This is a genomic window from Pseudoduganella sp. UC29_71 (genome assembly GCF_042693265.1).
Lineage (GTDB): Bacteria > Pseudomonadota > Gammaproteobacteria > Burkholderiales > Burkholderiaceae_D > Rugamonas.
In genome coordinates this window covers 5,608,227-6,062,635 of record NZ_CP170549.1, presented here as the reverse complement: position 1 = coordinate 6,062,635, position 454,409 = coordinate 5,608,227, and the positions used below count along the sequence as shown (strand labels likewise).

The following is a 454,409-nucleotide window of genomic DNA, read 5'->3' as shown; positions in this document are numbered from 1 at the left end:
CCGAGTTCCCGTCGTAACTGGTGCTGGTCACCGTGCCCAGGTAGGACGGCAGCACGTTCAGTTCTTCCGGCCCGTTGCTGCTGTCGCCGCAGGAGGCCAGCGTCGCCACGGCAGCGGCCAGCGCGGTCAGCCTGAGTAGTTTGGCGGTGCGGATATTGTTTTTGGTCATGTCTCCTCCGTCTTGCAAGTTAGAAGTGAAAAAAAACGCCGGACGAGTCCGGCGCTTCTGCTTGTTCAGGCTGGCTTCTTGCGATCGAAGCGCGCCACGATTTCCCCGACAATTCCGCGCCGGAACAACAGCACGCAGGCCACGAAGATCAGCCCGGTCACCATGCTGACCGCTTCGCCCAAGGTGTTGAACCATTCCACGCCGGTATTGCGCGCCAGGAAGGTGCCGATGTCGCCCAGCTTGTTTTCCAGCATGATGATGATGAGCGCGCCCAGTATCGGGCCGGCCAGCGTGCCCATGCCGCCCACCAGGGTCATCAGGATGACCAGGCCGGACATGGTCCAGTGCACGTCGGTCAGCGTTTCAAAGCCCAGCACCACGGTCTTGGTGGCGCCGGCCAGGCCGGCCAGCGCGGCCGACAGCACGAAGGCCATCAGCTTGTACTTGTCCACGTCGTAGCCCAGCGAGATGGCGCGCGGCTCGTTTTCCTTGATGGCCTTGAGCACCTGGCCGAAGGGCGAATGCACGGTGCGCACGATGAGCGCAAAGCCGGCTACGCAGATGGCCAGCACCACAAAGTACAGCACGGTGTCGTTGGCCAGGTCGATGGCGCCGAACAGTTTTCCACGTGGAACGCCCTGCAGGCCGTCCTCGCCGCCCGTGAAGGGCGCGCGCAGCGCACCGAAGTACACCATCTGCGCCAGCGCCAGCGTGATCATCGAGAAATAGATGCCCTGGCGGCGGATCGCCAGGCTGCCCATCACGAGGCCGATCAGCGCGGCGCCCACGACGCCGGCCAGCAGGCCCAGCTCGAACGGCCAGCCCAGGTCGCGCAGCGCGTAGCCGGCCAGGTAGCCGGCGCCGCCGAAGAAGGCGGCGTGGCCGAACGACAGCAGGCCGGTGAAACCGATCAGCAGGTTGAAGGCGCAGGCGAACAGCGAGAAGCACAGCAGCTTCATCAGGAACACCGGATAGCCGACGAAGGGCGCGGCCAGCGCAATGGCCAAGGCGATGGCATAGCCTATGTTTTTATTCATGGATGCTTCCTCTTATTTCTCTTTGCCGAACAGGCCGGCCGGGCGCAGCAGCAGCACGATGACCATCACCACGAACACCACGACGGCCGAGCCTTCGGGGTAGAACACGCGGGTCATGCCCTCGATCACGCCCAGCGCCAGGCCGGTCAGGATGGAGCCCATGATGGAACCCATGCCGCCGATCACCACCACGGCGAACACGACGATAATCAGGTTCGAGCCCATCAGCGGCGAGACCTGGATGATGGGCGCGGCCAGCACGCCGGCAAAGCCGGCCAGCGCCACGCCGAAGCCGTAGGTCAGGGTCACCATCAGCGGCACGTTGACGCCGAACGCCTCCACCAGCTTGGGGTTCTCGGTGCCGGCGCGCAGGTAGGAGCCGAGCTTGGTTTTCTCGATCACGTACCAGGTGGCCAGGCACACGGTGAGCGAGGCGACCACCACGAAGCCGCGGTAGTTCGGCAGGAACATGAAGCCCAGGTCGGTGGCGCCCTGCAGCAGCGCCGGCGTCTCGAACGGCTGGCCGGACACGCCGTAGAACGAGCGGAACACGCCCTCCACCACCAGCGTGATGCCGAAGGTCAGCAGCAGGCCGTACAGGTGGTCCAGCTTGTAGAGCCAGCGCAGCATGGTTTTTTCAATGATGATGCCGAACAGGCCGACCACGATGGGCGCCAGCGCCAGCATGGCCCAGTAATTCAGGCCGAAATAGGTCATGCCCATCCAAGCCAGGAAGGCGCCCATCATGTACAGGGCGCCGTGCGAAAAATTGATGACGTTGAGCAGGCCGAAGATCACGGCCAGGCCCAGCGACAGCATGGCATAGAAGGAACCGTTGACGAGGCCCAGCAGCAGCTGGCTCATCATTGCAGGCAGGGGGACGCCGAATATATCCATATCTACTAATTTTCCAGGAGAGAGGTAGGGCGGGTTGCGTCCTCCGGACCAACCCGCCATGCACGCGGCGCAGGCGCGCTACAGGATTACTTCCAGAGCGCGCACTTGGTTTCGGCCTTGGTCACATAAGCCTGGTCGCCGGGAATGGTGGCCACCACCTTGTAGTAATCCCAAGGGTATTTCCATTCCGACGGCTTCTTCACTTCCATCAAGTACATATCGTGCACCATGCGGCCGTCCTGGCGGATCACGCCGCCCTTGGCGAACATGTCATTGATCGGCGTTTTCTTCAGCTGCGCCATCACCTTGTCCGAATCGTCGGTGCCGACCGCCTTCACCGCCTTCAGGTAGTTGGCGGTGGCCGAGTAGTCGGCCGCCTGCAGCATGGACGGCTCCTTCTTCATCTTCTCGAAGTAGCGCTTGGACCAGGCGCGGGTGTCCGGGTTCAGGTCCCAGTACCAGCCGTCGGTCAGGTACATGCCCTGGGTGGTGTTCAGGCCCAGCGAGTGGATGTCGTTGATGAAGATCAGCAGGCCGGCCAGCTTCATCTTCTTGGTGATGCCGAACTCGTTGGCCGCCTTGATGGAGTTGATGGCGTCGCCGCCCGCGTTGGCCAGGCCCAGAATCTGCGCGCCGGACGACTGCGCCTGCAGCAGGAAGGACGAGAAGTCGGACGCCGACAGCGGATGCTTCACACTGCCCAGCACCTTGCCGCCGGCCGCCTTTACCACGTCGGCGGTATCCTTTTCCAGCGACGCGCCGAAGGCGTAGTCGGCGGTCATGAAGTACCAGTTCTTGCCGCCCTGCTTGGCGATGGCGCCGCCGGTGCCGCGCGCCAGCGCCACGGTGTCGTAGGCGTAGTGCACGGTGTACGGCGTGCATTCCTCGTTGGTCAGGCGGGCCGAACCGGCGCCGATCGAGATGAAGATCTTCTTCTTCTCGCCCGCCACCTTGGCCATGGCCAGGTTGGCGCCCGAGTTGGTGCCGCCGATCAGCAGGTCCACGCCCTGCTGGTCGAACCATTCGCGCGCCTTGGAGGCGGCGATGTCGGCCTTGTTCTGGTGGTCGGCGGAGATGAATTCAACTTTCTTGCCGGCGATGACCACGCCGGCATCGGCGATCGCCATCTTGATCGCTTCCGCGCCGCCCAGGCCGTCGATATCGGAATACAGGCCGGACATGTCGGTGATGAAGCCGATCTTGATGGTGTCGCCGGACACCTGGGCTTGCGCGCCGCAGGCCAGGCCCAGGGCGCAAACTGCTGCGGTTGCGGTGGCGATAGTTTTGAGTTTCATTTTTTTGTCTCCGTCCTAAAGGTTTTGTAGTGGTACGGTAAAAATTCAGACACCAAGCAGTTCGGTCAACACCGGCATCTTTGCGCTCAACTCGGATGCAGCAAAGGTCTCGACGATCTGACCATGCTCCATCACGTAAAACCGGTCCGCCAACGGAGCGGCGAAGCGGAAATTCTGTTCCACCATGACGATGGTGTAGCCCTTCGCTTTCAGGGTGGTGATCATGCGCGCCAGGCCCTGCACGATGACCGGCGCCAGGCCTTCGGAAATCTCGTCCAGCAGCAGCAGGCGCGCGCCGGTGCGCAGGATGCGCGCCACCGCCAGCATCTGCTGCTCGCCGCCCGACAGCCGCGTGCCCTGGCTGTGCTTGCGTTCCTCCAGGTTGGGGAACATGGCGTAGATTTCCTCGATCGGCATGCCCTTCTCGCCGGTGGCCAGCTGCGGCGGCAGCAGCAGGTTTTCCTCGGTCGACAGCGACGCGAAAATGCCGCGCTCCTCGGGGCAGTAGCCGATGCCCAGGTGCGCCACCTTGTGGGTCGGCAGCTCGATGGCTTCCACGCCGTTTACCTTGATCGAGCCCTTGCGCGCGCCGGTCAGGCCCATGATGGCGCGCAGGGTGGTGGTGCGGCCGGCGCCGTTACGGCCCAGCAAGGTCACCACCTCGCCCGGCTGCACCGAGATGTTCACGTTGTGCAGGATATGCGATTCGCCGTACCACGCCTGCAGATTGCTGATTTCCAGAGCGGCCGCCATCAGTGCGCTCCCACCAGTTCGGTCGCTTCGGTGCCCATATAGGCTTCCATTACCTGCGGGTTCTTCGACACCTCGGCATAGCTGCCTTCGGCCAGCATGGCGCCGCGCTGCAGCACCGAAATCTTGTCGCAAATACCCGATACCACGTTCATATTGTGTTCCACCATCAAAATGGTGCGGCCGGCCGATACCTTCTTGATCAGCTCGGTTACGCGGTGCACGTCCTCGTGGCCCATGCCCTGGGTCGGTTCGTCCAGCAGCATCAGCTCCGGCTCCATGGCCAGGGTGGTGGCGATCTCCAGCGCGCGCTTGCGGCCGTACGGCATGTCCACCGTCACGGTGTCGGCGAACTCGGTCAGATCCACCTCGGCCAGCAATGCCATGGCGCGCGCGTTGAGCTGGTCCAGCGAGCGTTCGCTCTGCCAGAAATGGAAGGTGGTGCCCAGCTGGCGCTGCAGGCCGATGCGCACGTTCTGCAGCACCGTCAGGTGCGGAAAGACAGCGGAAATCTGGAAGGAGCGGATCACACCCATGCGCGCGATGTGCGCGGGCTTGGCGGCCGTGATGTCCTTGCCGTTAAACAGGATCTGGCCCGAGGTCGGCACCAGGAACTTGGTCAGCAGGTTGAAGCAGGTGGTTTTGCCGGCCCCGTTGGGACCGATCAAGGCGTGGATGTGGCCGCGCTGGACCTTTAAATTCACGTCGTTAACAGCAGTGAAACCCTTGAATTCTTTGGTCAAATTTCTTGTTTCCAAGATGAAGTTTGACATCGTATCTCCTGATTATTCTTTATAAACTGCCAAATTTCCAACCGATCATACACACAAAAAAAATCGTGAACAATACAGTATAAATACCATCAAGATAGCAAGTTTGGCTACAAGCTCTGCGGTTTGATTTAGCACAAAGATCAGGCGGATTTCCAGCTGGAACGTATCATCTGTGCGGCTTTCTCCGCGATCATGATGGTCGGCGAGTTGGTATTACCGGAAGTGATAAAGGGCATCACGGAGGCGTCCGCCACCCGTAGTCCAGCTACACCGCGCACACGCAATTCGCTGTCGACCACGGCCGAAGTGTCGTTTTTTCGTCCCATGCGGCAAGTTCCCACCGGGTGGAAGATGGTGGTGCCGATGGCGCCGGCCGCCGCCGCCAATTCCTCGTCGGTCTGGAACGCCGGGCCGGGCTTGAATTCCTGCGGCTGGTATGGCGCCAAAGCAGGCGCGGCGGCAATGCGGCGCGTCAGCTTGAGCGCGTCGGCCGCCACCTGGCGGTCTTCCGGCGTGCTCAGATACATCGGCGTAATCTTGGGCGGCGCATAAGAATCCGCGCTGGCAATGCGCACATGGCCGCGCGACGTGGGACGCAGATTGCACACGCTGGCCGTAAAACGCGGGAAACGCGTGCAGCGGGTCGCCGAACTTTTCCAGCGACAGCGGCTGCACGTGGTATTGCAGGTTGGGCGTGGCCTGGGCAGCGTCCGAGCGCGCGAAGGCGCCCAGCTGGGACGGCGCCATCGACATCGGTCCGCTCTGGAACAGCGCGTATTCCATACCGATGCGCATCCTGCCGAACCAATTGCTGGCCAGCACGTTCAACGTCTTCACGCCGTTCACTTTGAACACCATGCGCAGCTGCAAATGGTCTTGCAGATTGGCGCCTACGCCCGGCAAATCGGCCACCGGCTGAATGCCCAGCTCATGCAGCATGCCCGCCGGCCCGATGCCTGACAGCTGCAGCAGCTGCGGCGAACCGACCGAGCCGGCCGCCAGGATGGTTTCGCGCGTGGCGTGCGCCTGCCACTGCGTGCCGCCGCCCGTGAACTGCACGCCCTTGCACACCGGCCCCTGCTCGCCCTGCTCCACCAGCAGCTTCTCCACATGGCAGCCGGTCATCAAGGTCAGGTTGGGGCGGTTGGTGGCCGCCTTCAGGAACGCCTTAGCCGTGTTCCAGCGGATGCCGCGCTTCTGGTTCACCTCGAAATAGCCGCAGCCCAGGTTGTCGCCGCGGTTGAAATCGTCCACCTTGGGAATGCCGGTCTGCTCGGCCGCGTCGCGGAACGCATCCAGGATCTGCCAGGACAGGCGCTGCTTTTCCACACGCCATTCGCCGCCCGCGCCGTGGAAATCGTTGGCGCCGCCGTGGTGGTCCTCGCTCTTGCGGAACAGCGGCAGCACCGCATCCCAGCGCCAGCTGTCGTCGCCGCAGACTTCGGCCCAGCGGTCGTAGTCGCCGGACTGGCCGCGCATATAAATCATGCCGTTGATGGACGAACTGCCGCCCAGCACTTTGCCGCGCGGATAAATCAGGCTGCGCCCGTCCAGGCCGGGGTCGGCCTCGGTGCGGTACAGCCAGTCCGTGCGGGGATTGTTGATGCAGTGCAGATAACCCACAGGGATATGTATCCACAGGTAATCGTCCCTGCCGCCGGCCTCGATCAGCAGCACTTGCACGTCTTTATCGCGCGTGAGGCGGTTGGCGAGAACACAGCCGGCAGTGCCGGCGCCGATGATGATGTAGTCGAACTGTCCTGCAGATTCCAAAGGCCACTCCTGAAAGGGTAGATCAGACTGCTTGCATTTCCTTGACCAGGGTTTCCACCAGCCGTCCCGCCGGCATGCCGCGCGCCCGGTTGACGCTGCTGCCGCACCACAGCGACATCCACTCGGTGTCGCCGCGCCGCGCCGCCTCGCTGCGGATGCTGCCGGTCAGCGCGTTCTGCACCGGGTAGGCCGGCACCTGCAACTCCACGTCCGCCATCATCTGCATGAAGCGGTTTTCCAGCCCGCGCGCATAACGGCCGGAAAAAGCCCGCGTCTGCCGGGTCGGGCGATCGCCCGCCGTCAGCAAGGCCTGCTTGTAGGCCGGATGAATGCCGGATTCGTTAGTCACCAGGAAAGCCGTGCCCATTTGTACCGCCTTGGCGCCGGCTGCCAGCGCGCGCCGGATATCCTTGCCGTCCATGATGCCGCCGGCCGCGATCACCGGTAGGCGCACCGCCGCCACCACCGCCGGCAGCAGCTCGAAAGTGCTCAGCGTGGCATCCGTCTGCGCACCGATGAAAGTGCCGCGATGCCCGCCCGCCTCCACGCCGGACGCCACCACCGCATCCGCGCCCGCCGCCTGCCAGGCCAGCGCCTCCGCAATCGTCGTCACCGTGCCGATCACGGCAATGCCGGCCGCGTGCAAACGAGCCACCTGGTCCGGGCTGAGGATATCGAACGTGAAACTCGCCACGGCCGGCCGCAATTCCAGCAAGGTTTCAAACTGCGCGGCAAAACTCTCGCACCACTTGGCGGGCGTGGGCAGCTCGTCCCAGCCCAGCGCCTGGTACACCGGTTTCAACAGCTCTTTGGCGCGCTCCACGTCGTCCGCCGCCGGCGCAGGCATGCCCTGGACGAAGAAATTGATCAAAAACGGCTGGTCGGTCAGCGCGCGGATGGCCGCCACCTGGCTGCGCAAGGTATCGGGCGACAGCAGCGACCCGGCCAGCGAACCCAGCGCGCCGGCATTCGACACGGCCGCAACCAGCTCCGGCGTATTGCTGCCGCCGGCCATTGGGCCTTGGATGATGGGATGGGAAAACAGGGACAGCAACTCCATGACAGCCTCCTGGCGCCTGTTGATAACTATCTGGATATCCACAGGCATGGTTTGTGAGTAAGCAAAAGCGAAACCCGGACGCCAAAAATTGTCCAGATACAGTCCTTCCGCCGTACACCGTTTACGCGCCGCGTTGTACAAGACGCAAACGACTGATTCTAATCCAGTTAACCCGGTTATCCACAGAAAAGTGGCGACGTTAACAACTACTATTATTTTGTATACACAGCTTTAAAGTAAACCAAAGGCGAAAACTGCGACACATCCGCAACGAATGTTGGCGACTCGAAAATTTGATTCTCACCAACTTGCTGCTTGCAACTATACTGAAAAGGCAGCGCATACCCAGCCGAGAGCCGGAGTTACCGTGGCCAAACAGAGCAAAAAAACGGAAATCGTCCGCTCCCAAGCATACTTGCGCTTCCGCCAGCGCTTGCTGTCCGGCTTGCTGACCATGGCGCTGATCGCCATTGCCGTAGTCGCCTGGCAACTGCACGCATCCTATGTCGACCGCGAAGCCGGCTTGCGCCGCCAGACCCAGCACTTCGCCCGCGCCATGGAAGCGCACGTGCTGTACGCCATCCAGTTTGCCGACTTGTCGCTGATCGGATTCTCCAACGCCATCAAAGTACTCCCCCCAGATAGCCCGGCCGACACCATCTCCACCCTGCTTTCCTCGCGCAGCAGCTCGTTTACCCACGATTTCTGGATCAGCTTTATCGACGCCAACGGCAAAGGCGTGGCCACGTCCAACCAGCTGCCCATCAAAGGCGTCGACTACAGCGACCGCGACTACTTCCAGTTCCACAAAAACAGTACCTCGCCGCACCAGCTCTTCATAGGCGGCCCCACTGTCGGCAAAGTGTCGAAACTGAAATTGTTTTACCTGAGCCGCAGGGTGGAAAGCAAGGACGGCCAGTTCCTGGGCGTCATCGTCGCCCCGCTGGACGCCGTCCGTTTTGCCGAAGTGTTTGAAAATTCCCGCATTACCGACGACGTCTCTATCACCCTGGTCCACCACAACGGCCGCATCATCGCCCGCGCTCCCAAGTTTGAAGAAGCCTACAACCTGGACCTGTCGCGCGGCGTACTGTTTTCCGCCCTGAAAAATGGCCCCGTCGGCACGTTCCGCACGCCCAGCCAGGTGGACAAAGTCTCCCGGCTATTCAGCTACCGGTCCCTGGACAAGCTGCCGCTCATCATTGTGGTCGGCGGCACCGACAAAGACGCGGTCTGGTTCGCCAGCCCCACTTTCATCGTCGGCAGCGCGGGGTTGATTTCGCTGCTGGCGCTGATACTGCTTAGCGGCATGTTCGCGCTCAAATCCTATGCCAGGCTCGAAGAGCGCGAACTGCGCTACCGCCAGCTGTACGGATCGAGCCGCGAGATGGAAGCCAAGCTGTCGGCCAGCGAAGAAAGGCTGCGCCTGATCGCCGACAACCTGCCCATCCTGATCACCTACATCGACCGCGACGAACGCTACACCTTCACCAACCGTCGCTTCGACGAAGTGTTCGGCCTGTCGCGCGGCGGCGCGCTGGGCCGCAAAGTGGAAGAAGTGGTGGGTCCGGCCGCGTACGCGCTCTCCAAACCCCACCTGGACAAGGCCCTGGCCGGCCGGATCGTCTATTTCGAGCGCCCGCTGCAGACCAGGGACGGCCTGCGCTGGGACGGCATCACCTACGTCCCCGATTACGGCGCCGACGGACCAGTGCGCGGCCTGTTCGTCATGGCCGAAGACGTCACCGCCCGGCGCGCGAGCGAAGAAAACCTGAAATTGGCCGGCCTGATGTACCAAAACAGTAGCGAAGGCATGATGGTGACGGACGTGGACGGCAAAATCCTGTCCGTCAACCCCGCTTTCTCTCGCATGAGCGGCTACACGGAAGACGAAGTGAAAGGCCACTTCGCTTACGAACTGACCTCCGGCCTGCAGGACCAGGAATTTTTCCGCAAGATGCATCAGGCGCTGCGCGAGAGCGGCCAATGGGAAGGCGAAGTCTGGCACCAGAACAAGCAGGGCGAACACTACCTGGTATCGCTGCGCTTCAACGCCGTGTTCGACGAAAACGGCAAGGCCTACCGGCGCGTCGCGCTGTTTTGCGACATCACGAAGAAAAAAGCCACCGAAGAGTTGATCTGGCGCCAGGCCAATTTCGACGCCCTGACCAGCCTGCCCAACCGCCGCATGTTCCAGGAAAGAATGCGGCAGGAAATGAAGAAAGCCGACCGCACCGGCCTGCCGATGGCGCTGGTGTTCATCGACCTGGACGGCTTCAAGGCCGTCAACGACACCTTGGGCCACGCCATGGGCGACATCCTGCTGAAAGAAGTGGCAGAACGGTTCAGCCACTGCGTGCGCGGCACCGACACTGTGTCCCGGCTGGGCGGGGACGAGTTCACCGTCATCCTGGGCGAGCTGAAAGACTGTAGCGATGTGCAGCGAATCGCCCAGCAAATCCTCACCAGCCTGGCGGCGCCATTCAAACTGGGCCAGGAAATCGTCCACATTTCAGCCAGCATCGGCATTGCGCTCTACCCGGAGGACGCCACCGACCCCGAAATCCTGTTGAAAAACGCCGACCAAGCCATGTACTGGGCCAAACAGCAAGGGCGCAACCGCTACCACTACTACTCGACCTGCGTGCCTGTTGATAAGTCCATGGATATCCACAGGACGAGATGTGAGTAAGGAAGCGGATAGTCCACTGCTCTACATTTATCCAAGTTTTACCCCTCAACTGGTACAACGTTTGTCCAGCACCTTATCTTTTCTCTAAATCCATGATTTTGAAGGCGTTAAGCTAGTTATCCACAGCGAACTGGACGTTTACTATTACTATCATTTTATATAAAAGCTTTAGTTAACAAACTAAAGAAGCCGCGGATTGGGCAGCAAAGGACTGCAGACCAAAAAAACATGAAAAAAGCCAGATTGTGGATAAGGTCCTGCATATCCACAGGACGACTTGTGCGTAAACACCCCAGTTCTGCACAGCGAAAATCTTGTCCAGAAGTCGTCCTGCCTAGATACAATGCTTGTTCAGCGGCTTGTAAACGCCGTAAACCCCTGATTCTTAGCCTGTTAACAGACTTATCCACAGAAAAAGGCCGGTTTACTATCTACTACTATTTTTTATATATATTTTTGTTGTAAACCTATAAAAACACGCGAAGCGGAAAAAACGGAGGAAAAATGCGTCTTGGCATCATCAGCGCACTCGCTGAAGAACAAAACGGACTGATCGAAGCCATGGAAAGCCCAGTGAAGGCCAGCTACGGCATGCGCGGCTACACTGCAGGCAAGCTGTGGAACGTCGATACTGTCTGCGTGCTGTCCCGCATAGGCAAAGTAGCCGCTGCAATGACTGCCAGCATCCTTGTGGAAAAGTTTGGAGTTACCCACATCGTCTTCACCGGCGTTGCCGGGAGCGGCGATGTCGGCGTCAGGGTCGGCGATATCGTGGTGGCTGACAGCCTGGTCCAGCACGACATGGACGCCAGCCCGCTGTTTTCGCGTTTCGAAATCCCCTTGACCGGCCTCTCCCACATCGCCAGCGACCGCGAACTGACGCGCCGGCTATCGTCGGCCGCCCGCGATTTCCTGCAAAGCGAGCCCGGCAGCTCCCAATTCCACCGCGGCCTGATCGCCAGCGGCGACCAATTCATCAACAAACGCAGCCAGATTGCCGCCCTGAAGGACGCGTTGCCCGAATTACTGGCAGTAGAAATGGAAGGCGCAGCGGTTGCGCAAGTGTGCTTCGAGCTTGGCATCCCCTTCAGCGTGATCCGCACCATCTCCGACAACGCCAACGAAGACGCCGCCGTCGACTTCATGCACTTCGTCCAAACCGTCGCCTCCCGCTACGCCTACGGCATCCTCAAAAATTTCTGCATCCCCACCTGAAAATGGGGTCAGGGTTAGTTTTCGCCTGTGCACAACTGCGGACTTACCCACAACCCTTGCTTCAAAAACGGGGTCAGGGTTAGTTATTTTCGGGAGCGCGGTCTGCCTGGAGGGTTGATACCGCAAGAGAGATTGGTCATTTCCTCGACCTTGTGGAGAAAGTCGGAATTACCCACAGGCTTGTTGTGGTTCAGGGCGTTGCGTATGGTGTGCAGGAGGTCGTCGCTAAGATGGTGGCCGAAGAGCTCGCGGTACGCTGCGCGGCGCTCGTCTAGACCTTTGCCGAGCCCTCTGAACAGCGGATGGGGTGTAATGAGCGGATGACGCTCGCCCTGCGCGTTGGCGCGAAAGCTGCTCCACCGGTATTCGCCGGGAGCCTGGACCATGTGTGCGCGCACCGGATTGAGTTCTATGTAGCGATAGCAGTGCATCAGATACGCATCTGCCTGCACCAGCGAGGAACGGTACCGGCTGTCCCACAGCGTGCCCGACCTGCCATACTTCTTGTTGATGAAGCGCACGTAGCGCCGCCCGATGGACATGAAAATGTTCGCTACGCACTCGTGGCGAGCCGGCGTCAGCAGCAGATGCACGTGGTTGGTCATGAGCACATACGCGTGCAGCGCGCATTCGTGCTCATCGATGGCTGCGCCCAGCCAATGGAGATAAAACTCGAAATCCTCGTCGTCAAAAAAGCACGCGGCGCGATTGTGGCCGCGCTGCACCAGGTGAAGCGGCACATCATCGAGCTGGATTCGGGGTGGGCGGGCCATTCGGGAAGCTTAGACCAACACAGCAACTGCACCATGACGCTGCGCAAGCACTGCGCAGTTTCAGCAATGGCCCTGGGAAAATATTTCCGAATTAATTAACCCTGACCCCATTTTGGACCCCATTTTGGGGGCCGGGCGGGGAGGTAAAAAAAAGCCAGGCGGGGTGCCTGGCTTCGGGGGAGCGTGGAGACTTAGGCGCTGAGGGTCATCAGACTGGCGTTGCCGCCGGCTGCCGTGGTGTTGACGCACAGGGCGCGCTCGGCCACCAGGCGCCACAGGGGGATGGCTTCGTCGGCCGAGGTGTCGATAACGGCCACCAGAGCCCCGTCACGGGCCGCCAGCTGCTCGCGTACACCCGGGGCCAGGGCGGACTCAACCAGGGCCACCTGGAAGCTGCAATCGATGCTGCTGAGGTTGTTGACTTGCTTGATCTGGTCCAGTGCGGCCGCCGGCAGGTCGGCGGGCAGGGATTTGCTCACCACCACGGCCCGGTTGCCGGTCGCGAGGACGGCGGCGATCTGGTTCAGCAGCACGTCGGCCGAGTCGGCCAGGCAGACCACGTTGCCGCGCGGGGCGAAGCTCAGGGTGTTGCGCTCGCCGGTCGGACCCGGCAGCTCGATGGTGCTGCCCAGGGCGGTGCTGTGGGCGTACTGGTCGGCCAGGGACACCAGGCGCTCGCGGCCCTTGCCCTTGGCCCATACTTCCAGCGCGTCCAGCGCCGGGGTGGCCAGGCGGGCGTGCTGGGCGGGCGTGACGGCGCCGCGCTGCAGGCGTTTCAGGTACAGCGGGCCGCCCGCCTTGGGGCCGGTGCCGGACTTGCCTTCGCCGCCGAACGGTTGCACGCCCACCACCGCGCCGACGATGTTGCGGTTGATGTAGATATTGCCGACGTGGGCGCGGGCGGTGATGAAGTCGATGGTTTCGTCAATCCGCGAGTGCACGCCCAGCGTCAGGCCGTAGCCGCTGGCGTTGATCTGCTCGACGATCTTGCCCAGGTCGGCGCGCTTGTAGCGGATGACGTGCATCACGGGGCCGAATACTTCCTTGCTCAGTTCGTCCAGCGAGCGGATTTCGAGCACCGTGGGCGGCACGAAGGTGCCGGCTGCGGCCAGCGGGACGTTCAGCGAGAAATGGTCCACTGCCGACTTCTTCATCGTTTCGATGTGGTTCAGCAGATTTTGCTGCGCTTCGCTGTCGATCACGGGGCCGATGTCGGTCACCAGGCGGTCAGGATTGCCGATGTTGAGTTCGCCCATCGCGCCTTTCAGCATTTTGATGGTCTTGTCGGCGATGTCTTCCTGCAGGAACAGCACGCGCAGCGCGGAGCAGCGCTGGCCGGCGCTGTCGAAGGCGGACGAGATCGCGTCCTGCACCACTTGCTCGGGCAGTGCGGAGGAGTCGACGATCATGGCGTTCTGGCCGCCGGTCTCGGCGATCAGCGGGATGTCCGCGCCTTCGGCCGCCGCGCGCTTGGCCAGGGTGCGGTTGATCAGCTGCGCCACTTCGGTGGAGCCGGTGAAGATCACGCCTTTCACGCGCGCGTCGTTGCACAGGCCGGCGCCGACCACTTCGCCGCGCCCGGGCAGGAATTGCAGCGCGGCGCGCGGGATGCCGGCTTCGTGCATCAGTTCCACCGCGCGGTGCGCGATCAGCGGGGTCTGCTCGGCCGGTTTGGCCAGCACCACGTTGCCGGCCGCCAGCGCGGCGGCGGCCTGCCCGGTGAAGATGGCGAGTGGGAAGTTCCACGGGCTGATGCAGGTGACGGGACCGAGCGCCAGCGTGTTGGCCGAGGTGCCTACCTGCTGCGCGTAATAGCGCAGGAAGTCCACCGCTTCGCGGATTTCGGCGATGGCGTTGGGCAGCGATTTGCCGGCTTCGCGGATGGCCAGCGCCATCAGTTCCAGCATGTTGTGCTCGAACAGGTCGGCCGCGCGCATCAAGGCGGCGGCGCGCTGCGACGGTTCGGTGCTTTGCCAGTCCATGGCATATGCGCTGGCGCTGGCCAGCGCGCTGTCGACGTCGGCGGCGCTCGCTTCGGTGACGGTGCCCACCACGTCGCTGCGCTGGGCGGGATTGACCACGGCTTCCGACGGCTGGCCGATGGTCAGCGCGCCGGCCAGCAGCGGGCCGGCGCTCCAGCTGCGCGGCTCGGCCAGCGTGGCGGCCACCTGGCGCAGCACGTCTTCATTGGACAGGTCCAGGCCGGCCGAATTGCGGCGCTCGGCGCCGAATAGCTCCAGCGGCAGGCGGATGGCCGGATGCGGCTGGCCGCCCTGCTCGCGCGCGGCGTCGATCGGGTTCTTGATCAGCGCTTCCACCGGTATCGATTCGTCCACGATCTGGTTGACGAACGAGGAGTTGGCGCCGTTTTCCAGCAGGCGGCGCACCAGGTAGGCCAGCAGCGTTTCGTGCGAACCGACCGGGGCGTAGATGCGGCAGGCCTTGTCCAGGTTGTCCTTGCCCACCACCTGGTCGTACAGCGATTCGCCCATGCCGTGCAGGCACTGGAATTCGTAGTTGCTCACGCCCGCTTCCTTGGCCCAGGTGTAAATGGTGGCCAGGGTTTGCGCGTTGTGCGTGGCGAACTGGGCGAAGATGCGGTCGGTGGCGCCCAGCAGCTTTTGCGCGCACACCAGGTAGGACACGTCGGTGTACACCTTGCGCGTGTAGACCGGGTAGCCGGGCATGCCGTCCACCTGGGCGCGCTTGATCTCGGCGTCCCAGTAGGCGCCCTTCACCAGGCGCACCATGAACTTGCGGCCGCTGCGCTTGGCCAGGTCGATCAGGTAGTCGATCACGAAGGGGCAGCGCTTCTGGTAGGCCTGCACCACGAAGCCGATGCCGTCGAAGCCTTCCAGCGCCGGCTCGAAGGCCATCGCTTCCATCAGGTCCAGCGACAGCTCCAAACGGTCGGCTTCTTCGGCGTCGATGTTCAGGCCGATGTTGTATTGCTTGGCCAGCAGCACCAGCGAAGTCAGGCGCGGCAGCAGTTCGTCCATCACGCGGGCGTGCTGGGCGCGCGAGTAGCGCGGGTGCAGCGCGGACAGCTTGACCGAGATGCCGGGACCGTCCTTGATGCCGCGCCCGTCCGAGGCGCGGCCGATGGCGTGGATGGCGGTTTCATAGGCGGCGTAGTAGTTGGCCGCGTCCGCTTCGGTCAGCGCGGCTTCGCCCAGCATGTCGTAGGAATAGCGGTAGCCGCGTTCTTCGTTCGGCTGGCCGTTCTTGATGGCTTCGGCGATGGTCTGGCCGGTCACGAACTGGTTGCCCAGCATGCGCATGGCCAGGTCCACGCCCTTGCGGATCAGCGGTTCGCCGCCCTTGGCAATCAGGCGCGTGATGGCCGAGCCCAGGCCCTGCTCGCTGCTGGAGCTGACCAGCTTGCCGGTCACCAGCAAGCCCCAGGTGGCGGCGTTGACGAACATGGACGGCGATTCGCCCAGGTGCTTGCGCCAGTCGCCCTTGCTGATCTTGTCGGCGATCAGGCGGTCGGCGGTGGCACTGTCGGGGATGCGCAACAGTGCCTCGGCCAGGCACATCAGCGCCACGCCTTCTTCCGACGACAGCGAAAACTCGTGCATCAGCGCGTCCACGCCGGAGGCGCGGGTGCGCTCCTTGCGTACCGACGACACCAGGCGGTGCGCCAGCGCTTGCGCTTCGGCGGTGCCGCTTTCGCGCACCTGGCCCAGCAGCCACTGCACGGCGCCGGCTTCGTCGCGGCGGTAGGCGGCTGTGATGGCGGCGCGTTGCGGGCTGGGCTCGCGCAGGATTTCGGCTTGCAGGGTGGAGAACGGAGTGGCCGGAGCCGGGTTGGCTGCTTGCATGAAGAGACGCTTTCTACAATGGGAATTTTTGACGCGCACACAGTAAAAACGCTCGTCCGGCACCAGGCTGGGCGAGCGTATTCGGCGGTGCTGCTAATGATTCGATTGTAGAAGGATTTCTTCTGGATTAATTCTGGTATTACTAAAGACTAGCCATACATAGTTTTTGATGAGAGAATTTAACCAAATATAATTTGAGGGGGATAACTCATGCTGGACAAGATCAGTAAGAAGATACTGATGGAGCTGCAGAGCGACGGACGGATCAGCAACGTGGAGCTTGCTGCGCGCGTCAACCTGTCGCCTGCGGCATGCCTGGAGCGGGTGCGCAAGCTGCACGAGTCCGGCTACATCATGGGCTACACGGCCCAGCTCAATCCGCAATTGCTGGATGTGTCGCTGCTGGTGTTCATCGAAGTCGTACTAGATCGTACCACGCCCGAAGTCTTCGATGCATTCAAACATAGCGTCCAGGTGATCCCCGAAGTCCTCGAATGCCACATGGTGGCCGGCGGCTTCGACTACCTGGTGAAAGCGCGCGTGAAGGACATGGCGGCTTACCGCGAATTCCTCGGCAAGACGCTGCTGCAAAAAGGCGTACGCGAGACCCACACTTATGCTGTGATGGAAGAAGTAAAAAACACGAGCAAGCTACCGATCAAGTAATCAACGGTCAGCTATCGCCGCTACGGAGACGGAGGTCAGATGAAGTTGCAGCACAAGCAGGTGCGACAAATTTTACGGATACTCGGCGCCACGGCGGCGGGCGCTTGTACAGCGTGGCTGGCGCAGCTGGCTGGCGCTGGTTCGCTCTGGCAAGCCACGCTGGCCGCGCTGGTCGCCGCATTGACGGCCCAGCTGGCCCAGGCGGCCGGCGGCGACGGCGAAGACGGCACGCGCCGCTTCGCGCACACGGTGGGCGAGGAAATCGACGCGATCATGATAGGCGCGGCGGAGACCTCCTACTTCGTCGATTCCGTCAAAAAGAAGATCGAAAGCGACGTGCGCACGGCCAGCGAGATCGTGGCCAGTTCCAGCCAGAACGCGCGCGCCACCGAGCAGATTGCCGCCAACGCCGAGCGCGCCGCCAGGATTGCCGCGCGGGTGCGTGCCGAGACCGAGACCGGACGCGCCGAAGTGGACCAGGGCCTGGCGCGCATCAGCCGCGCGCGCGGCGACGCGCAGCAGGCCGCCGCCACCATGGCCAGCTTGCAGGAAAAGGCCAGGCGCATCTACGGCTTTACGGAAGCCATTACCGAAATTTCCGCGCGCACCAATCTGCTGGCGCTGAACGCCGCCATCGAGGCCGCGCGCGCCGGCGAACAGGGGCGCGGTTTTGCGGTGGTGGCGGGCGAAGTGCGCCAGCTGGCGCAGCGCACCAAGGAAGCCACGGACGAGATCAGCGCCATGGTGCGCGCGATTAACGAGCAGGCCGTGTCGGCCACGGCCGGCATGGATTCGCTGGCAGGCATGGTGAGCGAGGCGGCCGGCAATGTGGAAACGGTGCATGGGCTGCTGAGCAGCATTGAGCAGTCGTCCGGCGTGTCGGAAAAGGAGATCGGGCAGATTGCGCAGGCCTCGCGCGAGCACGTGGAAACCACGCGCGTGATCGCCGAGGCCATTACGCAGATCCGCGACAGCATGCTGTCCACCGACGCCGAGCTGCCGCGCGCCACCGGTTCGGCCATGGCGCTGGCCGAGCGCGCCGAAGTCATTACGGCGGCGCTGGGCATGTCCGAGATTGAAACCGCGCACGATGAAATCCGCGAAGCGGCGCAGACGGCCGCCAGGGAAGTGGGCAAGATCTTCGAAGCGGCCATCGCCAGCGGCAAGATCACGCACGCGGCGCTGTTCGACCGCCAGTACACGCCGATTCCGAATACCGACCCGCCCAAGCACAACACCAAGTTCGACGCCTTCACCGACCGCGTGCTGCCGGACCTGCAGGAAGGCTTGCTGGCGCGCCTGCCGCACCTGGCCTATGCGGGCGCGGTGGACAACAACGGCTACTTCCCCACTCACAACAAGAAGTTCTCGCAGCCGCTGACGGGCAATTACGACGTGGACATCGTCAACAATCGCACCAAGCGCATCTTCAGCGACCGCACCGGCAAGCGCTGCGGCTCGAACACCAAGCCTTTCCTGCTGCAGACCTACAAGCGCGATACGGGCGAGGTGATGCACGACCTGTCGGCCCCGATCTACGTCAACGGCCAGCACTGGGGCGGCTTCCGCATCGGCTACCGCTCCGCCGCGCATTGATTGGCATTACCACGTAGGGCGGGTTAGCGCCGAAGGCGCGTAACCCGCCACTGCGCCGCCGGTCTAGTAGGTATCGCTGCGCGGCGACGTGCCCGGCGCGGTGCGCTGGGCCACGCTGTTCATGCCTTCCAGGTTGGAGCGCAGCCATTTGTGCGCCGGGCTGCGCGCGTCGCGCTCGTGCCACAGCATGTCCAGGTGCACGGCCGGCAAGGTGAACGGCAGTTCCTTGTGGATCAGCGCATCGGTCATGCCGGTGGACGCAATCAGGTGCTTGGGCAGCACGGTAATCAAATCCGAGTTGGCCACCACGCGCCCCGCCGTGAAGAACTGGTTCACCGTCAGCAAGATGCGCCGTTCGCGCTGGATCTGCGCCAGCGCCTCGTCCACCAGGCCGTGCGCGCGGCCGGAGAAGCTCACCAGCAGGTGGTTCGCCGCGCAGTAGTTCTCCAGCGTCAAATCGCCCTTGGCCAGCGGATGGTCGCGCCGCATCACGCACACGTAGTGGCCGGAATACAGCCGCTCGTGCCGGATCGGCGAACTGGTGTCGCTCGACAGCTGCGCCGCCACCCCCGGGAAGAAGCCCACCGCCAGGTCCACGTCGCCGCGCAGCAGCATCGGGCGCGGTTCGCGCGTGGTCAGCGGCACCATGCGCACGTTCACGCCCGGCGCTTCGCGCTCGATCGAGCGCATCAGCGACGGCAGCCAGAAGGCGGCGGTGGCGTCGGCCATGGCCAGGCGGAAGGTCGCGTGTGCCTTGGACACGTCGAAAGTTTCCGGCGTCACGGCCGCTTCCAGGCTGGCCAGCGCGCTGCGCACGGACGGCCACAGCGCTTCGGCGCGCGGCGTCGGCTTCACGCCGTAGGCGGTGCGGATCAGCAGTTCGTCGCCCAGGCTTTCGCGCAGGCGCTTGATGGCGTTGGAGACCGCCGGCTGGGTCATTGCCAGGTGGCCGGCGGCGCGGGTGAGGTTTTGCTCGGTCATCACCGCGTCGAAAACACGCAGCAAGTTCAAGTCCAGCGTCAGGAAGCTCATAAATACTCGGCTCGGTGGTAAGGACTCTTATTCACGTTCCGTATAGTTGATATCGGGAAACGGAATTGGATTTATATGTTGCAGCGCACTATAGTTACGCTTGATTGTAATTGCACCTGAACTTCAATGTCTACCTTCATTTCTGCTGTACAAGCCTTAACTTTCGGAATTTCTGTCATGGACGCGATTCAAATCCTGCTGGGCGCTGTGCTGGCGCTGGCCATGCTCCTGCTGTTCAAGCCGCTGCTGCGCGGTATCGGCCGCGCGCTGGTGCTGGTGGTAAAACCCAAGCTGAGCAAGGAAGAACGCCTGCAGCGCCGCCTGATGCAGGACGCGATGATGCTGAACCGCATGCTGAACTCGATGGAAAGCGCGCCCAGCCACGCCGCCGAACTGCGCGCCATGGCGGCCCGCGCCTAAAAAACAGGCAGGACCGTGCGGCAGGGACTCTGCCGCGCCGCAACAACTTTATTTTTCACCCAGCAGCTGAGGCTTCAGCGAGCTGTCCACCGGCTTGTCGCCCAGCCAGATGCGCAGGATGGCGTTGAAGAAGGCCACGTCCGGCAGCGCGCCGCCGACGGCCTTGCCGTTCAGCATCACTTGCGAGCCCGTTCCGGGTATCCAGTCCACCGTCAGCACGTCGCCCTTCTTCAGGGCGGGGAACATGGCGAACATTTCACCGAATTGCTTGGTTTGCGGCACCAGCCTGGCGCGCTCGGCCTGGTCGGTGTTGTCGTTCAGGCCGGCCATGAAGGCTTTGCCGAACTCTTCCGACGTCAGCTCGCGCAGCACCACGATTTTCACGCGGCGCGGTCCCTCCGCGGCCAGGATGTCGGCCACGGTGGATTTCTTTTCGGTGAGATACAGGCCCAGCGCGTAGACCTTGAAGATGACCTTGGTGCGCAGCCCGGCGCCGTTCAGCTTGAGCGTGGCGCCGTTGACGGTGATGGTGTCATCGAACTTCACACCCGCGACTTCGGCGGCGAAGGATGGCAAGCTTGCCAGCGCCAGCAGCGTGGCTGCGGCGGCGCTTTTCAGGATGGACCGGCGGGCTATCGTCATGTTGTCTCCATAAAGGTGTTATGGAGGCAAATATACCATTGCTTTACTGCGCGTCGCCCTTGCCGGCAGTCAACCGTTCATATTTCGCCATCAGCTGCTCCTTGGTCTCGATCCAGGCCGGATTGAGGGGTATGCATTCCACCGGGCAGATCGCCACGCACTGCGGCTCGTCAAAGTGGCCGACGCATTCGGTGCACTTGTTCGGGTCGATCTCGTAGATCTCGGCACCCATGTAGATGGCGTCGTTCGGGCACTCGGGCTCGCACACGTCGCAGTTGATGCACTCGTCGGTAATCAGTAAGGCCATGGTGAATCCTTAGCCCGCCGCCTGCGCGCCCTTGATCGCTGCAATTTTCTTTTGCAGCCAGCGGTCGACGGAAGGAAATACAAATTTGGACACATCGCCGCCCAGCATGGCGATTTCGCGCACGATGGTGCCGGAAATGAACTGGTACTGGTCGGACGGGGTCAGGAACAGCGTTTCGACGTCCGGCAGCAGGTAGCGGTTCATGCCCGCCATCTGGAACTCGTACTCGAAGTCGGACACGGCGCGCAGGCCGCGCACGATCACGCGCGCATCATGCTGGCGCACGAAGTCTTTCAGCAGGCCGGAGAAGCTCTCCACTTTCACGTTCGGATAGTGGCCCAGCACCTCGTTGGCGATTTCCAGGCGTTCTTCCAGCGAGAAGAAGGGGTTTTTGTTCTGGCTGTCGGCCACGCCCACCACCAGAGTGTCGAACAGGCCGGAGGCGCGGCGCACCAAATCTTCATGTCCGCGGGTGAGCGGATCGAACGTTCCCGGATATACGGCTACTACCATTGCGGCTCCCTTGCGATGCACCATAGAACGCGCATTATGCCTGAAAATCAGGCGCTCCCGCAGCCCCGGGCTTAGCCCTTGTACTGAAGTAAATGATAGAACACCATCCCGGCTTTGTCAGCCCGGACCACCTCCCAGCCCTGCATCCACTCTGGCGGCTCACCTTCCTCGAAGGTCAGCGGCAGGCCGGATTCGGCGTAGACCAGTCCGTTTTCCTTCAGCAATTTGCTGCAGAGCGGCAAAACGCGCGCCAAAAAGTCCTGCTGGTAGGGCGGGTCCAGGAAGATCAGGTCGAATTTCTGGCCGCGCACGGCCAGCGACTGGGCGGTGGCCAGCGCATCGCTGCGCAGCAGCTGCACGTTGGCCGCGTTCAGCTTGCTCTTGATCGCGTCCAGCTGGCGCACCACGGCGGTGTTGGTGTCGGCCATGACGACGCTGGCGGCGCCGCGGCTGGCGGCCTCGAAACCGAGCGCGCCGCTGCCGGCGAACAGGTCCAGCACCTGGGCGCTGGCCCATTCGCCGTCGCGCAGGTGGCTGATCCAGTTGAAGGCGGTTTCGCGCACGCGGTCCGGTGTCGGGCGCAGGCCCAGCGCTTCCAGCACGGGCAGCGGGGTGCGCTTCCAGGCGCCGCCGATAATGCGGACCTGGTTGCTGTGTTTAGGCCCGTGGACGGGCACTTTGGCGGGTTTTTTAACGGGCTTCTTTTGCATGGCGGCACTATAACATGCGGGCGCGCCCCCTACTTGGCCTGCGCCGCCAGCGCATTCAGATCCTCGATCCAGCCCTGCATGCGCTTATGCGCGTGCGCCTTTTGCTCCGGCGTGGCGATGCGGATCACCGTCAGCACCAGTTCCATGGTGCCGTTGGCGTAGGCGTCAAAGAAGGGTTTGCGGTCGGACGGCTTTTCGGTGCGGTCGAAATTCTCCTGGATCAGCTCGCGGATCATGGCTTCGGCCGCCGCCGGCGCCGGTTTTTCCTGCTGGATGCGGCGCGCCAGCGCCAGGATGCCCTTCTGGCGGCGGATGCGCTCGTCCAGCCACAGTTCGTTATCCAGCGGGCGCGCGTCGGAGGCCTTGCGGATGATGGCTTCCTGCTCGCGGCTGAAATTGCCGAACCACAGCTCGAATTGCTCCATGGATTTCTTGTAGCGGAACTTGAGTTGCTCGTCGCGTCCGCCCTTCATGTTCTTCTTGCGGAATTCGCTGTTGTTCTTCTCGAACTTCTTTTCCATCTGCTCCAGCTGTTCCGGCTTGAGCGACAGCGCCAGCTCGGCGATGTCCGGGGCCGCCTTGAGCAGCATGGCCTGGGTGCGCGCGCGCACTTCCTTGTAGTCCGCCTGCAGGTCGGCCAGGGAGGGATTGGCCTGCAATTGCTGCTGGGCATGGCGCAGCACCTGAGCGTAATCCTGCAGCTGGGTTTTGCGGTGCCAGCGGAAGAAATCGCCGATATCGGACTTGACCGGGGGCTTCTGCGCCGAATCCAGGTCCACATAGGCGTCCAGCCACCAGAACAGCAGCGTATCGCCGTTGTTATAGGCCAGGCGCAGCGAACTGCAGGCGGCCAGCAGGGCCAGCACGGCAACGATGAAAATATAGCGTGCGCCCCGGTGGCGGCTGTCCTGCATGTTAAACTTTTCCATATTCTTAACTTTTTGAGTAGGCCTATGAACGTAGTTATTCTCGCCGCCGGCATGGGCAAACGTATGCAGTCCGCATTGCCCAAGGTTTTGCATCCGCTGGCTGGCAAGCCGCTGTTGTCGCACGTTATCGATACGGCGCGCGGATTGTCTCCAGCCAAATTATGCGTGATTTACGGACATGGGGGCGCAGCCGTGCTGGATCAGCTTGAAAAGGAGAAGCAAGTGCCCGGCACCGACATCTCCGCCGCGCTGCAGGAGCCGCAGCTGGGCACGGGCCACGCGGTCATGCAAGCGCTGCCGGTGCTCGATGAAGCCTACCCTACCCTGATCCTGTACGGCGACGTGCCGCTGACTACTTCGGCCTCGCTGCAGCGCCTGGTGGACGCGGCCGGTTCGGACAAGCTGGGCATCCTGACCGTGGAGCAGGACGATCCTTTCGGCCTGGGCCGCATCGTGCGCGAAGGCGGGGAGATCGTCCGCATCGTCGAGGAGAAGGACGCCAGCGCCGAGGAACGCGCGATCAGGGAAATCAACAGCGGCATCATCGTGGCGCCCACCGCGCGCCTGAAGCAATGGCTGGCCGCGCTGCAGAACAATAACGCCCAGGGCGAGTATTACCTGACCGACATCGTGGCCCAGGCCGTGGCGGACGGCGTGCCGGTGGTGTCGGCCAACCCGGGCGGCGTGTGGGAAGTGGCGGGCGTCAATTCCAAGGTGCAGCTGGCCCAGCTGGAACGCATCCACCAGCTCAACATCGCGCAAGCCCTGCTGGAGCGCGGCGTGACCGTGATGGACCCGGCCCGCATCGACGTGCGCGGCGAACTCATCTGCGGCCGCGACGTCACCATCGACGTCGGCTGCGTATTCGAAGGCAAGGTCGAGCTGGCGGACGGCGTCACCGTGGGCGCGCACAGCGTGCTGGTGAACGCCCGCATTGCCGAGGGCGTGCAGATCAAGCCCTTTTGCCACATCGAAGACGCCGTGGTGGGCGCCAAGTCCATCATCGGCCCGTACGCGCGCCTGCGCCCCGGTACCGAGCTGGCGGAAGATGTCCACATCGGCAACTTCGTCGAAATCAAGAACAGCCAGATCGCCGCGCACAGCAAGGCCAACCACCTGGCCTACGTGGGCGACTCCACCGTGGGTTCGCGCGTGAACGTGGGCGCCGGCGTCATCACCTGCAATTACGACGGCGCCAACAAGTTCCGCACAGTGATCGAAGACGACGCCTTCATCGGCAGCGACAGCCAGCTGGTCGCTCCCGTGACGGTGGGCCGCGGCGCCACCATTGGCGCCGGCACCACCCTGACCAAGGATGCGCCGGCCGACCAGCTGACCATCTCGCGTCCCAAGCAGCTCACCATTCCCGGCTGGAAGCGCCCGGTGAAGGTCAAGAAGTAAACTGCCACTGCTTTCTACGACGGCGCCGTGAGGCGCCGTTTTTTTATGTCCGCAGCCTGTGGATAAAGATGTGAGCAAGCTTGAGGAAAACCGTCTGACAAGCTTGGGGCAACTGTGGGATAACTTGGCAACAATCCAGTCGTATCAAGGAGATACGGTTTACCGGCATTTCTACTGTGTAAACAAACAGGTTTACCAAAAAATGTGGACAACTTTGTGGGCAAGTGCCGGAATAAGCGTTGGAAAAGTGGTGCAAAACCGGGGATAAATGAGGTGGGCCTGTGCATAAACTTGTGGGCAAGCCTGTTGAAACGCCGGGATAACTTCCATCCCGGCCACCGCACCGGCTTTCCCGCCGCCGGAGCCGGCAGGCGGTGTTGATAAGCCTGTGAAAAACCGTGGGAAAAGCACCGGATAAGCCTGGTATAACTGTGTGGGCAAGCACAGGAAAACCGGTGGATGACCCTGTATAAGCTACACCGCAATGCGCGTTTCAAACTTGCTGCGCAGAGTGGAAAAATAGGTTTTCACGTTGCGTACATTGGTATGCGCGGCAAACAGCCGGTGCGCCAGCGCGTTGTAGGCCGGCATGTCCGCCACCTGTATCACCAGCACGAAGTCCGGTCCCGGCGACACGCGGTAGCACTGCAGCACCGCATCGTCGCCTGCGACGTGCTGCTCGAACTCCGCCATGCGCTCGGCCGCCTGCACGTCCAGGGTGATCTCCACGATGGCAGTCAGGCGCGCACCCACGCTCTCCGGTGATACGATGGCGACCTGCCGCTGTATCACCCCGCTCTCCGTCAGCTGCTTCACGCGCCGCAAGCAGGTGGGCGGCGACACATGCACCGCCTGCGCCAGCTCCGCGTTGGTCAAGGCCGCGTTTTGCTGCAGCACATTCAGGATGCGACGGTCTACCTCGTCCAGCTCTGGAATATTCATAAAAAATTCAATACAAAATGAAATTTAATTTCACCATCATACACGTATGAAATTAAATTTCATGTACGAGTGAATTTAGAAAGCTTATTTCATGAGCGCTGCTCTAGTATGGATTCATTAACTATTCATACAGAGGTTTTTATGTGCGGCATCGTCGGCGCGGTAGCGCAACGTAATATCACTCCCATCCTGCTCGAGGGCCTGAAGCGCCTGGAATACCGCGGCTACGACTCCTGCGGCGTCGCCCTGCATGTGAACGGCGCCCTGCAGCGCTCGCGCAGCACCTCGCGCGTGGCGGACCTGGAGAAACAGGTCAACGAAACCGGCCTGAGCGGCTTCACGGGCATCGCCCACACCCGCTGGGCCACGCACGGCGCCCCGGCTTCGCACAACGCCCACCCGCACTTCTCGCCGAGTTCGGACAACGCCCGCATCGCCCTGGTCCACAACGGCATCATCGAAAACCACGACGAACTGCGCGCCGAACTGACCGCGCTGGGCTATGTGTTCCAGAGCCAGACCGACACCGAAGTGATCGCCCACCTGGTCGACCACATGTACAACGGCGACTTGTTCGACACCGTGCAGCAAGCCGTCAAGCGCCTGCACGGCGCCTACGCCATCGCCGTGTTCTCGCGCGAAGAACCGCACCGCGTGGTGGCGGCGCGCCAGGGCTCGCCGCTCATCGTCGGCATCGGCCAGGGCGAAAACTTCGTCGCCTCCGATGCCATGGCGCTGGCCGGCACCAGCGACCAGATCATCTACCTGGAAGAAGGCGACGTGGTTGACCTGCAACTGGGCAAAGTGTGGATCGTGGACGTGAACGGCAAGTCCGTCGAACGCGAAGTGAAAACCGTGCACGCCCACACCGGCGCGGCCGAACTGGGGCCGTACCGCCACTACATGCAGAAAGAAATCTTCGAGCAGCCGCGCGTCATCGGCGACACGCTGGAAGGCATCACCGGCATCATGCCCGAATTGTTCGGCGACGGCGCCTACAAGGTGTTCAAGGAAATCGACCGCGTGCTGATCCTCGCCTGCGGCACCAGCTACTACGCCGGCTCCACCGCCAAGTACTGGATCGAATCCATCGCCAAGGTCCCGGTCAACGTCGAAATCGCCAGCGAATACCGCTACCGCGATTCGGTGCCCGACCCGCGCACGCTGGTCGTCACCATTTCCCAGTCCGGCGAAACCGCCGACACCCTGGCCGCGCTCAAGCACGCGCGCGCGCTGGGCATGGAGCACACGCTCACCATCTGCAACGTGGCCACCAGCGCCATGGTGCGCGAATGCAAACTGGCCTACATCACCCGCGCCGGCGTGGAAGTGGGCGTGGCCTCGACCAAGGCCTTCACCACCCAGCTGGCCGCGCTGTTCCTGCTCACGCTGACGCTGGCGCAAGTGAACGGCCGCCTCACCGACGAAGAAGAAAGCGCGCACCTGAAAGCCATGCGCCACCTGCCGTCTGCCATCACGTCCGTGCTGGCGCTGGAACCCCAGATCATCGCCTGGGCCGAAGAGTTCGCGCGCAAGGAAAACGCGCTGTTCCTGGGCCGCGGCCTGCACTACCCGATCGCGCTGGAAGGCGCGCTCAAGCTCAAGGAGATTTCCTACATCCACGCCGAGGCTTATCCTGCGGGCGAACTGAAGCACGGCCCGCTGGCGCTGGTGACCGAGGAAATGCCGGTGGTGACCATCGCCCCGAACGACACGCTGATCGAAAAGCTGAAGTCCAACATGCAGGAAGTGCGCGCGCGCGGCGGCCAGCTGTTTGTGTTCGCCGACGTCGATTCGCGCATCACCTCCGGCGACGGCGTGCACGTGATCCGCATGCCCGAGCACTACGGCCAGCTGTCGCCGATCCTGCACGTGGTCTCGCTGCAGCTGCTGGCCTACCACTCCGCCCTGGCGCGCGGCACCGACGTCGACAAGCCGCGCAACCTGGCGAAATCGGTGACTGTCGAGTAAGGGCTGCGGGGCTATTCTAAAAAAAAACCGTCTTGCGGATCGAGGCCCGCAAGACGGTTTTTCATTGCCGGCCCGCGAGGGCTGGAGTCCGGTGTTACGCCTGCTTCTTGGCGCGGCGGCGGACGGCGGCCATCAGGCCCAGACCGGCGGCCAGGGTCGCCAGGGTTGCCGGCTCAGGGACGTCGCTGGCAGGCGTGTAGGTGTAGGTGACCAGCACGTTGCCGGATGCCGCGGTATTGAACTGGGTCAGCAGGTTGCCGGCGCCGGTGCCGCTCGAATTGCCGACGGCGTTCAGGCCGAGGTTGATGGTGCCGCCGCCCAGGGCCGAGAACAGCGAGAAATCGCTGGCGTTGCTGCTGATGAAGAAGTTCGCGCCGTTTGCCGACACGGTGCCGGTGCTGCCGCCGGAGGTGCCGCCGAAGTTGATGGCGCCGTCGAACGCGCTGAAATTGAAGACCTGGCTAAACAGCGGGTTGGTCACGACCAAGGTGCTGCCGTCCGGACGGGTCAGGCCCAGCAGCGCGCCGAGGCTCAGGGTAACGTCGGATGCTGCCGCATCCAGGCTTTCGGCATTGCCCGAGCCTTGGACCATACCGCTCAGGTCGAATCGGATCGAGGTCAGGGTACCAAGGCTGGTGTCGAATTTGCCGAAGCTCAGTGCGTCAGTCCAGTTGGTGGTGGACAGGGCCTTGGTGTCGGAAAAGCTGATGGTCGAGGCTTGGGCGCAAGTGAAGGGAGTCAGGGTGGCGGCAATGGCCAATGCTGCAAGTACTTTTTTCAAGGTGAGTCTCAGTTCAATGTGGGTTGTCGATAGGTGCTACATCCGTATCGTTATCTGTGGATAACGAACACGAGTATTGCGAATAGCACAATCTATGCCATATGGAAATGTTTCAACGTAAACAATAGCTTAGCCGAACGGCAAGTCATATGATTTCTGGAAATGTAAAATTTACCGACAGTCGCGCCCGCTGCGCTTCAACTGGTGCGCGGCATGCGGAGCGCGTCCACGACCAGTGAAAACGCGGGGGAAGGCTGCCGGCGGCTGGGGTAATACAGATGGTAGCCGTCGAACGGCGCGCACCAGTCCTCCAGCACCCTCACCAGCTGTCCCGCTTCGATATGCGGCGTCACCTCGTCCTCGGGCAGCAGCGCGATGCCCAGGCCGGCCAATGCCGCGTCCACCTGCGGCTGCGAGGTGTTGAAGATCAGCTGGCCATCCACGCGCACGTTCACTTGCCGGCCGCGCCGTTCGAAGTCCCACACATACAGCCCGCCCGAGCTTTGCATGCGCTGGTTGATGCACTGGTGCGACGTCAGCTCCGGCGGCGTCTTCGGCGCAGGGTGCTGTTCGAAATAGCCGGGTGACGCCACCACTGCCAGCCGCATGCGCGGACCGATCGGAATGGCGATCATATCCTTGTCGATGGTGCTGCCCAGCCGGACGCCGGCATCGAAACGGTCGGCGACAATATCGCGGAAGCCGTAATTGACGTCGAACTCCATGCGGATGTCGGGGTAGGCGCGCAGCACCGGCGCCAGCTTCGGCAGCAATACGCTGTGCAGGACGTAATCGCCGCAGGTGATGCGCACGGTGCCTGCGGGCTTGTCGCGCAGCTCGGTCAGCTCATCCAGTTCGCTTTCGATCTCGTCAAATCGGTGGCCGATGGCATTCAGCAACCGCTCGCCTGCAGTGGTGGGGGAGACACTGCGCGTGGTGCGGGTGAGGAGGCGGATTTGCAGCCTGGTCTCCAGGCCGCTGATGGCCTGGCTGAGCGCCGACTGCGACACGCCCAGCAATGCCGCCGCACGCGTGAAGCTGCCTTCACGCGCCACGGTGACGAAATAGAGCAGTTCATTCAGGTTGCGCCGTGCCATGCGCGCCAGTGTCGCACAAATACTCATTAGCCGCGCTAATAGGCTCATTAAGCATTCATTAGCTAGTAGTAGTGCTGCCTTCTCGCCACAATACCGGCTATGAAAAAGCCCATCCGCCCGCCAATGCTGGCGCTGCTCGTCAGCTCGCTGCTGGCCGCGCCATCCACGTTTTCCGGAGAACCCGCCATGAAGATCCGCCTGACCGTTGGCAGCCAGAGCGCCACCGCCACGCTGTACGACAACGCCACCGCGCGCGACTTCGCGTCCCTGCTGCCGCTGTCGCTCACGATGGAAGACTACGCCACCATCGAGCGGGTTGCGGCCCTGCCGCGCAAGCTGTCCACGCAAGGCGCGCCGCAGGGGATGGCGCCGGCTGCGGGAGAGCTGAGCCATTACGCGCCCTGGGGCAACCTGGCGATCTTCGTCCAGGGCAGGCCGTATTCGCGTGCCCTGCTGCCCTTGGGTAAGGTCAACCAGGGATTGCCGCTGCTGGCGCAGCCGGGGCCGTACCAGGTTCGAATCGACAGGATGGAGGAGTAGGCCGTGTCAGATTAAGCATCCGCACTAGCCGTGGCCCACGCCGACAGCACTGCCCGGGCGCCTGCATGGAGCGGCGTGGTCGCCATGTCGGTGTGCGCGTTCGCGCTGGTCGCGTCGGAATTCATGCCGGTCAGCCTGCTCACGCCCATCGCCCACAACTTGGGCGTCACCGAAGGCATGGCCGGCCAGGGCATCGCCATCTCCGGCGCGTTCGCGGTGGTCACGAGTTTGTTCATTGCTGCGCTGGCTGGCAGCCTGAACCGCAAGACGCTGCTGCTTGGGCTGACGGCGGCCATGGGTGTGTCCGGCGCGATCGTGGCGCTAGCGCCGAACTACGCAGTGTACTTGCTGGGCCGGGCGCTGATCGGCGTGGTCATCGGCGGATTCTGGTCGATGTCGGCGGCCACTGCGATCCGCCTGGTGCCGGCGGCCGAGGTGCCGCGCGCGCTGGCCATACTCAATGGCGGCAATGCACTGGCCACGGTGGTGGCTGCGCCGCTGGGCGCCTACCTGGGTGCTGTCATCGGCTGGCGCGGCGCCTTTCTCGGCCTGGTTCCCGTGGCGGCGGTCACGCTGGCCTGGCAGTGGTTCACGCTGCCTTCGATGCCCGCCGCTGTCCGCCCGGCAGGCGCAGGCAATGCCCTCCACGTTTTCAGGTTGTTCAAGCGCAGCGAGGTCGCGCTGGGCATGGCAGCCAGCAGCATCTTCTTCATGGGACAGTTTGCGCTGTTCACTTACGTGCGGCCGTTCCTTGAAACGGTGACGCGGGTGAGCGTTCCAACCTTGTCCATCATCCTGCTCGCCACTGGCGCGGCGGGCTTCCTCGGCACCGTGCTCATCGGCCGTGCGCTACGGTGGGGCTTCTACCGCACGCTGACAGGCATTCCCTTGCTGATGGCCGTGATTGCGCTGGCGCTGACGGCGTTCGGCAGTTCGGTGGCAGCGGTGGCGGTGTTGCTGGCGCTGTGGGGCTTGAGCGGCACGGCCGCGCCGGTGGGCTGGTGGGCATGGGTGGCCCGCACCTTCCCGCATGACGCCGAGGCCGGCGGCGGCCTGTTCGTGGCGGTGGTGCAGTTGGCCATCGCCCTCGGCTCCACCGTCGGCGGCCTGCTGTTCGACCAGTACGGCTACGAGAGCGCCTTCGTCGCCAGTGCCGTCCTGCTGCTGCTGTCCGCAGTGCTGACTGCCGGCGTTCGTCCGGCGCCGGGCAAGCTGGCGGCTGCGGCGTGAGCGCCTATCCCCGCCGCCGTAAGGCCTGATACGCCCTGTGTAGCGTTTGTTGTGCCGGTAATAACGTGTTGACTTGCGGGCGCCTCTTCGACCTTGACGCCGCTTTGCGGCTTGCCGATACTGGTTCCTCGTGCCATCCATTTTGGGGTGTTCGATGCTAGTGATACGCAAGGAACAAATGCAGCGTTTAGGCGCGGTGTCGCTGCAGCGCCTGGAGGACCGGCTGTCGCTCCGGCTACGGCGCCATTATCCGATTCCGTTCAGCATCGTCGGTCCTGATGGCTGGTCTGCCGCCATCCGCGCCGGCGCTGCCGCAGGCCGCCGGCACGGCTTCCGCACCGAGGGCGATCTGTTGCTGTTCCTGAGTCTGGCCTGCACCTTCGGCGCCCATTTCGACAGCGACCCGCAGTGCGGCTGGGCCGTGCCGTATTTGTCCGGCGCCAGCGGCGATCCAGGCCGTCCGCGCATCCGCGCCTGCTATGCCGCCGCCATGGCGCACCTGGACCGCACGATAGGCAAGGACAACGGCGAACAGGTCAAGGTCCTGCTACGCGCCCACCGCTACGATTGGGAACATGCGTGGAGCCGCCCGCCGGAAGCGATCCTGCACCATCTCCACCCGCGCAAGGCCGCCGAGCTGGGCGAGCCCGTGCTGGGCCGCCTGGCCGGCCTGGCGGCGCACCGTGCCCTTGGCTACGGCCTGCGTTCACCGGGCGCCGGCGCCCTGTTCGCCGTGCTGATGTTCATGCTGGGTTCGGGTTTCGACGACGACCTGCTGTATCCCTGGGCCGGCGCCTTGCTGCGGGAGCGCGGCTGGCCGGACGAGCGCGCCGCGCTGGCAGCACTGCAGCAGGCCGCCCTGCAGCATTTGGCGCGCTCGCTGGCGGCGCCGCCTGCGGCCATGGTGCACTGATGGGATCGTGCCTGGGCCGTGATGAGCTGGTCGTCGAGGCCGACGACGCCGGCGAGGACGACGGCTGCGGCTGCATGCCCTGCTTCCGCAGCCGCGAGCAGGCGCCGTTGTTGCCGCCCGTGGTCACGGCGCGGCTGTGCGTGCAAGTGCTGTTGTGGCAGGACCAGGCGGTCGCCATCGCCGGCGCCAGCGTTACCCTCGACAATGCGGTCACCGTGCTCACCGCCGACCACGGCGACGGCATTTATGCGGACTTCGGCCAGCGGCCGCGCGGCCCGCACCAGCTCCAGGTGCGGCGCGCCGCGCCCGATCCGCTGGTGATCATGGCGCGCCTGCCGCTGCCGCCGGTGGCCTACATCGCGCGCACTGCCAACTGGAACATCAACCTGGCGGCCGACCTGCAAACCGACGTCTATGTCGATCAATGCTTGCGCCTCAGGCTGGGCCATGCCACTGCCGTGACGGGCGCCAACACGGGTGAGCATAGCTGGCTGCGCTGCTGGCTGCCCGCCGTGACCGCCGCCGGCGCCACGCCGGCGTACCGCACCTGGTTCGACATCGCGGCCTCGGCCGGGGTCTTGCACAGCCATGGCGACGCGCCCGGCAACCCTGCCGCACCGGCGCCCGCCTCGGCCACGGTGGCGCCGGCGGCGGCCGGCTGGCGCTATTTCCGTTTCAGTGGCGCCGCTGCCGCCAATGTCACCACGGCACTGGCCGAACAGGGCTTCGCGCGCGAAGCGGCGGCGTTCAACGCCGCGCCCATCATTCCGTGGAATTTCTATTTCTGGTCCGTGTCGCGCGCCATGACGTGGGATGATGTCCACCAGGATTTCAGGGTGAGCGCCACCAAGCCGGTGGCGTTTCTGCGCGCGCAGGATGCGGACAACGCCGGCATCGACTATGTCTTCCCGGATGGCCAAGCCTTTGCCATCAGCAATCCCCATGGCATCAGTCCCTTCGAGGCTTTCGACGCCCATTTCGGCCTGCCTGCGCTGACCTCGGCGATGGCCTGGGAGCAGGACCCGCTCAACATCTCGCACAACGACCTCGGCAATGTGCTACCCAATCCCAACACCTGGGAAGGCCATTGCAATATGATGTGCGCCGCCTCGATCGTCTTTGCCGAACCGGTCACCACGCTCGCGTTCGACGCGGAACACTTGAAGCTGTTTGCGGCCGAATTCGCCGCCAACACGGTGGCCACGCAGAATGTCTGGACGCTGCCCGATCCCGTGTGCCGGGTAGCGCCCGTGACGGCCGTGCCCACTGTGGGCGATCTTGGATGGCGCACCGCGCAGAAGCTGGGCCTGGCGCGCGATCTGGGTGCCGCCGGGCTGACACTGCTGGGCGCGCTCAGGACCTATCTCGGCCAGCGCGGGCTGCCGTTGCTCACGGATATGCGCGCCAGTTACAACGCGCAGAATGTGCGCGGCAGCGCCGACGAGGTGTGGAACCAGGTGGTGTTCAAATACCATGTGAGGTTTCAGGAACACGCCCTCGCGGATGCGACGCACGCCGCCGATGACCGTAAGGGCCAGGACCTGGAACTGGCCTTGTCGCTGTACGCCAATGCGGATGGGGAGTTGCCGACGATGACCATGCCGGGCCAACTGGTGGGCAATGACGTGGTGCACACGCCGGCCTCGTGCTGGCAGCGCACGGTGGTTCTGCGGCTGCAGTTCATCAACGCGGGCCAGCCGGGGGCAGACAATCTGAACACCTGCACCAGTTGCGTGAACGTCGGCGCCGAATGCTACCTGCCCCGCTATCTGGCGCCGGTGAGCTCGGTGACGGCGGCAGTCGGCGCCGGCGAGGGCAATCCGCACATCACCTTGGCACGGCTGCAGGACCCCGGCTTGAACCTGCAATTCCGGGCGCGCTACGCGCCGCCGTTCAACGAGGTCCTGCCGTGACCGCTTACATGCGCGGCACGCCGTCCCGGTTTACAGGGATGTAGTCGCCGGGCGCGGAAGCGAGCTGGGTGCGGTGCTCGACGCCGCGATACTCGTAGGTCACGTCCCAGTACTGCGGCGTGGTGTTGGCCACGTTTTCGCAGCGGCGCACGTCCTGGCCGTAGGTGTTGTTGCCGCCACGGCCGGCATTCGCGCCGATGGCGCCGCCGGCCAGTGCGCCGCCCACGGTGGCGATGTCGCGGCCCGAGCCGCCGCCCACCTGGTGGCCCAGCACGCCGCCCAGGATGGCGCCGGCCAGCATGCCGCCCGCGTTGGCCCGGTTGTCCGGCGCCTGCACCTGCTGGCGCTCAACCCAGCAGCGCTGCTCCGGCGGACCCACCACGGCGCGCACCGACGTCACGCGCGCCTCGTACAGGCGCTCGTTGGGGCGCTGGCGGTATTCGTAGCTCGCTTGCGGCATCGGTTCGGGCGCTTCATTGTCGAAGCGGCGGTTGCCGCGCACTTGGCGCACCGACGAGATGCGGTCGTTCAAGCCCATGCCCGCCAGCGACTCGTAGCTGCCGCGCCGCAGGATGCGGCACTGGCCGCGGAAGCCGGCGTCCTCGCACACTTCCCAGCGGCCCTTGTCCACCACCACCGACGAGGCGCGGTCGTTGAAACCGGCCCGGCGCAAGTCGTCCGCCGTGCTGGAAATGGAAATGGCACGTCCGCGCCAGCCCTCGTTCTGGTACAGCGTAATTTGGGCCATGGCCTGCCCGCCCAGCAGCAGGGTGCAGGCCGCGAGCGTCGTTTTTAATGGGAATTTCATGATGGTCTCCAAGTCAGCAGGCTCAACAGCCCGATATGATGAGACTAGCGGATAACAAACAGTTGGTCTGTGCGCAAGCTATCTTAGTTGTCGGAATTGCCGGCATTGTGTAAAACAACGGGCATGGGCACTCCAAAATGCAAAACGATCGAAGACTACCTGGCCTCGCTGGAGCCGCAAAAAGCGGCAACCATCAGGGCCATCATTGAGTTTGTCTTGACGGAATTTCCTGAGCTGGAGGCCAAACTAGCGTGGAATGTGCCCGTCATACACAGCAAGGGCAAATACGTCGTCGGCCTGGCTGCCTACAAGCGCCACCTGACGTTTTCGCCCTGGAGTACATGGGTAATGGAAGACTTCAAGGAGCGGCTGGCAGATTTCGTCGTCTTCAAGAATTGCTTCCAGCTCCCTGTAGACTGGGAAATCGACCAGGGGCTGCTGCGGGACCTGGTGCGGGCCAGGCTGGCGGAATTGCTTTAATTCAGCACGATGAGAACGATATGAGGAGCCATGACCATGACCACAACGCCTGGCCAATACACCCCCGTCAGCTGCGAGTTCCACGACCGGCTGGAGGATCTCGCCACCCTGCGCAAGGAGGCAGATGTCAGCTATGTCGACGAAGACGGCGTTGAGCAGCAGCGCAGCGCCGTCATCCGGGACGTGTATGCGCGCGAAGGCGCCGATTACCTGCTCTTGAGCACCGGCGAAACGGTGCGGCTGGACCGGGTGATCGAAGCCGGCGGCTACAAGCTGGCGGACTTCCCGCCGCACTGCGAGTTCTAAGCCCCCGGGGCCAGCTTGAGCCCGATCACGCCCGCCAGTATCAACGCGATGCAGAGCAGGCGCAGCGGCGCGGCGGGGTCGCCCAGCAGCGCCATGCCCACGATGGCGCTGCCGGCCGCGCCGATGCCGGTCCACACAGCGTAGCCGGTGCCCATGGGCAGCGTGCGCAGCGCGAGCGACAGCAGCACCACGCTGGCCAGTCCGCTGGCGACCGTGCACAGCGCGGGCGTCAGGCGCGTGAAGCCGTCGGAGGCCTTCATGCTGAAGGAAAACACGATCTCAAGCAGGCCGGCGATGCCGAGTAGCATCCAGGCCATGTCAGGCCCTGACTGCGGCCGACGGCGTTGAGCGGAACGCCACGCCGAAGCGGTTGAAGGCGTTCATCAGGCCAATGGCGTAGGTGAGGTCGGCCAGTTCCTTGTCGCTGAACTCGGCCGCTGCGGCGGCGTAGTCGGCGTCGGGTATTCCGCCGCCGGCCACGCGGGTCACGCTTTCGGCCCAGGCCAGCGCCGCGCGCTCGCGCCCGCTGAACACAGCGCCGGCGTCGCGCCACACGGCCACCAGCACCAGCTTGTCCACCGCCAGCCCGGACTTGAGCAGATCGGCCGAGTGCATGTCGATGCAGAACGCGCAGCCGTTGATTTGCGACACGCGTAGATAGGCCAGGTCGACCAGTTCCTTCGGCAGGCCGCTTTTCTGCAGGGTGGCGTAGACGTTGCCGAATGCCTTGTAGCCTTCGGGCGATGCCTTGGCGTAGTCGATGCGTTCGAGTCATGATGAAATCCTTGTGGGTTGAAAAGGACTCCATCGTGCTGCATCCTGGCCTAGTGCAGAAGGGCCATAAATTGTCTTCCAGACTGGGTCATGATCGCAGCAGCGCGAGCATGCGCCGCGCCAGCTCTTCGGCTGTGCGGCGGGAATCGATATTGGTAAAGTTGAGCAGCAGCGCCGGTCCTTCCGCGCCGGCGATATTCCAGTCCGCCAGCGCTTCAGTGTACAGCCCCTGCTTCCGCATGCGCGCCACCAGTTCGCGGTCGGAGCGCTGCCCTTGCAGCCGCAGGATCAAGTGCATGCCGCCCGGCGGCGTATCGATGCGCACATGCGGCCCCAGCACTTTTTCCAGGCCCGCCTTGGCGGCGGCGCGGCGCTCGGCGTATAGCTTGCGCATGCGCTGGATATGGCGCGCGAAATGCCCTTCCGCCATGAACGCGGCGACGATGGCTTGCGTCAGCTGCGGACTGCCGCCCGCGAAGGCGTGGTGGATCTGCTCGAAGCGTTCCACCTGCGGTTCCGGCACCACCAGGTAAGCCAGCCGGATGCCGGGCAGCAGCACCTTGCTGAAGGTGCCCGAATACAATACGCGGCCGTCGCGGTCCAGGCTTTTCAATGCCGGCAAAGGGCGGCTGATGTAGCGGTACTCGCCGTCGTAATCGTCCTCGATGATCCAGGCGCCGCCTTTCGCCGCCCAGTCCAGCAGCGCCAGCCGCCGCGCCAGGGACAGGGTGACGCACAGCGGACTTTGGTGGGCCGGCGTCACTACCGCCGCGCGCGCGTCCGGCGCGGTGCGGATACCCTCCTCCACCATCACGCCCTCGCCGTCCACCGGCACCGGCACGGCCGCGATATGCATGTGCCCCAGCAGCTCGCGCGTGGGCGGGTAGCCCGGATCTTCCAACCACACGCGGTCGCCCTCCTTCAGCAAGGCATGGGCGATCAGCTGCACGGTGTGGCGGTAGCCGGAGGTGACGAAGATCTGCGACGGCGCGCAGTCGATGCCGCGCGACATGTGCAGGTAGGCGGCGATTGCCGCGCGCAGTTCCGGCAAGCCGGAGACGGGCGGATGGAGCATGTCCTGCGGCTGCATGGCGCGGATGCAGCGCGCGCCCAGGCGCGCCCATATCTTGCGGGGAAACGCATCCAGCGCGGGCAAGCCCATCTGGAACGGCAGGATCGAGTCGGGACGGAAGCTGGGCGGCGCGCCGGCGTCCGGGCGGGGCCGGGGGCTGGCCAGCGGCGCGCGCTGCTTGAGGTCCGGCGCCACGATGGTGCCGGCCTGGCCGCGTGCCACGATATAGCCTTCCGCCGCCAGCAGGGAGTAAGCGGCGTCGATGGTACCCCTGGCCAGGCCCAGTTCCTTGGTCAGCGCCCGCGCCGATGGCACGCGGTCGCCCGGCTTGAGCACGCCGCTGGCGATGGCGCCGCGAAAGCGCTCATAGATTTGCCGGTAGAACGGCTCCGCCGAGGCGGGGTCCAGCGGGGCGATATCGCCATTCATGGCTCAGTTCCAATGTGATTTTATGGATCTTCTGAATATACCATGCGCTTCCTAGAATGATGGCTATCAGAAACCCATTGGAAAGATAGACCATGAACATCCTGCATGTGAGCTGCAGCCCCGGCGGGCAAGCCGCCGAGAGCTACCGTCTTGCGCAACACATCCTCGGCGCCTTGCTGGCGCAACGGCCGGCGGCGCGGGTGCTCCAGCGCGCCATCGGCGGCGGCGCCGTTCCCCGCGTGGACGCGGTGCTGTATTCCGAGGAGCTGATAGCGGAGCTGGAGGCGGCGGATGCGCTGCTTATCAGCACGCCGATGCATAACCTGACCGTGCCGGCTGCCCTGAAGGCATGGATAGACCTCGTGGTGCGCGCGCAGCGCACCTTCCGTTTGACCCCCGAGGGCAAGGTTGGGGTGCTGCGCGACCGCCCGGTATTCATCGCCATTGCATCCGGCGGAAGGTATTCCGGCCAGCGCGCGCGCCAGCCGGATTTTTTAACGCCCTATCTGAAAACCATCCTGGCCACCATCGGGCTGCACGACCTAGCCTTTTTCTCGGTACAGGGCACTGGCCTGGGGCCGGACGCCGTGGAGCAAGCCCGCAGTGAAGCGGGCCGGGAAGTGCGGGACTACTTCGCCGCGCTTACTTTCGCAGCGGGCGGAACCCTGCCCGGACTTCCTGCGTGAACAGTTCCGGCTGTTCCCAGGCGGCGAAGTGGCCGCCTTTATCCAGCTTGTTGTAATACACCAGGTTCGGGTAGGCCTTCTGTGCCCAGCTCTTGGGCGCCTGGTACAGCTCGTCCGGGAATACGCTCACCGCCGCCGGGATCTTCACGCCTTTGGCGGCGAAGAAGGGATGCTTGTTTTCCCAGTAGAAGCGGGACGCGGACACCGCCGTGTTGGTCAGCCAGTACAAGGTGATGTTGTCCAGCACGTCGTCCCGCGTCAGGCCCTCGGTCTTGCCGGCAAACACGCGGGCGATCAGCTCCTGGCTGGGCACGTCGTGGTCCAGCAGGAAAGCCGCCAGGCCGACCGGGGAGTCCGTCAGGCCGGTCAGCGTCTGCGGGCGGGACGCCATCAGGCGGGCGTAGCCGACGTGGTCGTACACAAAGGTCAGCTGGTCCGTCGCGCGCTTTTCCTCGGCCGTCAGCCCGGCCGGCAGCGCATTGCCGGCCCACAGCGCCTTGTCGATATCGGGCGGCACGGCACCGGCCATATTGGTGTGGATGCCGATCAGCCCCGGCTGCGCCTGCACCGCCATCAGGTCGGTCACGATGGCGCCCCAGTCGCCGCCCTGCGCCGCGTACTGCTTGTAGCCCAGGCGCGTCATCAGCTCGCCCCAGGCGCGCGCGGTGCGGTCCGGACCCCAGCCGGTTTCGGTCGGCTTGCCCGAGTAGCCGTGGCCCGGCAGCGAGGGGATCACCACGTCGAACGCATCTTCCGCCTTGCCGCCGTGCGCGGTGGGGTTGACCAGGGGATCGATGATCTTCAGCTGCTCGATCACCGAACCCGGCCAGCCGTGCGTGACGATCAGCGGCAGCGCATTCTTGTGCTTGGAGCGCACATGGATGAAGTGGATGTCCACGCCGTCGATGTTGGTTACGTATTGCGGCAAGGCGTTCAGGCGGGCTTCGACCTTGCGCCAGTCGTAGCCGTTGGCCCAGTAGCTGGCCAGCGACTGGACCGTGGCCAGCTGCACGCCTTGCGTCGAGTCCTGCACGGTTTCGCGGTCCGGCCAGCGCGTGGCCTTGATGCGGGCGCGCAGGTCGTCCAGCTGCGCGTCCGATACTTCCACGCGGAAGGGACGGATGTCCTTGCCGTCGCTGGCGGACGCGGTGCCGGCGAAGCCGGGCGCGAGGGTGATGGCGGCTGCGGCGGCCAGGCCGGCGGCGGCAGTCTTGAAGAAGATGCGGCGAGTGGTCATGCTTGCTCCTGATGGTCGGGGAAGTCCGCGTTTATGCCGTAACGACATTCAGCACCACGTCGATATTGCCTTTGGTGGCCTTGGAGTATGGGCAGATGGCGTCCGCGCCGTGGGCGATGGCGGTGGCCACTTCGGGATCGATGCCGGGCACGATCAGGTTCAGGCGCGCCTGGATGAAGTAGGCGCTGCCGCCCTGGCCCAGGTCCACTTCGATTTCCACCGCGGTGCTGGCCGGCAGCGCCACGTTCATCTGCTTGGCGACGATGCCGACAGCGGAGCTATAGCAGGCCGACCAGGCGCCGGCGAACAGCTGCTCGGCGGTCGGATGGGCTTCGATGGCCTCGAAGCGGTGTTCGCGGACGGCCGGGTTGCCCGGCGCGGTCAGATGGATGTCCAGCTTGCCCTCGTGGTTGCCGGCGAAAACGTCGGTACCGGTGGTGCGGGTTTTGCCGGTGGTCAGGACTTTGGTGATTTTGCTCATGATGATACCTTTAAAGAGTGGGTTAAAAGAGTGGGATATAATTCGCATGCGTTTTCATCGCATGCGATGTCTTGATGAAATTTTTATGCGGTCACGACGTTCAGGGCCACGTCGATATTGCCCTTGGTGGCTTTCGAGTACGGGCACAGCGCGTCGGCGGCGTGGGCGATTTTGATGGCCAGTTCCGGGTCTATGCCGGGGACGATCAGGTTGATGCGTGCCTGGATGAAGTACTCATTGCCGCCCAGGCCCAGGTCCACTTCGATTTCCACTGCGGTATCGGCTGGCAGCGTCACTTTCAGCTGTTTGGCCGAGATGCCCACGGCGGCGCTGTAGCAGGCCGACCAGGCGCCGGCGAACAGCTGCTCGGCGGTTGGATGGGCTTCGATGGCGTCGAAACGGTGTTCGCGGGCGCCGGCGATGTTGGGCGAGGTCAGATGGATGTCCAGCTGGCCTTCGTGGTTGCCGGAGAATACTGCGGCGTCGGTGCCGGTGGTGCGGGTTTTGCCGGTGGCCAGGACTTTGGTGATCTTGCTCATGATATTTCCTCTTTAAAAATGAATGGATTTTCTGTCGCACTCGTTTAGATCGGATGCGATGAATATCATCTTAGGCGTCGATTCCAGCGCTGTCAAGAATTATTTTCGGACCCGATTAAAGCGGTTGCGATTTAAATGTGACGCCGCACGGTCAAACGCCCGTCACAATCGGGCGCTACCATGCAAGCGGCTCAGGACACCGAGCCACTATCCAGCACCACTCGATGGATGCTCTACCGGCGCCGGCGGTCGGGAAACATACCGGCACCAGACATTCAGGCCGCGTGGACGAAGCCCACCACGTTGTCGGTCTTGACGGGGGCTTCCAGCACCTTGGCCACCGTCACGCCGCGCAGGGAGACGTTCCTGACCGGCATTTCCGCCTCGCCCTGGATGCGGCACACGAACGCCGCCTCGCCCACCTTCACGTTGCTCACGTGCAGGCCCTCGATGGGCGTCAGGCGCCGCTCGTAGGTCGGCACCAGGTCGCGCCACTGGTACAGCACGTCCGTTTCCACGCTCAGCACGCCGCCGGCAATCCTGGTCGCGCTCACGTTCGACACGTGGATGTTCTTCACATAGCCGCCGCGCCGCTCGTTGGTTTTCACGAACAGGATGTTGTTGATGGTGCTGCGCGCGCCGGAGCCGGCGTTGTCGAAGTGGCAGTTCTCCACCAGCACGTTCTCCACGCCGCCTGACAGCTCGCTGCCGATCGCCATCAGCTGGTGGCCGTTCTTCACGCGGCAGTTGCGCATGATGATGTTGCGCGACGGGACATTGATGCGCCAGGCATCCTGGTCGCGCCCGGACTTGACCGAAATGGCGTCGTCGCCCTGGTCGAACACGCAGTCTTCCACCAGCACGTTCTGGCTCATTTCCGGATCCACGCCGTCGTTGTTGTGGCCGTGCGCGCGCACCTTCACGCGGCGTATCACCACGTCGCGGCTCAGATAGGGATGCAGCACCCAGAACGGGCTGTCGATGATGTTCACGTCCTCCACCAGCACGTTGCGGCAGCGGTTGAACTGCACGAAATGCGGGCGCAGGTTGGCTTCGCCGCTGGCCATCTGGCGCTCCGCCACCGGCACCCGCCTGGCGGCCATGTGGTACAGCGCCACCAGCGCATCCATGTGCGGCTTGGGACGCGCGTACCAGACCTTCCACACGTCCAGCTTGGCCTTCAGCGTGCCCTCGCCCGTGATGGCCACGTTCTCGCATTCGTAGGCGTACACCAGCGGCGAATAGTTGTAGCACTCCAGGCCTTCCCAGCTCGTCATCACGGCCGGCAGGTAATCCTGCGGGCGCTCCGAGAACAGCAGCGTGGCGCCCTTGGCCACGTGCAGGTTCACATTGCTTTTGAGGTGGATCCTGGCGGTAGGCCACACGCCTTCCGGCACCACCACCACGCCCGAGCCGGCCGCATGCGCGGCGGCGATGGCTTGCGCGATGGCGGCGCTGGTTTTCTGCTGGTGGTCCTGCACGGCGCCGAAATCGGTGATGGGAAAGCGCCGGCTGGCGGAGAAATCCGGTACGCTGATGTCCGGCATCGGGAACGGCGCCGTGGCGCGCACGCGTTCCTGCGGCAACTGCGAGGCATGCCGTGCCAGCGGCGCGCAGCCGGTGGCGGCGAGCGCCAGGCCGGCCAGCAGGGTCTGGCGGCGGGAGGGGGAATGAGGGGTCAAGGCGGTCTCCGGAAATTTTTTCCATGGTAAACCGCTGCCCGCCGCGCAGCACCCGGGCCGGCCAAACACTCACGCAGTTGATCCGCGAAAAAATATTTTGGCGTATTTGTCGATTTCCGCCGGCGCCGGCCGTCGTGGGATTGGAAGCTAACGAAACACCTCACCTGGAGACATCATGAACAAGCAAATTTTCGTCAACCTGCCCGTCAAAGACCTGCCCCGCTCGAAAACCTTTTTCAGCGCCCTGGGCTACACCTTCAATCCGCAGTTCACCAACGACCAGGGCGCGTGCATGGTGATCTCGGAGAACATCTTCACCATGCTGCTGACGGAGGAATTCTTCAAGACCTTCATCAACCGCCCCATCTCGTCGGCGCACGAATCGGCGCAGGTGATCAACTGCCTGTCGTGCGAGAGCCGCGAGGAAGTGGACGCCATCGTGGCCAAGGCAGTGGCGGCCGGCGCCACCTTGCCGCGCGAGCCGCAAGACCTGGGCTTCATGTACGGCCACGGCTTCGCCGACCTGGACGGCCACTTGTGGGAATTCGTCTACATGGACATGAGCGCCGCGCCGCCGCAGGCTTGACGCTGCCCCGGTCCCAAGGCTGCACGCACTGACGCAGCCCGGACCCGGCGCTGCTCAGGCCCGCAGCGCGTCCGCCGGCTTCATGCGCATGGCCAGCCACGCGTGGCGGGCCACGCCGGCGCCGGCAATGGCCAATGTGGCGGCCAGCGCCAGCAGCATGGTCCAGCCGCCTATCGGCGCATGCTCCACGTAGCCGGCCAGATAGCGCTGGATGGCCAGCGCCGCCGGCGGCAGGCCGACCAGCGCCGCCAGCGCAGTCAGCACGCCGATTTCCTGGACCACCAGGGCGCCGATGGCGCTGCGGCCGGCGCCGTACAGCTTGCGCAGCACGATCTCGCGCGCGCGCCGCTGCACCGTGTACGCCGACAGCACATAGGTGCCGAAGGCCGCGATGGTGAGCGCGATGCCGGTGGCCAGCGCCAGCAGGCGCGCCATGCGGGCATCGTCGGCGTAGTTGACGGCGAGGATGTCGGCGGCGGAACGCGTTTTCAGCATGGCGTCCGGGAAGTACTTGGGCCACAGCGCGCGCACGGTCGGCTCCACGCTTGCCGCGCCGTCGGTGCCTGCGGTGCCCGCTGTGCTTGCTGTGCCGCTCGCGCGCACGCTGAGCGTAATGCCGGCGGTCCACAATTCATAGGCCACCGCGCGCGGCGCGTCCCGCAGCGAATGGAAGCGCAGCTCGGGCGCGATGCCGACCACGCGCTTGTGGATCACTTTGCCGTCGAAGCCGCCGAACAGCAGGGTTTGGCCGATGGCGGCGGCCGGATCGGCAAAGCCCAGTTCGCGCGCGGCGATGGCATTCAGCACCAGCGGCACCGGATCGTCCTCCTTGTCCAGGCGCGGATCGAACAGCCGCCCCGCCAGCGGCGCGATGCAGTACTGCTCGAAAAAGTTGGCGCTTACCGACTTGATCTCCGTGGCCGTGCTGCGGCCGTCCAGCCGCTTCAGGTCGCGGAACCAGGACACATTGCTGCGCCCTACCGCGTCCTCCGAAATCGCCACGCCGGCCACGCCGGGCTGCGCCTTCAGCGCCGCCACGAAGCTTCGCGCCTCCGCGCTCATGCGCACCGGTTTCGGCAGGTCCACGATCAGCAGCGGCGCCGGGTCGAAGCCGGGCGAGGCGCGCATGGCGAACGCGGTTTGCCAGGCGATGGCGACGGCCACGCTGGCCAGCCCCATGGCGGCGGCCACTTGCAGCACCGTCAGCACGCGGCGCATGCGCAGCCCGCCTGCGGACTCGATATCGCCGCGCCCCGCCAGCACCTGGCTGGGCCGCACGCGCAGCGCGAGCCAGGCCGGATAGAGGGCCGTCAGCACGCCCAGCAGGACGCCCAGCAGCAGCGCGGCGGCCACGTAGCCCGGCGACAGTACGCTGTCGAGCCTGCGGTTCACCAGCTCGGCGAACAAGGGCTGCGCCAGCCACGCCAGCAGCAGGCCGATCACGGTGGCCAGCAAGGCCACCAGCATGGATTCAGCCAGCAACTGCAGCGCGATGCGGCGCGCGCCGGCGCCCAGCACCTTGCGCATCGCCACCTCGCGCTGGCGGCGCAGCACGCGCACCGCCGCCAGGTTCACGTAGTTCACGGCCGCCAGCGCCAGGATCAGCAGCGCCACCGCGCCCAGGCCGGCTATCGCGGCCGGGTGCGCGCGCGGGCCGGGCGCGGCCACGGAAGTTCTGCGCCACGTCCTGGTCGAAATAGGCGTCCTTCAGCGGCGCCAGCGCCACGTCCATCACCTTGCGCCGGCCCAGGCGCTGGCGCACCTCCGGCGGCTGGTCCTGCAGGGCGGGATTGCTGTCCACTGCGCGCTGCAGCGCATCCATGACGGCGGGCAGCGACGCGCCCGGCTGCACGCGCACCAGCATCTTGCCCCACCAGCCGCGCGCGCCGGTGGCCAGTTCCTCACGCACTTCCTTTTCCACCAGTACCGATGCCGTGCCGAGCAGGGTTTCGAAGGGGATCGTGGTGCTGGCCGGCGGCGTGCGCAGCACCGCGCCTACGCGCAGCAGCTTGCCTTCTGCCAGCATGGTCTTGCCCAGCGCATTGGCGGTGCCGAACAGGCGCTGCGCGGCTTCTTCGGTGATGGCGAAGCTGTCCGGCTTGTCCAGCGCGGAGGCAAGGTCGCCCTGCACTGCTTGCAGGCCCAGCATAGCCGCGAAATCGGGCAGCACGGTCAGGCTGTCGAGTTTGCGCAGCTGGCCGTCGATGCGCACGGTCAGGCCCATGGTTTCGGCGCGCGACGGCAGGTAGCCGGTGGCAGCGGCCACGCCCGGCGTGCCGGCCGCCACGGCGCGCAGCAGCAGCGGCGCCTGGTCGAACCAGGGCGTCTTGGGATCGACGTTGAAGCGCTGCTTCACCACGTAGACCTGGTCCACGTCGGGCACGTGGCGGTTGTACTGCCAGGAGTGGCGTACCAGGCCGAGCAGCAGCAGCGCGGCCGCTAGGCCGATGCCCAGGCCGGCGATAACGACGAAGGAGTAGGCCGGGTCTTGCAGCAAGGTGCGCCAGCCGATACGGAAGTCCCGCAAGGTCATGATGGGAGAGGTGTAGTTGATCCGGGCTTCAAACTGCAACAACCGTGCCATGCGGTCGCCGCGCCCGGGCCGCAAGGACCCAGGCCCGGCACCGCACGGCGAGGTGCGGCCCCTGCGCTGCGGCGGGTGGCGCCGCGTCGCGCTGCACGCTGCACCGGCGTCCGGAAGCGGACGGTGCCAGTGTGCGCTTTCGGACAGTGTGCGCTAAGGCAGCAGCGGTGTCAGCAGCGGCTGGCCGGCGAAATGGGCCAGCAGGTTGTCCACCGCCAGCTGGCCCATGGCGTGGCGTGTCTCCACGGTGAAACTGCCGATGTGGGGCGTGAGCACCACGTTGTCCAGCGCGCGCAGGGCGGGCGGCACCTCCGGCTCGTTGTCAAACACGTCCAGCGCGGCCGCGCCCAGGGTGCGCGCCTGTAGCGCGGCGATCATGGCCGCTTCGTCCACCAGTGCGCCGCGCGCGATGTTCACCAGCGTGCCTTCCGGCCCCAGCGCGTCCAGCACGGCGGCGTTGACCGCGTGGCGGGTGGCGGCGTTGGCCGGGGCGCTCAGCACCAGGTAGTCGCTTTCCTGCGCCAGCGCCAGTAGCGATTCCGCGCGCGGCGCATGCACACCGGGCACCGGGCGCGGCTGGAAGTAGCGGATCTCCATGCCCAGCGCGGCCAGCCGGCCGGCAATGGCCTGGCCGATGCGGCCGAAGCCGAAGATGCCCGCCACCTTGCCGCGCACGCTGCGCGACGGCGCCAGCGGCTTGCGCGCGCTCCAGTCGCCCTCGCGCACGTAGCGGTCCATGGCCGGCAGGCGGCGCGCGGCGGACAGCAGCAGCAGCACCGCCAGGTCGGCCACGTCGTCGGTCAGCACGCCCGGCGTGTTGGTCACCGGGATGCCGCGCGCGCGCAGCGCATCGAGGTCGATCTTGTCGTAGCCCACGCTGTTCAGGCTGACGATCTCCAGCTTCGGCAGGCGCGCCGCCAGCGCCGCGCTCACGCCCAGCGGCCCGGTGGTAACGATGCCGCGTACGCGCGCCGCCACGCTGTCCACATAGGCGTCCTGCTCGGCGGCCGGGACGGACCACACGTGGTGGCACTGGAAATGCGCGTCGAGCTGCTGCATGACGGAGGCCGAGGGGCTAGCGGCGAACACGAGGATGTCTGGTTTCATGGGGCTTTCCAAAGGTCAGGCCAGGTCGTACCTGGACAGGATGCGGCGGCTGCTGCCGTCGGCCGCCATGGCGGCCATGGTTTGCTGGAACTGCTGCACCTCGTCCGGCTTGAAGTCGAGCGAGCCGGCCAGCCACGCGGTGGTGCTGCGCACCGGCGCACTGAGCTCGAACCTGGCCTCCTCGCCCCGGCTGCGCAGCGACGTGCGGATGATGTTGCGCTCGCCAAAAGCGGCATCGGCGATGCCGGTCAGCAGGAAGCGGTGCACCTCGTCGATCGAGGCCGACTCCACCAGGTTGGCATAGCCCAGCTCGCGCAGCACGGCGGCCTGTCCCGCGCCGCGCAGCAGCGCGACGCGGCGCGCCTTCATGTCCTGCGGCTGGCGCACGTCGAAGCGGCCCTGGCGCGGCGCCAGGAACACATAGTGCTCGTCGTACAGCGGTGCCAGCCAGCAATACTGGGCTTCCCGTTCGGGCAGCCGGGTCAGCGGGAAGATGGCAGTGGCCGGCATCGTCGCGGCCAGGAAGGTTGCGCGCCGCCATGGTACGAACTGGGTCTGCGGCGACAGCTTCATGCGCTTGCACAATTCGTTCACCAGTTCCATCAGCGCGCCGGGGCGGGCGCCGCCGTGTTCCAGCACCAGCGGCGGCAGATGCGAAGTGACGATGCGCAGGCCCGCAGCGCCGTCCTGGGGGGCGGCAAAAACGCGGGGCGCCCAGCCGAGTGCTGCGGCGGCAATAATGGCAATTCGTCTATCCATGGCGGCTAGTTTTACATATTTTGCCTTTCATAGTATATTTCGATAATCGTTGAAATATCGAATTGGGGAGCAGATGGACACCAAACAAGTACTGGCCGCGCTGGCGGCGCTGGCGCAGGAATCCCGGCTGGCGGCGTTCCGGCTGTTGGTGCAAGCCGGTCCGGACGGGCTGGCCGCCAGCAAGATCGCCGAGCACCTGGACATGGCGCCATCGTCGCTGTCCTTCCATTTGAAAGAGCTGGCGCACGCCGGGCTGATCGCGGCGCGCCAGGACGGCCGCTACGTCATCTACAGCGCCAGCTTCGACACCATGAACGGCCTGCTGGCCTTCCTCACCGAAAACTGCTGCGGCGGCGTGCCCTGCTGTCCGCCCTCCACCACCTGCAAGGACGCGTAAATGAACGTTTTAATACTGTGCACCGGCAATTCCTGCCGCTCCATCCTCGGCGAAGCCACCTTCAACCACCTGGCGCCGGCCGGCTGGCACGCCGTCAGTGCGGGTAGCAAGCCGGCCGGCTATGTGCACCCGCGTTCGCTGGCGCTGCTGGCCCGCGAGGGCATTTCCACCGAGGGCTATTACAGCAAGTCCTGGGACAGCCTGCCGGTCACGCCGGACATCGTCATCACCGTCTGCGGCAGCGCCGCCGGCGAGGAATGCCCGGCTTACCTGGGCCAGGTCATGCGCGCGCACTGGGGCGTGGAAGACCCGGCGCACGCCACCGGCACCGAGGAAGAAATCGACGCCGCCTTCCTGCACGCCTACCGCGTGCTGCGCGCCCGCATCGAAGCCTTCTTCGCGCTGCCGCTGGGGCAGCTGAAAAACAATCCGGTGCGCCTGAAGGCCGAGCTGGACCGCATCGGCACGCTGCTGCCATGACGCTGGCGCGCCGCATCGTGGCCGAAGGCCTGGGCACGGCGCTGCTGCTGGCGGTGGTGGTCGGGTCCGGCATCATGGCCGAGCGCCTGGCGGGCGGCAATACCGCCATCGCCCTGCTGGCCAACGCACTGGCCACCGGCGCCGGGCTGGTGGCGCTGATCCTGATGTTCGGCCCCGTGTCCGGCGCGCACTTCAATCCCGTGGTGACGTTGTCGGCCGCCTGGCAGGGCCTGCACCCGCCGCGCGACGTGCTGCCCTACCTGGCCGTGCAGACCTTCGGCGCCTTGGCCGGCGTGGCCACCGCGCACGCCATGTTCGGGCTGGAGGCGTTCACCGCGTCGCTCCACGTGCGCAGCGGCGCGGGCCAGTGGTGGAGCGAATGCGTGGCCACCTTCGGCCTGCTGGGGGTCATCATCGGCTGCACGCGCAGCCGGCCCGGCGTCACGCCGTTCGCGGTGGCGGCCTACATCACCGCCGCCTACTGGTTCACGGCGTCCACCTCGTTCGCCAATCCCGCCGTCACGCTGGCGCGCAGCGTGACCGACACCTTCGCCGGCATCCGTCCCGTTGACGCGCCCGGCTTCATCGCGGCGCAGCTGCTGGGCGCAGCCGCCGCCACCGTCTTGTTCCGCTGGCTGTACGCGGAGAAAAAGGAGCAACCATGAGCATCCCCGACCTGCCCAACATCAAACCCGAGCTGCTGGACATGCCCACCCTTGCCAAGCTGGCGCCGGTGGGCGAGCTGGACCATCCGCCGCGCATCCTCATGCTGTACGGCTCGCTGCGCGAGCGCTCCTTCAGCCGCTTCCTGGTGTACGAGGCGGCGCGCATCCTGGAGCATTTCGGCGCCGAGGTGAAGATATTCGACCCAATGGACCTGCCGATGGCGGGCAGCGTGCCCGAGACGCATCCCAAGGTGGTGGAGTTGCGCGAGCTGAGCCTGTGGTCCGAGGGCCAGGTGTGGTGCAGCCCGGAGCGCCACGGCGCCATCACGGCCGTGATGAAGAACCAGATCGACTGGATCCCGCTGGAACAGGGCGCGCTGCGGCCCAGCCAGGGCCGCACGCTGGCGGTAATGCAGGTGTGCGGCGGTTCGCAGTCCTTCAACGTGGTCAACACGCTGCGCCTGCTGGGGCGCTGGATGCGCATGTTCACCATCCCCAACCAGTCCTCGGTGCCGATGGCGTACAAGGAATTCGACGAGGAAGGCCGCATGCGTCCGTCCGCCTACTACGAGCGGGTGGTGGACGTGATGGAGGAGCTGTTCAAGATGACCCTGCTGCTGCGCGGCCGCAGCGCTTACCTGACGGACCGCTACAGCGAGCGCAATGAACGGGCGGCCAAGGCCATCGACCGTCAACTGCAAAAGATCTGAGACTCGGCTACGATAGGACTTTTTGATAACGCCTATGTCCACCATCCGTCCCGCCGCTGCAGCCGACGCGGCCGCCATTGCCGCCATCTACAACCACTACGTCGCCACCACCACTATTTCCTTCGAGGAACAGCCGGTCTCGGTCGAGGAGATGGCGGGCCGCATCGGGACGGTCAGCGCGAAGTTGCCGTGGCTGGTGTGCGAGCAGGACGGCATCGTCATGGGGTATGCCTACGCCACGCCGTGGCGGGTGCGCAGCGCCTACCGCTTTTCGGTGGAAAGCAGCGTCTACGTGTCGCCCGAGCATCCGCGCAAAGGCGTCGGCTCGCGTCTGTACCGCGCGCTGATCGATGAGTTGCGTGCGCGCGGCCTGCACATGGTGATCGGCGGCATCGCCCAGCCCAACGAGGCCAGCGTGGCGCTGCACGAAGCCATGGGCTTCCGCAAGGTGGCGCACTTCGCCGAGGTGGGCATGAAGTTCGGGCGCTGGATCGACGTCGGCTACTGGGAACTGAAGCTGGCGTAGGCGCTCAGCACAGCGCCGCCAGGGTGGCGAAGGACAGCACGTTGTCCGGCCGCAGCATCGCCAGCCAGGCCCACGCGCACACCGCCGCCAGCACGGCCCACAGCAGCAGGTTGTGCAGCGGCTTCATGCCGGCTGCAGCCCGGCCACGGCGCGGTCGTCGATCGGCCAGTGCAGCAGCGCCGCCACCAGGCCGATGCCGACCGATGCGGCCCACACCAGGTCGTACGAATGCGTGGCGTCGAACACCGCGCCGCCCAGCCACACGCCGAGGAAGCCGCCCAGCTGGTGGCCGACAAACACCAGGCCGAACAGCGTGGAAATGTACTTCACGCCGAACACCTGCGACACCAGGCCGTTGGTCAGCGGCACCGTGCCCAGCCACGTCAGTCCCATCGCGAACGAGAACAGGTAGACGCTGGCCGTGCTGATGGGCGCGGCCACGAACAGCAGCATGGCCGCCGAGCGCGCGCAGTACAGCCAGGCCAGCAGGTGCTTGCGCCGGTAGACGTTGCCGAGCTTGCCGCAGAAATACGTTCCCGCCACGTTCGCCAGCGCCACGATGGCCAGTGCCATGACGCCGGTGTTGGCGGAAAATCCCTTGTCCAGCAGGTAGGCGGGAAAGTGGCCGGCGATGAAGGCGAGCTGGAAGCCGCATGCGAAAAAGCCCAGGTTCAGCAGCCAGAAGCCGCGGTGCGTCAGGGCTTCGGCGATGGCGTGCCGCATCGATTGTCCGGGCCGCTGCGGCGCGCTGGCGGCGGCGCTGTCGTCCATGGGGAAGGCCAGCGGCGCGGCCAGCGCGAGCACGAAGGCGAGCGCGGCCAGCGCGGCCATCCAGCCGGCGCCCGCGATCAGCCCCTGCGCGGCGGGCACCATGGCGAACTGCCCCACGCCGCCGACCGCGCCGGCCAGGCCCAGCGCCCAGCTGCGCCGCTGCGGCGGCACGATGCGGCTCAGCGCGCCGTACACGGTGCCGAAGGCGGTGCCGGACAAGGCCATGCCGATCAGCAGGCCGCCGGTGAGCACCAGCTGCATGCTGCTGGCGGCGTGCGCCATCAGGTACAGGCCGAGCGCGTACAGCAGGCAGGCGCCGGCCAGCACGCGGCGCGAGCCGTAGCGGTCGGCAATCATGCCGGTGAAGGGCTGGGCGATGCCCCAGACCAGGTTCTGCAAGGCGATGGCCAGCGCGAATTCTTCCCTGCCCCAGCCGCGCGCCGAGGTCATGGGCAGCATGAACAGGCCCTGCACGTGGCGCACACCCAGCGCCAGGCCCATGATGATGCCGCCGCACAGCACGGCCGCCAAAGGTGTCTTCAGAAATTTCATCGCGCCTCCCGGTTGATGTTGCAAGGATAGCCAGCGAGGCGCCGGGCGCGCCAGCGGTGAATTGGCATGGAACCCATGCGCTGCACGCATGGATGGCATGCCGCGATAACGTTTGTCGCCGGCGCGGCGCGCGGCAACAATGCAGGCAAGATCAAATCAGGGAGAATGCCATGCAGATCACTTTGCATCCAAGGGAAGGCGCCACCATGGCGCCCGGCCAGCCAGTCCAGGTCCGCTGCCTGGCTGGCGTGCTGTGGATCACCAGCCACCGCGACAGCAAGGACCGTGTGCTGAAGGCGGGCGACTGCGCGGAACTGTCGGCCACGCAGCGCCAGTACCTGTCCAGCGTCGGACGGCACGAGGCGGTCTCGTTCGAGGTCATCGGCGGCGCGGCCAAAGTCAGCGTGAGCAGAAGCGGCCCCACGGCCGCCAGCGCCGCACCGCAGGGCGCCGGCTCCTGGCTGGCGGCGCAGCTGGAGCGCTGGCTGGAGCGCGGCCTGGCCCGGCTGGCGCAGGCGCGCCTGGCGCGGGTATGACGGGCACGGCCGGCGCAGCTTGCGCGGTCGCCCGGGCGTGTGTGGCGGCAGCGCGGCGCGGCCGTCGGCGGGCGGCGATCAGGCTGCGCCGGTGGCGCGCGCCAGCTCCTGCGAGGTGAGCGCGGCCTGCTGCACCAGCCAGTCGCGGAACACGGCCACTTCTTCGCGCGGTGTGCCCGGCGCCTCCATCAGCCAGTAGCGGTAATCGTCCACGTGCAGGCACTGGTCCAGGCGCCCTGCCAGGCGGCCGTCCGCCAGCATGGGCAGCAGCAGCGGCAGCCGTCCCACTGCCACGCCATGCCCGCCGGTGGCTGCGTGGATCAGCTGGTCGTAGTGGTTGAAATGCAGCCGGCCCTTAGGCTTGCGCTGCCCCAGCCCTTGCGCACCGAGCCAGTATTCCCAATGCAGCCATGGGCCTACCTTGTCGTCCAGATCCAGCAGCACGTGCTGCAGCAGCGTTTCCGGCCGGCGGAAGGCGCTGGCCGCCACCGCCGGGCTGGCCACCGGCGCCACCACTTCATCGAACAGCAGCAGGCCGCCTTGCGTCGCGGGCGAGGCGGGGCTGTAGCGGATGGCCAGGTCGATGCCGTCACGGTCCAGGTCCAGCACGCGGTTGCTGGTGGCCACGCGCACGTCGATATGCGGATGCGCGGTCTGGAACTCGCCCAGCCGTGGCAGCAGCCACAGCGACGCGACGCCCATGCTGGCCGATATCGTCACCGGCCGGATACGCTGCTCGTCCCGCAGCGACTCTGCCAGCTCCAGCAGCCGGTCCATCCAGGGCGAAGCCAGCTGGAACAGCTGCTCGCCCGCTGCCGTGAGCGCGATGCTGCGATTGCTGCGCGTGAACAGCGGCGTGCCGAGGCGCTCCTCCAGCGCCTGGATCTGGCGGCTGACGGCCGACTGGGTCAGGCACAAATCGTCGGCCGCAGCGGTGATGCTCATGCGCCGCGCCGCCGCGACAAAGCCGCGCAGCGCGTCCAGCGGCGGAAGGGAAACAAGGCGGTTTGACATGACTGCTCCGGCAAGGCGATACATGATTCTAGCGCATGGATCGCCGGCCTGGTTTTACAGCCTTCTTTCGTATTGCAGGCGCACGCCGGTGCTGCCGGGAGCGCTGTTGCTGCGGGCCGTGCTGCCGAACGCGTCGGCGTAGTACTGGGAGCCGCCGCCCGCGCGGCGCAGCGCATTGGCCACGGACAGGCGCAACTGGCTGGCGGTGCCGGTTTGCCACAGCGCGTAGGCGTCCAGCGTGCGCCCCGGCTTGCTGTCGCTGAGGAGATGCGCGGTGATGCGGCTGGCGCGGCTGCCGAGGTAGTTGAAATTGAAGCCAGTGGTCCACTCGGGCGAGTAGCGATAGTCGAGACCGAGGTTGAGCGTGAGCGGAGTCTGGTCGGCCAGCGTGTTGTGCGGCCCGGGCACGCTATCCAGGCGCGACCAGTTGCGCGTGGCGTTGGCGCGTACGTCGATGCCGGCGGCGCCGGGGTACAGCGCTGCCAGCGGGAACCTGGCGTCAAATTCCAGGCCGTGCGATTCGGCGCGGCCGCCGTTGGCGAAGGTGCTGACCCAGGTGGCGCCATCCAGGAACAGGCGCTGCACCGTCACGGCGCTGATGCGGCGCGCATAGGCGGACAGGCTCACCACGCCGGCCTTGCCGAAATAGGTTTCATAGCCGGCATCGATGCCCCACGCCAGTTCCGGTTGCAGCTTGGGGTTGCCTTCCACGTCCGGGTTGGTGGGACCGTTGCCGTTGTTGACGGTGTAGCGGCGCGGCACCAGGTTGCGCGTGAGCGGCGCCTTGTAGGTGCGCGACAGCGCCAAGCGCAGCTGGTCGCGCCCGGGCTCGGGCAGCTTCCACAGCATTTGCAGCACCGGGCTCCAGACGCTGGAGCGGCTCTGCACCTTGTCCATGGCGCGGCCGACGGTGCCCGTGTCCAGGCCTTCCCAGCGCAGGCCGAGATAGGCTTGCATGCGCGGCGTCACGTCCCACTCGTCCTGGGCGTACCAGGCGAGGCGCTTCACGGCCGCCGAGTAGTCCTGGTCCAGCGCATACAGCGGCGCGCCCTGCGGCGTGCTGTCGCGCTGCACACGCGTTTCGCGGCGGCGCGTGTAGCTGCCGTCCCAGCCGGCGCCGAAGCTGTGGCCGGGCCATAAAGGCGTATGGTACTTGCCGCTGCTGGCGGCGCTGTTGTCGCTGGCGCTGGACGTCACCTTGCGGACCAGCCAAGGGATAGCGGCCGCATCCGCGCCTTGGAACATATAGTCGATACCGCGCTGGTTGACGTTGACGCCCGCCTTGACGGTGAGCTTGCCGCCATCGGCCATTTGGTGCGACCAGCTGGCGTCGCTGCGCAGCGCATCGTTGCGGATGCGGGAACTGTAACCGCTCACCGGCGAGCGCGTGGCGTCGCCTTGCAGGGTCGTTTCGTGGGAGCCGCCGTGACTGTCGATGCGGGCGATATCCAGCAGGCTTTGCCAGGACAGCGTATCGCCGCCGTCCAGCGCCCAGTTCAGGCGCGGCGCCAGGCTGGCCTTGGCGATGCTGCCCAGGTAGCGCTCGTCGAACCGCCGGCGCGCCGTCACTGCGCCGTCGGCGCCGGCCAGCGTTTCGCCGATCCGGGCGCCGTTGTCGTAGCCGGTGCGCGACAAGGTGCCGGCCACCGAGTAAGAATACGCGCCATCGCGGTCGGATAGCTGCATGGTGGCGCTGGGGTTCCAGCGTTGATTGTGCTCGGCCTGCAGCTTCAAGTCGCGCCGGGCGCGGCTGGCGCCCTTCCTGAGCACCACGTTGATGCTGCCCGCCACCGCCTGTGCGCTGAATTCCGCCGACGTGGTGCGCATGATTTCAATGCGCTCGATCAGCTCCGGCGCCAGCGTATCGATGGCGAAGCCCGGCGGCGCCGGATCGCCGTTGATGAGGATTTGCGTGTAGCCTGCGCCCAGTCCGCGCATGCGTACCTCGCTGCCTGCCACGGACAGGCCGGGCAGCCGTTTCAGCACGCCGGAAAGGGCGCTGTCGCCGTATTGCAGCAGCTCGTCCCGGCCCACCACGATTTTGCCAGCCATGTCGTTGCGGCGCAGGTCTGCGGAAGCTGGGCCGGTGACTTCCACGCGTGCCATCTCTGCCTGAGTATCGGCCGCGCTGCAGGCACAGGCATGGAGCGCGCCGGCCAGGGCGCAAAGTTGAAGGCTGCGGGATCGGTGCATGTGGCGTCTGTCGGGTTGATGGAGGCTGCAAGTGTAGTGACGCCGTTGCCGGCGCGCTGCCGCCGTGTGATGAACCGGCCGGGGCGCGGGACGAATTCTGCCGCAAGGCCGCGGTTTTGGCCATGGCTGCCGCTATACTTGCCGCCTATGAATTCCTACTTTTACGCCGCCCGCGTGCTGGCGATCAACGCCGTCTTGTGGACGGCACTGTGCGCGCTCGGTGCGCTGGGCAGCTACGGCGACGGCCAACGCGAAGGCATGGTGCGTTCCTACACCGTCCCGCTCTGGAACTGGTGCAGCACGCATTTGATGATGATGGTGTTCAGCAGCGCCATGTACCTGCTGTTTTCGCGCCGCAGTGCGCTGCTGGGGAACGCGCGCCGCATCGGGGCCGTGTATGCGCTGGTGGTGGTGGCGTTCCTGCCGCTGGAGCTGGCCTATGTCGGCTCGGTCTACGCGCTGCGTGCCGGCGACGCACTGTCGCCGGACAGCGTGCTGGCTGCCGTGCAGCGCTTGCACAACTTCGATATCTTCATGGAGCTGGCGTGGATCAGCTTTACCTATATCGCCGTGGTGGCGGTGTGCGCCTGGCAGCAAGGCCGGGCGCGGGAGCAGGCGTGGCGGCAGGCGCAGACCGACAACCTGTCGCTGCGGCTGGAGCTTGAGCAGCAGCGCCTGCTGGCGCTGCGCAGCCAGCTCGAACCGCATTTCCTCTTCAACGCGCTGAACGCCATCAGCGCGCTGGTACGTTCCGACGACAAGCGCGTGGCGCTGACCGGCATCAGCCGCCTGAGCGACCTGCTGCGCTATGCGCTCACCGCCAGCTCGCGCGACTGGGTCAGCATGGCCGAGGAATTACAGTTCGTGCGCGACTACCTGGACCTGCAGCGCCTGCGCTACGGCGAGCGCCTGCGCGTGCGCATCGAGGGCGGCCAAGGCGCTGTGCTGGACGCGGACTGCCCGCCGCTGCTGCTGCAGCCGCTGGTGGAGAACGCGCTGCGCCACGATCTGGATTGCCACGACGGCGCCAGCGACATCCGCCTGGAGCTGGCGCGCGAGGGCGATCAGCTGGTGATCCGGATCAGCAACCCGCTGGCGCATGCGGCGCCGCCGAACCCGGGACTGGGGCTGGGCTTGCGCAGCACGCAGGCGCGCTTGCAGATGGCGGCGGGCAGCGCCGCCTCGCTGCAGACGCGGCGCGATGCCGGCCGCTTCGTGGCCGAGGTGCGCATGCCCATGGAGCGATCGGCATGACGCCGATACGCGCGCTGATCGTCGACGACGAGGAACCGGGCCGCATCAATCTGCGCTATGCGCTGGCCGATTATGCGCTGGCCAACGATGCGCTGGCCGGGCAGGTACCGTGGCAGGTGGCGGGAGAATGCGCCAGCGCCGCCGCCGCGCGCGAAGCGCTGGCAGGCAATGAGATCGACGTGGTGTTTCTCGACATCCAGATGCCTAACGAATCCGGGCTGGTGCTGGCGCGCGAGCTGTCGCAACGGCCGGAGCCGCCGCTGATCGTGTTCGTCACGGCGTACAACAGCTATGCGGTGGAAGCCTTTGAAGTGCACGCACTGGACTACCTGCTCAAACCGTTCGACGACCAGCGTTTTGCGCAAGCGGTGGAACGCGCGCAGGCGATGCTGGCGCAGCGGCAGCGCGCCAACTATGGCGCGGCCTTGCGCGGCTATGTGCAGGCGTCGGTGCAGGCATCCGTGCAGACGCCGTCGCCCGCATACTGGCGGCAGCTCAGCGTGCGCTCTGTGGGCCGCATCGAATGCGTGCAGCTGGAAGACGTGCTGTGGATGGAGGCGGCAGGCAATTACGTGGAACTGCGCATGGCCGCGCGCCGCGTGCTGCACCGGGTGACGCTGAGCCGCCTGGAGCAGCACCTGGACCCGGCCGTGTACCTGCGCGTGCACCGCAGCGCCATCGTGCGCCTGGAGCAGGTCGCCAGACTGGAGGCCAATGGCGACGGCAGCTACCAGGCGGTGCTGCGCTGCGGCGACAGTGTCCCCGTCAGCGAGCGCTACCTGCCGGGCGTGAAGGCGCGGCTCACCGCGCCGGACCGGCCTCAGGCCGTGTAACGCGCGGCGGGTTTGCTGCGCGAGAGGTTCGGCCCCATCGCCAGGCGCGCTGCTTCGAACTTGTCCCAGTCGGCATGGTCGGGTAGCGACGGGATGGTTACTACTTCGCCCAGGTCCAGGCCGGCCAGCGCCGCGTCCACCAGGTCGTTCACATTCATCACGATCTCGCCGGGCAGGTGCGCCACCGGCACGCCCGCGTGGTCCCAGAATTCGGTGCTGATGGCGCCCGGCAGCACGGCCTGCACGCGCACGCCCTTGGCGCCCAGTTCATGCTGCAGCGACTGCGTGAACGCCAGCACATAAGCCTTGCTGCCGCCATAGGTGCCGTTCAGCACCTCCGGCGCCACTGCCACGATGGAGGCAATGTTGATGATGCTGCCATGGCCGCGCGCGGCGAAGCCCGGCGCCACGGCGCGCGTAAGGCGGGTCAGCGCATTCACGTTCAGGAAGATCATGCGGTCCAGGTCTTCCTGCTTCGACTCGACCAGCGGCGCGGTGGCGCCCAGGCCGGCGTTGTTCACCAGCATGGTGATGCCGGCGTCGTTCGCCAGGCGGTGCTGCACCAGCGCCAGGCCGGCTTCCTGCGTCAGGTCGGCGGGCAGGATCTCCACGTTGCGGCCGGTGGCGGCGCCGACGCTGGCGGCAACGGTCTGCAGGCGCTCGCGGTTGCGGGCCACCAGGATCAGGTCGTAGCCGCGTTCAGCCAGTCGCTGCGCGTAGCGCGCGCCGATGCCGGTGGAGGCGCCGGTGATGAGGGCAATGCCGGGTTTTGCGGTGGTGTTCATATTGCTGTCCTTGAGAAGTTGGTTGACAAGGGCAGTGTAGGCGCCTAAATTGAGTCCCGTATGCCATATATACCTCGTTTTGGGACATCATGATGACACGCAAGATAGGGCTGGTCCTTTTCCCCCGCTTCCAGGTGCTGGACCTGGCGGTGACTACCGTGTTCGAGGTGGCCAATGAACTGACGAAGGAGAACTGCTACGAAGTGGTGCTGCTGTCCGAGCACGGCGGCGCCGTGCCCAGTTCCTCCGGCGTGCCGGTGCTGACGGAGCCGTTCGGCAGCCATAGCTACGACACGGTGCTGGTCGCCGGTTCGATGGAACTGATCGTCTCCACACCCGGCTTTGTCGATTTCCTGCGCTCGGCCAGCGCACTGTCGCGCCGCACGGCGGGCATTTGTACCGGCGCCTTCTTCCTGGCCGAAGCGGGGCTGCTGGATGGCCGCCGCGCCACCACGCACTGGGGCCAGGCGCGCGCGCTGCAGCGCATGTATCCCAAGGTGAAGGTGGAAGAGGACCGCATCTTCATCCACGACGGCCGCGTGTGGACCTCGGCCGGCATGACGGCCTGCATCGACCTGTCGCTGGCCATGGTCGAGGCGGACCACGGCGTGGCGCTGGCCAAGGCCGTGGCGCGCAAGATGGTGGTGTATCACCGCCGTAGCGGGGGACAGTCGCAGTTCTCCGCGCTGCTGGAACTGGAGCCGAAGTCGGACCGCATCCAGGTGGCGCTCACTTACGCCAAGAGCAACCTGCGCAAGCCGCTGTCGGTGGACGAACTGGCCGAAGCGGCGCACTTGAGCCGGCGCCAGTTCAGCCGCACCTTCCGCATCGAGACCGGGCAGTCGCCGGCGCGCGCGGTGGAGGTGCTGCGGGTGGAAGCGGCGCGCGCGCTGATCGAGGCGGGCAAGCTGTCCATCGACGTGGTGGCGCGCGAGACCGGCTTTGCGGACCCCGAGCGCATGCGCCGCGCCTTCCTGCGCGCCTATGGCCAGCCGCCGCAAGCGATCAAGCGCGCCGCGCGCGAACAGGCCTGACTGTCCGCGCCGGCGCTAGCGGTCCGTCCGTTCCAGCCAGTCGGCCGCTTCGCGCAGCGTCGCTTCCAGTACCCCGCGTACCTGCTCGAATATGGCCGGCAGCTCGCCGTTGCGCTGCTGCGAGATGGCGCTTTCCGCCTCCAGCGTGGCGCGGATCAGGCGCTTGGCGCCCAGCACGCCGACGGCGCCGCGCAGGCTGTGCAGCACCTGTGCCGCTTCGCTGGCACGGCCTTCCCGCAGCGCGCGGTTGGCGTCGTCCATCGGCTGCATGCCGCCCTCCAGCGCGCTGCGCACCATCTTGAACATGACCTGGCGCCCTTTCGGGTCCTTGCCCATCACGCGCATCAGGCTGTCCATGCTGAACAGCGGTTCGGCATCGGCCGGCGGCGCCGCATCCGCCTGCCCGGTGGGGCTGGCCGCAACGGCCCGCGCCGGCGGCGCTGCGCCGTTGGCGCGCTCACCCGGCAGGTGGCGCTGTATCACCGCCATCATTTCCTCCACCACCACCGGCTTGGGAATGAAGTCGGTAATGCCGGCCTCCAGGCAGCGGTCGCGTTCCGAGGCCAGCACGCCCGCCGTCATCGCGATCACGGGCAAGGTCAGCTTGAATTCACGGCGCAGCATGGCGGTGGCGCTGAAGCCGTCCAGCACCGGCATCTGCATGTCCATCAGCACGATGTCATAGCGGCCGGCATTTTCGCGCATCACGTCCACCGCCTGCTGGCCGTCGCCCACCACGTCCAGCGTGGCGCCGGCCAGTTCCAGGATGCCGCGCGCCACGGCCTGGTTCAGCAGATTGTCTTCCACCAGCAGGAAGTGCCTGCCCGCCAGGCTGCCAGCGATGCCTTCCGCCTGCGCAGCGCTTTCTTCGCCGCCCTTGGCCACCAGGGCCTGGTGCAGCGCGTCGAACAGGCTGGAACTGGTGATGGGCTTGACCAGCACCACGTCCGCTTCCGGCGCGCTGGAGATTTCCTCCAGCTGGTCGCGCGCGAACGCGTTCACCATCACCACGATGGGCTGCGCGTGCGCACCCGCCGCTTCGCGTATGGCCTTGGCCACGACCACGCCGCCCATGCCCGGCATATGCCAGTCGGCCAGCACCGCGTCGTAGGGCTGGCCGCTCTGCTGCTGCGCGCGGAAGCGGGCAATGGCGTCGGCGCCGGACGCAACCTCGTCGGCTTCCCAGCCCCAGGCGCGTATCAGCTTGCCCACCAGGTCGCGCGTGGTGCCATTGTCGTCCGCCACCAGCAGGCGCAGGTCGCCGAGCGCGGGGCGGCGCTTCTTGGCCGGCGGCAGCACGGTGAATGGAAGGCTGAACCAGAACTGGCTGCCCTTGCCCTCCACGCTGTGCACCGAGATCTTGCCGCCCATGAGCTCGATCAGGCGCTTGGTGATGGCCAAGCCCAGGCCGGTACCGCCGAAGCGCCGCGTGATGCTTTCGTCGCCCTGCGAGAAGGCGCTGAACAGTTGCGCCAGCTGCGCTTCGCTGATGCCGATGCCGGTGTCGCTGACGTCGAAGCGCAGCACCGCGCGCTCCACCCCCTGCTGCTCCACGCCAACCCGCACCACCACTTCGCCTTCCTGCGTGAACTTGACGGCGTTGCCTGCCAGGTTGACCAGGATCTGCTGCAGCCGCAGCGCGTCGCCGTGCAGCAGGCGCGGCACGTCCGGTTCCACGGCGATGGCCAGCTCCAGTTCCTTTTCCCCGGCGTTCATGGTCATGGTGGTGGCCAGGGTGCTCATCACCTCGTCCAGGTCGAAGTCGGTCGGCGAGAGCTCCATGCGGCGCGCCTCGATCTTGGAGAAGTCCAGCACGTCGTTCAGGATGGCCAGCAGGGTCTGGCCGGAGGTTTGCACCATGGTCAGGAACTTGCGCTGCTGCGCCGTCAGCGAGGTATTGCCAAGCAGGTAGGCCATGCCCAGCACGGCGTTCATCGGCGTGCGGATCTCATGGCTCATATTGGCCACGAAATCGCTCTTGGCGCGGTTGGCCGATTCGGCGCGGTCGCGCGCCTGCTCCAGTTCCGCCGCGCGCGCCTCCACTTCCAGCTGCAGGCGGTGGCGCTCGGTGATGTCGGCGATCATGGCCAGCACCTTGGGACCTTCCCCGGTCTGGATCGCACTGAGGTTGATTTCAACCGGGAAGCGGCTGCCGTCCTTGCGCTGCCCGAACAGCTGGCGACCGGCGCCCATGCGCACCGGCTCCGGCGTCAGCTGCGTGGCCGAGAAGCCTTCCCGCAGCCTGATGTGCGCGGCGCGCTCCGTCGCCGGCAGCAGCGTCTCCACCGCTTGCCCCAGCACTTCCCCGCGCTGGTAGCCGAAATAGCGCTCCGCCTGGCGGTTGAAGGTCTCGATGCGGCCCTCGGCGTCCACCACCACGAAGGCGTTCGGCGCCAGTTCGATCAGGTCCTGCAGGCGGCTGTCCGCAGCCAGGCGTTCCTGCATCAGGGTGTTGAAGGCGGTTGCCAGCGAGCCGATTTCATCTTCCTGCTTCACCGCGATCGGCGTGTAGTCGGCGGCGTTGCCGCGCATGCGTTCGATGGCGCCGCGCAGCTGTGCCAGCGGCGACATCAGCCGCATGGTGAGCCAGCCGATCAGCGCGGCGGCGGCCAGCGAGGCCAGGCAGCTCCACACGGCCAGCCGGAACAGCATGCCCTCGAAGGGTTCGAACGCTTCCTCCACCGGCAGCGAGGCGCCCAGCACCCAATCCACCGACTTGAGCGTCTTGAAGCTGTTCAGCGCGCGCAGGCCCGCGCTGTTGGTGCTGATCACCGTGCCCTCGAAGCCTTCGTTGAGCGCGCGCGTGGTGGCCGGATTGGCGTTGGCCGGGCGCGGCTTGAGCAGGCGGCTCAGGTCCGGGTACAGCACGTACAGCGGCACTTCGGCGCGCGTGACGGCGAAATAGTAGCCGGTGCGGCCCACCTTGGCGGTGCGCAGGTGGCCCAGCACATTGTCCTTGTACAGGCGCAGCACGCCGATCAGCACGGCCTGCACTTCACCTTTGCGGTCCAGGATGGGCGCAGCCATCTGCACAATGGGCTGCTTGCCGGCGCGCCCGATCACCGGCTCGGCGATCAGCGGCTGGCGCGTGGCCATCACGCGCTTGAAGTAGGCGCGGTCCCTGGCGTCCACGCCCACCCGGCCGGGAACCACGGGCAGGTCGGAGATCACCTTGCCCTGCGGGTCCAGTATCAGCACGTCGTCGAACAGCGAGAGCACGGCGCGGTCGGCGTAATAGGCGCGCAAGGCGGCGGCGTCGCCGGAGATCTCCTGCGGCTGGTTCTTGGCCGACAGGGCGATAATCCCCAGCAGCATACTGAGCTTGTCGTCCAGCTCCTCGGCGGTGCGGTTGATCAGGGCGGTCTGCTGGGCGAACAGCACGCGCGTGAAGTCCTGCTCCATGCGCCGCATCTGCACCACAGTGACGAGCGCCATCATCACGACGGACGTGACGCTGGTGGCCAGTGCAACCTTGACTTTGATGCCGAGCGGTTTCATGTCTTCCTTGAGCGGGGACGCTGGGGAATTCTCCTATCAAAGTAGCTTTTTAGCAAGGCTGACGCGGTGCTGGCTGGCCTGTGGCCGTTCAGGAAAGGTTGCGATTCAGCTTATCCAGTCCGCCAGCCAGCTGCTCCACGTCCTGGTGCGTGATGGCGCAGGCGTGCGCGAATTGCTCGCTCACGCGCAGGCCGGCGGCGCGCAGCTGGCGGCCCTTGTCGGTCAGGGTCAGCACGCGGTTGCGCTCGTCCTGCGGGTCGCGCCCGCGCAGCAGATAGCCTTCCGCCTCGAGCCGCTTGACCAGCGGCGTGATGGAGCCCGAATCCTGCTGCAGGCGCTGCGCAATGTCCTTGATGCCCAGGCCTTCCTGCTCCCACAGCACCACCATTACCAGGTACTGCGGATACGTCAGGTTCAGCTCGGCCAGCAGGGGCTTGTAATGCTGCGTCATCTTCAGCGACGTGGAATACAGCTTGAAGCACAGGTGCTGGTCCAGCGTCGGGGGTTTGGGTGGGGTGGTCGGCGCGCTCATGTTGTGTAGCCTACCAAAATATTTTTGAATCCGCGAATCCAAACCCGGTTTACCCGCCTCTTAGCGGTCGAGGGACGTCCTCATGATGCAACCGACTCCAAAGGAGAGCAAAATGTTCTATGTTAAAAATGTACCAAATGGTGAGCGCGTGCTGCGCGTGGTGGCAGGCTTGCTGGCGGTGGCTATCAGCCTGCTAGCGGTGGGCGGCGTGGCAGGTGCGCTGCTGGCGGTATCGGCGGGCGGCATCGTGGCGTCCGGCCTGTTCGGCTTCTGCCCCATGTGCGCCATGGTGGGCCGCCGTCTCGATAAAGCGAAAAAGAATGGCACTCTCTGATACACATTGGCCGGTGCTGGAGGCCGCCCACCGCGGCGATCCGGCGGCGCTGGCCCATCTGCTGCGCCTGTGCCAGCCCGACATCCGCCGCTACGCGCAGCGCTCCTGCCTGATCAGCGACGTGGACGACGCGGTGCAGGAAGCGCTGCTGGTGCTGTCGCGCCGCCTGGAGGCGGTGCGCATGCTGGCGGCCTTCTCCGGCTGGCTGTTCAAGGTGGTGCAGCGCGAATGCCGCCGCCTGGGGCGCGCCGCGCTCAATTACGATCCCTACGACGAGGAACGCGCCGAACAGTGGCTGGCCGCGCAGGATACGGCCGGCTTGCGCCGCGACCTGGTCAACACGCTGGAGTCGCTGCCGGTGGATTACCGCGAGGTGATACTGCTGCGCGACTTCGCCGAAATGAGCATTGCCGAAATCGCGCAGGAATTGAAACTGTCCGTGCCGGCGGCGAAAAGCCGGCTGCACCGCGCACGCCAGATGGCGCGCGAATACTTGATCGCGTGAGTGCGGATTAGGCGTCCGGCGCCGGCGTATGGTTTACACTGGCCGCATGACTATTGAGCTTCCATCACTCACGATACCCGGCATGACCGTGGACGTGCTACGGGCAAGCTGCGCTACCTGCAGCGTGCACCAGCTTTGCCTGCCGATGGGGCTGGGCGCGGCCGATATGGACCGCCTCGACGAGATTATCGGCCGCCGCCGCAAGGTGCCGCGCGGCGGCACGCTGTTCCGCATCGGCGATCCTTTCACCAGCCTGTACGCGATCCGCCTCGGCCATTTCAAGACCTACCAGGTGAACGCGGACGGCGTCGAGCAGATCACGGGCTTCCAGATGGCCGGCGAGCTGCTGGGCATGGATGCCATCAGCACGGACCGCCACCATTGCAACGCCCTGGCGCTGGAGGACAGCGAGGTGTGCGAGATACCGTTCTCCAGCCTGCAGCAGCTGCTGGCGGACATGCCGACCCTGCTGCGCCACTTCCACCGCATGATGAGCCAGGAGATTACGCGCGAGCAGAGCGTGATGCTGTTGCTGGGGAATATGCAGGCCACGCAGCGCTTTGCCGCCTTTATCGTCAACCTGTCGTCGCGCTACGAGGCGCGCGGGTACTCGGCGACGCAGTTCCAGTTGCGCATGTCGCGCGAGGAAATCGGCAATTACTTGGGGCTGACCATAGAAAGCATCAGCCGCCTGCTGTCCAAGTTCAAGAAGGAAGGGCTGCTCAGGGTGAGCAACCGGGAAATTGAGCTGCTCAATTTGCAGCGGCTCAAGGCCATCACGGCAGGTATGGACCGCTGCGGCTAAGCTGGCGGGTTACGGCGTGCCGCCTGACCCGCCAGGCTCAGTCGGCGCGCACGGTGACTTCGCGCTGGGCCGGCCATTGCCAGCTGCCTTCCAGCCGCCAGTCGCGCTGCTCGTTCTCCAGCAATACCTGCCAGCGGCTGCGCTCCAGCATCGGCAGCGCCACCTCGAACGCGCCGTCTTCGGCGGGCACCACCACCAGCTTGATATCCCGCTCCGGCTGCGTGGCGTGCGCCAGGTGCAGCAGCACGCGCTGCGGCGTCGGCCGCCCCGCATTGAGCGCGCCGCCAACGGAGCCCACCAGCACGCCGCGCGCCACGTCGTAGCGCAGCGCGGCCGACATGCCCAGTGCGCTGGCCGCGCGGTCGCGCCGCAAGTCCTGGTTGATGGCTTTGCCGCGCTTGTAATAGTCGCCCACCACCAGCGAATCGGGCTGCGAGTAAGCCAGCCAGCCCGTGTACAGGCCGCCCAGCAGCACAATGAATGGCCCCAGCATCAGCAGCCATGGCCAGCGCTGCGACCACCATGGCGTCGCAGCAGGATACGTCCTTGCTTGCATCATTTCCTCCTTCACCCTAGCGCGGCACAATGAAGACCGCGTTTTCCCTGACCCGCAGCGCCGGGTCGTCCAGCGCCGTCAGCTCGATGGCGATCCTGTTCGACCCCTTGGCGCCGTCACCGTGGGCTGCGCGCAGCCGCACCGGCACCGCGCGCGTTTCCGTGCCCGCCAGCGCCACTTCGCTGTCGGTCACCACCTCCACCGACGGCAAGCCGGACACGCTGATGCGGTAGCGATGCGCCTGCTCGGACGTGTTCATGATCTGCAGCCGGTAGACGTTCTCTATCATGCCGTTTTCCACTTCCCGCCCCATCGCTCCCCGGTCGCGGATCACGTCCATCTTCAGGGGCGTGCGCAGCCACAGCGCCGTGCCGACCGTGCCGATGATGCACAGCAGGATGGTGCCGTAAACCAGCACGCGCGGACGCAGCGCATGCTGCCTGATCTGCTGCGGCGTGTAGCGCTCGGCCAGCGCGTGATCGGTGCTGTACAGCACCAGGCCGCGCGGCTGGCCGACCTTGTCCATCACGCTGTTGCAGGCGTCCACGCAGGCAGCGCAGCCTATGCATTCGTACTGCAAGCCCTTGCGGATATCGATCCCCACCGGGCACACCTGCACGCACATGGAGCAGTCGATGCAGGCGCCGCCGGCGTTCTTGCTGAGCGGGCCGCGCGGCTCGCCGCGTTTCGCGTCGTAGGTGATGATCAGCGTGTCGCGGTCGAACATCGAGCTCTGGAAGCGCGCGTAGGGGCACATGTATTTGCACACTTGCTCGCGCAGCCAGCCCGCGTTGCCGTACGTCGCCAGGCTGTAGAACAGCACCCAGAACCATTCCCACGGACCGAACGTCAGTGTCAGCGCCTCCTGCGCCAGCGATTTGATGGGCGTGAAATAGCCCACGAAGGTATAGCCGGTCCACAGCGCCACCGCGCCCCAGGCCAGGTGCTTGCCGCCCTTGCGCCAGGCTTTGTTGAACGTGGCGCCCTCCTTCGCCAAGCGCATGCGCGCGCTGCGCGTGCCTTCGAATTTGCGCTCTATCCACAGGAAGATTTCGGTGTACACCGTTTGGGGACAGGCGAAGCCGCACCACACGCGTCCGGCGATGGCGGTGGCCAGGAATAGCAGGTAGGCGCAGATGATGAGCAGCGCCGCCAGGTAGATGAAGTCCTGCGGCCACAGCACCAGGCCGAAGATATAGAACTTGCGCGCCGCCAGGTCGAACAGCAAGGCCTGGCGCCCGTTCCAGGTCAGCCAGGGCGTGCAGTAAAACGCCAGCTGCGTGAGCCAGACGAATACCCAGCGCAGGCTGGCGTAGCGGCCGCTGGTCTCGCGAGGATAAATCTCCTCGCGGGCCGCGTACATCTTAATGACTTGTTCCGGGGCGTTCATCTTTGCTGCCTTCGATTGCTGCTACCGTATGCGGATTCGACAGGCCCCACACATAGGCGGCCAGCACGTGCACCTTGCCCTCGCCGAGGAAGTCCGCGAAGGCGGGCATGGTGTTGTTGCGGCCCTTGCGGATGGTTTCCATGATGGTCTCGGCGCTGCCGCCGTACAGCCACACCTTGTCGGTCAGGTTGGGCGCGCCCAGGGCCTGGTTGCCCGTGCCGGCGCCGGTATGGCAGCCCATGCAGGCGTTGAATTTGCTCTTGCCGAACACGGACTTGATCGGATCGGCCGCGCCGCCGGAAAGGCTCAGCACATAGTGCGCCACGTTTTCAATGTCCTTGTCCGAACCCAGCGCAGCGCCCATCGGCGGCATCACGCCGTGGCGGCCGTTCATGATGGTGGTCTTGATCACGTCCGGCGCGCCGCCGTACAGCCAGTCCTTGTCGGTCAGGTTGGGGAAGCCCTTGTTGCCGCGCGCATCCGAACCGTGGCACTGCGCGCAGTAAGTCAGGAACAGGCGTTCGCCGATGGCCTGCGCCTTCGGATCGGCCGCCACGGCCTGCAGGTCCTGCTTCAGGTACTGGTTGAACAGCGGGCCGTACTCGGCCTCGGCCTGCTTCAGCTCCGCGCCGTACTGGCCGCTGGACTTCCAGCCAAGCTTGCCGGCGTAGTCGCCCAGGCCGGGATACAGGAACAGGTAGGCCAGGCCGAACACGATGGTGATGTAGAACAGCCACATCCACCAGCGCGGCATGGGCGTATTCAGCTCGGTCAGGTCCTCGTCCCAGATATGGCCGGTGGTGCCCACCGGCGCGTTCACGTCCTTGAGTGCCTTGACCTTGTGCTTGGACTGCGAATACAGCAGCACCGCGCAGCCGAACACGCCGAGCAGCGTGAGCGTGACGATGTAGTAGTTCCAGAAGCCGCTGGTGAAGTCAGACATGATCTGCCTCCTCGTCGGCGAACGGCAGTTGCGCGGCTTGCGCAAAGCCGGCCTGGCTGCGCCGCGCGTATGCCCACGCGACGATGCCCATGAAGGTGATGAAGGAGATGACGGTCATCACGCGGCTGGCGTTGTCAAACAGGTTTTCCATGTCAGTTCCTCGTCTTGATCTGGGTGCCCAGGCCTTGCAGGTAGGCGATCAGGGCGTCTTCCTCGGTCTTGCCTTCCAGCTCGGCCGGTGCGGCGGCGATGTCGGCGTCCGTGTATGGGTCGCCCAGCCGCTGCAGCGCGCGCAGGTGGGGCACGATGTCGGCCGGCTTCAGCGCCGTCCTGGCCAGCCAGGGATAGTTCGGCATATTCGACTCCGGCACCACGTCGCGCGGATTGCCCAGGTGGGTGCGGTGCCATTCGTCGCTATAGCGGCCGCCCACGCGCGCCAGGTCCGGGCCGGTGCGCTTGGAGCCCCACTGGAACGGCCGGTCGTAGACGAATTCGCCGGCCACCGAGTAGTGGCCGTAGCGTTCCGTCTCTGCGCGGAACGGGCGCACCATCTGCGAGTGGCAGTTGTAGCAGCCTTCGCGCACGTACACGTCGCGGCCGGCCAGGCGCAGCGGGCTGTATGGCTTCAGGCCCGCCACCGGCTCGGTGGTCGATTTCTGGAAGAACAGCGGCACGATTTCCACTGCTCCGCCCACCGACACCACGAGCGTGACCAGCACGATCAGCAGCCAGGGGTTCTTCTCTATCCATTCATGTGAAAATTTCATTTGATCGCTCCGTAATTCAGGCGGCTTTGAGTTCAGGGATGCGGGCGGTGACGGTGCTGCGGCCGCGCAGCGTCATCCAGGTGTTGTAGCCCATCAGGCACATGCCGCCCAGGTACAGCAGGCCGCCGCCGAAGCGCACCACGTAGTAGGGATAAGTGGCTTTCACGCTCTCGACGAAGGTGTAGGTCAGCGTGCCGTCCGGGTTTACCGCGCGCCACATCAGGCCCTGCATCACGCCGGCGATCCACATGGCGGCGATGTACAGCACGATGCCGATGGTGGCCACCCAGAAGTGCAGGTCGATCAGCTTCACGCTCCACATCTGCTTCTGGCCCGCCAGGCGCGGCAGCAGGTAGTAGATCGAGCCCATGGTGATGAAGCCCACCCAGCCCAGCGCGCCGCCGTGCACGTGGGCGATGCCCCAGTCTGTGTAGTGCGACAGCGCGTTGACGGTCTTGATCGACATCATCGGGCCTTCGAAGGTGGCCATGCCGTAGAACGACAGCGAGACGATCATGAACTTCAGGATAGGGTCGGTGCGCAGCTTGTGCCATGCGCCGGACAGCGTCATCATGCCGTTGATCATGCCGCCCCACGACGGCGCCAGCAGGATCAGGGAGAACACCATGCCCAGCGACTGGGTCCAGTCGGGCAGCGCGGTGTAGTGCAGGTGGTGCGGGCCGGCCCACATATAGGTGAAGATCAGCGCCCAGAAGTGGACGATGGACAGGCGGTAGGAGTACACGGGGCGCTCGGCCTGTTTCGGAATGAAGTAGTACACCATGCCCAGGTAGCCTGCGGTGAGGATGAAGCCCACCGCGTTATGGCCGTACCACCACTGGATCATGGCGTCCTGCACGCCGGTGTACATTGAATAGGATTTGGTCAGCGATGCCGGCATGCTCATGCCGTTTACCACGTGCAGCAGCGTCACCGCCAGGATGTAGCCGCCGAAGAACCAGTTGGCCACGTAGATGTGCTCCACCTTGCGCTTGATGACGGTGCCGAAGAACACCACCGCGTAGGCGACCCACACCAGCGCGATCAGGATGGTGATGGGCCATTCCAGCTCGGCGTATTCCTTGCCGCGCGTGAGGCCCATGGGCAATGTGACGACGGCGCTCAGGATGACCGCTTGCCAGCCCCAGAAGGTGAAGGCGGCCAGCTTGTCGGAGAACAGGCGCACCTGGCAGGTGCGCTGCACCACGTAGTAGGACGTGGCGAACAGGCCCGATATGCCGAACGCGAAGATCACCGCGTTGGTGTGCAGTGGACGCAAGCGCCCATAGGTCAGCCAGGGGATGTCGAGGTTGAGGCTGGGCCAGGCCAGCTGGGCGGCAATGATGACGCCGACCAGCATGCCGACAATGCCCCAGACTACCGTGGCGATCGCGAATTGCTTCACGATTTTGTAGTTGTAGTTGAGTGCTTGATCCACTTTGTGTTCTCCCAAGAACGCTTTGATGATGTAGGTCAAAGGTTACGTGGGTGGGCACCAAAAAACTTTGATGTGGATCAAAATTGGCCGAACGAGGGAGCGCTAGGAATCGTCGTCCTGCAGCACGCGTAGCGCGGGGCCGACAAGGTCGTCGAACTGGCCGTCGTCGGAAGCCTTGAAGAATATCCAGATTGCGCCGAAGACCAGTGCCACGCTCAAGGGAACCAGCAAATATAAGGCTTCCATCGATTTATCCTTTGCGCAGCCGCAGCGCGTTGAGCACCACCACGGCGGAACTGAGCGCCATGCCGGCACCGGACAGCCAGGGGTTCAGATAGCCCAGTGCGGCAGCCGGAATGGCGGTGAGGTTGTACAGCGTGGCCCAGGCCAGGTTTTGCCGGATCACGGCCATGGTGCGCGCGGCGGCACGCGCGGTGTCCGCCACGGCGCCGAGCTGGCCGTTCATCAGCACCGTGTCGGCGTGCGCCTGCGCCAGCGCGGCCCCGCTGCCCATGGCGAAGGAGACGTCGGCGGCGCCGAGTACGGCGGCGTCGTTGATGCCGTCGCCGATCATCGCCACCACCGCGCCTTCGCGTTGCGAGTCCTGCACGAAGGCGAGCTTTTGCTGCGGCAGGAACTCGCCGCTGGCCGCGTCGATGCCAAGGCTGCGCGCCACGTGCTGCGTGATCGCTTCGCTGTCGCCGCTGAGCAGCACGAGCTGCTTGCCTTGCGCGCGGAAGTAGTCCACGGTGGCTTGCGCGTCGGGCCGCAGCGCGTCGCTGAGCAGGAAGCGCGCAATCCAGCCACCGCTGCTGCCCAGGTAGACCGGGGTACCGTCGAGCGCCGCAGCCGCGCCGCCGGCCGGCTGGCCAAGCCGGGTATCCTGCGGCGGCGCCAGGCTGGCTGGTCCGGCGATGCCTGCCACGAAGGCTGGGCTGCCGAGGCGGTAGCGCGTGCCCTGGACGGTGCCCTCCAGGCCCTGGCCGGGCAGTTCCTGCACGTCGGCGGCCTGCCAGCGCGCCATGATGGCGGTTTCGGCCGCTGCAGCCAGGATGGCGCGGCCTATCGGATGCGCGCTGTTCGCTTCCAGCGCGGCGGCTACTTGCAGCGCGGCGCTGGCAGCGGTCCGGCCGAGCAGGTCCACGCGCTGCACGGTGGGCTTGCCTTGCGTGAGCGTGCCGGTCTTGTCGAAGACGATGTGCGTGGCGCGGTGCAGCGTTTCCAGCACGTGCGGCCGTACGATCAGGATGCCTTTGCCGAGCAGGCGGTCGGTGGCGGCGGCCAGCGCGGACGGCGTGGCGAGCGACAGCGCGCAAGGGCAAGACACCACCAGCACGGCGATTGCCACCGGCCAGGCGCGCGCGGCGTCATGCCAGCTCCACCAGGCGAATGCGGACAAGGCAAATAGCAGCAGGCCCGCCACGAAGCGCGATGCGGCGCGGTCGGCCCATTGCGCGATCTGCGGCTTCTCGGCGCCGGCGCGCTCGATCAGCTTGAGCAGGCCGGACAGCGTGCTGTCGCTGGCTGGCTTGGTCACGCGCGCCACCACGGCGCTGCCGGCGTTGATGGCGCCGCCGGGGACGCTGGCGCCCATGGCCGCGCGCAGTGGCACGCTCTCGCCGGTCAGCAGCGACAGGTCGACCGAGGTCTGGCCTTCGGCGATGTCGCAGTCGGCGGCGAAGGTTTCGCCGGGCTTGACCAGGATGGCGTGGCCTGGGCGCAGGGCGGATGCTGGCACGGTGCTGGCGTCGCGGCTGAGCGGCCAGCCGGGCAGGTAGGACGCCGATGCCGGCAGCCCATGCTGCATGCGCTCCAGCGCCGCGGACGCCTTGCGGCGCGCCGCCGTTTCCAGGTAGCGGCTGCACAGCAGCAGGAAGATGAACATCGTCACCGAGTCGTAGTAGACCTCGCCGTGGCCGCGCCAGGTGGCGATGCAGCTGGCGCCGAAGGCGGCGGCGATGCCCAGCGCTACCGGCACGTCCATCCCGGGAGCGCGGGCACGCAGGCTGTTCCAGGCGCCACGGAAGAAAGGCAGCGCGGAGTAGCACACGGCGGGCAGCGTGAGCAGCAGGCTGGCCCACTGCATCAGCGCGGCCATGGCGGCGTCCAGCGTGCCGTCGTCGGCCAGGTAGGCGGGGGCGACGTACATCATCACCTGCATCATGGACAGGCCGGCGACGAACAGCTGGCGGCCCAGCGTGCGGCTGGCTTGCTGCAGTTGCTTGCCGTGGCGGGCCGCGTCGTAGGGCCAGGCCCGGTAGCCGATGGCGTGCAAAGCGCCGAGGATGTCGGCGGGACGGCATTGGTCCTTGTGCCAGCGCACTTGCAGCCGTTCGGTGGCCACGTTCATGCTGGCGCGCTGCACGCCGGGCAGCTGCATCAGGCGGCGCTCGATCAGCCATACGCAGGCGGCGCAGCGTATGCCTTCCACCAGCAGCGTGGCTTCGGCGTCGGCGGTGCCGCCGTCGCGCGCGGCGAAGCGGGGATCGGCGTTGTCGTACAGGGCCAGCTCGGGCGGCACGAGCTGCGCCTGCGCGGCGGTGGCGGCGTAGCCGGTGCGGTCCTGGTAGTAGGCGGCTTGGCCGGCATCGGCGATGGCTTGCGCGACGGCGGCGCAGCCGGGGCAGCACATGGCGTGCTCGACGCCGTCGATGCGCGCGGACCAGCGCTCGCCGGCGCTGCGCGGCAGCGGCAGGCCACAGTGGTAGCAGCTTGCCTGCGCCTGCACGGCGGGTGCATCCGCCGCTGCGGGCTTCGGCGTGTTCAGCATGGGGGAGCCGCTGCCTGCAGGGATGGCGTTTGGACGGCTGCTCATGGTCTGGCTCCTATGCAGAGCGCGTCGATCCAGCCATGGGCGGCCGCGGCGTCGGGCAGGCCGAGGGCGTGCAGCAAGGGCGCCGCGGCGCCGCTGGCGCGCAGCAGGCCGAGCACGCCGAAGGCCAGCACCAGGAGCCCGCAGGCGGCGCGCATCGTCTGCCGCCGCATCAAGCGGGGCAGATGCTGCCCCCGCGCCAGCAGGCCCGCCTGCGCGCCCAGCATGCCGAGCGCGGCCAGCATGGGCAGCGTGCCCAGGCCGAACGCCAGCATGACGGTGGCGCCGCGCGCGGCGGACCCGCTCAGCGCCGCCGTCAGCAGCACGCTGTAGACCATGGCGCAAGGCACCCAGCCCCACAAGCTGCCGAGGGCCAGCGCTTTGGCGGCGGAGTCCACCGGCAGCAAGGGGCGCAGCAAAGGCAGCAGCCGGCGCCACAGCGCGTTGCCGGCGGCTTCCAGCTGCGCCAGGCCGCGCCACGCGTTCATCAGGTAGAGGCCAAGCGCCACCAGCATCATGTTGGCGAGCCAGAAGGCCACGTTTTGCCAGGCCGCGATTCTGGACAGGCTCGCAGCGCCGCCGGCCAGCCCGCCCGCAATGGCGCCAGCCAGCATATAGCTGCCAATACGGCCGGCGTTGTAGGCGAGCAGGCGCGCCGCCGTGCCGCCTGCGGCGTGCGAGGTGCAAGCGGAACGAGCGGAAAGAACGGCGATAGTGGACGGCCGCGCGGCGCGAGTCATTTCAGCGGCCGTCCCCGCCGGGCCTGCGGGGCCAGTCGCAGCGGACAAGGCGCCGACGATGCCGCCGCACATGCCTGCGCAATGCACGCTGCCGGCAACGCCAACGAGAAAAACCGGCAGCAAATTCAGGCCATCCATGGCGTGCTCACATCATCCTCAGATTGTCTTCGAGTAGCGCAGCGGCTGGGCACCGGTCCCCGCCGTACCTTCTTCCTGCGCGCGCGGCAAGCCGAGGTAGCGGTCGAACACCATGCAGATATTGCGCACCAGCAGACGGCCCTTGAGCGTCACCGACAGCCATTCGTCATCGATGGTGACCAGCCCATCCTGCTCCAGCGCGCGCAGCTGCGCCAGCTCGGCGGCGAAGTAGTCCTTGAAGCGCAGCGGATACGCCATCTCGATGGAAGCGATCGACAGCTCGAAGCTGCACATCAGTTTCTGGATGACGATACGCCGCAGCAGATCGTCGGTATTGAGCTTGATGCCGCGCGCCACCGGCAGCACGCCCTGGTCCAGCTTTTCGTAGTACGCCTCCAGCGTCTTCTCGTTCTGGCTGTAGGTATTGCCCACCGAGCTGATGGCCGACACGCCCACCGCCACCAGGTCCGCTTCCGCGTGCGTGGAATAGCCCTGGAAGTTGCGGTGCAAGCGGCCCTGGCGCTGTGCCACGGCCAGGTCGTCGTCCGGCTTGGCGAAATGGTCCATGCCGATGTACACATAGCCGGCCGCCGTCAGTTCGCGTATGCACAGCGCCAGCATGTCCAGCTTCGCGTCCGCCGGCGGCAGGTCCGCATCAAGGATGCGGCGCTGCGGCTTGAACAGGTGCGGCAAGTGCGCGTAGTTGTACAGCGCGATGCGGTCCGGACTGGCGGCGATCACCTTGGCCATGGTCTGGCGCATGGTGTCCAGCGTCTGCTTCGGCAGGCCGTAGATCAGGTCGATGCTGATGGAGCGGAAGCCCGCGTCGCGCGCGGCCTGCATCACGGCCAGCGTTTCCGCTTCCGGCTGGATGCGGTTCACCGCCTTCTGCACGTCCGGATCGAAATCCTGCACGCCCAGGCTGACGCGGTTGAAGCCCTGCGCGCGCAGCGAGTGCACGCGCTCGCGCGACACGGTGCGCGGATCGATCTCGATCGAATACTCGCCCTCCTCGTCGGGCGCAAACTCGAAGTGCTTGCGCAGGTGCGCCATCAGCTCTTCCATCTGGCGGTCGCTCAGGTAGGTCGGCGTGCCGCCGCCGAAGTGCAGCTGGCCGAGCTGGCTCATGCCCGAGAACAGCGTGCCCTGCATGCCGATCTCCTGCTTCAGGTAGCTCAGGTAAGTGGCCGCCTTGCTACGGTCCCTGGTGACGATCTTGTTGCAGCCGCAGTAGTAGCACACGGTGTCGCAGAACGGTACGTGCACGTACAGCGACAGGGGGCCGCGCGCGCCGCCGCGCATCTTCAGTCCCGCCACCGCCTCCAGGTAATTGCCGTAGCTGAAGTCCGCGCTGAAGCGGTCCGCAGTGGGGTAGGACGTGTAGCGCGGGCCGGAAGTGCTCAGGCGGCGGACAGTGGCGGCGTCGAAGCGCAGCGGCTGGGCTGCGCCTTCGGCAGCGATGATGCTCAATGCTTCATGTGTCATTGCCGTCACCGCCTTCACGCAGCCAGGCGCTTGGCGCCGCTGTCCTTGTTGACGCTACGGCTGCGGATCGGGCTCACCTTGCTGCGCTGCGGCGGCAGCGCGCGCCTGCCGAACTTGAACAGGCTCACTGCCTGCGTCAGCCCGCCCGCTTCCACCGCCAGGCTGTTGGCTGCCGCCGCCGCTTCCTCCACCAGCGCCGCGTTCTGCTGCGTCACCTGGTCCATGTGCGCGATGGCCTGGTTCACCTGGTTCACGCCAATGCTCTGTTCGCGCGAGGCCACCGAAATCTCGTGCATGATGGCCGTCACCTGCTTCACCGAGCTGACCACCTGCTCCATGGTGGCGCCGGCGCGGTGCACCTGCGTCATGCCGGCGCTGACCTTGCCCACCGAAACGTCGATCAGGTTCTTGATGTCCTTGGCCGCCACCGACGAGCGCTGCGCCAGGTTGCGCACTTCGCCCGCCACCACGGCGAAGCCGCGTCCCTGCTCGCCGGCGCGGGCCGCCTCGACCGCCGCGTTCAGCGCCAGGATGTTGGTCTGGAAGGCGATGCCTTCGATCAGGCCGATGATGTCGACGATCTTGCGCGAAGAGGCATTGATGTCGTCCATGGTGGCGATCACGTCGGCCACGATCTCGCCGCCTTCCACCGCCACGCTGGACGCGGCCAGCGCCAGTTCATTGGCCTGCACCGAGTTGTCCGCGTTCTGCTTCACGGTGGACGCGAATTCCTCGATGCTGGAGGCGGTTTCCTCCAGGCTGGCCGCCTGCGCCTCGGTGCGGCCGGACAGGTCGGCGTTGCCGGCGGCGATCTGGCGCGTGGCCACGGCCATGGTCTCCACGTTCACGCGCACGTCGCGGATGGTGGCGATCAGGTTGCTGTTCATCTGCTGCAGCGCGCGCAGCAGCTGGCCCACTTCGTCGGTCGCTTCGGTCTCGAAGGAAGCGGACAGGTCGCCCGCGGCGATGGCGCGCGCGCCGTCCAGTGCCCGGCCCAGCGGCTGCAGCACGCTGGTGCGCAGCGTGTACCACAGGAACACATTGGCCAGCAGGCCGATGAAGGTGGCGCCGAAGATGCTGTAGCGGGTCAGCGCCGAGGCGCCGTCGCCGAACAGGCTGGCCAGGCAGACGAACAGCAGCAGCGTGTTGACGCCGCTGGTGGCCGCCCAGATGCGGGTGGACAGCGAGGAATGGCCCAGGCGGGACAGCCAGTTGGCCACGCCCGGATGGATCAGCTGGCCGTTCTTGATGACGATGCCGGCCGCCTTGCCGCCTTCGCGGATCTGGCGGTAAGCCTGCTCGGCCGCCTGCACCTGCTCGCGCGCGGCCTTGGTGCGCACCGACATATAGCCCAGCGTCTGGCCGTTTTCGCGGATTGGCGTGATGTTCGCCTTGACCCAGTAGTAGTCGCCGTTCTTGCAGCGGTTCTTCACCAGCCCGGTCCACGGCGTGCCGCTGCGGATCGACGACCACAGGTCGGCGAAGGCTTGCGGCGGCATGTCCGGGTGGCGCACGATGTTCTGCGGCGCGCCGATCAGTTCCTGTTCACTGAAACCGCTGACCTGCACGAAGTAGGGGTTGACGTAGACAATGTTGCCGTTCAGGTCAGTCTTGGAGACGATGGCCTGGTCCTCTGCAATCTCGACTTCGCGGTGGGTGACGGGTAAATTGGTGCGCATGCGGCTCTCCTGCTGGCTGGTTTGCTTGCTCTATCGCAAGACATGCACCCAGTGTAAGGAGAGCGGCGGGCAATTTTATTGATGTAGATCAAAAATGCCCGGATTGTGCCGGCCTCATTTTTCCGGTAGCGACCTCAGCAAACTGTCGCGCAGCGCCACCACGCTCTTCTGCATTTTCGGGAATTCCTGGGCCGACATGCCGCAGGCCTCGAACAGGTTGTTCCCCTCGGCCGCCTTGCGGCGCAGGCGCCGGCCTTCCTCGGTCAGGCTGACGATGACCTGGCGTTCGTCGGCCGCGTCGCGCCGGCGGGTCAGGTAGCCCATGGCTTCCAGCTTCTTCAGGATGGGCGTGAGCGTGTTCGACTCCAGGAACAGCTTCTCGCCCAGGCCGCTGACGGTCTGGTTGTCCTGTTCGGACAGGGCCACCACGGTGATGTACTGCGTGTACGTCAGCCCCAGTTCGTCCAGGATGGGCTTGTAGGCCTTGCCGAAGGCCAGGTTGGCCGAGTAGATGGCAAAACACAGGTAATCGGCCAGCGGCAGGTTGGCGGCGTCGGGTTGCGATGTGTCCATGGGGACTCCTCATTGCTCGGAAGATGAGCCCCATTATACATCGTATCCGATCTAATCGTGAATGCTGGACATCGGGCGCAGCGAGCCCACCGCATAGCCCTGCGCATAGTCCACGCCCAGGTCGCGCACCAGCTGCAGGGTTTCCTCGTCCTCCACATACTCGGCCACGGTGCGCATGCCCATCACATGGCCCACCTCGTTGATGGCTTTCACCAGCGCGCAGCTGATGGCGTTGCTCTTGATGTCGCGGATGAACATGCCGTCGATTTTCAGGTAGTCCACCGGCAGCGCCTTCAGGTAGGCGAAGGAAGACAGGCCGCTGCCGAAGTCGTCCAGCGAAAAGCGGCAGCCCAGCGCCTTCAGGCGCGTCATGAAGCTCTGCGCCTTGGGCAGGTTGGCGATGGCGGCCGTTTCCGTCACCTCGAAGCAGATCCGCGACGGCTCGATGCCGAATTCTGCGAACTGCTGCAGGATGTAGTCGTGCAGGCCCTCGTCGTTGAGCGAGGTGCCGGACAGGTTCACCGAATACACGGCGGCCGCGGAGCGCTGCCCATTCTGCGCCTGGCGCTCGCTGCGCACATGGTCGCACACCGCGCGTATCACCCAGCGGTCTATCGCCACCATCAGGTCGTAGCGCTCGGCGGCCGGGATGAAGGCGCCCGGCAAAATCAGGTCGCCCTTGTTGTTCTGGATGCGTATCAGCACCTCGTCGTGTTCCTCGTCCTGGGCGCCGAGGTGGACGATGGGTAGCGCGTACAGCCGGAAGAAATTGTGCTCGAAAGCCTCGTTCAGGCGCGACACCCACTGCATTTCGCCCTGCCGCTGCGCCAGCATCAGGTCGGACTCCATGTAGTGGTGCACCCGGTTGCGGCCCTGCTCCTTGGCCAGGTAGCAGGCCTGGTCGGCCGCCATCAGCAGCTCCGTCATCGACTTGCTGTCGTGGGTGATTTCCACCAGGCCGATGCTGGCGCCGATTTCGAAGCTGCGGCTGTCCCACACGAAACGGAAGCCCTTGATCGACTGGCGCAGCTGGTCGGCGATCAGCATGGCGTGGTCGGGCGGGCAGTGCGGCAGCAGCACGCCCAGCTCGTCGCCGCCCAGCCGCGCCAGCACGTCGCTGTCGCGCATCAGGGTTTGCAGCATCTTGGCCAGCAGCTGCAGCAGCACGTCGCCGGCGCTGTGGCCGCAGGTGTCGTTGACGATCTTGAACTGGTCCAGGTCGATGTACAGCAGCGCGTGCGTGTGGCCCTCGTGCTTGGCCGAGTGCAGCGCCGCGGCGATCTGCTGCTCGAACTCGCGCCGGTTCATCAGGCCGGTGAGGGTGTCGTGGCTGGCGTACCAGGACAGCTGCTGGGTCAGCTTGCGCTCGTGGCTCACGTCGCGGAACACCACCACCACGCCCAGCATCTCGCCGCCGCCGGACCAGATCGGCGCGGCCGAATCCTCGATGGCCACCAGGCGCCCGTCGCGCGTGACCAGGTGGGTGCCATTGCTCATGCCGATGGACTGGCGCAGGCGCAGGCAGCGCGTGGCCACGTGCTCGGCGGCGCCGGCCGGATCGGTGCGCAGCGCCTGCGGCAACTGGCCGTCGCCGGGGCGCGGCGGCTCGTAGACCAGCTTCAGCGTTTCCTCGATGGGACGGCCGCAGGCCATTTCCTGGCTCCAGCCGGTGAGCTGCTCGGCCACGCGGTTCAGCACGCGCGTGTTGCCGTCCGCGTCGGTGGTGACCACGCCGTCGCCAATGGAGGCCAGCGTCACTTCGGCCAGTTCCTTTTGCTCGGCCGTTTCCAGTTCCTGCCGCTTGCGTGCCGTCACGTCCCAGACGATGCCCAGCGTGCGGTCCGTCACGCCCTCGCCGTTGCAGCTGGGGTGCGCCTTGGCGCACAGCCAGTGCACGCTGCCGTCGGGCCAGCGCACGCGGTACTCCAGCTCGTAGTCCTCGCAGCGGTCGACGGCCGCCTGCATTTTCGCGAACAGCGGTGCGCGGTCGTCGGGGTGCACGCATTGCAGGAAGGCGCTGAACGGCTGCTCGCACGCTTCGGCTGACAGGCCCAGCAGTGCAGCGCCGTCGGCCGACCAGTACACGGTGCTGTCGTCGATCCTGCCGTTGACCAGTATCGAGTCCCAGATCGCCATGTGCGCCGCCGACATTGCCATGTGCAAGCGGGTTTGCAGCTCTGTCATGGTCGTTCTCCTTGATGGACTTTTTTGTAGTGTATGCGTGTGACCCAATTGCTGGCGCAAAGTTCCGCTGCCGGTTAGCATGGTGTCTCGACAAGGAGACAGCATGGCATCGCAACAGGGCACGGTGGATTTTTTGGTGGACCAGATGGCGGCGGCAGGCACGTTGGCCGCGCGCAAGATGTTCGGCGAATACGCCATCTATTGCGACGGCAAGATGTTCGCGCTGGTGTGCAACGACCAGCTGTTCATCAAGCCGGTGGCGGCCAGCCGCGCCTGGATAGGCGAGCCGCAGCAGGCCCAGCCCTATCCGCAGGCCAAGCCGTGGTTTCTGATACCGGGGGACAGGTGGGACGAGCGCGAGTGGCTCGCCGAACTGGCGCGCCGCACGGCGGCGGAACTGCCGCTGCCGGCGCCGAGGAAGAAGACGGTGAAGCGGGCCGCGAAGAATCCGGCCTAGCGCGTCAGGCGTCGCCCGGCTGCGGCGCGTCCTTGCTGCCGGCGCTGTCGCGCACGTTTTTCTGCACCGCCACCGCAGCGAACAGGCTCAACACGAAGGACATGGCGTAGAAGCCTTTTTCGCTGGGCGCCAGCGTGGCGTTCCACAGGCCCACCGACAGCAGCAGCAAGGCCAGCAGCAGCGAAATCCAGCACAGGCCGAAGTACATATTGGTCACAGGAATGCCCTCCATGCGGTCGCGCACCGACTTTTGCAGCGACACGGCGGCAAACAGCCCGTAGGCCAGCAGCGTGAAGTAGTAGCCTTTTTCGTTCAGCTGCATGGTGGCGTTCCATAGCCCGGCCAGGTAGGTGATGGCGCCCACCAGCAGGGCGGCCCACGAAGCGCCCACGAAAGCGGCGGTCGGGCGTTGCGGCGTGATCTTGTTCATGCTGTCTCCGTGTGTGTGGCCGGGCGCCGGCTGGCGCCCGAATTGCTATCAAACCAGAAATCTCAGTGCGAGCGTTTGAACAAGCGCAAGAAACGGCCGGCCGCCGTCACGCCCACCAGCACCAGCGCGCCGGCGATGACGCCGGCCACCGCGTCCAGCAGCGACGGCGTGACCGCCTGCAGCACCGCGCCTGCGCCCGGCGCCGCGCCCACGAATTCGGCCGCGTGGTGGATCACGTCGTGCACCGGCGCAATGCCGTGCGTCAGGATGCCGCCGCCCACCATGAACATGGCCAGCGTGCCGGCCACCGACAGGAACTTCATCAGCTTGGGCGCGGCCGCCAGCAGGAAGCGCCCCAGCCCCCGGACGAAGCCGCTGGCGCCGGGGCGGCGCGCCAGGTACAGGCCGGCGTCGTCCATCTTGACGATGGCCGCCACGATGCCGTACACGCCCACCGTCATCGCCACGGCGATGCCGGCCAGCACCGCCACCTGCTGCGAGAACGGCGCGTCGGCCACCGTGCCCAGCGCAATGACGATGATCTCCGCCGACAGGATGAAGTCGGTGCGGATGGCGCCCTTGATCTTGTCCTTCTCCAGCGCCACCAGGTCCACCGTGGGATCGGCCACGGCGGCCGCCAGTTCGGCGTGGTGCTGCTCGTCCTCGTGCTCGCTGTGCAGGTATTTGTGGGCGATCTTCTCGAAGCCCTCGAAGCACAGGTAGGCGCCGCCCACCATCAGCAGCGGCGTGATGGCCCACGGCGCGAACGCGCTGATGGCCAGCGCGGCCGGCACCAGGATGGCCTTGTTCTTCATCGAGCCCACGCCCACCGCCCACACCACCGGCAGTTCGCGGTCGGCCGTCACGCCGGCCACTTGCTGCGCGTTCAGGGCCAGGTCGTCGCCCAGCACGCCGGCGGTTTTCTTGGCGGCGACTTTGCTCATGGCGGCCACATCATCGAGGATGGTCGTGATGTCGTCGATCAGGGCCAGCAGACTGGTGCCGGCCATCTCAGCGGCCTCCCCGGACGGCGTGGCGGCGGAGGGCGGGAGCGTGTTTGGTCATGGTGCGTGAAGGAAAAGTGAAGTCAGCACTAATCTTACCTCATAAGCAACTGTCGGCAAGCAAGTCCGGCGGCGCCGCGCTACAATGTCCGCTCAAAAAACACGCACCGGAACTCAGCATGGCCTTCAGCACCTGGATCACCTTCGTTATCGCCGCCTCCATCATTGCCGTCTCGCCCGGTTCCGGCGCGGTGCTGTCGATGTCGCATGGCCTGTCCTACGGCGTGCGCAAGGCCAGCGGCACCATCCTCGGCCTGCAAGCCGGCCTGCTGCTGGTGCTGGCCATTGCCGGCGCCGGCGTCGGCTCGCTGCTGCTGGCCTCCGAGCTGGCCTTCAACGTGGTGAAAACAGTTGGCGCGCTGTACCTGATCTGGCTCGGCTTCAGCCAGTGGCGCGCCAGGGTGCAGGCCGCGCCGGACGGTTCGGTGGACGGCGGCGCGGCGCTCGCCAAGGCCGAGCTGCCATCGCTGCAAAAGCGCGTGCTGACCGGCTTTCTCACCAACGCCACCAACCCCAAGGGCATCATCTTCATGGTGGCCGTGCTGCCGCAGTTCATCTCGCAGGAGCACCCGCTGCTGCCGCAGCTGCTGATCCTGGCCGCCACCATGTGCACCATCGACCTGATGGTCATGCACAGCTACGCCTTCCTGGCCGCGTCCATGCAGCGCTTCTTCCGCGACGCGCGCGCGGTCAAGCGCCAGAACCGCGTGTTCGGCGGCCTCCTGATGGCGGTGGGCGCGGCCCTGTTCTTCGTCAAGCGCGGCGGCGCGCACGCCTGAATCTGTACCAGCGTTCTACAATGTGAAAAGATTTGTAACCACCGTCGTCTGAAACGAAAATGCGGCGTTAAATAGTCTCATCACATATTGGAGTCCGCCATGGGCCGCAAACTTGCACATTTGATCCTGCTGACCGCGCTGGTGGCCGCCAGCACGCTGGCGCTGGCCGATGAGGACCCGCCCGCGCGCGTGGGCCGCATATCCAGCGCCGAAGGCCAGGTGACAGTCGACGCCGATGGCGAGCAAGCCAGCGGCAGCCTGCTGAACTGGCCGGTGGCCAGCGGCACCCGCATCACCGCCGCGCCCGGTTCGCGCATGGAATTCCGCGTCGGCTCGGCCGCCATCCGCCTGGACGGCGATTCCAGCCTGGAAGTGGATGCGCTGGACGACGACAGCCTGCGCCTGCGCCTGAACTACGGCAGCGTCAGCGTGCGCCTGCGCAGCGCCGACATGCTGGACGACTTCGAACTGAGCACCCCGCAGGCCCGCGTCAACATGCTGGAGCCGGGCCTGGTGCGCGTGGACAGCGACCGCCAGCCGGACACCAGCGTGGTGTCCGTGCTGCTGGGCGCGGCCACGGTGGATGGCGGCGGCACCGCGCTCACTTTGCGCGCCGGCAAGCGCGCCGTGGTGCAGGGCGACCAGGTCAGCAGCGGCCAGGCGCTGCGCGACCGCTTCGACGAATGGGTGCTGGCGCGCGACAAGCGCGACGAGAATTCCCCATCGCTGCGCTATGTGACGCCGGACGTGACCGGCTACGAGGAACTGGACCAGTACGGCAGCTGGCGCGAGAGCGACGAATACGGCCCGCTGTGGTCGCCCCGCTCGGTGCCGCTGGGCTGGGCGCCCTACCGCGACGGCCGCTGGACCTGGCTGGACCCATGGGGCTGGACCTGGGTGGACGACGCGCCCTGGGGCTACGCGCCGTCGCACTACGGCCGCTGGGTGATGCTCGACACGCGCTGGTACTGGGCGCCGGGCCGCTTCACGTCGCGCCCGGTGTGGGCGCCGGCGGTGGTGGGCTGGGTGGGCGGCAGCAACTGGAGCGTCGCCTTCGCCAACCGCCACAATGGCCCCGGCGTGGGCTGGTATCCGCTCACCCCGCGCGACCGCTTCGTGCCCAATTACCGCGTGTCGTCCGATTATGAGCGGCGCCTGGGCTGGCATCACCAGAACAGCGTGCACTGGAAGCCGCAGCGCGAAGTGCGCCGCGAAGGCGTGACGGTGCTGCCGCGCGAGCAGTTCGATGCGCGCCGCACGGTGAACGTGGGCAAGGCGCCGCGCGTGTCGTTGACGTCGATCGACGCGCGCAACGCGCCCTTGTCGACCGCCCCTTTGCCGCTGACCCGCATGTCGCCGGGCGCGGTAACGCCGGGCCGCGTCATCGAAACCCGGCGCGACCGGGGCGATGGCTTCGAGCGTGGCGGCGAGCGCCAGCCGAGGAACAGCATCAACCAGGGCGGGAACCGGATGCAGCTGCAGGCGCCGGCCACGCCGTTCGCCCAGCCGCCGGCCGCCGCGCCGCAGCCGCAGCCGCAGTTCGGCGCGCAGCGTCCGCAGGCTGACCGCAGCGGCGACGATGAGCGCCGCATGCGCCAGCTGCGCGAACGGGAGCAGAATGACGAGCGCGAACGCCGCGAAGCGGGCCAGCGCTGGAACCGTCAGTCCATCCAGCCGCAGCAAGCCCAGCCGCAGCCGCAGCACCAGGCGCAACCGCAGCCGGTGCTGCAGCAAGCGCAGCCGCAGCCGCCGGCCCAGCATCCCTTCGCCCAGCCAGCGCAAGCCGCACCGCAACCCGGCGCGCAGTTCCGCCAGCGCGACGATGGCGGCGAGCAGCGCGGCCGCGAGCAGCGCGAACGTATGCAGCGGGAGCCGCGCGAGCAGCGGGAGCAGCGCGAGCATCGCGAAGCGCCGGCCTTCCGCGCGCCGCCGCCGCAAGCCCAGCCGCAGGTTCAGCACCAGCCGCCGCCGCAAGCTCAGCCGCAACCGCAAGCCGCGCCGCGTCCGCAAGTGCAGGCGCCACAGCCTCAGCAGCAGCGCGACGAGGGCGGCGGTGGCCGCCGCCAGCGGGAAGAACGGAGCAAGGAGCGTTAAGAACTAGCGGGAACACCTGCATTTCAGACCGGGATTTCGCACTTCCAGCCCGCGATTTATGCAGTTCATCACATTCCGATGGCAGGCTGATTCCAGTTTTCATACATTGGGAGCAGTCAAAAGTTCCCGACTATTTTTTCTTTCCCAATTAAAAATAGTTCTTTGAGCCGGCCCTCCCAGTCGGCTCTTTTTTTGCCTGCCGCTTATTTCCCGCCCGCCAGGTTGCGGATGCGCGCGCGCCACTCCCCCAGCGCCGACAGCGCGTCATGAAACTCGCGCTCTATGAGATCCGCCTCGGATGGTGTAATCTTGCCATCTAGTAAAGATTGTGAAACGGCTTCCGCCACGTCGCCCACCTGGCTCATCACCCGGCACACGGTTTGCGACAGGTCGTCCTGCGCCACCTGCTCCGGCACCGGGACCACGAACGCGGCCATGCCGTGCCGTGTCAGCAGGGCATGGAGCGGCAGCAGGGCGTCTTTTACACCCGCTTTCTGGCACAGTTCCACGACCGCCGAGACCTCCTCGAACGAGGGGTAATGCGACGCGATCGTCGGTGACAATTTGTTACGTAGTACGTTCACGGAAATACCCATGCATTGCGACAATGCTTCTATTCCGCCGGGGTAAGCCCGTGCCACGGTATAGAGCGCGTCGTGTTGATTCATATCAGAGTATTTGCGGGTCATGGTGAAGCAGGTCCTTTTTTACCGATGCATTTGTCAGGCACGGACAGTATGCTGTTATTTATTCAACTTGAGAGGTTGGGCAATGAAGAAGTCTTTCCGCACTGCACTGGCGTTGGTGTTGTCGATGACGCTGGCCATGAACGGCGCCTATGCCGATACGCGCCCGGCCAAGAGCTCCGGCTCGTTCAAGAGCGGATTCTCGTCGCAAAAGAGCAGCACTGCAAGAAGCAGTCCCTCTAAAAGCAGCAAGACGGACAGCGTGGCCGGCCGCAGCGGCAACACGTCCTTCGGTTCCTTCGGCTCGGCGCGCAGGGCGCCGGACAGCGCCGCCGGGTCGCGCGACCAGTCCGCCATGTCGCAGGACATGACGCGCCGCCAGGCCGAGGAAAACGCGCTGCGCACCTTGGAGAGCCGGCGCGCCGCCCGCGAAGCCCAGCAGCGCACCCTGCCGCCGCTGGACCCGGTACAGCCGCGCCAGGCGCCGCAATACGGCCAGCAGGCGCCGCAGTACGACCAGCGCGGCTACGACAACCGGGGCTACGACAACCGCGGCTATGACAACCGGGGCTACGACCGCAACGGCCGCCTGGCCACGGCCGGCGCCGCAGCGGCCGGCGCGGTGCTTGGTTCCATCCTGAGCGCCCCGGCGCACGCCAACCGCGCACCGGCCCAGGCGCCGGCGCCGGGCAACGTGCCGGCCGACATCGGCGCGCTCGGCCCGGCGGATCCTGCCACCGACGCCGCCGCTACCTCGGCTGGCGCGGCGGCCCCCACCGGCAGCACCGCCACCGGCACGACCGCCGGCATGGACGCCGCGCAAGCCGAGCCGGCGCGCCAGGAGTCCGGCGGCCTGGGCTGGTTGGGCTGGGCGCTGCTCATCGGCCTGGGCTACCTCGGCTGGCGTCTGCTGCGCGGCCGCATGATGAAGCCGAAAGCCGGCCGCAACTACACTTTGGGAGACTGAGATGGGTTGGAAAGATGCAGTGGAGTACGTGCGCGGCGCCGCCACCAAGCGCGGCCTGGCCGAAGCGCCGGCCGACCAGCAATTGCCGCTCGGTGCGCGCATCGGCAGCGTGGTGAGCCTGCAGCAGTCGCCGCTGCTGCGCGCCAGCGCCGCCGGTTCGCTGATCCGCATGCCGAACGGCAGCGACACGCGCATCCTGGCCATCTCGCGCATCAAGCTCAACCTGTCCGGCAAGCTGTACCGCTACTACCTGGACACGGGCGACGACGCCGACGACGAAAAGTTCCTGCAGGTGTACGTGAACGAGCAGGGCGCGGTGGCCGAGATCCTGTACTGCACCCAGCTGGCGCGGGTGATCCCGGAAACCGCCGAGGACCAGGAAGCCTACACCGGCGAGGCCGGCTACGGCTTGGGCGACGCCAGCTACACGCTGTGGCGCGCCCAGCTCGGCAACCACGGCCTGGACGAGCGCGACCTGGACCTGGCCTTCGGCAGCGAGGACGGCCTGGAATACCTGCGCGACGCGGGCGACCCGGACGCGGAATTCGTGGCGCCGTTTACCGGCACCGAGACCCGCATCGACGACGCCGGCGGCAGTGGCGGCTTGCTGCAGGAAATGTATTTGATGCCTTACGTGCGCGAACTCGACGGCGTGGGCAAGGAGTTGTTGCTGATCACCACGGAAATCCTCCGCAGCGTGAACGGCGATGCAGGGAAACGCGGTATCCATGTCGATTTTGTCATCGGGATACCGGTTGAGCAGGAACGTGTCGCCATCCAGTGAGGACGGCGGCACGCACAGGGCAGTTCCATCTTACTGAAAGGAAGAACAACATGAGCAACTCGAATGGCTGGGCATTGACCGCGCGTCTGATCACCAAACACTTCGGCGCCCTGGGCGACCGCGTCTCCGAAGCGATCGCCAATTTCGATCCCGAGACGGCGACCGAGGCCGACCGCGACCGCCTGGCCGACACCTTGCGCGCCACGGCCCAGAAACTGGCCGCCGCCCGTTCCTCCTTCGAAAAGGAGCACGCGGACGTGGTCAAGCTGCAAGAGCTGATCGCCAACGACGAGAAAGCCGCCGAAACGCTGGGCGAGCGCCTGGCCAGCGGCCGCATCTCGGAAGCGACCATCAACCTGTTCTGCGACGAGCTGGAATCGAACAAGGCGCGCCTGCCGCTGGAAATCCAGGAGCAGGCCGACGCCGAGGAATACATGAACGAGCTGCAGAAGATCGTCGACGCGCTGTCGCAGCAGCTGGCCGACTTCGACGCCGCCGCCAAGAAGGCGCTGCAAGCGCTGGCCCAGGCCAACGCCCAGCGTGACCTGCAGCAGGTGCGCGCCGAGCGCCAGGAGCAGCTCAACGGCCTGAAAGGCCTGCAAGGCAACTCCAGCGCGCTCAATGCGCTCACCCGCCGCGCCCAGGCCGTGAGCAATGAAGCGGCCGGCATGAAGATCGTGGCCGACATCGGCCAGCGCCCGCTGGACCAGGCCGCCGAGCTGGACGCGATCCGCAAGTCCGTCAACAACCCGGGCGCGGCCGGCGGCGAGTCCGCGCTGGACCGCCTGAAACGCCTGTCCGGCAAAACCGCCGCAGCCTGATCCGGCCATGAATGCCGCCGATAGGGAGGCCGCGTTACAATATCGGCTGGCATTCATTTTCTGGAATTATCATGGCATCAGCGATCCCACCGGGCGAGTCCCTCATCGAATACCCGAGCGATTTCCCCATCAAGGTGATGGGGCCGACGCATGTCGACTTCGCGCCCACCATTCTGGAAGTCGTCATCAAGCACGATCCGACCTTCCACAAGGGCAAGATGGAAGAGCGTCCATCGGCCAAGGGCAACTACACCGGGCTGACGGTGATCGTGCGCGCCACCAGCCGTCCGCAGCTGGACGCGCTGTACACCGAACTGTCGGCGCACCCGATGGTGAAAATCGTCATGTAAGCACCTCAGCTGCCACGTCAGCTGCGGAGCTGCGCGGTGAAGGCCGCCATCTCCGCCAGCATCCACGCGCGGAAGGCCCGCACCTGCGGCTTTTCCGCCGCGCCTGGCGGGCACACAAAGTAATAGTCGTGCGGGCTGGGCGCCGCGATATCGAACAAGCGCACCAGCTGGCCCGACGCAATTTCCTGCATCGCCACCACGTGCCGCACCAAGGCGACGCCGTCGCCATCCACGGCCGAGCGTATCAGCATCGACAAATCCTCGAACATCACGCCGCCGGCCGGCTCGGCCAGCGCCAGTCCGGCCGCACGGAACCACGGCAGCCACGGCTCGTTGGAGCGCAGCAAGGTGGCCTGCGCCAGCTCGGCCGGCGTTTGGGGCAGCGCGCCGCCACGGTAGTGAGGACTCACTGCCGGGTAGTAGATGTCGCCCATCAGCCGGTCCACCACCATGCCCGGATACTGGCCGCGCCCGAACCGGATGCCCACGTCGATCCCTTCCCGCTCCAGGTCTTGCAGATGGCCGCTGGCCTGCAGCAGTACTTCGACGTCCGGGTGGCGTTCGATGAACTGGGCCAGCCGGGGCGCCAGCCAGCGCGCCGCGAAGGAGGGAATGGCCGACACCGTCAGCCGCTGCGTGCCCCGGCCCGGGCGCAGCGCGTCCGCCCCGGCGGCAATATCGCCGAAAGCCTTGGCCAGCACCTGCGCGAACTTCAGCCCGTCCGGCGTCACTTTCACGTGGCGGCCGTTGCGCACGAACAGCGGCGTGCCCAGTTCCTGCTCCAGCGCCCGCACCTGGTGGCTGATGGCGCCGTGGGTCAGGTGCAGCTCGTCCGCCGCGCGCGGAAAAATTCTCGTGCCGCGCCGCCGCCTCGAAGGCGCGCAGTTGCTGGAAGGTGGGCAGGCGCATGGGAGTTTTATGTGAATGGGATTAGCAAGAACAGTCAAAATATATCGTTATGTAGCCGCATGGGCAAGCTTTACCATGTGTGGATAACTTCACAACGCCGGAGCGCATCATGAGCCTTACCCTGTACGTCGACAGCCAGTTCACCAGTCCCTACGCCCTGTCCGTGTTCGTTACCCTGAAGGAGAAGGGCCTGCCGTTCGAGCTGAAGACGGTGGACCTGGACTGCGGCGCCAACCTGCAGCCGCCCTTCCGCGACATGGCGCTCACGGCCCGCGTGCCGGTGCTGGTGCACGACGGCTTCGTGCTGGCCGAATCGAGCGCCATCAGCGAGTACCTGGACGAAGTGTTCCCCCGCGCCCGAATACCACGCCGTGCTGCCGCGCAATTCGCAGCGCCGCGCCCAGGCGCGCCAGATCCAGGCCTGGCTGCGCAGCGACCTGATGCCGATCCGGCAGGAGCGCAGCACCATCACCGTGTTCTACGAACCGGCCACGCAGCCGCTGTCGCCCGAGGCGCGCGCTGCGGCCGACAAGCTGATCCGCGCTGCCGGCAAGCTGGTGGACGGCCCCAACCTGTTCACGCGCTGGTGCGTGGCCGACACCGACCTTGCCATCATGCTGCTGCGCCTGGTCCGCAGCGGCGACGAGGTGCCGCAAAAGCTCAGGGACTACGCCGAGGCCCAGTGGCAGCGCGCGCCGGTGCAGGAATGGCTGAAGCTTTTGCCCAAAAAATAAGCGCCGCAAGAAAGTATTTCATCACTGACTTATAATGGCGGCATGTCTATCGCCCCGGCAATCATCCGCCAGCTCGGCCAGGCCGAGTACGAACCCACCTTCGCCGCGATGCGCGCCTTCACGGACGCGCGCACGCCCGATACGCCCGACGAACTGTGGATCGTCGAGCATCCGCCCGTCTTCACGCTGGGCCTGGGTGCCGACCGCGGCCACCTGCTGGCCGGCGCCGCCGCCATTCCCGTGGTACAGACCGACCGCGGCGGCGAAGTCACTTACCACGGCCCCGGCCAGGTGGTGATCTACCTGATGATGGACCTGCGCCGCAACAAGCCGGGCGGCAAGCTGTATGCCCGCCAGTTCGTCCATAAAATCGAGCAAGCCATCATCAATGTGCTGCAGGCGTATAATCTCGGCGGTGAGCGCATCGAGGGCGCGCCCGGCATCTACATCGCCGCCGGCCCGAAAAAAGGCGCCAAGATCGCCGCGCTCGGCCTCAAAGTGCGCGGCAACGGCTGCACCTACCATGGGGTGTCGCTGAATGTTGGCATGGACCTTGCTCCGTTCACCTGGATTAACCCATGCGGCTATTCCGGACTGGAAACCATCGATATGCGATCCATGGGAGTGGAAGCGCCGCTCGCCGACGTGCAGCTGGCGCTGGCCAACGAACTGGTGCGGCTGCTTGAGGCAGCTGTTCCCGCCGATGAAACTACTGTATCAATTTAAGCCTATGACCACCGAGACCCCGTCCAGCACCGCCCCCCGCCGCCGCCCCAGCCTACAACGCCAGCGAAAAGCAAAAAGGCGCCAGCAAGACCTCGCGCATTCCGATCAAGATCACGCCCGTCGAGCAGATCGAGCGCCTGAAGAAGCCGGACTGGATACGCGTCAAGGCAGCCTCCGCGAACACCCGTTTCTACGAGATCAAGGACATCCTGCGCGAGAACAAGCTGGTCACCGTGTGCGAAGAGGCGAGCTGCCCCAACATCGGCGAATGCTTCGGCAAGGGCACGGCCACCTTCATGATCATGGGCGACAAGTGCACCCGCCGCTGCCCGTTCTGCGACGTCGGCCACGGCCGTCCGGACCCGCTGGACGTGGATGAGCCGCAAAACCTGGCCAACACCATCGCCAAGCTGCGCCTGAGCTACGTGGTCATCACCTCGGTGGACCGCGACGACCTGCGCGACGGCGGCGCCCAGCACTTTGTCGAGTGCATCACCAAGACCAAGGAACTGTCGCCCAAGACCCAGATCGAAGTGCTGGTGCCGGACTTCCGCGGCCGCCTGCAAAAGGCGCTGGACATCTTCGCCAACGGCCTGCCGGACGTGATGAACCACAACCTGGAAACCGTGCCGCGCCTGTACAAGGAAGCGCGTCCGGGCTCGGACTATATGCATTCGCTGAAGCTGCTGAAGGACTTCAAGGCCATGTATCCGGCCGTGAAGACCAAGTCCGGCATCATGGTGGGCCTGGGCGAGACCGACGAGGAAATCCTGCAGGTGATGCGCGACATGCGCGAGCACGACATTGACATGCTGACCATTGGCCAGTACCTGGCGCCGTCCAACAGCCACCTGCCGGTGCGCCGCTACGTGCACCCGGACGTGTTCAAGATGTTCGAAGAAGAAGCCTACAAGATGGGCTTCAAGCACGCCGCCGTCGGCGCCATGGTGCGTTCCTCGTACCACGCCGACGAACAGGCGCACAACGTGCTGGAAGCCGTGTAAGGATGGCGGAAGTCCGCATCGAGCCATCCTGGAAGCTGCAGCTGCAGGACCAGTTCGAGCAGCCGTACTGGTCTTCGCTGACCGCTTTCGTGAAGGACGAGTACGCTGCGGGCCACTGCTGCCCGGACGGCCGCAACATCTTCCGCGCCTTCGACCTGACCCCCTTCGACGACGTCAAGGTCGTCATCCTGGGCCAGGATCCCTACCACACGCCCGGCGCCGCGCAAGGCTTCTGCTTCTCCGTGCCGGACGGCAACCGTCCGCAGCCCAGCTTGCAGAACATCTTCAAGGAACTGGGCGAGGACGTGGGTGTCGCGCGCAGCCGGACCGACCTGTCCGACTGGGCGGAGCAGGGCGTGTTCCTGCTCAACAGCGTACTGACGGTGCGCGCCCACGCGGCCGGATCGCATGCGGGCAAGGGCTGGGAGCAATTCACCGACAGCGCCATCCGGCGCCTGTCGCAGCAGCGCGAAAACCTGGTCTTCATCTTGTGGGGCAGCTACGCGATCGCCAAGAAGGCCCTGATCGACAGCAGCAAGCACCACATCATCACTTCGCCGCACCCCTCACCGCTATCTGCCTACCGAGGCTTCTTCGGCAGCAAGCCCTTCTCGCGCGCCAACGGCTACCTGGCCTCCAAGGGCAAAACACCGGTCAGCTGGGTCTGAGCCGCCAGCCGCTGCCTCAAGGATAAGCCAGTGCATTGGCCTCAATCGAGGCGGGCGGTCGGGACTTGTTTTAACGCGGCGTCGAATTCGGCGGGCACGTGGCCGCGGATTTTTCTGCCGCCAATCAATACCACGGGCACCCCGCCGCCGCCCAGTTCGGCGAATTGCCTGGCGGCCGCCGGCGATTTTTCGATGTCCCGCTCGTCGTACCGGATATTATGGGCCGCCAAATAAGCGCGCGTTTTCGCGCAGTATCCGCACCAGCTGGTGCTATATAAGATCACCCTGGTTTTTTCATCTGGATAATATGCACTGTAATTTCCGGCCACGTGTCCGGGTTTCAGCCAACCGGGTATGCGCGGCAGTGCATAGCCTATGCCGATACCCGAAATGATAATAGCAGCGTAAAGGAAAGTGGAACCGAAGATACGCTTCATCGTCTATGCGGTGTGAATGGTTGCGACGTGCGCGGCGGGGAATGCGGCAGCCCCGCCGCGCCAGCAATTACAGCGGGATGTTATAGATGCGGCACACGCGGCTGAACGTGGTGCAGGCGTTGCTGTCGCCATCCAGGCACGCATCGCGCATCTCTACGCAGGTATCGTAGTCAGGGATGGCGAAGGCCGAGAATGAAGCGCCCAGCCCGAGGCTCAGGCAGGCGGCGAATATTATCTTTTTCAAGCCAGTCATCTTAAAATCACTTTCAATATTGTAGTTAAAGTGAAAAAGCCGGATATCAAGCTATTCAAAGGTTGTGCCGATGAATAGCCGAGGCAATAATATCACCAAAATTAATATTAAAAGAAAAATTAATAACTATTAAAAAGCTATTTAATAAAACGCCTATCCGCGCGCAGCCGCCAGCATGCGGTACATGGCGTCCGCGCCCAGCGCACTTTGCCGGCCCTGCTCTGCGGCAGTGACCAGCTCAGTCATGCGGCTGTTGACGGGCGCGTCCATGCCCATTTGCGCGGCCAGCGCCGTGATGGCGCCGTTCAGGTAATGGACCTCGGTCTTGTGGCCCGCCTGCAAGTCTTCCCACATCGATGAGCGCGCTTCCGGGTCTATTTTCAGCATCGACGCCGCCACCCGCGTGAACAGCGCGTCCGGCAGCCGCAGGATCAGCGAGAACGCGCGCGGGCCGACGCTGACCACCTTGGCCGGCCGGATGCCCGCCCTGGCCAGCACCGCGCGGCCTTCGTCCACCATCAGCGCCAGCGAGCGCCGGTAGCCGCGCTGGCGCAGCTGCTGCACCAGCGGCACGCCGGACAGCGCGTTCACGGAATTGTTCAGGTTGATCAGCAGCTTGCCCCACTGGACGGAGGGGAAATCCGCGCATTCGGTAACCGGCAGCTGCGCCGCCGCGAATGCGCCCAGCCAGGGCTGCAGCGCCGGCGACGCTTCCGCCATCAGCTCGCCCGCCGTGCCCCGGTGCAGGCGGCCGTCCGGCATCTGCACCACGTTGAACGGCACCATGCCGGCCAGCACGGTCCAGCCGGGCAGGATGCGGCGCAGCGTGTCCGCGTTGCCCACGCCGTTTTGCAAACTGAGCACCAGCGCGGAAGGCTGCGCGTGCGCGCGGATGGCTTCGGCGGCCGCCGCCGTGTCGGCGCTCTTCACCGTCACCAGGATCAGCGCGGCCGAGGCCAGCACGGCCGGGTCGTCCGTATAGGGCACGCGCGCGCCCTCCAGCAGCGTTGCGCGGCCGTGCAGGTCGGTCAGGTGCAAGCCGTGCGCGGCGATGCGCTGGCGCATGCGCGCCCGCCCCAGCAGGGTCAAGTCGGCGCCCGCGCCCAGCAGCGCGCCGCCCACATAGGCGCCGATCGAGCCGGCGCCGAACACGGCGACCTTGCCGGAAGAGGTAGCAAGCGGAATATCCATGATGGCAATAAAATACGGTTGTGGGCCAGGCTCCAATATGCACGCAAACGCCGCCGGCAACCGTAAAAATAGCGACAATCGGCCAGCGGTTCTCTATGATTCGTCTAAGACAAAGTGAATGGAAGAACGCATGAACGCACCGAAATTCAGCATCGAACAATTCAACGAACGCAGCGAAGGCAAGCTGCCCGGGCACATGGGCATCCACTTCACGGCCATAGGCGAAGGCCAGGCCAGCGCCGAACTGACGGTGGCGCCGCACCACCTGGCGCCGAACGGCTACCTGCACGCCGGCACCGTGGTTACCCTGGCCGATACCGCCTGCGGCTATGGCTGTATCGCCAGCCTGCCGGAAGGCGCGGTCAATTTCACCACGCTGGAACTGAAATCCAACCACCTCGGCACCGCGCGCGAAGGCACCATCGCCGTCACCGCCAAGGTAGCGCACATGGGCCGCACGACCCAGGTCTGGGACGCCACGGTGATCCACAAGGACACCGGCAAGACCATCGCCCTGTTCCGCTGCACGCAGATGATCCTGTATCCGAAATAAGCGCACCACTGCCTATGCTCAACGCCGCCCGCACCACCGCGCTTGGCCTGCTGTTCGCTTCCTCGCTGGCCTGCGCGCAAACGCCCTACACCGACGATTCCACCTACCAGGGACTGGGCGGCAAGGAAGGCATCAGGAAGATCACCGATACCTTCGTCGCGCTGATCACCAGCGATCCGCGCATCAAGGGAACCTTCGCCGACTTCGACATGCCGCAGCTAAACGTGCGCCTGCAGGAGCAGTTCTGCGAATACGCGGGCGGCCCGTGCAAGTACACCGGCAAATACCGCGACAAGACCATGGACGGTGTGGGCACCGTGCGCGACATGAAGTCGGTCCACATCGACCTGAACATCAGCAACGCCCAGTTCAACGCGCTGGCCGAGGACTTGCAGATCGCCATGGAGCAGCACGGCGTGCCCGCCAGCGTGTCGAACAAGTTGATTGCCAAGCTGGCGCCCATGCAGCGCGACATCGTCACCGCCTCGCCGGGCGTGCAGCTGGGGGCGCGGCCCGACCTTGGCAAATTCCTGGCCACCGGCGGCGCGAGCCAGCTGGAAGGCGCGGGCGGCGGCGGGCTCACGCCGTGGGCGCTGATCACCGGCTACGGCTCGCGCGACAGCTGGGGCGCCAACGCCCACTACACCCAGGTGCGGACGCAGGACTACTCGCTGGGTACCTACGGCGTCGCGGTCGGCATCGGCGACCGGCTGGAGCTGTCGCTGGCGCGCCAGGACTTCAAGGGCGACCTGGCCCCGCTGAACGATCTGCGCATCAAGCAGGACATCGTCGGCCTGAAGCTGCGCCTGATGGGCGACGCCGTCTACGAGCAGGACGCGTGGCTGCCGCAGGTGGCGGTGGGCATCATGTACAAGAAGAACAAGGGTATCGGTGGCCTGGGCGCGCTGGGCGTGACCAACGTCACCCAGCTGGGCGCCAAGGACGACAGCGGCTACGACTACTACCTCGCCGCCACCAAGGTGCTGTTCGAGCAGAGCTTGCTGGTGAACGGCACGCTGCGCGCCACCAAGGCCAACCAGATGGGCATCCTCGGCTTCGGCGGCGACCGGGGCGACCACCTGAAGCTGATGCCGGAAGCGTCGGTGGCTTATCTGGTCAGCCGCAAGCTGGCGCTGGGCGCCGAATACCGCCGCAAGCCGCACAACCTCGGCGTGGACCCGGAACAGGCTTACTGGGATGCTTTCGTGGCCTGGTTCCCGACTCGCAACGTGTCGCTCACGGCGGCCTACGCCCACCTGGGCGAGATCACCGTGTTCAACAAGAAGAAGCAGAAGGGCTGGTATTTGTCGGTGCAGACGGGGTTCTGAGCCTGGCGGGTTACGCGGTTCCCGCTAACCCGCCGGCATTACCCCTGCAGCGCTTTCTCAAGCAGCTTGTGCAGCGCCGGGAACTCCGGCTCGCCCACGTAGCGCTTGATGATGCGGCCATCCTTGTCGATGACGAAGGTGGTCGGCGTCATGGCCACGTTGCCGTAGGCCTTGGCCGCGTCGCCCTTCACGTCCAGCGCCACCTTGAACGGCAGCTGGCGCGTTTCCGCGAAGTTCAGCACGTAATTGGGCGGATCTTCCTTCATCGCCACAGCCACGAACTCCAGGCCCTTATCCTTGTACTTGTTGTACGTGTCCACCATCTGCGGCATTTCCTTCACGCAGGTGGAGCAGGACGTGGCCCAGAAATTCACCATCACCACCTTGCCGCGCAGGCTGGCCGGCGTGATCTGCTCGCCCTTGATGCCGAGGAACGTCACCTCGGGCGCGCTGCTGTGCTGGTTCAGCGAGAAGTAAGCGGTCACCCCCAGGCCGGCAATGACGGCGGCGGCAAGGGCGGGTTTGATCCAGGCGGTGGAGGAGGACATGATCAGTTCGCTGCAGGTTTAGGCTGGTACTGTTTCCATTCTTCTTCACTAATATACTCGAAAACCTTGACCACCTTGTAAACGCCGCTCACGCCGCGCGCCACGTCGGCTGCGATATTGCCTTCGCGCTGGGTCACACGGCCCATCAGGTACACATTGCCGCGCTCCGTGACCACTTTGAAGGAGTTGGCCGAGATGTCTTTCATGTCCACCAGGCTGGCTTTCACCTTGGTAGTGATGAGGGCATCGTTCGAGCGCGAGGTGTAGCTGGACGGGCCGGCGATTTCCAGTTCATTGGTCACCGACAGCACGCCCTCGATGCCGCGCACTTCGCGTTCCACGTTGTCCTTCATGGCCTGGTCGCGCACCTCGCCGGTCAGCAGCACGCGGCGGTTGAAGCTGGCCACGTTCACATGGCCGGCGTCGCCCACCAGGTTCGGCAGCTTGACTTCGGTCTTGACGGCGATCGCCTTGTCTTCGGTTTGCGCGCCGAAGGTGCGGCGGTCGGACGCGGCCAGCGTGCCGCCCACGGCGCCGCCCACCACCAGCGGAACGCAGGCGGACAGCGAGGACAGCAGAACAGCGCCAAATACTACGCGGCGTACCACGGTGCCGGCTTTACTCATTCACGTCTCCTCCGAATAGCGCGACGTCGATGCCGTCGCACAAAGCATGTATGGTCACCAGGTGCACTTCCTGGATGCGGGCGGTACGGTCGGCCGGCACGCAGATGTGCACGTCGGCGTCGGTCAGCATCTTGCCGATGGCGCCGCCGCCCTTGCCGGTCATCGCGATCACGCGCATTTCGCGCTCCAGCGCCGCCTCGATGGCCGCCATCACGTTGGCCGAATTGCCGGACGTGGAAATGGCCAGCAGGATGTCGCCCGCCTGGCCGAAGGCCTGCACCTGCTTCGAGAAGATTTCGCGGTAGCTGTAATCGTTGGCCACGGCGGTCAGGATGGAGGTGTCGGTGGCCAGCGAAATGGCCGGCAGCGGGAAGCGCTCGCGTTCGAAGCGTCCCACCAGCTCGGCGGCGAAGTGCTGCGCGTCGGCAGCCGAGCCGCCGTTGCCGCAGGCCAAGATCTTGTTACCGTTGGACAAAGCCGAAAACATCAGTTCGATCGCCTGTCCGATCGGCTGCGCCAGCACGGTCGCGGACTGGATCTTGATTTCGGCACTTTCGTGGAAGTGGGAGAGGATGCGTTGAGTATTCATGGTGTGGGATTATAGTGCAGTCGCCTGCCGGACCGGACAAGCGCTGTTAAATATGCTTACACTTATATGCTTACACTTCCAGCACGTTTTTAAGCCAGCTTAACTTTCCGCCGTCAATTGCCACCAGGTCGAAGCGGCACGGCGGCAGCGGTTTGATGTGCAGCAGGTAGAACTGCGCCGCATGGATCAGGCGGCGCTGCTTGGCCGGCGTGACGCTGGCCACCGCGCCGCCGAAGCTGGCGCCGGCCCGCTGGCGCACCTCGACGAACACCAGGCCCGCGCCGTCGCGCATGATCAGGTCGATTTCGCCGCCCTTGCAGCGGAAATTGCGCTCCACCAGCACCAGGCCCTGCCCCTGCAAATGCGCCAGCGCCTCGTCCTCGCCCGCGTTGCCCTGCATCTGGCGCGTGGTGAGGGGCATGGCGCGTCCTAGGGCTGCACCGGCACCGGCACGCCGTTCTTGTACACCGCCGGCAGCGCGCGCCGCTCGAACAGCGCCGGGCCGTCGCCGAAATGCACTTTCAGCTGGCCGGTCACGCCGTCCAGCTTGAAATCGGCGCCCTGCTTGCGCTGCGCGTTGCGGGCGATTTCATGCGCGATGCGGAAGGCATCTATGCCCAGCGCGTACAGGCGCTCCATGTCCGCGTCCTTGCCCAGCGCTTGCGGGTAGATCATCACGGCCGGGTGATCGCGCTGGATCTGCCACGGCAGGTCCAACAGGCGCACGCCGTCCAGTTCCGGGCCGGGCAGCTGCTTGGCCTTGCCCGGGTTGAGCGAGGACGTGCCATAGACGGGAATCTCGCCCAGCGGCGGCGCCTGCAGCGCCACGCGCAGCTGGCGTGCCTGGTCCGCGTCCAGCGCGGCGAACACCAGGGCCGATGGCTCGCCCTGCAGGCGCGCGCGCAGCTGCACCAGCTCGCCGTCGCTCAGGTAGCCGTTCAGCACGTTCAGCTCGGCCGTCTTGGCCGAGCGGCCCAGGCGCTGCCACTGCGCGGCAAAAGCGCTGGCGCTGCGGCGCTGGTACTGGGCCTGGTTGGACAGGATGTAGGCAATCGCGCCCGGCTGCTCGCGCGCGGCCCAGTTGGCGGCCTGGCGCGCCTCGTCCTCGATCGACAGGCCGATCACCATCATCTGCGGCGGCAGCGTGGTTTCGCCGCGCCCGTCCGGGTGGTTCAGGGCGATGGTGGGCTTGAGCACCAGCGGGCTGGCCGCCACCGCGGTGACGGCGGAGCGGGCCAGCGGGCCGACGATCATGTCCTGCTGCTCCAGCGCGCCGGCATAGACGGCCAGCACGTCCTGCGCCACGTCGCCGGTTTCAATGACGGTGACGGCGATGCCGTCGCGGTCGCGCTCCCAGGCGGCCATGAAACCGTCGCGCACCGATTCGGCGGCCACGCGCAGCGGCTCGGAGCGCAGCGGCAGCATCAGGCCGATGCGGTAGCCGCCCTCGGCGCTGGCGGCGGGCTGGGCGCCGTCGCGCTGCGGCGCGGCGGACGTCGGGGGCGTAGCGGGCGTTTCCGCCTGCGTGCCCGGCGTGGCGATGGCAAACGTCTCCACCACCGGCTGCGGCTCGGGCGGGCGTGCCGGCGCGGGCCGGGCCGGCGGCTGCGCCGGCTGCGGTATTGGGCTTGTAATTGAAGTCACGGGCGCGCACAATTTGCCCGGCGTGTCGCAAGGCGTACTGCAAGCGCTGACCAGACCGGCTGCCATGCACAACAGCAGCAATTTCACTCTTATAGGCAGCATCCAACCTCCATGACAGTACAAGCAACCAGCCCAGCGACCAGCATCGCCACCCTGCCCGTCCTGGGCGAGACAGCCAACCAGACCTATCCTATCGCAACATTGTACGTAGTGGCGACCCCCATCGGTAATGTCACTGATATAAGTCTGCGCGCATTGCACGTTTTGAGCCTGGTGGACGCCGTGGCCTGCGAGGACACCCGCAACACCGCCCAGCTGATGACCCGTTTCGGCCTGCACAAGCCGCTCATCGCCGCCCACCAGCACAACGAGCGCGAAGCGGCCGAAACGCTGATCGCGCGGCTGCAGGCAGGCGAGCGCATCGCGCTGGTGTCGGACGCCGGCACGCCCGCCGTGTCCGATCCGGGCGCGCGCATCGTGGACGCGGTGCGCGCCGCCGGCTTGCGCGTGGTGCCGCTGCCGGGCGCCTCGGCGGCCGTCACCGCCATCTCCGCCAGCGGCCTGCTGAACGACCAGTTCCACTTCATCGGCTTCCTGCCGTCCAAGGCCAAGCAGCGCGAGACCATGCTGCAGCAGCTGCGCAACGTCACCGCCACCATGGTGTTCTACGAAGCGCCGCACCGCATCGTCGAATGCGCCGCCGCGCTGGCGGCCGCCTTCGAGTCCACGCGCCAGGTGGTGTTCGCGCGCGAGCTGACCAAGCTGTTCGAAGAAATCCACCGCTGTCCCCTGTCCGAAGCCGTGGCCTGGCTGAACGCCGACGCGCACCGCGAAAAGGGTGAATACGTGGTGCTGCTGGAAGGCGTGGCCGAAGCGGAAGACGCGCAGGACGCCGAAGCCGAGCGCATCCTCGCCCTGCTGGTGGCCGAGCTGCCCGTCAAGCAAGCCGCCGCGCTCACCGCGCAAATCACCGGCCGTAAGAAAAACGCCTTGTACGAGCGCGCCCTGCAAATGAAATCCGGCGCTAGCGAATAACCGTAGGGCCGCGTACGGCGGCGTGGGGTTGCGTCGGGTGGCGTGGGGTAGCGTAGGGCGGGTTAGCGGCGCCGCGCGCCGCGTAACCCGCCACAGCGCTACCACTTGCAGCCGCTATCCTTCTTATCCATCGCCAGCAACAGCGGCGCCAGCAGGCCGCCCGGGATGCCGTCCTTGCAGTCGGCGCGCGCCGCTTGTGACATCTTGCGCGCCAGCGGCGTCTCGCTGGCTAGCGGCTTCTCCGGGAACTGCCCTACCGCCGTTCCCGCCTTGGCTGGATCACGCTCATGCGCCACCTTGCGTGCCGCGCGCCGCGCCGCCTCCATATCGAACCCGGGCGCCGTCCGCGCCGGCTCCGCAAAGGGATCGGCGGCCGGTGCGGCTGGCGCCGGCGCCACCCACGTCATGCCCCCCGGTTCCGCCCGCGCCGTCACGGGCGCGGCGGACGGTGCTGGCGCTGGCTTGCGCTGCGGCCGCTCCTTGCGGACCTCCTTCTTTGGCGGCGGGAGCATTTCGGTCTGCACCGACAGGGGTGCCGGCGGCGGCGGCAGCGGCCGCGCCGCCGGCGCCGGGCGCAGCCAGACCGTAATCGTCTCCGGCGGCCGCAACGCAGGCGTGGGCGGCATCCAGCCGAAGCGGGACTGGTACAGCAGCATCACATGCAGCACGATGGAGACGGCCACGCCGATGGCAATGCCGCCCGGCCGCGTAGCCGGCGTACCGTAACCCCTCGCTGCGTAAAAAGCGTGCAGTCGCATAGTGGTTTGCCCAATTAATATGCAGCCAGTGTCCCACAACGAGAAAAAAACTGCATTTCTGAAGTTTTTTCGGTTCTACCCTTGACCGAAGAAAACCCAGCTTGTATTATCTTGCTTCTTCGGAGTGTAGCGCAGCCCGGTAGCGCACCTGGTTTGGGACCAGGGGGTCCAAGGTTCGAATCCTTGTACTCCGACCAAAATTTAAAAACCCGCTTGATGGCAACATCAAGCGGGTTTTTCTATTCCGCCAGCCCAAAGCACAGAAGACACAGGAAGCACCAAGCGAGCTGAGCCGCATTCGGGGTCAGACCCCGAATGCGGCTCAGGCTGCCTTGCTTAGCTGCTTTGCTTAACCGGCGCGCTTGGCGGCGATGGCGTTGCCGGCGCGGCTGGCGCCTTTGCGGCCCAGTACTTGCGAGATGTACTGGCCGGCATCGACCACGATGTCGAGGTCGATGCCGGTGTGGATGCCGAGCCCGTTCATCATGTACAGCACGTCTTCCGTGGCCACGTTGCCGGTGGCGCCCTTGGCGTACGGGCAGCCGCCCAGGCCCGATACCGACGAGTGGAAGATGGCAATGCCCAGCTCCAGGCTGGCGTAGATGTTGGCCAGCGCCTGGCCGTAGGTGTCGTGGAAGTGGCCGGACAGGCCGTCCAGGCGGAATGCGCCGATGGCCGTCTGCATCACGGCCTGCGTCTTGCGCGGGGTGGCCACGCCGATGGTGTCGGCAATGTCGATCTCGTCGCAGCCCAGGTCGCGCATGCGGCCCACCACGTCGGCCACCGCCTCCAGCGGCACTTCGCCTTGGTACGGGCAGCCGAACGAGCAGCTGATGGAGCCGCGCAGGCGCAGCCCGTTGTCCTTGGCCGCCTTGGCCACGTCCACGAAGCGCGCGATCGATTCGGCAATCGAGCAGTTGATGTTCTTTTGCGAGAACGCTTCCGAGGCCGAGCCGAAGATCACCACCTCGTCGGCCTTGGCGGCCAGCGCCGCTTCGAAGCCCTGCATGTTCGGCGTCAGCGCGGAGTAGATGGTGCCCGGCTTGCGCACGATGGCAGCCATCACTTCCTTGCTGGTCGCCATCTGCGGCACCCACTTGGGCGACACGAAGGACGCCGCTTCGATATTGGCGAAGCCGGCGCTCGTGAGGCGGTTCACCAGCTCGGTCTTCACCTCGGCGGAGATGGTCTCTTTCTCGTTCTGCAGGCCGTCGCGCGGGCCGACTTCAACGATTTTCACCTGTTTGGGCAGTGCGTTCATTTCAATATCCTTGCTGTCGGTTGATGACATCGGCCACCGGCTCGCCGCGTTCGATCTGGCGGATCTTGCCGGCGATCTGCTGCACGCTTTCGCGCCGCAGCGTCAGTGCCGAAATATGGGGCGTGATGGTGATGCGCGGCTCCTGCCAGAACGGGTGCTGCACCGGCAGCGGTTCGTTGCGGAACACGTCCAGCGTGGCGGCGGCGATGTGGCCGGATTTGACCAGCGTGAGCAGGTCCGGCTCGGCCACGTGCGCGCCGCGCGCCACGTTGATCAGGTAGGCGCCCTGCGGCAGCTTGCTCATATTGCTGCGGTTGAGGATGTTGGCGGTGTCCGGCGTGAGCGGCAGCAGGCACACGGCCACGCGCGAACCGCGCAGGAAGGTGTCCAGGCCGTCCTGGCCGTGGAAGCACTGCACGCCGTCCATGCTTTTCTCGCTGCGGCTCCAGGCGCGCAGCGGGAAGCCGAATTCCTTCAGCGCCTGCAGCACGCGCGCGCCCAGCACGCCCATGCCCAGCACGCCGATGGAAAAGTCTTCCCGGTTATGCTGCGGCAGCGGCGTCCACTGGCCGGCGCGCGCCTGCGCTTCGTATTCGTCGAAGCGGCGGTAGTAGCGCAGCACCGCGTGCGTCACGTACTCGGCCATCTGCACGCCCATGCCGGCGTCGCCGAGGCGCACGATGGGCACGTTGTGCGGCAGCCTTGCATCGAATTTCAAGATGCCGTCGGCGCCGGCGCCGGTGAGGAATATGGCTTTCACTTCGGCCAGCGCGGGCAGCATGGCTTCCGGCGGCGCCCACGTTATCGCATAGTCGCAGGGCGGCGGCGCGTCATCCGCGCGCCACACCACCACTTCCGCTTCGGGCAGGTGGCGCGCAAAATCCTTGATCCAGGGCTCGGTCTGGCCGTCCGCCCTGTGCAGCAAAATTCGCATGCCGGTCTCCTTTTCAGGCGGCCTTGAATGCCAGCAGCGGAGCGCCGTCGGCAACCTGGTCGCCTACAGCATACAGCACGTCCTCCACCACGCCGTCCTGCGGCGCCGAGATGGTGTGCTCCATCTTCATCGCTTCCATGATCACCAGCGGATCGCCCTTCTTCACTTCCTTGCCCTTTTCGGCCAGCACCGCCACCACTTTGCCCGGCATCGGCGCGGTCAGGCGGCCGCCTTCGGCTTCGGTTTCGCCGGCGTGCGCCATCGGGTCGTTGTAGGCCAGCGCGTAGTGCGCGCCGCCGGTGAAGACGTGGAACATGTCGCCGTCGCGGCGCACGCTGCCGTGCCAGGCGGTGTCGCCCAGCTTGATGCTGAAGTCCGTGCCTTGCTGCGACATCAGGCTGAGCCGTTCAGGCTGCGCGTCCGGGCAGGCCGGCAGATTGAACAGCCAGTCCGCGTCGCGGTAGGTGATCTGCACGTTGTAGGCCTTGGACGGCTGCGCCGCCGCGTAGTCGTCCGTGAAGGACAGGCTGCGCGTGTAGGCGTTGTTCATGCGCCAGCCCAGCGCCTGCCCCCAGGGATCGGCGGCGTTGGCGCCGGACTGCGCGGCCGATGCGTCCTTTTCCGCTTCGATCAGCGCCACCGCGGCCAGCGCCAGCGCGCCTTGCGCTGCGGGCTGCGCGGCCGGGAACAGCGCGTCGTGGTTGCGTTCGATCAGGCCGGTGTCCAGGTCGGCCGTGGCGAAGGCTTCGCCTTCCACCAGGCGCTTGAGGAAAGCGATGTTGGCGGCCAGGCCGACGATCTGGTACTGCGCCAGCGCCTGCGACATGCGGGCCAGCGCCTGCTTGCGGTCCGCGCCCCAGACGATCAGCTTGGCGATCATGGGGTCGTAGAACGGCGAGATGGCATCGCCCTCGCGCACGCCGGAGTCGATGCGCACTGCGGCTGGATGGCCGGCGCCGTTGCCCGATGCGCCGCCCAGTTCGAAGTTCACCGCTTCCGGCGTTTCCAGGTGGCGCAAGGTGCCGATCGACGGCAGGAAGCCTTTCTCGGGGTTCTCGGCGTAGATGCGCGCCTCGATGGCGTGGCCGTGGATGCGCAGCTCGTCCTGCTTCTTCGGCAGCGGCTCGCCCGCGGCCACGCGCAGCTGCCATTCCACCAGGTCGGTGCCGGTGATCATTTCGGTGACCGGGTGTTCCACCTGCAGGCGGGTGTTCATCTCCATGAAGTAGAACGAGCCGTCCTGGTTGGCGATGAATTCCACCGTGCCGGCGCCCACGTAGCCTACCGCCTTGGCTGCGGCCACCGCCGCTTCGCCCATGGCGGCGCGGCGCGCGTCGGTCATGTTCGGCGCCGGCGCTTCTTCCAGCACTTTCTGGTGGCGGCGCTGCACCGAGCAGTCGCGCTCGAACAGGTAGATGCAGTTGCCCAGCGTGTCCGCGAACACCTGGATTTCGATGTGGCGCGGGCGCTGCAAGTATTTCTCGGCCAGCACCTTGTCGTCGCCGAAGGAGCTGATCGCCTCGCGCTTGCACGAGGCCAGCGCGTCCTTGAACGATTCGGAATTTTCGACCACGCGCATGCCTTTGCCGCCGCCGCCGGCGGAAGCTTTCAGCAGCACGGGGTAGCCGATGCGGTCGGCTTCCCGGTTCAGGAAATCGGCGTCCTGATTGTCGCCGTGGTAGCCTGGCACCAGCGGCACGGCGGCCTTTTCCATCAGCGACTTGGCGGCGGACTTGGAGCCCATGGCGCGCATTGCCGAAGCCGGCGGGCCAATGAATACCAGGCCCGCTTCGGCGCACGCGTCCGCGAACTCGGCGTTCTCGGACAGGAAGCCGTAGCCGGGGTGGATGGCTTGCGCGCCGGTGGCTTTGGCCACGGCGATGATCTTGTCGCCGCGCAGATAGCTTTCCTTGGCGGCGGCGGGGCCGATCAGCACCGCTTCGTCGCACACGGCGACGTGCTTGGCGTTGGCGTCCGCTTCCGAGTACACGGCAACGGTCTTGATGCCCAGGCGGCGCGCGGTAGCGGCGACGCGGCAGGCGATTTCACCACGGTTGGCAATCAGGATTTTCTTGAACATGTGGTCTCTCTCTATTCAGCTCGTGGCTTTAGATTTTCTTGGTGCGCTAGGCGGGTTACGCTTCGCTAACCCGCCCTACGGTGTTCGTGAGTGTTGGTGATCCGTGGGACGATGTCGGGCGGGTTAGCACGCAGTGCGTAACCCGCCTTGCCCGATCAGCAGGCGCAGCTTTCCTTCTGCACCGACTCCAGCGTATTGGCGCGCGTGCTCAAGCCCAGCTTGGCCAGCAGCGTGCGGTCGTCGTTCGCTTCCGGGTTGTCGGTGGTGAGCAGCTTGTCGCCGTAGAAGATGGAATTGGCGCCGGCCAGGAAGCACATGGCTTGCACCGCTTCGCCCATCTGGCGGCGGCCTGCGGACAGGCGCACGCGCGCTTTCGGCATGGTGATGCGGGCCACGGCGATGGTGCGCACGAACTCGAACGGGTCCAGCGGGTCCAGGCCGTGCAGCGGCGTGCCTTCCACCTGCACCAGGTGGTTCACCGGCACCGATTCCGGATACGGGTTCAGGTTGGCCAGCTGAGCGATCAGTCCGGCGCGCTGCAAACGCGTTTCGCCCATGCCCACGATGCCGCCGCAGCAGACCTTCAGGCCGGCGTTGCGCACGTGGCCCAGCGTGTCCAGGCGGTCCTGGTATTCGCGGGTGGAGATCACGTTGTTGTAGAACTCGGGCGCCGTGTCCAGGTTGTGGTTGTAGTAGTCCAGGCCTGCTGCCTTCAGGCGCTCGGCCTGCTGCTCTTCCAGCATGCCCAGCGTGGCGCAGGTCTCCAGGCCCAGCGCCTTCACTTCGCGCACCATTTCCTCGACCTTGTCCATGTCGCGGTCCTTCGGGCTGCGCCATGCCGCGCCCATGCAGAAGCGGGTGGCGCCGTTTTCCTTGGCCTGGCGCGCCGCTTCCAGCACGGTGTCGATGCCGAGGATCTTCTTCGCTTCCACGCCGGTGTCGTAGCGCGCGGCTTGCGGGCAGTAGCCGCAGTCCTCTTCGCAGCCGCCGGTCTTGATCGACAGCAGCGTGGCCAGTTCCACGTCGCCGTCCGGGAAGTTGGCGCGGTGGGTTTCCTGGGCGCGGAACATCAGCTCATTGAACGGCAGCTCGAACAGCGCCATCACTTCGTCCAGCGGCCAGGTGGCCGCTTCCGGCAGTTTGATGGCCGGGGTTGGGCGGTGCAGTTCTACGGTCTTCGGTTCTTGCAGGGACATCATGTTTCCTTCACGTTCAGGTATTGTTGCGGCGGGCCGGCCAGTTCGGCAGGCCCGTGAAATTCAGGTGCGCGGATGCCGCCGCGGCAGTCGGCTGCGCCAGGCGCGGCACGCGGCCCAGCAGCGGCGCGGGAATGCGCTGCGCCAGTGCGGCGATGTTCTCGTCGGCGTATGCCATCTCGGCTTGCAGCTCGTTGGCCACCCAGCCCACCAGCGTCAGGCCGCGCGCGGCGATGGCCTCGACGGTCAGCAGCGCGTGGTTGATGCAGCCCAGCCGCAGGCCCACTACCAGGATCACCGGCAGGTCCAGCTGCTGCGCCAGGTCGGCGGTGTCGAAGCTGTCGTTCAGGGGCACTCGGAAGCCGCCCACGCCTTCCACCACCACCGCGTCGGTGGCGGCGGCGATTTCCAGGTAGGCCGCCAGGATGGGCACCGGGTCGATGGCCACGCCTTCGAGGGCGGCGGCGATGTGCGGCGCCGCCGGCTCTTTCAGCATGTAGGGCGTGGTCAGCGATTGCAGCATGGTGACGTTGCCGGCGGCAATCAGCTGGTCGGCATCGTCGTTGTGCAGCACGCCGTCGCGCAGCTCGGCGCCGGCCGCTACCGGCTTCATGCCGCAGGCGCGCACGCCCTGCTTCACCAGCGCGTGCAACAGCGCCGCGGAAGTGAGGGTCTTGCCGATTTCGGTATCGGTGCCGGTGACGAAACAGGCGAAGCGCGGCGGCAGGCCGGCGATGGCCGGCGCCGGCGCGGCGGCCGCTTCCGGCGTGGCAGCCGGGGCAGCCGCGCCGGCAGGCACGGCCACGCCGACAGCGAGGTCCGTATCCGGCTGGGCCACGGCGATGTCAGGGGCATCGGCGGTGGGCGCGGTGATCGAATTTTCAAGGCTCATGGATGGTCCTTTCCAATGCGTTCAGTGCAGCGATCAATTGATCTACTTCGGCGGCGGTGTGGCCGGCGGCCAGCGTCACGCGCAGGCGCGACGTGCCTTGCGGGACCGTGGGCGGGCGGATGCCGCCCACCCACAGGCCTTGCGCATACAGGGCGGCCGCGGCGCGCATCGTCTCCGGGTTCTCGCCGATGACGATGGGCTGGACCGCCGTATCGGACGGCATGTGCTGCCAGCGTTCCAGCTTCAGGCCGGCGCGCAGCTGCCTGACCAGGCTTTGCACGTTGGCGCGGCGCGCGCGGCCTTCCTCGCCGGCGATGATGTCTATGCTGGTCAGCAGCGCGTGCGCCAGCGCGGGCGGCGCGGCGGTGGTGAAGATGTAGGGCCGGGCTTTCTGGATCAGCGTTTCGATCACCACCTCGTGCGCGGCGACGAAGGCGCCGCCGACGCCGGCGGCCTTGCCCAAGGTGCCCATGTAGACCAGGTAGGGCGAGCGCAGCTTGAAATGCTCCAGCGCGCCGCGTCCGTGCTCGCCCAGGGTGCCGAAGCCGTGCGCGTCGTCCACCACCAGCCAGGCGCCGTGCCGTTCGCACAGTGCCAGCAGCTCGGGCAGCGGCGCCAGGTCGCCGTCCATGCTGAACACGGAATCGGTGACGACGATCTTGTTGGCGGCGGTGCTGGCGGCCAGCAGGCCGGCCAGCGCTGCCACGTCCGCATGGCCGTACACCTTGATGCTGGTGCGCGACAGGCGGGCGCCATCGATCAGCGAGGCGTGGTTCAGGGACTCGGAGAAGAACTCGGTGTCCTTGTCGCCCGCCGCCAGGCCGGTCAGCACGGCCAGGTTGGCCATGTAGCCGGTGCAGAAGTACAGCGCGCGCGGCGATTCGATGTAGGGGCCGACGAATTCGGCCAGGCGTTCCTCCAGCTGCGCGTGGGCGCGGCTATGGCCGCTGATCAGGTGCGAGGCGCCGCTGCCGGCGCCGTACAGCGACACGCCTTGCTGCAGCGCCGCCATCACGCGCGGATGGCTGGCCAGGCTCAGGTAGTCGTTGCTGCTGAAGCACAGCACTTCGCGGCCGTCCACCGTCAGGCGCGGGCCGGTCGGCGAATCGACGGTGCGGCGCTTGCGTATCAGGCTGCGTTCTTCCAGCACGTTCAGCTGGGTCTGGAGTTTGGTCAGCAGTTCCATCATGCGTGCGCTCCTGCCAGCGTGGCTTCGAACACGGACAGTGTGCGCGCAGCCAGGCCGTCGATTTCCTCGTCGTCCAGGATATACGGCGGCATCAGGTAAATGGTCGGGCCGATGGGGCGCAGCAGCAGTTCCTGGCGCGTGGCTTCGGCGAAGTAGCGGCGCGAGAAAGTGGGGCCGGCGTCGATGGCGTCGAAGGCCCAGATCATGCCCTGGTTGCGGGCGTTCCTGATGCGCTCGTGGTTCGCCAGCGGCGCCAGCGCCTTGGTCAGGCGTTCGGCGCGCACTTTGTTCGCGGCCAGCACGTTGTCCTGCTCGAAGATGTCCAGCGTGGCCAGTGCGGCGCGGCAGGCCAGCGGGTTGCCGGTGTAGGAATGCGAGTGCAGGAAGCCGCGCGTGACGTCGGCGCTGTAGAAGGCCTGGTAGATCTCGTCGCGCGAGAGCACCAGCGACAGCGGCAGGTAGCCGCCGCTGATGCCCTTGGACAGGCACAGGAAGTCGGGCCAGATGCCGGCCTGCTCGCAGGCGAAGAAGGTGCCGGTGCGGCCGCAGCCGACGGCGATTTCGTCCAGGATCAGGTGCACGGAATGCTGATCGCACAGCGCGCGCACCAGCTGCAGGTAGAGCGGGTCGTGCATCGCCATGCCGGTGGCGCACTGCACCAGCGGCTCGATGATGATGGCGGCGATCTTGTCGCCGCGCTCCTTGAACAGGCGCTCCACGTCGGCGGCGGCGCGGCGTGCCACGTCCTGTGCCGATTCGCCTTCAGCGGCCTGGCGCGCGTCGGGCGACATCACCGTTTGCGTGGCGCGCAGCAGCGGGCCGTAGGCGTCCTTGAACAGCGCCACGTCGGTCACGGCCAGCGCGCCGATGGTTTCGCCGTGGTAGCTGCCCTTGAGGCAGACGAATTCCTGCTTGTCCGCCCGGCCCTTGTTGCGCCAGGAGTGGAAGCTCATCTTCAAAGCGATTTCGACGGCGGAGGCGCCGTCCGAGGCGTAGAACGCGTGGCCCAGGTTGTGGCCCGTCAAAGCGGCCAGGCGCTCGGACAGTTCGATTACCGGCTCGTGCGTGAAGCCGGCCAGCATGGCGTGCTCCAGCGAGTCCAGCTGCTCCTTGAGCGCCGTGTTGATGCGCGGGTTGGCGTGGCCGAACAGGTTCACCCACCAGGAGCTGATCGCGTCCAGGTAGCGGCGGCCCTCATGGTCGTACAGCCATGCGCCGCGGCCGTGTTTCACCGGGATCAGCGGCACATGATGGTCCCCTGGCGCGTGGTGCTGCATCTGGGTGCACGGGTGCCATACACTGCGCAGGCTGCGTGCTACCCAATCACTTTGTTGAGTCGGTTCCAAACATACTCCATTAGTTTAGCCATGCCGGCTTGCGCTTCTCCAGGAAGGACGCAACGCCTTCACGGCCCTGCTCCGACGCGCGGATGTGCGCGATGCGCAGCGCCGTATCGGCCAGCAGCGCATCGGTGACCGGCTGGCCGGCCACGTCGCGCACCAGCGCCTTGGCTTCCTTTACTGCGTTCGGGCTGTTGCCCAGCAGCGCCTTGACGATCTCCGCGACTTTCGCGTCGATCGCGTCCGCCGGCACCACCTCGTGGGCGAAGCCGATGCGGTAGGCTTCCGCGGCGCTGAAGCGCTCTGCGGTCAGGAAGTAGCGGCGCGAAGCCTGCTCGCCCATGGCTTTGATTACATAGGGTGAAATGGTGGCCGGGATCAGTCCCAGCTTCACTTCGCTCAGGCAGAAATTGGCCACGTCGGCCGCCACCACTACGTCGCATGCGGCCACCAGGCCCATGCCGCCCGCGTAGCAGTCGCCGTGCACCCTGGCCACCACGGGCTTCGGGCACAGGTAGATGGTGCGCAGCATTTGCGCCAGCTGCATGGCGTCTGCATTGTTCTCGGCGTGCGTATAGCCCGCCATGGCCTTCATCCAGTTCAAATCGCCGCCGGCGCAGAAGGCTGCGCCGTTGGCTGCCAGTACGATGGCGCGTACCAGCTCGTTGCGGCCCAGCTCATCGAAAGCCAGCGCCAGTTCGTTGATGGTCTTCTCGTTGAACGCGTTGCGCACGTCCGGACGGTTCAGCGTCACGGTCGCCAGTGTACCCGCGATTGTCACTTCCAGGGTTTCGTAGTTCATATAACGCCCCCCCTTACATGCGGAATACGCCGAACTTCGTGTCCGGGATCTCAGCGTTCAACGCCGCCGACAGGCCCAGGCCCAGCACCATGCGGGTGTCTGCCGGGTCGATCACGCCGTCGTCCCACAGGCGCGCGGTGGCGTAGTATGGGTGGCCCTGGTGCTCGTACTGGTCCTTGATCGGCTGCTTGAAGGCGGCTTCCTCGTCGGCGCTCCACTGGCCGCCCTTGGCTTCGATGCCGTCGCGCTTGACGGTGGCCAGCACGGAGGCGGCCTGGTCGCCGCCCATCACCGAGATGCGCGCGTTCGGCCACATCCACATGAAGCGCGGCGAGTAGGCGCGGCCGCACATGCCGTAGTTGCCGGCGCCGAAGCTGCCGCCGATGATGACGGTGAACTTCGGCACGGCGGCGGTGGCCACCGCCGTCACCATCTTGGCGCCGTTGCGGGCAATGCCTTCGTTTTCGTACTTGCGGCCCACCATGAAGCCGGTGATATTCTGCAGGAACACCAGCGGAATCTTGCGCTGCGCGCACAGCTCGATGAAGTGCGCGCCCTTGAGCGCGGACTCGGAGAACAGGATGCCGTTGTTGGCGATGATGCCCACCTTCATGCCGTAGATGTGGGCGAAGCCGCACACCAGCGTGGCGCCGTAGCGCGCCTTGAATTCATCGAACTCGCTGCCGTCCACGATGCGCGCGATCACTTCGCGGATGTCGAAGGGCTTGCGGGTATCGACCGGGATCACGCCGTACAGTTCCTGCGTCGGGTATTTCGGCTCCATTGATTCGCGCAACGCCATCTGCTGCGGCTTCTTGCGGTTCAGGTTGGAGACGATGGTGCGCGCCAGCGACAGCGCGTGCAGGTCGTTCTGCGCCAGGTGGTCGGCCACGCCGGACAGGCGCGTGTGCACGTCGCCGCCGCCCAGGTCTTCCGCCGTCACCACTTCGCCGGTGGCCGCCTTCACCAGCGGCGGGCCGCCCAGGAAGATGGTGCCCTGTTCCTTGACGATGATGGACTCGTCGCTCATGGCCGGCACGTAGGCGCCGCCTGCGGTGCAGGAGCCCATCACCACGGCGATCTGCGGGATGCCCTTGGCCGACATATTGGCCTGGTTGTAGAAGATGCGGCCGAAGTGGTCGCGGTCCGGGAACACGTCGTCCTGGTTGGGCAGGTTGGCGCCGCCCGAGTCCACCAGGTAGATGCACGGCAGGTTGTTCTGGTCGGCGATTTCCTGCGCGCGCAGGTGCTTCTTCACGGTCACCGGATAGTAGGTGCCGCCCTTGACGGTGGCGTCGTTGCAGACGATGACGCATTCCTGGCCCGACACGCGGCCGATGCCGGTGATGATGCCGGCGGCCGGCGCCGCATCGACGCCCTTGGCGTCCTGGTACATGCCGTAGGCGGCCATTTGCGAGAACTCGAGGAAGGGCGTGCCGGGATCGAGCAGCATCTGCACGCGGTCGCGCGGCAGCAGCTTACCGCGCGCCACGTGCTTGGCGCTGGCCGCTTCGCCACCGCCCTGGGCAATCTTGGCCACCTTGTCGCGCAGGTCATCGACCAGGGCTTGCATGGCGGACGCGTTGGACTTGAAGTCCTCGCTGCGCGGATTGAGTTTGCTTTCGATGTGCGGCATTCGGGTTCCTCTTGTTCTGGTCGCGCTGTCTCCGGCGCGGGCTGTCTATTCGGGGAAAGTACCGTCTACGTAAAACCAGCGCAGGCCTTCCGGGGAAGGCTCGCGCAGAAAGCGGCTGACTTCGTGCAGGCGCTGGCCGCGTCCGTTGACGCGGAAACGTGCCACAAATTCAACAAAGTCTTCATTTTCTGCCTGGACCGCCTGATCTGCCTGGTCTGCTTTACGTTGACGTAAACGTAAAGCAGATTTTACCTCAAGTCCCAGCCATTGCAATTTTTCATCGCTACTAATGATGGGTTCTTGCGGGCGGGTGCTGGGATGCCAGGTGGCTTGCAGATAAGGTTCGATGCCGAGGCTGTAGGCACTGTAGCGCGAGCGCATCAGCGCCTCGGCCGTGGGCGGCAGCGCCGCGCCCTCTATGTAGGGGCCGCAGCAAGTGGCGAATGCTGGCCCGCCGCATGGGCAGGCCGCCGGGGATTTGAACTTGGACATCCCGCAATTATCCGCCATAACCGGGCGGACCGCCTTAATGCTGCTGGCGCTAACCACTGCCTGGTCTTATTTAAATTCCGGTGAAAAATTTAAATAGTGAATTAAACTAATAAGGCTTGCCTAAATAGCGCGCTGTCAGCAGAAGGGAGTTGTTGTGAACGCCACGCATGCCAACCGGCTGGGCCATTATGTTGAAACCGTGGCTTTCAGTGAGACGGTGCGCGCCTTCGTGCCGCCCCCACTGCCGCCTGATCCGGCCGTGGTACTCACGCCGGCGCTGTTGCAAAAGCTGAGCGAGGCCGATCGGGCGATCGGCCGGCTGGACGGCATATCCATGATGCTGCCAGACAAGCCGTTGTTCTTGTATATGTATGTGCGCAAGGAAGCAGTGCTGTCCTCGCAGATTGAGGGAACCCAGTCCACGTTCAACGATTTGCTGCGCTTTGAGACCATGGCCATGGCTCGGGAGCCGATCAATGATGTGGCCGAGGTATCGAGCTACGTTCATGCAATGATGCATGGCCTGGAGCGCATGCGCGACCCTGGTCCGCAGGGTCTGCCGCTTTGCCTGCGGCTATTGCGCGACATGCATAGGGTGCTAATGCAGCAAGGTCGTGGCAATGCAAAAGATCCGGGCGCGTTTCGCCGTTCGCAAAACTGGCTGGGCGGGACGCGTCCAGGGAATGCTGTCTATGTACCGCCGCCAGTGCGGGAAATGAACGATTGCCTGGCGGCGCTTGAGATCTTCATGCATAGCCCAGCGCAGTTGCCTCCGCTGATCAAGGCAGGGTTGCTCCATGTGCAATTTGAGTCGATCCACCCCTTCCTCGACGGAAACGGCCGCTTGGGGCGTTTGCTAATAGCGTTGTTCCTGGTGGAGCAGCAGGTATTGCGTGAGCCTTTGTTGTACCTAAGCTTGTACCTGAAGACGCACCGGGCCGACTATTATCGCTTGATGCAGGAAGTGCGCCAACACGGCGCGTGGGAAGCCTGGCTGGAGTTCTTTTTGTCTGGCGTGGCCGCGACCGCGAACAACGCGCACGATAGCGCGCTACGCATCATTGCGCTATTCGCTCGCGACCGCGACCAGATCGTTGCGGCCGGCGAGCAAGCCGGCTCTATGTTGCTGGTGCATAAGCTGTTACAGCGCCAACCGTTTGTAAACGCAGCACAGGTGTGTGAGAAGACGGGGTTAAGCACGCCGACCGCCAACAGTGCTCTAGCCGGTCTGGAAAAACTGCATCTGGTGCGCGAAGTTACTGGTAAGCGGCGCGGTCGGGTGTATGCCTATCAGGATTTTCTGCACATTCTCGATGAGGGCACAAACCTGGCGTAGCGTCCGGGCGAGCGGATCAGGCGGCCAGGGTCAGGCCGTCGAGGGCGAAGGGGGTGGACTTGCCGCGCATCAGGTCGGCCAGCAGGGCGGCGGTGCCGCAGGCGAAGGTGAAGCCGAGCGGGCCGTGGCCCACGTTGAGCCACAGATTCGGGTAGCGCGTGGCGCCGATGATGGGCGAGCTGTTCGGCGTGGCGGGGCGCAGCCCGGCCCAGGCTTCGGCGCGGCCGTAGTCGGCGGCCGTGGGCATGGCGGCGCGCGCCAGGCGCTTCAGGCTGGCCACGCGGTCCGCGTCCAGGCTGGTGTCTTCGCCCACCATGTCCACCATGGCCGCGATGCGCAGGCTGCCGCCGATGCGCGCGTACAGCACCTTGCGTTCGAAGTCGGTCACGCTGATTTCCGGCGCGCAGTCCTGCGCGCGGATCGGCGCGGTCAGGCTGTAGCCTTTCAGCGGGTAGATCGGCAGGTAGATGCCGGCACTGGCGGCCAGGTCGCGGCTCTGCAGGCCGGCGGCCAGCACGAACTGGTCGGCCGAGATCCAGCCCTCGCTGGTGTCGATGGCGGAGATGCGGCCGTTCTCGGCGAAGATGGCGCGTGCTTCGGCGCGGATCACGCCCTGGAAGCGCGGATGCGCGCGCAGGCGCTGCCCCAGCGCCACGCAGAAGGCGTGGCAGTCGGCCACCGCTTCGCCCTTGTTGTAGATGCCGCCCGCCAGTTGCGGACTCAGTTCGGCCAGCGCCGGCTCCATGAGGGCCGTTTCGGCCGCCGACAGCACCTGCCGGTTGCCTTCGGCATCCGGGCGCGCCACGGCGGCGTCGAAGATTTTTTTCGAGCGGTACACCACCAGCTTGCCGGCGTCGCGCCAGTCGAAATCGGACAGCGGCAGCACCAGTTCCAGCTGCGCCATGGCGTTGCGGCTCAGTTCGCCCAGCTCCAGCAGCTTGGCGGTGGTGCGGCGGTTGCTGGCGGCGTTGCAGTTGCCCAGGAAGCTGGCCAGCCAGCGCCATTGGCGCAGGTCGGCTTCGGGACGGAAACGCAGCGGGCCGTCCTGCTGGAACATCCATTGCAGTGCTTTCAGCGGCACGCCGGCGTCCGCCAGCGGGGCCACATAGCGGTAGCTGAGCTGGCCGCCGTTGCGGTAGCTCGATGCGCTGCCCACGGTGGGGGCGCGCTCCAGCAGCGTGACGCGATAGCCGGCTTCCAGCAGCCACCAGGCGGATGCCAGGCCCACCACGCCGCCGCCGATCACCACTACCTGCTGTGCATCTTGCTGTGTACCCTGCTGCATCTGGAGAACCGTTTAATGAAGATGTTTCAGAGTGTGGCGGCAGGCCCCGCTTCTTTCCAATGAATCGTCATGCGCAGGCCATAACCTTGGGTGATGCATTCGTTTGACTGCTAGTCCGCCTTGCCCAGCACGGCGCGCCGGTACAGCGCCGTCAGGATCAGTTCCTCGGAACGCGCCAGCGCGGAGTACCGGCCCGGGTACTGTTCCGGATCGGTGCCGAAGCCGCCGATCAGCGATATCAGGCCATTGCGGTGTTCCAGATCGACCACAAAGGTGGACACCAGGCCGTAGGCTTCGCCCAGGTGGCCCACGGCGCTGAAGCCGCCGCCCTGCACCAGCCGGTTGCCGCTGCCCGGCGTGTCGGCGAAGCGCTGCGTGCCCAGGCCCCAGCTGTGGTACAGGCCGCGCAGCGTGTCGCCGTTGCTGCCATTGTTAGTCCATTGTTCGCTGAACATCAACTTGATTGTGCCGGGCTGGAGGATTTGCTTGCCCTCGTGCTGGCCCTGGTTGATCAGCATCAGCATGATCTTGCCCATGTCCGGCGCGGAGATGCGCATGCCGCCGGTCGGGCTGAACAGGGTGGCGTTGCTGCCGGTGACGTAGCTCGCGATGCCGGCCGGCGCGGCGGGCGCCACCACGCCGTAGTTGTCCACTTGCGCGATCCACGGGCCGGCCGGGTTCCAGATTTCCGTGTCGGTGGTGCGCTTGCGGTACAGCGTGGCCGTGTCCGCCACTTCGGCGGGCGAGAATTCCGAGGTGTTGTAGCCGCCGCGCAAGCCCATCGGCGTCAGCAGCAGGCGTTTCATCAGGCGGTCGAAACGCTCGCCGCTGACGCGCTCCATGATGGTGCCGATCACGCCCCAGTTCAGGTTGCAGTAGGTGAAGTAGGCGCCCGGCGCGGCACTCGGGCCTTGCGCCCACATGGCGCCGTTGCCGTATTTGCTGCCGCCCGGTAGCAGCACGTCGCTCAGCCTGGTGTCCGTGCCCCAAGAGTAGCCGGCGTCGTCGCGCAGCGAGGACGTGTGGCTCAGCAGCTGGCGCAGGGTGATGGGCTGGTCAGGGAAGTGCGGGTTGCGCAGCGGGAAGCCGAGATAGCTGCCGGCGTCCGCGTCCAGTTCCACGCGGCCTTCTTCGAGCAGCTTCATCAGGCCGAACGTGGTCATCATCTTGGAGATGGAGGCGATGCGGAACATGGTGGCCGGCGTCACCGGCGCCGTGCTGCCGGTGCCGGCCGTGTCGATGCGGCGCAGGCCGAACTGTTGCTGATATGCCACCTTGCCGTCGCGCACGGCGAGCACGGACAAGCCGGACAGCGGGTGCTGCGCATCGTTGACGACGGCGGCCAGCTCGCGGTCCAGTTGCGCCAGTGCGGCCGACGCCGCGCCCGGACCGGCCGCCACGGCGGGCATGCCGCCCATCAAGCCGCCGCCCATCAATGCCCAGCCCAGCAGTGCGCGCATGCCCAGTTTCATTGCCTGATCCCCTGTCGTGTTGTTGTCGGAATGAGCATACGGCCCGTCCGGGGCCGCGCCTAATGAAAACGTTTCAACCGCACATAACTTGGCGCTATGCGGTGCCAGTATATTTTCATGCAACCAAAAATGAGCGCAAATTGGCCATCGCTATTACACTAGACGCCTTAGGAGATACCGTATGAGCCAGACCAGCGTTGAATTTCAAGCCGATGCAACAGACAATTCGCCGCTGTATATGCAGATTGCACGCAAGTTGAGCGATGATGTGCGCAATGGGCGATATCAGGTCGACCAGGCGCTGCCGTCCGAACGCACCCTGTCCGAATTGTTGAACGTCTCGCGCGTCACCGCCCGCAAAGCCATCGACCAGCTGGTCGAGCAGGGCCTGGTGGTGCGCCGCCGCGGTTCCGGCAACTATATTGCCCCGCGCATCGAGCAGCCCCTGTCCAATCTCACCAGCTTCTCGGAGCAGTTGCAGCAGCGCGGCTACAAGCCGGGCTCGCGCTGGCTCAAGCGCGCCATCGTCAGCGCCAGCGCGGACGAGCAGATGAGCCTGGCCCTTTCGCCCAACAGCAAGGTCGCGCGCCTGGAGCGCTTGCGCCTGGCGGACGACGTGGTGATGGCCTACGAGGTCAGCGTGCTGCCGCAAAGCGTGGTGCCGCGCCCGGAAGCCATCGGCGACTCCCTCTATGAATTCCTGGACGCGTCCGGCAAGGCGCCGTCGCGCGCGCTGCAGCACATCCGCGCCATGAACGCGTCCGGCGAACTGGCGCGCCAGCTAGATGTGCCCGAAGGCCAGGCCGTGCTGTTCATTACCCGCATCGCCTACCTGGAATCCGGCGAAGCGGTGGAACTGACCCACTCGTACTGCCGCAGCGACCACTACGATTTCGTCGCCGAGATGCGCCGGGCGCCGGCATAAGCCGCAGTATAACTTTTGAGCATGCCCGCGCATCGAGCTTTCATGGGCGGCTCAAGTTGTTTTGGTATTACACTGGTCTGATCGTATCACTACTGACAGATGACGATGTTAAAAACCGAAACACCTAGCCAGCAGCACGCGCAGCTGGACCAATACCTGGACATCGACCTGGTGTCCGCCTTCATTGACGACCAGTTCAACGCCGTGCGCGCCGTGCAGGCCGCCGCGCCGCGCATTGCCGCCGCCGTCGCCGCCGCCGTGCCGCGCATGCAGGCCGGCGGACGCCTGATCTACGCCGGCGCCGGCACCTCCGGCAGGCTCGGCGTGCTCGACAGCGTGGAACTCAATCCCACCTTCTCCTGGCCCAACGAGCGCGCGCTGGCCCTGCTGGCCGGCGGCAACGGCGCCATGTTCCAGGCCGTGGAAGGCGCCGAGGACGACCGCGCGCAGGGCGCGGCCGACCTGCTGGCGCTGGCCCCCGGCCCGAACGACGTGGTGTTCCTGCTGGCCGCTTCCGGCGGCACGCCCTACGTGCTGGGCGCGCTGGACGCGGCGCGCGAAGCCGGCGCGCTGACCGTCGGCCTGGCCAACAACGCGGACGCGCCGGTGGCGCTGCAAGCGGAAATCGGCATCACGCTGGATACCGGCGAGGAAGTCATTTCCGGCAGTACGCGCCTGAAGGCGGGCACGTCGCAGAAGATCGCGCTCAACACCATCTCCAGCGCGCTGATGGTGCGTTTGCACAAGGTGTACGGCAACCTGATGGTAGACTTGAAGCCCACCAACGCCAAGCTGGTGCAGCGCTCCGTGCGCCTGACCATGCACGCCACCGGCGTGGATGAAGCCGCCGCCCGCGCCACGCTGGAGCAGTGCAACTTCCATGTCAAGGTCGCCGTCGTCGCGCTGCTCAACAAGCAGAGCGTGGAACAGGCGCGCGCTGCGCTGGAACAGGCCCAAGGCAGTGTGAGGGCAGCGTTGAAAAAATAACGAGAGCAGCAACACGAGACAAAGGACGGAATGAAAGACGCGCTTCAACGTAGCCCCTGGTGGTGGATACCCAGTTTGTACTTCGGCCAAGGCATTCCGTATGTCGTAGTGATGACGCTGTCGGTGGCGATGTACAAGAACACCGGCATTTCCAATACCGATATCGCGCTCTACACCGGCTGGCTGTACCTGCCGTGGGTCATCAAGCCGCTGTGGTCGCCCGTGGTGGAGTTGCTGGGCACCAAGCGCATGTGGATCGTGGCACTGCAGCTGGTCATCGGCGCCTCGCTGGCCATGGTGGCGCTCACCATGCACCTGCCGGACTTCTTCCGCGCCAGCCTGGCCGTGCTGTGGCTGATGGCCTTCAGTTCGGCCACGCACGACATCGCTGCCGACGGCTTCTACATGCTGGGCCTGCGCCAGCAGCAGCAGGCCGCCTTCGTCGGCGTGCGCTCCACCTTCTACCGCCTGGCCATGATCGCCGGCCAGGGCGGCCTGCTCTACCTGGCAGGCCAGCTCACCGACAAGCTGGGCGACCCGCACGTAGCCTGGTCCATCGTGCTGTTCATCCTGGCCGCGCTGTTCGGCGTGCTGTTCGTCTACCATTTCTTCATGCTGCCCAAGCCCGCCGCCGACGTGCGCGCGCCGGCCGGCGGCGACCTGTTCCGCGAGTTCTTCGCCACCTTCGCCGCCTTCTTCCGCAAGGAAGGCATCGCCGTCATACTGGGCTTTTTGCTGCTGTTCCGCCTCGGCGAAGCGCAGCTGTTGAAGCTGGCCGTGCCCTTCCTGCTCGACCCCGTCGCCAAGGGCGGGCTGGGCCTGAGCAACCAGGAGGTCGGCCTGGTGTACGGCACCATCGGCATCATCGCGCTCACCTTGGGCGGACTGGCCGGGGGCGTGGTGATCGCGCGCTTCGGCCTGAAGCGCTGCCTGTGGCCGATGGCCTTCGCCGTGCACGTGCCGGACCTGGTGTTTGTCTACCTTTCCAGCGCGCTGCCCGAGAACATCTACCTGATTTCCGCGCTGATGGCGGCCGAGCAGTTCGGCTACGGCTTCGGTTTCACGTCCTACATGCTGTACATGATCATGGTGGCGGACGGCCCGCACAAGACCGCGCATTACGCCATCTGCACCGGCTTCATGGCGCTGGGCATGATGCTGCCGCAAATGGCCAGCGGCTGGATACAGCAGATGCTGGGCTACCAGCACTTTTTCCTGTGGGTATGCCTGGCGACCATCCCGGCGTTCATCATGACCGCACTGGTGAAGGTGGACCCGGCATTCGGCCGGGAATGAGGCAGGCTACAATACGGCCGCTTCAATTGAATCGAGGATACGGACTTGGCTTTTAACCCGAAAAAGCGGCAGACCCTGGCCGCCGGCGCCGCAGCGGCAGTGGCGGCATTCCTGAGCGCTTGCACCAGTACGCCGCTCACGCCTGCGGCGGGTACCGGCCCGGTGATGCCGTCGGCGCCCGGCGCCGGCCCCGCCGTGGTCCCCGGTGCCGGCGCCGTCCCGCCCCTCAGCCTGACCGGCCCCGTGCCCCCGGCGGCGCCGCGCGAGTTCCGCGCCGCCTGGGTCTCGACGGTGGCCAATATCGACTGGCCCAGCCGCGCCGGCCTGCCGGTGGCCAAACAGCAATCCGAAGCCATTGCCATCCTGGACCGCGCCAAGGCGCTCAACCTGAATGCCATCGTGCTGCAAGTGCGCCCGAGCGCGGACGCGATCTACCCGTCCGAGCTGGAGCCGTGGACCGAGTACCTGACCGGCCAGCAGGGCAAGGCGCCGTCGCCGCTGTACGACCCGCTGAAATTCTGGATCGACCAGGCCCATGCGCGGGGGCTGGAGCTGCACGCCTGGTTCAACCCCTACCGCGCGCGCCACGCGACGGCCAAGTCCGCCAACTCGCGCGACCATATTTCCATGACCAAGCCGCAAACGGTGAAAACCTATGGCCGCTACCAGTGGATGGACCCGGGCGAGGCAGAAGCGTCCAAACATACGCTGGACGTGATCCTGGACGTGGTGAAGCGCTACGACGTGGACGGCATCCACATCGACGACTATTTCTACCCCTACCCGATCGAAGCGCCCGGCGCGGCGGGCGAGGCGGCCGCACTGGAAGCGGGCAACGTCCCGGCCGGCGGCGCCCCGCGCCCCGAGCTGGACTTCCCCGACCAGCCCGCCTGGCAGCGCTACCTGGCCGGCGGCGGCCAGCTGGACCGCGCTTCCTGGCGCCGCCAGAACGTCAACCAGCTGATCGAGGCGATCTACACCGGCATCCACCGCGAAAAGTCGTGGGTGCGTTTCGGCATCAGCCCGTTCGGCATCGGCCGCCCGGACCGCCGCCCGCCCGGCATCCTCGGCTTCAGCCAGTACGACAAGCTGTACGCGGACGCCGAGCTGTGGCTGAAGAACGGCTGGCTGGACTACCTGGCGCCGCAGCTGTACTGGGCCATCTCGCCGCCGCCGCAGGCGTTCGACGTCCTGCTCGACTACTGGCTGCGCGAAAACACGCGCGGCCGCCACGTGTGGCCGGGCCTGTACACCAGCCGCATCGACGGCACCGTGAAATCGTTCGAGCCGGAAGAGATCGTCAAGCAGATCGGCGTCACGCGCAGCCGCGCCGGCGCCAATGGCCATGTGCACTTCAGCATTGCCGCGCTGATGCAGAACCGCAAAGGCATCAGCGACCAGCTCAAGTCGGTGAGCTACCAGAGCGCCGCGTTGGTGCCGGCGTCGCCCTGGCTGGGCGCGGAAGCGCCGGGCGCGCCGAAGGTGGGCGCGCGGCGCGGTGCGGCCGGGCTGGACTTGAAACTGAGCGCGGGCAAGGGCGCCACGCAATACGCCATCTGGGCGCGCTATGGCGAGGAATGGCGCTTCACCACGGCCCCGGCCACGCGCGGCGAAGTGACCCTGGCCGACGAGGCCGGCGTGCAGGCGCGCGCGGTGGTGGTCAGCGCGGTGGACCGCCTGGGCAACGAGAGCGAGCGCGTCACGGCGCAGCTATAACCGCGAGGAATGGCGTACGGCCAAGGTTTCATTAAATCACGGCCGCATTTCACTTTACACTCACCCACTATGGGTAAATCTGACAACGACACCACGCTGGGCCTGGGCATCGACGCCGGCGGCACGCAGACGCGCTGGGCACTGGCCGACGCGGCCGGCGCCATCGTCGCCGAGGGCAGCGTGGCCGGCTTGTCGGCTTTGCAAATGGGCAACTCAGCCGGGCGCAGCACCGTGCGCGCCACCTTCGCCGCGCTGGCGCAGGACGTGCTGGCCAGCGGCCGCCCGCAGCGCGTGTGCGCCGGGCTGACCGGCTTCGGCGGCGACAGCGAGCTGCTGGTTGAATGGCTGGCCGAGCTGCTGGGCATCGACCCGGACACCGTCATCGTTTCCAACGACATTGAAATCGCCTACCTGGACAGTTTCCAGCCCGGCGAAGGCTACCTGGTGTACGCCGGCACCGGCTCCATCGCCGCCTTCATCGATGACGAAGGCGTGTTCCACCGCGCCGGCGGCCGCGGCGTGACGCTGGACGACGGCGGCGGCGGCTTCTGGATCGCGCGCGAAGCGCTGCGCCGCATCTGGCGCCGCGAGGACGAGGAACCGGGCGCCTGGGAAGATTCCGCCATGGCACGCACCGTGTTCGACTACGTCGGCGGCAGCGACTGGGCCTTTTCGCGCCAGTTCATCTACGGCCGCGAGCGCGGCGAAGTGGGCAAGCTGGCGCTGGCTGTCGCCGCCAGCGCCGAGCACGACCAGGCCGCCCGCCTCATCCTGCAGCAAGCCGGGCGCGAACTGGCGCGGCTGGCCACGGCGCTGGTGTCGCGCTTCGGCGTGCGGCCCGTGGTGCTGGCCGGCCGCGCCGCCGAGCTGCACCCGCTGATCGCCGAAACCATGCGCGCCACGCTGCCGCCCGAAGTCCCCCTGCGCCGCAAGACCGCCCAACCCCATTTCGCCGCCGCCCGCATGGCTGCGCAACCCAAACACTAAGCCCTCTGGAGACCCGCCTTGTATAAAATCCTGCTCACTGCCCTGGTGGCCCTGCTGGCCGGTTGCGCCACCCCGCCGCCGCGCCTCGACAACAGCCTGGCTGCGCGCAGCCAGAGCAGCCGCGTCAAGTTCATCGTCATCCACTACACGGTGTCGGACCTGCCGCGCTCGATCAAGATCCTCACCGAGCAGGAAGTGAGCAGCCACTATCTGCTGACCGATGAGGCGGAGCCGAAGTTCTACACGCTGGTGGACGAATCGCGCATGTCCAACCACGCCGGCGTGAGCAGCTGGAAAACCTACAGCAACCTCAATCCGATGTCGATCGGCATCGAAATCGTCAATCCGGGCTTCAAGCAGACCCCGGAAGGCCGCGTGTTCTATCCCTTCCCGCAGTCGCAGATGGACCAGCTCATTCCGCTGCTGAAACAGATCGTCGCGCGCCACAATATTCCGCCACAGAACATCCTCGGCCACAGCGACATCGCGCCGCAGCGCAAGCAGGACCCGGGTCCGATGTTTCCGTGGCACCAGCTTGCTGCCGCAGGGCTGATCACCTGGCCTGACGCCGGCCAGGTGGCAGCCCAGCGCGCTGTTTTCGAAAACCAGCTGCCGGACGTGGCCTGGTTCCAGAAGCGCCTGGCCCAGCATGGCTACGCCGTGCCGCAAAGCGGCGTGCTGGACGAAGCCACCCGCAACGTGATGTACGCCTTCCAGTCCAAATACCGCCCCGCCAGGTACGACGGCACGCCGGACGCCGAATCGGCCGCCATCCTGCAAGTGCTGGCGCCAACCCCGAAGAACGAAGTCATCAACCCGGCCGCGCCGGTAGCGCCGGCCACCACCCAGCCTGTGGCCCCGGTACCTGTGGCCCCGGTACCTGTGGCCCCGGTACCTGTGGCCCCGGTACCTGCGGTACCGCCCACCCAGCCCACCGAAGCGCACTAAGCACCATGGCATTGCGCCGCACCCTGCTTTCCCCTATCCTGCACGGATTCCGCAGGGACGGCTCTGCGGCGCTGGATCGAGGATAGAGCAATGCGGCTGCGCCATATAGAAGTGTTCCACGCCATCATGCAGGTCGGCACCATCAGCGGTGCCGCGCAGGTGCTGCACATCTCGCAGCCGGCCGTCACCAAGGTGTTGCAGCATTGCGAGCTGCAACTGGGCATGCCGCTGTTCGAGCGCGTGCGCGGCAAGCTCTACCCCAAGCCGGAAGCGCACCGCCTGTTCGCCGAAACCGAAAAACTGAACCGCGACCTGCAGGGCATCCGCCGCCTGGCGGCCAGCCTCAAGGGGCGTGCGCTGGAAACCATCCGCCTGGTATCCACGCCCACCGTGGCCATCAGCGTGCTGCCGCAAGCCATGAGCGCGTGGCGCAGGGAATTTCCCGGCACCCGCTGCGAGCTGGCTACCCACCACACCAGTGAAATCGTCAACACGCTGCGCCTGGGCGAAGCCGACCTGGCGCTGTCCTTGCAGGACCCGCGCCACCCCGGCATCGTTGCCGAGCCGCTGGCGCAAGGCGTCATGACGGTGATTGCCCCACCGGCACCTGGAGCGCGGCCGACTGCGCCACGCCGCTGGCCGCGCCCGGCCTGACGGGCGAACTGATCGGCCACGCCGACAACGACCCGCTGGGTGAAATGGTGGTGGCCGCGTGCGAAGCGCAAGGCCTGCATCCGGTGTTCCACACCGTGGTGCAGACCTACCAGATCGCCCGCTCGCTGGTGGAAGCCGGCGGCGGCATGGCCGTGGTCGACCCCTTCACGGCCGCGTCCGCGTCCAGCGCGCTGGTGCAGCGCCGCCCGTGGGCGCCGGCCATTCCCGTGCAACTGTATCTGCTGACGGCAGGCCACGCGCCGCTGTCGCACGGCGCGCGCCAGCTGGCCGGCTGCATCGCCACCGCCGCGCGCGCCTGTCTGGAAAAGAAAGCCTAGCAATGAACACCATCCGCAACGAAGATGTGCCGTCCAGCCCGGACTACCGGCATCTGAGCAGCATCGCCGGCATCGCCATCGACTTGCGCTACGCCACGCCGGACAACTTCGTCGGCCGCGACCTGTACTCCCCGAACGACTGCGCCTGGCTGCACCGCGACGCGGCCGCCGCGCTGGAAAAGGCAGTCGCCTGGCTGGCCGCACGCCGGCCCGGCAGCAAGCTGCTGGTGCTTGACGCGCTGCGTCCGCAGCGCGTGCAGGAGCAATTATGGGCCGCGCTGCAAGGGACCGAACTGCTCGGCTACCTGGCCGACCCTACGCGCGGCTCCATCCATTCCTTCGGCATGGCGGTCGACATCACCATCGTCGACGAGCAGGGCCGCGAGCTCGACATGGGCACCGGCTTCGACGACCTGACCGAGCTGTCCCATCCCGCGCTGGAGCAGGCCATGCTGGCCAAAGGCGCCATCACCGCCGAACAGATCGCCAACCGCGAGTTGCTGCGCGACGCCATGTTCCAGGCCGGCTTCGTCGGCATCAACAGCGAATGGTGGCACTTCGACTGCGGCGACCGCGTGCAGGTGCGCGCCAGCTTTACGCGCGTGCTGTAGCGCGCTTGTCCTCGGCGGCGTCCACGTAGGCCACGAACGCGTCGACGGCTTTGCCGTAGCGCCTGGCTTCCGCCTCGTCCAGCGTCACCTCGCCGCATGCATTGCAGAACTCGCCCGTCACATCGGGAATGGTGGCGGTCTGCCCGTGATAGTTGTACTGCAGATTCCTTGTATCGCGAACCAATCCAGGGCCGCCGCAAACCGGGCATTTCATCATGGGCTCCTTGAAGGTATGGGATAGCTTGAAGGTAATCCAGTTGCCGCCCGGTGGCAAGCGCTGCAGTTAGTGGTGGCGCGGGTCGTCCTCCTCGCGGATGTATTTCATGCCCAGCGGTCCGACGCCGGAGACCTGCGTCATGTAGTCGCCCGATTTTGCCCAGTGAAAATGCGGGGTGTTGGCAGGCAAGGTCAGAACCGCGCCGGGAGGATAAGCTTGCAGCTTGTCCGGATCGAAAGTCTTGCCTAGTCCAATATAGAACACGCCGGAGATCACCGTGTAGATGCGGTCCTCCGGATGGGTATGCGGCATCAGCTGCACGCCGGCGGGCAGTTTGACGCGCACCGTGTACGGCCCCGCCTTGGCCGGATCGCCCACCACGATCGCCAGCCGCGCTTCGGGCGGGAAGGCTGGGAAAGCCTGCCATTTGATACTCTCCGGCAGCACCGCACCGAACTCCTTGACGGGCAGGCCTTGCGCGCCGGCGGCGCTGATGAATGCAGCCGCGGCTGCGAGGGGAACAAGCTTGTTGAGGATATGCATAGAAATACTCCGCTGGTTAAATGAGGTCAGTCCTGCGCGCGCGTCACGAGCGGCTTGCCCTTCTCGACGATGTAGTGCGCCAGCGCCTTGAAGGGCGCGCTGCCGGTATTGCAGACGTTGTGCATCTCGCCTGGGGCGAATTGCAGGGGCTGTCCGGCCTTGAGCGGCAAGTCCTGCTTGCCGTCGATTTTTGCTACCACCTGCCCTTCCAGCACATAGGCGCTCTCCGCGCCGGGATGGGTATGGCGGCCGGTGCATTGGCCGGGCGCGAGCTCGGCGATCACGCTCAGTATCTGGTGGTTCGCGGGATAGTCGATCGTTTGTAGCATCGTGCGCTGCTGCGCCCATGCGCTGCTTGCGCCGGCGGTGAGCGCGATAGCGGCAGCCGAAAGCAATGCCGCAGGCCGTTTGCTGAAAGCCATATTGTTCTCCTGAGGTGTGTCGTCAGGCGGCCAGGCCGCCATCGATCAGATAGATTGCGAACGGGAAGGTGATGATGGATAGCGCGGTGCTGACCAGGATGGTGGTCGCGGCCTCGCTCTGGTATGCACCGGCCTCGTTGGCGAACATGGCCGGGATGGTGGCCGAGGGCAGCGCCGCCAGCAGGATCATTTGCTGGGCGTAGATGCCCTTTGCACCGAACAGTACGATGGCGGCGATCATCAGCGCCGGCTGCAGCAACAGCTTCAGCCCCAGGTTGCCCCAGACCTCGCGGGACAGCTTCAGCGGCACCGACGACATGATCAAACCCAGGCACAGCAGGGACACGCCCGGCGTGGCCTTGCCCATCAGGTTGAACGACTCCGCCAGCAGGGGCGGCAACTTCAATTCCAGTACCGAGCACAATATGCCCAGCGCGGGCGCCCACATCAGCGGGCGCTTTACAGCCTGCGCGATGCTGGAGCGGAAAGCGTGCCAGCCGCTGCTGCTGCCGGCCGCTACTGTCAGCAGCATGGTCGTCATCGGTATCATCAGCAAGCTGGCGATCAGGTTCAGCACCAGCACCGTGTAAATGCTGCCGGCGCCAAACATCGCCTGCAGGATGGGGATGCCCATGAACGCCGCGTCGGGGTAGGCGGTGACGAAGCCCTTCAGCGTGGCGGCCTTCAGTTCGCGGTAATGCAGCCAGCCGATCAGCAGCGATATCAAATACATGCCCATGATGCCGACGAAAGTTGCCGAGATCAGCTTCACGTCAAACAGCTGCGAGCGCGGTGTGGCGGCCATGCTGACCAGCAGCAGGGCGGGAAAGATCCAGCCCAGCACCAGCCGGCTGATCACCAGGCTGTCGGCGCGGTTGAGGCGTCCCCGTTTGCCGGCGATATAGCCGAGGATGATAACCAGGGCAACGGGCAGGATGGGGCCTACGATTCTGTCTAACATGATGGTCTCCAGCTTCTCTCTAGGATGGCGGGTGCGCCGGTCGGCGGCGGCCGCGCGGTGGTTACAGCGCGATCTGATAATCCCGGATCACGTCCGGATTGGGTTCCAGGCCCAAGCCAGGGCCTTGCGGCACATGGAGGCGGCCCCGCTTTGGAATGATGGCGTCGCCGTACAGCTGCGCTTCCAGGTCGAAGTAGCGCCATTCGACGATGGACTTGGGACCGCCGAGCGCGGCGCTGGCGTGCACGCTGGCCAGCAGGCCGGGACCGTCGTAGAAGGTGTGCACCATGACGGTAGTGTTGTGCGCGTTGGCCAGCGCGTACACCTTTTGCAGTTCCGTGATGCCGCCCATCTTGGCCGGGCTGGGCTGGATGAAATCGACTGCGCCGGCTTCCAGCATGTGCTGGAAATCCATCAGCGTGGACGCGTTTTCGCCAGCCGCCACGGGGATGCCGCCCTGCTTGCGGACGGCGGCCAGGCCGGCGTAGTTTTCCGGCGGCCACACCGGTTCCTCCAGCCAGCGCAGGTCGAACGGGCGCAGCTGCTCCGCCATGTCGAGCGCTTCGCGCACGGTCCAGGGGCAGTTCACGTCCAGGGTGATTTCGATGTGCGGGCCGGCCGCCTCGCGCGCGGCGCGCACGCAGGCAACGTCGACTTCGTGCAGCTTCAGGTACTGATAGCCTTCATCGACAGCGCGCCGCACATTGAGCCACACCAGTTCGGGGTCGGCGTAGCGGATCAGGCTGGCGTAGGCGGCCAGCGACGTCGCTTCGCCTCCGCCCAGCAGTTGGTAGATGGGTTTGTTGGCGCTCTTGCCGGCGATGTCCCACAGCGCGATGTCGATGGCCGACAGGCCGTAGATAAAGGCGCCGCTGCGGCCGAAGATGTGGAACTTCTTCTGCAGGTCGGCCATCAGCTTTTCGCGCTGGCTGACGTCGCGGCCAATGACTTCGGGCGCCAGGATGGTGTCGATCACCAGTTTTACCGCCGGAATGGCCGTGAAGCCGAAGGTTTCGCCCCAGCCCACCGTGCCGTCGTCGGCGGTGACTTTGACGACCAGTGAATCGACGACTTGCAAATCCTTGCTGCCCCAGACGCCACCGGCCGACTGGCCACCGGACGTAAAGGGAATGCGCAGCGCTATGGTTTCAATGTTGGCAATTTTCATGTGAACACCTCAGTTGATTGACGAGGGCTGCGGGCGGGACCGCAGACGTGAATTCATAATAGAGGACATCCGGTTGTCATGCAAGAGTACAAGTTGTTCTTTTTTGCGCTTGGCCTTTGCTTGGCCTTCACCTGGCCTTATTTCAGAGGACGACCAGAAGGCGACAGTGGAGGGACGCGTTGTTATCCTGATGTAGAATAAGGTGATATCAGGGAGGAAACGTGAGCATGAATGAAATGAATGTCCGGCGGGTTGAACGCAGGCCGCATCTGGCTGAACACATCGTGGCCGCCTTGAGCGAGGAGATCGCCTCGGGCCGGTTGCGCCATGGCGACCGCCTGCCGACGGAGCAGTTCCTGGCCGAGAATTTCGGTGTCAGCCGCAACGTCGTGCGCGAGGCGATCGCCAGCCTGCGCAGCCAAGGCCTGGTGCAGTCGCGCCAGGGGATAGGCGCGTTTGTTTCCATCGAGCGCGAGGCGGCGCAGCCGCTGGAGCCGGTCAGCGCCCAGCTGATGGAAGGCGACAACATGATCCGCAACATGTTCGAGGTGCGCGCAGCGCTGGAGGGGCAGGCGGCTGCGCTGGCGGCCGTCGGTATGACGCCGCGCAAGCTGAAGAGCATCCGCGATGCGGTTGAGCGCATGCGCTTCGAAGGCGCGCCGACTGCTGCTACTGTGAATGCCGATCTCGATTTCCATCGGGCGGTGGCAGCCGCGTCCGGCAACGATTATCTGGAGGCGATGATACGCACGGTGCTGGAGCCTATGCGGCCGCTCATCGCGGCAAATTTTTCACGCCACGGGCCGATGTTCGGGAGCATTCCGCACGCGGCGCGCGACGAGCATGAAGCGCTGGTGCAAGCTTTTATCGACAAGGATGCCGAGCTGGCGCGCCGGCTGATGGGCGCGCATATTGTCAGCGCGGCGTCCCGATTCGGCTACGAGATCGCGCACTACTGACTCTGCGCCACCCAGTCGATCAGCGCGTCGATGGCTTTGCGGCCGTTGCCGTTGCCGGTCAGGTCGTGGTTGATCATGGCGACCACCACGCACAGCTCGCCGTGCGCGTCCGGCACGTAGCCGGCGATGGCGACCACATTCTTCAGCGTGCCGGTCTTGACGCGCGCGCGGGCGGCGGCGGGGCTGTCTTTCAGGCGGCGCTTCATCGTGCCGTCCACTGCCGCGATCGGCAGGCTGGTCAGGAATTCGGGCATCCATAGACTCTTTTGCGCTGCCTGCAGCAGGCCGGCCATTTGCGCTGGCCGCACGCGCTCCGTGCGCGACAGGCCGGAACCGTTTTCCAGCACCAGGCCGGTGTCGTCGATGCCGTGGCGCTGCATCCAGGCGCGGATCACGTATTCGGCGCGCGCGGCGGTGGGGTTGGAGCCCGCAGGCGGGAAGATGGCTTCGCCGCCGCCGGGGACCATGGCGCTGCGGGCCGGCGCGGCGGCAGTGGCGGCAAGCGCGGATTGCGCGGACTGCGCTGAGGCGGGTGCAGCGGGTGCGGCGGCGTCGCTGCTCAGCGAGTCGCCGGGCAGGACGGCGGGGCTCATCTGCAGCGGCGAGGCGAGGCGCACGGCCGGGATGGGGCGGCTGCCCAGCACGGGGTCGGGTTCCAGCGAGCCTAACGTCAGGAACAGCGTGCGGGCCAGGCCGTTGTCGGATGGCTTGTTAATGTCGCGCAGCACGTCGGCCAGTGGGCGGGAGACGTGCTCGGCCAGCAGGCGCGTGGCCGACGCCGACGCCGGCGCCGCTTCGCGCGCGGTGCCGGTGAAGGTGCCGCCCAGGCGTGCCCAGGTGCTGCGGAACAGGCGCTCGGTGTAGTCGTTGCGCTCCAGGACGTTGATCACCGTGGTCTTGCTGCAGTTCCTGGGGAAGGTGCCGTGCAGGCGCACGGTGATCTTCGGCCCCTTGCGCGTGTAGTCCGGCAGCTTCCAGCCGTCTTCCCACTTGGCGCAGTCGGCGTCGATCAGCGTCATGTCCGATTCGATGGTCACGCGTTCGAGCTGCGGCAGCATGCCCAGCTTGAGCTTGCTGCCGGTGGAGGTCATGTCCACGCGCAGCAGATTCATGTTCAGCAGCAGCGCGTCCGGGATGATGTTGTAGTAGGCCTCGGGCGACTCGTCGAACGGCGCCACGCCGATGTCCGTGCGCGCCGGCTGGAACAGCTGGCGGTCCAGCACCAAGTCGCCCTGGATCTTGCGGATGCCCTGCGTGCGCAGCTTTTCCAGCATGTGCACCAGCACGTCCTCGTTGAAATCCGGGTCGGCGCCGCCGCGCAGGTACAGGTCGCCCTGCAGCACGCCGTTCACCACGTCCGCGCTGGTGCGCAACTCGGTACGCGCCTTGAACACCGGCCCCAGCTGGTCCAGGCCCACCATGGTGGTCACCAGCTTCATGGTGGAGGCCGGCTGCATCGGGCGGTCCGGGTTGTGCGACACCAGCGGCATGCCGCCGCGCAGCACGATGGCGCCCATCGCGTCCTGCGGGATGCCGGCCGCCTGCAGCGCGCGCGCCACCGGCTCGGGCAGTTGGGCGTGGACGGCGGTGGCGGTGGCCAGCACGGAAACCAGGATCAGGCGACGGAACATAAATTATCCTTGGTGGAAGAACACATACGAGACGCCGATGGCGGTGAGCACGCCGGCCAGGTCGGCGATCAGGCCGCAGGAAATAGCATAGCGCGTCTTGCGGATGCCCACCGAGCCGAAATACAGCGCGACGATGTAGAAGGTGGTGTCGGCCGAGCCCTGGAACACGCAAGCCAGGCGGCCGACGAAGGAGTCCACGCCGTAGGTGTTCATGGCGTCGATCATCATGGCTTTCGAGCCGCTGCCGCTGAGCGGCTTCATCAGCGCGGTCGGCAGCGCCGGCACAAAGTCGGTGTTGATGCCGATGCCGCTGAAGATCCAGTTGAAGCCGCTCATGACAAAGCCGAACACGCCCGCGTTGCGGATCACGCTGATGGCCACCAGCATGCCCACCAGGTAGGGAATCACGGTGAGCGAAGTCTGAATGCCACCCTTGGCGCCTTCGATGAAGGCTTCGTACACGTTCACCTTCTTACGCAGCGCGCCGACGATGAAGATCGTGATCACCCCGATCAGCACGGCGTTGCTGACCACCTTGGACACGGTGGAGATTTCAGCCTTGGTCAGGTATTGCGTGAAGTACCAGATCAGCGCCACGATGGCCGACGTCATGCCGCCCAGCCAGGACAGCACCACGCTGTCGAACAGGTTGATGCGCTGGCGGATGGCCACCGCGATGATGCCCGCCACCGTGGCCACGTAGGTCGCGATCATGCAGGGAATGAAGATATCGGCCGGATCGGCCGCGCCGAGGATGGAGCGCTGCGCCATGATGGCCAGCGGAATCAGGGTCAGGCCCGAGGTGTGCAGCACCAGAAACATGATTTGCGCGTTGGTGGGCTCGTCCTTGCTGGGATTCAGCGTCTGCAGGCTTTCCATGGCCTTCAGGCCGAACGGCGTGGCAGCGTTGTCCAGCCCCAGCAAGTTGGCGGAGAAATTCATCACCATGTGGCCGTTGGCCGGATGGTCTTTCGGCACTTCCGGGAAGATGCGCGAGAAGAACGGCGCGATCACTTTGGCCAGCCAGCCGACGATACCCGCCTTTTCGCCGACGTTCATGATGCCCAGCCACAAGGTCATCACGCCTGCCAGCGGCAGCGCAATGTCCATCACGCCCATCTTGGCGGAATCGAAGGTGCCGTCGATGACTTTCTTGAAAATCTCGTTGTCGCCCAGGAACAGCCACTGCGCGAAGGCAGCGGCGAAGCCGACCAGGAAGAAGCCAGACCAGATGTAATTGAGCGACATAGGACGATATTTCCGATAACGAGGATAACAGGGCAATTTTGCAGGCAAAGTATAGAGCCACGGCATTATGCCGCGATGAAAGAATGCTGGCCGCACATGCAAAAAAGTTATACGCGGCGGGCCGGATTTCATGGTCAGGCGGCGGCGCTATGCCGTATCCTGTGGCGGTTTTGATAGAGCGAGGAATGAAGATGGCAGCTTATTCGGCAAGGACGTGGAAGCGGGCGCTGGCCGCCGGCGCGGTGGCGCTGGCGCTGCTTGGCGCCGGAGCAGCGCCGGCTGCCGCTGCGGACGCGCCCGAAGTGCTGCACGCCTTCCTCTCCACCGGCGAAACCGGCCTGGACCCGGCCGTCGCCTCGGACCTGGCCAGCCTGGCCCTGCTGGAAAACCTGTACGACCCGCTGCTGCGCTACGAATACCTGGCGCGCCCGGTCAAGCTGCAGCCCAACACCTTGCGCGCCATGCCGCAAGTGGACGACGCCGGCCTGACCTATACCTTCCTGCTCACGCCCGGCATCTATTTCACGCCCGACCCCGCCTTCAAGGGCCGCAAGCGCGAAGTCACCGCAGAGGACTACGTCTACAGCCTGAAGCGCCTGTACGACCCGGAACTGAAATCCCCCTGGCTGTTCCTGCTGGAAGGCAAACTGGCGGGCGACGAGGCTCTGAAGGCCAAATTCAGCCACGCCACCGCCATACCCGGCCTGCAGGCGCTGGACAAGTACACGCTGCGCATCCGCCTCAGCGCGCCCGACCCCAACTTCCTCTACTACCTGGCCATGCCCGCCACCGGCGTGGTGGCGCGCGAAGTGGCAGAAGCCTACGGCAGCCAGATGGGCAACCACCCGGTCGGCACCGGTCCCTTCCTGGTGAGCGAATGGAAGCGCAGCGACAAGATCACCCTGCAGGCCAACCCGGACTTCCGCGCCACCGTCTACCACGCAAGCGCGGCCACGGCCCCCGAATACCGCGCCGCCGCCGCGGCGCTGGAAGGCAAGCGCCTGCCGCTGGTGGACCGCATCGAAGTGAAGATCATGGAGGAATACCAGTCGCGCGTGCTGGGCTTCCTGAACGGCGAATTCGACTATATCGAGCAGGTTCCCGAGTCCATGAAAGACATGGTGCTGCGTTCGGACAGCGCCGCGCCCGCGCTCAAGCCCGAGCTGGCCAAGAAGGGCATGGAACTGTCGCCCTTCCCCGTGCTGCAGACCTACTACATGTGGATGAACATGGAAGACCCGGTGATCGGCGGCTACAGCAGGGAAAAAATCGCGCTGCGGCGCGCCATCGCGCTCAGCTACAACAGCCCGGAGGACGTGGCGCTGCTGAAGAAGGGCCTGGCGCTGCCTGCGCAGTCGCCGCTGCCGCCCAACGTGCTGGGCTACGATCCGGCCTACCGCAGCCCCATCGCCTACAACCCCGCCCTGGCGCGCGCGCTGCTGGACCGCTACGGCTACCGCGTCGGCAAGAACGGCTTTCGCACCTTGCCCAATGGCCAGCCGCTGCTGCTGACCATGCATTCCGAGCCGTCCATGGTGGGCCGGCTGCGCGACGAGCTGTGGCGCAAGGGCTTGAACGCCATCGGCCTGCAAGTGCAGTTCAAGAGCGACAAGAAGACCGAAATCATCAAGGCTTCGCGCCTGGGCAAGGTGATGATGTTTGAAACCAACTGGATTGCCGACTTCCCCGACGGCGACAACTACTTGCAATTGTTGTACGGCCCCAACAGCGGCCGCGCCAATTATGCGCGCTTCAACCTGCCCGAATACAACCGCCGCTACGAGCAGGCCCGCAAGCTGGGCGACACGCCGGAGCGCCGCGTGCTGTACCGCGAGATGAACCAGCTGATCCACGCCTACAACCCGTGGGTGGTGCTGACCCACCCGATCTCGGCCGATATCCGGCAACCGTGGCTAAAAAACTACATACGCCACCCGGTTGAATTAACAAACTGGCGATATGTGGATTTGAACGTTGCAGAGCGGAATCAGCTCACTAAAATGGCGCCCTGATTGAAAATCTCCTATTCATTCCTAAAAGTTATGGTTAAGTGAGGTATTTTCATTGGATGGCGCAGAGTGCATAGCGCTACTCTGAATTTTCCATGCGGTGCGCAAGACGCCGCGCCCGGTGCCGGGCAGTCAAGAGTTTGTTCAAATCAAGGGAGAATGTACGGTGAAGGTTAAAAAGCTCGCGCAGATGATTGCGCTGATAGGTGTAGTAGGCCCTGTGATGGCTCAGGAAGCTGCCCCGCAGCAGATCCAGCGGGTGGAAATCACCGGCTCCAGCATCAAGCGCGTGGCCAAGGAAGGCGCGCTGCCGGTGCAAGTGGTCACCTTCGACGCGATCGAAAAGGCCGGCATTACCGACACCGAACAACTGCTGCGCACCATTTCCGCCAGCGGCACCGGCGCCGACAATATGACTTCCGGTAATAACGTGTTCGGCGCCGACGCCGACCGTGTTTCCGGCGGCGCTTCCTTCGCCTCGCTGCGCGGCCTGGGTCCGAACGCCACGCTGGTGCTGCTGAACGGCCGCCGCGTGGGCAACCACGGCGCGTCCGGAAAGGCAGTGGACCTGAATTCGATCCCGCTGGGCGCCATCCAGCGGGTGGAAATCCTGAAAGACGGCGCCTCGGCCATCTACGGCACCGACGCCATCGGCGGCGTGGTCAACTTCATCCTCAGGACCGACTACAAGGGCCTGGAACTGTCCACAACGCTGAACGGCACCGAGCACGGCGGCGGCATGAACCGCCGCGTGTCCGCGCTGGGCGGCCTGGGCGACCTGCAGAAGGACGGCTGGAACATCATGGGCTCCGTCACCCACGACAACAACGACAAGCTGAGCTCGAGGCAGCGCGACTTCGCCAACGGCTTCCAGCCTGCGCGCGGCCTGTCGCCGGACACCACCGGCACCCCGTTCGCCAACATCCTGACCGGCGCCGGCACCGCGCTGGGCACCGGCTTCAAAATGCCGGGCGATAACACCACCTACCTGCAGGCCGGCCTGCTGAGCCTGCAAGGCAAGTGCGATTCCATCCCCGGCATGTCGCAGTACCAGAGCGACCTGTGGAAGGACGTCACCGCCGTCACCCGCTCCAAGTATTCCTGCGCCTACGACTACGGCGCGGACTATGTGATCAGCTTCCCGGTCGAGCGCACCAACGCCATTTCGCGCGGCACCCTGAAGATCAACGAAGACCACAAAGTGTTCTTCGAGCTGCTCGGCTCGCGCACCGAAGCGACCGCTTCGCTGACCCCGGTGCAGATTTCCACCAGCCTGGCCGCCGGCAACGCCTACCCGGTCAACGGCCCGTACTACCAGGACCTGTCGCAGTACATCCCGACCTACGACAAGACCAAGCCCATCATCTACAAATGGCGCAGCACGCCGTGGGGCGACCGTACCCAGAACAACGTGACGGAAAACTACCGCCTGCTGCTGGCCGCCGAAGGCCAGGTCATGGGCAAGTATGACTACAAGCTGGGCCTGTCGCGCGCCGAAAGCACCACCAAGACCGCGCTGACCGACGGCTACGGCTACACCGACAAGATCTATGCGGCCCTGGGCAGCGGCAAGATCAATCCCTGGCTGGCGCCGGGCCAGAGCCAGACCGCCGAAGCGATGCAGCTGATCGAGTCGACCAAGTACATCGGCGCCTTCCAGCACGGCAAAACCACCATGACCCAGCTGGACGGCTCCATCTCCGGCGAAGTGCTGCAGCTGCCGGCCGGCGCCATGTCGATGGCGGCGGGCTTCGACCTGCGCAAGGAAAGCTACTGACTTCGCGCAGGACGTGGACGCCACCAAGATCCTGCTGTCGCCCGGCAACGCCGCGCTGCACGGCGCTTCGCGCAATGTGCGCGCCGTCTACGCCGAGCTGCTGGTGCCGGTGCTGAAAGACCTGGAAGTGCAGCTGGCCGTGCGCCGCGACGACTACAGCCTGATCGGCGCCACCACCAATCCGAAAGTGTCGTTCCGCTACCAGCCGACCAGCAACCTGGTGCTGCGCGGTTCGGCCAACAAGGGCTTCCTGGCGCCGAGCTTCACCCAGCTGTACGCCGGCCGCCTGTCGCAGGAACTGCCGAACGGTATCATCGACCAGGAGGGCTGCGCCAAGCACCCTGGCGATCCGCTGTTCTGCGCCATTCCGCGCCTGAACTACAACACCGGCGGCAACCCGAACCTGAAGCCGGAAACGTCCAAGCAGGGCACGCTGGGCATCGTGGTGGAACCGGTGCGCGGCTTCTCGGCCTCGCTGGACTTCTGGGCCATCAACATCCAGGACCGCATCCTGAACCGCACGCCGCAAGTGGTGCTGACCAACTGGCAGTTCCTGCCGGAGTACATCATCCGCAATCCGCAGACCGGCGTCATCGACCATGTGGAAGCGGGCTGGATCAACGCGGCCGGCCTGAAAACCCGCGGCGCCGACCTGGGCCTGCAGGCCGACGGCAAGTACGACGGCTACAAGTGGGTGGCCAAGCTGGACGGCACCTACATGAAGAGCTTCAAGTTCGCCGAATTCGAGGGCCAGCCGTTCAAGGAGCAAGTGGGCGTGTTCAACAGCCGCGACATCTACCTGCGCTGGAAGCACAACGCCAGCATCAGCGTCGCGAAAGGCGACTGGAGCGCGCTGTTCACGCAGAACTTCTCCACCGGCTACAACGACCAGGTGCCGAACGGCGGCAAGGGCACGCCGCCGCCAGGCTTCGTGCCGCGCGTGAAGCACTACGAGAAGTATGACCTGACCGGCACCTACACGGGCTACAAGAACACCACCATCACCGTGGGCATCCTGAACCTGTTCGACAAGACCCCGCCGTTCACCGCGCACAACGTGGATGAAGTGGTGGGCGCGGGTTGGGACCCGCGCGTGGCCGACGCGCGCGGCCGTTCGCTGTCCGTCAACCTCAAGTACAAGTTCATGTAAGCGGAAGCGGTGCCGACTTCTTCTCCCCTCAGCCGGCGCCGCTTCGGCGGCCTGGTGGCTTCGGCCGCCGGCGCCGCCCTGGCCGCCGCAGCGCTCCCCGCTGCGGCGGCCGGCCGTCCCAAGCATGCCCCCTCCCAAGGAAACCAAGCCATGACCAAGCCGCAGCTGACCAAGCCGCCGCGCCTGGAGCCCGGCGACCTGGTCGGCATCATCGCGCCCGGCGGGCACACCAGTCCCAAGTCCATCGAGAAAGCCGTGCGCAACATCGAGTCGCTCGGCCTGCGCGTCAAGCTGGGCGAGCACATCAACGCGGTGCACGGCAATTACGGCGGCACCGTGGAGCAGCGCCTGGAAGACTTGCACGGCATGTTCGCCGACCCGCAAGTAAACGCCATCTGGGCCATCCGCGGCGGCTCCGGCTGCATCTCGCTGCTGCCCCATATCGATTACGCGCTGATCCGCGCCAATCCCAAGGTGCTGATCGGCTACTCGGACATCACCGCCCTGCACCTGGCCATCAACCGGCACGCCGGGCTGGTGACCTTCCACGGGCCGGTGGCCTCGTCCACCTTCTCCGAATACGCGGTGACGCAGCTGAAAAACGTGCTGATGACGCCGCATGACCGCTATACCATTTCCATGTCGCAGGACAACGCCCACAAGGCGGTGGCCGAGCCGCAGTACACCGTGCGTACCGTGCACGGGGGCCAGTGCACAGGCCACCTCACCGGTGGCAACCTGTGCCTGGTCAGCGCGCTGGAAGGCACGCCCTACGCTGCCGACATCAAGGGCAGCATCCTGTTCCTGGAAGAAGTGAACGAAGCGCCCTACCGCATCGACCGCATGCTGATGCAGCTGCAGTTGAGCCAGGGCTTGAAGCACACCGCCGGCGTGATGCTGGGCATTTTCGAGAATTGCGAAAACCAGGACGACGATATGTCGCTCACCTTGAACGAGACCGTGGACCAGCATTTGCTGCCGCTGGAGCAGACCGCCGTGGCGGGCTATTCCTTCGGCCATATCCGCCACCAGTTCACCATCCCCATGGGCGTGCAGGCCACGCTGGACGCGGAGCAGCAGACACTGACCTTGCTGGAGCCGGCGGTCAGCTAGCATGGCGGCTTGCGGCGCTGCGCGCCTAAGCCGCCCTACGCCTCTGCTCCGCCTTGTGGTTGGTCCGTAGGGCGGGTTAGGCGGAGCCGTAACCCGCCGGGCCGCTGTTGCGCGCCAGCCATTGCCGCGTCGGCGTAGACTGGCCCCATGCGTATGCTCACAAGCAAGGCCGCCATCTGGGTGGCCAGCCATCCCCTGGACTTCGCGCTGCAGTGCGTGCGCGGCTTCCGGGCCAACCAGGGGCTGCTGCTGGCTGGCGCCGTTGCCTATTACTCCCTGCTGTCGATCGTCCCGCTGCTGATGCTGGTGGTGGTGGTGCTGTCGCACTGGCTGGACCCGGCCGAACTGCTCGACACCATAGGCCATTACCTCGAATGGCTGGTGCCCGGACAGTCGCGCGCCATCGTGGCCGAAGTGGGCCAGTTCCTCAACCAGCGCAGCGTCATCGGCTGGCTGCTGGCGCTCACCATGCTGTTCTTCAGTTCGCTGGCCTTCACGGTGCTGGAAAACGCCATGTGCGTCATCTTCATGCACCGCGTGGCGATACGGCGCCGCCATTTCCTGGTCTCCGCCATCCTGCCTTACTGCTACATCCTGTCGCTCGGCATCGGCATCCTGCTGGTGACGCTGGTGGCCGGCGGCTTGCAAGTGATCGGCGAAGAGGAGCTGCAATTCCTCGGCTACCGCTGGTCGCTGCACGGCGTGTCCGGCGTGCTGCTCTACATGCTGGGCGTGCTGGGCGAGATCCTCATGCTCAGCTCGATCTACCTGGTGATGCCGGTGGGCCGCCTGTCGTATGCGCACGCGCTGATCGGCGGCGTGACCGCCACGGTGCTGTGGGAAGTGGCGCGCCACGTGCTGGTGTGGTACTTCAGCACCTTGTCGCAGGTGAACGTGGTGTACGGTTCGCTGACCACGGCCATCGTGGTCATGTTCAGCCTGGAGATCGCCGCCTCGCTGCTGCTGTTCGGCGCCCAGGTGATTTCGGAATTCGAGCGTGTGGGGCGCCACGAGCAGGCCAAGCCCGCGCCGGCCATGCGCACCGTCAGCCCGGCAAGCGAATGACGAGGCGCGCTCCACCCAGCGCGCTGTCCTCCACGCGCAGGCTGCCGCCGTGCAGCGCCACCGCCTTGTGCGCAATGGCCAGGCCCAGGCCGAAGCCGCCGCTGGCGCGGTCGCGGCTGCTGTCCAGCCGGTAGAAGGGTTCGAACACGCGCTCGCGCTCGGCCGCCGGTATGCCGGGGCCGTCGTCCTCGACTGCGATGACAAGCTCGCCCGCAGCATCGCGCGCCGCGCTCAGCGCCATGCGGCCGGCGGCGTACGGTCTTGATTCTTTCCGCGTCGTGGTCGTCGAAGCGGCGGCGCAGTTTGGAAATGCTGTTGTCGATGCTGCGGTCCATGCCGTCGAATTCCAGGCCGCGCAGCTTCTTCAGCAGCGCGTCGCGCGACAGCACGGTGCCGGCCGCCTCGGCCAGCACCAGCAGCAGTTTGTACTCGCTGCCGGTGAGTACCACGGGGGCGCCGCGCCAGCGCACCTCGCGGTCGCTGGTGGCGATGCACAGCGCGCCGAATTGCAGCGCGCCGGGGGGCGTGGCCACCGCGGCGGCGCTGGCCGCCACCGCCGCCGCTGGCCCGGCCCGCCGCAGCAGCGCGCGCAGGCGCGCCAGCAGGACGCGCGGCTGCACCGGCTTGTTGATGAAATCGTCGGCGCCATGCTCCAGCAGCGCCACCTGGTCGTAATCGTCCTCGCGCGCCGTCAGCACCAGGATGGGCGCGCTGCCTAGCGCGCGCAGCTGGCGGCACACGTCGGCGCCGTCCATGCCGGGCAACATCAGATCCAGCACCACCACGTCGGGCGTAAAGGCGCGGAAGCGCGCCAGCGCCTCGTCGCCGCGCGCCACCACGGCCACCTCGAATTCATAGGCGGCCAGGTATTCCGCGATCAGGGACGACAGCCTGGCGTCGTCCTCCACCAGCAGGAGCCGGGTCGCCATCGTTACAGCGCGCGCGCGATCAGCAGCTTCTGGATATCGCTGGTGCCTTCGTAGATCTGGCACACGCGCACGTCGCGGTAGATGCGTTCGACCGGGAAGTCGGACACATAGCCGTAGCCGCCGTGCACCTGGATCGCGTCCGAGCACACGCGCTCGGCCATTTCGGAGGCGAACAGCTTGGCCATGGCCGCTTCCTTCAGGCAGGGCTGGCCGGCATCCTTGAGCGAGGCCGCGTGCAGGATCAGCTGGCGCGCCGCCTCGAGCTGCATCGCCATCTCGGACAGCTTGAACTGCACCGACTGGTGCTCGAAGATGGCCTTGCCGAAGGTCTCGCGCTCGCGCGCGTACTTCAGCGCCGCCTCGAAGGCCGCGCGCGCCATGCCCACCGACTGCGAGGCGATGCCGATGCGGCCGCCCTCCAGGCCGGACAGCGCGATCTTGTAGCCCATGCCCTCCTCGCCGATCAGGTTCTCGGCCGGGATGCGGCAATTCTCGAACAGGATCTGCGCCGTGTCCGACGAGTGCTGGCCCATCTTCTGTTCCAGGCCGGCCACGATGTAGCCCGGCGTATTGGTCGGCACCCAGAACGCGCTGATGCCCTTCTTGCCGGCCGCCTTGTCGGTGACGGCCATGACGATGGCCACGTCGGCGTATTTGCCGCTGGTGATGAACTGCTTGACGCCGTTGATCACGTAGTCGTTGCCGTCGCGCGTGGCCGTGGTGCGCAGGGCTGCCGCGTCCGAGCCGGTGTGCGGTTCGGTCAGGCAGAACGCGCCCAGCATGTCGCCTTGGGCGAGCGGGCGCAGCCACTGCTGCTTTTGCTGCGCGTTGGCGTACATCATGGCGATGCTGCACACCGGGCAGTTGTTTACCGAGATCACCGTCGAGGTGCCGCCGTCGCCGGCAGCGATTTCCTCCAGCACCAGGGCCAGCGACACGTAGTCCATGCCCGCGCCGCCCAGTTCTTCCGGTACCGCCACGCCGAACGCGCCCAGCGCCGCCAGCTCCTTCAGTTCCTCCTTGGGGAAGTGGTGCTCCTTGTCCCAGCGCGCGGCATTGGGCGCCAGGCGTTCCTGCGAAAAGGTGCGCAGGGCGTCTCGTATCATTTGGTGTTCTTCGCTCAGTATCATTCTGTGCTTTCGTTATGGCGGATTACGCGCTGCGCGCTAATCCGCCCTACATTGGATGTCCGGTGTTCGGTGTTCGTGGATCGTAGGGCGGGTCAGGCGGAACGCCGTAACCCGCCGGGTGTGCTACCAGCCGATGGCCGTGCCATCGTAATTGCGGAACACGGCTTGCGTGGAGCCGGGCAAGGTGTCCAGCGTATGCCGGATGCCAGCCGCGCTTTCCTCCACCGTCAGGTCGGCGCCGCCGCCGCCCATCTCGGTGCGCACCCAGCCCGGGTGCAGCGCCACGCAGGTCACGCCCTTGGTGCCGAAGGTCAGCGCGGTGTCGATCAGCACCGAATTGAGCGCGGCCTTGCTGGCGCGGTACAGCGAGCCGCCCGCGTGGCCGCGCTCGCTGAGCGAACCCATGCGCGAAGACAGCACGGCCAGCTTGCCGCCGGCCGGCGTGCCTGCGGTGCGCTTGCCTGCGGCGGCCACCAGCGGCGCCAGGATGGGCAGCAGCCGCATCGCGGCCAGCACATTGGTGTGCATGACCATGTCGAAGTCGGTCTGCAGCGGGAAGCCGTCGTGGCGCGGGCCGTACACGCCCGCGTTCAGGATGGCCACGTCCAGCTGCTCGCCGTCCAGCTTCCAGCCCAGGCCGGCCACCGCTTCCACATTGGTCACGTCCAGCGCGTGCGCTTCCGCACCCATGTCGGCCAGCTCGGCGACGTCGTCCGGCTTGCGCGCGGTGGCGATCACGCGCCAGCCTTCGGCCAGGTACTGGCGCGCCAGCTCGTGCCCGATGCCGCGCGAGGCGCCGATGATGAGTGCTGCCGGCATGCTTACACCAGTTCGATCGCCATGGCGGTGGCTTCGCCGCCGCCAATGCACAGCGCAGCCACGCCGCGCTTGCCGCCGGTGCGCTTCAGCGCGCCGATCAGGGTCACGATGATGCGGGCGCCGGAGGCGCCGATCGGGTGGCCCAGCGCGCAGGCGCCGCCATGCACGTTCACCTTGCTGTGCGGGATGTCCAGGTCGCGCATGGCGGCCATCGGCACGGCGGCAAACGCCTCGTTGATCTCGAACAGGTCCACGTCCTTGGCGGTCCAGCCGGTCTTCTTGAACAGCTTCTCGATGGCGCCGATCGGCGCCACCGTGAACTGGTCCGGCGCCAGCGCGTTGGTGGCGTGGCCCAGCACCTTGGCGATCGGGCTCAGGCCCTGTGCCTTGGCGGTCGATTCGCGCATCATCACCAGCGCGGCGGCGCCGTCGTTGATGGACGAGGACGACGCGGCGGTGATGGTGCCGTCCTTCTTGAACGCGGTGCGCAGGGTCGGGATCTTGTCGATCTTGGCCTTCAGCGGGCCTTCGTCCTTGTCAATCACGGTGTCGCCGGCGCGGCTGGTCACCGTCACGGGCGCCATTTCCCACTTGAACCAGCCTTCATTGGTGGCGGCTTGCGCGCGCTTGACCGATTCGATGGCGAACGCGTCCTGGTCTTCGCGCGAGAACTGGTACTTGGCCGAGCACTCTTCGGCGAAGGTGCCCATGGAGCGGCCTTCGCCGGTCTTCTCGTTGCGCGAATAGGCGTCTTCCAGGCCGTCGTACATCATGTGGTCGAACATCATGCCGTGGCCGATGCGGTAGCCGCCGCGCGCCTTCGGAATGATGTAGGGCGCGTTGGTCATGGATTCCATGCCGCCGGCCACGATCACGTCGGCGCTGCCGGCCGCCAGCGCGTCATAGGCGTAGATGGCCGCCTGCATGGCCGAACCGCACATTTTCGACAGCGTCACCGCGCCGGTGGAAGTGGGCAGGCCGGCTTTGAGCAGCGCCTGGCGCGCGGGCGCCTGGCCCTGGCCCGCCATCAGGCAGTTGCCGAAGTAGACGTGTTCGACGGCGGCAGGCGCCACGCCGGCACGCTCGACGGCAGCCTGGATCGCCACGGCGCCCAGGTCGTGCGCGCTCTTGGCCGAGAAGTCGCCCTGGAAGGCGCCCATGGGGGTGCGGGCTGCACCCACGATAACGACAGGATCATTCATTTTCACTGGTCTCCAATAAAGTCGGCGCAACGTGCGCCGCAGGTGTGATGGCAGGTGTGCCCTGATACGAAAAACGGATGTGCTGCGGATACGGGAACACGTCTTCCACGATGCCGGCCTCGATGCGCTCCTTGCGCCGCTGCCAGAATTCGCGCGTGAACAGGTCCGCGTGGTGCTGCATGAAATACTTGCGGATCTTCGCGTTGCCCAGCAGGAAGCGGCTGAACTGCTCGGGGAACACGTCATGCTTGCCGACGTGGTACCACGGCTCGGCCGACATCTCCTCCTCCTCGGTGCGCGCCTCGGGAATGTCGCGGAAATTGCAGTCGGTGATGTACTCGATTTCGTCGTAATCGTAGAACACCACGCGCTTGTGGCGGGTGACGCCGAAGTTCTTGTACAGCATGTCGCCGGGGAAGATATTGGCCGCCACCAGCTCCTTGATGGCATTGCCGTATTCAACCACGCCGTGCTCGATGCGCGCCTCGTCGCCCTGCTGCTCGGCGTTGCTCAGCCAGATATTCAGCGGCACCATGCGGCGCTCGATGTACAGGTGCCTGATGACGATCTTGTCGCCATCCTCCTCCAGCAGCGACGGCGCGTACTGGCGGATCTCGGCAATCAGTTCCTCCTTCATGCGGCTGCGCGGGAAGGCCACGTTGGAATATTCCAGCGTATCGGCCATGCGGCCCACGCGGTCGTGGTGCTTGACCAGCAGGTATTTCTCCTTCACCTGCGCGCGCGTGGTGTCCTTGGGCGCCGGGAAGAAGTCCTTGATCACCTTGAACACATAGGGGAAGGACGGCAGCGCGAACACCAGCATCACCAGGCCGCGGATGCCGGGCGCGATGTCGAACTGGTCGGACGAATGCTTCAGGTGCTGCAGGTAGTCGCGGTAGAACAGCGTCTTGCCCTGCTTCTGCAGGCCGAGGATGGTATAGATCTCGCTGCGCGGCTTGCGCGGCAGCAGCGTGCGCAGGAACTGCACATAGGCCGACGGCACTTCCATGTCCACCAGGAAGTAGGCGCGCGTGAACGAGAACAGGATGATGATCTGCTCCTGCTCGAACAGCACCGTGTCCAGCACCAGCTGGCCGTGGCGGTTGTGCAGGATGGGCACCACGAAGGGATATTCGCGCGCGCCGTTGATGCCCTTGCCGACGATGTAGGCGCCCTTGTTGCGGAAGAACAGGCTGGACAGCACCTGGATCTGGTGGTTGGGCTCCAGCGCCTCGTTGCCGAACAGCTGGCGCAGGCGGGCTTCGACCTGCTCCACGTCGCGGTCCAGGTTGGCGAAGCGCGTGTTCAGCTGGAAGTTGGTGACGATGCGCTTGAGCGTGAAACGCAGGCCGTCCGTGCCCGGGTAGTACATGCGGTAGGTGGGCGCCGGTTCCTGCGTTTCGATGTACTCGGTGGACACCACCGGCCGCACGAAGATGAACTCGTTGTGGAAATAGCTGCGGTGCAGGATGTTGCAGCACACCGAGTTGAAGAAGGTCTCGGCCAGCTCGGGCTGCTTGTGGTCGGACAGCAGGCCGATGAAGTGCAGCTTGCATTCGCGCCACACCTCGTCGCTCAAGTCCTCCGGCGCATACTCGTCCTCCAGCATGTGCACGCATTCCTGCACGCGCTTGTCGTAGAAGCCGATGCGCTCGCGCGCGGCCTGCTGCGCCACCTTCCAGTCGCCGCGCTCGAACAGCTCCTTGGCTTGCTGGCTGGTCTGGCGGAACAGGCGGTAATGCTTGTCGAAGCCGTCGCGGATGGTGAGCGCGATGTCGAACGCTATCTGGGAAGACAGCAGTTTCGGGAATGCAGCCTGGTTCATCATGGACGGGCCGGCAACATCGCGCTCTAGCGGCTTACTTGGTTTCCGCGAACAGCTCGCGGCCGATCAGCATGCGGCGGATCTCGCTGGTGCCGGCGCCGATTTCATACAGCTTGGCGTCGCGCCACAAACGGCCCACCGGGTACTCGTTGATGTAGCCGTTGCCGCCCAGGGTCTGGATCGCCTCGCCGGCCATCCAGGTGGCCTTCTCGGCGCTGTACAGGATGGCGCCGGCGGCGTCCTTGCGCAGCTGGCGCACCGCTTCCGGCGACGTGGCGCGGTCGCAGGCCTGGCCCACGGCGTAGACGTACGCCTTGCAGGCCATCATGGTCGAGTACATATCGGCGAGCTTGCCCTGCATCAGCTGGAATTCGCCGATCGGCTGGCCGAACTGCTTGCGGTCGTGGATGTAGGGAACGACGGCATCCATGCAGGCCTGCATGATGCCCAGCGGGCCGCCGGACAGCACGGTGCGCTCGAAGTCCAGGCCGGACATCAGCACGTTCACGCCCTTGCCCAGGCCGCCCAGCACGTTCTCGGCCGGCACTTCGCAATCCTCGAACACCAGTTCGCCGGTGTGCGAGCCGCGCATGCCCAGCTTGTCCAGCTTTTGCGCCACCGAGAAGCCCTTGTAGCCTTTTTCGATCAGGAAGGCGGTCATGCCGCGCGGACCGGCTTCCAGGTCGTTCTTGGCGTACACCACCAGCACGTCCGCGTCGGGGCCGTTGGTGATCCACATCTTGGTGCCGTTCAGCACCCAGCGGCCGTCCTTGAAGTCGGCGCGCAGCTTCATGCTCACCACGTCGGAGCCGGCGTTCGGCTCGGACATGGCCAGCGCGCCCACGTGCTCGCCCGAGATTAGCTTGGGCAGGTATTTGCGCTTCTGTTCTTCGGTGCCGTTGCGCTTGATCTGGTTCACGCACAGGTTGGAGTGGGCGCCGTAGGACAGGCCCACGGATGCGGAGGCGCGCGAAATTTCTTCCATCGCCACGATGTGGGCCAGGTAGCCCATGTTGGCGCCGCCGTATTCCTCGCCGACGGTGATGCCCAGCAGGCCCAGGTCGCCCATCTTGCGCCACAGGTCCATTGGGAACTGGTCGCTGCGGTCGATCTCGGCGGCGCGCGGCGCGATTTCGGCGGCGGCGAATTCCTGCACGGCGGAGCGGAGGGCGGCGATGTCTTCGCCGTGGTCAAAGGTCAGGCCTGGGAGATGGAGCATGTCGTCCTCATTCTTCTGGTTGGGGTGTTGAAGCCCTCATCATACCGTGATGTGACGTTAACGTAAACGTCAAGTAGCGGCAGGCTGTGGCTCCGCGATGGCCGCCAGCATGCGCTTGCAGTCTTCCTCGTGGGCGGTGATTTCGGCCAGCGTCATGTCGATGTCTTCGCGCTGCTGTTCCAGCATGTCGCGGTGCTGCTGCAGCACGCCCAGGAAACGGTGCATCTGCGCGCTGGTGTCCTTGGGCGACTCGTACATGTCGACCAGGCCCTTGATTTCGGACAGCGACAGGCCGAGGCGCTTGCCGCGCAGCGTCAGCTTCAAGCGGGTGCGGTCGCGCGGCGTATAGACGCGGTTGCGGCCGCCCGCGCCTTCGCGGGTCGGGCTCAGCAGCCCCTGGTCTTCGTAAAAGCGGATCGCGCGCGCCGTGATGTCGAATTCGCGCGCCAGTTCGGTGATGGTGTAGGTGGGCATGGCAGGTCAGCTTCCGTTTACGTAACGTCAAAGACATTGTAGCGCAGGACGGCACGGACAGTTGGTGGCAATTGCTGACCACGAATGGTGTATCGTGCGACGGCCTTGCGCGGCGGGCGGCATCATAGGAATTGGCGGAATGGCACGAGCGCGGACTCCAGCAAACCTGAACGAACGTTCAGTCTAAAAAATTGCCCTCTGAATTCAATTTGCCGTATCATGTCATATCAGAAATAAAATTTGGACATTATGCGGGCGCGAGCGCGCAGCAATGAGGGAAAAATGTTACATCTTAAATTCTCGATTGTCACACTTCGTCTGGCATGTCGAGAGACTGACTTTCATTGCATGTTATGAAATAGTGCAACTATGAATTCTTCTAACGAACGCGAAAGTTTTAGCCAGCGCTTGCAGCAGGCTCTGAAAAACGCCCATTATTCTCCCGATAGCCCGACCCGACTGGCACGCGAATTTAACATTCGCTTCGACGGCCGCCCCATTACGGTGCACGCGGCGCGCAAATGGCTGGTAGGCGAGGCCATCCCCACGCAGGAAAAGCTGCGCATGATTGCCCAGTGGCTGGGTGTACCGGCCGATTGGCTGCGCTTCGGCGGTCCCGAGACGGCCGCGCCTGCCGGCGAAAGCAGCAACGGCCTGTCCCGTTTCGAGTCGGCCGACGTCAAGCTGATCGCCGATTTGCAGCGCCTGGACGAGCATCACCGCCAGATCGCACGCGAATTTATCCGCATGCTGGTGCGTGTTAACTACCAAAAGTAACAAACGGCACGGCCGTTCTTGATAGATCGCTAAATTAAAGAACGGACGTGCCACAATCGCGCCCATCCGTGCGTTTCCGCCGAATGTTCGGCTCCCGATAGCAAATTGTCACAGTTCCGAAACGGATTTGGTGCACAATAGGGTTGCGCAATGCACGCGCTATTTCAGGAGTCCGGATTGAGCCGCTTGATGAGAAACAACTACAGCAATGTAGCGCAGCTGAAAGACCTGATGACCGCCCCGCCGATGACGGCAGCCCGCCACGCTGAACTGATGCGCAAGCGCATCGCACAGCGGCGCATGCTGGAAGAAGCGAGGGAATTGAAGCGTGCCAGCAGCAGCTTCGAGAAAACCTAGCTGAAACGCTAGTTCAGGCCGTTCCAGCGCGGCGCCAGCTGGTGTTCCATGCCGAACAGGTCGAGCACGCGGGCCACCGTGTGGTCCACCATGTCGGCGATGCTCTGCGGCTGGTGATAGAAACTGGGCAGGGGCGGGAAGATAATGCCGCCCATCTCGGTGACGGCCGTCATATTGCGCAAGTGCGCCAGGTTGAACGGCGTTTCGCGCACCATCAGCACCAGGCGGCGGCGCTCCTTGAGCACCACGTCGGCCGCGCGCGCGACCAGGTTGTCCGACAGGCCGTGCGCCACCGACGCCAGCGTCTTCATCGAGCACGGCGCGATGATCATCCCGTCCGACTGGAACGAACCGCTGGCGATGGACGCGCCGATATTGTGCTGCTTGTGCACCACGTCCGCCAGCGCCTCGACTTCCTTGCGCTGCAAGCCGGTTTCCTGGTGCAGCGTGAGCACGGCCGCGTCCGAGACCACCAGGTGGGTCTCGACGTTCGGCGTTTCCTTCAGCACCTGCAGCAGACGCACCCCATACACGGCGCCGGTGGCGCCGGTGATGGCGATGACGATCCGCTGCGGGCGATCAGGCATCCAGCAGGGCCTTCAGTTCGCCCGACTCAAACATCTCGTTCATGATGTCCGAACCGCCGATGAACTCGCCCTTGATGTAGAGCTGAGGAATGGTAGGCCAGTTCGAGTATTCCTTGATGCCCTGGCGGACTTCAGGATCGTCCAGCACGTTCACGGTGGCAATGTTCTCCACGCCGCACGCCTTCAGGATCTGGATGGCGCGGCCGGAGAAGCCGCACTGCGGGAACTGGGCGGTGCCCTTCATGAACAGGACCACGGGCGTGTTGCTCACGGTTTCTTTGATCCAGGTTTGTACGTCGCTCATTTGCTGCCTCAGGGGAAAATGGGAAAGATGCCGACATTTTATAAGAAATGCGCCAGCCGCGTGTGGGTCTGAACAAGCAGGACTAACAAGCGGGGTCAGTTCCGGCATCGCGACACGGGCCCAGCGTTAAAACTGCTGAGCTCGTGACGCGATGCCGGACCTGACCCCGATGTTTAGCTGCGCAATTTGGCGAAGGCGGCGGCCATGGAGCCGGCCATGGCGGGTTCGCGGGTTTGCGACTTTTGCTGCTGCCCCATGGCGCGGCGGTCGTTGCGGTCGGCGCGCTGCTCGGGCTTGCTGCCGGCGGCCGGGGCGCTGTCGGTCAGGCGCATGGTCAGCGCGATGCGCTTGCGCTTGGCGTCCACTTCCAGCACTTTCACTTTGACCACCTGGCCGGCCTTGACCACCGTGTGCGGGTCTTTCACGAAGGTGTTCGACAGCGCCGAGATGTGCACCAGGCCGTCCTGGTGCACGCCGATGTCGACGAAGGCGCCGAAGGCGGCCACGTTGGTCACCACGCCTTCCAGGATCATGTCGGGACGCAGGTCGGAAATCTCTTCCACGCCGTCCTTGAAGGTGGCGGTGGTGAACTCGGGGCGCGGGTCGCGGCCGGGCTTTTCCAGTTCCTTCAGGATGTCGGTCACGGTTGGCACGCCGAATTTGTCGTCGGCGTACTTGGCCGGGTTCAGCGTCTTGATCAGGCCGCTCTCGCCGATCACGCCCTTGATGTCTTTTTTGATATCGGCCAGGATTTTTTCCACCAGCGGGTAGGATTCCGGGTGTACCGCCGACGCGTCCAGCGGGTTCTCGCCGCCCATCACGCGCAGGAAGCCGGCCGCCTGCTCGAAGGTCTTGTCGCCCAGGCGCGGCACGGCTTTCAGGCCGGCGCGCGAGGTGAACGCGCCCTTGCTGTCGCGGTAGGTGACGATGCTTTGCGCCACGCTGGCCGACAGGCCGGACACGCGCGCCAGCAGCGGCGCCGACGCGGTGTTGACGTCCACGCCCACCGCGTTCACACAATCCTCGACCACGGCATCCAGCGTGCGCGCCAGCTGCGACTGGCTTACGTCGTGCTGGTACTGGCCCACGCCGATCGATTTCGGGTCGATCTTCACCAGCTCGGCCAGCGGGTCCTGCAGGCGGCGCGCGATCGACACGGCGCCGCGGATCGACACGTCCAGGTCCGGCAATTCGCGCGAGGCGAACTCGGACGCCGAGTACACCGAGGCGCCCGCCTCGGAGACGACAATCTTGGTCAGCTTCTGTTCCGGCAGCATCTTGATCAGGTCCTGCGCCAGTTTGTCCGTTTCGCGCGAGGCGGTGCCGTTGCCGATGGAGATCAGCGACACCTGGTGCTTGGCGGCCAGCTTGCTCAGCGTGTGCAGCGCGCCATCCCAGTCGTTGCGGGGCTGATGCGGGTAGATGGTGGCGGTATCGACGACTTTACCAGTCGAATCGACCACGGCCACCTTCACGCCGGTGCGCAGGCCCGGGTCCAGGCCCATGGTGGCGCGCTGGCCGGCCGGCGCGGCCAGCAGCAGCGCCTTCAGGTTGGTGGCGAAGACGTTGATGGCGTCGGTCTCGGCGCGCTCGCGCAGGGCGCCCATCAGTTCGCTTTCCAGGTGCATAAAGCTTTTCACGCGCCAGGTCCAGCGCGCGGTGTCGGCCAGCCACTTGTCGGCCGGGCGGCCGGCGCTCTTGATGCCGAAGCGCGCGGCGATGCGGCTTTCACACGGGTTGTGCGGCGCGTCCCACTTCGGTTTCTCCGCTTCGGTGTCCAGGCGCAGCGTCACGTCCAGGATGCCTTCGCGGCGCCCGCGCAGCAGTGCCAGCGCGCGGTGCGAGGGCACCGTGCCTATGGTCTCCGAATAATCGAAATAGTCGGCGAATTTTTCGCCCTCTTCCTGCTTGCCTTCCACCACTTTGGACTCAACTATACCGTGCTCGGTCACATATTCGCGCAGCGACTGCAGCAGGGTGGCGTCCTCGGCGAAGCGCTCCATCAGGATCTGGCGCGCGCCGTCCAGCGCGGCCTTGGTGTCGGCCACGCCCGGATTGTTGCCGTCCGGCGTGGTGAACGCTTCACGCAGATAGGCAGTCGCTTCCGTTTCAGGAGTCAGTTCGGGGTTGGCCAGCAGGGCGTCGGCCAGCGGCATCAGGCCCGCCTCGATGGCGATCTGGGCCTTGGTGCGGCGCTTTTGCTTGTAGGGAAGATACAAGTCTTCCAGCCGGGTCTTGTCCTCGGCGTGCATGACGGCGTCCAGCAGGTCCGGCGTCATCTTGTTCTGCTCGGTGATCGAGGCCACGATGGCGGCGCGGCGGTCTTCCAGCTCGCGCAGGTAGCGCAGGCGTTCCTCCAGCAGGCGCAGCTGGATGTCGTCCAGGCCGCCGGTGGCTTCCTTGCGGTAGCGCGCGATGAAGGGCACCGTGGCGCCTTCATCCAGCAGGGCGACGGCGGCGGCCACCTGGGCCGGTTTGGCGGCCAGTTCAATGGCAAGGCGTTGTTCGATGGTAGGCAGCATGATGAGCGGATTCCTGTGGTAACCAGGCCGGAATCATACTCAAACCACGGCAATGCGCCAACTTGCTTCGCCCTATGTTGGAAGAAACACAAACAAGAGTTCCGCTAAACCGGATAATATTGCATGTTGCAGTTTTTGAACCGCCTTCAAACCGTCATCGATCAGTAACAAATGCGCACTATGGATTTGACCCGCGACGAAACCCGCGAAACGACTGCGCCGGCACAGGCACCTGCCCCGGCGTCGGCCCCCGCTCCCCAACTGCCCTACGCCGTCGCGACGTGGCTGCAGCGCGTGGACGCTGCTGCGCACCCGAAAGCCAAGCTGCTGGTGGCCGAGCCCGACCCCAAGGCGGCCCAGCCCCAGTACAAATTGATCTACGTGCTGGCGCCCACCAGCGGCGGCCGCCACGTGGCGCTGTGCCTGTACAAGGCGCGCCTGCGGCCGAACGGCGACGTGGCCGCCGCCACCCCCGTGAGCGAGGTGTTTTCGCTGCTGTCGGCCCCGCCCAGCTTCCTGGCGGCCGGCGATGACGACCTGATCCGTTTCTTCGTCGCCATGCGCAGCGGTCCCAATTCGCAGACCGGCACCGCCACCGAGCCGCGCGGCAAGATCGGCGCGGCGCTGCTGAAGATGCTGGCCGAGCAGGATAAGTTGCTGTGGGCTAATTCCTGGGCCGACGTGGGCAACGGCCTGGTCTACCCGATGAAATTCGGCCCCCTGCGCCAGGCCAACCTGGCCTGGCGCGAAGAAGGCAAGGGCCTGCGCCTGGGCTGGGCGGTGGAGCCGCCCGAGGGCGCGCGCCACCATGGCGCCGACCAGATCGACTACATGCTGCCGACCGAGCCGCCGTGGTATATCGACAACCTGTCGTGCGGCGAGCTGTTCCTGAACCAGGGCGGCGCCGAGATCCCGCTGGCGGACCTGCAGGCGCTGGTCGCCCAGGCGCCGCTGCTCACCAGCAACGACAAGCTGCGCGTGTCGCAGCTGCTGCTGGCGCACGGCCTGCAGCAGCTGATGCCGCTGCCGCAGCCGCTGCCGCAGCGCCTGCGCCAGGACGTCAAGCCGCGCCCCATCCTGGTGCTGGACGCCGCCATGCTGTCGGACGGCAGCACGCAGCGCTGGCACGACTTCGCCGTGCTGTCCTACGACTACGACGGCGAGCGCGTCTCCTTCGACCCGTCGCAGCGCGTGGTACGCCAGCGCGGCGACGTGACCGAAGTGATACAGCGCGACGAGCAGGCCGAGGCGGACGCGCTCGCCACGCTGGTGGCGCTCGGCTTCCGCAAGCCTAGCGCCCTGCCGCTGTCGAGCGTGCGCGGCGGCCTGCTGCTGGCCGGCCAGGCCGACTGGCTGCGCTTTGCCGCCGACGGCGTGGCCGAACTGGTCGCGCATGGCTGGCAAGTGGAAAAATCCACCAAGTACCGCTACGACGTGACCGCCGTGGACGGCTGGTACGCGGAAGTAGAAACGGACGAGGCCGACGGCGGCAACGCCTGGTTCGACCTGGAGCTGGGCATCACGGTGGAAGGCGAGCGCATCCCGCTGCTGCCGGTGCTGGTGCAGATGATACGCAACGCGCCGCTGGACTTCAGCCCGAAAGCGTTGGCCGCCCATGCCGAGGAAGACCAGATGCTAGCCACGCTGAGCGACGGCACCCGCGTGGCGCTGCCGTGGAACCGCGTCAAGCCCATCCTGGCCACCCTGGGCGAGCTGTATTTCAACGACAAGATCAAGCATGCCATCCACATGGCCACGCTGGACGCGGCCCGGCTGGACGAGCTGGCCCGCACCGTCGATTTCGACTGGACCGGCGGCGAGGAATTGCGCGAGATGGGCCGCAAGCTGAACCAGTTCACCACGGTGAAGCGAGTACCCACTCCGGCCGGATTGCGCGCCACCCTGCGCGACTACCAGGCCGACGGCCTGGCGTGGATGCAGTTCCTGCGCGAATACGGGCTGGCCGGCATCCTGGCCGACGACATGGGCCTGGGCAAGACGGTGCAGACGCTGGCCCACATCCTGGTGGAAAAGGAGGCCGGCCGCCTGACCCACCCGGTGCTGGTGATCGCGCCGACCAGCCTGATGGGCAACTGGCAGGACGAGGCCGCGCACTTCGCGCCCGAGCTGCGCGTGCTGCTGCTGCAAGGCAAGGACCGCATGCAACAGTTCGAGCAGATCCAGCAGTCCGACCTGGTGCTGACCACCTATGCGCTGCTGCCGCGCGACGAGGAAAAGCTGCGCGAACAGGAATTCCACATGGTCATCCTGGACGAGTCGCACTACATCAAGAACACCCGCTCCAAGGCGGCACAGAGCGCCGGCCTGCTGAAGGCCAGGCACCGCCTGTGCCTGTCCGGCACGCCGCTGGAAAACCACCTGGGCGAGCTGTGGTCGCAATTCCACTTCCTGCTGCCGGGCCTGCTGGGCGACGAAAAATCGTTCAACGCCCAGTTCCGCCATCCGATCGAGCGCCAGGACGACCCGCAGCGCCGCGCGCTGCTGAACCGCCGCATCAAGCCCTTCCTGCTGCGCCGTACCAAGGACAACGTGGCCAAGGAATTGCCGGCCAAGACCGAGATGGTGCGCAAGGTGGAGCTGACCGGCGCCCAGCGCGACCTGTACGAAACCGTGCGCCTGGCCATGGACCAGAAAGTGCGCGAGGAGATTGACCGCAAGGGCGTGGCGCGCAGCCAGATCGTCATCCTGGAAGCGCTGCTCAAGCTGCGCCAGGTGTGCTGCGACCCGCGCCTGGTGAAGTCGCTGCCGTCCAGGAAGCAGACCGCCGGCTCGGCCAAGCTGACCGATCTGATGCAGATGGTGGAGGATTTGCTGGAAGAAGACCGCAAGATCCTGGTGTTCTCGCAGTTCACCTCGATGCTGGAGCTGATCGAGGAAGAACTGGAACTGCGCGACATCCCGTATGCGCTGCTGACCGGCGAAACCAAGGACCGCAGCGCCCAGGTGGCGGCGTTCCAGCAGGGCGCCGTGCCCATCTTCCTGATCAGCCTGAAAGCGGGCGGCGTCGGCCTGAACCTGACGGCGGCCGACACCGTCATCCACTACGACCCGTGGTGGAATCCGGCGGCCGAGAACCAGGCCACCGACCGCGCCTGGCGCATCGGACAGGACAAGCCGGTGTTCGTCTACAAGCTGATCGCCAAGGGCACGCTGGAGGAGAAAATCCAGGTGCTGCAGCAAAAGAAATCCGACCTGGCGCAGTCCATCCTGGCCGAAGGCGAATCGCAGAAGATGGCGCTGACGCAGGAAGACCTGCAGCAGATCTTCGCGCCGCTGGCGGACTGAGCCCATGGACGACCAGAGCCTGTACAAGCACATCCTCGACAACAGCAGCGAAGTGCACTTCCTGCTGGACGTCGAGAGCGGCCGCATCCAGTACCTGAGCCCGGCTGCCGGGCGCCGTTTCGGCTACACGCTGGAACGCGCCCAGGCGCTGTCGGACCTGCTGGTGGCCGACCTGCCGCTGCGCCTGGAGCGCTTCGCGGCCGGCGAGCGCAGCCGCTTCCGCGTGCGGCGCGAGCTGGAAGTGGCGCATGCGGACGGCCACCTGATCCCGGTGGAAATCGAATCGACCCTGGTGCTGAACGATATCGGCACCGCCATCGCGCTGTCCGGTTCGGTGCGCGACGTCAGCGAGCGGCTGGAATGGCAGAAGCAGCAGAAAAAGTTCGCCTCCATGCTGTCGCATGAGTTCCGCACGCCGCTGTCGACCATAGACGGCGCCATCCAGCGCCTGGAAATGACCGGCGCCCACCACGACGAAGCCACCCGCAAGCGCTACACCAAGATCCAGGCCGCCGTCGACCGCCTGCTGGCCATGCTGGACGAATACCTGTCGCCCGAGCGCATGGCCAGCATAGGCCGGCGCCGCCAGCCCAACGAAATCTCGCCGCTGGCGCTGCTGGAAAACGCCGCCGAGCAGCACCATGCGCGCCGCGCCGCGATCCGCGTCGTGGAGGATGGGCTGCCGCAATGGATACGCTGCGATCCGGCCGGCATGCGGCTCGTCCTGGACATTTTGCTGGACAATGCCATTAAGTACACAGATGATAGCGACGAGATAACGCTTGTCGGCAAAAAAGCAACAGAAGGCGGCATAGAGTTATCGGTATCGGACCGGGGGGCTGGCATACCGGACGACGAAATGGTTAAGCTGTTCGACAGAGGCTTCCGTGGCGGTTCCGCCGATGGCATACCGGGTTCCGGCCTGGGCTTGTACATGGCGCGCGCCGTGGTGGAAGTGCACGGCGGCACGCTGACCGTGGAGAATTTTCCTGAAAGCGGCAAGAAATTTAGGATTTGGCTGCCTATCCCGGCCTGAGCCGGGAAATACCTTGCGCCGCGCGATTGCAACCGTGATAATTCTCTCACGCAAGCTTCGGCCTGCAACTAATTTGAGATTGGCGCATCAATGACGCAAATACTGATCGTGGAAGACAATCTGGACTATGCCGAGGAAATGGCAGAGTTCCTGACTGAGCTTGAACACGAAGTCCACATCACCAACAATGCCGGCGAAATGTGGTCGGCCCTCAGCCAAGGCAATGTTGGCGTGGTGGTGCTCGACCTGGGCCTGCCCGACGAGGACGGCTTCAACGTCATCCCGCGCATGCGCCAGCTGTATCCGCAGATTGGCCTGCTCGTATTGACCGGCCGCGTGGCCTTCGACAACCGCATTCTCGGCCTGCGCCTGGGCGCCGACCACTACCTGACCAAGCCCATCAAGTTCCCGGAACTGGCCGCCCACATCGAGGCGTTGGACCGCCGTGTCGGCCCGCAGGAACCGGTGCAGCTGCCCAATAAATGGACCCTGAAACTCAGCGCGCGCCTGCTGGAGCTGTCGGGCCAGGCCATCACGCTGACGGAAAAAGAATGCAACTTCCTGCACCTGCTGACGATTAACACCCGTCCCGTGCCACGCCAGGTCATCGTGGCCGGCATCGGCGGCGACGATCCGGACGCCGGCCGCCGCGTCGACATGCTGGTATACCGCCTGCGCAAGAAGGCGCGCAGCGGCCTGGGCGAAGACCTGCCCCTGCGCAGCGCCTACGGCGAGGGCTACAGCCTGTCCGCCAGCTTCAACCTTTCCTGAGATGGATGGCGCCGCCCTGCGCGGCGTGACATTTCAATAGTTTCCACCGGCACAGTTTGCTCTACCATGGACTTCCAGGCGCCGCCTGTGGTCCAGGTGCGGTTGCGGCGCCTCCTTATGGGAGGTGATATGGTCAATGTGCGGAACATGGGGATCGGCGTCCGTCTGGGCGGCGGCTTTGGCGTCGTCATGCTGATGATGCTGATGATGGCGGCGGCCGGCATCTGGCGCTTGCAGGCGGTGGGGCAGCTGAGCGAGGAGATGGTGGGCAGCGCCATGCTCAAGGAGCGCCTGACGGCAGAGTGGCATGGCCTGATCAGCATCAGCGGCGTGCGCGTGATGGCCTTCGCCCGCAATCCCGAGCAGGTGGAGTCGAAGGCCGAGGCCGACACGGCCGCCGCCACCCGCGAGCGGGTCAACGCCATCCAGAAGCAGCTGGAACCGTTGCTGTCCAGCGGCGAGGAAAAGCGCCTGCTGGACACCGTGGGGATAGCGCGCAAGGCGTATGCGGCCACGCGCGACGCGGTGTTCGCGCTCAAGAAAAATGGCGACGCCGACGGCGCCCGGCAAATGGTGGACAGCAAGCTGGAACAGCAGTTCGCGGGCTATCTGCGCGCTGTCGAGCAGATCGGCGAGCACGAGGCCGGCGTGGGCCGGGTGCTCGCTGCCCAGGTGCAGCAGCAGTTCCGCGATGGCCGCCTGTTCCTGCTGGTCATGGCCGGCGGCGTACTGCTGCTGGGCAGCTGGTTCGCCTACGTGCTGACGCGCTCGATCACGCTGCCGCTGGCGCAGGCGGTGCGGGTGGCGCAGACCGTCGCGGCAGGGGACTTGAGCAGCCAGATCCGGGTCGACAGCCGGGACGAGACGGGCCAGCTGCTGGCCGCGCTGAAGGACATGAACGCCAGCCTGGCGCGTATTGTCAGCCAGGTGCGCGGCGGCACGGACACCATCGCCACCGCCTCCGGAGAGATCGCCAGCGGCAACCTGGACCTGTCCTCCCGCACCGAGCAGCAAGCCAGTTCGCTGCAGCAGACCGCCTCCTCGATGGAAGAACTGACCGCCACCGTCAAGCAGAACGGCGACAATTCGCGCCAGGCCCACACGCTGGCGCTGTCGGCGTCGGACGTGGCGCAGCGCGGCGGCGCCGTGGTCAGCCAGGTGGTCGACACCATGGGCATGATCAACGCCTCCGCGCACAAGATCGTCGACATCATCGGCGTCATCGACGGGATCGCTTTCCAGACCAATATCCTGGCCCTGAACGCGGCGGTGGAGGCGGCGCGCGCCGGCGAACAGGGACGCGGCTTTGCCGTGGTGGCAGCGGAAGTGCGCAACCTGGCCCAGCGCAGCGCGGCGGCGGCGCGCGAGATCAAGGTGCTGATCGGCGACTCGGTGGAAAAAGTGTCCACGGGCGCCAGGCTGGTCGACCAGGCCGGTAGCACCATGGAGGAAATCGTGGTCAATGTGCGCCGCGTGAGCGACATCATCGGTGAAATCACCACCGCCAGCGCGGAGCAGACCAACGGCATCGAGCAGATCAACCGCGCCATTTCCCAGATGGACCAGGTAACCCAGCAGAATGCGGCCCTGGTCGAGGAAGCGGCGGCGGCCGCGGCGGCGCTGCAGGAGCAGAGCCAGGCGCTGGCCGACGCGGTGAGCGTGTTCCAGCTCGCCGGCCAGCCTTCCGGGCAGCGCGCGCTGGTTGTTCCTGGATAATCGGGGGACAGAGTCAAGCCGATTTTGGCGCAACTGAAAATAATCGGGGACAGAGTGGCTGTATTGCGGTAGCATGGCGCTACCTGCCACTCTTTTCCCTCTGCCATGGCCCGTCTACCCCGCCTCATTGTCCCCTTCCAGCCGCACCATGTGGTGCAGCGCGGCCTGAACGGCCAGGCCATCTTCCAGGATGCCGACGATTACACCGCTTTCCTCGGCTGGCTGCGCAGCGCCGCCAAAAACTGGAAAGTGGCCGTGCACGCCTATGTCTTGACGCCCAGCGAGCTGCATTTCCTCGTCACGCCCTGCGACGAGGATGGTCTGGGCCTGATGATGCAATGGATAGGGCGCTACTACGTGCCCTACTTCAACCAGAAATACGGCCGCTCCGGCACGCTGTGGCAGGGCCGCTACAAGACCTCGGTCATCGACGGCGAGTCCTACCTGATGAGCAATAGCCGCTATATCGAGTTCCTGCCCGTGCGCAGCGGGCTGGCGGGCCAGCCCGAGCAGTACGCCTGGTCCAGCTACGCGCACCACATCGGCCTGCGCTCCGATCCGGTGGTCACCGACCACGCGCTGTATTGGGCGCTGGGCAACACGCCCTTCCAGCGGGAGGGGGCTTACAAGGAACTGGCCGGCGCCGACTTGTCGGCGGAAGAGATCTCCATAGTGGAAAAAGCCGTGCTCAAGGGCTGGCCGCTGGGTTCGGAGCGCTTCAAGACCGAGCTGCAAAACCGCGTCAAACGCCAGGTGCTGCCCGCCAAGCGGGGCCGCCCGTTCAAGAAAACCGCGGCTGCCGAGACGGAGACTTTACTGTGTCCCTAATTAATTTTTCCAGAGACAGGAAAAAAATTAATTCGACTCCGACCCTAATTATTCTTGTTGAGTTTTTTTGTGCGTTGCACTACTCTGACTTTTCGATAGTTTTCAGCAGTGGAGAAACGCATGATTGCGCAAGGCTTGTACGACCCAGCTAATGAACATGACGCCTGCGGCGTCGGTTTCGTCGCCCACATCAAGGGCAACAAGAGCCATTCCATCGTGGAGCAGGGTCTGCTGATCCTGAAGAACCTGGACCACCGGGGCGCAGTCGGCGCGGATGCGCTGATGGGCGACGGCGCCGGCATCCTGATCCAGATCCCGGACCAGTACTACCGCGACGAGATGGCCAAGCAGGGCGTGGAACTGCCGCCGCCAGGCGAATACGGCGTGGGCATGGTGTTCCTGCCGAAGGAAAACGCGTCCCGCATCGCCTGCGAACAGGAAATCGAGCGCGCCGTGCGCATCGAAGGCCAGGTCGTGCTGGGCTGGCGCAATGTGCCGGTGGACTACGACATGCCGATGTCGCCCACCGTGCGCGCCAAGGAACCGATCATCCGCCAGATCTTCATCGGCCGCGGCCCGGACATCATGGTGACCGACGCGCTGGAACGCAAACTGTACGTGATCCGCAAGTCGTCCGGCCACGCCATCCAGGCGCTCAAGCTGCTGCACGGCAAAGAATTCTTCGTGCCATCGATGTCGGCACGTACCGTCGTGTACAAGGGCCTGCTGCTGGCCGACCAGGTGGGCGTGTACTACAAGGACCTGCAAGACCCGCGCTGCATCTCGGCGCTGGCGCTGGTGCACCAGCGTTTCTCCACCAACACCTTCCCTGAATGGCCGCTGGCCCACCCGTACCGCCTGATCGCCCACAACGGTGAAATCAACACGGTGAAAGGCAACTTCAACTGGATGCGCGCCCGCGAAGGCGTGATGAAGTCGGCCGTGCTGGGCGACGACCTGCAGAAGCTGTTCCCGCTGATCTACGAGGGCCAGTCCGACACCGCCTGCTTCGACAACGCGCTGGAACTGCTGCTGATGGCGGGCTACCCGCTGGCGCAAGCCATGATGATGATGATCCCCGAGGCGTGGGAAAACCACACCCTGATGGACGACAACCGCAAGGCCTTCTACGAATACCACGCCGCCATGATGGAACCATGGGACGGCCCGGCCGCCATGGCCTTCACCGACGGCCGCTACATCGGCGGCACGCTGGACCGCAACGGCCTGCGTCCTGCGCGCTACATCATCACCGACGACGACCTGGTGGTCATGGCGTCCGAATCCGGCGTGCTGCCGATTCCGGAATCGAAGATCATCCAGAAATGGCGTCTGCAGCCGGGCAAGATGTTCCTGATCGACCTGGAAGCCGGCCGCATCATCGACGACAAGGAACTGAAGGACACCTACGCCAACGCCAAGCCCTACAAGGCCTGGATCAACGCGGTGCGCATCAAGCTCAACGAGATCAAGCTGTCCGAGAGCCAGCAGGCGCACAACCGCATCAAGTACAGCGCCGCGCCGGGCGAGAAAGCCGTCGCGTCCGTGCTGGACCGCCAGCAAGCCTTCGGCTACACCCAGGAAGACCTGCGCTTCCTGATGGCGCCGATGGCCGCCGCCGGCGAGGAAGCCACCGGCTCCATGGGCAACGACTCGCCGCTGGCCGTCATGTCCAACAAGCTCAAGCCGCTGTACAACTACTTCAAGCAGCTGTTCGCCCAGGTGACCAACCCGCCGATCGACCCGATCCGCGAAGCCATGGTGATGTCGCTGGTGTCCTTCATCGGCCCGAAACCGAACCTGCTGGACACCAACAACGTCAACCCGCCGATGCGCCTGGAAGTGTCGCAGCCCATCCTGGGCTTCGACGACATGGCCCGCCTGCGCGGCATCTCGCTGCATACCGGCGGCAAGTTCAAGTCCTATGAACTGAACATCTGCTACCCGCTGGCCTGGGGCAAGGAAGGCGTGGAAGCCTGCCTGGCGTCGCTGTGCGCGGAAGCCGTGGACGCGGTCAAATCCGGCCACAACATCCTGATCGTGTCCGACCGTTCCATCGGCCCGGACCGCGTGGCGATACCGGCGCTGCTGGCCACCTCCACCATCCACCAGCACCTGGTGTCGAAAGGCCTGCGCGCCTCGACCGGCCTGGTGGTGGAAACCGGCTCGGCCCGCGAAACCCACCACTTCGCGCTGCTGGCGGGCTACGGCGCGGAAGCCGTGCACCCCTACCTGGCGATGGAAACGCTGATGGAGCTGGCGCACGAGATGTCGGGCGACCTGTCCGGCGAGCAAGCCATCTACAACTACACCAAGGCCATCGGCAAGGGCCTGATGAAGGTCATGTCCAAGATGGGCATCTCGACCTATATGTCCTACTGCGGCGCGCAGATCTTCGAAGCCATCGGCCTGAACAAGTCGCTGGTGGACAAATACTTCAAGGGCACCGCCTCCAACGTGGAAGGCATCGGCGTGTTCGAAGTGGCGGAAGAAGCGCTGCGCCTGCACAACCTGGCCTTCGGCAACGATCCGCTGCTCAAGGAAACCCTGGACGCGGGCGGCGAGTACGCCTTCCGCATCCGCGGCGAAGACCACCTGTGGACGCCGGACGCGATCGCCAAGCTGCAGCACTCGACCCGCGCCAACAACTACTCGACCTATAAAGAGTACGCGCAGATCATCAACGACCAGAGCAAGCGCCACCTGACCCTGCGCGGCCTGTTCGAGTTCAAGCTCGACCCCACCAAGGCCATCCCGCTGGACGAAGTCGAGCCGGCCAAGGAAATTGTCAAGCGCTTCGCCACCGGCGCCATGTCGCTCGGCTCGATCTCGACCGAGGCGCACGCCACCCTGGCCGTGGCCATGAACCGCATCGGCGGCAAGTCCAACACCGGCGAAGGCGGCGAAGATCCGGCCCGCTACGCGATGGAGCTGAAGGGCATCCCGATCAAGCAGGGCGACACCATGTCGTCCGTGGTGGGCAAGGAACAAGTGGTGGTCGACATTCCGCTGCAGGCGGGCGACTCCATGCGTTCGCGCATCAAGCAGGTGGCCTCGGGCCGCTTCGGCGTCACCGCCGAGTACCTGAACTCGGCCGACCAGATCCAGATCAAGATGGCGCAGGGCGCCAAGCCGGGCGAGGGCGGCCAGCTGCCGGGCCACAAGGTGTCCGAATACATCGCCCAGCTGCGCTTCTCGGTGCCGGGCGTGGGCTTGATTTCGCCGCCGCCGCACCACGACATCTACTCGATCGAAGATCTGGCACAGCTGATCCACGACCTGAAGAACGTCAACCCGCGCGCTTCGATCTCGGTCAAGCTGGTGTCGGAAGTGGGTATCGGCACCGTGGCAGCCGGCGTCACCAAGGCCAAGGCCGACCACGTGGTGGTGGCAGGCCATGACGGCGGCACCGGCGCCTCGCCGCTGTCCTCGGTCAAGCACGCCGGCACCCCGTGGGAGCTGGGCCTGGCTGAAACCCAGCAGACGCTGGTGCTGAACGGCCTGCGCAGCCGTATTCGGGTGCAAGCAGACGGCCAGATGCGTACCGGCCGCGACGTGGTGATCGCCGCCATGCTGGGCGCCGACGAGATCGGCTTCGCCACCGCGCCGCTGGTGGTGGAAGGCTGCATCATGATGCGCAAGTGCCACCTGAACACCTGCCCGGTGGGCGTGGCCACGCAGGACCCTGTGCTGCGCGCCAAGTTCCAGGGCAAGCCGGAATACGTGGTGAACTACTTCTTCTTCGTTGCCGAAGAAGCGCGCCAGCTGATGGCCCAGCTGGGCATCCGCACCTACGACGAGCTGATCGGCCGCGTGGACCTGCTGGACAAGTCGAAAGCCATCACGCACTGGAAGGCGCAGGGCCTTGACTTCAGCAACATCTTCTTCCAGCCGCAGGTGCAGGGCGAGCAAGCCATCCGCCACGTGGAAGACCAGGACCACGGCCTGGACAAGGCGCTGGACCACAAGCTGATCGCGCAAGCCAAGGCCGCGCTGGAGAAGGGTGAACGCGTGTCCTTCATCTCGCCGGTGAAGAACTTGAACCGCACCGTGGGCACCATGCTGTCGGGCGAAGTGGCCAAGCGCTACGGCCACGCCGGCCTGCCGGACGACACCATCCACATCCAGCTGCAAGGCACGGCCGGCCAGTCCGCCGCCGCCTTCCTGGCGCACGGCATCACGCTGGACCTGGTGGGCGAGGGCAACGACTACGTCGGCAAGGGCTTGTCGGGCGGCCGCATCATCGTGCGTCCGAACACCGAGTTCCGCGGCTGGGCCGTGAACAACATCATCATCGGCAACACCGTGCTGTACGGCGCGATTGCCGGCGAAGCCTTCTTCAACGGCGTGGCCGGCGAACGCTTCGCGGTGCGCAACTCGGGCGCCACGGCGATTGTCGAAGGCGTGGGCGACCACGGCTGCGAATACATGACCGGCGGCACCGTGGTGGTGCTGGGCGCCACCGGCCGCAACTTCGCGGCCGGCATGTCGGGCGGCATCGCCTACGTCTACGACCCGGACGGCGATTTCGCGCAGAAGTGCAACCCGTCCATGGTCAGCCTGGAAGCCGTGCTGCCTGCCGCCGAGCAGAAGCTGGACCAGAACACCTGGCACGCGCAGCACCGCGACGGCGAGCCGGAGGCCGACGAGGTCATCCTGAAGCGCCTGATCGAGCGCCACTTCAAGCACACCGGCAGCACCCGTGCCCGCCTGTTGCTCGACAACTGGGCCGAAGGCCGCGCCAAGTTCGTGAAAGTGTTCCCGAACGAGTACAAGCGCGCCCTGATCGAGATGGCGGACAACGCCGCGCTGGAAATGGAAACCCAGGCCATCGCCGCCTGAACTGGACAAGAATAAGGAATCATCGTGGGTAAAATCACCGGCTTCATGGAATTCAAGCGTCAGGAAGAGAGCTATCTGCCTCCCGAGACGCGCCTGAAAAACTACAAGGAATTCGTCCTGCACCTGAGCAACGAGCAGGCCAAGGTGCAAGGCGCGCGCTGCATGGACTGCGGCATCCCGTTCTGCAACAACGGCTGCCCGGTCAACAACATCATCCCGGACTGGAATGACCTGGTGTACCGCGGCAACTACCGCGACGCGCTGGACGTGCTGCACTCGACCAACAACTTCCCCGAGTTCACCGGCCGCATCTGCCCGGCGCCGTGCGAAACGGCTTGCACCCTGGGCATCAGCGACGATCCGGTCGGCATCAAGTCGATCGAGCACAAGATCATCGACGAAGGCTGGGCGCACGGCTGGGTGGTACCGCAGCCGCCAAGCAGCAAGACCGGCAAGAAAGTGGCCGTGGTCGGTTCCGGCCCCGCCGGCCTGGCAGCGGCCCAGCAGCTGGCCCGCGTCGGCCACGACGTGACGGTGTTCGAGAAGAGCGACCGCATCGGCGGCCTGCTGCGCTACGGCATTCCCGACTTCAAGATGGAAAAGTCGCACATCGACCGCCGCATCGAGCAGATGCAGGCCGAAGGCGTGACCTTCCGCACCAGCGTGCTGATCGGCAAGGACTTCCCGGCCAACGTCAACAACTGGGCCAAGGAAACCATCTTCCCGGAAGACCTGGACAAAGAGTTTGACGCCGTCATCCTGGCCGGCGGCGCCGAGCAGCCGCGCGATCTGCCGGTGCCGGGCCGCGAGCTGAAGGGCGTGCACTTCGCCATGGACTTCCTGCCGCAGCAGAACAAGGTCAACGCCGGCGACAAGGTGAAAGACCAGATCAAGGCCACCGGCAAGCACGTGGTGGTGATCGGCGGCGGCGACACCGGTTCCGACTGCGTCGGCACCTCGAACCGCCAGGGCGCCGCCTCGGTGAACCAGTTCGAGCTGATGCCGATGCCGCCGGAGCAGGAAAACAAGCCGCTGGTGTGGCCATACTGGCCGACCAAGCTGCGCACCTCCTCCTCGCACGAGGAAGGCTGCGAGCGCGACTGGGCGGTGGCCACCAAGCGCCTGGAAGGCAAGGGCGGCAAGGTCGAGAAGCTGATCGCCTGCCGCGTGGAGTGGAAGGACGGCAAGATGACCGAAGTGCCGAACTCGGAATTCGAGATGAAGGCCGACCTGGTGTTCCTGGCCATGGGCTTCGTGTCGCCGGTGCAGAACATCCTGGACGCCTTCAGCGTCGAGAAGGATGCGCGCGGCAACGCCAAGGCCAGCACCGAAGGCGAGCAGAGCTACAAGACCTCGGTCCCGAAAGTATTTGCAGCAGGCGACATGCGCCGCGGCCAGTCCCTGGTGGTCTGGGCCATCCGCGAAGGCCGCCAGTGCGCCCGCGCCGTCGATGAATTCCTGATGGGTTCGTCCGACCTGCCGCGCTGATTCCCAAGTAGTGGTTTTCACTCCCACCGGAGCACGACGGGCGATCCTCGTCGGCTCCGGTTTTTTTATCGCCGCGCTATCCGTGTGTTGCTGCGGCGCAGCAATTAACAAACCTTTTCAGTTGTAACTTACTGACTTTCTAGTTATTAATGTTGTATTATTTGCCTCTTGTCTCCCCCACATGAAGGGGCTCTCAGCAGAGGTTGGCGTTTCTGCACTACAATACGGGATTCAAAAAAGTGAGCGTGGTCGTGCCGAATCTAGTCGAAATCCGTGATTTACACTTCTCCTATGGAAAAAGGTCCATCCTGTCGGGCCTCCAGATGGACTTCCCGCGCGGGAAGGTAGTGGCGGTCATGGGCGGCTCGGGCAGCGGCAAGACCACGGTGCTGCGCCTGATCGGCGGCCAGATCCGCCCGTCCAAGGGCCATGTGGCGGTGGACGGCCAGATCGTTCACAAATTGAAGACCGATGACCTGTATCTGCTGCGCCGCAAAATGGGCATGCTGTTCCAGCACGGCGCGCTGTTTACCGACCTGTCCGTGTACGAGAACGTGGCCTTCCCGCTGCGCGAGCACACCAATTTGCCGGAAGAGCTGATCCGCGACCTGGTGCTGATGAAGCTGCACGCCGTGGGCCTGCGCAACGCCGCCAGGATGAAGCCGGGGGAGATTTCCGGCGGCATGGCGCGCCGCGTGGCGCTGGCGCGCTCGATCGCGCTGGACCCGCAACTGATTATGTATGACGAGCCGTTCGCCGGCCTGGACCCGATATCGATGGGCGTGACCGCCAACCTGATCCGCAACCTGAACGACGCGCTCGGCTCGACCACCGTGCTGGTGTCGCACGACGTGAAGGAGTCGTTCCACATCGCCGACTACGTCTACTTCCTGTCGCAAGGCAAGGTGGTGGCGCACGGCACGCCGGACGACATGATGGCCTCGTCCGACCCCTACGTGAAGCAGTTCGTGCACGCCGAAGCGGACGGCCCCGTGCCCTTCCACTACCCGGGCAAGACCCTGGCGGCCGACCTCGGCCTGAAGGAGCGCGCATGATCGCCAATCTGCTGGAGCGCCTCGGCGTCTGGGTGCGCGAACACGTCGAAGGGGTGGGCTACAGCACCCGCACCTTCTTCTACATGCTGGGCGTGTCGCCCGGCCTGCTGCGCCGTCCGCGCCTGATCGTCGAGCAACTGCACTTCATCGGCAACTATTCCATGCTCATCATCACGCTGTCCGGCCTGTTCGTCGGCATGGTGCTGGGCCTGCAGGGCTATTACACGCTGAACAAATACGGCGCCGAGCAGTCGCTCGGCCTGCTGGTGGCGCTGGGCCTGACGCGCGAACTGGGGCCGGTGATCACCGCGCTGCTGTTCGCCGGCCGCGCCGGCACCTCGCTGACGGCCGAAATCGGCCTGATGAAAGCCGGCGAGCAGCTCTCCGCCATGGAAATGATGGCGGTCAACCCGGTGCAGCGCGTGCTGGCGCCGCGCTTCTGGGCCGGCGTGATCGCCGTGCCGGTGCTGGCCTCGATTTTCAGCGCGGTCGGCATCTTCGGCGGCTACCTGGTCGGCGTGCAGCTGATCGGCGTGGACGAGGGCGCGTTCTGGTCGCAGATGCAGGGCGGCGTGGATATCTGGAAAGACGTGTTCAACGGCTTCGTGAAAAGCATCGTGTTCGGCGTGGCCATCACCTTCATCTCGCTGTACCAGGGTTACGAAGCCCGCCCCACGCCCGAGGACGTGGCCGGCGCCACCACCCGTACCGTGGTGATTTCGTCCTTGATGATCTGGTGGCTGGACTTCATGTTAACGGCCCTGATGTTTAGCAAATAACGGCATCGTGCGCCGCAGAAATAAAAACAAGTTAGGATAGTGTCATGCAACGTAAATCTCTGGATCTGTGGGTAGGTTTGTTTGTTGTGCTGGGTGTGGCCGCGCTGGCCTTCCTGGCGCTGAAGGCCGGTAACGCCAGTTCGCTGTCGTTTGCCCCGACCTACGAAGTGACCGCCAAGTTCGACAACATCGGCAGCTTGCGCGAGCAGGCCGCGGTCAAGGCATCCGGCGTGGTGGTGGGCCGCGTGGCCAAGATTCGCTTCGACGACAAGTCGTACAAGGCGCTGGTGACCCTGAACATGGAAACCGGCTACGCCTTCCCCAAGGACAGCTCGGCCAAGATCCTGACCGCCGGCTTGCTCGGCGAGCAATATATCGGCATCGAAGCCGGCGGCGACACCAACAACCTGGTGGCGGGCGACAAGATTGCGCGCACCCAGTCCGCGGCCGTGCTGGAAGACCTGATCAACCAATTTATCTACAGCAAAGCAGCTGAAGGAAAGGATAGCAAGTAATGCGCGCATCGATGACATTCCGTCACCTGGCTTTGACTGTCGCGGCCGCCGCCGTGCTGACCGGCTGCGCCGGCCCCAACCCGCGCGACCCCTACGAGAGCTTCAACCGCAGCATGTTCAAGTTCAACGACACGGTGGACCAAGTGGCGCTGAAACCGGCCGCCACCGCCTACAAGAACGTGCTGCCGACCTTTGTCCAGACCGGCGTGAACAACTTCTTCGGCAACCTGTCGGACGTGTGGAGCGCCGCCAACGGCTTCATGCAGGGCAAGGGCGAGCAGGGGCTGTCGGACGTGATGCGCGTGGCGCTGAACTCCACCTTCGGCCTGCTGGGCGTGCTCGACATCGCCTCCGAGGCGGGCTTGAAGAAGCACAACGAGGACTTCGGCCAGACCCTGGGCTACTGGGGCGTGGAATCCGGCCCCTACCTGATGCTGCCACTGCTGGGGCCGTCCACCGTGCGCGACACCGTGGCGCTGCCGCTGGATATCAAGGCTGATCCATGGGGTTACAAAGATCCTGTCAACGTACGCAACATCGGCAGCGTTGTTCGCGTGGTCGACAAGCGTGCCGTGCTGCTGGATGCCACCAGCCTGATGGAGGAAGCGGCGCTGGACCGTTACGAGTTCGTGCGTGATAGTTTCCTCCAGGCACGCCAGAGCAAGGTGTACGACGGCGAGTCCGGCCCGCGCGGCGGCAAGGACCAGCCCAAGGAACAGGACAAGAAAGAGGCCAAGCCGGCCGCCGCCGATGCCGAAACCGGCAACGATGCGGCGCCGGTGACGGGCGAGGCTATAATGGCGGCACCGGCTGCGGAACACAACGCCAGCCTGTGACCCCGAAGCAACTAAAATAAGGTTAAACAGAGATGAAATTGATTAAACAACTTTTCGCAGTCGCGACGGTCGCTTTCGCATCGGCCTCGTTCGCCGCCACCGCGGCGCCTGCGCCGGCCGGCACTGAAGCGCCGGACGTGCTGGTCAAGCGCATCAGCCAGGACGTGCTGGACACCGCCAAGGCCGACAAGGAAATCCAGGCCGGCAACCAGAAGCGCGTGATGGACCTGGTGGAAACCAAGATCCTGCCTTACGTCGACTTCCAGCGCATGACCTCGCTGGCCGCCGGCCGCTACTGGCGCGAAGCGAGCCCGGAACAGCAAAAGCAGCTGGCCACCGAGTTCCGTTCGCTGCTGATCTTCACCTACTCGGGCGCGCTGTCCCAAGTGAAAAACGAAACCATCGAGTTCAAGCCGCTGCGTGCCGATCCTTCGGACACCGAAGTGGAAGTGCGTTCCCAGGTGAACGTGGCGCGCGGCGAACCGATCCCGCTGAACTACCGCGTGGCCAAGTCGCCGACCGGCTGGAAGATCTACGACATCAACGTGCTGGGCGCCTGGCTGGTCGAGACCTACAAAGGCACCTTCGCGTCCGAAATCAGCAAGGGCGGCATCGATGGCCTGATCAAGACCTTGTCTGAAAAGAACAAGAAGCTGGCCAGCCGTCCGATCAAGGCCGCTGCCGCCAAATAATTGACTGAACAACCATGTCCGCATCCACCGACAATATGCAATCCCTCACGTCCCTGACCGTCGCCAACGCCAGCGCGGCGCTGGAGCAGGGGGTCGCGGCGATCGCGTCCGGCCAGTCCGTATTCGACCTGAGCAACGTGCAGGCGGTCGATTCGGCGGCCGTGTCGGTGATGCTGGCGTGGCAGCGCGCCGCGCAGCAGGCGGGCATGCAGCTCGAACTGCGCAACCTGCCGGCCAACCTGAAAAGCCTCACCAAGCTGTACGGCGTTTGCTCGCTGGTCTCGCCCGCGCTGGCCGAATGCGGCGAAGCAAGCTCCCCGGCGGCCGCCGTGCCGCAGCATCACCATCATCATTGACCCCCGCCCCACCCCTGCCGCAGTTTCCGGTCCGGCGTAGCCGAACCAAATTTCCAATATAATTGACCGTTGCCGTTGCCTGAGTGCCACGGCATATCGCACCTCCGGGCCTCGTGCCCTTCCCGCGACGGTCACCGTGCCGTAGCCAACTTAAAGCCAAGCATGACAGCAATCCAAATCAGCAATGTCGAGAAGCGCTACAAGTCGCTCCAGGCACTGGGCGGCGTCTCCCTCACCATCGAGGAGGGCGAATTCTTCGGCCTGCTCGGACCGAACGGTGCCGGGAAAACCACACTCATCTCCATCATCGCGGGCCTGATCCGGCCCGACGCGGGCAAGGTCAGCATCCACGGCCACGACGTCACCGGCGACTTCCGCGAGGCGCGCCGCAAGCTCGGCGTGGTGCCGCAGGAACTGGTGTTCGATCCCTTCTTCACGGTGCGCGAAACCTTGCGCCTGCAGTCCGGCTACTTCGGCCTGCCCAATAACGACAAGTGGATCGACGAGGTGATGGAAAACCTCGACTTGACCAACAAGGCCGACGTCAACATGCGCGCGCTGTCGGGCGGCATGAAGCGCCGCGTGCTGGTGGCGCAGGCGCTGGTGCACAAGCCGCCCGTCATCGTGCTCGACGAGCCGACCGCCGGCGTGGACGTGGAACTGCGCCAGACGCTGTGGCGTTTCATTTCGCGCCTGAACCGCGAAGGCCACACCGTGGTGCTCACCACCCACTACCTGGAGGAAGCGCAAGCCATGTGCAAGCGCGTGGCCATGCTCAAGACCGGCAAGGTGGTGGCGCTGGACACCATGTCCCAGCTGATCCGCCGCATTTCCGGCTCCTCGCTGATCCTGCATCTGAAACAGGGCGCGCTGCCGGAAGACCTGCACCACCTGGTCACGCACCCGGAAGAGGCGGCCCAGGGCAAGTACAGCCTGCGCATCAATGAATACTCGGAAGTGGAGCAGATCCTGGCGCGCGTGCGCGCCAGCGGCGCCGTCATCGACGAGATGCAGCTGCAGCAGGCCGACCTGGAAGACATCTTCCTGCAAATCATGGACAAGGGGGCAGTATGATTTCCACCGGCTTCCGCACCCTGGTCTACAAAGAGACGCTGCGCTTCTACAAGGTCGCCACCCAGACCGTGGCCGCGCCCATCCTCACGGCCATGCTGTACCTGCTGATCTTCGGCCACGTGCTGGAAGGCCGTGTGCAGGTGTATCCGGGCGTGAGCTACACCGCCTTCCTGATCCCCGGCCTGGTGATGATGAGCGTATTGCAGAACGCCTTCGCCAATTCCTCGTCCTCGCTGATCCAGTCCAAGATCACCGGCAACCTGGTGTTCGTGCTGCTCACGCCGCTGTCGCACTGGGAGATCTTCTCGGCCTACGTGATCGCCGCCATGGTGCGCGGCCTGGTGGTGGGCGCGGGCGTGTTCATCGTCACCGCCTGGTTCGCCAACATGAGCTTCGTGGCGCCGCTGTGGATACTGGTGTTCGCGCTGCTGGGCGCCGCCATCCTCGGCACCATGGGCCTGATCGCCGGCATCTGGGCCGAGAAATTCGACCAGCTGGCCGCGTTCCAGAACTTCCTGATCATGCCGCTGACCTTCCTGTCCGGCGTGTTCTACTCGATCCACTCGCTGTCGCCGTTCTGGCTCACCGTGTCGCACCTGAACCCGTTCTTCTACATGATCGACGGCTTCCGCCATGGCTTCTTCGGCCAGAGCGACGTCAACCCCTTCATCAGCCTCGGCATCGTCGGCGCCTTCCTGGCCGTGCTGTCCTTGCTGGCTATTCGTTTATTAAGCAGCGGCTATCGTCTGCGCCACTGATAGGAACCACCATGACCACTACCCCTGAAGCCATCCACGGCTACATTTCCGCCGGCCTCGAATGCACCCACCTGGAAGTGGAGGGCGACGGCCAGCACTTCCAGGCCGTCATCGTCTCGCCGGCGTTTGCCGGCAAGCGTCCCATCCAGCGCCACCAGCTGGTGTACGCGGCATTGGGCGACCGCATGCGCGAGGAAATCCACGCGCTGTCGATGAAAACGCTGACCCCGGAAGAATACAAAGGCTAAGGACAACACCATGGACAAACTCCTCATCACGGGCGGCAAGCGCCTGGTCGGCGACGTCACCATCTCCGGCGCCAAGAACGCGGCGCTGCCCATCCTGTGCGCCGGCCTGCTGACGGCGGGCGACGTGGTGCTGGACAATGTGCCGCACCTGCACGACGTGGCCACCATGCTCAAGCTGCTGGGCCAGACCGGCCTGAAAGTGCAGCAGGACGGCGAGAAGGTGGTGCTGAACGGCAGCGCCATCGACAAGCTCGAAGCGCCGTACGAGCTGGTCAAAACCATGCGCGCCTCGATCCTGGTGCTGGGGCCGCTGCTGGCGCGCTTCGGTGAAGCCAAGGTATCGCTGCCGGGCGGCTGCGCCATCGGCTCGCGCCCGGTGGACCAGCACATCAAGGGCCTGCAGGCGCTGGGCGCCGAGATCACCATCGACGCCGGCTACATCTACGCCAAGTGCAAAAAACTGAAGGGCGCCCGCATCGTCACCGACATGATCACGGTGACCGGCACCGAGAACCTGCTGATGGCCGCCACGCTGGCCGAAGGCGAGACCATCCTGGAAAACGCCGCGCGCGAGCCGGAAGTGACCGACCTGGCCAACCTGCTGGTGGCCATGGGCGCCAGGATCTCCGGCATCGGCACCGACCGCCTGGTGATCCAGGGCGTGCCCGAGCTGCATGGCGCATCGCATTCCGTGATCTCGGACCGCATCGAAGCGGCCACCTTCCTGTGCGCCGTGGCGGCCACCGGCGGCGACATCACGCTGCGCAACACCCGCACCGACATCATGGACGCCGCGCTGGACAAGCTGCGCGAGATCGGCCTGCAAATGACCATCGGCAAAGACACCATCCGCGCGCAAATGGATGCGCGCCCGAACCCGGTGACTTTCCGCACTACCGAATACCCTGGCTTCCCGACCGATATGCAGGCCCAGTTCATGGCGGTGAACACCATCGCCAATGGCGCCAGCCGCGTGACCGAAACCATTTTCGAGAACCGCTTCATGCACGTCCAGGAGATGAACCGCCTGGGCGCGGCTATTGAAACCGACGGCAACACGGCCTTTATCAAAGGCGTGGACCAGCTGATCGGCGCGCCCGTGATGGCGACCGATCTGCGCGCTTCGGCTTCGCTGGTGATCGCAGGCCTGGCCGCCAAGGGCGAAACGCTGATCGACCGCATCTACCACCTCGACCGCGGCTACGACCGCATGGAAGTGAAGCTGCAGGCGATCGGCGCCAACATCAGCCGAATCAAGTAAAGAGACCATCATGAGCGGATTTAACAGCGACGCCAATTCCCAGCTGATCCTTGCGCTGTCGAAGGGCCGTATTTTCGAAGACACCTTGCCGCTGCTGGAAGCAGCCGGCATCACCGTCACCGAGAATCCGGAAACTTCGCGCAAGCTGATCCTGGCCACCAACGACCCCAATGTGCGCGTGCTGATCGTGCGCGCCACCGACGTGCCGACCTATGTGCAGCATGGCGCGGCGGACTTCGGCGTGGCCGGCAAGGACGTGCTGATCGAGCATGGCGGCGAGGGCCTGTACCAGCCGGTGGACCTGAACATCGCGCAGTGCCGCATGTCGGTCGCTGTCAAATCCGGCTTCGACTACGAGGCGGCCGTGCGCCAGGGCGCGCGCCTGCGCGTGGCCACCAAGTTCACCACCACCGCGCGCGAGCACTTCGCCGCCAAGGGCGTGCACGTGGACCTGATCAAGCTGTACGGCTCGATGGAGCTGGCGCCGCTGGTGGGCCTGTCGGACGCCATCGTCGACCTGGTGTCGACCGGCAGCACGCTGCGCGCCAACAACCTGGTGGAAGTCGAAGAGATCATGGACATCTCCTCGCGCCTGGTGGTGAACCAGGCCGCGCTCAAGCTCAAGCGCCAGCGCCTGCAGCCGATCATCGAAGCCTTCGAGCGCGCCTCCAAAAAGGTGAAGCCATGACGATCCGCATCCGCAAGCTCGATTCCTCGGCCGCCGATTTCAAGCCCACGCTGGACGCGCTGCTGGCCTTCGAAGCATCCACCGACGACGCGATTGAAACGGCGGTCGCGAAAATCCTGGCCGACGTGAAGGTGCGCGGCAACGCCGCCGTGCTGGAATACACCAACCGCTTCGACCGCCTGCCCGACGGCGGCGCCGCCTCGGTGGACACGCTGGACCTGCCGCAAGCCGAACTGCAGGCCGCGCTGGACGCGCTGCCGGCATCGCAGCGCGCCGCCCTGCAAGTGGCGGCCGACCGCATCCGCGTGTTCCACGAGCGCCAGAAGCAGGAGCTGCAAGGCTTCACCTACACCGAGCCGGACGGCACGGTGCTGGGCCAGCGCATCACGCCGCTGGACCGCGTCGGCATCTACGTCCCGGGCGGCAAGGCCGCCTATCCCTCGTCGGTGCTGATGAACGCCATTCCCGCGCAGGTGGCGGGCGTGAGCGAAATCATCATGGTGGTGCCGACCCCGGACGGCGTGAAGAACCAGATGGTGCTGGCCGCCGCCGCGCTGGCCGGCGTCACCCGCGTCATCACCATCGGCGGCGCGCAGGCGGTCGGCGCGCTGGCCTACGGCACCGAGACCATCGCCGCCGTCGACAAGATCGTCGGCCCTGGCAACGCCTACGTGGCCGCCGCCAAGCGCCGCGTGTTCGGCACTGTCGGCATCGACATGATCGCCGGTCCGTCCGAAATCCTGATCGTGTGCGACGGCAGCACCGACCCGGACTGGGTGGCCATGGACCTGTTCTCGCAGGCCGAGCACGACGAGCTGGCGCAAGCCATCCTGCTGTGCCCGGACGCGGCCTACATCGCGCAGGTGGAGGCCAGCATCAACAAGCTGCTGCCCACCATGCCGCGCCAGGAAGTGATCCGCACCTCGCTCAACGACCGCGGCGCGCTGGTCAAGGTGCGCGACATGGACGAGGCCTGCGCCATCGCCAACAGCATCGCCGCCGAGCACCTGGAGATTTCCGCCGCCGAGCCGCAGCAATGGGCCGACAAGATCCGCCACGCCGGCGCCATGTTCCTGGGCCGCTTCTCGTCCGAATCGCTGGGCGACTACTGCTGCGGCCCGAACCACGTGCTGCCCACCTCGCGCACCGCGCGCTTCTCGTCGCCGCTGGGCGTGTACGACTTCCAGAAGCGCTCGTCGGTGATCTTCGTGTCCGAGGCCGGCGCGCAGACGCTGGGCAAGGTGGCGGCGGAACTGGCCTACGGCGAAGGCCTGCAGGCGCACGCCCGCAGCGCCGAGCTGCGCATCAAGGCGGAATAAGGACGCCATGAGCGACTGGCTGAACCAGGTATTCTGCGAGGATGCGCTGTCCGGACTGGCGCGCATCCCGGACGGTTCCGTGGATCTGATCCTGACCGATCCGCCCTACAACCTGGGCAAGGACTACGGCAACGCATCGGACCAGCAGACGGTGGAGGAATACCTGCGCTGGACCGAGCAGTGGATAGACGCGGCGCTGCCCAAGCTGAAACCGAACGGCAGCCTGTACATCTTCCTGACCTGGCGCTTTTCGCCGGAAATCTTCGTCATGCTCAAGCAGCGCATGACGATGATGAATGAAATCATCTGGGACCGCCGCGTGCCGTCCATGGGCGGCAGCGTGCGCAGCTACTCGTCGGTGCACGACACGGTCGGCTTTTTCGTCGGCCGCAAGGACTACTACTTCGACCTGGACGCGGTGCGCATCCCCTACGACGCGGAGACCAAGAAGGCGCGCTCGCGTTCCATCTTCATCGGCGCCAAGTGGCTGGAGGTGGGCTACAACCCGAAGGACGTGTGGAGCGTGTCGCGCCTGCACCGCGAGCACCCGGAGCGCGCCAACCACCCGACCCAGAAGCCGCTCGAGATCATCGAGCGCATGGTGAAGGCCTCGTGCCCGCCGGGCGGCGTGGTGCTGGACCTGTTCATGGGCAGCGGCACCACCGCGCTGGCCGCGCGCCGCTGCGGGCGCCAGTTCGTCGGCTTCGAGCTGAACCCGGAGTACTGCGCCATCATCAACGAGCGCCTGGCCGCGCTGGAAACCATCGAGGCCCTCGCCGTTGCCGCCGCGCCGGACGCCCCGGCCAAGGCCAAAGCCCGGCCGAAAGCGAAGGCAGGAACGAAGGCCGCAGCCAAGGCCGCCGCGCCGAAAAAGAAACCCGCAACAAAGAAAGCCGCCGCGCCCAAGCCGGCGGCCCCGAAACGATCACGCGCCGTGAAAAAGGCGCCCCCCGAAGAAGTTACCATTTAACTTAAGGAGTGCAGCAAGATGTCCATCGACAGTCTCATCCGCAACACCATCCGTTCCGACGTACTGGCCGTGCCCGGCTACCACGTGGCAGATGCAAGCGGTTTCATCAAACTGGACGCGATGGAAAATCCTTACCCGCTGCCCGACCATCTGGCCACCGAGCTGGCCGGCCGCCTGGCCGCCGTGGCGCTGAACCGCTACCCGGTCGCATCCTACGCCAGCGTCAAAGAGCGCATCTGCAAGCAGCTCGGCGTGCCGGCCGGCTACGACGTCCTGCTGGGCAATGGCTCCGATGAGCTGATCTCCATCCTGGACATGGCCTGCGCCCACCAGGACCGCCGCGCCGTCGTCGTGGCGCCGGTGCCCACCTTCGTCATGTACGCGCGCTCGGCGCAGTTCGCCGGCATGGACTTCGTCGGCGTGCCGCTGAAGGACGACCTGACGCTGGACCTGCCCGCCATGCTGGCCGCCATCGCACGGCACAAGCCGGCGCTAGTCTACCTGTCGTATCCGAACAACCCCACCGGCAACCTGTTCGGGGCGGACGACATCGTCGCCATCATCCGCGCGCTGGGCGACACCGGCATCGCCGTGGTGGACGAGGCCTACGAGCCCTTCGCCCAGCAAAGCTTCATGGGCCGTTTGCCGGAGTTCGACAACCTGGTGGTGATGCGCACCGTGTCCAAACTGGGCCTGGCCGGCATCCGCCTCGGCTATATGTCGGCGGCGCCCAAACTGCTGGAGCAGTTCGACAAGGTCCGTCCGCCGTATAATGTGAACGTGCTGACGCAAGTCGCCGCCGAATTCGCACTCGACAACCTCGACGTGCTCAATCAGCAAGCCGCCATCCTGCGCGAACAACGCGCGCTGCTGGCGGAGGCCCTGGCCGCCGTACCCGGCGTGCAGGTGTTCCCCTCCGCCGCCAACTTCATCCTCGTCCGGGTGCCTGACGCCGACGCTGCTAATGCCTATCTGCTGTCCCGTAAGGTACTAGTCAAAAATGTGGGTAAAATGCACAGTGTACTGACCAATTGTCTGCGTATCACGGTCAGCACCCCGGAAGAGAACGCCGCTTTCCTCGAAGCATTTAAAGCCTCGCAGGCAGCCTAAGACCAACGTAGAGCTTTCCATGAACCGCACCGCAGAAATCACCCGCAACACCAACGAGACCCAGGTCCGTGTCGCCATCAACCTGGACGGCACCGGCGTGCAGAAGCTGAACACGGGCGTCCCTTTCCTGGACCACATGCTGGACCAGATCGCCCGCCACGGCCTGTTCGACCTGGAAGTCGAAGCCACCGGCGACACCCACATCGACAACCACCACACGGTGGAAGACGTGGGCATCACGCTGGGCATGGCGTTCGCCAAGGCGATCGGCGACAAAAAGGGCATCGTGCGCTACGGCCATTCCTATGTGCCGCTGGACGAGGCGCTGTCGCGCGTGGTGATCGATTTTTCCGGCCGCCCAGGCATCGAGTACCATATTCCGTTCACCCGCGCCATGATAGGCGGCTTCGACGTCGACCTGACGCTGGAATTCTTCCGCGGCTTCGTCAACCACGCGCTGGTGACCTTGCATATCGACAACTTGCGCGGCACCAATGCGCACCACCAGTGCGAAACCGTGTTCAAGGCGTTCGGCCGCGCGCTGCGCATGGCCACCACCCTGGACGAACGCGCCGCCGGCACCATTCCGTCGACCAAAGGTAGCTTGTAATCAATCGCAGCGCGGATAGCCCTTGCGTGGGCCGCGCTGTCTCTGCTTGAATGGCATTATGAAGAAAATTGTTGTTGTGGATTACGGCATGGGCAATCTGCGCTCGGTGGCGCAAGCCCTGCGCGCCGTGGCGCCGGAAGCCGACATCGTCATCTCCGGGCAGGTGGCCGACATCGAGAATGCCGACCGCATCGTGCTGCCCGGCCAGGGCGCCATGCCGGACTGCATGCGCAGCCTGCGCGAGTCCGGCGTGCAGGACGCGCTGCTGCGCGCGGCCGAGAGCAAGCCGCTGATGGGCGTATGCATCGGCGAGCAGATGCTGTTCGATTCCTCGGAAGAGGGCGATGCGCAAGGCCTGGGCTTGTTGCCGGGCAAGGTAGTGCGCTTCCAGCTCGATGGCCAGCTGCAGGAAGACGGTTCGCGCTTCAAAGTGCCGCAAATGGGATGGAACCAGGTGCGCCAGCGCGCGTCTCACCCGATGTGGGCGGGCATCCCGGACAACAGCTATTTTTATTTCGTGCACAGCTACTATGTGCAGCCGGGCGAGGCCGCGCACAGCGTGGGCGAAACCGTGTACGGCACGCCGTTCTGCTGCGCCGTGGCGCGCGACAACGTGTTCGCCACCCAGTTCCACCCGGAGAAGAGCGCCGCCGTGGGCCTGCAGCTGTACAAGAATTTCGTGCATTGGCAACCGTAAGCATCGTCACGCAAAGTCACTAGTCATCTTCGGCAACCTTAAACTTTTCAACTCAAACCTATTATGCTGCTCATTCCTGCCATCGACCTCAAAGACGGTCACTGCGTACGCCTGAAACAGGGCGATATGGAACTTGCGACCGTATTCTCCGAAGACCCGGCCGACATGGCCCTGCACTGGCTCAAGCAAGGCGCGCGCCGCCTGCACCTGGTGGACCTGAACGGCGCCTTCGCCGGCAAGCCGAAAAACGAGGGCGCCATCAAGGCCATCCTGAAAGTGGTGCAGGAGTTCGCCGAGGAAAACGGCATCGACGAGATCCCCGTGCAACTGGGCGGCGGCATCCGCGACCTGGACACCATCGAACGCTACCTGGACGCCGGCATCACCTACGTCATCATCGGCACCGCCGCCGTGAAAAGCCCGGGCTTCCTGCATGACGCCTGCGGCGCCTTCCCGGGCCACATCATCGTCGGCCTGGACGCCAAGGACGGCAAGGTGGCCACCGACGGCTGGAGCAAGATGTCCGGCCACGAAGTGATCGACCTGGCGCAAAAATTCGAAGCCTACGGCGTGGAATCGATCATCTACACCGACATCGGCCGCGACGGCATGATGGGCGGCGTGAACATCGAAGCGACCGTGAAACTGGCGCAGGCGGTGAAGATTCCCGTGATCGCCTCCGGCGGCCTGCACAACATTTCCGACGTGGAGGCGCTGTGCGCGGTGCAGGACGAAGGCATCGAAGGCGTGATCTGCGGCCGCTCGATCTACGAGGGCACGCTCGACCTGAACGAGGCGCAACTGCGCGCCGATGAACTGACGGAAGGCAGTCTGGAAGACTGATCCCACCATGCTTGCAAAACGCATCATCCCCTGCCTGGACGTGACCGATGGCCGCGTCGTCAAAGGCGTCAACTTCACCGAGTTGCGCGACGCCGGCGACCCGGTGGAAATCGCGCGCCGCTACGACGAGCAGGGCGCCGACGAACTGACCTTCCTCGACATCACGGCGTCCTCCGACAACCGCGGCCTGATCCTCGACATCATCGAATCGGTGGCGTCCCAGGTCTTCATTCCGCTGACCGTGGGCGGCGGCGTGCGCGAGGTGGCCGACGTGCGCCGCCTGCTCAACGCCGGCGCCGACAAGGTCAGCATGAACACCTCGGCCGTGACCAATCCGCAACTGGTGTTCGACGCCTCGCAAAAGCACGGTTCGCAGTGCATCGTGGTGGCGATCGACGCCAAGCAGGTGCAGCCCGGCCGCTGGGAAGTGTTCACGCACGGCGGCCGCAAGGCCACCGGCCTGGACGCGGTGGAATGGGCCAGGAAAATGGAATCGCTGGGCGCAGGCGAACTGCTGCTGACCAGCATGGACCGCGACGGCACCAAGTCCGGCTTTGACCTGGGCTTGACCCGCGCCGTCTCGGACGCGGTGGGCATCCCGGTGATCGCCTCGGGCGGCGTGGGCGGTCTGCAAGACCTCGCGGACGGCGTCAAGCTGGGCCGCGCGGACGCGGTGCTGGCGGCCAGCATTTTCCACTATGGCCAGCACACCGTGCAGGAAGCCAAGCGTTTCATGGCGCAGCAGGGCATTCCCATGCGCCTGAGCTGAAGCCCTGGTGCTTAGACATAAGGAAAATTCAATCATGATGCCGACTCAGACGCCCAGCGTGGCAAAAGCCAAGTGGCTGAACAAGATCAAGTGGGACGAACACGGCCTGGTGCCGGTGATCGCGCAGGAGGCGGGCAGCAACGACGTGCTGATGTTCGCCTGGATGAACCGCGACGCCCTGTATAAAACGGTGGAGCTGGGCGAGGCGGTGTACTGGAGCCGCTCGCGCAAGAAGCTGTGGCACAAGGGCGAGGAATCGGGCCATGTGCAGAAGGTGCTGGAGATCCGCCTGGATTGCGACGAGGACGTGGTGCTGCTGAAGATCGAGCAGGCCGGCGGCATCGCCTGCCACACCGGCCGCCATTCCTGCTTCTTCAACAAGTTCGACGGCGACGCGAAAGAAGGCGACTGGCAGGCCAGCGAGCCGGTGCTGAAAGACCCGGACACGATCTATACGGAAGCGAAAAGCAAATGAGCACCATCCTGGACCGCGTAGCGGCCACCATCGAGTCGCGCAAGCCCGCCAACGGCGGCGATCCGGCCACCTCCTACGTGGCCAAGCTGTTCGCCAAGGGCGACGACGCCATCCTGAAAAAGATCGGCGAGGAAGCCACCGAGTTCGTGATGGCGTCGAAAGACGCGCGCCACGACGGCGACGCCTCCAAAGTACTGTACGAATGCGCCGACTTGTGGTTCCATTCGATGGTGATGCTGGCCCAGTTCGGTTTGACGCCGCAACAGGTGCTGGACGAGCTGGCGCGCCGCGAAGGCGTGTCGGGCATCGACGAGAAAGCGTCGCGCCAAGACTAAGCACGGAATAACTTACTGGAGTTGTTGTGGAAAACTGCCTGTTTTGCAAAATCGCCGAGAAAAAAATTCCCTCCACCATCGTCTATGAGGACGAGGAGTTGCTTGCTTTCAAGGATATCCACCCGCACGCGCCGGTGCACCTGCTGGTGATCCCCAAGACCCACATCGGCACGCTGTCCGATTGCAGCGCCGGCCACGCGCCGCTGCTGGGCAAGATGCTGGCGCTGGCGCCGCGCCTGGCCGATGAGCACGGCGTGGCCGTGGCCTACGACGAGGACGGCGCGCCGCAGCGCGGCTACAAGACCGTGATCAACAGCGGTCCGGACGGCGGCCAGGAAATCTACCACCTGCACCTGCACGTGATCGGCGGCCCGCACCCGTGGCGCCACGAACGCTGATCTGTAACCGTAGCAATAAATCTTGCTACTACTTCATGACAAGCACATGACAGGCGCGCTTCGCGTATACTGTCCGCATTAACCGCAATTTTTTGGGGCGCGTTGCGTTCCGCAAGGGGAATATGATGGGTTCGATGAGCATCTGGCACTGGCTGGTGGTACTGGTAATTATCATGCTGGTCTTCGGCACCAAAAAACTGGGCAATATCGGCTCGGACGTGGGCAAGGCCGTCAAGGGTTTCAAGGATGGCGTGAAGGGCAGCGAAGAGGAAAACAAGCCGGCAGCCCCGGGCGCACCGGCCCAGCAAGTGGCCGACAAGTCCACCATCGACGTGGAAGCCAAAGAGAAAAACAAGCTGTAATGCGTTGCAGCTAAGCGTTTATGATCGATCTCGGTCTCTCCAAACTTGCCATCATCGGCGTGGTCGCGCTGATCGTCATCGGTCCTGAAAAGCTGCCCAAGGTGGCGCGCATGGCCGGGACGCTGTACGGCCGCGCCCAGCGCTACCTGCACGAGGTGAAATCCGAAGTCAGCCGTGAAATCGAGCTGGAAGAGCTGCGCAACCTGCAGAAGGAAGTGCAGGAAACCGCGCAGTCGATCAAGCAGAACGTGGAGCAATCCATATCGGACAGCGTGGCCGAGGTGCAGAGCGCCTGGCAGGACAGTCCGGGCCACGATTACTCGCAGGTGCCGCCCAGCACCGAGCACCTGGCGCGCAAGGCCAGGGAATTCCGCCGCAAGCGCCTGGTGCGCACCTCGGCGCTGCCGGCCTGGTACAAGCAGCAGCACGGCACGCGCATGCATGTCACGTCCGGCGCCGCGCGGGTCGCGCGCTTCCGCCCCAGCAGCAAACCACCTGCATCGTTTTACTAAATGAGTGAACAACCCCCGGTCGAGGAGACTTTCATCTCCCACCTGATCGAGCTGCGCGACCGCCTGGTCAAAGCCTCGATCGGTATCGCCATCGTGTGCGCCGCGCTGATGTTCTGGCCCGGCCCGGCGGCCATCTACGACATCATCGCCGCCCCCATGCTCGCTTCGCTGCCCACCGGCTCGAAGATGATCGCCACCGGCGTCATTTCGCCCTTCCTGGTGCCGATGAAGGTGACCTTGCTGATCGCCTTCATCCTGTCGCTGCCGTGGGTGCTGTACCAGCTGTGGGCCTTCATCGCGCCCGGCCTGTACGCGCACGAGAAGCGCCTGATCGCGCCGCTGGTGATTTCGTCCTCGCTGCTGTTCGCGGCCGGCGTGGCGTTCTGCTACTTCTTCGTGTTCGGCCGCGTGTTCCACTTCATTGCCGACTTCTCGCCGAGTTCGATCGCGGTGACGCCGGACATCGAGAACTATCTGGATTTCGTCATGTCCATGTGCCTGGCCTTCGGCGCAACCTTCGAGGTGCCGGTGGTGGTGGTGGTGCTGGTGCGGATGGGTATCGTGTCGGTGGCCAAGCTGAAGGAAGTGCGGCCGTACGTGATCGTGGGCGCCTTCGTGATCGCCGCCATCGTCACGCCGCCGGACGTGGTCAGCCAGTTCTCGCTGGCGATCCCGATGTGGCTGCTGTACGAGATGGGCTTGCTGGTCGCGCCGGTGTTCGTCAAGGCCACGCAGGCGCCGGAAGAACCGGTCTAAGCAAAGAGCTTGTACAGGATCGCGGCATCCACGACAAACTGGATGCCGAACAGCACGTAGAATCCGGTTTCCAGCCGCCCCACCCGCCGCCCCAAGGCATCCATCCGCTGATCCAGGCTGTCCATCCTGGCCGATAGCGTCCGATCTACTGCACCGATCTCGGCGAGCAGTTCCTGCTTGAGCAAATCCATCCGGCCGTAGATTTCCTGCTTGAGCAAGTCCATCCGGCCGTAGATTTCCTGCTTGAGCAAGTCCATCCGGTCGTAGATTTCCTGCTTGAGCAAATCCATCCGGTCATAGACCTCCTGCTTGAGCAGGTCCATTCGCGCCAGCAAGTCGCTACGCTGGAGTACCAGGTCGGACTCGACGGCGACGTGGCATTCGCTGAGCACGGTGCCGAGTGCCTCCGCTTGCAGCTCAGCCTGCTCTGCGGACACGCCGCCTTCCTTGAGCAACTGAGCGTATTTCAGCGTGTCAATCCGGATAGGCATGGTCATGATCGCTCCCAGGGTCATAGTAGCAGAACGGGGGCGAGGCCCCCGTCTCCATCGTACCCGGTCGCGTGCGCGGCGCCTTGAGGCCGCGCAAGGGATTACTGCGTCATCAGTTCGCGGATCACGCGCACCGGCGCGCTGCCGTAGCTGAGGAATTTCTCGTTGAAATCCTTCAGCACGAACTTGCTGCCCAGCGCCTGCTTGCGCTCTTCGCGCAGTTCCATGATCTCGCTGTAGCCGCTGAAATAGCTGGCCAGCTGCACCGACGACAGCTGCGCGCGGCGCCACTTCTCGGCCGCCTCGCGCTGCGTCTGGAAGGCCTGGCGCGTCAGCAGGTCCATCGCTTCGGCCTGCTGCATGCCCAGCACATGGACGCTGTAGTCGAGGATGGTGTTGGTCACGCTGCGCAGGTTCCACTTCGAATACATCAGCCACATCTCCGGCGCATTGTCGCCGTAGCCGGATTCCAGCATCATGCGCTCGCCGTACACGGCCCAGCCTTCCACCATGGCGCCGTTGCCGAAAATGGACTTCACGATGGACGGCGACTTGTTGGCGTACACCAGCTGCGCGTAATGGCCCGGAATCGCCTCGTGGATGTTCAGGATCTGCAGTATCCAGTGGTTGTACTCGCGCAGGCTGCTTTCGGCCTGCTCGGCCGATACGCCGTCGAGCGGCGTCACGTTGTAGTAGGTGCGGTCCTGCGGACGGTAGGGACCCGGCGCCTCGATGCTGGCGCCGGCCACGCCGCGCTGGTAGGCCGGCGTTTCGCGCACTTCCAGCGGCTTGTTGGGGTCCAGCGTCAGCAGGTTCTTCTGGATCACCCACTCCTGCAGCAGCGGGATCTGGCGCCGGATCTCGGGGAAGAAGTCCTCGCGCTTGACGTGGTTGGCCGACAGCGTATCGATCATCAGGCCGATCTTGGCGGTGCGGTCGGCCGGCTTGGCGGTGCCGCTCAAATACTCCGGCCACAGTTCGTCGGCCAGGCGGTCCATATTCGCCAGCAGCTGCTCGCGCGCCGCCAGCGCCTTCTGGTAGGTCTGCTCGCCGGTGCTGCCGGCCTGGATATCGAAGGCGAACTTGGCCTCGTACAGCTCCTTGCCGATGCGGAAGGAGCGCCCGCCGCCGGTCTGCGCCATGGTCTTGTCCAGCTCACCCAGCCAGGCCGCGTAGCCGTCCACCGCCGCTTTCGCCTGGCTGACGCGCTGCGCGAACAGCTGCTTCTCCATCGGCGACAGGATGGAGGCCTGCGCCTGCTTGTCCAGATCCGCCAGCAGCGCGATGACGCCGGGCGCCTGCGCAATGGCCAGCTGCGTATGCTCGCGGGTGGGATTGCTGATGTTGGCGCGCGCCGCGTCGTAATAGGCCGGCACGCCGGCGATGCGCTTGAGCAGGGTGCGCAGGCGCTGCGGCTTGGCCGCGTACTCGGTATTGAGGATGAAATCGATCGGGCTGGCGATGTTGTACAGCGCCGGGTTCCATTCGAATTCGCGGAAGGTGGTCAGGTACCAGCGGTCCGCATTGAGCTTGTTGACCAGCAGCGCCAGGTCGGTGCGCTGCTTGGCCGAGAGCTGGCGCGCGTCGGTCTTGGCGAAGCGGCCCAGCCAGTCGTCGATGAAGGCCAGCTGGCTGGCGCGCGTGGCGGCATCCGGGATGGTCAGGTTCGCGGCGGTGTCGTACTTGCCCACCGAGATCGCGGTTTCCGGATCGATCTTCCACAGCGCGCCCAGGAACTGGGTGGACAGCGCATCCATGCGCTTGTCCTGGGGGCGCTCGGACGGCGCCTGCTTGATCATCGGCGTGGCGGCTGCTGCTGCTGCTGCGCCTTTCTTGGCGGCGCCCTTGCCGCTGCCCTTGCCGCTGTTCTTGGTGCTTGTTCCGCCCGATTTGGAGGAAGACTTGGCGGTCTTGCCGGACTTGGCCTTCTGCGGCGCCTTGGCGGCGCCTGCCGGCGACAGCGCCAGGCACGCCAGCACGGCGGCCAGCGCGATTTTGGTTTTCATCATAAGGAGTAAAGCCTTTACTAAGGTTATTCAGTTGATCGCGTTGTTGCGGATCAGCTCCTGGTGGTGGGCGTTCAGCTTGCCCACAGCGTCCTTGCCGCGCGCCATGCGCGTCAGCAGGATCTCGCTGCCCTTGGTGTAGCGGTGGCCGATGCGGATCGAATAGGAGCGGAACAGCCAGCTCCAGAACGACTGCACGAAGGTCGCTTCGTCCATGTCGCGCCACTTCACGCCCTGCACGCCTTTCGACCAGGGCAGGATGCCGGAATACAGCCACACGCCCACGTCGTCGTAATACAGCTGCACGCTGCGGATCACCAGGATGCGGTAGCCTACCACCACTACCGCGAACACCATCACACCGGCGGCAATCAGCTCGCTGTAGCGGAACGCCAGCGGCAGCGCGAAGCCGAACAGCAGCAGCGCAAGCAGCAGCGTGTTCAGGTAGGCGGTCCAGGATTTCACGGCCAGCAGCGTGCCGTGGCCGGCGGGGCGGGATGCGTTGTCTTCTTCCATAGATATTCCTTAAGTTTCTGCTTGAATTTCTGCTTCGGATCTTCAGATCTTCAGGCCTTCCTGCAGCATCGCCAGCATCTCGCCGGCCGACATGCGCGCCGCCATGTCGCTGCCATCGAGCAGGCTGTCGGCCAGGTCGCGCTTGTGCTGGTGCAGGTCGACGATGCCTTCCTCGATAGTATGCCTCGCCACCAGTCGGTAGATCGTGACCGGACGCAATTGCCCCATGCGGTGCGCGCGGTCCGAGGCCTGGTCTTCCACGGCCGGATTCCACCACGGGTCCATGTGGATCACGTAATCGGCCGCTGTCAGGTTGATGCCCATGCCGCCCGCTTTCAGGCTGATGAGGAACACATCGCCCTCGCCGGCCTGGAAGGCGTCCACGCGCTGCTTGCGCGCCGCCATCGGCGTGCTGCCGTCCAGGTACTGGTAGGCCACGCCCTGGCGCTCCAGGTGCTCGCGGATCAGGGTCAGGTGGTCCACGAACTGGCTGAACACCAGCACCTTGTGGCGGTTCTCCAGCAGGCCGGCAAGCAGATGCGCGAACGCGGCCAGCTTGCTGCTCGGGAGCTGCAGGCCCGGCGCCACCAGGTTGGGATTGCAGCAGGCGCGGCGCAGCTTCATGATCTCGGCCAGGATCTGGATCGACTTCTTCTCGGCCGGGCCTTCCACCGCCGCCAGGTTCTCCAGCGCCTCGCGCCGCAGCGACTCGTACAGCGCCGTTTCCTCCGCCGACAAATCCACTTCCAGCACGATCTCGGTGCGCGACGGCAGTTCCGTCAGCACCTGGGTCTTGGTGCGGCGCAGGATGAAGGGGCCGATCAGGCGCCGCAGGCGGTTGCGCGCGCCCACTTCGGCGCGGTGGTCCTGCTGCTTCTCGATCGGCCCGGCGAAGCGCAGGTTGAACTGCTCGATGCTGCCCAGCAGGCCCGGATTGATAAAGCGGAACAGGTTCCACAGCTCGCCCAGGTGGTTCTCCAGCGGCGTGCCGGTGGCCACCATGCGGAAGTCGCCCTTGAGCGCCATCACGGCCTGCGAGCGCTTGGTGGCGCCGTTCTTGATGGCCTGCGCCTCGTCCAGCACGATGGTGTGCCATTGCTTGGCGGCGAAGCGCTCGGCCTCCTGCTGCAGCAGGCCGTAGCTGCACACCACCAGGTCGAAGGCGCCGGCGCCGGCCACCATCTCCGCGCGGTCGCCGCTGCCGAACACCTTCACGTTCAGCGTGGGCGCAAAGCGTGCCGCCTCGCTTACCCAGTTCAGGCACACCGAGGTTGGCGCGATCACCAGCGTCGGCCCTTGCGGCGCGCGCGACAGGATCAGCGCCAGCGCCTGCAGCGTCTTGCCCAGGCCCATGTCGTCCGCCAGGCAGGCGCCCACGCCCCAGTGGGCCAGGCGCGCCAGCCAGTCGTAGCCGTCGCGCTGGTAGTCGCGCAGATCCGCCTGCAGCGTGCTGGGCACTTGCGGCGAGAAGGCGGTGTTGGCTTCCATGCGCTTCAGGTGGTCGCGCCAGGCCGGATCGGCATCGACTTCGCCTGCTTCCGCCGCCAGGTCTTCCAGCGCAAACGCGGCCAACGGATGGATGTGGATGCCGTCCGCGCTGATGTCGCCATAGGCCTGCAGCTCGTGCAGGCGGCGGTGCAGCTCCTCGGTCAGCGCCAGGTACTGGTTGTCGCCCAGTTCCACGAAGCGGCTCTTGTTCGCCTGCATCAGCTCCAGCAGCGCGCGCAGGTCCATCACCCGGTCCTCGTCCACCTGCAGCTGGCCGCTGGCGGCAAACCAGTCCTTCTCGGTCTTGATATTCAGGCGGAACTGCTTGCCGCCGATGCGCTGGCTGACGCGGAACTTCTCGCCTTCGGGCCACGCCACCACCACGAATTCCGGCGGCAGTTCCTGCAATTCGGACAGCAGCTGCAGACACAGCGCGGGCTGGCCCAGCAGCCATTCACCGTGGTCCTGCTCCGCCTGTTCCAGCACCAGGCATTTGCCGATCAAGCGGCGTTCCGCATCGCGCTCGCCGCTCAGGCTGCGGCGCGTCTGCACCGGCTTGCCGTCCACTTCCGCGCTCATGCTCTCGGCGCCGCTGCCCGGCGTGTAGTAAGCGCCGCCGGCCAGCGGGCGCACCATGATCTGCATCTTCAGGCCATGCTGGTAAGGCAGCAGGTGCACGTGCAAACGCGTGTCGGCCGCCACCTGTTCCGCATTGCCCGTGCCGCCGCCGATGTCCGACTGCACGGTCACCAGCGACGACACCGCGCCGATGGCCTGCAGCACCTGTTCTTCCGCGCTGGCCGGCACTTCCAGGCCGTCGCCGACAATGGCGGCGATGCGGCGGTGCTCTTCCTCGATGCTCACCACGCGCAGGCGGGCCGGCGTTTCCCGCACCACCATCACGGTGGCGTTGATATTGGCGAGCGGGGGCTGCAGCGTCAGGCGCAGGTCGCCGCGCTGTTTGCGTATCAGCAGTTCCGGCGTGCCGGCCAGCAGCTCCACGCGCGTGTCCGGCGCTTCCAGCCAATAGGCGTGCGGGTGGCCCACCAGCGCGAGCGCGGCCTGTTCATGGTCGATGTCGTAGCGCAGGCCGGACGAATAAGCCTGGCGCGAAGGGGAGATGGTGCTGCTGATGCGGATGTCTTGCGGCGTCAGGAACTCCATCTGCGCCGCCTCCTCGCGCAGGCGCTTCAATGCCAGCGGGCGTCCCTTGCCCCAGGCGCCTTTCGCGTCGCGCTTCTGCTCGCGCGGCTCGATCTCAGTGATGCCGTGGCGCGGATCGAAGGCGATCATCCACACCAGGCGCGCCTCGCCGCTGGCCGTTTCAGCCGCGCCCTGATGCAGGTTGATCAGCGCGGAGAGCTGGCGCTGCCAGGCTTCCTGGCGCTCGAACCAGTTGCTCAGGTCGACAAAGCCGCCGCGCTCGCGCAGCGCGGCCGCGTGCGTGGCCATGTCGGCGTCGCCATGGTGGCCCAGCAGGCTGGCCACCTGCGCGGCGATGAATTTGTAGCCCAGCGCTTCGGCCTGCTGCGCCAGCGCGTGCAGCTGCTCGCGCTTGCCTTCCAGTTGCGGCAGCGCCAGCCAGAACCACAGCAAGGCCTGGAACATCTGCGGCTGCATCGCCGTTTCCCAGCTGCGCGACAGCACCACGTCGGTCTGCATGGTGCCGGCGCGGATCTGGCGCAGCATGCTCAGTTGCGTGTACACCGCGCTGTCCGGGTTGGCCTGCGCATGGACGGCCAGTTCCAGGTAGCTCTCGGCCGCCTTCTGCATTTTCGGGTCCGCGCTGCGCAGCATGGCCAGCACGTACAGGTGGCCGCCCATGCCCTGGAACAGCAGCTTGCGCTTGCCCGATTCGCGCCGCAGCGCCTTCAGCGCAGCCTCGAAGCCCTGCAGCGACTTATCCAGCTCGCCGCGCAGCAGCAGGATCACGCTGAGCAGGAACTGCGGCAGCGCACCGTCCAGGCCTTCCAGGTAGATCACGGCTTGCTTGAGCTCCCCGCACAGGATGGCGTCTTCGGCCAGCGCCATGCGGAAGGTCTCGGTGATGTATTCGTTCTTGGCCAGGCGGCGCTGCACGTGGCGGCCGGTCAGCCCGCGCACCGTGGGCGCCAGCGACGGATCGCGCTGGCAGTGCTGCAGCAGCAGGGTGAACACGTCGTCCACCAGCAGCGGATGGACCAGGATCAGCATGCCCGCCTCCAGCGGCTTGGTGAAGATGTCCACCACCGGATGCAGCTGCGCCGCTTCGTAGCACACCATGCAGGCCTGCAGCAGCGGCAGTACCTGCTGCGGCGCCTGGCCGCGCAGCAGTGCCATGCGCAGGCGCGCCACGGCCTGGCGGTAGCTGCGCGCCTCGAGCGCGCCGTTCCAGCCCTGGCGCATGGGGTTCAGCGTTTCGTAGGCGGTGCACAGGTCGCCCAGCAGGTGGGCGCCGATGGCGGCGCGGATCGCCGGCCAGCGCAGCTTGGCGTTGCACAGGTAGCCGCGCGCGGTGACCACGCTGACAAAGGCCAGGCGTTCCAGCTTGCGCAGCGGCTCGTCCAGCGTGTCCACGTTGAACATGAAGCCGCGCGCGTCGCGCACGCCGGCCTTGTTCAGCAGGTCCAGGATGGCCGTGCGGCCGGTGGCGTCGCCGATCAGCGCGAGCAGCGCCAGAATCATTTTCTCGTCGAGACTGAGGCTCTCGAATTCCGCGAGCAGTTGCTGGTCCGTCATCGTGCTTTACAGGTTGTGGATCTCGACCGGCGCCTGCGCCTGCGCCCCGGCCGTCGGCAAACCGAACATGCGCTGATAGAAGTACAGCTCCGCCTCCAGCGTGCGGATGATGTTCTCGGCCTTGCGGAAGCCATGGCCTTCGCCTTCCAGTGGCACGTAGGCCACCGGCACGCGGCGCTGCTTCAGCGCCTGCACCATGGCTTCCGACTGCTGCGGCGGCACCACCTTGTCGTCCAGGCCCTGGAAGAAGATCATGGGACGCGCCAGGCGGTCCGTGTGGTTGATGGGCGAGCGCGCCTGGTACAGCGCGTCGGCCTGCGGCGCGGGCGCGATCAGGTACTCGTTGTAGTGCGATTCGAACTTGTGCGAATCCTGGTCCAGGCCCTTCAGGTCGGACACGCCGTAGTAGCTCGCGCCCAGCTTGAACACGTCGTGGAAGGTGAGGGCGCACAAGGTCGTCAGGCCGCCGGCGCTGCCGCCGCGGATGATCAGGCGCTCGCCGTCCGCCATGCCATGCTGCACCAGGTACTGCGCGCCGGCGATGCAGTCCTCGACGTCGACGATGCCCCACTGGCCCTTGAGCGCGTCGCGGTAGGCGCGGCCGAAGCCTGAGCTGCCGCCGTAGTTCACGTCCAGCACGCCGAAGCCGCGGCTGGTCCAGAACTGCGTGGCCAGTTTCAGCGTGTTGACGGTCATGCTGGTGGGGCCGCCGTGGCTGATCACGATCACCGGCGGCTTGGTGCCGGCTGGCGCCTGCATGTCCTTGTTGGCGGGCGGGTAGTAGAAGGCATGCGCGGTGCGCCCGCCCGCGCTCGGGTAGCTGATGCTCTCTGGCACGGACAGATAGCCCAGGTCCGGCGTGTCGCCGATGGAATGGGCCAGCACTTCCAGTTCGCCGCCGGCCAGGTCGATGCGCGCCAGTTCCAGCGGAATGGTGGGGCTGCCGCCCAGCAGCGCCAGGAAGTTCACGCCCGGGCCGGAGCCCGCAGCAGCACTTACCTTCAGCTCGCGGATTTCCTCGTAAGGATTGGCGATGGCCTCCAGCTTGCCGCTGGCGATATCCAGCCGCGCCAGCCGGCTCACGCCCTTGTCGATATAGGTGCAGACGATTTCCTGCGCGCTGGCGAAACCGTACATCGCATTGCCGAACACCCAGTGCGGCGACGCGAATTCGGCCTCCATCGGGCAGATGGCCTGCGCGGGGCCGCCCGCATCGGCGTGGCGGTACAGGTTCCAGAAGCCGCTGCGGTCGGACACGAAGTACAGCCTGCCGTCCGGCGCCCACTCGGGCTGGCACACGGATTCTTCCGGACCGCCCGCCACGCACAGCGGCGTGCCCAGCGTGCCGCCTTCCAGCACGGGGGCCAGCCACAGCTCGGTGCCCTGCCACGGCATGCGCGGATGGTCCCAGGTCAGCCAGGCCAGCATGCGGCCGTCCGGCGACAGGCGCGGCGACGAATAGAAATCATGGCCGGAGGCCAGCACGGTCTCCGCGCCCGGTGCGGCGCTGCCCGGCAGGCCGACGGCGACCAGCGCGTTCTCCGGCTGCGCGTGCGAGTCCGGATCGTCCGGATGCTGCTCGCGCACCGCGATCAGCCGCTGGCGTCCCGCATCGACCACAAAATCGGCAAAACGCTGGCGGCCCGGCGCGGTGAACGGCTCCGCTGCTATGTCGCCGCAGCGGCTATACAGCCGGTTGTCGGCAAAATGCGAAAAATAGACGGTATCGCCATGCACCGCGTAGGCGCCGCCGCCGTATTCGTGTACGCGGGTGCGCACGTTCAGCGGCAAGGGCGTCACCTCGTCCGTGCGCGCGCCGTGACGGCGCAGCAAAGTCTGGCGTCCCGCCTCGCTGGCGCGGCCCGCCAGCCAATAGATATCGCCGTCCGCGCCCAGCGCCAGGGAGGACAGCGGCGTGGCGCCCGCGGCAACCAGGGCGGCACTGATGGGGGAGGCCCATGCGCCGTACGGCGCCAGGCAGACAGGGGACTGCGGCGTGGTGGACATAGCTTTGCTCCGTAAATATCTGCCGAATGATACAGACAGCCGTAAGGCGATGCGTAAAAAAGGCGGCAGGGGATGCGATAATAGCCCCTTTCCTTCGCTTTTTGATTGCATTCCATGCCACAATTTGCCCCACTGAAGAACGACACCTTCCTGCGCGCGCTGCTGCGCCAGCCGACCGAGTACACCCCCGTGTGGCTGATGCGCCAGGCCGGCCGCTACCTGCCGGAATACCGCGCCACGCGCGCCAAGGGCGGTTCCTTCATGGGCCTGGCCACCAATCCCGACCTGGCCACCGAAGTCACGCTGCAGCCGATCGACCGCTATCCGCTGGACGCGGCCATCCTGTTCTCGGACATCCTGACCGTGCCGGACGCCATGGGCCTGGGCCTGCATTTCGTGGAAAACGAAGGCCCCGAATTCGAGCGCCCGCTGAAAACCGAAGCAGACGTGCTGGCCCTGCGCGCTCCCGAACCGGGCTCGCTGGACTATGTGTTCAAGGCCGTCACCCAGATCCGCACCGAACTGAACGGCCGCGTGCCGCTGATCGGCTTCTCCGGCAGCCCGTGGACGCTGGCCTGCTACATGGTGGAAGGCCAGGGCTCGCGCGAGTTCCACATCATCAAGAAGATGCTGTACGGCCGTCCCGACCTGATGCACCGCATCCTGTCCGTCAACGCCCAGTCGGTGGCCGACTACCTGAACGCCCAGATCGACGCCGGCGCGCAAGCGGTGATGGTGTTCGACTCCTGGGGCGGCGCGCTGGCCGACGGCGCCTTCCAGGAATTCTCGCTGCAATACATGCAAAAAGTGGTGTCCCTGTTGAAACGTGAAAAAGACGGCGTGCAGATCCCCGCCATCGTCTTCACCAAGGGCGGTGGGCAGTGGGCCGAGGAAATCGCCGCCATCGGCGCCGATGCCATCGGCCTGGACTGGACCGCCAACCTGAGCAAGATCCGCGCCCTGGTGGGCGATAAAGTGGCTTTGCAGGGCAATCTGGACCCTGCCATCCTGTTCGCCAGCCCGGAGCAGATCCGCGCCGAAGTGGTCAAGGTGCTCAATGCCTACGGCAAGCACGACACCGGGCACGTCTTCAACCTGGGCCACGGCATCTCGCAATTCACCCCGCCGGAGTCGGTCGCCGCCATGGTCGATGCTGTACATGCGCATAGCCGCACGCTGCGCAACGCCTGATGTAGTTTGATGACAAAGGGCGCGTTTCTTCGGGAGCGCGCCCTTTTTTCATGCCTGCACGCCGTACAGCAGAGCGACTTATGCACAATTTTTTTTGCTGCGGAAATAACAGGCAGTCAATTTTCGCCAGCCCGGAGATCGCGTCCAAGTCGCTGATTTAAAAGACTTTATTTTGCGTCTCCCAGAGGGGGCGGAAGCCAAAGTAAACTTTATCCCAAGGGTAAAGTGGTCTTATCGGCGTATTCTCCACAAAGTTATCCACAAAAACTGTGGATAAAAACGAAAAGTACTTAGTAAACCGTGACTTAGTCACAATGCTAAGATTTCTGATGAGGAAATGTTGCGGTGCATGATATTTAGTTAAGTTTTTCTTGCAACAAATACATTGCGTTTCCACAAACCCAGGCTAGGCAGAATGTGTAGAATGCGGCGATTCAGGCGAGCGGCTTGCATGCTGTACTGCACAAGTGTCCGGGCGGCCTGACCGATCCTCAAAAAGTACTTGATTTCAGCAAAAAAGTCGGCCCTAAATACTTCACTTATGCACAGCAGCGGGAAAAGTGGTATGGTTTCGCGGCCCTCTGGGAGGGGTTTTGCAAGTATTTGATTATAAAGAAGAAAAAACAGAGAATTTGAGGCAGGTTATGCGTATTTCCCACAGCGGTTATCGGTTTCCTGAAAATTAGTACCCGTTGTTCACAAAGTTATCCACAAAATTTGTGGATAGTTATCCCACCCGAAAAACGAAGCACATTCGGGCAGTTTTTTGACCAGTTAGGACCAGATGGCGCAGTGCATATTGAAAGTCGCGCTCGACACACCGTTGAACGCCGTCTTCGACTACCGCTGGCAGTACGGCGGCGAGGACGGCGTGCGTCCGCAAGTGGGCCAGCTGGCGCTGGTGCCGTTTGCGCGGCGCGAAGTGATGGGCCTGATCGTCGGCCTGGCCGAGCACAGCGACGTGCCTGTGGAAAAGCTGAAGGACGCGCTGGCTGTGCGCCACCAGCTCGCGCCCCTGTCCGCGCAGTGGCTGGCGCTGGCGGGCTTCGCCGCCGACTATTACCAGCGCCCGCTGGGCGAAGTGGCGCTGCCCGGCCTGCCGAAAAACCTGCGCGTGCTGACCACCGTCGCGCTGGACCGTGCCATCAAGAAACTGGGCAAGCTGGAAGACAGCCACGACCATACGCCGCTGAACATGCCCCAGCTCAACCCCGAGCAGCAGACGGCGGCCGACTTCATCGGCGGCGCGCAGGGCTACCAGCCGGCGCTGCTGTACGGCGTCACCGGCAGCGGCAAGACCGAGGTCTACCTGCAAGCCTGCGCCCAGGTGCTGGAGCGCGAACCGCAGGGCCAGATCCTCATCATGGTGCCCGAGATCAACCTCACGCCCCAGCTGGAAGGCAATATCCGCGCGCGCTTCCCGGGCGTCATGCTGGCCACGCTGCACAGCAGCCTGTCCGAAGGCGAACGCATGCTGCACTGGCTGGCCGCGCACCAGGGCCAGGCCCGCATCGTGCTGGGCACCCGGCTGGCCATTTTGTCCTCGCTGCCGAAGCTCAAGCTGATCGTCATCGACGAAGAGCACGACCCCTCCTACAAACAGCAGGAAGGCCTGCGCTACTCGGCGCGCGACCTGGCCGTGTGGCGCGCCTGGCAGCTCAAGATCCCCATCGTGCTCGGTTCCGCCACGCCCTCGCTGGAAAGCTGGCACCACGCGCAGGGCGGGCGCTACAAGCTGCTCGAGCTGCGCGAGCGCGCCGTAAAGGCCGCCGTGCTGCCGGCCGTGAAACTGATCGACATGGAGCGCGACAAGCCGCGCGACGGCCTCACCGGCGCCCTGGTGGCCGCCCTGAAGCTGCGCATGGAGCGCGGCGAGCAGTCGCTGCTGTTCCTGAACCGGCGCGGCTACGCGCCCGTGATCTGCTGCGAATCCTGCGGCTGGATCAGCGACTGCACGCGCTGCACCTCCTTCATGGTGCTGCACAAGCCCGAGCACCGGCTGCGCTGCCACCACTGCAGCCTGGAGATGCGCATCCCGCACCATTGCCCAACCTGCGGCAACGTCGACCTGCAGCCCGTGGGACGCGGCACCCAGCGCGTCGAAGAGGGCCTGCAGGCGCTGTTCCCCGAGGCGCGCATCCTGCGTATCGACGCCGACAGCACGCGCAAGAAAGGCAGCGCGCAGGAAGCGTTCGACACCGTGCACCGCGGCGAAGTGGACATCCTGATCGGCACCCAGATGGTGGCCAAGGGCCACGACTTCAAAAAGCTCACCCTGGTCGGCATCATGAACCCGGACACGGCGCTGTTCTCGCAGGACTACCGCGCCAGCGAGCGCCTGTTCGCGCAGCTGATGCAGGTGGCCGGCCGTGCCGGCCGCGCCGCGCAGACCGAAGGCGGCAGCGCGGCCGAAGTGCTGATCCAGACCCGCTACACCCAGCACCCGCTGTACTCCGCCGTGGTCAACCACGACTACGACCACTTCGCCTCCGCGCTGCTGGACGAGCGCAAGCAGGCCGGCCTGCCGCCCTACCTGTTCCAGGCCCTGCTGCGCGCCGAAGCGCCCGAGCTGGCCACGGCCATTGAATTCCTCGAGATCGCGCGCGACTGTGTGCTACACCCCGGCATCACCATCAACGACCCCATCCCGATGACGATGACGCGCATCCACAACGTCGACCGCGCCCAGCTGCTGGTCGAATCCCCCTCGCGGCCCAATCTGCAAGTGTTCCTGAAAGAATGGATGGATACCCTGCGCAGCCTGAAAACCCGCGTCAAATGGTCGCTCGAAGTCGACCCCCTCGACATCTGAAAAACCAAGCGAACTGAGCCGCATTCGGGGCCTGACCCCGAATGCGGCTCAGTTCGCTTGCAGGAGGTAGCGGCGGGCGCTGGTGATGATTTGCTCGGACAGGGCGCGCGTGAATGGGGTGTCGAGGTTCCAGGCGTGCCAGTCGAGCGCGACGTCGAGCACGTGGCCGGGGGCGACGTCGATCAGTCGTTCGCTGTCGATGGCGCCCGCCGCGTGCAGTTGCGGCAGCAGGCCGTAGGCCAGGCCGCCGTAGATGCATTCGTACAGCGCCGGCGACACCGGCAGCGTGTGGTGCGGGAAGCCGGCCTGCTGGCCTACTGCACCTGCCAGGAAGCGGTCCATGGCGGCGCGCTCGCTGACCGCCGCCGGAGCCAGCTGCACCGCTTCGGCCGAGAAGCCGTCGCCGAACCAGTGGCCTGCAAATGCAGGCGTGGCCACGCACACGTAGCGCATCACGCCCAGCGGCGTGGTGGCGGGGCCGTTCAACGCCGCGCTGCTGTCCCCGCGCGCGGCCACGGCGCCAAATACGCGGCCTTCCTGCACCATGTGCAGCGCCTGCTCGCGCCCGGCCTGGTGCACGTCCAGCTGGCAGCGCGGCGGCGTCAGCAGCGGCGGCAGCGCCAGCGGGAACCAGGTGGCCAGGCTGGCGGCGTCCACCGCGAGTGAAATTTCCGGCATGCTGACCCGGTTGCCCAGGTCGATGTCCAGCGACGCTTCCATCAGCCGCACGTTGCGGTGGTGGGAAATCAGGCGCTGGCCCAGGCCGGTCGGCACGCAGGGCGCGCCGCGCACGATCAGCAGGCGGCCGCTGCTGTCCTCGAGCGCCTTGATGCGCTGGGACACGGCGGACTGGCTGATGCCCAGCATACTCGCGGCTTTTTCAAAGCTGCCCTGGCTGGCCACCGCGTCCAGCACTGCCAGCGCTTTGTAATCCAGATTTCCCATAAGGATTGCTTATAAAAATATAAAATGATAAGTAATACTAATGGCTTTCGGGCTTCCATGCTTGAATTTTCGCAAGAGAGTAGTATTTCCGGATAAAAAATCTTTGGAGTGTGCAATGAAGACCCTACGTACCGACGTGGCCGTGATTGGCGCCGGCAGTGCCGGGCTGACCGCCTACCGTGCGGCGCGCGCCGGCGGCAAGCGGGCTGTGCTGATCGAGAGCGGCCCCTACGGCACCACGTGCGCGCGCGTCGGCTGCATGCCCAGCAAGCTGTTGATCGCGGCGGCCGAGGCGGCCCACGCGCTGGCCGCCGCGCCCGCCTTCGGCGTTCATCCGGGCCAAGTGCGCATCGACGGCCAGGCCGTGATGGCGCGCGTGCGCAGCGAACGCGACCGTTTTGTCGGCTTCGTGCTCGAAGGCATGGAGCACATACCCGAGGAAGACAAGCTGCGCGGCCACGCCCGCTTCACCGGCCCGCGCGAGTTGCAAGTGGATGAGCACACCTTGGTGCAGGCCGAACGCATCGTCATCGCCACCGGCTCCACGCCCATGGTGCCGTTCGAGTGGCAGCAGGCAGGCGAGCGCGTCATCACCAGCGACGCCGTGTTCGACTGGACCGACCTGCCGCAGTCGGTGGCGGTGGTGGGCACCGGCGTCATCGGCCTGGAACTGGGCCAGGCGCTGCACCGGCTGGGCGTGCGCGTGGCCATCTTTGCGCGCGGCGGCAGCGTGGCGCAGCTGGGCGATCCGCTTGTGCTGGCCGAGGCCGCCAAGGTGCTGGGCGCCGAGCTGGACATCCGTTTCCAGACCCAGGTGGCGGCGGTCGAGCGCGATGGCGAGGAATTGCTGCTCACCAGCCGCGACGCCGCCGGCCAGCAGCGCCAGGAGCGCTACCAGTACGTGCTGTCGGCCATTGGCCGCAAGCCCAACGTGCATGCGCTGAACCTGGAGCTGGCGCAGATCGCGCTGGACCGGCGCGGCATTCCGCTGTACGACCGCCGCACCATGCAGTGCGGCAGCAGCGCCATCTTCATCGCCGGCGACGCGGACGACGAGCTGCCGCTGCTGGGCGAGGCGGCCGACCAGGGCAAGATCGCCGGCGCCAACGCGGCGCGCTTCCCGGCCGTGCAGCCGGGCCTGCGCCGCACGCCGCTGACGGTGGCCTTCTGCGAGCCGCAGATCGCTACCCTGGGCGAGGATTACCATTCCCTGTGCGCCAGCCACAGCGGCCGTTTCGCGGTCGGGATGGTGTCGTTCAGCAACCAGGGCCGCAGCCGCGTCATGCTGCAAAACCACGGCATGCTGCGCGTCTATGGCGAGTTCGGCACAGGCCGCTTCCTGGGCGCCGAGATGATAGGCCCGCGCGCCGAGCACATCGGGCACCTGCTTTCCTGGGCCTGCCAGGCCGGGCTGACGGTGGACGCCATGCTGGACATGCCGTTTTACCATCCGGTGGTGGAGGAGGGCGTGCGCACCGCGCTGCGCGACCTGGCCCAGAACCTGGCCAAGGAGCCGCCCGCGCCGCAGCCTTGCCCGGACTGCACGCCCGGTACTTGATGGATCGGATGGACCTGATGAACTTGATGTAAGGCAACAATGTAGAATGCACGCAATGTAGGCAGGTGGAGGCCAGCGGTGAAGATACGGAAGATCAGTCCCGGCGAATTGCAAGTCGGCCAGGTGCTGCCCTGGGATGTGTACGGGGACGGCGGCGGCTTGCTGGCGCGCAAGGGGCAGCTGGTCGCCAACCGCAAGGAGCTCGACAGCCTGACCGAGCGCGGCGTCTACGAGGACTGGAGCGAAGCGCTGCCGCAGTCGCGCGCGCCGCAGTCGGTGCTGCGCCTGCTGAACGGGGCGCAGCTGGAGTTGCAGGACGTGCTGCAGCAGATCGCCGCCGGCAACCCTGCCGGCAATGCGCAGCGCATGCTGGGAAGCATCGCCGACCTGGTCACGGCCGCCGTGCTGCAAAACGCGGATGTGGCATTGGCCTGCATCCTGCATAACCGCTCCAGCGTGCCCTATTCCGTGCGGCACAGCGTGGATACGGCAGTGGTGGCGCAAGTGCTGGCGCTGGCGCTGAAAAAGCCGGACGACGACATCCAGGCCATGACCGTGGCGGCGCTGGCCATGAATGTCGGCATGCTGGCCGCGCACGACAGGCTGCAACTATCCAGCGGGCCGCTGAACGAGGCCGACCAGGGCCTGGTGCAGTCCCATCCGCAGGCCGGCGTGGTGCTGCTGCGCCAGGCCGGCATCGAGCATCCGGCGGTGCTGGCCTGCGTGCTGGCGCACCACGAAAACGAGGACGGCAGCGGCTACCCGGGCGGCAAGACCGGCGCCTATGTGCCGGAGTCGGCCAAGCTGCTGGCGCTGGCGGACCGCTATTGCGCCCGCCTGGCGCGGCGCCGCTACCGCCCCGCCATGACGCCCAACGCGGCCCTGCGCGACATCCTGCTGGAAGCGCGCGACACGCTGGATAGCCTGCTCCCTGCCGTGCTGATACGCGAACTGGGGATTTACCCGATCGGCACCTGCGTGCGGCTGCTGAACGGGGAGGTGGGCGTGGTGTCGCGCAAGGGGCTGAATGCCACCACGCCGTGGGTGACGTCGCTGCTGGGTCCGCGCGGCACGCCGCTGGCGCCGCCGCTGCAGCGCGACACGCGCAGCGAGGCCCATTCCATCCGCGAAGTGCTGGACATGGAACAGGCCGGCTTGCATTTCCACATGGAACAGGTATGGGGCCGCGCGGCGGCGAGGTAGCCGCCCCGGCTTAGTTCAGCAGCGAATCGAGCCGGCCCTGCTCGGCCAGGTCGCGCAGCACGCGGATGGTGTCGATGTCCGATTCCTGGTAGGCCGACTTGCGGAACTCGTCGTACATGGCGTTGGCCTGGTCGGTGGCCGCGTCGTGGCCGTCGTCGTACTGGAAACGCACCCACAAGGTGCCCGGCTGCGGCGTTTCGATGGTCATGGTCAGGCTGGACGCGCTGATGTCCTGCTGCGGAGCAACTTCGTAGCGCACCCGGCGCATCGGGTCCAGCAGCACCTTGTCGGCGATCACCAGTTCGCCGTAGCGCAGCTTGCGGCTGAAGCCGAACTCGTGGCGGTCGTCGATCTGGCAGTCATCCAGGTGCGGCACAAACAGCTTGGGCGATTCGGCGCGCAGCACCAGGCCGCGCCACAGTCGTTCGTGGCTGAGTTCGTCGATCAGCGGGTTCAGCGGATCGTTGATTTCGATGAGGTGTTCAAATTTCATGATGCTGCCCAAGTAGGTGAGTCCAATGACACTATATTCTGCCGCACCCTGAATTATCAATGCTTGCGCTGCTACAATAACCGGCTTGTTTCGCCCCTCCCGCCTGGAAATCATGTCTAACGCACCACAGTTCGGTCTCAATGCTCCGCAAAGCGAAGCCGTGCTCTACCTGGACGGCCCCTGCCTGGTGCTGGCCGGCGCGGGCTCGGGAAAAACACGCGTCATCACGCAGAAAATCACCCATTTGATCGAGGACCGGGGCTATGACCCGCGCACCATCGCCGCGCTCACCTTCACCAACAAGGCCGCGCTGGAGATGCAGGAGCGGGTCGGCAAGCTGCTCAAGCAGCCGCGCCAGGCCAAACTGCTTACAGTATCCACCTTTCACTCGCTGGGCGTGAAAATCCTGCGCCAGGAAGCGAACCACCTGGGCTTGAAGGACCGCTTTTCCATCATGGACAGCGACGATTGCTATTCGCTGGTGCAGGACCTGGCCATCACCACCGACAAGCAGATCATCCGCGGCATCCAGAACGATATTTCGCTGTGGAAAAATGGCCTGGTGGACCCGGCCGACGCGCTGCGCAACGCCAAGGACGAGGACGAGGCGCAGTCGGCCCGCATCTACGCCAGCTATGTGTCCACGCTGGCGGCCTACCAGGCGGTCGATTTCGACGACCTGATCCGCCTGCCGGTGGAACTGTTCCGCGACAACGGCGCCGTGCGCGACAAATGGCAGCGCCGCCTGCGCTACCTGCTGGTGGACGAATACCAGGACACCAACACCTGCCAGTACGAGCTGGTCAAGCTGATGGTGACCGGCATCGGCAAGAAGCCCATGTTCACCGCCGTGGGCGACGACGACCAGGCCATCTACGCCTGGCGCGGCGCCACGGTGGAAAACCTGGCCAACCTGAAGGTGGACTTCCCGGACCTGAAGCTGATCAAGCTGGAGCAGAACTACCGCTCCACCACGCGCATCCTGCAGGCCGCCAACGCGGTGATCGGCAACAATCCCAAGCTGTTCGAGAAGTCGCTGTGGTCCGAGCACGGCCTGGGCGAACCGATCAAGGTGCATTCGATGCCGAACGACGAGCAGGAAGCCGAGCAGGTGGCCATCATGATCTCGGCCGACCACTTCGAGCGCAAGAACCAGTGGACCGACTACGCCATCCTGTACCGTGGCAACCACCAGGCCCGCATCATCGAGCAGGCGCTGCGCAACCAGCGCATCCCGTACACGATTTCCGGCGGCCAGAGCTTCTTCGACAAGGCCGAGATCAAGGACATCATCGCCTACCTGCGCCTGCTGGCCAACCAGGACGACGACCCGGCCTTCATCCGCGCCGTCACCACGCCGCGCCGGGGCATCGGCCAGTCCACGCTGGAGGTGCTGGGCGCGTTCTCGGGCCAGTGGCAGTGCTCGCTGTTCGAGGCCGTGTTCAAGGGCGGCATCGAAGCCAAGCTGCCGGACCGCCAGCTGCTGCCGCTGCGCGAGTTCTGCAACTTCATCAACCACCTGGAAGCGCGCGCCAGCCGTCCCGGCGCGGCCGGTTCCGGCGACAACGCCGCCCAGGTGCTGGACGACCTGATGGAAGCCATCCACTACGAGTCCTACCTGTACGACAGTTTCGAGGAGCGCGCCGCGCAGAGCAAGTTCCAGAACGTGATGGAATTCGTCAACTGGCTGAAGGACCGGGGCCGCGGCGGCAAGGACCGCTCCGGCGAAGAAAAGAACGTGCTGGAGCTGACCCAGATGGTGGCGCTGATGACCATGCTGGAAGGGAAGGACGAAGAGCCGGACGCGATCCGCATGTCCACCCTGCACGCGTCGAAGGGGCTGGAGTATCCGCACGTGTTCCTGGTTGGGTGCGAGGAAGGCATCCTGCCGCACAAGGGCGATCCGGACGCGCCGGTGGAAACGCTGGCGCAGCGCATCGAGGAAGAGCGGCGCCTGATGTACGTCGGCATCACGCGCGCCAAGCGCACCCTGCAGATCACCTGGTGCAAGAAGCGCAAGCGCGCCGGCGAGCAGGTGCATTGCGACCAGTCGCGCTTCATCAAGGAGATGCAGCTCGACGTGGGCGACGCGGTGCCGAAGGAATCCGAAATCATCAGCCCGCGCGAACGCCTGGCGCGCATGAAAGAATTGCTGGCCACGCCGAAAGCGGTGCCCAATCCCAATGCCAACTGACCACTACCTCGCTTTCAGCAACTGGATCGACGGCGGCCACCCGGAAGTGGCCAGCAAGGCGGCCGAGCTGGCCGCAGGCTGCGCCACGCAGGCCGAGGTGGCGCGCCGCTGCTTCGAGTTCGTGCGCGACCAGATCAAGCACAGCTGGGACTACCGCATGGACCCGGTCACTTGCCGCGCGTCCGACGTGCTGCGCCACGGCACCGGCTACTGCTACGCCAAGAGCCATCTGCTGGCGGCGCTGCTGCGCGCCAACGGCATTCCTGCCGGCCTGTGCTACCAGCGCCTGGCGGTGGGTACGGCAGGCCCGCCGTTCTGCCTGCATGGCCTGAACGCGGTCTACCTCGAAGGCCACGGCTGGTACCGCATCGATGCGCGCGGCAACAAGCCCGGCGTGGACGCGCAGTTCACGCCGCCGCGCGAACAGCTGGCCTTCCCGGTGCTGGCGCCGGACGAGCGCGACCTGCCGGAAATCTGGGCCGAGCCGCTGCCCGTGGTGGTGGATGCCCTGCTGCGCCACGCCACCGTGGCGCAGGTGGCGGCGGACTTGCCGGATGTGGCGCTGCTGCCGCCGGTACAATACGGCTTTACAGCAGGGAGCACGCAGTGAGCAACGAAGACAGGTTTGTAGACATTGAAATCAAGATCGCCCACCAGGAAGACATGGTGGAATCGCTGAACCAGCGCATCTACGAGCAGCAGAAGCAGATCGACAAGCTGGAGCAGATGCTGCACGCGCTGGCACAGCACGTGCGCGAGAATCCGCAGGGCGGGCAGGGTCCGCTCAACGAGCGTCCGCCGCACTACTGACGCTGCCGGCGGCGCTCCCTGCGCTGCCGCCGGCATGGTCCGCCGGGCCGGACGCGGCGATCAGCATTGGCATGCCTTGCGGGCGCTGGCCCGCCGCGCCGGCCCCCGCCAGGCCGGCGATGTGTTCGCCCAGCCGCTGCCCCAGGCATAGCAAGGTGAGCGTAGGCGGCAAGCCCCACGGCCCCGGTATCACCGACGCGTCGCATACGTACAGGCCCGGCATGGCTGTCTGCAGATCGCTGTCCACGCCTTCGCCGATGCGCACGCTGCCGCCGGGATGCGCGGCGAAATGCCAGCTGCGGAACACATGCTTTGCCCCGGCCGCCGCCAGTATGCTGCGCGCCAGTTCCTCGCCCTGTCCCAGCTTCTTCCGGTCGCCGGGCTGCAGTCGCTTGTCCACCCAGTGCGGGCCGATGCTGCCGCCGATCTCGTCGCGTATCTTCACCATGATGCTCAGCGTGCGCGCATGCGCCGCCAGGCGGCCGAAGCGGCCCACCTGCAGCGCAAAGGCCTGGTACATGGGCTTGGGCAGGGTCAGGTCGGCCAGCGCAATGCCGTCCGCGTGCAGCTGCATGCCCGCCGCCATCGGCACTTCGGCGCCGGCGTGCGGCGCGTGCAAGTCGTCCACGCTGCCCATCACGGCCACTACCGGATCGCTGAAGAACGGCGCGCTGCGCGGCGCCAGGCCGGAGCTGTGCAGCAGGCGCGGGCTGCCGATGCCGCCGCCGGCCAGCACCACCGTGTCGGCCAGCACCGTGCGCAGCTCGCCGCCCACCACCGCTTCCACCCCCGCCGCGCGGCCGTCGCGCAGCAGCACGCGCGTCACGCGCGCATCGCCGGCCAGCACGGCGCCCTGGGCGCAAGCCTGGTCGAGAAAATCGCGCGCCGTCCACTTGGCGCCATAGGGACAGCCGTAGACGCAACGCCAGCAGCCGCTGCGGCAAATCTGCGGCCGTATCATCTTGTCCAGCTTGTGCCAGTCCAGGCCCAGCGAACGCGCCGCCTGCATGATGCGCGCCGCCAGCGGGCCGACCAGCTTGTCCGGCAGCGGCGCCATCGGCAGTTCGGCGCGCAAGGCCGCCAGCTGGGGTTCCAGGTCGATGCCATGCGCGGCGAACATGGCCGGCGGCGGCGGTGCGGCCGTGGCGAAATTGATGGCCGAACTGCCTCCCGCCACCAGCCCGCGCACCAGCAGCGACGCGTCGCCATGAAGGAAGGCACCCTTGCCGGGCACGGCGGCGATGGCCGCCATCTGGCCCAGCGTGCCCGTCAGGGGCGCCGTGCTGCCCTGTTCCAGCACCGCCACGCGCATGCCGCGCAGCGCCATCGCGCGCGCCACGCTGGCGCCGCCGGGGCCGCTGCCAGCCACGATGGCGTCATACTGAAGAGGGGAAGAATTGGCCATGCAACAATGGTAGCACGCTGCCTGCGGCGCTTCGGCGCCGCGCCGTCCGCGTTTCGTCGCAATCAGGTTGCCGCTCTGGCCATTTTGATCTATCGTCAAGCCATCTCAATTCGGAGCGACGCGATGACTATCCTGGTGCTGGGTTTGCTGATTTTCCTTGGAGTGCACTCGGTGCGCATCGTGGCCGACCCGTGGCGCACGGCCATGCGCGCGCGGCTGGGCGAGAACGCGTGGAAGGGCCTGTATTCGCTGCTGGCGCTGGCCGGCTTCGCGCTGCTGGTATGGGGCTACGGCCAGGCGCGCCAGTCGCCGGTGGTGCTGTGGACGCCGCCGCTGGGCATGCGCCACCTGGCCGGCTTGCTGACCGCGATCGCCTTCGTCTTCCTGGCCGCCGCCTACGTGCCGCGCAACGGCATCAAGGCCAGGCTGCACCATCCCATGCTGCTGGGCGTGAAGACCTGGGCGCTGGCGCACCTGCTGGCCAATGGCACCGTGGCGGACCTGCTGCTGTTCGGCGCGTTTCTGGCCTGGGCCGTGGTCTGCTTCATCTCCAGCCGCCGCCGCGACCGCGCCGCCGCCACCGTCTATCCGCCCGGCACCGCGTCCGGCACCGCCATCACGGTGGTGGCAGGCCTCGCCGCTTGGGCCGTGTTCGCCTTCTGGCTGCACGGCCTGCTGATCGGCGTGCGCCCGTTTGGCTAAGCCGATGACGCCCGTCCCGTGCTCGGCTCCGGTCCGCGCCGAGGATGCCGCCACCGGCGTTGCCATGGGCAGCGTGCTGGCGCTCGCGCAGCGCGGCGAAGGCATGCGGGTCCTGCAAGAGACCGGCCGCGTCATGGCGCTTGCGGGACTGGGCCTGGCCGGCGATAGGCACGCGGACCCGCTGTCGCCGCGCCAGCTGCTGCTGGCCGGCGCGCCCGCCTATGCCAGCCACGGCCTTCCCGCGCGCGCCCTCGGCGAAAACCTGCTGCTGGACTTCGACACGGCCGCGCTGCACTCCGGCACCGTGCTGCAACTCGGCGCCGAAGCGTTGTTGTGGCTGACCTTCCAGTGCGAGGCCTGCGGCCATCTGGGCAGCAAGGCGCCGGGCCTGGCGCGCCGCATCGGCCTGCAGCGCGGCATGCTGGCCCGGGTGCTGCGCGGCGGGACGATCGAGCGTGGCGACCGCGTCACCGCGCTGCCCGGCGAGCTGCCGGCCTGGTCTGATGACTGGCGCGAGCGCGCGGTGGCAGCGCTTGCCGCTGTGCCCGACGGCATGGTGGTCGAATACCGCCAGCTGGCCCGGCTGATCGGCGTCCAAAGCAGCTACTGCCGCGCGCTGCCCAAACTCGCCCGCGCAGCCGGATTGGCCGCCAAAGCCGTCACCCTTCAGGACCGCTCTGCTGCCCCTCGCTGGCAAGGCCATGAATTGTTCGAGGCCGGCCTGGACGCATAGCACTTCTCTCCAACGACAGGCTGGGAGCGGCGCGCCATATTTGCTACTATGAAATGATTGTCTGGATAGTCAGACCATCGCCAAGCCATCGTACTGGCGTAACCACAGCGCGTGCCGGCATAATCAACTTTGAATCGATCAGGATGGAACATGGGTAAAGGCAGGCTGGAAGCATTTAGCGATGGCGTGATCGCCATCATCATCACCATCATGGTGCTGGAACTGAAGGTGCCGCACGGTGCCACTTGGGACACGCTGTTGCCGCTGGGGCCGGTGATGCTGAGCTATGTGCTGAGCTTTGTGTACGTGGGCATCTACTGGAACAACCACCACCACATGATGCACGCGGTGAGCAAGGTCAACGGCAGCGTGCTGTGGGCCAACCTGCATCTGCTGTTCTGGCTGTCGCTGATTCCCTTTGTCACCGGCTGGATGGGCGAGAACCATTTCAGCACCATCCCCGCTGCGATCTACGGCGTGGTGCTCACCATGAGCGCGCTGGCCTACATGCTGCTGGAAAAGGTGCTGATCAAGCTGCACGGCGCCAACTCCGCGCTGGCGCAGGCGGTGGGCAAGGAGCGCAAGCTGTGGCTGTCGATCGCGCTGTATGTGCTCGGCATCGCGGTGGCGGCGCTGCATCCCTGGCTGAGCGTGTGCCTGTACGCCGCGGTCGCGCTGGTGTGGTTCATCCCCGACCGCCGCATCGAAACCCGGCTCTCTTCCTGAAGGGAGAGCAGGCCCTGCGCCGCGCCCCGCGACCTCCAAATGGCTTTATGCTACCGAAGCACGCCGTGCTGCCGCGTGCCCGATCAGTCATTTAAATGGAGATAGCTATGTCGAAGGTACTTGTTCTGTATTACTCGTCTTACGGCCACATCGAGGCGATGGCGCAAGCCATGGCCGATGGTGCGCGCGCGGAAGGGGCAACGGTGGATATCAAGCGCGTGCCGGAAACCGTGCCGCAGGAAGTGGCCGAGAAATCGCATTTCAAGCTGCAGCAAGGCGCGCCGGTCGCCACGGTGGCCGAGCTGGCCAACTATGACGCCATCATCGTCGGCGCGCCCACCCGCTTCGGCCGCATGCCGTCGCAGATGGGGGCGTTCCTGGACCAGGCCGGCGGCCTGTGGGCCAGCGGCGCGCTGAACGGCAAGGTGGGCGGCGCGTTTACCTCCAGCGCCACGCAGCATGGCGGGCAGGAGGTGACGCTGTTTTCCATCATCACCAACCTGATGCACTTCGGGATGACGATCGTCGGGCTGCCCTACAGCTATCAGGGCCAGATGACGCTGGATGAGATCGTGGGCGGCAGCCCGTATGGCGCGACCACCATCGCCGGCGGGCAGGGACAGCGGCAGCCGAGCCAACTGGAGCTGGACGGCGCGCGCTTCCAGGGGGGATTGATTGCGAAGACGGCCAACAAGCTGTTTGGCTGAGCGCTGCCGGGCTGCGGCGCTGCGGCGGGTTACGCTGCGCTAACCCGCCCTACGGCGGCCGCCGCTTTTTGGGCGGATCGGGCGTCGAGGCTGTAGGCGCCGGCGCCGAAGGCCACCACTTGCAGCAGGCCGCCTGCCATGGCGAAGTTTTTCAGCAGGTGGATCATCTGGTTCTGGTCGCCGATCGCGCTGTGAAAGACCAGGCCGGTCACCACGGAGAACGCGGCCAGCACCAGGGCCGCGACGCGGGTCCGGTAGCCCAGGGCCAGCAGCAGGCCGCCGCCCAACTCCACCACGATGGCGGCCGCCAGCCCGGCACCGGCCAGCGGCAAGCCCATGGCCTGCATATAGCCTATGGTGGCGGCGGGCGCCATCAGCTTGCCGAGGCCGCTGAGGATGAAGATGGCGGCCAGCAGCACGCGGCCGATGGCGGGAACGACGCTGGTTTGCTTGGTGTTCATGATGTGTCCTTTGCGTTGTTTGTGGGTTGTTAAATCAGGCCTGCGCTGCGCAGCTGGTTGCCGATGCGGCTGATCTCGGCTTCACCCTGCATCAGGGCGGCCGCACTGGTGTGGACCGAGTACATGCCGGTCACCAGCGGATAGGGATGCTTGGCCGCCGAGCCGAGCACGAATTCCGTGTCGCCGCGCGCCGTGAACTGCAGCGCGCCGCCGCCCTCGTCGAACACCGCCACTTCGCGCTCCAGCAGCGCGTCGTCCACCGCCAGCGTGCCTTTGCCCACTGCGGCCCAGGCCACCTCGTGTCCGGCCGGCGGCGTGTAAGTCCACTGCTCGCCGTCGCGCAGCTTCACGTGCAGGTAGGTGATCGGTGCGCGCGGCTGGATCAGGCTGGTCACGCCTTCATAGCTGCCGAGAATGACGCGCGCCGGTCCGCTGGACTGCACTTGCTCCGCCGCCAGGTACTGGCTGTGCGCCGGTCCGTTCTCGTCTTCCTTCGGCAATGCCAGCCAGAGCTGGAAGCCCGCCACGCCGGCGTCGCCATGCGGACTGCCGCCGTGCCAGACGCCGCCGCCCGCACTCATGAATTCCACGCCGCCCGCGTTCAGCACGCCTTGCTGGCCGGTGGTCTCGTAATACTCGACCGCGCCCTCCATCACCACGGTCACGGTGGCAATGCCCGAGTGCGGGTGCATGCCCATGCCCGTCATGCCGTGGCTGGCGCCCATGCGGAACAGGTCCAGGAACACAAAGGGTTTGATCAGTTCGCCCAGATCGCCGGGGCTGACAAGGCGGGTAATGCCGCGATGGCCGCGTCCTTGGGTGCGGGCCACGATGCCGCGCTGCGCGGCCGGCGCCAGTCGGGTAGGGTGGATTGCCTGGTTCATACGCTGTTCCTTTCAAGGTGCGTTGGTATGGATGCCATCTTAGGCGTGGCCGATCCATCGCGGAAGCCTATATAATTGGATGGATACTATCTGTGGAGTAGATGGATGCTTGACGCCATGTCGCTGGACCAGCTGCGCACCTTTATCGCTGCGGCCGAGGAGGGCAGCTTCTCGGCCGCCGGCCGCAAGCTGCGCCGCGCGCAGTCCGTGGTCAGCACCACGCTGGCCAACCTGGAGCTGCAGGTGGGCTTCGCCCTGTTCGACCGCAGCGGCCGCTATCCGACACTGACGGAAGAGGGCAGCGCGCTGTTGGAGCAGGCCCGCGCCGCCGTGGGCGGCATGGACGCCTTCAAGGCCAAGGCGCGCACCCTGGCCGAAGGGCTGGAGCCGGAACTGGCGGTGGCGGTGGACGTGATGTATCCCATCGCCACGCTGACGGCGGCGGTGCAAGCCTTCCACCAGCAATTCCCCGGCACGCCGCTGCGCCTGTTCGTGGAAGCGCTGGGCGCCGTGGTGCAGCCGCTGTTGACGGGGCAGTGCCGCATCGCCGTGATCGGCTCGCTGCCGGAAGTGCCGGCCGCCTGCGCCTCGCAATACCTGCTCAGCGTGCCGGCGGTGACGGTGGCGGCGCCGGAGCATCCGCTGGCGGCCATCGCCGGCATGGTGCTGCAGTCCGTGGCGGCGCAGCATGTGCAGTTGGTGCTGACCGACCGCTCGCCGCTCACCGAGGGCCGCAATTTCGGCGTGCTGGCGGCGCAGGCCTGGCGCCTGGCCGACATGGGCGCCAAGCACGCCTTCCTGAAAGCCGGCCTGGGCTGGGGCCACATGCCCTTGCACATGGTGCAGGACGACCTGGACGCGGGCCGCCTGGTGCGCCTGGACCTGGAAGGCATCACCGGCATGCGCGCCGCCTTCTCCATGCACGCCATCCACCTGCGCGACCATCCGCCCGGCCCGGCCGGGCGCTGGTTCGTCGAGCACCTGAAACACGGGGTATAGCGTGCAGTGCAGCATGGATTGCGGGTGACGTTGTATAGACTGCCTGCTATCATCGTCGGCTTCCGTCCTGCCGCCGCCTACCGTGCGTTGCAGGGCTGTCCTTGGCCCACTTTGAAAGATGCTATGTCCCGTCCTCAGATGCTCGTACTCGCAGCCAGCCTCGGCCTGGCGCTGACCCCGTTCGCCCACGCCGCGCAAACCGCAGCCGCACCGGCTATGGCCGCCGCCGCGCAGGCGGGCAACCCTTTCTTCAAGCTCAGCCCGCTGCCTTTCCACTATCCGCAGTTCGACTTGATCAAGGACGAGCACTTCGCGCCCGCCTTCGCCGAAGGCATGGCGCAGAACCTGAGGGAAATCGAAGCCATCGCCAACAACCCCAAGGCCGCTACCTTTGAGAACACCATCGTGGCCATGGAACGCGCCGGCCAGCTGCTGACGCGCGTGTCCACCACCTTCAGCAACCTGCAAGGCGCCAACACCAATCCCAAGCTGGACGAGATCGACACCGACATGTCTCCCAAGCTGGCCGCGCACAATGACGCCATCTACCTGAACGCCAAGCTGTACGCGCGCGTGCAATCGCTGTACGACAAGCGCGCCAAGCTGGGCCTGGACGCGGAATCGAAGCACCTGCTGGAACGCTACCACACCGACTTCGTGCGCGCCGGCGCCAAGCTCTCCGCCGCCGACAAGGAAAAGCTGAAAGTGCTGAACGGCGAGCTGGCCACGCTGCAGACCGCCTTCCAGCAGAACGTACTGAAGGAAATCAACGCCAGCGCGCTGGTGGTGGACACCCGCGCCGAACTGGCCGGCATGTCCGAAACCGCCATCGACGCCGCCGCTGCCGCCGCCAAGGCGCGCGGACTGGACGGCAAGTTCGCCGTGGCGCTGACCAACACCACCGGCCAGGCACCGCTGGCCGTGCTCACCAATCCCGCCACCCGCAAGCGCATGATGGACCTGTCGCTGGCGCGCGGCAGCCACGGCGGCGAGTTCGACAACCGCGCCAACGTGCTGAAGATCGCCAAGCTGCGCGCCGACAAGGCCGTGCTGCTGGGCTACCCGAACTACGCGGCCTATTCGCTGGAAGACCAGACCGCCAAGACCACCACGGCCGTCAACACCCTGCTGGCCGAGCTGGCCAAGCCGGCCGTGAGCAATGCGCGCAAGGAAGTGGCCGACCTGCAAGCGGTGGCCGACGCCGAGAAGGCCGGCTTGCAGATCGGCGCCGCCGACTGGTCCTACTACACTGAGAAGGTGCGCGCCCAGCGCTTCAGCTTTGACGGCAACCAGCTCAAGCCCTACTTCGAGCTGAACAATGTGCTGGAGAAGGGCGTGTTCTTCGCGGCCGGCAAGCTGTACGGCCTGTCGTTCAAGGAGCGCAAGGACCTGCCGGTGTACCATCCGGACGTCAAGGTGTACGACGTGTTCGACGCCAACGGCAAGCAGCTGGCCATCTTCCTGGCCGACATGTACGCGCGCCCGTCCAAGCAGGGCGGCGCATGGATGAATGAATACGTCTCGCAGTCCCGGCTGATGGGCACGCAGTCGGTGGTGGCCAACCACCTGAACATTCCCAAGCCGCCGGCCGGCGAACCGACCCTGCTGACGGTGGACGAAGTGAAGACCGCCTTCCACGAGTTCGGCCACGCGTTGCACGGCATGTTCTCCAGCGTGCAATATCCGCGCTTCTCCGGCACCAACGTGCCGCGCGACTTCGTCGAATACCCGTCGCAAGTGAACGAAATGTGGATGGTGCAGCCGGAAGTGCTGGCCAACTACGCGCGCCACTACAAGACCGGCGAGCCGATGCCGAAGGAGCTGCTGGAGAAAGTGGCCGCGTCGAAGAAGTTCAACCAGGGCTACACCACCACCGAATACCTGGCCTCGTCGCTGGTGGACCAGCGCTGGCACCAGCTGACCGCCGCGCAGATCCCGACCGACGTGCTGGCCTTCGAGGCGGCCGCGCTGAAGGACGCCGGCGTCGACTACGCGCCGGTGCCGCCGCGCTACCGTACCACTTACTTCTCGCACACCTTCTCGGGCGGCTACGCGGCCGGCTACTACGCCTACCTGTGGAGCGAAAAGCTGGACGCCGACACCGTGGAATGGTTCAAGGAAAACGGCGGCCTGCAGCGCAAGAACGGCGACTGGTTCCGCAAGACCCTGCTGTCGCGCGGCGGCACGGCCGATGCGCTGGACCTGTTCCGCAACTTCCGCGGCCGCGACGCCAAGATCGAGCCGCTGCTGGAACGCCGCGGCCTGAGCGCGAAGTAACACAAGCAGGCGCCTGCCCGGTTTGCGCAGCGGTATCATGTTGCTATGAGCATCTTGGGAGACATACGATGAAGCAACTGCTGGACACACTGGCGCAGGCCATGGATCAGCTGGACCACCTGGGGCAGGAAGAGTTCGTCGGGCAGGTGAACGGCGCGCTGGCGGCCTACCCGGACCTGGGCTGGGAACTGGGGCCGGACCCGGCCGACAGCAAGCTGCTGCGCCTGAGCCTGGCGGTCCGCAACGCGCCCGAATTCCGCGAGCGCGCGGCCGCCTCGGGCGCGCTGCCGCTGGGCGGCGACGGCTGGGAAATCGGCCTGGGCGTGCCGCCGCGCAACGGCGCCATCTACCTTGAGGCGCAGGTCGGCGACGACGTGCTGGCCATCGACGGCGAACTGATGGGCTGGCAGATGCGCGCCACCGACGGCATGGTGGACCTGGTGCTTGGCGTCCCGCCGGGACCGCTGCGCCAGCTGGGGCAGGCCGAGCTGGAAGAGCTGGCCGACATTTTCACCCTGGGCGAGTTGGGCGAGCTGAACATGATGGACCACGTCAATTCCGTCAGCGTCGAGCAGATCGACGGCCTGTCGCGCGACTGGCCGTCGCTGCGCACGCTGCGCGCCGGCTTTGCCGACGCCTTTCCCTCTTGTGCCTATGCCGAATGGCTGCGCAGCGCCAGGTCATAGCTGGCAGCGGCGATTGGGTGTATAAATTGCATATAACGACCACTAAGGGGACGGGACTATGGACAGCAATCTGAAGGCATCGTTGAAGACCCTGCACGCGGAACTGGCCAGCGCGCCCGGTCCGGTGGATGAGGAGCTGCTGGATCTGCTGGCGCAGCTGGACGGCGATATCAAGCAATTGCTGGAGCGCCGCGTGGCGCAGGAAAATGCGGGCACGGGCGGGGTGGACGCCACCATGGATACCACCACCTACGGCCTGGCCGAGCGCACCCAGGAAATCTCGGCCAAGTTCGCCGTCAAGCATCCCACGCTGGAGCCGGCCCTGCGCGAGCTGGGCCGCATCCTCGGCAATATGGGCATTTGAGCGCGGGCTGAAAAACAACGGCGGCGCCGCAGCGCCGCCATCGGAATCCGGACCCGGGGCCGCCGGCCTCGCTAGGACCGGCTCCCGGGCAGCCAGCGTTACGGAAACGCCAGCATGGGCGGTTCAATACCGCCAAAGCTGATTTCGGGATGGCGCTTGGCGATCATCTCCTCGATCTCGAGCACGCGCCGGGGCGGCACGTCCACGATCATCAATACCTGCCCGCGCTCGATGGCGGGGGCGAACTGTTCCAGTTTCTTGTTCGGCACGGCGGCCGCGTTCATGCCGGACGCCCAGCCGCCGAAGATGGCGCCGCCCAGCGCCACCAGCAGGATGGCGGCGGTGCGCAAGGTCATGCCGTCGGGCGGGAACATGGTCAGGAAGATGGCGGCCGCCAGGCCGACGATGCCGCCGATAACCATGCCCAGCTGCGCGCCATGCACCAGGTCCGTGCGCTGCAGGAAGCTGCAATCCGGCATGTCGTCGGGCAGGGTGCCTTCCTTGGCCATGAATTTCATATGGCGTTCTTCGATCCGGGCCAGCAGCATTTCATCCAGCATGGCACGGGCGCTGGGAATATCGGGGAGCATGAAGTAGAGGCGGCGGCGCATGGTGATCTCCTAGAGGGTGGTTCTTCTCGTTATAGCAAAAATGGCAGCAAAGGCAATGAAGTTGCCTCAATTTTTATGGGGGCGGCATACTTGCCCATCTTTCACAAGTTATTGAAAATTAAAAGATTTTCCAATTGATTGTGCCTATCGCTTGAGCACGCGGGCCGCATTTCCGGTACAATCCCGTCCCTATGACCCCCACCAATTTATTTGCGACCGTCCCCAAGCGGTCTGCCCGCGCTGCCAGCGCGCCCTTCCTGCCCATGTCCCGCGCCGAAATGGATGCGCTGGGATGGGAGCAGTGCGACGTCATCCTAGTCACCGGCGACGCCTATATCGACCATCCGAGCTTCGGCATGGCCCTGGTCGGCCGCCTGCTCGAAGCGCAGGGCTACAAGGTCGGCATCATCAGCCAGCCGGACTGGCACTCGGTCGATCCGTTCCGCGCGCTGGGCAAGCCGCGCCTGTATTTCGGCATCACCGCCGGCAATATGGACTCCATGGTCAACCGCTACACGGCCGACCGCAAGCCGCGCTCGGACGACGCCTACACCCCGGACGGCGCCCCCAACAAGCGCCCGGACCGCGCCGTCACTGTGTACGCCCAGCGCGCGCGCGAAGCCTATCCCGGCACGCCCATCGTCATCGGCTCGATCGAAGCGTCGCTGCGCCGCATCGCCCACTACGACTACTGGTCGGACAAGGTGCGCAAGTCGGTGCTGACCGAATCCAAGGCCGACATCCTGATCTTCGGCAACGCCGAGCGCGCGCTGGTGGACATGACCAAGCGCCTGGACGCCGGCGAGAACATCAAGGACATCAAGGACCTGCGCGGCACCGCCTTCATGGTGCCGCTGGGCTGGATGCCGGGCGAGGACTGGGGCGTGCACAATTCCACCCGCGTGGACGTGCCGGGCCGCATCGATCCGCACCCGGACCCGTACGCGATGGCCAAGGAAGACAAGAAGGAGTGCGCCAGCGAGAACGCGGCGCCGGAGCCGACCGTCAAGCCGATCCGCATCATGACGCGCGAAGAGCGCCAGGCCATGGCCAGGGAAAAGCACAACCGCACCGTGGTGCGCCTGCCGAGCTACGACGTGGTCAAGGATGACCCGGTGATGTATGCGCACGCTTCGCGCGTGTTCCACCTGGAATCGAACCCGGGCAATGCGCGCGCGCTGGTGCAGCAGCACGGCGACCGCGACGTGTGGATGAATCCGCCGCCGCTGCCGCTGGCCATGGACGAGATGGACAACGTGTACGACATGGAATACACGCGCGCGCCGCACCCGAGCTACGGCAACGCCAACATCCCGGCCTGGGAAATGATCCGTTTCTCGGTCAACATCATGCGCGGCTGCTTCGGCGGCTGCACCTTCTGCTCGATCACCGAGCATGAGGGCCGCATCATCCAGAGCCGCTCCGAGCCGTCCATCCTGCGCGAGATCGAGCACATCCGCGACAAGACCAAGGGCTTCACCGGCATCATTTCCGACCTGGGCGGCCCGACCGCGAATATGTACCGCCTGACGTGCAAGGACAAGACCATCGAGGAATCGTGCCGCCGCCTGTCGTGCGTGTACCCGTCGATCTGCGTCAACCTGAACACCAACCACAACAAGCTGACCCAGCTGTACCGCAAGGCGCGCGAGATCAAGGGCGTCAAGAAGATCCTGATCCAGTCCGGCCTGCGCTACGACCTGGCGGTGCGTTCGCCCGAGTACGTCAAGGAATTGGTGACCCACCACGTGGGCGGCCTGCTGAAGATCGCGCCCGAGCACACCGAAAGCAATGTGCTGAGCAAGATGATGAAGCCCGGCATCGGCGCCTATGACGAGTTCAAGGCCATGTTCGAGAAGTATTCGATCGAAGCCGGCAAGAAGCAGTACCTGATCCCCTACTTCATCGCGGCCCACCCGGGCACGACGGACGAGGACATGCTGAACCTGGCGCTGTGGCTGAAAAAGAACAACTTCCGCCTGGACCAGGTGCAGACCTTCATGCCGACGCCGATGGCCATGGCCAGCGCCATGTACCACTCGCGCAAGAACCCGCTGCACAAGGTGACCGAGGATTCGGAAACGGTGGAAACGCCGCGCAACCAGAAGCAGCGCACTGCGCACAAGGCTTTCCTGCGCTACTACGATCCGAAGAACTGGCCCATCTTGCGCGACGCCCTGCGGCGCATGGGACGCGGCGACCTGATCGGCAACGGCGAGAAGCATTTGATCCCGTTCTGGACCCCGGGCGAGGAAAACTTCAAGGCTGCGCCGGAAGGCAAGCGCGCCATGCCGATGGCCGCGCCGGGCGCCAAGCAGACCACCAAGCCGCCGGCCGGCTTGCCGGGCACGCGCAGCGGCCGTGTCGCCGTGGGCGCGCCGCCAAGCGGCCGCGGCCGCGCCAACGCGCTGACCGGTTCGCTCACCGCGCGTGAAAGCGTCGAGACCAAGGCCCGTCCTTCCATTCTCGACACTATCAAGGTGAAAGCCAAGCCGGCGGCCCCGGCCGGCAAGGGCAGCGCGCCGCGCGGCCGCAAGTAAGCGCAAAGCACGGGCAAAACAAGGACAAAATGCAGGGCCGGCCGGCCCAGTGTGTCTCCACAACACCGCCTTCCGGGCGGTGTTGTCGTTTTCTTGCGCGTATTTCCCATAAGCATGGAATAATTCGCTTTCAGCTCCCTGCGATTCCGACTGGACCACAATGAAAAACACCTTTAGCCTGAAGACCCTGTTCCTGGTACCCGTGCTGGCCCTGATGGCCGCTTGCGGCGGGGGCGGCGACGGCGACTCCACCACCGCGCCCACCACCCCGACCACGCCCACCGCGCCCACCCTGGTGTCGCTGGCGCTTGCCCCTGCGGCGCCCACCCTGATCGTCGGCGGCACGCAGCAGATGGCGGCCACCGCCACCTATTCGGACGGCAAGTCCAGCGCGCTGAGCGCCGGCGTCACCTGGAGCGTCAAAGGCAGCAACCTCACCGTGTCCACCGCCGGCCTGGTGACCGCCAAGGCGCTGGGCACCGACACCGTGACCGCCACCGTGGGCAGCATCAGCGGCAGCGCCAACATCACCGTCAAGGGCCAGTGGGCCGCCATGGCCGCCGGCGGCCGCCACACGGTGGCGCGCCACCTGGACGGCAACCTGTACGCCTGGGGCGGCAACCTGCAGGGCCAGCTGGGCGACAACAGCACGCTGGCGCGCAGCAAGCCGGTGGTGGTCTCCGGCGCCAACACCACCTGGAAACAGATCGCCAGCGGCGAATTCCACACCCTAGCGCTGCGCGCCGACGGCTCGCTGTGGGGCTGGGGCTTCAACCAGAACGGCCAGCTGGGCGACGGCACCTCGGTCAACAAGCTGGTGCCCACCAAGATCGGCACCGGCAAGTGGCTGTACATCGCGGCCGGCAAGGCGCACAGCCTGGGCATCGACGACAAGGGCTTCCTGTGGGCCTGGGGCCGCAACGTCAACGGCCAGCTGGGCGACGGCACGGTGCTGCCGCGCCTGGCGCCGGTGAAAATCGGCACCGACACCTGGACCGCCGTGGCGGCCGGCGACACCCATTCGATGGCGCGCCGCAGCGACGGCACGCTGTGGACCTGGGGCGGCAACGCTACCGGCCAGCTGGGCAATGGCGCGGTCGCCGGCCCCGACGTGCTGGCGCCGGCCCAGATCGGCACCCAGAGCTGGGCCAGCGTATCGGCCGGCGGCGGCCACTCGGCGGCCATCCGCGCCGACGGCACCCTGTGGACCTGGGGCGACAACGCGGCCGGCCAGCTGGGTCTGAACAGCACCGTCGGCTCCGCCATTCCGGTGCAGGTGCTGCTGGCCGGCACCGCCAACAACTGGTCCGTGGTCTCGGCCGGCGTCAAGCACACGCTGGCGATCCGCACCGACGGCACGCTGTGGGCTTGGGGCTCGAACAGCAACGGCCAGATCGGCAACAACACCTTGGTGGACCAGGTGGCGCCGGTGCAGATCGGCACCTCCACCGGCTGGACCCTGGTTTCGGCCGGCGGCCAGCACAGCATTGGCATGATGCTCGACAACACGCTGTGGAGCTGGGGCTTGAACGCCGACGGCCAGCTCGGCAACGGCCAGACCACCGACCAGCGCGTGCCGGTGCTGGTGGTCCAGTAACGGCGGCGGCGCCACGGGACCGGAGCCGCCTTGCCGCGCCGCCTGCCGCGCCGCCCCTCGTCCCGCTCGCTGCCGCGCCCGCCGCGCCGCGGTGGGGGCTGGAGCGTGTGCCGGGCGCTGGCGCTGCTGGCCGCCCTGGCCGCCGCGCTGCTCTGCCGGCCGGCGCCGGCGCAGGACAAGGTGGTGCTGCAGCTCAAGCATAGCCACCAGTTCCAGTTCGCCGGCTACTACGCGGCGCTGGAGCAGGGCTATTACCGCGAGGCCGGGCTGGACGTGCGCATCCTGGAAGGCTCGGACGGCAACGAACCCGAGCGCAAGGTGCTGTCCGGCCAGGCACAGTACGGCGTCGGCAGCAGCAGCCTGCTGCTGGCGCGCCTGGCGGGCAAGCCGCTGGTGGTGCTGGGCGTGGTATTTCAGCATTCGCCGTACGCGCTGGTGATGCCGCAAAGCGCGGCCGCGCCGGACGTGCACCGCATCAGCGGCAAGCGCGTGATGATAGGCCGCCTGACGGACGACCTGAGCCAGGCTGATGAGATCCTGGCCTATCTGCGCAAGGAGGGCATCGCGACTTCCACGCTGCAGCGCCTGGAGCACAGCTTCAATATCGACCACCTGATCTCCGGCAAGGTGGACGCCATGTCCATCTACGTCACCAACGAGCCGGACCTGCTGGACCGCGCCGGCTTCCCCTACGATATCTACAGCCCGCGCAACGCCGGCATCGACTTTTACGGCGACAACCTGTTCACCAGCGAGCAGGAAGTGCGCGACCATCCGGAGCGGGCCAAGGCCTTCCGCGCCGCCAGCATGCGCGGCTGGCAGTACGCCATGAGCCACCAGGAAGAAGTCGCCGACCTGATCCTCAACAAATATTCCCGCCGCAACGACCGCCGCCACCTGCTGTACGAGGCGCGCGCCATGGTGCCGCTGGTGCAGCCGGTGCTGGTGGAAGTGGGCTATATGAACCCGGACCGCTGGCAGCACATCGCCGACGTGTACACCGACCTGGGCATGATGCCGCGCGGCGCCAGCTTCGACGGTTTCCTGTACCAGGCCGACGGCGGCCGCGCGCTGGCCTGGCTGTACCGCGCGCTGGCGGCCGGCGCGGTGCTGCTGGTGCTGGGCGGCGGCGTGCACGTGGCCCTGCTGGCGCGCGAGCGGCGCCGCGCGCAGGAAGCCATCCGCAAGGGCGAGGCGCGCTTTCGCACCATGTTCGAGGCGGCACCCATGGGCATTGCGCTGATCGACACCGCCAGCGGCCAGTTTCGCGACATCAATCCGCGCTACCTGGAGATTGCCGGCCGCTCGCTGCACGAGATGAAGGCCAGCAGCTGGCGCGACATCAGCCACCCGGACGACCTGGCCGCCGAGCAGGAGCAGGTGGCGCAGCTGCAGGCGCAGCGCATCGGCGGCTTCAAGCTGGCCAAGCGCTTGCTGCGCCCGGACGGCTCGGTGGTCTGGGTGGACGCCTCCATCACCGCGCTCGACGCCGGCAACACCGCCGCCGGCCACCTGTGCATGATCGAGGACATCACCGACAAGAAGCAGACCGAGGCGCTGGTGTGGCAGCAGGCCAACTTCGACGCCCTGACCCAGCTGCCGAACCGGCGCATGTTCCAGAACCGGCTTGAGCAAGCCATCGTCAAGAGCCGGCGCGACGGCAGCCGCACCGCCATCCTGTTCATCGACCTGGACCACTTCAAGGAAGTCAACGACACCCTGGGCCACCACCAGGGCGACGTGCTGCTGGTGGACGCGGCGCGGCGCATCGGCGCCTGCGTGCGCGAGTGCGACACCGTGGCGCGCCTGGGCGGCGACGAATTCACCGTCATCCTGAGCGAGCTGGACGAGGCGGGCCTGGGCCGCGTGGACACCATCGCCCAGACCATTCTCGACAGCCTGCTGGCGCCCTTCCCGCTGGGGCAGGAGCAGGCCTTCGTCTCGGCCAGCATCGGCATCACCCTGTACCCGGACGACGCGGCCTCCATGGAAGACCTGCTCAAGCACGCCGACCAGGCCATGTACGCCGCCAAGGACGCCGGCCGCAACCGCTTCAGCTACTTCACGCCGGCGCTGCAGGTGGCTGCGCTGAACCGCATGCGGCTCACCAACGACCTGCGCGGCGCGGTCAAGGGCCAGCAGCTGGAACTGTACTTCCAGCCCATCGTGCACCTGAAGACGGGCCGCATCCACAAGGCCGAAGCGCTGCTGCGCTGGCGCCATCCGGTGCGCGGCCTGGTCAGCCCGATGGAATTCATCCCATTGGCCGAGGCAAGCGGCCTGATCATCGAAATCGGCGCCTGGGTGTTCCGCGAATCGGTGCACTGGCTGCAGCGCTGGCGCAGCGAAGTGCATCCCGAGTTCCAGCTCAGCGTGAACCAGTCGCCGCTGGAATTCCAGCGCGAAGGCGGTTACGAAAGCTGGCTGGCGCTGCTGGGCGAGCTGGGCCTGCCTGGCCAGTCCGTGGTCATCGAAATCACCGAAGGCCTGCTGCTCGACGCCAGCAGCACGGTGGCCGACAAGCTGCTGCAGCTGCGCGACGGCGGCATCCAGGTCGCGCTGGACGACTTCGGCACCGGCTACTCCTCGCTGTCCTACCTGAAGAAGTTCGACATCGACTACCTGAAGATAGACCGCAGCTTCACCCGCAACCTGGCGCCGGACTCAAGCGACATGGCCTTGTCGGACGCCATCATCGTCATGGCCCACAAGCTGGGCCTGCGCGTGATCGCCGAAGGCGTGGAAACCCCGGAGCAGCGCGCCCTGCTGGCCGCCGCCGGCTGCGACTACGGCCAGGGCTACCTGTTCGCCCGGCCCCTGCCCGCCATCGAATTCGACACCCTGCTGCGCCGTAGTGTCGATACGGCAATCGTAGCCAGCCAATAACGCTTTGTCCCGGGAACGGGGATAATGATGGTCTCGCAATAGCATTGCGATAGTCAAAGCCAATTGAAACAATTGGAACAATCAATTTTTCAAATGGTTGCGAAAGCCTTAAACTGGCATCTCATTGATACACAACCTCACGAGGAAACCACAATGTCTCTCATTAACACCCAAGTAAAACCTTTCAAGGCAACCGCTTACCATGCTGGCAAGTTCATTGACCTGAGCGAAGAATCGCTGAAAGGCAAGTGGTCCGTCTTCATGTTCTACCCAGCCGACTTCACCTTCGTGTGCCCAACCGAACTGGAAGACCTGGCTGACTTCCAGCCTGAATTCGCCAAACTGGGCGTGGACGTGTACGGCATCTCGACCGACACCCACTTCGCGCACAAGGCATGGCACGACACCTCGGACGCGATCAAGAAGGTGAACTACCCGCTGATCGGCGACCCAACCGGCACCCTGTCCCGCAACTTCGAAGTCATGATCGAAGAAGAAGGCCTGGCACTGCGCGGCACCTTCGTCATCAATCCAGAAGGCCAGATCAAAGTAATGGAAGTGCACGACAACGGCATCGGCCGCGACGCTTCCGAACTGCTGCGCAAAGTAAAAGCCGCCAAATACGTGGCCGAGCACCCAGGCCAGGTTTGCCCAGCCAAGTGGACCGAAGGCGCAGCCACGCTGACCCCTTCGCTGGACCTGGTCGGCAAGATCTAAGCATTTAGCTAAGCATTAGGCAGTCATAAGCATTGAGTAGTAAGGCGCCGGCGCATTTGCCCGGCGCCAACCGAAAAAAAAGGAAAACACCATGTTGGACGCAACCCTCAAAACCCAGTTGAAAACCTATTTGGAAAAGGTCGTGCAGCCGATTGAGATCGTTGCGACGCTGGATGATTCCGCCAAAGCCCGCGAAATGCAGGCCCTGCTCGCCGACATCGTCGTGCTGAGCGACAAGATTACCCTGGTCGAAAAGACCGACGGCGACGTGCGCAAGCCTTCGTTCGCCATTACCCGCCCCGGGACCGATATCGCCGTGACCTTTGCCGGCATCCCGATGGGCCACGAATTCACCTCGCTGGTGCTGGCGCTGCTGCAAGTGGGCGGCCACACCATCAAGTTCGACGAGGCCGTGATCGAACAGATCCGCAACCTCGAAGGCGATTTCCACTTCGAGACCTTCATCTCGCTCACCTGCCACAACTGCCCCGAGGTCGTGCAGGCGCTGAACGCCATGTCGGTCATCAATCCGCGCATCAAGGTCACCACCATCGACGGCGGCGTGTTCCCGAAAGAAGTCGAGGAACGCCAGATCATGGCCGTGCCGATGATGTTCCTGAACGGCGAGCATTTCGGCCAGGGCCGCAGCAGCGTGGAAGAGATCCTCGCCAAGCTCGACACCAACGCCGGCGCCCGCCAGGCGGCTGAACTGAGCAAGAAAGACGTGTTCGACGTGCTGATCGTCGGCGGCGGCCCCGCCGGCGCGGCAGCGGCCATCTACGCGGCCCGCAAAGGCATCAAGACCGGCGTGGTGTCGGAACGCTTCGGCGGCCAGGTGCTGGACACGCTGGCGATCGAGAACTTCATCTCGGTCACCGAAACGGACGGCCCGAAGTTCGCCGTGGCGCTGGAGCAGCACGTGAAGGCCTACGAGGTGGACATCATGAACACCCAGCGCGCCGCCCAACTGAAAGCCGGCAAGCTGGTGGAAGTGACCACCGCCAGCGGCGCCGTGCTCAAGAGCAAAACCGTGATCCTGGCCACCGGCGCCCGCTGGCGCGAAATCAACGTGCCGGGCGAGAAGGAATACCGCAACCACGGCGTGGCTTACTGCCCGCACTGCGACGGCCCGCTGTTCAAGGGCAAGCGCGTGGCCGTGATCGGCGGCGGCAACTCCGGCGTGGAAGCGGCCATCGACCTGGCCGGCCTGGTCAAGCACGTGACGCTGATCGAGTTCGGCGCCGAACTGCGCGCCGACGCGGTACTGCAGCGCAAGCTGCGCAGCCTGCCCAACGTCACCGTGATCGTCTCGGCGCAAACCACCGAGATCCACGGCGACGGCAAGATCGTCAACGGCCTGAGCTACAACGACCGCGTCAGCGGCGAAGCGAAGACGGTGGAGCTGGAAGGCGTGTTCGTGCAGATCGGCCTGGTGCCCAACACCGAGTGGCTGAAAGGCACGGTCAGCCTGTCCAAGCACGGCGAGATTGAAGTCGATGCGCGCGGCCAGACCTCGATCCCCGGCGTGTTCGCCGCCGGCGACGTGACCACCGTGCCGTACAAGCAGATCATCATCGCCACCGGCGAAGGCGCGAAGGCGGCCCTGTCGGCCTTCGACCACCTGATCCGCTCCGGCGACGAAGAAGAAGCCGCCGCCCCCGCCGCGGTAGCCGTAGCAGCATAAGCAGTATAAGCAGCGAGCCGTAGGGCGGGTTAGCGCAACGCGCGTAACCCGCCTGTGCCGCCCACGGCCTCACGCCACCAGATCCGCGCTCGCCTGTTTCTCCCTGAGCGACCTGGCGTTGCGGTGCCGCGCGCGCAGGCGCGGGTTGGTGATCAGCCTGCCCATCGTTTCGCCCACCACCATCACCACGCCCAGCAAGGGCAGCACCAGCATCAGTCCCGCCACCCCGGCCACCGAGCCGCCCACGAAGATCATCAGCACCGTGATCAGCGGATGGATGTGCAGGCTGCGTCCCAGGGTCAGCGGCATGAACACGAAATCGTCCAGCAGCCGCACCAGGATGAACACGCCGATGGCGCTGTAGGCCACCAGCGGATCGCCCGGCGCGTCGGTGGACGCCACCATCACCACCATACAGCAGCCGACGATGGACCCGACATAGGGCACCCAGGCCAGCATGGCCGCAATCAGCCCCAGCAGCACCGGCGACGACACGCCGATCGACCACAGGCCAAAGGCCAGCACCGCCGTGTCCAGCACGGTGAGCTTGAGCATGCCCTGGAAGTAGCGGTGCGCGGTCTGGTCCACCTCGTGCAGCAGGCACAGCGTGCGCTCGAAGAAGGCGTTCGGCACGGCGCGCGCCAGGAACTTCTTGAACAGGTGGCCGTCGCGCAGGAAGAAGAAGGTCAGGAAGGGCGCCAGCAGCAGCGCCGGCAGCCAGCCCGCCACCGACACCACGATGGCCGTCAGGTGGCGCTGCATGAAGTCCTCGCTGTAGGCGGCGAACTGGGCGTTGACCACCTGGCTCAGGTGCATGTCGTGCAGGACGGGGAACTTGTCCTCCAGCGAGCCCAGCAGGCCGCGCACGAAGTCCAGGCCGCCGGCCATGTAGCGCGCCAGCATGTCTTGCCAGGATTCGGACGGCGCCGAGATCCACAGGTTGAGCGCGAGCGCGCCCAGCACCATGGCCACCAGGAAGCAGCTGCCCACCAGCAGCGCGGCCGCGCCCTGGCCCATGCCCATGCGCAGCAAGCGCTGCATGGGCGGCAGCAGCAGGTAATACAGGATGATGGCCAGCAGGAAGGGGATTGCCAGCCACAGCATGTGCTGCAGCACCAGCAGCAATCCGCAGGTGGCCGCGATGATGCCGCTCCATACCACCGGGCCGGAGGCCTGCTGCGGGCTCGCTTCGTAGTCCGCCATCACAGCGCCTCGATCTGCGGCCGGCCCGACATCCATTCGCGCAGCCGGTGTGCGATGTGGCGCGCCAGCGCAAGCGAGATCTTGTAGCCGACCACGGCATCCGTTTCCATCAGTCCCATGAAGTCGGCGCGGAAGAACACCGCCAGCTCGCAGTTGTCGAGCGCGCGCGCCTGGGCGTTGCGCGGGGAGTTGTCGAGCAGGGCCAGGTCGCCGAAGAAGGAGCCGGGGCCGATCTCGGCCACCACTTGCGCATGGTTGTCGAGCGCGCGCGTGATGATGACGCGGCCGGCCGTCACCAGGTACAGCGCCTGGCCTTCCTCGCCTTCGTCGAAGATGATTTCGCCGGACAGGTAGCGCCGCTCGTGCAGCATGTCGTCGACGATCTTCAGCTCCAGCGGGGTGAGGGAGGAGAACAGCGCCGACTGTTTCAGCCGGTGCAGGCGCGGGGACATGGTTTGCGTTTTGAGGAAGCCGAACATCGGGGAGTGCTCCGTGGGAATTTGTGCAATGCAAGAACATTGTCGCCGGTTTCCCGGCCGGCGGCGCATTCTGTTGCTGAGCTTGTTGTTAGGGCATCACAACTGGACCGTTTGCGCGAGCGGCAGGCCGGGTTCCAGGTGGCTGGTCAGCACGATGCACTGGCGCGTGCGCCGTGCCGGGTCGGCCAGCTGGGCGCGCAGGTAGTCGACCGCCGCCGCGTCCAGGCCGTTGAACGGTTCATCGATCAGCAGCAGGGCCACGGGCAGCGCCAGGGCCAGGCTCAGCTGCATCTTCTTGTGCTGGCCCAGCGACAGCGTGGTGACGGGCTGCTCGAGCGCAGGTTGCAGGCGGAAGGCGCGCAATTCGGCGTCCAGCAGGGCGGTGTCGGTGGCGGGATAGAGCGCCACGTGCAGGTCCAGCAGTTCGCGCACGGTCAGCCAGGGGAGCTGGGGCGTGTCGCCGCCGCAGTAATAGCTTTGCAGGCGGTAGGCCAGCGGCTGCGCCGTGCTGCCGATGGGGCCGCCGGCGCTGCTGCCGCTGCCAGCGAGGGCCGGCGGCGCGAGCGTGATTGTGCCGCCGTGCGGCTGTAGCGCGCCGGCGGCCAGCTTCAGCAGTGTGGTCTTGCCGGCGCCGTTGTCGCCGCGCAGCCAGGTGATGCCGGCACCCAGTTGCAGGCTGAACTGGCGGAACAGCGGGCGGGTGGCGTATTCGAAGTCCAGGCTTTCAATGTGCAGCATCAGAATTCGCTTCCTATGGCGGTCAGGATCAGGATGGACAGCACCACCAGTACCACCCGGCCGCGCGGCCCCAGGTTGAGCGCGACGATGGCGGCGCAGGCAGTGCCGGCAGCGGCCAGCCAGACCAGGGCGGCGCGCGGGCTGGGGAAGGGCGCGGCGGCCGCCAGCGGGGCCGTGGCGGCAGGCTCGTGGCCCCATGCTTGCGGCTGGCTAATGGCCAGCACTGCGAACGCGGCCAGCACGGCGGCGCCCGGGATCAGGGAGAACAGGCGGGCGCACAGCAGCAGCCGCGCGGTGTCGAGCGGCCACGGCGCCAGCACGGGGCGCAGCAGCGCGGTCTGCTCGCGCACGGCCTTGTCGCCGCGGTCGGTGAGCAGGATCAGCATGGCCGAAGCCAGGCCGCCCATGGCCGCGCCGGGCAGCGGCAACCCGAGCGGCGGCCCCAGCAGCCAGGCGGTGGTGCAGCCCAGCGCGCCGGCCAGCAGCACGCACTGTTGGAGGCCGACGTGGTTTTCAGCGCGCCAGAACGGCAGCCAGAACAGCCGGTGCCACAGCGCCGGCAGCAGCGGCCGCAAGGGGCGCGGCGTGTAGCCCGGCGCCAGCGCGGCAGGCGCGGTGCCGGGCGCCAGTGTTGCGGCGGCTGGGGTCGCGGCGGCGGCACGGGCGCGGCGGCGGGCGGGGAGGGCGGCACGGAGGCGGCGGCGGGCCAGCGCCAGGGTGGCCAGCGCCCAGCCCAGCAGCAGGGACAGCAGGGTGGCGGCGATTGCCTGCGGGGCAACCGGGCGCAGCCAGTCCGGCCATTGATACAGCCAAATCATGGCAGACACCGCGTACAGTCCGGCCAGCGGTCCAGCGATCAGGCCGGCGCTCAGCGCATCGGCGGCCCACGCCAGCGCCGGCGGCACCGGCAGCGGGCGCGCCCAGACCACGGCGTCGGCCGGATGCAGGCGCTTTCGCAGCAGCACCGTGGGCAGCGCGGCGAACAGGGCTTGCGCCGCCAGGATGGCCAGCATGGCCGGCCAGCCCAGGGTGACCGCCATCATGCCGGGCAGCGCAATGGCAGCGGCCAGGCCGATCAGCACGGGGCCGAAGCCGAGCAGGGTAATTTCAAGGGAATTGGCCAGGCTGGCAAGGAATTGCCGCAAGCCGTAGCGCGCCATGCGCAGGCGGAATTGCAAATAGGGATGAACCATGTTTTGCTTCCGGAATAGAAAAAGGCCTGACGAATCAGGCCTTTCTCAGTATAGCTGGCGGAGCGGACGGGACTCGAACCCGCGACCCCCGGCGTGACAGGCCGGTATTCTAACCAACTGAACTACCGCTCCGTTGCTTGCGCAACTGGTTGTGCATGTCCGGGATGGTGGGCGCTGAGAGGCTCGAACTCCCGACCTAAGCCTTGTAAGGGCTCCGCTCTACCAACTGAGCTAAGCGCCCATCTGGACCATGCTCGATATGTGTCAGCATATCGTTTTACTACTCAAACTGGCGGAGCGGACGGGACTCGAACCCGCGACCCCCGGCGTGACAGGCCGGTATTCTAACCAACTGAACTACCGCTCCGTGCTTTCGCAACTGGGCTTCATTTATCCGTGTTCTGTAGATGGTGGGCGCTGAGAGGCTCGAACTCCCGACCTAAGCCTTGTAAGGGCTCCGCTCTACCAACTGAGCTAAGCGCCCATCTGGAACACTTCGACGTGTGTCAGTACGTCTGAAGGAGGCCGAATTATAGACGCCTCTTTTTTATTGCGCAAGTTTTTCTTGTAGTCCTACTCGGTGATGCCCCATTGCGACAGCATCCACGCCTGCAAAAAGGCGGTTTCGCCGATGGCGTTGTAGCGCCCGGACGCGCCGCCGTGGCCGGCACCCATATTGGTTTTGAGCAGCAGCGGATTGGCGTCGGTCTTGTGCGCGCGCAGCTTGGCCACGTATTTGGCCGGCTCCCAGTACATCACCTGGCTGTCGTTCAGGCCGGTGGTCACCAGCATGGACGGGTACGCCTTGCGCTCGATGTTGTCGTACGGCGAGTAGCTGCGCATGTAGTCGTAGGCCGCCTTCTGGTTCGGGTCGCCCCATTCCAGGTATTCGCCGGTGGTCAGCGGCAGGCTGGCGTCCATCATGGTGTTCATCACGTCCACGAAGGGCACGCCCACGTGCGCGGCGCGGAACAGCTCGGGACGCATATTGAGCACCGCGCCCATCAGCAGGCCGCCGGCGCTGCGGCCGTCGATCACCAGGCGCTCCGGGCGGGTCCATTTTTCGCGCACCAGGTACTCGGCGCTGTCGATGAAGTCGGTGAAGGAGTTCTTCTTCTTCATCAGCATGCCGTCCTTGTGCCAGTCCTCGCCCATGTCGTTGCCGCCGCGGATCTGCGCGCCGGCGTAGATGACGCCGCGTTCGAGCAGGCTCAGGCGCGCGAGCGAAAAGCGCGCTTCGTTCGGCGCGCCGTAGGAACCGTAGCCGTACAGCAGCAGCGGCGCCTTGCCGTCCAGCGGCGTGCCCTTCTTGTACACGATCCACAGCGGCACCTGCACGCCGTCGCGCGCCGGCACCCACAGGCGGCGGCTTTCATACCGGCTGAAGTCGAAGCCGCCCACCACCTCCTGCTGCTTGAGCAGGGTGCGCTTGGCCGTGTCCATGTCCACGTCCAGCACTTGCGGCGGCGTCAGCGGCGACTGGTAGGACACGCGGAACTGGCTGGCCGTGTATTCCGGCGTGCCGGCACCTTCGGCGGCGTACACCGCGTCGTCGAACTGCACGGTTTTCCACGTTTTGGTGGCGAAGCTGTACAGGCGGATGCGGGCTTGCGCGCGCGATTTTTCGGTCACCACCAGGTGGGTCTTGAACAGGTCGGCGCCGCTGACCAGCACGTCATTGTTGTGCGGCACCAGCTCGACCCAGTTCTTCTGCTGCGGCGCGGCCAGCGGGGCCACCACGATGCGGAAGTTTTTCGCGTCCTTGTCGGTGCGGATGTAGAGCAGGCCGTCGCGGTGGCTCACGCCGTAGCGGTGGCCCTTCTCGCGCGGCAGCACGGCGCGGAAGGTGCCGTTCGGCCTGGCCGCGTCCAGCAGGCGCACTTCGGTGGTGTCGGTGGCGCGCATGGTGAGCTGCACATGCCTGCCGTCGCGGTCGCGGTTCACGTAGACCGAGAACTGCTCCACCGGCTCGTGATAGCGCTGCACCGGCGCGCCGCCGCCCACGGCCAGGCTGAACAGGCGGTCCGAGCGCTTGGTGGTGGCGTCTTCCTGCGTCACGAACAGCGTCTTGTTGTCGCTGGCCCAGGCGATGGAGGTGGTGCGCGGCATGCTGGCCGGCAGCAGCTTGCCGGTCTTCAGGTCCTTGACGTGCATCTCGAACTGGCGGAAGCCGGTCACGTCCGTGGTGTAGGCCATCAGGCGCTCGTCCGGGCTGACCACCATGGCGCCCACGGCGAAGAATTTCTTGTCCCGCGCCATCTCGTTCTGGTCCAGCAGGATTTCTTCGGGTGCCTGTTCGTCGTAGGCAAGGTTGGCGCCCGCGCGGCGGCGGCAATTGAGCGGATACTGCTTGTCCGCCTCGGTGCGCGAATAGTAGTAGTAATTGCCGCGCCGCGTGGGTACCGACAGGTCCACTTCCTGCATGCGGCCCTTGATCTCCGCGTACAGCTTGTCGGCCAGTGGCTTGCCGGCGGCGGTGGCCGCTTCGGTGTAGCCGTTCTCGGCGTTCAGGTAGGCGATGACGGCCGGGTCTTCCTTCTTTTGCAGCCAGCGATAGTCGTCGGTCACGACTTCGCCGTGGCGCGTTTCCTGCCATGGGGTCTTGGCGGCAACGGGGGCCACGTCTGCTGCAAAGGCCGGGGTAGCGGCGAGCGCGCAGGCCGGCAGGATGCGGGACAGTTTCAAGGTCACTCCTTTTGTGGTTATTTGTGCAATGATTCTACACGGACTGCCCCCTCCCGCGTAAGCGGTACAGCACGCCCAGCCCTGCCAGCAGCATCAGGCCGGTGGCGGGCTCGGGAACGGGGCTGAGCAGCATGCCGAAACAGCCGCCGCTCACGGCGCAGGCGGTGCCGGTGATCTGGCCGCTATCGTTGATGTCGTAGACCGCGTCCACGCGAAATCCGCTGTTGGCCGGCAGCAGGCTGTTCAGGTTGTAGGTGGTGCCGTCGCTGACCAGGAAGCTGAAATTGCCGTTGCCGATCACTTGCCCGTGGTTGTTGATGGCCATGGCCCAGCTGTGCACGCCAGGCGCAAACGTGCCCAAGGGCTGCATCACGCCATCCTTGTAGATAACCGCGCGGTGATGCGTGGCCGAGTCCTCGCCCGCCAGGTCGGAACCCACCACCACGCCGGCGTCGTTGATGTCATTGGCTGAGGCGGAGCGGCCGTCGCTGAGAACGCCCAGGTCTACCATGCCGCTGCCGTCGTGGCGGAACATGTGATAGTCGCCATCGGCAAGCTGCGCGGACCCCACCACCACGCCGGCTTCGTTCATCCCGCCCACATAGCTGTGGCTGCCGCCCAGCGCGCCCAGCAGCGTGGTGACGCCGTTGACCGACGTGTAGGCATAGCCTTCGCTGTTGATGTACTGCGTGCCCGCCACCTTGCCGGCGCTGTTGATGCCGCTCAGGTAGTTGTAGTGGTCCAGCGGCGCGATCGGCGCCGGCACCATGGTGGTCGCGCCGTTCGCATACACGGCCGGCCGCGCCAGGTAGTTTTCGGCATCGTAGTTGATCACCTCGCCGGCGATCTTGCCGTTGGCACTGATGGCGCTGACGTGGTTGATGGGCGTGTCGAGCATGGTGTAGACGCCGTCTTTCCACAGATAGGCACGCAGCGCGTTGCTGACCGGATCTTGCAGCACGCCGGCCACCAGGCCATCGTTGTTGATGCGCGTATTGCTGCTGCTGCCGCTGCCGAGCAGCGTCAGCTTGTACTGCGGTGGGGCGGCCAGTGCGGGCGCAGAAAACAAGGGGCAAAGCAGTAGCAGCAGCAATCCTTTTGATAGTTGCATGATAAGCCTCGTAGTGGATGAAATGGATGCCGGACGGACGCCCGGCACGCCGATGCTAGCGCTGAACCCGGCGCGCCAGCGCCACGCTGACTTAACGCAACAGTGCCGGAGTGTGCAATCATTACTCATGGATAAAATCAACCCCGACACCCTGTACCGCAAGGTCAGCCTGCGCCTCGTCCCCTTCCTGTTCCTGTGCTACGTGGCCGCCTACCTGGACCGCGTGAACGTCGGCTTCGCCAAGCTCGGCATGCAGGCCGACCTGCAGTATTCCGACACCGTCTATGGCCTGGGCGCCGGCATTTTCTTCATCGGCTACTTCCTGTTCGAAGTGCCGTCCAACCTGCTGATGGCCAGGGTGGGCGCGCGCATCTGGATCGCCCGCATCATGATCAGCTGGGGCGTGATTTCCGCCGCGCTGATGTTCGCCACCAGCGCGGCCAGCTTCTACGTGCTGCGCTTCCTGCTGGGCGTGGCGGAAGCCGGCTTCTTCCCCGGCATCATCCTGTACCTGACCTATTGGTACCCGGCCGGCCGCCGCGCCCGCATCGTGGCACTGTTCATGAGCGGCGTGGCGGTGGCCGGCGTGGTGGGCGGGCCGCTGTCGGGCGGCATCATGCGCGCCTTCGACGGCGACCTGGGCCTGAAGGGCTGGCAGTGGCTGTTCCTGCTGGAAGGCATGCCGTCCGTGCTGCTGGGCGTGTGGACGCTGTTCTACCTGGACGACGGCATCCGCAGCGCGCGCTGGCTCGGCGAAGACGAGAAACAATACCTGGAGCGCGCCATCCGCGCCGACGGCAGAGGCAAGCAGCAATTGCCGCTGGGCGCGCTGTTCGCCAGCGGCAAAGTCTGGCTGCTGGCGCTGGTCTACTTCCTGTTCGTGATGGGCTTGTACGGCGTCAGTTTCTGGCTGCCGCAGCTGGTGCGCAACACCGGCGTGCAGGACGTATTCCAGGTCGGCCTGCTGACCGCCATCCCCTACGGCGTGGCGGCGGTGGCCATGGTGCTGGCCGCGCGCCATTCGGACCGCAGCGGCGAGCGCCGCTGGCATGCCGCCGGCGCCGCCTTCCTCGGCGCGGCCGGCCTGGCGCTGTGCACCTGGTACGGCCACGACACCCTGCCGGCCATGCTGGCGCTGAGCCTGGCCACGGCCGGCATCCTGAGCACCTTCCCCATTTTCTGGAGCCTGCCGACCGGCATGCTGGACGGCGCGGCGGCCGCGGCCGGCATCGCGCTGATCAACTCGGTGGGCAACCTGGCCGGCTTCGTCAGCCCCTACCTGGTGGGCGCGGTGAAGGACGCCACCGGCAGTCCGGCCATTGGCATCTATCTGGTGGCGGCCAGCCTGGCCGCGGGCGGCGTGCTGGTGCTCGTGGGCGTGCGCCGATTACCTGGCACGTAATCGCCCGGCAGCCTGGCTTTCGGGACAATGGTTCTGTCGATAACGACATAACCCACAGGAGATCACCATGAACAACGCCAATCACAGCGCTATCAGCATCGCCGAACAATACCTGTCCGTCTGGAACGAGCGCGACGCCGCCGCCCGCCGCGCCAAGGTGGCCTGCGCCTTCACGCTGGACGCCAGCTACCTCGACCCCATGATGCGCGGCGACGGCCACACCGGCATCGACGCCATGATAGGCGCGGCGCAAGACCATTTCCCAGGCATGCGCTTCGTTCTGGACGGTACGCCCGACGGCCACAACGACGTGGTGCGCTTCTCGTGGTCGCTGGGCGCGCCCGGCGCCGAGCCGGTGGCGCGCGGCACCGACGTGGCCGTGGTCAGCGGCGACGGCCGGCTGGCCAAGGTCACCGGCTTCCTCGACGCGGCGGGCGCGCGGTGAGCGCCGCCGCGCCCGGACAGTACTTCAGCGACTTCGCGGCCGCGCTGCGCTACTGGCGCGGCAAGCGCGGCCACAGCCAGCTGCGGCTGTCCACCGAAAGCGGCATCTCGCAGCGCCACATCAGCTTCCTCGAAAGCGGGCGTTCGCAGCCGAGCCGCGAGCTGATCCTGAAGCTGGGCGTGGTGCTCGACATTCCGCTGCGCGAACGCAACGTGATGCTGCTGGCGGCCGGCTACGCGCCGGCCTACCAGGAGCGCAAGATGGACGACCCCGAGCTGCGCGCCGTCAAGCAGGCACTGGACTTCATGCTGGCCCAGCAGGCGCCATACCCGGCGCTGGTGGTGGACCGGCTGTGGAACCTGGTGATGAGCAACGAGCCTGCCAACCGCTTCTTCAAATGGCTGCTGGGCATGCCGGACGAGGCCCTGATCCCGCGCGACGGCAGCATCAACGTCATCAAGCTGACCCTGGTGCCGGACGGCCTGCGGCCCTACCTGCAGAACTGGGAAGAGGTCGGCGCCGACCTGCTGCACTGGATACAGCGCGAAGCCATGGGCGACGGTCCCGGCAGCGAAGCGAGCGCGCTGCTGGCCGAGCTGCGCGCACTGTCGGCAGGGGCGGCGGGGCCGGCGGGGCCGGCGGCGGCGGCGCAGGCGGGCGCCGGGCTGGCGCCCAACCTGGACCGCCGCGCCTTGCCCTTCCTGCCGCTCGCCATCCGCAAGGACGGCGTGGAACTGAACCTGTTCACCACCATCACCACCCTGGGCACGCCGCACGACGTCACCGTGCACGAACTGCGGCTGGAAGCCTTCTTCCCGGCCGACGAAGCGAGCGCAGCCTGGTTTCGCGGCCGGTAATTACTGTATATAATTACAGTATCACAATACCTGTCCTGTCCTGCCATGGCCGAAACGCGCCGCATTGCCCACCTCGACATGGATGCGTTCTACGCCTCCGTGGAGCTGCTGCGCTATCCGGAATTGCGCGGCCAGCCGGTGGTCATCGGCGGCGGCGCGCGCCACCAGCCGGTGCTGCAGCCGGACGGCACGCGCAAGTTCTCCCGCCTGCGCGACTACGTGGGCCGGGGCGTGGTCACCACCTCGACCTACGAGGCGCGCGCGCTGGGCGTGTTCTCCGCCATGGGCACCATGAAGGCGGCCGCGCTGGCGCCGGACGCCGTGCTGCTGCCGACCGACTTCGATTCCTACCGCCGCCTGTCGCGCCTGTTCAAGGCCGCCGTGGCCGAGATCGCGCCCCATATCGAAGACCGGGGCATCGATGAAATCTACATCGACCTCAGCGGGCACGAGGAGGAAACGCGCGCGCTGGCGCTGCGCATCAAGCAGGCCGTCAAGGACGCCACCGGCCTGTCCTGCTCGATCGGCATCGCGCCCAACAAGCTGCTCGCCAAGATCTGTTCCGACCTGGACAAGCCCAACGGCCTGACCATCGTCTCGCACGACGACGTACCCACCCGCATCTGGCCACTGGCGGTGCGCAAGGTGAACGGCATCGGCCCCAAGGCGGACGCCAAGCTGGCCGCGCTCGGCATCGAGACCGTGGGCCAGGTGGCCGCCGCCGACGACGCGCTGCTGCAGGCGCATTTCGGCCTGAACTATGCCACCTGGCTCAAGCGCATCGCGCACGGGCTGGACGAGCGCGCCGTGGTCACCAGCCACGAGCCCAAATCCATCAGCCGCGAAACCACCTTCGAGCGCGACCTGCACGCCAAACACGACCGCGAAGCGCTGTCCGAAATCTTCACCCGGCTCTGCCAGCGCCTGGGCGAGGACCTGGTGCGCAAGCGCTACGTGGGCCGCACCGTGGGCATCAAGCTGCGCTATGCCGACTTCACCCGCGTCACGCGCGACGTGACCCTGCCCGAGCCCACGGCGGACGCCGCCGCCATCCGCCGCGCGGCCGGCGAATGCCTGCGGCGGGTGCCGCTGGACCAGCGCCTGCGCCTGCTGGGCGTGAAAATGAGCGCCCTGTCCAGCATGGATGACCCCGCCCCGCACCAATCCGCAACACGCAAGCCGCAGCAAGGCGATCTTTTCGCGGACCTGTAACGCACGCGTGTAAAATGTCGTTCCCCCAGAATTTAGTTGAACAAAGGCAAACTCAAATATGTGGTTCAAGAATCTGCAAATCTACCGTCTGCCCGCGCCCTGGGCATTTACTCCAGAACAACTCGAAGCCGCCCTGAGCACCAACGCCTTCAGCCCCGCGAGCAGCAATGAATTGCTGCGCCAGGGCTGGGACAAGCCGCGTCCCAACGGCGGTCTGGTGCACGTGGTCAACAACCAGATGCTGATCCTGCTGGGCACCGAGAAAAAGCTGCTGCCCGCGACCGTCATCAACCAGGTGGCCAAGGCCCGCGCGGCCGAGATGGAAGAAGCGCAAGGTTTCGCCCCCGGCAAGAAAGCCATGAAGGAACTGAAGGAACGCGTGGCCGACGAGCTGCTGCCGCGCGCCTTCTCGATCCGCGGCAACGTGTGGACCTGGATCGACCCGGTCAACGGCTGGCTGGTGGTGGACGCCGCCAGCCCGGCCAAGGCCGATGAAGTGATCAAGCTGCTGCTGAAAGCGGTGGACCGCATGCCGCTGGAGAGCCTGCGCGTGCAGCGCTCGCCGGTGGGCGTGATGACCGAATGGCTGCAGGCCGACGATTCGCCGGTGGGCTTCACCGTGGACATGGACACCGAGCTGCGCGCCACCGGCGAAAGCAAGGCCGCCGTGCGCTACGTGCGCCACACGCTGGAGGCGGACGAAGTGCGCCGCCACATCGCCGCCGGCAAGCAGTGCACCCGCCTGGCCATGACGTGGGAAAGCAAGATCTCCTTCACCTTGACCGAATCGCTGGCGCTGAAAGGCATCAAGCCGCTGGACGTGCTGAAGGAAACCGAATCGAGCACCCGCAACGACGACGAGCGTTTCGACGGCGACTTCATGCTGATGACCGGCGAGCTGAGCAAGATGATGGCCGACGTGGTCGAAGCCCTCGGCGGCGAAGCGAAAGCCTGATGCAAAAAGACCCGCGCCAGCGGGTCTTTTTTATGACGCGATGCCCAGCCCCTTCAGGATGGGCAGCGCGTACTCGGCGAACTGGTCGGCCATGCGGCGCAGTTCGGCCACCTGCGCCTCCGGCGTCATCGGCGCGCCCTCCTTCTGCAGGCGCTGGTTCTGGCCCAGCAGCAGCGCATTGGCGTCCGCCACCCACTCGCCCGGCTCGCTCTTGCCTTGCTGGTGCGACAGCAGGAACAGCTGGCTGAAGCGGTCCACCGGCACCCCGCCGCCGGTGACAGGCGAGGCCAGGTAATGCACGTCGGTGCCGGTCACCGCCATCTGGCACAGGTGGCGGTTCAGGCGTTCGCTCTGCGGCCGCGCGCCGGCGATGGCCACATCGTCCTGCACCGCCTGCACATAGCCGCAGGCGGTCAGGATGACCACGGCCTGGATCAGCTGCGAGGTGCTCACGCCGGCCGGCGCCACCGCCGCCTCGATCTCGGCCAGCGAGCGCGGCTGGTAGCCGGCCAGCGCATCGAGCACCGGCGCGTACACGTTTTCCTGCAGGCCGATCTCGCCCAGCGGGCCGGCCACGGTCAACTTGGCGTCCTTGCGCGGCACGGTCAGCATCACCTGCTGCTGGCGCAGCAGCGCCAGGCGGGCCGGCTCGCTCAGGCGGCGTGGACCGCGCACCCAGTAATCGCGGCGGAACTGCTGGTTGACCATGAAGTCGCGCACGGTTTCCCGGAAGGTCGGGTCGGGGATCTCGTTCAGGAAGGCCTGCTGCTCGGCCGTCATATTGGCCACGTCCAGGTGGTCCAGGTAGTGCGCCGAACAGGCGAAGGTCAGCTTGGCTTCCTCCAGCTGCTGCGCCATGGCGGCAAACGGCATCGGCACCCAGTCGCGGTTGAAGTACTCGTGCGCCACATAGTTGCGGTTCAAGCCCTTCAGGCGCTCGACGCGCGCCGCCACGCCCGGATTGGCCGTCAGGAAAGCCGGCTGGGTGGCGAACAGCTTTTCGGCGAAGGCGATCGACTCATCGATGCGCGGCACGATGCCCTTGCCCAGGCTGCCCATTACGTGGCTGTGCTCGGTAAGCAGGTCGCGCACCGGCGCCATCGCGGCCCAGCCCGGCTGGGTGTTGTAGCTGATGTAGAGCACGCCGCCCGGCTTGAGCTTGCGGCGCACGAAGTCCACGATGACGGCGCGGTTGGCTTCCGAGATCCAGCTCCAGATGCCGTGCAGGCCGATGAAGTCGAACTCCGGCAGGTTGGGGCGGGTGCAGAATTCGGCGAAGGACTGGTCGTGCAGCTGCGCGTGCGCGTCCGACGCGGTGGCCAGTTCCTGCGCGAACGCCGCCTGCGACGGGTTGAAGTCGGTGCCGTGCCATTCGGTCACGGACGCGGCGGCGTGCATATTGATACTCACGCCCTGGCCGAAGCCCAGCTCGCAGGCCGTGCCCACTTCCGGAAACGCCAGCCCGGCGTTGAGGAAGGCCAGCTTGATGCGCAGCGGATTCAGCTCCTGGTACAGGCCGTAGGTATAGCCGATGTTGGACACGTAGCCGGAAGACCATTCAGACATTGCAGTTCCCATTTGATATTGATCGAGTAATGCTGTCGATTTTACAGGGGCTGGAACACACCGGCCGCACGGTTCTTCTGCACGTTGTCCCAGCTGAAAATGCGGCCGTTCATGGCCACGTAAACGCCGGCCGGCAGGGTCTGCGCCACGCCGCAGGCGAAGCCCAGGTTGAACAGCGCGTCCGAATTGGCGATCTCGTAGGGAATCATGGCGCCGGTCAGCACGATGGTCTGGTCCAGGCCGGCCGTGCCCAGCACGGCGGCGGTTTCCTTCATGGTGTCGGTGCCGTGCACGATGACGATGGCTTTTTCCGCGGCGGCGCGGCAGGAAGCGAGCACGCGCGCGCGGTCGGCGTCCTGCATGTCCAGCGAGTCCAGCAGCGGCAACTGCTCCAGCGTGGCGCCCACCGTCATGCGCGACTGCGCGATGGCTTGCGGCAAATGGCTGTCGGCGAAGGCCAGCGTACCGTTCAGTTCATTGTAATGTTTGTCGAAAGTGCCGCCGGTGGCGATGATGCGCAGAGTCATGATGGAATCCGATAAAGAGAATGGGCGCATGATAACTTGATCGACACTCATCTGGAAACTTCGGCATACTGGCACTACACTGATTTCTTTTGCTTGGCACGACACATGAAAGCGCTTGCACCCGGTACCGTTATTTTCCACCGCCATCGCGGCTATGGCGTGATCACGGCCGTCAATTTGCTCACCGGCTGGATCGCCGCGCGCTTCGGCAGCGAGTCGCGCACGCTGGACCTGAACCTGTCCACCGATGAAGTCCAATTTGCGGACGGCGAAGCCATCCTGTTCCGGCGCGCGCCGCCGGACCGCATGCCGCACGCGCGGCTGATGGCCATGGTGCGCGAGCTGCACCGCGCCGGCTATCAAAAGCTGTACCTGTACTCCTGGCCCAAGCCGTCCGGCCTGCACTGGCGCTGGCACCTGTTCACCGGCCCGCGCGACTGGATGCAGCGCTCCTGGCGCGAAGGCTGGTACGGCTCCGGCGCCGACTACAACGTCAATCCCGTGATGGGCTGGGGCGACTCGCCCGGCGCCAGCACCAACGAGCTGATCGACGCGCTGGCCCGTTTCGACCCGCAAGGCCTGGCGCACGCGCTGGGCCGCGACGAAGACCACGCCGCCTGGTTTGCCCAGGTCTGCGACGCCCTGCTGCCCGGCTATATGTACAGCCTGGACATGGCGCGCCCCGACGGCGGCCCGCTGACCGACATGCCGCCGGTGCCGGTGATCCCCGTGCGCGCCACCTTGCCGCCCTACAGCGGCCCCGACATTGCCTGGCCCCCAGGCTGGGCCGGCCTGTGGACCAAGGTCCACGCCATGCCCGTCCCCCGCCCCAACCTCACCGGCATCCCCGAAACCTGATCCTCCTCAAGCGCCAGCCGTCCCGTGAGGCAGACTGAGCCGCATTCGGGGTCAGGCCCCGAATGCGGCTCAGTTTGCTTGGCGCAGATGGGCGGCGTAGCCGGGGTTGAGGATGGTCTTGCAGCTGCCGTTGGCGAAATCGGCCAGGTTCTGGAAGGCGTGCCGGAAGTACAGCTCGTAGCTGTCTTTTTCGACGTAGCCGAGGTGGGGCGTGGCCAGCACGTTGGGCATGCGCAGCAGCGGGCTGTCCTGCGGCAGCGGCTCGTCCACGAACACGTCCAGCGCGGCGGCGCCGGGCGCGCCCAGCTTCAGTGCCGCTTCCAGCGCGCCGTCCGCCACCAGCTCGGCGCGGCTGGTGTTGACGAATAGCGCGGTCGGTTTCATGCGCGCCAGGTCTTCCGCCGTGACGATGCCGCGCGTGGCGTCGGCCAGCCGCAGGTGCAGGCTGAGCACGTCCGCTTCGGCGAAGAACTGCTCGCGCGACGCGGCCGCCGTGTAGCCGTCCGCCACCGCCGCGTCGCGGCTGGCTTGCCCGCCCCACACCAACACGTTCATGCCGAAGGCCTTGCCGTAACCGGCGATCAGCTTGCCGATCTTGCCGTAGCTCCACAGCGCGAGGGTGCGGCCTTTCAGCACGGAACCGACGGTGTTGTATTCCGGCAGGTTCGATACCGTCTGCCACAGTCCGGCGCGCAGATTGGCCGCGTACGGCACGATCTTGCGCTGCGCCGCCATGATCAGCGCCCACGTCAGCTCGGCCGGGGCGGTGGGCGAACCGACGCCTTCGGCTATGGCGATGCCAAGCTCGGTGGCGGCGGCCACGTCGATGTGGCCGCTGACCTTGCCAGTCTGGGAAATGAGCTTCAGGTTGGGCAGCTTGGCCAGCAGCGCGCGCGAAAATTCGGTGCGTTCGCGTATCAGCACCAGCGCCTCGTACGGCGCCAGCCGGGCCGCCAGCTGGCCCACGCCGCGGCTGGAATTATTGAATACTTTGACATCATGGCCGTCCAGCAAACGGAAGCATTCCAGGCTGCGAGTTGCATCCTGGTAATCGTCAAGAATTGCTATCTTCATAATTGTGCGAGTGATTTTGACAGGGTTTCGTAGCGAAATAACGGCTTTAAAAATTTCGGGAATAGCTTACTACTTTAGTCAACCAATTTTCCTACAAATTTGACTGAATCGCGGGGGCTCGGGTGTACAATCCCCAGCACTTTGGAGCCCGACAGTGGGTTCCCGCAATACGTTCCATCAGCACTGACAGATAATAAGTGCTGCGCGCCCCGGTTTGGGCGCACCGACATGACCGCCGTACCGCCGAAGCATTAAAGAATGCCTTTCCGAGCGCAAGCCACAAGCTGACGACGATCTGCCGTGCCGGGACAAGACAAGAATTCTTTATTGGCATTGGAGGTACTATGAATCAGCCCGTTATGACTGGCGTTGCAGCGCTGAACGTCCCAGCTTACATCAAACACCAGAAACTCATCGATTGGGTGGCCGAAGTTGCCGCGCTGACCCGTCCGGCCCGCATCTACTGGTGCGACGGCTCGCAGGAAGAGTACGACCGCCTGTGCGGCGAAATGGTGGCCGCCGGCACGATGAAAAAGCTGAACCAGGCGCTGCGCCCGAACTCTTACCTGGCCTGCTCGGACCCGACCGACGTGGCGCGCGTGGAAGACCGCACCTTCATCTGCTCGAAAACCAAGGAAGAGGCCGGCCCGACCAACAACTGGATGGCCCCGGCTGAAATGCGCACCACGCTGAACGGCCTGTTCGACGGCTGCATGGCCGGCCGCACGCTGTACGTGGTGCCGTTCTCGATGGGGCCGCTGGGCTCGCCGATCGCCCACATCGGCGTGGAACTGTCCGATTCGCCTTACGTGGCGGTCAACATGCGCATCATGACGCGCATGGGCAAGGCCGTGTACGACGTGCTGGGCACCGATGGCGACTTCGTGCCGGCCATCCACACCGTGGGCGCGCCGCTGGCGGAAGGCCAGAAGGACGTCGCCTGGCCATGCAATGCCACCAAGTACATCGTGCATTTCCCGGAAACCCGCGAAATCTGGTCCTACGGTTCGGGCTACGGCGGCAACGCGCTGCTGGGCAAGAAGTGCTTCGCGCTGCGCATCGCCTCCAACATGGGCTTCCAGGAAGCGCAGTCCGGCCAGGGCGCCGGCTGGCTGGCCGAGCACATGCTGATCCTGGGCGTGGAATCGCCTGAAGGCAAGAAGCATTACGTGGCAGCCGCCTTCCCGTCGGCCTGCGGCAAGACCAACTTCGCCATGCTGATTCCGCCGGCCAGCTTCAATGGCTGGAAAGTCACCACCATCGGCGACGACATCGCCTGGATCAAGCCGGGCAAGGACGGCCGCCTGTACGCGATCAACCCGGAAGCGGGTTACTTCGGCGTGGCGCCGGGCACCAACACCAAGACCAACTCGAACTGCATGGCTTGCCTGGGCGAGAACACCATCTTCACCAACGTCGCGCTGACCGACGACGGCGACGTGTGGTGGGAAGGCCTGACCAAGGAAGCGCCTGCGCACCTGATCGACTGGCAGGGCAAGGACTGGACCCCGGCGTCCGGCACCAAGGCCGCGCACCCGAACGCGCGCTTCACCGTGGCCGCGACCCAGAACCCGGTCATCGACGCGGCCTGGGATGACCCGGCCGGCGTGCCGATCTCGGCCTTCATCTTCGGCGGCCGCCGTTCCACCACCGTGCCGCTGGTGACCGAAGCGCGCAACTGGGTGGAAGGCGTGTACATGGCGGCGACCATGGGTTCGGAAACCACCGCCGCCGCTGCCGGCCAGATGGGCGTGGTGCGCCGCGACCCGTTCGCCATGCTGCCCTTCATCGGCTACAACATGAGCGACTACTTCCAGCACTGGCTGAACCTGGGCAAGAAGGTCGGCGCCAACGCACCGAAGATCTACTGCGTGAACTGGTTCCGCACCGACGCCGACGGCAAGTTCGTCTGGCCAGGCTTCGGCGACAATATGCGCGTGCTGAAGTGGATGCTGGAACGCATCGATGGCAAGACCGGCGGCGTGGAAAACGTGTTCGGCGTGACCCCGGAATTCGGCGACCTGAACTGGGACGGCCTGAACTTCACGCAAGAGCAGTTCAAGCAGATCACCTCCATCGACAAGGCGGCCTGGACTGAAGAACTGAAGCTGCACGCCGAGCTGTTCGAGAAGCTGGCTTACCACCTGCCGCAAGAACTGGTGGCCACCAAGGCTGAAATCGAGAAGCGCCTGGCCAACTAAGCAGGTAGCATCCAGGCAGGCAGCATTCCATAAAACGGCGCGTCCCAAGACGTGCCGTTTTTTTTGTTTACATTTCGCACAGGTGTGCTAAAGTTTGGGCATGAATACTCTGTCCAGCAAAAGCGAAGCCACCTACAGCGCCATCCTCGGCACCGCCTACCAGATGGCGGCCGCCGACGGCATCGGCAAGCTGTCGCTGGGCGAGGTGGCCAAGCGCACCGGCATCAGCAAGAGCGGCGTGTTTTCCCGCGTCGGCTCGCTGGAAGCCTTGCAGGGCGATGTGCTGGACGAGTACGACCGCCGCTTCGCCGAGGATGTGTTCATGCCGTCGCTGAAGCTGGCGCCAGGCTTGCCGCGCCTGGTGGCCCAGGTCGAGCGCTGGATCGCGCGCTGCCGCGACACCGGCCCCGGCTCCGGCTGCCTGTACACGGCGGGCGCCTTTGAATTCGACGACCTGGACGGCGCCCTGCGCGACCGCCTGCAGCAAGGCGTGGAGCGCTGGCGCGCCTCGCTGCGCAAGACCGTGCTGCAGGCCATGGAACTGGGCCATCTGCGCCCCGATACCGATGCCGAACAGCTGGTGTTCGAGATTTACTGCCTGATCGTGGGCCTGCTGCACGATACCCGCTTCATGCGCGACCCGGCCGCGCCCGGCCGCATGATGCTGGCTTTCGGGCGCCTGATATCGACGTACAAGAGTTTTACTTACCAGGGTTGACGGCCGCCGTGCCGCCGTTTTTTTTCACTTAATTTCGCACACCTGTGCGAAAGTTGGAGAGCATCATGACCAAAGCCATATTCCTCGCGCTAGTCGCCTGCTGCCTGCTGTTCAGCCCCAAGCTGGTGGACGCGCTGCGCTCCCTGCCCGACAGCAACGACGAATTCGGTCTCTGCTGAGAGGGCCGCCATGGAACCGATCGATTTCTATTTCGATTTCGCTTCGCCCTACGGCTACTTCGCCGCCAGCTGCATCGACGAACTGGCGGCGCGCCACCGGCGCCAGGTGCGCTGGCACCCCATCATGATGGCGGCGGTATTCGAAACCACCGGCGGCAGGCCGCTGCCCACGGTGCCCATCAAGGGCCACGATGTGCTGCACGATATCGACCGCACCGCGCGCCAGCACGGCATCGCCTACCGCCAGCCGGCCACCTTCCCGCAACTGCTGCTGGGCGCGCCGCGCGCCATGCTGTGGATACGGCAGCAGTACGGTGAAGAACAGGCCGTGCGCTTTGCCAAGCGCTGCCTGCACGCCTATTTCGCCGACCGTATCGACCTTGCGGACGAGGAAGTGCTGGGCGGGATCGCGGGCGGCCTTGGCATCCCGGCCGACGCCTTGCAGGCCGCGCTGCGCTCGCGCGAGGTGAAGGAGCTGCTGAAGCAGGAGACCGCCGCCGCCATGGCGCGCGGCGTGTTCGGCTCGCCCTTCGTCATCGCGGACAAGGAGCCGTTCTGGGGCTTTGACCGCTTCGGCCAGCTGGAAGCGTGGCTGGCCGGCGGCGGCGTGTCGTGGAGCTACTGGGCGCGCAAGCCGAAGATCGTCTCCAGCCTGGGCCACCGCACCGCGCCGCGCGTGCAGGCATAGCGCCCGGGACGGCGCGGCTCAGGCATACTGCGCCGCCTCGCCCAGGATGGCTTTCGGCTCCAGGTAGGACTCCAGCCCGTACGGCCCGAACTCGCGCCCGATGCCGGACTGCTTGAAGCCGCCGAACGGCGCGATCAGGTCGTCGTGCATGCCGTTGATGTGCACGCGGCCCGCCACCAGCTGCGACGCCACGCGGTTGGCGCGTGCCAGGTCGGTGGAGCTGACGTAGGCTTGCAGGCCGTACGGCGTGTCGTTGGCCATGGCGATGGCTTCCTCCTCGGTCCCGTAGGTGAGGATGGACAGCACCGGGCCGAAGATTTCCTCGCGCGCGATCGTCATGTCCGGCGTGACGCCGGCGAACACGGTGGGCTTGACGAACCAGCCCTGCTCCAGGCCCGCAGGCTGGCCGGTGCCGCCCGTCAGCAGCTCGGCGCCTTCCGCGATGCCGGTGCGGATGTAATGCTGCACGCGCTCGAACTGCTTGCGCGTCACCATCGGCCCCAGCGTCACGGCGGGGTCGCGCGGATCGCCCACCACCACCGCCTCTGCGGCCGCCTTGGCCAGCCGCTTCACCTGTTCCAGCCGGTGCGCGGGCACCAGCAGCCGCGTGCCGGCAATGCAGGCCTGGCCATTGTTCATATAGCAGGCCTGGATCGCCACCGGCACCGCCTTCTCGAAGTCTGCATCGTCGAGCAGCAGGTTGGCGCTCTTGCCGCCCAGCTCCAGGGTCACGCGCTTCATGGTCTCCACGGCCGTGCGCGCGATGGTCTTGCCCACGGCCGTGGAGCCGGTGAACGAAATCTTGTTGATGTCCGGGTGCGCGCTGATCTCCGCGCCCACCACGTCGCCGCGCCCGTTGACGATGTTGAACACCCCCGGCGGAAGGCCAGCCTGGTGCAGGCACTCGGTCAGGATCTGCGTCTGCAGCGCGCTCAGTTCACTGGGCTTGATCACCAGCGTGCAGCCGGCCGCGATCGCGGTGGCCAGCTTGTTGGCCACGAACCACGCGCTGGAATTCCACGGCGTGATGATGCCCACCACGCCCACCGGCTCCAGCACCACCCTGGACTTGCCCACGGTCCTGGTGAACGCGTGCTCCTCCATCACCCGCTTCACGTCCAGGAACATGCTGGCCGTGTAGCGCGAGCGGCCGATGCTGCTGGCATAGGTGCCGCCGTATTCCTCCATCAGCGCGGCGGCCGCCTCGTCGGCGCGCGCCAGCACCGCGTCGTGCAGGCGCTGCAAATACACGCCGCGCTGCGCGATGGTACTGCGGGAGAAGGAGGGGAATGCCGCCTTGGCGGCGGCGATGGCGCGCCGCGTGTCCTCCGCGTCGCCGAGCCGCACCTGGCCGGCGAGCTGGCCGCTGGTCGGGTTGATCAGGTCGGCCATCTCGCTGCCGTGCGGGGTGATGAACTGGCCGTTGATGTAAATCTGGTCGATGATGCGCATGCTGTTCGCTCCTGTGAATGACGTGCAGCCATTCTAGAAAGCCTGGCGCGCGCGCGGCAGTGCTATTCCTGCCGCATATTTGCCTGTTTCTGCCGGTCCCGCTATTTTGCAATCCATGCCTTTGTTTCAACGTTCCGTCACAATTGGCCCCCGCCATGCGCCAGGCTCGCATACAGTGCACGCTCACCCTCTTTTTTCGTAGGCCACCATGACAAAAATGACCCGCCTCGGCGCCGCCAGCGCGCTGCTGTTTTCCCTCATCCTCGGCCCCGTGCACGCCCAGGCGCCCGACCTGGAAGGCCGCCGCGCCGCCCTGAACAGCCTGATCAAGGAACAGTGGGAATACACCATGCGCAACAGCCCGGAATGGGCTTCGCTGCTGGGCGACAAGCGCTACAACGACAAATGGTCGGACTTTTCGCAAGCCGGCATCGACGCCGACGCCGAGGCCACGCTGGACTTCCTCAAGCGCTTCGAAGCCATCGACAGCTCCGGCTTCCCGCTGCAGGAGAAGCTGAATCATGAGCTGATGGTGCGCCAGTTGCGGGAGGCTGCCGAAGGCGCGCGCTTCAAGGACTGGGAAATGCCGCTGGCGCAGAACTCCGGCATCCATATCGACCTGCCGCAAATCGTGTCCGCGCTGCCGTTCGAGACCGTGAAGGACTACGAGGACTACATCCAGCGCCTGCGCACGCTGCCCAAGCTGTTCGACGACACCCGCGCGCAGATGGAGAACGGCGTGCGCGACGGCCTGATGCCGCCGAAATTCCTGATCCCGAAAATCGTCAAGCAGTGCGAGGACGTGGCGGCAATGAAGGGCGCCGCTTCGCCGTTCGCCGAGCCGCTCAAGAAGTTCCCGAAAGACTTCTCCGCCGCCGACAAGGCGCGCCTGGGCAAGGAGATCCTGGCCGCCATCCAGAAGGACGTGGCGCCTTCCTACAAGAAGCTGGCCGTGTACGTGAAAACCCAGTACCAGCCGCACGGCCGCACCGACGTGGGCATGTGGTCGCTGCCGGACGGCGCCGCGCGCTACAGCTTCAAGGCCAGGTCTTCCACCACCACCGACATGCCGCCGGAAGAAATCCACCAGCTCGGCCTGAAGGAAGTGGCGCGCATCGAGGCGCAGATGCTGGGCGTGGCGCAAAAGCTGGGCTACCAGGACCTGAAGGCCTTCAACAAGGCACTGGCCGCCAACCCCAAGCTGCACCCGAAATCGCGCCAGGAGATCGTGGACCTGTACCAGAAATACACGGACCAGATGTACACCCAGCTGCCGCAGCAGTTCGGCATCCTGCCCAAGGGTAAAGTCGAAATCCGCCAGGTAGAGCAGTTCCGCGAGAAGGGCGAAGCCGCCGCTTCCTACATGCAGGGTTCGCCGGACGGCAAGCGTGCCGGCCGCGTGATGGTCAACACCGGCGACTTCGCCAAGCGCTCCACCATCACGATTGAGACCACGGCGCTGCACGAGGGCGTGCCGGGCCACCACATGCAGATCGCCATCGCCCAGGAAATCGAGGCGCTGCCGAGCTTCCGCCAGCAGGGCAACTACACCGCTTACGCCGAAGGCTGGGCGCTGTATTCGGAACGCCTTGGCGAGGAGCTGGGCTTCTTCAAGGACCCGTACAGCTACTACGGCCACCTGCAGGACGAGATGCTGCGCGCCATCCGCCTGGTGGTGGACACCGGCCTGCACTACAAGAAGTGGAGCCGCCAGCAGGTGGTGGACTTCTTCCATGACCACTCCGGCATCGAGGAAGTGGACGTGCAGAGCGAGACCGACCGCTACATCGTGTGGCCGGGCCAGGCCCTGGGCTACAAGATCGGCCAGCTGAAGATCCTGTCGCTGCGCGACTATGCGAAGAAGGAGCTGGGCAGCCAGTTCGACATCCGCAAATTCCACGACCAGGTGCTGGGCGCGGGTGCCTTGCCGATGGACGTGCTGGAATCGCACATCAAGGAATGGGTGAGCGCCGAGAAGAAAGGCGCAACCCGGATCACCGCCCAATAAGCCGCCCTCACACCGCCGACCGCAGCCTTTTCACATCCTGCATCGGCGGTGCGCCGAACAGGCGCCGGTATTCGCGGCTGAACTGGGACTGGCTCTCGTAGCCCACCCGGTAAGCCGCCGTGGCGGCGTCGGTGTCCCCGTTCAGCAGCAAGGTGCGCGCCTGCTGCAGGCGCAGCTGCTTCTGGTACTGCATCGGCCCCATCGTGGTCACCGCCTTGAAGCGGTGGTGCAGGGTGGACACGCTCATATTGGTGGCCTGCGCCAGCTCCTCCACCAGCACAGGCTGGTTGTAGCGCTCCTTGAGCCAGGCGATGGCCTTGCTGATGCCGCGGTCCTGCTGGTCCAGCACCACGTTCTGGTACAGCTGGCGGCCGTGCGGCCCGGTCAGCAGGCGGTAGATGATTTCCCTTTTCAGCCCGACAGCCAGGAAGGCCGCTTCCTGCGGCGGCGCATCGCGCGCGTCGAGCAGCAACACCAGCTTGCACAAGGCTTCCTGCAACGCCGCGTCGGTGTCGCCGACGAAGGCGCCGCGCACCGGCTGCGCGCCGTCGTGCATGTCGATCTGCGCTTCCAGCACCACGGCGGCGATTTCCGCCGGGTCGAACTCGATGTTCAACAGCAGGTAGGGCTGCTCGGGCGTGGCGTTGACCACGTGGCCGGAGGCCGGCATGTCGACCGACACGGCCAGGTACTGCCCCGGCCCGTAGTCCAGCACCTCGGTGGCCAGGTGCACGCGCTTGGTCCCTTGCAGGATCACGCAGCAGGAGGGCTTGAGCACGCCGCGCGTGACCGGCGTGGGCTGCGATGAACGCAGCAGCGACAGATAGGGCACCACCGTTTCCACGCGGCCGTCGTGCGGCAGCAGCCGCGCCACGACCGCGATCATGCGATCGAGCAGCGGCGCGGCTGTCCCTGCCATGGCCTTACTTCTTCTTGGCCGGCTTGAGCAGCGGGATCAGGTATTTACCCGTCACGCTGGCCGGATTGGCCGCCACGTCTTCCGGCGAACCGGCGGCGATGATCTGGCCGCCGCCCGCGCCGCCTTCCGGCCCCAGGTCCACCACCCAGTCCGCCGTCTTGATGACGTCCAGGTTGTGCTCGATGATAGCCAGTGTGTTGCCCTGGTCGCGCAGGCGGTGGATCACCTTCAGCAGCAGGTCGATATCGTGGAAGTGCAAACCGGTGGTCGGCTCGTCCAGGATGTACAGCGTGCGGCCGGTGTCGCGCTTGGACAGCTCCAGCGACAGCTTCACGCGCTGCGCCTCGCCGCCGGACAGGGTGGTGGCGCTTTGCCCCAGCTTGATGTAGCCCAGGCCCACATCCAGCAAGGTGTGCAGCTTGCGCGCGATGACCGGCACCGGCTTGAAGAACTCGTGCGCGTCTTCCACCGTCATGTCCAGCACTTCGGTGATGTTCTTGCCCTTGTAGTGCACTTCCAGCGTTTCGCGGTTGTAGCGCTTGCCGTGGCAGACGTCGCACGGCACGTACACGTCCGGCAGGAAGTGCATCTCCACCTTGATCACGCCGTCGCCCTGGCAGGCTTCGCAGCGGCCGCCCTTCACGTTGAAGGAGAAACGGCCGGCGCTGTAGCCGCGCTCTTTCGCGGTCGGCACGGTGGCGAACAGGTCGCGGATCGGCGTGAACAGGCCGGTGTAGGTGGCTGGGTTCGAGCGCGGCGTGCGGCCGATCGGCGCCTGGTCCACGGCGATCACCTTGTCGAAGTGTTCCAGGCCGCTGATCGAGTCGTGCGGCGAAGGCTCGGTCTGCGAACCGTACAGGTGGCGCGACAGGGCAGGGTAGAGCGTGTCGTTGATCAGCGAGGACTTACCCGACCCGGACACGCCGGTGATGCAGGTCATCAGGCCGACCGGCAGCTGCAAGGTGACCTTCTTCAGGTTGTTGCCGGTGGCGCCGGTGATGACCAGCTGGCGCTCCTCGTCGAACGGATGGCGCTTCTTCGGCACTTCGATTTTCTTGGCGCCGCTCAGGTACTGCGAGGTCAGCGAATCCTTGTTCTTCAGGATGTCCTTCAGCGAGCCGGAAGCGATCACGTCGCCGCCGTGCACACCGGCGCCCTTGCCCATGTCCACAATGTAGTCGGCGGTGCGGATCGCATCCTCGTCGTGCTCCACCACCAGCACGCTGTTGCCGATGTCGCGCAGGTGCTTCAGCGTGTCGATCAGGCGGTCGTTGTCGCGCTGGTGCAGGCCGATGGACGGCTCGTCCAGCACATACATCACGCCGGTCAGGCCGGAGCCGATCTGCGAGGCCAGGCGGATGCGCTGCGCCTCGCCGCCGGACAGGGTGTCGGCGCTGCGGTCCAGCGACAGGTAGTCCAGGCCCACGTTGTTGAGGAACTTCAGGCGCGAGATGATCTCTTTTACCACGCGGTCGGCGATCTCGCGCTTGGCGCCGGTCAGCTTCAGCGTTTCGAAATATTCCAGCGAATCGCGCAGCGGCTTGCGCGACAGCTCGAAGATGGCGCGCTGCTGCTTGCCGCTGCCCACCTTCACGTAGCGCGCTTCCGTGCGCAGGCGCGCGCCGGCGCAGGACGGGCATTCCTTCTCGTTGATGAATTTGGCCAGTTCCTCCTTCACCGCCATGGAATCGGTCTCGCGGTAGCGGCGCGACAGGTTGTTCACCACGCCCTCGAAGGTGTGCTCCTTGACCACCGTGCGGCCGCGCTCATTGATATAGGCGAAGGGGATGGCCTGCTTGCCCGAGCCATGCAGCACGGCTTCCTGTGCGTTCTTCGGCAGCTGCTCGAACGGGGTATCCAGGTCGAACTCGTAGTAGGCCGCCAGCGCGGTCAGCATCTGGAAGTAGAACTGGTTGCGGCGGTCCCAGCCCTTCACGGCGCCGGAAGCGAGCGACAGGTTGGGGAAGGCCACGATGCGCTTCGGGTCGAAGAACTCGATATGGCCCAGGCCATCGCACTCGGGGCAGGCGCCCATCGGGTTGTTGAACGAGAACAGGCGCGGTTCCAGTTCCTGCAGCGAATAGCCGCATTCGGTGCAGGCAAACTTGTTGGAATAGACATGCTCCTGCGCGGTGTCCATCTCATAGGCCACGGCGCGGCCATCGGCCAGGCGCAGCGCGGTCTCGAAGCTCTCGGCCAGGCGCTGCTTGATCTCCGGCGTCACCTTCACGCGGTCGATCACCACGTCGATGGTGTGCTTTTCCGTCTTCTTCAGCTTGGGCAGGTCGTCCACTTCATAGATTTTTGCGTCATGCGTACCGCTTTGCACGCGGAACCTCACGAAACCCTGGGCCTGCATCTGCTCGAACAGGTCCACGTGCTCGCCCTTGCGGTTGGCCACCACCGGCGCCAGGATCATCAGCTTGGTACCCTCGGGCATGGCCAGCACCGCATCCACCATTTGCGACACGGTCTGCGCAGCCAGCGCGTGTTGCGGATGGTTGATGCAGTACGGCGTGCCGACGCGCGCGAACAGCAAGCGCAGGTAGTCGTGGATCTCGGTCACCGTGCCCACGGTGGAGCGCGGATTGTGCGAGGTGGCCTTCTGTTCAATGGAAATGGCGGGCGACAGGCCCTCGATCAGGTCCACGTCCGGCTTTTCCATCAACTGCAGGAACTGGCGCGCGTAGGCCGACAGCGATTCCACGTAGCGGCGCTGGCCCTCGGCGTACAGCGTGTCGAACGCCAGCGAGGACTTGCCGGAACCGGACAGGCCGGTAATGACGATCAGCTTGTTGCGCGGCAGATCGAGGTTGATGTTCTTGAGGTTGTGCGTACGTGCGCCGCGGATGCGGATCTGTTCCATTGTCATTGGCCTTGGATAAAGGTAGCTAACTGCAGGGGGCAAAGCGGGTGAACCCGGTACTATAGCCGGGTTTGATCCGCGCCGCCTTGCGCGGTTTGATGCGGATCAAGGCGGCCGGGTCGATACTGTATATAATACCAGTATTCTTAAAAATGGGCAGCGCCTTGCCTTCGCTTATAATCGTTGTTTAAGCAACCGACAGCCCGCCGCGTGCGGCCGCAGTTCAACAGGAGTTATACATGGCATCAGTCAACAAAGTCATCATTGTCGGCAACCTGGGCCGCGATCCGGAAATTCGCTACATGCCTAGCGGTGATGCGATCGCCAACATTGCCGTTGCGACCTCGTACAAGTCGAAGGATCGCAACACCGGCGAGCAAAAAGAGCAAACCGAGTGGCACCGTATTTCCTTCTTCGGCCGCCTGGCTGAAATCGTCGGCCAGTACCTGAAAAAAGGTTCCTCGGTCTACGTCGAAGGCCGCCTGCAGACCCGCAAGTACACCGACAAGGACGGCGTCGAGAAGTACGCCACCGACATCATCGCCGAGCAGATGCAAATGCTGGGTGGCCGCCAGGGCATGGGCGGCGACGCCGGCATGGACGACGGCGGCGGCTACGACGCCCCGGCCCCGCGCCAGGCGCCGGCCCCGCGTCCGGCCCCAGCGCCGGCCCCGGCACCACGCCCGGCCCCGCGCCCTGCGCCGAACTTCTCGGACATGGACGACGACATTCCGTTCTAAGCCCAGCGCAACTGTTGTACGAAAGCCCTACAAATCCGCGATTTGCAGGGCTTTTTTCTTGTCTGCGTGCAAAATTGCCGGAAAGTGATTATTTGATAGATTTTGAAACCAAAATTACATCACACTCATGTTGAAAGTTGCTGCTTGCAAATTTGCTGATGTGCAAGTTATCAGCTATCCTGCCATTTTTCAGGAGCCACCAGGTCTCCGTTGCATTGTTAAATGCGGACTCAATAGTTTAAAACATGGAAAAGCCTCAGGTATTCATTTTGGACGTGGACGGTGTCATGACCACCGGCCAGTTCCTCTATACGGCCGAGGGCAAGGCAATGAAGGTCTTCGGCCCCGACGATAACGATGCGCTGGGGCTGCTGCAGCCCTACATTGAAATCCGCTTTGTCACCGGCGACAAGAAAGGCTTCCCCATCAGCCAGAAGCGCATCGTCGAAGACATGGGCTTCCCGCTCGACCTGGTCAGCACCCACAAACGCATCGACTGGATCGCCGAACGGTATGACGCCGCACGCGTCATTTATATGGGCGATGGGATCTTCGACCATTATGTGATGAAGCAAGTGGCTTACTCCATCGCCCCCGCCAATGCGGATGCGCTGGCGGTGCAGAGCGCAGACTTCGTCACCGCGCGCGCCGGCGGCGATCGCGCCGTGGCCGAGGCGTGCCTGCACCTGATGGAGCGTTATTTCGTCCCGTTCAATCCGGAACGCCGCCCGGACGCGCAAAACCAACAGCTAGGAGATTGGGCTTAAATGATACATCAGCGCCTGGACACTTTTCTGAAGAACAAACGCTGTACCCTGCTGGGCGTGGGACCCATGAGCGTTAATTGCGTGGACGCGGCGATCGAATTGGCTAACCAGCATGAGATCCCGATGATGCTGATCGCCAGCCGGCGCCAGATCGATTCCGAGGAATTCGGCGGCGGCTACGTGAACAACTGGACCACATCGCAGTTTGCGGACTACGTCATCGATCATGATAAAAAAGGCAAGGTTCTGCTGGCGCGGGATCACGGCGGTCCGTGGCAGAACACGCGCGAGAAAGAGCAGGGCTTGAGCTTGCGGCGCGCCATGGACTCCGCGAAATCGTCCTACCTGGCCGACCTGGAAGCCGGCTTCCAGGTGCTGCACATCGATCCCAGCGTCGATATCCACGGCCAGCCCTGTGTGGACGAGGTACTGAACCGCGTGTTCGAGCTGTATGAGTACTGCTGGAGCCAGGCGCAGCGGCTGGGCCAGGAAGTCATCTTCGAAATCGGCACCGAAGAACAGAGCGGCAGCACCAACTCGCAGGAGGAGCTCAACTACACGCTCAATGCGATGCAGCAGTTCTGCAATAAGAACCGCTTGCCGCAGCCGTCCTTCGTGGTGATCCAGGCCGGCACGCGCGTCATGGAAAAGCGCAACGTTGGCTCTTTTGACAGCCCCATCCGCGTTGCAGAAGAAATTCCGGCCGAGATCCAGCTGCCGAAGATGATCGAAATCTGCAATCGCTATGGCATCTTCATGAAGGAACACAACACGGACTACGTGTCCGACGAAGCGCTGCAATGGCATCCGCGCCTGGGTATCCACGCGGCCAACGTGGCACCCGAGTTTGGCGTGGCGGAAACCGTGGCACTGCTGGACGTGATGGAAAAGCAGGGCTGCGGCGCGCAGGCGGACGATTTCCTGCGTCTGTCCTACGACTCGCGCAAATGGGACAAGTGGATGCTCAAGGACACTGCAGCGAGCGACCGCGACCGCGCGGTGATCGCCGGGCACTATGTGTTCGCCACCCCCGAATGCCAGGAAATCAAGGCCACCGCGGCCAGCGTGCTGCGCCGCAAAGGGATAGAACTGGAGGAATATTTGAAGCAGCAAGTCAAGCAGAGCATCCTGCGCTATCTGACCAATTTCCGCCTGGTGGCAGCATGAAGCGCGTCGCCACCATCATCCTCAACCGCAACCTGCCGGAGATCACCAACGCCCTGGTCGACCAGCTGCACCGCTACGACGGCGAGCTGACCGACGTGTTCGTCGTGGAAGCCGGTTCCGACCATGGCCAGCTGGCGCGCGACGTCAGCTGGCACGCGGACTGGCCGGAAGCGCGCCAGCAGGGACTGCGCTATTGCCGCGGCATGAACTTCGGCCTGAGCCAGCTGTGGCGCGAAGGAAAATTCGAGCAGTACGACGCCTTCTTCCTGCTCACCAACGACACCGAATTTCCGCAGCGGCCGGTGGTCGCGCCGCTGATGGCGGTGCTGGACGAGCATCCCCGCGTGGGCATCCTGTCGCCATGCTCGGAGCGCTGGGGCGAGAAGCTGCTGCTGAGCGAGGAAGCGACCAAGTATTTCTGGTTCATCCACAACAACGCCTTGCTGCTGCGGCGCCAGTTCGTCGAAGCCATCATGGACAGCGAGCAGGCCGACGCCATGAGCTTCCTGTTCGACGGCGACAATTTCCGCGGCTACGGCGCGGAGAGCGAATTGATTGCGAAAGCCTACGCCAACGACTGGGCGGCGGCCATCACCACCAAGGTGCTGGCCTCGGAAAACGAAACTCATTTGCTGACCAAGGCCGACCTGATCAAGACCGAAGCCTACGAGGACAATCTGCGCCTGTACGTGGCTGAAGGCCGGCGCTGGATGCGCAAGAAATACGGCTTCAACAGCCGCTGGTCGATGCAGCAGTACGTCAAAGGGTTTTACGACCACTTTTTCGACTTCCATCCCGAATATCAATCCTACAAAATTTAAGGCCAGCCATGCGCGTCATCGACAAGCCCTGGGGTAAAGAAGAAGTCATCGAAATCAACGAACGCTACATGATGAAGAAACTCACCATGTGGCAGGGCCACCGCTGCAGCATGCAGTACCACAACATCAAGCGGGAAACCATCTACGTGCTGAGCGGCGACCTGCGCATCTATGCCGGCCCCACCCAGGACACCGTCGAAGCGCGTATCTACACGGCCGGCGACAGCATCACCATCGAGCCGGGCGTGGTGCACCGCATGGAAGCGGTGACCGACAGCGTCTACCTGGAAGCGAGCACGCCCGAGATGGAGGACGTGGTGCGCCTGTCGGACGACTATCTGCGGGCGCCAGCGTGACGGTGCGGGTTTGCATACCCACTGCGGGCACCGGCTCGCGGCTGGGCGAACTGACGGCCTTCCTGAACAAGTCGCTGGTCAGCATTGCAAACCGGCCCACCTTGTCGCATCAGATCGAGCAATGCCCGCCGGACGCTGAATTCGTCATCGCGCTGGGCCATAAAGGCCCGCTGGTGCGCCATTTCCTGGAGCTGGCCTATCCGGAGCGCACCTTCATCTTCGTGGAAGTGGACCGCTACGAGGGATCCGGCTCCGGTCTGGGCTACAGCCTGTTGCAATGCAAGCCCCACCTGCAGCAGCCGTTTATCTTCCTGTCCTGCGACACGCTGGTCCGCGAGCCGCTGCCCGCGCTGGACGGCAACTGGGTCGCCTACGCCGAGCGCGACGACCTGGCCGCCTACCGCACTCTGCAGGTGGCTGGCGGCCGCGCTGTGGCGCTGTGCGAAAAAGGCGAGGGCCGCCCCGGTACGCACCATCCCTATATCGGCCTGGCCGGCATCGTCGACCATGCGCAGTTCTGGGACGCCATGGAAGCGGGCGCCGGCGCCGCCATCGAGGGCGGCGAAGCGTTCGGCTTGCGGCCGCTGCTGGCGGCCGGCGTCGCCGCCCACGCCTTTACCTGGTTTGACACCGGCAACCCGCCCGCGCTGGAAGCGGCGCGCGCGGCTTATGCCGAAGCGGGCGCGCCCAACATCCTGCCCAAGGCCAACGAGGCGATCTGGTTTGTCGGCCAGCAGGTGGTCAAGTTTTCCGACGACCTGTCCTTCATCGCCAACCGCGTCAAGCGCGCCGCCGAGATCCAGGACTTTGTGCCGCGCCTGACCGGCGTGCGCCCGAATATGTACAGCTACCGCAATGTGCAGGGCGACGTGGTGTCGGAGGCGGTGGACTTGCCGCTGTTCGCGCGCCTGCTCGAGCATTGCAGCGGTTTCTGGCGCGAGGCCGACCTGGACGACGCCGCGCGCGACGCCTTCCAGGCCCAGTGCCGCACCTTCTACCACCGCAAGACGCTGGAGCGGGTGGCGCTGTACTACCGCACCTTCGGCACTGAAGACGGCTGCGAAAGCATCAACGGCGTCGCCATGCCTACCCTGGCCACCCTGCTGCAGCAGGTGGACTGGGACGACCTGGCGCAAGGCCTGCCCGGCCGCTTCCACGGCGATTTCCACTTCGAGAACATCCTGTGGAACGGCGGCCAGCAGGCCTTCACCTTCCTCGACTGGCGCCAGGACTTCGGCGGTTCGCTGACCGTGGGCGATATCTATTACGACCTGGCCAAGCTGCTGCACGGCCTGATCGTCAGCCACGAACTGATCGCCGGCGACCATTACCACAGCGAACGCCGGGACGGCGCCATCCGCTACGACTTCCACCGCAAGCAGATGCTGGTGGCCTGCGAGCGGCATTTCGATCTGTGGCTGGCGCAGCAGGGCTATAGCGTGCGCAAGGTACGCATGCTGACCGCGCTGATTTACCTGAACATCGCCGCCCTGCACCACGACCCGTACAGCCACCTGCTGTATGCGCTGGGCAAGGACATGCTGCACGGCGTGCTGGCACAGCCGGCATAGCGCTTGATGATCAATTAACGTTTTTCCTGGATAGATTATGGCTTTGCTAGAAATAGATACCGATGTGCGCCGCCCCACGCTGCTGTTCGACCAAGTCATCCCGGACCGCCTGCTGCACTCCGAGCGCGTGACCCTGCTGGCCAACAACGAACACGGCGAATTCATCTATATGGTGCTGGGCCAGGACTGGGTGAATCTGAAGGCTGGCGACCGCATCGTGCCGCGCGTGCGGCCGGAAAAATTCGTCGAACTGGTCATGCGCGATCCGGGCAAGACCCGTGTCGGCTTCATCGAGGACGGCCAGTTCGTGTGCGGCGAGTCCGTCACCTTCTCGTCGGACCTGCTGAGCCGCCTGTACGATCCGCTCAAGCTGTACACCAGCTACGTCAAGATGGAGCAGAAGTTCGCCCGCCTGGCCGTGCTCACGCAGACTTACAACGAAGGCGAGATGCTGCTGTACTGGGAGCGCTACTACGGCAAGTTGGTCGGCTACGAGAACCTGTATGTGCTCAACAATGGCAGTACCGATGGCAGCTGCGAGCGCCTGCACCCCAAGACCAACGTCATCAACATGCCCTCCGGCCCGGTCGACCACGAGCATTTCGCCCAATCGCAAAGCCATTTCCAGCGCTTCCTGCTGATGCGCTACGACTGGGTGGTGAAGGTCGACACTGACGAGTTCCTGGTGTGCGAGGGCGACATGGCCGAGACGCTGGCCGCCTTGCCCGGCACCACCTACCGCCCGGAGCATGCGGTGGAGGTGCTGCACGACTGGAAGGCCGAACCGCAATTCGATTTCGACCAGGGCGTGTTCGCGCAGCGCCAGCACTTCATCCGCGGCACCGACTTGCTGCTGCGTCCCATCATCAGTCGCGTGCCGACCACCTGGACCGCCGGCAACCACATGGCCGCCGAGTTCAGCGAGCCGCTGCCGGGATTCTATGTGGTGCACCTGAAGTACTTCGACATTAATTTCTTGTACAGCAAGAATGACAAGTGGTCGCGCATGGAGCCGACCGACAACGAACATACAGTCTGCAAGCAGATCGGCACGCTACAGGGCCTGGGCCAGGACAAGATGGTGGAGTACTCGGGTCAGGAAATCGCCGTGCGGCTGGCCGAAGCCCGCCTGCCCATCCCCGCCTGGCTGGCCGCCAAGCTGTAAACCCACCACAAGGCCCCTTATGGACATGATATTGCGCGACCGCTGCGCGGTCACCGGCGCCGACGACCTCGAGCCGCTATACAAGCATCCCCGTTTCCCCGTCTTCATGGGCTGCGTCGAGCACCCGGAAAGCGAAGACCTGCACGCCGACATGGATTGGTGGATCAGCCGCAGTTCGGGCCTGATCCAGCTGCGCGGCCTGCTGCCGCTGGATGTGCTGTATCCGGCCGCGCACAACGCCGGCGCGGTGGGCGCCCTGTGGGCCCGCCATCACAGCACCTTCGCCCAGTTCGTGCGCCAGTACGCGCCGGCGGCGGTGCTCGAAGTGGGCGGCGCCAGCGGCCTGCTGGCGCGCGCCTACCAGGAGTTCGACACCATCCCGTGGACCATCGTCGAGCCGAACCCGGCGCCGGTCGAGGGCTGCAACGCCACCTATGTGCGTGGCTTCTTCGACGACCGCTTCCGCTTCGACGGCGCAGTCGACACCGTGGTGCATTCCCATCTGTGGGAGCACCTGTACGAACCGGCCAAGTTTATGCGCCACCTGGCGGGCTTCATGCAGCCCGGCCAGCACCTGCTGTTCTCGGTGCCCAACCTGCAAGTCTGGCTGGAACGTCGTTATACCAATTGCATCAATTTTGAGCATACGGTGTTCCTGACCGAGGCCTATGTCCAGCAAATGCTGGCGGAACACGGCTTCGACCTGGTCAAAAAAGAGTATTTCATGCAGGACCACAGCATCTTTTATGCTGCCGTGCGCTCGGTCGGGGCGCCGGCCGCGCCCGCGCTGCCGGCCGCGCTGTATGAGCAGAACAAGCGCAGCTACCTGGACTACGTGGCCTACCACGACGGCCTGATTGCCGAGCTGAACGCCAAAATGCGCGCCAGCGGACGGCCTGTGTATCTGTTCGGTGCCCACATCTTCGCCCAGTCGCTGATCGCCTATGGCCTGGACCAGAGCCACATCGTCAGCCTGCTCGACAACGATGCGAGCAAGCAGGGGAAGCGCCTGTATGGCACCGGACTCATGGTGCAATCGCCAACTGTATTGCGCAGTGAGCAAGCCCCTTGCGTCATCCTGAAAGCTGGCGTGTACAACGCGGAAATCAAGCAGGCGATCCTGCGTGACATAAGTACCAACGTTGAATTTTGGGAGTAGCCCGGAAAGTTATGTTTACTTTACGACAACCGGCTGCTCGCCCCTGAGAAACCGCAAAATGCTGTGAGATCAAGTAGTTAACTGCGGTTTTTTGGCGACGAGGGTGCGCAAAAATCATGCACATGGGCAATTCTTAAGATATACTGATGACTCTGGGAAAGTAATTTTCCCGCTGGCCCCAGGGTTGGCAGGCTGCATCATCGCTGCTCGCCCTGCTGATTGCGGTGAGCAACTTTTTTATTTAATCCGGGAACTTTTTTAGTCGCCTTGAAGTAGGCGGGCAGTAGGAAACAGCAGGGCCGGGAGCCCGCCAAACTGTTGCCCACAGTCTAAAGTTCGTGGATTGCCAGTCGTTAATATGTTGAAGGCTCTTGCCGTGCCGCTCTGATTCGCAAGCTTTATGGTGCGGAAGATTTGAACAGCCGGAGCAATGCTAGACCATGCCGCATGCCAAAAGTGCTGTCCGGCTGCACTGAATATTCCGCTACATAGTAGTTCCAAGGAGAATGGAAATGACCATCGTCACAAGTCTTACCACCAGCCAGGTCATCGCGCTGACCACTACGCAGGTTGCTTCGCTGGCAACGGCAGAGATCGCTGAGCTGAGCACGACTCAGGTTTCGGTGCTGTTGACCTCGCAAATCGGTGCGTTGCAGACGGTACAGATCGCGACGCTGGGCAGCAGCCAGATCCAATCGCTGGGCACGAGCCAGATCATTGCGCTGGAAACGGCTGATGTGGCCGCCCTGAAAACCTCGCAAATCGCCGCGATGGAAACGTCCGACGTGGCCGCGCTGACCACCGGCCAGATCCAGGCCTTCGGCACCGGCGCCGTCTCCGCGCTGGGCACGTCGCAAGTGGTGGCGCTGGGTACCAGCCAGTTCGCCGCGCTGAAGACCGCGCAAGTCGCCGCACTGAGCACGCTGCAGGTTGGCGCGCTGGGCACCAGCCAGATTATCGCTATCGAAACGGCCGACCTGGCCGCCATGAAGACCGCGCAAGTGGCTGCGCTGGGCACCAGCCAGGTTGCCGCGCTGACCACCAGCCAGGTCGTGTCGCTGGGTTCGGCGCAAGTGTCCGCCATGGGTACCAGCCAGATCGTCGCGCTGGGCACCAGCCAGATCATCGCCATTGACACCGCCGACGTTGCTGCCCTGCGCACCACCCAGGTGGCCGCGCTGGAAACGTCCGACGTGCTGGCCCTGACCACCAGCCAGGTGCAAGCGATCACCACCGCCGGCGTCGCCGCGCTGGGCACCAGCCAGATCATCGCCCTGGGCACCAGCCAGGTTGCCGCACTCAAGTCCGGCCAAGTCGCCTCGCTCGGCACCAGCCAGATCGTCGCGCTGGGCACCAGCCAGATCATCGCCATTGAAACCATCGACATCGCTTCCCTGCGCACCGCACAGGTTGCCGCGCTGGAAACGTCCGACCTGGCCGCCTTGGGCACCAGCCAGGTACAGGCCATCAGCACCGGCGGCGTGGCCGCACTGGGCACCAGCCAGATCGTCGCGCTGGGCACCAGCCAGGTTGCCGCGCTGAAGTCCGGCCAGGTTGCCGCGCTGGGCACCAGCCAGGTTGCCGCGCTGGGCACCAGCCAGATCATCGCCATTGAAACCACCGACGTCGCCGCCATGCGCACCGCGCAGCTGGGCGCGCTGGGCACCAGCCAGGTCGCCGCGCTGACCACCGGCCAGGTAGTCTCGCTGGGCACCGCGCAAGTCGCTTCGCTGGGCACCAGCCAGATCGCCGCGCTGGGCACCAGCCAGATCATCGTGCTGGAAACCTCCGACGTCGCCTCGCTGAAGACCGTACAAGTGGCCGCGCTGGAAACATCCGACGTGCTGGCGCTGACCACCAGCCAGGTCCAGGCGATCACCACCGCCGGTGTCGCCGCGCTGGGCACCAGCCAGGTCATCGCGCTGGGCACCAGCCAGATCGTCGCGCTGAAGTCGGGCCAGGTCGCCGCCATGGGCACTAGCCAGATCGTTGCGCTGGGCACCAGCCAGATCATCGCTATCGAAACCACCGACATTGCCGCACTGAAGACCGTGCAAGTGGCCGCGCTGGAAACGTCCGACCTGGTCGCGCTGACCACCAGCCAGGTACAGGCGCTGAGCACCGGCGGCGTGGCGGCGCTGGGCACCAGCCAGATCGTCGCGCTGGGTACCAGCCAGGTTGCCGCGCTGAAGTCCGGCCAAGTTACCGCGCTGGGCACCAGCCAGGTTGCCGCGCTGGGCACCAGCCAGATCATCGCCATTGAAACCACCGACGTCGCCGCCATGCGCACCGCGCAGATCGGCGCGCTGGGCACCAGCCAGGTCGCCGCACTGACCACCGGCCAGGTTGTCTCGCTGGGCACCGCGCAGGTCGCTTCGATGGGCACCAGCCAGATCGTCGCCCTGGGCACCAGCCAGATCATCGCCATCGAAACTGCCGACGTGGCCGCGCTGAAGACCGTGCAAGTGGCCGCGCTGGAAACTTCCGACCTGATCGCGCTGACCACCAGCCAGGTGCAAGCCATCAGCACCGGCGGCGTTGCCGCACTGGGCACTAGCCAGGTTGTCGCGCTGGGCACCAGCCAGGTTGCCGCGCTGAAGTCCGGCCAGGTTGCTTCGCTGACCACCAACCAGGTGGCAGCACTGGGCACCAGCCAGGTCATCGCCATCGAGACCACCGACCTGATCGCCATGAAGACCGCGCAGATCGGCGCGCTGGGCACCAGCCAGGTAGCCGCACTGACCACCGGCCAGGTTGCTTCTCTGAGCTCGGGCCAGGTTGCCTCCATGGGCACCAGCCAGATCGTGGCCCTGGGCACCAGCCAGATCATCGCCATCGAGACCACCGACGTGGCCGCGCTGAAGACCACGCAAGTGGCCGCACTGGAAACGTCCGACCTGATCGCGCTGACCACCACCCAGGTGCAAGCCGTCAGCACCGCCGGCATCGCCGCGCTGGGTACCAGCCAGGTCATCGCGCTGGGCACCAGCCAGGTTGCCGCGCTGAAGTCGGGCCAGGTTACCTCGCTGACGACCAACCAGATCGGCGTGCTGGGGACCAGCCAGATCATCGCGATTGAAACCACCGACGTGGCCGCCATGAAGACGGCGCAAGTGGCCGCGCTGGGCACCAGCCAGGTTGCCGCGCTGGCCACCGGCCAGGTGGTGGCGCTGACCTCCGGCCAGGTGGCCTCGATGGGCACCAGCCAGGTTGTCGCACTGGGTACCAGCCAGATCGTCGTGCTGGAAACCGCCGACGTGGCCGCACTGAAGACCGTGCAAGTGGCCGCGCTGGAAACGTCCGACGTGCTGGCGCTGACCACCGGCCAGGTACAGGCGATCAGCACCGCCGGCGTCGCCGCGCTGGGCACCAGCCAGGTGATCGCGCTGGGCACCAGCCAGGTGGTCGCGCTGAAGTCGGGCCAGGTTGCCGCACTGGGCACCAGCCAGGTTGTCGCACTGGGCACCAGCCAGATCATCGCGATTGAAACCAGCGACGTCGCTTCGCTGCGCACCGCACAAGTGGCCGCGCTGGAAACGTCCGACCTGTCCGCCCTGGTCACCAGCCAGGTGCAGGCGCTGAGCACGGCCGGCATCGCCGCGCTGGGCACCAGCCAGGTCATCGCGCTGGGTACCAGCCAGGTTGCCGCGCTGAAGTCCGGCCAGGTTACCGCGCTGGGCAGCTCGCAGATCGCCGCCCTGGGCACCAGCCAGGTGATCGCGATTGAAACCACCGACCTGTCGGCCATGAAGACGGCGCAGCTCGGCGCGCTGGGCACCAGCCAGGTTGCCGCGCTGACCACTGGCCAGGTTGTTTCGCTGAGCTCTGGCCAGATCGCTGCGCTGGGCACCAGCCAGGTCGTGGCCCTGGGCACCAGCCAGATCATCGTGCTGGAAACGGCCGACGTGGCCGCACTGAAGACCGTGCAAGTGGCCGCGCTGGAAACGTCCGACGTGCTGGCGCTGACCACCGGCCAGGTGCAGGCACTGGGCACCGGCAGCGTTGCTGCCCTGGGCACCAGCCAGGTCATCGCGCTGGGCACCAGCCAGGTTGCCGCGCTGAAGACCGGCCAGGTTGCCGCGCTGGGTTCGAGCCAGCTGGCCGCCCTGGGCACCAGCCAGATCATCGCGCTGGAAACGTCCGACGTGGCCGCGCTGCGCACCAACCAGGTGACCGCGCTGACCACCAGCAGCATGCAGGCGCTGACCACCGGCCAGGTTGAGGCCTTCGGTTCGGCCCAGACCAAGGCGCTGACGTCGAGCCAGGTACAGGCGCTGACCACCAGTCAGATCACGCACCTGAAACATATCGGCACCACGCCGATGGTGCTGGACCTGGACGGCAACGGCGTGCAGACGCTGAACCTGTCGGCCGGCGTGCAGTTCGACCTGAAGGCCGACGGCCAGAAGGTGAACACCGGCTGGGTAGGCGGTGGCGACGGCCTGCTGGTGCTGGACCGCAACGGCGACGGCACCATCAACGACGGCAGCGAGCTGTTCGGCAGTGGCTTCACCAAGGCGGACGGCAGCAAGGCCCGCACCGGTTACGAGGCGATGGCTGAACTGGACGCCAACAAGGACGGCGTGCTTGACAGCAAAGACGCGGCCTACGCCGACCTGCGCGTGTGGGTTGACGCGAACGCCGACGGCGTAAGCCAGGCGGACGAGCTGACGTCGCTGAAGGACCGCGGCATCGCCAGCCTGAACCTGACGGCCGAGAAGGGCACGTTCAACAACAACGGCAACTGGGTGGGTCTGCAGTCGACCTTCACCAGCACCGACGGCAGCACCAGCCAGCTGGCCGACGTCTGGTTCCAGACGGCTCCTGCGGCACCGGCAGCCGATCTGCGCGGCAAGGTCAGCTCGCTGGCCCAGGCCATCGCCGGCTTCGGCACCGCGGACCCGACCGGTACGTCGCCTGCCGGTGGCGGCCTGACGCTGGAGACGCCGCAGTCCGGCGCGTCCAGCCACACGCTGGCCGGTGTCGACCGCATGGTCGCCGCGCTCAAGCAGTTCGATGTGCAAGGGCCGCTGGCAACGGGCGACGCCAAGGAATTGGCGGCGCCAGGCCAGAGCAGCAATGCGCACGGCTTGCCGGGAACGTCCAGCAATGGCTTCCTTGCCATCGGGAAGTGAGCTACACGCTAAGCTGAAGTAAAGCGAAAACGGCGACAGGTCTGACCTGTCGCCGTTTTTGTCTGCGCACCGCAGAATATTGAAAGCCGTACAACAGGGTAATAAGCCCGGTTATTCGTCACATTGATGTAGCAAAGACCGGCTAGAATTGCCTAGCCACAACATTCATACAAAAAATTCCGCCGCTGCCCTAGGAGATTGGACATGACCATCATCACAAGCCTGACCACCAGCCAGATCGTCGCGCTGACGACGACGCAGGTTGCCTCGCTGGCCACGGCGGAGATCGCCGAACTGAGCACCAGCCAGGTGCAAGTACTGAGCACCGGCCAGATCGGCGCGCTGCAAAGCGGCCAAGTCGCCGCGCTGCTGACCTCGTCCATCGGCGCGCTGACCACCAGCCAGGTGGAAGCGCTCAGTTCGACGCACGTCGCCACACTGTCCACCTCGCAAGTGACGGCGCTGGGCACCAGCCAGATCATCGCCATTCAAACCACCGACGTGCAGGCGCTACGCACCGGTGCCGTGGCGGCGCTGGGCACTAGCCAGACCGCTGCGCTGGGCACCAGCCAGGTGGCGGCCCTGCAGTCGGGCCAGGTGGCGGCACTGCGCACCAGCCAGATCCAGGCGCTGGGCACCAGCCAGATCATTGCCATTGAAACCTCGGACGTGGCAGTGCTGAAGACCGTGCAGATCGCCGCGCTGGAAACCTCGGATGTGGCCGCGCTGGCCACCAGCCAGGTGCAGGCCATCAGCACCGGCGGCGTGGCCGCGCTCGGTACCAGCCAGATCGTCGCACTGGGCACCAGCCAGGTTGCCGCGCTGAAGTCGGGCCAGGTCACGGCGCTGGGCACCAGCCAGGTTGCCGCGCTGGGCACCAGCCAGATCATCGCCATTGAAACGACCGACGTGGCCGCCATGAAAACGGCGCAGATCGGCGCGCTGGGCACCAGCCAGGTTGCCGCGCTGACCACCGGCCAGGTGGTCTCGCTGGGCACCGCGCATATCGCCGCGCTGGGCAGCAGCCAGATCGTGGCGCTGGGCACCAGCCAGATCGTCGTGCTGGAAACGGCCGACGTGGCCGCGCTGAAGACTGTGCAAGTGGCCGCGCTGGAAACGTCCGACCTGATCGCGCTGACCACCAGCCAGGTGCAGGCCATCAGCACCGGCGGCATCGCTGCGCTGGGCACCAGCCAGATCATCGCGCTGGGCACCAGCCAGGTCGCTGCGCTCAAGTCCGGCCAGGTTGCCGTGCTGGGTACCAGCCAGATCGTCGCCTTGGGCACCAGCCAGATCATCGCCATTGAAACGGCCGACGTGGCCGCGCTGAAGACCGTGCAAGTGGCCGCGCTGGAAACGTCCGACGTGGCCGCGCTGACCACCAGCCAGGTCCAGGCCATCAGCACCGGCGGCGTCGCCGCGCTGGGCACCAGCCAGGTCGTCGCGCTGGGCACCAGCCAGGTTGCCGCGCTGCAGTCGGGCCAGGTGACCGCGCTGGGTACCAGCCAGGTCGCCGCGCTGGGCACCAGCCAGGTGATCGCGATTGAAACCACTGACGTGGCCGCCATGAAGACCGCGCAGATCGGCGCGCTGGGCACCAGCCAGATTGCCGCGCTGACCGCGGGCCAGGTGGTGGCACTGAAAACGGCGCAAGTAGCCGCCATGGGCAGCAGCCAGATCGTTGCCCTGGGCACCAGCCAGATCATCGTGCTGGAAACGTCCGACGTGGCCGCGCTGAAGACTGTGCAAGTGGCCGCGCTGGAAACGTCCGACCTGATCGCGCTGGGCACCAGCCAGGTGCAGGCCATCAGCACCGGCGGCATCGCCGCGCTGGGCACCAGCCAGATCATCGCGCTGGGCACCAGCCAGGTTGCCGCGCTCAAGTCCGGCCAGGTTGCCGTGCTGGGTACCAGCCAGATCGTGGCCCTGGGCACCAGCCAGATCATCGCTATCGAAACCACCGACGTGGCCGCCATGAAGACAGCGCAAGTGGCCGCGCTGGGCACCAGTCAGGTCGCTGCGCTGGCCACCGGCCAGGTGGTGGCGCTGAGTTCCGGCCAGGTGGGCGCGCTGGGTACCAGCCAGATCGTCGCGCTGGGCACCAGCCAGATCGTTGCCATCGACACCACCGATGTGGCCGCGCTGAAGACCACGCAAGTGGCCGCGCTGGAAACGTCCGACGTACTGGCGCTGACCACCGGCCAGGTACAGGCGATCAGCACCGCCGGCGTGGCCGCACTGGGTACCAGTCAGGTGATCGCGCTGGGCACCAGCGCAGTGGTAGCACTGAAGACCGCGCAAATTGCCGCACTGGGCACCAGCGCCGTCCAGGCCCTGGGCACCAGCCAGATCATCGCGATTGAAACGTCCGATGTGGCCGCGCTGAAGACCGCGCAAGTGGCGGCCCTGGAAACGTCCGATCTGTCCGCGCTGGGCACCAGCCAGGTGCAGTCGCTGAGCACCGCTGGCATCGCTGCTCTGGGTACCAGCCAAGTGATCGCGCTGGGCACCAGCCAGGTTGCCGCGCTGAAGTCCGGCCAGGTTACCGCGCTGGGCAGCAGCCAGATCGCCGCCCTGGGCACCAGCCAGGTGATCGCGATTGAAACGACCGACTTGGCGGCCATGAAGACGGCGCAGATCGGCGCGCTGGGCACCAGCCAGGTTGCCGCGCTGACCACCGGCCAGGTTGTCTCGCTGAGCTCGGGCCAGATCGCCGCGCTGGGCACCAGCCAGGTCGTGGCCCTGGGCACCAGCCAGATCATCGTGCTGGAAACGGCCGACGTGGCCGCACTGAAGACCGTGCAAGTGGCCGCGCTGGAAACGTCCGACGTGCTGGCGCTGACCACCGGCCAGGTGCAGGCACTGGGCACCGGCAGCGTTGCTGCCCTGGGCACCAGCCAGGTCATCGCGCTGGGCACCAGCCAGGTTGCCGCGCTGAAGACCGGCCAGGTTGCCGCGCTGGGTTCGAGCCAGCTGGCCGCCCTGGGCACCAGCCAGATCATCGCGCTGGAAACGTCCGACGTGGCCGCGCTGCGCACCAACCAGGTGACCGCGCTGACCACCAGCAGCATGCAGGCGCTGACCACCGGCCAGGTTGAGGCCTTCGGTTCGGCCCAGACCAAGGCGCTGACGTCGAGCCAGGTACAGGCGCTGACCACCAGTCAGATCACGCACCTGAAACATATCGGCACCACGCCGATGGTGCTGGACCTGGACGGCAACGGCGTGCAGACGCTGAACCTGTCGGCCGGCGTGCAGTTCGACCTGAAGGCCGACGGCCAGAAGGTGAACACCGGCTGGGTAGGCGGCGGCGACGGCCTGCTGGTGCTGGACCGCAACGGCGACGGCACCATCAACGACGGCAGCGAGCTGTTCGGCAGTGGCTTCACCAAGGCGGACGGCAGCAAGGCCCGCACCGGTTACGAGGCGATGGCTGAACTGGACGCCAACAAGGACGGCGTGCTTGACAGCAAAGACGCGGCCTACGCCGACCTGCGCGTGTGGGTTGATGCGAACGCCGACGGCGTAAGCCAGGCGGACGAGCTGACGTCGCTGAAGGACCGCGGCATCGCCAGCCTGAACCTGACGGCCGAGAAGGGCACGTTCAACAACAACGGCAACTGGGTGGGTCTGCAGTCGACCTTCACCAGCACCGACGGCAGCACCAGCCAGCTGGCCGACGTCTGGTTCCAGACGGCTCCTGCGGCACCGGCAGCCGATCTGCGCGGCAAGGTCAGCTCGCTGGCCCAGGCCATCGCCGGCTTCGGCACCGCGGACCCGACCGGTACGGCGCCTGCCGGTGGCGGCCTGACGCTGGAGACGCCGCAGTCCGGCGCGTCCAGCCACACGCTGGCCGGTGTCGACCGCATGGTCGCCGCGCTCAAGCAGTTCGATGCGCAAGGCCCGCTGGCAACGGGCGACGCCAAGGAATTGGCGGCGCCGGGCCAGAGCAGCAATGCGCACGGCTTGCCGGGAACGTCCAGCAATGGCTTCCTTGCCATCGGCAAGTAAGCTTGGCAACCGGGACAGGCGCTCGCCTGTCCCGGTCCCGCAACGGGCGCGCTTGCGCCCGTCGGCCCGGCCCTGCGGCCTGCGGCCCCGCGCTCCTGCCTACGGATTGCGCAGTAAACCGCTTGACTTGCTCGGGCAGCCCAAGGTACTCTTGCTAAATTGCCTATGGGCAATAACTTGCAAGTTCCCTCCTTTCTCTTTCCATACCGCGCCATGACCGACATCACACAACTCAGCACGGCCGACATTGCGGCACTTACTCCCGCTGAAATTGGGGCGTTGACCACGGCGCAGATGGTGCAACTGACCGCTGCCCAGGCCCAGGCCCTGGGCGAGACCCAGCTGCTGGCCCTGAAGAGCACCCAGCTGCGCGCGCTGACCGAGCTTGTAGTGGCCGCGCTGGGCACCACCCAGATCGTCGCGCTGCGCAGTTCGCAAGTGGCCGCGCTGACGCCGGGCCAGACCGCCGCGCTGAGCATAGGCCAGCTGGGCGTGCTGAGTGTGCAGGACGTGGCCGCGCTGGCCACCAGCCAGGTGGCCGCGCTGAGCAGCAGCACGCTGGCCGCGCTGGCCACCGACCAGATCGAAGCGCTGCGCAGCGCCCAGGTGCGTGCGCTCACCGTAGCCCAGTTAGGCGCGCTGCGCAGCAGCCAGTTCCAGACCCTGAGCAGCCAGGACATCGGTGCCCTCACCACGGCCCAGGCCGGCGCACTGGACGCGGCCCGCATGGCGCAATTTTCCAGCGACCAGATCCAGGGCCTGCGCACCAGCAGTATCGCCATGCTCGACAGCAGTGACGTGGCGGCCATCGGCACCAGCCAGATCGCGGCGCTGCGCACCGCCCAGGTGGCCGGCCTGAACGGCGAGCAGCTGCTGGCCCTGACCGACAGCCAGCTGGCCGCGCTGCAGAGCAGCGCCATGGGCGCGCTGAAGAGTTCTCAGGTGGCTGCGCTCGGCTCGCATTTCATCAGTGCGCTGAGCACCTACCAGATCAGTGCGCTGGGCACGCGCGCACTGGCCTCGCTGGGCAGTTCCAGCGTGCAGGCGCTGAGCACCAGCCAGCTGGCCGCGCTGAGCAGCAAGCAGGTCCTGGCCCTGGGCAGCAGCCAGATCGCCGCGCTGGGCAGTTCGGCCTTGTCCGCGCTGAACGACAAGGCGCTGGCCGGCCTGTCCACCTCGGCGCTCGCTTCGCTGTCGACCGCCTTTATCGCCAGTCTCGGCACCAGCCAGGTACAGGGCTTGCGCAGCGGCCAGGTGGCGGCGCTGAGCACGGCCCAGATCGATGCGCTCACCAGCAGCCAGTGGCAGGCACTGGAGACGGCCGACGTGGCGGCGCTGAAGACGGCGCAGATCGCCATGCTCGACAGCGGCGACTTCAACGCCTTGAGCGGCGCCCAGATCGGGGCGCTGCGCACCAGCAGCATGGCGGCGCTGGGCACCTCTGTCATAGCCGCACTGGGCAGCACCCAGCTCGGCGGCCTGCGCAGCTCCCAGGTCGGCGCCTTGCGCACCAGCCAGCTGGTGGCGCTCAGTTCGTCCCAGGTGGCGGCCTTGTCCACCGGCCTGGTGGGCGCGCTGCGCAGTTCCCAGATTGCCGGCCTGACCACGGAGGAAGTGGCGGGCCTGGGCACGGCCCAGATCGGCGCGCTGAAGCCGGCCATGTTCGCCGCGCTGTCGTCATCCAATTTGCTGAGCATGAGCGCCACCCAGCTCGGCGCCATTACCACTTCCCAGCTGGCCGCGCTCAAGCCCGAGCAGCTGGCCGCGCTTGGCTTCCCGCTGCTGGGCACGGCCAATATCGCCTCCCTGCGCACCAGCGTGATCGCCGCGCTCGGCAGCAGCGAGCTGGCCGCGCTGAGCACGGGCCAGATCGAGGCGTTCAGTACCGGCCAGGTCGCCGCGCTGCGCGCCGAGCAGCTGGCCATGCTGAGCACCAGCCAGCTGGCCGTGCTCAGTACCGCCGACTTCGGCGCGCTGCGCAGCGCCCAGGTGGCGGGCTTGTCGGCGTCCCAGCTGGCCCAGGTCGGGGCGGACCGGGTCGGCGCGCTGCGCTCCAGCGCCATTGCGGCGCTGTCGACCTCGGTGATCGCCGCGCTGGGCACGGCCCAGTTCGACGCCTTGCGCACGGCCCAGGTGGCCGCGCTGACCACGGCCCAGATCGCCGCGCTCGGCAGCAGCCAGACCGCCACCTTCGGCACCGCCGACGTGGCGGCGCTGCGCACCAGCCAGCTCGAGGCGCTGGGCAGCAGCGCCATTATCCGCTTTGACGAAACCGTGATCGGCGCGCTGCGCACGGCCGGCATCGCCGCCATGTCCACTGCCGTGATCGGTGCGCTGGGCACCAGCCAGCTGGCTGCGCTGCGCACGGCCCAGGTGGCGGCGCTGCGCAGCAGCCAGCTCGCCGTGCTGGGCACGACCCAGATCGCCGCCATGGAAACCAGCGACGTCGCAGCGCTGCGTACCGCGCAAGTGGCGGCGCTGGGCAGCTCCCAGGTCGGCGCCCTGCTCACTGGGCAGGTAGCCGCGCTGAGCGCCGGCGCCATCCGCGCGCTGGACGCCGAAGACGTGGCCGGCCTGAATGCCGCCCAGCTGGGTGCGCTGCGCACCGCGCAGGTGGCGGCGCTGGGCACCAGCCAGATCGCCGCGCTCAGCAGCAGCCAGCTGGCGCAGTTGTCCACGGCCGCCATCGAAGCGCTGCGCACGGCGCAGCTGGCAGCATTGGGCACGGCCTACATCGCCTCGCTCGGCACCACCCAGGTGAGCGCGCTCAAGCCGTCCACGCTGGCCGCGCTGAGCCTGGAGAGCATCGTGCTGCTGAGCACCGCGCAGGCCGCAGCGCTGACCACGGCCCAGACGGCCGCGCTGCGCAGCAGCCAGATTGCCGCGCTGGAAACGTCCGACCTGGCCGCGCTGGCTCCGGCCTCGTTCGGCACGCTGAGCAGCGCCGGCATCCACGCCCTGGGCACCAGCGCGATCGCCGCCCTCAGCACGGCCCAGCTGGACGCGATGACGTCGCGCCAGGCCAGGGGGCTGACGTCGGAGCAGATCGCGGCGCTGAGCACGACCCAGATTTCGCATGTGCAGTACATCGGCGCCACGCCGATGGTGCTGGACCTGGACGGCAACGGCGTGCAGACGCTGAACCTGTCGGCCGGCGTGCAGTTCGACCTGAAGGCCGACGGCCAGAAAGTCAACACCGGCTGGGTAGGCGGCGGCGACGGCCTGCTGGTCCTGGACCGCAACGGCGACGGCACCATCAACGACGGCAGCGAGCTGTTCGGCAGTGGCTTCACCAAGGCGGACGGCAGCAAGGCCCGCACCGGTTACGAGGCGATGGCTGAACTGGACGCCAACAAGGACGGCGTGCTCGACAGCAAAGACGCGGCCTACGCCGACCTGCGCGTGTGGGTTGACGCGAACGCCGACGGCGTAAGCCAGGCGGACGAACTGACGTCGCTGAAGGAGCGCGGCATCGCCAGCCTGAACCTGACGGCCGGGAAGGGCACGTTCAACAACAACGGCAACTGGGTGGGTCTGCAGTCGACCTTCACCAGCACCGACGGTAGCACCAGCCAGTTGGCCGACGTCTGGTTCCGGACCGCGCCTGCCGGCGCTGCCGCACCGGCAGCCGACCTGCGCGGCAAGGTCAGCTCGCTGGCCCAGTCCATCGCCGGCTTCGGTACGGCGGACGCGACAGGCGGCGCGCGCGGCACGGGCGGCCTGAGCTCGGAGGCGCCGCAGCCCGGCGCCGCTGCGGCTAGCCATACGCTAGCCGGCGTCGACCGCCTGGTCGCCGCGCTCAGGCAGTTCGATGCGCAAGGCGCCCAGGCTGCAGGCGACGGCCGCCAGTTGGCGGCGCCCGGCCAGGGCAGTACGGCGCCCGGCCTACCGGGCACGGCGGGCTGGCTGGCGGCGTCCAAATAGCCCGCGCCGGCTCCGGGCTGTGCCATTGCAGCGACAATGTGACGGCCCAGTACGCAATTGATGCAATTGGCCGCGCGGGCGGGGTAAAATCTGCCCTGCGCGCGCCCTTGCCGCGCCCGGGCCGTCCGTTGAAAGGTTGCGCAAGATGTATCCACCCCTAGTCTGACTCGATGCAAGCCAAATTTCCCCATACTGTCGTACAGTGCCTGACCGCCATTGCTCAGCACCATGGCTTACAAATCAACCCGGAACGCGTGATCGACGACTATGCGCTCGGCGCCGAGGAACCGCGCGGCGCGCTGCTGGTGCGCATGGCCTCGGAACTGGGCATGAAGGCCAAGATCCGCACGCTGGACTGGGACAGCCTGCTGGCCCAGGGCGGTGTGTTCCCGCTGATGGCGCGCCTGAACAACGGCAACGCCGTGATCGTGGTCGGCGCGCGCGCCGACGGCGACGGCAAGGTCGCGCTGCTCGATCCGCTGGAAGAGGGCGCCGGCGTGCTGCTGCTCGACCGCGAGCAGTTCTGCAGCCGCTGGGAGGGCGAGGTGCTGCTGGTCAAACGCCACCACGCGCTGACCGATGCCAACCAGCCCTTCGGCCTGCGCTGGTTCATTCCCGAGATCCTGAAGCAGAAAGCGGCCTTCCGCGACATCGCCATCGCCGCCATCGCCATGCACTTGCTGGCGCTGGCCACGCCGGTGTTCTTCCAGCTGGTGATCGACAAGGTGCTGGTGCACCAGAGCGCCTCCACGCTGAGCGTGCTGGGCGTGGGCATCGTCATCGCGCTGCTGTTCGACGCGCTGTTCGGCTATCTGCGCCAGATCCTCACGCTGGCGGCCACCAACAAGATCGACATGCGGCTCACGCGGCGCACCTTCGGCCATCTGCTGTCGCTGCCGATCGACTATTTCGAGACCACCACGGCCGGCGTCATCACGCGCCACATGCAGCAGCTTGAAAAAATCCGCGGCTTCCTCACCGGGCGCCTGTTCTTCACCGGCCTGGATGCGACCGCGCTGATCATCTTCCTGCCCATCCTGTTCACCTATTCGGTCAAGCTGGCCATGATCACGCTGGCTTTCACGCTGCTGATCGGCACCGTCGTGGCCACCATGGTGCCGACCTTCCAGCGCCGCCTGCAGGCGCTGTATTCGGCCGAGGGCGCGCGCCAGGCCATGCTGGTGGAAACCGTGCACGGCATGCGCACCGTCAAGGCGCTGGCCCTGGAGCCGGCCCAGCGCAAGGAATGGGACCAGCGCTCGGCGCAATCGATCGCCATGCACTTCCGCGTCGGCCAGATTTCCATCACCGGCAACGCCATCACCGACTTCCTCGGTAAATTGCTGCCGGTGGTGATCGTGGTGATCGGCGCCGGCGACGTGTTCGACCAGACCCTGACGGTGGGCGCGCTGATCGCCTTCCAGATGATCACCGGCCGCGTGGTGTCGCCGCTGATCAGCATCGTCGGCCTGGTCAACGAATACCAGGAGACCGCGCTGTCGGTGAAAATGCTGGGCGAGGTGATGAACCGCGCGCCCGAGGGCCGCACCGGTTCGGGCGGTCTGCGTCCGCAGTTCGGCGGCAGCATCACCTTCGACCAGGTCACCTTCCGCTACCCGGGCGCGGCCAACACCGCGCTGGACCGCGCCACCTTCACCATCCAGCCCGGCACCGTGGTCGGCATCGTCGGCCGCAGCGGCTCCGGCAAAACCACCTTGACCAAGCTGATCCAGGGTTTGTACCCGGTGCAGGAAGGCATCATCCGCTTCGACTCGGTGGACGCGCGCGAAATCGACCTGTCGCACCTGCGGCGCCAGATCGGCGTGGTGCTGCAGGAGAACTTCCTGTTCCGCGGCTCGGTGCGCGACAATATCGCCGCCGCCAAGGCGGATGCCACCTTCGAGGAAATTGTCGAAGCGGCCGCGGCGGCGGGCGCCGACGAATTCATCGAGCGCATGCCGCAGGGTTACGATACTTTATTGGAAGAAAATGCCAGCAACCTGTCCGGCGGCCAGAAGCAGCGCCTGTCGATCGCGCGCGCCCTGCTGACCAAGCCGCGCATCCTGGTGCTCGATGAAGCGGCCAGCGCACTGGACCCGGAAAGCGAGGCGATCTTCATCAACAACCTGTCGCGCATCGCGGTCGGCCGTACGGTCATCATGATCTCGCACCGCCTGTCCACCCTGGTCAACGCCGACGCCATCCTCGTCATGCAGCGCGGCAGCCTGATGGACAGCGGCCGCCACGAAGAACTGCTGCAGCGCAGCGAAACCTATCAGCACCTATGGAACCAGCAAACAAGCCACCTGTAAACGCCAAGCCGGCCGCCAAGCAGGCCGGCAAGGAAGTCGAATTCCTGCCGGACGCCGACGAGATCGAGCTGCGCCCGCTGCCGGCCTTCGCCCGCATCACGCTGCCCGTGCTGGCGCTGGCGCTGACCGCCTTCGTGGTCTGGGCCAGCCTGTCCGAACTGGAGCAGGTGGTGGTGGCGCGTGGCCGCCTGATCAACCCGCTGCCCAACATCGTCGTGCAGCCGCTGGAAACGTCCATCGTGCAGAAGATCGAAGTGCGGGTCGGCCAGGTGGTACGCAAGGGCGAACGCCTGGCCACGCTGGACCCGACCTTCGTGCAGGCCGACGAGGACCAGCTGCGCTCCAAGCTGCGCAGCCTGACCACGCAAAGCGACGCGCTGGCGCAGGAACTGTCCGGCAAGGCCGCCACGCCGGCGGCGGGCGGCAGCGACGCCGACGGCCGCCTGCAGGCCAACCTGGCCAGCGAACGGCGCGCCAATTTCCAGGCCCAGCTCAAGCGCATGGAAGAGAACATCGCGCGCCTGCAGGCGTCCGCCGAGACCAACCGCCACGACCAGGAAGTGCTGGCCGCGCGCCTGAAGTCGGTGCGTGAAATGGAAACCATGCAGGAAAAACTGGTGGCGCAGCAGTACGGCGCCCGCATGCAGCTGCTGGCGGCGCAGGACAAGCGCCTGGAAGTGGAGCGCGACCAGCTGCTGACCAAGAACAAGGCGCTGGAAATCCAGCGCGAACTGGCCTCGCTGCAAGCCGAGAAGGCCGCCTTCGACCGCAGCTGGCGCCAGAAGGCCATGGAAGACATGCTGGTCATTTCGCGTGAGCGCAGCGACGTGCAGGAACAGCTGCAGAAGGCCGACAAGCGCCACCAGCTGGTCAGCCTGGTGGCCCCGGCCGACGGTGTGGTGCTGGAGATCGCCAAGCTGTCGAGCGGCTCCATTGTGCGCGAAGCGGAAGCCTTCTTCACGCTGGTGCCCTTGTCGGCTCAGCTGGAAGCCGAAGTGCAGATCGACGCGCTGGACGTGGGCTACATGAAGCCGGGCGACCTGGTGCATGTGAAGGTGGACGCTTTCCCCTTCCAGCGCCACGGCGATATCTCGGCCAAGGTGCGTACCATCAGCCAGGATGCCTTCCGGCGCGACTCGGCGCAGGCCCAGGGCCTGGACGCCTACTACCTGGGCCGTATTGCGCTCGGCGACAAGCCGCTGCGCGCCATGCCGGCGCACGCCCGCTTGCTGCCCGGCATGACTTTGTCGGCCGAGATCGTGGTTGGCAAGCGCACCGTGCTGTCCTATCTGTTGTGGCCGTTGACCAAGGCAGTCAGCGAATCGGCGCGGGAACCGTAAGCGCCTTTTGTTGCCGCGCAGTTGTTGATGCGCGGCATACTGTGCATAATAACGGAGCCGCGCCCGGCCCGCTCCACCCTCTATGGAACACGACATGCTGAACAATAAAACCATCCTCATCACCGGCGGCACCGGCTCGTTCGGCAAGCAATTCGTCAAGACCATCCTGGCGCGCTACCAGCCGAAAAAGGTCATCATTTATTCGCGCGACGAGCTCAAGCAGTATGAGATGGCGCAGACCTACAATGCGCCGCAGATGCGCTACTTCATCGGCGACGTGCGCGACCAGCCGCGTCTGCTGCAAGCCATGGACGGCGTCGACGTGGTGATCCACGCGGCCGCGCTCAAGCACGTGCCGGTGGCCGAGTACAACCCGATGGAGTGCATCAAGACCAATATCTACGGCGCCGAGAACGTCATCCACGCCTCCATTGCGGCCGGCGTCGAGCACGTCATCGCGCTGTCGACCGACAAGGCGGCCAACCCGATCAACCTGTACGGCGCCACCAAGCTGGCCTCCGACAAGCTGTTCGTGGCCGCCAACAACATGGTGGGCAGCCGCAACACGCGCTTCTCCGTTGTGCGTTATGGCAATGTGATCAACTCGCGCGGCTCGGTGATCCCCTTCTTCAAGAACCTGCTCGACAACGGCGCGACCGAACTGCCGATCACCGACGCGCGCATGACGCGCTTCTGGATCACGCTGCAGCAGGGCGTGGACTTCGTGATCAAGAACTTCGAGCGCATGCACGGCGGCGAGATCTTCATCCCGAAAATCCCGTCGGCCACGGTCACCACGCTGGCCCAGTGCATGGCGCCCAACCTGCCGCAGAAAATCGTCGGCATCCGTCCCGGCGAGAAGCTGCACGAGATCATGTGCCCGTTCGACGACTCGCACCTGACGCTGGAATTCCACGACCACTTCGTGATCCAGCCGTCCATCGTGTTCAACAACCGCGCCAACTACCGCCTGAACAACCTGGGCGAGACCGGTACCCCGGTGCCGGACGGCTTCGAGTACAACTCCGGCACCAACCCGGACGTGCTGGATGTCGAGGGCTTGCGCGCGCTGGTGGCGCTCAGCGAGCGCACCGGCTACTGATCCACTACACCAGGAGCCCGGCATGCGTATCGCCATCATCCCTGCGCGCGGCGGCAGCAAGCGCATTCCACGCAAGAACATCCGCGCCTTCGCCGGCCAGCCGCTGATCGCCTACTCGATCAAGGCGGCCCGCGAGAGCGGCCTGTTCGACCACGTCATTGTCAGCACCGACGACGACGAAATCGCCGCCATCGCGCGCGCGCACGGCGCCGAAACGCCCTTCGTGCGCCCGGCCGAGCTGGCCAACGACCATGCCACCACGGTGCCGGTGATACGCCAGGCCGTGCAGTGGGTGCAGCAGCACATGGGGCCGGTGGAGCAGGTGTGCTGCATCTACGCCACCGCCCCCTTCCTGCAAGCGTCCGCGCTGCGCGAGGCGCACGACCTGTTCGAGCAGCGCCAGGTGGGCGGCTACGTGTTCAGCGCCACCTCCTTCCCCTTCCCCATCCAGCGCTCGTTCAAGCTGAACGCGGAAGGCCTGGTGGAAATGTTCTGGCCCGAGCACTACAACACCCGTTCGCAGGACCTGGAGCACGCCTACCAGGACGCCGGCCAGTTCTACTGGGGGTCGGCGCAAAGCTACCTGGACAACAAGATCTTCTTCTCGACCGACTCCATGGCCTACCTGCTGCCGCGCCACATGGTGCAGGACATCGACACGCCGGAAGACTGGACGCGCGCCGAGCTGATGTACGCGGCGCTGCGCCAAAACGGCGACATCGCCTGAGTTCCATGGCCAGCATCCTCGTCACCGGCGCCACCGGCCTGCTTGGCAGCTCGCTGGTGCCGGCGCTGCGCGCAGCCGGCCACGCGGTGCACAGCCACGGCCACAGCCACGCCGCCGAGCAGCAGGCCGACCTGGGCGACTGGACGCAGACCGCCGCGCTGCTCGAGCGCACCCGGCCGGACTGCATCGTCAACCTGGCCGCGCTCACCAACGTCGACCTGTGCGAGGCCGATCCGCAGCAAGCCTACCGCCTCAACACCCTGCCCGTGGCGCACCTGGCGCGCTGGATGCGCGAGCAGGCCGGTGAGCAGGCGCCCGCCTGCCACCTGGTCCAGATCTCCACCGACATGGTGTACGACGGCACCGGCCCGCACGCCGAGGGCGACGTGCGCGTGGCCAACACCTACGCTTTTTCCAAGCTGGCCGCCGAACACGCCGCCGCCGGCGTCTCCAGCACCGTGCTGCGCACCAATTTCTTCGGCCGCAGCCGCCGCGCAGGCCGCGTCAGCTTCAGCGACTGGCTGGTGCAGGGCATGCGCGAAGGCCGCGCCATGACGGTGTTCGACGATGTGCTGTTCTCGCCGCTGGCCATCGACACCCTGTGCAGCCTGCTGGCGCAAGTGGTGCAGGCGCGCCCGCGCGGCGTCTACAACCTGGGCGCGCGCGACGGCATGAGCAAGGCCGATTTCGCCTACCAGCTGGCGGCGGCATTGGACCTGCCCACCGGCGCGCTGCAGCGCGGCCTGGCCTCCGCTGCGCCCGCGCTGCGCGCCCGCCGGCCGACCGACATGCGTACCGACTGCAGCCTTTTCGAACACACCATGGGCTTGCGCCTGCCTACCCTGGCCGAGCAAATCCAGTCACTCCGGAGCGACTACCTTGAACCAGCCTGACCGCACACTGCACATCGACGGCAAGGCCATCGGCGATGGCCATCCGACCTATTTCATTGCCGACATCGCCGCCAACCACGACGGCGACCTGGAGCGCGCCAAGGACCTGATCTACATGGCGGCCGAGGCCGGCGCCGACGCCGCCAAGTTCCAGCACTTCAAGGCCAACACCATCGTCAGCGACGCCGGCTTCAAGGCGCTGGGCGGCCAGCAGTCGCACCAGGCCAAGTGGAAGAAAAGCGTGGTCGAAGTGTACGCCGACGCCAGCGTGCCGCAGCTGTGGACCACCACGCTGAAGGAAACCTGCGACAAGGCCGGCATCTGCTTCTTCACCAGCCCCTACGACAAGGCGCTGGTCGACCATATCGACCCCTACGTGCCGGCCTTCAAGATCGGCTCGGGCGACATCACCTGGCTGGAGATCATCGAGCACATCGCCAGCAAGCAGAAGCCCTACATCATCGCCACCGGCGCCTCCAGCATGGACGACGTGGACCGCGCCGTGCAGGCCGCGCTGGCCATCAACCCGCAGCTGGCGCTCATGCAGTGCAATACCAACTACACCGCGCAGCTGGAAAACTTCAAATACATCCAGCTCAACGTACTGAAGAGCTACCGCGCCATGTATCCGGACATGGTGCTGGGCCTGAGCGACCACACGCTGGGCCACGCCACCGTGCTGGGCGCCGTGGCGCTGGGCGCGCGCATGATCGAAAAGCACTTCACCGACGACACCGGCCGCGAAGGCCCGGACCACGGCTTCTCGATGAGCCCGAAAGCCTGGCGCGACATGGTGGACGCCACCCGCGAGCTGGACCTGGCGCTGGGCAACGGCATCAAGAAAGTGGAATTCAACGAGCGCGAAACGGCCGTGCTGCAGCGCCGCGCCATCCGCCTGGCGCGCGACCTGCCCGCCGGCAGTGTGCTCAGCCGTGACGACCTGGACGTGCTGCGTCCTTGCCCGGCCGACGCCATTTCCCCGCTGCACCTGGCCGCCGTGCCGGGCAAGGCACTGACCCGCGCCGTCAAGGCTGGAGATTACCTGCGATGGAACGACCTCGCGTAGCCATCGTCGTCCCCGCCCTGAATGAGGCGGCCACGATAGGGGCGGTGCTCGAGCGCGTGCGCGACTACGGCCACCCCATCGTGGTGGACGACGGTTCCAGCGACGCCACCGCGCAGGTGGCGCGCGCCGCGGGCGCCGAGGTGGTCAGCCACGGCGTCAACCAGGGTTATGACGGCGCACTGAATTCCGGCTTCGCGCGCGCGGCCGAGCTGGGCTACACCCACGTCATCACCATCGACGCGGACGGCCAGCACAACCCGGCCCAGCTGCGCGAAATGATCGACCATCTCGCGCAGGGCTACCAGCTGGTGCTGGGCGTGCGCGACCGCCTGCAGCGCGTCGGCGAAACCATTTTCGCCGCCGTGGCGCGCCGCCTGTGGAAGGTGGCCGACCCGCTGTGCGGCATGAAGGGCTATGCCATCGAGCTGTACCGCGACGCCGGCCATTTCGACAGCTTCAGGTCGATCGGCAGCGAGCTGGCGGTGCGCTCCATGGCCAACCGCTGCCGCTACATCGAGATGGACATCATTACGCGCGACCGCGCCGACGCGCCGCGCTTCGGGCGCCGCTTCGCCGCCAACTACAAGATCCTGCGCGCCATGGCCATCCTGGTGGCCATGCACAGCCGCGGCCAGCTCAGACGGCCATCATGACTGCCTCAGCCGCTGCTCCGGCCGCCGCGCCGGCCCGCGTCGCCATCATCGGCTGCGGCCTGATCGGCGCCCAGTGGGACGCCGACGGCCCCGCCGCCGCCTATTCGCTGACCCACGCGGCCGGCTTCACGAAGAACCCCGGCGCCCAGCTGCTGGCCTGCTGCGACCACGACCTGGCGCGCGCGCAGCAAGCGGCGCAGCGCTGGGGCGCGCCGCACGCCTACGACGACCCGCGCCGCCTGTTCGCCGGGCACGCCATCGACATCGCCGTGGTGGCCGCCGCCAGCAGTGCGCGCTGGTCCGTCATCGAACCGGCGCTGGCCGCCGGCGTGCGCGTACTGGTGATCGAAAAACCCCTGGCCACCACGCTGGCCGAAAGCCAGCGCCTGGTGGCGGCGGTGGAAGCGGCCGGCGCGCGCACGCTGGTCAATTTCTCGCGCCGCTGGGACCCCGCCATGGCCGACCTGCGCGCCCGCATCGCGCGCGGCGAGCTGGGCCGCGTGCAGCGCCTGGTGGGCATCTATGGCAAGGGCCTGAGCAACAACGGCTCGCACATGATAGACCTGGTGGCCAGCCTGACCGGCGCCGTGCCGCTGCGCGCGCGCGCGCTTGGCTCGCCGCTGGAGCAGGGCGAGGCCGACTGGAGCAGCGGCGCCGACACCGCGCTGGACGTGCAGATCGAATACGGCGGCGCCGATGGCGACGCAGCCGGCCGCATCTTCCAGCTCACCATGCTGGGCAGCGACCAGCGCGCCTTCACCTGTTTCGAACTGCGCGTCACCGGCACGCTGGGCATGGCCGAGCTGTCGCTGGGCGGCCGCCAGCTGGCGCTGACGGGCTTGCGCGCCGACCCGCAATACGCCGGCTACACCATCCCGGACGCGCCGCAGGCGCTGCCTGCGCGCAACCTGGAAGCGATGGATAATATGGTGGCCGAAGCCTTGCGCCTGGCCAGCGGCGCACAGCGCAGCGCCAGCTGCGACGCGCGCGCCGCGCTGAACACCGCGCTGGCGGTGGCCGCCGCGCGCCGCTCCGCCGAACGCGGCGGCGCCTGGGTCGAACTGGCCGAACTGGCCGGACTGACCGGACTGGCCGGGCCGGCCTAACCTGCAACCGAACAACCTGACGGAGAATGATCTTGACTGAACTCGCAATCAACGGCGGCGCCCCGACCCGCACCACTCCCTACGCCGTGCGCACCACCATGGGCGAGGCCGAAAAGCAGGCCGTCATGGAAGTGATGGACAGCGGCCACCTGTCTGGCTTCTTCGGCAGCCCCGGCCCGCAGTGGCTGGGCGGCCCCAAGGTGCAGGAGTTCGAGCGCAAATGGGCCGACAAATACGGCTTCGGCCACGCCATTTCCGTCAACTCCTGGACCACCGGCCTGATGACGGCCGTGGGCGCGGTCGGCATCGGCCCGGGCGACGAGGTCATCGTCTCGCCCTACACCATGTCCGCCAGCGCCACCGCCATCCTGTTCTACGGCGGCATCCCCATCTTCGCCGACATCGACCCGGACACCTTCAACCTGAGCGCCGAGAGCATCGCCGCGCGCATCACGCCGCGCACCAAGGCCATCATGGTGGTGCACATCTTCGGCCAGGCCGCCGACATGGACCCCATCATGGCGCTGGCGCGCAAGCACAACCTGAAAGTGATCGAGGACGCCGCACAGGCGCCCGGCGTGCACTACAAGGGCAAGCCGGTCGGCACCATCGGCGACATCGGCGGCTTCAGCCTCAATTATCACAAGCATATCCACACCGGCGAAGGCGGCATGCTGGTCACCAACGACGCCCGGCTCGCGCTGCGCTGCCAGCTGATCCGCAACCACGGCGAGAACCTGATCGAGGCGCAGGGCGTGGAAGACCTGACCAATATGCTCGGTTCCAACTACCGCCTGACCGAGCTGCAGGCCGCCATCGGCCTGGCCCAGCTGGACCGCCTGGACAACTACCTGGAAACCCGCCAGCGCCTGGCTGCCCACTTCGGCGCCCGGCTGGCTGGCATCCCCGGCCTGACGCCGGCCAAGGTGGCCGACGGCGCCGAGCATGCCTACTACCTGTACCCGGTGAAATACGACGCGGCCGTCACCGGCATCTCGCGCGCCGCCTTCGTGCGCGCCGTCAATGCCGAACTGCCAACGCCCACCATCTGGGAGCAGACCGGCTTTGTGGAAGCCTATGTCAAGCCGCTGTACCTGGCGCCGCTGTACCAGCAGAAGATCGCCATCGGCAGCAAGGGCTTCCCGTGGACCGCGAACCCGGACGTCCACTACGACTACAGCCGCGGCATCTGCCCGGTGGTCGAGCGCATGCACTTCGAAGAACTGATCTACACCCCGCTGATGCGCGAGCCGCTGAGCGAAGCCGACATCGACGATTTCGTGGCCGCGATCCGCAAAGTGCTGTCCCAGCCACAGGCGCTGCAAGGCAAATAAGGCGTACTGGAGCGGCGCCTTGCGTTGCGGGCGGGAATTGGTTATCGTGTGAGCGAGGTGGTTTAACCGGGAATGCGATTCCATGCACGATCAGCACAGCAACACGGCGCCGCGCGAGTGGCATGGCAACAAGGTCAACTTGCGCCCCTTCGGCCCGGCGAACATCACGCCGGCTTACCTGGGCTGGCTGGGCGACCGCCAGCTGATGCGTTATAGCAACCAGCGTTTCCGCCACCACGACATCGCCAGCTGCCAGGCCTACCTGGCCAGTTTCGAAGGCAGCGGCAACTTCTTTCTTGCCATTTATCACGAACAACGCATGGTCGGCACCATGACCGTCTACCACAACCGCCAGCACGGCACGGCCGACATCGGCCTGCTGATCGGCCCCGAAGGGCAGGGCCTGGGCCTGGGCCGCGACGCCTGGGGCACCATGCTGGACGACCTGCTCGCCAGCGGCGTGCGCAAGGTCACCGGCGGCACGCTGCGCTGCAATGCGGCCATGGTGCGCATCATGCAAGCGTGCGGCATGCAGCCGGACGGCGTGCGCGTGGGACAGGAACTGGTCGACGGCGAACCGCAGGACGTGCTGTACTTCGCGCGCTTCGCCGGCTGATGGAGACCGATTTCGCCACCGCCGGGCGCACCGCCGCTGCCGCTGCTGCCGCCTGCGCCGCGCCGCTGCCCGCCGTGCCGCTGGCGGTGGTGGCGCACGACGCCGGCGCCGCCAACCACATCCTGGCCTGGCTGCAGGGGAGCAGCGGCCACGCCTTGCTGCCGAGCATGGCCGGCCCCGCGCTGCAAGCCTGGCGACGCGCGCGCGGCGACACGCCGCAACTGGCGCTGGAGCAGGCCGTGGGCGCCGCCCAAGCCGTGCTGACCGGCACCGGCTGGGCCAGCGACCTGGAACACGAAGCACGCCGCCTGGCGCGCCAGCAGGGCAAGCACAGCATCGCCGTGCTGGACCACTGGACCAATTACCGCGAGCGCTTCGAACGCGGCGGCGAGCAGGTGCTGCCGGACGAGCTGTGGGTGAGCGACCCGCACGCGCTGGCGCTGGCGCGCCGGCTGTTCCCGGCCTGCCTGTGTACCAGCAGCCCAATGCCTACCTGGACGGCCTGGTGGCCGAGGTGCGCGCCTGCGAGGCCGCGGCAACCGGCGCCAGGCAGGCTGCGCCCGCCACCCGGCTGCTGTACGTGCTCGAACCCATCCGCCAGGCCTGGGGCGAACTGCCCGAGCCGGGCGAATTCGCCGCCCTCGATTTCTTCATGGCCGGGCTGGACCGGCTGGAGCTGGGGCCGGAGGTGGAAATCCGCCTGCGCCCCCATCCCTCCGACCCGCCCGGCAAGTACGACGCCTGGCTGGCGCGCCAGAACGCCATTCCGCCGGAAGGCGCGACGCTGGCGCTGGACGGCGCGCCGACGCTGGCGCAGGCCCTGGCCTGGGCCGGCGTGGTGGCCGGCTGCCAGACCTACGCCATGGTGGTGGCGCTGGCGGCGGGCCGCCGCGTGGTCAGCAGCGTGCCGCCGTGGGCGCCGCCCTGCGTGCTGCCGCACCCCGGCATCCTTCAGCTTTCCGCTTTACCGCCCGCCGCCGAGCGCGCCGGGCTTCACTCTACGGACCTATCATGATTATCAATACCTACGGCCAGCCGCTGTTCCCCGACCTGAAATACTGCGCGCGCTGCTGCATGCCGGAGACCAACGAAGGCATGCAGTTCGACGAGATGGGCATCTGCCAGGCCTGCCAGTCGTCCGAGCAGAAGATCCGCATCAACTGGGTCGAGCGGGAAAAGGAACTGCGCAAGATCCTGGACCACTACAAGAGCCTGAACAACGAGTACGACTGCATCATCCCGATTTCGGGCGGCAAGGACTCCACCTTCCAGCTGCACGTGCTGACCAAGGTGTACGGCATGCGCGCGCTGGCCGTCACCTTCAGCCACACCTGGTTCACCGAGACCGGCAAATACAACCTGCAGAATTGCCTGGAGCAGTTCGATGTCGACCACGTGATGTTCTCGCCCAGCCGCTCGCTGGTGAACCGCCTGGCCAAGCAGTCGCTGTACAAGATCGGCGACTCCTGCTGGCATTGCCACTCCGGCGTGGGCGCCTTCCCCATGCAAACCGCGGTGCGCTACGGCATCCCGCTGATGATCTGGGGCGAATCCATCGCCGAGACCTCGGGCCGCGCCACCCACCGCAATCCGGTGCGCCGCTTCGACCGCGACTACTTCACCAAGGTGTCGGCAAAGCGCTACCCGGAAGAGATGGTCAACGAGGAAATCAGCCTGCGTGAAATGGCTGCCTTCAAGATGCCGTCGGTGGAAGCCATCGAGCAAGTCGGCGTGGTGGGCATCCACTTGGGCGACTTCATCTTCTGGGACGACGAGCGCCAGATGGAATTCGTGCGCGACACTTACGGCTGGAAGGAAGACAAGGTGGAAGGCACCTACAAGAACTACAAGAGCGTGGAATGCCGCATGGCCGGCGTGCACGACTACACCAAGTTCCTCAAGCGCGGCTTCGGGCGCGGCACCGACCACGCCAGCCAGGACGTGCGCGCCGGCTTGCTGACGCGCGAGGAAGCCTTCGAGCTGGCCAAGAAGACCGACACCGAGCGCCCGCCCGCGCTCGACTGGTACCTGCAGATCACCGGCTTCAGCGAGGACGAGTTCAACGCCGTCATGCGCGAGCACCGCGCCCAGGTGACGGCCGGCGGCGGCCTGACCGACGCCGCCTTCAGCGACGCCGTGCAAGCCTACCGCGCTTCCCAGGTGAAGCCATGAGCGCGCGCACCCCGACCCAGCTGGCCGAGTACACCGCCAGCCAGCTGCTGCCGCTGCTCAAGGCGCGCGAAGTGAGCGCGCGCGAAGTGACCCAGGCCTGCCTGGACAGCATCGCCCGCCGCGAGGCCGACATCCACGCCTGGACCTACCTCGATCCCGAACTGGCGCTGCGCCAGGCCGACGAGGCCGACCGCCAACTGGCGGCCGGCACCGGCGGCAAGCTGTGCGGCCTGCCGGTGGCGGTCAAGGACATCTTCAACACGGCCGACATGCCGACCCAGATGGGCAGCCCGCTGTTCAAGGACTTCACGCCCGGCAACGACGCGCGCGTCGTGCACTACCTGCGCATGGCCGGCGCCATCATGCTGGGCAAGACCGTGACGGCGGAATTTGCTGTGCACGCGCCCGGCCCGACCTGCAACCCGCACCACCTGGAATACATCCCCGGCACCTCGTCCAGCGGCTCGGCCGCGGCGGTGGCCGCGCACATGGCGCCGGTGGCGCTGGGCACGCAGACGGCCGGCTCCATCATCCGTCCTTCCAGCTACTGCGGCGTGGTCGGCTTCAAGCCCTCGTTCGGCCTGGTGCCGCGCACTGCGATGCTCAAGACCACCGACACGCTGGACACGGTGGGCATCTTCGCCCGCAACGTGGACGACGCGCAGCTGATCTTCGACACCATCCGCGTGCACGGCATCGACTTCCCGATCGCACACGAGATCCTCAACGATCCGGCGCGCCAGTCGGTCGGCGAGCGCCCGTGGCGGGTGGCGGTGGTGCAAGGCCCGCGCTGGCAGGATGCCGAACCCTACGCGCAGCAGGCCCTGCAGGACTTCGCCGTGCGCCTGGCTGACGTGGCCAATGTGCACGTCGACCACCTGGTGCTGCCGGACAGCTTCAACCGCGCGCACGAGATCCACGCCACCATCTACGACAAGGCGCTGGCGTATTACTTCAAGGAAGAGTTCGAGGCGCACACGCTGGTGAGCCCGGTGATGTACGACATCGTCACGCGCGGCAACCTGCTCAGCCCGGACCAGTACCAGGGCGCGCTCAAGCAGCAGAACGCGCTGGCCAGGGAACTGGACGATTTGCTGGCGGCGCAGTACGACATCGTGATCGACCTGTCGACCGGCGGCGAGGCGCTCAAGGGCCTGGACTCGGTCGACCGTCCGGACAACAGCCTGATCTGGACCCTGTGCGGCGTGCCCAGCATCAACCTGCCGCTGTTCACCGGCCCGCTGGGCCTGCCGTTCGGCGCGCAGGCCTTCGCGCGCCGCTACAACGACTACCTGCTGCTGTCCTTCGCGCGCCACCTGCAGGCGCAGGGCGTGCTGCACGCGAATACGCCGCTGCCGGCGTTCGCGCGCTAAAGGGCCTGCTCAGTACTTGCAGCTGAACAGCAGCGCGTCGCGCGCGTGGGCGTGTTCCATGAAATCGATGGATACGTCCCGCTTGCGCTCATAGTCACCCTGCAGGGTTTCGGCGTTGCGCAGGTGGTGGTTGCCCCAGCCGCGCGCCACGTCCGACGGGTTCAGCTTGTTGGCGATCTGCATCTTGCGCGCGATGGTGCGTTCGGTCCACGGCGCGTAGTGGAACACCATGACCATCAGGTTCAGGATGCGGAAGCTGGCATCGGGCAGGTAGGAGCCATGCCGGCCCGGTGTGTACATGCCGACCGCGTTGTTGTGATAGAAGCGGTTGCGCGTCGGCTGGCCGCCGATGTTGCCGATACGGATGCGTTCCTGCACGTCCGAAATGGCGTTGTCGTCGATGCCCCAGTGCTTCTGCAGCGGCAGCGGCAGGTCGTAGGTCGGAATCTGCGCCGGGTTGTCGTCGATCACCAGCATGCCGGAGGCGGCGCAGCCGACCCGGCCCATCTCCTTGAGCTGCGTTTCCAGGTGTTCCAGTGGCACGCTGCACATCAGGAACTCGGTGACGGTCAGCGCGATCTTCCAGCCCACCACTTCCTGCTCGTAATTCATCACCTCCAGGTCGGTCAGGAAGGCGTCGAAGTGCGTCAGGCGGCTGCGCACGAGGCGCCAGTTGGGCGCCAGTTCGCGGCAGATCTCGGCCGAACGGTCGGTCGAACCGTGGTCGATCAGGATGCCATAGTCGAACATCGGCAGATGGTGCTTGAGCCACCAGGGCAGCAGGTATTCTTCGTTGAAAAAATGGCAGATGACGGTGCGCATGGGGGAATCCGTAAAAGGGCGCTTACAGGTATTGCGCCGTGGGGAAATAGGAGTACAGCACCGAGCCTGCCGGCACGCCGATGGCGCGCACCTTGGCGGCCAGTTCGTGGCGGAAGTTCCAGGCCGAGAACACGAACAGGGCCGGGCGGTCCAGCTTGGCGCACGCATCCAGCGCTTCGATGCGGCAGCCCGAGCCGGGCGCGTGCAGGCCGATCTTCAGCGGGTTTTCGTCCAGGAACATGTCCGGCTGCACGCGCGCGGCATTGACCAGCGTCATGGCCTTGGCGGCGGCGCCGACAAACACGATGGCCTTGCCGGCCGCGCGCTGCTCGTCCACCAGCTTGACCACGCCGTCCACCACGGCGCGCGCGGTGTCGCCGAAGCGCTCGTAGGTGCTCCAGTCGAACAGGCCGATGCGCTGTTCGTATTCCGGCAGCGACTCGTTGATGGCGAACTCGCCTTCCAGGAAAGGCGCGCGGAAGGCGGCAGCCTGCGTGAGCCCAGGTCCGTCGGCGTGCTGCAGCATGTAGACCGGGCTGTCGCCGTGCACCTTCACCAGGAAGGTGTCCACCAGGCGCAGGCCGGCGCGTTCGGCCAGGCGCGCCATGGAGCGCGTGTTGAAGAAGGAAATGTGCTCGTGGTACATGGTGTCGAACTCGCCGTTCTCGAACATGCGCGCCTGCGACGGCTGCACCAGCACGGTGCCGCCGGCGCGCAGCTTCTCGCGGCAGCCGGCCAGGAAGGCCAGCGGGTCGTCCACGTGGGCCACCACGTTCATGCAGACGATGGCGTCGAACTGGCCGTCGATCTGGGCCGCCGCCTGCGGCCAGTAGCCGCACAGCACCGGCAGGCCGGCCGCCTGCGCTTGGGCCGTGATGTTGGCAGCCGGATCGACGCCCACGCACTCCAGGCCGGCGCGCTGCATTTCGCGGATCAGGCTGCCGTCGTTGGCGGCCAGTTCCAGCACCCGGCCGCCGGCCGGCAGGCTGCGCGCCAGCGCGCCGGAGAACCACGCGAAGAACTGGGTCAGCGTCTTGGAGGTACCGCTGACGTAGGCATACTGGTCGAAGATCTGCTGGCGGTCCACGCAATAGCTCAGTTGCGAGTTCCAGCAGTCCTGGCACACGTTCAGGCCCAGCGGGAATTCCTCGACGCGCTCGGCGGCCGATTCGGTGTAGCTGTTGGCGGGCGGCTGCATGCCCAGGTCGAGCGCCATGCGCAGGTTGGCGCCGCCGCAGCACAGGCAGTTGGTGATCGTGTAGCTACTCATCAGACAGCTCCTTTTCCTGCACGGTAATCGTTAATGAATTGTTGGCAGCGCTCCTGCAAGGTCAGCTGCGGCAGCTCGGCGCCGCAGATGGCCTTCATCTTGGTGGTGTCGAGCAGGAAGGAATAGGTTTCCGAATCGCCCTGGTACAGCACTTGCGCGTTCCAGCTCATGGCGACGGCATGCGCCAGTTCGCCCATCTTGAACGAATAGCTGCCGGCGTTGTAGATGCCGGGTTGCTGGCGCGTCTGCAGCAGCTTCTTGACCAGCACCCATAGGTCCGACAGGAACAGGATGGTGCGGTTCGATTCGCTGTTCATCAGGCGCACCTGGCCGCTGCGCACCGCCGCCAGGTTCATCGAGTTGAACACCAGTTCTTCGCGCACGTTCGGGCTGTAGCCGGACAGGGTGCCCATGCGCAGCGCGTAGAAGTTCTCCAGGAAGTTCTGCGCGATGTAGTCGAAGGCGAACTTGGAAATGTCGTACGGGTTTTGCGACGGGATGGCCGCCAGCGACGCTTCCGACGACGGCGGCGTGTTGGCCGCCTTGGTCGAATACAGGCTGCCGCTGGAGGCATAGATCAGCTTGGTTTCCGGGCGCAGCTTCTTGGCGAAGTTGAACAGGTTCAGGCAGTTGTTGGCCAGCGCGCCTTTCGGGTCCTGGATCGACTGGCCCACGCTGGAGTGGCCGCCGAACCAGACCACGGCGTCGAACTGCTGCAGGTAGTCCTGCTCCAGGTCGGCGTAGTCTGCCACCAGCACGTCCGGCACGCCGGCCGGGTTGCCGCGCGTCAGGTGGTCGACCACGGCGACCTTGAAGCCGGCCGCGCGCAGTTGCGCGTGCATATAGCTGCCGATATAGCCGCAGCCGCCGATCAGCAGGACGTGTTGCGCATCGGCGCTGTTAGAAACGGTATTTTCCAAAGACTTTCTCCGTGGTGTTGGGCTCAGGCCGCCGCCAGGCGCGCCAGCTGTTCGCGCAGCGCCGCCATGGCGCCATTGTAGTCGCTTAGCAAGACGTCGCGGTCGGGCAATGTGTGCAATTCGGTTTCCGTGTACGGCCGGTCTATCGCCTGCACGCAGTAGGCGCCCGCGTTGAGGAATTTGATCAGGGCCGTGGTCGGCTGGTCGAGCGCAATGCAGACCGTGGTGCTCTCGGCCCACGGCTCCAGCGGCCCGGTGGCGAACAAGTCGGCCAGCGTGGCCTCCGGCGTGCCCAGCTCGCGCAGCCGGGTCGCCAGCACGATGCTGAAGTCCCAGCTGGCTTTGCTGCGCACCTTGCAGCGCACGCCGTGCCGCGCGCACAGGGCAATGGCGTCGGCCATGAAGCGCGCAATGGCTGGGAAGGAGCAGGTCGGCACGCCGCCCGGATCGGTCAGCGCATTGAGCAGCAGCAGCACCTGCGGCGGGCGGCGGGCCGCTTGCGCGGCCTGTTCCGGCGTGGCCGAGGTGAGCAGGCGGTGCGCCCAGACCGAGCGCTCGTTGCCCAGGTCGGCGAAGGAGTCGGGCTCGCGTACATAGCCGTGCTTGCGCGCGCCGGGGATGACCGGGAACGGCGTTACCGCCACCGACGAGTGCGGATGGATTTCCGTGGCCAGGCCGCGCAGGCTGGCCCAGGTGGCCACCGGGCCGGACAGGCCGGCGTCGTGGTCGCTCAGGTAGACATAGCGGATGTTGGCGAACTTGGGCGCGGTGCACAGCTGGTCGAAGGCGCGCAGCTGCGACAGCGACTTGGCCACCTGGCGCTCCACTTGCGCGGCGGCCATGGCGGGCGGCACATCCGGGCACAGGCATTGGTACAGCGCGCTGGCGGCGGCGCGCACGCCGTCCAGGTAGTGCTGCTGCGCCAGGCTGGCCGCGCGCGCCGGCGCGCCCAGCTTGAGCGCCACGCGGTCGCTGGCGATCGGAATGTCGAAGTAGGCGCTGCTCAGGTCCACCAGGCGGCCGGCGTGGAAGCCGGCCAGGCGCTGGCGGTGGTGCTCATAGTCGTAGTACACGGTGGGCAGGTGCACCAGGGCTTCGCAGTGGCTGTCCTCGTCGCCGCGCAGGTCGAACTCGAACTGCGCCGCTTCCGCCACGAAGGGACGGTTGGGCGGCACGGGGAAGGCGCGCAGCTCGCCCGTGGTGCGCGCCCGCAGCGCGGCGGCCAGGTAGTGGCGCTGCAGCGCGGAATCGAAATAGAAGTCCTGGCTGTTGTCCAGCGTGAAATGGGCCAGGCTGGCGCGCTCGGGCAGGGCGGCCGCCAGTTGCGGCGCGAAGCGCGACCAGCGCAGCAAGGTCAGCGCGATGAAATACACGTTCAGGTAGTCCCAGCCCAGCGAGGCCTGCGCGAAGCCGAGGTGGCGCGTGCGCAGCTCGGACAGCTGGGCGTCGAAGGCGCGCGCCATGCGGTCGGCCTCGAAGTGGCAGCGCGCCAGGTCGGCCGCGCCGTGCGGCACCGCGTCCACGTAAGTCACGCGCGGCATGCCCTCGGCCGTCAGCGCGTTGTACACGTCGGCCGAATTGGTCAGGCATTCGGTGGCGGCCAGCTGCGGGCCGAGGCTGGCGCGCGCCTGCAGGTAGTCGCCGCGGTTGAGCAGGAAGATCGACGCCATGGCTCCTCCCCTAGCGCAGCTTGTCGCGCATGGCGCTAAAGGCTTCGTAGTACTCCGCGTAGCCCTGCTCGCGGATGGCCATCTTCAGCGCGTCGCTGAGGATGGCTTCGAGCCGGAACTGGTTCAGGCGGCTGGCCGACCAGGCCAGGCCGAAGGGGTTGTAGGCCTTGCAGGTCCAGCGCGCGTCAATGGCCAGCAGCAGCGAGGCGATGCGCTCCATCAGGAACACCTTGCGCTGCACCGCGCCCGGGTAAGTGGTGGCGTCGGTCAGGCCGGCGCGCAGCGCGTCGTCGGCCGGGCCGCGCTCGCACAGCGCGAACAGCTGCTCGTTGAGGTCCAGCCAGGCACGCCAGAAGGCCGGCTTGGCGACGAAATAATTGCTGAAAATAATGTGGCGGCTATCCATCACCAGCGTGGCCAGGTCGGCCTGCAGGCCCACCCGCTGCACGAACTCCTGGCTGAGCGCCGAAAAGCCCGGCTGGAACAGCTCTTCCTGCTCGAAGATGTTGAGGAAGAAGGCGCCCATGTCCACTTGCGGGCTGAAGGCCACCACGTCGGCGCCTCCGGCGGCGTGCACGAAGGCGGTCACCTTGCCGGCGTCCAGGCCGGTCTTCTCCTGGAAGCGCGGCGAGAAGAAGCCGTAGTAGGCCTCCGGGTCCAGCGTTTCGCGCAGCAGGAAGGTGCGCATCGGCCAGTATTCGCGCCAGTCGTTGCGCAGGCCGCTCATATTGTCCAGCACGGAAAACCCGGGTGGTACCGAAGCCAGGGTTTCCGGGGAGTAGGCGATATGGTAGAGATGGACCGGGCTCATTGCGGCTTTCAAAAAGTCAGGCCAGCGCGACGGCTTTGACCACGTACTGGAACACCATGGCGTCTTCCACCGCCTGGTCGGCATCGGCGCCGCCGGCCTCGGCCATCTGGCGGATGGCGGCGATGGTCGCCTCGGCCGGCTGGTGGAAGCGGCGCACGGTCATTTCGGTGACCTGGTAGCCGCAGCTCTGGAACATGTGCAGGATGGACACGCGCGTGAACCAGCGGATATGCGTGCGGTCCAGCAGGCCGGAATCCTGGTACAGGAAGTTGCCCGAGTTGATGCAGCTCTGGATGGCCCAGTGCTGGATATTCGGGATGCAGGCGATGATCTCCAGCGGTCCTTCGGCGTTCAGGCGGATGCGCTTGAGCAGCTTCCACGGATCGTACAGGTGCTCCAGCGCGTCGGCGAAGACCCAGCAGTCGCCGCTGGCCAGGCCCTTGAACTGCTCGTCCGGGATATGCTCGACATTGCCCAGGATGACTTCGGTGCAATGCTGGCGCGAGGCGTCGGCGTATTCCTTGACGATCTCGATGCCCACGTACTCGCTGTCGGGCGAGCTCTGGCGGTAAGCGAGCGCCAGGGCGCCGCTGCTGGAGCCCACTTCCACCACGCGTTTCAGGTTGGGGCGCATCATGCGCAGCACGTCCACATTGTGGATGTTGTTCAGTGCTGTCTGTTTCATGTCTTCGATGGGCTGCACCGCTATCCTCTCAAATAAGGTTTCCAAATCGCGTACGAAGCGCGGGCTGTCGAACAGGGGGCAGCTCAGGCGGTTGTCCGCCAGGCGCTGCTTGAGCACGGCCAGGCGCGCCGGCTCGCGCGCCAGCGCCACGGCGGTGGCCTCATAGTCTTGCGGCGTATGGGTCACCAGCTCCGGCAGGCCGGCCGCCAGCAGCAGGCTGCCGGCCATGCGCGCCGAGAAGGTGCGGCCGGCGCAGGTCAGCAGCGGCAGTCCGGCCCACAGCGCGTCGCTGGCGGTGGTGCCGGCGTTGAACGGCGCGGTGTCGAGGAACAGGTCGGCCACCTGGTAGCGCGCCAGGTACTCGGCCGGGCCGACGCGGCCGGCGAAATACAGCCGGGCCGGATCGACGCCCTGCGCGGCGGCGCTGGCGGTCAGGTTGCCGCGCACCGACTCGTGGTCGGCTACCAGCCACAGCACGCTGCCCGGCACCTGCTGCAGGATGCGCATCCAGCTGGCGAACACGTCCTCGGTGATCTTGAAATTGTTGTTGAACGAGCAGAACACGAAGGCGTCTTCCGGCAAGCCGCAGGCGGCGCGCGACGGGCGCGGGCCGATGGCGCGCTGGCGGTCGTTGATCTGGAAGGTGTGCGGCAGGTACAACGGCTTCTCGGTGAAGTAGGGCGCCAGTTCCGGCGGCAGCACGAATTCGTCGGCCAGCACGTAGTCGATGCAGGGCAGCGCGGTCGGGCCGGGGAAGCCGAGATAGGTCAGCTGCACCGGCGCCGGGCGCCACGACAGGATGTCCGGCCGCGTGCCCAGCGTCAGGCCGTGCAAGTCCACCAGGATGTCGATCTCGTGCGAGCGGATGCAGCGCGCCGCTTCCTCGTCGCTCATGGCGCCGATGCGGATGTAGTGGTCCATGGCCTTGACCACGCGGGCGCGCAGCGGCGTGCCGTCCTCGTTACTCCAGGAAAAGGCGTACACCTCCACCTTGCTGCGGTCGTGCAGTTCGTACAGTTCGGCCGTGAGGATGGACACCGCGTGCGCCTGCAGGTCCGACGACAGGTAGCCGATGCGCAGGCGCTTGTGCGCGTAACCGTTGGCCGGGGCCAGCGGCGCGGTGGGCGGCATCACCTTCTCGGCCACGAAGCGGCGCGCGGCGGCCAGCTGCTGGGCCGGGTCGCCGCTGGCGCTGAGCATGGCCAGCGCCGAGGTGTTGTCTATCATGTCCTGCCGGCTCACACCGTCGAGCTCGGCATATACCGGCCATTTGCACTGCTTCTGGCGCAAGTGGATCCAGTGCGTCAGCACCTTGCCCTGGTGCGGATCGACCTTCAGGCTGCGCGCCAGCATGTCTTCCGCTTCCGGGAACTGCTTCTTGATTTCCAGCAGGCGGCCCATATTGTTCAAGGCCTGCAGGTAGAACGGGCGGTCGGCCTCGACAGCAGGACTGGCCAGCACGGTCACCTGGTTCCACAGCGACAGCGCTTCCACCACTTCGCCCTTGCGCTCCAGCAGGGTGCCGAGGTTCAGGTGGCCTTCCAGGAAAGTGGGCTTGAGCTCCAGCGCGCGGCGGTAGGCTGCTTCCGCGCCAGCCTCGTCTTTTTCATTGCTGAGCGTGACGGCCAGGTTGAACAGCACTGCGTAGGCCACCGGCGACTGCGTGTGCTCCAGCCATTGCCGGAACAGCACGATGGACTGGGCCGGCTGGCCGGCCTGCGTAAGCTGCTGGGTGATGGCGAACAGTTCAGCGATGGGCAGGGCGCCGCGGGCGGCCAGGCTGCGCGCCAGTTCGGTACTGAGCGCCAGGTCATTGCGGTGGAGGGCAACAGTGAAGGCTTGCAGTTGGGCTTGCTGGGTAGGCTCAGAAATAGTAGTCATTGGTCTCGTGCTTTATCGGTGCCGAGGCAGCCCGGAATGGCGCGGGTTGGCGGCTCTCCCAGGCAGGCTATTTTAGCCTAAAACAAATTGATTCCGGTTAAATTTGAGGGGCGTATGCCCTTGGCGCCACAAATCGGACACAGCCCGCGCCACAGGCGGCGAAGGCGCTGCAAACTACCCGGCCGGGATTTCTATATACTGACGCCAATCGCAAATTTTATGGCTACATCATGACTAAAGAAGCAGCATTTTCGGAAAACGACTGGCGCCGCCTGCTGGAGAGCCTGGGCGAAGACCCGGACCGTCCCGGCCTGCACGAAACCCCGCACCGGGTGTCCAAGGCGTGGAAGCACTGGACCTCCGGCTACGCCCAGGACCCGGTCGAGCTGCTCAAGGTGTTCGAGGACGGCGCCGAGCAATACAACGAGCTGATCGTGGTGCGCGGCATCCCGGTCTACAGCCACTGCGAACACCACCTGGCGCCGTTCTTCGGCAAGGCCACCATCGGCTACGTGCCCAACGGAAAAATCGTCGGCCTGTCCAAGCTGACCCGCCTGGTCGACTGCTTCGCCAAGCGCCTGCAGGTGCAGGAGCGCATGACGCAGCAGATCGCCAACGCGCTGATGGACGCGCTCGAGCCGAAAGCGGTGGGCGTGGTAGTGCGCTGCCGCCACCTGTGCATGGAAAGCCGCGGCATCCGCACGCCGGGCGAGGAAACCATCACCTCGTCCATGCTGGGCGAACTGCAGCCCAACCTGGCGCTGCGCACCGAATTCCTGGCCCTGGCCCGCGAGCCCTGAACATCATGGCAACGGCGATCGAATGGCAAAGCGGCGATCTGGGCGCCGCCTTCGGGCTGGCGGCCTCGGTGGGCCGTCCCCTGTTCCTGTACTCGGGGCGCCGGCTGGTGCCCGCCGTGCAACCGGGTCAAGGCCGACGTGTTCAGCCAGCCCGCGTTCGCGCAGCGCATGCGCAACCTGCTGCCGTTCTGGCTGGACGGCGACGCGCCGGGCGCGCAGGCGCTGGCCGCGCAGTACAAGCTGCGCAGCTACCCGACCCTGGTGCTGTACGGCGCCGACGGCCGTGAAATCACCCGTTTGCCGTGCGAGCTGGACGGCGAACTGTTCATCGACGCGCTGGACCTGGCCCTGAACGCCGGCCACACCGCCGCCGAATCGCTGCAAGCGGCACTGGGCAACACGCGTCCGCTGGCGGAAGACGAATGGGCCTTGCTCAGCCTGTATTCCTGGGACACCGACGAAGGCCAGCTGCTGCCGGCCGCCGAGCAGCCCGCCGTGCTGGCGAGGCTGGCCGACGCCTGCCCCGCCGGCGATGCCTGCGCGCGCCTGCACCTGCACGCGCAAGTGGCCGCCGCCGGCCGCATCGTCGGCGATGCGCCGGCCGGCAACGCCTCGGCCAGCGCCGCCCAGGCCGCCGCCGCCATTGCCGCGGCCGCCGACCGCCTGCTGCGCGTGTTCGGCGACACGCGCCTGGCGCGCGCCAATATGGACATCCTGGTCAACAGCGGCGTGAACCTGATCAAGTGGTCGGGCGCGCGCCAGGCCGAGCTGGTGCAGGCGCTGGACAAGGCCGCGCGCGAGTTCGCCGCCGACAGCTGGCTCCCGGTGCACGACCGCCTGAGCGCCGTGCGCCTGCAAATGCGCCTGGTGCGCCTGGGCGGCCCGAGCGCAGGCGTGGCCGAGCTGGTGCGCAGCACGGTGGCGTCCGCGCTGGCCGAAGTGCAGGACCCGTACGCCCGCCACACGCTGGTCAACACGGCCGTGAGCGCGCTGAACGACGCCGGCTTCGCCGGCGAGGCCGAAACGCTGCTGCAAGCCGAGCTGGCCGGTTCGCACTCGCCCTACTACTTCATGCTCAGCCTGGCGGCCGCCGCGCGCCGCCGCGGCGACATCCCCGCCACGCTGGGCTGGTACGAGCGCGCCTGGCGCGCCTCGGTGGGCAGCGCCACCCGCCTGCAATGGGGCGCGACCTACCTGGTCAGCGTGATCGACATGACGCCGCAGGACCAGCCGCGCATCGAAGCGGCGGCGCAAGAAATCGCGCGCGACATCAGCGCTGCCAGCGACGCCTACCAGCAGCGCAACCGCACCCAGCTGCAGCGCCTGGCCGGCAAGCTGGCCATGCTGACCGTACCCGGTCCGCAGGCCGGCGCCCTGCAGCGTCAGCTCACCGCCAACCTCTAAGGCTTGGCGAGAGCGGGGGCGGGAGCCGGTTCGCGCGCGGCGCGGAATTCCGCGCCCGGCTTCCACTGCGGCGTGGCCGCGTCCTGCGCGGCGCGCAGGCCGACCTGGAACAGCAGCTCGACATCCTGCACCGCGCCGCCCAGATCCCAGCCCGGCTGCACCACGTCCGTCACCTTGTGGTAGTCGTGCGCCGTGTAGGCGTCCAGCGTGGCGGCGGCGTAGCCGGGCGGCTTGCCGATGAAGTCGCGCCCGCCGTGCGTGTACACCGTCGGCACGCCGATCTTCGCGAATTCGAGCTGGTCGCTGCGGTAGAAGGCGCCCATCTCGGGATTGCCTTCCGGCCGCACCACGCGCCCCTGCGCTTTCGCCACCGCCGCCACCAGTTCGTCCGCCGTTGATTTGCCGTAGCCGGTAAGCTCCAGGTCGCGCGTCCTGCCCCACAGGTTCAGGCCGTCCACGTTGATGTTGAGCACGGTCCTGGCGGCCGGGTAGAGCGGGTGCTGCGCGTAGTATTGCGCGCCCAGCAGGCCGCGTTCCTCGCCGGTGGTGAGCAGGAACAGCACGCTGCGCCGGGGCGCCTGCGGCAGCGCCTTGAAGGCGCGCGCCAGTTCCAGCACCGCCGCCACGCCGGAGGCGTTGTCCTGCGCGCCGTGGAAAATCTGCCGGGTGCGCGGCCCGGGCAGCGATTCGTCGATGCCGAAGTGGTCCCAGTGCGCGCTGTAGATCACCACCTCGTCCTTGAGCTTGGGATCGGAACCGTCGATTTTCGCCACCACGTTATGCGACGGCATCTCGTTCCACGCGTTGGCCACGCTGGCCGTGACGGTGGCGCCCAGCGGCACCGGCTTGAAGTCGCGCGACAGCGCGGCCTTTTTCAGCGCGTCGAAGTCCTGGCCGGCGGCGCGGAACAGCTCCCTGGCGCGGTCCAGCTGCAGCCAGCCGGCCACGCTTGGCGCGCCGGGGGCGTCGCCCTTGACGTGCTTCAGGCCGTAGCTGCCGCGTCCCCAGCTGTTGCGCACCACGTCGTAGGGATAGCCGGCCTGCCGGGTTTCGTGCACGATCAGCGCGCCGGCCGCACCAAGGCGGGCGGCGGTCTCGTACTTGTAGCTCCAGCGGCCGTAGTAGCTGGTGACGGCGCCGGAGAACTGCGCCGGGTCCAGCCGCGACGGGCGCTTCGGGTCCGGCAGCGGCGGGTCGTTGATCAGCATGACCAGCGTCTTGCCGCGCAAGTCCATGCCCTTGTAGTCGTCCCATTTGTACTCCGGCGCCTGCACGCCGTAGCCGACGAACACCAGTTCCGAATTGGCCAGCGTCACCTTGCGCTCGGTGCGCGGGCTCCAGGCCACGTAGTCGGCCGGGAAGTTCAGCGGCACCGGCTTGCCGGCCGCGATGTAGCTCAGCGCGGGCGTGGGCTGCACGTACACCAGCGGCACTTTTTGCAGGTAGCTGCCGTCCGGGTTGCCGGGGGCCAGGCCCAGCTTTTTCAGCTCGTCCTGCAGGTAGGCGAGCGTGACCGTTTCGCCGCGCGTGGCGGGTGCGCGGCCTTCGAACTCGTCCGAAGAGAGCGCCTTGATGTGGCGCAGCAGGTGGGCGGCGTCTATCCTATGCTCGGCCGCAGGGGCTGCGGCGGGCACGGCGGCGGTGGCCGCCCCGGTCGACAGCGCGAAGGCCAGGCTGAACATTTTTTTCATTGGAACAGTTGCGGAAAACTTAATTCCAGCATTGTGTCATATCCTGCCCAGTTGCATCACATCCGACAGCCAGTCCACGAATACGCGCACGCGGGGCGACAAATGCCGGTTGTGCGAGTAGACGATGGACACCGGCATCGGCGCCGGCCGCCACGCCGGCAGCACTTCCTCCAGTTCGCCGGACGCCAGCAGTTCGTCCAGCCCGGCGCGCGGCATCTGGATCAGGCCCAGGCCGGCGCGGCAAGCGCCCAGGTAGGCTTCCGAGCTGCTCACCGAAACGCGGCTGCGCATCGTCACGGTTTGCTGCCGGCCGTCGGCGCCGGTGTATTCCCACGGCAGGTCGCGCCCGGTGTAGCTGGAAAAATAATTCACGGCCAAGTGGCGGCCCAGGTCGGCCGGCGTCTGCGGCCTGCCGTGGACGGCCAGGTAGGCCGGCGAGGCCAGGTTGAGCTGCGCCATCTGCCCCAGCGGCTTGGCGATCAGGCTGGAGTCGCGCAGCACGCCGCCGCGCACCGCGCAATCGATGCCTTCGCCCACCAGGTCGGCCAGGCGGTCGTTCGAGGCCAGCCGCACGTCGATGTCCGGATACTGCGCCAGGAAGGCGGGCAGGGCGGGAATCACGGTGCAGTGCGCCACCCGTTCCGGCAAGTCCACGCGCACGGTGCCGCCGGGCTTGCGGCCGTCAGCCAGGAACAGGCCGTTGATGTCTTCCAGCTCGTTCAGCAGCGCGCGGCAGCGGTCCAGGTAGATCGCGCCTTCCACCGTCAGGCTGACCTTGCGCGTGGTCCGCTGCAGCAGGCGCACGCCAAGCTGCTGCTCGATGGCCTGCACTGCATTGGTGACCGTGGGGCGCGGCAGGCCCAGCTGCTCGGCAGCTTGCGTGAAGCTTTTGCTGTCGGCCACGGCCTTGAAGATCTGCATGGCGCGGAACTGGTCCATTGTTATTTTTTGCCGAATAAAGATGTAGGAAATACGGTATTTATTAGTGAATACGAGAATAGCACAATGGCTGCACCTCAACCCACTGGAGTACACCATGCAGCAACGCAAGCTTGGCAGCACCGGCCCCCTCAGCGCGCAAATCGGCCTCGGCCTGATGGGCATGTCCGACCTGTACGGCCCGGCCGACCGCGGCGAAAGCCTCGCCACCATCCACGCCGCGCTGGACGCCGGCGTCACCCTGCTCGACACCGGCGACTTCTACGGCATGGGCCACAACGAACTGCTGCTGCGCGACGCGCTGGCCGGCCGCAGCCGCGACCAGGTGCTGGTGAGCGTGAAGTTCGGCGCCCAGCGCGCGCCGGACGGCCAGTGGCTCGGCATCGACAACAGCCCGGCCGCCGTGAAGACCTCCGCCGCCTATTCGCTGCAGCGCCTGGGCACCGGCCATATCGACATCTATCGCCCAGCGCGCCTGGACCACAAGGTGCCCATCGAAGACACCGTGGGCGCCATCGCCGACCTGGTGCGGGCCGGCTACGTGAAGCATATCGGCCTGTCCGAAGTCGGCCCGGACACGCTGCGCCGCGCGCACGCCGTGCACCCGATCGCCGACCTGCAGATCGAATACTCGATGATTTCGCGCGGCATAGAGAACGGCATCCTGCAAACCTGCCGCGAGCTGGGCATCGGCGTCACGGCCTACGGCGTGCTGTCGCGCGGCCTGATCAGCGGCCACTGGAGCGCGCAGCGCGCCGGCGAGCAGGACTTCCGCGGCCTGGCCAGCCCGCGCTTCCAGGGCGACAACCTGCACCGCAACCTGGCGCTGGTGGAGCGCCTGCGCGGCGTCGCGGCAGCGCTGCATGCCTCGGTGGCCCAGGTGGCCATCGCCTGGGTGCTGGCGCAGGGCGCGGACATCGTGCCGCTGGTGGGCGCGCGCAGCCGCCAGCGCCTGCAGGAAGCGCTGGGCGCCAACGCGCTCACGCTCAGCCCGGCGGACCTCGCCACGCTGGCTTCGGCCGTGCCGCCGGAAGCGGTGGCGGGCAGGCGCTACGGCGACTACGCCTACGCGCATCTGGACAGCGAAACGGCGTAAAACGCGGACGCATCTGAAAAACGGATGATTTAGAACCGATAATTGCGCTTTTTTATCGTCAAATTAAATCATAAGATGACTCCATCGAAACGCACTTCACCTCTCTAGGAGAACATCATGAATGCCAAACAAGTCATCGCTTCCGTTTCCCTGCTCTTCGCTGCCGGCACCGCTTTCGCCGAACCGTCGGACCTGAACTTCCCCAGCCTGAGCGCGCAGAAAACCGCCGTCTCCCGCGAAGCGGTGAAAGCGGAAGTCATCCGCGCCCGCAACGCCGGCGAACTGGAACTGACCGAAGTGACCTACCCGCCGCTGGTGAATGCGCCTTCCACGCTGACCCGTGAAGAAGTGAAGGCGCAAGTGATTGCCGCGCGTGCAAATGGCGAGCTGGACCTGAACGAAACTAACTACCCATCGTTCTTCGACGGCCGCGTGCAGCAGCGTTCCCCCGCCACCCTGACGGCCTCGGCAAAACGCAGCGCCGTTGCCAATTAAACAGCGGGGTTTGATTTGCGCAACACCCCGGCCCGCGAGGCCGGGGTCGCGCTTGTTTTAAGTGGTTTTCCTCACTCCATTCGGAGTATTCTTAATCTATAAGAATATTTTCATGGAGACAGCAGTGAGCAACCTTTCCTTCCGGCAGAAGCTGTGGATACCCCTGATCTGCAGCCTGTTCTGCATCACGGCCATCTTCCTGTACGACGCCATCCAGCTGCGCAACACCCGCATCGAGGAGCGCATGGCCGACCTGGCCAATCTCGACGACCTCGGCATCAGCGTACTCAAAATGTACGGCGACAAAGCCCAGTCCGGCGCAATGAGCAAGGAAGACGCGCAGAAACAAGCCATGGCCGTCATCAAGAGCATGCGTTATGGCAAAGACGGCTACCTGTCCATCACGAGCAATGCCGGCGTCACCATCATGCACCCCATCAAGCCCGAGAACGACGGCAAGAACATGATGGATTTCAAGGACCCCAAGGGCACCTATCTGTACCGCGACATCGTGGCCACGGCCAACAGCCCCTCCGGCACCGGCTTCGTGAAATACTGGTGGCCGCGCCCTGGCGCCAAGGAGGCTTCGCCCAAGCTGAGCCATGTGATCGTCTACAAGCCGTGGGAGTGGAACCTGATCACCGGCGTTTACATGGACGACATCGACGACGCCTTCCAGGCCAGCCTGCTGAAGTCCGGCGGCGTGCTGGTGCTGGTGTGCGCCGTGCTGGCCGGCATCGTCAGCTACATCAACCGCAGCCTGCGCCACACCATAGGAGGCGAGCCGGAGTACGCGGCCGAAGTGGCGGCGCGCATCGCCGGCGGCGACCTGAGCGGCGCCGTGCACACCAGCCCGAACGACAGCAGCAGCGTGCTGCACGGCATGAAGGCGATGCAGGCCAGCCTGGCTGCCACCATCGGCGAGATCCGCCGCAGCGCGGACACCATCGCCACCGCCTCGTCCGAAATCGCCAGCGGCAATATGGACCTGTCGGCGCGCACCGAATCGCAGGCCAGCTCGCTGGAGGAAACCGCCGCCTCGATGGAGCAGCTCACCACCACGGTCAGCCACAACGCGGACAACGCGGCCGAAGCGAACAAGCTGGCCAAGGCTGCCTCGCAGGTGGCGCAGCAGGGCGGCACCGTGGTGTCGCAGGTGGTGCAGACCATGGACACCATCAACAACTCGGCCACCCGCATCGTGGACATCATCAGCGTCATCGACGGCATCGCCTTCCAGACCAACATCCTGGCGCTGAACGCGGCGGTGGAAGCGGCGCGCGCGGGCGAGCAGGGGCGCGGCTTCGCGGTGGTGGCGTCCGAGGTGCGCAACCTGGCGCAGCGCTCGGCGTCGGCGGCCAAGGAGATCAAGGAATTGATCAACGATTCGGTGGGCAGCATCGAGGCCGGCAGTGCGCTGGTGGCCAAGGCCGGCGCCACCATGGACGAAGTGGTGGGCAGCGTGGCCAAGGTGACGCACATCATGGGCGCCATCACGGCCGCCACCGGCGAGCAGAGCACCGGCATCGGGCATGTGAACCAGGCCATCACGGAGATGGATTCGGTGACGCAGCAGAATGCCGCACTGGTGGAGCAGGCGGCGGCAGCGGCGGGCGCCATGCAGGAGCAGGCGGCCAACCTGGCGGCGCTGGTGTGCCGGTTCCGCTTGCATGCGCATGAAACGGGTGTGCCGGCGGCGGCGGGTTACGCGCTGACGCGCTAACCCGCCCTACGTGCCGGTGCCGTTGCTGTTGGCGGTGCCGTTCCGCCGGCTTCCGCGAACTGCTCCGCCACGAAGTCCACGAACGCTTTCACTTTGGCGGCGCGCTGGTGCTTCTGCTGGTACAGCACGGAGACATCCGGCCCCGCCGCCTGCCAGTCCTGCAGCAGCGGCACCAGCGCGCCGCTGCGCAGCGGCGCGCGCAGCGACACCGACATGTGCTGCACGATGCCGGCGCCTTCCTGCGCCGCCGCGATCAGCGCCTCCACGTGGTCCATCGCCACCTTGCCCTGCGGCGTGAAGCTGAACGCCTCGCCCTCTTGCTGGAAGCGCCACGCGCGCACCTGGCGCGACTTCGGATACAGGAAATTCAGGCACGGAAAATCGCCCAGCTGCTCCGGCGTTTGCGGCGTGCCGTGGCGCGCGACGAAGGCCGGCGATGCGCAGGTAACATACTGCGTATGGCATAGCGTGCGCGCCACCAGCTGCGAATCGGGCAGCTCGCCGATGCGCAGCAGCACGTCCACTCCTTCCTCCACCATGTCTATCATGCTGTCGCCCGCAGTCATCTTCAGGGTGATGTCCGGGTAGCGTTCCATGAAGCGGGGCAGCGCGGGCGCCACGTACAGCCGCGCCAGGATGCCCGGCATGTCCACCCGCAGCACGCCGCGCGGCTGCTGGGCCGATTCCTGCAGGCTGTCTTCCAGCTCGCTCATGTCGCCCAGCAGCCGCAGCGCGTAGGCGTGGCACTGGCGGCCCTCGCCGGTGAGCGACATGCTGCGCGTGGTGCGGTTCAGCAGCTTCACGCCGAAGTGCGCTTCCAGCGCGGCGATCTGGTTGGTGACGGAGGAGGTGGAGATGCCCAGCTTGTCCGCTGCGCGGCTGAAGCCCCCCGTTTCCACCACCTTGCAAAACACCTTCATCGCATCCAGCCGGTCCATGTCCGCTCCCCTTTTCGTAGTGCAGTGGCCGCCTGGAGCCGGTGCGCGGTGGTGGATGTGATTTAGTTGGCCGGGGCCGGCGTGACCGCCGGCGCGACCGCCGGTTCGAACACCAGCTTGTCGTCCACCACCTTGAACTCGCCCACCTTGGTGCCGGTGGCCGGCCCCTTCTCGCTGACCAGCGCGCAGTTCTGGGTCTCCACCTGCCACACCTGGTCGCCCGACCGCAAGCTCCAGAAATTGTCGGGCGACGCGAACACCTCCACGTCCACCTCGTCCGCGATCATCTCGCCCAGCGGAATCTGGCGCTGGCAGTCCGGCATGCGGGTGGCCACGAGGATGATGCGCGCGTTGTCGTTCCAGAAGTAATCCTGCTGGCGGCGCAGCGACAGCGTGTGGTTGTTGGTGCTGTCCACGTAGTAGGTGGCGCTGTCTCTGGCGCAGCCGGCCAGCAGCAGTGGGAGCATGGCGAACAGGATCTTGCGCATGGCGTGTCTTTCTGTTGGTATGAAAACTATTATAGCGGTGCCCATGCGCGCCCGCACTGTTGGCAGCAAATCAATATAAATGCATGATGATCGGCTACACTTGTGTATTCCTGTGCAACCGAAACAGACCGATCATGACTGGAACATCCGCGCAAGACGATATCAGTTTCCGCCGCATCCTCACGCGCAACATCACCATGCCGCTGGTGGCCGGCATCATCAACGTGGGCGTGTTCGCCGGCGTGCTGGTTTACCTGCTCAGTGTACTGAACTGGGTGGAGCACACCGAGCGCGTGATCGGCCACGCCAACGAGATCGGCAAGCTGATGGTGGACCAGGAGTCGGGCATGCGCGGCTTCGCGCTCACCGGCGACGAGACCTTCCTCGCCTCCTACAAGCTGGCCAAGCCCAAGATGGACACGGCGCTGTCCACGCTGCTGGAGATGGTGTCCTATAACCCGGTGCAGGCCAACCGCGTGCGCAACATCGCTGCCCAACAGAAGCAATGGGACGTGTTCGCGCAGAACGTGATCGACTTGCGCCGCAAGGGCGGCGACTACCTGGAGCCGATCCGCACCGGGCGCGGCAAACTGGAATTCGACGAGGTGCGCAGCCTGTTCCAGGCTTTCGTCACTGCCGAGCAGCGCCTGCTGGCCGAGCGCCGCGAGGACGCCAAGTCGGTTACGCGCTTCGCCATTACCGCCTTCGTGCTGGCCAGCCTGATCGTGAGCGGCCTGCTGGCCATGTTCGGCCGGCGCGACATGAGCAAGCTGTCCGAAACCTATGGCAGGGCCTTGAAGGAGCAGACCGAGCATAGCGAGCGCCTGCAGGCACAGGCCTGGCTGCGCACCGGCCAGACCCAGCTCGCCGAGAAGGGCATCGGGCAGATGGCGCTGCCGCAGCTGTCGTCGGCGCTGCTGCAGTTCCTGTCGCACTACATGGGCGCCACCGCTGCCGCGCTGTACGTGCGCGAGCAGGACGGCGCCCTGCGCCGCATGGCGACCTTCGGCTACACCCACGAGGACGAGCAATACGGCGCGGTGCTGGCGCCGGGCCAGGGCTTGCCATGGCAGGCGGCCGAGCACCGCCGCCTGATCCAGCTCGACAACGTGCCGGACGACTATCTGAAGATCAGCACCGGCCTGGGTGCCGCACCGCCGCGCCACCTGCTGCTGGCGCCTGTCGACAGCGACGGCGCCGTCAACGGCGTGGTGGAGCTGGCCTTCCTGCAGCCGGTGACGGAGCGCCAGCTGGACTTCATCAAACTGGTCAGCGGCAATATTGGCACCGCCATCGAGGCGACGCTGGCGCGCCAGCGCATCGCCGAAGTGCTGGCCGAAACCCAGCAGCTGAACGAGGAACTGCAAGTGCAGCAGGAGGAACTGCGCACCGCCAACGAGGAACTGGAAGAGCAGTCGCGCGTGCTGGAGGAATCGCAGGCCAGCCTGGAGAACCAGAAAGCGGAGCTGGAGCAGACCAACGAGCAGCTGTCCGAGCAGGCGCTGGTGCTGGACCAGAAGAACGAGGCGCTGGGCGAGGCCCAGCAGCAGCTGGAGGAACGCGCGCTGGACCTGGAGCGGGCCAGCCAGTACAAGTCCCAGTTCCTGGCCAATATGTCGCACGAGCTGCGCACGCCGCTCAACAGCTCGCTGATCCTGGCCAAGCTGCTGTCGGAGAACACGCCCGGCAATCTGAACGAGGAGCAGGTGCGCTTCGCGCAGACCATCTACTCGGCCGGCAACGACCTGCTCAACCTGATCAACGATATTCTGGACATTTCCAAGGTGGAGGCGGGCAAGCTGGAACTGGCGCCGGAGGATCTGAGCGTGGCCCAGGTGGTGCGCGGCATGAGCCATGTGTTCGAACCGCTGGCGCAGCAGAAGCACCTGCACTTTACGGTGGAGCTGGCGCCCGGCCTGCCGGACACGGTCTATACCGATCGCCAGCGCCTGGAACAGATCCTGAAAAACCTGCTGTCGAACGCCATCAAGTTCACCGAGGCCGGGCAGATCGCGCTGCGCGTGTCGGCCGACGCGGCGGGGCAGCTCCTGTTCGCCGTCAGCGATTCCGGCATCGGTGTGCGCCCCGACCAGCACGAAACGATCTTCGGCGCCTTCCAGCAGGCCGACGGCACCACCAGCCGCCGCTACGGCGGCACCGGGCTGGGACTGTCGATCTCGCGCGACCTGGCGCGCCTGCTGGGCGGCACCATAGAGCTGAGCAGCCAGCTGGGCAAGGGCAGCACCTTCATCCTCAAGCTGCCTGCGCAATGGTCCGCGCCCGCCGCCAACGCCGCCAACGCCGTCCATGCCGCCCCCGCTGGCGCCGCGCTCACGCCGAGCGTGGCGCGGCCATCGCAAGGCTTGGCCCCGGCCGTTGCCGGCGCTGCTGCCGGCACGGCGCCGGCATCCGCAGCGCGTGCGCCCGCCGACGACGCGGCACAGCCCGCGCCCCGTCCCTTCGACGATGACCGCAGCCTGGCGCCGCCACCCGACCGCGTGGTGCTGGTGGTGGAAGACGAGCCGGCCTTCGCCCGCATCCTGTACGACCTGGCGCACGAGATGGGCTACCGCTGCGTGGTGGCCTTTGCCGCCGACGAAGGCTTGCAGCTGGCCGAGCAATACCGCCCCGACGCCATCCTGCTCGACATCCGCCTGCCCGACCGTTCCGGCCTGTCCGTGCTGCAGCTGCTGAAGGACAACCCGAACACCCGCCACATCCCGGTACACGTGGTGTCCGCCTCAGAGAGCGCCGAGGCCGCGCTGCACATGGGCGCCATCGGCTTTGCGCTGAAGCCCGCCTCGCGCGAGCAGCTGGAAGAGGTGTTCCGCAAGCTGGAAGACAAGTTCACGCAGAAGATCAAGCGCCTGCTGCTGGTGGAAGACGACGCCCGCCAGCGCGACAGCGTGGTGGCGCTGATCTCGGACGAGGACATCGACATCACCGCCGTCGAATCCGGCGAAGAAGCGCTGGCGCTGCTGCGCACCACCATCTTCGACTGCATGATCATCGACCTGAAGCTGCCTGACATGCAGGGCAACGAGCTGCTGCAGCGCATGGCGCAGGAAGACATCGCCTCCTTCCCGCCGGTCATCGTGTACACCGGCCGCAACCTCACGCGCGCCGAGGAAGCGGACCTGCACAAGTATTCGCGCTCCATCATCATCAAGGGCGCGCGCTCGCCCGAGCGCCTGCTGGACGAAGTGACGCTGTTCCTGCACAAGGTGGAATCGCAGCTCTCCAGCGAGCGCCAGACCATGCTCAAGACGGTGCGCAGCCGCGACCGCGTGTTCGAAGGCCGCCGCATCCTGCTGGTGGACGACGACGTGCGCAACATCTTCGCCCTCACCAGCGCGCTGGAACAGAAAGGCGCCACGGTGGAGATCGGCCGCAACGGCCAGGAAGCGATCGACAAGCTGAACGCCGTGCCGGACATCGACCTGGTGCTGATGGATGTGATGATGCCGGTGATGGACGGCCTGGAAGCCACGCGCCGCATCCGCGCCGACGGCCGCTACGGCCGCCTGCCCATCATCGCCATCACGGCCAAGGCCATGAAGGACGACCAGGAGCAGTGCCTGGCCGCCGGCGCCAACGACTACCTGGCCAAGCCGATCGACCTGTCCCGCCTGTATTCGCTGCTGCGGGTGTGGATGCAGCCATGAGCCAGCAGCACGACCCGCAGCCGCGCAGCAGCATGGACATCGAGCTGACCATGCTGATGGAGTCCATCTACCAGAAATACAGCTACGACTTCCGCGACTACACCGGCGCTTCGCAAAAGCGCCGCGTGCTGCACGCCATGGGCGAAATGAAGTGCGACACCATCTCCGTGCTGCAGTCGCGCGTGCTGCACGACCCGGCCGCCTTCACGCAGCTGCTGCAATACCTCACCATCCCCGTCACGGAAATGTTCCGCGACCCGAGCTACTACGCCGCGCTGCGCGAGCATGTCATGCCGGTGCTGTCCACTTATCCTTCGCTGAAGATCTGGGTGGCCGGCTGCAGCACCGGCGAGGAAGTGTATTCGTTGGCCATCCTGCTGAAGGAAGAAGGCCTGCTTGAGCGCTCCATCATCTACGCCACCGACATCAACCCGCAATCCCTGGAGCGGGCCAAGAAAGGCGTGTTCCCGCTCGACAGCATGCGCGACTACACCGCCAGCTACCAGGCCGCCGGCGGCAAGCGCGCCTTCTCGGACTACTACACTGCCGCCTACAACGCCGCCCTGTTCGACCGCTCGCTGATGGAGAACGTCACCTTCGCCGACCACAGCCTGGCCACCGACAGCGTGTTCGCCGAAACGCATTTCATCAGCTGCCGCAACGTGATGATCTACTTCAAGAAGAAGCTGCAGGAGCGCGCCTTCGGCCTGTTCCACGAGTCGCTGTGCCATCGTGGCTTCCTGGGCCTGGGCAGCAAGGAGAGCATCGACTTTTCCGCCTACGGCCCGCGCTTCGAAGCGGTGGTCAAGCGCGAGCGCCTGTTCAGGAAACTGTCATGAGTACGCCGTTATGAGTACGCCGTTCACCCCGCTGCTGCAAGGCCGCACCTTCGAGGCCGTGGTGATAGGCGCTTCGGCCGGCGGCGTGTCCGCCTTGCTGGAGCTGCTGCCCGGCCTGCCGGCCGGCGCGCCGCTGCCCATCGTGGTGGTGGTGCACATGATGCAGGGCCGCCACAGCCAGCTGGCCGAAGTATTCGCCCAGCGCATGGCGATGGCGGTGGAGGAAGCGCAGGACAAGCAGCCCGTGGCGGCGGGCACGGTCTACTTTGCGCCGTCCGGTTATCACTTGTCGGTAGAATCGGAGCGCTGTTTTTCGCTGAGCTGCGAGCCGCCGCATAATTTTTCGCGGCCCGCGATCGATTTCATCATGGCCTCCGCAGCGGACGTGTACGGTGCCGCGCTGGTCGGCATCCTGCTCACCGGCGCCAATAACGACGGCGCGGCCGGCCTGGCTGCGATAGGCGAGGCCGGCGGCCTGACCGTGGTGCAGGACCCGGTCGAGGCGCAAGTGGACGTGATGCCGCGCGCGGCCATCCGTGCGCGCGCGCCGGACCTGGTGCTGCCCTTGCGGGACATCCGCAGCCTGCTGGCGCTGCTGGAAACGCCATGAACATGGAGACGAGGATGTTGGAAAGGACCAAGCTGCTGATCGTGGACGACCTGCCGGAGAACCTGCGGGCGCTGCACGCACTGCTGCACAACGAAGAACGCGCCGTGTACCAGGCCACGTCCGGCGAAGAAGCGCTGGCGCTGCTGCTGGAGCACGACTTTGCGCTGGCCATCCTGGACGTGCAGATGCCGGGCATGGACGGCTTCGAACTGGCCGAGCTGATGCGCGGCACGGAAAAGACGCGCCACATCCCCATCGTCTTCGTCAGCGCGGCCGGCAAGGAGCTGAACTACGCCTTCAAGGGTTACGAAGCGGGCGCCGTGGACTTCCTCTACAAGCCGCTGGACGGCGACATGGTGAAGAGCAAGGTGAACGTGTTCGTGGCGCTGCACCGGCAGCGGCAGGAAACGCAGCGCCAGGTGGAGGCGCTGGAGAAGGCGCGCGCGCAGCAGGAAGCCACGCTGCAGGAGCTGCACGCGGCGCAGGAAGAATTGCAGCGCGCCTTGCGCACGCGCGACGAATTCATGTCCATGGTGGCGCACGAGCTGCGCACCCCGCTCAACACGCTGTTCCTGGAAACCCAGCTGCGCAAGCTGCAGATCGAGCGCGGCCTGCAGGATGCCTTCAATCCCGACGTGTGGAAGAAGATGGTGGCGCGCGACGACCGCCAGATCCAGAGCATGATACGGCTGATCGACGACATGCTGGACGTGTCGCGCATGCGCAGCGGCAAGCTGTCGATACGGCCCGCAGCCACCGAGCTGTCAGGGCTGCTGCAAAGGATAGTGGCCGATCTGTCGCGGCAGGCGCGCGAAACCGGCTGCGAAATCAGCCTGGTCGCGGAGCAGGAAGTGAGCGGCTGCTGGGATGAGTTCCGCATCGAGCAGGTGATCGTCAACCTGCTGACCAATGCGCTGCGCTATGGCTGCGGCAAGCCGGTGGAAGTGAAGCTGGAGGCCGACCGGAAGGAAGCGCGGATATCGGTGCGCGACGGCGGCGCGGGGATATCGGAAGAAGCGCAGGCGCGCATCTTCGAGCCTTTCGAGCGCGGGCTGGACACCGGCGTGAGCGCCGGCCTCGGCCTCGGCCTCTACATCTCGCGCCAGCTCGCCGAAGCCCACCAGGGCAAGCTCACCGTGACCAGCGCCCCCGGCGACGGCTCCGTCTTTACGCTGACGCTGCCGCGCTGAGCCGGCACGGCGGGTTACGCCGTTCGTGCGAAACCGTAGGGCGGGTTAGGCGGCACGCCGTAACCCGCCATTGCGCGCCGCCTCAGAATTCCTCCCAATCGCTTTCCGCTGGCTTGCTCGGCGCCAGGCGCTGCGCCGGCTTCGCCGCCGGCCGTGCAACCACCGCGCGCGCCGGGGCCGCCGCCTTGACCGGCGCCGGCGCGGCACGGCGCGGCGTCGCTGCAGGAGCCGCCACCGCATGCGCCCCCGTCTTGAAGAACCCCACCACGGTCGCCAGGTTCCCCGCCTGCTCCTGCATGCTCTGCGACGCAGCCGCCGCCTGCTCCACCAGCGCCGCGTTCTGCTGCGTCACCTCGTCCATCTGCGTAATGGCCGCGTTGATCTGCTCGATGCCCAGCGTCTGCTCCTGGCTGGCCGACGTGATCTCGCCCATGATGTCCGTCACGCGCTGGATGCTGGTGACGATATCGCCCATGGTCTGCCCGGCGTCGTTCACCAGCCGCGAACCGGTATCCACATTCGCCACCGACGCGTTGATCAGCTCCTTGATCTCCTTGGCCGCAGCCGCCGAGCGCTGCGCCAGGTTGCGCACCTCCGAAGCCACCACGGCAAACCCGCGCCCCTGCTCGCCCGCGCGCGCCGCCTCCACCGCCGCATTCAGCGCCAGGATATTGGTCTGGAACGCAATGCCGTCGATGACGGCAATAATGTCCACGATCTTGCGCGACGAATCATTGATCGTGCCCATGGTGTCCACCACCTGCGCCACGATGTCGCCGCCCTTCACCGCCACCTCCGAAGCCGACTTGGCCAGCGTGTTCGCCTGGCGCGCATTGTCCGCGTTCTGCTTCACGGTGGAAGTCAGCTCCTCCATCGAGGAAGCGGTTTCCTCCAGCGAGCTGGCCTGCTGCTCGGTGCGCGACGACAGGTCCAGGTTGCCCGCCGCGATTTCGCTGGACGCGGTGCTGATCGCATCGGTGCCGGCGCGTACCCGGCTTACCACGTTGAGCAGGCTGTCGTTCATGGCCTTGAGCGCGTTCAGCAGGCGCCCGGTCTCGTCGCCGCCGCCGGCATCGATGCGCGCCGACAGGTCGCCCGAGGCCACCGTCTCGGCCACGTCCACCGCCTTGTTCAGCGGACCGGTAATCGAGCGCGTGATGAACAGGGCCACGCCCACGCCGATGGCGATGGCGGCAACGCCCAGCACCAGCAGCAGGATCCTGGAGCTGCTGTAGACCTGCTCCACGTCGGTGGCCGCATCGCTGGCCAGCTTGCTCTCGTAGGCCACAAACGCGTCCAGCGCCTTCAGCACCGCCTGCAGGGAAGGGCCGGTTTCCTTGATCAGGAAGGAGGTCGCGTCCTGGATCTCGCCTTCCTTGCGCAGCTTGACCAGTTCATTGTTCTTGGCGGCGCCGGCTTTCAGGGCCTCGTCAACCGCCGCCATCAGCTGCTTTTCCTTGTCGTCGGACAGCAGCTTCATCAGGGTTTCCTTGGCGGCGCCGTACTTCTTGCGCGCGTCGGCGATCTTGTCCAGTTCCGCGTTCATCTCCGGCGTGCCCGGCACCACGATCATGGTGGTCAGCGCCAGGGTGATGTTGCGCACGTTGTCCACCATGGTGTTGGCGGCGGCCATCTTCACATTTTTGTCGGCCACGATGTCCTGCGTGCGGCTGCCGATGCGCGACAGGGAGCTCAGGCCCAGTATCAGCATCGCCGTCAGCAAGGCGAGCACGATGGCAAATCCCACGCCCAGCCGGGCGCCTATCTTCAAATTTGAAAGCGACATGTTGTCCCCGATTTCATGTAGTTATGCTGGTCTCCCATTGTTCCTTAAAAAAGCGCTGCGGCGGCGCAAAATTTTGCGCCGCCGCACCGGGAAACTACATGTTGTCGCAGGGTAACAACGCGTAATACTACCTATTTGAAATGGACGAGATTTAACGTAGGCAGGGGGCCGCCGGGGAACTGCGCCAGGCGCCCGCCGCCGTCCAGCGAGCCCAGGTCGATGCTGGAGAAGCCCAGGCGCTCGATCAGGCGCGCCACCTCGGCCTTGGCGGCGGCGTCGTCGCCGGCCGTGAACAGCACGCGGCGCCCGCCCTCGGCCTGCGGGTCGCCGGCCAGCAGGGCCGCTTGCAGGTGGTTGAAGGCCTTCACCACGCGCGCGCCGGGCAGCATGCCGGCCACCACCGCGCTGGAGGCTTTGCCGCCCAGGTCATAGGGCTTGAAGGCGGGCGCTTCGATCGGGTTGTTGGCGTCCACCACGATGCGGCCGTTCCACGGACCCAGCCCGCGCACGGCGGCCGGGATCTTGGACCAGTTCACGGCCAGAAACACCAGGTCCGCCTGCGCGGCTTCCTGCGCGCTGACGGCGGTGATGTGCGGCCCCAGCTCGTTCACCAGCGCAGCCAGCGATTGCGGGCCGCGGCTGTTGGCGATGGAGGCAGCGATCCCTGCGCGGGACAGGCTGCGGGCGATGGCGGTGCCGATGGCGCCGGCGCCGATAATGGCGATTTTCATGATGGATCTCCTGGTAGTGTTGAAGGTTTATGCCGTAAAGCCGCCGTCCACCATGATTTCGGCGCCGGTGACGAAGGATGCTTCCGCGCTGGCGAGGTAGGCCACGGTTGCCGCCACGTCCTCGCCCTTGCCGTAGCGCTGCACGGCGATGCCCGGCTTGACGAAATCGGCCACGGGGCCGTCGGCCGGATTCATGTCGCTGTCGGTCGGGCCGGGATGCACCGTGTTGACGGTGATGCCGCGCGGCCCCAGGTCGCGCGCCAGGCCGCGTGCAAAGCCGGTCACCGCGCCCTTGGTCAGCGTGTAGGCGGACGCGGTGGGGAAGGCCGCGTACTGCACCATGGAGCTGCCGATATGGACGATGCGGCCGCCGGCGCCCATGTGGCGCAGCGCTTCCTGCGTGGCCACGAACACGCCCGTCACGTTCACCGCCAGGATGCGCTCGAAGTCCGCGAAGGCGATGGCTTCCGGCGCGCCCAGCACGCTGATGCCGGCGTTGTTGACCAGGATGTCGATCTTGCCGAACTGCGCCGCCACCTTGGCCACGCCGGCGCGCACCGCCTCCGGGTTGCCGGCGTCGGCCTGGATGGCGATGGCGCGGCCGCCTGCGGCCTCGATGGCGGCCACCACTTGCTGCGCCTTGTCCGGCGAAGCGTTGTAGGTGATGGCGACGGTGGCGCCGTCCGCCGCCAGGCGCCTGGCGATGGCCGCGCCGATGGAGCGCGATGCGCCGGTGACGATGGCGACTTTGCCCTGCAGTGTTTGCGATGCGTTCATGATGCTGTTCCTTTTGGTGAGGTGGGTTGGTGAAGCCAGTATGGCCGCGCCATTCCCCTATCGGTAGTCGGGACTGGCTATAATCAGTTTCAAGCAAACGTTGAAACTGAATTCTCGAAAACCGCATGGACCCTCATGGAAACCCTCTCCAACCTTGAATCCTTCGTGCGCAGCGCCGAATCGGCCAGCTTCTCGGCGGCGGCTCGGCGCCTGGCGCTGACGCCGGCGGCGGTCAGCCGCAACGTGGCCCAGCTGGAGCGCAACCTCGGCGTGCGCCTGTTCCAGCGCAGCACGCGCGGCCTCAAGCTCACCGAGGCGGGCGAACGCTTCCTTGCCTCCGTCGGCACGGGGCTGGACAGCATCCAGGGCGCCATCGCCGAAGTGACGGCCAAGGCCGGCCAGCCGGCCGGTGTGCTGAAACTGAGCGCGGCGCCCGGTTTCGGGCGCGACTTCCTGATACCGCTGATGCCCGCCTTCGTGCAGCGCTACCCGGCCGTGATGCCGGACTGGCACCTGGACAACCGCCAGGTGGACCTGATTGCGGACGGCTTCGACGCCGCCGTCGGCGGCGGCATCGACCTCACGCCGGGCGTGGTGGCGCGCGAGCTGGCGCGCATCCACGTGGTCGCCGTGGCCACGCCCGAATACATGCGCGGCAGGCGCTGGCCGCAGCGCCCCGCCGACCTGGCGGACTGCGACGGCGTGGTGATGCGCTCCACGACCACCGGCCGCGTGCGCCAGCGCGTGATGCGCAACGCGGCAGGGCAGGAGGAGCTGGCCGAGCAGCGGCCCCGCATCACCATGACCGATCCGGACGCGGTGTGCCAGGCTGTGAAAATGGGCATGGGCGTGGCACTGCTGGCCGTGCCCAGTGTGCTGAAAGAGCTGGAAAGCGGCGAGCTGGTCCGCCTGCTGCCGGACTGGCACACGGACGCCGGCCCGATCTCGCTATACTTCGCCAGCCAGAAACTGCTGCCCGCGAAAACCCGCGCCTTCATCGATTTCGTCACGGCCCACTTCCGCGAACAACGATTGGCCGAGCGCTTCCTCTCCTCCGCCCCCCAGTCGTAGAATAGTAGGGCGGGTTAGCGCGCCAGCGCGTAACCCGCCACAACGCGGCAAACAGGAGGGACACAGCGTGCGGCGTGACCTTGAAAAACGCGAATGGCTATGGCGGCGCAACTGCTCGCTGACGCCGCGCCAGACCGTACTGGCGTGGGCCGGCCTGTGCGTCCTGTCGCTGGCCGTAGCCACCGTCTTCCTGCTGCACGGCGTATGGCAAGTGCTGTGCTTCACCGGCGTGGAACTGGCCGCCGTCACAGCAGCCTTCCTGTGCTACGCCCGCCATGCATCCGACTACGAACACGTGGTGCTCACCAGCGGCTCCCTGCTGGTGGTGCGCGTCTCCGCCGGCAAAACCCTGCAGACCCAGCTCCAGCCCTGCCGCACGCGCATCGCCATGCCCGAGCGCGGCGGCGACCTGGTAACGCTGGAGTCACAAGGAACGACGCTGCAGGTAGGCCGCTACGCGCTGGCCCCGCAGCGCCTGGCTTTCGCCGCCGAGCTCCGCATGGAGCTGCTGGCCGGGCGTTTCTGAATCAGAAGCGGTAATCAAGCAGTTCTTTCGACTCGGCAAGGTGGCGCTCAAGAGACCGGACGCGGCATAGACTGGAATCTCTCCATGAAAGGAACGCAGCCATGACTCATACACTTGCGGCAGTATTCGACAACCAGCAGAGCGCCGAGCAGGCACGGCAGGCCGTGCTTGCGGGCGGCTTCCGCGAACACGAAGTACAGCTCAGCGGAGCGGACACCGGCAGCCACTCGATCGGCAGCAGCATCAAGCACTTCTTCGCCAAGCTGTTCGGCGACGATGACGACAAATCGGACACCTACGCCGAAGCCGTCAACCGCGGCCACCCGGTGCTGACCGTGCAGGCCGACAGCCTGCCGGAACTGGAACGCGCCGCCGACATCATCGAAGCCTACGGCCCGGTGGATATCGACGAGCGCAGGAACGAATGGACCTCGGCCGGCTGGAGCGGCGGCCGCAGCGCAGCCAGCGCCGCTGGTGCCGCCGCAGCCGGTGCTGCCGCAGCCGGCAGCCAGTACCTCGGCGCGCAGCAAAGCGCCACGCCGGGCGCGTCCAGCATGGGCGCACCGGACCTTGGCGGCCGCTCGGACCTGAGCGGTTCGTCCGAACTGGGCGCAACGGCAGCGGTGGGCGGCGCAAATGACCTGGGCGCCACGCCCACCATTGGCGGCATGTCCGGCATCGGCGCCACGGCCAGCATGGGCAGCACGTCCAGCATGAGCGCAACGGGCACGGCCGGCGGCTCCGAGCAGCGCGCCGACCTCGGGGACGCGCCCTTCCAGGGCACGCCGGGCGGAACCGCCGCCAGCATCCAGCGCGGCACCACGCGCATCTACCAGCGCACGGTGGCCACCCAGCTGGGCACGGCCGGCCTGGACGACGACTACTACCGCAGCCACTGGACCAGCAACTACGCCGGCCTGGGCGGCAGCTACGACGAGTTCGAGCCGGCCTACCGCTACGGCGAAAGCATGGCGGACGCCGATTCCTTCCGCGGCCGCTCCTGGGACGACGCCGAACCGGGCCTGCGCAGCAGCTGGGAAAGCCAGTATCCCAACTCCGCCTGGGACAAGTTCAAGGCCGCCGTGCGCCATGGCTGGGAGAGGCTGACGTCATGACAAGCTGATACAAATCTCCGCTCAGCAAGGAGGGAAAAGGGGGTGTAAGATAGGCACGCTTGAAATCCCGTCAACCCCCTTCAGGAGAAAGCATGGCGCAGCTCAACGTCAACGGATCGGTACGTGAATTCGAGGCGGAGGACGATACGCCGCTGCTCTGGGTGCTGCGCGAGCAGCTGGGCATGACGGGCACCAAGTACGGCTGCGGCGTCGCGCAATGCGGCGCCTGCACCGTGCATATCGATGGTGAAGCCACCCGCAGCTGCGTGATGCCGGTGTCCGCGCTGAACGCCAAACAAAAGATCGTCACCATCGAAGGCCTGTCCAAGGATGGTTCGCACCCGGTGCAGAAAGCCTGGGCCGCGCTGGACGTGCCGCAATGCGGCTTCTGCCAGTCCGGCATGATCATGGCCGCCGCCGCGCTGCTCAAGCACAAACCGAAAGCCACCGACGCCGACATCGACGCGGCCATGACCAACATCTGCCGCTGCGGCACCTACAACCGCGTGCGCGCCGCCATCAAGGTGGTCGCCAGGGGCGCCGATCCGAAATCGGCCGGCCTCGCCATCACGCATGTGGGTGACCACGCCGGGAGCAAAGCATGAGCCGCGCCGCCGAACGCGGCGCCGGCCGCGCCACGGTTTCCCGCCGCAGCTTCCTGAAGGGTTCCGCGCTGGCGCTGGGCGGCCTGATGGTGCCCTTCGCCATCCCCTTCGACGCCGCCGCGCAGGAAGCCGGCATCCCTCCCGAGGTGAACGCCTGGGTGGTGGTCAAGCCGGACGACACCATCGTGATCCGCATCGCCCGCTCCGAGATGGGACAGGGCACGCTGACCGGCCTGGCGCAGCTGGTGGCCGAAGAGCTGGACGCAGACTGGAGCAAGGTCACCACCGAATACCCGACCCCCGGCCAGAACCTGGCGCGCAAGCGCGTGTGGGGCAGCTTCTCCACCGGCGGCAGCCGTGGCGTGCGCGAGTCGCATGAATACGTGCGCAAGGGCGGCGCCACCGCGCGCATGATGCTGGTGCAGGCTGCGGCCGATGCGTGGCAGGTGCCGGCCGCCGAATGCACGGCCGCCAACAGCGTCATCACGCACGCGGCCAGCGGCCGCAAGGTCAGCTACGGCAAGGTGGCCGAGGCGGCCGGCAAGCTGGCGGCACCGGCCGACGTCAGGCTGAAGGACGCCAGGGACTGGAAACTGGCCGGCAAGCGCCTGGCGCGCCTGGACACGGTGGACAAGACCACCGGCGCGCAAATCTACGGCATGGACCTGAAGCTGCCGGGCATGCTGAACGCCGCCATCAAGGATTGCCCCGTCTTCGGCGGCAAGGTGAAAAGCTTCGACGCTGCCGCCATCGAAAAGCGTCCCGGCGTGAAGAAGGTGGTGCAGGTGGGCGACAGCGCCGTGGCCGTGGTGGCCGACACCTGGTGGCGCGCGCGCACCGCGCTCGACGCGCTGCCCATCGTCTGGGACGAAGGCCCGAACGCCAAGCTCTCCAGCGCCGACATCGCCGCCATGCTGAAGGAAGGCCTGGACGCACCGGACGCCGTGGTCGGCAACAGCAACGGCGACGCGCGCGCAGCCATCGGCTCGGCCAAGCGCAAGGTGGAGGCGGTGTACTCCTATCCCTTCCAGAACCACGCCACCATGGAGGTGATGAACGCCACCGTGAAGTGGACGTCCGAGCGCTGCGAAGTGTGGACGCCCACGCAGAACGGCGAAGCCGCGCTGGCCGCCGCGTCCGAGGCGTCCGGCCTGCCAGCCTCCAAGTGCGACGTGTACAAGCTGCACCTGGGCGGCGGTTTCGGCCGCCGTGGCGCGGTGCACGATTGGGTGCGCCAGGCGGTGGCGATCGCGAAAGAGCTGCCCGGCATCCCGGTGAAGCTGCTGTGGACCCGCGAGGAAGACATGCAGCATGGCCGCTACCATCCCATCACCCAGTGTAAGCTGACGGCTGGCCTGGACGAGAAGGGCAACATCACCGGCCTGCACATGCGCATTTCCGGCCAGTCCATCCTGGTGTCGGTCGGCATGGCCATCAAGGACGGCAAGGACCCGGCCGTGTTCCAGGGCCTGAACGCGCCGGGGCCGGAAGCGTCCATCGGCTACAGCTTCCCGAACCTGCTGATCGACCACGCCATGCGCAACCCGCCGGTGCCTGCCGGCTTCTGGCGCGGCGTGAACCTGAACCAGAACACCATCTACCTCGAATGCTTCCTGGACGAAGTGGCGCACGCCACCAAGCAGGACCCGCTGGCGCTGCGCCGCAAGCTGATGGCCAACCACCCCAAGCACCTGGCGGTGCTGAACGCGGTGGCCGAGAAGGCAGGCTGGGGCAAGCCCGCGCCCAAGGGCGTGTTCCGGGGGCTGGCGCAAACCATGGGCTTCGGCAGCTACGTGGCCGCATGTGCCGAGGTATCGGTCAATAAAAACGGCAAGCTGAAGATCCACCGCATCGTCGCCGCAACGGATCCGGGCCATGCCGTGAATCCGCAGCAGATCGAAGCGCAGGTCGAAGGGTCGTTCGTGTACGGCCTGTCCGCCGCGCTGTACGGCGAATGCACGCTGAAGGACGGCCGCGTGGAGCAGACCAACTTCGACACCTATGTGCCGCTGAAGATGGACGAAATGCCGAAGGTGGAAACCATCGTCATGCCGTCCGGCGGTTTCTGGGGCGGGGTGGGCGAGCCGACCATCGCGGTGGCCGCGCCGGCGGTGCTGAACGCCATCTTCGCCGCCACCGGCAAGCGCGTGCGGGACCTGCCGCTGAAGAACCACAACCTGAAGAAGACCTGACCCGGAAGGCCTCCACCCCATGGCCGCCACGCCGCCCGCCACCGCAATCCGCGCCGCCGCGCTGTCGCTTGCGTGGCTGGCTGCGCTGGCCTGCGAAGTGGGCGTCGCCCGGGCTGCCGACTTCTCCGCTCCCCTGCCTGGCGCCGTCGCCGGCGACCCAGCGCGCGGCCGCGCCATCGTCGCCAACCGCCAGGTGGGCCTGTGCCTGCTGTGCCACACGGGTCCCATCCCTGAAGCACGCTTCCAGGGCAACCTCGCGCCCCCGCTGGACGGCGCGGGTGACCGCTCCACCGCCACGCAGCTGCGCCAGCGCATGGTGGACGCCGGCAGCATCAACCCGGCCACCATCATGCCCTCCTACTACAAGACCGAAGGCCTGACCCGCGTGAGCCCCGCCCACCAAGGAAAAACCATCCTCACCGCCCAACAGATTGAAGACGTGATCGCCTACCTGCAAACCCTGCGCGCGGAGCCCGCGCGATGAGCACCAACGCCAACCTCCCGCGTTCCGCGCGCCGTACCCTGCTGCGGGCCGGCGCCGCCTTGCCGCTGCTGGCGCTGGTGCGCCCTGCCTCCGCCACGCCCGAAGAACTGCGCGCCGCCATCGCCGCCTACACCGGCGGCGCCGTGCCTAAAACCGGCAAAGTCACCTTCAACATCGCCAAGCTGATCGACAACGGCAACGCCGTCCCCGTCACCATCACCGTGGACAGCCCCATGACCGCAGCGGACCACGTCACCGGCATCGCCATCTTCAACGAGCGCAACCCGGAAACCGACATCGCCCGCTTCACCCTGGGCGTTCGCAGCGGCAAAGCCGAAGTGTCCACCCGCATCCGCCTCGCCACCTCGCAAAAGCTGGTGGCGGTGGCGCGCATGAAGGACGGCAGCTACTGGCAACAGACGGCGGACGTCATCGTCGCGCTGGCCGCCTGCATAGAAGGGGAGGCCATGTAATGGCACGCGCCCTGATCCACATGCCCGCCACCGCGCGCAAAGGCGAAGTCATCGAAATCCGCGCCCTGATTGGCCACCCGATGGAAAGCGGTTACCGCCCCGACGCCGGCGGCAAGCTGGTCCCGCGCGACATCCTCACCAGCTTCACCTGCCGCTACAACGGCGAAACCGTGTTCAGCGCCGAACTGCACCCCGCCATCTCCGCCAACCCCTACATCGCCTTCTTCACCGTCGCCACCGAAAGCGGCACGCTCGAATTCAGCTGGCAGGGCGACCACGGTTTCGCGCAGACCGAGAAGATGCCCATCACGGTGAGCGCAGCATGAAACGGGCCGCCGCCGCCGCTGTGGCGATAGCCGCCGCCGCTGCCGCCATCGCAGCCGCTGCCGCCTCCCCGCCGGACACCCGCAAATCCGGCGCCGAATTCATGGGCGCCTCCACCCAGGCCATGCAGCGCGACGACACCCAAAACCCGGCCATGCTCTGGATCAGCGGCGGCGAAACGCTGTGGAACGCCAAGGCCGGCAAGTCCGACCGCTCCTGCGCCAGCTGCCACGGCGACGCCAAGCAAAGCATGCGCGGCGTCGCCGCCCGTTTCCCCGCCTTCGACAAGGCCCGCAAGCGCGTCATCACCCTGAGCCAGCGCATCGACATGTGCCGCCAGGGCGCCCAGCAAGCCTCCCCCCTCAAGCCCGAAAGCGACGACCTGCTCAGCCTCGAAAGCTACGTCGCCATGCAATCGCGCGGCATGCCCGTGAACCCGCCGCAGGATGCCGGCACCAGCGCCGCGGCCACCAAGGGCCGCCAGCTCTACCGCCAGCGCATCGGCCAGCTCAACCTGTCCTGCGCCCAGTGCCACGACGACAACTGGGGCCGCAAGCTGGCCGGCGCCACCATCCCGCAAGGCCACGCCAACGCCTATCCCATCTACCGCCTTGAATGGCAAGCCATGGGCTCCCTGCAGCGCCGCCTGCGCAACTGCATGAGCGGCGTGCGCGCCGAAGTGCCGGCCTACGGCGCGCAGGACCTGGTCGACCTTGAAGCCTATCTTTCCCTCCGCGCCAGAGGCATGGCGCTGGAAACCCCGGGCGTACGCCCATGACAAGGAGCTGCCATGCAACTGATACGACACCGCCTCACCGCCGCTGCGTTCCCGGTCTTCCTTGCTTGCTTCCTCTCCGCCCCGGGCTTCGCTCACGCCGCCGAGACCATCGCCCCCGGCGCCCGCCTCGCCGCCACCTGCACCGGCTGCCACGGCACCAACGGCGCCACCGCCGGCAACAGCCTGCCCGCGCTGGCCGGCCAGTCCAGGGAAGCGCTGCTCGCCTCCCTTAAAGCCTTCAAGGCCGGCGCCCGTCCCGCCACCGTCATGACCCAGCTCGCCAAAGGCTATACCGACGAACAGCTGGCCCAACTGGCGGCCTTCTTCGCCGCCCAGCCCGTCCCCCGCGCCGCAGCCGCTGCCATCACCTCCAACGCCACCACCCAAGGAGCCCGACCATGAAACGCCGCCTGTTCCTGCAAGCCTCCGGCGCCAGTCTGGCCCTCGCCAGCACCGGCTGCGCCACCATCGGTGGCAGCGCCAAACCGCAAGTCGTGGTGGTGGGCGGCGGCTACGGCGGCGCCACCGCAGCCAAATACGTGCGCCTGTGGAGCGACGGCGACATCGACGTCACCCTGATCGAACCCAACGCCAGCTTCATCTCCTGCCCGCTCTCCAACCTCGTGCTGGGCGGATCGAAGCAACTGGCCGACGTCACCATCAGCTACGACGCCCTGGCGCGCCACGGCGTGCGCATCCTGCGCGACAGCGTGCAATCCATCGCCGCCGAAAAGCGCACCGTCACCCTCGCCAGCGGCCAGACCATCGGCTACGACCGTCTGATCGTCTCCCCCGGCATCGAATTCCTGTGGGACCAGCTGCCCGGCATGCAAAAGCCCGGCGCCCAGGACCGCATCCTGCACGCCTGGAAAGCCGGCGCCCAAACCACCGCCCTGCGCGCGCAGCTTGAAGCCATGCCGGACGGCGGCGTCTACGCCATGACCATCCCCGCCGCGCCATACCGCTGCCCGCCCGGCCCCTACGAGCGCGCCTGCCAGATCGCCCACTACTTCAGCCAGCGCAAGCCCCAATCCAAAGTGCTGATACTGGACGGGAACGACGACGTGGTGTCCAAGGGCGCGCTGTTCAAGAAAGTATGGCAGGAGCGCTACGGCAGCATCATCGAATACCGGCGCGGCTTCAAGACCGTGGACATCGACGCCGGCGGCCGCGCCGCCATCTCCGAGCTGGACGACCGCGTGCAGGCCGACGTGCTGAACGTGATCCCGCCCCAGCGCGCCGGCGCCATCGCCGTGCAGAGCGGCCTGGCCAACGCCAGCGGGCGCTGGTGCACCGTGGATTTCGTCACCTTCGAATCCACGCAGGCGAAAAACATCCACGTCCTCGGCGACGCCATCCTGGCCGCGCCGCTGATGCCCAAGTCCGCCCACATGGCCAACCAGCACGCCAAGGTCTGCGCCGCCGCCGTGGTGGACCTGCTGAACGGCCGCGCGCCGGAGCCCAAGCCCATGCTCACCAACACCTGCTACAGCTTCGTCTCCGACAAGGACGTGATCCACGTCGCCTCCGTGCACGCCTACGACGCCGAGAAGAAAACGCTGCTCGTCGTCCCCGGCTCCGGCGGCCTCTCCAGCGCCCCCAACGCGCTCGAAGGCGAATACGCCATGAGCTGGGCCCGCAACATCTGGGCCGACACCCTGGGCTAGCACTCTCCCCGCCCTGCGATCCGTGATCCCGCGATCCGCGGGGCGGATTACCCCCCGCGTAACCCGCCAAGCTTCGGCGCAGCTTAGTTTTCGGAATTTCTTTCGGAATTGTTCAATTCGCGGCAGGGTACAAGACAACGCCTTCAGCGATGATATTCTGCCGCAGGCGCGGGTTGCTCACCCGCTCAAAGTGCACCACATCAAGTCGGAACAGGATAGGCAGGTCATCCAGCGCGTTTCACAGCGCGGAGAAGTCACGTTCCTGCATGGTGGGCGCCATGACGGCAATGTCGATGTCGGAATACGACCAATGACTCCCGACCGCGCGCGAGCCACACACTACGGCCTTGCGTACCATGGGATACCGTGCAAAGACCGCCCTCAACGAATCGACAATCCGCTCGCTGAGTCCAAACTGAAAACGCGTTTCGGCTAAGTGATCCATTTGCGCATCTTTACGGCGGTCGCTTCAAAAAGGAAGACACCGTCTTTCTTCAAGAACTGATAGACCTGGATGGCCTGCGCTTCGTCGTAGGTGTGGCTGGTGAGGTTGCGCATGCGATGCAGTTCGCTCCACCCATTAAGCGCTCCAGCGCGGAAAGGAAGTCGCTAGTACGTTCGGTAGGGCGGCTGCTCATATCATTAGCGAAAAAAACAGTATCGTTTTCATTATAGGCGCGCCGCCAGGATTCCACCGGCATCGCCTCTGCACGTTGCCTCGCATCACAGCCTGTGCAACGCCTGTTCCAGCCAGTAGAAACCGATCCGCTCCTGCTCCAGCCTCAGGCCGGGTTGAATGAGGTTGTCGCGCAGCGCGTCGTACAGCATGCGTTCGTCTTCGTTGAGCCGGAGCAGATCGTGCGCCACCTGGTCGGGCTCGTGTCCCCACGCGGGCTGGTGCGCCATCAGGGTGGCGCGGTCCATCAGCAGCGATTGCGCGTGCGGGAAGCGGCTGCGCAGTTGGTCCAGGATGGCGTAGCCGTGCGTGTCGATGTCGCCCCAGTAGTGCAACGCGCAGCGCTCCAGCCAGCGCGCCTGCGCCAGCGCGTCCCAGCCATAGCCGGCACCGAAGATCGCCAGGCTGTCCGGCACCGCTGGGAACGCGAGGAAATTGATTTCGTTTTCGGTGACGAACACCCGCCGCGCTGATGGCGCCAGCGCGGCGAAGCTGGCGGCGTCCAGCGTGATGTCGGCCTGCCGCGTACCCGGCAGGATGGCGAGCGCGTCGTCCAGCACGCGGAAACGGATGCGCGCCGGTTTTTCGCGGAAGCCGTAGCGGAGCAGGAACTGGCCGGCGCCGGCTGCCGCCGCATCGATGGCGTCCGCCGGCAGCGCAAGCTCCAGCAGTTCGCCCAGCACGCCCCGGTGCATTTCGATGAACTTGCTGTGCACCCCAACAATGTCGAGCTGGCGCAGATACAGACCGCAGCGCGGGTGCGCCCGCATCCACTCCACCACGTCCAGCAAGCGGGACCAGGCGTCCGCCAGTTCCAGCGCGCGCAACGGCCGGCGCGCCAGCCAAGGCAGCAGGGCAGGCTGGCGTTCCATGGTGACGGCGCACAGCGTGCGGTAGCGTTCCGCCTCGCGGCGCTTGCCGATCCAGGCCAGCGCCGCGTCCAGGTTGTCGACCCATGCGGTCTGCGGCACCGCGTTGGCGCCCAGCACGCGGTGCGCCACCTGCCGCAGTTCGATGCGGCAGTGGGGCATGGCTTGCAGCTCCGCGATCCAGGCGCGCACGCTGTCGAAGCGCTGGGCCAGCTCGTCCGAGGTCGGTCCTTTCAACACCAGCCGGCGCGGGAACGCCGCTTCGCCGCCGGCCAGCAGCTCGCCTTTGTCCCACAGCTTCTGCACCTGCGCGCGCAGGTCGGCCGGCCGGCTCAAGTTCATCGCGCCGGACCTCCCTTGGCTTCCTGCTCCGCCTTCTCCGCCCGGTAGGCTTCGATGCTGAGGTTGCGCAGCCGGGAGTCGCGTCCCTGCTCGTTGTGCACGAAACCGACCGACGCTACGTGCGGCTCGATAATGTGGATCTTCTGCAGCGGCGTGACGATCAGCAGTTGCAGGTTGAGCTGGGCGAACAGCTTCAGGCCGTACTGCGCCGACTCGTCCGAGCCGCGCCCGAAGGCCTCGTCGATCACCACGAAACGGAACGAACGCGAGCGCACCGCGCCCCATTCCAGCCCGAACTGATAAGCCAGGCTGGCCGCCAGGATGGTGTAGGCCAGCTTTTCCTTCTGGCCGCCGGACTTGCCGCCCGAATCGGAGTAGTGTTCGTACTCCGTGTCGTCGTGCCGCCAGCGCTCGCTGGCGCCGAACAGGAACCAGCTGCGCACGTCGGTCACCTTGGCGGTCCAGCGCCGGTCCAGTTCTGTCAGGCCGTCGCGTCCCCGGAAGCGGTCGATGATGGCCTTCACCTGCACGAACTTGGCCTCCGAGTACTGGCTATCCTCGGAGCCCGTCAGCGCGCCCTCGGTGCAGGCCCGCAGTTCGCTCTGGAAGTCGCGGATTTCGGCGTCCGGGCTGGGCTGCGATTCGAGCACGATGTAGCGCCCGGCGTTGTAGTCGATCTGCGTCAGCGAGCCGTTGATATGGGCAATGCGCTCCTTGATGGTCTCGCGCTCGCGCGCCAGCTGCGCGCTGAAGTTGGCGATCTCGTTGATGGTGTTGATGTTCAGCAGTTCCTTGAAGCGCGCCTCGAAACGGGGCAGGTCGTCGCGCCCGAGTTGGCCAAGCAGCTTGCGGTACTCGTGGTCCGCCTCCACGCTGGCGTCGAATTCGCTGGTCTCCAGCTTGAACTCGTCCTTGAAGCCCATCATGGCCTGGATGATGCGGTCGCGCAGGCGCTTCAGCGCCTTGTCCTCGGCGTCGATGCGCTCCTGCAGCCAGCCGCGCGCGTCCTGCTCGCGGTTGTCGCAGGATTCCACGGTGAGCTGGTGCTCGCCCAGCGCGGCCTGGCGGATCGTCTCCAGCTCCGCGCCGGCAGCCGCCAGTTCCGCGGCGCCGGCGGCGTCACGCACGGACTGCGCCTGGCCGCGCAACTCCCCGGCCGCCTGGTGCTTGTTCTCCACCGCGCCGACCTCCTTGGCCTTCGCCTGCAGCGCCGCCTCGGTGCCGGCCAGCTCGGCCTGCAGTTGCCCCAGTTGCGCGTTGAGCTGGCGCAGCGCGTCGGAGGCCGATTCCAACAGGCGGTACTCGTCGCGCAGGCGCTCGATCTCGGCCGCCAGCGCGGCCCAGTCCAGTTCGCGGAAGTCGGCAAACTCCTCCAGCCGCGACAGCGCGTCGATGCGCTGCTGCAGCGCGCGCCGCTGGTCCTGCAGCTTGCCGATCTCGACGGCGGCGGCGCCCAGGCGCAGCTCCAACTGGCGCGCGTTGTCTTCCAGCGCCGCGATCTTGGCCGTGTTGGACCAGCCCAGCACGTACTGGCTGCGGTCGTCGATGCGGCGCCGGTCGTCCTTCTCGTGGCGGCCGCTGGGGTCCTTCAGCTGGCCGGCGCGGGTGATGGCGCGCGCCTCGCGCCGGAACTGTTCCTGCGTGGCGCAGCAGGCCACGTCGTAGCGGTGCGCCAGTTCGCGCTCGAGCCAGTCGAAGAACGGCGAATCGGGCTTGACCGACAGTTTGCGCACCAGTGAATCGCGGTGCAGCTCGGGCAGCGCGCCGGGACGGGCCTGCCGCACATGGAAGTACACCAGCCGCCCGCGCAGCTGGTTGCGGTCCACCCATTCGGCCACCGCCTTGTAGTGCCGGTCCGGCACCAGCAGCGACAGGCCGAAGCCGCGCAGCAGGCGCTCGGCCGCGCCTTCCCACTCGCGCTCGTCCTCGCGCACCTGCAGCAGCTCGCCGGCGAAGGGCATCTCGTCCTGGTCCAGCTCCAGCGCCTGGCACAGCGCGGCGCGGATGCGCACTTGCTGCTCGTCGATGTTGCTGCGGCGCGATTTCAGGCTGGCGATGTCGTCCAGCAGCGCCTTGCGCTGCTCCATGCCCTGGCGGAAGCCGAAGTCGCGCTCCCGTTCCGCGTTCTCCACGTCGGCCGCCTGCGAGCGGGCCTGTTCGGCCAGCTCGGCGAACCGGCGCCGTTGCGCCAGGAAGCCCGGCTCGTCGTCCGCCGGCTGTTCGTCCGCCTGGCTTGCCAGCTGCGCGTAGCGCTGGGCCTTGCCCTGGCGCGCGCCGCGCTCCTGGTCCTTCTGCTGGATCTCCGCCGCCAGCCGTTCCAGCCGGTCGCCGCCGTTGTCGGCCACCGCCCGTTTCAGCTCGTCGGCCTGGATGCGCTGCGCGTCGCGGCGCTCCTGCAGCCGCTTCTGCTGCGCCTCCGCGCGCTCCCATTCGTCGCGCAGGTTGGCCAGGCGCCTGTCCAGCAGGCCCAGTTTCAAGCCCGCGAAATAGGGCCGCAGCAGCTCGCGGCATGCGCGCATCGCGTCCACCTGCCGCGCCAGCGCGCCGTGGCGGTCGCAGTCGGCCACCATCGGCTCTAGCAGCGCCACCTGGCGCTTGGCCTTGAGTACCGCCTCGTGCGCCCGGTTCAGGTCGTCGAAGTGGCCGATCAGCGCCGCCAGGCGCGGCGCCACGTCGAACGGTTCCAGCATGTGGCTGCGCACGAAGTCGGTCAGGTTGCCGACCGATTTCATCGACACCGTCTGGTGGAACAGTTCCAGCGCCTGCTCGTTGTCGATGCCGAAGCGGCGCCGGAACCAGGCGCCGTACTTGGGGAAACTGTCCTCGATCTCGGCGCCGAGGCCGCGCAGCTTCTTGCGCAGCTGCGCGATGTCGGTGCCGAACTGCGAGAAGTCGGTGGCGATCGACAGCGCGCGCTCGGCGCCCACGAAGAAGCGCGCCGGCTGGCCCTGCGCGTCCTTCATCCAGAACACCTGCGCCAGCGTGACGGTCTGGTTGTAGCCGGCGTTGTGGAACACGCCCAGGATCACCGAGTAGCTGTTGTGGCCGCGCAGGTTGACCGGCTTGGAGGCGCCGGTGGCCTCGTTGCGTTCGGACTTGTAGCTGCCCAGCACATAGGAACGCAGCGAGCGCTCTTTGCTGTCGGCGCCCGCCGCCTTGTTGTAGGCAATCCGGTTGGACGGCACCAGCAGCGTGGTCACCGCGTCCACCAGGGTGGACTTGCCGGAGCCGATGTCGCCGGTCAGCAGCGCGTTGCGCCCGTCCAGCTGCATGCGCCACACGCGCTGGTCGAAGGTGCCCCAGTTGAACACTTCCAGCCGCATCAGGCGGAAGCCGGACAAGGTGTCGTCGCTCATGAACTCCAGGTCCATGCTGGCGGCGTCGTTATGCATCGCCGCCCTCCTTGCCGCCGGCCAGTTGCAGGCGGTAGCCGTCCAGGCGCGCGTCGAATTCCGCCAGCCACTGCGCATCGACGAAGGCTTTCAGGATGCGCCGCACCTCGTAGCTGGGCGGGCCGCTGCTGGCTTTGAGTTTGCGCAGGAATCCCATCTCGTCGATCTTGTTGGCGTGGGTTTCGATCTGGTCGATGATGCGGGTCTCGTTGCTGCCGGCCGGCAGGAACACCCGCACCAGCTCGGCCAGCTCGTCGCGCGACAGCACCAGGCGCGTGCCGCCGCCGCTGGCGTCGAACTCGGCCAGTTTCTTGCGCAGCAGCGCGAGCAGCAGGCTGACCGGGAAGGACAGCGGGCGGCGCGCCACCAGGCGCGGCATCTTCGCCGCCGCCTCGTCGCCATCGGCCGCGCTGCGCGCGCGCAGGAAGGCGTAGCCCTCGGCCTCGTCCAGCACCAGTTCCAGGTTCAGCACCGCCATATAGTCGCGCACGCGCGCCTGCAGGTTGAGCAGGGCGCTCCACAGGCGCTCGTCCGCCTCGCGGTACAGCACCCCCTTGAGCAGCGCGATGGCCAGCGCCGAAAGCTCGTCCTGGGGCGCGGCGGGTGCCGCGTTCACGTCGTCTTCCATGTTCATCCTATCTTACGAATACCACGCGCGGCAGGCTGGCGCGGCGCAGCACCGGCTTGCCGTCGGCGTCTTCGCCCTGCCAGGCGATCTGCTCGGGGGTGTCTTCATCGACCACCGTCTTGAACGACTCGCTGGCCAGCTGCAAATACGTCACCAGTTCGGCCAGGCCGTGTTTGAGTGGATAGCGCTCGGCCAGTTGCCTCAGCGTGACCTGGCTCTGCTCCTGCAGCGCGTGGCGCACGTTGCGCGCCATTTGCGCCTTGTCGATCACGATCTGCGCATACAGGGCGGCCGCATCCACGTCCGCCTCGCCGGCCTGCAGCGCGAGGTTGGCGATGACGGGCTTGATCGCCGGCGTGTGCAGCGGACGCTCCATCGGCAGTTCGATGTCGGCCGCCGGCTCGGCGATCTCCATCACCGTGCCCGGCGGCGGCGCTTCGCGCAGCGCCAGGGCCTTGGCTTCGATGCCGTGCAGGATCTCCATGATGCGGCGGTTCTCCAGCCAGGCCTGGTCGTCCAGGAAGCGGCGCAACTGCTGCGACAATTGCGCCACGGTGCGCTGGGTGTGCTCGCCGGCCTCCAGCCAGTCGTAGTGCACGCGCCGCGTGCGCGGGTCCGGTTTCAGCTCGGCCACCGGAGGCAGCGCCAGCACGCGCTCGAGCAGCGCCGACAGCTCATCCTGGCGCCGGCTCGACATCAGGAAGTCCCAGAAGGCGCGGAAGCTGCGGCCCTGGTCCGAGTCGGCGATGGCGTCGCGCTCGCCCATGATCTGTTCCAGCAGCGCGCCCTTGGCGCCGTCCCACAGCGCGATGCGCTCGCGTACGTTGCGGTCCAGCAGACGGAAATTGTGCTCCACTTCGCGGAAGTCGGTCAGCAGTTCGCGCGCGAGCTGGGTAAACTGCTGGAATCGATCCTTCAGCGCCGTGTCGTCCAGCAGCGGCACGTCGCCGCCCAGCACCTGCGCGATCTCGACGTCGATCTCGTCGCGCCGCCGGCGCAGCTCCGCCACGCGCAGCGCGGGGTCGGCCTCGCTGCCTTCGCTCATCTGCTTGAGCAGGTCGAACAGCGTCAGCAGGCGCGATTCGGTGCCGACGAAGCTGCGCGCCGACAAGGTGGCCAGCCAGGCGATCGCCTTCTCGGTGGCGGGCGTCAGGTCGAACTGCGCCTCGTCCGAGCCCTGGCGGTAGAACTTGCGCAGCCAGCCCTTGTCGGTGGCGGCCCAGTCGTTCAGGTACTCCAGCGGCGCCTTGGGAAAGGCGTCCGGCCCCAGTTGCTGGCGCAGCGCGTACAGTTCGTCGTCCAGCGCCTCGGCCAGGTCGGCCGCCGCCATTACGCGCACGTTCGGCGCCACGAACACGCGGTGCAGGAAGCTGGCCACCAGCGGCGCGTGGTCCGAGCGCAGCAGGCGCCAGGCCGGATGGCGCGTGCGCAGTGCGTCGAGCGTGGCGAAATCGAGGGACATGGCGTGGATTCGGCGGCAAAGCCGATTTCAAAGCCGGTATGATACCGGATGCAGCGGCGCTTCAACCGTTCGGCGCCGCATTTCCGCTAGCGTTACCCATGAGTGAATACCAGTACTATGAATTCGCGGCCGTGGACGCGCCGCTGACGCGCGCGCAGCAGGCCGCGCTGCGCGCCTGCTCCAGCCGCGCCGCGATCACCGCCAGCAGCTTCACCAACCAGTACCACTGGGGCGACCTGAAGGGCGATCCGCGCGACTGGATGAAGCGCTATTTCGACGCCCACGTCTATTCGGCCGGCTGGGCCTCGTGCAGCCTGGTGCTGCGCCTGCCGGGCAATGCCCTGGACAAGACGGCGCTGGCCGGCTATGCCGCCAGCGCTGGGGGCGCCTTCAGCGTGGCCTGGACTGGCCAGCACTGCCTGCTGGACTGGTCGTTCGAAGACGACAGCGGTGACTTCGAGCGGTTTTACGACGAGCAGGACGGCCCGGGCTGGATGGCGCGCCTGCTGCCGCTGCGCGACGAGCTGCTGCGTGGCGACACCCGCCCGCTTTACCTGGGGTGGCTGGCGCGGCTGTGCAGCTGCGAACTGGACGACGATGAACTGGAGCCGCCGCTGCCCGCCGGCCTGGGCGCGCTGTCGCCGGCCCAGTCGGCGCTGGCCGAGTTCCTGGAGCTGGACCGCGACCTGCTGGCGGCCGCCGCCGCAGCCAGCCCCGCGCCGGCGGCGAGACGCGATGCGCTGCGCGCCGCCGAGGCCTGGGCCGCCGGGTTGCCTGAAGCGGAACTGCGCGCCGCCATGGCGCAGCTGGTGACGGGGCAGGGCCGCGCACTGGAGTGCAAGCTCAGCCTGCGCCATGCCGCCTGGCTGGACAGCCGGCAGGCGGCGCCGGCGCGCCGCACGGTGGTGGAGATCGAGGCCGGCCGCCACTCCGCCGAGCAGCTTCGGCTGGAAACGGAGCGCGCGGAACGGCAGGCGCGCATCCGGCCTGGGTGAGACGCCTGAAGCAGGCCGGCTTGCTTTAAGGCGGGGCAGTAGCGGTAATTGCTCTATATCAAAACCGCGCCCCGTCGCCTATGCCACCATCGTCGAACCCTCCACGCAAGGACACGACGATGGAAAAACTGCTGCCGTACTTTGAACGAGAACTGGGCATGCTGCGCCGCGCCAGCCATGAATTCGCCGAACGCTACCCCAAGCTCGCCGGCAGCCTGCTGATGAACGGCGAAACCTGCGCCGACCCCCACGTGGAACGCCTGATCCAGTCCGTCGCCCTGCTCAACGCCCGCACCGCCAAGCGCCTCGACGACGACTACGCCGGCTTCACCGAAGCCCTGCTCGGCGTGCTCTACCCGCACTACCTGCGCCCCATCCCGTCCTGCTCCATCGCCCGCTTCGACAACAGCGCCGAAGCCGCCGACAGCGCCACCATCCCGCGCGGCAGCGCGCTCCGATCCCTCGGCAGCACCGCCCCCGGCTGCAAATTCCGCACCGCCTACGACGTGGCCGTGGCCCCGGTGCAGATCAGCGCCGCCCGCTTCGACACCTTCATCCACGCCCCCTCGTCGCTGCAGCTGCCGCCCGATATCACCGCCTCCATCCGCATCGGCATCGCCTGCACCGCCCCCAACCGCAGCCTGGCCGAACTGCGCCTGCCTGTGTTGCGCATGTACCTCGACGGCGAAGCCTCGCTGCGCGCCACCCTGCGCGACACGCTCTTCATGCGCGCCGCCTGCGCCTGCATCCAAACCGAAGGGCAGTGGCGCATGCTGGAGCGCGTGCCCCTGCGCCCGGCCGGCTTCGACGACGCCGACGCGCTGCTGCCCTTCGAGGCCGCCGAGCAGCCCGCCTACCGCCTGCTCAGCGAATACTTCGCCTACCCGGAAAAATTCGACTTCATCGACATCGACCTGGCCGAGCTGCTGCGCCACGCCGCGCCCGGCTGCGCCAACGTCACGCTGCACCTGCCGCTCAACGGCGTGCGCGGCGACTCAAGCGCCGCCCGCATCCTGCGCACCCTCACGCGCGACAACCTGCTGCTGTCCTGCACCCCCATCGTCAACTTGTTTCGCCACATCGCCACGCCCATCCAGGTCACCCACACCCAGAGCAGCTATCCGCTGTTGCCGGATGCGCTGCCCGCCAAAGCCTGCGAGATCTACAGCGTGGACTCGGTGCACCTGCTGCAGCGCTCCGGCGCCCGGGACAGCATTGCCACCGAGTTCGTATCCTACTACTCGCTGCGCCACGGCGAATCCCCCAGCCGCAAAGGGCGCTACTGGATCGCGCGGCGCGACGAGGAGCTGGCCAGCGGCCGCGTGGCCCACGAATACTCGCTGTCCCTGATCGACCGCGACTTCGACCCGCTCAAGTCCGAAACCGGCATCGCCTCCATCGGCATCACCTGCACCAACCGCAACCTGCCGCAGGAACTGCAAGGCGGCCTGGCCGGAGGCGACCTGGCCACCGAAGCCAGCGCCGGCAGCGTGCCGATACGGCTGCTGCGCAAGCCCACGCCGTCGCAGCGCCTCAGCTCCGCGCGCGGCGCGCAATGGGGGCTGGTGTCGCACCTGTCCCTCAACCACCGCACCCTCACGCAGCAAGGCCTGCCCGCCTTCAGCGCCATGCTGCGCCTGTACGCCTTGCCCGGCAACGCCGTCTCGCAGCGCCAGATCGACGGCATCACCGGCCTCGCGCACACGCTGGGCACCGCCTGGCTGCGGCGCGGCACCGGCCTGGCATGCCTGCACGGCGTGGACATCCGCGTCACGCTCGACGAAGACGCCTACGCCGGCACCGGCATCCACATCTTCGCGCAGCTGCTCGACAGCCTGCTCGGCATGTACGCGCACCTCAACAGCTACACCCAGCTCACCATCGTCTCGCACGCAAGCGGAAAGGAACTGCTGCAATGCGCACCCCGCAACGGCAGCCTGGCGCTGGCTTGACTGGGCTGATTGAAGCGCTGCTGGCCGAGCCGCAGCGTTTCGAATTCTTCCAGGCGGTGCGCCTGCTGGAGCAGTGGCTGCGCAGCGCGCCTGAGCCCGACGCTCAGTCCGAGCCGCAGCCGGAGCCGCCTCCGCACGCGCAACAGCTGCGCTACCGCAACCGCCTGTCGCTCGCCTTCCCGCCAGGCGAAATCGGCGCCCTGGAGCAGCGCGGCGGCCACCTCGAGATCGCCCCCGCCTTCATGGGCCTGCTGGGCAGCAGCGGCACGCTGCCGCACCACTACACCGAGCGCATCGCCGCGCACGAGCAGCGCGAAGATGACGATGCCCCGCGCGCCTTCCTCGACATGCTCTCCCACCGCGCGCTCGCCATGTTCTGCCAGGCCTGGGCCACGCACCGCCCCGAATGCATGCAGGACGAGGTCGGCGGCGACGGCTACCTCGCCAAGCTGCTGCTGCTCGCCGGCGCGCAGCCGCCGCAAGACGGCATCATCGGCCGCGAAACCTTCGCCCGCTACGCCATCCAGATCCGCAGCCGCACCGCCTCGCACGACGTCATGACAGGCATGTTCACCCAATACTTCGATGTGCCCTGCAAAGTGGAGCCGCTGATCGGCGTATGGGAAGCGCTGCCCGCGCCGCAGCAAGCGCAGCTCGGCCGCAGCCACTGCAGCCTGCGCCAAGGCGTGCTGCTAGGCGAACGCCTAAACCGCTGCGACACGCTGGCCCGCATCCGCATCGGCGCGCTCGGCAGGGAAGATTTCGAACGCTTCCTGCCCCACGGTCCCGGTGCCGCCGCCCTGCAAGCGATGCTCGCCATGTTCTGCACCGTCGGCATCGCCTTCGAAATCCGCCTCCTGCTGCGCGCCGCCGACGCCTGCGGCTTCAGCCTCCACCCCAGCGAGCAGGAAGGCGGCGCCCGCCTCGGCGTCAACGCCTTCCTGCTCAGCTCCTCCTCGACCCGCGACCGCGAAGACGCCAGCTATCTGCTAACCCCATAGCTTTGCCAATTTGCACATCTCCACCTAGAATGGAACAGCACAATGACTACGGAGATCCTGATCTTGCTGGCCGGGGGCGACAAATCTACGCAGATTACGGACGTAAAGCGTGCGCGACAGATGCTACGTGATTTTAGGGGGATAGCATGATAGTTCAACTGCGAGAATGGGACGGATCCAAGTATTTGGAGACGTCTGAAGATATCGCCTTGTACCTCGCCGCGTGTTTTGAAGAAGATGGAAGCGACGCCGCGTTCATAGCCCGCGTGTTGGATGACATCTCTCGCTCGGCAGGGCTGCGGCACGTTGCCACGGAGGCTGGCATTGACGCCGATGCATTGGCAACCGCGCTGGTGCGGAATGGCTTGCCCAACTTTGACGCAATGCTCACGCTGGTTAACGCGCTTGGGCTACAGTTCCGAATTGAGCCCACTGCCGCATAGTAAGTCCGAAGTCTCCCTGTTCGCTCAGCCTTTGCGGCACATCAATGCCGGCCCCCTCCCGCGCGCCTAGAATGCCAGTTCCACCCTGGCAGAACGGCACGCAAAGCACGGTCTGCCCGCCAGCCCCAACGAGGCCTCGACCATGCCCACCCCCAGCACCAAACGCGGCGCCAAGCTCGCCCGCGCCCGAGAAGAGTTCGAATCCCTGCTCGCCAAACTGGCGGAAGCCCGCCGCACGTATGCCCGCTGGGAAGCCAGCGCCGCGCGGCTGCGCGAACTGGGCCGGTGCACGCTCGATCCCCTCGAGCAGCAGTTCGGCGTCTACGCCCGCCAACTGATCCAGGTATTCGACCAGGCCTACGGCCACAGCACACTGAACGACCCCGAGCGCGTCGCGATAGCCGAAACCATCTGCACCCTGGCAGACCGCATGCTGAGCACCAGCGACGACAGCGAAATCCAGCAATACTACGACCGCTACAGCGGCAGCGAGCACGGCGTGGACTGCAACCGCTTCGGCCCCGTGCTGCGCGAAATCGGCGACATGCTCCTGGCCGACAGCTACCCCGTCTCCTGCTCGTGGAACGAGGAAGAAGACCAGGCGCAGGCCGAGGAATTGCACGCCAAACTGGTCGGCGTCATCCTCACCATGCCGCCGCAGGAGCAGCCGGCGCTGCTCGAGCAGGCCGATGCCAGCTACATCAACGCTGACCCGATTGCGCTGCGCGTACTGGAGATAGAACTGGACCAGGGCCGACGTCCCGGCGCGGCACACCTCACCCGCAAGCAGCTCGAACAGAGCATCGAGGACATCGAAGCCTACCTGGAGGACCTGGAGTTCAACACAGTCGGCATCCAGTTCTCCCTCATGGTGCAGCTCAACCTGCCCGGCAGCACCGAAATTACGGAATGCATCGCCCGCCAATGCGTACGCATGCAACAACACCTGCTCGAACACCAATTGGAAAACATCGCCTGCGACGTGGCCGATTTCCGCGACATCGCCAAGCTGAAAGCCTGGCTCAGGGAAAAGCAGCAAGACCCAGAACGCGCCCCACCCAGCCATCACTAGCTGCAGTTAATACAACGTCATCTGAAACGAGTCGTTTCGACAGCGGCCAGCAGCATGGGCCAAGCGACGTTTCAGGCAATGCGTTCTTGCTCCGGCCGCATGGCGGTGAGTTATGGCTTGTTCGCCTGACGGGAGGCGAACACGTAGCCTAGCAAGCCAGTCAGCACCGGCAACAGGAGATTTAGCAGAATCATTTGTGCCATACCCTTCCAGAATTCACGCGACTGGGCTGTGGCTTCCATGTATGACTTAACCAGTTCCTGGCGTGCTTTCAGCCATTCCACAGACGGCGCACTTGCGCCGCTGTTGGCCGCCATTGCCTCCGCTGTTGTGACCAGCGTGCGGAGCTTGACTGGATCGAAAGCGGTGCCGGATTTTTGCGAGATCAATGCTAATACTTCCATATTCAGCTTGGTCAGGGCTTCGTGGCTGGCGCGGGTACCGTCGCCTTTGTGCTGATTGATTTTGCTCGCTGCCTGAAGCAGTGCAGCGCGCGCGACTTCGGGTGTCGCCAGGGCCTTTTCGGCGGCGCGCAAGGACGCGGCGATCGGTTCCATTGTTGCCGTAGCACCGTCTGTTGACGATGTGGCGTTAGTTTCAACGATCGCTGCTGCGAATGCTTTGCTTGTCAGGTCGTTGAATATTTTTTCCTGCAGTATTAAAGCAATGAATAGCAACAGGAGCACCAACGTCAGGATCGCCAGAACATAACGGGTGAGCAGAGCAGGACGCCAGCGCCAGATAGCGGATCAAGCGATGAAACTTCGGGGATGGAAAGTACCGCCGCCTTGCTCGTGCCAAGATCGATGTCGCGCGGAAGGCCTTGGACATTCGGCCGTTGAGCAGTTGCAGTATCCGGCCTTTCGTCCGCAGCGGAAACTTCTTCGCCATCCGGCACACCGTTAGTTTTTGTCGGTTCCTGCTGTTCTTGTTCAGGTGGCATCGCAACTCCTGGAGACTAGGCGCTTCGAAGCTAGATGGATATGTACAGTGAGGTTAAGTTCCCATTTTCCCGAGCTTGCCAGGCAAATCTCGCCAAGACGGGCTCGACTTGGCTGGAGACTTTGCCCGCGACTCAACCTGTTGTAATGTTGGCATCACCAAACGATGTACATCTGCCCCTGAGGTGTTGGTGCTAAGAACAACACGTCCCGCTGCGGCTTCTTCCACTGCCCATTTAAAGATTGTTAACGCGTCACGCGTGATGTCGGTTGCTTTCGCTCCACCGCCGATTTGCTCCTGCAAATCTTTGAGGAAAGCGTCATCGATATTGAGACGAACTTCCATGATGTAACTCCAAAAAAACTCCGAAAATACTCCATAAACTTAACACAGAAAGTAGACTTGTCAAGGAACGTTGCGCATGCGCTTGATTGAAGCATCATCGTGCGCCAATTGATGTTGAGGCGCCAAGCGTTGCTTTCGTTGTCACTGCAGCCGAATGGCCGTGTCGAATACCCAGGTGCGGCGGATTTCGATTACATCGTACTGGCGCGCCACTGTGGGCGGGAACGTGCCATAGGGGGCCTGGCTTGCCACCACCCGCCGTATCGCCTCGTCAATAGCGGGCACGCCGCTGGAGACCACGAACGTCACCTTTTCCACCGAACCGTCTGCGCGGACAGCTACCGTTACGGTCGGCTGCGTGTGAGGCTGCTTCACTACATCGCGCACCATGTCGAAGGTCATGTTCAGTTCGATCTTCTTGGCCATGGCCTCCGCATACAGAACCAGATCGGCATTCGGATCGGCGCGTCCGTAGAGCCAGCCGCGGCGAAGGCCGCTGGCCGTCGGCAGCAGCGAGCGGGAAGGGCGGTTCTGCGCGTCGCGCTGCGCGGCCTCCGCGTCGAGCTGCTTGCCGATAGCGCGCAATCGTTCCTCGCGCTGCGCCTCCCGCTCCGCCTTGTCACGTTGCGCTTGATCCTGTTTCGCCGTCACCTGCCGCGCCGCGTCCTGCTTCGCTGCCTCCTGCCTCGCGGCGTCCTGTCGCGCTGCTTCCTGCCTTGCCGCCTCTTGCCGGGATGCCTCCTGCTTCGCTGCCTCTTGCCGGGCCATCTCCTGCCGCGCCGCCTCCTGCCGCGCCGCTGCCTGCTTCGCCGCTTCCTGCCGGGCTGTCTCCTGCCTCACGGCCTCCTGTCGCGCAGCTTCCTGCCTTGCTGCCTCTTGCCGGGCCGCATCCTGCTTAGCAGCTTCCTGCCGGGCCATCTCCTGCCTTGCCGCCTCTTGCCGCACAGCCTCCTGTTTCGCCGCCTCCTGCCGCATGGCTTCCTGTCTCGCAGCCTCCTGCCTGGATGCCTCTCGTCTCGCCACCTCTTGCCGAGCAACCTCCTGGCGGACCTTCTCTTCCTGCCTCGCCAGCTCCTGTCGCGCCGCCTCCTGCTTAATCGCGTTTTGGCGAGCGGCCTCCAGCTGATCCTGCGCCAGCCGTGCCCGCTCTTCCTGCCTGACCTGCTCCTGCCTCAACGCCTCCCGCCGCAGCGATTCCTGCCGCGCAAGCTCCTGACGTCCAGCCTCAATCCGTGCCGCCTCGATCCGATCCCGCTCCTGCCGAGCAGCATCCATCCTTGCCTTCTCATCCAGCCTTGCCTGCTCCTGCTGCAACGCATCCCGCCGCACCGCCTCCTGCCGAACAAGCTCCTGACGCCCAGCTTCCACCCGCATAGCCTCGGCCCGCTCCCGTTCCAACCGCGCATTCTCATCCTGCCTCGCCTGCGCCAGTTGCGCCTCCCTGCGCACCGACTCTTGCCGCGCCAGTTCCTGCCGCTCCGACTCCACCCGCGCCGCCTCGCTCCTGGCCGCCTGCTCAGCGCGCGCCGCCTCCTGCCGCAGCTGTTCCTGCCGCACGCCCTCCCGCTGCGCAGCCGCCGCCAACTCCACCTGCCGCAAAGTCTCCGCCCTCAACTGCTCCTGCTCGACCTTCTTCCGCGCCGCCTCGCCCCCGGCATCGGGCGCCGGCACATCACTCCCCAGAACAGGCAGATTTCGCTCCAGCGTGGTTGCAGGCGCCCTGGTCTGCGGCGCGTCAGGCGCAATCGGCAAATTCACATCGGGTCGCGTCCAAGCCGTCATCCCCACCGCCTGCGGCTCCGAAGGCGCAGCCTCCACCACCGGCGCGGGCGCAGGTGCCGGCGACGTCGCCACACCGGCAGCAGACGCCCCATCCCCCACTCCCGCCAGCGAGGGAGCCAACGGCAGCGGCGCCAATATCGGCTCTTCAGGCCGCCCCGGCATCAGCACAACGCGCAGATCGCTAGCCTCCAGCCGCCGCTCCTTCCAAGGCAAGCTCAGCCCAGGAAACCCAAACGTCTGCCCCCCAAAGGTCACGCTCAACAGCAGCGCGTGAAAAAGCAAGGAGAGCAACAACGCATTGCTCAACCGCCAGCGATCACGCTGCATGAAGCCAGCCGCACTCAAGCCCGAAATCCTTCTACCTGTGCTAACTGGATTGATGTGAAAGCCATGGAATCGCCCGCTGCGGAATGTTGATAACTTCGCTACAGCCTATCACAAGCGCGGCGCAGCGCTTATTAGCATCCGGGAAATTTCTTGCTGCCGCTTTGCGCCGATGCAAGCTAGTCTTCTTGCCAATTAATAGCACAACTTAGAAGCCTGGACGCTTCGTCAAGCGCGGCCGCCACTTCCTCCGCATACTCCCAGCGAGCATCGGGATTATTCTCGTGTATCGAAAGACGCTCCAACATGATCAAGTCGCGCAGCCTTAGAAGCGCTGCTTTCATTGGGTAGAAGGCGTTAATCGCCTGCAGAATCAGTGCGGCGTTCCCGCGATCCTGAGGATAGGTCAGGATCGCTTTTTTCCTCCAAGCTTTGCTAGGAATTTTTGCGACTACAAAACCTTCAGAATCGACTATCACAGTTGTTTTCCCGTGATCAGCGGCACACGGTTGAATTCGGAAAGGTAAGACAGAGTGCGGAAGAGCAATGTCTGATGCCATAACGTTTCTCCGGTTGATACCACCGTGGTCGCAAGAAGTCTCTGCACCATCGTTTCCTCAAGCATAACCACACCTTCCTTAGACCAGCTGATAGTGACGCAGTTCCCATGGTCCCTGAGCACAGGCGAGCCGGGTAGTACGAAGGTGCTACCCGTGGTAGTTCGGCACATCAGATATTCGCAGAATGTGGTTATGCCACATTTTGTGATGTTACCAAAATCTCCTTTTGATACCACTATTCGTGTGGTCATCAGTCATAGGGTGTTGGATATGGTCACCGCGCTGCAAGAAGGAAAATTTGCTCAACGCTTGGGGAAGGAGATTGCTAGACAGCGACTTGCAAAAAGTCTGACGCAGGAACAGGTTGCTGCACGGCTGGGAGTAGAACAAGAAACTATCTCACGTTTTGAACGTGGCGCTACCTTACCTACTCTGCTTCGACTGATTGATCTTGCCGAGATTTTCGACGTGCCGATAGAGGCGTTAGTACGATCGGGTTCTGCTCGTTCTCTAGATCAGGCCGTTGATCTTGCTGTTTCATTAAATACCCTTGGCGAAGATGATCGGGTCTGGATGTGCGGCTGGATTACCGAAATGTGCGCCAAGTTGGCTGTGCGTAATTCAACCGGATAACAATGCATGCCATCGATTTCGCCAGATATGCAATCAGGCTACCTAACAAGTCCTCATGAATTTCAATGCCTTTTCCACAATTTTTTGATTTGTGCACCGACTAATAATTTTTGGATGGGATTTTCACGCATCGAAGGCAATCATCTGTGCTCGTACCATCCTGAGAAAGCGAACTTCAAAAAGTCGTCCTATCAATAAGAAAGAAAAGTAATGCAAGAAATTCACGATATTCTTACATATTACGGTACCACAAGAAGTATTGGAAAGGTGAAGCCACTGCCGGTCACGCTGGATAAAGTCGCTCTCTTAAGTAAAATTCCCGAAGTATTCAACAATGCCGTCACAAAATCCGGCCGAACTGGCTACAGATCAAAGGGCTCGTTCGGTCAAATTAACTTCACTCCCGCGCAGTGTCCGTGGGTGGCAGTTTTCAACGAGAAAATCACCAAAACAGCAACCAATGGCTATTATATCGTCCTGTTGTTTTCCGCCGATCTTTCAAGTTGTTGGCTCTCTTTGAATCAAGGCTACACGGCGTTTAAGGAGCAGTACGTTAGTGATTCGTTGGCTGGACAAAAACTCGCGATTGTAGCTGAGCGTGCTGGACATTACATTGGAGACCCAATCGGTGTTCATAAGGGAAATATTTCACTCTCAACAACATCGAATTTAGCGAAGGGGTATGAACGCGGCGCAATTGCGAGTTTCAAGTACGAGGCGAAGGCTTTGCCGACTCTACAACGCTTTGAGCGCGATCTCCTAGTTCTTCTGGAAATGTATGACCAGCTGTATCAAAAATTTGGTGGCTCCTTGTGGTCCCTGGCGCAGGTGGTAGACTCAGACTTTCAGGACGATATTAATGACTTGGCGGCTAACTTGCAGCAAGTTTCTCCTGAGGAAAGCGGCGCAGAGCAACCTCCGCCCCTCTTGCCGGGCACACTCGGAAAACGATACGCACGAAGTGGTAAGAGATCTGCAGAGGCATTGTTAGAAGCGGGTTTTGTTTGTGAAGTTGATTCATCACACAAGACATTTATTTCCGCAAGGAACAAGCATGCATATGTTGAAGGACATCACCTAATCCCAATGTCTGCACAGCAGAGCTTTCTTCAGAATCTCGATGTTCGAGCCAACATCGTCGCGCTTTGCCCTGTATGCCATAGACTACTTCATCATGGAATCGTTGCAGAAAAGGAGCCGTTGCTTACCAAGTTATTGCTGACTAGAATTCAGAAGCTAGCATCCAAAGGAATCGTGATTTCCTACGAAAAGTTGATGGTACTCTACAAAAAATCTATACCTGAGCTTGATGGATAATCCCTTGGGGCGAAATCGGGCCTTCGGTCCTTGGGCGATGAATCATTCCGGGAAGTGGGCAAGCTGACGTATGCAAGCTAGTAGGTGCCGTTTGCAGGTATTGGTCTTGTGATGAAGAACTCTCAGCCGGGGCAGGATTCTGTTCGACCGGCTACCTGAGTTGAGCCCATCAGGATGCACGTTGAGTTTCCAAACCGCTCTGGTGCTCAGCGAAGTCTCCGCGCAAGGAATTGTGGCGCAAGAACAGGCAGTCGTCCGTCAAATTTCAAATGGTCTACCAAACGGACCTCTTTGCTCTGCTCCGGGAACCATACGCTTTCACGGCGCACCTTATCATTTGGTGCAAGATGAGTTATGAGATTGTGCGCGAAGTATCCTTGCGCCATTTGATACAGGTCGTATTCGTGCCATTGCTGATACGGCGGTCTACCGGTAGCAGGGTCGCGGTTCCAAAATTTGACGAACTGAGACGGACCAGCCGATACGTGATCAACTATCCGTTGATGGCGGCCGTCTGCACCGTGAGACAACTGCGCGAGTATTCCGTTCCAGCGTATCTTCTCGTAAACGAAGAGCCCGGTGAATACCTGGCGGCGGCTGACGCCGGTTCCCCTGGCCAGCTCGGCAACGTCACCGAGCTTTTCGACGGCTCTCAGAAATGCAGTTCGAGTTACAGAGGTCTTGACTTCAATAACTGCACGGCAAGCGGATGGGCTGATGAAGACCAGATCGCCGTCCTTGTACAAAACGGGGTAGGAATTGTCGTAGATCAGGATATCAATCTGTGTGCTGGACCGATCTCGATCTACGATAAATCCTCGCCCGACAGTCATGTTCAGCGGAGCGGAGCGTTGGATAATTGTAAGCGTCCGCTCAGCGCCGTCTTGAGTGCCTTGGCAATTTGATCGATGATGGCATCACACCGCTGGGAAGCGGCGTAATCTCAGAGGGCTGCTGGCAGGCCGCAGTTCCACGGCAAGAATTCATCAACCCGGTTGACGGGATGATCGGCGATATGCGTCAGCACATGGCGCAACCAAGCTTCGGGGTCGACACCGTTCAGCTTGGCCGTCCCGATCAACGAGTAGATCGCGGCGGCGCGCTCGCCGCCGCTGTCGGCGCCGGCAAACAGGTAGTTGCGGCGGCCTATCGCTACGCCACGCAAGGCGCGCTCGGCCGCCGAGTTGTCGATCTCGATGGCGCCGTCATCGCAATAGCGCAGCAGCGCCGGCCAGAGTTTGAGCGCGTACAGGATCGCCGCCGCAGTGTCGGACTTGCGCGACAGCGTATCGAGCGTGGTGCGCAGCCAGTGTTCCAGGTCATCGAGTAGCGGGCGCGAGCGGGCTTGCCGAACCTGCCTTCGTTCGTCGGGAGGTTTGCCTCGGATATCTGCCTCGATCACATAGAGCTCGGCGATCCGGCGCAATGCCTCGGTGGTCAGCGCCGTCGGTCGCGCCGCGTGCAGGTCATGGAACTTGCGTCGCGCGTGCGCCCAGCAGGCGGCTTCGCGGATCGTTCCATTTTCAAACAAGGCATTGAAGCCAGCATACGCATCGGCTTGCAGCACGCCTTCGAACTTGGCCAGGTGGGTCTGCGGATGAATGCCCTTGCGGTCGGGCGTGTACGCAAACCAGACTGCTGGCGGTGCGGTGTCGCCCGAAGGCCGGTCGTCACGCACGTAGGTCCACAAGCGCGCCGTCTTCGTTTTTCCGTTGCCGGGCGCCAGCACAGGGATCGGGGTGTCGTCGGCATGCAGCTTCGACGCTGCCAGCACGTGGCGCCGAACGGCGTCAACTAACGGACGCAGCAGTGCGCTGGCCGAACCGACCCAGCTCGCCAACAGGGCGCGGTCAAGGTCGACGCCCTCACGGGCATAAATGACCGACTGGCGATACAGCGGCAGGTGATCGGCAAATTTCGCCACCAGGATGTGGGCCAGCAGGCCGGGACCGGCAATGCCGCGCTCAATCGGCCGGCTCGGTGCCGGTGCCTGGACGATCGCATCGCAGCAGGAACAAGCAAGCTTGGGACGCACATGGCGGATCACGCGGAAGCTGGCCGGCACGAAATCCAGTTGCTCGGCCACGTCTTCGCCCAGCGGCCGCAGGCCGCCACCGCAGGCCGGGCAGGCGTCGGCCGCTGGCGCATAGACCTTCTCGTCACGCGGCAGGTGATCGGGCAGAGGCCGACGCACCGATTTTTTGCGCGGCGCCTGGTCGGCCGCCGGCATCTCGCGCGCCGCCTCGGCCTCGTCGGCCTGCAGGTCTTCCAGTTGCAATTCCAGCTGCTCGATCTGGTGGTCCAGCTTTTCCGACTTGCGGCCGAACTGCATGCGCCGCAACTTCGCGATCTGCAGCTTGAGGTGTTCGATCTCGACGGCGCGCGTGTTCAGTTGTTCGCGCAGACCTTCCACCACCTCGTTTTGAGCGAGCAGCAGCGCCTTCAAGGCGGCGATTTCGTTGGGCAGGTCGGCTGGGCTGAGCATGCGCCGAGTTTACGCGAGGCGTATCACGTTTACAAGGCCGAGGTTGGTTTCCAAGTTCGCTCGGGGCGCCGCCAGTCTATGCCCTCGAGCAGCATCGACAGCTGCGCCTGCGTCAACGCCACCGAGCCGTTGCTGGCCTGCGGCCAGATGAAGCGGCCACGCTCCAGCCGCTTGGCCAGCAGGCACAGCCCGTCACCGGTCCACCACAGTAATTTGATGAGATCGCCGCGCCGGCCACGAAACACGAAAACGTGCCCGCTGAACGGATCTTCCTCCAGCGCCGTCTGCACTTTGGCAGCCAGCCCATTGAAGCCGGAGCGCATGTCGGTGGTGCCGGCGGCGAGCCAGACCTTGGTGCCAGCGGGCAGGCCGATCATCGTAGAACCCGATCCAACACTTGCGCCAGCGCAGCGGCATTGGGCTGACCTTCGATCCGCACGCGGACCTGGCCCAACTCCAACACGATAATGCCGCTGGCGTCGGAGGTGTCGTTATTCGGAGCAGGCGCCGTTGGCGCCAGCACCACCGGCAACAAGCCATCATCCCGCATTAACGCAGGCACGCCGAGGCGCCCTTGCTCATAGAGACGGCGCCAGCTGAACACCTGGTTAGCGTTGACGCCGTGCTCGCGCGCGATGCGCGCGACCGAAGCGCCCGGCTCCAGCGACAGCGCCACCAATGCGCGCTTGAACTCGAGCGGGTGCTGGCGGTAGTGGCCGCGTGGATTCTTGGAAATGATCGGTTGAAAATTTGTGTCCATAATCGAAAATTGTGGGCACAACGCTGTGCCAAAATTCGATCATGGATTACGCTGGTCAGGCAGTCCAGACGGCGCTGGGAAGACGCTTACGGATAATTGTTCGGAGCACAGACTCCTTCCATTCCCCATCGGTTTGCCAGTGTTGGTCGTGTATTAGATGGCGAACTCGATTCTTCAGTGAATCGAGTTCGGTAGAAATCGAGCGAAAGTACTCTTCAGTCTGCATTCTTATCCGTCGCTTTTCTTGGGGTCATTTGTGATTGGATTGATCTTGCCCCCGTATAACCGGACGCATCCTATCGCTTAGTTAGCGCCGCTTTGCTGAGCCCGGCGTGTCAGCTCCCTCCTGAACATGTGATGCGATTTTAACTTCAACGGCGAATGCGGATGAATCTAATTGAAATGCATAAAAGCGTCTGTCAATTGGGCGAGAACGGTTTTGGAATTGCTGCAGTCCATCAAGCTGACGTAGTCCCCTTTTAAACGTGGTCACAAAGCTCTCCGCGATCCCGTTCGATTGCGGGCTGCGCACTGGCTGATGAATTGGCTCCAGCCTCAGCTCGCGCACCCAGCCGTGAGTTTCATGGGCTAGGTAGGCGCGCCGCCATTGTCGCCAAAGAATTCCAGCTTCGCCGATCCAATGCTGGCCTGGCCAAACCGTGCTTAGACCGCTTCGACCAGCATTTCGTGGACAGGCTCGCCCGGCAGGCCGCGTTCGGCCCAAGGGCGCCACGCGATGATTTCACGGTCACAGCAGACTTTCATGAACACGCGGGTTACGACCTCTCCGTTGTCGCAAGCGATCTCAAAACCATCGGAACACCAGCGCAGGTTTGGCTCGGCCACACCAACGACGCCATCGTGAACGCGGCTGCTGACGTGGCGTTTTTGCGCCTTTAGCAGCAACAGCCGGTGTTTGTCAGTAGGAGCCCAATAATTCCCATCTGTGGGAACTGAATTTCCCCCACCCATTCTTGGAGGTAATCGAAAAAGGAAGGGAAAAACACGGCGTTTTCAATTGTCCTTGCAGGTAACGCTAGCGTTAGCCTATCTGCGTCTGCATCAGGCGCGGAGGCTGAAGTGATCAGCAAGGAACGTTGGGAACAGATTGGCCAGATGGCTGCTGCGGGCAGTTCGATTTCAGCGATTGCCCGCGAGCTGGATCTGGACCGCAAGATGGTACGGCATTCATTACGCAAGCAGCAGTGGACGCCATATCGGCACACATTCGAGCGCGCCATGTCAAGCGCCGAACAGACCGCCTTCACTGACTATCCTTGTCCAACAAGGGCGAGCGCGCAATCCACTTTTTTTCTCGAGCGAACTCGACTGCCGCTCTCAGGATCTCCGCTTCCATAGTCTTTTTGCCCAACATGCGTTGCAGCTGGGCGATCTGGGCGCAGGCCGCCGCCAGCTCGCTTGCCGGCACCACCGATTCGCCAGCCGAGACAGCGGTGAACACGCCTTCGCGCTCGAGCTTGCGCCAGTTGTACAGCTGGCTGGCGCCAACGCCGTGTTTGCGTGCCACAGCGACACGGTCATACCCGGCTCGTACGTCTCGCGCACCAGCGCCGCCTTCTCATCGGCTGACTAGCGCCTGCTGCGCTATTCCTATCCGTAGGAATAGCGCATAGGCTGTATCCGGTGAACCAGGGGCCTATCTCAACTTGCCTGCTTGGTGATGCCACCAGTAGCCCTTAACTGCCGCCCAACATCTATTTCCACTCCGCCTTCGAACATGCGAACGTACCTGTCGTCGGAGGAGTTCAAGCCCACGTAGCAGATGATGCTCGCTTGCAAAATGTAGCCACTGTGCGACCTCTAGCTTTGTCTTAACCTTCTAAGGCCCCACTTTCAAGTACTAGGAAGATGATGCGCCGACGATCTGATCGCAGTTTGCGTGCTGCTACGGTTCCTTGTATAGTTCAGCGCAGTTAGTCTTAAAAGCGAGAAAGTTCACGGGATGGGCTTTTTCGCTTTTTAAATTGCGAGCAGGCTCAAGTAGACGTGTGCCATACCGACGGAAGTCGCACCGTATTGTAATTTCCATTCTTCTGGGTATCGCCCACTTACTGGAGTAGTTTAATGAGTGTCGCCGAAACGCGCGAGTCTCCGTTCAAGACCAAGCAATCTTTTTATAAATTCGTCCGAGCGTTGCAGAAAGAAGTAGATGCCGGTGATAAGGATTTTGTAAGACTAACGAAAACGATTTTAGTCCATTGGTTGAAGGAAGTTGCCCCTACGCTCCCTGCTAGCCCGGACCTATATCAATTCGAGAATCCTTTATCCGTAGTTGCAGTTGAATTCCTACATTGGCTCACGGCTCAGTCATTGCTGGATAGCACCTATTGGCTCAGCTCTGCCTATGCGATTTGGAGTGGTGATGAACACCAGAAATCTCACGCTATGTACTTTACGCCACCATCTATTACAAAAAGGATGCTGGATGATTTGACTGCTGAACACGTCGACTATAAAAAGCACGTATTTTATGATCCCGCATGCGGAGGAGCTGCGTTCCTTACTCCGATAGCTGTCAGAATAAGAGACGAACTAATAAAATTGAATTATTCGTCGGATCAAATTATTTCTCATGTGGAACAACATGTTCTGGGCTCCGAATTAGACCCTGTGCTATGCACACTCTCTCAGAATTTTTTGCGAGCAATTTTTGAAAAGCAGATAGCAGAAACAGGACGCGAGCCGAATTTTGACATCGTTTGTGCTGATTCGCTTTTTCTATCAAGCGGGAAAAAACGTAAAATTGACGTAATTGTCTGCAACCCCCCTTATCGAAAATTAAATAAAGTTGAACTTTCTAGCTATGTGAGCGACTACAATTGCGTGATCGAAAGCCAAGCAAATCTTTACACGTTATTTATTTATCTTTGTTTAAATATCGTTCGAAGTGGTGGGCTAATTAAACTTATTTCACCAATGAGTTTTGTCTCGGGGAAGACGTTCGGGAAAATTCGCTATGAAATTCAGCGGCAGTCGGAAATTATTAGTTTCGGCATCGTTGGTGAACGATTAAATGTATTTATTGATGTGGAGCAGGAGACGATCATTACCCTCATGCGAAAAAAATCGGCCAACGTGCGCAAGGGTGTTTCCGAAGTTTTTAAAGTGTGCCGTGATGGCTCTCGACAGAGAGTCGGCACTACTCTAATATCTCCAGGAACTGGTGTTTGGGCGATTCCACGAAGAAAAGAAGATTCCGTTATTATTGATAGAGGTAGCAGATGCCGCGCACGTATAGCGGATTATGGCTATCGCGCGAGGATCGGTGCGTTTGTTTGGAACCGAGATACTAAAAAAACATATTTCTCGCTTAGCGAGGCAAAAAAATCCAGGGCAAAATTAATTGTTCCTTTAATTTGGTCTACCGACATAAGTGGTGAAAGGCCGATAAACCTTAACGATCGGCGGAATAGTGAAAATGAACCATTGTATGTTGATATCGGTGACTACAATCACAGATCATTGGTTCGGCATGATGCACTGCTTCTTCAGCGGGTTACATCAAGCGATCAAACACGTAGGCTCGTTGCCACACGATTAGATATCTCGCAATGGCCGGAGTTCCCGGGCTTTGTTGGTGAAAATCATGTAGTCATACTTGAGTCTGACGAAGCTGTCCCGAAATGTGGGGTAGAGATGCTAAGGAATGTGTTGGTAAATGAGCAGGTCGAGAGATATTTTCGCTGTATTTCTGGTTCAACGAACGTCTCTGTTTTCGAGTTAAATCAGCTGCCACTTCCGTGTCCGCAGTGCGTTGGCGCTGCTGTTGAGTCTGGGCTATCAATCTCGGATGCTATTGAAATGATTTTAGCCGCTGAGTTTTCCAACTGTAATCACATGCTAGGACGGGAATTGAAATGACATATCAGACTGCAGTTGCGCTTAATCGTACGCTCTTAAAAAGTCTCCCCTTTGATATTGCTGCTCGCCTCCCGCTGCAGCTTGGCAGAGAAAGTATTGCAAGCGCTACTGCAGCTGTTGCGGAACTTATAAAAAACTCGTACGATGCGAACGCAGAAAATGTGCGTCTGAGTTTTCTTAAGCGATCCGCGCCAGTGAAAGTCTTGCAGATTGAGGACGATGGCGATGGCATGGATTTGCAAACTCTGGAGAAGGTTTGGTTGAGGATTGGTACGGATCATAAAGTTGAAAATGAGCGATCTGGCCGGAAAAAGCGGATTATGACAGGAGCGAAAGGGCTAGGACGTTTAGGTATTGATCGGCTCTGCAGGCAGTTGGTGCTTCAGACCAAAACTAAAGAGATGGATCACGTACTTGAGGTTAGAGTTGACTGGGGGCGTTATGACGACCGAAGCGCCACAATTTCCAGTATTAATCATAAGATTTTCCGAATTCCCTCTCTGAAGAATAAGCATAGTGATTTTTTTGAGGGGAAGGATTCCGGAACTCGGTTGGTACTAGTTGGAATGAGAGAGGACTGGCCGGACAAAAGGATCGAAGAGTTGCGGACCGAGCTTTCAATGTTGGTTACGCCTTTTAGTAATGTGGATGATTTTTCCATCGATTTTCGCAGTGGACTGAATGAGGTCGATGGAAAGCTGACTTCTGACAAATACCTCGAAGCGGCGGTATGGTTCGTAAAAGCCTCGTTGGACGTAGCCGGTAATATCAAGGTCGAGTTTAGCCAGCCGCACAAAGATAAGCCGGTTTCTCCGCTTATCACTAGTTGGAATGACTGGCTTCCAGAGCGTGAAAATGGTCCTCGATGTGGACCATTAGAATTCCATTTCTACTACATTCCACAACCAAGCGCGGAAATATCTACTAGCCTGAAGAAAAAGGGCTGGAGCCAGTTCATGTCGTTGAACCATGGTGTGCGAATTTACAGAGACCATTTTCGAGTTCGGCCTTTCGGCGAACCGTCCGGCAGGGGGGACTGGCTTGGACTAGGTTACCGAAAATCTAGTAACCCATCGGGGATTAGACAAGGTAATTGGCGTGTAGCGCCACAGCAAGCATTAGGTGCAATTTTTATTAGCCGCATTGATAATGCCCAACTAGTCGATCAGGCGAATAGAGAGGGTATTGTTGAGTCCGATGCATTCTGGGACATGCGGTCGTTTGCATTAAAAGTTATTTCAGTTTTTGAGTTGACGGCAACAACACATGCGCGGCTTGAATTCCCAACAGATTCGATTGAAAAACATAATCGTGACCTTTCTAGGTCGATCGATAAAAGCAAAGAAGCTGTCGCAGGATTGAGAAAGGCTGTTATTGCTCAAGATGTTCTTCCACCAGAGGCACTGGAAGAGAAAATTCGCGCAGTTGAAGAGTTTGTCGCAGCGACCGAGGCTGCGTCTGTGAAACAAAAAGAAGCGTATACGCAAAAACGAGAGGAACTCGAGCGAGAAAAAGATACGCTTGCCAACTTGGCTTCAATTGGGATTCTAGCTGTTTGTTTTGGTCATGAAGCTAAAGAATTTTGCAACCTGGCGGCGAGTGCTGCTTCTGAGCTACGTTATGACTTCCAAGAAGGAAAATTCATGGTCAGTCCTGACAAAGAAGCAGACATTCTTGCTGGAATTGATGTCATTATTCATAGCACGAAATTCATTAAAAATTATGCAGCTTTTTCATTGGGCAATGTACGGGCTGAAAAGCGAAAGAAAAGAAAATTCAATCTAAGAAACGTTGTTACGCGCGTTTTTTCTGCTTTGGAAGAGTCGCTCATTCGTCAAAAAATCGAGTACGATTTTAGCGAGATAGATATAGGCTTATCTGATATCTTCGCTTATGAGATCGACTGGGAAAGTATTTTGGTTAACATGATTTCGAATTCGATCTGGGCTCTTTCGCAGAAAAAGCCAGGGGAGAGATTTATTAAGGTAAAAGCTCGAAATGTTGAAAATGGCGTTGAACTTGCTTTCGCCGACAGCGGAAAAGGATTGGAACAAGGGACAGAACATTTAATATTCGATCCTATGTTTAGTACGCGTCAAGACGAAAAAGGAAATAATGTTGGCACTGGAATGGGGCTGTCAATCGTGCGAACTTTTGTGAATGAACATTCTGGCGGAAAGATCGTCGCTGCAGCGAAGAGCGATGTCGGTGGTGCGGAATTTACCATATTTATTCCTACGGAAGGAAAACCATGAAGACTGTGCTTTATATCGATGAAGAAGAGCAGGCTCTAAAAATACTCGGCAAGCGGTTGATTAGAGCATATGGCGGGGAGGTTCAGTTGGTGAAATTATTGCCGTTACCCACCATACCAGAAATGTTACAAGTTATAGCATCGCATGAAGAAGTGGTCTCTATAGTCGTTGACCAAAAGTTATCTGCAATTGGCTCAGCTCAGTATGTCGGAACCGAGTTGGTAGAGGCCATTCGTCAGGCGAATTCCAAGATACCACTCTATATATTGACAAATTCAGTTGAGGACCTGGATAGCAATTTAAGTGATGTCGAATACGTGCTTGCGAAAGATGACATTAGTGATGATGAAAAGCTCTTGAAAATTTCGAGTAGACTTCGAAGGCATATCAATATTTTTGAGGATATTTTATCCGAACGGGATCAACGTTTCGAAGCGCTGTTGCGTAAGTCCATGGACACTCAACTTTCTAGTCAAGAAGCTAAGGAGTACGCTGACCTCGCATTTCATCGCGAAAAACAGGTGCTGGCTGGAGAACTGCTGGATAGTCAAGAGCTTGCCCAGAAGTTGGATTCTGCAGAAAAGGCATTGTTAGAAATCAATCGGATACTTGGAAAGTAAAAATGTATTTCCCTCAACTAACCCGCCGAAAAAACTATAAAACCAAAGCTGATGGAAGTTTTTATTCTACCTATTCTGAATATGGTGGCGAGATAGCTGAAGATTGCCAAGAAAGATGCGTCTACTGTGACGTGCTTTTAAATGAGATTGGCGGCGAGGGGATGCATATTGATCACTTTAAACCACAAAAGCATTTTCCTGAATTGGAAAGCGTTCCTTTTAATCTCGTCTTGGCCTGTGCGAAATGTAATAGGTTGAAGTCTGATTGGTGGCCAGAGAAAGATGGAACTTCCTCAAGCGGAAAGAATGGTTTTGTCGACCCCTTCTCAAACCCAATGAATTCATACTATAAGGTGGAGGCGAATGGGAGCATAACCGCTCTCAAGGATCCCTCGCTCTACATGATCAATCTAATGGCGCTCAATCGTCCGATCCGATGCCGTATACGTCAAGCGCGACGACTGCGTGCCGAAGCTCACAAAATGATTGATGTGGTCAGTAGTGAAATGATGGCATTGACATCGCGTCCGCGTAAAGAGATTGAAGAGAAGTTGCCACGCCTTTCCGCAGCGCTCACAAAAGCAAAGCAAATGTTGCAGGCTCTTTGATTTGGACCTGGATTGATTCTGAATTCGACGAGGCACTGTTATTTTATGAGACGGAATAACTTCTAACTGCGTTGACCGGTAGTTTTCTGTAGGCTCACTTGTGAAGATATTGTTGGTATTGTGGTTTATCAAAAAATTGCCTAAGTGCGATCGAAGAAGAAGCTAAGAAATTTATACGTGCGCTAATAGCACAAGCGCATATGGCTTTGGGCTAGTTCAAGGCGTTGGCCGTTGGATGGGATGACGCTAGGTCAAAACTTGAATGCGGATATGGTCAGATTGCCCCAGGAGTCAAAATACTAACTTTGAAATCATCGGTCAATACATATCTTTTATGCTTTTCTTATAAAAAAATGGCCTCCCAAAGGAGGCCATTTGAGGGCTAAGAGCGTTAAACGTCAATATTCCCCGCCCGCAGCGCATTCGTCTCAATGAAGTTCCTACGCGGCTCCACATCATCCCCCATCAGCGTGGTGAAGATCTGGTCCGCCGCGATGGCGTCCTCAATCTGCACCTTCAGCAAACGGCGCACCTTTGGATCCATGGTGGTCTCCCACAGCTGATCCGGGTTCATCTCACCCAGACCTTTGTAGCGCTGCTTGGACACCACGCGTTCCGCCTCATCGCGCAGCCACTGCATCGCGTGGTGGAAGTCGACCACGGCCGAATCCTTGGTACGCTCGCCTTCGCCACGGCGGATCACGGCGCCTTCGCCGATCAAGCCTTCAAACGTCGCTGCCGCGTTGGCCAGCGTGGCGTAGTCCGCGCTCTGCACAAAGTCCGCGTCGATCGAGCACACCTTTACGTTACCGTGGTGCATGCGCTCGATGCGCAGCGCGTGTTTCTCGCTCAGCTCGTCCGATACCACCGTCACGGTCACGGCCGGGTCGCTGATGCGCTCAGCCATGGCCTTGGCCGAGGCTTCCGCCTGCGCCAGCGTTTCCATGTTCAGCGTTACGCCTGTCATGATGGCGGTCAGCGCGGCGCGGTCGATCACGCGGGTCAAACGCGTCATGATGGCGTTGGCGGTGTTGTACTGGCGCGCCAGTTCAGCCAGCGCTTCGCCCTGGATGATCTCGGCGCCGTCGCGCGGGGTCAGGGCGGCGGTGTTCAGCGCTACGGTCATCATGTAGCTGGCTTCTTCCACGTCGTCCTTCAGGTAGCGCTCGTCGCGGCCGGCTTTCACCTTGTACAGCGGCGGCTGGGCGATGTAGATGTGGCCGCGTTCCACCAGCTGCGGCATCTGGCGGTAGAACAGCGTCAGCAGCAGGGTGCGGATGTGGGCGCCGTCGACGTCCGCGTCGGTCATGATGATGATGCGGTGGTAGCGCAGCTTGTCGGCGTTGAATTCGTCCGGGCCGATGGAGGTGCCCAAGGTGGCGATCAGCGTGGTGATCTGCTCGGACGACAGCATCTTCTCGAAGCGCGCCTTTTCCACGTTCAGCACTTTACCGCGCAATGGCAGGATAGCCTGGAACTTGCGGTCGCGGCCCTGTTTGGCGGAGCCGCCTGCGGAGTCACCCTCGACGATGTACAGTTCGCACAGCGCCGGGTCTTTTTCCTGGCAGTCGGCCAGCTTGGCGGACAGGCCAAGGCCGTCCATCACGCCTTTGCGGCGAGTCAGGTCGCGGGCCTTGCGGGCCGCTTCGCGCGCGCGCGCCGCTTCCACGATCTTGCCGCAGATGATCTTGGCGTCGTTCGGCTTTTCCATCAGGAAGTCGGTCAGCGTCTTGGCCACGATTTCCTCAACCGGGCCGCGCACTTCGGACGACACCAGCTTGTCCTTGGTCTGCGACGAGAACTTCGGCTCCGGCACCTTCACGCTCAGCACGCAGGTCAGGCCTTCGCGCATGTCGTCGCCGGAGATTTCAACCTTGGCCTTCTTGGCGAAGTCGTTCTCGTCGATGTATTTGTTGATCACGCGCGTCATCGCGGCGCGCAGGCCGGTCAGGTGGGTGCCGCCGTCGCGCTGCGGGATATTGTTGGTGAAGCACAGCACCTGCTCGTTGTAGGCGTCGTTCCACTGCATGGACACGTCCACGGTGATGGTGGTGTTCTGGTCCGACTGGCGCTCGCCGGTGGCCTGGAAAATGGTCGGGTGCAGCGTGGTCTTGGCCTTGTTGATGTATTCCACGAAGCCGCGCGTGCCGCCTTCGAACGCGAACACGTCTTCCTTGCCGGTGCGCTGGTCGGTCAGCTTGATGTTCACGCCGTTGTTCAGGAAGGACAGCTCGCGGATACGCTTGGCCAGGATCTCGTAGTGGAATTCCACGTGCGTGAAGATTTCCTCGTCGGCCCAGAAGTGCACGTCGGTGCCGCGCTTGTCGGTCTCGCCGATCACCTTGATCGGGGACACCATGATACCGTCGCGCTCTTCCAGTTCGCGGTTCTGCGGCACGCCGCGCGCGAATTCCATGAAGTGCACCTTGCCGTCGCGGCGGATGGTCAGCTTCAGGGTCTTGGACAGTGCGTTCACGCAGGACACGCCCACGCCGTGCAGGCCGCCGGACACCTTGTACGAGTTCTGGTCGAACTTGCCGCCGGCGTGCAGCTCGGTCATCACGATTTCAGCGGCCGAGCGTTTCGGGTCGTGCTTGTCGTCCATCTTCAGGCCGGTCGGTACGCCGCGGCCGTTGTCGGTAATCGAGATCGAGTTGTCCGAGTGGATGGTGACGTGGATTTCCGTGCAGTGGCCGGCCAGCGATTCGTCGATGGAGTTGTCCAGCACTTCGAACACCAGGTGGTGCAAACCGGTGCCGTCGGAGGTGTCGCCGATGTACATGCCGGGGCGCTTACGTACGGCTTCGAGGCCTTCCAGGATCTGAATGGACGCGGCGCCGTATTCTTCCACCTTGGCTGCCTGGATCGGTTGTTCGTTTTGGCTCTCGGACATGGACTGCTTTCTCTGTAATCTTGTTGACTCGGTGCTGCGGTTGGCGGGTTACGCGCTTCGCGCTAACCCGCCCTACGGTTTTCGTGCCATTTGCGTGTCGTGGGCGTCGTAGGGCGGGTTAGGCGCATAGCGCCGTAACCCGCCGCTCTTAGATGCGCATCGGCATGACCACGTACTTGAAGTCGGCGTTGTCTGGAATGGAAATCAGCGCGGACGAGTTCGAATCGCCCAGGGCGATGTTGATCTGGTCGCACTTCAGGTTGTTCAGCACGTCCAGCAGGTAGGTCACGTTGAAGCCGATGTCCACGCTCGCGCCGCCGTAATCGATCTCCAGCTCTTCCACTGCCTCTTCCTGGTCGGCATTGGTGGAGCTGATCTTCAGGCTGCCCGGGGTGATGATGCAGCGCACACCCTTGAACTTGTCGCTGGTCATGATGGCGGCGCGCTGCAGCGAGCGCAGCAGCTCGTCGCGGCCGATGGTGAAGTCGTTGGTGTAGCCCTTCGGGATCACGCGCGTGTAGTCCGGGAACTTGCCTTCCACCAGCTTCGAAATCAGTTCGATGTCGGCAAAGGTCAGTTTCACCTGGTTGGCGGCGATGTCCAGCTGCACCGGCTCGTCGTTCTCTTCCAGCAGGCGCTGCAGTTCAATGATGGTCTTGCGCGGGATGATGACTTCCTGGCGCTCGAACGCTTGCTCGGTTTCCACCTGGCAGAAGGCCAGGCGGTGGCCGTCGGTGGCCACGGCGATCACGTTCTTGCCGTCCAGAACCAGCAGCAGGCCGTTCAGGTAGTAGCGGATGTCCTGCTGCGCCATCGAGAAGTGCACCATGTTGAACAGGTGCTTCAGCGTTTTTTGCGGCAGGGTGAAGGAGGCGTTGTAGCTTTCGGCTTCCTGCACGGTGGGGAATTCTTCGGCGGCCAGGGTTTGCAGGGCGAAGCGGCTCTTGCCGGTTTGCACGGTCAGGCGCTTGTTCAGCAGCGTCATCGTCACGTCGCCGGACTCGGGCAGGGCGCGCAGGATGTCCAGCAGCTTGCGCGCGGCCACGGTGGTGCCGGTCACGTCGGCGCCGGAACCGATGGCGGCGTTGGTCGTGATCTGCACTTCGGTGTCGGTCGACAGGAAAGACACGCTCTCGCCGTCCTTGCGGATGAGGATATTGGCCAGAATCGGCATAGTGTGCCGACGCTCGACAATACCGCTCACGATCTGCAGTGGCCGAAGTAGCGTATCTCGGGTGGTTTTGACCAATTGCATATTTATCCTCAATATAAAAATTAACGATACAAACTTGTTGCTGGGCTTGCCTGATTTTAATGGCAAACCGGTGCTTTGGGGCGGCTTGGCGGGTTACGCGCTCCGCGCTAACCCGCCCTACGATTCCCCTGTAGAAGGCCGTAGGGCGGGTCAGGCGCAGCCGTAACCCGCCGCACCGCTAGCCCTTCAGCGTCTGCTCCAGCACGTGCAACTCGTGATTGCACTCCGGATTCTTGGTGCGGTCCAGGGCGATCTTGCGCACCGCGTGCAGCACGGTGGTGTGGTCGCGGCCGCCGAACAGCTCGCCGATTTCCGGCAGGCTCTTCTGCGTCAATTCCTTGGCCAGGTACATCGCGATCTGGCGCGGGCGGGCGATGTTGGCGGGGCGGCGCTTCGAATACATGTCCGCCACCTTGATGTTGAAGAAGTCCGCCACCGTCTTCTGGATGTTTTCCACCGAAATCTGGCGGTTCTGCACCGACAGCAAGTCCTTCAGCGCTTCCTTCACGATGTCGATCGTGATGTCCTTGCCGTGGAAACGCGAGTACGCCAGGATCTTGCGCAGCGCGCCTTCCAGCTCGCGCACGTTCGAGCGCAGGTGCTTGGCCACGAAGAAGGCCACGTCGTCCGAGAAGGTCACGCCTTCCTGCTTCGCCTTCTTCAGCAGGATGGCCACCCGCATTTCCAGTTCCGGCGGCTCGATGGCCACCGTCAGGCCGGAGTCGAAGCGCGAGATCAGGCGGTCGTCCATGCCGGTAATCTCCTTCGGATAGGTATCCGAGGTGATGATGATCTGCTTCTTGGCCGCGATCAGCGCTTCGAACGCGTAGAAGAATTCCTCTTGGGTACGGCTCTTGCCGCCGAAGAACTGAATATCGTCGATCAGCAGCATGTCCAGCGAGTGGTAGTAATGCTTGAAGTCGTCGAAGCCCTTGCGCTGGTAGGCGGTCACGACGTCGCGCACGTACTGCTCCGCGTGGATGTAGCGGATGCGCGCGCCCGGCTGGTCGGCCATCACCTGGTTGCCGATCGCATGGATCAGGTGGGTCTTGCCCAGGCCGACGCCGCCGTAGAAGAACAGCGGGTTGTAGGAAACGCCCGGGTTGTTGGCCACCTGGATGGCGGCGGCGCGCGCCAGCTGGTTGGCCTTGCCGGTCACGAAGCTGTCGAAGGTCAGGTCCGTGTTCACGCGGCTCTGCTCGCGGCGCGGCGAATTGCCGATGTTGTACTCGGGCGAGCCCGGGCTGGCGGCGGCTTGGTCGCTGGCGCGCTGGGCGCTCATGTCCGGCACCGACGGCGCACTGCTGTGGATGATGCCGGCGCTGGACGTGGCCACCGGCTTCTTCGCCGCGTTCAGGCGCGGGTCCAGCACGAACTGCACTTCGGTCGGCGCTTCCCAGTACTGGCAAGCGAGGGCGGTGATGCGGCTGGCGAACTGGGACTTCACCCAATCGAGCTTGAAGCGGTTGGGCGCAGCAACGCGCAGCTTGCCATCCTCGTAGTCGAGGGGCACCAGCGGCTTAATCCAGGCACTGAATTGTTGCGGCGTCAGCTCCAGCTCCAGTTGAGCGGAACAGGTCTGCCAGAAATTTTCCATGAATCGTCTATCTGTAAGGGTGCGCACGAGCGTTCGAATCGCCACGCGTAACGCGCTATTCTACCCGCGAAGTCCAAAGTTATCCACAGGCATGAAGCGAAAATTTGCATGCGCCCAGCGCCCGGCGGCGCCGAAAGGCTGCGCCGTATGTTGACAACGGGGACCGAAATGCCGATAATTCAGGGTTCCCCGCCCGTATGCCGTGTTTAAACCACAATATGGAGTAAGCGTGGATTGAAGCGGGCGATGAGATGGACCCAGCTTGTGCCGGACGGCATAAGTGCGCGAAATGTCATTGGCACCAATAATTGACGAAGCCTTAGCGCCTCGATTCCGTATTTTTTTGCTTTTTCAGCGAGACCAACATGAAACGTACTTACCAACCTTCCGTCGTACGCCGTAAGCGTACCCACGGCTTCCGCGCACGTATGGCTACCCGTGGCGGCCGCGCAGTTCTGAACGCACGCCGCGGCAAGGGCCGCAAGCGTCTGGCTGTATAAGCCACACGCTTGTTAGCTGATCGCGTGGAAAGCTGTCCTTCAAACGGCTCGACAGGCGAAGGTTCACACGACTTCGCACGCGCTCGGCGCATCGTTAAAACGGATGAATTTTCATCCGTTTTTCGTTTGCGCCCCGCGCAAAAAAGCGCGCACTTCGTCCTGTACACCCGACCCAACCAGTTGCCGCATGCGCGGCTGGGCGTCGTGGTGGCCAAGCGTTTTGCGCCGCGCGCCGTCACGCGCAACACCATCAAACGCGTCACCCGCGAACTGTTCCGCGTGACCGGCCTGCCCCCTATCGACTGCGTGGTGCGCCTGTCCCGCCCGGTCAACAGCAAGGACGGCCCGGCCACCACGGCCAGGCTCAAGGCGGAACTGCGGCAGGAGCTCACGCGCCTGTTCGCGTCGCAGAACAAAGCCCGGCCCGCCAAATGATCCGGCAGACCATCAAGCTGATGAGCGCGGCGGCAAGCAAGCTGCTCACCCTGCTGCTGCGCATTTACCAGCTGGCCATCAGCCCCATGCTGGGGCCGCGTTGCCGTTTCTATCCCAGCTGCTCGAACTACGCCCTGGAAGCCATCCGCGTCCACGGCGCCGGGCGCGGCAGCTGGCTGGCGGCGCGCCGCGTGTGCCGCTGCCATCCCTGGAATGCGGGCGGGCTCGATCCCGTCCCAGCCAAGAATTCCCCGACCGCTTGCGGTTGCAACCACACCTGATAAATACCGTAATGGATATCAATAAACGTACCATTTTGTGGATCGTGTTCGCTGTCTCGCTGGTCATCCTGTGGAATAACTGGATGGTCTCGACCGGCAAGCCGTCGATGTTCTCGCCGGCGCCGCCGGCCGCATCGGCCGCCGCCACCGCCAAGTCCGGCGTGCCGGCCTCGGCCACCGCCGTGGCCGCCGCCACCGCAGCGGCCGCCGTCGGCCAGCCGGGCACTCCCGGCGCTGCCGAGGCCGCGCCGTTCAAGCGCGAAGTCATCACCATCACCACCGACGTGGTGAAAGCCGACATCGACACCCTGGGCGGCGAGCTGGTGCGCCTGGAGCTGCTCAAGCACCACGACAAGATCGACGCCAAGAAGAACCAGGTGCTGTTCCAGAAGGGCGACAAGAACACCTACCTGGCGCAGACCGGCCTGGTGGGCGGCGTGGGCCTGCCCAACCACACCACCGGCTTCACCGCCAAGCCGGGCGCGCGCGCGCTGGCCGACGGCAACCAGGTGCAACTGGTGCTGGAGGCGGAGCAGGGCGGCGTCAAGCTGGTGAAGACCTTCACCTTCAAGCGCGGCGACTACACCATCGACGTGCGCCACGACGTCACCAACACCGGCGCCGCGCCGGTCGAGCCGCAGCTCTACCTGCAGCTGGTGCACGACGGCAACAAGCCGGAAGGCGACACCTGGTTCAACAGCAGCTTCACCGGTCCCACCATGTACACCCCGGGCGACAAGTACAAGAAGCTGACCTTCGAAGGCATCGAGAAGCACGACGCCAAGCAGAAGGAAAACCCGGCCGTGAAGCTGGACCCTGGCCACGCCGAGAAAGCCGACAGCGGCTGGGTCGCCATCTCGCAGCACTTCTTCGTGTCCGCCTTCGTGCCGCAGGACAAGCTGGCGCGCGAGATCTTCACCAAGAAGCTGGCCCCGAACACCTACGCCATCGGCGTGCTGCAGCCGCTGGGCACGCTGGCACCGGGCGCCACCATCTCCAACACGGCCAAGCTGTACTCCGGTCCGCAGGACGAGAAGGCGCTGGAAAAAGTCGCGCCTGGCCTGGACCTGGTGAAGGACTACGGCATGCTGACCATCCTGGCCAAGCCGATGTACTGGGTCATGGAACAGCTGTACGCCATCCTGCACAACTGGGGCTGGACCATCATTGTCTTCACCATCCTGATCAAGCTGCTGTTCTTCCCGCTGTCGGCTGCCGGCTACCGCAGCATGGCGCGCATGAAGGTGGTCACGCCGAAGATGACCGCCATCCGCGAGCGCCACAAGGGCGATCCGCAGAAGATGAACCAGGCCATGATGGAGCTGTACAAGACCGAAAAGATCAACCCGCTGGGCGGCTGCCTGCCCATCCTGGTGCAGATGCCGGTCTTCATCGCCCTGTACTGGGTGCTGAACGCCTCGGTTGAAATGCGCGGCGCGCCGTGGGTGGGCTGGATTACCGACCTGACGCAGCCGGACCCATGGTTCATCCTGCCGGTGCTGTACGCCATCTCCATGTACATCACCACCAAGCTGAACCCCGCGCCTGCCGACCCGATGCAAGCGAAAATGATGCTGTTCATGCCGCTGGCCTTCTCGGTCATGTTCTTCTTCTTCCCGTCCGGCCTGGTGCTGTACTGGGTGGTGAACAACGTGCTGTCGATCGGTCAGCAGTACGTCATCACCAAGAAATTCGCGCCTGCCGAGGCCAAATAATTCCCGGACGGCGCCAAGCTGCGCCGATGCGCTATCTGCACCAAAGGCCCGTGTTCCCACGGGCCTTTTTTAATAAAATGGTCCCATGAAACTCGACACCTCCCCCATCGCCGCCATCGCCACCGCCCCTGGCCGCGGCGGCATCGGCGTGGTCCGCGCCTCCGGCAAGAACCTCAAAGGCCTGATCGAAGCCCTGTTCGGCGCCACCGCGTTGCAGCCGCGCCACGCCACCTACATTCCCTTCAAGCAGGCCGACGGCACCGTCATCGACCAGGGCATCGCCATCCACTTCAAGGGACCGCACTCCTACACCGGGGAAGACGTGCTCGAGCTGCAAGGCCACGGCGGCCCCGTGGTGCTGCAGATGCTGCTGGCGCGCGTGCTGGAAGCGGGCCAGCCCTTCGGCCTGCGCCTGGCCGAGCCGGGCGAGTTCACCCGCCGCGCCTACCTGAACGACAAGCTGGACCTGGCGCAAGCCGAAGCCGTGGCCGACCTGATCGACGCCTCCACCGAGGCGGCCGCCAAGTCCGCCTCGCAGTCCCTGTCCGGCGCGTTCTCGAAAACCATCCACGCCCTGGTCGAGCGCGTTACCAACCTGCGCATGCTGGTCGAAGCCACGCTGGACTTCCCCGAAGAAGAAATCGACTTCCTGGAAAAGTCCGACGCGCGCGGCCAGCTCAGCGGCATCGTGGAAGCGCTGGACACCGTGTTCCGCCAGGCCGCGCAAGGCGCGCTGCTGCGCGAAGGCCTGAACGTGGTACTGGTGGGCCAGCCCAACGTGGGCAAGTCCTCGCTGCTGAACGCGCTGGCCGGCTCCGACGTCGCCATCGTCACGCCGATCGCCGGCACCACGCGCGACAAGGTCAGCGAAACCATCCAGATCGAAGGCATCCCGCTCAACATCATCGACACCGCCGGCATCCGCCGCAAGGACGAGGACGTGGACGTGGTCGAGCGCATCGGCATCGAGCGCACCTGGGGCGAAGTGGAAAAGGCCGACGTCATCCTGCACCTGCTGGACGCCGACCACGGCCCCTCGCGCGCGGACGAATCCATCGTCGCCAACTTCCCGGCCGGCGTGCCGGTGCTGCGCATCTGGAACAAGATCGACCTGTCCGGCCACAAGCCCGGCGTGGACGCGATGGAAGACGCCACCCACGTCTACCTGTCGGCCCACGAGCACATCGGCATCGACCTGCTGCGCGCCGAGCTGCTGCGCATCGCCGGCTGGCAGCAGACCGGCGAATCGCTGTACCTGGCGCGCGAGCGCCACCTGATCGCGCTCAAGTCGGCCGGCAAGCACCTGGCCCTGGCCGGCGAGCACGCCGCCGTCAGCGACCAGTCGCTGGACCTGTTCGCCGAAGAGCTGCGCCTGGCCCAGGCCCAGCTCTCCAGCATCACCGGCGCCTTCTCCTCGGACGACCTGCTGGGCGTCATCTTCGGCCGCTTCTGCATCGGCAAATAAGCACGCCGGGAGGCCCGTCCGGGTCTCCCATACTATCGCCGCAAGGCTTTCCATTTAAAAATTTTTCTTCACTCGCGGCACCCGATTTTTTTGTGTTTTTTGGTGCGGGAACGCACGTAAACCTGACAGTGGCGCTTCGGCAATCCTGCTATTATTGTTGCGAACAGTGCCGAAAAAAGCGGCAGGATGCGGGGCTTGTTGATCCTGCTCATGCCGCAAGAATTGCACGCAAGTATGCTGGTTGTACGCCGTAAAGTGTGCCTGGAAAGGGGATGCCGTGGAATCGCTACAGAACCAACTGCCTGAAGACGTGGGCGCCATGCCGCCCGCCGCGCCTGTCTACACGCGGCAAACGCTGCCGCCAAAAGGCTCGTGCTGGTATTGCGAAAAACCGCTCGACAGCGTGCGCCGCTTCTGCGGCAAGGAATGCCACGACGCGTTCGACGAAGAAGCCGAATTTACGCGCTGAGCGTGAAGCCCGTCTGCGCCAGCGCTGCCAGCGCCGCCTCGAAATCGAATTCGTGGGCCGCTGCGGCCACTTCCTGAAATACCGCCACACCCAGGCTGGCCGCCAGTGCCGTGGCCGACTGTTCCAGCACATCGATCGCTTCGCCATTCCCCTCGTCCAGCAAGCGCGCCAGGCGCGCCACCAGCGCGCGGTCCTGCATGCGCGCCTGCGCATCGCCGGCTCCGGCCTGCGCTGATTCCCGCAGCGCGGCGCCGCCGCTGTCCATGGCATCCGTATCGCCAAGGTGGGCCGCGATGGCGAGCAACACATTGTCCATGGCCGCCTGCAGCACATCCAGTCCCGCCACCCGCTCCGCCTGCGCCGCGCCGGACGCCAGCAGTCCCGCTTCCGTCATGCCCGCCAGGTGGTGCAGCTGCTGCGCGCCTATCATGCCGGCCGCGCCTTTCAGGCTGTGCGCCTTGCGCTGCGCCTCGTCCTGCGCGCCGCCGGCCAGCAGCTGGCGCATCTGCGCCACGGCCGGTTCGTAATCCTTGCGGAAGCGCAGCAGCAGCTGGCGGTACAGGCTGGCGTCGCCAACCAGCCGCTCCAGTCCTTCGCCGGTATTGAGGGTGTGCTGCGCTGTCATTGCGATAACGGGTGATGTCGAATACATCACAATAACAGAGCTTGCGATAGTTGGTTTATCGCAACATATTCTATTTGGTAGTGAACGACCAGCTGCGGTTCGCCGTTACGCCGTCCACCGTGCCGGTGAAGGTGACGTCGTAGGTCGTGCCGGTCTTGAGCACGCTGAGCGGCACGATGGCGGCTGCCGCCACCGGCGTTTCATGGTCGCTGGCGTGCGTCATCAGGCGCACCGGCAGGTCGGCGCCGCCGCGCGGGCGCACGGTAAAGGTCTGCACGTTCAGCACGGCGGAAATATCGCCCTGCACGCTGATCGGATAGCCCACCTCGTTCTGGTTCGGCACCGGGTCCGGCGATTCGGTGTCGCTGAAGAAGTTCAGCGGCACGCGGGTCTGGTTGGGCGGCGGGTAGACCGCCAGGTTGCCGCGCCCGACGCCGGCGCCGTAGCCGGAACTGGTGGCGAAGTCGGCCGTGAAATAGGTGTAGCCGTTGCCGGTCGCAACGCCGGTGCCGGCCTCGCGGAACACCGGCTCCAGGATCACGAAGCGGTGGTAGATGGCGCCAATCAGTTCCTCGGCGTGGTAGAAGCCGGACGGGTCGGACGCTGCGGAAATCACCTCGCCGTAGGCGAACGGCCCCACCAGCGCGTAGCCGGCATTGCGCAGCCGGTCCGCCAGCGTGGCGCCGGTAAAGCCGGGCATGCCGCTGGTCTGCGTGTGCGTGACGGTGTTGTTCTGGCGCTGGTAGTTGGAATGGCCCAGCGCGGCCGTGTCGATGCGGGCGTTGCGCGACATCGCCGCCAGGCCGGCCTGCTGGCGGCGGTAGTTGATCCAGTTATAACCGTCCAGCGCCGCGTCGCCGGTGGCGCCGGGCGCGCCGGGTTCGGCAGGGACGGTAACGGCAGGCGGCGTGCTGGCAACGGTGGACGAACCGCCGCCTCCGCCGCAGGCCGCCAGCAGGGCGGCCATGACGGCGGCCAGCACGGATACTTTGCTCGGGGTGGAAATGTTCATGGCGACTCCTATTGCAGTGATTCAATTCTATGCGAAAACAAGGCGCGCTGACGCCACGCTCGCACCGCTAAAGTTGAGCCGCGTCAGATTCCGGCGGCAGGCGCGGTAAAATAGCCGCTTAACTTCATTGGCAATATTTCCAGATGACCCGAACCAAGCAGCGCCTGCACCGCGCCAAATTCGCCCTGCCCAGCTTTGTCACCCTGCTGTCGATCGCCTGCGGTTTCGGCAGCATCGTCATCTCGGTCGACAACGCCTATATCGGCAGCGCGCAGGATTACCAGATGGCTGCGGTGCTGCTGGTGCTGGCCGGTGTGTTCGACGCGCTGGACGGCTTCGTGGCGCGCGCCACCGGCACCAGTTCCGAGTTCGGCGTGCAGCTCGATTCGATTGCGGACGTGATGAACTTCGGCTGCGCGCCGGCCGTGCTGCTGTATTGCTACGGCTTCGTGCTGCTGGGGCATGAGCACGGCACCTTGCTGCGCATGGGCGGCATTGCCAGCTTTATTTTCGTGGCCTGCGGCGCGCTGCGCCTGGCGCGCTTCAATGTGAACGTGGGCCGCACCGATCCGCGCTATTTCGTCGGCATGCCGATCACGGCCGGCGCGGCTTGCGTGGCTTCGGTGGTGGTGGCGTGGCCTGAACCGGCCCGCACGCTCGAGCACGCGGGGTTGATCGTGGTGCTGCTGTTTGCGGTGGGCGGATTGATGGTGTCCACCATCCGCTTCCCCAGCTCCAAGCAGAAGAAGAGCTGGGGCGCGCTGGCGGCGCTGCTGGTGTGCATAGGCCTGCTGCTGTGGCTGACCACGGCCTTCTTTGCGCTGTTCTTTGCCGTGTACGTGGCGTTGACGCTGGCGTTGAACCTGGCCTGGAAATCCGGCTGGACCGGCATTGCGCCGCCAGCCGTCTACGACGACGAAAAGCTTTAAGCCACTTCGTGGCCGCGCGCGGCGCGCAGGATTTCGAACCATTGCTGGCGGCTCAGGGTGAACTGCGTCGCCTGCACTGCTTCTTCGATTGCCGCGATGCGGCCCGAGCCGGTCAGCGGCACCGGCTTGCACGGCAGCTGCATGATCCACGCGAACACCACGGAGGCGAACGGGCGCAGGACCTCGTCCGCCACCTGCTGGATCACGGCGCGCAAGCGCTCGCCGGCCGCGTCGCCGCCGCTGAACAGGCGGCCGCCGCCCAAGGGCGACCAGATCATCGGCGCCACGCCCAGGTCCTGCAGGCCGTCGAAGGTTTCGTCGAACATCGGGGCCAGGTGCAGCGGCGAGAATTCAACCTGGTTGGTCGCCAGCGCGATGCGCCGGTTCAGCGCCTCGAACTGGTGGCGGCTGAAGTTGGACACGCCGAAATGCCTCACCTTGCCTTCGCCGCGCAAGCGCGTGAAGGTGGCGGCCATCTCGTCGAAGTCCATCAGCGGGTCGGGACGGTGGATCAGCAGCAGGTCCAGGTAATCCGTGCGCAACTGGCGCAGCGAATTCTCCACCGAAGCGGTGATGTGCGCCGCCGTGGTGTCGTAATGCTGGATGGTGTGCCCGGGACGGTTCGGCGACAGCAGCTTGATGCCGCACTTGCTCACGATCTGCATCCGTTCGCGCAGCGCCGGCTTCAGGGCCAGCGCTTCGCCGAACAGCGCTTCCACGCCGTAGCCGCCGTAGATGTCGGCATGGTCGAAGCTGGTCACGCCCAGCTCCAGGCACTGCTCGATGAAGGCCAGGCGCTGCTGCGGCGCCATGTCCCACTCGCTCATGCGCCACATGCCCGCCACGATGCGCGACAGCGCCAGTCCGTCTGCGCGCGCCGTCATTATTTCAGCCACAGGCGCACGGAGTCCCAGGCGCGGCCGAAGATGGATGCTTGGGGCACGCCTTCCAGCGCCACCACCGGCAGTTCCAGCAGCGGCTTGCCATCCACCATCATCTTCAGCGAACCGACGCGGGTGTTCTCGGCGAGCGGCGCCACCAGCGGGTCCTTGCGCTCCAGCACCGGCTTCATCTTGCCGGCCACGCCTTTCGGCACCGTCACCAGCACGTCCTGCGCGAAGCCGATCTTCACCTTGTTGGACGAGCCTTTCCAGATTTCAGGCGTATCGATGGCTTGACCCTTGCTGTACAGGCGTACCGTGTCGAAATTCTGGAAGCCCCAGTTCAGCAGCTTCTGGCTTTCGGCCGTGCGCGCGCCGTCGGAGGCGGTGCCCAGCACCACGGAAATCAGGCGGCGCTCGCCGAAGTTGCCGTTCGGGCGGTGCGCCGACGCGATCATGCAATAGCCGGCCGCTTCGGTGTGGCCGGTTTTCATGCCGTCCACGGTCGGGTCCAGCCACAGCAGGCGGTTGCGGTTAGGCTGGGTGATCTTGTTGTAGGTGAAGCTCTTGATCGAGTCGATCTTGTAGAACTCGGGGTAGTCGGCGATCACGCGCTTGGCCAGCGTGGACAGGTCCTGCGCCGTGGAATAGTTTTCCGGGCTGGGCAGGCCGTGCGGGTTGGCGAAGCGGGTCTGGGTCAGGCCCATGCGCTGCGCTTCGCGGTTCATCAGGGTGACGAAAGTGCCCTCGTCGCCGGCCACGGCTTCGGCCAGCGCCACGGCGGCGTCATTGCCCGATTGCACCATCAAGCCGTGCAGCAGGTCGTTGATGGAGACCGGAACGGCAGGGTCGATGAACATCTTCGAGCTGCTCGAATCCACTTTCCAGGCGCGCACCGACACGTTCACCTTCTGGTTGATGTCGATCTTCTTGTCGCGCAGGGCCTGGAAGGTCAGGTAAGCGGTCATGATCTTGGTCAGCGAAGCCGGCTCGACACGCATATTCGGGTCTTGCGAGGCGATGATCTGGCCGCTGGTCATGTCCAGCAGCAGCCAGGACTTGGCGGCGATGGTCGGAGCAGGCAGGGTTTGCGCAACGGCGGAGGTCATGAACAGCACGCTGGTAGCGAGTGCCGCGAGGTATTTTTTCATGTGTCTGAATGCAGTGTGTGCAGTGGGTGTAAAAAGCGAATGCGGGACATTATAGGCCTCAGGCCGCCTCTTCGGCGTCCTTCTGGCCGGAATTCCACAGCGCCGAGACCCAGGTCTTGATATGGCCCAGCTTGCGGTGGAAGAAATGGTCGGCGCCGGGGATCACCAGCACGGGGATGTCCTGCGGGCGCGCCCACTCGAACACGTCCTGCAGCGGGATGGTGTCGTCGTTCTCGCCGTGGATCAGGATGGAGTCGGCCGGCACGTCGGCCAGCTCCCACTTTTTGGCAGCCGTCCCCACCAGGACCAGGCGCTCGGCAGGCGTGCCGGCCTCGGCCAGGCGCTTGGCCAGCTGCGACTGCACATAGGTGCCGAAGGAAAAGCCGCTCAGCGCCACCGGCAGGCCCGGGAATTTCTGCACCATGTGCTGGTACAGCAGGCCCATGTCGTCGGTTTCGCCGTGGCCGTGGTCATGCACGCCTTCCGAAGCGCCCACGCCGCGGAAGTTGATGCGCGCCACCACGTAGCCCAGGCCGACGAAGGTGCGCATCAGCGTCACGGCCACTTTGTTGTCCATGGTGCCGCCGTACAGCGGGTGCGGATGCGCCACCAGCGCCACGCCGCGCGGCGCGCCGGCCGGCATGTCGATCAGGCCTTCCATCTGGCCGGCGCCGCCGGGCAGGGTGAATTTTTCCGAAGTCTTGTTCATCATATTTTCAGGCGCTCCACTACTTTGCCGCCCACCAGGTGGCTGTCGACGATCTCGTCGATATCCGTGGTGTCCACGTAGGTGTACCAGGTGCCTTCCGGATACACCACCACCACCGGGCCTTCTTCGCAGCGGTCCAGGCAGCCGGCCTGGTTGATGCGCACCTTGCCCTGGCCGTTGATGCCCAGTTCCTTGCAGCGCTTTTTCGCGTGTTTTTGCGCGATCTCCGCGCCGTGGTCGCCGCAGCTGTTGCGGCCGTCGTCCCGTTTGTTCATGCAGAAGAACACGTGACGTTCAAAATAGGGTTTGTTGTCGCTCATGGTAAGCCTCGCTAATCGTTTCAAGCGTAATGATACCCGCCTAAGGCCGGTTGAGCTTGTGGGACGGCAGGAGCAGGAACCACAGCGCGAAAAACGGCCACAGCAGCGACAGGAATTGCGCCGCGCCATTGAAGTTGAGAAACTTGCCCTGCACCCAGCCTTGCAAGGTGGACAGGAAGTAGGGATTCACGGGCGTCGTGTTGACGATAAGCAGGCTCAGCAGCAAGGTCAGCGCTGCCAGCCGCCGCTGCGCCATGTGCGGCGCAAAGGCGAGCCCGGCCAGCATGATGGCGCCGATCAGGAAGCCGCCCTGCGCGCCCGGCGTGATCCACACGAAGGCATTCTCCGGCGAGAACAGCAGCGCCGTGGCCAGCGACTTCACGGTGATGGCCGCGCTGGCCAGGGCGATCAGCAGGGCGGCGCGCGGCGCGTGCTTGCGCATCAGGCACAGCATGGTCAGGCCCGCTCCCACCATGCCGCACGCGGTGATGATGGTTTCGGACAGCCAGTACTGCTCCACCGTCAGCTCCACGCCGGGGCGCACCAGCTCCACCAGGTCCACGCTGGTGTCCAGCAGTTCGGACAGCCAGTCCGACAGGATGGGCAGCAATTGGCCGTGGCCGAACAAAAAGCCCTGCGGGTAGATCTGCGCCAGCGGCCACAGGGCCATCAGCACCAGGCCCTGGCTGGTGTGCTGCACGAACCAGCGCTGGCGCAGGCGGTACAGATGGCTGCCGTCCAGCAGCTTGGTCACGGTGAGCGTGCCGAACAGCGCGCCCACGGCGGCGCCGGCGGCGTTGGTGTAGAAGTCCAGGTTGGACGACACGCGGCTGGGCAGATAGGTCTGCACCGCTTCCATGATGCCGGACACCAGCACTCCGCACGCGGCGGCGACCACGAAGGCGGCCACGCCGCGCAGGCGCGGATACAGCGCGTACACCACCAGCGCGCCGAAGGGCATATAGCCCACCACGTTGATGATGGCGTCGAACTTGGTCCAGTAGCGCGGCATCGCCGTGTGTTCCAGGAAGATCAGCGGCGACAAGCCCTGGTTCAGCCAGCCGGAGAAGGGGAACCAGCTGGCGTACACGATCAGCAGCAGATAGGCCAGCAGCGATGCGCGCGCCACCGGCGACGGCATGCGGGGCTGGACTGTTGTTTCGGTCGTGCTCACGCGCTTTACTGCGGAGATGACTGCGGCAACGTCGCCAGCCAGGCCAGGATGTCCGCTGCGATGGCGTCCGACGACGCGGCCAGCGCGCGCGCCCCGCCGGCTGCGTCGGCGCTGGCGGCTTCGGTGCTGCGCATGAAGGTCTTCTGGTCGATCAGCCGGTGGTTGCGGAACAGCGAGGCGCGCAGGGACACCTGGCCGCTGCTGCGGGTCTGGCTGTCGAAATTCTGCGAGAAGTCGTCCGCTTCCAGGCGCAGCACCGGCATGCCGACGGCGGCGTCGGTGGTGGCCAGCACCTTCACGCCGGCCTGCGCCAGGCGCGCGCGCAGGCGCTGGGTCAGCAGCTGCAGCGGCGTTACGCTCCACGCGTTCTGCGAGTAGGGGCGGGCTTGCTGCGCGTCCGCGTACAGCAGGCGGTAATACATGCGGTTGCTGTCCAGCGAGGCGGGGCCGTTCACATCCGCCACCACCAGCGCGGGAGCGACGGAGGCCGGCACCGGCGTGGCGGGTGCGGAGGCGGCGGGCAGCGGGCCGAAATCATAGACCGTGTTGCCGGGGTTCTTGGTGGCGCAACCGGTGGCGGCGATGGCCAGCGCCATGGCGGCGGCAGCGGCGGCGGCAGCGGCAGCGGCGGACGCTGCGCGCGCCAGGGGGGAGGCAAGGCTGGATTCGGGCTTGGAATTCATGATGCTCCTTCTTATTTGGCCGCAGGCGGGGTAAAGCCGGCTTCGCCGGGACCCGGCGTGCCGTCCGGTGCGCCGAACAGGATGCTTTGCGGCCTGTCGTTCAAGGTGTTCATGGTGCGGCGCACGGCGCGCATCGAGGAACGCGTTTCATCGGTCAGCGCGTTAATGTTCGGCAGCGTCTCCAGTTCCACGCCGCCGGCCACCGTCTCCAGCGACAGGCCCACGCGGTCCACGGTGCTGTTCAGGCGCGAGATGGCGCCGTTCGGCCCCTGCAGGCTGGCCGACAGCTTGGTGGCGTCGTCCGCCAGCCGGTTCACGGCCGCCAGGCTGCCTTGCGCCTGCTCCACCAGCTTGGGCAGCTTGTCGAAGGTCGGGCCGAGCTGCGCGGGCAGCGCGCGGTACTCGCGCGCGGTCTCGCTCACGTCGGTGAAGGCGCCCAGGATGGCCTTCTGGTTGGCGGGGCTGAGCAGGTTGCTCAAATCGTCCGTCACCTTCTCCGCTTTGGACAGGATGGCCTTGCCCCGCTTCTCCAGCTGGTCGAACAGGCCGGGCTGCAATGGGATGCGGGTTGGATTGTTCTTGCTGGTGGACAGGCGCGGCGAGCCGACCGATTCATCGTCCAGCTGGATGTAGGCGATGCCGGTCACGCCCTGGTAGCCCAGCGTGGCAAAGGTGGTCTTGGTGATGGGCGTGTCCGGGTCCACGCTCAGGTTGATCAGGATCTGGCCCGCCACCTTGGGATCGAAGTCGATGCCGTCCACCTTGCCCACTTCCAGGCCGCGGTAGCGCACCGACGCCTGCGGGTTCAGGCCGGGAATCGACTGCTGCGTGGCGATCAGGTAGGGATTACGCTCCACGCGGTCGCGGTTGAACCAGACGCCGAACAGCACCGCCGCAATCAGCAGCGATATCGTGAAAAAGCCCGTCATCAAAGCGTGCGATCTGTTTTCCATGCCTACTCCTTGCTCTTTGTATCATCAAGCGCCGCCAGCGCGCGCTTGCCGCGGTCGCCGAGGAAGAACTCCTTGATGAAGGGATGATCCACCTTGATCACCTCGCGCGTCGGTGCGATGGCGATCACATGCTTTTCCGCCAGCACGGCGATGCGGGTGGACAGGGCGAACAGCGTGTCCAGGTCGTGCGTCACCATCACCACCGTCAGTCCCAGTTCGCGGTGCAGCGATTTAATCAGTTTCACAAAGCTCTCCGAGCGGTCCGGGTCCAGGCCGGCGGTCGGCTCGTCCAGGAACAGCAACTGGGGCTCCAGCACCAGCGCGCGCGCCAGCGCCACGCGCTTGACCATGCCGCCGGACAGGTCGGACGGCATCTTGTTGGCGTGCTCCGGACCCAGGTCCACCATATTCATCTTCAGCAGCACGGCGTCGCGTATCAGGTCCGGCGGCAGCACGCGCAGCTCGCGCATCGGCTGCGCAATGTTCTCGAACACCGTCAGCGCCGAATACAGCGCGCCTTCCTGGAACAGCATGCCCCAGTGGTTGCGCAGCTGCTGCAGGTGTTCGGCGTTGGCCTGGGTGATGTCCTCGCCGAAGATGCGCACGCAGCCCTTGGTCGGGCGCTCCAGGCCCAGCATCTGGCGCAGCAGCACCGTCTTGCCGGTGCCCGAACCGCCCACGATGGACAGGATCTCGCCCTGCTCGATTTCCAGGTTCAGGTCCTGGTGCACCACGGTGCGGCCGAATTTGGTCTGCAGGTTGGTGATCTGCACCACCGGCACGCTGCCGTCCAGCGTCAGCTTGCCTTCGCCTTCCGGGCAGCCGCAATTCTCCTCGGGGAGCTGGGTCTCGTCCATCAGTAGCCCACTCCGTTGAAGACGATGGCGAACACCGCGTCCGCCAGGATCACCACGGTAATCGCCGTCACCACGGCGGTGGTGGTGCCGCGTCCCAGGCTCTCCGTGTTCGGCTGGATGCGCAGGCCGAAGTGGCAGGACACCAGCGCGATCAGCACCCCGAACACCGCGCCCTTCAGCAGGCCGATCAGGTAGTTCGCCAGCGGCACCGCGTCCGGCAGCTTCTGGATAAAGTAGCGCGACGACAGGTTCAGCTCCACCTTGGCCGACACCATGCCGCCAATCAGCGCCATGGTATCGGTCCAGATCACCAGCAGCGGCATGGATATGGCCAGCGCTATCACCTTGGGCAGGATCAGGCGGAAGCCGTGCGAAATGCCCATTACCAGCATCGCGTCCAGCTCCTCGGTCACGCGCATCACGCCCAGCTGCGCCGTGATGGACGACCCGGAGCGGCCCGCCACCAAAATGGCCGCCAGCAGCGGCCCCAGTTCGCGGATCACGCTCATGCCGAGCAGGTTGACGAGGTAGATGTCGCCGCCGAAGGTGCGCAGCTGCTGCGCCGACAGGAAGGACAGCACCACGCCGATCAGGAAGCCCACCAGCGCGGTGATGCCCAGCGCCTGGAAGCCGGCATGGTAGACATTGGCCGAAATCTCGCGCCACGGGCCGCGCATCGGGTTGCGCAGGAAGCGCCAGGCATCCTGGGTCACCTGGCCGATCAGGCTGATAAAGCCCATCAGGTGCTCGGCGAAGCCCATGATGGCGAAGCCCAGCTTCATCACGGACGTCAGGCGGTGCTTGCGCTGGTGCTGGAGTTCCAGCTTGCCGGTGCTTTCGAGGCGCTTGAAGAATTCCTCGTGTTCGGGCGCCAGTTGCAGGGATGCTGGCCGGGTTTTGCCCCAGGCATTCCATAATAACTGGGCGCCGATATGGTCCATCGCCTCGATGGCGCGCAAGTCCCATTGCATGGTCTTGCCCTTGAGCTGCTTCAGCGTGGCCGTGATGGCGCGCATCGGCCGGCGGTGCGCCAGCGCATGGACCTGCCAGGTGCCGCTGGCCGTGACCGTAGCCCCCGGCGCGTTGCCGGAGCTGATGGTAAGGGTGGGCACGGGGTTAGTTGGCATGGCTCAAGTGTAAGTGACTTTCTACTACCGCGCCACCCGGTAGACGAGAGAGGCTGCGGCTTGGCGGGTTACGCTCCGCTAACCCGCCCTACGAGGCACCGAGCGGGAGCGGATCGGATGGGGCGGATGGGGCGGATGGGCGTAGGGAGGGTTAGGCGCAGCCGTAACCCGCCAAACGTCATGCCGCCAAATGCCGCGCCTGGCGCTGCGGCGCCGGGAGATGCACATGCGCCACCTTACCCTTGGGCGCAAAATCGCTGGCCAGCAGCTGCGCCGCCGTTTCCGCCCCCATGCCGGTGTGAACCAGCCAGCGCTGCACCATGCCCGTCAGGCGGTCCAGCGCAATGCGGTGCGTGGCGTCCGTATTCGCGTACAGCCAGTCCGAGAATGCCATGAAGTTCTGGAACGGCGTCCCCCCCAGCAGTACCGGCACGGTGTGCGTGAAACGCCCTGAATTGGCCACCAGGTCCCAATAGCGGGCGAATCGCACCAGCCGCTGCATGGTCTGGAAATCGATATGCTTGTTTGCGAGAATCGTGTAAGGCGGATGCGGATCGAACACCAGCCCGAACGGCTCCGTGTGCCGGATGATCGGCGTGCCGCGCAGCCGCTTCAGGATACCGAACTGGATCTCGTGCGGTCCCAGCGCCCACAGCTTGTTGAAACCCTCGGCGAAACTCTCCACCGTCTCCCCCGGCAGGCCGGCGATCAGGTCCACATGCATGTGCGCGGTGGAGTGGTCGCACAGCCAGCGGATATTGTCAGCCGCCTTCTGGTTGTCCTGCTTGCGGCTCACCAGGGTCTGCACCTCCGGATTAAAGCTCTGGATGCCGATCTCGAACTGCAGCGCCCCGTGCGGGAACCTGGCGATGCCTTCCTTCAGCGCATCCGGCAGATGGTCCGGCACCAGCTCGAAGTGGGCATACACCGGATCGTCCGGATTCGCCTCCAGCTTATCGAGGAAGAACTGCATGATCTTCAGGCTGGTCTTGATATTCAGGTTGAAGGTGCGGTCCACGAACTTGAACAGGCGCGCGCCGCGTGCGTGCAGCCCCTCCATCTCCGCCAGGAACAGGTCGATATTAAAAGGCCAGGCCGTCTTGTCCAGCGCCGACAGGCAGAACTCGCACTTGAACGGGCAGCCGCGCGAAGCCTCCACGTAAATGGTGCGGTTCTTGATATCGTCGTCCGAATACAGCGAATACGGCAGCTTCAGCTCCGCCATCGGCGGCTGGTGGCCGGCGTGCACCTTCATGATGGGCTTGGGACCGTTCAGGATCTCGCCGCACACCTTGGGGAAGGTGACGTCGCCCCAGCCGGTGATCACATAGTCCGCCAGCCGCACGATCTCCTGCTCGTTCGTCTCGTACGACACCTCCGGCCCGCCCAGCACCACCACCACGTCCGGCGCCACGCGCTTCAGCATGCCCACCACCTTGTTGGTCTCTTCCACGTTCCATATATAGACGCCGAAACCCACGATGCGCGGCTTGTGCGCCAGGATCCGCTCCACGATCTCCGTCGTCTTGGCGCCGATCACGAACTCCTGGATCCTGGTCTGCTCCTGCAGCTCCCCCATGTTCGCAAGCAGATAGCGCAAGCCCAGGGAAGCATGGGTGTAGCGCGCATTGAGGGTGGAGAGCAGGATGGTCATGGGAACAGGCGAAGAATAAAGCGGCAAAGGAGCCATTTTACCCTTGCCAAGCCCCGGGGGCTTCTATATAGTTCTGCCTCCCGACGCACACAGTGCTTCGGGGGCAAGAAAAGAGGTTGACGAGCTGCACGAAACATCGCATAATCTCGCCTCTCTGCTGCTGAACAAAACGATTCAGCAAGTAACGCAGAATTCTTTAAAAATTAACAGTCGATAAGTGTGGGCGTTTGATGATGATGCCGGAGGCGCAAGCTTCTTAGCTCAAATTATTAAACGCTTACACAATATATTAAACGTGACCTTCGAAAGAAGGAATCGTCAGTATTTTGAGTGAGCGACCTCGATAGAGATATCGAAAAACAGAGATTGAACTGAAGAGTTTGATCCTGGCTCAGATTGAACGCTGGCGGCATGCTTTACACATGCAAGTCGAACGGTAACAGGGAGCTTGCTCCGCTGACGAGTGGCGAACGGGTGAGTAATATATCGGAACGTACCCAAGAGTGGGGGATAACGTAGCGAAAGTTACGCTAATACCGCATACGATCTATGGATGAAAGCAGGGGACCGCAAGGCCTTGTGCTCCTGGAGCGGCCGATATCTGATTAGCTAGTTGGTAGGGTAAAGGCCTACCAAGGCATCGATCAGTAGCTGGTCTGAGAGGACGACCAGCCACACTGGAACTGAGACACGGTCCAGACTCCTACGGGAGGCAGCAGTGGGGAATTTTGGACAATGGGCGCAAGCCTGATCCAGCAATGCCGCGTGAGTGAAGAAGGCCTTCGGGTTGTAAAGCTCTTTTGTCAGGGAAGAAACGGGCGTGGCTAATATCCATGTCTAATGACGGTACCTGAAGAATAAGCACCGGCTAACTACGTGCCAGCAGCCGCGGTAATACGTAGGGTGCAAGCGTTAATCGGAATTACTGGGCGTAAAGCGTGCGCAGGCGGTTTTGTAAGTCTGTCGTGAAATCCCCGGGCTCAACCTGGGAATGGCGATGGAGACTGCAAGGCTAGAATCTGGCAGAGGGGGGTAGAATTCCACGTGTAGCAGTGAAATGCGTAGAGATGTGGAGGAACACCGATGGCGAAGGCAGCCCCCTGGGTCAAGATTGACGCTCATGCACGAAAGCGTGGGGAGCAAACAGGATTAGATACCCTGGTAGTCCACGCCCTAAACGATGTCTACTAGTTGTCGGGTCTTAATTGACTTGGTAACGCAGCTAACGCGTGAAGTAGACCGCCTGGGGAGTACGGTCGCAAGATTAAAACTCAAAGGAATTGACGGGGACCCGCACAAGCGGTGGATGATGTGGATTAATTCGATGCAACGCGAAAAACCTTACCTACCCTTGACATGGAAGGAATCCCCGAGAGATTGGGGAGTGCCCGAAAGGGAACCTTCACACAGGTGCTGCATGGCTGTCGTCAGCTCGTGTCGTGAGATGTTGGGTTAAGTCCCGCAACGAGCGCAACCCTTGTCATTAGTTGCTACGAAAGGGCACTCTAATGAGACTGCCGGTGACAAACCGGAGGAAGGTGGGGATGACGTCAAGTCCTCATGGCCCTTATGGGTAGGGCTTCACACGTCATACAATGGTACATACAGAGGGCCGCCAACCCGCGAGGGGGAGCTAATCCCAGAAAGTGTATCGTAGTCCGGATTGTAGTCTGCAACTCGACTGCATGAAGTTGGAATCGCTAGTAATCGCGGATCAGCATGTCGCGGTGAATACGTTCCCGGGTCTTGTACACACCGCCCGTCACACCATGGGAGCGGGTTTTACCAGAAGTAGGTAGCTTAACCGCAAGGAGGGCGCTTACCACGGTAGGATTCGTGACTGGGGTGAAGTCGTAACAAGGTAGCCGTATCGGAAGGTGCGGCTGGATCACCTCCTTTCTAGAGTAGGCGCCACGCCAAACGCTCACACTTATCGGCTGTTGAAGATTAGAGAACACCTAGGGGGATTAGCTCAGCTGGGAGAGCACCTGCTTTGCAAGCAGGGGGTCGTCGGTTCGATCCCGTCATCCTCCACCAAGTTCTTTAAAAATTCGGAAGAAGTAAAGATTTATTATTTTCGTTTGATCGCAAGATTGAACGAGGGTAGTGATTGTATGTATCAACAAACGCAACAACGTAGTACTTCTTGCTTTATAGCGGTTCTTTGTTAGTCGCAAGGAATCAATGTTATAGGGACAAGTGAATAAGTGCACATGGTGGATGCCTTGGCGATTACAGGCGATGAAGGACGTAGAAGTCTGCGATAAGCCTCGGGGAGCTGACAAACAAGCTTTGATCCGAGGATTTCCGAATGGGGAAACCCGGCCTTATAGGTCATTGCATGCTGAATACATAGGCATGCAAAGCGAACGCGGCGAACTGAAACATCTAAGTAGCTGCAGGAAAATAAATCAACCGAGATTCCCAAAGTAGTGGCGAGCGAAATGGGATGAGCCTGCATGATTTAGCATGACGCATAGTGGAACGCCCTGGAAATGGCGGCCATAGCGGGTGATAGCCCCGTACACGAAATGCGACGTGTGGAACTAAGTATGCGACAAGTAGGGCGGGACACGAGAAATCCTGTCTGAAGATGGGGGGACCATCCTCCAAGGCTAAATACTCGTAATCGACCGATAGTGAACCAGTACCGTGAGGGAAAGGCGAAAAGAACCCCGGGAGGGGAGTGAAATAGATCCTGAAACCGTGTGCATACAAACAGTAGGAGCGGACTTGTTCCGTGACTGCGTACCTTTTGTATAATGGGTCAGCGACTTACATTCAGTGGCAAGGTTAACCAGATTGGGGAGCCGTAGAGAAATCGAGTCCGAACAGGGCGCCAGTCGCTGGGTGTAGACCCGAAACCAAGTGATCTACCCATGGCCAGGTTGAAGGTGCGGTAACACGCACTGGAGGACCGAACCCACTAATGTTGAAAAATTAGGGGATGAGCTGTGGGTAGGGGTGAAAGGCTAAACAAACTTGGAAATAGCTGGTTCTCTCCGAAAACTATTTAGGTAGTGCCTCAAGTATCACCATCGGGGGTAGAGCACTGTTATGGCTAGGGGGTCATCGCGACTTACCAAACCATTGCAAACTCCGAATACCGATGAGTGCGAGCTTGGGAGACAGACGTCGGGTGCTAACGTCCGGCGTCAAGAGGGAAACAACCCAGACCGCCAGCTAAGGTCCCAAAGATTGGCTAAGTGGAAAACGAAGTGGGAAGGCTAAAACAGTCAGGATGTTGGCTTAGAAGCAGCCATCATTTAAAGAAAGCGTAATAGCTCACTGATCGAGTCGTCCTGCGCGGAAGATGTAACGGGGCTAAGCCAGTCACCGAAGCTGCGGATATCCGCAAGGATATGGTAGGAGAGCGTTCTGTAAGCCTGCGAAGGTGTCTTGTAAAGGATGCTGGAGGTATCAGAAGTGCGAATGCTGACATGAGTAGCGATAATGGGGGTGAAAAGCCCCCACGCCGTAAGCCCAAGGTTTCCTGTTCAACGTTCATCGGAGCAGGGTGAGTCGGCCCCTAAGGCGAGGCAGAGATGCGTAGCTGATGGGAAGCAGGTTAATATTCCTGCACCGTCGTATGATGCGATGGGGGGACGGATCGCGGAAGGTTGTCTGACTGTTGGAATAGTCAGTTTCTGCTTCATAGAAGGTGCTTAGGCAAATCCGGGCACGTAATTCAAGGGAGCGGGACGAGCGGACTTGTCCGCGTAGCAATCGGAAGTGGTTCCAAGAAAAGCCTCTAAGCTTCAGTCATACGAGACCGTACCGCAAACCGACACAGGTGGGCGAGATGAGTATTCTAAGGCGCTTGAGAGAACTCGGGAGAAGGAACTCGGCAAATTGGTACCGTAACTTCGGGAAAAGGTACGCCCCGGTAGCTTGGCTGATTTACTTCAGTAGGGCGAAAGGGTTGCAATAAACTGGTGGCTGCGACTGTTTAATAAAAACACAGCACTCTGCAAACACGAAAGTGGACGTATAGGGTGTGACGCCTGCCCGGTGCTGGAAGATTAAATGATGGGGTGCAAGCTCTTGATTGAAGTCCCAGTAAACGGCGGCCGTAACTATAACGGTCCTAAGGTAGCGAAATTCCTTGTCGGGTAAGTTCCGACCTGCACGAATGGCGTAACGATGGCCACACTGTCTCCTCCCGAGACTCAGCGAAGTTGAAGTGTTTGTGATGATGCAATCTACCCGCGGCTAGACGGAAAGACCCCATGAACCTTTACTGTAGCTTTGCATTGGACTTTGAACCAATCTGTGTAGGATAGGTGGGAGGCTTTGAAGCGGGGACGCCAGTTCCCGTGGAGCCAACCTTGAAATACCACCCTGGTTTGTTTGAGGTTCTAACCTTGGTCCGTGATCCGGATCGGGGACAGTGCATGGTAGGCAGTTTGACTGGGGCGGTCTCCTCCTAAAGTGTAACGGAGGAGTTCGAAGGTACGCTAGGTACGGTCGGACATCGTGCTAATAGTGCAATGGCATAAGCGTGCTTAACTGCGAGACCGACAAGTCGAGCAGGTACGAAAGTAGGACATAGTGATCCGGTGGTTCTGTATGGAAGGGCCATCGCTCAACGGATAAAAGGTACTCTGGGGATAACAGGCTGATTCCTCCCAAGAGTTCATATCGACGGGGGAGTTTGGCACCTCGATGTCGGCTCATCACATCCTGGGGCTGTAGCCGGTCCCAAGGGTATGGCTGTTCGCCATTTAAAGTGGTACGTGAGCTGGGTTTAAAACGTCGTGAGACAGTTTGGTCCCTATCTGCCGTGGGCGTTGGAAATTTGAAGGGGGCTGCTCCTAGTACGAGAGGACCGGAGTGGACGAACCTCTGGTGTACCGGTTGTCACGCCAGTGGCATTGCCGGGTAGCTAAGTTCGGAAGAGATAACCGCTGAAAGCATCTAAGCGGGAAACTTGCCTTGAGATGAGATTTCCCGGAGCTTTAAGCTCCTTGAAGGGTCGTTCGAGACCAGGACGTTGATAGGCTGGGTGTGGAAGTGCAGTAATGCATTAAGCTAACCAGTACTAATTGCCCGTAAGGCTTGTCCCTATAACATTGATTAAGTTATAGCGAGAAGTGCTCTTTGTAATGTGAATTGTTGATTGACAATCCCTACCTTAATAAATTAAAATACTTCTTCTGAATTTTAAGCGCAGTTGCCCGATTGGGAACTGAGCTGTACAAGTCAAAGCCTGATGACCATAGCAAATCGGTCCCACCCCTTCCCATCCCGAACAGGACCGTGAAACGATTTTGCGCCGATGATAGTGCTGCAACCAGTGTGAAAGTAGGTTATCGTCAGGCTAGTTATAAAGAAAAAGCCCACCAGTGATCTGGTGGGCTTTTTTGCGTTTGGGCCGCTGTGGCTGGCCGGTAACTGATAGTTTTGAGCTGCGGCAACATTCGGTGTACCATGGTCGCTTTCCCCTCGTTTAGACTTCAATGACCGCCAAGACCGCCCCCAACACGCTGCGCCGTGCCGTAGGTAACGTCTGCGCCGGCGCAGGTCTGCTGGCCGCGCTGCTGGCCGCGCCCGTGTTTGCCGACGAACTGGCCGACGTGACCAAGCTGCTGCGCGCCGGCAAAGCCGCCGACGCGCTGGCGCGCACCAATGCCTACCTGGCCAAGCACCCGTCCGACCCGCAGATGCGCTTCATGAAGGGCGTGCTGCTGACGGAACAGAACAAGTCGGACGAGGCGATCGCGATCTTCACGAAGCTGACCGAGGACTACAAGGATTTACCGGAGCCGTACAACAACCTGGCCGTGCTGTATGCCGCCAGCGGGCAGTACGACAAGGCGCGTGTGGCGCTGGAGAGGGCGATCCGCACCAATCCGAGCTATATGACGGCGTACGAGAATCTCGGCGACGTGTATGGCAAGCTGGCCAGCCAAGCGTACGACAAGGCCCTGGCGCTGGGGACCGGCACGCCGCCTGCCGCGTCCAAGCTGACGCTGCTGCGGACGTTCTCCAGCAGTACCGGCAGCAAGCTGGCCGCCGTCGCGGCCGATGCCGCAGCGGCCGCATCGCACGCACCTGCTGCGCCGGCCAGCGCGCCGGCCCCGGCTGCCGCTGCCGCGCGCGCCGCGCCGGTGGCACCGCCTGCGGCTGTCGCCGCAGCAGCACCTGGCGCGTCGGCCAAGCTGGTCTCGCAAATACCTGAGCAGCCGAAGACGGTGCCGATGCAGCGCATCCCTTCCATGGCCGTGACCCCGCAAGCCGCTGCGCCGGTTCCGGCGGCCGTCGCCGCCAAGCCTGCACCTGTGGCTGCCGCCGCCGGCAACGCCGACCGCGACGAAGTGCTGAACCGCGTGAACGGCTGGGCCAAGGCCTGGGCCTCGCAGGATGTGAACGGCTATCTCGGTTACTATAGCGATGAGTTCACGCCGCCGAAGGGCTTGTCGCGCAAGGCGTGGGCGGATGAACGCCGCGCGCGCATCGAAGGCAAGGGCCGCATCCGCGTGGAAGTCACCGCGCCGCAAGTGGTCATTACCGGCGACACCGCCAAGGTCAGCTTCCGCCAGGTGTACGAATCGGACCGCCTGTCGGCCAACAGCCGCAAGACCCTGGTAATGGTGAAGCACGGCGGCAAATGGCAGATCAAGCAGGAATCGTCGAGTAGCTGATGTCTTATTCTGTAGCCAAAAACGGCCGGTGGGCGCGCGGTGTGCTATGCGCCTGCCTGATATTGGCATCGGGAGGGAGCGGCGCAGCCCGACAGCCGCCGGCCGCGCCTGCGGCCAGGCCCGGACCCGAGCAGATGCTCGCCGAGATCTATAAGGACCTCGCTGAAAACCATCTGCGCGACGCGCAGGCCAAGGCCGACGCGCTGGTGGAAGCCTATCCCACCTTCCGCCTCGGCCACCTGGTGCGTGGCGACCTGCTGCTGATGCATACGCGGCCGGTGGTCAACCTGGGCGCACCCGCCCTGAACAAGGAAGCCGAATCCCGCCTGCAGGACCTGCGCCGCGAAGCTGCCGCGCGCCTGCGCGCCGAAGCGCGTCCCGCCGGCGAACTGCAGCCGCGCGCGCTGCTCCAGCTGCGCAAGGACCAGCGCCACGCCCTTATCGTGGACGCCAGGCGTTCCCGTGTCTACCTTTACGAAAACCGCAACGGCGACATCCGCTACGTCAGCGACTACTACTTCAGCCAGGGCAAGCTGGGCGTGAACAAGGTGAAGGAAGGCGATATGCGCACGCCGGTCGGCGTGTACTACATCTCCGGCCGCCTGTCCGGCGCCAGGCTGCCGGACTTCTACGGCAAGGGCGCACTGCCGCTGGACTACCCGAACTCCTGGGACAAGCTGAATGGCCGCAGCGGCTCCGGCATCTGGATACACGGCGTGCCGCCGGAGACCTTCAGCCGCGCGCCGCTGTCGACCGACGGCTGCGTGGTGGTCAGCAACGACGACCTGCAAAAGCTGAGCCGCATCGTGGAAGTGGGGAAAACGCCCATCCTGATCGGCGACCAGGTGGAATTCGTCAAGCCCAGCGTGCGGGAGAACGACCGCAAGCTGGCCGACTCCCTGCTGGAAGGCTGGCGCCGCGACGCCGAACGGCGCGACAGCGACCAGCTGCGCACGCACTACTCGGCGCGCTTCAAGTCCATCAACGACGAGAAGGCCGATGCCTGGATCACGCGCCAGCAGTTCCTGCCCGGCGCCAAGCGGGTGCACGTGGCGCTGCAGGACACCAGCCACTTCCGCCAGCCGAGCCAGGAAGACATCATCATCAGCACCTTCACGCAGCAGACCGCCGTCGGCAAGTTCCACCACACGGTGCGCCTGCGCCAGTACTGGGCGCGCGAAGGCAACGAGTGGAAGATCGTTTCCGAGTCCGTGCTCTAAGCCGAACCCTAAGCCGGACTGCCTTTCGCCAGCCCTTCGCCGTCGCTGCGGCGCAGCGTCCAGAACGTCACCGAGGACAGCGCCGTCAGCACCGCCAGCGTCATGAAGGCGTGGTGCAGCGCATTGGTCAGCGCCGCCTTGTCGGTTTGCGGCAAATCGCCCAGATACCAGCCCGCGACCAGTGAACCGAAGGCCAGCCCGAAGCTCATCGACAGCTGCTGCAGCGAGCTGGCGATGGTGCTGGCCATGCTGCTGTCGGCGCCCTCGATGTCGGCGTAGGCGATGCTGTTCATGCTGGAGAACTGCAGCGAATTGAAGAAGCCCAGGCACAGGCTGATCCCCACGATGGCGTACAGCGGCGTGCCCGGCCCCACCAGCGTGTACATGGCGATGGTGCAGCCGATCAGCAGGGTGTTCACGATCAGCACATGGCGGTAGCCGAAGCGCGCCAGCACGCGCGTGGAAATGAACTTCATGCCCATGGCCGCGGCGGCCGACGGCATCATCAGCAAGCCAGATTGCCAGGCCGGCAAGCCCAGGCCCAGCTGGTACAGCAGCGGCAGCAGGAACGGCAGGCCGCCTATGCCCAGGCGGGTGACGAAGCCGCCCAGCACCGACACGCGGAACGTACGCACGCGCAGCAGCGCCAGGCGCAGCAGGGGATAGGGCGCCTGGCTGGCGTGCCAGCCATAGGCCGCCAGCAGGCTGCACGAAATGAAGAACAGCACCCCCGCCGAGGTGGCGTCGAGCTTGTGCTCGCCGAACACCTCCAGCAGCCATGACAGCAGCGCCACGCCGGTGCCGAACAGCACCAGGCCGATCAGGTCCAGTGGACGCGGCACGTCCGAACGGTAATCGGGCAGGTGGCGCCACGCAATGTACACGGCGATCAGGCCGACCGGCACGTTGATGAAGAAGATCTCCCGCCACGACAGCCAGTGCACGATCAAGCCGCCCACGGTGGGGCCGAGCAAAGGCCCGATCAGCGCAGGGATGATGACGAAGTTCATGGCCGCCAGCAGCTCGCCCTTGGGGAAGGTGCGGATGATGGCGATGCGGCCGACCGGCATCATCATCGCCGCGCCCAGCCCCTGCAGCAGGCGCGCCGCCACCAGCATGGGCGAATTGACGGACAGGCCGCACAAGATGGAGGCGATGGTGAAGATGGTGATGGCGCTCATGAAGACGCGCCGCGTGCCGTAGCGGTCCGCCATCCAGCCGCTGATGGGAATGGCCACCGCCAGACTGAGGATGTAGCTGGTGACCACCGCCTTCAGGCTCAGTGGCGTCACCTGCAGGCTGGCCGCCATGCTCGGGACGGCCGTGTTCACGATGGTGGAGTCGAGCTGCTCCATGAAGAGGGTGGTGGCGACCACCCAGGGCAGGTAGCGCTTGGTCGATGAGGTCACGGACATGGTCATGCGCCCGATTGTCACACAATCCGGCGAAGTGCGCCTCCCGCTTTAGCCGGTAGCTTCCACGCCCCAGCTGTTCTCGTACAGCACGCGCTGCACCGGCATGCGCTGGTCCCAGCGTTCCAGCTCCAGCATGGGCGCGCGGTAGAATTCTTCCACCTGGCCCACGCACAGCACGGCGATGGGCTGGCTGCCCTCCGGCATGCCGCACAGTTGGCGCAGGCGCTCGGGATCGAACAGCGACACCCAGCCCGCGCCTATGCCCTCGGCGCGCGCGGCCAGCCAGAAATTCTGGATCGCGCAGGAGGCGGAAGCGAGGTCCATCTCCGGCATGGTGCGGCGGCCGAATACGAAGCGCTCGCGCCGGTCGATCAGGCCCACCACCAGCACTTCCGCGCAGGCCAGGATGCCTTCGACTTTCAGCCGCATGAATTCCCCGGCGCGCTGGCCCAGCGCCTCGGCGGTCAGCTTGCGCTCGTCGTCCACCAACTGGTGGATCTGCGCGCGCAGCGCGGGATCGGCAATGCGGATGAAGCGCCAGGGCTGCATCAGGCCCACGCTGGGACCGTTGTGGGCGGCCGCGATGAAGCGCTCCAGCTGGCCCGGTTCCAGCGGCCCCGGTTTGAAATGGCGCACGTCGCGGCGCTCGCGGATGGCGCGGTAGACCCCGTCGATCTCCGCCGGTGCGAATGCGTGCGGGCTCACCGGGAAACCGCCAGTGCGGTGAGCGCGTCCAGCAGCGGGCGGCTGGCGTCGGCGATGCGGTCCAGGCTGGCCTCGCGCAGCGCGGACGTGTCCACGCGGTGCTCGGTGTGCAGGCCGGCCCATTGCAGCAGCGCCGCGCAGGCTTGCGGGGCGTCGAACAGGCCGTGCAAATAGGTGCCGAGGATCTGGCCGTCCGGCGAACAGGCGCCTTCCGGCCTGCCGTCGATGCGGAAAGCGGGGCGCGACAGCGCAGGGCCGTCCGACACGCCCATGTGGATTTCGTAGCCGCTGACGGTGGCGTGCAGTGCCTCCTGGGCAAAGGCGCAGGTGCCGTTCACCTGCACCAGGCGCTTGTCGCTGGTGAGCATGGTGTGCATGGCGAGCAGGCCCAGGCCGGGCGACCTGCCGGGCGCGCCCTCGATGCCCAGGCTGTCGCTGACGTCCTGGCCCAGCATCTGGAAGCCGCCGCAGATGCCGATCACCTTGCCGCCGTAGCGCAGGTGGCGCTCGATCTTCTCCGGCCAGCCCTGCGCGCGCAGCCATTCCAGGTCGGCGCGGGTGTTCTTGCTGCCGGGGATGACGATGAGGTCTGCCGGCGGGATCGCCTCGCCCTGGCGCACGAAGGTCAGGTCCACCTCCGGGTGCGCGCGCAGCGCATCGAAATCGGTGTGGTTGCTCATGCGCGGCAGGCTGGGCACCACCACGCGGAAGGCGCCGCGCGAGGCTTGCACCGGCTGCACGGCATCTTCCGCATCCAGGAACAGCCCATGCAAATAAGGCAGCACGGCCAGCACCGGCTTGCCGGTCTGCTGCTCCAGCCAGTCCAGGCCCGGCTCCAGCAGCTTGATGTCGCCCCGGAAGCGGTTGATGACGAAGCCGATGGTGCGGTCACGCTCGCTCTGCGACAGGCAGGACAGCGTGCCGACGATGTGGGCGAACACGCCGCCCCGGTCGATGTCCGCCACCAGCACCACGGGGCAGTCCACCGCTTCGGCGAAGCCCATGTTGGCGATATCGCGGTCGCGCAGGTTGATCTCGGCCGGGCTGCCGGCGCCTTCCACCAACACCGTTTCGTACTGCGCTTCCAGGCGCGCGTGCGATTCCAGCACGGCGCTCATGGCGATGGTCTTGTACTGGTGGTAGTCGCGCGCGTTCATCTCGGCGCGCACCTTGCCGTGGATGACTACCTGTGCGCCGGTATCGCTGGACGGCTTGAGCAGCACGGGGTTCATGTCGGTGTGCGGCGCCAGGCCGGCGGCGATGGCTTGCAGCGCCTGGGCGCGGCCGATCTCGCCGCCGTCGGCGGTGACGGCGCTGTTGAGGGCCATGTTCTGCGGCTTGAACGGCGCCACGCGCACGCCGTCCTGCTTGAGCAGGCGGCACAGGGCTGCCACCACCGTGCTCTTCCCGGCATCGGAGGTGCAGCCTTGCACCATCAGGGTCTTGTACGGGAAGGTCATTGCTTGGTCCTGTGCTGGCGCGCCAGTTCCAGCTTTTCGCACAGCATGGCGGTGCCCTGGATCATGCGCGGGCCGGAGCGGTTCAGCAGGTGCCCGTCGACGGTGAACAGGTTGTCGTTCTTCACCGCCAGCAGGGTCTTGTAGGGGCGCCACAGGTTTACGCCGCCGTAGTTCTTTTCCGCCGTGGCGAATACCGCTTCCGGGTCTTCGCGCAGCACGCCTTCGATGTCCACCACCGGCGCGGTGATCTTCAGGGCGCCGAAAATGTTCACGCCGCCGCATACGCGCATGGCGTCCGAGACGATGTGGCTGCCGCTCAGCGTGTAGAGCGGCTTGTCCCATACCTGGTAGAACACGCGCACCGGGGGGCGCTTCGAGTACTGGGCGGTGAGGGCGGCGAGCTTGTCGCGCCATTCGCTGGCGACCTTGCCGGCTACCGCCTCGGTGCCGAGCAGCTGGCCCATGCGCTGGATGTTGTCCGGGATGTCCGCCAGCTTTTTCGGCTCGCTGTGGAACAGCGGGATGCCGAGCTGGCGCAGCGTATCGATCTGGCGCTCGGAGCTGCCGTGCATCCAGATGACGATCAGGTCCGGCTTCAGCGCCGCGATGCGCTCCATGTCCACCTGGCGGTTGTCGCCCACGTTGGGGATTTTCTTGGCCGCTTCGGGATAGTCGCTGTAGGTGACGGTGCCGACGATCTTGTCGCCGCCGCCGGCCGCGAACAGCAGCTCGGTGACGTGCGGCGCCATGGCGATGACGCGCTGCGCGGGCTTCTGCAGCGTGACTGGTTTGCCGTCGTCGTCCAGCACGGTGATGGCCGCGTGGGCGGATAGCGAAGCGGAGGCGATCGCCAGGCCGGTCAGCGTGCACAGGAATTTTTTCATTGTTTGTCCTTGGTCCAAAGAGTAAGGGCGTGTTCAAGGCGTTGCCAGCCTGCTTCGTCCGGCGGCAGGCCGAGGCGGATGCCGCGCGCGGCGTTGGTGAACAGGCGCACCCAGATGCCCTGCCGTGCCATGTGTTCGTGGAAGGCTTCGGCGTGCGCTTCCGGCCACCACTGGAACAGCGCGCTGCCGCTGGAGCGAATGCCGTGCGCGGCCAGCAGGGATTGCAGCCGCTGGCCGCTGGTGCGCAGCTGCGTGCGCATGCGTTCCTGCCAGGCGGTGTCGCGCAGCGCGGCGAGGGCGACTTGCTGTGCGGGGCCGCTGACGGTCCAGGGGCCGAGCAGGTCGGCCAGCGCGTCCAGCAGCGCGGGCTGCGCGGCCACGAAGCCTAGCCGCAGTCCGGCCAAGCCGAAGAACTTGCCGACCGAGCGCAGCACGATCAGGCCGTCCGGCGTGCCGCCGGCGACGCTGGCCTGCAGCGCGGTGTCGCCGAAAGCTTCGTCCACCACCAGCCAGCCGCCGCGTGCGGACAGCTGGGCGGCCCAGTCGAGCAGTTTTTCGCGCGACACGGTGGCGCCGGTGGGATTGTTTGGATTGACGACCACCATCACGTCGCACTCGGAGATGGCTGCGTCCAGCGCGTCGTACGGCACCTGCCTGAGCTTGTGGCCGTGTTGCGCCCAGTGGTGGGCGTGCTCCGCATACGACGGCGCCGCCACGACCACGCGCGACGGCAGGCGCAGGCATGGCAAGGCCTGGATAGCGGCCTGGGTGCCGGCGACCGGCAGCATCAGCGGCGCGCCGTAATACGCTTGCGCCGCCTGCACGAGCGCGGGATCGGGTTCCGGCAGGCGGTGCCACGCGTTGCCGGCGATGGCTGGCGCTGGATACCATTCAGGGTTGATGCCGGTGGAAAGGTCGAGCCAGTCCGCGCGCCCGTAGCGCAGCGTGGCCTGGCGCAGGTTGCCGCCGTGTTCAAGCATGGACGCCTCCCGTTGCATCGGTTACAGGGCCGGCAGCCGAGAGTGCGATGGCGATCACTGCGGCCACAATGAGCCACAGCGCGGTGGTGCGCGCCACGAGCTGCCATGCGCGCTGGATGTCGGCGCCTTGCGCGGCGCTGCCGCTGCCGAGAGGTGGCCGGTGTTCGGTTTCGCCGTCGTACACGGCTGCGCCGCCCAGCGCCAGGCCAAGCGCGCCCGCGCCGCTGGACATGACCGGGCCGGCGTTCGGACTGCTCCATGCCGGCGCCTGCGTACGCCAGCAATGCCATGCCAGGCGCTTGCCTGCCAGCGTGGGCGCCAGCAGCACGTAGGACAGCGCGGTCAGGCGCGCGGGGATGTAGTTCAGGGCATCGTCGATGCGCGCGGCGGCGCAGCCGAATTGCAGGAAGCGCGCATTGCGGTAGCCCCACATGGCGTCCAGCGTGTTCACGAGACGGAACAGCACCGCACCGGGGCCGCCGGCGACGGCGAACCAGAACAGGGTGCCGAATACCGCGTCGTTGCCGTTTTCAAGCAGGGACTCGGTGCTGGCCTTGGCCAGGTCGGCAGGCGAGGCATTGGCCGTGTCGCGGCTGACGATGCGGGAAGTCAGGTGGCGCGCGGCCGGCAGGTCGCCAGCGGCCAGCGCGCCGGCGATGGGCAGGTTGTGGTCGCGCAGGCTACGCAGGCCGATGCAGAAGTAGAGCATCAGCGCGTGCAGGGCGAAGCCGATGGCGGTTGCGGCCACAGTGCTGATGCCGCCGCCATGGCTATCCCCGGCCAGCATGGACGGTGCAGCGGTCACAGCCCAGGCCAGCGCGGCGATCGGCGCGACAGCCAGCAGCCAGGCGAGCGCGCCGCGCGGGAAGCGCAGGCTGCCGCCATTGAGGTGCCGTTCGATGGCGTTGGCCAGCTTGCCGAAGCCGACCAGCGGGTGCCAGCGCGGCGTTTCGCCCAGCAGCAGGTCGAGCACCACGCCGGCCGCGAGCAGCAGGGCGATGGCGCTGGCATCCAGCCCCATCAGCATGGCGCGCCTTTCAGTACCAGCGGCAGGCCGGCCGCCACGAACACGGCGCGGTCGCATGCGGCAGCCACCGCCTGGTTCAGGCGCCCGGCTTCGTCGGTGAAGGCGCGGGAAATCGCGCCGTAAGGTACGATGCCCATGCCGACTTCGTTCGACACCAGGACGATGTCGCCCATGTCGCCTATGCCGCCCATGCCGCCCATGCCAACGATCCCGCCCATGCCACCAGCTGCGGCTCCATGCGCCGCCGCCGGGGCAGCGCTGGCCGCTTGCAACACCGCCAGCAGTGCGGCGCGCTCCGTATGGAATTGTTCCGGCAGCGCGATCTCGCCCACATCCGGATAATCGTTACCATCTGCGAACATCAGATTGCTGAGCCACAGCGTAAGACAGTCCACCAGTACCAGGCGGCCGGGCGTGCACCACTGCCGCAGCGCCGCTGCGAGCGCGAGAGGTTCTTCGACGGTGGTCCATTCGGCAGGCCGCTGGCGCTGGTGGTGGGCGATGCGGACTACCATCTCGCCATCCCCGGCGCGGGCGGTGGCGATATAGACCACCTCCTTGCCGGACTCGGTGGCCAGCTTTTCCGCATACGCGCTCTTGCCCGAGCGCGCGCCGCCGAACACCAGCGTGCAAGTCATGCCGCGCTCCGCGTGAACATGGCGGCAATGGCCGCCGGGTTGGACGGGAAGTAGGCGTGGAAGTAGGACGCCGTCAGCGAGCCAAGCTTGTAGACCGCTTCGCCGTCCGCGCCGGACGGATGCTTGACCGTGCGTACCGCCGGCGCAAGCGAAGTATCCAGCGTCGAATAATGGAAAGTATGTCCGCGCAGGACGCCGTGTGGCGTCGGCATGCCCTGCGAGCCCAGTCCTGCCAGTCGTGCCTGCATCGTCACGCGGCCCGGCAGCAGAGCCGCCATGGTCCACGGCGCGCCGGCCTTGTCGGCCAGCGTCTTCGCCAGCGCCATCATGCCGCCGCACTCCGCCACGATGGGCATGCCGTCGCGGTGCGCGGCGCGGATCGACTCCTGCCAGCGCTGCGCGCAGGACAACTTCTCCGCATGCAGTTCGGGATAGCCGCCCGGTAGATAGACCGCGTCCGCGCCGGCCGGCACCGGCTCGTCCGCCAGCGGGGAAAAGAATTCCAGCGTTGCACCCAGTCCTTCCAGCGTTTCCAGGTTGGCGGGATAGAGGAACATGAAGGCAGCGTCGCGCGCGATGGCGATCCTGCGGCCTGCCAGTGGTGGCACCGGCGCGGACGGCGACCCATTTCCCGCCAGGGCAGCGGTTGCGCCGGCGCTGGCTGCCGCCAGTGCGTCGCCCAGCTCCAGGCGCGTGCTGCGCAGATTGCTCCACGCCGCCTCGTCGAAGTTCAGCTGGTCCGCCAACTGGTCCAGCAGCTCGTCGATGCCGTCCACTTCAGCAGGCAACACCAGGCCGAGGTGGCGTTCCGGCAGCGAGCGCGCCTGCTTGGGCAGTGTGGCGAACAGCGGAATGTCGCGCAGCGAAGCCGCCACCATGGCCGCATGGCCGGGACTGGCGACGCGGTTGGCGATCACGCCCGCCATGTCCACCGGACCGTAGTCGCGCAGGCCGTGCACCAGCGCCCCGGCGGTCTGCGCCATCGAACCCGCGTCGATCACCGCCATCACCGGCACGCCGAACTCGCGCGCCAGGTCGGCCGAGGACGGCGAACCGTCGTACAAGCCCATCACGCCTTCGATCAGGATCACGTCCGCTTCCAGCGCCGCCTGCGCCAGCTGCGCGCGGCAGGCTTCGCGGCCCACGATCCACAAATCCAGCGACTTTACCGGCGCGCCGCTGGCGCGCTCCAGCAGCATGGGATCGATGAAGTCCGGCCCGCATTTGAACACGCGCACCTTGCGGCCCATTTTAGTCAGCTTGCGCGCCAGCGCCGCCGTGGCAGTCGTCTTGCCCTGCCCGGACGCCACCGCCGCCACCAGCACCACCGGCGCGTTGATGTGCGAGGACGTTACCATTCCGTGCCCGCCTGCGCGCCGATGCCCGCCTTGAAGGCATGCTTCACCACGTTCATCTCGGTGACGGTGTCCGCCACGTCGATCAGTTCCTGCGGCGCGCCGCGTCCGGTAATCACGACGTGCTGCATGGCGGGGCGTTCCAGCAGGTCCGCGATCACCGCGTTCACGTCCAGGTAGCGGTACTTCAGCGCGATGTTCAGCTCATCCAGTACCACCAGGCCGACCCCCGGATCGGCCAGGAAGCGCTTGGCCTGTTCCCACGCCAGTTCTGCTTTCTCGATGTCGCGCTCGCGGTTCTGGGTTTCCCAGGTATAGCCCTCGCCCATGGAATGGAAACTCACTTCATCCGGGAACCGGCGCAGGAACAGCTCTTCGCCGGTCTGCATCGCGCCCTTGATGAACTGCACCACGCCGACCTTCATGCCGTGGCCCATGGCGCGCACCGCCATGCCGAAGCCGGACGAGCTCTTGCCCTTGCCGTTGCCGGTGTTGACGATGATGACGCCGATCTGCTTGTCCGCCGCCGCAATCTTGGCGTCGATGATGGCCTTCTTGCGCTCCATGCGCACGCGGTGGCGCTCGTTCAGTGCGTCGATATCGGTATTTTCAGTCATGCGATTTCTTCCTTCGGTATGAAGATGTGGCGCTGGCCATGCCGGATCACGTCGATCGGGTGGCCCAGGTAGTCGCTCAGGATGGCGGGCTGCATCACGTCCGCCACCGGCCCGGCCAGCCAGCGGCCATCGCCCATCAGCAGCAGCGCGTGGGTGGAGACGCTGTGCGCCAGCGTGAGGTCATGGCCTACCATCACCACGGTTTTATGTTGTTCGCGGCACAGGCGCGCCAGCAGGCGCATCACGCTCACCTGGTGCGCCAGGTCCAGCGCGTTGGCCGGCTCGTCGAGCAGCAGCAGCGGCGTGTCCTGCGCCAGCATGGCGGCAATGGCCACGCGCTGGCGCTCGCCGCCGGACAAGGTGCGTACATTGCGGTGCGCCAGCTCGGCCACTTCCATGGCCGCCAGCGCCTCCATGGCCAGGCGGTGGTCGTCGGTGTTCTCCCAATAGCGGTCGCCATGGTAGGGATGGCGCGCCGACAGCACGGTTTCGATCACCGTGTAGGCGAACGCGTCGTTGCGCGACTGCGCCAGGAAGGCGCGCTCGCGTGCCAGGTCCGCCAGCGGCCACTCCGGCAGGCCGCGGCCCTGGATGGACACGCCGCCCTCATCGACGGGAATCAGGCCGGCCAGGGTGCGCAGCAGCGTGCTTTTGCCCGCGCCGTTGCGGCCGATCACGCTCCAGCATTCGCCGTCGCGCACCTGCCAGTCCAGTTTCTCGACCAGCGTGCGCGCGCCGATGCGCAAGCTCAGTTTTTCAGTGGCGATCATTTCTGCAGCCTGTGAAGTTGGTACAGGAATACCGGCGTGCCGATCAGCGCCGTCACCACGCCCACCGGCAGCTGCAGCGGCGCGAACAGGGTGCGCGCCAGCGTGTCGGCCAGCACCAGGTAGCCGCCGCCGGTCAGCATGGCGGCCGGGATCAGCACCCGGTGGTCCGGACCGAAGGCAAAGCGGCAGGCGTGCGGCACGATCAGGCCGACAAAGCCCACGCTGCCCGCGTTGGTCACCGCGCTGGCGGTCAGCAGCGCCGAGACAAAGAACAGCCCCTTGCGCAGCGCACCGACATTGATGCCCAGCGTGACGGCCGCTTCGGCGTGCAGCGCCATCACATTGATGGCGCGGGCGCTGCGCAGCGCGAACACCGTTGCGCCTGCCAGCACGATCCACGGTATCCAGCGCATCGGCGCGCCGGCCAGGTCGCCGATCAGCCAGAACACCATGGTGCGCAACCGGCTTTCAGGAGCGATGGACAGCATTAGCGTGATCAGCGCCGTGCAGGCCGCCGTCAGGATCACACCGGTCAGCAGCAACAGGGCAGTGCCGCCTTCGGCTGCCGAACCGCTGCGCATGTCGCGCCGCGCCAGGAAGTACAGCATCATGGACACGGCCACCGCGCCGCCGAACGCCGCCGCATCCACCACCCAGGCCGCGCACATGAACATCATCGCCGCCAGCGCGCCCACCGCCGCGCCGGAAGAAATGCCCAGCACGTAGGGGTCGGCCAGCGGATTGCGCAGCAGGGCTTGCATCATCACGCCCGCCAGCGACAGCGCCGCGCCGGTGACGAAGGCGGTCAGCGCGCGGCTGCCGCGCAGGTCGAGCAGAGTCGCGGCCAGGCTGTCGGCCTTGCCGTTCCACAGGTCGCCCAGCGCGCCGGGTATCTCGGACAGCGGAATGTACACCGAGCCGGTCACGCCGGAGAACAGCAGGCTGCCGATAACAAACAGCAGCAGCCCGCCGGTGATGGCGGTCGCTCGCGTGCGCAGGTTGCGGGAGTGTGGATGCATGGTGCTTGGTTGTACCCTTATTTAATACCGTAGCGTACGGCGGCAAAGAACTTGGCGCCCGGCGTGGCGTAGTTGCGCGCCACTTCGTAGTTTTTGTCGGCCACGTTGTTCCAGCGCGCCAGCACGGACCAGTCACGCGCGAACTGCCAGGTGGCGTACAGGTTCAGCAGGCTGTAGCCGCCCAGGCGGTTCTTGTTGGCGGCGTCGTCGAAGCGGCTGCCGGACACTTGCAGCTCGGCGCCGGCGGCCAGCGCGCCTGCGGCGTATTCTACGCTGGCGCTGCCGTGTTTTTTCGAGCGGCGCGCCAGCGATTTGCCGGTGGTCTCGTCTTTCGGGTCCTGCCAGTCCGCGTTGGCGGCCACGGTGAAGGCACCGATGCGGCGGCTGCCGTTGAGCGACACGCCTTCCAGCATGGCGTGGTTCACATTGTAGGCGCAGCTGCCTTTGCGGGCCGGGTCCGGGCATGGCGTGGTGGTCACCAGCATGTCGGTCAGCTTGTTGCGGTAGATGCTGGCGCCGAATTCGTTCACGCCGTCGTCGTACTGCAGGCCTGCCTCGGCGTTGCGGCCCTGCTCTGGCTTGTTGTTTTCGTAGCCGAAGCCGGGGTAGTACAGCTCGTTGAAGGTGGGGGCGCGGAAGCTGGTGCCGAAGCTGGCGCTGGCGCGCAGCGCGCTGCTGAAGCGGTAGCCGTAGCCTGCCGATCCGGTGGTCTTGGTGCCGTATTGCGAGCTGTCGTCCGCGCGCAGGCCGAAGGTGGCCAGGTGCGCGCCGCGCTTCAGGCTGTAGGCGCCGGCATAGGAATCGGTCTTGCGCACTTTGCCCAGCGCCGGCGTGGTGCCGGAGACGACTTTCTCTTCGCGGTGGCCGAGCAGCACTTGCAGCGTATCCTCGCCGAGACGGAAATCATTCTGCCAGGTGGCGTCGGTCTGCTTGCTCTCGATGCGGCTGTAGGCGCTGGCCACGCCGGTGTCGGAGATCGATTTGTCTTCCGCCTTCGCCAGCTGCACGGTGCTGTACCAGTTGTCCATCACCCGGTTCTTGCTGAACACGCCCAGGTTGGCCAGCTTGGTCTGGCTGCGCGTGTCGTAGCGGCTGGTGCCGCTGTCGAACTGGCCATCGGTGCGGCTGTTCAGGAACACCAAGCCGACATCGTGGCCCTTGGCCAGTTCATAGCCGAACTGGCCGGAGGTGCTGGTGCGCTCGTAGCCGTCGTCGTCCGCGTTGTAGCTGCTGCTGCCGGGTTTGGTGGACGAGAAGCCGTCCGACTTTTCGCGGCCGGCGCTGATGGCGTAGCTGAAGCTGTTATCGCCCGCGCTGGCGCCGAAGATGCTGGCGTCATATTTGCGGGTGTTGTCGCTGCCCGCGCCGACCGAGGCGGCCACGGACTGTGGACCTGCGCCCTTTTTGGTGAAGATCTGCACCACGCCGCCGATGGCGTCGGCGCCGTACAGGGTGCTCATCGGGCCGTAGACGATTTCAATGCGCTCAATGGCTTGCAGCGGAATGGCCGACCAGCTGGCCGTGCCCGACGTGATGGAGCCGATGCGCACGCCATCCACCAGCACCACGGTCTGGTTGGCGTTGGCGCCGCGCAGGAATACGCTGGAGTTGGTGCCCGGGCCGCCGTTGCGGGCGATCTCGATGCCGCGCTGGCGCTGCAGCAGGTCGGTGATGGAACCGGCGCCGGAGCGGGCGATGTCTTCCGCGCCCAGGGTCACGATGTCGCTCAGCACGTCGCGCTGCAGTTGCGGCGAGCGGGTGGCGGTGACGATCACGCTGTCGGTTGCGGTGGTCTGGGCGAAGGAAGGCGCGGCCATAGCCATGGCCAGCGACGTGAGGGCCGCGTGCCGGATTACAGGAAAGCTCATAGTAGTTCTTTGTATAGTATGCAACCAGCCTACTTCCCCGTGGGCTGGATTGAACAGATGCGCGCGGCGCATCCACCTGCTTTGGCCGGTATCCGGGCTCGCAAGTTGAACTGCCTTACCTTCCCATGCTGAGCACAGTGGTTTGCGGAGGCAGCTTGTCGCCGGGGGCGACACTTGTTTACCGTTGCGGGGGCAGCACACGTTGGCCGTTTTCCTGGTGGAGGGCGGCTTCGTGTTTCCCGTTTAACTGCGCGCATGGGCATGCGCGCGGGCACCAAAACCCCGCCATTATACGGACTTCAGGCCACGGCTTCCAGAATGACAGTCTCGCCGTAGGCGATCTTGTGGGGCGCGGCGGCGGCGCGCAGTGCGATGTCATGCAGCGGCAGGCCGGCCTGCAGGCCCGCTTCCAGTGCCACCAGCAGGCGTATCGTGCCCGCATGGCAGATGATGGCGGCAGCGCGCGGGCTGGGCGCCTGCCCGCCATGGCGGCGCAGCAGGTCCGCGCGGAAGGCGGCTACGCGTGCAGCCACCTGGAGCACGTTTTCGCCGCCGCCGGGCCGGTAATCCACCAGGCCGGCAGCCCAGGCATCCACTTCCGCGCGCGGGATGTCGCCCCAGCTGCGCAGCTCCCAGGAACCGAAATCCATCTCGGCCAGGCGCGCGTCGAGCGCGTGGGCGCCGAGGCGGCCGGCCAGTACGGCGCAGCGCTGCAAGGGACTGGAGTAGAGCGGCGTGCCGGACGGGATGCTGGCGCTGGCCAGCAGTTCAGCATGCACGCGTTCGATGTCGTCCGGCGCGGCGGGCAGGTCGCTGCTGCCGTAGCAGACGCCCGGCGCGACCAGCGGCTGTGGATGGCGGACCAGGATCAGGCGCACGGGCCGCTCCCGGGGCAGCGCCGCGTAGCCGGCCGTGCAGCCTGCGCCGGCGTCAACACCGCTGGCCCGGCCGCCATGCTCACGCCTGCCACGCGCCGTGGCCCAGGCCGGCCAGCACGCACAGGTAGATCAGCACTTCGGCCAGCTGCTGCACCGCGCCCAGGCAGTCGCCGGTATAGCCGCCGATGCGGCGCGCGAATTTGCGGCCCAGCCAGATGGCTGCGGCCAGCGCAGCCAGCACCGCGGCGCAGATGGCCAGCCACGGCAACCATCCCATGGCGCCCAGCAGCACCGCAGGCAGGGCCGTGCACAGGCAGGCGATAAAGAACTCCGCGCCGCTCATCTCTTGCGCCATGGGCTTGGCCTTGCCTTCGGCGCGCGCATACTCCATGCGCCAGATCAGCGAGGTAGCGGCCAGGCGCGACAGCGGATGCGCCAGCAACAGCGCGGCGACCGCCACGGCGGGCGGCAGCAATGTCAGCGCCGTGCACTTCACCGCCAGCAGGCAGATGGTGCCGATCGCGCCATAGGCGCCGATGCGCGAATCCTTCATGATTTCCAGCACGCGCTCGCGCGTCATGCCGCCGCCGAAGCCGTCGCACATGTCGGCGAAGCCGTCTTCATGGAAGGCGCCGGTAGCATAGATGCCGGCCGCCGTCGACAACAGCACGGCCACCGGCGCGGGGAAGACCCACGCCGCCGCCGCGTACACCGCCGCTGCGATGCCCGCTACCACCAGCCCCACCAGCGGGAAGTAGCGCGACGCGTGGTGCAGCCACGCGGGATCGAATCCCACCCAGCGTGGGATGGGCAGCCGCGTAAAGAACTGCAGCGCGATGAAGAACAGTCTCAACTGGTGCATGGCGGTCCGGCGCTTACTCGGACTTCTCGCTGACCTGGGCGGACTCGAAGGTCGCCATCTGGTTCACGAAATTCACCGCTGCGTGCAGCAGCGGCAGGGCCAGCGCGCTGCCGGTGCCTTCGCCCAGGCGCAGCCCGAGGTTCAGCAGCGGGCGCGCGCCCAGCTCGGCCAGCATCAGGTTGTGGCCGCTCTCGTCCGAGCAATGCGCGAACACGCAGTAATCGAGGATGGCCGGCTGCAGGCGCGCCGCCACCAGCAGCGCGCTGGTGACAATGAAGCCGTCGATCAGCAGCACCTTGCGCAGCTCGGCCGCTTTCAGCATGGCGCCCGCCATCATGGCGATCTCGAAACCGCCAAAGGTCGCCAGCACGTCCAGCGGCGCGGTGGCGCCCGCATGTTTCTCAACGGCCGCCTCGATCACGCGCTGTTTGTGCAGCACGCCGTCGGCCGACAGGCCGGTGCCCGCGCCCACGCATTGCGCCACCGGGATGCCGGTCAGCTTGTGCATCAGCGCGGCGGCAGCGGTCGTGTTCCCGATACCCATTTCGCCGAAGCCCACCACGTTACCCGGCAAGTCCGCCGCCAGCGCGGCACCATGCGCCAGCGCGGCATCGCACTGTGCCGTCGTCATCGCCGGTTCCTGCGCGAAGTTGCGGGTGCCGTGCGCCACCTTGCGGTCATGCAGGCCGTCGCGCGCGCCGAAGTCGTGGTTCACGCCGGCGTCCACCACGTGCAGCGCGCAGCCCATCTGGCGGGCGAACACATTGATGGCCGCGCCCTTGGCCAGGAAATTCTCCACCATCTGCCAGGTCACGTCCTGCGGATAGGCTGACACGCCTTCCGCCACCACGCCGTGATCGCCCGCGAATACCAGGATCGCCGGGCCTACTATGGAGAGTGCCGTCGTGTCCTGGATCAGGCCGATCTGTTTGGCCAGCGCCTCCAGCACGCCCAGGCTGCCGAGCGGCTTGGTCTTGTTGTTGACGGCGCGTTCCAGCGCAGCGGACAGTTCGGCATTGGCGGTAGGGGCAATAAGCATGGCAGTTCTATAGATAGAGAAGGAAACGAGCTGCGATGGTACAGCTTGCCCTTGCGGAACGCGAGGGCCTTTGCTATAGTTCTGTCCCCGCGCTGCTGAGCACAGCTTGCAGCGCAGGAGAGGTGGAAAAACAGGGGTTGACGGATTTAACGAAAAGCCCCATAATCTTGCCTCTCTGCTGCTGAACAAAACGCTTCAGCTACAACGCAGAATTCTTTAAAAATTTACAATCGATAAGTGTGGGCGTTTGATGATGAGGCCCGCAGCGCAAGCTGTGAAACTCAAATTATTAAACGCTCAACGAAAAACAAACGTGACCATCGAGAGATGGAATCGTCAGTTATTTTGAAGAGCGACCAAGTCAGCAATGACTTTAAACAGAGATTGAACTGAAGAGTTTGATCCTGGCTCAGATTGAACGCTGGCGGCATGCTTTACACATGCAAGTCGAACGGTAACAGGGAGCTTGCTCCGCTGACGAGTGGCGAACGGGTGAGTAATATATCGGAACGTACCCAAGAGTGGGGGATAACGTAGCGAAAGTTACGCTAATACCGCATACGATCCAAGGATGAAAGCAGGGGACCGCAAGGCCTTGTGCTCCTGGAGCGGCCGATATCTGATTAGCTAGTTGGTAGGGTAAAGGCCTACCAAGGCATCGATCAGTAGCTGGTCTGAGAGGACGACCAGCCACACTGGAACTGAGACACGGTCCAGACTCCTACGGGAGGCAGCAGTGGGGAATTTTGGACAATGGGCGCAAGCCTGATCCAGCAATGCCGCGTGAGTGAAGAAGGCCTTCGGGTTGTAAAGCTCTTTTGTCAGGGAAGAAACGGGCGTGGCTAATATCCATGTCTAATGACGGTACCTGAAGAATAAGCACCGGCTAACTACGTGCCAGCAGCCGCGGTAATACGTAGGGTGCAAGCGTTAATCGGAATTACTGGGCGTAAAGCGTGCGCAGGCGGTTTTGTAAGTCTGTCGTGAAATCCCCGGGCTCAACCTGGGAATGGCGATGGAGACTGCAAGGCTAGAATCTGGCAGAGGGGGGTAGAATTCCACGTGTAGCAGTGAAATGCGTAGAGATGTGGAGGAACACCGATGGCGAAGGCAGCCCCCTGGGTCAAGATTGACGCTCATGCACGAAAGCGTGGGGAGCAAACAGGATTAGATACCCTGGTAGTCCACGCCCTAAACGATGTCTACTAGTTGTCGGGTCTTAATTGACTTGGTAACGCAGCTAACGCGTGAAGTAGACCGCCTGGGGAGTACGGTCGCAAGATTAAAACTCAAAGGAATTGACGGGGACCCGCACAAGCGGTGGATGATGTGGATTAATTCGATGCAACGCGAAAAACCTTACCTACCCTTGACATGGAAGGAATCCCCGAGAGATTGGGGAGTGCCCGAAAGGGAACCTTCACACAGGTGCTGCATGGCTGTCGTCAGCTCGTGTCGTGAGATGTTGGGTTAAGTCCCGCAACGAGCGCAACCCTTGTCATTAGTTGCTACGAAAGGGCACTCTAATGAGACTGCCGGTGACAAACCGGAGGAAGGTGGGGATGACGTCAAGTCCTCATGGCCCTTATGGGTAGGGCTTCACACGTCATACAATGGTACATACAGAGGGCCGCCAACCCGCGAGGGGGAGCTAATCCCAGAAAGTGTATCGTAGTCCGGATTGTAGTCTGCAACTCGACTGCATGAAGTTGGAATCGCTAGTAATCGCGGATCAGCATGTCGCGGTGAATACGTTCCCGGGTCTTGTACACACCGCCCGTCACACCATGGGAGCGGGTTTTACCAGAAGTAGGTAGCTTAACCGCAAGGAGGGCGCTTACCACGGTAGGATTCGTGACTGGGGTGAAGTCGTAACAAGGTAGCCGTATCGGAAGGTGCGGCTGGATCACCTCCTTTCTAGAGTAGGCACCACGCCAAGCGCTCACACTTATCGATTGTTCCGTTCTTTAACAATTTGGAAGAAGTAAAGATTTATTGAGTGTGCAGATAAAACTGCATATTCAGGGTAGTAGATAAATCATCAAACACAGTAGTAAATGCTTGATACCGATAGCCGTCAAGGTTATAGGGACAAGTGAATAAGTGCACATGGTGGATGCCTTGGCGATTACAGGCGATGAAGGACGTAGAAGTCTGCGATAAGCCTCGGGGAGCTGACAAACAAGCTTTGATCCGAGGATTTCCGAATGGGGAAACCCGGCCTTATAGGTCATTGCATGCTGAATACATAGGCATGCAAAGCGAACGCGGCGAACTGAAACATCTAAGTAGCTGCAGGAAAATAAATCAACCGAGATTCCCAAAGTAGTGGCGAGCGAAATGGGATGAGCCTGCATGATTTAGCATGACGCATAGTGGAACGCTCTGGAAATGGCGGCCATAGCGGGTGATAGCCCCGTACACGAAATGCGATGTGTGGAACTAAGTATGCGACAAGTAGGGCGGGACACGAGAAATCCTGTCTGAAGATGGGGGGACCATCCTCCAAGGCTAAATACTCGTAATCGACCGATAGTGAACCAGTACCGTGAGGGAAAGGCGAAAAGAACCCCGGGAGGGGAGTGAAATAGATCCTGAAACCGTGTGCATACAAACAGTAGGAGCGGACTTGTTCCGTGACTGCGTACCTTTTGTATAATGGGTCAGCGACTTACATTCAGTGGCAAGGTTAACCAGATTGGGGAGCCGTAGAGAAATCGAGTCCGAACAGGGCGCCAGTCGCTGGGTGTAGACCCGAAACCAAGTGATCTACCCATGGCCAGGTTGAAGGTGCGGTAACACGCACTGGAGGACCGAACCCACTAATGTTGAAAAATTAGGGGATGAGCTGTGGGTAGGGGTGAAAGGCTAAACAAACTTGGAAATAGCTGGTTCTCTCCGAAAACTATTTAGGTAGTGCCTCAAGTATCACCATCGGGGGTAGAGCACTGTTATGGCTAGGGGGTCATCGCGACTTACCAAACCATTGCAAACTCCGAATACCGATGAGTGCGAGCTTGGGAGACAGACGTCGGGTGCTAACGTCCGGCGTCAAGAGGGAAACAACCCAGACCGCCAGCTAAGGTCCCAAAGATTGGCTAAGTGGAAAACGAAGTGGGAAGGCTAAAACAGTCAGGATGTTGGCTTAGAAGCAGCCATCATTTAAAGAAAGCGTAATAGCTCACTGATCGAGTCGTCCTGCGCGGAAGATGTAACGGGGCTAAGCCAGTCACCGAAGCTGCGGATATCCGCAAGGATATGGTAGGAGAGCGTTCTGTAAGCCTGCGAAGGTGTCTTGTAAAGGATGCTGGAGGTATCAGAAGTGCGAATGCTGACATGAGTAGCGATAATGGGGGTGAAAAGCCCCCACGCCGTAAGCCCAAGGTTTCCTGTTCAACGTTCATCGGAGCAGGGTGAGTCGGCCCCTAAGGCGAGGCAGAGATGCGTAGCTGATGGGAAGCAGGTTAATATTCCTGCACCGTCGTATGATGCGATGGGGGGACGGATCGCGGAAGGTTGTCTGACTGTTGGAATAGTCAGTTTCTGCTTCATAGAAGGTGCTTAGGCAAATCCGGGCACGTAATTCAAGGGAGCGGGACGAGCGGACTTGTCCGCGTAGCAATCGGAAGTGGTTCCAAGAAAAGCCTCTAAGCTTCAGTCATACGAGACCGTACCGCAAACCGACACAGGTGGGCGAGATGAGTATTCTAAGGCGCTTGAGAGAACTCGGGAGAAGGAACTCGGCAAATTGGTACCGTAACTTCGGGAAAAGGTACGCCCCGGTAGCTTGGCTGATTTACTTCAGTAGGGCGAAAGGGTTGCAATAAACTGGTGGCTGCGACTGTTTAATAAAAACACAGCACTCTGCAAACACGAAAGTGGACGTATAGGGTGTGACGCCTGCCCGGTGCTGGAAGATTAAATGATGGGGTGCAAGCTCTTGATTGAAGTCCCAGTAAACGGCGGCCGTAACTATAACGGTCCTAAGGTAGCGAAATTCCTTGTCGGGTAAGTTCCGACCTGCACGAATGGCGTAACGATGGCCACACTGTCTCCTCCCGAGACTCAGCGAAGTTGAAGTGTTTGTGATGATGCAATCTACCCGCGGCTAGACGGAAAGACCCCATGAACCTTTACTGTAGCTTTGCATTGGACTTTGAACCAATCTGTGTAGGATAGGTGGGAGGCTTTGAAGCGGGGACGCCAGTTCTCGTGGAGCCAACCTTGAAATACCACCCTGGTTTGTTTGAGGTTCTAACCTTGGTCCGTGATCCGGATCGGGGACAGTGCATGGTAGGCAGTTTGACTGGGGCGGTCTCCTCCTAAAGTGTAACGGAGGAGTTCGAAGGTACGCTAGGTACGGTCGGACATCGTGCTAATAGTGCAATGGCATAAGCGTGCTTAACTGCGAGACCGACAAGTCGAGCAGGTACGAAAGTAGGACATAGTGATCCGGTGGTTCTGTATGGAAGGGCCATCGCTCAACGGATAAAAGGTACTCTGGGGATAACAGGCTGATTCCTCCCAAGAGTTCATATCGACGGGGGAGTTTGGCACCTCGATGTCGGCTCATCACATCCTGGGGCTGTAGCCGGTCCCAAGGGTATGGCTGTTCGCCATTTAAAGTGGTACGTGAGCTGGGTTTAAAACGTCGTGAGACAGTTTGGTCCCTATCTGCCGTGGGCGTTGGAAATTTGAAGGGGGCTGCTCCTAGTACGAGAGGACCGGAGTGGACGAACCTCTGGTGTACCGGTTGTCACGCCAGTGGCATTGCCGGGTAGCTAAGTTCGGAAGAGATAACCGCTGAAAGCATCTAAGCGGGAAACTTGCCTTGAGATGAGATTTCCCGGAGCTTTAAGCTCCTTGAAGGGTCGTTCGAGACCAGGACGTTGATAGGCTGGGTGTGGAAGTGCAGTAATGCATTAAGCTAACCAGTACTAATTGCCCGTAAGGCTTGTCCCTATAACCTTGACGGTTATATCGCATTTGCCTGTGTTTGAATTACTACCCAATTTACTTCTTCCAGATTGCAGCTGCGTGCCATAGCACGCAGCGTACAAGTCAAAGCCTGATGACCATAGCAAATCGGTCCCACCCCTTCCCATCCCGAACAGGACCGTGAAACGATTTTGCGCCGATGATAGTGCTGCAACCAGTGTGAAAGTAGGTTATCGTCAGGCTAGTTATAAAGAAAAAGCCCACCAAGTGATCTTGGTGGGCTTTTTTGCGTTTGTGGCTGCCGGCCTATTTTTTTTTCCCCTCACTATTGCCTGCATACAGGCCTGAGCCTAGCATGTGGAGACATAACTAGACTGAAGGGGGAACCATGCTGGGGAAATTCTCGATCGGAAAGCGTCTCGGTTTTGCGTTCGGCTTGCTGACGCTGCTGTCTTTGCTGTTCGGCTTGGTCGCCTATAGCGAAATCAGCGCCATGAACAACCAGTGGCAGACCTTCAAGGAAGACGCCGTTGCCAAGACCAATGCCACCACCAAGGGTTCGGTCGCACTGGGCAGCGCGGTCCAGATGTTCAAGAACTATGTGCTGCGCGGCGAAGATTACGACAAGCGCCTGATCGCCCAGCTGGAAATCATCGACAGCATCGATGACGAGTACAAGGCCACCGGCCGCATCACCGCCGAAGAAGAGCGCATCCTCGCCAAAGTCCACCAGGACACGATCCTGTACCGCAATGCCCTGCACAAAATTGTCGAGCTGCGCGCAAACAAGGTCAACGACGCCGAAACCCTCGACAAATCCGTCAGCGGCGCCGACAAACCGCTGGCCGAGGCGCTCGACCAGCTGCGCAAGATCACCGCCCAGACCACCAAGCGCGCCGACGAAAAAATGACCGAGGTCAGTGCGCGGGCGCGCCAGCTCATCGTGTCCGCCCTGGTCCTGCTGGTGGTCCTGTCGGTGCTGGCGGCCGTCTTCATCACGCGCAGCATCACGCTGCCGCTGAACAATGCGGTGCAAGCGGCCAACCGCCTGGCCGAAGGCGACCTGGCCGTGTCGCTGCACTCCGAGGCGAAGGATGAAACCGGCCAGCTGCTGCGCGCCATGGGCAATATGGTGGCCAAGCTGAAGCAGGTGATCGACGGCCAGCGCACCGCGGTGCAGGCGGCCAACAAGGGCGATTTCAGCACCCGCATCGATCTGCAAGGCTTGCAGGGCTTCCAGAAGGAGATGGGCGAAGGCCTGAACCAGCTGGTGACCACCACCCAGGGCGGCATCGACGACATGGTGGGCATGATGGAAGCCATCGCCGGAGGCGACCTGACGCGCACCATCGACAAAAAATACGAAGGCGCTTTCGGCGAGATGATGGGCTTCGCCAATTCGGCGGTGGCCAAGCTATCGCAGGTGGTGTCCGAAGTGAACGACAGCGCGGCGGCGCTGGCGGCCGCGTCCGAGCAGGTGAGCGCCACGGCGCAGTCGCTGTCGCAGGCGGCCAGCGAGCAGGCGGCCAGCGTGGAGGAAAGCAGCGCGTCGATGGAGCAGATGACCGCGTCCATCAGCCAGAACACGGAGAACGCCAAGGTGACGGACGCCATGGCCAGCAAGGCTGCGGTGGAAGCGACCGAAGGCGGTTCGGCGGTGAAGGAAACCGTGGCGGCGATGAAGCAGATCGCCACCAAGATCGTTATCATCGACGACATTGCTTACCAGACCAATCTGCTGGCCCTGAACGCTGCCATCGAAGCGGCCCGCGCGGGCGAGCATGGCAAGGGCTTCGCCGTGGTGGCGGCCGAGGTGCGCAAGCTGGCCGAACGCGCGCAGGTGGCGGCGCAGGAAATCGGCGAAGTGGCCGGCAGCAGCGTGAACCTGGCGGAGAAGGCCGGCACGCTGCTGGACTCCATGGTGCCCAACATTAAGAAGACCTCCGACCTGGTGCAGGAAATCACCGCCGCCTCAGAAGAACAGGCCTCCGGCGTCAGCCAGATTAATATGGCGATGGGGCAGCTGAGCCAGACCACGCAGCAGAATGCGGCCGGCTCCGAGGAACTGGCGTCCACCGCCGAGGAGATGAGCGGCCAGGCCGAGGAGCTGCAGCACACCATGTCCTTCTTCAATGTAGGCATGGTGGCGGCGCCAGCGCCGCCTGCGCGCGGCCGGGCCGGCGTGCGCCAGGCGCCGTTGCGGGTAGCCGCCGTGCGGCCCGCGCGCAAGGCGATGGGACCGGAGATTGCGCCGGACGAATCCCAGTTTACGCGTTTCTAACCGGAGAGGATGGATGCGGGATGCTGCCACGATGACTGTCGAACCCATCTCCGATAGGGAGTTCACCCAGTTCCAGCGCTTCATCTACGAGGTGGCCGGCATTACGCTGGCGCCCGGCAAGAAGGCGCTGGTCAGCGGCCGCCTGGCCAAGCGCCTGGCGCACCACAAGCTGACCAGCTACGGCGCTTATTTCAAGATGATAGCCAGCGGCCAGTCGCCTGCCGAAACCCAGACCGCGGTCGATCTGCTGACGACCAACGAAACCTATTTCTTCCGCGAGTCCAAGCACTTCGATCTGCTGCGCCGGCTGGCAACGGAAGCGTTGTCTCAGCGGCGCACGTTCCGCGTGTGGAGCGCGGCCTGTTCCACCGGGGAGGAACCCTACAGCATCGCCATGGTGCTGGACGACGTGCTGGGCGCGCAGGAGTGGGAGCTGTACGCGTCCGACATCAGCACCCGCGTGCTGGCGGCCGCGCGCACCGGCCACTACGCGCGCGAGCGCACCAGCCATATTCCGCCGGCCTACCTGAAGCGCTACTGCCTGCGCGGCATTGCCGAGCAGGATGGCACGCTGCTGGTGGAAAAAAACCTGCGCCAGCGCGTGCAGTTCCACCAGGTGAACCTGAATGCGCCCACCCCGCCCAAGTTCGGCCAGTTTGACGTGATCTTCCTGCGTAATGTGCTGATCTACTTCAATCCCGAGACCAAGCACCAGGTCGTGGGGCGCCTGCTGGGCGCGCTGCGTTCCGGCGGCCACCTGCTCATCGGCCACTCCGAGAGCCTGCACGACATGGTCGGCCCGCTGCAAGTGCTGGCGCCGTCGGTCTACCGCAAGGTATGAGGCCGACGTGGCCGTCATCGACGTCTTCCTGCTGCCCGGCGAACACTTTGTCGGCGACGCGCGGCACCGGATACGAACCTTGCTCGGTTCCTGCGTATCGATTACGCTTTGGCATCCGCACGCGCGCGTTGGCGCCATGTCGCACTTCCTGCTGACCATGGAGGGCAAGGAAAGCACCATCGGGCAACTCAACGGGCGCTATTGCGAGGGTGCGCTGGAGCTGATGCTGGGGGAACTGGAGCAGGCCGGCATCGATCCGGCCGAATGCCAGGCCAAGATCTTCGGCGGCGGCATGATGTTCCCCGGCATAGAGCGCGGCGATAGCATGGGCATAGGCAGGCGCAACGGCGAAACGGCCGAACGACTGCTTGAGCAGCACAAGATACCGGTGGTGTCCGAGAGCCTGTTCGGCGTCGGCCACCGCCATATTATTTTCAACGTCAGGACCGGCGACGTGTGGGTGCGCCAGGGACCGCCTGGCAAACCCGGGGCCAAGTCGTTGAAGGAGCGCTTATGAAGAAGATCAATGTGATGGTGGTGGACGATTCGGCCGTGGTACGCCAGGTCGTTACCGGGCTGCTGAACAAGGCGCCGGATATCCAGGTGCTGCACGCGGTGGCCGACCCCATCCTGGCCATGGAGCGCATGAAGACCGTGTGGCCGGACGTGATCGTGCTGGACGTGGAAATGCCGCGCATGGACGGCATCACCTTCCTGCGCAAGATCATGGCCGAGCGTCCCACGCCGGTGGTGATCTGCTCCACGCTGACGGCCAAGGCGGCCAAGACCACCATGGAGGCCATGGCGGCCGGCGCGGTATCCATCATCACCAAGCCCAAGCTGGAACTGAAGCAGTTCCTAAACGACAGCTCCGACGAACTGGTCGCTGCGGTGCGCGCCGCCGCCGTCGCCAATGTGCGCAAGCTGGCCGGCCGCGCCGCGCCGCTGCAGCCGGTGGCCAAGCTGACCGCCGATGTCATCCTGCCGGCCGCCGACGGGCGCGCCATGACGCAGACCACCGAGCGCGTTGTCGCCATCGGCACTTCCACCGGCGGCACCCAGGCGCTGGAAGTGGTGCTCACTTCGCTGCCGCGCGTCTCGCCCGGCATCGTCATCGTGCAGCACATGCCGGAGAAATTCACGGCGGCGTTCGCAGAGCGCCTGAACTCCGTGTGCGAGATCACCGTCAAGGAAGCGCAGACCGGCGACCGCGTGGTGCCCGGCCGCGCGCTGATCGCCCCGGGCGGCAAGCACATGCTGTTGCGCCGCAACGGCGCGCAGTACTTCGTGGAAGTGATGGACGGCCCGCTGGTAAACCGCCACCGGCCCTCGGTCGATGTGCTGTTCCGCTCCGTGGCCAAATGTGCCGGCTCGAACGCGCTGGGCGTGATCATGACCGGCATGGGCGATGACGGCGCGGCCGGCCTGCTGGAGATGCGCAACGCCGGCGCCTACACGGTGGCGCAGGATGAAGCGAGCTGCGTGGTGTACGGCATGCCGAAGGAGGCGGTCAAGCGCGGCGGCGTGGAGCGCACCGTGACGCTGGAGCAGATTGGCCGCGAGATCGTGCAGCAGCTGAATTCCTTCCTGGCCTGAGGCCCGCCATGGCTGACTGGAGCGGCTGCACGGCGATGGTGGTGGAGGACAGTCCCGTCCAGCGCGACCACATGGCCGGGCTGCTGCGCCAGGCCGGTTTCGGCGAAGTGCTGCTGGCCTGCGACGGCATCGATGCGCTGCGCAAGCTCAATGCGCGCGGCATGCCGGTGGAGCTGGTGCTGACCGACATGGACATGCCGGGCATGGACGGCATCGAACTGATACGCCATGTGTGCGAACTGGAACTGGCGGCCAGCCTGCTGGTGGCCAGTGCGCGCGAAGAGCGCCTAAAGGAAGCGCAAGCGGGCATGACGCAGCGCACGGCGCTGCAGGTACTGCTGGGTACTGTGCTCAAGCCGCTGCATTTCGACGTGTTGAGCGAAATCCTGGACCGCGCCGACGTCGGCCGCTTGCGCGAGGCGACGGCGATCGGCCTGCCTGCGCCCGAGGAGGTGGCGGCCGCGCTGGCCGCCGGCCAGTTCCTGCCGTACTACGAACCGCGCATTGAAATCGCCACCGGCATGCTGCGCGGGCTCGATGTGCAGCCGTGCTGGGCGCACCCCGAGCGCGGCCTGATACGCGCGGCCCGCTTCCTGCCCGCCCTGCAGGGCGCCGACTGCATCGCGCCGCTGACGGTGGACATTGCCGCGCAGGCGCTGCGCCAGCTGCGTGCCTGGCACGACATCGGCCTGATCTCGCTGGGCATGTCCATCAAGCTGCCCACTGAAATCTTGGCCGACCGCGCCTGCGTGGACCAGCTCAGCGCGCAGGTGCGCGAGCTGGGCCTGGAGCCGCGCACCGTCATCTGGGAATGCCAGGAGTCCGTGCTGGCGGACGGCGCGCCGCTCACCATCGCCAACCTGGCGCACCTGTGCGTGCGCGGCTTCGGCCTGGCGCTGGGCGGCTACCGCGCCGGGCACACCACGCAGCAGCAGCTGGCGCGCTGCCCGCTGACCGAGCTGCGCATCGATCCCGTCATCGTACATGAAGCGTCGCAGCATCCGCCGCGCCAGGCGTTGTTGCAGCAGTCGCTGAGCGTGGCGCATCAGATGGGCATGGCGGCCGTGGCCGAAGGCGTGGAGTTGGCGGCAGACCTGTCCCTCCTGCGCAGCCTCGGCTGCGAACTGGCGCAGGGTGCGCTGGTGGCGGCGCCCATGCCCGGCAACGCCTTGGCAGGCTGGATCAGGAACAACCGCAGGCGCTTGAAGGAACTGGCTAGCGCATCGGCGCGGTGAGCGGCAGGGTCAGCGTGAAGGTGGTGCCGGCGCCCGGCGCGCTGCGCACGTCGATGCGGCCGCCCAGGATATCGGTGACGATGTTGTGTACGATGTGCAGGCCGAGACCGGAACCGCCCACACCGAGCTTGGTGGTAAAGAAGGGCTCGTAGATGTGCAGCAGGTTGTCGGCGCTGATGCCCTTGCCGTCGTCGGAGATGGTCAGCACCACGCTGTCCTGCTCCTCGCCGCTGGAGCTAATGGCGATGGTGCCGTGGTCGCGGCCATCCAGGCCGTGCGTGATGGCGTTGGTCAGCAGGTTGGTGATGACCTGGCCCAGAGGGCCGGGATAGCTGTCCATCATCAGCGCAGGCGGAATGTCCTGCGTCACCGTGTAAGGTGTGCGGCGTATGGTGGGCAGCAAGGTCAGTATATTGCCCGACACGACTTCCGCCAGCAAGAAGGTGCGGCGCTGCGCGCTGGTCTGGTCCACCGCCACCTGTTTGAAGTTGGACACCATGTCCGCCGCGCGGTGCAGGTTGCGCACCAGCACTTCCACTGCCGTATTTGCATTCGACAGATAGCTCTCGAACAGCGAGCGCTTCATCGGTTCACCCCGGCCGAACATGGCGCGGATCTCGCTGGTCTGGTCCTCGAAGGCGCTGGCGATCATCAGGCTGTTGCCGATGGGCGTATTCAATTCGTGCGAGATGCCGGCCACCAGCGCGCCCAGCGCCGCCAGCTTTTCGCTGTGCACCAGTTCCTCTTTGGCGCGGTTGAGCTGCTCGAACATTTGCTGCAGTTCGCGGTTGGCCTTGCGCAGTTCCAGGTGGGTGTGTATGCGGGCCAGCACCTCCTCGATCTGGAAGGGCTTGGTAATGTAGTCGACGCCGCCGGCCTCGAAGCCGCTCACCTTCTGGCGCGCGTCCGCCAGGCTGGTCATGAAGATGACGGGAATGTCCCTGGTGTTGTCGCTGGCCTTCAGGCGGCGGCACGCTTCGAAGCCGTCCATGCCGGGCAGCACCACGTCCATCAGGATCAGGTCGGGCAGGCCGAACTCGGCGCGCATCAGGCCTTCTTCCGCATGGCGCGCGATCAGCACCAGGAAGCCGCGCGAGGACAGGTGGTCGAGCAGGGCGGTCAGGAAAGAAGGCGAGTCATCCACCACCAGTATCGTGGGCGGACTTCCGGCCGGCAGTTCATGTGGGACCATCCTGACTCCTGTCGAATAGCTGCTATAGCTGCTTCAGAAAGTATAGCCAAAAACACTGTTGCAAGGGGCGCCAGGCTTTGCTATAGTTCTGTCCCCGCGCTGCTGAACACACGCAGCGTCGGAAAGAGGAAAAAAACGAGGGTTGACGGAATTAAAGACAAGCCTCATAATATCGCCTCTCTGCTGCTGAACAAAACGATTCAGCAGGTAACGCAGAATTCTTTAAAAATTAACAGTCGATAAGTGTGGGCGTTTGATGATGATGCCGGAGGCGCAAGCCTCTTAGCTCAAATTATTAAACGCTTACACAATATATTAAACGTGACCTTCGAAAGAAGGAATCGTCAGTATTTTGAGTGAGCGACCTCGATAGAGATATCGAAAAACAGAGATTGAACTGAAGAGTTTGATCCTGGCTCAGATTGAACGCTGGCGGCATGCTTTACACATGCAAGTCGAACGGTAACAGGGAGCTTGCTCCGCTGACGAGTGGCGAACGGGTGAGTAATATATCGGAACGTACCCAAGAGTGGGGGATAACGTAGCGAAAGTTACGCTAATACCGCATACGATCCAAGGATGAAAGCAGGGGACCGCAAGGCCTTGTGCTCCTGGAGCGGCCGATATCTGATTAGCTAGTTGGTAGGGTAAAGGCCTACCAAGGCATCGATCAGTAGCTGGTCTGAGAGGACGACCAGCCACACTGGAACTGAGACACGGTCCAGACTCCTACGGGAGGCAGCAGTGGGGAATTTTGGACAATGGGCGCAAGCCTGATCCAGCAATGCCGCGTGAGTGAAGAAGGCCTTCGGGTTGTAAAGCTCTTTTGTCAGGGAAGAAACGGGCGTGGCTAATATCCATGTCTAATGACGGTACCTGAAGAATAAGCACCGGCTAACTACGTGCCAGCAGCCGCGGTAATACGTAGGGTGCAAGCGTTAATCGGAATTACTGGGCGTAAAGCGTGCGCAGGCGGTTTTGTAAGTCTGTCGTGAAATCCCCGGGCTCAACCTGGGAATGGCGATGGAGACTGCAAGGCTAGAATCTGGCAGAGGGGGGTAGAATTCCACGTGTAGCAGTGAAATGCGTAGAGATGTGGAGGAACACCGATGGCGAAGGCAGCCCCCTGGGTCAAGATTGACGCTCATGCACGAAAGCGTGGGGAGCAAACAGGATTAGATACCCTGGTAGTCCACGCCCTAAACGATGTCTACTAGTTGTCGGGTCTTAATTGACTTGGTAACGCAGCTAACGCGTGAAGTAGACCGCCTGGGGAGTACGGTCGCAAGATTAAAACTCAAAGGAATTGACGGGGACCCGCACAAGCGGTGGATGATGTGGATTAATTCGATGCAACGCGAAAAACCTTACCTACCCTTGACATGGAAGGAATCCTTGAGAGATTGAGGAGTGCCCGAAAGGGAACCTTTACACAGGTGCTGCATGGCTGTCGTCAGCTCGTGTCGTGAGATGTTGGGTTAAGTCCCGCAACGAGCGCAACCCTTGTCATTAGTTGCTACGAAAGGGCACTCTAATGAGACTGCCGGTGACAAACCGGAGGAAGGTGGGGATGACGTCAAGTCCTCATGGCCCTTATGGGTAGGGCTTCACACGTCATACAATGGTACATACAGAGGGCCGCCAACCCGCGAGGGGGAGCTAATCCCAGAAAGTGTATCGTAGTCCGGATTGTAGTCTGCAACTCGACTGCATGAAGTTGGAATCGCTAGTAATCGCGGATCAGCATGTCGCGGTGAATACGTTCCCGGGTCTTGTACACACCGCCCGTCACACCATGGGAGCGGGTTTTACCAGAAGTAGGTAGCTTAACCGCAAGGAGGGCGCTTACCACGGTAGGATTCGTGACTGGGGTGAAGTCGTAACAAGGTAGCCGTATCGGAAGGTGCGGCTGGATCACCTCCTTTCTAGAGTATGGCGCCACGCCAAACGCTCACACTTATCGGCTGTTTTTAAAGAGAACGTTTTCTGGGGCTGTAGCTCAGCTGGTTAGAGCACCGTGTTGATAACGCGGGGGTCGTTGGTTCGAGTCCAACCAGCCCTACCAGTTACCTGCTTTTATCTAAGGCCTGAGCTTTAGATAAAAGTAGTATCGTTCTTTAACAATTTGGAAGAAGTAAAGATTTATTGAATATCGCAAGATATTCAGGGTAGTAGATAAATCATCAAACACAGTAGTAAATGCTTGATACCGATAGCCGTCAAGGTTATAGGGACAAGTGAATAAGTGCACATGGTGGATGCCTTGGCGATTACAGGCGATGAAGGACGTAGAAGTCTGCGATAAGCCTCGGGGAGCTGACAAACAAGCTTTGATCCGAGGATTTCCGAATGGGGAAACCCGGCCTTATAGGTCATTGCATGCTGAATACATAGGCATGCAAAGCGAACGCGGCGAACTGAAACATCTAAGTAGCTGCAGGAAAATAAATCAACCGAGATTCCCAAAGTAGTGGCGAGCGAAATGGGATGAGCCTGCATGATTTAGCATGACGCATAGTGGAACGCCCTGGAAATGGCGGCCATAGCGGGTGATAGCCCCGTACACGAAATGCGACGTGTGGAACTAAGTATGCGACAAGTAGGGCGGGACACGAGAAATCCTGTCTGAAGATGGGGGGACCATCCTCCAAGGCTAAATACTCGTAATCGACCGATAGTGAACCAGTACCGTGAGGGAAAGGCGAAAAGAACCCCGGGAGGGGAGTGAAATAGATCCTGAAACCGTGTGCATACAAACAGTAGGAGCGGACTTGTTCCGTGACTGCGTACCTTTTGTATAATGGGTCAGCGACTTACATTCAGTGGCAAGGTTAACCAGATTGGGGAGCCGTAGAGAAATCGAGTCCGAACAGGGCGCCAGTCGCTGGGTGTAGACCCGAAACCAAGTGATCTACCCATGGCCAGGTTGAAGGTGCGGTAACACGCACTGGAGGACCGAACCCACTAATGTTGAAAAATTAGGGGATGAGCTGTGGGTAGGGGTGAAAGGCTAAACAAACTTGGAAATAGCTGGTTCTCTCCGAAAACTATTTAGGTAGTGCCTCAAGTATCACCATCGGGGGTAGAGCACTGTTATGGCTAGGGGGTCATCGCGACTTACCAAACCATTGCAAACTCCGAATACCGATGAGTGCGAGCTTGGGAGACAGACGTCGGGTGCTAACGTCCGGCGTCAAGAGGGAAACAACCCAGACCGCCAGCTAAGGTCCCAAAGATTGGCTAAGTGGAAAACGAAGTGGGAAGGCTAAAACAGTCAGGATGTTGGCTTAGAAGCAGCCATCATTTAAAGAAAGCGTAATAGCTCACTGATCGAGTCGTCCTGCGCGGAAGATGTAACGGGGCTAAGCCAGTCACCGAAGCTGCGGATATGCGTAAGCATATGGTAGGAGAGCGTTCTGTAAGCCTGCGAAGGTGTCTTGTAAAGGATGCTGGAGGTATCAGAAGTGCGAATGCTGACATGAGTAGCGATAATGGGGGTGAAAAGCCCCCACGCCGTAAGCCCAAGGTTTCCTGTTCAACGTTCATCGGAGCAGGGTGAGTCGGCCCCTAAGGCGAGGCAGAGATGCGTAGCTGATGGGAAGCAGGTTAATATTCCTGCACCGTCGTATGATGCGATGGGGGGACGGATCGCGGAAGGTTGTCTGACTGTTGGAATAGTCAGTTTCTGCTTCATAGAAGGCACTTAGGCAAATCCGGGTGCGCAATTCAAGGGAGCGGGACGAGCGGACTTGTTCGCGTAGCAATCGGAAGTGGTTCCAAGAAAAGCCTCTAAGCTTCAGTCATACGAGACCGTACCGCAAACCGACACAGGTGGGCGAGATGAGTATTCTAAGGCGCTTGAGAGAACTCGGGAGAAGGAACTCGGCAAATTGGTACCGTAACTTCGGGAAAAGGTACGCCCCGGTAGCTTGGCTGATTTACTTCAGTAGGGCGAAAGGGTTGCAATAAACTGGTGGCTGCGACTGTTTAATAAAAACACAGCACTCTGCAAACACGAAAGTGGACGTATAGGGTGTGACGCCTGCCCGGTGCTGGAAGATTAAATGATGGGGTGCAAGCTCTTGATTGAAGTCCCAGTAAACGGCGGCCGTAACTATAACGGTCCTAAGGTAGCGAAATTCCTTGTCGGGTAAGTTCCGACCTGCACGAATGGCGTAACGATGGCCACACTGTCTCCTCCCGAGACTCAGCGAAGTTGAAGTGTTTGTGATGATGCAATCTACCCGCGGCTAGACGGAAAGACCCCATGAACCTTTACTGTAGCTTTGCATTGGACTTTGAACCAATCTGTGTAGGATAGGTGGGAGGCTTTGAAGCGGGGACGCCAGTTCTCGTGGAGCCAACCTTGAAATACCACCCTGGTTTGTTTGAGGTTCTAACCTTGGTCCGTGATCCGGATCGGGGACAGTGCATGGTAGGCAGTTTGACTGGGGCGGTCTCCTCCTAAAGTGTAACGGAGGAGTTCGAAGGTACGCTAGGTACGGTCGGACATCGTGCTAATAGTGCAATGGCATAAGCGTGCTTAACTGCGAGACCGACAAGTCGAGCAGGTACGAAAGTAGGACATAGTGATCCGGTGGTTCTGTATGGAAGGGCCATCGCTCAACGGATAAAAGGTACTCTGGGGATAACAGGCTGATTCCTCCCAAGAGTTCATATCGACGGGGGAGTTTGGCACCTCGATGTCGGCTCATCACATCCTGGGGCTGTAGCCGGTCCCAAGGGTATGGCTGTTCGCCATTTAAAGTGGTACGTGAGCTGGGTTTAAAACGTCGTGAGACAGTTTGGTCCCTATCTGCCGTGGGCGTTGGAAATTTGAAGGGGGCTGCTCCTAGTACGAGAGGACCGGAGTGGACGAACCTCTGGTGTACCGGTTGTCACGCCAGTGGCATTGCCGGGTAGCTAAGTTCGGAAGAGATAACCGCTGAAAGCATCTAAGCGGGAAACTTGCCTTGAGATGAGATTTCCCGGAGCTTTAAGCTCCTTGAAGGGTCGTTCGAGACCAGGACGTTGATAGGCTGGGTGTGGAAGTGCAGTAATGCATTAAGCTAACCAGTACTAATTGCCCGTAAGGCTTGTCCCTATAACCTTGACGGTTATATCGCATTTGCCTGTGTTTGAATTACTACCCAATTTACTTCTTCCAGATTGCAGCTGCGTGCCATAGCACGCAGCGTACAAGTCAAAGCCTGATGACCATAGCAAATCGGTCCCACCCCTTCCCATCCCGAACAGGACCGTGAAACGATTTTGCGCCGATGATAGTGCTGCAACCAGTGTGAAAGTAGGTTATCGTCAGGCTAGTTATAAAGAAAAGCCCACCAGTGATCTGGTGGGCTTTTTTGCTTTCGATTGTCCCATTCTTAACAACCGCCCCCGAAACGTCTCATTTGCCAGCTTTTTTGACTGGCGCTGAACGGATGAGCTAACTTGGTCGTCCAACCTTTCCGGGAGATAGAAATGGCATTTCGTACGACTATGCTAGCCGCCGCCGTTGCAGCGTCGCTACTTTCCACCGTCCACGCCGCACCCACCATGGGCGAGCCGGCGTCGTTTTCTCCGCAAGAAAAAGCCCGCCTGATCAGCACGCTGAACGGCGAACGCGGCAAGCATGGCCTGGACACCGACCACGGCTTCGCCCTCGCCAGCCAGCATCCCGGTGCGCGCGGCCAGGCCATCAGCCGCCTGAACCACACCTATAAGGGCGTGCGCATCTTCGAATCCGAATCGGTGGTGGTGTCCGATGCGGGCGGCAATATTCTCAGCGAATCGATTGCCGACCGCCGCTCCTCGCTCAGTCCGAAACGCATGGATGTGAAACCGAAGCTGCTGCCGCGCCAGGCGGTGGAAGCCGCGCTGCGCGGCGTCGGCCCTTATGCGGTGGCGATCGATCCGCCAAGCGCCGAACTCATCATCTATCCCGTCATGAAAACCGTGCGCGCGGCCGGCGCCGAAAACAAGGCGGAAGCTGAATTGAACGCCACCGACGTGAGTGAAGTGGTGGACGGCTACAAGCTGGCCTACCTGGTGCAGACTCGCATGGCCAACGGCAACAAGCCTGTGTTCCACAACACCATCGTCAACGCCCAGGACGGCAGCGTGCTGGAGCAGTGGAGCACGCTGCAGACCGTGGTCGGCACCGGCAACAGCCAGTACAACGGTGCCGTGCCCATCAACACCACGCTGAGCGGCACCACCTACAAGATGGTGGACGGCTCGCGCGGCACCGGCGGCACCTTCGGCGCCATGGCCATCACCAATGCCAACCACACCACCAGCGCCGGCAGCGTGTACACCAACACCAGCAACACCTGGGGCGACGGCCAGCAATACATCGCCGGCGGCAGCACCACCAATGCCAACGGCCAGACTGCCGCCGTGAACGCGCTGTGGGGCTTGATGAACACCTACGACATGCTGAAGAATGTGATGGGCTGGCAGTCGCTGGACGGCAACAACACGGCCACCTATATCGCCGCCCACGTCAACACGGCCTACGACAACGCCTACTACTCCGACACCTGCAAGTGCATGTACATCGGCGACGGCGGCACCTACTTCAACAACCTCGGCTCCATCGACGTGATCGGCCATGAGATGGGCCACGGCGTCACCGCCGCCACCTCCAACCTGGCGTATCGCGGCGAATCCGGCGGCCTGAACGAGTCCAGCTCGGACATCACGGGCGAGGCGGTGGAAGCCTATGCGCGCGCCGGCGGCACCGGCGCGGCGCTGCCATGGCCGAGCAGCAATGACTGGATGACCGGCAAGGAAATCGCCAAAGACGGCCAGCCGCTGCGCTGGCTGTACAAGCCCAGCAAGGACGGCAGCAGCCCGGACGCCTGGAGCACCTCGCTCAAGCGCCTGGACGTGCACTACAGCAGCGGAGCCAATAACCGCATGTTCTACTTCCTGGCCAAAGGCTCAAGCTCGACCAGCACCAGCGAGTACTACAGCAAGTACCTGACCAAGGCGCCGCTGGCCATGACGGGCATCGGCCTCGACAAGGCCTACCGCATCTGGTTCAAGGCGCTGACCACCAAGTTCACGTCCTCGACCAACTATGCCGATGCGCGCCTGAAGGTGCTCGCTGCGGCGCAGGAACTGTATGGCGCCAACAGCGCCGAAGCGAAGGCGGTGCAGCGCGCCTACGCCGCCATCAACGTGGGGACGGACGTCGCCGAGTAAGCCCGAGTAGGCCCGAGCAAGCCATAGACGGGCGAAAAAAAACCTCCGCAGTGCGAACTGCGGAGGTTTTTTTCATGGGCGTGTGCTTAGTAGCGGTAGGCCAGCTTCACCACGGCGTAATCGACGCCGCTGTTCGGCTTCTTGATGCCGCCGTTGGAGAAGTGCTGGATCTTGGCCGCCACTTCCCAGTTGTTGTTGAACACATAGCCTACGCCGATGTGGTCGCCGAACTGGAAGGCGGTGGCCAGCTTGTCGTCGTTGTTGTTGTACAGCTTGGACAGCAGGTGCACGCCGATGCCGCCTTCAACGTAGAAGCCCTTCTTGTTGTCGGCGCCGTAGCGGAACACCGGCGTGAAGCCGACGTCCACCAGGTCCTGGTGCGCGCCCGGTACATTGTTGGCCATCTTGCCGCGCCAGGCGCCGAAGCTGGCGTCCCAGTAGCCGCTCAGGCTGGTGCCATTGGACTGGAACCACTGCTTGTTCCAGTCGGAGGTGGCGCCGATGCGGGCCATCTGGACCTTGGAGGCGCTGGCGTATTCAACGTAGGAAGTATCGATCAGCTTGTCGTCGGCAACAGCAGCTTGCATTGCCAGAATTGCGGCTGCTGCCGCGAGGATTTTTTTAGTTTGCATGGCTTCTTTCAGAGTCAGCGCTATATGTCGTGTTATATAGCAGTACTTCATTCTACCGAGATTCACAAAATCGTTCAGGAGGCGCTAATATTCTTAGGACATGTTCAACATTGTTCACTCAGGAGTCATCCCATTGTCAACGCAAATTTCATTCCTTGGTATCGGCTTGATGGGAGAGCCGATGGTGCGGCGCCTGCTGCACGCCGGTTTTGCCGTCACCGTCTGGAACCGCACGGCCAGCAAGGCCGAGCCGCTGGCTGAATTCGGCGCCATGCCGGTGGCCGACCTGGCCGACGCCGTCAGCTCGGCCGACGTGGTGATCTCCATGCTGGAGGCGGGGCCGGTGGTGGGCCTGGTGATCGAGGCGGCGCTGCCTTCGCTGCGGCCGGGCGTGCTGTGGATAGACATGAGTTCCACGCGCCAGTCGGAGGCGCAGGCGTTCCACATGCGGCTTACGGCCGGCGGCTGCCGCTTTGTCGATGCGCCGGTGTCGGGCGGCGTGGGCGGGGCGCAGGCCGGTACGCTGGCCATCATGGCCGGCGGCAGCGCCGAGGATTATGCGCGCGCGGAACCGGTGTTTGCAGCCATGGGACGCTCGACACTGGTGGGGCCGGCGGGCAGCGGTCAGGTGTCCAAGCTGTGCAACCAGCTGATCGTGGGCGGCACGATCAATATCGTGGCGGAGGCGCTGCTGCTGGCGCAGGCGGCGGGGGCTGATCCGGCCGCCGTCCGGGCGGCGATACGGGGCGGTTTTGCGGAGAGCAAGGTACTGGAGGTGCATGGGCAGCGCATGCTGGAGCGGAATTTCATGCCGGGGGGACAGGTGCGCACGCAGTTGAAGGATCAGCACAATATCCTGGCGGCGGCAGCGGCGGCTGGCGTGCAGCTGCCGGTGACCGATTTGGTGACGCAGCGCTATGAGGCGATTGTGGATATGTTTCCGCAGGCCGATCATTCGGCGGCGCTGCTGGGGCTGGAGCAGCTCAATACGGGGCAGCGCGTGGGGAGTGGGCCAGATCAATTGCCGTAGCGGCGCTTGGCGGGTTACGCGCTTTGCGCTAACCCGCCCTACGAGAGCAGCGTTGGTGCGTTGATGGCTTGGGGTTGTAGGGCGGGTTAGGCGCGCAGCGCCGTAACCCGCCGGTCTCAGCGCGCCAGCGGCAGCGCCGTTTCCGCCAGCCGCACCCAGAAGCTGGCGCCGATGGGCAGCAGGTTGTCGTTGAAGTCGTAGCTGCCGTTGTGCAGCACGCAAGGACCCAGGCCGTGGCCGCCGTCGCGGTGGTCGCCGTCGCCGTTGCCGAGGAAGATGTAGCAGCCCGGCTTTTCCTGCAGGAAGAACGCGAAATCTTCCGCGCCCATGGTCGGCTCCACCTGGTCGTCCACCTTGTCGGCCCCGGCCACCGCCTTCATCACGTCCACCGCGAAGCGCGTTTCCTTCGCATGGTTCACCAGCGGCGGATAATTGCGCTTGAATGCGAAGTCCACTTCCGCGTCAAAGCCCGCCGCGATGTTCTCGGCCAGCACGCGCATGCGCTGCTCCACCAGGTCCAGCACTTCCGTGGTGAAAGTGCGCACCGTGCCCACCATCTTTGCGTCGTCCGGAATCACATTGGTGGCGCTGCCCGCGTGGATCTGCGTGATCGACAGCACGGCCGTGTCGAGCGGGCTCTTGTTGCGGGTGATGATGGTCTGCCACGCCTGTGCGATCTGCACCGCCACCATGATGGGATCGATGCCCTTGTGCGGCTGCGCCGCGTGCGCGCCCTTGCCGCGTATGGTGACGTGGAATTCATTGCTCGACGCCATCATCGGGCCTTCGCACACGCCGAAGGCGCCGGCCGGCATGCCGGGCCAGTTGTGCATGCCGTACACAGCTTCCATAGGGAAACGTTCGAACAGGCCGTCCTCTATCATGCGGCGCGCACCGGCGCCGCCTTCCTCGGCCGGCTGGAAAATCAGGTAGACGGTGCCGTCGAAGTCGCGGTGCTGCGCCAGATGGTGCGCCGCGCCCAGCAGCATGGAGGTGTGGCCGTCGTGGCCGCAGGCGTGCATCTTGCCCTCATGCTTGGATGCATGCGCGAAGGTATTAATTTCCTGCATGGGCAGCGCGTCCATGTCGGCGCGCAGGCCGATGGCGCGCCCGGACGTGCCGTTCTGGATGATGCCGACCACGCCGGTCAGCCCCAGGCCGCGCACCACGGGGATGCCCCATTCGGTCAGCTTGGCGGCCACGACGTCGGAAGTGCGCACTTCCTCATAGCAAAGTTCCGGATGCGCGTGCAGATCGCGGCGGATCTGCTGCAGTTCGGATTGAAACGCAATTATGGGTTCTACAAGTTTCATCTGGGCTCTCCAGTATTTTGTTCTTGCTGCGCGCCTGGATAAGGCGCCATGCCACATAGCGGTATTGCCATTGTAGCCTTTGCCGCCGCCGGATGGGGTAGCGCGGAATCGTTTACGATAGCGCTTTCGATGTTTGTTTTTGGACCCGCCCAGCCATGACCACCACCAGCCACGTCCGTGCCGCCTGCCCGCACGATTGCCCCGACACCTGCGCCATCATCGTCACCGTCGAAGACGGCGTCGCCACCGAAGTGAAAGGCGACCCGGACCACCCGCCGACCGCCGGCGTGCTGTGTACCAAGGTGGCGCGCTACACCGAGCGCACCTATCACGCGGACCGCCTGCTGCATCCGCTGCGCCGCGTGGGCAAGAAGGGCGAAGGCAAGTTCGAGCGCATCAGCTGGGACGAGGCGCTGGACACCATCGCCGCCAGGCTCAAGCCCATCGTCGCGCGCGCGCCGGAAGCGCTGCTGCCCTACAGCTACGCCGGCACTATGGGCCTGCTGCAAGGCGAGGCCATGGCGGGCCGCTTCTTCCACACGCTGGGCGCCTCCCAGCTGGACCGCACCATTTGCGCCACGGCCGGCGCCACCGGCTACAAATACACGGTGGGCGGCTCCATCGGCACCGACCTGGAGCAGGTGCAGGACGCCAAGCTGATCCTCATCTGGGGCGGCAATCCCATCGCGTCCAACCTGCATTTCTGGACCCGCGCCCAGGCCGCCAAGCGCAACGGCGCCAAGCTGATCGCCATCGACCCCTACCGCTCGCTGACGGCCGAGAAGTGCCACCAGCACATCGCCCTGCTGCCGGGCACCGACGCCGCGCTGGCGCTGGGCCTGATGCATGTGCTGATCGCCGAAGACTTGCTGGACCACGACTACATTGCGCATTACACGCTGGGCTTCGAGCAGCTCAAGCAGCGCGCGGCGGAATGGACGCCGGAGCGCACCGCGCAAACCTGCGGCATCACGGTGCGGGAAGTGGTGGAGCTGGCGCGCCTGTACGGCGGCATGGCGAAGAACGGCGAGCCGGTTGCCATCCGCACCAACTACGGCGTGCAGCGCGTGCGCGGCGGCGGCATGGCGGTGCGCAATATCGCCTGCCTGCCGGCGCTGGTGGGCGCCTGGCGCCACGCGGCCGGCGGCGTGCAGCTGTCGTCCAGCGGCTCCTTCCCGTCCAACAAGGCGCTGCTGCAGCGCACCGACCTGCTGCAGCGGCACGCCAAAGTGCCGCGCACCATCAACATGAGCACCATCGGCGACGACCTGCTGCGCCCCGCGTCGCCGGAATTCGGCCCGCAGGTGGAAGCGGTCATCGTCTACAACTCCAACCCGGTGGCGGTAGCGCCCGATTCGGCCAGGGTGGCAGCAGGCTTCGCGCGCGAAGACCTGTTCACCGTGGTGCTGGAACACTTCCAGACCGACACCGTGGACTACGCCGACATCGTGCTGCCCGCCACCACGCAGCTGGAACACGTGGACGTGCACACCTCCTACGGCCACCTGTACATGATGGCCAACAACGCCGCCATCGCGCCCATGGGCGAGGCCAAGCCGAACACGGAAATCTTCCGCCTGCTGGCCGCCCGCATGGGCCTGGACGACCCCATGTTCCGCGAAAGCGACGACGAACTGGCGGCACAGGCTTTCAATACGAAAGACGCGCGCGCCGTGCACTTCGACTGGGACTCGCTCAAGCAGAAGGGCTGGCAGCGTCTGAACATGCCGGCCGCGCCGTTCGCGCAGGGCGGCTTCCCCACGCCGTCCGGCAAGTGCGAGTTCTATTCGGCGCAGATGCTGGCCGACGGCCTCGATCCGCTGCCCGCCTATATCGCGCCGTACGAGTCGCGCGCCAGCAATCCGGAGCTGGCGGCGAAGTACCCGCTGGCCATGATCTCGCCGCCGCAGCGCAACTTCCTGAACTCCACCTTTGTCAATGTGACCAGCTTGCGCGCCACCGAGGGCGAGCCGCAGCTGGACATGCACCCGGACGACGCCGCGCAGCGCCGCGTGGCGCACGGCGATATGGTGCGCATATACAACGATCGTGGCTCATTCGTATGTAAATTGCGGGTCACCGACAAGGCCCGCGCGGGCCTCGTGGTGGGCCTGTCCGTATGGTGGAAAAAGCTCGCCGGCGACGGCAAGAACGCCAACGAAGTGACCAGCCAGCGCCTTACCGATATGGGCCGCGCGCCGACTTTTTACGATACACTGGTTCAAGTAGAGAAAGCGGCGTGAGAGTGAAAAATGCGCAAATTTGCCCGACAGTTAATGCGTGCCAGGTTCTGGCTGGCGGCGGGCGCGTGCGCATTGATGCTGGCCGGCTGCGCCCAGTTTAAGTACTACTTCCAGGCGGCCCAGGGCCAGTATGCGCTCTGGTCCGAAGCGCGCCCCATCGAGGACTGGCTGGGCGACCCCGCCACCGATCCCAAACTCAAGGCGCGCCTGGAAAAGGCGCTGCTGATACGCCGCTTCGCCGTCAAGGAACTCGGCCTGCCGGACAACGCCAGCTACCGCAACTACGCCGCCCTGAACCGCCCCTATGTGCTGTGGAACGTGGTGGCCACGCCCTCGCTGTCGCTGCGGCCCATCCAGTGGTGCTTCCCCATCGCCGGCTGCGTCAGCTACCGCGGCTACTACAGCAAGGAAGACGCCGAAGCCTACGCCGACGAATTGCGCAAGGAGGGCAACGACGTGCAGCTGGGCGGCGTGCCCGCCTATTCCACGCTGGGCTGGTTCAGCGATCCGCTGCTGTCCTCCTTCATCAACTATTCGGACGCCGAACTGGCGCGCATGGTGTTCCACGAGCTGGCGCACCAGGTGGCCTATGTGCAGGGCGATTCGCGCTTCAACGAAGCCTTTGCCACGGCGGTGGAGGAAGCCGGCGTGCAGCGCTGGCTGGACATGTACGGCAACCCCGCCATGCGCGACGCCTACGACCGCTACAGCGCGCGCCGGCGCGACTTCCTCGAACTGCTGGTGCGCCACCGCGCGCTGCTGGCCGCCAACTACGCGCGCAAGGTCAGCGACAAGAAAAAACGCGAAGAGAAGCTGCGCATCTTTACCTCGCTGAAAGAGGAATACCAGCTGATGAAAATCAACAGCTGGGGCGGCTACGCGGGCTATGATCGGTTCTTCGCCGAACCGTTAAATAACGCCCATCTTGCGTCTGTTGCAACCTACAATGATTTTTTACCGGGATTCCGCGCCCTGCTGGCGCAGGAAAAAACCTTCCCGCGCTTTTATGCTGCGGTGCAAGGCATGTCCACCCTGAGCCTGCAAGAGCGCCAGGCCCGCCTGTTGCATCTGGGGCAGCCGCCGCCAACCCGGCCCGATACGGTTGCTACGCAATCGATAGTGTCGCCTGATCACTGAGATATGCTGCGTCGCAGCAAATGTTCCTTCGCACCTCAGTGGGTAGAGTAGGGGTTCAAAATCTGCAAAAGCGCTTGCATACTGGCGTTGCGCCCGATAGCATCTTACTCAGTTTGTGTACGAGCGTACTATTTTTTGTTTGCCCCCCAAAAAAACATATCAAGAGACGAGGCACAGGATGGAGAAAATTTGGCTGCAGTCGTACCCCCCCGGCGTTCCAGCGGAGATTGATCCGAACCAATACCGCTCGCTGGTGCATTTGCTGGAAGAGTCCTTCCAGAAGTATGCGGACCGCAATGCATACGTCTGCATGGACAAATTCCTCACCTATGCCGAACTCGATACGCTGTCCAAGCGCCTGGGCGCGTGGCTGCAAAGCCGCAGCCTGAAAAAGGGCGCGCGCGTGGCGGTGATGATGCCCAACGTGCTGCAATACCCGATCGCCATCGCGGCCATCCTGCGCGCCGGCTACACCGTGGTCAACGTCAATCCCCTGTACACGCCGCGCGAGCTGGAGCACCAGCTGAACGACTCGGGCGCGGAAGCCATCCTCATCCTCGAAAACTTCGCCACCACGCTGGAGCAGGTGCTGCCGCGCACCAAGGTCAAGCACATCGTGGTTGCCAGCATGGGTGAAATGCTGGGCGGGCTGAAAGGCGTGATCGTCAACTTCGTGGTGCGCAACGTGAAGAAGATGGTGCCGGCCTTCTCGCTGCCGAACGCCGTGCGCTTCAAGGATGCGCTGTCGCAGGGCGCCAACATGAAGCTCACGCCGGTGGAGCTGAACGCGTCCGACGTGGCCTTCCTGCAGTACACCGGCGGCACCACGGGCGTCTCCAAGGGCGCCACGCTCACCCACCGCAACATCGTCGGCAACCTGCTGCAGAACGAAGCCTGGGCTCAGCCGCGCCTGAAGACGCTGCCGCCCAACGAGCCGCTCACCATCGTGTGCGCGCTGCCGCTGTACCACATCTTCGCGCTGACGGCCTGCGCCATGTGGGGCATGCGCATGGGCGCGATGAACATCCTGATCCCCAATCCGCGCGATATCGGCGGCTTCATCAAGGAACTGTCCAAGTACAGGTTCAACATGCTGCCGGCGGTAAACACGCTGTACAACGCGCTGGTGAACCACCCCGAGTTCAGCAAGCTGGATTTCTCCGGCGTGGTGATCTGCAACGGCGGCGGCATGGCGGTGCAGCAGGCCGTCAACGACAAGTGGCTGAAAGTGACGGGCGTGCCCATCATCGAAGGCTACGGCCTGTCCGAGACGTCGCCGACGGCCACCTGCAACCGCGCCGACGGCACCGAGTTTACCGCCACCATCGGCCTGCCGGTGCCGTCCACCGACATCGCCATCCTCGACGACGACGGCAAGGAAGTGCCGCTGGGCCAGCCGGGCGAAATCGCCATCCGGGGTCCGCAGGTCATGGTGGGCTACTGGAACCGCCCGGAAGAAACCGCCAAGGTGATGACGCCGGACGGCTACTTCAAATCCGGCGACGTCGGCGTGATGGACGCGCGCGGCTACGTCAAGATCGTGGACCGCAAGAAAGACATGGTGCTGGTGTCCGGCTTCAACGTCTACCCGAACGAAGTGGAAGGCGTGATTGCCGCGCATCCCGGCGTGCTCGAATGCGCCTGCATCGGCGTGCCGGACGAGCATTCCGGCGAAGCGGTGAAAGTGTTCGTGGTGCGCAAGGACCCGAACCTGAGCGTGGAAACGCTGATGGCCTACTGCAAGGAAAACCTGACCGGCTACAAGAAGCCGAAATACATCGAGTTCCGCGACGAGCTGCCGAAGACCAACGTTGGCAAGATCCTGCGCCGCGTGCTGCGCGACGAAGTGGTGGGCGAGAAGAAGAAAGCGGCATAACGGCCGGCCACCAGGCGCGACCGCCTGCTGGCCAGGCGGTTTTTTTATCGAATAATGATTGAACGAGGCTACAGATGGACAAGATTTGGTTGAATTCCTACCCCCAAGGCGTACCTGCGGAAATCGACAACACGCAATACAGCTCGGTGACGCATTTGCTGGAGGAGTCTTTCCGTCAGTTCGCCGACCGCAACGCCTATGTCTGCATGGACAAGTTCCTGACCTACCGCGAAGTGGACCAGATGTCCAAGCAGCTGGGCGCCTGGCTGCAAAGCAAGGGCCTGGAAAAAGGCGCGCGCGTGGCCATCATGCTGCCCAACGTGCTGCAATACCCGGTGGCCATGGCCGGCATCCTGCGCGCCGGCTACACGGTGGTCAACGTCAATCCGCTGTACACGCCGCGCGAACTGCAGCACCAGCTGAACGACTCCGGCGCCGAAGCCATCATCGTGCTGGAAAACTTCGCCACCACGGTGCAGCAGGTGGTGGCCAGCACCAAGGTCAAGCATGTGATCGTCGGCAGCATGGGCGACCTGCTGGGCGGGCTGAAAGGCGCCATCGTCAACTTCGTCGTGCGCAACGTGAAGAAGATGGTGCCGGCCTGGTCGTTGCCGGGTTCGATCAGCTTCAAGAAAGTGCTGGCCGAAGGTTCGCGCCTCACGCTCAAGCCGGTGCAGCTGGGCCACGAAGACATCGCCTTCCTGCAATACACGGGCGGCACCACCGGCGTTTCCAAGGGCGCCGTGCTGCTGCACCGTAACGTCATCTCCAACGTGTTGCAGAACGAAGCGTGGCTGGGCCTGGACACCAGCGGCAAGCAAGTGGTGTTCGTGTGCGCGCTGCCGCTGTACCACATCTACTCGCTGACCATCAGCGCCTTCATGGGCATGCGCTTCGGCGGCCTGAACGTGCTGATCCCGAACCCGCGCGACATTCCCGGCTTCGTCAAGGAACTGGCCAAGTACCCGGTGGTGGTATTCCCGGCCGTAAACACGCTGTACAACGCGCTGCTCAACAACCCCGAATTCGCCAAGCTCGACTTCTCCAGCTACAAGGTGTGCAACGGCGGCGGCATGGCCGTGCAGCAAGCCGTGGCCGACCGCTGGCTCAAGCTGACGGGTACGCCCATCATCGAAGGCTACGGCCTGTCCGAGACCTCGCCGGTGGCCACCGCCAACCGCGTCGACATCAAGGAATTCACCGGCACCATCGGCCTGCCTATCCCGTCCACCGAAATCAAGATCCTGGACGACGACGGCATCGAAGTGCCGCTGGGCCAGCCGGGCGAAATCGCCATCCGCGGTCCGCAGGTGATGGCCGGCTACTGGCAGCGTCCGGACGAAACCGCCAAGACCATGACGGCCGACGGCTTCTTCAAGACCGGCGACGTCGGCATCATGGACGAGCGCGGCTACACCCGCATCGTCGACCGCAAGAAAGACATGATCCTGGTCTCCGGCTTCAACGTCTACCCGAACGAAATCGAAGGCGTGGTCGCCGCGCATCCGGGCGTGCTGGAAGTGGCGTGCATCGGCGTGCCGGACAAAAACTCCGGCGAAGCGGTCAAGCTGTTCATCGTGCGCAAGGACCCCAACCTGACTGCCGAAGCCATCCAGGAATTCTGCAAAGCCGAGCTGACCGCCTACAAGAAGCCCAAATACATCGAGTTCCGCGACGAGCTGCCGAAGACCAACGTCGGCAAAATCCTCCGCCGCCAGCTGCGCGACGAAAAACAAGCCGCCTAAAAAGTTGCTCCCAAAATGGGGTCAGGGTTAATTAATAGTTGCACTTTTAATTAACCCTGACCCCATTTTGGTTGTTGAGGACGCTGAAGCGGGCGAGGGTGGAGATGGCGCTGGCGGGGTTGCGGACGTCGTCGAGGCCCTGGAACAGCACGCTGCTGCGCTCGGGCGTGATGTCGAACAGCATGTAGCCGCGCTTGTCGCTGCGGCCGTATTTGAGCTGCGGGTTCATGTCCACATATTGCAGCGTGCGCGCCTGCGGGCGCGAGCTGGAGGTGACGGAGGTGCCGCAGAACTCGGTGGCAATCACCGGGTTGCCGGCGCCGGACGGGCGGCGGCCGTCGCGCGTGAGCTCGGCGGCGTAGAAGGTGTGCACGTCGCCGGACAGGACCACCGGGTTGGCCGCGCCGCTCGCTTGCAGCGCGTCGTACAGGCGCTGCCGCGCGGCCGGGTAGCCGTCCCAGCCGTCGGTCCAGTAGCGGCCGTCGTCGCCGTTCACCAGCGGCACCTGGCTGCCGCCGGCCATCAGCGTTTGCTGCGCGAGGATGTTCCAGCGCGCTACCGATTCTTTCAATCCCTGTTCCAGCCAGCGCTGCTGCGGCGCGCCCAGCATGTCGCGCGCGGGGTCGCGCAGCGCGGCGCATTCGCGCCAGTAGACGGAGCTGGAGCCGCCGCGCCCCACGGTGCAGGCTTGCGGCGTGCGGTACTGGCGGTTGTCGAGCACGTGGAAGCGCGCCAGCCGGCCCCAGTCGTAGCGCTGGTGCATGCGCATGGCGCCGTAGCGGCCGTCCGGCGCGTTCAGGCGGATGGGCTGGTGCTCGTAGTAGGCCTGGTAGGCGGCGGCGCGGCGCGCGGCGAAGATGGGCGAGAGGCGCTCGTCGCGGTCGCCGGCGTAGTCGTTGGCCACTTCGTGGTCGTCCCAGGTGAGTATCCAGGGCGCGGCCAGGTGGGCTGCCTGCAGGTCGGCGTCGCTTTTGTACTGCGCGTAGCGGGCGCGGTATTGGTCCAGCGTGAAGCTTTCGTCCACGCGCACGGCGCGCTGCGGGTGCTGGCGCTGGTAGGCGCCCCATTCGTAGATGTAGTCGCCCAGGAAGGCCACCAGGTCGGGCGCGGCGGCGGCGAGATGGCGGTGCGCGGCGTAGCTGCCGAACTCCCAGTGCTGGCAGGAGGCCACGGCCAGCTTGAGCGCAGCCGGCATGCTGTCCGGTGCGGGCGCGGTGCGGGTGCGGCCGGCCGGGCTGACGGCGTCGCCCAGCATGAAGCGGTACCAGTACCAGCGGCCGGGCTCGAGGCCAGTGACGTCCACGTGCACGCTGTGCGCCAGTTCGGGCGCGGCCAGCGCCGTGCCCTTGGCGGCGATGCTGCGGAAGGCTTCGTCGTGCGCCACTTCCCAGCGCACGGAGAAGGCCAGCGGCGGCATGGCGGCGGCGTTGAACGGGTCGTACAGGATGCGGGTCCACAGCACCACGGCGGTGGGCAGCGGCGAACCGGAGGCCACGCCGAGAGAGAAGGGATAGCCGGCGCCATTGGTTCCGGCGCCGGATTGCGCAGCACCGCCGCTGCGGCCGCGCGGCGGGCCGCGTTCGGCTTCGCTGCGCGCCAGCGTGACGCCGGCGGCGGCTACGGCAGCGGTGGCCGCCAGTGCGGACAGGCGGGCGCCGCTGAGCAGGAGGTCGCGGCGTCCTGCGTCCATGGGGTCAGGGCTACAGCAGCGTTTCCAGCGGCGGCACCTGGCGCGGCTTGCGGTCCGGGCCGGTGGCGACATAGGTCAGCGTGGCTTCGGTGACCTTGACGGTGCACGCCTGCAGGCGGTTGCGCTCCGCGTACACTTCCACGTTGACCGTGATGGAGGTGTTGCCGACCTTGATGATATCGGCGTAGAAGGACAGCAGATCGCCGACGAAGACGGGATTTTTAAACACGAAGGAATTCACCGCCACGGTCGCCACGCGGCCGTTGGCGCGCCGGGTGGCCGGCAGCGAGCCGGCAATGTCCACCTGCGCCATGATCCAGCCGCCGAACACGTCGCCGTAGACGTTGGCATCGGCCGGGGCGGGCATCACGCGCAGTTCCGGCATCTTCCCTTCCGGCAGGCCGCGGCGCTCGGCCGTATGGACGGCCGCCGTAGCTGGGGGTGTGGTGTTTTCAGGCGTGGTCATCGTGAAGTCTCGCTAAGGGCTACAATTGGGACTGATTGTAAACCACGGAAGCCCCGTTTCGCCATGCGCCGCTCAGCCACCTCGCCCCCACCTCCACCAGACGCCCCCGGCAAGCCGCCGCGCAGCGACCTGGCCACCCTGAAAACCCTGATCCCCTACCTGTGGGTCTACAAATGGCGCGTGCTCGCCGCGCTGCTGTGCCTGATCGGCGCCAAGCTGGCCAACGTGGGCGTGCCGGTGGTGCTGAAAAAGCTGGTGGACGAGATGACCGTGTCGCCGTCGCATCCGCACGCGCTGCTGGTGCTGCCGCTGGGCGCGCTGGTGGCCTACGGCCTGCTGCGCCTGTCCACCACCGTGTTCACCGAGCTGCGCGAGTTCCTGTTCGCGCGCGTGACGCAGCGCGCCGTGCGCACCATCGCGCTCAAGGTGTTCCGCCACCTGCATTCGCTGTCGCTGCGCTTCCACCTGAACCGCCAGACCGGCGGCATGACGCGCGACATCGAGCGCGGCACGCGCGGCGTCGGTTCGCTGATCTCGTACACGCTGTTCAACATCCTGCCCACGCTGGTGGAGATTTCGCTGGTGCTGGGCTACCTGGTCACCCACTACGACATCTGGTTCAGCGCCATCACCCTCGTGGCGCTGGTGTCCTACATCACCTTCACCATCACGGTCACGGACTGGCGCACGCACTTCCGCCGCACCATGAACGACCTCGATTCCAAGGCCAACACCAAGGCCATCGATTCGCTGATCAACTACGAAACCGTGAAGTACTTCGGCAACGAGGACTACGAGGCCAAGCGCTACGACGAGGGCCTGCAGCGCTTCGAGTCGGCGGCGGTGAAGTCGCAGACTTCGCTGTCCTTCCTGAACACCGGCCAGTCGCTCATCATCGCCACCGCCGTCACGCTGATCCTGTGGCGCGCCACGCAAGGCGTCATCGACGGCAAGATGACCCTGGGCGACCTGGTGCTGGTGAACGCCTTCATGATCCAGCTCTACATTCCGCTCAACTTCCTGGGCGTGATCTACCGCGAGATCAAGCAAAGCCTGGCCGACATGGAGCGTCTGTTCTCGCTGCTGGACCAGAACCGCGAAGTGGCCGACGCGCCGGACGCCAAGGCGCTGCACACGCAGGGCGCGCAGGTGCGCTTCTCGCACGTGGATTTCAGCTACGAGTCCAAGCGCCAGATCCTGTTCGACGTGGACTTCACCATCGCGGCCGGCACTACCACGGCGGTGGTGGGCCACAGCGGTTCGGGCAAGTCCACCTTGTCGCGGTTGCTGTACCGCTTCTATGAAGTGAACGCCGGCGCCATCACCATCGACGGCCAGGACCTGCGCGCGGTGACGCAGGATTCGCTGCGCCACGCCATCGGCATCGTGCCGCAGGATACGGTGCTGTTCAACGACACCATCGAATACAACATCGCCTACGGCAAGCCCGGCTCCAGCAAGGAAGACATCGTGGCGGCGGCCAAGGCGGCCTCCATCCACGACTTCATCGCCAGCCTGCCGGACGGCTACGCCACCATGGTGGGCGAGCGAGGGCTGAAGCTGTCCGGCGGCGAGAAGCAGCGCGTGGCGATAGCGCGCACCTTGCTGAAGAACCCGGCCATCCTGATCTTCGACGAGGCCACCTCGGCGCTGGACTCGAAGGCCGAGCAGGCCATCCAGGCGCAGCTCAAGGAGATCGCCAAGCACCGCACCACCATGGTCATCGCGCACCGCCTGTCCACGGTGGTGGATGCGGAGCAGATCCTGGTGCTGGACCATGGCCGCATCGTGGAGCGCGGCACGCACCAGTCGCTGCTGGCGGCGGACGGCCTGTACGCGCAGATGTGGCAGCGGCAGCAGGCCAGGGTGGAAGAAGAAGTGGAGTAAAAAAAATGGCTTCCCGAGGGAAGCCATTTTTACGTGCGCGCCGCGTATTACGGCAGCGGCGAATCCGACAGTTCCTTGTCCAGCGGGGCAACCAGCTCGCCTTCCCACTTGGCCACCACGGCGGCGGCCACGCTGTTGCCGACCACGTTGGTGGCGGAGCGCGCCATGTCCAGGAAGTGGTCGATACCCAGCAGCAGCAGCAGGCCGGCTTCAGGGATGTTGAACTGGCCCAGCGTGGCGGCGATCACCACCAGCGAAGCGCGCGGCACGCCGGCGATGCCTTTGGAGGTCAGCATCAGCACGGCCATCATGGTCAGCTGGGTGCCGAGCGACATTTCAATGCCGTAGGCCTGCGCGATGAACACGGTGGCGAAGGTGCAGTACATCATCGAGCCATCCAGGTTGAAGGAATAGCCGATCGGCAGCACGAAAGAGGCGATGCGGTTGCGCACGCCGAAACGCTCCAGGCCCTCCAGCGTTTTCGGATAGGCCGCTTCGCTCGAGGCGCAGGAGAAGGCCAGCAGGGCAGGGCCTTTCATTTCGCTCATCAGCGAGAAGATGCGGCGGCCCAGGAACACGAAGCCGGCAAAGATCAGCAAGCCCCACAGCACGGCGATACTCAGATAGAACTCGGCCATGAACACGCCGTAGGTGCCCAGCACGCCCACGCCGCTCTTGGCGATGGTGCCTGCCACGGCCGCGAACACGGCCACCGGCGCAAAGCTCATCACGTAGCCGGTCACCTTCAGCATGATGTGGGCAATGCCGTCCACCGCGTCGATCAGCGGTTCGGCCTTCACGCCCACCGCGGCGGCGGCGGTGCCGAAGAACAGCGAGAAGATCACGATCTGCAGGATTTCATTCTTGGCCATGCCGTCCACGATGGAGGCCGGCACCAGGTGGGTGATGAACTCTTTCAGCGACAGGCCGGAGGCGGCGATGCCGGAAGGCGTGGTCACCGCAGGCAGGTGGCCCACCAGGGCGTCGCCAGGGCGGAACAGGTTAACCATGATGAGGCCCAGCAGCAGCGACATGACGGAGGCGATGAAGAACCAGCCCAGCGTCTTGAGGCCGATGCGGCCCACTTCCTTGGCGTCGCCCATGCGCGCAATGCCCACAACCAGGGTGGCAAACACCAGCGGAGCGATGATCATCTTGATCAAACGCAGGAAGATGGTGGTCAGATAGGACATATACTCGGCAAAGGCGCCGGGATTGGCCAGGCTGACATTGGCGAAATACCCCACGACGATGCCTAGCACCAGGCTAACCAGGATGTAGGTTGTCAAATTGTTGCGTGTTTTCATAGGCGGGGTTTCCTGTGGTAGTGTCTCTAAACTGCGCGCCATTGGGTAAATGGCCGGTAGAATATTGTTAGTCTGATTAATAACTGAGCAAGTGTCGCAGTATCCTTGCGCGCCAGAGGCATGTCAAGCAACTGTGTCGCTTGGAATACATCGCGTCGGATACAGCTTGCGGGGCCGAATTTTAAACGCAAAAAATGATAGCCATAAAAAAACTCAATAAATGGTACGGCCAGTTCCAGGTGCTCACCGACTGCAGCACCGAGGTGGCCAAGGGCGATGTCATGGTCATTTGCGGCCCGTCCGGCTCCGGGAAATCCACCTTGATCAAGACCGTCAACGGCCTGGAGCCCTTCCAGGAAGGCGAGATCGTGGTGGACGGCATCTCGGTCGGCGCCAAGGGCACGGACCTGCCGGCGCTGCGCGCGCGCATCGGCATGGTGTTCCAGAATTTCGAGCTGTTCCCGCACCTGTCCGTGCGCGACAACCTCACGCTGGGCCAGATCAAGGTGCTGGGGCGCAGCAAGGACGAGGCCACCGAGCGCGGCCTGAAATACCTGGACCGCGTGGGCCTGCTGGCGCAGCAGGACAAATTCCCCAACCAGCTGTCCGGCGGCCAGCAGCAGCGCGTGGCCATTGCGCGCGCGCTGTCGATGGACCCGATCGCCATGCTGTTCGACGAACCCACCTCCGCGCTGGACCCGGAAATGATCAACGAAGTGCTGGACGTGATGGTGGGCCTGGCGCAGGAAGGCATGACCATGATGGTGGTCACGCATGAAATGGGCTTTGCCAAGAAGGTGGCCAACCGCGTGGTCTTCATGGACAAGGGCCGCATCCTGGAGGACTGCTCGAAGGACGAATTCTTTGGCGCCCCGCGTTCCGAGCGGGCGAAGGACTTTTTGGCGCGCATCATCCACTAGGCAAGGTGTAGCGCCTCACGTTGTTGAACTCTTACCGGAGGAACCATGACGTCGAAAACACTGCTGGCCATCCTGATATGCGCCGCTTCCGCTTCGGCGGCGGCCCAGGAACTCACGGGCACCCTCGCCAAGATCAAGCGCACCGGCACCATCACGCTGGGCGTGCGCGACGGCTCGGTGCCCTTTTCCTACCTGGACGACAAGCAGCAGTACATCGGCTACTCGGTGGACCTGTGCATGAAGATCGTCACCGCGGCGCAAAAGCAGCTGGGCATGACGTCCGTGAAGGTGCTGATGAACCCCGTCACCCCCGCCAACCGCATCCCGCTCATGGCCAACGGCACCATCGACCTCGAATGCGGCTCGGCCACCAACAACGCCGAGCGCCAGAAGCAGGTGGCCTTCGCACCCACCATGTTCGTGGTGGCCAACAAGCTGCTGGTGAAGAAGTCCTCCGGCATCAAGAGCCTGGCGGACATGAAGGGCAAGGCGCTGGTGGTTACGGCCGGCACCACCACCCAGAAGCAGATGACCATCCTGAACAACGAGATGGGCTTGGGCATGACCATCCTGGTCGGCAAGGACCATCCTGAATCCTTCCTGATGCTGGAGACCGGCCGCGCCGCCGCGCAGGCCAACGACGACATCCTGCTGGCGGCACAAGTGGCCGCCGCCAAGAACGGCGCCGAATACGAGATCACCAGGGAGGCGCTGTCGGTGGAACCCTACGGCATCATGCTGCGCCGCGACGATCCCGCCTTCAAGCAACTGGTGGACGCCACGCTGACGCGCTTCTACCAGAGCGACGATTTCAAGAAGGTCTACGACAAGTGGTTCATGTCGCCCATTCCGCCGAAAGGCATCAACCTGAATTTCCCCATGCCGCCGCAGTTGCAGGCCGTGCTGGCCAAGCCGACCGATTCGCCCGACCCGGCCGCGTACGCGGCAATACCGCCTGCGCAGCAGGCCGCCGCCAGGAAGAAAAAATAAGCCGGCGCTGGCGGCCTTAGCATGAACTATCACTGGAACTGGCACATCTTCTGGGAAGAGTCGCCGGACGGCGTGCACACCTACTGGGAAACGCTGGTCGACGGCCTGCAGTGGACGCTGGCCGCGTCGCTGTGCGGCTGGATCATGGCGCTGGCGCTGGGCGTCCTGATCGGCACGGCGCGCACCCTGCCGCCCACGCGCGGCGGCGCCTTGCTGCGCCGCCTGTGCAGCGCCTACATCGAGCTGTTCCGCAACGTGCCGCTGCTGGTGCAGATGTTCCTGTGGTACTTCGTCATGCCCGAGCTGGTGCCGGCCGACGTGGGCGCGTGGCTCAAGGCGCTGCCGAACGCGCCCTTTGTCACCGCCGTGATTTCGCTCGGCTTCTACACCTCGGCGCGGGTGGCGGTGCAGGTCACGGCCGGCATCGAGGCCTTGTCCGGCGGGCAGGGCACGGCGGCGCTGGCGCTCGGCCTGTCGCGCTGGCAGGCCTACCGGTATGTGCTGCTGCCGCTGGCCTTTCGCATCATCCTGCCGCCGCTCACCAGCGAATTCCTGAACATTATCAAGAACAGCTCCATCGCGCTGACCATCGGCCTGACCGAGCTGACCGCCAGCGCGCGCGCTATCCAGGAGTTCTCCTTCCAGGTGTTCGAGGCGTTTTCCGCCGCCACGCTGATCTACGTTACGGTCAATATCGTCGTGGTGGGCCTGATGCACCTGATCGAGCGCAAGCTGGCGCTGCCCGGCACGCTGCAGTCCGGCGGGGAGCGCTGACATGTTCGCCGGCTTCGATTTCGACGTCATCGCCCGCTCCTGGGTCTACCTGTTCCAGGTCGGCATGCTGTTCACGCTGGAGCTCACCGTGTTCGCCATGCTGGGCGGAGTGGTGCTGGGCACCTTGCTGGCACTGGGACGGCTGTCGTCCATCCGGGTGCTGGCGCTGCTGGCCTCCGGTTATGTGAACCTGATGCGCGCCGTGCCGCTGGTGCTGGTGATCTTCTGGTTCTACTTCCTGGTGCCTTACATTGGCGCCTGGGTCATCGGTTCGCCGGAGCCGGTGAAAGTGGGCGCCTTCTGGTCCGCTCTGATCACCTTCATCCTGTTCCAGGCCGCCTACTACTGCGAGATCATGCGCGGCGGCATACAGTCGGTGGCGCGCGGGCAGATGCTGGCGGCGCAGGCGCTGGGCATGGGCTACTGGCAGGTGATGGGCCACGTGGTGCTGCCGCAGGCTTTCCGCAACATGCTGCCGGTGCTGCTCACGCAAACCATCGTGCTGTTCCAGGACGTGTCGCTGGTCTACGTGCTGTCGGTGGCGGACTTCGTCGGCGCGGCCAGCAAGGTGGCGCAGCGCGACGGGCGCCTGGTGGAGATGTATCTGTTCGTGGCCGTGGTGTACTTCGTGCTGTGCAGCGCCCTGTCCTGGCTGGTGCGGCGCCTGCAGCGCAAAGTGGCGATCATCCGGTAAGATGCGCGCACTTGAATCTTTAGGGAGCCGCCATGCCATCGATGAAGACCCTCACCGCCGCACTGCTCGCGCTCGGCCTGCTCGCCAGCGCGCACGCCGCCGATAAGCTCGCCGCCGATAAAATCGCCGCCGACCTGGTGCTGACCCAGGCCACGCTGATCGACGTCGCCGCCGGCAAGGCGGTCAAGGGCAAGTCCGTGGTGCTGAAGGGCGACACCATCCTGGCGGTGGTCGACGACAAGGCGCTGAAGAACTACGCGCCGAGAAAGACCATCCGCCTGCCCGGCAAATACCTGATGCCCGGCCTGTGGGACACGCATGTGCACTTCGGCGGCGGCCCCGAACTGATCGAGGAAAACCGGCAGCTGATGCCGCTGTACCTGGCGCACGGCGTCACCGCCGTGCGCGACTGCTCGGGCGACCTGGCGGACACGGTGCTGGACTGGCGCGCGCAGGTCGCCTCGGGCCGGATGAGCGGCCCCACCATTTTCACGTCCGGCCAGAAGCTGGAAGGCTACAAGCCGCTGTGGAAGGGCACCATCGAAGTCGGCACGCCGGCCGAGGTGAGCGCCGCGCTGGACAAGCTGCAGGGCCAGAAGGTGGACTTCGTGAAGATCACCGAAAACACGCTCACGCCCGCGCTGTACCTGGAAGCGCTGAAGCAGGCAAAAGAGCGCGGCATGCGCACCTCCGGCCACGTCCCCGTGCAGCTCACGCTGGACACCATGTTCAGCGCCGGCCTGGGCACGGTGGAGCACCAGTCCTACCTGCTGCGCGCCGCCACGCCGCGCGAAGCGGAGCTCACCGCCCAGGTGGCGGACGGCAAGCTGGCCGGCCGCGAAGCGGTGAAACTGAGCCTGGAAAGCTACGACGAAGCCACCGCGCGCGCCGCCTTCAAGCGCATGGCCGCCGCCGGCACCGCCGTGGTGCCTACGCTGTACGGTTCCTACGTCACCGCCTATCTCGACAAGGACGACCACAGCAAGGACGCCTACCTGCAATACATCGGCAAAGGCTTGCGCGCCACCTACGACTGGCGCGTGCAGCGCGCCGCCAAGGACGGCCCGGACGCCATCGCCCTGCGCCACGCCATCTTCGAAAAGTCCGCCGCGCTGCTGCCCATCCTGGCGCAGGAAGGCGTCAGTATCGTGGCCGGCACGGACGCCGGCTTCCTCAACTCCTTCGACTACCCAGGCCAGGCGCTGCATGACGAGATCGGCCTGTACGTGAAATACGGCCTCACGCCGGCGCAAGCGCTGCAAAGCGCCGTCATCGCCGGCCCGCGTTTCCTCGGAAAGCTGGACCGCTACGGCAGCGTGGCCGAAGGCAAGGCCGCCGACCTGCTGGTGCTCGACGCCGATCCGTTGCAGGACATCGCCGCCACCCGCAAGATCCGCCTGGTGGTCAGCCGCGGCACCGCCTACGACCGCGCCGCGCTCGACAAGATGTTGACAGACGTGAAAGCCTGGGTCGCCGCGCAGCCATAAGCGGCACCGCAAAGGGTAAAATGGCGGCATTCCTCACTGAGAGCAGCCGCCATGTCCAACATTGCAACCCCTGACAGCATCACCATCACCCGCCCAGACGACTGGCATTTGCACCTGCGCGACGGCGCCACCATGGCCAGCGTGCTGCCGCACAGCGCGCGCCAGTTCGGCCGCGCCATCGTCATGCCCAATTTGAAGCCGCCGGTCACCACCGTGGCGGCAGCCGAAGCCTACCGCAGCCGCATCCTGGCCGCGCTGCCTGCCGGCCTGAAGTTCGAGCCGCTGATGACGCTGTACCTGACCAATAACACCAACCCGGACGAGATCCGCCGCGCCGTCGACAGCGGCTTCGTGCACGCCGTGAAGCTGTACCCGGCCGGCGCCACCACCAACTCCGACGCGGGCGTGACCGACCTGAAAAACTGCTACAAGACGCTGGAAGTGATGCAAGAGCTGGACCTGCCCTTCCTGGTGCACGGCGAAGTGACCGACCCGGAAGTGGACGTGTTCGACCGCGAAGCCGTCTTCATCGAGCGCGTGATGCGCCCGCTGCGCAAGGACTTCCCGGAGCTGAAAGTGGTGTTCGAGCACATCACCACCCGCCAGGCCGCCGAATACGTGGCCGAGGCGGAAGGCCCGATCGCCGCCACCATCACCGCGCACCACCTGCTGTACAACCGCAACGAGATCTTTAAGGGCGGCATCCGTCCGCATTACTACTGCCTGCCCATCCTGAAGCGCGAAGAGCACCGCCTGGCGCTGATGACAGCCGCCACCAGCGGCGACGAGCGCTTCTTCCTAGGCACCGACTCCGCGCCGCACGCGCAGGGCGCCAAGGAACACGCCTGCGGCTGCGCCGGCTGCTATACCGCGCTGCACGCGATGGAGCTGTACGCCGAAGCCTTCGAACGCGCCGGCGCGCTGGACAAGCTGGAAGCCTTCGCCAGCCTGAACGGCCCGGCCTTCTACGGCCTGGAGCCGAACGCCGACACCATCACGCTGCGCCGCGAGCAGTGGACTTTGCCGGCCACGCTGCCGCTGGGCGAGCTGGAAGTGGTGCCGCTGAACGCCGGCGAAACCATCAACTGGAAGATGGCTTAAGGCTGGAAGCCAGCGTGTTTGCAGCAATCGACTGGGCGCGTCCCTGGTATCGCTCGGTGCGCGCCGCCGCAGCGGCGGCCCGCTTCGATACCGACTTCGGCGCGGCCAGCATGATCCCGTTTTTGAACGCCCAAGCAGGCGCGCGCGAATTGTGCAATCATCAAGGATTGCCGCTGGCCTTCGTGCCGCAAAGCGCGCTGCCGGAAGGCGTGGCCTACGAGGAATTCATCGGCGCCACGGGCGGCGTGCCCACGCGCGAAAACCTGCACGACTTCTTCAACGCCCTGGTGTGGCTCAGCTTCCCGATGGTCAAGCGGCAGCTGAACGCGCTGCAGGCCGCGCAGATTGCGCAGGACGGCGTCGGCAAGTCGCGCGGTCCCGCACGCGACGCCGCCACCCTGTTCGACGAGAACGCCGCCCTGCTGGTGGTGCGCGACTCGGAGCAGGGCAGGGCGCTGGTGCAGGCGCTGCGCAGCCACGAATGGCGCAGCGCCTTCGTGGCGCAGCGCGCGCTGTTCGCGGATGACGAGCAAGGGCAAGCGCAGGTCTGGCTGTTCGGCCACGCGCTGATGGAGAAACTGGTGGCGCCGTACAAAGCCATCACCGCCCACACCCGCGTGGTGATGGCGGAGGCCGGCTACTTCGCCCTCGACCGCGCCGGCCAGCAAGCCTGGCTCGACGGGAAAGTAGCACAGCAATTGCAAGACGAAGGACTCAGCAAAGCCTCCTTCACCCCGCTGCCGGTACTCGGCGTGCCGGGCTGGTGGCCGCAGCAGGACGAAGAATTCTATAGCGACGCCGCAGTCTTCCGCCCAAAACGGAAAACGTAAAAACGTAAAAATGTACAACGTAGGGCGGGTTAGCGCGGAACGCGCGTAACCCGCCGCAGCGCCGCCCGTGCGGCAGAAAGTGAACAACGATGGACAAGGTAATCCGCTGGGGCATTCTGGGCACGGGCAAAATCGCCAAGGCAATGGCAGAAGGCCTGCGCGACACCCCCGGCGCCGAACTGGTAGCGGTAGCATCGCGCACTGCAGAAAGCGCGCAGCAATTCGGCGCCGCCTACGGCATCCCCCGCTGCCACGCCACTTACCAGGCCCTGGCCGACGACCCTGGCGTGGACGTCATCTACATCGCCACTCCCCACCCCATGCACTACGAGAACGCCATCATGTGCCTGAACGCCGGCAAGGCGCTGCTGGTGGAAAAATCGTTCACGGTGAACCGCCGCGAAGCGGAAGAAATCGTCGCCCTGGCGCGCGCGAAAAAGCTGTTCATGATGGAAGCCATGTGGAGCCGCTTCATGCCCGCCATCGTGGAAGCCAAGCGCATCGTGGACAGCGGCGAAATCGGCAAGCCCGCCAGCGTCACGGCGGACTTCGGCTTTGCATCCGACGCCGGCCCCGAGCACCGCCTGTTCAACCCCGAGCTGGGCGGCGGCTCGCTGCTGGACCTGGGCATCTACCCGCTGTCCCTGTCCGCCTTCTTCCTCGGCCCGGTCGTATCGGCGCAAGCGCAGGGCGAACTGGGCGCCACCGGCGTGGACGTGCAAGCCTCGTTCACCCTCAAGCACGAAAGCGGCGCCGTCTCGTCCTGCCTCTCGAGCCTGCGCGCGCGCACGCCGTGCGAGCTGACCATCTCCGGCGACAAGGGCTACGTGCGCCTGAACTCGCGCTTCCACTACACCAATTCGCTGACGGTGGAACTGGCCGACGGCAGCAAGACCGAGCTGCACATTCCGCGCAGCGGCAACGGCTATCCGCACGAAGCGGCCGAGGTGGTGCGCTGCCTGCGCGCCGGCCTGCTGGAAAGCCCGGTCATGCCGCTCGACGAAAGCATCGCCCTGATGGGCATACTCGACACCATGCGCGCCCAGATCGGTGTGCGCTACAGCGCAGACGCTGTCTAACCGGAGAGCCGCCCATGTTCACATCAGACCGCGTACCCTCGCTCAAATCCGTGCTGCTGGCCAGCGGCGTGGTGCTGACGCTGGCCATGGGCGTGCGCCACGGCTTCGGCTTCTGGATGCAGCCCATTTCGGACGCCAACGGCTGGACCCGCGAAACCTATTCGCTGGCGCTGGCCCTGCAGAACCTGCTGTGGGGCGCCTTCGGTCCCTTCGCCGGCATGGCGGCGGACCGCTTCGGCACCATGCGCGTGGTGCTGGTGGGCGCGCTGAGCTACATGGTCGGCCTGGTATGGATGGCGATGGTGACGCAGCCCACGCTGTTCATCGTCGGCTCGGGCGTGTTCATCGGCCTGGGGCTGGCCTGCACCGCCTTCGGCGCCGTGAGCGGCATCATCGGCCGCGTGGCGCCGGTGGAGCGGCGCTCGTGGGCCTTCGGTGTGTCGGGCGCGGCCAGCTCCTTCGGCCAGTTCCTCATGATGCCGCTGGAGCAGTTCCTGATTTCGTCGGTGGGCTGGCAGAGCGCCTTCTACCTGCTGGCGGCGGCGGTCGTCATCGCCATGGTGCCGATGGCCTTCTTCCTGCGCGAGCCGGCGGTGGAGCATGCCGGCGGCGCGCACCAGAGCATCGGCGAGGCTTTCGGCGAAGCGCTGCGCAACCGCTCCTTCCTGTTCCTGGTGGCAGGCTATTTCGTGTGCGGCTTCCAGGTGGTGTTCATCGCGGTGCACCTGCCGGCCTACCTGAAGGACAAGGGCATCGCCGATCCCAGGCTGGCGGTGATGGCGCTGGCGCTGATCGGCCTGTTTAACATCTTCGGCTCCTTCTACGCGGGCAAGTGGGGCGGCATGGTGCCCAAGCGCTACCTGCTGTCCGGGATCTATTTCATCCGCTCGGCGGTGATCGGGCTGTTCCTGCTGGCGCCCCTGTCGGCCATGTCGGTGTACCTGTTCGCGGCGGCGATGGGCTTCATCTGGCTGTCCACGGTGCCGCTCACGAACGGTATCATTGCCGGCATCTTCGGCGTCAAGCATATGTCCATGCTGGCGGGGATCGTGTTCTTCTCGCACCAGATCGGCAGCTTCCTCGGCGTGTGGCTGGGCGGCTACCTGTTCGCCCTGCAGGGCAACTACAACGTGGTGTGGGGCATCGCCATCGGGCTGGGCGTGATGGCGGGGCTGGCCAATCTGCCGGTGGACGAGCGTCCGCTGGCGCGCGGCGCGCTCAGGCCCGCGTAGCATGATGAAGACCTGGCTGATACGGGCGGCGATGGCGAGCGCGCTGGCGCTCGTCTTCCTCGCTTATTTGCGGCCGGACTTCTTGCTGGACTTGGGGGCGCGGTTCTTGATGTGCTTCTGAGACGACGAAGCTTTACCGGCCTTGCCGCCTTTGGCTGTCTTGCCGGACTTGCTGGACTTGCCGGCCTTGGCGGGCGCCACGTACGGGGCCTTGGTGACGAAGCTGCCGTCGGTGGAGGTGTACTGCTTGGCGTTCAGCGCCGAAGGCAGCGCGCTTTCTTCCAGGCCGGCCAGCAGGTTTTTCGGATCGGTGCGGGCGCCGTTGTAGAACGCTTCCAGGTGCAGGTGCGGGCCGGTTGAATGCCCGGTCTTGCCGGACTGGCCGATCGACTGGCCTGCCACCACTTCATCGCCCACTTTCACGTCGCGCGTATTCAGGTGCGCATACAGCGACTTGAAGCCGTTCATGTGCTCGATCACCACCACTTCGCCGTACTTCTTGTCGCCTTCGTAGCGGTTGGTCGATGCCACCACCACGCCGCCGTCGGTCGCCTTCACCGGCGTGCCGACCGGGGTGGAGATGTCCACCCCGCCGTGCGCGCGTCGGCCGCGCAGGGCGCCGAAGAAGCTGCTCACGCGGGCTTTCGCGCTTTCCAGCGGCCAGAGCCACTTCGATTTCGGTTTGTCCGGCGCAGCCGAGGCGGCGAGCGTGCGCGAGCCTGCGCTCGTGGACACGCCGCTCGCCACTGCTGTCGCGGGCGCCGTCAGCGCGCTGGCTGTTGCCGCCGTTGCCCCCCGCCGCGGCAGCATTGGTGACGGCTGCCGCTGCGGCAGGCGCTGGCCCATGGGCGGCAAGGCCGGAACCGGCTTGCTGCATGGTGCCTGCGGCCGGTGCCGCCGTTGCGGGTGCCGGAGCGGCCGTGGCAGCCGCAGCGCTTGCGCCGGCGGCCTGCTGCTCGGCGTGCGCCAGCTGCGTCGCGGGCAAGCTGGCGGCTATTGCCAAGCCGATAATGGAAGTGGAAAGTGTGCGCATAAGGAGGGCGAGTTTCGCACAGCCCGTTCTCACTTGCAACTTTTTACAATTGTTACACTTTCAGGAATTCTTCGCGCCCGCCCAGCCAGCGCTCCAGGTGGGTTTCCACGGTGTCGGCACTGGCCGGGTCGTGCAGCAGGGCGTGGGCGGCGTCGCGCGCCTGGTCCACCAGCCAGCCGTCGGTCTCCAGGTCGGCGAAGCGCAGCATGGCCTGGCCGCTCTGGCGCGAGCCGAGGAATTCGCCCGGGCCGCGTATCTCCAGGTCGCGCCGCGCGATCTCGAAGCCGTCCGTGGTTTCGCGCATGGTCATCAGGCGCTGCTTGGCGACCTGGCCCAGCGGGCTTTGGTACAGCAGCAGGCACACGCTGGCGGCCGAGCCGCGCCCCACGCGCCCGCGCAGCTGGTGCAGCTGCGACAGGCCGAAGCGCTCGGCGTGCTCGATCACCATCAGCGAGGCGTTCGGCACGTCCACGCCCACCTCGATCACCGTGGTGGCCACCAGCACCTGCATCTCGTTGGCGCTGAAGGCATCCATGATGGCCTGTTTCTCGGCCGGCTTGAGGCGGCCGTGCACCAGGCCCACGTTCAGGTCCGGCAGCGCCTCGGCCAACAGCTGGTGGGTTTCGGTGGCGGTCTGCAGCTGCAGCGCTTCCGATTCCTCGATCAGCGGGCACACCCAGTACACCTGCCGCCCTTCCAGCGCCGCCGCGTGCACGCGCGCCACCACTTCGTCGCGCCGGTTCTGGTCGATGGCGCGCGTGACGATGGGCGTGCGGCCCGGCGGCAGCTCGTCGATCACCGACACTTCCAGGTCGGCGTAATAGGTCATCGCCAGCGTGCGCGGGATCGGCGTGGCGGACATCATCAGCTGGTGCGGGATGGCGCCCGTGTTGCCCTTGTTGCGCAGGGTGAGGCGCTGGCCCACGCCGAAGCGGTGCTGCTCGTCCACGATGACCAGGCCCAGGTTCTCGAACTGCACCGTGTCCTGGATCAGCGCATGGGTGCCGATCACCAGCCGCGCCTCCCCGGACTCCACCAGTTCGGTGGCCAGGGTCTTTTCCTTCTTCTTCAGGCTGCCCGTCAGCCACACCACCTTCACGCCCAGCGGCTCCATCCACGCGGCGATCTTGCGGAAGTGCTGGTCGGCCAGGATTTCGGTGGGCGCCATCAGCGCGGCCTGGAAGCCGCTGTCGATCGCTTGCGCGGCCGCCAGCGCGGCCACCACGGTCTTGCCCGCGCCCACGTCGCCCTGCAGCAGGCGCTGCATCGGGTATTGCTGGCGCAGGTCGGCGCGGATCTCGTCCAGCACGCGCTGCTGGGCCTTGGTCAGCTTGAACGGCAGCGCGGCCTGGAAGGCTTTCGACAGCTGGCCCACTTTGGTCAACGCGGCCGCGCCCTTGGCGCGGCGCGCCTGCTGCGCGCGCTTCAGCGACAGCTGCTGCGCCAGCAGCTCGTCGAACTTCACGCGCGTCCAGGCCGGATGCGAGCGGTCCATCAGCGCGTGCTCGTCCACTTCCGGCGTGGGGTAGTGCAGCAGGCGCACGGCCGGCTCGAAATCGCTCAGGTGCATGCGCCGCACCAGCTCCGGCGGCAGGGTGTCGGTCCAGTCCACGCGCTTCATGGCGTCCGTGATGGCGCGCCGCAGGATGTACTGCGGCAGGCCTTCACCCGACGGGTACACCGGCGTGAGCGCGGTCGGCAGCGGCGCGCCCTCGTTGATGACTTTGTAGACCGGGTGCACCATCTCGGCGCCGAAGAAGCCGTGCTTCACCTCGCCGCGCGCGCGCACCCGCGTGCCCTCGGCCAGCTGCTTGACCTGGCTGCCGTAGAAATTCATGAAGCGCAGCTGGATATCGCCGGTTTCGTCGGCGATGTGCACCAGCAGCTGGCGCCGCGGCTTGAAGGTGATTTCGTTCTTGGTCACCACGCCTTCCACCTGCCAGGTCTGCCCGCCGCGCAGGCAGGCGTCCGCAATGGTGAATACCTGGGTTTCGTCCTCGTAGCGCATGGGCAGGTGCAGCACCAGGTCCATATCGGTGCGCAGGCCCAGTTTGGCGAGCTTGGCTTCGGCGCTGGCGGCGGTGAGTTTTCCGCCTTTGGGGCCGCTTTTGCTACCGGTAGCTGCGGGTTTTTTGACAGGTTTTTGCGTCGGTACGGGCATATTTCAGGTGCTTTGCGGGCTACTAGCGTAAAATAGAGGGTTGCCCAACAGTTTCAGAAGTGCGTCATGTATTCTCTATCAGATTTCGATTTTAACTTGCCACAGGAGCGCATAGCGCAATTTCCGCTGCCGGACCGCAGCGCATCGCGCCTGCTGCATGTGGATGGACAGGGCGCGGCCCTCGCGCTGCACGACCGCCAGTTCACCGACATCCTGGACCAGCTCCAGGCCGGCGACCTGCTGGTGATGAACGACACCCGCGTACTGAAGGCCCGCTTCTTCGGCGTCAAGGACAGCGGCGGCAAGGTCGAGGCGCTGGTGGAGCGCGTGCTGGACACCCGCACCGTGCTGGCCCAGGTGCGCGCCTCCAAGTCGCCCGGCCCCGGCGTGAAGATCCGCCTGGCGGACGCCTTCGACGTCACCGTCGGCGAGCGCGTCGGCGAGTTCTACACCCTGCATTTCGAGGACGACGTGTTCGAGCTGATCGAGGCCCACGGCCGCCTGCCGCTGCCGCCCTATATCGAGCACGCCGCCGACGAGTTCGACGAAACTCGCTACCAGACCGTGTTCAACAAGGTGCCGGGCGCCGTCGCCGCGCCCACCGCCGGCCTGCACTTCGACGAAGCGCTGCTGCAAAAGCTGAAGGACAAGGGCGTCAATTTCGCCTACGTCACGCTGCACGTGGGCGCCGGCACCTTCCAGCCGGTGCGCACCGAGAACCTGGCCGAGCACAAGATGCACACCGAGTGGTACACCATGCCGCAAGCCACGGTGGACGCCGTGCGCGCCACCCGCGCCGCCGGCCGCGACGTCGTCGCCGTGGGCACCACCAGCCTGCGCGCGCTGGAGTCGGCCTCGCAGAGCGGGCAGATCGAAGCCGGCAGCGCCGACACGGCCCTGTTCATCACGCCGGGCTACCAGTTCAAGACGGTCACCCGCCTGATCACCAATTTCCACCTGCCGAAGTCGACGCTGCTGATGCTGGTGTCGGCCTTCGCAGGCTTTGAAGAGATCCGCCAGGCCTACGCCCACGCGATCGCCAACGAATACCGCTTCTTCAGCTACGGGGACGCCATGCTGCTGACCACGCAGTCCCGGGCACAACAAGGATAACTATGCTGGAATTTAAACTCATCAAGACCGACACCACCGGCTTGACCAAGGCCCGCCGCGGCACCGTGAAACTGAACCACGGCGAAGTGCAGACCCCGATCTTCATGCCGGTCGGTACCTACGGCTCGGTGAAGGCCATGTCGCCGCTGGAGCTGAAGGAAATCGGCGCCCAGATCATCCTGGGCAACACCTTCCACCTGTGGCTGCGCCCGGGCAACGACGTGATGGCCAAGTTCGGCGGCCTGCACGGCTTCATGGGCTGGGACAAGCCCATCCTGACCGACTCGGGCGGCTTCCAGGTGTTCTCGCTGGGCGATATGCGCAAGATCACGGAAGAGGGCGTGCACTTCAATTCGCCCATCAACGGCGACAAGCTGTTCCTGTCGCCCGAGATCTCGATGCAGATCCAGCGCGTGCTCAATTCCGACATCGTGATGCAGTTCGACGAATGCACCCCGTACGAAATCCAGGGCCGTCCGGCCACCGTGGATGAGGCGGCCAAGTCCATGCGCATGTCGCTGCGCTGGGCGCAGCGCTCGATGGACGAGTTCCAGCGCGGCGAGAACCCGAACGCGCTGTTCGGCATCGTCCAGGGCGGCATGTTCGAGAACCTGCGCGACGAATCGCTGGCCAAGCTGGAAGAGATCGGCTTCCCGGGCCTGGCCATCGGCGGCCTGTCGGTGGGCGAACCGAAGGAAGACATGATGCGCGTGCTGGCCCACGTCGGCCCGCGCCTGCCGCCCAACAAGCCGCACTACCTGATGGGCGTGGGCACGCCGGAAGACCTGGTGGCCGGCGTCTCGAACGGCGTGGACATGTTCGACTGCGTGATGCCGACCCGGAATGCGCGCAATGGCTGGATCTTCACCCGCTTCGGCGACATCAAGATCAAGAACGCGCGCTACAAGGAGGACACGCAGCCGCTGGACGCGACCTGCTCCTGCTACGCCTGCCGCAACTTCTCGCGCGCCTACCTGCACCACCTGCACCGCTCGCAGGAGATCCTGGGTGCGCGCCTGAACACCATCCACAACCTGCATTACTACCTCGACATCATGCGCCAGATGCGCGAGGCGCTGGACGAGGACCGCTTCCCGTCGTGGGTGGCGCAGTTTCACGCCGACCGCGCCCGTGGCGTATAAACACCAATCTTGTAAAAACATTTATAGGCCTCAGATAGCCCAAACGTCTAGCCCGGACCGGCCAATGCTAGAATACAGCGCTATTTTTTCAAACTAATATAACTGGAGTTCCCTGTGTTCATTTCCAATGCCTACGCTCAAGCCCCTACAGACGCACTCGGCCTGGGCGGCAATCTCACCAGCTTCCTGCCGCTGGTCCTGATGTTCGTGGTCATGTACTTCCTGATGATCCGTCCTCAGCAAAAGCGCGCCAAGGAACAGAAAGCGATGATGGACGCGCTGGCCAAGGGCGACGAAGTCGTCACCGCCGGCGGCATCCTGGGCAAGGTCTCGAAAGTGACCGACGTCTACGTGACCCTGGAAGTGGCTGCCGGCACCGAGATCGTGGTGCAGAAGCCATCGATCACCACGCTGCTGCCCAAGGGCACGCTCAAAGCGCTGTAATACACCACGGGCCGCCGCCCTGTTTGTCACCAGCACAGCGCGGCCCGTTCGAGTCTCTCCTGGAACGCAGATAATATGAACCGCTATCCTGTCTGGAAGTACATCATCATCGCCATTACCGTGCTGCTGGGCGCACTGTATACGGCTCCGAACTATTTCGGCGAATCGCCGGCGCTGCAGGTCACCAGCGGCAAATCCACCGTCAAGGTCACCAGTGAGCTGAGCGCCCGCGTGGACAGCCTGCTCAAGCAGGAGAAGCTGGCGCACGAAGCCGTGACGCTGGACGGCACCGGCAGCCACGTTTCCGTGCGCGTGCGCTTCAACGACACCGACACCCAATTCAAGGCCAAGCTGGCGCTCGAACGCGCGCTCAATCCCGATCCCGAAGATCCGGCCTACATCGTCACCAACAACCTCACGGCCAACACGCCCGGCTGGATGCGCAGCATCGGCGCGCTGCCGATGTACCTGGGCCTGGACTTGCGCGGCGGCGTGCACTTCCTGATGCAGGTGGACGTGCAGGCCGCGCTGGACAAGCGCGTGCAGGGCATCCAGACCGCCGTGCGCGGCCAGCTGCGCGACAAGAACGTGCGCCACGCCGGCATCGAGCGCAAGGGCAACACCGTCGAGGTGCGCTTCCGCGACGCCGAAACCCGCGCAGCGGCCAAGAACGTCATCCTTGAGCAGCAGCAGGACCTGACCGTGGCCGAAGGCAGCGACGGCAGCGACCTGCTGCTCACCTTGAGCCTGAAGCCGGCCGCGCTGAAGGAAGCCATGGACAACGGCGTGCGCCAGAACATCGCCACGCTGTCCAAGCGCGTCAATGAACTGGGCGTGGCCGAGCCGGTCATCCAGCAGCAGGGTCCGGACCGCATCGTGGTCCAGCTGCCCGGCGTGCAGGACGTGGCGCGCGCCAAGGCCATCATCGGCCGCACCGCCACCCTGGAAGTGCGCATGGTCGACGAAACCGTCACCCCCGGCACCGAACTGCAGGCGGCCGTGCCGTTCAACTCCGAGCTGTTCACCGTCGGCAAAGGCGTGCCTGTCGTGCTGCAGAAGGACATCGTGCTGACCGGCGACTACATCTCGCGCGCCACCGCCAGCTTCGACCAGAACCAGCAGCCCGCCGTGTCCATCGACCTGAACGGCGACGGCGGCCGCAAGATGCGCGAAGCGACCCGCGAGCGCGTCGGCAAGAAGATGGCCATCGTGCTGTACGAGCAGAAGGGCAAGCCGGAAGTGCTGTCGGTGGCCACCATCCAGAGCGAACTGGGTAGCAGCTTCAACATCACCGGCATGGGCAACGCCGAGAACTCGGCCGAGCTGGCGCTGCTGCTGCGCTCCGGCGCGCTGTACGCCCCGATGACCGTGATCGAGGAACGCACCGTCGGCCCCGCGCTGGGCGCCGAGAACATCAAGAAGGGCCAGCTGTCCATGGTGTACGGCTTTGCCGCCATCGCCGTGTTCATGATCATCTACTACATGATGTTCGGCTTCTTCAGCGTGCTGGCGCTGGGCGTCAACCTGCTGCTGCTGATCGCGCTGCTGTCCAAGATGCAGGCCACGCTGACCTTGCCGGGCATCGCCGCTATCGCGCTGGCGCTGGGCATGGCGATCGACGCCAACGTGCTGATCAACGAGCGTATCCGCGAAGAGCTGCGCGGCGGCGCCTCGCCGCAGGCGGCCATCGCGGCCGGCTTCGACCGCGCCTTCGCCACCATCCTGGACTCCAACGTCACCACGCTGATCGTCGGCCTGGCGCTGCTGGTGTTCGGTTCGGGCGCCGTGCGCGGCTTCGCCGTGGTGCACTGCCTGGGCATTCTGACCTCGATGTTCTCGGCCGTCTTTGTGTCGCGCGGCGTCGTGAACCTGTGGTACGGCCGCAAGAAGAAACTCCAGTCCATCGCCATCGGCACGGTCTGGGTTCCCGGCCAGTCGAAATAACAGAGGGTAGATAACATGGAATTTTTCCGCATTAGAAAAGACATCCCCTTCATGCGCCACGCGTTGGTCTTCAACGTGGTGTCGGCGCTGACCTTCGTGGCGGCGGTGTTCTTCCTGTTCCACAAGGGCCTGAACCTGTCGATCGAGTTCAAGGGCGGCACCGTGATGGAGGTCAAATATCCGCACGCTGCCAACCTGGAAGCGATCCGCGGCACCGTGCAGGGCCTGGGCTACGAGCATCCTGAAGTGACCAGCTTCGGCACCGCGCGCGACGTGATGCTGAAGCTGCCCATCGTGCATGGCGCGAAGGATGCGGCGCCGGGCAAGGAATCGGCCAACGCGTCGCAGAAGGTGTTCGAGGCGCTGTGCAAGGCCGACAACGGCAGCATCAAGCGCATCGACACGGTGTCCGCCAAGGGCGAGCAGATCGCCAAGAACGCCTGCGTGGACGCGGCCGGCGCCGAGACCGTGCAGCTGAACAAGGTGGAATTCGTCGGCCCGCAAGTGGGCGACGAGCTGGCCCAGAACGGCCTGAACGCGCTGGTGATGGTGATCATCGGCGTGATGATCTACCTGGCCGTGCGCTTCGAATGGAAGTACGCAGTGGCGGCGATTATCGCGAACTTGCACGACGTGGTCATCATCCTGGGCTTCTTCGCCTACTTCGGCTGGGAATTCTCGCTGACGGTGCTGGCGGCGGTGCTGGCGGTGCTGGGCTACTCGGTCAACGAGTCGGTGGTGATTTTCGACCGTATCCGCGAAAACTTCCGCAAGCAGCGCAAGGCCAGCGTGCATGAAGTGATCGACAACGCGATCACCTCCACCATCTCGCGCACCATCATCACCCACGGCTGCACCCAGATGATGGTGCTGTCGATGCTGCTGTTCGGCGGCCCGACGCTGCACTACTTCGCCATCGCGCTGACCATCGGTATCTGCTTCGGCATTTACTCGTCCGTGTTCGTGGCCGCCGCCGTGGCCATGTGGCTGGGCGTGAAGCGCGAAGACCTGATCAAGCCGGTCAAAGAGAAAGACGAAACCGACGGCGCAGTGGTGTAAGCCCGCTGTCCCCGACAATGCCGCCACGCGCAAGCCTGGCGGCATTTTTTATACACGAGGAAGCACCATGAGCCGTACCGGACGACTATTTCAGCTGATGGACGCCATGCGCGGCAACCGCCGCCCGGTGACGGCGGCCGCGCTGGCCGAGCGGCTGGGCGTGTCCGAGCGCACCATCTACCGCGACATGCAGACCCTGTCCGAACTGGGCGCGCCGCTGGAAGGCGAGGCCGGCGTGGGCTATCTGCTGCGCGCCGGCTTCTTCCTGCCGCCGCTGATGTTCGGCGCCGACGAGCTGGAGGCGCTGGTGCTGGGCGCGCGCTGGGTCAAGCGCCAGGGCGACGCCGAACTGGCGCAGGCGGCCGCCAGCGCGCTGGCCAAGATCGCCACGGCCACGCCGAAAGACCTGCGCGACGATATGGCGGAAACCAGCTTGTGGGTGCCGCTCGGCTTCAACGAGCGCGACGATCCGCACATCCCGCCGGCGCGCCGCGCCATACGGCGCCAGCACAAGCTGCGCATCTGCTACAGCGACGAACAGGGCCGCGCCTCCGAGCGCGTGGTGTGGCCGTTCGCGCTCGCGTATTTCGAGGGCAAGCGCCTGCTGGCCGCGTTCTGCGAAATGCGCGGCGCGCTGCGCCATTTCCGCATGGACCGCATCAAGTCCGCCGACACCATTGCCGAACGTTATCCCACGCCGCGCCACGCCTTGCTGAAAGCATGGCGCGCGGAAAATGGCATTAGCGAAGAGAGCTAGCCTTGTTGTCCGCCGTGTTGCCGCTTGCGTTAGTTCGCGCACAGAGTGCGCAGCCTGCCGGGCTTATAGTGGAACCGTCTCTTTCAGGACATCCCTAGTTTTGGACTTCGCCCGCCACTCCCGGCGGGCATTTTTTTTGCGCCGGCTTGTTTGCGTGGATAGCGAAACGCTACTGACAGAAACTGTCATGGCGGTCTCCTAATATAGCTCTATCGCTAATCAACACGGAGACAGCAATGCGCATCTACCACCACCCGATTTCGTCCAACGCCCGCCGCGTGGCCATGGCAGTTGCCCACCTGAACGCGGAGGTGGAATTCGTCGAAGTGAACCTGATGAGTGCGGAAGACCGGCGCCGCCTCGGCGAGCTCAATCCCAACAGCAAAATCCCGGTGCTGGAGGACGACGGCTTCCTGCTGTGGGAATCGTGCGCCATCATGCAATACCTGGCCGACAAGACGCCCGGCCAGACCGTCTACCCGCAGGACGTGCGCGTGCGCGCCGACGTCAACCGCTGGATGTTCTGGGCTTGCCAGCACTTCTCGCCGGCCATCGGCGTGCTGACGTGGGAGCGCTTGTGGAAGGGCTACGTCACCGGCCAGGGGCCGGATGCGCGCGAGGAAGAACGCGGCGAGAGCGACCTGGCCGACTATGCCACCGTGCTGGACAAGCACCTGGCCGGCCGCCAATGGGTGGTGGGCGACAGCCTGACGCTGGCCGACCTGGCGCTGGCCGCGCCCATCATGTACATCGACAAGGCTGCGCTGCCGCTGCAGGGCTACGCCAACCTCATGGCCTGGTATGGCCGCATGCAGCAGTTGCCGGCATGGCGGCAGACTGAACAAGCGGAGCAGGCGCAGCAGCCCCGGCCAGCCGTGGAGGCCTGAGCCATGTGCCTGCTATGCGAAACGGCGCGCAAGTCGCGCCAGCGGCTGGCGGGCGCACCGAGTCCGGCGCCCCGGCCGGTCTATCCGGCCGCGATGCCGGTTCCGGCCGCCAGCCTTGCGCTGCGACAGACGAAATCCGGCTAAGATTTTCGCAAGGATGTTTTTGTTATAAGATGCGTTGCACGCTACTTTCTTTATAGCAAACCCATCACTTGCGAGTCTCGAATGAACCAAATCAGCTACCTCGACCGCGCAGTCAATGCGCTGCGCACCATCGGCGTCAATCTGGGCAACCGCGAGGCTGCGCCGGTCGTCCCGCTGCTGGAAAAAGTATCCAAATATGATGCCGTGAAAATCACGGCCATCGCCACCACGCTGCAGTACTCGTCCACCTTCAACGCCGCCGTGCGCGAGCAGATCTCCGGCATGGACATCTCCACCCGCTACGCCGACATCACCACCGGCTTCAACTCCATCCGCGAGGACGCCGAGAAGATGGCGGGCTGGATGGCGGACGGCAAGCTGGACTTCCAGGAACGCATCCAGATGGGCTGGATGAAGATGCGGCGCGGCTCCATCCCGGACCGCTTCAACGACATCCGCGCCAGCTACCTGGAAGTGGCCAAGGCCGCCAACGAGCAGATCCAGCGTGAAGCCGCCATCCTGGAAGCCTACCGCGATTTCCGCATGGCCCTGAAAACGGCCGAGGTGGACGCGCAGCAGGTGCTGGAAGTGGCCACCAGGGCGCTGGAGGAGCGCAAGGCCGCGCTGGACACGGCCAACAAGGCCACCGAGAACGTGGCCGACGCCGTCGAGCGCGCGCGCCTGGAACTGGTGCGCGACGAAGCGCTGCGCGCCGTGCAGGACGAGGACAAGTCCTACCAGATCGTCAAGGACATCGCCGACGACCTGAAGACTTCCTACAACACGGCCGAACTGGTGTTCGCCCGCCTGCAGCAGACCCACACCATCAAGGAACGCATCTACCAGCGCGCCGTGACCTTCTTCGCCACCAACGAAGTGGTGTTCACCGGCCTGGCCGCGTCGTTCACCTCGATGGCCGGCCTGGCCGAAACCACCAGCACCATGGACGCCATGACCGACGGCATCAACCAGGGCCTGGAAACCCTGGCCAAGGCTGGCGGCCAGCAGCTCGAAGCGGGCCTGCGCGCCGGCTACGGCTCCACGCTCAAAGCCAGCTCGGTGAGCGCGCTGGCCAACGCCATCGTGGAATTCCAGGGCAGCAGCCTGAAGCTGATCGAGGAGCTGCGCGAAGAATCCACGCGCACGTCCAAGGAAATCGAAGCCGCCACCGAGGACAGCAAGCAGCGCTTCATCGCCCTGCTGAACAAGGGCGTCTGAGATGGCGGGAGCGCTGTCCGAGCAGCTGGGGGCGATGGCCATCATCGACGAGCTGCGCCACCGGCAGATGGTGGTCGAGGAACACCTCGACCTGCCGCGCCGGCGCGAGGAAGTGGCCGCACGCATCCGCGAGTACTACACGGCCAACGGCCTGGCAGTGGGCGACGAGCTGATCGCCGAAGGCGTGCGCGCCTACTTCGCCCAGCGGCTGGAATTCGAACCCGGTCCCGGCGACGCGGCCGAGCGCGAAAAAGCGCTGCAATACATCGCCGCCCGCCGCGCCGGCCAGGGCCGCGTGCCGGGATGGCGGCGCTGGCTGTCGGGCCTCGTGAAATAACATGCTCGCTTCCGAATTCACCGCCGCCATCGGCGAGAACACCCGCATCTATCAGGGCAAGCTGGAAAGCTGCGACGCGCGCGCCGCCGAAGCGGGCCGCGACGAACTGGCGCTGGAGCAGAAGATCGGCGCCCTGCTGCGCCAGGTGGCCGGCCTGCACCTGGCG

394 protein-coding genes, 7 tRNA genes, 9 rRNA genes, 9 pseudogenes and 1 riboswitch (2 of these 420 cut by a window edge) are annotated in these 454,409 nt (G+C 64.9%); of the genes and pseudogenes, 230 read left to right on the top strand and 189 right to left on the bottom strand.

Annotated elements, in window-relative coordinates:
- The 8 genes and pseudogenes from ACFJI2_RS27070 to ACFJI2_RS27035 all read right to left on the bottom strand — a co-directional run.
- Positions 1–169 (bottom strand): annotated as a pseudogene (locus ACFJI2_RS27070) (3-hydroxybutyrate oligomer hydrolase family protein); it reaches 1,917 nt to the left of the window's first position.
- 65 nt (positions 170–234) lie between these two features.
- Positions 235–1,206 (bottom strand): branched-chain amino acid ABC transporter permease, encoded by a 972-nt coding sequence (locus ACFJI2_RS27065; RefSeq protein WP_107869617.1) that lies wholly within the window; start codon positions 1,204–1,206, stop codon positions 235–237.
- A gap of 12 nt (positions 1,207–1,218) precedes the next feature.
- On the bottom strand, positions 1,219–2,103 hold the full coding sequence (locus ACFJI2_RS27060) for a branched-chain amino acid ABC transporter permease (RefSeq protein WP_107869616.1): 885 nt from the start codon (positions 2,101–2,103) through the stop codon (positions 1,219–1,221).
- Between the two features lie 86 nt (positions 2,104–2,189).
- Positions 2,190–3,398, bottom strand: coding sequence for an ABC transporter substrate-binding protein (locus ACFJI2_RS27055; RefSeq protein ID WP_377702650.1), 1,209 nt, complete (start codon positions 3,396–3,398; stop codon positions 2,190–2,192).
- Positions 3,399–3,443: 45 nt separating this feature from the next.
- A complete protein-coding gene (locus ACFJI2_RS27050; protein ID WP_132134119.1) occupies positions 3,444–4,151 on the bottom strand; it encodes an ABC transporter ATP-binding protein in 708 nt (235 codons plus the stop codon).
- A complete protein-coding gene (locus ACFJI2_RS27045) occupies positions 4,151–4,921 on the bottom strand; it encodes an ABC transporter ATP-binding protein (RefSeq protein WP_025595421.1) in 771 nt (256 codons plus the stop codon). The genes ACFJI2_RS27050 and ACFJI2_RS27045 overlap by 1 nt, the downstream gene beginning before the upstream one ends.
- A 140-nt stretch (positions 4,922–5,061) precedes the next feature.
- Positions 5,062–6,694: pseudogene (locus ACFJI2_RS27040) on the bottom strand (GMC family oxidoreductase).
- Positions 6,695–6,716: 22 nt separating this feature from the next.
- Positions 6,717–7,754, bottom strand: a complete 1,038-nt coding sequence (locus ACFJI2_RS27035; protein ID WP_377702649.1) for an NAD(P)H-dependent flavin oxidoreductase — start codon at positions 7,752–7,754, stop codon at positions 6,717–6,719.
- A 367-nt stretch (positions 7,755–8,121) separates the two neighbouring features.
- Here ACFJI2_RS27035 and ACFJI2_RS27030 point away from each other — a divergent pair, with 367 nt between their 5' ends.
- Both ACFJI2_RS27030 and ACFJI2_RS27025 read left to right on the top strand, forming a co-directional pair.
- Positions 8,122–10,446 (top strand): diguanylate cyclase domain-containing protein, encoded by a 2,325-nt coding sequence (locus ACFJI2_RS27030; RefSeq protein ID WP_377702648.1) that lies wholly within the window; start codon positions 8,122–8,124, stop codon positions 10,444–10,446.
- A gap of 504 nt (positions 10,447–10,950) precedes the next feature.
- Positions 10,951–11,661 (top strand): 5'-methylthioadenosine/adenosylhomocysteine nucleosidase, encoded by a 711-nt coding sequence (locus tag ACFJI2_RS27025; protein WP_377702647.1) that lies wholly within the window; start codon positions 10,951–10,953, stop codon positions 11,659–11,661.
- Positions 11,662–11,744: 83 nt separating this feature from the next.
- Here the strand turns inward: ACFJI2_RS27025 and ACFJI2_RS27020 are convergent, their stop codons facing one another.
- Both ACFJI2_RS27020 and putA read right to left on the bottom strand, forming a co-directional pair.
- A complete protein-coding gene (locus tag ACFJI2_RS27020; protein WP_377702646.1) occupies positions 11,745–12,434 on the bottom strand; it encodes a transposase in 690 nt (229 codons plus the stop codon).
- A gap of 191 nt (positions 12,435–12,625) precedes the next feature.
- Positions 12,626–16,258 (bottom strand): trifunctional transcriptional regulator/proline dehydrogenase/L-glutamate gamma-semialdehyde dehydrogenase, encoded by a 3,633-nt coding sequence (gene putA / locus ACFJI2_RS27015; RefSeq protein WP_377702645.1) that lies wholly within the window; start codon positions 16,256–16,258, stop codon positions 12,626–12,628.
- A gap of 210 nt (positions 16,259–16,468) precedes the next feature.
- Here putA and ACFJI2_RS27010 point away from each other — a divergent pair, with 210 nt between their 5' ends.
- Together ACFJI2_RS27010 and ACFJI2_RS27005 are read left to right on the top strand one after the other, a co-directional pair.
- Positions 16,469–16,924 (top strand): Lrp/AsnC ligand binding domain-containing protein, encoded by a 456-nt coding sequence (locus ACFJI2_RS27010; RefSeq protein ID WP_028833852.1) that lies wholly within the window; start codon positions 16,469–16,471, stop codon positions 16,922–16,924.
- A 39-nt stretch (positions 16,925–16,963) separates the two neighbouring features.
- Positions 16,964–18,520 (top strand): methyl-accepting chemotaxis protein, encoded by a 1,557-nt coding sequence (locus ACFJI2_RS27005; RefSeq protein ID WP_377702644.1) that lies wholly within the window; start codon positions 16,964–16,966, stop codon positions 18,518–18,520.
- A gap of 63 nt (positions 18,521–18,583) precedes the next feature.
- Here the strand turns inward: ACFJI2_RS27005 and ACFJI2_RS27000 are convergent, their stop codons facing one another.
- A complete protein-coding gene (locus tag ACFJI2_RS27000) occupies positions 18,584–19,552 on the bottom strand; it encodes a LysR family transcriptional regulator (RefSeq protein WP_028833850.1) in 969 nt (322 codons plus the stop codon).
- 177 nt (positions 19,553–19,729) lie between these two features.
- On the opposite strand from ACFJI2_RS27000, the gene ACFJI2_RS26995 reads away from it, so the two are divergent.
- Entirely contained in the window at positions 19,730–19,972 is a 243-nt protein-coding gene (locus ACFJI2_RS26995) for a hypothetical protein (protein WP_377702643.1), read from the top strand.
- Between the two features lie 48 nt (positions 19,973–20,020).
- Here ACFJI2_RS26995 and ACFJI2_RS26990 read toward each other — a convergent pair whose 3' ends face one another.
- The 5 genes from ACFJI2_RS26990 to ACFJI2_RS26970 all read right to left on the bottom strand — a co-directional run bounded on the left by ACFJI2_RS26990 (position 20,021) and on the right by ACFJI2_RS26970 (position 23,073).
- Positions 20,021–20,614 (bottom strand): chalcone isomerase family protein, encoded by a 594-nt coding sequence (locus ACFJI2_RS26990; protein ID WP_377702642.1) that lies wholly within the window; start codon positions 20,612–20,614, stop codon positions 20,021–20,023.
- 43 nt (positions 20,615–20,657) lie between these two features.
- On the bottom strand, positions 20,658–20,921 hold the full coding sequence (locus ACFJI2_RS26985) for a YfhL family 4Fe-4S dicluster ferredoxin (protein WP_028833719.1): 264 nt from the start codon (positions 20,919–20,921) through the stop codon (positions 20,658–20,660).
- Positions 20,922–20,930: 9 nt separating this feature from the next.
- The gene (gene coaD / locus ACFJI2_RS26980; RefSeq protein WP_028833720.1) at positions 20,931–21,434 is read right to left on the bottom strand and encodes a pantetheine-phosphate adenylyltransferase; all 504 of its coding nucleotides are present in this window, start codon (positions 21,432–21,434) and stop codon (positions 20,931–20,933) included.
- A 71-nt stretch (positions 21,435–21,505) separates the two neighbouring features.
- Positions 21,506–22,144 carry a 16S rRNA (guanine(966)-N(2))-methyltransferase RsmD gene (gene rsmD, locus ACFJI2_RS26975; protein WP_377702641.1) on the bottom strand — a complete coding sequence of 213 codons (639 nt, stop codon included), beginning with the start codon at positions 22,142–22,144 and terminating at the stop codon, positions 21,506–21,508.
- Positions 22,145–22,173: 29 nt separating this feature from the next.
- A complete protein-coding gene (locus ACFJI2_RS26970; RefSeq protein WP_377702640.1) occupies positions 22,174–23,073 on the bottom strand; it encodes a DUF6279 family lipoprotein in 900 nt (299 codons plus the stop codon).
- A 24-nt stretch (positions 23,074–23,097) separates the two neighbouring features.
- Between ACFJI2_RS26970 and glmU the strand changes: the two genes are divergently transcribed.
- Positions 23,098–24,474: a bifunctional UDP-N-acetylglucosamine diphosphorylase/glucosamine-1-phosphate N-acetyltransferase GlmU gene (gene glmU, locus ACFJI2_RS26965; RefSeq protein WP_377702639.1), complete on the top strand. Its 1,377-nt coding sequence runs from the start codon at positions 23,098–23,100 to the stop codon at positions 24,472–24,474.
- Between the two features lie 474 nt (positions 24,475–24,948).
- Here glmU and ACFJI2_RS26960 read toward each other — a convergent pair whose 3' ends face one another.
- The gene (locus ACFJI2_RS26960) at positions 24,949–25,416 is read right to left on the bottom strand and encodes an Lrp/AsnC family transcriptional regulator (RefSeq protein ID WP_132134158.1); all 468 of its coding nucleotides are present in this window, start codon (positions 25,414–25,416) and stop codon (positions 24,949–24,951) included.
- A 141-nt stretch (positions 25,417–25,557) separates the two neighbouring features.
- On the opposite strand from ACFJI2_RS26960, the gene glmS reads away from it, so the two are divergent.
- On the top strand, positions 25,558–27,387 hold the full coding sequence (gene glmS, locus ACFJI2_RS26955) for a glutamine--fructose-6-phosphate transaminase (isomerizing) (RefSeq protein ID WP_377702638.1): 1,830 nt from the start codon (positions 25,558–25,560) through the stop codon (positions 27,385–27,387).
- A 94-nt stretch (positions 27,388–27,481) separates the two neighbouring features.
- Here glmS and ACFJI2_RS26950 read toward each other — a convergent pair whose 3' ends face one another.
- Positions 27,482–28,168: a choice-of-anchor E domain-containing protein gene (locus ACFJI2_RS26950; RefSeq protein ID WP_377702637.1), complete on the bottom strand. Its 687-nt coding sequence runs from the start codon at positions 28,166–28,168 to the stop codon at positions 27,482–27,484.
- Positions 28,169–28,365: 197 nt separating this feature from the next.
- Positions 28,366–29,265: a LysR family transcriptional regulator gene (locus ACFJI2_RS26945; RefSeq protein ID WP_377702636.1), complete on the bottom strand. Its 900-nt coding sequence runs from the start codon at positions 29,263–29,265 to the stop codon at positions 28,366–28,368.
- A gap of 99 nt (positions 29,266–29,364) precedes the next feature.
- Here ACFJI2_RS26945 and ACFJI2_RS26940 point away from each other — a divergent pair, with 99 nt between their 5' ends.
- The 4 genes from ACFJI2_RS26940 (at position 29,365) to ACFJI2_RS26925 (ending at position 33,861) form a co-directional block, all read left to right on the top strand.
- Positions 29,365–29,805, top strand: a complete 441-nt coding sequence (locus ACFJI2_RS26940; protein ID WP_377702635.1) for a cyclophilin-like fold protein — start codon at positions 29,365–29,367, stop codon at positions 29,803–29,805.
- Between the two features lie 84 nt (positions 29,806–29,889).
- Positions 29,890–31,035, top strand: coding sequence for an MFS transporter (locus tag ACFJI2_RS26935; protein WP_377705919.1), 1,146 nt, complete (start codon positions 29,890–29,892; stop codon positions 31,033–31,035).
- A gap of 154 nt (positions 31,036–31,189) precedes the next feature.
- Entirely contained in the window at positions 31,190–31,948 is a 759-nt protein-coding gene (locus ACFJI2_RS26930) for a hypothetical protein (RefSeq protein WP_377702634.1), read from the top strand.
- Positions 31,948–33,861, top strand: a complete 1,914-nt coding sequence (locus tag ACFJI2_RS26925) for a hypothetical protein (RefSeq protein WP_377702633.1) — start codon at positions 31,948–31,950, stop codon at positions 33,859–33,861. Before ACFJI2_RS26930 ends, ACFJI2_RS26925 begins: the two co-directional genes overlap by 1 nt.
- Before the next feature lie 4 nt (positions 33,862–33,865).
- Here the strand turns inward: ACFJI2_RS26925 and ACFJI2_RS26920 are convergent, their stop codons facing one another.
- Positions 33,866–34,669 carry a beta/gamma crystallin-related protein gene (locus ACFJI2_RS26920; protein ID WP_377702632.1) on the bottom strand — a complete coding sequence of 268 codons (804 nt, stop codon included), beginning with the start codon at positions 34,667–34,669 and terminating at the stop codon, positions 33,866–33,868.
- 123 nt (positions 34,670–34,792) lie between these two features.
- Here ACFJI2_RS26920 and ACFJI2_RS26915 point away from each other — a divergent pair, with 123 nt between their 5' ends.
- Both ACFJI2_RS26915 and ACFJI2_RS26910 read left to right on the top strand, forming a co-directional pair.
- Positions 34,793–35,149, top strand: a complete 357-nt coding sequence (locus ACFJI2_RS26915; RefSeq protein ID WP_377702631.1) for an iron chaperone — start codon at positions 34,793–34,795, stop codon at positions 35,147–35,149.
- A 36-nt stretch (positions 35,150–35,185) separates the two neighbouring features.
- Positions 35,186–35,455, top strand: coding sequence for a hypothetical protein (locus ACFJI2_RS26910; RefSeq protein ID WP_377702630.1), 270 nt, complete (start codon positions 35,186–35,188; stop codon positions 35,453–35,455).
- On the opposite strand, the gene ACFJI2_RS26905 is transcribed toward ACFJI2_RS26910, so the two are convergent.
- The 3 genes from ACFJI2_RS26905 to ACFJI2_RS26895 all read right to left on the bottom strand — a co-directional run bounded on the left by ACFJI2_RS26905 (position 35,452) and on the right by ACFJI2_RS26895 (position 37,730).
- Positions 35,452–35,772 carry a DMT family transporter gene (locus ACFJI2_RS26905; protein WP_377702629.1) on the bottom strand — a complete coding sequence of 107 codons (321 nt, stop codon included), beginning with the start codon at positions 35,770–35,772 and terminating at the stop codon, positions 35,452–35,454. The genes ACFJI2_RS26910 and ACFJI2_RS26905 overlap by 4 nt on opposite strands.
- Position 35,773: 1 nt before the next feature.
- A complete protein-coding gene (locus ACFJI2_RS26900; protein ID WP_377705918.1) occupies positions 35,774–36,217 on the bottom strand; it encodes a carboxymuconolactone decarboxylase family protein in 444 nt (147 codons plus the stop codon).
- Between the two features lie 100 nt (positions 36,218–36,317).
- Positions 36,318–37,730 (bottom strand): PLP-dependent aminotransferase family protein, encoded by a 1,413-nt coding sequence (locus ACFJI2_RS26895; RefSeq protein ID WP_377702628.1) that lies wholly within the window; start codon positions 37,728–37,730, stop codon positions 36,318–36,320.
- Between the two features lie 92 nt (positions 37,731–37,822).
- On the opposite strand from ACFJI2_RS26895, the gene ACFJI2_RS26890 reads away from it, so the two are divergent.
- Positions 37,823–38,416: an FMN-dependent NADH-azoreductase gene (locus ACFJI2_RS26890; protein WP_377702627.1), complete on the top strand. Its 594-nt coding sequence runs from the start codon at positions 37,823–37,825 to the stop codon at positions 38,414–38,416.
- Here the strand turns inward: ACFJI2_RS26890 and ACFJI2_RS26885 are convergent.
- From ACFJI2_RS26885 to ACFJI2_RS26870, 4 genes are all read right to left on the bottom strand, one after another.
- The gene (locus ACFJI2_RS26885; RefSeq protein WP_377702626.1) at positions 38,373–39,653 is read right to left on the bottom strand and encodes an epoxide hydrolase family protein; all 1,281 of its coding nucleotides are present in this window, start codon (positions 39,651–39,653) and stop codon (positions 38,373–38,375) included. The genes ACFJI2_RS26890 and ACFJI2_RS26885 overlap by 44 nt on opposite strands.
- 31 nt (positions 39,654–39,684) lie before the next feature.
- The gene (locus tag ACFJI2_RS26880; RefSeq protein WP_377702625.1) at positions 39,685–40,134 is read right to left on the bottom strand and encodes an Ohr family peroxiredoxin; all 450 of its coding nucleotides are present in this window, start codon (positions 40,132–40,134) and stop codon (positions 39,685–39,687) included.
- A gap of 83 nt (positions 40,135–40,217) precedes the next feature.
- A complete protein-coding gene (locus tag ACFJI2_RS26875; RefSeq protein ID WP_377702624.1) occupies positions 40,218–40,673 on the bottom strand; it encodes an Ohr family peroxiredoxin in 456 nt (151 codons plus the stop codon).
- Between the two features lie 275 nt (positions 40,674–40,948).
- Positions 40,949–42,355 carry a glycoside hydrolase family 28 protein gene (locus ACFJI2_RS26870; RefSeq protein WP_377702623.1) on the bottom strand — a complete coding sequence of 469 codons (1,407 nt, stop codon included), beginning with the start codon at positions 42,353–42,355 and terminating at the stop codon, positions 40,949–40,951.
- Between the two features lie 175 nt (positions 42,356–42,530).
- On the opposite strand from ACFJI2_RS26870, the gene ACFJI2_RS26865 reads away from it, so the two are divergent.
- A complete protein-coding gene (locus tag ACFJI2_RS26865) occupies positions 42,531–42,941 on the top strand; it encodes a VOC family protein (RefSeq protein WP_377702622.1) in 411 nt (136 codons plus the stop codon).
- Positions 42,942–42,995: 54 nt separating this feature from the next.
- Here ACFJI2_RS26865 and ACFJI2_RS26860 read toward each other — a convergent pair whose 3' ends face one another.
- From ACFJI2_RS26860 to ACFJI2_RS26845, 4 genes are all read right to left on the bottom strand, one after another.
- Positions 42,996–44,501 (bottom strand): FtsX-like permease family protein, encoded by a 1,506-nt coding sequence (locus tag ACFJI2_RS26860; RefSeq protein ID WP_377705917.1) that lies wholly within the window; start codon positions 44,499–44,501, stop codon positions 42,996–42,998.
- Entirely contained in the window at positions 44,413–45,525 is a 1,113-nt protein-coding gene (locus tag ACFJI2_RS26855; RefSeq protein WP_377702621.1) for an ABC transporter permease, read from the bottom strand. The genes ACFJI2_RS26860 and ACFJI2_RS26855 overlap by 89 nt, the downstream gene beginning before the upstream one ends.
- Before the next feature lie 153 nt (positions 45,526–45,678).
- Positions 45,679–46,632, bottom strand: coding sequence for a 2-hydroxyacid dehydrogenase (locus tag ACFJI2_RS26850; protein ID WP_377702620.1), 954 nt, complete (start codon positions 46,630–46,632; stop codon positions 45,679–45,681).
- A 15-nt stretch (positions 46,633–46,647) separates the two neighbouring features.
- The gene (locus tag ACFJI2_RS26845; RefSeq protein WP_377702619.1) at positions 46,648–47,391 is read right to left on the bottom strand and encodes a substrate-binding periplasmic protein; all 744 of its coding nucleotides are present in this window, start codon (positions 47,389–47,391) and stop codon (positions 46,648–46,650) included.
- A gap of 73 nt (positions 47,392–47,464) precedes the next feature.
- Between ACFJI2_RS26845 and ACFJI2_RS26840 the strand changes: the two genes are divergently transcribed.
- The 5 genes from ACFJI2_RS26840 to ACFJI2_RS26820 are packed head-to-tail and all read left to right on the top strand — an operon-like array spanning position 47,465 to position 50,169.
- A complete protein-coding gene (locus tag ACFJI2_RS26840; protein WP_107869590.1) occupies positions 47,465–47,788 on the top strand; it encodes a metalloregulator ArsR/SmtB family transcription factor in 324 nt (107 codons plus the stop codon).
- Complete coding sequence (locus ACFJI2_RS26835) at positions 47,789–48,268, top strand: arsenate reductase ArsC (RefSeq protein ID WP_377702618.1); 480 nt, start codon at positions 47,789–47,791, stop codon at positions 48,266–48,268.
- On the top strand, positions 48,265–48,933 hold the full coding sequence (locus ACFJI2_RS26830; protein WP_377702617.1) for an aquaporin: 669 nt from the start codon (positions 48,265–48,267) through the stop codon (positions 48,931–48,933). Before ACFJI2_RS26835 ends, ACFJI2_RS26830 begins: the two co-directional genes overlap by 4 nt.
- Positions 48,930–49,643 (top strand): arsenical resistance protein ArsH, encoded by a 714-nt coding sequence (gene arsH / locus ACFJI2_RS26825; RefSeq protein WP_377702616.1) that lies wholly within the window; start codon positions 48,930–48,932, stop codon positions 49,641–49,643. Before ACFJI2_RS26830 ends, arsH begins: the two co-directional genes overlap by 4 nt.
- 34 nt (positions 49,644–49,677) lie before the next feature.
- The gene (locus ACFJI2_RS26820; protein ID WP_107979688.1) at positions 49,678–50,169 is read left to right on the top strand and encodes an arsinothricin resistance N-acetyltransferase ArsN1 family B; all 492 of its coding nucleotides are present in this window, start codon (positions 49,678–49,680) and stop codon (positions 50,167–50,169) included.
- A 4-nt stretch (positions 50,170–50,173) separates the two neighbouring features.
- Here ACFJI2_RS26820 and ACFJI2_RS26815 read toward each other — a convergent pair whose 3' ends face one another.
- A complete protein-coding gene (locus ACFJI2_RS26815; RefSeq protein ID WP_377702615.1) occupies positions 50,174–50,296 on the bottom strand; it encodes a hypothetical protein in 123 nt (40 codons plus the stop codon).
- The gene (locus ACFJI2_RS26810; protein ID WP_377702614.1) at positions 50,293–51,492 is read right to left on the bottom strand and encodes an MFS transporter; all 1,200 of its coding nucleotides are present in this window, start codon (positions 51,490–51,492) and stop codon (positions 50,293–50,295) included. Before ACFJI2_RS26810 ends, ACFJI2_RS26815 begins: the two co-directional genes overlap by 4 nt.
- 170 nt (positions 51,493–51,662) lie before the next feature.
- Between ACFJI2_RS26810 and ACFJI2_RS26805 the strand changes: the two genes are divergently transcribed.
- On the top strand, positions 51,663–52,028 hold the full coding sequence (locus tag ACFJI2_RS26805) for a DUF2917 domain-containing protein (protein ID WP_377702613.1): 366 nt from the start codon (positions 51,663–51,665) through the stop codon (positions 52,026–52,028).
- Positions 52,029–52,106: 78 nt separating this feature from the next.
- Here the strand turns inward: ACFJI2_RS26805 and ACFJI2_RS26800 are convergent, their stop codons facing one another.
- Positions 52,107–53,042 (bottom strand): LysR substrate-binding domain-containing protein, encoded by a 936-nt coding sequence (locus tag ACFJI2_RS26800; RefSeq protein WP_377702612.1) that lies wholly within the window; start codon positions 53,040–53,042, stop codon positions 52,107–52,109.
- Positions 53,043–53,096: 54 nt separating this feature from the next.
- Positions 53,097–55,148 (bottom strand): TonB-dependent receptor plug domain-containing protein, encoded by a 2,052-nt coding sequence (locus ACFJI2_RS26795; protein WP_377702611.1) that lies wholly within the window; start codon positions 55,146–55,148, stop codon positions 53,097–53,099.
- A 234-nt stretch (positions 55,149–55,382) separates the two neighbouring features.
- Between ACFJI2_RS26795 and ACFJI2_RS26790 the strand changes: the two genes are divergently transcribed.
- Together ACFJI2_RS26790 and ACFJI2_RS26785 are read left to right on the top strand one after the other, a co-directional pair.
- Positions 55,383–56,489 carry a sensor histidine kinase gene (locus tag ACFJI2_RS26790; protein ID WP_377702610.1) on the top strand — a complete coding sequence of 369 codons (1,107 nt, stop codon included), beginning with the start codon at positions 55,383–55,385 and terminating at the stop codon, positions 56,487–56,489.
- Complete coding sequence (locus ACFJI2_RS26785) at positions 56,486–57,322, top strand: LytR/AlgR family response regulator transcription factor (protein ID WP_377702609.1); 837 nt, start codon at positions 56,486–56,488, stop codon at positions 57,320–57,322. Before ACFJI2_RS26790 ends, ACFJI2_RS26785 begins: the two co-directional genes overlap by 4 nt.
- Here the strand turns inward: ACFJI2_RS26785 and ACFJI2_RS26780 are convergent.
- Positions 57,310–58,107, bottom strand: a complete 798-nt coding sequence (locus ACFJI2_RS26780; protein WP_377702608.1) for an SDR family NAD(P)-dependent oxidoreductase — start codon at positions 58,105–58,107, stop codon at positions 57,310–57,312. The two genes, ACFJI2_RS26785 and ACFJI2_RS26780, sit on opposite strands and share 13 nt — an antisense overlap.
- A 92-nt stretch (positions 58,108–58,199) precedes the next feature.
- Between ACFJI2_RS26780 and ACFJI2_RS26775 the strand changes: the two genes are divergently transcribed.
- Positions 58,200–59,141: a GlxA family transcriptional regulator gene (locus tag ACFJI2_RS26775; protein ID WP_107869579.1), complete on the top strand. Its 942-nt coding sequence runs from the start codon at positions 58,200–58,202 to the stop codon at positions 59,139–59,141.
- A gap of 15 nt (positions 59,142–59,156) precedes the next feature.
- On the opposite strand, the gene ACFJI2_RS26770 is transcribed toward ACFJI2_RS26775, so the two are convergent.
- Together ACFJI2_RS26770 and ACFJI2_RS26765 are read right to left on the bottom strand one after the other, a co-directional pair.
- Positions 59,157–62,639 carry a response regulator gene (locus ACFJI2_RS26770; protein WP_377702607.1) on the bottom strand — a complete coding sequence of 1,161 codons (3,483 nt, stop codon included), beginning with the start codon at positions 62,637–62,639 and terminating at the stop codon, positions 59,157–59,159.
- Between the two features lie 88 nt (positions 62,640–62,727).
- On the bottom strand, positions 62,728–63,171 hold the full coding sequence (locus ACFJI2_RS26765) for a MarR family transcriptional regulator (protein WP_107869577.1): 444 nt from the start codon (positions 63,169–63,171) through the stop codon (positions 62,728–62,730).
- A gap of 112 nt (positions 63,172–63,283) precedes the next feature.
- Between ACFJI2_RS26765 and ACFJI2_RS26760 the strand changes: the two genes are divergently transcribed.
- The 3 genes from ACFJI2_RS26760 to fnr are packed head-to-tail and all read left to right on the top strand — an operon-like array spanning position 63,284 to position 64,815.
- Positions 63,284–63,505 carry a DUF2892 domain-containing protein gene (locus tag ACFJI2_RS26760; RefSeq protein ID WP_377702606.1) on the top strand — a complete coding sequence of 74 codons (222 nt, stop codon included), beginning with the start codon at positions 63,284–63,286 and terminating at the stop codon, positions 63,503–63,505.
- Positions 63,492–64,010, top strand: coding sequence for a sigma-70 family RNA polymerase sigma factor (locus tag ACFJI2_RS26755; protein ID WP_107869575.1), 519 nt, complete (start codon positions 63,492–63,494; stop codon positions 64,008–64,010). The genes ACFJI2_RS26760 and ACFJI2_RS26755 overlap by 14 nt, the downstream gene beginning before the upstream one ends.
- 46 nt (positions 64,011–64,056) lie before the next feature.
- Positions 64,057–64,815, top strand: coding sequence for a fumarate/nitrate reduction transcriptional regulator Fnr (gene fnr / locus ACFJI2_RS26750; RefSeq protein WP_377702605.1), 759 nt, complete (start codon positions 64,057–64,059; stop codon positions 64,813–64,815).
- Positions 64,816–64,852: 37 nt separating this feature from the next.
- Here the strand turns inward: fnr and ACFJI2_RS26745 are convergent, their stop codons facing one another.
- The 13 genes from ACFJI2_RS26745 to ACFJI2_RS26685 form a co-directional block, all read right to left on the bottom strand.
- A complete protein-coding gene (locus tag ACFJI2_RS26745) occupies positions 64,853–65,374 on the bottom strand; it encodes a FixH family protein (protein ID WP_377702604.1) in 522 nt (173 codons plus the stop codon).
- A gap of 13 nt (positions 65,375–65,387) precedes the next feature.
- Positions 65,388–66,761: a cytochrome c oxidase accessory protein CcoG gene (gene ccoG, locus ACFJI2_RS26740; protein WP_377702603.1), complete on the bottom strand. Its 1,374-nt coding sequence runs from the start codon at positions 66,759–66,761 to the stop codon at positions 65,388–65,390.
- Positions 66,736–67,704 carry a cytochrome-c oxidase, cbb3-type subunit III gene (ccoP, locus tag ACFJI2_RS26735; protein ID WP_377702602.1) on the bottom strand — a complete coding sequence of 323 codons (969 nt, stop codon included), beginning with the start codon at positions 67,702–67,704 and terminating at the stop codon, positions 66,736–66,738. The genes ccoG and ccoP overlap by 26 nt, the downstream gene beginning before the upstream one ends.
- A complete protein-coding gene (locus ACFJI2_RS26730; RefSeq protein WP_377702601.1) occupies positions 67,697–67,855 on the bottom strand; it encodes a cbb3-type cytochrome oxidase subunit 3 in 159 nt (52 codons plus the stop codon). Before ACFJI2_RS26730 ends, ccoP begins: the two co-directional genes overlap by 8 nt.
- Before the next feature lies 1 nt (position 67,856).
- Positions 67,857–68,471 carry a cytochrome-c oxidase, cbb3-type subunit II gene (gene ccoO / locus ACFJI2_RS26725; protein WP_107869570.1) on the bottom strand — a complete coding sequence of 205 codons (615 nt, stop codon included), beginning with the start codon at positions 68,469–68,471 and terminating at the stop codon, positions 67,857–67,859.
- A 16-nt stretch (positions 68,472–68,487) separates the two neighbouring features.
- Positions 68,488–69,909 carry a cytochrome-c oxidase, cbb3-type subunit I gene (ccoN, locus tag ACFJI2_RS26720; protein WP_377702600.1) on the bottom strand — a complete coding sequence of 474 codons (1,422 nt, stop codon included), beginning with the start codon at positions 69,907–69,909 and terminating at the stop codon, positions 68,488–68,490.
- A 102-nt stretch (positions 69,910–70,011) separates the two neighbouring features.
- Entirely contained in the window at positions 70,012–70,155 is a 144-nt protein-coding gene (gene ccoS, locus ACFJI2_RS26715; RefSeq protein ID WP_107869569.1) for a cbb3-type cytochrome oxidase assembly protein CcoS, read from the bottom strand.
- Between the two features lie 4 nt (positions 70,156–70,159).
- Positions 70,160–72,679: a heavy metal translocating P-type ATPase gene (locus tag ACFJI2_RS26710; protein ID WP_377705916.1), complete on the bottom strand. Its 2,520-nt coding sequence runs from the start codon at positions 72,677–72,679 to the stop codon at positions 70,160–70,162.
- A 41-nt stretch (positions 72,680–72,720) separates the two neighbouring features.
- Positions 72,721–73,599 carry a sulfite exporter TauE/SafE family protein gene (locus tag ACFJI2_RS26705; RefSeq protein WP_377702599.1) on the bottom strand — a complete coding sequence of 293 codons (879 nt, stop codon included), beginning with the start codon at positions 73,597–73,599 and terminating at the stop codon, positions 72,721–72,723.
- Positions 73,600–73,617: 18 nt separating this feature from the next.
- Entirely contained in the window at positions 73,618–75,084 is a 1,467-nt protein-coding gene (hemN, locus tag ACFJI2_RS26700) for an oxygen-independent coproporphyrinogen III oxidase (RefSeq protein WP_377702598.1), read from the bottom strand.
- A gap of 14 nt (positions 75,085–75,098) precedes the next feature.
- On the bottom strand, positions 75,099–76,763 hold the full coding sequence (locus tag ACFJI2_RS26695; RefSeq protein ID WP_377702597.1) for a methyl-accepting chemotaxis protein: 1,665 nt from the start codon (positions 76,761–76,763) through the stop codon (positions 75,099–75,101).
- Positions 76,764–76,877: 114 nt separating this feature from the next.
- Positions 76,878–77,336 (bottom strand): MarR family winged helix-turn-helix transcriptional regulator, encoded by a 459-nt coding sequence (locus tag ACFJI2_RS26690; protein WP_377702596.1) that lies wholly within the window; start codon positions 77,334–77,336, stop codon positions 76,878–76,880.
- Between the two features lie 51 nt (positions 77,337–77,387).
- Positions 77,388–79,520, bottom strand: coding sequence for an EAL domain-containing protein (locus ACFJI2_RS26685; RefSeq protein ID WP_377702595.1), 2,133 nt, complete (start codon positions 79,518–79,520; stop codon positions 77,388–77,390).
- 103 nt (positions 79,521–79,623) lie between these two features.
- Between ACFJI2_RS26685 and ACFJI2_RS26680 the strand changes: the two genes are divergently transcribed.
- A complete protein-coding gene (locus ACFJI2_RS26680) occupies positions 79,624–79,977 on the top strand; it encodes a TfoX/Sxy family protein (RefSeq protein WP_377702594.1) in 354 nt (117 codons plus the stop codon).
- Positions 79,978–79,981: 4 nt separating this feature from the next.
- Here the strand turns inward: ACFJI2_RS26680 and yiaA are convergent, their stop codons facing one another.
- Both yiaA and ACFJI2_RS26670 read right to left on the bottom strand, forming a co-directional pair.
- Positions 79,982–80,407, bottom strand: a complete 426-nt coding sequence (gene yiaA, locus ACFJI2_RS26675; protein ID WP_107869562.1) for an inner membrane protein YiaA — start codon at positions 80,405–80,407, stop codon at positions 79,982–79,984.
- Positions 80,408–80,469: 62 nt separating this feature from the next.
- Positions 80,470–81,417 carry a DUF808 domain-containing protein gene (locus tag ACFJI2_RS26670; protein WP_377702593.1) on the bottom strand — a complete coding sequence of 316 codons (948 nt, stop codon included), beginning with the start codon at positions 81,415–81,417 and terminating at the stop codon, positions 80,470–80,472.
- 173 nt (positions 81,418–81,590) lie between these two features.
- On the opposite strand from ACFJI2_RS26670, the gene ACFJI2_RS26665 reads away from it, so the two are divergent.
- Together ACFJI2_RS26665 and ACFJI2_RS26660 are read left to right on the top strand one after the other, a co-directional pair.
- Complete coding sequence (locus tag ACFJI2_RS26665) at positions 81,591–82,250, top strand: LysE family transporter (protein ID WP_377702592.1); 660 nt, start codon at positions 81,591–81,593, stop codon at positions 82,248–82,250.
- Positions 82,251–82,349: 99 nt separating this feature from the next.
- Positions 82,350–84,344 (top strand): DUF6600 domain-containing protein, encoded by a 1,995-nt coding sequence (locus ACFJI2_RS26660; protein ID WP_377702591.1) that lies wholly within the window; start codon positions 82,350–82,352, stop codon positions 84,342–84,344.
- Between the two features lie 203 nt (positions 84,345–84,547).
- Here the strand turns inward: ACFJI2_RS26660 and ACFJI2_RS26655 are convergent, their stop codons facing one another.
- Positions 84,548–85,033 (bottom strand): phage regulatory CII family protein, encoded by a 486-nt coding sequence (locus tag ACFJI2_RS26655; RefSeq protein ID WP_107869558.1) that lies wholly within the window; start codon positions 85,031–85,033, stop codon positions 84,548–84,550.
- An 82-nt stretch (positions 85,034–85,115) separates the two neighbouring features.
- Between ACFJI2_RS26655 and ACFJI2_RS26650 the strand changes: the two genes are divergently transcribed.
- The 4 genes from ACFJI2_RS26650 to ACFJI2_RS26635 all read left to right on the top strand — a co-directional run bounded on the left by ACFJI2_RS26650 (position 85,116) and on the right by ACFJI2_RS26635 (position 87,952).
- Positions 85,116–85,997 (top strand): hypothetical protein, encoded by an 882-nt coding sequence (locus ACFJI2_RS26650; protein ID WP_377702590.1) that lies wholly within the window; start codon positions 85,116–85,118, stop codon positions 85,995–85,997.
- Position 85,998: 1 nt separating this feature from the next.
- Positions 85,999–86,781, top strand: a complete 783-nt coding sequence (locus ACFJI2_RS26645; RefSeq protein ID WP_377702589.1) for a DUF2491 family protein — start codon at positions 85,999–86,001, stop codon at positions 86,779–86,781.
- Between the two features lie 50 nt (positions 86,782–86,831).
- A complete protein-coding gene (locus tag ACFJI2_RS26640; protein ID WP_377702588.1) occupies positions 86,832–87,602 on the top strand; it encodes a hypothetical protein in 771 nt (256 codons plus the stop codon).
- Between the two features lie 71 nt (positions 87,603–87,673).
- The gene (locus tag ACFJI2_RS26635; RefSeq protein WP_107869554.1) at positions 87,674–87,952 is read left to right on the top strand and encodes a DUF493 family protein; all 279 of its coding nucleotides are present in this window, start codon (positions 87,674–87,676) and stop codon (positions 87,950–87,952) included.
- A gap of 17 nt (positions 87,953–87,969) precedes the next feature.
- Here ACFJI2_RS26635 and gcvA read toward each other — a convergent pair.
- Positions 87,970–88,861: pseudogene (gene gcvA / locus ACFJI2_RS26630) on the bottom strand (transcriptional regulator GcvA).
- Between the two features lie 109 nt (positions 88,862–88,970).
- Here gcvA and ACFJI2_RS26625 point away from each other — a divergent pair.
- The 5 genes and pseudogenes from ACFJI2_RS26625 to ACFJI2_RS26605 form a co-directional block, all read left to right on the top strand.
- Positions 88,971–89,153: pseudogene (locus ACFJI2_RS26625) on the top strand (glutathione S-transferase N-terminal domain-containing protein); the annotation flags it as partial.
- Positions 89,154–89,232: 79 nt separating this feature from the next.
- Entirely contained in the window at positions 89,233–89,595 is a 363-nt protein-coding gene (gene yfcF / locus ACFJI2_RS26620) for a glutathione transferase (RefSeq protein ID WP_377702587.1), read from the top strand.
- 42 nt (positions 89,596–89,637) lie between these two features.
- Positions 89,638–90,321 (top strand): lipoyl(octanoyl) transferase LipB, encoded by a 684-nt coding sequence (gene lipB / locus ACFJI2_RS26615; RefSeq protein ID WP_132134285.1) that lies wholly within the window; start codon positions 89,638–89,640, stop codon positions 90,319–90,321.
- Between the two features lie 38 nt (positions 90,322–90,359).
- Positions 90,360–91,325: pseudogene (gene lipA / locus ACFJI2_RS26610) on the top strand (lipoyl synthase); the annotation flags it as partial.
- A gap of 2 nt (positions 91,326–91,327) precedes the next feature.
- Positions 91,328–91,993, top strand: coding sequence for a uracil-DNA glycosylase (locus ACFJI2_RS26605; protein ID WP_377702586.1), 666 nt, complete (start codon positions 91,328–91,330; stop codon positions 91,991–91,993).
- A gap of 41 nt (positions 91,994–92,034) precedes the next feature.
- On the opposite strand, the gene ACFJI2_RS26600 is transcribed toward ACFJI2_RS26605, so the two are convergent.
- The 3 genes from ACFJI2_RS26600 to ACFJI2_RS26590 all read right to left on the bottom strand — a co-directional run bounded on the left by ACFJI2_RS26600 (position 92,035) and on the right by ACFJI2_RS26590 (position 93,874).
- On the bottom strand, positions 92,035–92,430 hold the full coding sequence (locus ACFJI2_RS26600) for a glutaredoxin family protein (RefSeq protein ID WP_377702585.1): 396 nt from the start codon (positions 92,428–92,430) through the stop codon (positions 92,035–92,037).
- A 67-nt stretch (positions 92,431–92,497) separates the two neighbouring features.
- Positions 92,498–92,674 (bottom strand): hypothetical protein, encoded by a 177-nt coding sequence (locus tag ACFJI2_RS26595; RefSeq protein WP_377702584.1) that lies wholly within the window; start codon positions 92,672–92,674, stop codon positions 92,498–92,500.
- Positions 92,675–92,836: 162 nt separating this feature from the next.
- Positions 92,837–93,874 (bottom strand): 2-dehydropantoate 2-reductase, encoded by a 1,038-nt coding sequence (locus ACFJI2_RS26590; RefSeq protein WP_377702583.1) that lies wholly within the window; start codon positions 93,872–93,874, stop codon positions 92,837–92,839.
- A gap of 130 nt (positions 93,875–94,004) precedes the next feature.
- On the opposite strand from ACFJI2_RS26590, the gene ACFJI2_RS26585 reads away from it, so the two are divergent.
- The 3 genes and pseudogenes from ACFJI2_RS26585 to ACFJI2_RS26575 all read left to right on the top strand — a co-directional run bounded on the left by ACFJI2_RS26585 (position 94,005) and on the right by ACFJI2_RS26575 (position 95,755).
- Positions 94,005–94,427, top strand: a complete 423-nt coding sequence (locus tag ACFJI2_RS26585) for a PaaI family thioesterase (protein ID WP_377702582.1) — start codon at positions 94,005–94,007, stop codon at positions 94,425–94,427.
- 14 nt (positions 94,428–94,441) lie between these two features.
- Positions 94,442–94,891: pseudogene (locus ACFJI2_RS26580) on the top strand (group 1 truncated hemoglobin); the annotation flags it as partial.
- Positions 94,889–95,755: a DUF3034 family protein gene (locus ACFJI2_RS26575; protein WP_377705915.1), complete on the top strand. Its 867-nt coding sequence runs from the start codon at positions 94,889–94,891 to the stop codon at positions 95,753–95,755. The pseudogene ACFJI2_RS26580 and the gene ACFJI2_RS26575, both read left to right, overlap by 3 nt.
- A gap of 38 nt (positions 95,756–95,793) precedes the next feature.
- Here the strand turns inward: ACFJI2_RS26575 and ACFJI2_RS26570 are convergent, their stop codons facing one another.
- The 5 genes from ACFJI2_RS26570 to ACFJI2_RS26550 all read right to left on the bottom strand — a co-directional run bounded on the left by ACFJI2_RS26570 (position 95,794) and on the right by ACFJI2_RS26550 (position 99,162).
- A complete protein-coding gene (locus ACFJI2_RS26570) occupies positions 95,794–96,303 on the bottom strand; it encodes a TlpA disulfide reductase family protein (protein ID WP_107979672.1) in 510 nt (169 codons plus the stop codon).
- Positions 96,304–96,305: 2 nt separating this feature from the next.
- Positions 96,306–96,929, bottom strand: coding sequence for a BON domain-containing protein (locus tag ACFJI2_RS26565; protein WP_107869542.1), 624 nt, complete (start codon positions 96,927–96,929; stop codon positions 96,306–96,308).
- The gene (locus ACFJI2_RS26560; protein WP_057154186.1) at positions 96,922–97,518 is read right to left on the bottom strand and encodes a phosphoheptose isomerase; all 597 of its coding nucleotides are present in this window, start codon (positions 97,516–97,518) and stop codon (positions 96,922–96,924) included. Before ACFJI2_RS26560 ends, ACFJI2_RS26565 begins: the two co-directional genes overlap by 8 nt.
- 70 nt (positions 97,519–97,588) lie before the next feature.
- The gene (locus tag ACFJI2_RS26555; protein ID WP_377702581.1) at positions 97,589–97,939 is read right to left on the bottom strand and encodes a YraN family protein; all 351 of its coding nucleotides are present in this window, start codon (positions 97,937–97,939) and stop codon (positions 97,589–97,591) included.
- A gap of 8 nt (positions 97,940–97,947) precedes the next feature.
- Entirely contained in the window at positions 97,948–99,162 is a 1,215-nt protein-coding gene (locus tag ACFJI2_RS26550) for a penicillin-binding protein activator (RefSeq protein ID WP_377702580.1), read from the bottom strand.
- A gap of 111 nt (positions 99,163–99,273) precedes the next feature.
- Here ACFJI2_RS26550 and rsmI point away from each other — a divergent pair, with 111 nt between their 5' ends.
- Positions 99,274–100,197 (top strand): 16S rRNA (cytidine(1402)-2'-O)-methyltransferase, encoded by a 924-nt coding sequence (rsmI, locus tag ACFJI2_RS26545; protein WP_377702579.1) that lies wholly within the window; start codon positions 99,274–99,276, stop codon positions 100,195–100,197.
- A gap of 98 nt (positions 100,198–100,295) precedes the next feature.
- On the opposite strand, the gene ACFJI2_RS26540 is transcribed toward rsmI, so the two are convergent.
- The gene (locus tag ACFJI2_RS26540; RefSeq protein ID WP_377702578.1) at positions 100,296–100,955 is read right to left on the bottom strand and encodes a hypothetical protein; all 660 of its coding nucleotides are present in this window, start codon (positions 100,953–100,955) and stop codon (positions 100,296–100,298) included.
- A 120-nt stretch (positions 100,956–101,075) separates the two neighbouring features.
- Here ACFJI2_RS26540 and ACFJI2_RS26535 point away from each other — a divergent pair.
- Positions 101,076–101,152, top strand: a tRNA-Pro gene (locus tag ACFJI2_RS26535).
- Positions 101,153–101,304: 152 nt separating this feature from the next.
- Here ACFJI2_RS26535 and ACFJI2_RS26530 read toward each other — a convergent pair.
- The 10 genes from ACFJI2_RS26530 to ACFJI2_RS26485 all read right to left on the bottom strand — a co-directional run bounded on the left by ACFJI2_RS26530 (position 101,305) and on the right by ACFJI2_RS26485 (position 112,777).
- The gene (locus tag ACFJI2_RS26530) at positions 101,305–102,216 is read right to left on the bottom strand and encodes a hydroxymethylglutaryl-CoA lyase (RefSeq protein ID WP_377702577.1); all 912 of its coding nucleotides are present in this window, start codon (positions 102,214–102,216) and stop codon (positions 101,305–101,307) included.
- Position 102,217: 1 nt separating this feature from the next.
- The gene (locus ACFJI2_RS26525; RefSeq protein WP_377702576.1) at positions 102,218–103,150 is read right to left on the bottom strand and encodes a 2-hydroxyacid dehydrogenase; all 933 of its coding nucleotides are present in this window, start codon (positions 103,148–103,150) and stop codon (positions 102,218–102,220) included.
- 13 nt (positions 103,151–103,163) lie between these two features.
- The gene (locus ACFJI2_RS26520) at positions 103,164–105,230 is read right to left on the bottom strand and encodes an acetyl-CoA carboxylase biotin carboxylase subunit (protein WP_377702575.1); all 2,067 of its coding nucleotides are present in this window, start codon (positions 105,228–105,230) and stop codon (positions 103,164–103,166) included.
- A 155-nt stretch (positions 105,231–105,385) separates the two neighbouring features.
- A complete protein-coding gene (gene bioB / locus ACFJI2_RS26515; RefSeq protein WP_377705914.1) occupies positions 105,386–106,426 on the bottom strand; it encodes a biotin synthase BioB in 1,041 nt (346 codons plus the stop codon).
- 16 nt (positions 106,427–106,442) lie between these two features.
- Positions 106,443–107,318 (bottom strand): dethiobiotin synthase, encoded by an 876-nt coding sequence (bioD, locus tag ACFJI2_RS26510; protein WP_377702574.1) that lies wholly within the window; start codon positions 107,316–107,318, stop codon positions 106,443–106,445.
- Positions 107,308–108,504: an 8-amino-7-oxononanoate synthase gene (gene bioF, locus ACFJI2_RS26505; RefSeq protein WP_377705913.1), complete on the bottom strand. Its 1,197-nt coding sequence runs from the start codon at positions 108,502–108,504 to the stop codon at positions 107,308–107,310. The genes bioD and bioF overlap by 11 nt, the downstream gene beginning before the upstream one ends.
- A complete protein-coding gene (gene bioA / locus ACFJI2_RS26500) occupies positions 108,504–109,853 on the bottom strand; it encodes an adenosylmethionine--8-amino-7-oxononanoate transaminase (protein WP_377702573.1) in 1,350 nt (449 codons plus the stop codon). The genes bioF and bioA overlap by 1 nt, the downstream gene beginning before the upstream one ends.
- A gap of 10 nt (positions 109,854–109,863) precedes the next feature.
- Positions 109,864–110,649: an enoyl-CoA hydratase/isomerase family protein gene (locus tag ACFJI2_RS26495; protein ID WP_377702572.1), complete on the bottom strand. Its 786-nt coding sequence runs from the start codon at positions 110,647–110,649 to the stop codon at positions 109,864–109,866.
- A 13-nt stretch (positions 110,650–110,662) separates the two neighbouring features.
- The gene (locus ACFJI2_RS26490) at positions 110,663–112,285 is read right to left on the bottom strand and encodes a carboxyl transferase domain-containing protein (protein WP_107869531.1); all 1,623 of its coding nucleotides are present in this window, start codon (positions 112,283–112,285) and stop codon (positions 110,663–110,665) included.
- A gap of 45 nt (positions 112,286–112,330) precedes the next feature.
- On the bottom strand, positions 112,331–112,777 hold the full coding sequence (locus ACFJI2_RS26485; RefSeq protein ID WP_377702571.1) for a YchJ family protein: 447 nt from the start codon (positions 112,775–112,777) through the stop codon (positions 112,331–112,333).
- A gap of 154 nt (positions 112,778–112,931) precedes the next feature.
- Here ACFJI2_RS26485 and ACFJI2_RS26480 point away from each other — a divergent pair, with 154 nt between their 5' ends.
- Positions 112,932–114,113, top strand: a complete 1,182-nt coding sequence (locus tag ACFJI2_RS26480; protein WP_377702570.1) for a Fic family protein — start codon at positions 112,932–112,934, stop codon at positions 114,111–114,113.
- A gap of 16 nt (positions 114,114–114,129) precedes the next feature.
- On the opposite strand, the gene ACFJI2_RS26475 is transcribed toward ACFJI2_RS26480, so the two are convergent.
- The gene (locus ACFJI2_RS26475; protein ID WP_377702569.1) at positions 114,130–115,398 is read right to left on the bottom strand and encodes a D-amino acid dehydrogenase; all 1,269 of its coding nucleotides are present in this window, start codon (positions 115,396–115,398) and stop codon (positions 114,130–114,132) included.
- A gap of 110 nt (positions 115,399–115,508) precedes the next feature.
- The gene (locus ACFJI2_RS26470; RefSeq protein WP_377702568.1) at positions 115,509–116,870 is read right to left on the bottom strand and encodes a serine hydrolase domain-containing protein; all 1,362 of its coding nucleotides are present in this window, start codon (positions 116,868–116,870) and stop codon (positions 115,509–115,511) included.
- Between the two features lie 181 nt (positions 116,871–117,051).
- On the opposite strand from ACFJI2_RS26470, the gene ACFJI2_RS26465 reads away from it, so the two are divergent.
- The 9 genes from ACFJI2_RS26465 (at position 117,052) to ACFJI2_RS26425 (ending at position 125,332) form a co-directional block, all read left to right on the top strand.
- The gene (locus ACFJI2_RS26465) at positions 117,052–117,795 is read left to right on the top strand and encodes a GntR family transcriptional regulator (RefSeq protein WP_107869526.1); all 744 of its coding nucleotides are present in this window, start codon (positions 117,052–117,054) and stop codon (positions 117,793–117,795) included.
- A gap of 105 nt (positions 117,796–117,900) precedes the next feature.
- Positions 117,901–118,782, top strand: coding sequence for an N-acetylmuramic acid 6-phosphate etherase (locus ACFJI2_RS26460; RefSeq protein ID WP_377702567.1), 882 nt, complete (start codon positions 117,901–117,903; stop codon positions 118,780–118,782).
- Between the two features lie 30 nt (positions 118,783–118,812).
- A complete protein-coding gene (locus ACFJI2_RS26455) occupies positions 118,813–120,078 on the top strand; it encodes an MFS transporter (RefSeq protein WP_107869524.1) in 1,266 nt (421 codons plus the stop codon).
- Positions 120,079–120,123: 45 nt separating this feature from the next.
- Positions 120,124–121,794: a glycoside hydrolase family 10 protein gene (locus ACFJI2_RS26450; RefSeq protein ID WP_377702566.1), complete on the top strand. Its 1,671-nt coding sequence runs from the start codon at positions 120,124–120,126 to the stop codon at positions 121,792–121,794.
- Positions 121,795–121,863: 69 nt separating this feature from the next.
- Positions 121,864–122,781 (top strand): N-acetylglucosamine kinase, encoded by a 918-nt coding sequence (locus ACFJI2_RS26445; RefSeq protein ID WP_377702565.1) that lies wholly within the window; start codon positions 121,864–121,866, stop codon positions 122,779–122,781.
- Between the two features lie 18 nt (positions 122,782–122,799).
- Positions 122,800–123,729: an N-acetylmuramoyl-L-alanine amidase gene (locus ACFJI2_RS26440; RefSeq protein WP_377702564.1), complete on the top strand. Its 930-nt coding sequence runs from the start codon at positions 122,800–122,802 to the stop codon at positions 123,727–123,729.
- Between the two features lie 90 nt (positions 123,730–123,819).
- The gene (locus ACFJI2_RS26435; RefSeq protein ID WP_377702563.1) at positions 123,820–124,383 is read left to right on the top strand and encodes a LysR family transcriptional regulator; all 564 of its coding nucleotides are present in this window, start codon (positions 123,820–123,822) and stop codon (positions 124,381–124,383) included.
- A 50-nt stretch (positions 124,384–124,433) separates the two neighbouring features.
- Positions 124,434–124,721: a LysR substrate-binding domain-containing protein gene (locus ACFJI2_RS26430; RefSeq protein WP_377702562.1), complete on the top strand. Its 288-nt coding sequence runs from the start codon at positions 124,434–124,436 to the stop codon at positions 124,719–124,721.
- A gap of 2 nt (positions 124,722–124,723) precedes the next feature.
- Positions 124,724–125,332: a M15 family metallopeptidase gene (locus ACFJI2_RS26425; protein ID WP_377702561.1), complete on the top strand. Its 609-nt coding sequence runs from the start codon at positions 124,724–124,726 to the stop codon at positions 125,330–125,332.
- On the opposite strand, the gene ACFJI2_RS26420 is transcribed toward ACFJI2_RS26425, so the two are convergent.
- From ACFJI2_RS26420 to ACFJI2_RS26400, 5 genes are all read right to left on the bottom strand, one after another.
- Complete coding sequence (locus tag ACFJI2_RS26420) at positions 125,316–125,546, bottom strand: type II toxin-antitoxin system MqsA family antitoxin (RefSeq protein ID WP_377705912.1); 231 nt, start codon at positions 125,544–125,546, stop codon at positions 125,316–125,318. The genes ACFJI2_RS26425 and ACFJI2_RS26420 overlap by 17 nt on opposite strands.
- A 69-nt stretch (positions 125,547–125,615) precedes the next feature.
- Positions 125,616–126,092, bottom strand: coding sequence for a cupin domain-containing protein (locus ACFJI2_RS26415; RefSeq protein WP_377702560.1), 477 nt, complete (start codon positions 126,090–126,092; stop codon positions 125,616–125,618).
- A gap of 26 nt (positions 126,093–126,118) precedes the next feature.
- A complete protein-coding gene (locus ACFJI2_RS26410) occupies positions 126,119–126,514 on the bottom strand; it encodes a cupin domain-containing protein (protein ID WP_377702559.1) in 396 nt (131 codons plus the stop codon).
- A 22-nt stretch (positions 126,515–126,536) separates the two neighbouring features.
- Entirely contained in the window at positions 126,537–127,475 is a 939-nt protein-coding gene (locus ACFJI2_RS26405; RefSeq protein WP_107869518.1) for an AEC family transporter, read from the bottom strand.
- Positions 127,476–127,536: 61 nt separating this feature from the next.
- Positions 127,537–128,643, bottom strand: a complete 1,107-nt coding sequence (locus ACFJI2_RS26400) for a mandelate racemase/muconate lactonizing enzyme family protein (RefSeq protein ID WP_107869517.1) — start codon at positions 128,641–128,643, stop codon at positions 127,537–127,539.
- Positions 128,644–128,870: 227 nt separating this feature from the next.
- Between ACFJI2_RS26400 and ACFJI2_RS26395 the strand changes: the two genes are divergently transcribed.
- Entirely contained in the window at positions 128,871–129,602 is a 732-nt protein-coding gene (locus ACFJI2_RS26395; RefSeq protein WP_377702558.1) for a FadR/GntR family transcriptional regulator, read from the top strand.
- On the opposite strand, the gene dacB is transcribed toward ACFJI2_RS26395, so the two are convergent.
- Entirely contained in the window at positions 129,596–131,233 is a 1,638-nt protein-coding gene (gene dacB / locus ACFJI2_RS26390; RefSeq protein WP_377702557.1) for a D-alanyl-D-alanine carboxypeptidase/D-alanyl-D-alanine-endopeptidase, read from the bottom strand. The two genes, ACFJI2_RS26395 and dacB, sit on opposite strands and share 7 nt — an antisense overlap.
- A 3-nt stretch (positions 131,234–131,236) precedes the next feature.
- Positions 131,237–132,481 carry a nucleoside recognition domain-containing protein gene (locus ACFJI2_RS26385; protein ID WP_107869514.1) on the bottom strand — a complete coding sequence of 415 codons (1,245 nt, stop codon included), beginning with the start codon at positions 132,479–132,481 and terminating at the stop codon, positions 131,237–131,239.
- A gap of 191 nt (positions 132,482–132,672) precedes the next feature.
- On the opposite strand from ACFJI2_RS26385, the gene ACFJI2_RS26380 reads away from it, so the two are divergent.
- The 5 genes from ACFJI2_RS26380 (at position 132,673) to ACFJI2_RS26360 (ending at position 139,595) form a co-directional block, all read left to right on the top strand.
- Positions 132,673–134,493, top strand: a complete 1,821-nt coding sequence (locus ACFJI2_RS26380; RefSeq protein ID WP_377702556.1) for an ABC transporter substrate-binding protein — start codon at positions 132,673–132,675, stop codon at positions 134,491–134,493.
- Positions 134,494–134,713: 220 nt separating this feature from the next.
- Positions 134,714–136,267, top strand: a complete 1,554-nt coding sequence (locus ACFJI2_RS26375) for a TonB-dependent receptor plug domain-containing protein (RefSeq protein WP_377702555.1) — start codon at positions 134,714–134,716, stop codon at positions 136,265–136,267.
- 13 nt (positions 136,268–136,280) lie between these two features.
- Positions 136,281–137,417 (top strand): TonB-dependent receptor domain-containing protein, encoded by a 1,137-nt coding sequence (locus ACFJI2_RS26370; protein WP_377702554.1) that lies wholly within the window; start codon positions 136,281–136,283, stop codon positions 137,415–137,417.
- Positions 137,418–137,426: 9 nt separating this feature from the next.
- On the top strand, positions 137,427–138,530 hold the full coding sequence (locus tag ACFJI2_RS26365; RefSeq protein ID WP_377702553.1) for an LD-carboxypeptidase: 1,104 nt from the start codon (positions 137,427–137,429) through the stop codon (positions 138,528–138,530).
- A gap of 147 nt (positions 138,531–138,677) precedes the next feature.
- On the top strand, positions 138,678–139,595 hold the full coding sequence (locus ACFJI2_RS26360) for a YihY/virulence factor BrkB family protein (protein WP_377702552.1): 918 nt from the start codon (positions 138,678–138,680) through the stop codon (positions 139,593–139,595).
- On the opposite strand, the gene ACFJI2_RS26355 is transcribed toward ACFJI2_RS26360, so the two are convergent.
- From ACFJI2_RS26355 to ACFJI2_RS26320, 8 genes and pseudogenes are all read right to left on the bottom strand, one after another.
- A complete protein-coding gene (locus ACFJI2_RS26355; protein ID WP_377702551.1) occupies positions 139,576–139,836 on the bottom strand; it encodes an ATP-binding protein in 261 nt (86 codons plus the stop codon). The genes ACFJI2_RS26360 and ACFJI2_RS26355 overlap by 20 nt on opposite strands.
- A 13-nt stretch (positions 139,837–139,849) precedes the next feature.
- Positions 139,850–140,524, bottom strand: a pseudogene (locus ACFJI2_RS26350) (response regulator); the annotation flags it as partial.
- 2 nt (positions 140,525–140,526) lie between these two features.
- The gene (locus tag ACFJI2_RS26345) at positions 140,527–141,654 is read right to left on the bottom strand and encodes an acyl-CoA dehydrogenase family protein (protein WP_377702550.1); all 1,128 of its coding nucleotides are present in this window, start codon (positions 141,652–141,654) and stop codon (positions 140,527–140,529) included.
- A gap of 123 nt (positions 141,655–141,777) precedes the next feature.
- A complete protein-coding gene (locus ACFJI2_RS26340) occupies positions 141,778–142,473 on the bottom strand; it encodes an SDR family oxidoreductase (RefSeq protein ID WP_377702549.1) in 696 nt (231 codons plus the stop codon).
- Positions 142,474–142,475: 2 nt separating this feature from the next.
- Positions 142,476–143,675, bottom strand: coding sequence for an acetyl-CoA C-acyltransferase (locus ACFJI2_RS26335; RefSeq protein ID WP_377702548.1), 1,200 nt, complete (start codon positions 143,673–143,675; stop codon positions 142,476–142,478).
- Positions 143,668–145,500: a bifunctional isocitrate dehydrogenase kinase/phosphatase gene (gene aceK, locus ACFJI2_RS26330; protein ID WP_377705910.1), complete on the bottom strand. Its 1,833-nt coding sequence runs from the start codon at positions 145,498–145,500 to the stop codon at positions 143,668–143,670. Before aceK ends, ACFJI2_RS26335 begins: the two co-directional genes overlap by 8 nt.
- A gap of 34 nt (positions 145,501–145,534) precedes the next feature.
- On the bottom strand, positions 145,535–146,719 hold the full coding sequence (locus tag ACFJI2_RS26325) for an isovaleryl-CoA dehydrogenase (protein ID WP_377702547.1): 1,185 nt from the start codon (positions 146,717–146,719) through the stop codon (positions 145,535–145,537).
- 69 nt (positions 146,720–146,788) lie between these two features.
- Positions 146,789–147,193, bottom strand: a complete 405-nt coding sequence (locus tag ACFJI2_RS26320; RefSeq protein ID WP_107869506.1) for a MerR family DNA-binding transcriptional regulator — start codon at positions 147,191–147,193, stop codon at positions 146,789–146,791.
- A gap of 369 nt (positions 147,194–147,562) precedes the next feature.
- On the opposite strand from ACFJI2_RS26320, the gene ACFJI2_RS26315 reads away from it, so the two are divergent.
- Positions 147,563–147,970, top strand: coding sequence for a hypothetical protein (locus ACFJI2_RS26315; RefSeq protein WP_181259857.1), 408 nt, complete (start codon positions 147,563–147,565; stop codon positions 147,968–147,970).
- Positions 147,971–148,159: 189 nt separating this feature from the next.
- Positions 148,160–148,327 (top strand): hypothetical protein, encoded by a 168-nt coding sequence (locus ACFJI2_RS26310; RefSeq protein WP_165917882.1) that lies wholly within the window; start codon positions 148,160–148,162, stop codon positions 148,325–148,327.
- An 8-nt stretch (positions 148,328–148,335) separates the two neighbouring features.
- On the opposite strand, the gene ACFJI2_RS26305 is transcribed toward ACFJI2_RS26310, so the two are convergent.
- The 3 genes from ACFJI2_RS26305 to ACFJI2_RS26295 all read right to left on the bottom strand — a co-directional run bounded on the left by ACFJI2_RS26305 (position 148,336) and on the right by ACFJI2_RS26295 (position 151,740).
- Positions 148,336–148,914, bottom strand: a complete 579-nt coding sequence (locus ACFJI2_RS26305) for a UbiX family flavin prenyltransferase (protein ID WP_377702546.1) — start codon at positions 148,912–148,914, stop codon at positions 148,336–148,338.
- Positions 148,907–149,218: a Grx4 family monothiol glutaredoxin gene (grxD, locus tag ACFJI2_RS26300; protein ID WP_093557566.1), complete on the bottom strand. Its 312-nt coding sequence runs from the start codon at positions 149,216–149,218 to the stop codon at positions 148,907–148,909. Before grxD ends, ACFJI2_RS26305 begins: the two co-directional genes overlap by 8 nt.
- A gap of 173 nt (positions 149,219–149,391) precedes the next feature.
- Positions 149,392–151,740 carry a Tex family protein gene (locus ACFJI2_RS26295; RefSeq protein ID WP_377702545.1) on the bottom strand — a complete coding sequence of 783 codons (2,349 nt, stop codon included), beginning with the start codon at positions 151,738–151,740 and terminating at the stop codon, positions 149,392–149,394.
- A 180-nt stretch (positions 151,741–151,920) separates the two neighbouring features.
- On the opposite strand from ACFJI2_RS26295, the gene ACFJI2_RS26290 reads away from it, so the two are divergent.
- From ACFJI2_RS26290 to tatC, 31 genes are all read left to right on the top strand, one after another.
- Positions 151,921–155,046 (top strand): DEAD/DEAH box helicase, encoded by a 3,126-nt coding sequence (locus ACFJI2_RS26290; protein WP_107869503.1) that lies wholly within the window; start codon positions 151,921–151,923, stop codon positions 155,044–155,046.
- Between the two features lie 4 nt (positions 155,047–155,050).
- Entirely contained in the window at positions 155,051–156,082 is a 1,032-nt protein-coding gene (locus ACFJI2_RS26285; RefSeq protein WP_377702544.1) for an ATP-binding protein, read from the top strand.
- A gap of 90 nt (positions 156,083–156,172) precedes the next feature.
- Positions 156,173–156,853, top strand: coding sequence for a response regulator transcription factor (locus tag ACFJI2_RS26280; protein WP_107869501.1), 681 nt, complete (start codon positions 156,173–156,175; stop codon positions 156,851–156,853).
- A gap of 147 nt (positions 156,854–157,000) precedes the next feature.
- Positions 157,001–158,569, top strand: a complete 1,569-nt coding sequence (locus tag ACFJI2_RS26275) for a methyl-accepting chemotaxis protein (RefSeq protein WP_377702543.1) — start codon at positions 157,001–157,003, stop codon at positions 158,567–158,569.
- A gap of 105 nt (positions 158,570–158,674) precedes the next feature.
- Positions 158,675–159,397 (top strand): transposase, encoded by a 723-nt coding sequence (locus ACFJI2_RS26270; protein ID WP_377702542.1) that lies wholly within the window; start codon positions 158,675–158,677, stop codon positions 159,395–159,397.
- 120 nt (positions 159,398–159,517) lie between these two features.
- Positions 159,518–164,239 carry a glutamate synthase-related protein gene (locus ACFJI2_RS26265; protein WP_377702541.1) on the top strand — a complete coding sequence of 1,574 codons (4,722 nt, stop codon included), beginning with the start codon at positions 159,518–159,520 and terminating at the stop codon, positions 164,237–164,239.
- A 24-nt stretch (positions 164,240–164,263) separates the two neighbouring features.
- On the top strand, positions 164,264–165,727 hold the full coding sequence (locus tag ACFJI2_RS26260) for a glutamate synthase subunit beta (RefSeq protein ID WP_107979659.1): 1,464 nt from the start codon (positions 164,264–164,266) through the stop codon (positions 165,725–165,727).
- A 251-nt stretch (positions 165,728–165,978) separates the two neighbouring features.
- Positions 165,979–166,782, top strand: coding sequence for an ABC transporter ATP-binding protein (locus ACFJI2_RS26255; RefSeq protein ID WP_107870053.1), 804 nt, complete (start codon positions 165,979–165,981; stop codon positions 166,780–166,782).
- Positions 166,779–167,561: a lipid asymmetry maintenance ABC transporter permease subunit MlaE gene (mlaE, locus tag ACFJI2_RS26250; RefSeq protein WP_107869497.1), complete on the top strand. Its 783-nt coding sequence runs from the start codon at positions 166,779–166,781 to the stop codon at positions 167,559–167,561. The genes ACFJI2_RS26255 and mlaE overlap by 4 nt, the downstream gene beginning before the upstream one ends.
- 44 nt (positions 167,562–167,605) lie before the next feature.
- Positions 167,606–168,076 carry an outer membrane lipid asymmetry maintenance protein MlaD gene (mlaD, locus tag ACFJI2_RS26245; RefSeq protein WP_107869496.1) on the top strand — a complete coding sequence of 157 codons (471 nt, stop codon included), beginning with the start codon at positions 167,606–167,608 and terminating at the stop codon, positions 168,074–168,076.
- 11 nt (positions 168,077–168,087) lie between these two features.
- Positions 168,088–168,912, top strand: a complete 825-nt coding sequence (locus ACFJI2_RS26240; RefSeq protein ID WP_377702540.1) for a VacJ family lipoprotein — start codon at positions 168,088–168,090, stop codon at positions 168,910–168,912.
- Between the two features lie 32 nt (positions 168,913–168,944).
- Entirely contained in the window at positions 168,945–169,604 is a 660-nt protein-coding gene (locus ACFJI2_RS26235; protein ID WP_377702539.1) for a phospholipid-binding protein MlaC, read from the top strand.
- Between the two features lie 14 nt (positions 169,605–169,618).
- Complete coding sequence (locus tag ACFJI2_RS26230) at positions 169,619–169,960, top strand: lipid asymmetry maintenance protein MlaB (protein WP_377702538.1); 342 nt, start codon at positions 169,619–169,621, stop codon at positions 169,958–169,960.
- 162 nt (positions 169,961–170,122) lie between these two features.
- Positions 170,123–171,034, top strand: a complete 912-nt coding sequence (locus tag ACFJI2_RS26225; protein ID WP_377702537.1) for an ABC transporter ATP-binding protein — start codon at positions 170,123–170,125, stop codon at positions 171,032–171,034.
- The gene (locus tag ACFJI2_RS26220) at positions 171,031–171,792 is read left to right on the top strand and encodes an ABC transporter permease (protein WP_377702536.1); all 762 of its coding nucleotides are present in this window, start codon (positions 171,031–171,033) and stop codon (positions 171,790–171,792) included. Before ACFJI2_RS26225 ends, ACFJI2_RS26220 begins: the two co-directional genes overlap by 4 nt.
- A gap of 11 nt (positions 171,793–171,803) precedes the next feature.
- A complete protein-coding gene (locus tag ACFJI2_RS26215) occupies positions 171,804–172,040 on the top strand; it encodes a BolA family protein (RefSeq protein WP_107869491.1) in 237 nt (78 codons plus the stop codon).
- 10 nt (positions 172,041–172,050) lie between these two features.
- Positions 172,051–173,301 (top strand): UDP-N-acetylglucosamine 1-carboxyvinyltransferase, encoded by a 1,251-nt coding sequence (gene murA / locus ACFJI2_RS26210; protein WP_107869490.1) that lies wholly within the window; start codon positions 172,051–172,053, stop codon positions 173,299–173,301.
- Between the two features lie 10 nt (positions 173,302–173,311).
- A complete protein-coding gene (gene hisG / locus ACFJI2_RS26205; RefSeq protein ID WP_107869489.1) occupies positions 173,312–173,989 on the top strand; it encodes an ATP phosphoribosyltransferase in 678 nt (225 codons plus the stop codon).
- Positions 173,986–175,308: a histidinol dehydrogenase gene (gene hisD, locus ACFJI2_RS26200; protein ID WP_377702535.1), complete on the top strand. Its 1,323-nt coding sequence runs from the start codon at positions 173,986–173,988 to the stop codon at positions 175,306–175,308. The genes hisG and hisD overlap by 4 nt, the downstream gene beginning before the upstream one ends.
- A 7-nt stretch (positions 175,309–175,315) precedes the next feature.
- The gene (locus tag ACFJI2_RS26195; protein WP_377702534.1) at positions 175,316–176,278 is read left to right on the top strand and encodes a DNA-methyltransferase; all 963 of its coding nucleotides are present in this window, start codon (positions 175,316–175,318) and stop codon (positions 176,276–176,278) included.
- An 18-nt stretch (positions 176,279–176,296) separates the two neighbouring features.
- Positions 176,297–177,388, top strand: coding sequence for a histidinol-phosphate transaminase (gene hisC, locus ACFJI2_RS26190; RefSeq protein ID WP_377702533.1), 1,092 nt, complete (start codon positions 176,297–176,299; stop codon positions 177,386–177,388).
- 19 nt (positions 177,389–177,407) lie between these two features.
- Positions 177,408–177,998, top strand: coding sequence for an imidazoleglycerol-phosphate dehydratase HisB (gene hisB, locus ACFJI2_RS26185; protein WP_107869485.1), 591 nt, complete (start codon positions 177,408–177,410; stop codon positions 177,996–177,998).
- Positions 177,999–178,056: 58 nt separating this feature from the next.
- The gene (hisH, locus tag ACFJI2_RS26180) at positions 178,057–178,695 is read left to right on the top strand and encodes an imidazole glycerol phosphate synthase subunit HisH (RefSeq protein ID WP_107869484.1); all 639 of its coding nucleotides are present in this window, start codon (positions 178,057–178,059) and stop codon (positions 178,693–178,695) included.
- A 63-nt stretch (positions 178,696–178,758) separates the two neighbouring features.
- Positions 178,759–179,538, top strand: a complete 780-nt coding sequence (gene hisA, locus ACFJI2_RS26175; RefSeq protein ID WP_107869483.1) for a 1-(5-phosphoribosyl)-5-[(5-phosphoribosylamino)methylideneamino]imidazole-4-carboxamide isomerase — start codon at positions 178,759–178,761, stop codon at positions 179,536–179,538.
- A gap of 7 nt (positions 179,539–179,545) precedes the next feature.
- A complete protein-coding gene (gene hisF, locus ACFJI2_RS26170; protein ID WP_377702532.1) occupies positions 179,546–180,307 on the top strand; it encodes an imidazole glycerol phosphate synthase subunit HisF in 762 nt (253 codons plus the stop codon).
- Positions 180,308–180,344: 37 nt separating this feature from the next.
- Positions 180,345–180,782 carry a phosphoribosyl-AMP cyclohydrolase gene (hisI, locus tag ACFJI2_RS26165; RefSeq protein ID WP_377705909.1) on the top strand — a complete coding sequence of 146 codons (438 nt, stop codon included), beginning with the start codon at positions 180,345–180,347 and terminating at the stop codon, positions 180,780–180,782.
- Entirely contained in the window at positions 180,779–181,117 is a 339-nt protein-coding gene (locus tag ACFJI2_RS26160; RefSeq protein ID WP_377702531.1) for a phosphoribosyl-ATP diphosphatase, read from the top strand. Before hisI ends, ACFJI2_RS26160 begins: the two co-directional genes overlap by 4 nt.
- A gap of 26 nt (positions 181,118–181,143) precedes the next feature.
- Entirely contained in the window at positions 181,144–181,515 is a 372-nt protein-coding gene (locus ACFJI2_RS26155) for a histidine triad nucleotide-binding protein (RefSeq protein WP_107869480.1), read from the top strand.
- Between the two features lie 125 nt (positions 181,516–181,640).
- Positions 181,641–181,877, top strand: coding sequence for a Sec-independent protein translocase subunit TatA (tatA, locus tag ACFJI2_RS26150; RefSeq protein WP_107870051.1), 237 nt, complete (start codon positions 181,641–181,643; stop codon positions 181,875–181,877).
- Between the two features lie 20 nt (positions 181,878–181,897).
- Positions 181,898–182,389, top strand: coding sequence for a Sec-independent protein translocase protein TatB (gene tatB / locus ACFJI2_RS26145; protein WP_107869479.1), 492 nt, complete (start codon positions 181,898–181,900; stop codon positions 182,387–182,389).
- On the top strand, positions 182,390–183,145 hold the full coding sequence (tatC, locus tag ACFJI2_RS26140) for a twin-arginine translocase subunit TatC (RefSeq protein WP_132134482.1): 756 nt from the start codon (positions 182,390–182,392) through the stop codon (positions 183,143–183,145). It begins immediately after the preceding gene.
- Here tatC and ACFJI2_RS26135 read toward each other — a convergent pair.
- The 5 genes from ACFJI2_RS26135 to ACFJI2_RS26115 form a co-directional block, all read right to left on the bottom strand.
- A complete protein-coding gene (locus ACFJI2_RS26135; protein WP_377702530.1) occupies positions 183,142–183,642 on the bottom strand; it encodes a hypothetical protein in 501 nt (166 codons plus the stop codon). The two genes, tatC and ACFJI2_RS26135, sit on opposite strands and share 4 nt — an antisense overlap.
- Positions 183,643–183,737: 95 nt before the next feature.
- Positions 183,738–185,645 carry a DUF885 domain-containing protein gene (locus tag ACFJI2_RS26130; RefSeq protein WP_377702529.1) on the bottom strand — a complete coding sequence of 636 codons (1,908 nt, stop codon included), beginning with the start codon at positions 185,643–185,645 and terminating at the stop codon, positions 183,738–183,740.
- Positions 185,646–185,672: 27 nt separating this feature from the next.
- A complete protein-coding gene (locus ACFJI2_RS26125; RefSeq protein ID WP_107869475.1) occupies positions 185,673–186,158 on the bottom strand; it encodes a hypothetical protein in 486 nt (161 codons plus the stop codon).
- A 42-nt stretch (positions 186,159–186,200) separates the two neighbouring features.
- Positions 186,201–190,364, bottom strand: a complete 4,164-nt coding sequence (locus tag ACFJI2_RS26120; protein WP_377702528.1) for an SNF2-related protein — start codon at positions 190,362–190,364, stop codon at positions 186,201–186,203.
- Positions 190,365–190,370: 6 nt separating this feature from the next.
- Positions 190,371–192,371 (bottom strand): S9 family peptidase, encoded by a 2,001-nt coding sequence (locus ACFJI2_RS26115; RefSeq protein ID WP_377702527.1) that lies wholly within the window; start codon positions 192,369–192,371, stop codon positions 190,371–190,373.
- A gap of 114 nt (positions 192,372–192,485) precedes the next feature.
- Between ACFJI2_RS26115 and hemE the strand changes: the two genes are divergently transcribed.
- The 3 genes from hemE (at position 192,486) to ACFJI2_RS26100 (ending at position 196,374) form a co-directional block, all read left to right on the top strand.
- A complete protein-coding gene (hemE, locus tag ACFJI2_RS26110; RefSeq protein WP_377702526.1) occupies positions 192,486–193,562 on the top strand; it encodes a uroporphyrinogen decarboxylase in 1,077 nt (358 codons plus the stop codon).
- Between the two features lie 447 nt (positions 193,563–194,009).
- Entirely contained in the window at positions 194,010–194,198 is a 189-nt protein-coding gene (locus ACFJI2_RS26105; RefSeq protein WP_377702525.1) for a hypothetical protein, read from the top strand.
- Between the two features lie 148 nt (positions 194,199–194,346).
- Positions 194,347–196,374, top strand: a complete 2,028-nt coding sequence (locus tag ACFJI2_RS26100; protein ID WP_377702524.1) for a primosomal protein N' — start codon at positions 194,347–194,349, stop codon at positions 196,372–196,374.
- 48 nt (positions 196,375–196,422) lie between these two features.
- On the opposite strand, the gene ACFJI2_RS26095 is transcribed toward ACFJI2_RS26100, so the two are convergent.
- Positions 196,423–197,319, bottom strand: a complete 897-nt coding sequence (locus ACFJI2_RS26095; protein ID WP_377702523.1) for an ArgP/LysG family DNA-binding transcriptional regulator — start codon at positions 197,317–197,319, stop codon at positions 196,423–196,425.
- 115 nt (positions 197,320–197,434) lie between these two features.
- Here ACFJI2_RS26095 and ACFJI2_RS26090 point away from each other — a divergent pair, with 115 nt between their 5' ends.
- Entirely contained in the window at positions 197,435–198,877 is a 1,443-nt protein-coding gene (locus tag ACFJI2_RS26090) for a dihydrolipoyl dehydrogenase (protein WP_377702522.1), read from the top strand.
- A 78-nt stretch (positions 198,878–198,955) separates the two neighbouring features.
- Entirely contained in the window at positions 198,956–200,080 is a 1,125-nt protein-coding gene (locus ACFJI2_RS26085) for an HD-GYP domain-containing protein (RefSeq protein ID WP_377702521.1), read from the top strand.
- A gap of 10 nt (positions 200,081–200,090) precedes the next feature.
- Here ACFJI2_RS26085 and ACFJI2_RS26080 read toward each other — a convergent pair whose 3' ends face one another.
- On the bottom strand, positions 200,091–200,573 hold the full coding sequence (locus ACFJI2_RS26080; RefSeq protein WP_377702520.1) for an SRPBCC family protein: 483 nt from the start codon (positions 200,571–200,573) through the stop codon (positions 200,091–200,093).
- Between the two features lie 112 nt (positions 200,574–200,685).
- Between ACFJI2_RS26080 and ACFJI2_RS26075 the strand changes: the two genes are divergently transcribed.
- From ACFJI2_RS26075 to ACFJI2_RS26065, 3 genes are read left to right on the top strand one after another with little or no spacing between them, the layout of a single operon-like run.
- Positions 200,686–202,767, top strand: coding sequence for a UvrD-helicase domain-containing protein (locus ACFJI2_RS26075; protein WP_377702519.1), 2,082 nt, complete (start codon positions 200,686–200,688; stop codon positions 202,765–202,767).
- The gene (locus tag ACFJI2_RS26070) at positions 202,757–203,377 is read left to right on the top strand and encodes a transglutaminase family protein (RefSeq protein ID WP_377702518.1); all 621 of its coding nucleotides are present in this window, start codon (positions 202,757–202,759) and stop codon (positions 203,375–203,377) included. Before ACFJI2_RS26075 ends, ACFJI2_RS26070 begins: the two co-directional genes overlap by 11 nt.
- Positions 203,374–203,577, top strand: coding sequence for a SlyX family protein (locus ACFJI2_RS26065; protein ID WP_107869465.1), 204 nt, complete (start codon positions 203,374–203,376; stop codon positions 203,575–203,577). Before ACFJI2_RS26070 ends, ACFJI2_RS26065 begins: the two co-directional genes overlap by 4 nt.
- On the opposite strand, the gene ACFJI2_RS26060 is transcribed toward ACFJI2_RS26065, so the two are convergent.
- Positions 203,552–204,982 carry a GMC family oxidoreductase N-terminal domain-containing protein gene (locus ACFJI2_RS26060; RefSeq protein ID WP_377702517.1) on the bottom strand — a complete coding sequence of 477 codons (1,431 nt, stop codon included), beginning with the start codon at positions 204,980–204,982 and terminating at the stop codon, positions 203,552–203,554. The two genes, ACFJI2_RS26065 and ACFJI2_RS26060, sit on opposite strands and share 26 nt — an antisense overlap.
- Positions 204,983–205,105: 123 nt before the next feature.
- On the opposite strand from ACFJI2_RS26060, the gene ACFJI2_RS26055 reads away from it, so the two are divergent.
- The 4 genes from ACFJI2_RS26055 (at position 205,106) to wrbA (ending at position 207,850) form a co-directional block, all read left to right on the top strand.
- Positions 205,106–205,684, top strand: a complete 579-nt coding sequence (locus tag ACFJI2_RS26055) for an NnrU family protein (RefSeq protein ID WP_377702516.1) — start codon at positions 205,106–205,108, stop codon at positions 205,682–205,684.
- A 4-nt stretch (positions 205,685–205,688) separates the two neighbouring features.
- A complete protein-coding gene (locus ACFJI2_RS26050) occupies positions 205,689–206,417 on the top strand; it encodes an MOSC domain-containing protein (RefSeq protein ID WP_377702515.1) in 729 nt (242 codons plus the stop codon).
- Between the two features lie 150 nt (positions 206,418–206,567).
- Complete coding sequence (locus tag ACFJI2_RS26045) at positions 206,568–207,143, top strand: TMEM175 family protein (protein WP_377702514.1); 576 nt, start codon at positions 206,568–206,570, stop codon at positions 207,141–207,143.
- A 107-nt stretch (positions 207,144–207,250) separates the two neighbouring features.
- Complete coding sequence (gene wrbA / locus ACFJI2_RS26040; RefSeq protein WP_107869460.1) at positions 207,251–207,850, top strand: NAD(P)H:quinone oxidoreductase; 600 nt, start codon at positions 207,251–207,253, stop codon at positions 207,848–207,850.
- A gap of 29 nt (positions 207,851–207,879) precedes the next feature.
- Here wrbA and ACFJI2_RS26035 read toward each other — a convergent pair whose 3' ends face one another.
- Both ACFJI2_RS26035 and ACFJI2_RS26030 read right to left on the bottom strand, forming a co-directional pair.
- Complete coding sequence (locus tag ACFJI2_RS26035; RefSeq protein ID WP_377702513.1) at positions 207,880–208,311, bottom strand: DoxX family protein; 432 nt, start codon at positions 208,309–208,311, stop codon at positions 207,880–207,882.
- Positions 208,312–208,340: 29 nt separating this feature from the next.
- On the bottom strand, positions 208,341–209,195 hold the full coding sequence (locus ACFJI2_RS26030) for a pirin family protein (protein WP_377702512.1): 855 nt from the start codon (positions 209,193–209,195) through the stop codon (positions 208,341–208,343).
- A 105-nt stretch (positions 209,196–209,300) separates the two neighbouring features.
- Between ACFJI2_RS26030 and ACFJI2_RS26025 the strand changes: the two genes are divergently transcribed.
- The 4 genes from ACFJI2_RS26025 (at position 209,301) to ACFJI2_RS26010 (ending at position 213,521) form a co-directional block, all read left to right on the top strand.
- Positions 209,301–210,194, top strand: coding sequence for a LysR family transcriptional regulator (locus tag ACFJI2_RS26025; protein WP_377702511.1), 894 nt, complete (start codon positions 209,301–209,303; stop codon positions 210,192–210,194).
- 123 nt (positions 210,195–210,317) lie between these two features.
- The gene (locus tag ACFJI2_RS26020; protein ID WP_377702510.1) at positions 210,318–212,471 is read left to right on the top strand and encodes a M3 family metallopeptidase; all 2,154 of its coding nucleotides are present in this window, start codon (positions 210,318–210,320) and stop codon (positions 212,469–212,471) included.
- A 68-nt stretch (positions 212,472–212,539) separates the two neighbouring features.
- Complete coding sequence (locus tag ACFJI2_RS26015; protein WP_377702509.1) at positions 212,540–213,157, top strand: hypothetical protein; 618 nt, start codon at positions 212,540–212,542, stop codon at positions 213,155–213,157.
- A gap of 58 nt (positions 213,158–213,215) precedes the next feature.
- A complete protein-coding gene (locus ACFJI2_RS26010) occupies positions 213,216–213,521 on the top strand; it encodes a DUF4404 family protein (RefSeq protein ID WP_107869454.1) in 306 nt (101 codons plus the stop codon).
- Between the two features lie 98 nt (positions 213,522–213,619).
- Here ACFJI2_RS26010 and ACFJI2_RS26005 read toward each other — a convergent pair whose 3' ends face one another.
- Positions 213,620–214,132 carry a DUF1269 domain-containing protein gene (locus tag ACFJI2_RS26005; RefSeq protein ID WP_377702508.1) on the bottom strand — a complete coding sequence of 171 codons (513 nt, stop codon included), beginning with the start codon at positions 214,130–214,132 and terminating at the stop codon, positions 213,620–213,622.
- Between the two features lie 263 nt (positions 214,133–214,395).
- On the opposite strand from ACFJI2_RS26005, the gene ACFJI2_RS26000 reads away from it, so the two are divergent.
- From ACFJI2_RS26000 to ahpF, 5 genes are all read left to right on the top strand, one after another.
- The gene (locus tag ACFJI2_RS26000) at positions 214,396–216,672 is read left to right on the top strand and encodes a YgiQ family radical SAM protein (protein ID WP_377702507.1); all 2,277 of its coding nucleotides are present in this window, start codon (positions 214,396–214,398) and stop codon (positions 216,670–216,672) included.
- A 160-nt stretch (positions 216,673–216,832) separates the two neighbouring features.
- A complete protein-coding gene (locus ACFJI2_RS25995) occupies positions 216,833–218,269 on the top strand; it encodes an Ig-like domain-containing protein (protein ID WP_377702506.1) in 1,437 nt (478 codons plus the stop codon).
- 30 nt (positions 218,270–218,299) lie between these two features.
- On the top strand, positions 218,300–221,155 hold the full coding sequence (locus ACFJI2_RS25990; RefSeq protein WP_377702505.1) for an EAL domain-containing protein: 2,856 nt from the start codon (positions 218,300–218,302) through the stop codon (positions 221,153–221,155).
- 153 nt (positions 221,156–221,308) lie between these two features.
- Positions 221,309–221,872, top strand: a complete 564-nt coding sequence (ahpC, locus tag ACFJI2_RS25985; protein WP_107869450.1) for an alkyl hydroperoxide reductase subunit C — start codon at positions 221,309–221,311, stop codon at positions 221,870–221,872.
- 91 nt (positions 221,873–221,963) lie between these two features.
- A complete protein-coding gene (gene ahpF, locus ACFJI2_RS25980) occupies positions 221,964–223,556 on the top strand; it encodes an alkyl hydroperoxide reductase subunit F (protein ID WP_377702504.1) in 1,593 nt (530 codons plus the stop codon).
- A gap of 69 nt (positions 223,557–223,625) precedes the next feature.
- Here the strand turns inward: ahpF and ACFJI2_RS25975 are convergent, their stop codons facing one another.
- The 10 genes from ACFJI2_RS25975 to ACFJI2_RS25930 all read right to left on the bottom strand — a co-directional run bounded on the left by ACFJI2_RS25975 (position 223,626) and on the right by ACFJI2_RS25930 (position 230,965).
- Entirely contained in the window at positions 223,626–224,759 is a 1,134-nt protein-coding gene (locus ACFJI2_RS25975) for an AI-2E family transporter (protein ID WP_377702503.1), read from the bottom strand.
- A complete protein-coding gene (locus ACFJI2_RS25970; RefSeq protein ID WP_377702502.1) occupies positions 224,759–225,238 on the bottom strand; it encodes a cyclic nucleotide-binding domain-containing protein in 480 nt (159 codons plus the stop codon). The genes ACFJI2_RS25975 and ACFJI2_RS25970 overlap by 1 nt, the downstream gene beginning before the upstream one ends.
- A 96-nt stretch (positions 225,239–225,334) precedes the next feature.
- Positions 225,335–225,976 carry an ATP-binding cassette domain-containing protein gene (locus ACFJI2_RS25965; RefSeq protein ID WP_377702501.1) on the bottom strand — a complete coding sequence of 214 codons (642 nt, stop codon included), beginning with the start codon at positions 225,974–225,976 and terminating at the stop codon, positions 225,335–225,337.
- A complete protein-coding gene (locus tag ACFJI2_RS25960) occupies positions 225,976–227,169 on the bottom strand; it encodes a hypothetical protein (RefSeq protein WP_377702500.1) in 1,194 nt (397 codons plus the stop codon). The genes ACFJI2_RS25965 and ACFJI2_RS25960 overlap by 1 nt, the downstream gene beginning before the upstream one ends.
- A 55-nt stretch (positions 227,170–227,224) precedes the next feature.
- A tRNA-Asp gene (locus ACFJI2_RS25955) sits at positions 227,225–227,301 on the bottom strand.
- Between the two features lie 33 nt (positions 227,302–227,334).
- Positions 227,335–227,410, bottom strand: a tRNA-Val gene (locus tag ACFJI2_RS25950).
- A gap of 49 nt (positions 227,411–227,459) precedes the next feature.
- Positions 227,460–227,536: transfer RNA gene (locus ACFJI2_RS25945), tRNA-Asp, on the bottom strand.
- A 41-nt stretch (positions 227,537–227,577) separates the two neighbouring features.
- Positions 227,578–227,653: transfer RNA gene (locus ACFJI2_RS25940), tRNA-Val, on the bottom strand.
- An 89-nt stretch (positions 227,654–227,742) separates the two neighbouring features.
- On the bottom strand, positions 227,743–229,860 hold the full coding sequence (locus tag ACFJI2_RS25935) for a S9 family peptidase (protein ID WP_377702499.1): 2,118 nt from the start codon (positions 229,858–229,860) through the stop codon (positions 227,743–227,745).
- A gap of 28 nt (positions 229,861–229,888) precedes the next feature.
- Positions 229,889–230,965, bottom strand: a complete 1,077-nt coding sequence (locus tag ACFJI2_RS25930; protein WP_377702498.1) for a PEP-CTERM sorting domain-containing protein — start codon at positions 230,963–230,965, stop codon at positions 229,889–229,891.
- Between the two features lie 127 nt (positions 230,966–231,092).
- Here ACFJI2_RS25930 and ACFJI2_RS25925 point away from each other — a divergent pair, with 127 nt between their 5' ends.
- The 5 genes from ACFJI2_RS25925 (at position 231,093) to ACFJI2_RS25905 (ending at position 235,836) form a co-directional block, all read left to right on the top strand.
- A complete protein-coding gene (locus ACFJI2_RS25925; RefSeq protein ID WP_377702497.1) occupies positions 231,093–232,367 on the top strand; it encodes an MFS transporter in 1,275 nt (424 codons plus the stop codon).
- 67 nt (positions 232,368–232,434) lie between these two features.
- Positions 232,435–232,812 (top strand): nuclear transport factor 2 family protein, encoded by a 378-nt coding sequence (locus ACFJI2_RS25920; RefSeq protein ID WP_377702496.1) that lies wholly within the window; start codon positions 232,435–232,437, stop codon positions 232,810–232,812.
- Complete coding sequence (locus ACFJI2_RS25915; protein WP_377702495.1) at positions 232,809–233,669, top strand: helix-turn-helix domain-containing protein; 861 nt, start codon at positions 232,809–232,811, stop codon at positions 233,667–233,669. The genes ACFJI2_RS25920 and ACFJI2_RS25915 overlap by 4 nt, the downstream gene beginning before the upstream one ends.
- Positions 233,670–233,714: 45 nt before the next feature.
- Positions 233,715–234,881 carry a DNA polymerase IV gene (gene dinB / locus ACFJI2_RS25910; protein WP_377702494.1) on the top strand — a complete coding sequence of 389 codons (1,167 nt, stop codon included), beginning with the start codon at positions 233,715–233,717 and terminating at the stop codon, positions 234,879–234,881.
- A 58-nt stretch (positions 234,882–234,939) separates the two neighbouring features.
- Positions 234,940–235,836, top strand: a complete 897-nt coding sequence (locus tag ACFJI2_RS25905) for a recombination-associated protein RdgC (protein ID WP_056399834.1) — start codon at positions 234,940–234,942, stop codon at positions 235,834–235,836.
- Between the two features lie 30 nt (positions 235,837–235,866).
- Here ACFJI2_RS25905 and ACFJI2_RS25900 read toward each other — a convergent pair whose 3' ends face one another.
- The gene (locus ACFJI2_RS25900) at positions 235,867–237,402 is read right to left on the bottom strand and encodes a class I SAM-dependent methyltransferase (protein WP_377702493.1); all 1,536 of its coding nucleotides are present in this window, start codon (positions 237,400–237,402) and stop codon (positions 235,867–235,869) included.
- A gap of 41 nt (positions 237,403–237,443) precedes the next feature.
- Complete coding sequence (locus ACFJI2_RS25895; RefSeq protein ID WP_377702492.1) at positions 237,444–237,929, bottom strand: asparaginase domain-containing protein; 486 nt, start codon at positions 237,927–237,929, stop codon at positions 237,444–237,446.
- Between the two features lie 105 nt (positions 237,930–238,034).
- On the opposite strand from ACFJI2_RS25895, the gene ACFJI2_RS25890 reads away from it, so the two are divergent.
- Positions 238,035–238,787, top strand: a complete 753-nt coding sequence (locus tag ACFJI2_RS25890) for an L-asparaginase (RefSeq protein WP_377702491.1) — start codon at positions 238,035–238,037, stop codon at positions 238,785–238,787.
- Positions 238,788–238,856: 69 nt separating this feature from the next.
- Here the strand turns inward: ACFJI2_RS25890 and ACFJI2_RS25885 are convergent, their stop codons facing one another.
- Positions 238,857–239,861: a D-2-hydroxyacid dehydrogenase family protein gene (locus ACFJI2_RS25885; RefSeq protein ID WP_377702490.1), complete on the bottom strand. Its 1,005-nt coding sequence runs from the start codon at positions 239,859–239,861 to the stop codon at positions 238,857–238,859.
- A gap of 344 nt (positions 239,862–240,205) precedes the next feature.
- Between ACFJI2_RS25885 and ACFJI2_RS25880 the strand changes: the two genes are divergently transcribed.
- From ACFJI2_RS25880 to ACFJI2_RS25870, 3 genes are all read left to right on the top strand, one after another.
- On the top strand, positions 240,206–242,062 hold the full coding sequence (locus ACFJI2_RS25880) for a phosphoenolpyruvate carboxykinase (GTP) (RefSeq protein WP_377702489.1): 1,857 nt from the start codon (positions 240,206–240,208) through the stop codon (positions 242,060–242,062).
- Between the two features lie 100 nt (positions 242,063–242,162).
- Positions 242,163–242,780 (top strand): TetR/AcrR family transcriptional regulator, encoded by a 618-nt coding sequence (locus ACFJI2_RS25875; protein WP_107979634.1) that lies wholly within the window; start codon positions 242,163–242,165, stop codon positions 242,778–242,780.
- 189 nt (positions 242,781–242,969) lie between these two features.
- Entirely contained in the window at positions 242,970–243,647 is a 678-nt protein-coding gene (locus ACFJI2_RS25870) for a 2-hydroxychromene-2-carboxylate isomerase (protein WP_377702488.1), read from the top strand.
- Between the two features lie 18 nt (positions 243,648–243,665).
- Here ACFJI2_RS25870 and ACFJI2_RS25865 read toward each other — a convergent pair whose 3' ends face one another.
- Entirely contained in the window at positions 243,666–245,099 is a 1,434-nt protein-coding gene (locus tag ACFJI2_RS25865) for an aldehyde dehydrogenase family protein (protein ID WP_377702487.1), read from the bottom strand.
- Between the two features lie 208 nt (positions 245,100–245,307).
- Here ACFJI2_RS25865 and ACFJI2_RS25860 point away from each other — a divergent pair, with 208 nt between their 5' ends.
- Positions 245,308–247,107 carry a DUF885 domain-containing protein gene (locus ACFJI2_RS25860; protein ID WP_377702486.1) on the top strand — a complete coding sequence of 600 codons (1,800 nt, stop codon included), beginning with the start codon at positions 245,308–245,310 and terminating at the stop codon, positions 247,105–247,107.
- 7 nt (positions 247,108–247,114) lie between these two features.
- Here the strand turns inward: ACFJI2_RS25860 and ACFJI2_RS25855 are convergent, their stop codons facing one another.
- The gene (locus tag ACFJI2_RS25855) at positions 247,115–248,026 is read right to left on the bottom strand and encodes an AraC family transcriptional regulator N-terminal domain-containing protein (RefSeq protein ID WP_377702485.1); all 912 of its coding nucleotides are present in this window, start codon (positions 248,024–248,026) and stop codon (positions 247,115–247,117) included.
- A gap of 4 nt (positions 248,027–248,030) precedes the next feature.
- Positions 248,031–250,892: an excinuclease ABC subunit UvrA gene (uvrA, locus tag ACFJI2_RS25850; RefSeq protein WP_377702484.1), complete on the bottom strand. Its 2,862-nt coding sequence runs from the start codon at positions 250,890–250,892 to the stop codon at positions 248,031–248,033.
- Positions 250,893–251,131: 239 nt separating this feature from the next.
- On the opposite strand from uvrA, the gene ssb reads away from it, so the two are divergent.
- From ssb to ACFJI2_RS25730, 24 genes are all read left to right on the top strand, one after another.
- A complete protein-coding gene (gene ssb / locus ACFJI2_RS25845; RefSeq protein ID WP_056399811.1) occupies positions 251,132–251,632 on the top strand; it encodes a single-stranded DNA-binding protein in 501 nt (166 codons plus the stop codon).
- Between the two features lie 245 nt (positions 251,633–251,877).
- Entirely contained in the window at positions 251,878–252,399 is a 522-nt protein-coding gene (locus tag ACFJI2_RS25840) for a hypothetical protein (protein WP_377702483.1), read from the top strand.
- Positions 252,400–252,465: 66 nt separating this feature from the next.
- Positions 252,466–253,566, top strand: a complete 1,101-nt coding sequence (locus ACFJI2_RS25835) for a class II D-tagatose-bisphosphate aldolase non-catalytic subunit (protein ID WP_377702482.1) — start codon at positions 252,466–252,468, stop codon at positions 253,564–253,566.
- Positions 253,563–254,387, top strand: coding sequence for a hypothetical protein (locus tag ACFJI2_RS25830; RefSeq protein ID WP_377702481.1), 825 nt, complete (start codon positions 253,563–253,565; stop codon positions 254,385–254,387). Before ACFJI2_RS25835 ends, ACFJI2_RS25830 begins: the two co-directional genes overlap by 4 nt.
- An 8-nt stretch (positions 254,388–254,395) precedes the next feature.
- A complete protein-coding gene (locus ACFJI2_RS25825) occupies positions 254,396–254,743 on the top strand; it encodes a cupin domain-containing protein (protein WP_377702480.1) in 348 nt (115 codons plus the stop codon).
- Positions 254,740–256,314: a phosphotransferase gene (locus ACFJI2_RS25820; RefSeq protein WP_377702479.1), complete on the top strand. Its 1,575-nt coding sequence runs from the start codon at positions 254,740–254,742 to the stop codon at positions 256,312–256,314. The genes ACFJI2_RS25825 and ACFJI2_RS25820 overlap by 4 nt, the downstream gene beginning before the upstream one ends.
- A gap of 37 nt (positions 256,315–256,351) precedes the next feature.
- Positions 256,352–257,479, top strand: coding sequence for a glycosyltransferase family 2 protein (locus ACFJI2_RS25815; protein ID WP_377702478.1), 1,128 nt, complete (start codon positions 256,352–256,354; stop codon positions 257,477–257,479).
- Between the two features lie 19 nt (positions 257,480–257,498).
- A complete protein-coding gene (locus tag ACFJI2_RS25810) occupies positions 257,499–258,638 on the top strand; it encodes a class I SAM-dependent methyltransferase (protein ID WP_377702477.1) in 1,140 nt (379 codons plus the stop codon).
- 512 nt (positions 258,639–259,150) lie between these two features.
- Positions 259,151–263,773: a beta strand repeat-containing protein gene (locus ACFJI2_RS25805; RefSeq protein WP_377702476.1), complete on the top strand. Its 4,623-nt coding sequence runs from the start codon at positions 259,151–259,153 to the stop codon at positions 263,771–263,773.
- A gap of 204 nt (positions 263,774–263,977) precedes the next feature.
- Positions 263,978–267,784, top strand: coding sequence for a beta strand repeat-containing protein (locus ACFJI2_RS25800; RefSeq protein WP_377702475.1), 3,807 nt, complete (start codon positions 263,978–263,980; stop codon positions 267,782–267,784).
- A 213-nt stretch (positions 267,785–267,997) separates the two neighbouring features.
- Positions 267,998–271,708, top strand: a complete 3,711-nt coding sequence (locus tag ACFJI2_RS25795) for a beta strand repeat-containing protein (RefSeq protein ID WP_377702474.1) — start codon at positions 267,998–268,000, stop codon at positions 271,706–271,708.
- Positions 271,709–271,878: 170 nt separating this feature from the next.
- Positions 271,879–274,020, top strand: coding sequence for a peptidase domain-containing ABC transporter (locus ACFJI2_RS25790; protein WP_377702473.1), 2,142 nt, complete (start codon positions 271,879–271,881; stop codon positions 274,018–274,020).
- The gene (locus ACFJI2_RS25785; RefSeq protein ID WP_377702472.1) at positions 273,993–275,360 is read left to right on the top strand and encodes an HlyD family type I secretion periplasmic adaptor subunit; all 1,368 of its coding nucleotides are present in this window, start codon (positions 273,993–273,995) and stop codon (positions 275,358–275,360) included. Before ACFJI2_RS25790 ends, ACFJI2_RS25785 begins: the two co-directional genes overlap by 28 nt.
- Before the next feature lie 94 nt (positions 275,361–275,454).
- Entirely contained in the window at positions 275,455–276,462 is a 1,008-nt protein-coding gene (gene pseB / locus ACFJI2_RS25780) for a UDP-N-acetylglucosamine 4,6-dehydratase (inverting) (RefSeq protein ID WP_377702471.1), read from the top strand.
- Between the two features lie 22 nt (positions 276,463–276,484).
- The gene (gene pseF / locus ACFJI2_RS25775) at positions 276,485–277,189 is read left to right on the top strand and encodes a pseudaminic acid cytidylyltransferase (protein ID WP_107869425.1); all 705 of its coding nucleotides are present in this window, start codon (positions 276,485–276,487) and stop codon (positions 277,187–277,189) included.
- 5 nt (positions 277,190–277,194) lie between these two features.
- Positions 277,195–278,082 carry an SDR family oxidoreductase gene (locus ACFJI2_RS25770; RefSeq protein ID WP_377702470.1) on the top strand — a complete coding sequence of 296 codons (888 nt, stop codon included), beginning with the start codon at positions 277,195–277,197 and terminating at the stop codon, positions 278,080–278,082.
- Positions 278,069–279,148, top strand: a complete 1,080-nt coding sequence (locus ACFJI2_RS25765) for an N-acetylneuraminate synthase family protein (RefSeq protein ID WP_377702469.1) — start codon at positions 278,069–278,071, stop codon at positions 279,146–279,148. The genes ACFJI2_RS25770 and ACFJI2_RS25765 overlap by 14 nt, the downstream gene beginning before the upstream one ends.
- Entirely contained in the window at positions 279,130–279,801 is a 672-nt protein-coding gene (locus ACFJI2_RS25760; protein WP_377702468.1) for a glycosyltransferase family 2 protein, read from the top strand. Before ACFJI2_RS25765 ends, ACFJI2_RS25760 begins: the two co-directional genes overlap by 19 nt.
- Positions 279,798–280,907, top strand: coding sequence for a Gfo/Idh/MocA family protein (locus ACFJI2_RS25755; protein ID WP_377702467.1), 1,110 nt, complete (start codon positions 279,798–279,800; stop codon positions 280,905–280,907). The genes ACFJI2_RS25760 and ACFJI2_RS25755 overlap by 4 nt, the downstream gene beginning before the upstream one ends.
- A 32-nt stretch (positions 280,908–280,939) precedes the next feature.
- Positions 280,940–282,241 carry a DegT/DnrJ/EryC1/StrS family aminotransferase gene (locus tag ACFJI2_RS25750; RefSeq protein WP_377702466.1) on the top strand — a complete coding sequence of 434 codons (1,302 nt, stop codon included), beginning with the start codon at positions 280,940–280,942 and terminating at the stop codon, positions 282,239–282,241.
- An 82-nt stretch (positions 282,242–282,323) separates the two neighbouring features.
- Positions 282,324–282,857: a GNAT family N-acetyltransferase gene (locus tag ACFJI2_RS25745; protein ID WP_377702465.1), complete on the top strand. Its 534-nt coding sequence runs from the start codon at positions 282,324–282,326 to the stop codon at positions 282,855–282,857.
- A 412-nt stretch (positions 282,858–283,269) separates the two neighbouring features.
- Positions 283,270–283,872: a hypothetical protein gene (locus ACFJI2_RS25740; RefSeq protein WP_377702464.1), complete on the top strand. Its 603-nt coding sequence runs from the start codon at positions 283,270–283,272 to the stop codon at positions 283,870–283,872.
- A complete protein-coding gene (locus tag ACFJI2_RS25735) occupies positions 283,869–285,029 on the top strand; it encodes an N-acetyl sugar amidotransferase (RefSeq protein WP_107869419.1) in 1,161 nt (386 codons plus the stop codon). Before ACFJI2_RS25740 ends, ACFJI2_RS25735 begins: the two co-directional genes overlap by 4 nt.
- On the top strand, positions 285,026–286,402 hold the full coding sequence (locus ACFJI2_RS25730) for an amidase (RefSeq protein WP_377702463.1): 1,377 nt from the start codon (positions 285,026–285,028) through the stop codon (positions 286,400–286,402). Before ACFJI2_RS25735 ends, ACFJI2_RS25730 begins: the two co-directional genes overlap by 4 nt.
- A gap of 9 nt (positions 286,403–286,411) precedes the next feature.
- Here ACFJI2_RS25730 and ACFJI2_RS25725 read toward each other — a convergent pair whose 3' ends face one another.
- From ACFJI2_RS25725 to ACFJI2_RS25700, 6 genes are read right to left on the bottom strand one after another with little or no spacing between them, the layout of a single operon-like run.
- Positions 286,412–287,224 carry a glycosyltransferase family 2 protein gene (locus tag ACFJI2_RS25725; RefSeq protein WP_377702462.1) on the bottom strand — a complete coding sequence of 271 codons (813 nt, stop codon included), beginning with the start codon at positions 287,222–287,224 and terminating at the stop codon, positions 286,412–286,414.
- 22 nt (positions 287,225–287,246) lie between these two features.
- Entirely contained in the window at positions 287,247–288,494 is a 1,248-nt protein-coding gene (locus ACFJI2_RS25720) for a class I SAM-dependent methyltransferase (protein ID WP_377702461.1), read from the bottom strand.
- Positions 288,494–289,414: an NAD-dependent epimerase/dehydratase family protein gene (locus tag ACFJI2_RS25715; protein WP_377702460.1), complete on the bottom strand. Its 921-nt coding sequence runs from the start codon at positions 289,412–289,414 to the stop codon at positions 288,494–288,496. The genes ACFJI2_RS25720 and ACFJI2_RS25715 overlap by 1 nt, the downstream gene beginning before the upstream one ends.
- Before the next feature lie 23 nt (positions 289,415–289,437).
- Entirely contained in the window at positions 289,438–291,084 is a 1,647-nt protein-coding gene (locus ACFJI2_RS25710; RefSeq protein WP_377702459.1) for a hypothetical protein, read from the bottom strand.
- Between the two features lie 10 nt (positions 291,085–291,094).
- Positions 291,095–291,895, bottom strand: coding sequence for a hypothetical protein (locus ACFJI2_RS25705; protein ID WP_377702458.1), 801 nt, complete (start codon positions 291,893–291,895; stop codon positions 291,095–291,097).
- A 16-nt stretch (positions 291,896–291,911) separates the two neighbouring features.
- Positions 291,912–294,461 carry a tetratricopeptide repeat protein gene (locus ACFJI2_RS25700; protein ID WP_377702457.1) on the bottom strand — a complete coding sequence of 850 codons (2,550 nt, stop codon included), beginning with the start codon at positions 294,459–294,461 and terminating at the stop codon, positions 291,912–291,914.
- 230 nt (positions 294,462–294,691) lie between these two features.
- On the opposite strand from ACFJI2_RS25700, the gene folE reads away from it, so the two are divergent.
- Positions 294,692–295,261 (top strand): GTP cyclohydrolase I FolE, encoded by a 570-nt coding sequence (gene folE / locus ACFJI2_RS25695; RefSeq protein ID WP_056392666.1) that lies wholly within the window; start codon positions 294,692–294,694, stop codon positions 295,259–295,261.
- Positions 295,262–295,399: 138 nt separating this feature from the next.
- Positions 295,400–296,665: a thiol reductase thioredoxin gene (locus tag ACFJI2_RS25690; protein ID WP_377702456.1), complete on the top strand. Its 1,266-nt coding sequence runs from the start codon at positions 295,400–295,402 to the stop codon at positions 296,663–296,665.
- On the opposite strand, the gene ACFJI2_RS25685 is transcribed toward ACFJI2_RS25690, so the two are convergent.
- Positions 296,662–298,356 (bottom strand): M20/M25/M40 family metallo-hydrolase, encoded by a 1,695-nt coding sequence (locus tag ACFJI2_RS25685; RefSeq protein WP_377702455.1) that lies wholly within the window; start codon positions 298,354–298,356, stop codon positions 296,662–296,664. The genes ACFJI2_RS25690 and ACFJI2_RS25685 overlap by 4 nt on opposite strands.
- 36 nt (positions 298,357–298,392) lie before the next feature.
- Complete coding sequence (locus ACFJI2_RS25680; protein WP_377702454.1) at positions 298,393–299,295, bottom strand: LysR family transcriptional regulator; 903 nt, start codon at positions 299,293–299,295, stop codon at positions 298,393–298,395.
- Positions 299,296–299,392: 97 nt separating this feature from the next.
- On the opposite strand from ACFJI2_RS25680, the gene ACFJI2_RS25675 reads away from it, so the two are divergent.
- The 3 genes from ACFJI2_RS25675 (at position 299,393) to ACFJI2_RS25665 (ending at position 302,609) form a co-directional block, all read left to right on the top strand.
- The gene (locus ACFJI2_RS25675) at positions 299,393–300,391 is read left to right on the top strand and encodes an aldo/keto reductase (protein ID WP_377702453.1); all 999 of its coding nucleotides are present in this window, start codon (positions 299,393–299,395) and stop codon (positions 300,389–300,391) included.
- A 117-nt stretch (positions 300,392–300,508) separates the two neighbouring features.
- Positions 300,509–300,886: a DUF4148 domain-containing protein gene (locus ACFJI2_RS25670; protein WP_377702452.1), complete on the top strand. Its 378-nt coding sequence runs from the start codon at positions 300,509–300,511 to the stop codon at positions 300,884–300,886.
- 124 nt (positions 300,887–301,010) lie between these two features.
- Positions 301,011–302,609 carry a methyl-accepting chemotaxis protein gene (locus ACFJI2_RS25665; RefSeq protein WP_377702451.1) on the top strand — a complete coding sequence of 533 codons (1,599 nt, stop codon included), beginning with the start codon at positions 301,011–301,013 and terminating at the stop codon, positions 302,607–302,609.
- Here ACFJI2_RS25665 and ACFJI2_RS25660 read toward each other — a convergent pair.
- A complete protein-coding gene (locus ACFJI2_RS25660; RefSeq protein WP_377702450.1) occupies positions 302,606–303,547 on the bottom strand; it encodes a LysR family transcriptional regulator in 942 nt (313 codons plus the stop codon). The genes ACFJI2_RS25665 and ACFJI2_RS25660 overlap by 4 nt on opposite strands.
- A 62-nt stretch (positions 303,548–303,609) precedes the next feature.
- Positions 303,610–304,035: a hypothetical protein gene (locus ACFJI2_RS25655; protein ID WP_377702449.1), complete on the bottom strand. Its 426-nt coding sequence runs from the start codon at positions 304,033–304,035 to the stop codon at positions 303,610–303,612.
- 134 nt (positions 304,036–304,169) lie between these two features.
- On the opposite strand from ACFJI2_RS25655, the gene ACFJI2_RS25650 reads away from it, so the two are divergent.
- The 4 genes from ACFJI2_RS25650 to ACFJI2_RS25635 are packed head-to-tail and all read left to right on the top strand — an operon-like array spanning position 304,170 to position 310,339.
- Positions 304,170–307,700 carry a response regulator gene (locus tag ACFJI2_RS25650; protein ID WP_377702448.1) on the top strand — a complete coding sequence of 1,177 codons (3,531 nt, stop codon included), beginning with the start codon at positions 304,170–304,172 and terminating at the stop codon, positions 307,698–307,700.
- Positions 307,697–308,539, top strand: coding sequence for a CheR family methyltransferase (locus tag ACFJI2_RS25645; protein ID WP_377702447.1), 843 nt, complete (start codon positions 307,697–307,699; stop codon positions 308,537–308,539). Before ACFJI2_RS25650 ends, ACFJI2_RS25645 begins: the two co-directional genes overlap by 4 nt.
- Positions 308,540–308,549: 10 nt before the next feature.
- Positions 308,550–309,149 carry a chemotaxis protein CheB gene (locus tag ACFJI2_RS25640; RefSeq protein WP_377702446.1) on the top strand — a complete coding sequence of 200 codons (600 nt, stop codon included), beginning with the start codon at positions 308,550–308,552 and terminating at the stop codon, positions 309,147–309,149.
- A 14-nt stretch (positions 309,150–309,163) separates the two neighbouring features.
- Positions 309,164–310,339 (top strand): ATP-binding protein, encoded by a 1,176-nt coding sequence (locus tag ACFJI2_RS25635; RefSeq protein WP_377702445.1) that lies wholly within the window; start codon positions 309,164–309,166, stop codon positions 310,337–310,339.
- 82 nt (positions 310,340–310,421) lie between these two features.
- Here ACFJI2_RS25635 and ACFJI2_RS25630 read toward each other — a convergent pair whose 3' ends face one another.
- The 3 genes from ACFJI2_RS25630 to ACFJI2_RS25620 form a co-directional block, all read right to left on the bottom strand.
- On the bottom strand, positions 310,422–312,125 hold the full coding sequence (locus ACFJI2_RS25630; RefSeq protein ID WP_377702444.1) for a methyl-accepting chemotaxis protein: 1,704 nt from the start codon (positions 312,123–312,125) through the stop codon (positions 310,422–310,424).
- 131 nt (positions 312,126–312,256) lie between these two features.
- On the bottom strand, positions 312,257–312,856 hold the full coding sequence (locus ACFJI2_RS25625) for an NADPH-dependent F420 reductase (RefSeq protein WP_377702443.1): 600 nt from the start codon (positions 312,854–312,856) through the stop codon (positions 312,257–312,259).
- Positions 312,857–312,883: 27 nt separating this feature from the next.
- The gene (locus ACFJI2_RS25620; RefSeq protein WP_377702442.1) at positions 312,884–313,633 is read right to left on the bottom strand and encodes a 3-oxoacyl-ACP reductase family protein; all 750 of its coding nucleotides are present in this window, start codon (positions 313,631–313,633) and stop codon (positions 312,884–312,886) included.
- Between the two features lie 135 nt (positions 313,634–313,768).
- Here ACFJI2_RS25620 and ACFJI2_RS25615 point away from each other — a divergent pair, with 135 nt between their 5' ends.
- The 11 genes from ACFJI2_RS25615 (at position 313,769) to ACFJI2_RS25565 (ending at position 322,868) form a co-directional block, all read left to right on the top strand.
- The gene (locus ACFJI2_RS25615) at positions 313,769–314,704 is read left to right on the top strand and encodes a LysR family transcriptional regulator (protein ID WP_377702441.1); all 936 of its coding nucleotides are present in this window, start codon (positions 313,769–313,771) and stop codon (positions 314,702–314,704) included.
- Positions 314,705–314,771: 67 nt separating this feature from the next.
- The gene (locus tag ACFJI2_RS25610; RefSeq protein WP_377702440.1) at positions 314,772–315,230 is read left to right on the top strand and encodes a DUF2244 domain-containing protein; all 459 of its coding nucleotides are present in this window, start codon (positions 314,772–314,774) and stop codon (positions 315,228–315,230) included.
- Between the two features lie 101 nt (positions 315,231–315,331).
- The gene (locus tag ACFJI2_RS25605) at positions 315,332–316,345 is read left to right on the top strand and encodes a hypothetical protein (protein WP_377702439.1); all 1,014 of its coding nucleotides are present in this window, start codon (positions 315,332–315,334) and stop codon (positions 316,343–316,345) included.
- 92 nt (positions 316,346–316,437) lie between these two features.
- A complete protein-coding gene (locus ACFJI2_RS25600) occupies positions 316,438–316,950 on the top strand; it encodes a (2Fe-2S)-binding protein (protein ID WP_132139406.1) in 513 nt (170 codons plus the stop codon).
- The gene (locus ACFJI2_RS25595; protein WP_377702438.1) at positions 316,947–319,142 is read left to right on the top strand and encodes a molybdopterin cofactor-binding domain-containing protein; all 2,196 of its coding nucleotides are present in this window, start codon (positions 316,947–316,949) and stop codon (positions 319,140–319,142) included. The genes ACFJI2_RS25600 and ACFJI2_RS25595 overlap by 4 nt, the downstream gene beginning before the upstream one ends.
- 19 nt (positions 319,143–319,161) lie before the next feature.
- Positions 319,162–319,626 (top strand): sulfur oxidation c-type cytochrome SoxX, encoded by a 465-nt coding sequence (gene soxX / locus ACFJI2_RS25590; RefSeq protein WP_377702437.1) that lies wholly within the window; start codon positions 319,162–319,164, stop codon positions 319,624–319,626.
- A complete protein-coding gene (locus ACFJI2_RS25585) occupies positions 319,623–320,099 on the top strand; it encodes a SoxY-related AACIE arm protein (RefSeq protein ID WP_377702436.1) in 477 nt (158 codons plus the stop codon). Before soxX ends, ACFJI2_RS25585 begins: the two co-directional genes overlap by 4 nt.
- Complete coding sequence (gene soxZ / locus ACFJI2_RS25580) at positions 320,099–320,425, top strand: thiosulfate oxidation carrier complex protein SoxZ (RefSeq protein WP_377702435.1); 327 nt, start codon at positions 320,099–320,101, stop codon at positions 320,423–320,425. Before ACFJI2_RS25585 ends, soxZ begins: the two co-directional genes overlap by 1 nt.
- Entirely contained in the window at positions 320,422–321,201 is a 780-nt protein-coding gene (gene soxA, locus ACFJI2_RS25575) for a sulfur oxidation c-type cytochrome SoxA (protein ID WP_377702434.1), read from the top strand. The genes soxZ and soxA overlap by 4 nt, the downstream gene beginning before the upstream one ends.
- A 12-nt stretch (positions 321,202–321,213) precedes the next feature.
- Positions 321,214–321,603: a c-type cytochrome gene (locus ACFJI2_RS25570; RefSeq protein ID WP_377702433.1), complete on the top strand. Its 390-nt coding sequence runs from the start codon at positions 321,214–321,216 to the stop codon at positions 321,601–321,603.
- Positions 321,600–322,868 carry an NAD(P)/FAD-dependent oxidoreductase gene (locus ACFJI2_RS25565; protein WP_377702432.1) on the top strand — a complete coding sequence of 423 codons (1,269 nt, stop codon included), beginning with the start codon at positions 321,600–321,602 and terminating at the stop codon, positions 322,866–322,868. Before ACFJI2_RS25570 ends, ACFJI2_RS25565 begins: the two co-directional genes overlap by 4 nt.
- A gap of 238 nt (positions 322,869–323,106) precedes the next feature.
- Here ACFJI2_RS25565 and ACFJI2_RS25560 read toward each other — a convergent pair whose 3' ends face one another.
- From ACFJI2_RS25560 to ACFJI2_RS25535, 6 genes are all read right to left on the bottom strand, one after another.
- A complete protein-coding gene (locus tag ACFJI2_RS25560) occupies positions 323,107–323,313 on the bottom strand; it encodes a nucleotidyltransferase domain-containing protein (protein ID WP_377702431.1) in 207 nt (68 codons plus the stop codon).
- On the bottom strand, positions 323,301–323,426 hold the full coding sequence (locus ACFJI2_RS25555) for a hypothetical protein (protein WP_377702430.1): 126 nt from the start codon (positions 323,424–323,426) through the stop codon (positions 323,301–323,303). Before ACFJI2_RS25555 ends, ACFJI2_RS25560 begins: the two co-directional genes overlap by 13 nt.
- Before the next feature lie 165 nt (positions 323,427–323,591).
- Positions 323,592–324,755 carry a DUF3322 domain-containing protein gene (locus ACFJI2_RS25550; protein WP_377702429.1) on the bottom strand — a complete coding sequence of 388 codons (1,164 nt, stop codon included), beginning with the start codon at positions 324,753–324,755 and terminating at the stop codon, positions 323,592–323,594.
- Positions 324,752–328,147, bottom strand: coding sequence for an ATP-binding protein (locus ACFJI2_RS25545; RefSeq protein ID WP_377702428.1), 3,396 nt, complete (start codon positions 328,145–328,147; stop codon positions 324,752–324,754). Before ACFJI2_RS25545 ends, ACFJI2_RS25550 begins: the two co-directional genes overlap by 4 nt.
- On the bottom strand, positions 328,140–328,775 hold the full coding sequence (locus tag ACFJI2_RS25540) for a DUF4194 domain-containing protein (RefSeq protein WP_377705908.1): 636 nt from the start codon (positions 328,773–328,775) through the stop codon (positions 328,140–328,142). The genes ACFJI2_RS25545 and ACFJI2_RS25540 overlap by 8 nt, the downstream gene beginning before the upstream one ends.
- A gap of 7 nt (positions 328,776–328,782) precedes the next feature.
- Entirely contained in the window at positions 328,783–330,237 is a 1,455-nt protein-coding gene (locus ACFJI2_RS25535) for a DUF3375 domain-containing protein (RefSeq protein ID WP_377702427.1), read from the bottom strand.
- 98 nt (positions 330,238–330,335) lie between these two features.
- Between ACFJI2_RS25535 and ACFJI2_RS25530 the strand changes: the two genes are divergently transcribed.
- The 5 genes from ACFJI2_RS25530 to ACFJI2_RS25510 all read left to right on the top strand — a co-directional run bounded on the left by ACFJI2_RS25530 (position 330,336) and on the right by ACFJI2_RS25510 (position 335,700).
- The gene (locus ACFJI2_RS25530; protein ID WP_377702426.1) at positions 330,336–331,232 is read left to right on the top strand and encodes a hypothetical protein; all 897 of its coding nucleotides are present in this window, start codon (positions 330,336–330,338) and stop codon (positions 331,230–331,232) included.
- Positions 331,233–331,351: 119 nt separating this feature from the next.
- Complete coding sequence (tssF, locus tag ACFJI2_RS25525; RefSeq protein ID WP_377702425.1) at positions 331,352–333,184, top strand: type VI secretion system baseplate subunit TssF; 1,833 nt, start codon at positions 331,352–331,354, stop codon at positions 333,182–333,184.
- Entirely contained in the window at positions 333,181–334,185 is a 1,005-nt protein-coding gene (gene tssG / locus ACFJI2_RS25520) for a type VI secretion system baseplate subunit TssG (RefSeq protein ID WP_377702424.1), read from the top strand. Before tssF ends, tssG begins: the two co-directional genes overlap by 4 nt.
- A gap of 146 nt (positions 334,186–334,331) precedes the next feature.
- Positions 334,332–334,628, top strand: a complete 297-nt coding sequence (locus ACFJI2_RS25515) for an addiction module antidote protein (RefSeq protein WP_377702423.1) — start codon at positions 334,332–334,334, stop codon at positions 334,626–334,628.
- A 142-nt stretch (positions 334,629–334,770) separates the two neighbouring features.
- On the top strand, positions 334,771–335,700 hold the full coding sequence (locus tag ACFJI2_RS25510; RefSeq protein ID WP_377702422.1) for a hypothetical protein: 930 nt from the start codon (positions 334,771–334,773) through the stop codon (positions 335,698–335,700).
- Positions 335,701–335,810: 110 nt separating this feature from the next.
- Here the strand turns inward: ACFJI2_RS25510 and ACFJI2_RS25505 are convergent, their stop codons facing one another.
- From ACFJI2_RS25505 to ACFJI2_RS25485, 5 genes are all read right to left on the bottom strand, one after another.
- On the bottom strand, positions 335,811–336,389 hold the full coding sequence (locus ACFJI2_RS25505; RefSeq protein WP_377702421.1) for a hypothetical protein: 579 nt from the start codon (positions 336,387–336,389) through the stop codon (positions 335,811–335,813).
- A 2-nt stretch (positions 336,390–336,391) separates the two neighbouring features.
- A complete protein-coding gene (locus tag ACFJI2_RS25500) occupies positions 336,392–336,643 on the bottom strand; it encodes a hypothetical protein (protein ID WP_377702420.1) in 252 nt (83 codons plus the stop codon).
- Positions 336,644–336,696: 53 nt separating this feature from the next.
- Entirely contained in the window at positions 336,697–336,987 is a 291-nt protein-coding gene (locus tag ACFJI2_RS25495) for a hypothetical protein (RefSeq protein WP_377702419.1), read from the bottom strand.
- Positions 336,988–337,128: 141 nt separating this feature from the next.
- A complete protein-coding gene (locus tag ACFJI2_RS25490; protein ID WP_377702418.1) occupies positions 337,129–339,096 on the bottom strand; it encodes a histone H1-like repetitive region-containing protein in 1,968 nt (655 codons plus the stop codon).
- 176 nt (positions 339,097–339,272) lie between these two features.
- Complete coding sequence (locus tag ACFJI2_RS25485) at positions 339,273–339,653, bottom strand: hypothetical protein (protein ID WP_377702417.1); 381 nt, start codon at positions 339,651–339,653, stop codon at positions 339,273–339,275.
- Between the two features lie 192 nt (positions 339,654–339,845).
- On the opposite strand from ACFJI2_RS25485, the gene ACFJI2_RS25480 reads away from it, so the two are divergent.
- Together ACFJI2_RS25480 and ACFJI2_RS25475 are read left to right on the top strand one after the other, a co-directional pair.
- Positions 339,846–340,286, top strand: coding sequence for a helix-turn-helix domain-containing protein (locus ACFJI2_RS25480; protein ID WP_377702416.1), 441 nt, complete (start codon positions 339,846–339,848; stop codon positions 340,284–340,286).
- A 210-nt stretch (positions 340,287–340,496) separates the two neighbouring features.
- A complete protein-coding gene (locus ACFJI2_RS25475) occupies positions 340,497–341,603 on the top strand; it encodes an MrcB family domain-containing protein (protein ID WP_377702415.1) in 1,107 nt (368 codons plus the stop codon).
- A gap of 206 nt (positions 341,604–341,809) precedes the next feature.
- Here the strand turns inward: ACFJI2_RS25475 and ACFJI2_RS25470 are convergent, their stop codons facing one another.
- From ACFJI2_RS25470 to ACFJI2_RS25445, 6 genes and pseudogenes are all read right to left on the bottom strand, one after another.
- Positions 341,810–342,436 (bottom strand): DUF6602 domain-containing protein, encoded by a 627-nt coding sequence (locus ACFJI2_RS25470; protein ID WP_377702414.1) that lies wholly within the window; start codon positions 342,434–342,436, stop codon positions 341,810–341,812.
- A 110-nt stretch (positions 342,437–342,546) separates the two neighbouring features.
- Entirely contained in the window at positions 342,547–344,088 is a 1,542-nt protein-coding gene (tnpC, locus tag ACFJI2_RS25465; protein WP_377700834.1) for an IS66 family transposase, read from the bottom strand.
- 29 nt (positions 344,089–344,117) lie between these two features.
- A complete protein-coding gene (gene tnpB / locus ACFJI2_RS25460) occupies positions 344,118–344,465 on the bottom strand; it encodes an IS66 family insertion sequence element accessory protein TnpB (RefSeq protein ID WP_377700833.1) in 348 nt (115 codons plus the stop codon).
- Positions 344,462–344,848, bottom strand: a complete 387-nt coding sequence (gene tnpA, locus ACFJI2_RS25455) for an IS66-like element accessory protein TnpA (protein ID WP_377700832.1) — start codon at positions 344,846–344,848, stop codon at positions 344,462–344,464. Before tnpA ends, tnpB begins: the two co-directional genes overlap by 4 nt.
- A 663-nt stretch (positions 344,849–345,511) precedes the next feature.
- Complete coding sequence (locus ACFJI2_RS25450; protein WP_377702413.1) at positions 345,512–345,754, bottom strand: hypothetical protein; 243 nt, start codon at positions 345,752–345,754, stop codon at positions 345,512–345,514.
- Between the two features lie 368 nt (positions 345,755–346,122).
- Positions 346,123–346,417, bottom strand: a pseudogene (locus ACFJI2_RS25445) (transposase); the annotation flags it as partial.
- 516 nt (positions 346,418–346,933) lie between these two features.
- Between ACFJI2_RS25445 and ACFJI2_RS25440 the strand changes: the two are divergent.
- From ACFJI2_RS25440 to ACFJI2_RS25425, 4 genes are read left to right on the top strand one after another with little or no spacing between them, the layout of a single operon-like run.
- Complete coding sequence (locus tag ACFJI2_RS25440; protein WP_377702412.1) at positions 346,934–348,730, top strand: Eco57I restriction-modification methylase domain-containing protein; 1,797 nt, start codon at positions 346,934–346,936, stop codon at positions 348,728–348,730.
- The gene (locus ACFJI2_RS25435) at positions 348,727–350,985 is read left to right on the top strand and encodes an ATP-binding protein (RefSeq protein WP_377702411.1); all 2,259 of its coding nucleotides are present in this window, start codon (positions 348,727–348,729) and stop codon (positions 350,983–350,985) included. The genes ACFJI2_RS25440 and ACFJI2_RS25435 overlap by 4 nt, the downstream gene beginning before the upstream one ends.
- A complete protein-coding gene (locus ACFJI2_RS25430) occupies positions 350,982–351,605 on the top strand; it encodes a hypothetical protein (RefSeq protein ID WP_377702410.1) in 624 nt (207 codons plus the stop codon). The genes ACFJI2_RS25435 and ACFJI2_RS25430 overlap by 4 nt, the downstream gene beginning before the upstream one ends.
- Before the next feature lie 2 nt (positions 351,606–351,607).
- Complete coding sequence (locus ACFJI2_RS25425; protein WP_377702409.1) at positions 351,608–352,213, top strand: HNH endonuclease; 606 nt, start codon at positions 351,608–351,610, stop codon at positions 352,211–352,213.
- A gap of 391 nt (positions 352,214–352,604) precedes the next feature.
- Here ACFJI2_RS25425 and gyrB read toward each other — a convergent pair whose 3' ends face one another.
- From gyrB to dnaA, 3 genes are all read right to left on the bottom strand, one after another.
- Positions 352,605–355,106, bottom strand: a complete 2,502-nt coding sequence (gene gyrB / locus ACFJI2_RS25420; RefSeq protein ID WP_377702408.1) for a DNA topoisomerase (ATP-hydrolyzing) subunit B — start codon at positions 355,104–355,106, stop codon at positions 352,605–352,607.
- 148 nt (positions 355,107–355,254) lie between these two features.
- The gene (dnaN, locus tag ACFJI2_RS25415) at positions 355,255–356,361 is read right to left on the bottom strand and encodes a DNA polymerase III subunit beta (protein ID WP_025595675.1); all 1,107 of its coding nucleotides are present in this window, start codon (positions 356,359–356,361) and stop codon (positions 355,255–355,257) included.
- Between the two features lie 178 nt (positions 356,362–356,539).
- Positions 356,540–357,958, bottom strand: a complete 1,419-nt coding sequence (dnaA, locus tag ACFJI2_RS25410; RefSeq protein ID WP_029754865.1) for a chromosomal replication initiator protein DnaA — start codon at positions 357,956–357,958, stop codon at positions 356,540–356,542.
- A 365-nt stretch (positions 357,959–358,323) separates the two neighbouring features.
- Here dnaA and rpmH point away from each other — a divergent pair, with 365 nt between their 5' ends.
- The 6 genes from rpmH (at position 358,324) to ACFJI2_RS25380 (ending at position 362,823) form a co-directional block, all read left to right on the top strand.
- On the top strand, positions 358,324–358,458 hold the full coding sequence (rpmH, locus tag ACFJI2_RS25405; protein WP_082551811.1) for a 50S ribosomal protein L34: 135 nt from the start codon (positions 358,324–358,326) through the stop codon (positions 358,456–358,458).
- 24 nt (positions 358,459–358,482) lie between these two features.
- Positions 358,483–358,893, top strand: a complete 411-nt coding sequence (rnpA, locus tag ACFJI2_RS25400) for a ribonuclease P protein component (RefSeq protein WP_377705907.1) — start codon at positions 358,483–358,485, stop codon at positions 358,891–358,893.
- On the top strand, positions 358,890–359,174 hold the full coding sequence (yidD, locus tag ACFJI2_RS25395; protein WP_377702407.1) for a membrane protein insertion efficiency factor YidD: 285 nt from the start codon (positions 358,890–358,892) through the stop codon (positions 359,172–359,174). The genes rnpA and yidD overlap by 4 nt, the downstream gene beginning before the upstream one ends.
- An 11-nt stretch (positions 359,175–359,185) precedes the next feature.
- A complete protein-coding gene (gene yidC, locus ACFJI2_RS25390) occupies positions 359,186–360,889 on the top strand; it encodes a membrane protein insertase YidC (protein ID WP_377702406.1) in 1,704 nt (567 codons plus the stop codon).
- An 85-nt stretch (positions 360,890–360,974) separates the two neighbouring features.
- Entirely contained in the window at positions 360,975–362,354 is a 1,380-nt protein-coding gene (gene mnmE, locus ACFJI2_RS25385) for a tRNA uridine-5-carboxymethylaminomethyl(34) synthesis GTPase MnmE (RefSeq protein WP_377702405.1), read from the top strand.
- A 277-nt stretch (positions 362,355–362,631) separates the two neighbouring features.
- Positions 362,632–362,823: a hypothetical protein gene (locus ACFJI2_RS25380; RefSeq protein WP_107869360.1), complete on the top strand. Its 192-nt coding sequence runs from the start codon at positions 362,632–362,634 to the stop codon at positions 362,821–362,823.
- Here ACFJI2_RS25380 and ACFJI2_RS25375 read toward each other — a convergent pair.
- Positions 362,813–363,448: an Hpt domain-containing protein gene (locus ACFJI2_RS25375; RefSeq protein ID WP_377702404.1), complete on the bottom strand. Its 636-nt coding sequence runs from the start codon at positions 363,446–363,448 to the stop codon at positions 362,813–362,815. The genes ACFJI2_RS25380 and ACFJI2_RS25375 overlap by 11 nt on opposite strands.
- Positions 363,449–363,518: 70 nt before the next feature.
- Complete coding sequence (locus ACFJI2_RS25370) at positions 363,519–364,460, bottom strand: CAP domain-containing protein (RefSeq protein ID WP_377702403.1); 942 nt, start codon at positions 364,458–364,460, stop codon at positions 363,519–363,521.
- Positions 364,461–364,603: 143 nt separating this feature from the next.
- On the opposite strand from ACFJI2_RS25370, the gene pssA reads away from it, so the two are divergent.
- Positions 364,604–365,389 carry a CDP-diacylglycerol--serine O-phosphatidyltransferase gene (gene pssA, locus ACFJI2_RS25365; RefSeq protein WP_377702402.1) on the top strand — a complete coding sequence of 262 codons (786 nt, stop codon included), beginning with the start codon at positions 364,604–364,606 and terminating at the stop codon, positions 365,387–365,389.
- Here the strand turns inward: pssA and ACFJI2_RS25360 are convergent.
- The 10 genes from ACFJI2_RS25360 to ACFJI2_RS25315 form a co-directional block, all read right to left on the bottom strand.
- Positions 365,386–366,273 carry an aldo/keto reductase family oxidoreductase gene (locus tag ACFJI2_RS25360; protein ID WP_377702401.1) on the bottom strand — a complete coding sequence of 296 codons (888 nt, stop codon included), beginning with the start codon at positions 366,271–366,273 and terminating at the stop codon, positions 365,386–365,388. The two genes, pssA and ACFJI2_RS25360, sit on opposite strands and share 4 nt — an antisense overlap.
- The gene (locus ACFJI2_RS25355) at positions 366,273–367,421 is read right to left on the bottom strand and encodes a D-alanyl-D-alanine carboxypeptidase family protein (protein ID WP_107869356.1); all 1,149 of its coding nucleotides are present in this window, start codon (positions 367,419–367,421) and stop codon (positions 366,273–366,275) included. Before ACFJI2_RS25355 ends, ACFJI2_RS25360 begins: the two co-directional genes overlap by 1 nt.
- Positions 367,422–367,479: 58 nt before the next feature.
- Entirely contained in the window at positions 367,480–368,130 is a 651-nt protein-coding gene (locus ACFJI2_RS25350; protein WP_107869355.1) for a serine aminopeptidase domain-containing protein, read from the bottom strand.
- Entirely contained in the window at positions 368,130–368,450 is a 321-nt protein-coding gene (locus ACFJI2_RS25345) for a ferredoxin (RefSeq protein ID WP_107869354.1), read from the bottom strand. The genes ACFJI2_RS25350 and ACFJI2_RS25345 overlap by 1 nt, the downstream gene beginning before the upstream one ends.
- A gap of 40 nt (positions 368,451–368,490) precedes the next feature.
- Positions 368,491–369,591, bottom strand: coding sequence for a VanZ family protein (locus ACFJI2_RS25340; RefSeq protein ID WP_377705906.1), 1,101 nt, complete (start codon positions 369,589–369,591; stop codon positions 368,491–368,493).
- Positions 369,592–369,629: 38 nt separating this feature from the next.
- Positions 369,630–370,307, bottom strand: a complete 678-nt coding sequence (locus ACFJI2_RS25335; protein ID WP_377702400.1) for an ABC-type transport auxiliary lipoprotein family protein — start codon at positions 370,305–370,307, stop codon at positions 369,630–369,632.
- A gap of 11 nt (positions 370,308–370,318) precedes the next feature.
- Positions 370,319–371,260 (bottom strand): MlaD family protein, encoded by a 942-nt coding sequence (locus tag ACFJI2_RS25330; RefSeq protein ID WP_377702399.1) that lies wholly within the window; start codon positions 371,258–371,260, stop codon positions 370,319–370,321.
- A 2-nt stretch (positions 371,261–371,262) separates the two neighbouring features.
- Entirely contained in the window at positions 371,263–372,117 is an 855-nt protein-coding gene (locus ACFJI2_RS25325) for an ATP-binding cassette domain-containing protein (protein ID WP_107869351.1), read from the bottom strand.
- Positions 372,117–373,244: an MlaE family ABC transporter permease gene (locus ACFJI2_RS25320; RefSeq protein WP_377702398.1), complete on the bottom strand. Its 1,128-nt coding sequence runs from the start codon at positions 373,242–373,244 to the stop codon at positions 372,117–372,119. Before ACFJI2_RS25320 ends, ACFJI2_RS25325 begins: the two co-directional genes overlap by 1 nt.
- Before the next feature lie 178 nt (positions 373,245–373,422).
- Positions 373,423–374,898: a DUF4080 domain-containing protein gene (locus ACFJI2_RS25315; RefSeq protein WP_377702397.1), complete on the bottom strand. Its 1,476-nt coding sequence runs from the start codon at positions 374,896–374,898 to the stop codon at positions 373,423–373,425.
- Positions 374,899–375,266: 368 nt separating this feature from the next.
- Here ACFJI2_RS25315 and ACFJI2_RS25310 point away from each other — a divergent pair.
- The 6 genes from ACFJI2_RS25310 (at position 375,267) to ACFJI2_RS25285 (ending at position 382,762) form a co-directional block, all read left to right on the top strand.
- Positions 375,267–376,797, top strand: a 16S ribosomal RNA gene (locus ACFJI2_RS25310).
- Positions 376,798–376,859: 62 nt separating this feature from the next.
- Positions 376,860–376,935: transfer RNA gene (locus ACFJI2_RS25305), tRNA-Ala, on the top strand.
- Between the two features lie 156 nt (positions 376,936–377,091).
- A 23S ribosomal RNA gene (locus ACFJI2_RS25300) occupies positions 377,092–379,964 on the top strand.
- A 142-nt stretch (positions 379,965–380,106) separates the two neighbouring features.
- A 5S ribosomal RNA gene (gene rrf, locus ACFJI2_RS25295) occupies positions 380,107–380,219 on the top strand.
- The 16S, 23S and 5S rRNA genes sit together here with 1 tRNA gene alongside, the layout of an rRNA operon.
- A gap of 138 nt (positions 380,220–380,357) precedes the next feature.
- On the top strand, positions 380,358–381,542 hold the full coding sequence (locus ACFJI2_RS25290) for a tetratricopeptide repeat protein (protein WP_377702396.1): 1,185 nt from the start codon (positions 380,358–380,360) through the stop codon (positions 381,540–381,542).
- A gap of 134 nt (positions 381,543–381,676) precedes the next feature.
- Positions 381,677–382,762: a murein L,D-transpeptidase family protein gene (locus ACFJI2_RS25285; protein WP_377702395.1), complete on the top strand. Its 1,086-nt coding sequence runs from the start codon at positions 381,677–381,679 to the stop codon at positions 382,760–382,762.
- Positions 382,763–382,770: 8 nt separating this feature from the next.
- Here the strand turns inward: ACFJI2_RS25285 and ACFJI2_RS25280 are convergent, their stop codons facing one another.
- The 15 genes from ACFJI2_RS25280 to cobT form a co-directional block, all read right to left on the bottom strand.
- Positions 382,771–384,177 carry an MFS transporter gene (locus ACFJI2_RS25280; RefSeq protein ID WP_377702394.1) on the bottom strand — a complete coding sequence of 469 codons (1,407 nt, stop codon included), beginning with the start codon at positions 384,175–384,177 and terminating at the stop codon, positions 382,771–382,773.
- Between the two features lie 48 nt (positions 384,178–384,225).
- Positions 384,226–384,882 (bottom strand): 5,6-dimethylbenzimidazole synthase, encoded by a 657-nt coding sequence (gene bluB, locus ACFJI2_RS25275; protein WP_377702393.1) that lies wholly within the window; start codon positions 384,880–384,882, stop codon positions 384,226–384,228.
- Positions 384,879–386,342: a cobyric acid synthase gene (locus ACFJI2_RS25270; protein ID WP_377702392.1), complete on the bottom strand. Its 1,464-nt coding sequence runs from the start codon at positions 386,340–386,342 to the stop codon at positions 384,879–384,881. Before ACFJI2_RS25270 ends, bluB begins: the two co-directional genes overlap by 4 nt.
- Complete coding sequence (locus ACFJI2_RS25265; RefSeq protein WP_377702391.1) at positions 386,339–387,226, bottom strand: cobalamin-binding protein; 888 nt, start codon at positions 387,224–387,226, stop codon at positions 386,339–386,341. Before ACFJI2_RS25265 ends, ACFJI2_RS25270 begins: the two co-directional genes overlap by 4 nt.
- Positions 387,223–388,206: a threonine-phosphate decarboxylase CobD gene (cobD, locus tag ACFJI2_RS25260; protein WP_377702390.1), complete on the bottom strand. Its 984-nt coding sequence runs from the start codon at positions 388,204–388,206 to the stop codon at positions 387,223–387,225. The genes ACFJI2_RS25265 and cobD overlap by 4 nt, the downstream gene beginning before the upstream one ends.
- Positions 388,199–389,233 (bottom strand): adenosylcobinamide-phosphate synthase CbiB, encoded by a 1,035-nt coding sequence (gene cbiB / locus ACFJI2_RS25255; protein WP_377702389.1) that lies wholly within the window; start codon positions 389,231–389,233, stop codon positions 388,199–388,201. The genes cobD and cbiB overlap by 8 nt, the downstream gene beginning before the upstream one ends.
- Positions 389,227–389,871: a bifunctional adenosylcobinamide kinase/adenosylcobinamide-phosphate guanylyltransferase gene (locus ACFJI2_RS25250; RefSeq protein ID WP_377702388.1), complete on the bottom strand. Its 645-nt coding sequence runs from the start codon at positions 389,869–389,871 to the stop codon at positions 389,227–389,229. Before ACFJI2_RS25250 ends, cbiB begins: the two co-directional genes overlap by 7 nt.
- Complete coding sequence (locus ACFJI2_RS25245; RefSeq protein ID WP_377702387.1) at positions 389,868–391,229, bottom strand: cobyrinate a,c-diamide synthase; 1,362 nt, start codon at positions 391,227–391,229, stop codon at positions 389,868–389,870. Before ACFJI2_RS25245 ends, ACFJI2_RS25250 begins: the two co-directional genes overlap by 4 nt.
- Positions 391,223–391,843, bottom strand: coding sequence for a cob(I)yrinic acid a,c-diamide adenosyltransferase (gene cobO, locus ACFJI2_RS25240; protein ID WP_107878181.1), 621 nt, complete (start codon positions 391,841–391,843; stop codon positions 391,223–391,225). The genes ACFJI2_RS25245 and cobO overlap by 7 nt, the downstream gene beginning before the upstream one ends.
- Positions 391,840–392,613: an ABC transporter ATP-binding protein gene (locus ACFJI2_RS25235; RefSeq protein WP_377702386.1), complete on the bottom strand. Its 774-nt coding sequence runs from the start codon at positions 392,611–392,613 to the stop codon at positions 391,840–391,842. Before ACFJI2_RS25235 ends, cobO begins: the two co-directional genes overlap by 4 nt.
- Positions 392,610–393,632: a FecCD family ABC transporter permease gene (locus ACFJI2_RS25230; protein ID WP_377702385.1), complete on the bottom strand. Its 1,023-nt coding sequence runs from the start codon at positions 393,630–393,632 to the stop codon at positions 392,610–392,612. Before ACFJI2_RS25230 ends, ACFJI2_RS25235 begins: the two co-directional genes overlap by 4 nt.
- 17 nt (positions 393,633–393,649) lie before the next feature.
- Positions 393,650–395,500 (bottom strand): TonB-dependent receptor domain-containing protein, encoded by a 1,851-nt coding sequence (locus ACFJI2_RS25225; protein WP_377702384.1) that lies wholly within the window; start codon positions 395,498–395,500, stop codon positions 393,650–393,652.
- A 65-nt stretch (positions 395,501–395,565) separates the two neighbouring features.
- Positions 395,566–395,794: riboswitch (cobalamin riboswitch) on the bottom strand.
- Between the two features lie 5 nt (positions 395,795–395,799).
- Complete coding sequence (locus ACFJI2_RS25220) at positions 395,800–396,378, bottom strand: histidine phosphatase family protein (protein WP_377702383.1); 579 nt, start codon at positions 396,376–396,378, stop codon at positions 395,800–395,802.
- A 79-nt stretch (positions 396,379–396,457) separates the two neighbouring features.
- Positions 396,458–397,240: an adenosylcobinamide-GDP ribazoletransferase gene (locus ACFJI2_RS25215; protein WP_377702382.1), complete on the bottom strand. Its 783-nt coding sequence runs from the start codon at positions 397,238–397,240 to the stop codon at positions 396,458–396,460.
- Positions 397,241–397,253: 13 nt separating this feature from the next.
- Positions 397,254–398,279, bottom strand: coding sequence for a nicotinate-nucleotide--dimethylbenzimidazole phosphoribosyltransferase (cobT, locus tag ACFJI2_RS25210; protein WP_377702381.1), 1,026 nt, complete (start codon positions 398,277–398,279; stop codon positions 397,254–397,256).
- Between the two features lie 386 nt (positions 398,280–398,665).
- On the opposite strand from cobT, the gene ACFJI2_RS25205 reads away from it, so the two are divergent.
- The 8 genes from ACFJI2_RS25205 to ACFJI2_RS25170 all read left to right on the top strand — a co-directional run bounded on the left by ACFJI2_RS25205 (position 398,666) and on the right by ACFJI2_RS25170 (position 409,170).
- Positions 398,666–400,196: ribosomal RNA gene (locus ACFJI2_RS25205) — 16S ribosomal RNA — on the top strand.
- Between the two features lie 172 nt (positions 400,197–400,368).
- Positions 400,369–403,241 (top strand): 23S ribosomal RNA (locus ACFJI2_RS25200).
- Between the two features lie 105 nt (positions 403,242–403,346).
- Positions 403,347–403,459 (top strand): 5S ribosomal RNA (rrf, locus tag ACFJI2_RS25195).
- Between the two features lie 146 nt (positions 403,460–403,605).
- Entirely contained in the window at positions 403,606–405,498 is a 1,893-nt protein-coding gene (locus ACFJI2_RS25190; RefSeq protein ID WP_377702380.1) for a methyl-accepting chemotaxis protein, read from the top strand.
- Between the two features lie 31 nt (positions 405,499–405,529).
- Positions 405,530–406,339 carry a CheR family methyltransferase gene (locus ACFJI2_RS25185; protein ID WP_377702379.1) on the top strand — a complete coding sequence of 270 codons (810 nt, stop codon included), beginning with the start codon at positions 405,530–405,532 and terminating at the stop codon, positions 406,337–406,339.
- A gap of 7 nt (positions 406,340–406,346) precedes the next feature.
- A complete protein-coding gene (locus ACFJI2_RS25180) occupies positions 406,347–406,856 on the top strand; it encodes a chemotaxis protein CheD (protein ID WP_377702378.1) in 510 nt (169 codons plus the stop codon).
- Positions 406,853–407,935: a chemotaxis response regulator protein-glutamate methylesterase gene (locus ACFJI2_RS25175; protein ID WP_377702377.1), complete on the top strand. Its 1,083-nt coding sequence runs from the start codon at positions 406,853–406,855 to the stop codon at positions 407,933–407,935. The genes ACFJI2_RS25180 and ACFJI2_RS25175 overlap by 4 nt, the downstream gene beginning before the upstream one ends.
- Positions 407,936–407,943: 8 nt before the next feature.
- Positions 407,944–409,170, top strand: a complete 1,227-nt coding sequence (locus ACFJI2_RS25170; RefSeq protein ID WP_377702376.1) for an EAL domain-containing protein — start codon at positions 407,944–407,946, stop codon at positions 409,168–409,170.
- Here the strand turns inward: ACFJI2_RS25170 and ACFJI2_RS25165 are convergent.
- A complete protein-coding gene (locus tag ACFJI2_RS25165; RefSeq protein ID WP_029754881.1) occupies positions 409,151–410,362 on the bottom strand; it encodes an ATP-binding protein in 1,212 nt (403 codons plus the stop codon). The two genes, ACFJI2_RS25170 and ACFJI2_RS25165, sit on opposite strands and share 20 nt — an antisense overlap.
- 394 nt (positions 410,363–410,756) lie before the next feature.
- Between ACFJI2_RS25165 and ACFJI2_RS25160 the strand changes: the two genes are divergently transcribed.
- The 5 genes and pseudogenes from ACFJI2_RS25160 to ACFJI2_RS25140 all read left to right on the top strand — a co-directional run.
- Positions 410,757–412,287, top strand: a 16S ribosomal RNA gene (locus tag ACFJI2_RS25160).
- A gap of 63 nt (positions 412,288–412,350) precedes the next feature.
- Positions 412,351–412,427: transfer RNA gene (locus ACFJI2_RS25155), tRNA-Ile, on the top strand.
- A gap of 166 nt (positions 412,428–412,593) precedes the next feature.
- Positions 412,594–415,466 (top strand): 23S ribosomal RNA (locus ACFJI2_RS25150).
- A 105-nt stretch (positions 415,467–415,571) separates the two neighbouring features.
- Positions 415,572–415,684, top strand: a 5S ribosomal RNA gene (rrf, locus tag ACFJI2_RS25145).
- 159 nt (positions 415,685–415,843) lie between these two features.
- Positions 415,844–417,568 (top strand): annotated as a pseudogene (locus ACFJI2_RS25140) (M4 family metallopeptidase); the annotation flags it as partial.
- Between the two features lie 89 nt (positions 417,569–417,657).
- Here ACFJI2_RS25140 and ACFJI2_RS25135 read toward each other — a convergent pair.
- The gene (locus ACFJI2_RS25135; RefSeq protein WP_377702375.1) at positions 417,658–418,203 is read right to left on the bottom strand and encodes an acyloxyacyl hydrolase; all 546 of its coding nucleotides are present in this window, start codon (positions 418,201–418,203) and stop codon (positions 417,658–417,660) included.
- Between the two features lie 100 nt (positions 418,204–418,303).
- Between ACFJI2_RS25135 and ACFJI2_RS25130 the strand changes: the two genes are divergently transcribed.
- The gene (locus tag ACFJI2_RS25130) at positions 418,304–419,233 is read left to right on the top strand and encodes an NAD(P)-dependent oxidoreductase (RefSeq protein ID WP_377702374.1); all 930 of its coding nucleotides are present in this window, start codon (positions 418,304–418,306) and stop codon (positions 419,231–419,233) included.
- A 116-nt stretch (positions 419,234–419,349) separates the two neighbouring features.
- On the opposite strand, the gene ACFJI2_RS25125 is transcribed toward ACFJI2_RS25130, so the two are convergent.
- On the bottom strand, positions 419,350–420,546 hold the full coding sequence (locus ACFJI2_RS25125; protein ID WP_025595668.1) for an amidohydrolase: 1,197 nt from the start codon (positions 420,544–420,546) through the stop codon (positions 419,350–419,352).
- Between the two features lie 155 nt (positions 420,547–420,701).
- Here ACFJI2_RS25125 and ACFJI2_RS25120 point away from each other — a divergent pair, with 155 nt between their 5' ends.
- The 4 genes from ACFJI2_RS25120 to ACFJI2_RS25105 all read left to right on the top strand — a co-directional run bounded on the left by ACFJI2_RS25120 (position 420,702) and on the right by ACFJI2_RS25105 (position 427,547).
- The gene (locus ACFJI2_RS25120) at positions 420,702–422,789 is read left to right on the top strand and encodes a molybdopterin-dependent oxidoreductase (protein WP_377702373.1); all 2,088 of its coding nucleotides are present in this window, start codon (positions 420,702–420,704) and stop codon (positions 422,787–422,789) included.
- 33 nt (positions 422,790–422,822) lie between these two features.
- Positions 422,823–423,926: an aminopeptidase gene (locus tag ACFJI2_RS25115; protein ID WP_377702372.1), complete on the top strand. Its 1,104-nt coding sequence runs from the start codon at positions 422,823–422,825 to the stop codon at positions 423,924–423,926.
- Positions 423,927–424,104: 178 nt separating this feature from the next.
- The gene (locus tag ACFJI2_RS25110) at positions 424,105–425,802 is read left to right on the top strand and encodes a long-chain fatty acid--CoA ligase (protein WP_377702371.1); all 1,698 of its coding nucleotides are present in this window, start codon (positions 424,105–424,107) and stop codon (positions 425,800–425,802) included.
- A gap of 74 nt (positions 425,803–425,876) precedes the next feature.
- Complete coding sequence (locus tag ACFJI2_RS25105; RefSeq protein WP_377702370.1) at positions 425,877–427,547, top strand: long-chain fatty acid--CoA ligase; 1,671 nt, start codon at positions 425,877–425,879, stop codon at positions 427,545–427,547.
- 46 nt (positions 427,548–427,593) lie between these two features.
- On the opposite strand, the gene ACFJI2_RS25100 is transcribed toward ACFJI2_RS25105, so the two are convergent.
- Positions 427,594–429,237, bottom strand: coding sequence for an alkaline phosphatase D family protein (locus ACFJI2_RS25100; RefSeq protein WP_377702369.1), 1,644 nt, complete (start codon positions 429,235–429,237; stop codon positions 427,594–427,596).
- A gap of 10 nt (positions 429,238–429,247) precedes the next feature.
- Positions 429,248–429,622, bottom strand: coding sequence for an acyl-CoA thioesterase (locus ACFJI2_RS25095; protein ID WP_181259929.1), 375 nt, complete (start codon positions 429,620–429,622; stop codon positions 429,248–429,250).
- A 144-nt stretch (positions 429,623–429,766) separates the two neighbouring features.
- On the opposite strand from ACFJI2_RS25095, the gene ACFJI2_RS25090 reads away from it, so the two are divergent.
- Positions 429,767–431,590, top strand: a complete 1,824-nt coding sequence (locus ACFJI2_RS25090) for an ABCB family ABC transporter ATP-binding protein/permease (protein WP_377702368.1) — start codon at positions 429,767–429,769, stop codon at positions 431,588–431,590.
- Between the two features lie 47 nt (positions 431,591–431,637).
- Here the strand turns inward: ACFJI2_RS25090 and ACFJI2_RS25085 are convergent, their stop codons facing one another.
- Positions 431,638–432,897 (bottom strand): dicarboxylate/amino acid:cation symporter, encoded by a 1,260-nt coding sequence (locus ACFJI2_RS25085; protein WP_025595775.1) that lies wholly within the window; start codon positions 432,895–432,897, stop codon positions 431,638–431,640.
- 194 nt (positions 432,898–433,091) lie between these two features.
- On the opposite strand from ACFJI2_RS25085, the gene ACFJI2_RS25080 reads away from it, so the two are divergent.
- From ACFJI2_RS25080 to ACFJI2_RS25040, 9 genes are all read left to right on the top strand, one after another.
- A complete protein-coding gene (locus ACFJI2_RS25080) occupies positions 433,092–433,817 on the top strand; it encodes an amino acid ABC transporter ATP-binding protein (RefSeq protein WP_377702367.1) in 726 nt (241 codons plus the stop codon).
- A 45-nt stretch (positions 433,818–433,862) separates the two neighbouring features.
- Positions 433,863–434,807, top strand: a complete 945-nt coding sequence (locus ACFJI2_RS25075; protein WP_025595771.1) for an amino acid ABC transporter substrate-binding protein — start codon at positions 433,863–433,865, stop codon at positions 434,805–434,807.
- 21 nt (positions 434,808–434,828) lie between these two features.
- Positions 434,829–435,581 carry an amino acid ABC transporter permease gene (locus tag ACFJI2_RS25070; RefSeq protein WP_377702366.1) on the top strand — a complete coding sequence of 251 codons (753 nt, stop codon included), beginning with the start codon at positions 434,829–434,831 and terminating at the stop codon, positions 435,579–435,581.
- Position 435,582: 1 nt separating this feature from the next.
- Positions 435,583–436,275, top strand: coding sequence for an amino acid ABC transporter permease (locus ACFJI2_RS25065; RefSeq protein ID WP_025595768.1), 693 nt, complete (start codon positions 435,583–435,585; stop codon positions 436,273–436,275).
- A 32-nt stretch (positions 436,276–436,307) separates the two neighbouring features.
- Positions 436,308–437,762, top strand: coding sequence for an amidohydrolase family protein (locus ACFJI2_RS25060; RefSeq protein ID WP_377702365.1), 1,455 nt, complete (start codon positions 436,308–436,310; stop codon positions 437,760–437,762).
- Between the two features lie 51 nt (positions 437,763–437,813).
- Positions 437,814–438,863: a dihydroorotase gene (gene pyrC, locus ACFJI2_RS25055; RefSeq protein ID WP_377702364.1), complete on the top strand. Its 1,050-nt coding sequence runs from the start codon at positions 437,814–437,816 to the stop codon at positions 438,861–438,863.
- Positions 438,864–438,877: 14 nt separating this feature from the next.
- Positions 438,878–439,693, top strand: coding sequence for a DUF3025 domain-containing protein (locus ACFJI2_RS25050; protein ID WP_377702363.1), 816 nt, complete (start codon positions 438,878–438,880; stop codon positions 439,691–439,693).
- A gap of 89 nt (positions 439,694–439,782) precedes the next feature.
- The gene (locus ACFJI2_RS25045) at positions 439,783–440,772 is read left to right on the top strand and encodes a Gfo/Idh/MocA family protein (protein ID WP_377702362.1); all 990 of its coding nucleotides are present in this window, start codon (positions 439,783–439,785) and stop codon (positions 440,770–440,772) included.
- A gap of 14 nt (positions 440,773–440,786) precedes the next feature.
- Entirely contained in the window at positions 440,787–442,004 is a 1,218-nt protein-coding gene (locus tag ACFJI2_RS25040; protein ID WP_377702361.1) for an MFS transporter, read from the top strand.
- A 63-nt stretch (positions 442,005–442,067) separates the two neighbouring features.
- Here the strand turns inward: ACFJI2_RS25040 and ACFJI2_RS25035 are convergent, their stop codons facing one another.
- The gene (locus ACFJI2_RS25035) at positions 442,068–442,739 is read right to left on the bottom strand and encodes a M23 family metallopeptidase (protein ID WP_377702360.1); all 672 of its coding nucleotides are present in this window, start codon (positions 442,737–442,739) and stop codon (positions 442,068–442,070) included.
- A 350-nt stretch (positions 442,740–443,089) separates the two neighbouring features.
- Positions 443,090–445,198 (bottom strand): ATP-dependent DNA helicase RecG, encoded by a 2,109-nt coding sequence (gene recG / locus ACFJI2_RS25030; protein ID WP_377702359.1) that lies wholly within the window; start codon positions 445,196–445,198, stop codon positions 443,090–443,092.
- A gap of 66 nt (positions 445,199–445,264) precedes the next feature.
- Here recG and queA point away from each other — a divergent pair, with 66 nt between their 5' ends.
- The 10 genes from queA to ACFJI2_RS24980 form a co-directional block, all read left to right on the top strand.
- Positions 445,265–446,311, top strand: coding sequence for a tRNA preQ1(34) S-adenosylmethionine ribosyltransferase-isomerase QueA (gene queA, locus ACFJI2_RS25025; RefSeq protein WP_377702358.1), 1,047 nt, complete (start codon positions 445,265–445,267; stop codon positions 446,309–446,311).
- A 2-nt stretch (positions 446,312–446,313) separates the two neighbouring features.
- Positions 446,314–447,453, top strand: coding sequence for a tRNA guanosine(34) transglycosylase Tgt (gene tgt / locus ACFJI2_RS25020; protein WP_377702357.1), 1,140 nt, complete (start codon positions 446,314–446,316; stop codon positions 447,451–447,453).
- Between the two features lie 114 nt (positions 447,454–447,567).
- Positions 447,568–447,897, top strand: coding sequence for a preprotein translocase subunit YajC (gene yajC, locus ACFJI2_RS25015; RefSeq protein WP_025595760.1), 330 nt, complete (start codon positions 447,568–447,570; stop codon positions 447,895–447,897).
- Positions 447,898–447,972: 75 nt separating this feature from the next.
- On the top strand, positions 447,973–449,841 hold the full coding sequence (gene secD / locus ACFJI2_RS25010) for a protein translocase subunit SecD (protein ID WP_377702356.1): 1,869 nt from the start codon (positions 447,973–447,975) through the stop codon (positions 449,839–449,841).
- A gap of 15 nt (positions 449,842–449,856) precedes the next feature.
- Positions 449,857–450,900, top strand: coding sequence for a protein translocase subunit SecF (gene secF, locus ACFJI2_RS25005; RefSeq protein ID WP_107873367.1), 1,044 nt, complete (start codon positions 449,857–449,859; stop codon positions 450,898–450,900).
- Positions 450,901–450,967: 67 nt separating this feature from the next.
- The gene (locus ACFJI2_RS25000; RefSeq protein ID WP_377702355.1) at positions 450,968–451,657 is read left to right on the top strand and encodes a helix-turn-helix transcriptional regulator; all 690 of its coding nucleotides are present in this window, start codon (positions 450,968–450,970) and stop codon (positions 451,655–451,657) included.
- 236 nt (positions 451,658–451,893) lie between these two features.
- Positions 451,894–452,544: a glutathione S-transferase family protein gene (locus tag ACFJI2_RS24995; protein WP_377702354.1), complete on the top strand. Its 651-nt coding sequence runs from the start codon at positions 451,894–451,896 to the stop codon at positions 452,542–452,544.
- 225 nt (positions 452,545–452,769) lie between these two features.
- Positions 452,770–453,906: a merozoite surface protein 3b gene (locus ACFJI2_RS24990; protein WP_132137627.1), complete on the top strand. Its 1,137-nt coding sequence runs from the start codon at positions 452,770–452,772 to the stop codon at positions 453,904–453,906.
- Position 453,907: 1 nt separating this feature from the next.
- Complete coding sequence (locus ACFJI2_RS24985) at positions 453,908–454,243, top strand: DUF6384 family protein (protein WP_377702353.1); 336 nt, start codon at positions 453,908–453,910, stop codon at positions 454,241–454,243.
- Between the two features lies 1 nt (position 454,244).
- On the top strand, positions 454,245–454,409 hold the beginning of the coding sequence (locus ACFJI2_RS24980; RefSeq protein WP_377702352.1) for a hypothetical protein. The gene runs 1,101 nt beyond the window's last position; only the first 165 of its 1,266 coding nucleotides appear in the window; its start codon is at positions 454,245–454,247; its stop codon lies off the right edge, out of view.

Excerpts from the sequence above, each read along its gene's own strand:
- bioD (WP_377702574.1), bottom strand. The coding sequence starts at position 107,318 with ATGAGCCTTGAAAATTCGATCACCGCGCCCACCGCCGATGCCCCTGAC.
- coaD (WP_028833720.1), bottom strand. The coding sequence starts at position 21,434 with ATGGTAGTAGCCGTATATCCGGGAACGTTCGATCCGCTCACCCGCGGA.
- ACFJI2_RS25800 (WP_377702475.1), top strand. The coding sequence starts at position 263,978 with ATGACCATCATCACAAGCCTGACCACCAGCCAGATCGTCGCGCTGACG.
- ACFJI2_RS25265 (WP_377702391.1), bottom strand. The coding sequence starts at position 387,226 with ATGAAAAAATTCCTGTGCACGCTGACCGGCCTGGCGATCGCCTCCGCT.
- ACFJI2_RS26995 (WP_377702643.1), top strand. The coding sequence starts at position 19,730 with ATGGACGCGATTCAAATCCTGCTGGGCGCTGTGCTGGCGCTGGCCATG.
- ACFJI2_RS25440 (WP_377702412.1), top strand. The coding sequence starts at position 346,934 with ATGAGTGTCGCCGAAACGCGCGAGTCTCCGTTCAAGACCAAGCAATCT.
- ACFJI2_RS26315 (WP_181259857.1), top strand. The coding sequence starts at position 147,563 with ATGAATTCTTCTAACGAACGCGAAAGTTTTAGCCAGCGCTTGCAGCAG.
- ACFJI2_RS26770 (WP_377702607.1), bottom strand. The coding sequence starts at position 62,639 with ATGAAACCGCTCGGCATCAAAGTCAAGGTTGCACTGGCCACCAGCGTC.
- ACFJI2_RS26195 (WP_377702534.1), top strand. The coding sequence starts at position 175,316 with ATGAGCGACTGGCTGAACCAGGTATTCTGCGAGGATGCGCTGTCCGGA.
- ACFJI2_RS27035 (WP_377702649.1), bottom strand. The coding sequence starts at position 7,754 with ATGGAGTTGCTGTCCCTGTTTTCCCATCCCATCATCCAAGGCCCAATG.
- ACFJI2_RS26940 (WP_377702635.1), top strand. The coding sequence starts at position 29,365 with ATGAAAAAGCCCATCCGCCCGCCAATGCTGGCGCTGCTCGTCAGCTCG.
- ACFJI2_RS25840 (WP_377702483.1), top strand. The coding sequence starts at position 251,878 with ATGGAAAAGCCTCAGGTATTCATTTTGGACGTGGACGGTGTCATGACC.
- ACFJI2_RS26490 (WP_107869531.1), bottom strand. The coding sequence starts at position 112,285 with ATGCCGCACATCGAAAGCAAACTCAATCCGCGCAGCGAGGACTTCAAG.
- ACFJI2_RS26710 (WP_377705916.1), bottom strand. The coding sequence starts at position 72,679 with ATGCTGAACACGCCGAAGCCCGCAGCGGCGGATGCACCCGCCGTGCAG.
- ACFJI2_RS26265 (WP_377702541.1), top strand. The coding sequence starts at position 159,518 with ATGATTGCGCAAGGCTTGTACGACCCAGCTAATGAACATGACGCCTGC.
- ACFJI2_RS25375 (WP_377702404.1), bottom strand. The coding sequence starts at position 363,448 with ATGACAGCGCAGCACACCCTCAATACCGGCGAAGGACTGGAGCGGCTG.
- ACFJI2_RS26425 (WP_377702561.1), top strand. The coding sequence starts at position 124,724 with ATGAACACCATCCGCAACGAAGATGTGCCGTCCAGCCCGGACTACCGG.
- gyrB (WP_377702408.1), bottom strand. The coding sequence starts at position 355,106 with ATGTCCGAGAGCCAAAACGAACAACCGATCCAGGCAGCCAAGGTGGAA.
- ACFJI2_RS26355 (WP_377702551.1), bottom strand. The coding sequence starts at position 139,836 with ATGGCGCTGAGCGCGGCGCGCGATGCTGCGGGCGAGCTTGTCATCGCA.
- ACFJI2_RS25340 (WP_377705906.1), bottom strand. The coding sequence starts at position 369,591 with ATGCCGTCGCCGGTGGCGCGCGCATCGCTGCTGGCCTATCTGCTGCTG.
- ACFJI2_RS25355 (WP_107869356.1), bottom strand. The coding sequence starts at position 367,421 with ATGAAAAAATACCTCGCGGCACTCGCTACCAGCGTGCTGTTCATGACC.
- ACFJI2_RS27020 (WP_377702646.1), bottom strand. The coding sequence starts at position 12,434 with ATGGCCCGCCCACCCCGAATCCAGCTCGATGATGTGCCGCTTCACCTG.
- ACFJI2_RS26010 (WP_107869454.1), top strand. The coding sequence starts at position 213,216 with ATGGACAGCAATCTGAAGGCATCGTTGAAGACCCTGCACGCGGAACTG.
- putA (WP_377702645.1), bottom strand. The coding sequence starts at position 16,258 with ATGCAAGCAGCCAACCCGGCTCCGGCCACTCCGTTCTCCACCCTGCAA.
- ACFJI2_RS25105 (WP_377702370.1), top strand. The coding sequence starts at position 425,877 with ATGGACAAGATTTGGTTGAATTCCTACCCCCAAGGCGTACCTGCGGAA.
- ACFJI2_RS25645 (WP_377702447.1), top strand. The coding sequence starts at position 307,697 with ATGAGCCAGCAGCACGACCCGCAGCCGCGCAGCAGCATGGACATCGAG.
- ACFJI2_RS26970 (WP_377702640.1), bottom strand. The coding sequence starts at position 23,073 with ATGGAAAAGTTTAACATGCAGGACAGCCGCCACCGGGGCGCACGCTAT.
- ACFJI2_RS25370 (WP_377702403.1), bottom strand. The coding sequence starts at position 364,460 with ATGAACATTTCCACCCCGAGCAAAGTATCCGTGCTGGCCGCCGTCATG.
- ACFJI2_RS25705 (WP_377702458.1), bottom strand. The coding sequence starts at position 291,895 with ATGAGCCCGGTCCATCTCTACCATATCGCCTACTCCCCGGAAACCCTG.
- ACFJI2_RS26340 (WP_377702549.1), bottom strand. The coding sequence starts at position 142,473 with ATGCCGGCAGCACTCATCATCGGCGCCTCGCGCGGCATCGGGCACGAG.
- ACFJI2_RS25360 (WP_377702401.1), bottom strand. The coding sequence starts at position 366,273 with ATGACGGCGCGCGCAGACGGACTGGCGCTGTCGCGCATCGTGGCGGGC.
- ACFJI2_RS26830 (WP_377702617.1), top strand. The coding sequence starts at position 48,265 with ATGACGCTGGCGCGCCGCATCGTGGCCGAAGGCCTGGGCACGGCGCTG.
- ACFJI2_RS26160 (WP_377702531.1), top strand. The coding sequence starts at position 180,779 with ATGAGCACCATCCTGGACCGCGTAGCGGCCACCATCGAGTCGCGCAAG.
- murA (WP_107869490.1), top strand. The coding sequence starts at position 172,051 with ATGGACAAACTCCTCATCACGGGCGGCAAGCGCCTGGTCGGCGACGTC.
- ACFJI2_RS26890 (WP_377702627.1), top strand. The coding sequence starts at position 37,823 with ATGAACATCCTGCATGTGAGCTGCAGCCCCGGCGGGCAAGCCGCCGAG.
- tnpA (WP_377700832.1), bottom strand. The coding sequence starts at position 344,848 with ATGGACACAAATTTTCAACCGATCATTTCCAAGAATCCACGCGGCCAC.
- ACFJI2_RS26765 (WP_107869577.1), bottom strand. The coding sequence starts at position 63,171 with ATGAGCGCGCCGACCACCCCACCCAAACCCCCGACGCTGGACCAGCAC.
- ACFJI2_RS25555 (WP_377702430.1), bottom strand. The coding sequence starts at position 323,426 with ATGCGCAACCTCACCAGCCACACCTACGACGAAGCGCAGGCCATCCAG.
- ACFJI2_RS24985 (WP_377702353.1), top strand. The coding sequence starts at position 453,908 with ATGGCGGGAGCGCTGTCCGAGCAGCTGGGGGCGATGGCCATCATCGAC.
- ACFJI2_RS26790 (WP_377702610.1), top strand. The coding sequence starts at position 55,383 with ATGAATTCCTACTTTTACGCCGCCCGCGTGCTGGCGATCAACGCCGTC.
- ACFJI2_RS26395 (WP_377702558.1), top strand. The coding sequence starts at position 128,871 with ATGAATGAAATGAATGTCCGGCGGGTTGAACGCAGGCCGCATCTGGCT.
- ACFJI2_RS25485 (WP_377702417.1), bottom strand. The coding sequence starts at position 339,653 with ATGGCATCAGACATTGCTCTTCCGCACTCTGTCTTACCTTTCCGAATT.
- ACFJI2_RS26585 (WP_377702582.1), top strand. The coding sequence starts at position 94,005 with ATGAACGCACCGAAATTCAGCATCGAACAATTCAACGAACGCAGCGAA.
- ACFJI2_RS27000 (WP_028833850.1), bottom strand. The coding sequence starts at position 19,552 with ATGAGCTTCCTGACGCTGGACTTGAACTTGCTGCGTGTTTTCGACGCG.
- ACFJI2_RS25535 (WP_377702427.1), bottom strand. The coding sequence starts at position 330,237 with ATGTCCCTCGATTTCGCCACGCTCGACGCACTGCGCACGCGCCATCCG.
- ACFJI2_RS26235 (WP_377702539.1), top strand. The coding sequence starts at position 168,945 with ATGAAATTGATTAAACAACTTTTCGCAGTCGCGACGGTCGCTTTCGCA.
- ahpC (WP_107869450.1), top strand. The coding sequence starts at position 221,309 with ATGTCTCTCATTAACACCCAAGTAAAACCTTTCAAGGCAACCGCTTAC.
- ACFJI2_RS26495 (WP_377702572.1), bottom strand. The coding sequence starts at position 110,649 with ATGAACTACGAAACCCTGGAAGTGACAATCGCGGGTACACTGGCGACC.
- ACFJI2_RS26380 (WP_377702556.1), top strand. The coding sequence starts at position 132,673 with ATGGCAGCTTATTCGGCAAGGACGTGGAAGCGGGCGCTGGCCGCCGGC.
- ACFJI2_RS25975 (WP_377702503.1), bottom strand. The coding sequence starts at position 224,759 with ATGGCGGACTACGAAGCGAGCCCGCAGCAGGCCTCCGGCCCGGTGGTA.
- ACFJI2_RS26930 (WP_377702634.1), top strand. The coding sequence starts at position 31,190 with ATGCTAGTGATACGCAAGGAACAAATGCAGCGTTTAGGCGCGGTGTCG.
- hisB (WP_107869485.1), top strand. The coding sequence starts at position 177,408 with ATGAACCGCACCGCAGAAATCACCCGCAACACCAACGAGACCCAGGTC.
- rsmD (WP_377702641.1), bottom strand. The coding sequence starts at position 22,144 with ATGCAAAAGAAGCCCGTTAAAAAACCCGCCAAAGTGCCCGTCCACGGG.
- ACFJI2_RS26520 (WP_377702575.1), bottom strand. The coding sequence starts at position 105,230 with ATGTTCAAGAAAATCCTGATTGCCAACCGTGGTGAAATCGCCTGCCGC.
- ACFJI2_RS25230 (WP_377702385.1), bottom strand. The coding sequence starts at position 393,632 with ATGCATCCACACTCCCGCAACCTGCGCACGCGAGCGACCGCCATCACC.
- ACFJI2_RS25475 (WP_377702415.1), top strand. The coding sequence starts at position 340,497 with ATGCAAGAAATTCACGATATTCTTACATATTACGGTACCACAAGAAGT.
- ACFJI2_RS25885 (WP_377702490.1), bottom strand. The coding sequence starts at position 239,861 with ATGAAGATAGCAATTCTTGACGATTACCAGGATGCAACTCGCAGCCTG.
- ACFJI2_RS25075 (WP_025595771.1), top strand. The coding sequence starts at position 433,863 with ATGACGTCGAAAACACTGCTGGCCATCCTGATATGCGCCGCTTCCGCT.
- ACFJI2_RS26410 (WP_377702559.1), bottom strand. The coding sequence starts at position 126,514 with ATGGCTTTCAGCAAACGGCCTGCGGCATTGCTTTCGGCTGCCGCTATC.
- ACFJI2_RS24990 (WP_132137627.1), top strand. The coding sequence starts at position 452,770 with ATGAACCAAATCAGCTACCTCGACCGCGCAGTCAATGCGCTGCGCACC.
- ACFJI2_RS26905 (WP_377702629.1), bottom strand. The coding sequence starts at position 35,772 with ATGGCCTGGATGCTACTCGGCATCGCCGGCCTGCTTGAGATCGTGTTT.
- grxD (WP_093557566.1), bottom strand. The coding sequence starts at position 149,218 with ATGAGCGACGTACAAACCTGGATCAAAGAAACCGTGAGCAACACGCCC.
- arsH (WP_377702616.1), top strand. The coding sequence starts at position 48,930 with ATGAGCATCCCCGACCTGCCCAACATCAAACCCGAGCTGCTGGACATG.
- ACFJI2_RS25625 (WP_377702443.1), bottom strand. The coding sequence starts at position 312,856 with ATGAAAATCGCCATTATCGGCGCCGGCGCCATCGGCACCGCCATCGCC.
- ACFJI2_RS26025 (WP_377702511.1), top strand. The coding sequence starts at position 209,301 with ATGCTTGACGCCATGTCGCTGGACCAGCTGCGCACCTTTATCGCTGCG.
- ACFJI2_RS26305 (WP_377702546.1), bottom strand. The coding sequence starts at position 148,914 with ATGCCTGATCGCCCGCAGCGGATCGTCATCGCCATCACCGGCGCCACC.
- ACFJI2_RS25860 (WP_377702486.1), top strand. The coding sequence starts at position 245,308 with ATGACAAAAATGACCCGCCTCGGCGCCGCCAGCGCGCTGCTGTTTTCC.
- ACFJI2_RS25890 (WP_377702491.1), top strand. The coding sequence starts at position 238,035 with ATGAAAGCGCTTGCACCCGGTACCGTTATTTTCCACCGCCATCGCGGC.
- ACFJI2_RS25680 (WP_377702454.1), bottom strand. The coding sequence starts at position 299,295 with ATGGACCAGTTCCGCGCCATGCAGATCTTCAAGGCCGTGGCCGACAGC.
- hisC (WP_377702533.1), top strand. The coding sequence starts at position 176,297 with ATGTCCATCGACAGTCTCATCCGCAACACCATCCGTTCCGACGTACTG.
- ACFJI2_RS25650 (WP_377702448.1), top strand. The coding sequence starts at position 304,170 with ATGACTGGAACATCCGCGCAAGACGATATCAGTTTCCGCCGCATCCTC.
- ACFJI2_RS25350 (WP_107869355.1), bottom strand. The coding sequence starts at position 368,130 with ATGAACAAGACTTCGGAAAAATTCACCCTGCCCGGCGGCGCCGGCCAG.
- ACFJI2_RS26000 (WP_377702507.1), top strand. The coding sequence starts at position 214,396 with ATGTCCCGCGCCGAAATGGATGCGCTGGGATGGGAGCAGTGCGACGTC.
- ACFJI2_RS25920 (WP_377702496.1), top strand. The coding sequence starts at position 232,435 with ATGAACAACGCCAATCACAGCGCTATCAGCATCGCCGAACAATACCTG.
- ACFJI2_RS25755 (WP_377702467.1), top strand. The coding sequence starts at position 279,798 with ATGACTGCCTCAGCCGCTGCTCCGGCCGCCGCGCCGGCCCGCGTCGCC.
- ACFJI2_RS26130 (WP_377702529.1), bottom strand. The coding sequence starts at position 185,645 with ATGATGAAAACCAAAATCGCGCTGGCCGCCGTGCTGGCGTGCCTGGCG.
- ACFJI2_RS25545 (WP_377702428.1), bottom strand. The coding sequence starts at position 328,147 with ATGCATAACGACGCCGCCAGCATGGACCTGGAGTTCATGAGCGACGAC.
- ACFJI2_RS25970 (WP_377702502.1), bottom strand. The coding sequence starts at position 225,238 with ATGTTCGGCTTCCTCAAAACGCAAACCATGTCCCCGCGCCTGCACCGG.
- bioB (WP_377705914.1), bottom strand. The coding sequence starts at position 106,426 with ATGTCCCTGCAAGAACCGAAGACCGTAGAACTGCACCGCCCAACCCCG.
- ACFJI2_RS26760 (WP_377702606.1), top strand. The coding sequence starts at position 63,284 with ATGTTCTATGTTAAAAATGTACCAAATGGTGAGCGCGTGCTGCGCGTG.
- ACFJI2_RS26100 (WP_377702524.1), top strand. The coding sequence starts at position 194,347 with ATGGCGCAGTGCATATTGAAAGTCGCGCTCGACACACCGTTGAACGCC.
- ccoS (WP_107869569.1), bottom strand. The coding sequence starts at position 70,155 with ATGGAAGCCTTATATTTGCTGGTTCCCTTGAGCGTGGCACTGGTCTTC.
- rpmH (WP_082551811.1), top strand. The coding sequence starts at position 358,324 with ATGAAACGTACTTACCAACCTTCCGTCGTACGCCGTAAGCGTACCCAC.
- ACFJI2_RS26115 (WP_377702527.1), bottom strand. The coding sequence starts at position 192,371 with ATGTCCACCACGCCGCAGTCCCCTGTCTGCCTGGCGCCGTACGGCGCA.
- ACFJI2_RS25060 (WP_377702365.1), top strand. The coding sequence starts at position 436,308 with ATGCCATCGATGAAGACCCTCACCGCCGCACTGCTCGCGCTCGGCCTG.
- mlaD (WP_107869496.1), top strand. The coding sequence starts at position 167,606 with ATGCAACGTAAATCTCTGGATCTGTGGGTAGGTTTGTTTGTTGTGCTG.
- ACFJI2_RS25960 (WP_377702500.1), bottom strand. The coding sequence starts at position 227,169 with ATGGTTCATCCCTATTTGCAATTCCGCCTGCGCATGGCGCGCTACGGC.
- ACFJI2_RS26055 (WP_377702516.1), top strand. The coding sequence starts at position 205,106 with ATGACTATCCTGGTGCTGGGTTTGCTGATTTTCCTTGGAGTGCACTCG.
- ACFJI2_RS25585 (WP_377702436.1), top strand. The coding sequence starts at position 319,623 with ATGAGCACCAACGCCAACCTCCCGCGTTCCGCGCGCCGTACCCTGCTG.
- yidD (WP_377702407.1), top strand. The coding sequence starts at position 358,890 with ATGATCCGGCAGACCATCAAGCTGATGAGCGCGGCGGCAAGCAAGCTG.
- tssF (WP_377702425.1), top strand. The coding sequence starts at position 331,352 with ATGGAAAAACTGCTGCCGTACTTTGAACGAGAACTGGGCATGCTGCGC.
- ACFJI2_RS26925 (WP_377702633.1), top strand. The coding sequence starts at position 31,948 with ATGGGATCGTGCCTGGGCCGTGATGAGCTGGTCGTCGAGGCCGACGAC.
- ACFJI2_RS25190 (WP_377702380.1), top strand. The coding sequence starts at position 403,606 with ATGCTGGGGAAATTCTCGATCGGAAAGCGTCTCGGTTTTGCGTTCGGC.
- ACFJI2_RS25135 (WP_377702375.1), bottom strand. The coding sequence starts at position 418,203 with ATGCAAACTAAAAAAATCCTCGCGGCAGCAGCCGCAATTCTGGCAATG.
- ACFJI2_RS25470 (WP_377702414.1), bottom strand. The coding sequence starts at position 342,436 with ATGACTGTCGGGCGAGGATTTATCGTAGATCGAGATCGGTCCAGCACA.
- cbiB (WP_377702389.1), bottom strand. The coding sequence starts at position 389,233 with ATGCTGATGGGGCTGGATGCCAGCGCCATCGCCCTGCTGCTCGCGGCC.
- ACFJI2_RS26035 (WP_377702513.1), bottom strand. The coding sequence starts at position 208,311 with ATGAACACCAAGCAAACCAGCGTCGTTCCCGCCATCGGCCGCGTGCTG.
- ACFJI2_RS26635 (WP_107869554.1), top strand. The coding sequence starts at position 87,674 with ATGGCATCAGCGATCCCACCGGGCGAGTCCCTCATCGAATACCCGAGC.
- ACFJI2_RS26895 (WP_377702628.1), bottom strand. The coding sequence starts at position 37,730 with ATGAATGGCGATATCGCCCCGCTGGACCCCGCCTCGGCGGAGCCGTTC.
- ACFJI2_RS25865 (WP_377702487.1), bottom strand. The coding sequence starts at position 245,099 with ATGCGCATCATCGACCAGATTTACATCAACGGCCAGTTCATCACCCCG.
- dinB (WP_377702494.1), top strand. The coding sequence starts at position 233,715 with ATGGCCGAAACGCGCCGCATTGCCCACCTCGACATGGATGCGTTCTAC.
- cobD (WP_377702390.1), bottom strand. The coding sequence starts at position 388,206 with ATGCTTGAACACGGCGGCAACCTGCGCCAGGCCACGCTGCGCTACGGG.
- ACFJI2_RS25315 (WP_377702397.1), bottom strand. The coding sequence starts at position 374,898 with ATGACCATCCTGCTCTCCACCCTCAATGCGCGCTACACCCATGCTTCC.
- ACFJI2_RS25510 (WP_377702422.1), top strand. The coding sequence starts at position 334,771 with ATGCCCACCCCCAGCACCAAACGCGGCGCCAAGCTCGCCCGCGCCCGA.
- ACFJI2_RS25670 (WP_377702452.1), top strand. The coding sequence starts at position 300,509 with ATGAATGCCAAACAAGTCATCGCTTCCGTTTCCCTGCTCTTCGCTGCC.
- ACFJI2_RS26345 (WP_377702550.1), bottom strand. The coding sequence starts at position 141,654 with ATGATACTGAGCGAAGAACACCAAATGATACGAGACGCCCTGCGCACC.
- ACFJI2_RS26270 (WP_377702542.1), top strand. The coding sequence starts at position 158,675 with ATGGCCCGTCTACCCCGCCTCATTGTCCCCTTCCAGCCGCACCATGTG.
- ACFJI2_RS25530 (WP_377702426.1), top strand. The coding sequence starts at position 330,336 with ATGAGTGAATACCAGTACTATGAATTCGCGGCCGTGGACGCGCCGCTG.
- bioF (WP_377705913.1), bottom strand. The coding sequence starts at position 108,504 with ATGGAACTGCTGACCAAACTCCAGACCCAGCTGAACGTGCTGGAAGAA.
- ACFJI2_RS25000 (WP_377702355.1), top strand. The coding sequence starts at position 450,968 with ATGAGCCGTACCGGACGACTATTTCAGCTGATGGACGCCATGCGCGGC.
- ACFJI2_RS26960 (WP_132134158.1), bottom strand. The coding sequence starts at position 25,416 with ATGAATATTCCAGAGCTGGACGAGGTAGACCGTCGCATCCTGAATGTG.
- recG (WP_377702359.1), bottom strand. The coding sequence starts at position 445,198 with ATGCCCGTACCGACGCAAAAACCTGTCAAAAAACCCGCAGCTACCGGT.
- ACFJI2_RS25500 (WP_377702420.1), bottom strand. The coding sequence starts at position 336,643 with ATGCCACCTGAACAAGAACAGCAGGAACCGACAAAAACTAACGGTGTG.
- ACFJI2_RS26420 (WP_377705912.1), bottom strand. The coding sequence starts at position 125,546 with ATGAAATGCCCGGTTTGCGGCGGCCCTGGATTGGTTCGCGATACAAGG.
- ACFJI2_RS26485 (WP_377702571.1), bottom strand. The coding sequence starts at position 112,777 with ATGTCCAAGTTCAAATCCCCGGCGGCCTGCCCATGCGGCGGGCCAGCA.
- ACFJI2_RS26385 (WP_107869514.1), bottom strand. The coding sequence starts at position 132,481 with ATGTCGCTCAATTACATCTGGTCTGGCTTCTTCCTGGTCGGCTTCGCC.
- pyrC (WP_377702364.1), top strand. The coding sequence starts at position 437,814 with ATGTCCAACATTGCAACCCCTGACAGCATCACCATCACCCGCCCAGAC.
- ACFJI2_RS26230 (WP_377702538.1), top strand. The coding sequence starts at position 169,619 with ATGTCCGCATCCACCGACAATATGCAATCCCTCACGTCCCTGACCGTC.
- ACFJI2_RS25495 (WP_377702419.1), bottom strand. The coding sequence starts at position 336,987 with ATGGAAGTTCGTCTCAATATCGATGACGCTTTCCTCAAAGATTTGCAG.
- ACFJI2_RS25620 (WP_377702442.1), bottom strand. The coding sequence starts at position 313,633 with ATGAACGCATCGCAAACACTGCAGGGCAAAGTCGCCATCGTCACCGGC.
- pseF (WP_107869425.1), top strand. The coding sequence starts at position 276,485 with ATGCGTATCGCCATCATCCCTGCGCGCGGCGGCAGCAAGCGCATTCCA.
- ACFJI2_RS26215 (WP_107869491.1), top strand. The coding sequence starts at position 171,804 with ATGACCACTACCCCTGAAGCCATCCACGGCTACATTTCCGCCGGCCTC.
- ACFJI2_RS25995 (WP_377702506.1), top strand. The coding sequence starts at position 216,833 with ATGAAAAACACCTTTAGCCTGAAGACCCTGTTCCTGGTACCCGTGCTG.
- ACFJI2_RS25285 (WP_377702395.1), top strand. The coding sequence starts at position 381,677 with ATGCTCGCCGAGATCTATAAGGACCTCGCTGAAAACCATCTGCGCGAC.
- ACFJI2_RS25080 (WP_377702367.1), top strand. The coding sequence starts at position 433,092 with ATGATAGCCATAAAAAAACTCAATAAATGGTACGGCCAGTTCCAGGTG.
- ACFJI2_RS25065 (WP_025595768.1), top strand. The coding sequence starts at position 435,583 with ATGTTCGCCGGCTTCGATTTCGACGTCATCGCCCGCTCCTGGGTCTAC.
- ACFJI2_RS25635 (WP_377702445.1), top strand. The coding sequence starts at position 309,164 with ATGTTGGAAAGGACCAAGCTGCTGATCGTGGACGACCTGCCGGAGAAC.
- ACFJI2_RS25875 (WP_107979634.1), top strand. The coding sequence starts at position 242,163 with ATGAATACTCTGTCCAGCAAAAGCGAAGCCACCTACAGCGCCATCCTC.
- ACFJI2_RS25930 (WP_377702498.1), bottom strand. The coding sequence starts at position 230,965 with ATGCAACTATCAAAAGGATTGCTGCTGCTACTGCTTTGCCCCTTGTTT.
- ACFJI2_RS26855 (WP_377702621.1), bottom strand. The coding sequence starts at position 45,525 with ATGGCACGGTTGTTGCAGTTTGAAGCCCGGATCAACTACACCTCTCCC.
- ACFJI2_RS26460 (WP_377702567.1), top strand. The coding sequence starts at position 117,901 with ATGTTAAAAACCGAAACACCTAGCCAGCAGCACGCGCAGCTGGACCAA.
- ACFJI2_RS26775 (WP_107869579.1), top strand. The coding sequence starts at position 58,200 with ATGACACGCAAGATAGGGCTGGTCCTTTTCCCCCGCTTCCAGGTGCTG.
- fnr (WP_377702605.1), top strand. The coding sequence starts at position 64,057 with ATGACTATTGAGCTTCCATCACTCACGATACCCGGCATGACCGTGGAC.
- ACFJI2_RS25660 (WP_377702450.1), bottom strand. The coding sequence starts at position 303,547 with ATGGACCGGCTGGATGCGATGAAGGTGTTTTGCAAGGTGGTGGAAACG.
- ACFJI2_RS25430 (WP_377702410.1), top strand. The coding sequence starts at position 350,982 with ATGAAGACTGTGCTTTATATCGATGAAGAAGAGCAGGCTCTAAAAATA.
- ACFJI2_RS25330 (WP_377702399.1), bottom strand. The coding sequence starts at position 371,260 with ATGGAAAACAGATCGCACGCTTTGATGACGGGCTTTTTCACGATATCG.
- ACFJI2_RS26605 (WP_377702586.1), top strand. The coding sequence starts at position 91,328 with ATGGCGGAAGTCCGCATCGAGCCATCCTGGAAGCTGCAGCTGCAGGAC.
- soxA (WP_377702434.1), top strand. The coding sequence starts at position 320,422 with ATGAAACGGGCCGCCGCCGCCGCTGTGGCGATAGCCGCCGCCGCTGCC.
- tatA (WP_107870051.1), top strand. The coding sequence starts at position 181,641 with ATGGGTTCGATGAGCATCTGGCACTGGCTGGTGGTACTGGTAATTATC.
- ACFJI2_RS26640 (WP_377702588.1), top strand. The coding sequence starts at position 86,832 with ATGAGCAACTCGAATGGCTGGGCATTGACCGCGCGTCTGATCACCAAA.
- ACFJI2_RS26240 (WP_377702540.1), top strand. The coding sequence starts at position 168,088 with ATGACATTCCGTCACCTGGCTTTGACTGTCGCGGCCGCCGCCGTGCTG.
- wrbA (WP_107869460.1), top strand. The coding sequence starts at position 207,251 with ATGTCGAAGGTACTTGTTCTGTATTACTCGTCTTACGGCCACATCGAG.
- ACFJI2_RS26445 (WP_377702565.1), top strand. The coding sequence starts at position 121,864 with ATGGGTAAATCTGACAACGACACCACGCTGGGCCTGGGCATCGACGCC.
- hisD (WP_377702535.1), top strand. The coding sequence starts at position 173,986 with ATGACGATCCGCATCCGCAAGCTCGATTCCTCGGCCGCCGATTTCAAG.
- ACFJI2_RS25965 (WP_377702501.1), bottom strand. The coding sequence starts at position 225,976 with ATGCTGCACATTGAAAGCCTGGACTTCGAATACGCCACCCGCCCGCTG.
- lipB (WP_132134285.1), top strand. The coding sequence starts at position 89,638 with ATGTCTATCGCCCCGGCAATCATCCGCCAGCTCGGCCAGGCCGAGTAC.
- tatB (WP_107869479.1), top strand. The coding sequence starts at position 181,898 with ATGATCGATCTCGGTCTCTCCAAACTTGCCATCATCGGCGTGGTCGCG.
- ACFJI2_RS25045 (WP_377702362.1), top strand. The coding sequence starts at position 439,783 with ATGGACAAGGTAATCCGCTGGGGCATTCTGGGCACGGGCAAAATCGCC.
- ACFJI2_RS25095 (WP_181259929.1), bottom strand. The coding sequence starts at position 429,622 with ATGCCGGAACTGCGCGTGATGCCCGCCCCGGCCGATGCCAACGTCTAC.
- ACFJI2_RS26555 (WP_377702581.1), bottom strand. The coding sequence starts at position 97,939 with ATGCCCCTCACCACGCGCCAGATGCAGGGCAACGCGGGCGAGGACGAG.
- yiaA (WP_107869562.1), bottom strand. The coding sequence starts at position 80,407 with ATGAACAAGATCACGCCGCAACGCCCGACCGCCGCTTTCGTGGGCGCT.
- ACFJI2_RS26920 (WP_377702632.1), bottom strand. The coding sequence starts at position 34,669 with ATGAAATTCCCATTAAAAACGACGCTCGCGGCCTGCACCCTGCTGCTG.
- ACFJI2_RS26075 (WP_377702519.1), top strand. The coding sequence starts at position 200,686 with ATGTCTAACGCACCACAGTTCGGTCTCAATGCTCCGCAAAGCGAAGCC.
- secD (WP_377702356.1), top strand. The coding sequence starts at position 447,973 with ATGAACCGCTATCCTGTCTGGAAGTACATCATCATCGCCATTACCGTG.
- ACFJI2_RS25770 (WP_377702470.1), top strand. The coding sequence starts at position 277,195 with ATGGCCAGCATCCTCGTCACCGGCGCCACCGGCCTGCTTGGCAGCTCG.
- ACFJI2_RS26850 (WP_377702620.1), bottom strand. The coding sequence starts at position 46,632 with ATGAAACCAGACATCCTCGTGTTCGCCGCTAGCCCCTCGGCCTCCGTC.
- ACFJI2_RS25185 (WP_377702379.1), top strand. The coding sequence starts at position 405,530 with ATGACTGTCGAACCCATCTCCGATAGGGAGTTCACCCAGTTCCAGCGC.
- ACFJI2_RS26295 (WP_377702545.1), bottom strand. The coding sequence starts at position 151,740 with ATGCTGCCTACCATCGAACAACGCCTTGCCATTGAACTGGCCGCCAAA.
- ACFJI2_RS25790 (WP_377702473.1), top strand. The coding sequence starts at position 271,879 with ATGCAAGCCAAATTTCCCCATACTGTCGTACAGTGCCTGACCGCCATT.
- ACFJI2_RS26405 (WP_107869518.1), bottom strand. The coding sequence starts at position 127,475 with ATGTTAGACAGAATCGTAGGCCCCATCCTGCCCGTTGCCCTGGTTATC.
- ACFJI2_RS25245 (WP_377702387.1), bottom strand. The coding sequence starts at position 391,229 with ATGGTAACGTCCTCGCACATCAACGCGCCGGTGGTGCTGGTGGCGGCG.
- glmU (WP_377702639.1), top strand. The coding sequence starts at position 23,098 with ATGAACGTAGTTATTCTCGCCGCCGGCATGGGCAAACGTATGCAGTCC.
- ACFJI2_RS25720 (WP_377702461.1), bottom strand. The coding sequence starts at position 288,494 with ATGAGTAGCTACACGATCACCAACTGCCTGTGCTGCGGCGGCGCCAAC.
- ACFJI2_RS26320 (WP_107869506.1), bottom strand. The coding sequence starts at position 147,193 with ATGCCCACCTACACCATCACCGAACTGGCGCGCGAATTCGACATCACG.
- ACFJI2_RS26680 (WP_377702594.1), top strand. The coding sequence starts at position 79,624 with ATGGCATCGCAACAGGGCACGGTGGATTTTTTGGTGGACCAGATGGCG.
- pssA (WP_377702402.1), top strand. The coding sequence starts at position 364,604 with ATGACCCGAACCAAGCAGCGCCTGCACCGCGCCAAATTCGCCCTGCCC.
- ACFJI2_RS26015 (WP_377702509.1), top strand. The coding sequence starts at position 212,540 with ATGAAGCAACTGCTGGACACACTGGCGCAGGCCATGGATCAGCTGGAC.
- ACFJI2_RS26415 (WP_377702560.1), bottom strand. The coding sequence starts at position 126,092 with ATGCATATCCTCAACAAGCTTGTTCCCCTCGCAGCCGCGGCTGCATTC.
- dacB (WP_377702557.1), bottom strand. The coding sequence starts at position 131,233 with ATGTTCCGTCGCCTGATCCTGGTTTCCGTGCTGGCCACCGCCACCGCC.
- ACFJI2_RS25435 (WP_377702411.1), top strand. The coding sequence starts at position 348,727 with ATGACATATCAGACTGCAGTTGCGCTTAATCGTACGCTCTTAAAAAGT.
- ACFJI2_RS26745 (WP_377702604.1), bottom strand. The coding sequence starts at position 65,374 with ATGATGCAAGCAAGGACGTATCCTGCTGCGACGCCATGGTGGTCGCAG.
- ACFJI2_RS25905 (WP_056399834.1), top strand. The coding sequence starts at position 234,940 with ATGTGGTTCAAGAATCTGCAAATCTACCGTCTGCCCGCGCCCTGGGCA.
- ACFJI2_RS26800 (WP_377702612.1), bottom strand. The coding sequence starts at position 53,042 with ATGTCAAACCGCCTTGTTTCCCTTCCGCCGCTGGACGCGCTGCGCGGC.
- hisF (WP_377702532.1), top strand. The coding sequence starts at position 179,546 with ATGCTTGCAAAACGCATCATCCCCTGCCTGGACGTGACCGATGGCCGC.
- dnaA (WP_029754865.1), bottom strand. The coding sequence starts at position 357,958 with ATGGAAAATTTCTGGCAGACCTGTTCCGCTCAACTGGAGCTGGAGCTG.
- ACFJI2_RS26645 (WP_377702589.1), top strand. The coding sequence starts at position 85,999 with ATGGGTTGGAAAGATGCAGTGGAGTACGTGCGCGGCGCCGCCACCAAG.
- ACFJI2_RS27045 (WP_025595421.1), bottom strand. The coding sequence starts at position 4,921 with ATGTCAAACTTCATCTTGGAAACAAGAAATTTGACCAAAGAATTCAAG.
- ACFJI2_RS26690 (WP_377702596.1), bottom strand. The coding sequence starts at position 77,336 with ATGGACACATCGCAACCCGACGCCGCCAACCTGCCGCTGGCCGATTAC.
- ACFJI2_RS26095 (WP_377702523.1), bottom strand. The coding sequence starts at position 197,319 with ATGGGAAATCTGGATTACAAAGCGCTGGCAGTGCTGGACGCGGTGGCC.
- ACFJI2_RS25600 (WP_132139406.1), top strand. The coding sequence starts at position 316,438 with ATGGCGCAGCTCAACGTCAACGGATCGGTACGTGAATTCGAGGCGGAG.
- ACFJI2_RS26695 (WP_377702597.1), bottom strand. The coding sequence starts at position 76,763 with ATGCGCACCAATTTACCCGTCACCCACCGCGAAGTCGAGATTGCAGAG.
- hemN (WP_377702598.1), bottom strand. The coding sequence starts at position 75,084 with ATGACACATGAAGCATTGAGCATCATCGCTGCCGAAGGCGCAGCCCAG.
- ACFJI2_RS25085 (WP_025595775.1), bottom strand. The coding sequence starts at position 432,897 with ATGAAAACACGCAACAATTTGACAACCTACATCCTGGTTAGCCTGGTG.
- ACFJI2_RS26755 (WP_107869575.1), top strand. The coding sequence starts at position 63,492 with ATGGCACTCTCTGATACACATTGGCCGGTGCTGGAGGCCGCCCACCGC.
- ACFJI2_RS26685 (WP_377702595.1), bottom strand. The coding sequence starts at position 79,520 with ATGACAGAGCTGCAAACCCGCTTGCACATGGCAATGTCGGCGGCGCAC.
- ACFJI2_RS27055 (WP_377702650.1), bottom strand. The coding sequence starts at position 3,398 with ATGAAACTCAAAACTATCGCCACCGCAACCGCAGCAGTTTGCGCCCTG.
- ACFJI2_RS26455 (WP_107869524.1), top strand. The coding sequence starts at position 118,813 with ATGAAAGACGCGCTTCAACGTAGCCCCTGGTGGTGGATACCCAGTTTG.
- ACFJI2_RS27025 (WP_377702647.1), top strand. The coding sequence starts at position 10,951 with ATGCGTCTTGGCATCATCAGCGCACTCGCTGAAGAACAAAACGGACTG.
- ACFJI2_RS25570 (WP_377702433.1), top strand. The coding sequence starts at position 321,214 with ATGCAACTGATACGACACCGCCTCACCGCCGCTGCGTTCCCGGTCTTC.
- ACFJI2_RS26475 (WP_377702569.1), bottom strand. The coding sequence starts at position 115,398 with ATGCAGCAGGGTACACAGCAAGATGCACAGCAGGTAGTGGTGATCGGC.
- ACFJI2_RS26060 (WP_377702517.1), bottom strand. The coding sequence starts at position 204,982 with ATGGCCAATTCTTCCCCTCTTCAGTATGACGCCATCGTGGCTGGCAGC.
- ACFJI2_RS26560 (WP_057154186.1), bottom strand. The coding sequence starts at position 97,518 with ATGAATACTCAACGCATCCTCTCCCACTTCCACGAAAGTGCCGAAATC.
- ACFJI2_RS26275 (WP_377702543.1), top strand. The coding sequence starts at position 157,001 with ATGGGGATCGGCGTCCGTCTGGGCGGCGGCTTTGGCGTCGTCATGCTG.
- secF (WP_107873367.1), top strand. The coding sequence starts at position 449,857 with ATGGAATTTTTCCGCATTAGAAAAGACATCCCCTTCATGCGCCACGCG.
- ACFJI2_RS26650 (WP_377702590.1), top strand. The coding sequence starts at position 85,116 with ATGAAGAAGTCTTTCCGCACTGCACTGGCGTTGGTGTTGTCGATGACG.
- ACFJI2_RS25480 (WP_377702416.1), top strand. The coding sequence starts at position 339,846 with ATGCCACATTTTGTGATGTTACCAAAATCTCCTTTTGATACCACTATT.
- ACFJI2_RS26375 (WP_377702555.1), top strand. The coding sequence starts at position 134,714 with ATGGCTCAGGAAGCTGCCCCGCAGCAGATCCAGCGGGTGGAAATCACC.
- ACFJI2_RS26915 (WP_377702631.1), top strand. The coding sequence starts at position 34,793 with ATGGGCACTCCAAAATGCAAAACGATCGAAGACTACCTGGCCTCGCTG.
- ACFJI2_RS25515 (WP_377702423.1), top strand. The coding sequence starts at position 334,332 with ATGATAGTTCAACTGCGAGAATGGGACGGATCCAAGTATTTGGAGACG.
- ACFJI2_RS25925 (WP_377702497.1), top strand. The coding sequence starts at position 231,093 with ATGGATAAAATCAACCCCGACACCCTGTACCGCAAGGTCAGCCTGCGC.
- tgt (WP_377702357.1), top strand. The coding sequence starts at position 446,314 with ATGCTGGAATTTAAACTCATCAAGACCGACACCACCGGCTTGACCAAG.
- ccoG (WP_377702603.1), bottom strand. The coding sequence starts at position 66,761 with ATGAACGCCCCGGAACAAGTCATTAAGATGTACGCGGCCCGCGAGGAG.
- ACFJI2_RS25725 (WP_377702462.1), bottom strand. The coding sequence starts at position 287,224 with ATGCGCACCGTCATCTGCCATTTTTTCAACGAAGAATACCTGCTGCCC.
- ACFJI2_RS26815 (WP_377702615.1), bottom strand. The coding sequence starts at position 50,296 with ATGAAGCCGCTGCACAACCTGCTGCTGTGGGCCGTGCTGGCGGCGGTG.
- ACFJI2_RS25320 (WP_377702398.1), bottom strand. The coding sequence starts at position 373,244 with ATGCCAACTAACCCCGTGCCCACCCTTACCATCAGCTCCGGCAACGCG.
- ACFJI2_RS26990 (WP_377702642.1), bottom strand. The coding sequence starts at position 20,614 with ATGACGATAGCCCGCCGGTCCATCCTGAAAAGCGCCGCCGCAGCCACG.
- ACFJI2_RS25120 (WP_377702373.1), top strand. The coding sequence starts at position 420,702 with ATGACCACCACCAGCCACGTCCGTGCCGCCTGCCCGCACGATTGCCCC.
- ACFJI2_RS25250 (WP_377702388.1), bottom strand. The coding sequence starts at position 389,871 with ATGACTTGCACGCTGGTGTTCGGCGGCGCGCGCTCGGGCAAGAGCGCG.
- ACFJI2_RS25795 (WP_377702474.1), top strand. The coding sequence starts at position 267,998 with ATGACCGACATCACACAACTCAGCACGGCCGACATTGCGGCACTTACT.
- ACFJI2_RS25595 (WP_377702438.1), top strand. The coding sequence starts at position 316,947 with ATGAGCCGCGCCGCCGAACGCGGCGCCGGCCGCGCCACGGTTTCCCGC.
- ACFJI2_RS26225 (WP_377702537.1), top strand. The coding sequence starts at position 170,123 with ATGACAGCAATCCAAATCAGCAATGTCGAGAAGCGCTACAAGTCGCTC.
- ACFJI2_RS25675 (WP_377702453.1), top strand. The coding sequence starts at position 299,393 with ATGCAGCAACGCAAGCTTGGCAGCACCGGCCCCCTCAGCGCGCAAATC.
- ACFJI2_RS27005 (WP_377702644.1), top strand. The coding sequence starts at position 16,964 with ATGAAGTTGCAGCACAAGCAGGTGCGACAAATTTTACGGATACTCGGC.
- ACFJI2_RS26135 (WP_377702530.1), bottom strand. The coding sequence starts at position 183,642 with ATGACCATGCCTATCCGGATTGACACGCTGAAATACGCTCAGTTGCTC.
- ACFJI2_RS26470 (WP_377702568.1), bottom strand. The coding sequence starts at position 116,870 with ATGAAACTGGGCATGCGCGCACTGCTGGGCTGGGCATTGATGGGCGGC.
- ACFJI2_RS25125 (WP_025595668.1), bottom strand. The coding sequence starts at position 420,546 with ATGAAACTTGTAGAACCCATAATTGCGTTTCAATCCGAACTGCAGCAG.
- ACFJI2_RS25215 (WP_377702382.1), bottom strand. The coding sequence starts at position 397,240 with ATGCACCAGTTGAGACTGTTCTTCATCGCGCTGCAGTTCTTTACGCGG.
- ACFJI2_RS25175 (WP_377702377.1), top strand. The coding sequence starts at position 406,853 with ATGAAGAAGATCAATGTGATGGTGGTGGACGATTCGGCCGTGGTACGC.
- ACFJI2_RS26530 (WP_377702577.1), bottom strand. The coding sequence starts at position 102,216 with ATGAACGCACTGCCCAAACAGGTGAAAATCGTTGAAGTCGGCCCGCGC.
- ACFJI2_RS26005 (WP_377702508.1), bottom strand. The coding sequence starts at position 214,132 with ATGCGCCGCCGCCTCTACTTCATGCTCCCCGATATTCCCAGCGCCCGT.
- hemE (WP_377702526.1), top strand. The coding sequence starts at position 192,486 with ATGCCACAATTTGCCCCACTGAAGAACGACACCTTCCTGCGCGCGCTG.
- ACFJI2_RS26080 (WP_377702520.1), bottom strand. The coding sequence starts at position 200,573 with ATGAAATTTGAACACCTCATCGAAATCAACGATCCGCTGAACCCGCTG.
- hisA (WP_107869483.1), top strand. The coding sequence starts at position 178,759 with ATGCTGCTCATTCCTGCCATCGACCTCAAAGACGGTCACTGCGTACGC.
- ACFJI2_RS27050 (WP_132134119.1), bottom strand. The coding sequence starts at position 4,151 with ATGGCGGCCGCTCTGGAAATCAGCAATCTGCAGGCGTGGTACGGCGAA.
- ACFJI2_RS26045 (WP_377702514.1), top strand. The coding sequence starts at position 206,568 with ATGGGTAAAGGCAGGCTGGAAGCATTTAGCGATGGCGTGATCGCCATC.
- ACFJI2_RS26310 (WP_165917882.1), top strand. The coding sequence starts at position 148,160 with ATGAGAAACAACTACAGCAATGTAGCGCAGCTGAAAGACCTGATGACC.
- ACFJI2_RS26360 (WP_377702552.1), top strand. The coding sequence starts at position 138,678 with ATGCGTATGCTCACAAGCAAGGCCGCCATCTGGGTGGCCAGCCATCCC.
- ACFJI2_RS25895 (WP_377702492.1), bottom strand. The coding sequence starts at position 237,929 with ATGACTCTGCGCATCATCGCCACCGGCGGCACTTTCGACAAACATTAC.
- ACFJI2_RS25090 (WP_377702368.1), top strand. The coding sequence starts at position 429,767 with ATGCGCCGCTCAGCCACCTCGCCCCCACCTCCACCAGACGCCCCCGGC.
- ACFJI2_RS25855 (WP_377702485.1), bottom strand. The coding sequence starts at position 248,026 with ATGGCAGGGACAGCCGCGCCGCTGCTCGATCGCATGATCGCGGTCGTG.
- ACFJI2_RS25290 (WP_377702396.1), top strand. The coding sequence starts at position 380,358 with ATGACCGCCAAGACCGCCCCCAACACGCTGCGCCGTGCCGTAGGTAAC.
- ACFJI2_RS25825 (WP_377702480.1), top strand. The coding sequence starts at position 254,396 with ATGCGCGTCATCGACAAGCCCTGGGGTAAAGAAGAAGTCATCGAAATC.
- ACFJI2_RS26665 (WP_377702592.1), top strand. The coding sequence starts at position 81,591 with ATGGCCTTCAGCACCTGGATCACCTTCGTTATCGCCGCCTCCATCATT.
- ACFJI2_RS25605 (WP_377702439.1), top strand. The coding sequence starts at position 315,332 with ATGACTCATACACTTGCGGCAGTATTCGACAACCAGCAGAGCGCCGAG.
- ACFJI2_RS25280 (WP_377702394.1), bottom strand. The coding sequence starts at position 384,177 with ATGTCCGTGACCTCATCGACCAAGCGCTACCTGCCCTGGGTGGTCGCC.
- ACFJI2_RS26875 (WP_377702624.1), bottom strand. The coding sequence starts at position 40,673 with ATGAGCAAGATCACCAAAGTCCTGGCCACCGGCAAAACCCGCACCACC.
- ACFJI2_RS26840 (WP_107869590.1), top strand. The coding sequence starts at position 47,465 with ATGGACACCAAACAAGTACTGGCCGCGCTGGCGGCGCTGGCGCAGGAA.
- ACFJI2_RS25835 (WP_377702482.1), top strand. The coding sequence starts at position 252,466 with ATGAGCGTTAATTGCGTGGACGCGGCGATCGAATTGGCTAACCAGCAT.
- ACFJI2_RS26910 (WP_377702630.1), top strand. The coding sequence starts at position 35,186 with ATGACCACAACGCCTGGCCAATACACCCCCGTCAGCTGCGAGTTCCAC.
- ACFJI2_RS26290 (WP_107869503.1), top strand. The coding sequence starts at position 151,921 with ATGGATTTGACCCGCGACGAAACCCGCGAAACGACTGCGCCGGCACAG.
- ACFJI2_RS24995 (WP_377702354.1), top strand. The coding sequence starts at position 451,894 with ATGCGCATCTACCACCACCCGATTTCGTCCAACGCCCGCCGCGTGGCC.
- ACFJI2_RS25735 (WP_107869419.1), top strand. The coding sequence starts at position 283,869 with ATGATTATCAATACCTACGGCCAGCCGCTGTTCCCCGACCTGAAATAC.
- hisI (WP_377705909.1), top strand. The coding sequence starts at position 180,345 with ATGCCGACTCAGACGCCCAGCGTGGCAAAAGCCAAGTGGCTGAACAAG.
- ACFJI2_RS25655 (WP_377702449.1), bottom strand. The coding sequence starts at position 304,035 with ATGCGCAAGATCCTGTTCGCCATGCTCCCACTGCTGCTGGCCGGCTGC.
- ACFJI2_RS26565 (WP_107869542.1), bottom strand. The coding sequence starts at position 96,929 with ATGAGTAAAGCCGGCACCGTGGTACGCCGCGTAGTATTTGGCGCTGTT.
- ACFJI2_RS26325 (WP_377702547.1), bottom strand. The coding sequence starts at position 146,719 with ATGCTCCATCTCCCAGGCCTGACCTTTGACCACGGCGAAGACATCGCC.
- ACFJI2_RS25700 (WP_377702457.1), bottom strand. The coding sequence starts at position 294,461 with ATGACTACTATTTCTGAGCCTACCCAGCAAGCCCAACTGCAAGCCTTC.
- ACFJI2_RS27065 (WP_107869617.1), bottom strand. The coding sequence starts at position 1,206 with ATGAATAAAAACATAGGCTATGCCATCGCCTTGGCCATTGCGCTGGCC.
- yidC (WP_377702406.1), top strand. The coding sequence starts at position 359,186 with ATGGATATCAATAAACGTACCATTTTGTGGATCGTGTTCGCTGTCTCG.
- ACFJI2_RS26795 (WP_377702611.1), bottom strand. The coding sequence starts at position 55,148 with ATGGCACGCGTGGAAGTCACCGGCCCAGCTTCCGCAGACCTGCGCCGC.
- ACFJI2_RS25685 (WP_377702455.1), bottom strand. The coding sequence starts at position 298,356 with ATGAAAAAAATGTTCAGCCTGGCCTTCGCGCTGTCGACCGGGGCGGCC.
- ACFJI2_RS25345 (WP_107869354.1), bottom strand. The coding sequence starts at position 368,450 with ATGAGCGACAACAAACCCTATTTTGAACGTCACGTGTTCTTCTGCATG.
- soxX (WP_377702437.1), top strand. The coding sequence starts at position 319,162 with ATGGCCGCCACGCCGCCCGCCACCGCAATCCGCGCCGCCGCGCTGTCG.
- ACFJI2_RS26780 (WP_377702608.1), bottom strand. The coding sequence starts at position 58,107 with ATGAACACCACCGCAAAACCCGGCATTGCCCTCATCACCGGCGCCTCC.
- ACFJI2_RS26985 (WP_028833719.1), bottom strand. The coding sequence starts at position 20,921 with ATGGCCTTACTGATTACCGACGAGTGCATCAACTGCGACGTGTGCGAG.
- aceK (WP_377705910.1), bottom strand. The coding sequence starts at position 145,500 with ATGAACCAGGCTGCATTCCCGAAACTGCTGTCTTCCCAGATAGCGTTC.
- ACFJI2_RS26935 (WP_377705919.1), top strand. The coding sequence starts at position 29,890 with ATGTCGGTGTGCGCGTTCGCGCTGGTCGCGTCGGAATTCATGCCGGTC.
- queA (WP_377702358.1), top strand. The coding sequence starts at position 445,265 with ATGTATTCTCTATCAGATTTCGATTTTAACTTGCCACAGGAGCGCATA.
- ACFJI2_RS26030 (WP_377702512.1), bottom strand. The coding sequence starts at position 209,195 with ATGAACCAGGCAATCCACCCTACCCGACTGGCGCCGGCCGCGCAGCGC.
- pseB (WP_377702471.1), top strand. The coding sequence starts at position 275,455 with ATGCTGAACAATAAAACCATCCTCATCACCGGCGGCACCGGCTCGTTC.
- ACFJI2_RS26600 (WP_377702585.1), bottom strand. The coding sequence starts at position 92,430 with ATGAAGCGTATCTTCGGTTCCACTTTCCTTTACGCTGCTATTATCATT.
- hisG (WP_107869489.1), top strand. The coding sequence starts at position 173,312 with ATGAGCGGATTTAACAGCGACGCCAATTCCCAGCTGATCCTTGCGCTG.
- ACFJI2_RS25560 (WP_377702431.1), bottom strand. The coding sequence starts at position 323,313 with ATGGATCACTTAGCCGAAACGCGTTTTCAGTTTGGACTCAGCGAGCGG.
- ACFJI2_RS26785 (WP_377702609.1), top strand. The coding sequence starts at position 56,486 with ATGACGCCGATACGCGCGCTGATCGTCGACGACGAGGAACCGGGCCGC.
- mlaE (WP_107869497.1), top strand. The coding sequence starts at position 166,779 with ATGATCGCCAATCTGCTGGAGCGCCTCGGCGTCTGGGTGCGCGAACAC.
- ACFJI2_RS26125 (WP_107869475.1), bottom strand. The coding sequence starts at position 186,158 with ATGGAAGAAGACAACGCATCCCGCCCCGCCGGCCACGGCACGCTGCTG.
- ACFJI2_RS25730 (WP_377702463.1), top strand. The coding sequence starts at position 285,026 with ATGAGCGCGCGCACCCCGACCCAGCTGGCCGAGTACACCGCCAGCCAG.
- ACFJI2_RS25540 (WP_377705908.1), bottom strand. The coding sequence starts at position 328,775 with ATGGAAGACGACGTGAACGCGGCACCCGCCGCGCCCCAGGACGAGCTT.
- tnpB (WP_377700833.1), bottom strand. The coding sequence starts at position 344,465 with ATGATCGGCCTGCCCGCTGGCACCAAGGTCTGGCTCGCCGCCGGCACC.
- ACFJI2_RS26670 (WP_377702593.1), bottom strand. The coding sequence starts at position 81,417 with ATGGCCGGCACCAGTCTGCTGGCCCTGATCGACGACATCACGACCATC.
- ACFJI2_RS26810 (WP_377702614.1), bottom strand. The coding sequence starts at position 51,492 with ATGAAATTTCTGAAGACACCTTTGGCGGCCGTGCTGTGCGGCGGCATC.
- ACFJI2_RS26880 (WP_377702625.1), bottom strand. The coding sequence starts at position 40,134 with ATGAGCAAAATCACCAAAGTCCTGACCACCGGCAAAACCCGCACCACC.
- ACFJI2_RS25760 (WP_377702468.1), top strand. The coding sequence starts at position 279,130 with ATGGAACGACCTCGCGTAGCCATCGTCGTCCCCGCCCTGAATGAGGCG.
- ACFJI2_RS26655 (WP_107869558.1), bottom strand. The coding sequence starts at position 85,033 with ATGACCCGCAAATACTCTGATATGAATCAACACGACGCGCTCTATACC.
- uvrA (WP_377702484.1), bottom strand. The coding sequence starts at position 250,892 with ATGGAACAGATCCGCATCCGCGGCGCACGTACGCACAACCTCAAGAAC.
- ACFJI2_RS26525 (WP_377702576.1), bottom strand. The coding sequence starts at position 103,150 with ATGCGAATTTTGCTGCACAGGGCGGACGGCCAGACCGAGCCCTGGATC.
- ACFJI2_RS26570 (WP_107979672.1), bottom strand. The coding sequence starts at position 96,303 with ATGTCCTCCTCCACCGCCTGGATCAAACCCGCCCTTGCCGCCGCCGTC.
- ssb (WP_056399811.1), top strand. The coding sequence starts at position 251,132 with ATGGCATCAGTCAACAAAGTCATCATTGTCGGCAACCTGGGCCGCGAT.
- ACFJI2_RS25870 (WP_377702488.1), top strand. The coding sequence starts at position 242,970 with ATGGAACCGATCGATTTCTATTTCGATTTCGCTTCGCCCTACGGCTAC.
- ACFJI2_RS26575 (WP_377705915.1), top strand. The coding sequence starts at position 94,889 with ATGCAGCGCGACATCGTCACCGCCTCGCCGGGCGTGCAGCTGGGGGCG.
- hisH (WP_107869484.1), top strand. The coding sequence starts at position 178,057 with ATGAAGAAAATTGTTGTTGTGGATTACGGCATGGGCAATCTGCGCTCG.
- tatC (WP_132134482.1), top strand. The coding sequence starts at position 182,390 with ATGAGTGAACAACCCCCGGTCGAGGAGACTTTCATCTCCCACCTGATC.
- glmS (WP_377702638.1), top strand. The coding sequence starts at position 25,558 with ATGTGCGGCATCGTCGGCGCGGTAGCGCAACGTAATATCACTCCCATC.
- ccoO (WP_107869570.1), bottom strand. The coding sequence starts at position 68,471 with ATGAAATTTTCACATGAATGGATAGAGAAGAACCCCTGGCTGCTGATC.
- ACFJI2_RS26335 (WP_377702548.1), bottom strand. The coding sequence starts at position 143,675 with ATGAATGATCCTGTCGTTATCGTGGGTGCAGCCCGCACCCCCATGGGC.
- ACFJI2_RS25640 (WP_377702446.1), top strand. The coding sequence starts at position 308,550 with ATGAGTACGCCGTTCACCCCGCTGCTGCAAGGCCGCACCTTCGAGGCC.
- ACFJI2_RS25270 (WP_377702392.1), bottom strand. The coding sequence starts at position 386,342 with ATGACCTTCCCGTACAAGACCCTGATGGTGCAAGGCTGCACCTCCGAT.
- ACFJI2_RS25630 (WP_377702444.1), bottom strand. The coding sequence starts at position 312,125 with ATGTCGCTTTCAAATTTGAAGATAGGCGCCCGGCTGGGCGTGGGATTT.
- ACFJI2_RS26070 (WP_377702518.1), top strand. The coding sequence starts at position 202,757 with ATGCCAACTGACCACTACCTCGCTTTCAGCAACTGGATCGACGGCGGC.
- folE (WP_056392666.1), top strand. The coding sequence starts at position 294,692 with ATGACTAAAGAAGCAGCATTTTCGGAAAACGACTGGCGCCGCCTGCTG.
- ACFJI2_RS25325 (WP_107869351.1), bottom strand. The coding sequence starts at position 372,117 with ATGGACGAGACCCAGCTCCCCGAGGAGAATTGCGGCTGCCCGGAAGGC.
- ACFJI2_RS26730 (WP_377702601.1), bottom strand. The coding sequence starts at position 67,855 with ATGGAAAACCTGTTTGACAACGCCAGCCGCGTGATGACCGTCATCTCC.
- ACFJI2_RS26280 (WP_107869501.1), top strand. The coding sequence starts at position 156,173 with ATGACGCAAATACTGATCGTGGAAGACAATCTGGACTATGCCGAGGAA.
- ACFJI2_RS25130 (WP_377702374.1), top strand. The coding sequence starts at position 418,304 with ATGTTCAACATTGTTCACTCAGGAGTCATCCCATTGTCAACGCAAATT.
- soxZ (WP_377702435.1), top strand. The coding sequence starts at position 320,099 with ATGGCACGCGCCCTGATCCACATGCCCGCCACCGCGCGCAAAGGCGAA.
- ACFJI2_RS25830 (WP_377702481.1), top strand. The coding sequence starts at position 253,563 with ATGAAGCGCGTCGCCACCATCATCCTCAACCGCAACCTGCCGGAGATC.
- ACFJI2_RS26820 (WP_107979688.1), top strand. The coding sequence starts at position 49,678 with ATGTCCACCATCCGTCCCGCCGCTGCAGCCGACGCGGCCGCCATTGCC.
- rsmI (WP_377702579.1), top strand. The coding sequence starts at position 99,274 with ATGACAGTACAAGCAACCAGCCCAGCGACCAGCATCGCCACCCTGCCC.
- ACFJI2_RS26885 (WP_377702626.1), bottom strand. The coding sequence starts at position 39,653 with ATGACCACTCGCCGCATCTTCTTCAAGACTGCCGCCGCCGGCCTGGCC.
- ACFJI2_RS25550 (WP_377702429.1), bottom strand. The coding sequence starts at position 324,755 with ATGAACTTGAGCCGGCCGGCCGACCTGCGCGCGCAGGTGCAGAAGCTG.
- ACFJI2_RS25565 (WP_377702432.1), top strand. The coding sequence starts at position 321,600 with ATGAAACGCCGCCTGTTCCTGCAAGCCTCCGGCGCCAGTCTGGCCCTC.
- ACFJI2_RS26845 (WP_377702619.1), bottom strand. The coding sequence starts at position 47,391 with ATGGATAGACGAATTGCCATTATTGCCGCCGCAGCACTCGGCTGGGCG.
- ACFJI2_RS26400 (WP_107869517.1), bottom strand. The coding sequence starts at position 128,643 with ATGAAAATTGCCAACATTGAAACCATAGCGCTGCGCATTCCCTTTACG.
- ACFJI2_RS26090 (WP_377702522.1), top strand. The coding sequence starts at position 197,435 with ATGAAGACCCTACGTACCGACGTGGCCGTGATTGGCGCCGGCAGTGCC.
- ACFJI2_RS26120 (WP_377702528.1), bottom strand. The coding sequence starts at position 190,364 with ATGACGGACCAGCAACTGCTCGCGGAATTCGAGAGCCTCAGTCTCGAC.
- ACFJI2_RS25165 (WP_029754881.1), bottom strand. The coding sequence starts at position 410,362 with ATGGTCCCACATGAACTGCCGGCCGGAAGTCCGCCCACGATACTGGTG.
- ACFJI2_RS25810 (WP_377702477.1), top strand. The coding sequence starts at position 257,499 with ATGGACATGATATTGCGCGACCGCTGCGCGGTCACCGGCGCCGACGAC.
- dnaN (WP_025595675.1), bottom strand. The coding sequence starts at position 356,361 with ATGCAATTGGTCAAAACCACCCGAGATACGCTACTTCGGCCACTGCAG.
- ACFJI2_RS27010 (WP_028833852.1), top strand. The coding sequence starts at position 16,469 with ATGCTGGACAAGATCAGTAAGAAGATACTGATGGAGCTGCAGAGCGAC.
- ACFJI2_RS25110 (WP_377702371.1), top strand. The coding sequence starts at position 424,105 with ATGGAGAAAATTTGGCTGCAGTCGTACCCCCCCGGCGTTCCAGCGGAG.
- ACFJI2_RS26865 (WP_377702622.1), top strand. The coding sequence starts at position 42,531 with ATGAACAAGCAAATTTTCGTCAACCTGCCCGTCAAAGACCTGCCCCGC.
- ahpF (WP_377702504.1), top strand. The coding sequence starts at position 221,964 with ATGTTGGACGCAACCCTCAAAACCCAGTTGAAAACCTATTTGGAAAAG.
- ACFJI2_RS25425 (WP_377702409.1), top strand. The coding sequence starts at position 351,608 with ATGTATTTCCCTCAACTAACCCGCCGAAAAAACTATAAAACCAAAGCT.
- ACFJI2_RS25100 (WP_377702369.1), bottom strand. The coding sequence starts at position 429,237 with ATGGACGCAGGACGCCGCGACCTCCTGCTCAGCGGCGCCCGCCTGTCC.
- ACFJI2_RS25115 (WP_377702372.1), top strand. The coding sequence starts at position 422,823 with ATGCGTGCCAGGTTCTGGCTGGCGGCGGGCGCGTGCGCATTGATGCTG.
- ACFJI2_RS25710 (WP_377702459.1), bottom strand. The coding sequence starts at position 291,084 with ATGGCGTCGATCTTCCTGCTCAACCGCGGCGACTACCTGCAGGCGCGC.
- ACFJI2_RS25235 (WP_377702386.1), bottom strand. The coding sequence starts at position 392,613 with ATGATCGCCACTGAAAAACTGAGCTTGCGCATCGGCGCGCGCACGCTG.
- ACFJI2_RS25490 (WP_377702418.1), bottom strand. The coding sequence starts at position 339,096 with ATGCAGCGTGATCGCTGGCGGTTGAGCAATGCGTTGTTGCTCTCCTTG.
- ACFJI2_RS26945 (WP_377702636.1), bottom strand. The coding sequence starts at position 29,265 with ATGGCACGGCGCAACCTGAATGAACTGCTCTATTTCGTCACCGTGGCG.
- ACFJI2_RS25785 (WP_377702472.1), top strand. The coding sequence starts at position 273,993 with ATGGAACCAGCAAACAAGCCACCTGTAAACGCCAAGCCGGCCGCCAAG.
- cobO (WP_107878181.1), bottom strand. The coding sequence starts at position 391,843 with ATGACTGAAAATACCGATATCGACGCACTGAACGAGCGCCACCGCGTG.
- tnpC (WP_377700834.1), bottom strand. The coding sequence starts at position 344,088 with ATGCTCAGCCCAGCCGACCTGCCCAACGAAATCGCCGCCTTGAAGGCG.
- ACFJI2_RS25225 (WP_377702384.1), bottom strand. The coding sequence starts at position 395,500 with ATGAGCTTTCCTGTAATCCGGCACGCGGCCCTCACGTCGCTGGCCATG.
- ACFJI2_RS26465 (WP_107869526.1), top strand. The coding sequence starts at position 117,052 with ATGAGCCAGACCAGCGTTGAATTTCAAGCCGATGCAACAGACAATTCG.
- ACFJI2_RS25335 (WP_377702400.1), bottom strand. The coding sequence starts at position 370,307 with ATGAATTCCAAGCCCGAATCCAGCCTTGCCTCCCCCCTGGCGCGCGCA.
- ACFJI2_RS26590 (WP_377702583.1), bottom strand. The coding sequence starts at position 93,874 with ATGGATATTCCGCTTGCTACCTCTTCCGGCAAGGTCGCCGTGTTCGGC.
- ccoP (WP_377702602.1), bottom strand. The coding sequence starts at position 67,704 with ATGTCTGACTTCACCAGCGGCTTCTGGAACTACTACATCGTCACGCTC.
- ACFJI2_RS26835 (WP_377702618.1), top strand. The coding sequence starts at position 47,789 with ATGAACGTTTTAATACTGTGCACCGGCAATTCCTGCCGCTCCATCCTC.
- ACFJI2_RS26805 (WP_377702613.1), top strand. The coding sequence starts at position 51,663 with ATGCAGATCACTTTGCATCCAAGGGAAGGCGCCACCATGGCGCCCGGC.
- ACFJI2_RS26540 (WP_377702578.1), bottom strand. The coding sequence starts at position 100,955 with ATGCGACTGCACGCTTTTTACGCAGCGAGGGGTTACGGTACGCCGGCT.
- ACFJI2_RS26050 (WP_377702515.1), top strand. The coding sequence starts at position 205,689 with ATGACGCCCGTCCCGTGCTCGGCTCCGGTCCGCGCCGAGGATGCCGCC.
- ACFJI2_RS26285 (WP_377702544.1), top strand. The coding sequence starts at position 155,051 with ATGGACGACCAGAGCCTGTACAAGCACATCCTCGACAACAGCAGCGAA.
- ACFJI2_RS26220 (WP_377702536.1), top strand. The coding sequence starts at position 171,031 with ATGATTTCCACCGGCTTCCGCACCCTGGTCTACAAAGAGACGCTGCGC.
- ACFJI2_RS25815 (WP_377702478.1), top strand. The coding sequence starts at position 256,352 with ATGGCTTTGCTAGAAATAGATACCGATGTGCGCCGCCCCACGCTGCTG.
- ACFJI2_RS25745 (WP_377702465.1), top strand. The coding sequence starts at position 282,324 with ATGCACGATCAGCACAGCAACACGGCGCCGCGCGAGTGGCATGGCAAC.
- ACFJI2_RS26660 (WP_377702591.1), top strand. The coding sequence starts at position 82,350 with ATGGGCCGCAAACTTGCACATTTGATCCTGCTGACCGCGCTGGTGGCC.
- ACFJI2_RS26435 (WP_377702563.1), top strand. The coding sequence starts at position 123,820 with ATGCGGCTGCGCCATATAGAAGTGTTCCACGCCATCATGCAGGTCGGC.
- cobT (WP_377702381.1), bottom strand. The coding sequence starts at position 398,279 with ATGCTTATTGCCCCTACCGCCAATGCCGAACTGTCCGCTGCGCTGGAA.
- mnmE (WP_377702405.1), top strand. The coding sequence starts at position 360,975 with ATGAAACTCGACACCTCCCCCATCGCCGCCATCGCCACCGCCCCTGGC.
- ACFJI2_RS25040 (WP_377702361.1), top strand. The coding sequence starts at position 440,787 with ATGTTCACATCAGACCGCGTACCCTCGCTCAAATCCGTGCTGCTGGCC.
- ACFJI2_RS27060 (WP_107869616.1), bottom strand. The coding sequence starts at position 2,103 with ATGGATATATTCGGCGTCCCCCTGCCTGCAATGATGAGCCAGCTGCTG.
- ACFJI2_RS25880 (WP_377702489.1), top strand. The coding sequence starts at position 240,206 with ATGAATCAGCCCGTTATGACTGGCGTTGCAGCGCTGAACGTCCCAGCT.
- ACFJI2_RS26020 (WP_377702510.1), top strand. The coding sequence starts at position 210,318 with ATGTCCCGTCCTCAGATGCTCGTACTCGCAGCCAGCCTCGGCCTGGCG.
- ACFJI2_RS26705 (WP_377702599.1), bottom strand. The coding sequence starts at position 73,599 with ATGGATGGCCTGAATTTGCTGCCGGTTTTTCTCGTTGGCGTTGCCGGC.
- ACFJI2_RS25070 (WP_377702366.1), top strand. The coding sequence starts at position 434,829 with ATGAACTATCACTGGAACTGGCACATCTTCTGGGAAGAGTCGCCGGAC.
- ACFJI2_RS25805 (WP_377702476.1), top strand. The coding sequence starts at position 259,151 with ATGACCATCGTCACAAGTCTTACCACCAGCCAGGTCATCGCGCTGACC.
- ACFJI2_RS25615 (WP_377702441.1), top strand. The coding sequence starts at position 313,769 with ATGGAAACCCTCTCCAACCTTGAATCCTTCGTGCGCAGCGCCGAATCG.
- ACFJI2_RS25170 (WP_377702376.1), top strand. The coding sequence starts at position 407,944 with ATGGCTGACTGGAGCGGCTGCACGGCGATGGTGGTGGAGGACAGTCCC.
- ACFJI2_RS25900 (WP_377702493.1), bottom strand. The coding sequence starts at position 237,402 with ATGTCTGAATGGTCTTCCGGCTACGTGTCCAACATCGGCTATACCTAC.